Origin of the sequence: Ochrobactrum teleogrylli (assembly GCF_037482325.1) — a bacterium.
Taxonomy (GTDB): Bacteria; Pseudomonadota; Alphaproteobacteria; order Rhizobiales; family Rhizobiaceae; genus Brucella; species Brucella teleogrylli.
On sequence record NZ_JBBHKQ010000001.1, the window covers coordinates 2,523,032 to 2,984,404 of the forward strand.

Here is a 461,373-nt window from a genome sequence, read left to right on the forward strand (position 1 = left end):
GTTTGAACCAGCCGAGACCGTCTTCGGTGGTGGTCTTCGGCTTGTATTCGCAGCCGATCCAGCCCTTGTAGCCAGCCGCCTTCAGCGCTTCGAAGACGTTCGGATAATGGATCTCGCCGGTGCCGGGCTCGTTGCGTCCCGGGTTGTCGGCAAGCTGCACATGCGCGATCAGCGGCTTGTAGCGCTCATAGGTGGCGACGAGTTCGCCGCGCGTGCGCTGCTGGTGATAAAGGTCGTACTGAATGAACAGGTTGTTGCTGCCTACCTCGTCGATGATCGAAACCGCCTGTTCCACAGTGTTCAGATAGAAACCGGGAATGTCGTAATGGTTGATCGGCTCGATCAGCAGGCGGATACCGTGCTTGCCCAGTTCCTTCGCGGCCAGCCGCAGATTGCCGACAAAGGTGGCCCGCAGCGCGTCTGGGTCGATGCCCTGCGGCGCGATCCCGGCAAGGCAGTTGACCTGCGAGCAGTTGAGCGTCGTGGCGTAATCGATGGCATCCGCCACGCCGCGACGGAACTCATCCACACGATCCGGCAGGACGGCGATACCGCGCTCGCCGCCTGCCCAGTTGCCGGCGGGCAGATTGTGCAGCACCTGCGCCAGATTATGACGGGTAAGCGCTGCTTTCAGCTCATGCCGGTTGAACTCGTAGGGGAACAGATATTCCACCCCGGTGAAACCCGCCTTGGCGGCCAGCGCAAAGCGATCCATGAACGGCACTTCGGTGAAAAGCATGGTGAGATTGGCTGCAAATCTTGGCATTTCCGCCTCCTCTGTTTTTCTACGCAATTGCGGAGAACCGCTTCACACTTCTCCAATTGCTCAAATGTTGTTCTTTTCCCTCATCCTGAGGAGCCTCCCGAGCTTGTCGAAGGGAGGCGTCTCGAAGGGCGAGGGAAAACGCACCGTGCCTGCCCTCACCCTTCGACCCTTCGACGGGCTCAGGATGATGCTTCGCTTCGCTCCGCACCTCAGGATGAGGAGTGAAGCCGGGGGAAAAATCGCGCCGCTAATCCAGCAATGCCGCAATCGCGGTCGGCGCATCCTCGCCGCGCTCGGCCAGGTCCTCGAACTCGACCACCTGATCGATGTCGGCGCCCATGGAAATATTGGTGACGCGTTCCAGAATGAATTCCATCACGACGGGCACCTGATGCTCCTGCATCAGCGCCTTGGCCTGCTCGAAACTTTCCGCAAACTGGTTAGGGCTGCGCACCCGGATCGCCTTGCAGCCGAGACCTTCGGCAACCGCCACATGATCGACGCCATAGCCCTTCTCCGCATCGCCGGACGCATTGATGTTGTCGAAGGCGAGGCTGACCTCGAAATCCATATTGAAGCCGCGCTGCGCCTGACGGATCAGGCCGAGATAGGAGTTGTTCACGACCACATGAATGTAAGGCAGTTTGTGCTGTGCGCCGACCGCCAGTTCCTCGATCATGAACTGGAAGTCATAGTCGCCCGACAGCGCCACGATAGGCCGGTCGGGATCGGCGGCACGGACGCCCAGAGCCGCAGGCAGGGTCCAGCCAAGCGGACCGGCCTGACCGCAATTGATCCAGTTGCGCGGGCGATAGACATGCAGGAACTGCGCGCCCGCGATCTGGCTGAGGCCGATAGTGGTCACATAGCAGGTGTCGCGACCGAAAGCCTTGTTCATCTCCTCATAGACACGCTGGGGTTTCAGCGGCGTCTGATCGAAATGGGTCTTGCGCAGCATGGTGCGCTTGCGGCCCTCGCATTCCTTCGCCCAGCCGGACCAGTCGCGCAACTTGCCTGCCGCCTTCCATTCGGTCGCAACGTCGAGCAACTGCTTCAGCGCCTTGCCCGCATCGGACACGATGCCGAAATCTGGTGCAAAGACGCGCCCGATCTGCGTCGGTTCGATATCGACATGGATGAAGGTGCGATCCTTCTTATAGGTATCGACATTGCCGGTGTGACGGTTGGCCCATCGATTGCCGATGCCGATGACCGCATCGGAGGCCAGCAGATTGGCATTGCCGTAGCGATGCGAGGTCTGGAGGCCGCACATGCCCGCCATCAGACGGTGATCGTCCGGGATGACGCCCCAGCCCATCAGGGTCGGGATGACCGGAATGCCGGTGATCTCGGCGAATTCGACCAGCAAATCCGACGCATCGGCATTGATGATGCCGCCGCCAGCAACGATCAGCGGGCGTTCCGCCGCGTTCAGCATGGCAATCGCCTTTTCGGCCTGCGCCCGCGTGGCGGCTGGCTTATAGGCCTCCATCGGCTGATAGGTGTCGATGTCGAACTCGATTTCCGCAAGCTGGACATCGACCGGCAGATCGATCAGCACCGGACCGGGACGGCCCGACCGCATGACATGGAACGCCTTTTGAAACACAAAAGGCACCAGTGCGGGCTCCATGACCGTGACCGCCCATTTGGTAACGGGGGCCGCGATTTTAGCGATATCGACTGCCTGGAAGTCCTCCTTGTCGAGCCGGGCGCGGGGGGCTTGCCCTGTGACGCAGAGGATCGGAATGGAATCGGCGGAAGCGGAATAAAGGCCAGTGATCATATCCGTGCCCGCCGGGCCGGAGGTGCCGATGCACAGGCCGATATTGCCATGCTTTGCCCGCGTATAGCCTTCGGCCATATGCGAAGCGCCCTCGACGTGACGCGCCAGGATATGGCGGATCGAACCGCGCGCCTTCATGGCCGAATAAAACGGGTTGATGGCTGCACCCGGCACGCCGAAAGCGCAATTAATCCCTTCCCTCTCCAGCACAAGCACGGCTGCATCGACTGCACGCATTCTGGCCATGGCCAATCCTCCTATGGAATTATTCTCCATTTACAAATCCTATTTTCAAAAAATGGAAATGCATACCATTATATGGAAATAAAGATTTTCAACGGAATGGAGATAATCGGCGGCCCTTTTCGCGGGTGCAGCGATAGGATAGTGAATGATCACAGCAGAATCGGAGGCGGGCAGATGGAACAGGCCAAGGCAAAGCGGGGCCGCAAGGCGGCGGATAATGCAGCGCCCTCGTCCGTGCAGGTTCTGGACCGCAGCCTGAAACTTCTGGCGCTGATCGCCGAGAATGATGGCTCAACCCTGACCGATCTCGCCGATGCGAGCGGCATGGCACCTTCCACCGTGCACCGGCTGTTATCCTCGCTTGCCAATCACGGCATGGTTTCGCACGATCTGGAAAGCGGCGACTGGACCATCGGTGTCAAGGCGTTTGAAATCGGCAATGCCTTTCGCCGCTTCCGCAAGCTGGGCACGCTGGCGCGCCCCTATCTGAAGCAACTCATGGAGACGAGCGGCGAGACCGCGAATATCGGCGTCGAGGACGACGGCGATGTGGTGTTCATCTCGCAGATTGAAAGCCATGCGCCGATGCGCGCCTTCTTTCGTCCCGGACGGCGCGGACCGATCCACGCATCGGGCATCGGCAAAGCAATTCTGTCGACCTGGTCGGATGGCGAAATCGCCCGCGCGCTTTCAGGAAAAGCGCTGGAGCACTTCACCCAGCGCACGCTCGACAACCTGCCCGCGCTTTTGAAAGACATTCAGGCGACACGCATGCGCGGCTGGTCCATCGATGACGAGGAACACACGCTCGGCATGTGCTGCATCGCCGCCCCGATTTTCAACGAATATGGCGAGGGCATTGCTGGCATTTCCGTTTCCGGCCCCGCGGTGCGCCTGCCAAAGAAGAAGCTCGAAGAGCTGGGGCCGCTCATCCGCGCGACCGCCGATCAGCTGACCCGCGCCATTGGCGGCAAGCGACCGGAAGAGCTCTGAACACGATTATTTTGGGCTGAACTCTATGTTGCCACGCTGCTCTTTTCCCTCATCCTGAGGAGCTTTCCTGAGCTTGTCGAAGGAAAGCGTCTCGAAGGGCTGAGGGAAAACGAACCAGCGCCTGCCCTCGTCCTTCGAGGCTTCGCTTCGCTCCGCACCTCAGGATGAGGGGGAAGCGAAGCGACGGATTAGGCGAAAATCGTCAGGCTACATCTGTACTTTACAGTTCCGTCTTGAGCGGCCTCCCCGCCACATAGGTCTCGACAATGGCGCGGTCGTCGCCGACCGTTTGCAGCAGGAACAGCTCCTGTTCCAGCGTTGCGCCTGCCGCCATGCGCAGACGCATCGGCGATGTGGCGGCTGAATCAAGCACCACGATATCGGCTTCGGTGCCTTCCTCCAGCGTGCCGATCTTGTCTTCCATCGACAGCGCCCGAGCATTGCCAAGCGTCATCATGTAGAAGGACTGGAACGGGTTCAGGCGCTGTTCGCGCAGCTGCAAGATCTTGTAGCCCTCGTCCATGGTGCGCAGCATGGAAAAACTGGTGCCGCCGCCGACATCGGTTGCCACAGCCATGCGCACGCCCGACGCCTTCAGGCGATCACGGTCGAACAGGCCGGAACCGAGGAACAGGTTCGAGGTCGGGCAGAACACCGCCACCGAGCCGGTTTCCGCCATCACGCGCACTTCGCGATCTTCCAGATGGATGGAGTGGCCGAGCAGCGTCTTATTGCCCAGCAGGCCATAATGCTCGTAAATGCCGAGATAGTCCGGCGCATCCGGGTAAAGCGACTTGGTGAATTCGATCTCGTCGTGGTTTTCCGACAAATGCGTCTGGATGAAGCACTCGGGATGTTCACGGGCCAACACCTGACTGGCTTCGAGCTGTTCCGGCGTCGAGGTAATGGCGAAGCGTGGCGTGATCACATAGTCGAGCCGGTCCTTGCCGTGCCAGCGCGCAATCAGCGCCTTGCTGTCGTCGTAACCGGATTGGGCGGTGTCGCGCAAAGCGGGCGGCGCGTTGCGGTCCATCATCACCTTGCCACCCAGCATACGCATATTGCGATGCTGCGAAGCACGAAAATAGGCGTCGACGCTTTGCGGATGCACCGAGCAATAAGCGACAGCCGTGGTGGTGCCATGGCGGATTAGCTCGTCCAGAAAACGCTCGGCGATGAATTCCGCGTGCTGCTCATCGGCGAATTTTTGTTCGGCCACGAATGTATAGGTGTTGAGCCATTCCAGGAGATTGGCGGCATAGGACGCGACCACCTGGGTCTGCGGATAATGGATATGCGTATCGATGAAGCCCGGCAGGATCAGATGCGGACGATGATCGGCCAACTTCACATCGCTGCCCGCTTCCGCGCTAACTTGCGCATACTCCCCAAGGCGCACAATGCGTCCGTCTTCGACCAAAATGGCACCATCTTCGATATAGCGATAGGAAGCGCTGTCATCGAGACTTTGCGGCTCATCGCGAAAGGTCAGAACGCGGCCACGGATGAGAAGTCTGGTCATTGTTACTTTGCTCCAGCAGTAGCGGATTCATACCAGGAGGCGAGAAGCTGGCGCTCCTGATCGGTCACTCCGGTCACATTGGCGGGCGGCATGGCATGGGAGCGACCGGCCTGCAAATAGATTTCACGCGCATGGGCGGCGATTTCCCGATCCGTTTCAAGCGTCACGCCCTTCGGCGGCGTGATCATGCCTTCCCAACCCGGCTCCGCCGCATGGCACATGGCGCAGCGTCCCAAAACGGTATCCCGCACTTTGCCAAAGTGCGGGTCCGAGATGAAAGTTTGCTGTAAAGCGGAAACCTTCTGTTCTTCCGGCTGGCCGGTCAGAATCTTCGGTGCGGTGGAAAGCCACATGATGACGATGAACAGGATGACCGTCACCAGCCAGGTCCATGTCGGCTTGCCCTTGCGGGCATGCTGGGTGTTGAACCAATGGCGGATCGTAACACCCATCAGGAACACCAGCGAGGCGATGATCCAGTTATACTGCGTGCCGAAAGCCAGCGGATTGTGGTTCGACAGCATCAGGAACAGCACCGGCAGCGTCAGATAATTGTTATGCGTCGAGCGCTGCTTGGCGATCTTGCCGTATTTCGGATCGGGCTTGCGACCGGCGATGAGATCGGCCACCACGATTTTCTGGTTCGGGATGATGATCATGAACACGTTGGCCGACATGATCGTCGCCGTGAAAGCGCCCAGATGCAGGAAGGCCGCGCGGCTGGTGAACAGATGCGTATAGCCCCAGGCCACGAACACGAGCACCGCATAGAGCATGACCATCAAAAGCGTGTCGCTCTTGCCCAGCATCAGCTTGCAGATGGTGTTATAGGCGACCCAGCCAAAGGCCAGCGAGGCGATGGAAATCGCGATGGCAACCGGAACTGACACATCGAGCACATTCGGATCGATCAGGTAAAGATCGGCGCCCGTGTAATAGACAATGCAGAGCAGCGTGAAGCCCGACAGCCAGGTGGCGTAGGATTCCCATTTGAACCAGGTCAGGTGTTCCGGCATTTCGGCAGGCGCAACCAGATATTTCTGGATGTGATAGAAACCACCGCCATGGACCTGCCATTCCTCGCCATGCGCACCAACCGGCAAGCCGGGACGCTGGCGCAGACCGAGATCAAGCGCGATGAAGTAGAAAGACGAGCCGATCCACGCAATCGCGGTAATGACATGCAGCCACCGCGCTGCGAAGCCCAGCCAGTCCCAGGCTACGGCAAAATCATACATCAGGCACTCCCATTGTTCGCCCCATTGTTCGTTATCTCATTATGTGCCAAAGCTTTGCGTCCGAGGGAACGTCACAACACGACCATCACTTTCAAAAAAAACTAGACAATCGTGGAGGGGACGCATGTCTTATCTTGATAATCTGCGCGTTTTCGTGCGCGTTGTCGAATTGGGAAATCTTTCTGCCGCCGGGCGCGACCAGCGCGCCTCTCCGGCGGTTGCGAGTAATCGAATCAAGGAGTTGGAGAAGCATCTTGGCGTCCGGCTCTTCAACCGTACCACGCGCAAGCTGACGCCGACCGAGCATGGCCGCATATTCTATGACGGCGCTTTGAAAATCCTCGAAGCGGTCGATGAGGCGGAAGCAGCCGTCGCGGAACTTGCGAAAAATCCCAAGGGATCGATTCGCATCACCGCGCCTTTGGGGCTTGGCCGCAGGCTCATCGCGTCGGGCATTCCGGAGTTTCACGACAAATATCCAGATATCGAAGTGCGCCTGCGACTATCTGACCACGAGATCGACATTATGAGCGAAAGCGTGGATGTCGCCTTCAAACTCGGTGTTCTGGAAAACTCCAACTTGCGCATGCGCGGCATCCTGAATTGTGAGCGCGTGATCTGCGCCGCCCCGCAATATCTTGAAAAACATGGGATTCCGCAATCACCGGAAGAGCTGCTGGGCGACACGCATGACTGTTTGCTGCTGCGTTTTCCGGGGTCGAAGGAATATTACTGGTCGCTGCAAACATCGGAAGGTCTTCGCAAATTCGAAGTCACCGGACCTTATGATTCCGATGATGGCGACGTATTGACGCAATGGGCGCTGGGCGGGCGCGGCATCATCAACAAGCCGCTGTTCGAGGTGAAGGAATATCTCCGCGACGGACGGCTGGTGCCGCTCCTCGAAAGCACGCCGCCAGCACCGATCCAGCTTGCGGCGATCTATCCGCACAAGCGTTTTCAGGACCCGAAGGTGCGTCTGATCATCGATTTCATGACGGAGCGCTGCCAGCGGCTGATACGGGAAGCGCTGGCTTAGGCAGATTGCACTGCATACTAGCTGTAATGGAAAACAGATTTCCGAAGACACCCGAAAAGGAGAAGCTGGACGTATATTTAACAAGGATATTCGTTATGAGAAAATCAAAGAACTTTATTAACGCCGACGATCAAAGCCTTGTCCCCAGCTGGGGGCCATATATTACCTCCAAATTTAAAAGCGATAGCGCTGAATTATATTACATTGAACAAGGCGTACCACGGGATGGGCTTGCAAATGGCATTGAGTGGTCAGGCTGTGATTTTCATTTCAACGAGCCAAACGGCTACGTCGGCATTCGCCGTGGCATTGGCAATAGTAATATCTGTTTATTTTGGAACGCGGATGACCCGTCGATCAGCGGTGCGGGCAACCCAGTTCTTCTGGACTATGTAGCACCAACATCCAGCGTTATTTATTCTCAAGGTAATCCCAAAGAACTACGCGTGGAAAACCAGTTCATCAGCCCGATGCCATGGAACGTTGATACTTGGTACGCAACTGTCATTCGACGTTGGAAGAGGCCGAATAGGACTGATAATTTTATGGGATACTTCATGTATGACTACTCTTCCGGGATTTGGACAGAATATATGGTAGCAAACCTTGGACTACTCTCTTATTCTCTCGAGGGCGATAGTATCACCGGATACCTACAGCGTTTTGGTGGATCTGCGTTAGGCTATAGCGGCATTTATGGTCAGCATTTCAAAATGCAATCTGGGGGAGTGTGGGAAAAGCCCTTATATTATACGGCATCTGGCGGCGAACCTTACAGCTCATGGACTGCAGAACTCGCTCAAAACGTCAACATCAAACTTACAGCAGGCGGCAATTTTGGAAACAACACTGGTGAAATAAAACTAACGCCAAACCAATTTGATGCCAAACCGAAACCTGCAGGTCCCAGCGAGATACTAGATTTTAGTGCATCCTACGACAACGATAAGCGATATATAACATTTAACTGGAATTTAAACAACAAAAAGCCACCTCAGTTAAACTTTACTATAACTGTATATGAGAACTTCGCTTTAGACGGCTACAACATTCTATCGTTTAGTGACGCCATCCCAAGCAAAAGACAATGGGGGTATGAACTTGATCCCCTCAATATTTCTGATAAATACATCGCAAAAATCGATATTGTAAGTATATTTGACGAGAAATCTAGTTCTTTTGCCGAGTTTAATATTAATTAACGGAACATTGCTTTAAATTGGCGCACAAAACGGCGTTCAGCACTTCGGCCGCCGCAAGGGCTGCAATGACTTCCGGCCGTTTGTCCTTCAAGACCGCACCGCCGACCGGAGGAGCTGCTCCATACTATCAGGGGCCGCGCCCGTTCAAAATCTCCTGTTCTGGATGATGAACCATAAATCCCGTGATAGTAACGGCCATCAAAGCGGCAATACTATCTAATCCACGCAACAATAAGCGACCAAACTATTCGAATTGACAATTAATATGATAAAGTTTTCAAATATATTAGAAATATAAATTCAAAATAATACATTTTACACAATACTCATTTTAAAAATTCCATGAGTATCAACCCGTAAATCCAACGGTTCAGAGAAAATGTGAATAAATTTCAAGGAATTATTTTTTTGAGAGAAAATATTTCACCTGATGCTTCAAATCGCGACCCGATAATTGAAGACATCCAGAAGCGCACCTTCCAATGGTTCTGGGAGAGCGGGCAAAATAGTCCCCACGGCCTTATCCCCGATCGCAATTCGGAAGGGCATCTCGATCAGGATTTCACAAGCATCGCAGCCACGGGTTTTGCCCTTACAGCCTACGCTGTCGGTGTCGAGCGCGGATATATTGCTCGTCATGAGGCCGCAGAACGAACGTATAATACCCTTCATTTTTTTGCCACCGCACCTCAGGGCGACGGGACGAGCGGCTTCACGGGTTACAATGGATTTTTCTACCATTTCCTGCACAAGGACAGCGGCACCCGTTATAACACCTGCGAATTATCATCCATTGATACCGCTTTGCTGCTTGCAGGGGCGCTGTTTGCTCAAGCCTACTATTCCAACCCTTCTGACCCGCTAGAGAAAGCTATTCGCAACCTCTCCGGTCAGATCTATTCAAAAGTAAACTGGAGCTGGATGCGGGGTGGAGCCGACAAAAAGACAATTGCCATGGGCTGGCTGCCGGAATCGGGGGGCTCTTTTGTGTCAGCCCCGTGGCTCGGCTATAATGAAGCAATGATATTATATATCCTTGCACTGGGCGCGCCTACATTTTCGCTTCCACCGTCTGCATGGAAAGAGGGATGGACCAGTAATTATTACCGGCAAATATGCTCTTATCAGGACAAAACCCTGCTTCGTTTCGCGCCCATGTTTGGCCACCAATACAGCCATATCTGGCTTGATTTTAAAGGCATCCAGGACGACTGGAACAAAGAAAACGGGCTGGACTATTTCGAGAACAGCTGCCGTGCGACCTATCATCAGCAAGCCTATGCGGTCGCCAATCCACTGGGTTTCAAGGGATATGGCGAAAATGTGTGGGGGCTTACAGCATGCGATGGCCCTGCCAATGATTCTGGTGGCGAACCTTACTGGGACGCACAGGGAAAGCGCTATTTCGGCTATACTGCCCGTGGCGCCGGGCGTCTGGGCGTTATCAATCCTGCGGATGCTTATACAGATGCCGGCGGCACCATCGTTTCTGACGATGGTACGATTGCGCCTACGGCAGCAGGTGGCTCCATCGCATTTGCACCAGATATTGTCATTCCCACATTAAAACATATGAAGAATATAAACGTTGGAAACAGGCCTGTTTATGGTAAATATGGCTTCTTCGACGCTTTCAACCTCACCGTAAACAAGTCTCCATATGTAAATGGATGGGTGGGTTATCAATATATTGGTATTGATCAGGGACCGATTGTGCTCATGATTGAAAATTATTACAGCCGCCTGATATGGGACACGATGAAAAAGAGCAGTTATATTCGCGACGGATTGAAGCGAGCCGGCTTTACGGGTGGCTGGCTCAACGATAACGGATATGATGGCTTGGTTGAGCCCGCGCGGTAGATGCAAATGTTGGAATCAGATCACTAGGCGTAATGCGTCAGCATCTCAGCGCCTTGGAATAATTGACACACAAAACGGCGGTCAGCACTTCGGCCGCCGCAAGGGCTGCAATGACTTCGGGCCGTTTGTCCTTCACGACCGCACCGCCGACCGGGCAGATGAGCTCTTCAAACAACTCGTCGCTGCCGAATTCGCGGTTCAACCAATTTTTGAAAGTCGCCTTCTTCGTCTTCGAGCCGATCATGCCGACATAGATCGCATCGCGGCGTTGCAGCGCCTCGGCGGCGATCAGAAAATCAAGCGCGTGATCATGCGTCAGTATGATGAACGCACTGCCCGGCGGTGCGGAACGCACCACCTGTTCCGGCATGGCCGCAAGGCAGGTTTCGACGCCCGGCGCGTCGACAGCCATCAGTTCTGCCTCACGCGTATCCACCAGCACCACCCGCACCGGCGTCAGCGACAGCGCATAGGCCAGCGCATCGCCGACATGGCCTGCGCCGAAAACATAGACATGCGGACGGGTAGCAATTTCCGCATCGACCTTGCTGACCAGTTCATCCGCAAGGCCGCGATTGACGCGCCTGAAATTCAGGGCCACGCGCCCGCCGCAGCATTGGCCGATCTCCGGCCCCAAAGGCACATCCATCGGAGAATCGCGACCGCCAGCGAGTATTTTCCGGGCGTGGTCGATGGCCATATATTCGAGCTGTCCACCGCCGATGGTGCGGAAGATCATATCGCGGGCGACGAGCATCCATGCCCCGGCATCGCGGGGCGCAGAGCCCTTCACGTCCGCCACCTCCACCAGCACGCTGTCGTGGCGACGGTTCAGGAATGCCCTTATATCGTCCCGCCTGCCCAGCGTGCCGCGACTCATAGTGTTACCCCTTTTGCGCGCGCAGCCGCTCAATGGCCATCAACACACGCTCAGGCGTGGCTGGCGCATCGAGACGCGGGCTGATCTTGTGGTCGGCAACGCTCGCCACCGCATCCGACAGCGCATAAAGCACCGACATGCCGTGCGGCAGCGGCGGCTCGCCCACCGCTTTCGAGCGATGGATGGTCGGCTCATAGGCTTCCGACCAGTCGGTCAGCGCGACATTGAAAATCTTGGGCCGGTCGGATGCGAGCGGGATCTTGTAGGTGGACGGCGCATGGGTGCGCAGCCGCCCCTTATCGTCCCAGACTAGTTCCTCTGTGGTGAGCCAGCCCATGCCCTGCACAAAGCCGCCTTCGATCTGGCCGATGTCGATGACACGGTTGAGCGAGCGTCCGGTATCGTGAAGAATATCGGTGCGTTCCACCACATATTCGCCGGTCAGCGTATCGATAGAGACTTCCGAACAGGCCGCGCCATAGGCGTAATAATAGAAGGCATGGCCTTTGCCCTTCGCCCGGTCCCAGTGGATTTTCGGCGTCTTGTAGTGCCCGGCGGCGGAAAGCTGCACGCGCCCGATATAGGCCTGCTTCACTAGATCGTTGAAGCTGATCTCCTGATTGCCGACGCGAATGCGGTTGGGCAGGAATACAACCTGATCTTCCGGCACCCGATATTGCTCGGCAGCAAAACGGATCAGCCGCTTCTTGATCTGGCGCGCGGCATCCTGCGCGGCCATGCCGTTGAGATCGGCACCCGACGATGCCGCCGTCGGCGCAGTGTTCGGCACCTTGGCGGTGGTGGTCGCGGTGATCTTCACCCGGTCGATGTCGATCTGGAATTCTTCCGCCACGACCTGCGCCACCTTCATATGGAGGCCCTGCCCCATTTCCGTGCCGCCATGGTTCATATGCACCGAGCCGTCATTATAGACATGCACCAGCGCACCGGCCTGATTGGACTCGGTCTTGGTGAAGGAAATGCCGAATTTCACCGGCGTCAGCGCCATGCCGCGCTTCACGGTGCGGCTCTTGGCGTTGAATTCACGGATAGCCTCACGGCGCGCAGCGTAATCGGCGCTCTCTTCCAGTTCCGCAACAATGCGCTGGATGATGCAGTCTTCCACCTTCTGGTGATAGGGTGTGACGTTACGAGCGCCACCCTCGGTACCCATCGCGTCGTAGAAATTGAGCTTGCGGATATCGAGCGGGTCCTTGCCAACCGCAAAGGCCACTTCCTCGATGACACGTTCGGCACCGACCATGCCCTGCGGGCCGCCAAAACCGCGAAACGCCGTGTTGGACACGGTATTGGTATAAAGCGGCGCGGATTGCGCATGCACTGCCGGAAAGAAATAGGCATTGTCGCAATGAAACAGCGCCCGGTCGCCGACCGGTCCCGAAAGGTCGGCGGAAAAACCGGCATTGAGCGCGAACATATAATCGACGCCCAGAATATTGCCTTCGTCGTCGAAACCGACCTCGTAATCGATCATGAAATCATGACGCTTGCCCGTGGCGGTCATGTCCTCATCGCGGTCGAGACGGATTTTCACCGCGCGCTTGTGCTTCTTGGCGGCGATAGCGGCAATAGCGGCCCATTGATTGGCCTGCGTTTCCTTGCCGCCGAAGCCGCCGCCCATGCGGCGCACTTCAACCGTGACCGAATGGCTCGGCACACCCAGCGCATGGGCGACCAGATGCTGCGTTTCGCTCGGCCCCTGCGTGGAGCAATAGATGGTGACGTCTTCATCTTCACCGGGAACGGCCAGAGAAGCTTGTCCCTCGAGATAGAAATGGTCCTGACCGCCGACCATCATGCGGCTCTTGACCTTGCGCGGGGCCTCGTCGATGGCCTTGCGGGCATCGCCGCGATTAAGCGTCAGCGGCGTGAAGACCAGACGGTCTTTTGCGCCGTCGAGACCGGCAATGGAAAACAGGCCGGGCATTTCCTCATATTCGACCTTGGCCAGACGCGCGGCGCGGCGGGCCTGATCGCGGGTGCGACCAATCACGGCAAAGATCGGCTGGCCGTGAAACTGCACCTTATCGACTGCGAAGATTGGATCGTCATGCATGCCCGATGGCGAAACGTCGTTTTCGCCGGGAATGTCGCGATAAGTCAGCACATCGACCACACCGGGTGCAGCGCGCACAGCGGCAAGGTCGATAGACTTGATATTGGCATGGGCCACCGTCGCAAGGCCGACGCCGACATGCAGCGTGCCTTCGGGTTCGGGAATATCGTCGATATAGACCGCCTCGCCCGTCACATGCTTATGCGCGGAATCATGCTTCTGGTCGGTGGCGACACCACCTTTTATAGCTGCGGCTTTGATCGTGCTTGCAGGATGTTTGTTCATGCCTGCCTCCTTCAGACCGCTTCTTCGATATGCTGAGCGCGCAAGGGTTCGGCTTGCCCTTGCGTTTCGGCATAGAAGCGGCGCAACAAATTCTTCGAGACCATCAGGCGATAATCCGCTGTGGCGCGCATATCGCTCAAGGGCTGGTAATCCTGCTCATAGGCACCGATTGCGGCCTCCACTGTATCTTCGCTCCATGGCTGACCCAGAAGTGCGGCTTCCACGGCAAAGGCGCGTTTTGGTGTCGCCGCCATGCCGCCATAGGCGATGCGAATGGAAGCGACCTTGCCTGCCGCATCGAGCGCCATGTGGAATGCGCCGAGCGCTGCGGTGATGTCTTCCTCGAAACGCTTGGAAACCTTGTAGATCGCAAAGTGGTTGTCTTCCGCCGGGATCGGCACATGTACCGCCTCTACGAATTCGCCGGGTTGACGATCCTGCTTGCCATAGGCGATGAAGAAATCTTCCAGCGGAATGGTGCGGCGGCTATCGCCCTTGCGCAGCGTCAGCCTTGCGTTGAGCGCGATCAGCGGCGGTGGGGTGTCGCCGATGGGCGAACCATTGGCGATATTACCGCCGATCGTGCCCATATTACGCACTTGCTCGCCACCGATGCGGTTGATGAGTTGCCCAAGCTGCGGAATGCACTTGGCAAGGAAAGCGAAGGCCTCCGTATAGGTCACGCCCGCGCCAATGGTGACGACATTGTTGTCCTCGGTGATCGCCCGCAATTCGGTCAGATGGCCGATGAAGACGACCGGCGAAATATCGCGCATCATCTTCGTGACCCAGAGGCCCACATCGGTGGAACCGGCCACCACGGTCGCCTTCGGCTCATTGGCCAGCACAGTGGCAAAATCGTCGAGATCGGCAGGCACGACCAGACGGTCCTTGCCCTCGCCTACTTCGACCCGCGAACCGTCGCGCATGGAATTCAACTGTTCCAGCACATGGGCGCGTTCTGCCGCCAGCGGGTCTTCCGTCGTATTGCCGTAATCGGAAATGGCACGGGCGGCGCGAATGATCGCCTCATAGCCGGTGCAGCGGCAGAGATTGCCTTGCAGCGCCTTTTCAATGGCAGGGTCGGCGGGCTTCGGATTGCGCATCCACAGCCCGTAAAGCGACATGACAAAACCCGGTGTGCAGAAGCCGCATTGCGAGCCGTGGAAGTCGATCATCGCCTTTTGCACCGGATGCAGACCGCCATCGGCACCGCGCAGATGCTCGACCGTCACCACATGGCAGCCATCCAGTGAACCGACGAAACGGATGCAGGCATTGACGCTTTCATAGACGAGTTCGCTGCCCGCGATCTTGCCGACCAGCACCGTGCAGGCGCCGCAATCGCCTTCGGCGCAGCCTTCCTTTGTGCCGCGCAGCTTGCAGGCCAGACGCAGATAATCGAGCAGCGTTTCCGTTGGCGAAACCCGGTCGAGTTCAACCCGCTCGCCATTGAGAAGAAAACATATTCTGTTTCTCACAGACTGAACCATCCTGCTCAGCTCCCGCGATAGGTCGAATAGGAAAAAGGCGAAACCAGAAGCGGCACATGATAATGCGCCTTTTCATCGGAAACACCAAAGCGCAACGGCACCACGTCAAGGAACGGCACGCCGTCTTCGTCCTTGCCAAAATATTCGCCGACATGAAACAGGAGCTCATAGGAGCCGCGTTGCAGGTCGCCATTGGCCAGCAGCGGCTCACCGCTGCGCCCGTCCTGATTGGTGCGGATTTCCTTGACGCTGTGCGGCGTGTGATTCTCGATCCGGCGCAATTCGATACGCAATCCCGCAGCAGGCTTGCCGCTGACCGTATCGAGAACATGTGTCGTCAACCGACCTGTTCTGCCCTCATCGCCGTGATGTCCCTGACCCATTTGCACTCCTGACCGCATGCGTGATTCTCCGGCCATTAACAGCCGAACCGCCGCAAGTTGCTGATTTTACTCGGTTTGCCAGTGCTGTTTTTGCAATGAAAGCACATTTTTATGGCAGACCGGCGGCGTTCCCGCTTTTGTTCCCATCGTGAAGTATTCCGCCTTATGCGGCATTAAGAAAGAGCTTTCTCATTGGATGTCTTTCAAAATTTTGAAGGGGAATTCGGTGCGCAAATCTTTATTATCATGGACCAAATAACAGAACCCAAAGGGATGTTTGGAAGGGGATGTATGGCATGAGCTATCCACGTAATCTGATCGGCTATGGCCGCAACACGCCAGATCCGCGCTGGCCCGGCGGGGCCAATATAGCCGTCCAATTCGTGGTCAATTATGAAGAGGGTGCGGAAAACTGCATTCTCGACGGCGATGCATCCTCGGAATGCCTGCTGTCGGAAATCGTCGGTGCACAGGCCTGGAACGGCCAGCGCAACCTGAACATGGAATCCATCTACGAATACGGTGCGCGTTCCGGTTTCTGGCGTCTGTGGCGCGCCTTCACGCGGCGCAACATGCCCGTCACTGTCTATGGCGTAACGCTGGCCATGGCGCGCAATCCCGAGGCCGTCGCAGCGATGAAGGAGGCCGATTGGGAAATCGCCAGCCACGGTCTGCGCTGGTGGGAATATAAGGACGTGCCGGAAGAAGTGGAGCGCAAGCATATTCGCGAAGCCGTGCGCCTGCACACGGAAGTGACTGGCTCGCGTCCGCTCGGCATTTATCAGGGCAAGCCGTCCGACAACACGCTGAAATTGGTGATGGAAGAAGGCGGCTTCGTCTATTCAGCCGATTCCTATGCGGACGAGCTGCCCTATTGGGTCAAGGGCCCGAAAGGCCCGCATCTGATTGTGCCCTATACGCTCGATGCCAACGACATGCGTTTTGCAACGCCGCAAGGCTTCAATTCCGGCGATCAGTTCTACACCTATCTGAAGGACGCCTTCGACGTGCTCTACCGCGAAGGCGCAGAAGGCGCGCCCAAGATGCTCTCCATCGGCCTGCATTGCCGTCTGGTCGGACGTCCGGGTCGGGCAGCCGCCCTTGAACGTTTCCTCGATTATGTCCAGAGCCACGACAAGGTCTGGGTTGCCAAGCGCATCGACATTGCCAATCACTGGCACGAACACCATAAGCCAAAAGTGGCCGATGTAGTGCCATCCCAAGCCAGCAAAGCCGATTTCGTGGCCCGTTTCGGCAGCATTTTCGAGCATTCGCCGTGGATCGCCGAACGCGCCTATGATGCCGGCTTCGGTGCCGCTGAGGACACGGCCTCCGGTCTTGCCGCTGCGATGACGAGAATCTTCCGCGCCGCCTCGCCCGAGGAGCGGCTTGGCGTTTTGAATGCCCACCCGGATCTCGCCGGCAAGCTGGCGCAGGCCAAACGCCTGACGGCGGAATCCACCGCCGAACAGGCCGGTGCCGGTCTCGATGCACTGACCGATGCGGAAAAGCAGACTTTCACCGAACTGAACGACGCCTATACGCAGAAATTCGGCTTTCCCTTCATCATTGCCGTGAAGGGGCGCAACAAACAGGAAATCCTCGGCACGTTCCAGCGCCGCGTCGCCAATGACCGCGATACGGAATTCGCCACCGCTTGCGCGCAAGTCGAGCGTATCGCCCTTCTCCGGCTGAAAGATATTCTGCCAGAAACGCTTTATTGATCAGGAACAGACAATGACCCGCACTTATTTCGCACCGACCGGTGGGTTGCCACCGCAGACGCAGCTTCTGACCGACCGCGCCATGTTCACGGAAGCCTATGCGGTTATTCCGAAAGGCACGTTCAGCGATATCGTGACGAGCTTCCTGCCTTTCTGGGAAAAGACGCGCCTGTGGGTGATCGCCCGCCCGATGTCCGGTTTTGCCGAAACCTTCTCGCAATATATCATGGAAGTGCAGCCCGGCGGCGGCAGCGACCGCGCCGAGCTTGATGACACGGCGCAAGGCGTGTTGTTCGTGGTCGAAGGCGAAGTCACCGTCACCGTCGCGGGCAAGACCCACACGCTGACCGAAGGCGGCTATGCCTATCTGCCGCCGAAAAGCGGCTGGAGCCTGCGCAACACGGCCAGCGCGACCGCGCGTTTCCACTGGGTCCGCAAGGCCTATGACTATGTGGACGGGCTTGATGTGCCGGAGCCGCTCTTCCTCAACGAAAACGACATCGCCCCCTCGCCCATGCCCGACACCAATGGCGTTTGGGCAACGACGCGCTTTGTCGATCCGAACGATCTGCGCCACGACATGCATGTCACCATCGTGACGCTAGAACCGGGCGGCGTGATCCCCTTTGCCGAAACCCATGTCATGGAGCACGGCCTCTATGTGCTGGAAGGCAAGGCGGTCTACCGGCTCAATCAGGACTGGGTGGAAGTGGAAGCCGGTGATTTCATGTGGCTGCGCGCTTTCTGCCCGCAGGCCTGCTATGCAGGCGGTCCGGGCAAGTTCCGCTATCTGCTTTACAAGGATGTGAACCGTCATATGAAACTGTCGCGATAAGCGTAAACCGCAACAGATATCCGGCCAAAGCTGGCTGGATACCTGCTCACTGCAACGCCCAACCCGCTATTTTCAAGCAAACGTTGCAGTGAAGACTATATTAGACTTCGATAACCTTTTAAGATTATTCGAGCAAACAAGATATTTTGATGGGATTGCAGTTGAACGCCCTCCTGATTTATGCTCAATAAATCTCCAAAGCCGCCTCTTTTGAGCAGCAGGCTTCGGATGATTGTTTTTTAGAGAGAAATATATTTATGAAAAACCATCGCGCGCTCGGCCTTGCTTGCACGCTGTCAGCACTTCTCGCAGCCCCTGCCTTTGCAGCCCCCCTTCCGGGCGGTGCAAACAGCTTGCAGGAAACCTATCAGGACTGGACCGTCTCCTGCCAGACGCAGAAGGACGCGTCCACCTGTGCTATCCGCCAGGAGCAGAACAGCTCTCAGACCGGCCAGCGCGTCTTGACCGTCGAGCTGCGCAATGTGGCGGGCGGAAAGGTCGACGGCGTCATCCTGATGCCGTTCGGCCTTGATATCGGCAAAGGCGCAACCATCAAGGTTGATGATGCGGCTGGTCCGAATCTGGCATTCTCCACCTGCCTTCCCCAGGGTTGCCTTGCGCCGGTCAGCTTCGACGCCAAACAGGTCGCGGCCATCAAGGCGGGTGCCAATATCAACGTGACCGCGACGGCGCTCAGCCCAAGCCAGCCGGTTGCCTTCAAGATTTCCCTGAAGGGTTTCGGCAGCGCGCTTGATCGCATTATTGCTCTGACGAAATAATCGCAAAAGCGAGAACGCGGATACGGTATGATATCCGCAGCATGCAACTATGCCGCACGACCTTCAGGCCGTGCGGCATTTTTGTTTTACGCCAGTGTTCTGGAAATATGGGCCAGATGCCTGCGCCAGCGCAGGGTCATCATCACCGCAACGATGCCAAGCCCGGCGGCAAGGCCGAGCCAAATGCCCTGACCGCCCATGCCGACCTTGAAGGCGAGCAGCGCGCCAAGCGGCAGGCCGACGCCCCAATAGCCAAGCAGCGCCAGAAACATCGGAACGCGCGTGTCGCGCATGCCGCGCAACATGCCCGCCGCGACCGCTTGCGCGCCATCGACCGTCTGAAACAGGGCGGCCAGCGCAAGAAAGCTGACGGCCAGTTCCATCACGGGCAGATTTTCCGGATCGTGCAGATCGAGAAACACGCCGATGAACAGACGCGGGATCAGGATCATCAGAAGGCCCATGATCATCATGAAGCCGACGCCCAGCGCATAGGCGCTCCAGCCTGCATAGGCGACGGCTTTAGGATTGCCCGCGCCATAAGCGCGCCCCACCCGCACGGTCGCCACCTGCCCGAAACCGAGCGGCACCATGAAACTCAGCGATGCGATCTGGATCGCCACCGCATGCGCCGCCATGGCGGTCGGGCTGATCCGGCCCATCATGACCACCGCCGCATAGAAGATCGAGGTTTCAAACACGAAGGTCAGCGCCATCGGAAAGCCAATGCGCCACAGCTCGCGCAGACGCGGCCAGTCAGGACGCCAGAAGCGACCGAACAGGTGATAGCGCCGGAAGCGGCGATGACGCAGCGCGATCACCGCCATGCCGAGAAACATCATCAGGCTGGAAAGCGTCGTCGCGATACCTGCGCCATGCAGTTCCATGCGCGGAAAGCCGAAATGACCGAAGATCAGCGTCCATCCGGCAAGCGCGTTGAAGCCGATCGCAGCACCTGCAATCAGCAGCGTCCACATCGGCTTTTCCATCGCCGCGAAGAACGAGCGCAGCACGATGTAGAACAGATAGGGCAACAGCGCCCATTGCAGCGTGTGCATGAAATCGGTCGAGCGTGCGGCAATATCCGGCTGCTGGCCGAGGAACAGGAATATCTCCTCGCAATGCCACAGCACGACCCAGATCGGGATCGAGATGATGATCGCCGTCCAGAAGCCCTGACGGACCGTGCGGCGCACATCGCGCACCGAATGGCGGTTCTTGCCAAGCGCGATGGCGATCATCGGCATGACCGCCGAAACCAGCCCCATCGAGAAGATGACCAGCGTGTGGTAGAAGCTCGTGGCGAGCAGCGCCGAGGCGAGCGTATCCTTGCCGAGACGCCCGATGAAGATCACGTCGGTTGCCGTCAATGCGGCTTGCGAAACATTGGTCAGGATCAGCGGCCAGCCGAGCTTCAGCGCCGCCGAAAGTTCCCTGCCCCAGCGTTGAACGCTGTTCTGATTGGGCTCATGAAAGCCCGCATTGGTTGTACTGCTCACATTCCACTCCCCTGAATCATCCGGGGAGCCGTCACTCCGCCGGACAATTCAAAACCTGAAAACCACGCGCCGAGACATCAAAGACTCAGAGACCGGGTCAATCTGAGGAGAGAGTGGCGTCGCGATACGATCATCGACCGTCCCATGCCGGCTAAGAGCCGCGCGTTGCTTTTCAAAACAACGGTGCCCCAGCTTTTCGGGTTGTTCAATTTCAATGGGGAACGTTTTGCATGTTCCTGAAACTGATCCGGAGCCAAGCGGGTTGCGCATCGATCTGCACAAAATCAGTGCAATCAATATCAAAACTGCACGGATAAGCAACACATCATGAAACGAAATACTTTGCCCCTGCCAATGTCAGAAATCCTTTTCTCTTTCCGTCGCGAATGAGCCATCCATCGTCCGATAAATGATTGACCCGGCACAGCGTCTGGATAGGAATATACGTGTTGTATTTTGCGAGGTTCCCATGCGCAGCACCAAGGTCATCCATATCGTCGGCTGTCATGCGGAGGGCGAAGTCGGCGACGTCATCGTCGGTGGTGTCGCGCCGCCTCCGGGTGAAACAGTGTGGGCACAGTCGCGCTTCATCGCCAGCGATGAGACCTTGCGCAATTTCGTGCTGAACGAACCGCGCGGTGGGGTGTTTCGTCATGTCAATCTGCTGGTGCCGCCGAAAGATCCGCGCGCGCAGATGGGCTTCATCATCATGGAGCCTGCCGATACGCCGCCCATGTCGGGTTCGAACTCGATCTGCGTTTCAACAGTGCTGCTTGATAGCGGCATCATCCCGATGCAGGAACCGGTAACGCGCATGGTTCTGGAAGCGCCGGGCGGGCTTATCGAGGTGGAAGCGGAGTGTCGCAACGGCAAGGCCGAGCGTATCAGCGTGCGCAACGTGCCGTCTTTCGCGGACCGGCTGGATGCTGCGCTTGAAGTCGAAGGACTGGGCACCCTCACCGTCGATACGGCCTATGGTGGCGACAGCTTTGTCATTATCGATGCGGCTGAGATCGGCATGAAGATCGAACCGGGTCAGGCGCGGGAACTGGCAGAGATCGGCGTGAGGATCACCAAGGCCGCCAATGAGCAGCTCGGCTTTCGTCACCCGGAAAAGGACTGGAACCACATTTCATTTTGCCAGATCACCGAGCCGGTCACGCGCGACGGCGATGTGCTGACCGGCGTGAACACGGTAGCGATCCGTCCGGCCAAGCTGGACCGCTCGCCGACCGGGACGGGATGTTCGGCGCGAATGGCTGTGCTGCACGCCAAGGGCCAGATGAAAGTGGGCGAGCGCTTCATCGGCAAATCCGTACTGGGTACGGAATTTCATTGCCGGTTGGACAAAGCGCTGGAACTCGGCGGCAAGCCCGCCATCAGCCCGATCATTTCCGGTCGCGCATGGGTGACCGGCACCGCGCAGCTGATGCTCGATCCTAGCGATCCGTTTCCCGGGGGGTATCGGTTGTCGGATACCTGGCCCCGGGGCGAATGATATTCAGGCGCTGACGGCCTGCAAATGGCGCTTCTCTTCGCTTCCGGTGCTCATGTTCCCTAAAGTACACTCCGCTCCGGTTCTCGAGAAACACCATTTTCGTCTCGTCATCACCAGAATCTCAATCACCCCGCGCGCCTTTTTTATCGCCGCTCTTCTGACCTCTTTATCAAGCGCCACACCCCTCACCCTGAGGTGCGGAGCGAAGCGCAGCCTCGAAGGGCGATCCTTCGAGACGGCCCTACGGGCCTCCTCAGGATGAGGGCGTGGTGGAAGGCAAAGCACAGCATGAAGCACGCAATAAAAAACCCCGCCGAAGCGGGGTTTTTCATTGCGTAAAGCTATAACCTCACGCGAAGTCCAGCGCGCGGTCGCCATTCTCATCCTTGATACGGGATGGCAGGCCGATATGGTTCAGGATGTTGAGGAAAGGCTTCGGGTTCAGCTCTTCCACATTGACCATTTTCTTCACATCCCATTCGCCGGAAGCGATCAGGATTGCGGCAGCCACAGGGGGAACGCCAGCCGTGTAGGAAATGCCCTGCGAACCCACTTCGTTGTAAGCGTCCTTATGATCGGCAACGTTGTAGATGAAGACTTCCTTTTCCTTGCCGTCCTTGGTGCCCTTGACGAAATCGCCAATGCAGGTCTTGCCGGTATAATCCGGCGCCAGCGACGACGGATCGGGCAGCACAGCCTTGACCACCTTGAGCGGCACGACTTCCAGACCTTCAGCAGTCTTGACCGGCTGTTCGGACAAGAGACCAAGATTGTTCAGCACAGTGAAGACGTTGATGTAGTGATCGCCAAAGCCCATCCAGAAGCGGACATCCGCATTCGGGTAGTTCTTGGACAGCGAATGCACTTCGTCATGGCCGGTCATGTAAGCCTTGCTCGGGCCGACGACAGGCAGGTCGAACGTGTGGCCAACTTCGAACATCTTGTTCGACTGCCATGCGCCCTTCTGCCAGGAATAGACCGTGCCGGTGAATTCGCGGAAATTGATTTCCGGGTCGAAATTGGTCGAGAACCAGCGGCCATGCGAACCGGCATTGATGTCGACGATATCGATCGACTTCACATCATCCAGATAATCGTCAGCGGCCAGACGCGCATAGGCATTGACCACGCCCGGATCAAAGCCGATGCCGAGAATGGCTGTGATGCCCTTCTCTTCGCATTCCTTGAGGTGCTTCCATTCGTAATTGCCATACCATGGCGGCGTCTCGCAGATCTTCTTCGGATCTTCGTGAATGGCCGTGTCCATATAGGCAACGCCCGTATCGATACAGGCGCGAAGAACCGACATATTGAGGAAGGCCGAGCCGACATTGATGACGATCTGAACACCCGTCTTCTGGATCAAAGCCTTGGTGGCTTCAACATCCAGAGCATCCAGCGCATGCGCTTCCAGCTTCACCTCGGTCTTGAGGCTCTTCTTTTCATGCACGCTATCGATAATCTTGCGGCATTTCTCAACCGTGCGGGACGCAATATGGATATCGCCCAATATGTCAGAGTTTTGCGCACATTTATGTGCAACAACCTGTGCCACGCCCCCGGCGCCGATAATGAGAACGTTCTTCTTCATTTTCTGTCGATGCTTCCTCTTCCAGCGGTTTCCCGCCATCTATTGACCGTCCCGATTGCCTTCTCATTCGGAACACATGAGTTCGTTGCAGCCTGAAGCCGCAACCGGATCTTTACGAAAGCGACCCTTCAAAATCCGCGAAGGTGAATTCGCGGACAACATTGACCGTGCCGTCCAATTCGCGCACGGCAATCGCAGGCATTTTCACGCCATTGAACCAGTTTTTCTTGACCATCGTATAACCGGCGGCATCCGCAAAAGAGAGACGGTCGCCAACTTTCAGTTCATGGCCGAAATTGAACTCGCCGAAAACATCGCCCGCCAGGCACGACTTGCCGCAGACCATGTAACGGTGGTTGCCCTCATTCGGCTCCATCTTCGCGGTTTCGCGATAGATCAAAAGATCGAGCATATGGGCTTCGATGGAGCTATCCACGATGGCGAGGTTCTTGCCGTTGAACAGCGTGTCGAGAACCGTCACTTCCAGCGTCGTGGTCTTGGTGATCGAGGCTTCGCCCGGTTCCAGATAGACCTGCACGCCAAACTTTTCCGAAAACGCCTTCAGGCGCGTGCAGAATTCATCGACGGGATAATTCTCGCCGGTGAAATGAATGCCGCCGCCAAGGCTGACCCATTCAACCCGGCGCAGAAGCGAGCCGAACTTGTCTTCGATCTCCGTCAGCATCTTGTCGAACAGACCGAAATCGGAATTTTCGCAATTGTTGTGAATCATGAAGCCAGTCACGCGGTCCATGACCTTCTCGACCTTCGCCACATCCCACTCGCCAAGACGGCTGAACGGACGCGCCGGATCGGCAAGATCGAAGCTCGATGACGACACGCCCGGATTGAGACGCAGGCCGCGCTTGATATGCGCCGCCTTATCGGCAAAGCGATCCAACTGGCCGATGGAATTGAAGATGATCTTGTCGGCATTGGCGATGACTTCATCGATCTCGTGATCGGCATAGGCAACGCTATAGGCGTGGGTTTCGCCGCCGAATTTCTCGTGGCCAAGACGCACTTCGTTGAGCGAGGACGAGGTGGTGCCGTCCATATACTGGCTCATGAAATCAAACACAGACCATGTCGCGAAGCATTTCAGCGCCAGCAAAGCCTTCGCGCCGGACTTCTCGCGCACATAGGCGATCTTTTCCATGTTGCGCTTCAGCTTGGTCTTGTCGATCAGGTAATAAGGCGTCTGGATCATGGCTCTTCGTCTTCGGGTCGTCCAATGGGGAAATCTGGCCTGTCCAGCAAGGCTGGTCGCCACGTTGGGAAGAAGCGTCAGACGCTTCTTCTGGAATTATTCAAAGGCTTATAGGAAGCTTGTGACAGAAACACAAATCCGCCACAGCACCACGGGGGAAAAATTTCCCCACAAGCTGTCGCGGATCGCTTCCATCTTGGCTATCAGCCTTCAACGGTTGGCCCTGATATAGAGCTTTTCGCCAGAATTTGAACCCCTTACACGCTTCTCCCTTGTTTTGATTGAAAGTCTTTGTGCGCAACACCGGCTTTCTGTGCAGGAGTGACCGCTCTATCATCGCCCGAAGTATCTCCCTGATAATTAAACAAGCATTTGCTTGACAAATTAAAGGGGCGGGCGTAGCGATTGGCATGCAGTTCGGACGGATAGGCATTTTGGGGCCTCCATGTCCGGTTATTCAGTTGTGTAAGGAAAAAATCATGCAGGACCAAACATCCGCTAGCGGCCAGACCGCCGGTTGGGGAGACCTGTTTGCCGGTAAGAACGCCATCCGGTCGCTCACGCTTGTCGGCGGTGTCGCATTGCACGCCATCAACGTGTTCATCGCCACCACCATCCTGCCCACGGTCGTCGCCGATATTGGCGGCATGGATTATTATGCCTGGAACACGGCGCTGTTCGTGACGGCCTCCATTCTCGGCTCTGCGCTCGTTCCGCGCCTGCTCTCGCAGGCAGGTCCGCGCAGCGCCTATCTGTTGGCGGCAATAATTTTCGCCGCCGGGACGCTCGCCTGCGGTCTCGCGCCATCCATGCCGGTCATGCTGGCCGGGCGTTCGGTGCAGGGCCTTGGCGGCGGCATGATGCTGGCGCTTTCCTATGCGATGATCCGCATCGTTTTCCCTGAAAACCTCTGGCCCCGCGCCATCGGTCTCGTCTCCGGCATGTGGGGCGTTGCAACCCTCGTTGGTCCGGCCATCGGCGGCATATTCGCCGAGCTTGGCATCTGGCGCGCTGCCTTCTGGTCGCTGGCACCGGTGATCGGCATTTTTGCCATCATGGCCATGGTCGTGCTGCCGCGCGCCTCCGGCGATGCAGGCAGCCGCGCACCACTGGCCTGGCCACAGCTCATTTTGCTGACGGCGGCTGTCCTTGCCGTCTCCGCCGCCAGCATTTCGGTCAATGCCGTCATGAATGCGGCAGGCGTCGCGCTGGCTGTCGTGCTGTTGGTCCTGCTCTTCGTGATCGAACGCAATTCGTCACGGCGCATTCTGCCCAAGGGGTCTTTCAGTCTCCGCCGGCTCGGCGCGCTTTATCTGACGCTCGCCTTCCTCAGCGCCTCGGTCACCAGCGCCGAAGTGTTCGTGCCACTGTTCTTTCAGGTGCTGCATAACCAGTCGCCTCTGGTCGCCGGTTATCTGGCCGCCATCATGGGCGGAAGCTGGACGCTCGGTTCCATCGGATCTTCGGGCGTCTCGTCAGGCCGGGTTGACCGGGTGATCATCGCCGCGCCGCTGATGGGCATAGCGGGCATGGTCACGCTCGCCACGCTGGTTCCCGTCGGCAGCGACGGTCAATGGGCAAGCCTGTTGCCAATCTGTCTGGCGCTGGCGGTCATCGGCTTTGGCGTGGGCATGACTTGGCCGCATCTTCTGACGCGCATTTTCAAGCGCGCCGATGCGGATGACCAGAATCTAGCGTCGGCATCCGTCACGACTGTCCAGCTTTTCACCACGGCGCTCGGCGCCGCGCTGGCGGGCATGGTCGCCAATATGGGTGGCCTCAGCAATCCCGGCGGCTTTGCAGGCACCGCCAATGCCGCCATGTGGCTGTTTTCCGGCTTTGCCATCATGTCGGCGCTGGCATTCCTGTCCGCGCTGGCTTTGGTGCGCAGCGCAAGACAGCCGCAAGTGGCATCGTGCTGATCAGGAAAGACTGGCCGGGGTAAAAACATAGGCGCAGCGCCGCGCCCCGGCGAGAATATGCTCGGTACGGGCAACCGAAACATCGGGACCCAGAACCGCTTCAAACACCTGAAGCTCGGCCCGGCAAAAGCCCTGACAGGCATCGGCGGCGGCACAGATCGGACAATGGTTCTCGACAAAAAGCCAAGAACCATCCGCCCGCCGCTCGGCATCGGCCATATAGCCCTCGGTCGAGCGAATATCTGCAAGCGCCTTGACGCGCTCGTCGAAAGCCATGTCCTTGAGGCGCGAGTGATATTGGCGGCGGGTTTCGGTTTCGCGGTGCGCAACCAGCGTTTCCAGCGCGTCTTCACCAAGGATGGTGCGCACGGAATGCAGAAGCTGCACGGTCAGATCGGCATGGGTATCGGGAAAGCGCTTATTGCCGGTTTCCGTCAGATCCCAGAACTGCGACGGGCGGCCAACGCCCTGCGAAACGGAATGCGGCGCGACGAGACCTTCCTCGGCCAGCCGCACCAGCTGCTGGCGCACCGCCTCGCCGGTGGTGCCGAGATGTTCGCCGATTGCGGCAGCCGTCTGCGCACCGCGCATTTTCAGCGCCAGCATCACGCGCTCTGCGGGTGAACGTACTCCCGAAACGTCCGTATTTAGAAAGTCATTCCTTGACATATTGCCTGTTTTCGATTTAAAGAAGCATTATCTTGTTAAATTAAGCGAACCGCCCGGAATTATCAAGATCGTTCTGAATGAAGGAGTCCAAAATGAGCTTTACCCTGCCTCCGCTTCCCTATGCGACCAACGCTCTTGAAGGCGTCGGCATGGGCACCGAAACGCTTGAGCTTCACCATGGCAAACACCATCAGGCTTATGTAACGGCGCTCAATGGCTTCGTTGAAAAGAACGATGCGCTCAAGGGCAAGTCGCTTGAGGAAATCGTGCTGTTTGCGAAAGACAAGCCCGATCTCGCTCCGGTCTTCAACAATGCCGGCCAGCATTGGAACCATGATCTGTTCTGGCAGAACCTGTCGGCAAATGGCGGACGCCTTCCCGGCGCACTGGAAAAGAAGATCGTTGAAGACTTTGGCGGCGTCGACCAGTTCAAGGAAGCCTTCAAGACGGCGGCTGTCGGCCAGTTCGGCTCGGGCTGGGCATGGCTGGTTCTGGCCAATGACGGCAAGCTGAAGGTCACCAAGACGCCAAATGGCTCCAATCCGCTGGCAACCGGCGAAGGCAAGGCACTATTAGGGCTTGATGTCTGGGAGCATAGCTATTATCTCGATTTCCGTAATCGTCGGCCTGACTATGTGACAAACTTCCTCGACAAGCTGGCCAACTACGAATTCGCGGAAGCCACCCTGAAGGCAGCCTGACGCGTCCTTGCATTGCGTAATCATGACGGCCTGCCCGCAAAAGCGCTCCATGAGCGGCATTGCACGGGTGGGCCGCTGTAATACAGTTTCGACCAAACCGACCCAATCCTGAAGGCGCCGTCCTCCCAAGCGTGGTGCCGGAGAACAACAGAGACAGTTCCGAAGATGAGCAGCAACTTTAATCAGGAAACCGTCACCGATATCCATCACTGGACCGACACGCTGTTTTCCTTCCGTACGACGCGTGATCCGGGCTTCCGCTTCCAGAGCGGCCAGTTCATCATGATGGGCCTCGAAGTGAACGGCAAGCCGCTCACCCGCGCCTATTCCATTGCCTCGAGCCTCTATGAAGACGGGCTGGAATTCTTCTCGATCAAGGTGCCGAACGGTCCATTGACCTCCAAGCTCCAGCATCTGAAAGTTGGCGACCAGATCATCCTGTCCAAGAAGCCGGTCGGCACGCTGCTCTATGACAATCTGAAGCCCGGCAAGAATCTGTGGCTGCTCTCGACCGGCACCGGCCTTGCGCCATTCCTGTCGATCATCCGCGATCTGGAAGCCTATGAGCGCTATGAGAAGATCATTCTCGTTCATGGCGTGCGTCAGGTGGCGGAACTGGCCTATACGGATTTCATTTCCAACGAATTGCCGCAGGACGAATTCCTCGGCGAGATGGCGGCAAAGCAGCTCATCTATTACCCGACCGTCACCCGCGAGCCTTACAAGAACCGCGGACGCCTCACCGACCTCATTCGCTCGGGCCAGATTTTCACCGATATCGACATGCCGGAACTCAATCTGGAAGACGATCGCGTGATGCTGTGCGGCAGCCCGGAAATGCTGGCTGAAACCAAGCAGCTTCTGGAAGAGCGCGGTTTCAAGGAAGGCAGCCAGAGCGAAGCCGGTCATTTCGTGATCGAAAAGGCGTTTGTCGAAAAATAAGTTTCGCAGCCATACAGACGAAAAAAGGGAGGCGATTGCCTCCCATTTTCATTTCAGCTCTTCGAAATCGAGCCCGATATCGAGGTTCGGCGCGCTGTGCGTGGTCCAGCCGACCGAAATCAGCTCAACGCCGCTGGCAGCCACCGCCGCCACCGTTTCCGGCGTGATCCCGCCCGACGCTTCCGAAATCGCGCGCCCGTCGATCACCGACACCGCCTCACGCAATTGCGCAGGCGACATATTGTCGAGCAGCACCGCATCCACGCCAACAGCCATCGCCTCGTCGAGCTGTTGCAGCGTATCGACCTCGACTTCGATCTTGACCATGTGACCGGCCCCGGCCTTGGCGCGTTCGATGGCCTCACGCACACCGCCAGCAACTGCGATGTGATTGTCCTTGATCAGCACCGCATCATAAAGCGCGAAACGGTGGTTCATGCCGCCGCCTGCCCTCACTGCATATTTCTGCAAGGCGCGCAGCCCCGGTGTTGTCTTGCGCGTGCAGACGATGGAGGCCCTGGTGCCTTGGACCGCCTGCACCAAGCCGGCGGTGGCTGTGGCGATACCGGAGAGGTGACCGAGGAAATTCAGCGCCGTGCGCTCCCCCGCCAGAATGGAACGGGACGAGCCGGAAACGCGGGCAACATCCGCCCCCTTCTCAAGAGACTGACCGTCCCGCGCCAAACGTTCGAATTTGACATCCGGATCGACCAGACGAAACGCCATTTCGGCCACATCCAGCCCGGCAATGACGCCCGGCTGGCGCAGGCTGAAAAGCATGGCCGAACGGTGATCCTCCGGCACCACCGCATTGCTGGTGATGTCGCCAGCGAGCCCCAGATCTTCCAGAAGTGCGGCGCGCACCAGCGGTTCGACGACAAGCGGAGACAAGCGCGGCAAGTTCATCATGCAGTCCTTGTAACAGGGTGAGGCGCGGCGATTTCACAAGCCAGTGCGAAAGCTGCCGAAAAGGTGAAAAAGCTGCGGGCTGAATCCGTGCTTTTGGTGGGATAGTCGGTGCGGGCATGGCTGCCGCGCGACTCGCACCGGTCAAATGCCGCAACCGCAGCGACCAGCGCCACGGCTGCGGCATCGTCGGTCTCCGCGAGGGGGAGAAGGGTGGTGATTGCAGAGCGCAAACCTTCTTCATCACGCAGCAGGCCAAGATGGCGGGAAACAATGTGCCGCACGGGTTCAGCGTCCGCGCTCTGCGGCAGGCTGACAGGCACGGGATGCCGCACGGCGACCGCCTCTGCACAGCCAATCGCGCGGGCGGCGCGCAGTCCCATGGCGGCGGCTTCAAGCAGTGAATTGCTGGCAAGCCGGTTGGCGCCATGCAGGCCGGTACAGGCAGCCTCGCCCACAGCCCAGAGACCGGGCAAGCTGGTGCGACCGTCAGCGTCGGTCTTGACGCCGCCCATGTGATAATGCGTGGCGGGTCTGACCGGGATCATATCGCGGGACGGATCGACGCCATGTTGTTTGCAAAGCGCATCGATACCGGGAAACCGGGTGGCAAAACGCGCGCCCAGAGCCGTACGCGCATCGAGATAGACCTTGCGCCCTTGCGCGATCTCGCTGCCGATGGCGCGCGCCACTACATCGCGGGGCGCAAGCTCGCGGCCCGGAATATCCGCCATGAAGTGCTCGCCGCGATCATTGACGAGGATGGCGCCCTCCCCGCGCACCGCCTCGCTGATCAGCGGCAGACGCGGCGCAGAAACCGCAAGCGCGGTTGGGTGGAATTGCACAAATTCCATATCGGCCAGCACAGCGCCTGCACGGCCTGCCAGAGCGGCCCCTTGGCCGAGATTGCCGAGCGGCGTGGTCGTTGCGTTATAAAGTCCGCCGATCCCGCCCGTCGCCAGCACCACGGCGCGCGCTGCAACCGGACCGACATTTTCAAGACAAGCGCCGGTGACACGGCCATCCTGCCGGATGAGCCGCAGGGCGCGGGTGTTTTCCATGACGGTGATCGAAGGCGTCGCCAGAACCTTGGCGGTCAAGGCGCGCATGATGCCCGCCCCGGTCGCATCGCCATCCACATGCACGATGCGATGGCGGCTATGGGCGGCTTCCAGCCCGAGCGAAAATGAACCGCCCGCCTTGCGGTCGAAGCGCACGCCATGCGCTTCCAGCGCGGCAACCACATCCGCGCCTGCGGCGATAATTTCTGCCGCCACGCCCCGGTCACACAGGCCGTCGCCAGCCGCAATCGTATCGGACAGATGCAGGGCCGCGCTATCATCCGCGCCAACACTTGCAGCAATGCCGCCTTGCGCCAGCGTGCTGGAACCGGACAGGCCGACGGTTCCCGCCGTCACCAGCAGCACCGGCTGCGGAGACAGGGTCAGCGCCGTCATCAGACCGGCAAGGCCGCTGCCAATGACGAGGACCGGGGCCGTATTCATACCGCCAGCATCCGCTCGACGGCACGCCGGGCAGGCTCCATCAATGCTGCATCGACGGTCACTTCATGACGGTTGTTTTCCAGCGCGTCGCGAATATTGGCGAGCGTGATCCGCTTCATATGCGGGCAGAGATTGCACGGGCGGATGAACTCCACATCCGGGTGATCGACGGCGACATTGTCGCTCATCGAGCATTCGGTCAAAAGCACGACACGCTGCGGCTTCTTCTCGCCGACATAGTCCGACATGACCGCTGTGGAACCGGCGAAATCGGCGACCGCCACCACTTCCGGCGGGCATTCGGGATGGGCCAGAACCACCACGCCGGGATGGCTTTCACGCAATTCACGGATATCGTCGGGCGTGAACCGCTCATGTACCTCGCAATGGCCATGCCAGGCGAGAATTTCGACATTGGTTTCGCGCGCCACATTCTGCGCCAGAAACTCGTCGGGGATCATCAGCACACGCGGCACGCCAAGCGACTCCACCACTTTCTTGGCATTCCCGGAAGTGCAGCAAATGTCGGATGCCGCCTTCACGGCAGCAGATGTATTGACATAGGTGATGATCGGCACGCCGGGATGCGCCTCGCGCAACAACGCCACATCTTCCGGCGTGATGCTGTCGGCCAGTGAACAGCCCGCGCCCATATCGGGGATCAGCACCGTCTTGCCGGGATTGAGCAGCTTCGCCGTCTCGGCCATGAAATGCACACCCGCCAGCACGATTACATCGGCATCGACCTCCGCAGCCTTGCGGGCCAGCGCCAGACTGTCGCCGACAATATCAGCCACGCAATGGAAGATTTCAGGCGTCTGGTAATTATGCGCAAGGATGACCGCATTGCGCTTTTTCTTCAATTCGAGAATGGCTGCGACATCGTCTTCGAAGCCCAGCCACTCCGCCTTGGGTAGCACCTTGGCCACGCGGTCATAGAGTTGCGAAACGGAAACATGATCGTTCATGGTTGGGCCTCCCGAGCCTACCCATTATACTCAATCTGAGCATTTCATGTTTATGAACTTATACTCGATTCGAGTATATTGTCAATCGCGGGAGATTGGCAGCTTGGCTCCGGCCAGATGGCGCTCGGAAAGGGCGCGTTCCTCGACAATCGAGTAGCGGAAACGGAAGAGTTTTGCCGGGCGACCGCCGGTTTCGCTGTCGCTTTCGCCGGTTTCCTCGACCAGATCCTGCTGCTCGATCAGGCGGCGGAAATTCTGCTTGTGCAGGCGCAGGCCGGCCAGCGCTTCGACGGTGCGCTGCAATTGCAGAAGCGTAAAACTGTCCGGCATCAATTCGAACACCACCGGGCGATATTTGATCTTGGCGCGCAGTCGCGCAATGGCCGTGGCAAGGATGCGGCGATGATCGGCAAACATGGAGCGACCGTTCTCGTCTTCCTTCATCCCAGCTTCCGCCACCAGACCGGCTTCGAACAGCAGTTCATAGCGTTGCAGCACGAGGTCTTCGTTCCAGCGCCCGCCCCACTCGCCATTTTCAAAGCCGAAGGTGAAGGCGATACGCCGCATGCGCTGCGCGGTCAGTTCCGGCGTTTCGGCCCGATAGGCCCAGACAAGGAGCGCATTGTTGAGATGCTCCATGATGGCCGGTTCGCCCTGACGGTGATCTTCCCACGGCAGATAATCATACCAGCCGCGCCAGCCGGCCTGCCCTGCCGCCGCATCGCTCTCACGCACAAGGCCGAGATAGCTGATCGAGATGATGCGTTCGCCCTGTGCGTGACGGTCACGGTCGGCAAAAGTGTAGAGCTGCTCCAGATAACCGACCGGATGTGCGGTTTCCGACTGCACCCAGGCGCGCAGACCGGATTGCAACGAACGATGCTCGCTTTCGAACGGACCGGAGGGAAGAGCCTGCCCCTGCCGCACGGTCATGACGCGCGGCTGTTCGCTGGTCACAGCGGCCAGCACGGCAATCAGTTCGGTATGGGCAATATCGTCGGTCACGGCAACTCCGGAAAACAGTTCCGACATTGAACGCGATTGACCAACGAATACAAGGCGCTGTGCGTTACCGGCCACAGCTTTCAGCGCTTACGCCTTATTCTTGGCCCCGAAAACATGCTCCGGCCCCGGAAATGTGCGCGCGCGCACCTCCTCGGCATAGGCTTTCGCCGCATCGGACACCTGCGGCGCCAGTTGCGCAAAGCGCTTCACGAAGCGCGGCGTGAAATCCTGGAACAGCCCCAGCATATCGTCCGAGACCAGTATCTGCCCGTCGCAGGCAGCCGACGCGCCGATGCCCACCGTCGGGACGGAGAGTGATGCAGTGATCTCGCGCGCCAGCGGCTCGACCGTGCCTTCGATGACCAGCGCAAAAGCACCGGCATCGGCTATGGCCTGCGCGTCACGGCGGATGCGGTCGGCTTCCTCGTCGCCGCGTCCGAGCGAGCGAAAACCGCCGACCGTGTTGACCTGTTGCGGCATCAAACCGACATGGCCGAAGACCGGAATGCCGCGCCGCACCAGAAAATCGACCGTTTCGGCCATTTCTTCGCCGCCTTCGAGCTTGACGCCATCACAGCCAGTTTCCTGCATCACGCGAACGGCGTTGCGAAACGCCTGTTCCTTCGATTCCTGATAGGAACCGAACGGCATATCGACGATGACGCAGGCCGTCTCGGCTCCGCGCATCACCGCCTGCCCATGGGCGACCATCATGTCGAGCGTCACGGCAAGGGTGGACTCCATGCCGTAGAGCACCATGCCGAGCGAATCCCCCACCAGCAGCAGGTCGCAATGCGGATCGAGCAGACGCGCAATCGGTGTCGTATAAGCGGTGAGGCTGACAATCGGGCGCTCGCCCTTCAGGGCTGAAATGGCCTTGGGCGTCAGTCGCTTCTGTTTGACGGGTGCGCTCATGTCAGGCCGCCTGTTCCTGCGCGACATGCGCAATGACACGATTATCGAGGAGCCGCGTCGTGCCAAGCCGCACGAACAGCGCAAGCAGCACCGGACGCCCCTGCACCACCGTCAGGCGCTCCAGCGTTTCGGGGTCACGCAGCGCCACTACTTCCGGCGTCGCCAGCGGTTCCGTGGCGATATAGGCGCGAATTGCCGCTTCCAGCGCATCGGGATCGTCCACACCGGAGCGATAAAGCCGCTCAGCCTCATCAAGCGCCTTCGGCACGATGATGGCGGCAGCACGCTCAGCGGGCGTCAGATAGACATTGCGCGACGAACAGGCGAGCCCGTCATCCTCCCGCACCGTCTCCACGCCGACGACGCGCACCGGAATGTCCATATCCTCCACCATGCGGCGGATGATGACGAGTTGCTGAAAATCCTTTTCGCCGAAATAGGCGGCATCGGGACCGACGATATTGAAGAGCTTGCTGACCACCGTTGCGACACCGGCGAAGTGGCCGGGACGCGCCTCCCCTTCCATCTGATTGCCGAGCGTCGGCACATCCACCACCGTCTGCATCGGGCGCGGATACATGTCGCTGACGGCTGGTGCGAAGAGGTAATCGACCTCTGCCCCCCGCAACAGAGCCGCATCGCGCTCCAGATCGCGCGGATATTTGTCGAGATCTTCATTCGCGCCAAATTGCAGCGGATTGACGAAGATCGACACGACGGTCACGTCATTGTCGGCACGCGACCGGTGAACAAGTTCCAGATGGCCTTTGTGAAGATAGCCCATGGTCGGCACGAAGCCGATGCACTTGCCCGCACGACGCGCAGGTGCCAGGACCTGCCGCAATTCCTCGATGGTGCGGATAATCTGCATACGCGTTCCTCCTCGCGGGCCGATCTTCTGATGGCCGCGAGTCCTACAGCGTCAGCTCAAATATGACAACAGCGAAGGCAAGGCGCACCAAGCCGCTTATTGCGTCGGGGTCGCCACCGCTCCCACCGTATTGCCGACAGCGCGACCAAAACGGTCGATCTGCTCGTCATAGGTCTTGCGGGTTTTCGGATCGAACACGGCAATCGGCGCTGTGACCACGAGAGAGGCCGCCGTACCGACGCCTTGCGCCGTGCCGATGGCCACGGCGCCCAGACGATCACCGAGACCGATCTGCGAATCCGTGATGGTCTGGCCTGCAACGAGGCGCTGGCCGATCAGCTGCACGACCTCGGGGCTTGAGGCAAACTTGCCGTGATTGAGGCGGTCACCCGATTTGAGCTTGGTAAGATCGATGACGGTAATGCCCGCCTTTTCAAGCCCCGAACGATAAGGCTCTATGGACGGGTCGATCTGGCCGAGGCGGTCGATATTACCCGAAATGCGCCGCGACAATGCAAGCGCGCGGTCGTCACGCGAGGTGAACAGCGTGAAGCGTGGATGGTCCTTGCCCATCGCCAGAAACTGCTTGGCAAACACATCGACGTCCAGATCGGGCGAAGCCAGAATGACATCGGTGATCTTGGCATTCACGCGCCCGTCGCGGATCGCCATCTGGCGCAGCGCTTCAACCGTCAGCCAGCTGCCCATCGAATGGGCCATCACCGTAATGTCCTTCACCTCCGGCTCACGGGCGATGGCGCGCAGAATCTGCTCCAGCGCGTCGCGGGAATAGTTGGTGCTTTCCTTGTCGTAATTATAGTCGAACACGCTGGCGCGCGACGGCCAGGTGAAGATCACCGGCGCAACATCGGCCCCGGAATCATGCACGATCTGGGCAAAGCGGTAGACGGAATCTTCAAACGTGTTGTTGAAGCCGTGCACGAACACCATCACGCGGCGGCTCTTGGTGAGGTGCGGGCGAACCCAACCTGCCTTCTCAACATCGGTCTTGAGCGGTGTTACGCTGACGGTGGCAAAATCGGTCTGCGGATTGGGCGGCAGCTTCTTTGGCCACTGCACTTCGCCCGCCTTGCGGTTCTTTTCCGGCGGGATGGACACGACGATATCATTGATCGAGACCAGCTTATCGCGTTCGCCGGAAAACAGAATGCCGGGGTTGTCGGATGGGCGGCGGGTGGTTGCGACGAGCAGATCAACCTTGGTCGTTCCGGGCGATGTAACCTCGCCGACCGGCACAAGCACGCCTTCAGGACGACTGGCGCAACCTGCGAGCAGCGTCACCAAAACAAGCAATGCAGGCACAGCCCGACGAAACATGCTCTGCAAAACCAAGCTCCCTTTACGCCACCGCTTCGCACCGAAATCAGACCTGATTTCTGAAAGGCCAGACACGCCACGTCAATGAATTCGCGTTTCTTTTACACTGCGAATTTTGCAGGTTAATATATTCTTGACGGGCCAAGCTCTGCCAAGCCCCTTTTATCCACCACCGAACGATCAGGCCACGGCTGCGGCTTATCGGTTACACACTGTTCAGCAACCAGCACTTTTCCGGAACGTCCCAACGGACGATATAGGGACCAACAGCAAACGCAACTCCCTGAACAAAGGAGGCAATTATGGCTTTGGAACTTACCGGACTGCACCACCTGACGGCCATCACCGCCAATGCACCGGCCAACCGGCGCTTCTACACCGATACGCTCGGGCTGCGGCTCGTCAAGAAGACCGTCAATCAGGACGACACCAGCGCCTACCATCTGTTCTATGCCGATGGTCTGGCATCGCCGGGCACCGACATCACCTTCTTCGACTGGCCGGTCGAGCGCGAACGCCGCGGCACCAACAGCGTGGCCCGCACGGGCCTGCGCGTGAATGGCGTCGAAAGCCTCGACTGGTGGCGCAAGCGCCTGAACGAACAGGGCATCGAAGCCGGCGATATTTTTGAAGTGGCCGGTCGCGCCGTACTCGATTTCGAAGACCCGGAAGGCCAGCGTCTGCGGCTGACCGACGATGGCGGCGCGGGCGACGCCCATAGCTGGGACAGAAGCCCCGTACCCGCCGAGAGGCAGATTCGCGGCCTCGGCCCGATAACGTTGAGCGTCCCCGACCTCGCGCCGACCAGGATCGTGCTCGAAAAGCTGATGAACATGAGCGAGACCGGCGACTATGCCTCGCCCGATGGCGAAGGCCATGTGCATGTCTTCTCGATGGGACCGGGCGGCGCGGCTGCCGAACTTCATGTCGCCGTGCAGCCCAACCTGCCGACAGCATGGCAGGGTGCGGGAGCGGTGCACCATGTCGCCTTCCGCACGCCGGATCAGGAAAGCATGCAGGAATGGGTCGAACGCCTGCGGTCGCTCAGGGTGCCGTCCAGCGGTGAAGTCGAGCGTTACTATTTCCGTTCGCTCTATTTCCGCGAACCGAACGGTATCCTGTTCGAAATCGCAACCGACGGTCCGGGCTTTGCCGTCGATGAACCGCTGGAGAGCCTCGGCGAAAGCCTGTCGCTGCCGCCTTTCCTCGAAAGCAAGCGCGCAGCCATCGAAAAAGGCCTCAAGCCGCTGGACTAAGCAAATAAAAAGGGCCGCCGGAGAAATCCGGCGGCCCTTTTTTCGTTTGATCGACGAGGCATTCAGAGTTTCTGCTTCAGCCAATCGCCTGTGAGGCGAATATCGTCGTCGGTCAGGCCATGCCAGCCCTCGATGGCGTGAACATCGATATCGGCACCATCATCCCGCAGCGCCTTTGCCAATGCGCCCGAAGCATCGCCAAACGGATCGGCTGCGCCGTTCAATTGAAGAACGGCAGCGTCGGAGAGATCGGCGTCCGGCTGTTCCTCCAGAACTTCCGAAGGGCGCAGCAGAACCGCCTTGCGCACGATATGCGGATGAAGCCGCATGAAGGCCGCAAGCAGGTTTGCCCCGTTGGAATTGCCGATAAAGGCCAGTCGGTCCGGGTCGATGTCATAGGCCGCAATCGCGCCATCAACGAAAGCCTCAAAGGCTTCTGCTTCGAACCGGATGTCCTTCTGATCGAACCGCTTCTGATCGAAACGGCGGAACCAGCGCTGAATGCCCTCCTCCGTGCTGCGACCGCGAACACCGATCAGCGTGGCGCGCGGCGCGGCCAGCCGGGCGAGCGGCATGAGATCATTCTCATTGCCGCCCGAACCGTGCAGCAGGATCAGCGTGCTGCCATCCGGATCTTCCGGCAGGTGAACACGATGGACGAAGGGCAGATCGCGATAGATCACCCGCTCCTCACCCGGCAGGCCGAATTGCGGCATGCGGGCGCGGATCGCCTGGGCCTGCTTCTCATTGCCCGGCGGCACGAACAGAAGCTGCCCCAATGTTTCCACCGGCTCATCCACGGTAAAACCAGGGGCGTCGGTGGCAAATTCGAACAGGGTTCCGCCCGGCTCACGAACATAGAGCGAGGTGAAATACTTGCGGTCATGCACATTGACCTCGCTGGAATTGAGCTTGGACAGCTCCTTTTCCAGCGTCGTCACATCGTCGGTCGTGCGGGCGCGAAACGCCACATGATCGGCAATGCCGGTCCCCGGAATGCCGGGCCAGAAGCCGCTCGCATCGCGCACATCGATGGCGTCACCGGAATCGGAGACCAGCCGGTCGATGGTTTCTTCCTTCCCCTGATGGCGAAAGCCGAAATATCGCTCGATGAATGCGGCGGTCTGTTCGGGCTGTTCCGACAGGATGGTGGCGGAGCGTATCCGGCGAATGGCGAATTCAGCCGGAATGCCCTCACCGGACCACGGGTCATTGGCCGCAAGATCGCTGCCGACCAGCTTGACGATCACGCCATCGGGATCGCGCAGCCGCAAAACCGGCTCGCCAAATTCCTGCACCGGACCCTCGGACGATACGTGATAACGCAACGCGCGCTCCAGCCAGAAGCCGATGGCCGTGCGGTCGATGGAAAGCGCAATTTCGCTGACCTGCCCGTGACCGACCCGGCCCTTGGAGCCGTCTTCCCAGACCAGAAAGGTGATCAGCGAACCGGGCGTGCCGGAGCGGTCGCCATAGAACAGATGCAGCTGCTCGGCATCCTCGAAGCCGCCCGTCCGCTTGACGATACGCAGACCCAGAAAGCCCGCATAGAAATCGACATTCGCCTGCACCTTGCGCGTGATCAGCGTAAGATGATGGATGCCACTGGTCATGATTGCGATCTCCCGTCCTAATAAAGCTGCACGAGAGATAGTACAGCCAGTGCGGATTGCCCATGGGGCTATACGGTGACGGATTGTCAACGGATGGAGCGTTTGGCTTGTGCAGATTTTGGGGAGGCTCACAAAAAGAAAAAGGCCGCGCGGGAGGAGGATGCGCGGCCTGATCTTCGAATACGGCTGGGAGGAGGAGTGCCGTATTCCGGTATCGAGTTCTGGGAGGAGGAGTGAACTCGATGACCAAGTTCTAACCCGCTGTACTTTATACAACAACGGCCAATAATGCATGTCAGTTATGCAAATTCCGCACTGCTCAAGAAAAAGGCATCTGCGGAAAATGCAAAAGCGCCCGCAAAAACGGGCGCTTCTGAAGGAAGATTTATATTTATAATCAGCGATTTAGAGGAAATGTGCAATCATCGGCGCAGCCAGCACATTCACCAGTCCAACCAGCACCATGACGAGACCGGCGATGGAACCTTCCTCGCTGCCGATCTGGTGGGCCTTTGCCACACCGGCGCCATGCGCGCCCATGCCGAACAGTGCGCCGCGCGCCAGTGCGGAGCGCAGCGGCAGCCAGTTGAGCATCACTTCGCCAAGCGCCGCGCCGAAAACACCGGTCAGCACCACGAAGATGGCAGTCAGGTCCGGCGTGCCGCCAATGTCGCCCGAAACCGTCATGGCGAACGGCGTGCTCATCGAACGCGGCATCAGGCTGAGGCTGATCGCCTCGTTCAAGCCCAGCAGATGCGCCAGCCCCCAGGCCGAAGCCATGGCCGATGAACTGCCGACCAGCACACCAGCCAGCAAAACCGGCCAGTACCGGCGGATGGTCGCGCGCTGCTGATAGATGGGAATCGCGAAGGCAACCGTTGCAGGGCCGAGCAGCGCCACCAGCCAGTGGGTGGCGCCGAAATAGCCGCGATAGTTTTCATCAAGCGCGACAACCAGCCCCATCAGCAGAAGCGGCGTGACGGCCAAAGGCGTCAGCCACCATAGGGGAAAGCGGCGATAAACGCGCTTGGCCGCGAGATAAAGCAGGATCGTGGCCGCCGACCAGAACAGCGTTGCCACGAAGGGGTTACTTGGCAGCATAACGGAGGCTCCAGCGATAGCAGAGGTCTACCGTCAATGCGGTGACGCTCATCACCGTCAGCGTGCCGAGCAGGATGACGGCCATGATCTTGAGGCCAAGCACACCGATCAGTTCGCGGTGCTCAAGGATCGCCAGAACGGCGGGCACGAAGAACAGCAGCATTTCCGCCAGAAACCATTCCGCGCCGCGCTTCATGCTGAACAGGCTGACGCGCCCGCTCAACAAAAGCGCCAACACCAGCGCCATGCCGATGATGCCACCCGGCAGGGGCAGGCCAACCACGCGGACGAAAGCTTCACCCGCCAGCCAGAAGCCGACCAGCGTCGCAATCTGCATCATGCGGCTGTGGTGCAGCGCATAGCGGAAGCGGACGGCGAGAGTACGGGCATTTTTGGAGGCGTTCATTGGCTTCTTCCCGGGCGTTGACCCGTTTGAATTCGGTCTCTTGTGAACAACAATATAGGCCGTCATGGCTTATTCTAGAAATGAATTGATTTCATTGCAGCTATTCCGATATGGAATAGCTCATGAACTTGAGGAGCTTTCAGGCATTTGTGGAGGTGGTGCGGCAGGGCGGGTTTTCCGCCGCGGCCAGAGCCATTCACGCGACCCAGTCCACCGTCAGCAAGGCAGTGAAGCAGCTGGAGGAAGAGCTGGGCCTTGCCCTTCTCGACCGCGACGCTTCCCCGCCCCGCCTGACGGCTGCGGGCGAAATCGTCTATCGCCGATCTATCGCCATGCTGGCCGAGAAAGACGATATGCTGGCGGAACTGGGCGAATTGCGCGGCCTGAAACGCGGTCTGCTGCGCCTCGGTCTGCCGCCTATCGGCTCCAGCGTGCTGTTTGCGCCGGTTTTCGCCGCCTATACCAAGCTTCACCCGGATATCGACATTCAACTGGTCGAGCATGGCAGCCGCCGTCTGGAAGAGCTGTTGCTGGCGGGTGATGTCGAGCTTGCCGCCTCGCTTCTGCCCGTCGAGGACAGTTTCGAGTGGCAGGATGTGCGCTGCGAGCCGGTCGTCGCCCTGCTGCCCGCGACCCATGAGGCCGCCAAAGGCGACGGCGTGACGCTGGACCAGATCGCAGGCTTGCCTTTCATTCTTTTTGAAAGCGGCTTTGCACTCAATCATATCATCCTCGATGCCTGCCAGCAGCATGGCTTTGCCCCCAATGTCGCGGTGCGTTCCAGTCAGATCGATTTCATCGTCGAGTTGGTGGCAGCGGGCATGGGCGTCGGCTTCCTGCCCCTGATGATCGCCGAGCAACGCCATCATTCCGGCGTCCGCATTCAGAAAATCACCGATGCGGACATGAACTGGAACATGGCCCTGATCTGGCGCAAAGGCGCGTTTCTGTCCCATGCCGCGCGGGCCTGGCTGACACTTGCAAGCGGTGAAACGTCAAAAACCCCTTGAAGCGCGCGGGTCATCGCCTATCTCAAATAGACACACCGACTTTACGCGCCATCCGGCGGCGTTCCGTCTTGATGCTTATCAGCTGAGAAGGAGGCTATGATGGAAGGTCAGGTTATATTCTACAAAGGCGACAGGATCCTCTACCGGCACCATATCGAAGTGCAGGACGACGATTATTCCAAGGGCGTCAACGACGCCTTGATCGCCTTCCAGCGCAACTATGCCGGTTTCGATCTTGCGGGCGACGATATTCACGTCCGATTCAAGAAGCCTGGAGATGTTTAACGGCTAACATTCCACCGCGACTGGAGCCCGCGTCCGGTTTCATGCCGAACGCGATGGGCTCCTTTTGCCCGCATTGTCAGGCTGCGGCGTAAGCGGCTTCGCGCGCCACGCGGCGGATGTCGTTGCGGCTGAGGCCGAGATCGCTCAGTTCGCGATCGCTGCAGCTTTCAAGCTCGCGCAGGTTTTCGCAATACTGCATCCAGCGATTGAATTGGGTACGAAGATTGATTGGAAGGCTCATGGCGGTATCCCCTTGTTTTTATCTTCCTCCCAAAAATGAGCTTCCGCCTTTCAAACGCTTTTGAGAAGTGCAGATACTGCATGGCTGCATTGTGATTGGGGAAATCCTGCAAATCAGCCAACATTCTTTTTATCTAAATTAGCTAATGCTTTTAAAATATAAAAATTCCGGTTAGACGGGAAGCAGAACGTCTTTCAAGTCGATTCCCGCCGGTAAAAATGAAGAAAACTCTCATTATAGTCGGTAATGCCCCTTTACCCCGCGACCTGTCGCGCGAGGTTGATGCTGCAGATTTCGTGGTGCGTTTCAACGAGCCCAAGCAATCGATCGGCATGAGCGGCACGCGGACCGACCTCCTGATACTGGCCACCTCCAGCAAGCCGATGCAGCGCCGCCTGCGCGATCCGGGCTTCGTGCAAACCCCGACCTTCCGGGCCGCGAAGGAAGTCATGCTCGCCTATCACCCGAGCATCATGCGTCTTTATCACCCCAAGCCGAATATCCTGTCGCGTCTCAAGGGGCGTCGTTCCGACTGGACCGCCGAAACCATCGAAGTCGTGGGCGCTGCGGGCAAGGAAATCCGCATCATGCCGCCGCAGTTCTATATGGCTGGCTGCAAAGAACTGGGCGTCAGCGAGGAGCAGCTGAGCAAGGTTTTTCCCAGCACCGGCTTTTTCGGCATCTGGCACATGCTGGGCAAATGCCCCGCCGAAAGCTGGGACGTGAAGCTGTGCGGTTTCACCTGGGAAGGCTGGAAACGCCACGCATGGGGCGACGAGCGCAGCTGGGTCGAAAGACAAGTGGCTTCCGGGCGCATCAGCATCATCGAATAGCCCGACCTGCTCGGGCCTTCGCCACAAATCTCGTTAAAAGGAGTATTTGAATGACTGAACCGTTACGCATTTTTATTGGCTGGGACTCCCGCGAACCGATCGCCTATGAAGTCGCCAGGGCCTCGGCGCTGAAACATTCTTCCATTCCGCTGGAGATCCTACCGATCAAGTTGCAGGATCTGGTCGATCAGGGCGTCTATACGCGTGACATCGACCCGCTGGCCTCCACGGAATTCACCTATTCGCGGTTCTTCACGCCCTGGCTTGCCGGCTACAAGGGCTGGGCGCTGTTTTGCGATTGCGACTTCCTGTTTCTCGGCGATATTGCCGGGCTGCAGGCCTATAACGACCCGTCGAAGGCGGTTTACTGCGTGCAGCACGACTATCAGCCGAAAGACAGCGTCAAGATGGATGGCAAGGTGCAGACCACCTATCCGCGCAAGAACTGGTCGTCCTGCATGTTGTTCAATTGCGCGCATCCTTCGACGCAGCAGCTGACGCCGGAACTGGTCAACCGCGAAACAGGCGCTTTTCTGCATCGCATGCAATGGGCTGCCGATGATGAAATCGGCGCCTTGCCGACCGAGTATAACTGGCTTGAAGGCTGGAACGAAAAGCCCGAACACGGCCTGCCGAAAGTCGTGCATTACACCAGCGGCGGTCCCTGGTTCAAAGACTGGCAGAATGTCGATTATGCCGATCTCTGGCGCGCCGAAGCCGACCTTGTGGAACCGGGCTGGAAGCCGGTCTGATCGCCGCTCCTTTCCGGCAAAAATCCTGAAGCTTTTTCATCGGCTCCACGCTACATAGAGACCATGAACGAAACGCGTCATGACTCTCCAGCGCAAAGCGGATCGCAAAAGCCCGCCACGCAACAAAAACCAGACGGCCCGAAAAGGGCCGTGAAGGCCTTCATCATCCATCTGAAGCGGGCGAGCGATCGCCAGCCGCAGGTGGCGCAGCTCATCGACAGCCTGCCCATACGGGCCGAGGTGATCGACGCCATTGACGGGCGTGTGCTCGATGGAGAAACAATCCAGCGCGTTTATCGCCGCTCGGTGCACAAGCCCCACTACCCCTTCCCCCTCAGCACCAACGAGATTGCCTGCTTTCTGTCGCATCGCAAGGCATGGCAGGCCATCGTCGATCAGAAGATCGACGCCGGTTTTGTGCTGGAAGATGACGTGGAGCTGACGCCGGAATTTGCCGCCGCTTTTCAGGCCGCGTTGCAGCTTGTCGACCATGACAGCTTCATCCGCTTTCCTTTCCGCGAGCGGGAAACAGGCCGCGAAGTGCTGAATATCGATGGCGTGCGCGTGATCCTGCCCGTACCGGTCGGCCTCGGCATGGTCGCCCAGCTTGTCGGGCGCGACGCGGCGAGACGGCTGCTGGCCGCGACCGAAACTTTCGACCGGCCGGTCGACACCACGGCGCAGATGAACTGGGTGACGGGACTGAAACCGCTTTCCGTCCTGCCCGGCGGCGTGCGCGAGGTGTCGGTGCGTCTGGGCGGCAGCACCATCCAGAAATCCCGATCCCTGCCCGATAAGCTGAAGCGGGAAATCCTGCGACCGCTTTATCGCTGGAAGATCAAAAATCGTTCTCGCAAGAGTTAGCAATTCCATTCAGGAAAAAACTGATTTAATTATTTATTTTTAAAGATTTAGCGACAAAACAATATTTCGCGCGACCGACTGAACATACAAGATCGAGGATTATCGTGTCCGTCCCAATTCTTCTTTATCACCAGATCGATGTTCCGCCCCGGCACAAGGCGCCTTTTCGCAGCATGACCGTGCATCCCGACCGTTTTGGCAACCAGATGGCCTGGCTCAAGCGCCTCGGCTATCAGGGATTGTCACTGAAGGATGCGCTGCCCTATATCTATGGTGGCAAAGAGGGGAAAGTCGCGGTCATCACCTTCGATGATGGGTTTGACAATGTCTTCCGCAATGCTCTTCCTATCTTGCAGGAACATGGCTTTACCGCCACGAATTATTTCGTCGCGAACCAGATCGGCGGCTTCAATCTCTGGGATCAGAAAATCGGCGTGGCGCGGGCCGATTGCATGGGCGTCGCCGAAATGCGGGAATGGGCGGCCCTCGGTCACGAAGTCGGGTCGCATACGCTCGATCACATCAATCTGAGCACCGCAAACGATACGGATGCTGAAGTGCAGATCCGGCAGTCTCGCGAAAAGATCGAGGACTTGCTTGGTCAGGAAGTCATCTCATTCGCCTATCCCTATGGCGGCGAGACTGCGAGAACACGCGAGATCGTCGCGCAGGCCGGGTATAAATACGCCACCACCACGGAAAAGCGCCGCGCAAAAGCCACCGACGACCCGTTCGGCATTCCGCGCCTGACGATCCGGCGTAACGATATATGGCTGCAATTCCTGCGGAAGATCGCCCTGTCCTGAGCCGAAACATAACCGGTTTCAGCTTGCCTTGGCCCGCTCCATGCGGGGCGGCTTCGTCAGGTTTTGCAAATCCACCATGAAGCCGCGTTCGACCAGACATTCCGGTCCCGTATAGTGAACCGAGCCCGAATAGACCAGCGACAGGTCGTCGGAAAACCGCTCGTTGCCGACGATGGCCTTGTAGTGTTCCGAGCCGCCTGCATGGCCGCCCTCTTTCGCGATCCGTTGAAACTCCTCGACCGAGCGCGACGAAAAACGATAGTGCAAAAGCGCCCCGGTGACCGGCAGATAATTGCGGAAGCAAGGGCCCGGCCCGTGAATGCTGCCGCGGCGATAATCGGTTTTGCGGTCCACCCAGATCAGCGGAAACTTGGACAGGCGCATGCTGCGCCCGAACAGGCGCTGCCGCGGCCCACCGCGCACGGCAACGCCGAAACGCTCCTGCTTGACCGTATAGCCGTCGCCGTCGAAATGCGACGACACTTCGAAAGGATATTTCGTTCCGTCATCGACAAAAACGCCATCGCGCAAAAGACCGGCTGGATACATGTCGATCATCGGCGCGAGGCAACGCCGGATACCATGTGCTTCCAGTTCCCCGATGAAATCGCGCAAGCTGCGCTGTTCCATACGCGGGAAGACGAAGAACTCGTCGGCATCCACCGAGAGATACCAGCGGCGGCGACCGTAAATATTGAACAGCGCATCGCGCCAGGCGCGCCCGCGATCCGCCTCAGCATAGCGCACGTCGGAAACGAACAGATCGACATCGGCGGCATTGGCGAGAATTTCGGCCGTGCCGTCATCCGACTTGTCGTCCACGACGATGAAACGCGTGACGCCCAGCGCACGATAATAGCGCAGGAACGAATTCAGATAGGCGCCAGCATTGCGCACCACGCAAATCAGCGGCAGATCATTCGGCAGCAGGGCCGCGAAACTTCCAGCCGAGGCGATCAGATTGGCCTTGCCGCGCTTTTTGGGCACCGACAGCCGCGCATGGCGCCAGCGCAGCTTGAACCGCTGGGCCGACGAGGCGCGCCAATAGGCAGCCCAATCCGTTTCTTTTAACGCTGGATAGTGCATTGGCGGCAAAACCGACTTCATATGGGGGATGTCTTTCAGGAAGCGCTAATAAACACTATATCGCTATTCATTCCAGGCAATTCCATGTCAGCAAGAATCACGCTGTGTGATACGACGATACGAATGCGTGAATGAACGTTTCAGCCATTTTGCCCTTCTGGCTGCATTTGCTTGATCCTGATCAATGCTGCTTCAATAAAACGTGGCAAATTGCCCGCGACCGCGCCATGGACCTTAACGGCCAAAAGCGCTAGTTAAGGCAAAGACAAGCGCATCGGCCTAAAAATCGGGAGCGATTTTTCGGAAACACGGTGCGTCGAATCAATTAGTTAGAGCGAGTTTTGTGCGCCCTGAAGGACGCGCTGCCCTCTAAGGAGCGCATGATGGATTATCGCCGGTTTTTCGAAGACGCGATTGATCAGTTGCACGCAGAGAAGCGTTACCGCGTTTTCGCCGACCTTGAACGCATCGTCGGGCGTTTCCCCCGCGCGATCTGGCGGAACAATGGCACGGCCCGTGAAATCACCGTTTGGTGTTCCAATGATTATCTCGGCATGGGACATCATCCCGATGTGATCAAGGCCATGTGCGACACCGCAAGCAATGCCGGTTCCGGCGCTGGCGGCACGCGCAACATTTCCGGCAACAACCATCCGTTGGTCGAGCTGGAAGCCGAACTGGCCGATCTGCATGGCAAGGAAGCCGGTCTCGTCTTCACCTCCGGCTTCATTTCCAACGAAGCCTCGATTTCGACCATTGCGCGCCTGCTGCCGAACTGCCTGATCCTGTCCGACGAGCTGAACCATGCCTCGATGATCGAAGGCGTGCGCCGCTCGGGTGCGGAGAAGAAGATTTTTCGCCACAATGACGTCGAGCATCTGGAACAGCTTTTGAAGGCCGCCGATCCGGCACGCGCCAAGCTGATCGTGTTTGAATCCGTCTATTCGATGGATGGCGATATTGCACCGATCGAAGAGATCGCCGACCTCGCCGACAAGTATAATGCCATGACCTATATCGATGAAGTTCATGCCGTTGGCATGTACGGCCAGCGCGGCGGCGGTATCACCGACCGCGATGGTCTGGCGGACCGCATCGACATCATCGAAGGCACGCTCGCCAAGGCTTTCGGCGCGCTGGGCGGCTATATCACCGGCTCACGCGCCATTATCGATGCCGTGCGCTCCTATGCGCCGGGCTTCATCTTCACGACCGCGCTTCCGCCATCGGTGGCAGCTGCCGCGACGGCTTCGATCCGCCATCTCAAAACCTCGCAGATCGAACGCGACGGCCAGCAGCGTCAAGCGCAGCAGGCCAAGGATGTGCTGTCGGCGGCGGGCCTGCCGGTCATGCCTTCGGACACGCATATCGTGCCCGTGCTGGTCGGCGATCCGGAACTTTGCAAGAAGGCCAGCGACCGGCTGCTCGATGTCCACGGCATCTATATCCAGCCGATCAACTATCCGACTGTGCCGCGCGGCACCGAACGCCTGCGCATCACGCCGTCGCCGCTGCATGACGATGCGCTGATCGACGGGCTGAAGGACGCGCTGCTGGAAGTCTGGAACACGCTTGGCATTCCCTTTGCCGAAACCGATGCCCCGCAGACGGCCAGTTCCGACCGCGTCGTGCCGCTGATGGTGTCCAAGGCGGGCGGATAAGATTCTCGTATACAGCTGAATGAAGAAGGCCGGTTTTCACCGGCCTTTGTTTTAGATTAAAGTCGCTCAATCCATTTCACGAGCCGGGCTGCGGCCTCATCAATCTGATGCGGGGCGCGACCGAAACATAGCCGGAAGAATGCCTCGCCGCCTTGCCCAAAGGCGCTGCCCGGTGCAAGGCCCACATTGGCCCGGTCGATAATATCGATGGCCGCCTTGACCGAATCCGTCACGCCTTCAACGCCGAAGAACAGATAGAACGCGCCTTCCGGTGGGGCCAGGCGTACCTTGCCGGTTGCCTGCAAGGTCGAGCAAAGCCTGTCGCGGGTGGCGCGGGCACGCTCCACCTGCATGGCGATAAAGGGTTCGCCCTGATCGAGCGCGGCCACCGCGCCACGCTGCATGAATGGCGCCACGCCGGAGTTCGAATACTGGATCATGTTTTCGATCACCGGACCGACGGAAGGATGCACCGTCATCCAGCCCACGCGCCAGCCGGTCATCGCCCAGTTCTTGGAGAAGGAATTGACGAAGATGATGCGGTCGTCGGGCTCCATGATTTCCATAAAAGACGGGGCGTGACCGCCGCCATAATAGAAATGCGTATAGATCTCGTCGGCGATGATCCAGAGCCCGTGCTTGCGCGCCAGATCAAGGATGTAACGCAGCGTCTCACGGTCGGCGGTCCATCCGGTCGGGTTGGACGGCGTGTTGATGAACAGCGCGCGGGTGCGGGGCGTGATGGCGGCGGCGACCTTCTCCGGGTCGAGCACCCAGCCATTCGCGCCGAATTCCAGTTCCACCGCGACGGGCACCGCACCTGCAAGACCAGCCGCGCCGACGAAATTCGGCCAGGCCGGCGACAGATAGATCGCTTCCTCGCCCGCACCGACCGTCGCCGTCAGCGCCATTTCGATGGCGTGCATGCCCGAGCCGGTGACGTAGAAATTCTCAGGCTTCAAGGCCAGCGGGAAATGACGCGCATGGTAACGGGCCAGCGCCTCGCGCAGTTCGGGAATACCGGCCTGCCATGTATAGAAGGTCTCGCCGTCGGTAATGCTTTTCTGCGCCGCATCGCGGATGAAATCCGGCGTCGGCAGATCGCCTTCGCCCACCCATAACGGAATGAGCCCTTCGCGGCCCCTGCCATGATTGGCAACGGCGACAATGCCGCTTTCTGGCGCTTGCGCTGCTTCACGGCGGAGACTGGCTAAAAGTGTCATGATGATCCTGCGCTACTTGCTCTATGTCTATCGGCCTTACCAAGACGCGAGCACAAAATCACTCGGCATTTTGTGATGATCCGATCATCGGTATTGATGAATGCCAAAACAAAAACGGAGCCTTTGCAGGCTCCGTCTTGGATCGCAAAGAAAAAATCCCGATCACGCCTTCTTGGCAAGAAGATCGCGGATTTCGGTCAGCAGCACTTCCTCGCGCGGAGCTTCCGGCTCAGGCTTTGCTTCTTCCTTCTTCTTCATACGGTTCATGCCCTTGACGACAAGGAACAGCACCCAGGCGATAATCAGGAAATTGATCAGCAGGGTCACGAAGTTACCGTAAGCAACGGTTGCACCGGCTTCACGGGCGGCGGCAAGCGTGGACTTCGGCTCGCCGGCAAGCTGGATGAACATGTTCGAGAAATCGATACCGCCGGTGATCAGACCGATGATCGGCATGATGATATCGTTGACGATGGAATTGACGAGGCCACCGAAGGCGCCGCCGATAATCACACCGATGGCCAGATCGACCATATTGCCCTTGAGAGCGAATTCCCTGAATTCTTTCAACATTCGTCAGTCTCCCTCACGATTGCATTCCACATAACCGGGCCGTCGTTGCTGCGGTGCGTTCGTCAATTAACATGGCGTCAGATCGCTCCGACGGTGAACGATAGGACCGCTCCTGACAGGGGGAGGCTCGAAGAACGGTTCTATCAAACTGTATTTCGCTTAGTTTGTATTCGAAAAACTTCAAAGAAAAGATAAACGCGGATATCGACGGGTAAAACATCCGCTTTTTCATCAATATTCTTGCACGCAGGACATGAAAGTGCTTGCGTCAGACAGACTTGGATAAACTGAAGAGGAATAAAGCCGCCTATGCAAGGCTGGGGAATCATCGGCGCTGCCTTCCTGTACCTGCTGCTGCTTTTTGCTGTTGCCAGTATCGGCGACCGCAGAGCCTCACGCTGGAACAGTGCGCCGCGTCCCTATGTCTATGCGCTGAGCCTTGCGGTCTATTGCACGTCCTGGACCTTCTTCGGCTCTGTCGGCCTGTCCGCACAGCGCGGGCTGGAATTTCTCGGCATCTATATCGGGCCGATCCTGGTGTTCACGCTCGGCAACCGGCTGCTGCGCCATATCGTGCGGCTGGCCAAGGCGGAGCGCATCACCTCCATCGCCGATTTTCTGGCGGCGCGGTATGGCAAAAGTTTTGGCGTGGCGTCTCTCGCCACCTGTATCGCCGCCGTAGGGTCGATCCCCTATATCGCCTTGCAGCTGAAAGCAGTTGCGGGCAGCGTCGGGCTGGTGATGGACCATTATGGCCGCGCCGTCGCACCGCCGGCCTTTATCTTCGGCGATATTTCGCTGGCGGTTGCCGCCGTGCTCGCCGTCTTCGCGATCCTGTTCGGCACGCGCCACACCGATGCGACCGAACACCAGAACGGGCTGATCCTCGCCATTGCGGTGGAATCCGTCATCAAACTTTGTGCATTTCTCACCGTTGGGCTCGCCTGCACGTTCTTCCTGTTCGGCTCGCCCTCGCAGCTCATCGACCAGATTTCCCAGTCCACCGATGCGCTGAAAGCCTTCCACTACCAGACCTCCATCGGCACCTGGATCATACAAACCGCCTTGAGTGCTGCGGCCATCATCATGCTGCCGCGCCAGTTCCACGTTACGGTCGTCGAAAGCCGCAGCGAAAAGGAATTGCGCACCGCATCCTGGCTGTTCCCGGTCTATCTGGTGCTGATCAATATCTTCGTGTTTCCGATTGCCCTGATCGGCGTGATGACGCTTGGCACCACGGTCAGTGGCGATCTTTACGTGCTGGCGCTGCCGCTTGCCGCCGAAGCGCACTGGATGGCGCTCATCGCCTTCCTCGGTGGATTGTCCGCTGCAACGGCGATGGTGATCGTCGCCTGCGTGGCGCTGTCGATCATGATTTCCAACCATCTCGTGCTGCCGCTTTTCATCCGCAGCATGGCCAAGCGTCACCCGGCTGAACAGCCCGACCTGACAAAGGTCATTCTCAATACAAGACGTGTGACGATCATCGCCATTCTGGCGCTCGCCTTCGCCTATTATCGCTTCACGTCCAACAATATTCACCTTGCCTCTATCGGCTTCGTATCGTTTGCGGCGATTGCGCAATTCGTTCCGGCCTTTATCGGCGGTTTGTTCTGGCGCAATGCCAATGGGCGCGGCGCAATGATGGGGCTGTCGGCGGGCTTTCTCGTATGGGCCTATACGCTGTTGCTGCCCACCATGGCGCCGGAAGATGCCGCCATTTTGCGCGACGGCTTTCTGGGTTTCACGGCACTGCGCCCGGAAGCCCTGTTCGGCACCGATGCGCTGCCGCTGACCAATGGCGTGATCTGGAGCCTCACAGCCAATACGCTGTTCTATATTCTGGGTTCGCTCTCGCGCGCCTCGACGCCGCTGGAGCGCATTCAGGCCAGCATCTTCTTGCCGCGCTATTTCATCGCGACGCCGACGCTCCGACGGTTCCGCACCACCGTCACCGTGGCGGAACTGAAAGCCACCATGGCGCGCTATCTCGGCTCCGAACGTGTCGAGCGCGCCTTCCTGCGGTTCGAAGGGCATGAACAGCGCAGGCTCGATCCGGGCATGACCGTTGACACGCCCCTGATCCGCCATGCCGAACAATTGCTTGGCACGGCGGTCGGCACCGCTTCGGCACGGCTCGTTCTGTCGCTGCTTCTGCAACGCAACGATGCTTCAGGGCGTGATGCGCGCCAGCTTCTCGATGACGCTTCCGCCGCCCTGCAACAAAATCGCGACCTGTTGCAGATCGCGCTCGACCAGATGGAACAGGGCATTACGGTTTTCGACAAGGATTTTCGGCTGGCCTTCTGGAACCGCCAGTTCCGCACCCTGCTCAACCTGCCTGACGAGGTGATGCAGGTCGGTATTCCGGTTTCGGAAATCGTCGAGCATCTGATCCGCCGCGAAGACATCGCCTTCAATGCGCGCAACAGCATCATCCATTCGCTGACGGCCAGCCGCAAGCCCGCGCGCCTGAAGATGAAATCGACGGCCAAGACACTGGAAATCCAGTCCAATCCGATGCCGGATGGCGGTATCGTCGCGACCTATACCGACATCACCGCCGCCGTCGAAGCCGATCTGATGCGCCAGAAGGCCGCCGAAATGCTGGAACAGCGCGTGGCCGACCGCACGGCGGAACTGACCCATGTGAACAAGGAACTGGCGCGGGCGCAGGCCGCTGCCGAAGAGGCCAATCTCGGCAAGACGCGCTTTCTCGCCGCCGCGGGCCACGACATTCTGCAACCGCTCAACGCCGCGCGCCTCTATTCCACCGCGCTGTCGGAGAAACTTGGGCGTTCGGAAACCAGCGAATTTGCCCGCAACATCGATTCCTCGCTGGAGGCGGTGGAAGCCATTCTGGGCATGGTGCTGGATATTTCGCGCCTCGACACAGGCGCGCTGAAACCGGAAGTCTCGGTGTTCCGGCTGGACAGGTTGCTGAGCCAGATCGCCACGGATTTCACGCCGCTGGCGCGCAAGAAGGCGCTGAAACTGCGCGTGGTGCCGTCGAGCATCGTGGTGAAAACCGACCGCAACATGCTGCGCCGCCTGATCCAGAATCTCGTTTCCAATTCGATCAAATATAGCCGCAGCGGCGGCATGCTGCTTGGCGTCCGGCGGCGGGGCGCTTTTGTCGAATTGCAGGTGCTGGACACCGGCATCGGCATTGCGCAGCACAAGCTGAAGCTCGTCTTCCGCGAATTCACCCGCCTTGATGAAGGTATGCGCGAGGCGGAAGGGCTGGGACTCGGCCTGTCCATCGTCGACCGCATCGCCCGGCTGCTGGAATTTCCGCTGTCGGTGCGCTCGGTTCAGGGCAAGGGCACAACATTCACCCTGCGCATTCCGGTTTCAAACGAGCCAGTGCCGGTAGAGGAAACCAGAAGCCGTCGTGGCCATGCGCGCGCGCTGGAACTGACAGGCCTCGATGTGCTGTGCATCGACAATGATGCCGACATTCTGTCCGGCATGGAAACGCTTCTTTCGGGCTGGGGCTGCAACGTGACCACGCTGCGCAACGGCGCGGCGCTGAAAGCGTTTTGCGCCAATCGCAGCACCGCGCCGGATGTCATCGTCGCCGATTATCATCTGATCCATGAAAACGGCATCGACATGATCGGCTTCACGCGGGAGCATTTCGAGACGGAAATACCCGCCATCTTGCTGACCGCCGACCGTTCCAAGGAAGTGCGCCAGCGCGCCGAGGATGAAAACATCACCTTGCTGAACAAGCCGCTTCGCCCGGCGGCGTTGCGCTCATTGCTGTCGCATTTTTATCATGCGCGACAGGACGGCAGCTCGTCACAGACGGCTGCGCAATAATCATATCATGTGCTGATAACGTCACTGCCGATGCGCGACAGCAAGATGACAGCCTGAGTGCGGCTATCGACGCCAAGCTTCTGCAACACGGCCGAGACATGCGCCTTGACGGTTGCTTCCGACACGCTCAGCTCATACGCGATCTGCTTGTTGAGAAGACCCTCAGCGAGCATGGTCAGCACGCGGGTCTGCTGCGGTGTGAGCGTGCGCAGGCGCGCAATCAGCCCCTCGATTTCCGGATCCTTCGGGTGATCGAGATCGATGCCTTCCGGCGTCCAGATGTCGCCTGCAAGCACGGCGCGAACCGCCTCGCCGATGGTTTCCATGCTGGCAGATTTGGAGATGAAGCCCGATGCGCCAAGTTCCACCGCATGATGGATGGTGGCGGCGTCATCCGTGGCCGATACGATCACCACCGGCAAAGCCGGTTGGAGCGCCTTCAGCGCAACCAGTCCTGACAGACCTGCACCGCCGGGCATGGTCAGATCGAGCAGCAGAAGGTCGATATCGTCGCGTTCGGCAACCAGTTTCCTGACGGCATCGAAATCGCCAACTTCGACAATCTCGACGTTTTCGGATTGTCCCGACAGAACCTGTCTCAATGCGCCGCGAAAAAGCGGGTGATCGTCAGCGATGATAAAGTGCATGTGCCTCGCGCGCCAATTTCAAGTGGTTCCTCCCCGTGCGGTGCATCGAATGCTACCAAACAAGTTTTTATGCCTATTTTTATGCGGAGCAACCAAAAATCACGTTGCTAACGTGTTTTCGCATTTCTCATTGCCGCCATGTTGCCCCATTGTGTGGTAGGGTTGCGCCGGAAATTGAAACACAGGCCCCGCCAGACACGTGAAGCAGAGGGTGGGAACCAGAAGGCCTTTCATGACGCGCAATATGCTTTATCCCGAGATTGAACCCTTCAAGGAAGAGATGCTGCAGGTGTCCCCGCTGCATCGCATCCATGTCGAGCAGTGCGGCAACCCGGACGGCAAGCCGGTGATCATGATTCATGGCGGCCCCGGCGGCGGCATCACGCCAGCCATGCGTCGCCTGCACGATCCGGAGCGTTATCGCATCATCCTGTTCGACCAGCGCGGTTGCGGTCGTTCCACGCCGCACGCCGAATTGCGTGAAAACACCACCTGGGATCTCGTTGCCGATATGGAGCATATCCGCGCCCATCTCGGCATCGACAAATGGCAGATTTTCGGTGGCTCCTGGGGTTCGACGCTCGGCCTCGCTTATGCCGAAACGCACCCGGAACGCGTGTCGGAAATGGTGCTGCGTGGCATCTTCATGCTGCGCCGGTTCGAAATCGACTGGACATATACCAACGGTGCGAGCATCATTTTTCCAGATCACTTCGAAGCCTTTCAGGAGCATATTCCCGAAGCCGAGCGCGGCGATATGATTGCCGCCTATTACAAGCGCCTGACGGACCGCGATCCGAAAGTTCAGCTGGAAGCCGCCCGTCGCTGGGCGCGCTGGGAAGGCTCAATCATTTCGCTTCTGCCGGACCCATCGCGCGTTGATGCCTTCGGCGCGGATGAATATGCAATCGCCTTTGCGCGCATCGAGTGCCACTATTTCCAGAATCGCGGCTTCCTCGATTCCGACGACCAGCTTTTGCGCAATCTCGAACGCATCCGGCATATTCCGGGCGTCATCGTGCATGGCCGCTACGACATCTGCACGCCCTTCATCAATGCATGGCAGCTGAAGAAACTGTGGCCGGAAGCCGACCTCAAGATCGTCGAGGATAGCGGCCACGCCGTGACCGAGCCGGGCATCGTGCATGAACTGATCGAAGCGACAAAACGCTACGCGGCGTAACGACAGAAACAGAAAAGGCGCCATTTGGCGCCTTTTTTATTATCCACGAGCGATCACGTCCGACCGCCGGGCGGTGTTGGTGTCGTCTCGGCGGGCTTTTCCGGCTCGCTGTCGAAGCTCTTGGCAATGTCCATGAAGCGGCGCATGAAGCGTTCCATATAGCTCATGGATTGTTCGAACTCCTGTTCGCTCGGCAGGCCTGAAGCGGTATTGCCGCCGCCCTTCTGATCGATGGCCGCCAGCCGATCTTCCAGCACCTTCACGCGGTCCTGCAAATCCGCCAGATCGTTTTCGTAAGCCTCGCGGTCTTCCGTGGCCATCTTGCAGATCATCTGGCCCTGCGACTGTTCGGTGCAAACCGAAATCGCGCCGGTCTTGCTATCAAGGCGCACATAGCCGGTTTCGGTCTGTTCCAGACGATAGCGGCCATTTTCCTGCGCCACCGCCCCGGATGCAGCCAGAACCGGCGCGACCAGAGCCACCGCCGCCAGACCGCGCACGACGGGACGTGCGGCGAAAAAGGTGTTTTTGTTCGACATAATCCGATCTCCCTTTGGCTTCCTGTCATCATATGGGAGCTTTGCGACGAAAATCGAACATCACGGTCTTTGATTTTCTGACAATTTCGGTCTAGAGGACAGCCATGACCAAGATCATCTACAAGATCGCCCCGCGCGAACTCTGGGCGCAAGCGGAAAAGGCGGGAAGCTTTTCGGGCGCACCGGTTGATATTGCCGATGGCTATATCCATTTCTCTACTGCAACACAGGTGCGCGAAACCGCTGCGAAGCATTTCGCGAACCAGAACAACTTGGTTCTTGTGAGCGTGGACGCGACCCGTCTTGGTGAAGACCTTAAATATGAGGCCTCGCGCGGTGGTGCGCTTTTCCCTCATCTCTATGCGGACCTGCCGCTTGATGCAGTCGTGGCTGTCGAGCCCTTGCTGCTCGACGACAACGGACTTCACATTTTCCCGGAGCTGAAAGACGAATGAGCGGACTTTTTGAAACTCTCGGCCGACGCGCCCTCTTCTCTTTCGACGCAGAACAGGCGCATGGCCTGTCCATTGCCGGGCTGAAAACCGGCCTCGTAAGCTGCAGCGCACCGAGCGACCCCGCTTTGTCGGTCAAGGTTGCGGGATTGCAGTTTCCCAATCCGCTCGGCATGGCCGCTGGCTATGACAAGAATGCCGAAGTGCCGGATGCGCTTTTGAAGCTCGGCTTCGGCTTCACCGAAATCGGCACCATCACGCCGCGCTCGCAAAGCGGCAATCCGCGTCCGCGCATTTTCCGTCTTGTGGATGACAGGGCCGTCATCAATCGCCTTGGCTTCAATAATGAAGGCCACGAGGCGGCTTTCAAGCGCCTGTCGCAGCGCGCAGGCAAGAGCGGCATTGTCGGCGTCAATATCGGTGCCAACAAGGATGCGGAAGATCGCATCGCCGATTACGTGGCGGGCATTCGCCGCTTCTACCAGCTGGCGCGCTATTTCACCGTCAATATTTCCTCGCCCAACACGCCGGGCCTGCGCAATCTCCAGGCGCGCGACAGTCTGCGCGAGCTTTTGAGCCGTGTGCTGGAAGCGCGCAACGAGGAAGGCAGCATGTGCACGCTGAAGCGTCCGGTGTTCCTCAAGATCGCGCCTGATCTGGCCGATGAGGAACTGGACGACATTGCCGCCGAGGCCACCGAGCAGAAACTGGACGGCATCATCGTTTCCAACACCACCCTGTCGCGTACCGGGCTGAAAAGTGCTGAAAACCGCGACGAAACCGGCGGGCTTTCCGGCGCACCGCTGTTCGAACGGTCCACCGTGGTTCTTGCCCGCATGCGCGAGCGTGTGGGGCCTGACATGCCGCTGATCGGCGTTGGCGGTATCGATAGCGCCGAAACCGCCCTGACCAAGATCAAGGCTGGGGCTGATCTGGTACAGCTTTATACGGGCCTCATCTATCGCGGCCCCGGCCTGCCAAGCGACATTCTGCGCGGGCTTTCGGCAGCGGTTAAACGCGAAGGCGTCGCCAATATTGCCGAACTGCGCGACCGCGACACAAAAGACTGGGCAGCGCGCCCTTTGCCTGCGTGATTATTTCGTGAATTCCAGCCGATAGCGGCGTGGCAGCATCGCCAGAAGCGTGATGCCACGTATCGACAGAAACAGATTAAGCGCCAGCCAAAGCCCGTGATTGCCCATCGCGGGCTTTGCCGCATAAAGCACGGCCATAAAGAAGGCCAGCGACAGGAACATCATGTTGCGCATGTCGCGCGACCATGTAGCCCCGATATAGACACCGTCCATATGAAAGGCGAGCAGCCCGGTGATACCGGTGAGTGCCGCCCAGGGCAGATATTTGAGCGCCTCGGCATGGACATCCTCGGCCTTGGACAGAAGGCTGATGATTGGATCTCCGAAAACCAAAAGCGCGAAGGCGATGATGCTGGCCATCACCAGACCCCACACAAAGGTGAGCTTGGTGCCGCGCACAAAGGCCGGGCTGTAGCGCGCACCGATCGACCGCCCGACGATCTGTTCAGCGGCGGCGGCCATGCCGTCGAGGAAAAAGCCTGCCACGAGGAAGAAATTCATCAGCACGGCATTGGCCGCAAGCGTCACCGGCCCGAGATCGGAACCCGCACGTGTGAAGAAGGCGAAAGCGGTCAGAAGCAGGAAGGAGCGGATCATGATATCGCGATTGACCGCGAACATGCGCAGAATGCCTTCCTTCTGGAAAATGCGCTGGCGGCTCGGGCGCTTGGTCGCGTCCTTGCGGAAATGCCGGACCACCAGAAAGAGGCCGACAATCGCCGCGACGGTTTCGCCGGTGACCGTGGCCCATGCCACGCCTGTCACGCCCCAGCCGAGTTCGAGGCCGAGAATGATGCAGAGCACGATATTGATGCCGTTGAGCAGAACCTGAAGGCCGAGGCCAAGCAGGCCCTGTCCGCGTCCGAGAACCAGCCCCAGCACCGAATAATTGATGAGCGCCACCGGCGCGGCCAGCATGCGGATCGACACATAGGTCGCCATGGCCTCCTGCGTCGCGCTTGTCGGATGCATGAAGCTGGAGGCCGCGGCCAGAATGAGCGGCAGGCAGAGGATCATCAAACCGCCCGCGATCACCGCGATAATGATGGCGCGCCAGAAGATTGCCTGTTCTTCGATGGCGTCTTCAGCACCCATGGCCTGCGCCACCAGACCGGTTGTGCCGGAGCGCAGGAAATTGAACATGGACAGCAGGAAATCGAACACCAGCGCGCCGATGGCCAGCCCGCCGATCAGTTCGGCCTTGCCCATCTGCCCGACCACGCCCATATCGACGAGCCCCAGCAGCGGCGTCGTGATGGCGGCAAGCGTCATGGGAATGGCGATCAGCATGACCATGCGATGCGTCACATCGAACGGCCTCGTAACGCTTCCAACGCGCTGCGACTGATCCATAACCACTATCCCCGAATTCGCACCTGTAATTCGAGAACGTCTACTCTGGAATCGCTCGAAACTACAGAGAATTCGGCCCATAGATTGTCGCAGCCCCTGACAGCTTTATGTCAGGAGTTATAGAGATCAGAGGCCCAGCATCATTGCCCAATAGATGCGATTGGGTTTGTTTTCCGGCGTGGCCCAGGCCAGGCCATAATGGCTGAAGGTGGGATCGAGCATGTTCTTGCGATGGCCGGGCGACTTCATCCAGGCGTCGAACACGGCTTCGGTATTGGGCTGGCCGGAGGCGACATTTTCAGCCGCAGGACCGCGAATGCCCGCCTGACGCAACCGCGCGACAAAACCATTGCCCCAGCCGACACTGTGGCCGATCTTGCCATAGCTTGCCATGCGCTTCGCCTGAAAAAGCGCGGCCTGTTCCAGCTTGGAATCGGTCGCCATGAGCGAGAGGCCGTTTGCCTTGCGGATGGTGTTGAACAGCGCGGTGGGATCGCCCGCGCTCACCACATTCGTCGCTGCATCCGCTGCGCCGAACGGCAAGACGGAGAGCGAAACCGCGCCCCCGGCGAGAACCAGAAAGCCGCGCCGGGAAAGCATAAATCCTTGTTTTTGCTGCATCGTCCGAATATATAACCCTGCTTCCAATATCTGCTATTTGCGATAGCTGAGGATACGGAGCAAAATAAAGGCAGGGATGACAACGGCTGCGCCCAAAATGAGATAATCCGCGAAACGGGCGACGGCGGAGAAGCCCATATTCCACAGGCGCAGGAAGAAATCGCGAATGCCCCAGAGAATATCGTAGGGCGTCCAGTGGAACGCGCTCATGACCACGCCAACCACCAGCGAAATCAGCACCAGCTTGACGATGATGCGTGCAGGCGTATCGCCAAGAAAACGGTTTACACCATCAGACATGCAACTCTCCTGCGTCTCAATTTTCCGCCATGCTGACAGATTCATCGCGCAAGACATAGGCGGAGATGATGACATCCGCAAGTTTTGAGCGTCTGCATCTATCTTTGCTTACGATAATCGCGTGGAGCCTTCTGCTTCTGGCGCGAGAAGGACCGGTTCATGCTGCGCGTATCGGTAAAGCCACTCGCGACGGCCACTTCCAGAAGCGATAATCCGGTCTCGGCCAGCAGTTCCTTTGCCTTCTTGACGCGCAGCTCCTCGCGCACTTCGAAAGCGGTGCGTTCCAGCGCCAGCCGAAAACCGCGCTCCATCTGCCGCACCGAAATGCCGAGCCTGCGCGCCACATCGATCATGGGCACCGGGTCTTCCAGCGTTTCCTCGAAAATGCGGATGGCCTTGCGGATCATCGGCGAGCGCACGCCGTTAAAGCTGAGTGCTGGCTGTTCGGAGCGTACCAGCTCGTAAGGGATCATGAGGATCGATGCGCTTTTACGCGCCAATTCCTCGGAAATCTCGTTCTGGATGATGGAAAGCGCCAGCGACGCTGCACCCAATCCACCCGCGCAGGTATAGTGCCGCCCGCTGCGGTGAAACAGGCTGGTGGTATCGGCGGTATAGCCGTCGAACAGATCGAGAAAATCGTCGCGGTGGAACCAGTTCACACAGCAATTGCGGTCTTCGAGCAAGCTGCCCTCGGCAAGCAGGAAAGCGGCGGTGCAAAGCCCCACCACGGTCTTGCCGCGTTTGTCGGCGCGCTTGATGAGATCGATCAATGCCTGCTGGCGCGGACGATACTGGGCAAGCACCCCCCCAACGACCGCCACATAATCACATTCGTCGAGTTCGCCGATGGGAGCTGTCGGCTCGATCACCATGCCGGAACTGGACGCAACCGGATCGCCCGACAGCGTGCAGATTTTCCAGGCGCAGCGGATCTGGCGGCTCTTGTCGCGATCATCGGCAGCGAGGCGGAAGGGATCGAGAAACAGGCTGAGCGCCGTCAGCGTAAAACCCGGCAGCGCGACAATGCCAACCGACAGCCTGCGCGGCGACGCATCCGCCGGGGCATCCTGTTTTCGGCTTGTTTCCGGTCCTGTTCCGTTGGCCACGTTCGTCGCTTTCCTCCGCACTTCATCTATCTGCGCGGAGCAGGCTCATACAGTCAACGAAAATGCTTGGAAAGCTTCAACTGCTGCGCCTGATAATTGGAGCCGAGATCAGTGCCGTAAAGCGCCTTCGGACGGTGCAGCATATGCTCATAGACAAGGCGTCCGACGATCTGGCCATGTTCCAGAATGAAGGGCACTTCATGGCTGCGCACTTCGAGAACCGCGCGGCTGCCCGTGCCGCCAGCCGCACTGTGACCAAAGCCCGGATCGAAGAAGCCCGCATAGTGAACGCGGAACTCACCGACCAGCGGATCGAACGGCGTCATCTCTGCGGCGTAGAGCGGCGGCACATGCACGGCTTCTCGCGAAACGAGGATATAGAATTCATCCGGGTCAAGCACGAGTTCGCGTGCGCCGCGATCATAGATCGGCTCCCAGAAATCGAGCACATCATTGGCGGCGCGCTTGTCCACATCGACAACGCCCGTGTGATGCTTGCCGCGATAGCCGATCAACTTGTCCGGGCCGCCGGAAAGATCGACGGAAAGCGCGATGCCGCCGCCTGAGATGTTCGGCATTTCAGCGGCCACCAGCGTCTCGGAATTATGCAGCGCGGCGAGTTCCGCCTCATCGAGCTGGGCGCGGCCCTTGCGGAAACGTATCTGCGACAGGCGCGAGCCGGTGCGCGCAACAATGGGGAATGTGCGCGGGCTGACTTCCAGATAAAGCGGGCCGTTGTAACCGGCAGGCACCTTGTCGAATTCCTGCGCGCCATCGGCAATCACGCGGGTGAAGATGTCGAGACGGCCAGTCGAGCTTTTCGGATTGGCGGATGCCGACAGTTCGGGCGACAGAGCAAGGCTTTCCAAGAGCGGCACGATATAGACGCAGCCGGTTTCGAGAACCGCGCCTGCGGTCAGGTCGATCTCGTGCAGCTTGAGCCGTTCGAGCTTATCTATAACCGGTGTGCCGGGACCCGGCATGAAGGAGGCGCGAACGCGATAGGCCTTTGCGCCAAGGCGGAGATCGAGGCTCGCAGGCTGAATCTGGTCGGTATCCAGCGGGCGCGGCGAAGCCAGCAAACCGCTTTCGAACAGCGCAGCGATATCCGCATCCGCCAGAATTCCCGCATCTCTTAGCGCCATCGACCTCGTACTCCATAGTCTGAGCAATTCTTCAAAAGACCTTTGACCACTCGAAGGCCCAATGCCAACCCTTCACGCCCGGAGAAACGGGGTTTTCCGCAGGAATCGAACCCAATCGTGAGCCAACGCGGCAGGCTTTTCCTCAAAACTCGCTATCGTGGCATTGACGACCTTGCGCAACAGGCATATGGAAAATGTGTTCCGTGGTGATTTGGCCGGCCGGCTTGCAGCCACGTTAAAGAATTCGCTAAAAAGGGCCGCGGTTCGTTACCGGCCTTTTGGGCCGGTTTTTTATTGGCCGCCGAGATGCCACTAAACGCTTTTGGGCGTCCCGGCCGACCAGCTTTTGACAGGTTGGAAAAATGACGACTGAGACTACCCGCAAGTTCCGCCCCGCAACGCAGCTCGTGCACGCCGGTTCGCTCCGCTCCGGTTTCGCCGAAATGTCGGAAGCGATGTTCCTCACGCAGGGTTTCCTTTATCCCGATGCCGAAGCCGCCGAAGCGCGTTTCAAGGGCGAAAATCCGGGTTTCATCTATTCGCGTTACGCCAACCCCACCACGGACATGTTCGAAAAGCGCATGTGCGCGCTGGAAGGCGCCGAGGAAGGCCGTGCCACGGCTTCCGGCATGGCTGCCGTCGCCGCTGCCATTCTGTGTCAGGTCAAGGCGGGTGATCATGTGATTTCCGCGCGCGCCGTGTTCGGCTCGTGTCGCTATATCGTCGAGACCCTGCTGCCGCGCTATGGTGTGGAAATCTCGATCATCGACGGCTCGGACATCGCCAACTGGAAAGCCGCTGTTCGTCCGAACACCAAGGTGATGTTCCTCGAAAGCCCGTCGAACCCGACGCTCGAAATCATCGATATCGCCGCCGTGGCCGAAGTGGCCAATGAAGCAGGCGCGAAGCTGATCGTGGACAATGTCTTTGCGACCCCGCTTTACCAGAAGCCGCTGGAGCTTGGCGCGCATATCGTCGTCTATTCGACCACCAAGCATATTGACGGCCAGGGCCGCTGCCTTGGCGGCATCGTGCTGTCCGACCGCGAATGGGTCGAAACCGAGCTTCAGGACTATTATCGCCATACCGGCCCCGGCATGAGCCCGTTCAATGCCTGGATTATGCTGAAGGGTCTGGAAACGCTGTCCGTGCGCGTGCGCCAGATGACGCAGTCGGCGGCTGCCGTTGCCGATGTTCTCGCAGGCAAGCCGGGCGTCAAGCGCGTCCTTTATCCGGGCCGCGCCGACCATCCGCAGGCAGATGTGATCGCCAAGCAGATGACTGGCGGTTCGACCCTGATCGCGCTCGAACTGGAAGGCGGCAAGGAAGCCGCGTTCAAATTCGAAAATGCGTTGCAGGTGTTCAGCATCTCCAACAATCTGGGCGACGCCAAGAGCCTGATCACCCATCCGGCCACCACGACGCACAAGAACCTGAGCGATGAGGCCAAGGCCGAGCTTGGCATTTCCGATGGCGTGCTGCGCATTTCGGTTGGCCTTGAAGATACCGACGATCTTCTGGAAGACGTCGAAGAGGCGCTGAAGGCAGCCGTTCGCTAAATAAAGAAAAGGATGATCCGGCCTGATTCCGTCAGGCCGGGTCATCCGTTTATTTTCTGCATTTTCTTGTGCCGAAGCATCTCCGGATCATGCAAAAGACGGTGTTTCGTCTTAAAAAATGTGACCTTTTCGCTGCAATCCACCACAAGAACGATCCGATTGCAGAAAACCGCCCGCTTTGGCCCTGTCGAGATTGCCGCGCCACGTTGACCTCCAACGCAACTTTGGCGATAGGTGGGCAACAGGCACATGACAAAGGCGGATGCGATGTACAGGGCGGTGACGCAGGGGATCGAAATAACGGTTGAGCCGTTTTATCTGGAAGACGAGTCGGCTCCCGAAGACAACCGCTATGTCTGGGGCTACCGCATCACCATTGCCAATAATTCCTCCGACACGGTGCAACTGCGCTCGCGCTACTGGCAGATTACCGATGCCAATGGCCGCGTCGAGGAAGTGCGCGGGGCCGGTGTCGTCGGCGAACAGCCGGTGCTCGATCCGGGCGACTCGTTCCAATATTCATCCGGCTGTCCGCTGACCACATCATCCGGCGTCATGGTCGGGCGCTATCAGATGCAGAACCCGACGGGCAATACATTCGAAGTGGATATTCCGGCTTTCTCGCTGGATGTGCCGGAACAGCGCCGCACGCTGAATTAGAGCAGGAAACAAAAAAGGCGGTTCTTCTGAACCGCCTTTTTTGATTACTTGGCGAACTGCGCCGGATCGAATTCGTAATGCGTCGAACAGAATTCGCAGGACACCGAAATCTTGCCGTTTTCGATGCTGTCCTGAATTTCCTCTGCCGAGAAGCCTGACAGGACGCCCTGGATTTTCTCCCGCGAGCAGGAGCATATATCCGCCACCTTGATGGCGTTGAAGACGCGCACGCCGCGCTCGTGGAACAGGCGATACAGCAGGCGTTCCGAACCGACCTGCGGATCGGTCAGTTCCGAGCTTTCGATGGTGCCGAGCAGTGACCGCGCCTCATCCCAGGCATCATCCACCGGATGAAACACGGCTTCTTCCTCGTCACCGTCGCCGCCCGGCAGATCGGGAACACGCGCGCGCAATTCCGATTCCGGCAGGAACTGGATGATCAGACCGCCCGCGCGCCATTGCTCGACCGGCTTGCCATCGGCACCCCGTTCGACCAGCTTGGCGACGCTCAGCTTCAGATCGGTCGGGATCTGTTCAGACTGACGGAAGTAGGTCGTGGCAATTTCTTCCAGCGTCGAGCCGTCCAGCGCCACAATACCCTGATAGCGCTGCATATAGGCGCCCTGATCCACCGTGAAGGCCAATGTGCCGCGACCGAGCAGCTCTTCAGGCTGCGTCTTGCCTGTGGCGATGGCGTCCTTCAGGCGATCCTCATCGAAACGCGCATAGCCGCGCACCGCATTGGGTGTGCTGAAATCCACCACCAGCATGTCCACCGGACCGTCGGACTGGGTCTGGAAGATGAACTTGCCTTCGAATTTGAGCGAAGTGCCGAGCAGAACGGTCAGAACCGTCGCCTCCGCCAGCAGGCGGGCCACTTCTTCCGGATATTCGTGGCGTTTCAGGATGGCGTCGATGCTCGTGCCAAGCTGAACCGCGCGACCGCGCACATCGAGCCCTTCCACCTGGAAAGGCACGACGGCGTCGTCGCCTGCAAAGCCGAAATCACCCAGATCGAGCTTGGGACCCGAATGGCCGTTTTCGGCTTCGATATAATCGTTGCTGGTATTCTCAGCCACAGAAAACTCCAATCACGCGCCTTGCAGGCACCAGGCCAGAATGGCCTTCTGGGCGTGGAGCCTGTTTTCGGCTTCGTCGAACACGACCGATTGCGGCCCGTCGATCACTTCGTTGGTCACTTCCTCCCCGCGATGTGCGGGCAGGCAATGCATGAAGAGCGCCTTCGGGTCGGCTTTCGCCATCAGCCGCGCATTGACCTGATAGGGCATGAACACATTATGTCCACGGGCACGGTCCTCCTGTCCCATCGAAACCCAGGTGTCGGTCACGATGCAATCCGCACCGCTTGCCGCTTTTTCCGGGTCTGTCGTGGACATGATGTCCGCACCGTTTGCCCTGGCCCAGTCAATGAAGTGCTGGTTTGGCTCGCTGCCTTCCGGCGTCGCGATATTGACGTTGAAGTCAAACCGCGCCGCGGCTTCCACAAGCGAATGCAGGACGTTGTTGCCGTCCCCCATCCAGGCAAAGGTCTTGCCTTTGATAGAGCCGCGATGTTCCTCATATGTAAGTACGTCGGCCATGATCTGACAAGGGTGGGTGTCGTCGGTCAAAGCGTTGATGACGGGAACGGTGGCATATTCGGCCAATTCCAGCATACGGTCATGCGATGTGGTGCGGATCATGATCGCATCCACATAGCGCGACAGGACCTTTGCCGTATCGGCGATAGTCTCGCTGCGACCGAGCTGCATTTCCGAGCCGGTGAGCATCAGCGTTTCGCCGCCGAGCTGGCGCATGCCGACATCGAACGACACGCGCGTGCGGGTCGATGGCTTTTCGAAAATCATCGCCAGCACCTTACCGGCATAGGGCTTTTCAATCTCGCCCGCCTTCAGCCGCGCCTTGCGCGCCTTGGCGTCTTCGAGGATGGAACGCAATTCGCTTCCTGAAACAGAAGACAGGTCGAGAAAGTGCTTGATACCGTTATCCTGAGCCATGATTACGCCGTCTTGCTGATCGGATTTACGACAGAAAGCCGTTCCACGGCTGTTTCGATGCGGTTCAGCGCTTCACGGGCTTCTTCCGGCGTCGTGACCAATGGCGGCAGCAGACGCACGACATTGTCGCCAGCGCCGACGCTGAGTAAATGCTCGTCGCGCAGCGCCTGAATGAGCGTGGTGTTCGGCACAACGCATTTGATGCCCATCAAAAGGCCGCGACCGCGCACCTCAGACACCACATTCGGGAACCGGTCGATGATCGACGCAAGGCCCTGCTTCATGACAAGCGCGGTGGCCTGAACATTTTCCAGAAAGCCCTCTTCCAGAATAACGTCCAGCACGGCATTGCCGACAGCCATGGCCAGCGGATTGCCGCCATAGGTGGTGCCATGCACACCGGCAACCATGCCCTTGGCGGCTTCAGCCGTTGCAAGGCAGGCGCCAACCGGGAAACCACCGCCGATGCCCTTCGCCACAGCCATGATGTCCGGCGTGATGCCCGACCACTCATGGGCGAAAAGCTTGCCGGTACGACCAACGCCGGTCTGCACTTCATCGAGGATCAGGAGCAGGCCCTTTTCGTCGCAGATCTGACGGATAAGGCGCATGAATTCTTCCGGGAAGCCACGCAGACCACCCTCGCCCTGAATGGGCTCAAGCAGGACAGCGGCGGTTTCATAGGTGATGGCGGCGCGAAGGGCCACCTCGTCGCCGAACGGCACCTGATCGAAGCCTTCGACCTTCGGGCCGAAACCTTCGAGATACTTGGCCTGGCCACCGGCAGCGATGGTCGCAAGCGTGCGGCCATGGAACGCGCCTTCAAAGGTGACAATCCGGAAACGCTCCGGATGACCGTTGGCGAAATGATAGCGACGGGCGGTCTTGATCGCGCATTCCAGCGCTTCAGCACCGGAATTAGTGAAGAAGACCTTGTCGGCGAATGTGTTGTCGACCAGACGCTGGCCTAGCTTTTCCTGTCCGGGAACTTCATAAAGATTGGACAGGTGCCACAGCTTGTCTGCCTGATTTTTCAGGGCTTCGACCAGATGCGGATGGGAATGGCCAAGGGAGTTCACCGCAATGCCGGCCGCAAAATCGAGATAGCGTTCGCCGGTTTCGGTGATCAGCCAGATGCCCTCACCTCGCTCGAAGCGCAGAGCCGCACGATTATAGGTGTCGTAAAGCGGTTGCACGGTCGTAGCGTCGGTCATTGCAATCAGGCCTCCATAAGCCTTTCTAATGCTGCACATCCGCAGAAAACGGACTGTCAGCCTTGCCATTTTGAGCGATATTCCGGCCCTCTCTCCGGCCAGCTATCACAGGATTTTGGCACGTCGATCATGCGCCCTTCGCATGACGAACCTGCCGAAATAAAAAGCCGCCCACCGGGCGGCATAATTATTCTGGGTGTATATTGGCGCTCGCGAAAAAAATGTCAATCAAACTAAGGCTCGATTATCGCGCTTCTTTACGCATGAGTTGATGCATTTTTTGCCCGTTGGCCGGGCTTTGCCCGCGTTTTTTCAGCGCGCATGCCGGACTTGTCGCCAACATTTCCGGAAGCGGGCTAGCGCTACCGACATCCCGCCTATATATAGAGCCCAGTTTCCACGGCGCGGCGCGTGCAGCGGCTTCTCTCTCACAGGTGTTCAAAAATGCACCACGGGACCAAAGAAAAACCGTCTTTGCCACCCAAGTTGGGGAAAACCTTAAAAATGGAATCTGCCTGACAGGGCTATCCCTTGTCATGGAGTCATCCGGTATTGTAGTTTCTCTTTAAAGAAAAAAGCTACATTTCGTGCGGCGGACCTAGTCACCCGGATAGATATGGTGTTTGCGCCTGGAGCAATCCGGGAACACTGGTGGATTCCGGATAACGAAAATGATTGGAGCCCAGGGCGATGAACTGGACAGACGAACGCGTTGAACTACTGAAGAAACTGTGGAGCGAAGGCTTGAGCGCAAGCCAGATCGCAGCACAGCTTGGCGGTGTGAGCCGCAATGCAGTGATCGGCAAAGTGCACCGTCTGAAGCTTTCGGGTCGCGGTAAGACGACGACCGCTGCTCCGCGCAGCAAGAAAGTCAATACGGTTGCAGCAGCGCCGCGTCCTGTAACGCAGCATGCGGGCGGCAGCACGCATACGGCCCATACGACGACGATGCGCACGGCAACGGTCACCAAGACGGTAGGCGCAACGGCACTGCAGATGGAATATGCAGCCGAAGTGGTGACGGAAACCGTCGTCAAGCCGGCTTCGAATGTGGTGGTGCCGATTTCGCGACGCCTCACTTTGTTGCAGCTCTCCGAGCGTACCTGCAAGTGGCCGATCGGCGACCCGCTGAACGAAGATTTCCACTTCTGCGGCAGTGAATCGGGTGAATCCAGCCCTTATTGCAGCTACCACTCCCGCCTGGCTTTCCAGCCGACGGCAGAACGACGCCGGGCACGCTGATCTAAGGGAATAGGTGAGTAAGGGAATAAGGGAGTATGCTTGACGATATCGTCGGCAGCTCCCTTTTTCTTTGCCTGCCGCCCTATTCCTTCACATACTGCCCTTCTGCCTTATTCCCGTACTCACCTACTCACCTACTCACTTACTCCCCTATTCCCCTCCTCATAGACCCTCAGCGTGCGATCCGCGATGCCGTCCCAGCTGTAATCGCGGGCGATCCAGTCGATGAGTTGCTGCGACTGTTCTGCCGTCAGCGGGTTGTCGCTCTTGCGGCGTAGCGCGGTTTTCAACGCATCGATATCGCCGAGCGGGAAATAGTCGTCGTCTGGCAGTCCGACTTCCAGATTGGCCGTGATGTCGCTGGCCAGCACATTGAGCCCGTAGCCCATCGCCTCCAGAAGCGCGATAGGCATACCTTCATGGCTCGACGGCAGCACGAATAGCCCAGCCTGACTGAAAAGCGCGGAGAGTTCCTCCCCCTGCAATGCCCCGGTCAGGACGACGCCCGGCACGGCCTCGGCACGGGTGCGCACCTCTCCCGCATAGGCGGCCGTATATTCCGCCGAGCCGATCAAGGCGAGTTTCAGCGATGGATCGGAGAGCTTGGCGAATGCCTCGATCAGATCGAGCTGGCGCTTTTCCGGTACGATGCGCGCGACCAGCGCAATATAGCGGCTCGGAACTAGCCCATGCTTTTCCAGCCAGCTTGGATCGCGGCTCGGCTCGCGCAGGGTCACGCCATTCGGGATGAAGGTGACGGGAACGTTATAGCGTTGCCCGACCGTTTTCGCGATATCGTTGGAGACGGCGATGCGGGCGTTTGCAAAGCGCATTCCCCATTTTTCGCCAAGCTTCAATGTCGTGCGCGCCAGGCGGCCCCATTTTTGACGGTTATAATCGAAGCCGTGATGGGTCACGACCGTCCGCAAACCGAGCAGACGCGCAAGCGGCGTCACGAGTGCCGGGCCGATAGCGTGAATGTGCAAAATGTCGGGCCGTGTGAAACCCGCGCGCAGCACGCCCAGAAGGGTATGCACGATGGCTTCGAACTTCATCGACGTCGGCGCCCAGATCGGCGTGACTTTCACGCCTTCCCAGACATAGGGCTGTTTGTTGGGGAGATAGGGGCTGCGGCCCACCACTTCGACATCCCAACCCTTAGCGATGTAAAGACGGGCCAGTTCTTCGACATGTCGCTCCACGCCGCCCTGCACATTGGGTACGCCGCGCAGGCCGAGCATCATAACACGTCGCTTTTTAGCCCTTTGTTCCATCAAAGCGCTCCCAGTTCCCCGTAAAGTTCCAGTGTCCGGTTCCGATAAGCCTCCGGCGAGAACTCCCGACCAGCCCAGGTGCGGCCAAGACGGCCCATCCTGCGCCGGGCCTGCGGGGGCAGACTGGCGGCTTCGCTCATGACGCGGGCAAGGTCTTCAGCATCGCCGGTTCTGGCCACCATGCCGGTCTCGCCCGGCACGATCATTTCGGGAATACCGCCAATGTCGGCGCCAATCACCGGCACGCCAAGCGCATAGGCCTCCAGAATACTGATCGGCGCATTTTCATACCATTCCGACGGCAGGATCAGCGCCTTGGCCTCGCCAATGAGCCGGTGCAGCCGCTCGCCCGAGACATAACCCGCAAACGTAATATCGCCGCCGGTTTCAGCCGCCAGCGCCCGCAAACTTTGCTCTTCCGGGCCGGTGCCTGCAATCACCAGTTTCTGGCCGGCAATTGCGGCTGCGCGGATCAGCGTGCCAATGCCCTTTTCCGGGGCCAGACGGCCCACATAGGCGAAATAGTCGCCTTCATGCTCGAAGGGTTCGAGATTATCTGTCTGTGCGAAATTCGGGATATAGACCAGCTTTTCCTCCGGCCAGCCCCATTCGATCAGCTTCGAAATATAGAACCGGCTCGGCACCACGATGCGATCGAGCGTGTTGCGATAAAGGCCGAGCGTGCGATGGATCGCCGTTTCGACCAGAACCAACCCGCTCAACGCCGTCGAATCCTTGATGCATTTATGGACTGCGACATTGTAGATACGCCCGCCCTTGCAGCGCTCGCAAATCTGGTTATGCGACAGCATCTTATAGGCCGGACAAGCAAGCTTCAGATCATGCGCGGTCATGACGGTGGGAATACCCGCCGCTTTCAGCACCGGAAAGATCGACGGCGACAGGTGATGATAAACATTATGCGCATGCGCGACGTTCGGGCGAAAGCGCTCGATCAGCGCCTTGATGCGGTCGCGCGCTTCCCATGAATAGATGATCTTGCCTGCCTGCGCGACTTTGGTGAGAAGGCCACTCTCGCGCCAATATTCGATTTCCGACACGAAATAGGACGACCAGTCGGAGGCGAAATTGTCCGGATGCTGCATGGCAAAGGGAGCCGTCTCCCATCCAATCTCGGAAAAGAGCTTGATATGGTCGAGAAAAACCGCTTCGGCCCCGCCGCGACGGTAAAAATAATTATTGATTGCCAGCAGGCGGTGATCCGGATCGGCAGCTTTCATCAGGGAGCACCTTCCTCTGCTCCGATATGAGCCAGCGCATCGCGTATCGACAAAACTTCCGCGCCGCTTTGTGCCGCATGGGAAACCAGCTTTTCGAAGGTTTCCGGCGTGCAACCGAAAGGCGTCGGCCTGTCGCTGATATCATGCGTATAGAAGATCAGCCAGCCGGGATTTGCGACGAGATCGTCGATCCAGCGGGTCAATTGCTCCGCATGCTGCTCCGGCTGCCTTATCTCGACGGCTTCCAGAAAGGCGAGATCAACCGCATCACGATTGATGCGCTCGCCGCCACTGCGGCAGGTGGCGAAGCGGTCGGCAAACAGGCCGCGCGAGCGCATCGACGAGGCGCAATAGGGATAGGCGAAATTGCGCCGCCCGACCCGGTTCGGTTCGAACCCGTGCAGATAAGCGTGGTTGCGGTCAAGATCGGCCGCCAGGTCGCGCGCGCCGACCGAAGGCACATTCCAATGTGCGTATGTATGGCAGCCAATGTCGTGCCCGGCCTCGGCCAGCCTGCGGAGCCCGTCTTCGGTGATCAGCCGCCGGTGGGTTTCGACGGAGCCGACCAGACCACCGGCAATATAAAACGTGCCATGAAAGCCGTAGCGTTCCAGTATCTTCGCCCCTGCGCTTTCAGCACTGTCGGGAACATCGTCGAATGTGAAACTGATGATCCGCCGGTCCTTCGGCAGTGGAAAGGGCCGCAACGGAAAACTGCGGCTCAGCGCGTCATGCAGGCGGTTGTTCAGCCGGTCCAGACGTGCCCGCGCCCAGCCCAATCTGTCCTGCTCCCCCAATTTTTCCTGTCCCATTGTCTTTACCAAGCCTTTGCCCCAAAAAGCTTAACTTACAAGTCGCGCCTTCGCCTGAAGGCGCATGCCGAAAACGGCAATCATCAAACAAAACCAGACGGCGCTGCCATTCTGGAAAAACGTGCTTTCCATGCAGGATGCATAGAGGCCGTACAACCACAAACGGCTGAAAAGAAGCGTCAATGCCGGATCGTTCCCCGTCGCTTCGGCTGCTTTGATATAACGTAGCGGCAGGATCATCAGCCAGATCAGCATCAGGATCAGGCCGAAAACGCCCGCATTGATCATCATATCCAGATAGGCATTATGCGCGTTGAAGGCTGCGACTGCCCATGTCGCCCCGCCTCCCCCGGCATAGACCATTTCCGGGGTTTTCCAGAAAGAGTCCAGCCCGTAACCGAATATCGGCTTTTTAGCGACTGCCGAAAAGGCTATGCGCCAAATATCGGCGCGGTTGGTAAATGTCGCGTCAATGCCGATGCTGGTGATCAGCTGGCGGATGGGGTCGGAAACCGCAGCTCCAATGGCGACGAAATTGAACGCCGCCACCCCGCCGATCGAGATCGGAATGCGTGTCCAGCGCCAATGCGTGAAGATCAGCGATATGATGGCAATGAAGGGCAGCATGGCCGTCGATGTCTTGCCGCCCGTGTGCAGCAGGAAGAAGACACAGAGCGCCACGACCAGCCCGCCTGCCTTACGATACCCCATTTGCCAGCCATAAAGGCCGAAGAAGCTGAGCAGCACCAATGCAGCAGCAGCAGCGTTCTTGTGCGGAAAATGTCCGCGCCATGCGCCCGCCAGCATCGGCTCGATGACATTTGTTGCCTGATGGATGGCCCGGCTCGGCATGAAGATAACGCCGAAATAGGCAAAGCCGAGCGTGATGAACGACCCGATCAGCAGGAGCCGCGCCATCTGGGTGGCGGAGCGCGGCAAAAGCAGGAATATGCTGGCATTGAGCGCCATCAATACCGACAGCACCACCTTGCGGCTTGCGATCGAAGGATGCGCCGAGACAAGGGCCGTCACGAACATCCAGATGAACAGCATTACCAGAAGCGTTCGCGGCTGGAGAATGGTCTGGCGCAAGGGGCTGCTCAGGCCGCAAGCGATGAAGCCTGCGGTCAGTCCCAGCGTCAGCAGCTGGTTCAGCAGGTTCGATTGCCCTGCCGAGGCAGCAGTGCCCAGTTCAGCACTGGAAGTCGGATAGGGGCTGATCCCCACCCACATGAACAGAAACATGATCAGAAACAGGGCAACGCCCAGCGATGACGATACCGTCGTCAGGTCGCGGGGCGATGCTTTGACTGGGACAGGGGCCGTCACACGCCGATGGGAAGCGAGGTCAGACACGGCTCTCCCGATTTCTCCGCCAGGCGCCAAGATAACCCAGCGCCAGCGCCAGCGCCACGCCGAGACCGAGCCCCACGAAACCACCGGCTGCACCGAGCAACACGGTGCGCGGCGGCCAGCTGCGGCTGACGGGCGGGATCGCCGTCGAGATCACGCGGATATTGGTGGCGTCGAGTTGCTGGCGCTGATGCGTTTCCGTCGAGCGCGTCAGGAACGTGTTGTAGATGGACACTTTGGCGGTCATGTCGCGTTCGAGATCGGACAGCTGCACCTGCGCATCATTGTCCAGCGCTACCGCAGAGCGCGCCGTCGCGGCCTGCGCATTGAGCGCATTGACAACCGCATTGGCCTGATCGAGATCGACCTTTGCCGATTGCAGGATGCGCGAGCGTTCATTGGCGATCTGCTGTTCCAGCCCGTCGAGCTGGCGCTGCGTGTTGATAAGCTCGGGATAGCGCGGGCCATAGGTCATGGTCAGCGCATCGTAACGCTGCTTCAGCGTCGCATACTGGCTGCGCAGATTGGTCATGGTCGGCGATTGCAGCGTGCTTGCCGGGCCAACCGGGCTGCCCGTATCACGGGTCAGCTCGTTATAGCGGGTGCTGGCGTCGGTCTGGCGCGCCTTGGCATCGACCAGCTTCGTGTTGATCTGCGCCATGGACTGCGCGCTGACCAGTTCGCCGCCGGTGGTTTGAAGACCATGCGCGCGGCGGAAAGCGGCGACTTTCTCTTCCGCATCGGTGGCGGCTTTCTGCAAGGAGGTCAGGCGTTCCGACAAGGCCGCAGCAGCGCGACCTGCGCCATCGGCATCCGCCTCTGCCACTTCTTCCTGAAACGACTGCGCCAGAGTATCGGCAACCTTGACCGATTTTTCGGGATTATCAGTCCAGACACCGATGGTCACGAGATAGGACCGCTCTGGACGGCTCACGACAATGCGTTGTGACAAGGCGCGCACCGCCGTCAGCGTGTCGTCGGATGCACCCTTCGGTTTGCCAAGTCCAACCAGCGCGCGCAGATCGAAACCGGCAGGCGGCGGTACGAATTCCGGATCGCTTTGCAGGTTGAGATCCTGCACGACACGACGCAGCACATTGCCCGACACCAGCATTTTCATCTTGCTTTCGATGTCGAGAATCTGGCTGTCAGCCTGAAGGCTCTGAGCATAGATATCGTTGGGCAAAAGCTGCAAGCCGGATGGCGGCACCAGCATATCCGTATAGGCCGTATAGCGCGGCTTGGCCGTCATGCCATAGGCAAGGCCCGCCAGTGCACCGGCAAGCGCGAGAATGACGATCCATATCCAGCGGGCGCGCACCCATTCGAGTGCCGCCCAGAGATCGATTTCCGGCAGCATGAGCCCGCCGCCGTAAGACCCCGTCTCCTGCTTCACTGGACGGGATGCAGGCGGCGGATCGAAAGCAGGTGTATCGGAAACGGAGGCTGGCCTTGGATATGACGGCGCATGGTTCTGCGCCAAAGCCTGGTTCCATTGCTCGAGCGTCTCTGCACCGCGCTTTTGAGCAACCGGTTGCTGAGCCTTCGAAGCAAGGTCACGCAAGGTGTACATTGATCGATCCTATGGTTGGGCCTTTGATCGCCCTCGTGTTGCCCCGTCGCGCAAAAAGCGCCTTTGCCTTGTTTATATGAGAAGATTAAAAAAATTGGTTAATCACAACTATCGGGCAGCAATACGCGATAAAACTGGAAAATACATGACCTGTTCAGTTAGGGTTCATATTTCAACGCTACATGTGCAATAAGCAGAATAACCGCAGATCAAGACAATATTGAGTAAGTCGGGAGAGGGAAACAACCTTTCCGCAAAAGCCATGCCGGGCTGGACCGAGGCGCAAAGCCGACATCGGCAGACAATGCCCGACACAGATTACCCCCTAAATCCGCAGTAAGAAATGTTGAAACGCTACTGGCCCACCTTGTTGTCCTATGCCGCATCGAGTGGCAGTCTGTTTGCAGCCAATGTGGCGCAGCTGCTGACTTTTGCCATTCTGGCACGGTATCTCGGATCACACGAGTTCGGGCTTTTCGTGACCGTCATGGCGATCACGGCCATAGCGAATTACATTTGCGGACTTGGCGGAGCCGAATGCCTCGTGCGGCGCGTGGCGCAAAACCGGGCCATCTACCCCGCCATGCTCGGGCACAATATCATCCTGATCGTCACAAGCGGCGTCGTGCTGGTAGTGATCGGCATGATCCTGCTGCCGTTCTGGCTTGAATCCGTCCCGGAATTCGCCAGCAATTATCTCGGCATGTTTTTCCTGCTCGTCACCAATATCGTGCTTGTCCGCGCCATTCTTCTCGTCGAACAGATCTATATCGCCCATACCGACTTCGTATCGGCCAACCTGTCGGTGGTCGGTTTTGCGGTGGCGCGCACGCTGGCCGCAGTCATTGCCTGCCTCGTCTTCGATATTTCAACCGTGGTGCAGTGGGCCTACTGGCAGTTCGGCTGCCATGTGCTGGTGCTGGCGATCTATGTGTGGTTTTTGCGCCGGCTCGGCGCGCCGCAATATCGAATCGTGCGCGAGGAAATCCGGCTCGGCATCATGTTCGCCTCGCAGTTCATTTTTCGCGCTATTCGCCAAAATGCCGACCTTCTCATCCTCGGCGCGCTTGTCGCACCCAGCATCGTCGGCAGCTATGGCGTAACCCGCCGTATCGTGGACAGCAGTATGCTGACCATCGAGGCTATGAACCGTCTCGTCTATCCGCGCCTGTCGCAAGCCAGCGCCAACGGCATTCACCACGCATTGCCGATCACGCTGCGTCTGCTCGGTGCTTCGCTTCTGATCGGAACGCTGACCTCGCTGGTCATCTTCATCGCCGCGCCCTATCTCCCTCTTCTGTTCGGCCAGGAATATACGACGCTGATCGCCTTCTGCCGCACACTGTGCTGGATCACGATCTTCGTCGCTCTGTGGTCGATTGCAGTGGATTTGCTCGGTGCTGCCAGCCAGCACGCCTATCGCACGGCGGTGCTGAATGTCGGTAATATTTTGGGTGCGCCGCTTCTGGCGGCAGCCACCTGGTACGCCCCGATCACCGGCACGTTCACCGCCATTTACTTTATTGAAATATGTATCGTGTTGGCTTCGTGGTGCTGCGTCTTCTATCTCGTCAAAAGAAGCCGCGAGGCTGCTGCAAGGAAAGAGGTTCAAGTTTAAGCCCGGTCCGCCCGGGCAGAGGGGCAGGGTATAGTGGGGTTCACATCTGTCGCGGATACAAGGACACACCGGGTCCGGTCCATGCGTGTCGACGACATACCAGCGGTGCGCGACCTGTTCAGACAGGTCTTCCGACCCGAAGCCACCTCGAACGACGAGAGTTTCGACCGCTATTTCCAGCAAGTTTTCTTCGAAAACCCCTATTACGATGCCGATCTGTGCAGCATCGTGCATGAGGACAGCAAGGGCGAGATCGACAGTACGCTTTGCGTGTTGCCCATCCCCTATCATGTCGACGGCAAGATCGTCATGGGAAGGCTGCTCTGCGCCTATATGATGCGCCCCGGCAGCTCACCACGCGGCGCGGCGGAACTGACGCTGACCTTGCGCTCCCGGCGCAATGATTTCTCCTTCAGCGACAGTGCAGCACCCGTCAGCACCCGCCATTTCAGCGCAGTCGGCGGCATCACGCTCGATACCCATGGCCTTGCCTGGACCCGGATTTTCCGCGCTGCCAGTTATGTGGCCCAGTTCGTCGCCGAACGCCGCGCCGCCTTGCGCGGCTGGCCTGCGACAAAGGTCGGCCAGCTTCTGGACCCTCTCGTTCCGCTGCCCAAATTGCGCACTTTCACCAATGGCAAGCTGACGGTGCAGGACATTGAGCAAAGCGACGCCATCGGCCTGATCCGTCACTTCCTGCCGACCTATGACGCCTATCCGGCATGGACGGAACAGGACCTGCACTGGGTCTTGAACCTTGCCCGCGACAACCGCGCCGCCGGTGCGCTCCGTTCCTGCTCGGTTTCCGGCACGAGCGGCGAGCCGGTGGGTTTCTTCTGCTATTATGCCCGGCCAAACGGGATTGCCGAAGTGCTCAGCATTCTGGCGCCGAAAAACCGCGAGCAAGCCGTGGTCGAAGTCATGCTGTCCCACTTGCAGGAGGCCGGGCATATCGCGGCGCAAGGCCGTGCAGACCCGCACTTTCTCGGCGCGCTGTCGCAGCAATCGGTGATGTTCTTCCGCCTGAAAGCCAATGTCTGTGTGGTGACCGCCAATCCAGATGTGCTGAACGCCCTCGACCACAACGATATCTTTGTCGGCGGACTCGCGGGAGAAAGCTGGAGCAGGCTTGTAACCGATTTCCAGTGAGGTTCTAGCTAGAGCAGTTCCAGCAAAAGTGCGAAGCGGTTTTGCGCAGGATAATGCGTAAAAACAAATAGATAGATCGGCTCCACGATTCCGTTTTAACCGGAAATGCTTAGTGGCTGAACCGGCGTTCGAGCAGGAAGAACGTCGTCGGCCCATTGGCGCTGGCGCCGTTATCGAGACGAAACTCCACTGTGCCCTCGCCGGTCGCAACGGGCGCATGAAGCTTGCCGTCGAGGCCGATGGCGGACAGTTTCCAGACCGATGCGGCGCCTGCAAGCCGGATAACGACGCGGTTGCGCAGCAGTGTAACGGGCAGACGCCCCCAATCCTCGATCACCTTTTGCGCGCTGTCGCGAAAACGCATATCCGTGTTGCGCGCATCGGTGGCAAAAATCACCAGCATCTTTTCGCTGGTCGCGAGGGGTTGTTCATCGAGCGCCGACACGGAAACGAGGCCGCGCTCTTCGGCATTGCCAAGTGTCACAACCCCGAGCGTCAGACTGTCCTTCAGATCGGCAAAGGCCAGAGCTTCGGTGCGGGGTGTCACCACCCGCATGCGGCTGCGGTCCCGTTCCAGCAAGAGTTCCCCGGTCGCGCTGGCGAAGATGCCACGATAGGGATCGGTCGGATTGTCCTGCGAAAGCAAGCCTGCCTGTTTCAAACGCCCCAGAACATTATCCAGCGCGACACTGCGATAATTGATCTCGATGCCGCGTGTCACGGTTTCCGGCCATTGCAGACCGGAGGCGAAAAGCCCGATACCGCCGATCAGCGCCAGCGGTTTCAGCCTTTCCGGCTCGCGCGCCTCAAGCGAATCTCCCAAGCTGGCTTCGCCCTGCATCATGAAGGGAACGGTAAAAGTTGCCGTTTTGACATCGCGGCGCCGGAACAACAGCGAGGCCAGCGTTTCGCCCGCCCGCGCCACCGGATCGACCGCAAATGTATAGGGAACAATGCGCTGGCGAAGCGGCTCCGCCTCGTCGAAACCGAGCGTGACCGGCCCCTGCCCGTGGCGGCAAATACCGTCCCAGCCCTGCAAGGCGGCATAGGCCGGAAACACCAGCCCGGCTTCGTAGCGATAGCGGTTCCAGAACAGATGTTCATATTCGGTAACAAAGAACGGACGCCCGATCCAGCGCCCCGCCGCAAGCTCGCTTACATAGAAAGCGGCCTCAGCGATGGAGCTGTTCTGCTTCATCGTCGTTCCCGGTTCCATTGAGCCGGTCCAGTCGTGATAGGTATTGGCGCTGACCACTTGTTGCGGCATGCGCGACAGCGCGGTCTGGACCGTGAACCAGTTATTATAGGGTGCGATCAGCCCCTTATAACCCAGCGCCCGATAGGCAGCCTCGAAGCGCGCGGCCAGCGCCTGTTCCCGCTCGACGGCGAAAGCCTGAAAATCGTGCAGCCGCCGACCGCCGCCGGAGCGGCTTTGTGGCAGTTGCACCGTTCCCGCTTCAAGGCTTTCGCCAGCGGCAAGCCCGCCCCAGGCGCGCGACAATGCAGCCGTGCCGGTATAACGTTTTTTCAAAAACGCATTGAAAGCCGGGGCAAATCCCGGCCAGAACGGCCCGCTCGCTGGCCTGCCATGCACGAAACTCGTGAATTCAATGCCATTCTCATTGAAGGGAACAATCAGCGCCAGCGCCGGGTCGTGCAGCGGGGCCAGCCCCGTATAGGGATTGACCGTCGCATAGACTTCCTTTTGAAACCGCAACCAGTGGTCGAACGCGGTGTCGTCCACATAGATGCGGCGTTTCAGATTGCCTTCCGGCCCCCAGCGGTTGATATCCTTGCCGCCGAGCGCGCCGCTTTCCGCCGTCAGCCCGTCGATGGTCCAGTAGATGCCCTCGCGTTTCAACGCCGCCATCAGATAGCGAATGCGGTCCAGCGCCTGTGGGTCGAAGTTGAAGTCGCCATCCCGACCCAGCATCAGGTCGGTGTCGATGAAATGCAGCCGCGCAATATTGTAGCCATGGAGACGCAGCTGCCGCACATAACGGTCGATGAAGGCGTGGTCGATTTTCCCGGCTGACGGCAATCGCCAGGAGAGCGACGCGCAAAACAGGCGCTGAGGCTCATCCGGCTTTGCAACCCGGACCAGACGCCCGGCGGCATTGGCGACGATGCGACCTTGCTCATTGATCGCAGGGTTGGGCAGAAAGGACGAGAAGTCCAGAGGGCTGCCCGGGGCCATTTCCAGCCGGGTTTCGGTGACCGGCATCCACTCTTCCGCGCCAGCCGTTACCGGCCAGCACGCCAAAGCGCCGAGACCGGCAAGGCAGGTTAGGAAAGCGGCGCGCGGCTTTCTCATGTCGTCTCTTTGAGAGGCTCTTTCGATATTTCTTTCACAACCCGGCTTTCGATCCAGTCCCGCGGCTTTCGGCGCGACTGGAAGAAGCCGAGCGGCATGGCGGCTGCGTGGAAAATCCACGCAACAACCGCGTAGACGCCAAGCGAAACGCTGCGCTCGCGGATCGACATCAGCACGAAAGGCAACAGCGCGAAAACGAGGGCTGCGACAGGCCCCCAGGGCGTGACGAAACCCAGCAAAAGTGCGGCGAGCACCACCAGCCACCAGACATAGACCGCGCCCCAGAGCCGCAATTCCGGCAGTTCCTTTATAACGTTCTTCCAGTGCGGCTGCCCGACTGCCGCGCGCAGCACCTCGCCCGTGCCGCGCAGATATTTGCTTTTCCAGCGGCGTGTCAGAAGCTTGTAGGCATTCATCGAATAGCCGAAATGCTGCACGAATGGCCGGTCGAGACGGTGCAATTTCCAGCCATGGGTACGCAGCCGCACGCCCGCGTCAAACTCCTCATGGCCATGCAGGTTGCGGTCGGAGAAATAGCCTGCCTGTTCGATTGCGGCACGACGGTAGAGCCCGCCGCCATTCATCCGGTCGATGTTACCAGCCTGCTTTTCGGGCGTATGCCTGCGGGCGCGCCGCTGAAATTCAAGGCTTTCCAGAATCTGGTCCACCACATGGCCGGTGACGCCACCGGCTTCGGGGTGGTCGGCCATATATTGCAGGGCTGCCGGAAAAAAATCCGGTTCGATGATCATGTCCCCGTCAATCAGGCCGACGAAAGGTTGCGTGGAATATTGAAAGCCCAGTTGCGGCCCCAGACCGCAGCTCGCCCGCGCAGGCGCTTCGATCTGCACCACACGCACCGGATAGGCGCTGGCAATCTCCACCGTGCGATCTGTCGAACCGCTATCGGAGACGATGACTTCGACCTGTTCGTCCGGCAAGGCTGCAAGCGCGCTTTCAATCGCGGCGGCGATGCGCTGTTCTTCATTCAAAGTCTTGATGATGATCGAAACTGACATTACCCCGCCTTGCCCGCTACCGGTTGGTTATCGACAGTCATCGCTTGAAGCACATACACTTCTTGGATGTTTTCCAGAGTTTCATAGTTCCGTTTAGTTTCAAATAAACTAAACACCGCTATGCCAATATCGAATCGGCAATGCATATTGGCGGATAAGCTTATCAACCGGCAAAACAAACAGATATTTCAAGGCTACTGATGTCGAATGCCAATTTTCAAATAGAAGTACACAGTCGCGTTGATGATATATCCGAAGACTGGCCCGACGCAAATGACAGCAGCGGCAGCGCATTGTTCGTCTTTCAGTCGAAAACGTTTTTGCGCGCCTGGGAAGCGAGTTATGGCCAAGCCCGCAAGGCCCAGCTTTGTCTGGTCGAGGTGCGCGACCAGGAACGGCGCCCGGTCCTTTTTGTCCCCCTTTACATCCAGCAGCAACATGGCGCGCGCGTCCTCGCTTTCACCGATGACGGTGTGGCCGATTACAATGCGCCGATCCTTTCCGACCATGGGCAGACATGGGATGCCGCAAGTGCGGAGGCGCTGCTGCAATCCATTATCGCCGCTCTGCCGCCCTTCGACATAGCGGCTTTCGACAAGATGCCGGAAACCATCGAGGGCCGCCCCAATCCGTTCTGGTATATTTCCAACCGCGATTGCGATGAGGCAACGCAATGGATCACGCTCGACCGGGCACAGCCCGATATCGAAGCATCGATCCGCGGCCTGCGCACCTTAAAAAAGCGCGCCAAGGCGCTGCGTCAGGCAGGCCGCTATCGCTTTCTCGTCACGCGCACGCCGGAAGAACGCGCCACCATTCTCGACGCCATGCTGCGGCAGAAGCAGCGGCGCTTCGTGGAAACCCGCGTGCCGGGCTTCGACGCTCATCCCGAAAAGCGCCAGTTCTTCGAGCTGGTGACGGAACCGCTCGCCGCCCACAACGCCCTGCATTTCTCCGCCCTGACCATGGACGACGAGGTGGTCGCCACCATGTGGAGCGTCACGCGCAACGGGCATTATTGTGCGATGATCACCACTTTCGAAGATGGTGTCTGGAACAAATATTCGCCCGGCAAGGTGCTGATCCTGCGCCTGATCGAAGCGCTGAAAACCGACAATTACGCCTGTTTCGATCTCGGCTTCGGCAATGAGCCGTGGAAGCAGGATTTCGCAGACCGCACGATCCCCTTGCGTGATTATGTTGCCGCCCGGACAACGCGCGGGAAACTGTCTCTGGCAAGCCAGCAACTGTTACGATCGCTGCGCTCCACCCGACTTTATCAGCGGCTTCGCCCGCTCAAATGGGAATTGCTGCGCCGGTTCTCGCGCTGAACGCTCAGCCCTCGCGCTTCGGCAGGCGCACCATGAAGGTGGAGCCTTCGCCAAGCTGCGAGCGGACGACGAGGCGTCCGCGATGGCGGGCCAGAATATGCTTGACGATGGCAAGCCCCAACCCGGTGCCCTTCTGCGCCCGGCTGGTTTCCACATCGATGCGGTAAAACCGCTCGGTCAGACGCGGCAGATGTTCGGCAGAGATGCCCGGCCCGAAATCCTGCACCGAAGCCACGACTTCCGGCGCGCTGCCGGTCTCGTCCTGCTCCAGCGTGACGATGACTTTCTTGCCGCCCTGCCCATATTTGCAGGCATTTTCGACAAGGTTCTGGAACACCTGTATCAACTCGTCGCGGGCACCCGTGACCAGCACCGGACGATCCGGCAGATTGCGTTCGATGACCACATCCAGATTGGCGGCAAGCGGGGTCAGCGTGTCGGTGACATGGTTGATAACAGCCGTCAGGTCGACGCTTTCATTGACCGCCAGATGCGCGCGCATTTCCAGCCGGGACAGAGACAGGAGATCGTCAATCAGACGCGACATGCGCTCGGCCTGCTTCTGCATGATATCGAGAAAGCGGTCGCGGGCGGCAACGTCATTGCGCGCCGGACCCTGCAAGGTTTCGATGAAACCGCGCAAGGAGGCGAGCGGCGTGCGCAATTCATGGCTGGCATTGGCGATAAAATCGGACCGCATGCGGTCGATGCGGCGCGTCTCGCTCTGATCGCGGAAGATGAGCACGAAGAGTTCCGGCCGCCCGTCCATATCCGGCAGCGCCTTGACCATGGCCTTGTACCAGCGGTCGATTGGCACACGCTCGAAATATTCAATGCTGCGGGGCTCGCCATCGGCAATAACGCCCTGAATGAGCGCATGCATTTCAGGGGCGCGGAAGCGCAGATAGAGCGCCGTTCCGCTTTCCAGCGATTGAAAGGCTTCAAGCGCCGCCGCATTGGCGAACAGCACCGTGCCGCCATGGTCGAAAACGATCATCGGATCAGTAAGCAGATCGGCCAGCCGCTCGCCGGAAACACCGGCCATCTCGCTGTGGTCTTCGTCCTTGACCGGCGCCGCTTCGGGTTCACCACTACCGACTTCATTCGCGACCCACACCGCCCCCAGCACCACCAGAGCCAGAAGCGCAGCCCGGAACCAGAATGGCAGTTCCAGAGCCATGACGCAGACCGCCAGAACCATGCTGACGATGAGAACGCCTTTTACCCTGCCTAGCGGCGCAAAAATCGACGATTCCTGAACCTGCGCCGTCTGGGCGGTCTTGGCATCCTCGGTATGGCGGTTGTCTTCACTCATTTTTGTCCCTCAGGCGTGCCGAAGATCTGCCCCAAAATCCACAGCGACGTCTTTACGCACCTTCTTATCTGCCCATATCATGGATTGATATAAACGAAAGGGAATTGCCGTGGGTGACAGTTCGAAGACAGCTAACAAAAAGAACGACAAGAAAAGCGATATCCCAGCCATTGATAAGCCGCTGAAGCTGAAAATCGGCGGCGAAACCCGCAAGTTCGATATCAACGATCCCAAGCTTCCCAACTGGATTGACGATCAGGCGCTGCAGTCCGGTGGCTATCCCTATTCATCCCGCATGAAGAGCGATGAATATGAGGCGACGCTCGAACGCCTGCAGATCGAGCTGGTCAAACTGCAATACTGGCTGCAATCGACCGGCGGACGCGTCATCAGCGTCTTTGAAGGGCGCGATGCGGCTGGCAAGGGTGGTACCATCTTCACCATCCGCGAATTCATGAACCCGCGTACCGCGCGCAACGTCGCCCTGCCAAAACCCACCCCCACCGAAAGCGGGCAATGGTATTTCCAGCGCTATGTAGCGCATTTTCCCACGGCGGGCGAATTCGTCACCTTCGACCGCTCCTGGTATAACCGGGCTGGCGTTGAAGCGGTGATGGGCTTCTGCACTCCTGCGCAGCTTGAAATCTTCCTCACCGAAACGCCCGATTTCGAACGGATGATCGTGACGGACGGCATTCACCTGTTCAAGTTCTGGCTCGATATCGGGCAGGAAATGCAGCTGAAACGCTTTCACGAGCGCCGCCACAGCCCGCTCAAGAGCTGGAAATTCTCGCCGATGGATGTGGCCGGTATTTCGCGCTGGGATGATTATTCCGCAGCACTCCACACCATGCTGGAACGCACCGACAGCGGCTATGCGCCATGGACCATCGTGCGCTCCAACGACAAGCGGCGCGCACGACTGGCCGCCATCCGGCGTATCCTTTTGACCCTCCCCTATGACGGACGAGACCTCGACGCCATCGGCCCGGAAGATCAGTCCATTATCGGGCGCGGTTCGGCATTCATCACGCAGTCGACGGCATCCAAGTAAAAAATACTCGGCCTGTGCGGCGTTTTCTCCCAAAGATGTGGTTTGCGCACCAGCTGCCACAGCGCCCGCCAGGCCGAGAGCGAAATCAGCACCCAATAAATCGGTATTCCCGGCAGATAGGCATAACCGCCGCGTTCTGTCGGCTCCATGGTTTTTGCGCCGAGCAGATAGAAGCTGAGATAGGCCAGCAGAATATTCACCACATCCAGTACCAGCAGCCAGAGACTGGCGGGCGTCAGCGGCTGCGCGAGCAGCTTTACGACCAGGACGATCAGCGTCACCAGCATGAACGGATGCAGCAGCGCCGAAGCAATAATGCCAAGCGTATAAATCTGGTTGATCGCAAAGCGCCAGCCGCCAAGCTGGTGCAAGGCCGTGTAAGGGTCGCGGGCATGCACCAGCCATGTCTGTATCCAGCCCTTGATCCAGCGCGTGCGCTGCTTGCGCCAGACAGCGTAATCCTCAGGCGCATCCTCGATGGTGCCTCGACTGATTATGCCGATACTGTAGCCATAGCGCGCCAGACGAATGCCCAGATCGGCATCTTCGGTTACGTTGAAAGCATCCCAGCCGCCGACCTCTTCGAGACACGACCGGCGGAAATGATTGGACGTGCCGCCAAGCGGAATGACCAACCCCCGGCTGGCCAGCCATGGCAGAAGCCCGCGAAACAGTGCCGCATATTCAAAGGCGAACATGCGCGTCAAAAGATTATGCCGGAAATTGCCGATGATCAGCGGCGCCTGCACGCAGGCAAGCTGTCCGCCGCCGCGCCGGAAAGCCTGCCATGCCTCGCGTAACTGGTCGGGATGCGGGCGGTCCTCGGCGTCGAACACCGCAACTATCTCGCCGCGCGCAAATTGCAATGCATAGTTCAGCGCATTCGGCTTGGTGCGCGGCCCACCCGGCGGCACGGTAATGACCTCGAAATTCGCAGGCAGAGGATGACGCTCGATCGCGAAGCGGGTTTCGACATCGTCTTCCTCGCAGACGAGCTTGATTTCCAGCTTGCTGCGTGGCCAGTGGATCCCGTTGAGCGCGGCAATCAGCTGGCCGATTACCTCTTTTTCCCGATAAAGCGGCACGAGCACGGAATAGACCGGCAACTCACTTTTCTTCAGCGGGAAGAGTTCCACAAAGCACAGACGCCCGCCGCTCGTCACCGCGAACAGCCGGATCAGCACGCAGCCGAAGAAGAACAGCGTCATCAGGACATGGATGGCAAGAAAAGTCTGGAGCGGCCAGTTGATGAGGGCGGCGATCAGCAGATAAAGCGCCATCGCAATGACGAAGGCTTGCCAACTATGCAAGACGCGGGCTGCCGAAAGGGTTTGCGGCGTCATCTGCCGCGCCCGGTCAATCAGCCGCGCGCGGTATCGCCGTCGCAAGATCTGCCTGAGAAGTGTAGGCGTGCAGATGCGGATACGCCTGCGCAGCGACGGATTTGCACGCACATGCTCAAGCAGGCTCCTGATCCGATGCTCCGCCGGCGCAATATAAAGATATGTCGTGCCATCAGGCCCGATGGTCGTGACCTGCGCGACATCGGTGAGCCGCAGCAAGCCCTCTTCATCCGACATGAATACGCGAGACGGCAGTATTTCCTGCGTGAACTCCAGCCCCAACAAGTCTGCAATCGCTTCGAAAACCGCAATTTCCGTCATGCCGGGCTGCTGAACAAGTTCGGCGCAGAATGTGGTCCCGTTGCGCACGGCTTCGCCATAAGCCCTGATAAGCAAACATCGTGCAACTCCGCGCCGCTGCAATCTGGCAGATATGGCGCCGCATATCTCCAGATCGAAGCCAATCGATCCGTTATTCATAACGCCCCCCGACGTTCGCCAAATATAAATCAGATATATTTATTTTATTGATTTATAATAGTAGAATATAATTATGAGCTACTACCTTTCTCCTCGCTTTTTATTGAAAAATGAAAGTAAAAAAATATTATAAAAATGCAACCATTATTTTAAGCCCCAGTCACCATGCAACTCTTGCAAGTTGCGCGTTAACGCGAAATTATGCCGAAGCTGATAGGAAGCCTGCCCATGAAACGGTGTCTTTCAAGCTTGATGATTTTAGCTGGCGCGATGGCGGCGAGCCCGACCGCGTTTGCGCAGACGGCACCGGCTGCTCCGGATTTCCTCAACCAGAGGGAACGCCTGCCCCTGCCTTCGCTGCAAAGGCTGACGCGGCTGCGTTTCATTACCACAGTGGATTTTCCGCCGTTCAACACGCTCAACAATCAGGGGCAGCTCTCTGGCTATAATGTCGATCTGGCCAAGGCGCTCTGCCGCCAGCTCGGCATCGAGGATATCTGCCAGATCGAAGCAGTACCCTGGAACGAGCTGGAAGACCGTGTCCTGAAAGGTGATGCGGAGGCGATTATCGGCGGCTGGCAACCCACCGAAGCGCGGCGGAAGGATTTCGTGTTTTCGCGCAGCTATATGCGCCTGCCCGCCCGCTTCGCGACGCAAAAGAGCAAGAGTTTTAACCAGCCCGCTTCGCTCGCAACACGCGGCAAATCGGTTGGCCTTGTTGCGGGTACCGCGCATGAGCAATTGCTCAAGAGCTATTTCCCACAGGCGCTGGTAAAACCCTATCCGGATCGCGCAGCCATGCTGGCCGACCTGAAAGGCGGCAAGCTCGATAGCGTGTTCGACGACGGCATGGCGCTGTCCTTCTGGCTCAATGATGCCGAAAGCGGCAATTGCTGCGCCCTGACCGATGGCCCCTATCTCGCGCCGCAGTATCTGGGAACCGGCCTCAGCATCGCCGTGACTGGCGAGAACGCCGCCATCGCCAGCGCCATCAACAATGCGCTGCAAGCCTTGCAGCAAAAGGGCGTCCTGACCGAATTGTACCTGCGTTATTTCCCGACAAGCTTTTACTGAGCCCGGGTTGAATCAGCCGGATAACACTTTTCGGCCACCCCACGCCCAAATGCGCATTTCAAATGACGGCATTTGCTGCACACGCTCCCCACAGGGGGCCAAACATGCGTGCCATTTTGACGCAGAGCATAGACTCAACGATTTCGGATTTCACAAATTTTTGAAACTTCCGACATAACAATACTTACAGTAATAAAGTAAAAATGTTTACTATCAAGCACTTTTGGGAAATTTCAGCCGCTAAAAGGTTGACAAAGCGACCGATATCAAGCAGTTACGCGCCGCTTTTACCACAAACATAAGTTTAAATACATCGATTTATTTTGACTTGAAGAAACAATCGCCTGATCCCTAATCTGTCATGGGGAGAAGGAGGATTTATACGATGTTTGATGGCGTTCCTGCACAATGGCACAAAACTCCGGAACAAACCAAACGCTCGCCGAATGAAGCGGCGTATGTCTTTCTGGGGATCATGCTGGCAGCATTGACCGTACCGGCGGCGTTTCTCGGCTGGGCACTGTTCCAGAGCATCGGCTCGCTGCTGCACTGAGCGGTTTTCGGGTCAGAACGCAATTCACCCGGCTTGAGGAGACCGGGGCTGCTGTGGCGTGATCTGTAAACCATTGGGGACATCCCGGTGAGGATGTTCGTGAAACAAGATTTTGAGCAAATGAAAAGCCCCGCCGGATAGCGGGGCTTTTGCTTTTTTTGTTTCAGGGCTGGCGGTCAGAGACCGCCGGCCGAGCCATTCGGCGCATCATGGGATCGCGTCTGCTCGATTGCATCATCCTCGTCCTCCGGCTTCTTCGGCGGCTTGCGCGCGATGATGCTGTAGAACATCGGAATGAAGAGCGTCGCAACGAAGGTTGCAACCAGCATACCGCCGATAACGCCCGTACCGATGGAGTGACGGCTGGCCGAGCCTGCGCCCGAGCTGATTGCCAGCGGCACCACGCCGAGAATGAAGGCCAGCGAGGTCATCACGATCGGGCGGAAACGCAGGCGTGCCGCAGACAATGCCGCATCGAAGGCGGATTTGCCCGTCTCGCGTTCCAGCACTGCAAATTCCACGATCAGGATCGCATTCTTTGCCGCAAGACCGATGAGTGTCACCAGACCGATCTGGAAATATACGTCATTGGTCAGTCCGCGCAGATGGGTGGCCAAAAGCGCGCCGAAGATTGCGAAAGGCACCGCCGTGATAACGGCAAGCGGCAGGCTCCAGCGCTCATACTGGGCAGCCAGGATGAGGAACACCATCAACAGACCGAAAATCATGGCCTGCGTGCCGGTGCCGCTGGTCGTGACTTCCTGATAGGCGGAACCCGTCCACGCGATCTGGAAGCCCTGCGGCAACACTTCCGCCGCCACTTCCTGCATCGCCTTGATGGCGTCGCCCGAGGTGTAGCCCGGCGCCGGGTTGCCGGTGACCTTTGCAGCGTTGAACGCGTTGAAACGTTCGAGCTGGTCGGGACCGACGATGCGTTTGACGGTCACAAGAGCGCTCAGCGGAATCATGCTGCCGGAGTCGGCGCGCACGAACACGTGTTTCAGATCGCTCGGATCGCGGCGGAACTCTGCCTCGGATTGCAGGTTGACCTGATAGTTACGACCAAACAGCGTGAAATCGTTGACATAGACACTGCCGAAGGTCGCCTGCATGGCGGTGAACACCGAGTTGATCGGCACGCCCATCGCCTTGGCCTTTTCGCGGTCAAGCTGGATGTCGTATTGCGGAACATTCGGATCGAATGTCGTGCGTACACCTGCAAGCTCGGGCCGCTTGGCGGCTGCATCAGTGAGCAGCTTCGTGGCATTGGTCAGCGATTCCACACCACCGCCGGTACGGTCCTGAACATAAAGTTCGAAACCGCCGGTCGTGCTGAGGCCGAGGATCGGCGGCGGGTTGAAGGCCAGCACAAGGCCGTCCTTGATCCCCGCATTCATGCCCATGATGGCGCCCGGCAGGTTGCGCGCGTCGAGATCCGGCGTCGTGCGTTCCTTCCAGTCCTTAAGCATGATGAACATGGTGCCCGCACTGGTCTTCAGACCGCCCGACAAGAGGTCGAAACCCGAAACGGCAAACACGTTTTCCACGGCTGGATGCTTGCGGATATTTTCGCTCGCCTGATTGAGAACCGCCGTCGTGCGTTCCAGCGAGGCGGCCGGAGGCAGGATGGCGACACTGAACAGGAAGCCCTGATCTTCATCCGGCAGAAGCGAACTTGGAACCTTCTGGAACAGGAAATACGTGCTGCCCAGAAGACCTGCAAAGATCAAAAGGCCGATGGCAACGCGCTTGAGGAAGAAGCGAACGCCCGCCGTATAACCTTCCGTAACCCGGTCGAAGAATCGGTTGAAGATGCGGAACGGCAGGATCGGCTCATGATGTCCCGGCTTCAGGATCAGCGCGCAGAGCGCCGGTGTCAGGGTCAGCGCCACAGTACCGGACAGCACTACCGAGATCGCGATGGTGACGGCGAACTGCTTGTACATTTCACCGACGAGACCGCCCATGAAGGCAACCGGAATGAACACCGCGCAAAGCACGAGAACAATCGCGATAACCGGCCCCGTCACTTCGCCCATGGCCTTGATGGCGGCCTTGCGCGGCGAGAGCTTCTCGGTCGTCATGATACGTTCGACGTTTTCAAGCACCACGATGGCGTCGTCCACGACGATACCGATGGCAAGAACCAGACCGAACAGGGTCAGAAGGTTGATCGAGAAGCCCAGCACATACATGCCCGCAAATGTACCGATGATCGAGATCGGCACCGCGATAACGGGAATAAGCGTTGCGCGCCAGTTTTGCAAGAAGATGAACACCACGAGGACAACGAGGATAATAGCCTCGATGAAGGTGTGGATGACTTCCTCGACCGAAACCTTAATGAACTTGGTCGTGTCGAACGGGATGGAATAATTGATGCCCGCCGGGAAGCTGGCCTTCAGCTCATCCATACGGTTCTGGATGAGTTCCATCGTGTTGAGCGCGTTTGCGCCCGGCTGCAGATAGATCGCAATCGGAACGGCGGGCGTTCCATTAAGATTACTATCGACGAGATAGCTTTCGGTGCCAAGTTCCACGCGCGCCACGTCTTTCAGACGCAACGTCGCCGCATTGGGGCTGGACCGCAGAATGATGTTTTCGAAGGCCTTTGTATCCGGCAGACGGCCCTGCGTCGTCGCCGTATAGGTGAACGGACCGGCCTGCGGATCAGGCTGATCGCCGAAGCGACCTGCAGCAAACTGCGCGTTCTGTTCCTGAATGGCGGTCTGAACGTCGGATGGCGTCAGATTATACTGCGCGAGCTTGTCCGGGCGCAGCCAGATACGCATCGAATAATCGATATTGCCGAGCAGCTGCACATCGCCCACGCCCGACAGACGCTTCAGATCGTCGATGACGTTCAAAAGCGCATAGTTACCGACATAGGTACGGTCATAGCGTCCCTCTTCCGCGAACATGGCGACCATGCCCAGAATGGTGGTGGAACGCTTGTCCACTGTCACGCCGAGACGCTGCACTTCCTGCGGAAGCGAAGAGGTCGCGCGCTGAACGCGGTTGTTGACATTGATCGTGGCCTGATCCGGGTCGGTGCCCAGCGCAAAGGTCACAGTCAGCTGCATGGTGCCGCTGCCAAGGCTCGATGACTGCATGTAAAGCATGTTCTCGACGCCGTTGATCTGCTGCTCCAGCGGCGCGGCGACGGTTTGCGTCACCGTTTCCGCGCTTGCACCCGGATAGGTCGCGGTGACCACCACCTGCGGCGGCGTCAGCTCCGGATATTGGGCGATCGGCAGGATGCGGATGCAGATAAGCCCCGCAAGCACAAGCACAATGGATATGACCGCCGCGAAAACGGGGCGGTCTACGAAAAACTTATTCATTTGTTGCCTGCCGCCTGTTCCTTGCCAGCTTCAGCCGACGATGCTTCCTTGTTGCCAGCAGCCGCCGCCTCCACAGGCTGCACCTTGGCGCCCGGATGCGCCTTGATGACGCCTTCGGTCACAATGCGGTCGCCTTCCTTGAGGCCATCGGAAATCAGCCATTCGTCGGCGAGTTCACGCGCGACCGTGACCGGGCGCACTTCCACGACATCATCCTTGTTCACGACATAGACGAATTGCAGCTGCGGGCCCTGCATCAGGGCAGCCTTCGGGATCGTCACGGCGTCTTTCACCTGAATGCCGAGAATGACGGCGCGCACGAACTGACCGGGGATCAGGCGGCGATCCGGGTTCTGGACCACGGCGCGGGCGCCGAGCGTTCCGGTTTCCGTATCGAGCGACGACGAGGTGAAGTCGATCGTGCCTTCATGGTCATAGGCCTGTCCGTCACCGAACAGGATCTTGATCTTGAGACGGTCGGCGTCCTCGCCCGTCGCGCCGCGTTCGGCGCGCAGCCGCTGGATTTCAGCGGCTTCCGTGTCGGTGAACGAGAAATTCACATAGACCGGATCAAGCTGCGTGATCGAGGTCAAAAGGCTCGATGTCGCGTCGGTGCCGATAAGGCTGCCCTCGGACACCTGTTCCTGGCTGGTAATGCCGCTGATCGGCGCGGTCACCTTGGTATAGCTCAGATTGAGTTCGGCAGTGCGCAACTGCGCCTGCGCGGCGGCGACAGCGGCCTTGTTCAGATCGCGGGTCGCGAAGGCCGTATCGCGGACTGCCGTGCTCTGCACCTTCTGCTGGACCAGTTGTTCGGCGCGCTCGGCATCGCGGATGGACTGCTGATACTGCGCCTGCGCCTGCGCAACCTGAGCCTGCGCTTTTTCAAGCTCGGCCTGATAGGGCGCTGGATCGATTTCGAACAGCACTTCGCCGGCCTTCACCTCGGTGCCTTCGACGAAGTTGCGATGCAGGAGAATGCCGCCGACGCGGGCGCGAACCTGCACGTTACGATAGGCGCTGATGCGCGCTGCATATTCATAGGTAACGGGCACGTCGTGCGGTCTGATCGTCACGACAGAAACCTGCGCAGGCGGTGCGCCTGCGGGTGCCTGTGCAAAAACAGGCTGCCCTGCAAAAACAAGAAAAGCGGCTCCCGCCGCAAAAAGCCGGATAGAACGATGGATGGTCATGATGGGTGTTGCCCTTGCTGTCGCCCCGGTGGTGCCCATGAGGTGCGGCCAATTAAACATACATATCTGTTTGTAAACACGATTTGCGATGCTATAGTCAATAAGCTCAAAGGTAGATCACGAATGATTTATCCACGGTACAGCCGAAAAAGCAAGGAAATCCAGTCTTTTCCGGCAGATTGAGACAAATATGCGCCGAACCAAAGCCGAAGCCGCCGAAACGCGGGAAGCCATACTGATCGCTGCCGAGCAGATGTTTCTGGAACGCGGAGTTAATCAGTCATCGCTGATGGAAATCGCGTCCCATGCAGGCGTGACCCGTGGCGCGATCTATTTCCACTTTCACGACAAGCTGGACATATTTCAGGCCATCATCGGACAGGCGCGCTTTCCACAAGAAGAGATCATGCTGCAGGCGGCGAGCGTCAATCATCCGAACCCGCTCAATGTGCTCGAACAATCCATTGTTTCGGCGCTGGAACTGTTCGTGACGAATGAGCGCCAGCAGGTCATTTTCACCATCATCAACCAGCGCTGCGAATATGTGGGCGAAATGGCCCCGGTGGTGGAGCGCATCAAGGAAGCCCGCGACAATGTGCTGTCGCTTTTCACCGGACTTCTGGACGTTGCGGAACGGCGCGGCGAGCTGTCGCCGGAATGGACAGCCAGCACCGCGGCTCCGATCCTGCTCGCCATTGTCAGCGGACTGCTGAACGAATGGCTGCGCAGCGAAAAGAATTTCGATCTGGTGGCGGGCGGCAGCAGGGCTGTGAGGACACATATCCAGTCGCTTCGCCGGAACGACTGAGATCGGTCAAACGCGGTAAAGCTACGCTCCGGTTCTCAAAATTTGCATTTCCGCCAGCGCGGCCCGTGTCCCTGACGCCGACATCCGGCCATTATCCAGCGTTTGCTAAAGTTTTTCAGGAAGACTCGACAGCTTATTATTTTACGTTTACGTCAATGTAAGCCTTGCGAAGAAGTGGAAACTCGACCACATTATTCTGGAGGGAGCTGACCGGGAGGACGGGCCAGCTTGGGAGATGGGCGGATGACGTTCCGCTGGAAGACATTCCGAAAACTGTGAAATGGCTTTCGGATGCGATGTGCACGAACAAACGATCAGAGCGCCGGTCCGGTGATGGGATCGCAGGCGCTCCAGCTGCAACGGACGGAGCGATCCGGGGAGAAAAAATGGCGAAAAAAGCGACAGGGCAAAGTGCATCTGCAACCGAAACCGTCATGGCGCAGCAGGCCAAGCCTGCACCCGGACAGTTGAACCGCTACTGGCTGCAATCCTATCCGGCTGGCGTTCCCCATGAGTTCGAGCTGAACCGCGCCATGTCCATTGGTGACATGATCGCCACCGCCTGCCGCCAGTTTCCCGACAATCCTGCCTTCACCTGCATGGGCAAGGACCTGACCTTTAAAGAGCTCGACGAGAATGCGCGGGCGCTCGCCGCATTCCTGCAATCGCGCGGTCTGGTCAAGGGCGATCGTGTCGCCATCATGATGCCGAATGTGCTGCAATATCCCATCGCGATCGCCGCCGTCCTGCGCGCGGGCTTCGTCGTGGTGAATGTCAATCCGCTCTATACGCCGCGCGAATTGGAACACCAGCTCAATGATTCCGGCGCCAAGGCGCTGATCGTGCTGGAGAATTTCGCTGCGACCGTTGAAAAGACCCTGCCCGCCGTCAAGCTGTCGACCATCATCGTGGCCTCCATGGGCGATATGCTGGGGCTCAAGGGCCACATCGTCAATCTGGTGGTGCGCAAGGTTAAGAAGATGGTTCCGGCCTGGAACCTTCCCGGCCATGTCAGCTTCAAGGATGCTCTGGCGCAAGGCAGGTCGAAGTCGTTCAATCCGGTTCCCGTCGAAGGTTCGGACCTCGCCTTTCTGCAATATACCGGCGGCACGACCGGCATTTCCAAGGGGGCGATGCTCACCCACAGCAATATTCTCGCCAATGTCGAGCAGATGGAACTGTGGAATGAGGTGGCCTTCCGCATCAAGGGCAGGCCGAAAGCGCTGAACTTTGTCTGCGCGCTGCCGCTCTATCACATCTTCGCGCTGACCGTGAATGCGATTTACGGCATGAAACTTGGCGCGCGCAACATCCTGATCCCCAATCCGCGTGACATTCCGGGCTTCGTTAAGGAACTGAAGAAATATCCGTTCCATATCTTCCCCGGCCTCAACACGCTGTTCAACGGGCTGATGAACAATCCCGATTTCCAGACGCTGGATTTCAAGCCGATGATCCTGACGCTTGGCGGCGGCATGGCCGTGCAGCGCCCGGTGGCCGAACGCTGGCATGACATGACCGGTTGCCTGATCACCGAAGGCTATGGTCTGTCGGAAACCTCGCCGGTCGCCAGCGCCAACGCGCTGGACGCGACCGAATTCAGCGGCACCATCGGCCTGCCGATGCCTTCGACCGAAATTGCGATCCGCGACGATGACGGCAATGATCTTCCGCTCGGCGAAGTCGGCGAAATCTGCGTGCGCGGCCCGCAGGTCATGAAAGGCTACTGGAACCGTCCTGACGAAACCGCCCGCGCCATCATGCCGGACGGATTTTTCCGCACCGGCGACATGGGCTTCATGGACGAGCGCGGCTATACGAAGATTGTCGACCGCAAGAAGGACATGATCCTCGTCTCCGGCTTCAACGTCTATCCGAACGAGATCGAGGAAGTCGCAGCAGGCCATCCGGGCATTGTGGAATCAGCCGCCATCGGCGTTCCCAACGAGCATTCCGGCGAAGTGGTGAAGCTTTATGTGGTGCGCCGCGATCCGAACCTGACGGCGGACGAGGTCAAGGCCTTCTGCGCCGAACGACTGACCAATTACAAGCGCCCGCGCGAAATCGAGTTCCGCGAAAGCCTGCCGAAGAGCAATGTGGGTAAAATCCTGCGCCGCGAATTGCGCGACTGATCGCAAAAATCAACAGCCGGGGTTTTCTCCCCGGCTTTTCTCTTTAGAGAGGTCCCGGGTAAAATGGAATCGGGCAACCGCTATCTATTTGTTTTTACGCATTATCCCACGCTAAAGCGCTACGCACTTTTGCTGGAAATGCTCTAGATCAGGCCGATGGCGGGGCAAGCGGCTGCACGATTTCCTGAAAAGGTGCGAGCGCCTCGCAGCGCCCGGCGAGTGTCGCCAGCGCCGGATATTTCTCGACGTCGACGAGATGCCCATGGGCCTCGCCAACAAACCGCAGCGCACAGGCAACCGCGATATCCGCGTGCCCGATATCGTTACCGAACCAGAACGGCGAACCGCGCGCGGAAAAGTCCTGCTCCAGAACGTCGAGCACACGCCCGATCTGTGTTTCGCACCGCTCCACCCAGACTGGTGACTGTTCCTTGCGCAAAAGCCCCTCATAGAGAAGGCTCACCGCCTTGTCGGCAAGCCCCGTGGCCAGCGCGCAAATCTTTAACGCCTGACGCCGTTCAATGCCGTGACCAGCGATCAGCGGTTTTCCCGCCTCGGCAATCTCATCGAGATAATCGAGGATCGCCGCACTTTCGATCAGCACATCGCCATCGTCGAGCAACAAGGTCGGCACACGGCTGAGCGGATTATAATCCGCCAGTCGGTCACGGTCGCCAAATGTAGACCACGGCCAATGCTCGAATGGCAGGCCATACAGGCGCATGGCGATTGCAACACGTCGGACGAAGGGTGAATCATATTGGCCGATAAGGATCATGGACTTAAGCTCGGATGAGGTTGTAATCCGGCCATGCTACCGCAGGACCCCGCTTCCGCAAGGGTCACTGCGATGAATTCTTCTGAACGAAAGATCAGAAAACGGAAAGCTTTACGGTATGGCTTTCAGCAGTTGCGGCAGACCGGCAATGGACTGAAGCACCACATCGGCATGCGGTTCCAGCGCCTCACGCGGGCTGTTGCCCGACAGGACGCCGATGGCCAGTCCCGCATCCGCCGCATGCGCTGTTTCGAGATCGTGCAGATTATCGCCCACCATGGCGATTTCACGCGGCTGAAGCCCCAGCTTCTCTGCGAAATGCAGCAATGGATCGGGAAAGGGTTTTGGGCGCGCTGCCGTGTCATAACCGATGATCACGTCAAAGAAGCCCTCAATGCCGAGCGCCCTGGCCGTCGCATGGGCGCCCGCCTCGGAATCATTCGTCGCAATGCCAAGCCGATAGCCCATGGCGCGCAGCGCTTCCAGCGTTTCGCGCAGGCCTTCGATGGCGACCGCCGAACGCGCGCCCTCCGCCACCGCATAGCGGTCATATTCGCCGATCAGGCTGCGCCGGTCAGCGTCGTCCAGTTCCGGATGCCAGAGCGAGACGATGTCCTCCACCGTTCCCGCCGCAATCACCGAATTGGCGCGAAAACGCTTTGCCGTCCAGTCATAGCCACCGGCATCGAGCAGGGAGCGCGCATGCGGCTCGTCGCCCTTTCCCAAACGCTGGGCAGAACGCTGCGCCAGTGTCCACGAAACCGAAAACCATGTGCGGTCGAAATCGATCAGTGTGCCGTCCTTATCGAAAAGAACGGCACGGATGTTTTTCAGGCGGTCGGCAAAGGGCGTCGCACTCATGCTTCGAGTGCGCCCGCACGCTTCTTGACGGAAGACGGCTTGGCACCGAGCAGTTTCAGGAGATCGTCGCCACGGCGCACATAACGCAGCGAGCGGCGCGTCAGGATGCGACCGGCCTGCGGCGCGGTCATGACGATGTCGTGTTCCGGTTCGCCCGGCACGGTGACAATCGTGACGAGCTTCGCGCCTGCTTCCACCTGATCGCCCGGCTCGACATGGAAGAACACCATGCCGCCTTGCGGTGCGCGGACCATTTCGACGTTCGAAAGCGGCGATATGAGGCCCTTATAGTCGAGGTCGAGCTTGACGCTCTCGTCGCGGATGACGCCGCGATGCACGAGAAACTTATAAAGACCTTCCGCATCGCCCTTGCCCATATCGGCGTAAACATCGGTCAGGCCGCGGAATTCCACCGTGGTCACGGCGCGGCGCTTCATATCGCGCTTGTCTTTCGGCAGTTGCAGAACGGGATGCGCGCAGGCTTCCTCAAAAGCAGCGTCAGCTGTGGTGTCCCATGCAAGGATCGCTGTGGAATTGAGCGCGACCGCCAGATCCTTCATGTCCTCCACGAATTCCTCCGCGATATAGACATAATTTTCGCTCTCGTCGTCGCAATGCAGGTCAAGCACGATATCGTTCGGCAATGCGAGCTTGAGAAGCGTCGCCTTGAGCCGCTTGGCCAAAGCTTCCGGCGCATCGGGACCGGGCAGTTCCGAGGTATCGAAATCCGGCAGCAGCGGGAATGCGCGATTGAAGTTCACCGCCGAGAACATCTCGAAACGGCCCTGATGCTGATAGGCCAGCCACTGGTTGGAACCCACCGGATTGGCCTGTGGCACCACGGTGATGTTGCCCAGAATGCGGCCTTCGTCGCCAGCCTTTTTCAGCATCGGGATGAGAAAATGAAGTGCGGCCTGTCCCGGCAGCTCCGAACCATGCAGCGAGGATTGCAGATAGGCTGTCGGCGCATCGCCACCCTTGCCTGCAAAGCGCAGCACACGCAGTTCGATGGCATTGCCCGGTACGTCGCCCGCAAATTCGATGATCTCAGTCTTCATTTCACATCCCATTTCATTTTCATACGAATGAAGCCGGGTCTGGTACAACAAACCCGGCTCCACATTATTTCTATTACGCAGGATTATGCCGTCAAGCTTTGCGTCGTGCGTGCAGATGCGCGACAAGACCTTGCGTGGAGGCGTCGCGGGTGCCTGCCGTCTCCTTGCCGGAAACCACCGGCAGCAATTCGGTGGCCAGTTCCTTGCCCAGTTCCACGCCCCACTGATCGAAGGCATTGATGCCGAAAATCTGCGCTTCCACGAACACACGGTGTTCATAAAGCGCGACGAGGCGACCCAGCGCATAAGGATCGAGCTTGTCGTGCACCAGCGTCAGCGACGGGCGGTTACCGGAGAAAACACGGTGCGGCGCGATCCGCTCGACTTCGCTTTCCGGCAGCTTCTTCGCCTGCAACTGGGCGCGGGCTTCGTCCAGCGTGCGACCCTTCATCAGTGCTTCCGACTGCGCAAGGCAGTTGGCCAAAAGCATTTCATGCTGATGATCGAGTTCCGGTTCGTGCCCTTTGGCGGCCACGATGAATTCCAGCGGGATCGTATCGGTGCCCTGATGCAGAAGCTGGAAGAAAGCGTGCTGGCCGTTGGTGCCGGGCTCGCCCCAGACAACCGGACCGGTCGGGCCGGAAACCGGCTTGCCGTCCACAGTCACACTCTTGCCGTTCGATTCCATGTCGAGCTGCTGGAAATAGGCCGCAAGGCGCGAAAGGCGCTGATCGTAGGGGATGATCGCGCGGCTGCCATAGCCGCAAATCGCCCGGTGCCAGTAGCCGATCAGGCCGAGCCACAGGGGCAGGTTCTTGTCCATCGGCGCATCGCGGAAATGCACATCCATGGCATGGGCACCGGCGAGGAACTTGCGGAAATTTTCGGGACCGACAGCGATCATCACCGGCAGACCAATCGCCGACCATACCGAATAGCGACCGCCGACCCAGTCCCAGAAACCGAAGACGCGCTCTTCGGCAATGCCGAAGGCCGCAACCTTGTCGAGCGCCGTCGACACGGCAGCGAAATGCGCGCCGACCGCCGCCTCGCCCAGCGCATCGGCTATCCATTTGCGCGCCGTCTGCGCATTGGTCATGGTTTCGATGGTGGTGAAGGTCTTCGAGGCGATGATGATCAGCGTCGTCGCCGGATCGAGCGGAGCCAGCGTGTCGGCAATATGTGCGCCATCGATGTTGGACACGAAATGAGCGCGCGGACCATCGTGATAAGGCGCCAGCGCCAGCGTCGCCATGACCGGGCCGAGATCGGAACCGCCAATGCCGATATTGACGATATCGGTGATCTTCTTGCCCGTCGAACCCTTTAGCGCGCCGGAACGGATGCCGTCAGCAAAGGCCGCCATGCGATCCAGAACCTGCTTCACATCCGGCAGCACATTGTGGCCGTCAACGAGCACTTCCTTCGACGATGTGTCGCGCAAGGCCACATGCAGCACGGCGCGGTCTTCGGTATTGTTGATGTGTTCGCCTGCGAACATGGCGGCGCGGCGGCCTTCCACGTCTGCGGCCAGCGCCAGTTCTTTCAGAAGCCCAATGGTCTCGTCATTGACCCGACATTTCGACCAGTCGAACAAGAGATCGTCCAGCGACAGCGAATAACGCTCGAACCGGCCCGGATCGGATTGAAATGCCGCGCGCATGTCGTGCGGGGCGTTCTCCGTCCAGTGCTTTTTCAGCTTAGCGACCGTTGCTTCAAGCTTCGTCGCGTCTCTTGCCATGATGCTACTCCCGAATCAAATCGATTTAATTCCGCATATTAGGGCAGTTTAAGAAAGTTTGTGGCAATTAAATCACCGAAACTTCCTATTTGGATAGATTGCCATATACATCTTATCAATCAAATTACATTGATAGCAGCACGCGTCTGGAGCAAAGCATGGACCTGACAGGTGAAGAACGCATAGCAGCGCCAAGACAGGCGGTTTGGGATGCGCTGAACGACATCGAGACGCTGAAAGACTGCATTCCCGGCTGCGAGGATATCGAGCGTCTGTCGCCAACCGAAATCCGCGCTGCGTTGAAAGTCAATCTCGGCATTGTCAAAGTCCGGTTCCACGGCATGCTGGAATTGTCCAACATGAACCCGCCCGCCTCCTATACGATTTCCGGCCATGGCGAGGGTTCTATTGCCGGTTTTGCGCATGGCGTGACCGACGTGATGCTGACCGAAGATGGCGACGAAACAATCCTGTCTTATACCATACGCGGCGATGCGGGCGGCAAGATTGCCCAGCTCGGCACCAAGCTGCTCGGTTCTGTCGCGCGCAAAGTGGCCGACCGCTTCTTCGCCAATATTGCCGAAGCTGCATCCGAAGCCTCTGCGAGAACAGCATAATTTCAAACCATCTATCTGCCTTGAAAAGCGGTGCCGCGCATCGCCTATTTCTTGACAGTTTTTGAGCGCCGCATTTCCGAACACAAAACCGTTTCACACTTTTGCTGGCAATGCTCGGGAATCATAAATTGACCAGATGATAAAAAATTTGACCTTCCGAAAAAATCTGTCATCCTAACCATAACCGGAGCAAGCAACAGCAAGATTGCAGCCTGGACATGAGCGGCATTGCGCAAAGGGAACCCGCATGTCGCATGGAGCACCAAGGCGTCCGCAAGGGCGCACAAAGGTCGCTCCGAAGCATTTCTACGCATCGTGATTTCCAAAGGTCGATCCGGACTTTTGGGCCAATACTGTAGATAAAAATGGGAGATGCGATCCATGAATCCTTCCACGAGGGGATCCGCAGGCAGTTCATCCATTGATGCAGAAACGGGCCACACGCCTGACATTCACGGCGCGCGCCTTGCCGCCGGTGAATATGCGCATGTGTTCGACGATCTGCATCCGCCGCTGACGCGGCACGAAGCCATTGTCGAATCCGACCGCTGCTATTTCTGCTATGACGCGCCCTGCATGAAGGCCTGCCCGACGGGCATCGACATTCCGCTGTTCATCCGGCAGATCAATGCGGGCAATCCGGTCGGTGCGGCCAAGACAATCCTGAGCGAAAACATTCTGGGCGGCATGTGCGCCCGCGTCTGCCCGACGGAGACGCTCTGCGAAGAAGTCTGCGTGCGCGAAACGGCAGAGGGCAAGCCGGTCAAGATCGGCAATCTGCAACGCTATGCCACCGATGTTCTGATGGCCGAAGGCAAGCAGCCCTTCAAGCGTGGAGCGGAAACCGGCAAGCATATTGCCGTGGTGGGCGCTGGTCCCGCCGGTCTTTCGGCAGCGCATCGTCTGGCCATGAAGGGCCATCAGGTCACCGTGTTCGAGGCGCGGCCGAAGGGCGGCGGTCTCAACGAATATGGTATTGCGGCCTATAAGACCGTCAATAATTTCGCCCAGCGCGAACTGGAATTCGTGCTGGAAATCGGCGGCATCACGATCGAATACAACCAGACGCTCGGTCAGGACATCACCATCGAAGCGCTGAAAGCGGGCCATGATGCGGTGTTCCTCGGCATGGGGCTGCCGGGCGTGAACGATCTTGGCCTTGCCGGCGAAGATGCGCCCAATGTGCTCGACGCGGTCGATTACATCGCCAATCTGCGTCAGGCCAAGGACCTCTCCGCCCTCCCCGTCGGGCGCAATGTGGTCGTCATCGGCGGCGGCATGACGGCCATCGACGTCGCCATCCAGACCAGGAAGCTCGGCGCGGAAAATGTTACCGTCGTCTATCGGCGCGGTCAGGAAAGCATGAATGCCAGCGCCTACGAGCAGGAACTGGCGCAGATCCATGGCGTCGTGCTCCGGCACTGGCTGCGACCCCATGCGCTGGAACGCAGCGGCGACGGCACCGTCCATGCCGTGACCTTTGAATATACCGGCAATCAGGACGGCAAGCTGGTCGGCATGGGCGAATATTTGACGCTGGAAGCTGATCAGGTATTCAAGGCCATCGGCCAGACATTCGATCCAGAACCGCTGCGCGGCTCCGGTATCGGCATGGCCAAGGGCCGGATCAGCGCAGATGCGGAAGGCCGAACCACGGTTGAAGGCATATGGGCGGGGGGCGACTGCGTTGCAGGCGGCAAGGACCTGACGGTCGCATCGGTAGAGGCGGGCAAGATTGCCGCTGAATCGATCCATGCCACGCTGACGCGGCGTCCGCAGGCCGTGGAAGGCTTTGCGGAAGCCGTGCTTTCCGGCGGCGCGCACCACACGGCTGCTCCCTCGCGGGACCGCAACGTCCCGTCCGATCAATGGGCAACGACCCAGCTTGGCAACGAGCAAGGCTGAGGAGGTTCAAGACATGGCTGATCTTTCAACGAATTTTCTCGGCATCAAATCACCCAATCCTTTCTGGCTGGCTTCGGCCCCGCCGACCGACAAGGCCTATAATGTCGAGCGCGCCTTCAAGGCGGGCTGGGGCGGCGTCGTGTGGAAGACGCTGGGTGCCGAAGGCCCACCGGTGGTAAACGTCAACGGCCCGCGCTATGGCGCGATCCATGGCGCAGACCGGCGGCTGCTCGGCCTCAACAATATCGAGCTGATCACCGACCGTCCGCTGGAGGTCAATCTGCGCGAGATGAAAGAGGTCAAGATGCGCTGGCCGGACCGCGCGCTGATCGCCTCGATCATGGTGCCTTGCGAGGAGGAAGCCTGGAAGGCGATCCTGCCTCTGGTCGAGGAAACCGGCGCGGATGGCATCGAGCTGAACTTCGGCTGCCCGCATGGCATGAGCGAACGCGGCATGGGTGCCGCCGTCGGTCAGGTGCCGGAATATGTCGCCATGGTCGTCAAATGGTGCAAGCAATATAGCCGCATGCCGGTGATCACCAAGCTGACGCCCAATATCACCGATATTCGAAAGCCCGCGCGCGGCGCGCATGCGGCGGGTACGGATGCCGTGTCGCTGATCAACACGATCAACTCCATCGTCTCGGTCGATCTCGACCGCATGTCGCCGGTGCCCTCCATTGACGGTCGCGGCAGCCATGGCGGCTATTGCGGCCCGGCGGTAAAGCCCATTGCGCTCAACATGGTGGCGGAAATCGCCCGCGATCCCGAAACCCACGGCCTGCCGATTTCAGGCATTGGCGGCATCACGACATGGCGCGACGCAGCCGAGTTTATAGCGCTCGGCTGCGGCACGGTGCAGGTCTGCACGGCGGCCATGACCTACGGCTTCAAGGTCGTGCAGGAAATGATCGACGGCCTGTCGGACTGGATGGATTCGAAAGGCTATGAAACGCTCGACGATTTCCGCGGCATGGCCGTACCGCAGGTTACCGACTGGCAGTATCTGAACCTGAACTATGTCACCAAGGCGCGCATCGATCAGGATCTCTGCATCAAATGTGGTCGCTGTCACATCGCCTGCGAGGACACCTCGCATCAGGCGATCACCAATCTCGTCAATGGCGCGCGCCATTTCGAGGTGATCGACGAGGAATGCGTCGGCTGCAATCTCTGCGTCAATGTCTGCCCGGTCGAGAACTGCATCACCATGGAGCAGATCGGCGGCGTCGATCCACGCACCAAGGCGCCGATCATGCCTGATTACGCCAACTGGACCACCCATCCAAACAATCCGATGGCGGTCAAGGAAGCGGCTGAATAAACGCTATCCAGCAAAGACAAAGCGCCGGGCGAAACCCGGCGCTTTGCAAGCTAGAGCATTTCCAGCAAAAGTGCGTAGCGGTTTTGCGTAGGATAATGCGTAAAAACAAATAGATAGAGCAGTTCCACGATTCCGTTTTAACAGGAACCGCTCGCGTCACGAATCCTTGAAACGCGCCTGAATGCTCTGTGACAGCAGTGCCACCGGGCGGGTCTGATCGCCGGGCGGGTTCCACAGCAGTTCCTCAATCTCGCTGGAAGCGACCGGCACCTGACCGTCCTTCAGCGTGAGATGGAAAAGCTCTGCTTCCACGGTGGCGTCCACCTCATTGGCGGCTGCGGCCGACATCGTCGCCGCATAGCGCAATTGGCTGGCGTCGATGCGAATGCCAAGTTCTTCCTCGATCTCGCGAATAAGCGCGATTTCCGGCTGTTCGTCCGCATCGATCTTGCCGCCGGGCTGGAAGAATATCGCGCTGCCGCGCTTGCGCACGAGCAGGAACCGGCCTGCCTCGTCGCGGATGATGGCTGCTGAAATGCGAATCGTTTTCATGATGCGGCAACTTCTTCCCGTGGGCGGATTCCGTCAAGGATGATGGCGCTGACAGCAGCTGCCGTTTCGTCGTAAAAGCCGGGCTTCTGGGTCCGGTCACCGAGAATGGCGGAAACCTGCACCGAGAAATCGGAATAATGCTGCGTCACCGCCCATATCGTGAAAATCAGATGATAAGGATCAACCGGCGCGATGCGCTTTTCGGCGATCCACCGATGAATGACGGCTGCCTTTTCATCGACAAGCTGCTTCAGATGCCCTTTCAGAAAATCGGAAATGGCGGGAGCACCGTGCAGGATTTCATTGGCGAACAGGCGCGAGGCTTCTGGCTTTTTGGCCGATATTTCCAGCTTCACCGCAATATAGCGGCGCAATTCATCCAACGGGTCGCCCTCCGGGTCGATATTCTCGAAAGGCTCCAGCCATGTGGCCAGCGTATCTTCCAGCACGGTGACATAGATGTTCTGCTTGCGCGGAAAATAATAGAGCAGGTTCGGCTTCGACATGCCCGCCTTCTCGGCGATCTGGTCGATGGTCGAGCCGCGAAATCCATAGTTTGAAAACACTTCCAGCGCCGCGTCGAGAATGAGCCGGCGATTGATGCCCTGAATACGCGTCGCACCTTCCGTCTTTTCAGACGCGGTTGGGTCCGCAGATGGGGGCGCTGAAGGGGCTGTGGCCATTTGACACCTTTCGGCAGTGTAGAATTTTTCAAAAGCGCTTGACCGTCTTCGAACGCTCTTCTAGCCTGCATTTTGACCAACTAGTCAAGTTTTTGCAATTCAGGCAAGAATATTGTGGCCAAAGAGCCAGGTCGCGGGAACTTATAAGCGAGTGGATACGAGCCTTAGGCAGATTTGGCGCGGCGTCCAACGCATCCATACAATGAGGAGGTCGAGCGCATGGTGCTCACCAGCAATCTCAGAGTCAATGGCGACCGCCTGTGGGACAGCCTGATGGACATGGCCAGGATTGGCCCTGGTCTGCGCGGCGGCAATAACCGTCAGACGCTGACCGATGAAGACGGCGAAGGCCGCAAGCTTTTCCAGTCCTGGTGCGAAAAGGCTGGACTGTCGATGACCGTCGACACGATGGGCAACATGTTTTTCCTGCGCCCCGGCGAAGACGCCGATGCCGACCCCGTCTATATGGGCAGCCATCTCGACACGCAGCCGACCGGCGGCAAATATGACGGCGTTCTGGGTGTGTTGGGCGGCCTCGAAGTCATGCGCACACTGAACGACATGAACATCCGCACCAAGCGCCCCATCGTGGTCACCAACTGGACCAATGAGGAAGGCACCCGCTTCGCGCCTGCCATGCTGGCTTCGGGCGTGTTCGCAGGCGTGCTGGATCAGGACTGGGCCTATCAGCGCACTGACGCCAAGGGCAAAAAATTCGGCGATGAGCTGGAGCGCATCGGCTGGAAAGGCGACGAGCCGGTCGGCAAACGGAAAATTCACGCCATGTTCGAACTGCATATCGAACAGGGGCCGATCCTTGAGGCTGAAAACAAGGATATCGGCGTTGTGAGCCATGGTCAGGGCCTGTGGTGGCTGCAAGTGACGCTGACGGGCAAGGAAGCGCATACCGGTTCCACGCCGATGAAGATGCGCAAGAATGCCAGCCTCGGCCTTGGCAAGATGCTGCAACTCGTCAACGAAATCGCCATGGCGCATCAGCCGGATGCGGTTGGTGGCGTCGGTCATATCGATGTTTCGCCGAATTCGCGCAATGTCCTGCCGGGCACGGTCGTGTTCACGGTGGATTTCCGCTCGCCCAATCAGGATGTGCTGGACGGCATGAAGGCGCGTTTCGAAAAGGAAGCGCCGAAGATTGCCGAGGAACTGGGCATCGGCATCGAAATCGAAGTGGCTGGCCATTTTGATCCCGTCACCTTCGACAAGGGCTGTGTGGAAGCCATCCGCAATGCCGCCGAACGGCTTGGCTACAGCCATCGCGATCTTGTTTCCGGCGCTGGCCACGACGCCTGCTGGGTCAATCGCGTTGCACCGACGGCAATGGTCATGTGCCCCTGCGTCGACGGGTTGAGCCACAATGAGGATGAGGAAATTTCGAAGGAATGGGCGTCGGCGGGAACCGACGTGCTTCTGCATGCCGTATTGGAGACTGCTGAAATTGTAAGCTGATTTCACTGCCATCCAATACAGCACCTGTGTTCATACAAAACCAAAAAGGGGAACGAACAGTGGCTAAGACTGGAGCATCCAAGGTCATCAAAGGCGGCACCGTCATTACCGCCGACCGCACCTTTAAAGCCGACGTTCTCATCGAAGGCGAGAAGATTGCTGCCGTTGGCGACAATCTGACCGGCGATGAAATTATCGACGCGACCGGCTGTTATATCATGCCCGGCGGCATCGATCCGCATACCCATCTGCAAATGCCCTTCATGGGCACCTATTCGTCCGACGATTTCGACACCGGCACGGCGGCGGCCCTTGCGGGCGGCACGACCATGGTGGTCGATTTCGTGCTGCCGGATTCCGAAGGCAACCTCCTCGACGCGCTTCAGGAATGGTTCCAGAAGGCGGGCAAGGCGCGCACCGATTATTCGTTCCACATGGCGATTACCGGTTGGAACGAGCGCACCTTCAACGAGATGGCCGAAGTGGTGAAGCGCGGCATCAACACCTTCAAGCATTTCATGGCCTATAAGGGCGCGCTGATGGTGAATGACGACGAGATGTTCGCCTCGTTCCAGCGCTGCGCGGAATTGGGCGCCATGCCGCTCGTTCATGCCGAGAACGGCGATGTTGTCGCCCATTTGCAGGCCAAGCTGATGGCCGAAGGCAATAACGGGCCGGAAGCCCATGCCTATTCCCGCCCGCCGGAAGTGGAAGGCGAAGCCACCAACCGCGCCATCATGATCGCCGATCAGGCAGGCGTACCGCTTTATGTCGTGCATGTTTCCTGCGAGCAGAGCCACGAAGCAATCCGCCGCGCCCGACAGAAGGGTATGCGCGTGTTTGGCGAACCGCTGATCCAGCATCTGACGCTGGATGAAAGCGAATATCATAACAAGGACTGGGATTATGCGGCGCGCCGCGTGATGTCGCCGCCGTTCCGTGACAAGGTCAATCAGGATAGCCTGTGGGCGGGTCTTGCTGCGGGCAGCCTCCAATGCGTGGCGACCGACCATTGCGCCTTCACCACCGAGCAGAAGCGCTATGGCATCGGCAATTTCACCAAAATTCCGAACGGCACCGGCGGTCTGGAAGAGCGCCTTCCGGTTTTGTGGACGCGTGGTGTTCGTACCGGTCGTCTGACGCCGAACGAATTCGTGGCGGTGACTTCGACCAATATTGCGAAGATCCTCAACATCTACCCGCAAAAGGGTGCTGTCCTGCCGGGGGCCGATGCCGATCTGGTCATCTGGGACCCGGAAGCCACCAAAAAGGTTTCGGCCAAGACACAGCACTCCTCCATCGACTACAATGTGTTCGAAGGTTTTGAGCTGAAGGGCCTGCCGGTCGTGACGCTCTCTCGCGGTCGCGTTGCCTATAACAAGGGCAAGGTTACCGCCGAGCCGGGCGACGGTCGCTTCATCGAACGCGAGCCGAACGGCGCGGTGAACAAGGCGCTGTCGCAGTGGAAGGAAATCGTCGCTCCGCGTAAGGTGGAACGCAGCGCAGAACATATGCCGATAGGGGTCTGACACATGGCTCTAGCTCAGCTTCGGGAACCGCGCATGAATGTGAATGACAGCATGGCCCCGGAGAGGGGCTTGGAGAATGCGCAGACGGTAATCGACATCAAGGATCTGTCTTTGGTTTTCGAGACCAATGACGGGCCGGTCCATGCGCTGTCCAATATCAACCTCGCGATCCAGCGCGGCGAGTTCGTTTCCTTTATCGGTCCTTCGGGTTGCGGCAAGACCACGCTGATGCGTGTGGTCGCCGATCTCGAACAGCCGACCTCCGGTTCGGTGAGCGTCAACGGCATGACGCCCGCCAATGCCCGTCTCGACCGCTCCTACGGCTATGTGTTTCAGGCGGCAGCCCTGTTTCCATGGCGCACGATCGAGGACAATATCAGCCTGCCGCTGGAAATCATGGGCTATTCCAGGGCGGAGCGTCAGGCGCGGATCGAGAAGAACCTCGCGCTCGTCAATCTGACCGGCTTTGGCAAGAAGTTTCCATGGCAGCTTTCCGGCGGCATGCAGCAGCGCGCTTCCATCGCGCGCGCCCTGTCGTTTGACCCCGACATGCTTTTGATGGACGAACCCTTTGGCGCGCTCGATGAAATCGTGCGCGACCACCTCAACGAACAGCTTCTGAAACTCTGGGCCGCGACGCGCAAAACCGTCATCTTCGTGACCCATTCGATCCCGGAAGCCGTGTTTCTTTCCACCAAGATCGTGGTGATGAGCCCGCGTCCGGGCCGCATTCATGAAATCATCGACTGCGACCTCGGACCGGATCGGACGCTGGATATTCGTGAATCGGAGGCTTTCCTGAAAATCGCCCATCGCGTGCGCGAAGGCCTGCGGCTGGGGCATATTCATGAGTAGAGCTTTCGGCCTATATGCAGGAGGCCGCAAATGAAAGCCTTCCTGCACGACAAATTCATTCCCGTGACGACGGTTCTCGCCGTGTTCGTCGCGCTCTGGTATGGGCTGGCCGTTTTTCTCAATGCGCCATTCGAGCGCGATCAGGCAGAGCGCGCCGGGACCGAGGTTTCGTTTTCCACGCTCGTCGCCAATACGATGAACCAGGAGCGCCCGGTTCTGCCAGCACCGCATCAGGTGGCGCAGGAAATCTGGAAGACCGTTTTCGACGTCAAGCCCACGTCCAAGCGCAGCCTCGTCTATCATGGATGGGTCACGCTGTCCTCCACGCTGCTGGGCTTCGCGCTGGGTTCGCTTCTTGGCATCGCGCTTGCGGTCGGCATCGTCCATTCGCGCACGCTCGACAAGAGCCTGATGCCGTGGATCATCACCTCGCAGACGATCCCGATCCTCGCCATTGCGCCAATGATTATCGTTGTTCTGAATGCCATCGGCATATCGGGCCTGCTGCCGAAAGCCTTCATTTCGACCTATCTTTCCTTCTTCCCCGTTGCCGTTGGTATGGTGAAGGGGCTGCGGTCGCCGGATGTCATGCATCTCGACCTCATGCGAACCTATAATGCGTCCCGCGCACAGGTGTTCTGGAAGCTGCGCTGGCCTGCGGCCATGCCGTTCCTGTTCACATCGATGCAAATTGCCGTTGCCATCAGCCTTGTTGGCGCAATCGTCGGCGAATTGCCGACCGGCGCCGTGGCCGGACTTGGCGCGCGCTTGCTCGCCGGTTCATATTACGGGCAGACGGTGCAGATATGGGCGGCGCTCATCGCCGCCGCATTGATGGCGGGTGTGCTGGTCGCACTGGTCGGGCTGGTAGCGCGCATCGTCAATAGCCGCATGGGCGCGAAACCGGAAAGGGCTGCTGCATGATGACCGGCATTCTCTCCGTTATCGCCATCATTGTGGTGTCGTGGGTGATTGTGGGTTGGGTTTCCAGCCTCAAGGCCCGCACCCCGCAGGGCCAGAAACTTCTCGACATCGCGGTCCCTGCCCTGTTCGGCATCGCCATGCTGGTGCTGTGGGAAGCAGCCGTCCGGCTGTTCGCCATACCGCAAGTGCTGCTGCCTGCACCTTCCGCCATCTGGGCGCGGATTGTCGATTCCGTGCCGATCCTCTGGGCGGATTTCCGCCAGACCTTCATGAAGGCGGTCATCATCGGTTATGTCGCCGGTTGCGGGCTGGGCTTCATCACGGCCATCATCGCAGACCGCATCCCTTTCCTGCGCAAGGGCCTGTTGCCGCTCGGCAATCTGGCGGCGGCGCTGCCCATCGTTGGCGTCGCGCCAATCATGGTGATGTGGTTCGGTTTCGACTGGGAGTCGAAGGCTGCCGTCGTCATCATCATGACCTTCTTCCCCATGCTGGTGAATACGGTTGCAGGCCTTGCCAGCACCGGATCGATGGAGCGCGACCTGATGGAGACCTATGGCTCCAATTACTGGCAGACGCTGGTGAAGCTGCGCCTGCCCGCCGCCATGCCCTTCATCTTCAACGCGCTGAAGATCAACTCAACGCTTGCGCTGATTGGCGCTATCGTGGCCGAATTCTTCGGCACGCCGATTGTCGGCATGGGCTTCCGCATTTCGGCTGAGATCGGCCGCATGAATGTGGACATGGTCTGGGCCGAAATTTTCGTCGCCGCCCTGGCGGGATCGCTCTCTTACGGGCTGATCGCGCTGATCGAGCGCAAAGTGACATTCTGGCACCCTTCTTACAGGCGGGGGTGAAGCCTTTCCGGCGAAAGCGCGAAGTGCTTTCGCCGGAAAGACGCAGATGTAAGCAGATCCGGTATCCGCCACCATAAGGCGGGACCGTCAACCAGAGGAGAACCAAGCATGAAGAAGGCACTATCCATAGGCCTTGCAACAGCCGGACTTGCATTGGCACTCATGAGCACGACCGCCATGGCCGCCGACAAGCTGACCTTGCAGCTCAAATGGGTTACGCAGGGCCAGTTCGCAGGCTATTACGTGGCCAAGGACAAGGGTTTCTACGAGGAAGAAAAGCTTGACGTCGAGATCAAGCCGGGCGGTCCGGACGTGGCCCCGCCACAGGTGATCGCCGGTGGCGGTGCGGATGTGGTGGTGGACTGGATGCCGTCGGCGCTCGCCACCCGCGAAAAGGGCGTGCCGCTGGTCAACATCGCGCAGCCTTTCAAGAAGTCGGGCATGATGCTGACCTGCCGCAAGGAAACGGGCATCACCAAGCCGGAAGATTTCAAGGGCCGCACACTGGGCGTCTGGTTCGGCGGTAATGAATATCCGTTCCTGTCCTGGATGAACCATCTGAAAATCCCGACCACGGGCGGCAAGGATGGGGTCACTGTTCTCAAGCAGGGCTTCAATGTCGATCCGCTGATCCAGAAGCAGGCCGACTGCATTTCCACTATGACCTATAATGAATATTGGCAGGTTATTGATGCCGGTATTCCTGCCGACCAGCTCGTCGTCTTCCCCTATGAAGAACAGGGCGTCGCGACGCTGGAAGACGGGCTCTATGTGCTTGAAAAGAGCCTTGATGACCCGGCCATGGTCGACAAGCTGGCACGCTTTGTCCGCGCTTCGATGAAGGGCTGGCAATATGCGTCCGAACACCCGGATGAAGCCGCCGAAATCATTCTCGACAATGATTCTTCCGGCGCGCAGAAGCAGGAAGTTCAGGAGCGCATGGTCAAGGAAATCGGCAAGCTGATCGACGGCTCGGACGGCACGCTCGATGTTGCCGCTGCCGACCGCACGGTCGAAACGCTGCTTGGTGGCGGCTCCGATCCGGTCATCACCAAGAAGCCGGAAGGCGCCTGGACCACAAAGGTCACTGATGCGATGAAGAAATAATCATTGCCATCTCACAATGAAAAAACCCGGAAGCGTGCTTCCGGGTTTTTGTTTGCGTAGCCAGTATTTTTACTTCAGCTTCTCTTCCAGAGCCACGGCCCGAACAAGCTCGCGTTGCAGACGCGCTTCTTCCTCGACCTTCGGCTTGGTGAAGCGTCCGAGCAGCAGATAGGCCACCGGCGTCACATAAAGCGTCGCAATGGTTGCAAGGCCAAGACCCCCGACGATCACCCAGCCGAGCGCCACGCGGGCTTCCGCGCCCGCTCCGCTTGCCAGCACCAGCGGCACGCCACCCAACACGGCGCAAATCATGGTCATGCAGACCGGACGCAGGCGGATATTGGATGCTTCCTCGACCGCCTCGCGTACGCTCAGCCCCTTGTCGCGCAGCTGATCGGCGAATTCGACGATCAGAATGCCGTTCTTGGCCATGATGCCGACCAGCAGCACAAGGCCGATTTGGCTATAGACATTCAGGCTGGTGCCGGTCAGCATCATCGCGACAACCGCACAGCCCAGACCGAGCGGCACCGTCGCCATGACGATCAGCGCGCTGACGAAGCTTTCGAACTGCGCGGCCAGCACCAGCAGAATGATGATGATGGCAAAGCCGAACACCATGGCAAGGCCGGTGGAGGTTTCGCTGAGCGTCGAGGCTTCGGCCAGCGGAATGATATGGCTGCCCGGCGGCAGCAGCGGTGCGGCGATTTCCTGCGCTGCCGTGAAGGCATTGCCGAGCGCGAAATCCGCACGCAGGCCTGTGGTGATGGCCACCGAACGCTGGCGCGTTTCACGGTCGAGCTGCGGCGGCACCGCCTTTTCAACGACGGTTGCGATGGACGACATCGGCACATAGCGACCGTCCGCCGCTTTCATGAAGATGTTTTCCAAATCCGTCGGATCGTTGATCGGATTGGTTGTCGCGACAAACTTCACGTCGAAGCTGCGGTCTCCGACATAGACAGAGCCGATCTTGCGCCCGTCCAGCACCGACTGCACGGCATTGGCAAGGCCGGTAATGTCGATGCCAAGATCGGAGGCGCGCTCACGGTTGATCTCGACGGAAAGCTGCGGCTGCGTCGGCTCCACCGACAGGCGCGGCTGCACGAAGCGCGGATCTTTTTCCAGCGCCGCAACCACGGCCTGCGCGGCGGGCTGAAGCTTGGCGTAGTCGCTGCCGACAATGGCGAATTGCAGTCCGTTACCCGCGCCGCGAATGCCAAGACTGTTCGGCTGCGTCGAAAAAATGCGCACGGCGGTGATGTTCTGCACCCGCTTGGTGATATCCGCCATGATCTCCTGCTGGCTGCGGTGACGCTCCTTCCATGGCGCGAGCGTCAGCACCATGAAACCATTGTTGGAGGAGCCGCCGGAACCGGCAATGGCATAGGTGGTGACAATCTCGCCATCGTCGCGCAGTGGCTGGATGGCTTCCTCGATCTTGTTGAGCTGCGATTGCAGGAAATCAACACTGATGCCTTGCGGGCCATTGATGCGCAGCAGCGCCACCGCGCGGTCTTCCGACGGCGTCAGTTCCTGACGGATCGTGCCAAAGACCACGACCGACGCGCCACCGAAAAGCAGCGCCACCAGCACGACCACCCATGGCGCGGCCAGACAGGCATGGAGCGTCTTGCGATAGAAACCGGCGAGCGCGCCGCCAATCCGGCGCAGGAACAGCGGTCCATGCGCGCCTTCAGTCTCGCCGCTTCCCTCTTTCAGAAAGCGCGAGGCCAGCATCGGACACAGCGTCAGCGCGACGACAGACGACAGCAAAACAGCGATGGCCAGCACGAAGCCGAACTCACGAAACAGGCCGCCCGCCTGCCCCGGCAAAAACGAAATCGGCACAAACACGGCGGCAAGTGTCAGGGTGGTCGCGATGACGGCAAAGAACACTTCCTGCGTGCCCAACACGGCAGCAGCACGCGGCCCCATGCCCTGATTGCGTCGACGCACGACATTTTCCAGCACCACGATGGCGTCATCGACCACAAGGCCGGTGGCAAGCACCAGCGCCAGCAATGTCAGGATGTTGATGGAAAAGCCCGCAAGATAAATCGCTGCGACGGTGCCGATCAGCGCCACCGGCATGGAGAGCGCCGGAATGAGCGTGGCGCGAATATCCCACAAAAACATGAAGATGATCGCCACCACGATGATCACCGAAGCAATCAGCGCAATCTCGACTTCGTGGATGGCACCATTGATGAAGCTTGCATCATCGCTGGTGACGGCGATGTTCACGCCCGGCGGCAATGTCGTTTGAAGATTGGCAACGGCGGCGCGCACGCCCTGCGAAATATCGAGCGTGTTGGACTGCGCCTGACGCACGATACCAAGGCCGATTGCCATTTTGCCGTTGGAACGCACGGCAGAACTTTCCACATCGGGGCCGAGCGTGACAGTGGCGATATCACGGACCTGCGTACGGCCCTTGATATAGACATTCTCGAAATCTTCGGGCTTTTCCAGATTGGCCGTCGCGCGCACCACGATGGCCTGATCGGAGCTGCGCAGCGATCCGGCTGGCGCGTCCAGCCCCATGGAATTGAGCGCGGTCGCGACATCGGCCAGCGTCAGCCCGTAGCTTGCAAGGCGCGCCTGATTGATATCGATGCGAAAAATCTTGGCGCGGTCGCCATTGATCTGCACATCGGCCACGCCCGGCACTGCCGACAGCACATCCTGAATCTGGTCTTCGATCAGCACGGTCATGTCATCGACCGACATGGTGTCGGACGTCACGGCCAGTCGCATCACGGGATCGGCGTTCGAATCCGCCTTGATGATGCGGGATGGATCGGCCTCTTCCGGCACCGTGTTGGCGACGCGTGAAATCGCATCGCGCATATCGGCGGCGGCAACGTTGAGATCGACACCGTCATTGAACTCAACCGTCACGCGGCTGCGCTCGAAGGACGAGGTGGATGAAATCGACTTGACGCCGGAAACACGCGCAACGGCGTTTTCCAGCACCTGCGTCAGCTGGCGGTCGATGGTTTCGGCGGACGCGCCGCTGAAATCCGTGCTGATCGTAACCACCGGACGATCCACATCGGGCAATTCACGAATATCGACGCCGGTGAAAGCGGCAAGGCCCGCAACAACGATCAGAACATTGACGACAAAGGCGAAGACCGGACGACGAATGAAAAGCGCCGTCGAACCGCCCCGCTCGGCGGATGATGATTTATGGTTGCTCACCGGCGCGCCCTCAACCGGCAACGCGCTTTATGGGCGCAGGCTCGGCGCGGGCGGTGCCCTGCTCGTCCATCACGCGCACGGGCGCTTCATCGCGCACGGTCTGCACCCCTTGCGTGACGATCATGTCGCCCTGCTTGACCGGACCGTCCAGAAGAATGCTCGTCGCATTGCGCTGCACGACACGCACGGCGACCTTTTTTGCCAAACCCTGCTCGATGCGCCAGATATAAGAGCCGTCCGCGCCCCACTGGATCGCCAGCGGATCGACAGACGGAAACCGGCTGCCGGGGAAAAGCACGGTGACGTAGAACGACATGCCGGCGCGCAGGCGATCTTCGGAATTATCGACCTCGGCCCGTACATGCATCGTGCGGCTCGCCTCATCGATCATATTGTCCACGGCGTTGATTTCGCCCTTGTGGGTTTCCCCCGGAAAGGCCGTCGTTTCCGCTGTCAGCGGCTGGCCAACCTTGATCTGCGGCGCAAAACGCTCGGGCACCCAGATATCGACCAGCATCTTCGAGCGGTCGTCAATGCGCGCAATGGAGGTCTGCGCGGTGACATAGTTGCCAGCATTGACGGGCAGAATGCCGACCACGCCGGAAATCGGCGAGCGCACCGTGCGGCGGCTCAAGGCAAGCTGCGCGTCCTTCAGTGCAAGCTGCGCATTGGCGACGGCCAGTTCGGCTTCGACCGCCTGAACACCGGTTGCGGTGTTGGTGGCGCGCAGCCGCTCAATACGCTGCCGGGTCGTCTCGGCATCTTTCAGGGCCGTTTCAGCCTTGGCGACGGCAATTGTCTCGGTATCCGAATCGAGTTCTGCAATCGGGTCGCCAACCTTGACGCGGTCGCCCGCCTTGACGAAAAGCTTGTTCATATAACCGCTGGAATAAGGCGTGATCGAAACCGTGCTGAGCGCACGTGCAGAACCAATGGCGGTCAGGCGATTGTTGATCGTTTCCTCGCTGGCCGGTTCGACGACGACCAGCGGCGCCCTCGCGCCGGATCGGGCAGCGGATTGCTGAGTGCGGGGCGTGTCAGTGCCTGCGGCGGCGTTTTCCGGCGCAGCGTTCTTCGGTTTATAGGCGTACCAGCCGCCCGCAGCGGCCAGAACAATAAGCAGGCAGAGTGCAATCTGCTTCCACGATTTCATTCAGCTCTCCGGCAGGCCCCGTCCCGTCGCTGCCCGACAGGCCTGTCTTTTCAAAAATATACTTTTTTGCACGACACGTCGAATGCCCGACCATTCGCGACAACCTATCGGCAAGATGGTTACCGCCTGCCCATGACAGGGATTCGATGGAGAAATAGCTAACACATCCCCATATTGCTTTTTTGCATCGCCTCCCAAGAAGGTCGAATTAAATTTCGGTAATCCTTGCACCCAACAAGTGACGACCACATTTAAATCGATACAATAAAGCCTGTTGGAAATCTCCCCCGCCACCATATATAGGAAGCTATATTTATTGCAGTATCGAGACTCATAGACATATCGGACGCGCTGCACCGGCCAACAGCCCCAGTCGCCGTCTATTTGGAATCAGGTTATGGCGGTTGTTGAAAAGACCATAGTTCCGGGCGTTGCTCCGATAGAGACCGCTGCGCCGGACGGAAGCGCCGAGGATCGCACCTCGCCGGCGCAATTTACGCGGCTGCGCTGGCAGAACCGCCTTTCCAGCAAATTACTTCTGCTTATCGTTCTCGCCGTTCTGGTAGCGGAAGTTCTGATTTTCGTGCCGTCCATCGCCAATATGCGCCTGCGCTGGCTGACATCGCGCCTCGATACGGTGGGCGCAGTCAGCGAAGTGCTGGCGGCAAGCGCCAATATGGACGTGCCGCGCGCCATTCAGGACAAGGTGCTGCTCGTTACCGGCACCAAGGCGATTGCGCTGCGCGAAGCTGGCGCGTCACGCCTTCTCGCCATGTCGGAAGTGCCTGGCAAGATCGATCAGGTCATCGACCTCGACAATGTCAGCGAAGCGGCGTCCATCTGGGACGCCTTCAGCACGCTTTTTCACGGTGGCGACCGGACATTGCGCATCTACGGTTCCGTTTCGCCCACCACGTCGCCGGGGCGCGTGATTGAAATCGTCACCTCCGATGCGCCCATGCGCCGCGCCATGTTGCTCTATGCCCGTAACGTGGCCGTCATTTCGCTGATTATTTCGGTGATCGCCGCCAGCCTGATCTATCTCATCATCCATGAAATGCTGCTGCGCCCGGTGCGCATCATGCATCGCAACATGATCGATTTCGCAACGACACCCGACAATCCAGCGCTCATTCTCGTGCCGGAAAACCGCAAGGACGAGTTCGGCATTGCCCAACGACAGATTGCCCACATCCAGAGCGACCTGCAACGCACGCTGAAGGAACAGAAGCATCTGGCCGATCTCGGGCTTGCCGTATCGAAGATCAATCACGACATGCGCAATATCCTGGCTTCGGCGCAATTGATGTCGGACCATCTGTCTGACGCCAAGGACCCGATGGTGAAGCGCTTCGCGCCGAAGCTGATCCGCACACTCAGCCGCGCCATCAGCTATTCGGAAAGCGTCATCGCCTATGGGCGCTCGCAGGAAGCGCCGCCAACGCCGCGCCGTGTCAACCTGCACGCCATCGTCACGGATGTGCAGGAGAGCCTCAATCTGGAAAGCGAAAGCGGCATCGAGTTCGACAATCGCATTCCTGACGACTTCGAACTGAATGTCGATTCGGAACAGCTGTTCCGCGTGCTGAGCAATCTTTGCCGCAATTCCGTGCAGGCCATGGAGCGCGACGCTACCGGCGGTGCCGCCGCAGTGAAGCGCCTGACGCTCTCATCTGGACGAATCGGCACCACGGCGATCATCGGCGTTGAGGATACGGGGCCGGGCCTGCCGCAAAAGGCGCGCGACAATCTCTTCACAGCGTTCAAGGGCTCAACACGCAGCGATGGCACCGGACTGGGCCTTGCCATCGCGCAGGAGCTTATTCGCGCCCATGGCGGCAGTATCGAGCTTCGCGAAGACCGCCCGATCGGCGCGCATTTCGAGATTCGTCTGCCTGATTTGCCTGCACAGCGCGAAAGAGAACAAGCGCGGCGCGAAGAAACCGTGTGACTGGGGAAAAACCCCAGGGAAAACAACGGTGAAAAAGCCCGGAAATCCGGGCTTTGACAAGAAATCTTCACAGAACGGCATTTTTTTCTCACAAGACGCTTGCATTTAGCAATGGGTCCGATTATCAACCGCCCATCGCCGCAGCGAGCGGCACCAAGGCAAGCACCCGTAGCTCAGCTGGATAGAGCACCAGACTACGAATCTGGGGGTCAGAGGTTCGAATCCTTTCGGGTGCGCCATTTCTTTTCAATAACTTGTCTGGATAGCGGCTCTGTACGGCTTTACGATAGATGTCCGCTAAGTACAGAAATCAGGTTTACCTCTGGCGCAACATAGATCGACCCGGCTATCTCCGTTCATTCGTAGAGTTTGACCATGATTGAATTCGGTCTGCCGCAACAAAAGAGGTTGGTCCAAATCGACATCTGACACAGAAAGAAAATGCGTCAGATCCATTCACTCCTGCACAAAGCATTCTTTCAAGCTGACTGATCTGACCACAATACGCTTTTTCAAAGCGACGAAGATGGACTACAGAACATTCTAGAATCGTTGGAGTTGGGCATTACCATCCCGCCTATATTTGACTGGAATGTTCAGTGTGATATCACCAAACAATGCCCTCTATAATCTCAGCCCTTTTCACGATTTGTCTTATATTTGTGCGAGCACCGGATATTTACCCGTCTCGCTTTTGGGCAGAAGACTTAAATGTATTCCTGTTGCAAGCCCAGAATGAAGGCCTCTATAGCTTTGCTCAGACATACGCAGGATATCTGCATACGGTCCCCAGATTAGCAGGTTTCGTTGCCGTCTGTTTGCCAATAGAATATGCGCCGTCTGTATTCCTCGTGTTCGTTTTGTTCTTTTCCGCCTGGGCATCGACTATAATTTCGAGGACTATCGGGGGATGTGTCGGCGTGATCGCTGGCTCAGCACTCGTGTTGGCGAACGGTTGGGACGAACCGATTGGTAGTGTGACAAATCTCCAGTGGCTTCTCGCACCCACGCTCCTGATATTGGTCATCAAGCCCGGGTGTATACCCAAACTGGAAGGAGCATTATTCGCTCTGCTCGCTGGCTTGTCAGGACCATTCGTTATCGCATTCGGACCCGTCTATCTCCTGTCTCTTTATTGGCACTATGTCCAAGACAAGAAACTCAACGTTCCCGCATGCATTTCCGTGGCGTGCGGGGCGATGCAGTTTGCATTGGTTCTGACACATCCAGACAACTCTTATGATAGCGGAAGTCACGGAGTTGCGACGCTCTTCTGGACGATAGTTAATCTGTCAGCAGGGCGAAAAATCGCCACCTATATCGTGCTCCCGTTGGTGATAGTGCCGCTACTGATTGGGAAGCGCAAACGTGAACGCATTCTCTTACTTACAGCAATATTACTTCTAACCCTTACAGTGGTCGCAAAGTTTCGAAATGCTACTGACATTTTGTCGTCAGGCTTAGTTGGCATGCGATATTGGTACGTGCAGGGCGTGATTTGGCTATTAATCGCAGCCTCCGCTATGCGTGAGCGTGCTCGATCGCTTCAGCTCGCCGGTTTTTTGATGGCCGTTGTTCTCGTTGTAGCAAGTATCAACCGGACCGGTATTTCGCGCGATTGGGTCAACGTTGGTGCTGATTGGGCGCAAACTGTGAAGAAATCGTTCAGCGCGCCTATTGAGTTTCAGTACGCGCCAGATTGGAAGGTTCGAATTGAAAACGGCATCATCACCGCCGAATAATAAACAGCATCTTTTGTAATAGTAATTAAAGACTTTGATTCATCACAGCGCCTCAACGATTCCGAGCCGGACCCCGGTCCGTTTATCGCGAGCATCTCAGCCACTCCTTTATAGAAGCCTATCCTGCCCTGCTTAAAATGCAGCATTCTTTCTTGGAGAAGAAGTGGTGCCCGGAGGCGGATTCGAACCACCGACACGCGGATTTTCAATCCGCTGCTCTACCAACTGAGCTATCCGGGCATCCTGTAGCAAGCCTTGGTCTTGGCTTGTGGCGGTGTTGGTGTCCGCCGGAAGTGGGTGGGTTATAGCATTAAATTTCGCGCTGTCCAGCACCGTATCGCATTTTTTATGCGCTTTTCTCACAGTTTCTCTAATGTTTTGATTTCACATCAGAAAAAGCGCCAAAAACCCTAATTCTCGCCCTCATCCTCGTCGCCCAGAGGCTTGCCGGGGATGACATAGCTTCCTGAAAGCCAACGATTGAGATCGATGCTTTTGCAGCGCGGCGAACAGAACGGATAGCTGTCACGCGCCGAAGGCTTGCCGCATTCCGGGCAAGGTCGTGTCGGGCGCAGCGGCGTCACGCGGGCGCCTGCTGCTGCGGATATGTCCTTCTTGCCGTTCATGGCTGAACCTTAAACTTTTCCGGTGCTCCAGTTGGCATAGACCGGATAATCACCGTCAGCCAGCAGGCTTACGGTTTCCTGAAGCGGCAGGCCGACCACATTGCTGTAGGAGCCGACCAGCTTGACGACAAAACTGCCTGCAAGGCCCTGTATGGCGTAGCCGCCAGCCTTGCCGCGCCATTCCCCGGAAGAGAGATAGGCGTCGATCTGCTGGCGCGACAGGCGCTCAAAGCGCAGGCGTGTTTCCACCAGGGTCTGGCGCAGATTGCCGTTCGGCAAAAAGAGGCAGACGCCCGTAAAGACCTTATGGGTACGGCCCGACAGAAGACGCAGACATTCACGCGCCTCATCGGCGGTTTCCGCCTTGGGCAGAATACGCCGCCCGACCGCGACGACCGTATCGGCCGCGAGCAGGAAGGGCTTGACGAAATTGGCGTCGCTTTTCAGTTGCGCCAACGCCGCTTCAGCCTTTTCACGCGACAGACGACGCGCCAGCGAGCGGGGATGCTCGCCACGCTGCGGCGTCTCGTCTATGTCCGCAGGCTGGATATGATCCGGCTCGATACCGGCCTGCCCAAGCAGTTCGATCCTGCGAGGAGACCCGGAAGCCAGAACCAGCTTATGTTGCGCAACTGTCGTCAAGAACACCCCCGAAACGGCTGCCCGTGCGTGATAAGCTTACTTGAAGCGGTAGGTGATGCGACCCTTGGTCAGATCGTAAGGGGTCATTTCGACCAGAACCTTGTCACCAGCCAGAACGCGGATACGGTTCTTACGCATACGGCCAGCCGTATGAGCGATGATTTCATGTTCGTTTTCGAGCTTCACGCGGAACATTGCATTCGGCAGCAGTTCCGTAACAACACCCGGAAATTCGAGGACTTCTTCTTTCGCCATGCGATACCTGTTTCTTTCTTCGATAAAAGCGTCCGAAAATGGACTCTGATCCTAAATTTGGCCGGAACCTATATGATTAGGCGGCATTTGTGAACAACGGAATTCCGTGAACTTATTTCGGGCTGAAACGCTGCAAAATCTGCGTCTTCAACCGATCCCGCACATCGCGATAAGCATTCATGATCTGCTCGCGGCTGCCGGTGACCAGCGTGGGGTCTGGTGTCGGCCAATATTCCACATCCACGGAGAAGCCACGCATGCGTTCCAGCACCGTATGGTGGGCAAGCGGTGTTAGCGTTACGATGAGATCGAAATAGCCGTCGGCCAGTTCTTCAATGCCCCGCGGCTGGCGGTCGTCGAGCGAAAGCCCCTCTTCCGAAAGCACCGCATCCACGAATGGATCGCGTTCGCCCCGTTTCACACCTGCGGAAGCCACATATATATTGGGCGGCAGCAGCTTTCTTGCAAGAAGTTCGGCTATCGGCGAGCGGATCGCGTTCTTGCCGCAGACGAAAAGCAGGGATGACGGCAGTTTCTGTTTCGGGCCCACATCGCCCTCTCCATCATCCTGCGCGCTTTCGACATTAACGGCGACCATGCAGGCTCAACCTCGCCAATGCAGCACGCAGACAAGCGTGAACAGCCGCCGCGCCGTGTCAAAATCGACTTCGATCTTGCCCTTCAGCCGCGCCTGCAAGGTTTGCGACCCTTCATTATGCAGTCCGCGCCTGCCCATATCGATGGCTTCGATCTTGCTTGGTGTGGCCGAGCGGATCGCCTGATAATAGCTTTCGCAAATCATGAAATAATCGCGCACCACACGGCGCAGCGGGGTCAGCGACAATATATGCGTCGCCACATCGTCCCCGCTTTCGCGGCTGATGGCAAAGATCAGCCGCGTTTCCATCAGCGACAGCTTCAGCCTGTAGGGACCGCCGGTCTCGTCGCCAATCGGGTGAAAGGAATTCTCCTCGATCAGATCGAAAATCGCGACCGCGCGTTCATGCTCGACGTCAGGCGTCGACCGCCCGATGGATTCATCGAGCTCGACATCAACAAGACGGGCATTGGGAACGCCAGCGGTCATGATGCCTCATAGATTGAGCCGGATGGCGACTGACTTGGCGTGCGCGTCAAGACCTTCGGCGCGCGCGATTTCGATGGCAGCAGGGCCGAGAACCCGCAACTGGTCCGGGCCAAGCTTCAAAAGCGAGGTGCGCTTCATATAATCAAGCACATTCAGGCCCGACGAGAAGCGGGCCGAGCGCGCCGTCGGCAGCACGTGATTGCAGCCGCCCACATAATCGCCGATCACTTCCGGCGTGTGCGCGCCGATAAAAATGGAACCGGCATTGCGGATTTTCGGCAGCAGCGCTTCCGGGTCGGCGACGGCGATTTCCAGATGTTCGGCAGCGATACGGTTGGCGAGCGGAATTGCCGCCTCGAAATCCTCCACGAGAATGACCGCGCCGAAATCGCGCCAGCTTGCCGTGGCAGTTTCAGCACGCGGTAGCGTCAACAACTGACGCTCAACCGCCGCTTCCACATCCTTGGCCAGCGCTTCGTCATTGGTCACGAGGATGGATTGTGCGGCAGTGTCATGCTCTGCCTGCGCAAGCAGATCGGCAGCGATCCAGTCCGGATTGTTGTCCTTGTCGGCAATCACCAGAACTTCCGACGGACCAGCGATCATGTCGATGCCGACCGTACCGAAAACAATACGCTTGGCAGCCGCGACATAGGCATTACCGGGGCCGACGATCTTGGCAACCGGCTTGATGGTTTCCGTGCCATAGGCAAGCGCGGCAACGGCCTGTGCCCCGCCGACGCGGTAGATTTCCGAGACGCCTGCGAGACGCGCTGCAACCAGCACCAGCGGATTGAGAATACCGTCGGGTGCTGGAACAACCATGACGATGCGCTCGACGCCCGCCACCTTGGCGGGCACGGCATTCATCAGAACCGAGCTTGGATAACTGGCCGTGCCGCCTGGCACATAGAGGCCAACCGCCTCGATTGCCGTCCAGCGCGAACCAAGCTCAACGCCGAGCGCATCCGTGTAACGGTCATCCTTGGGCAGTTGCCGCGCATGGTGGCTTTCAATGCGCTCATGCGCCAGTTTCAGCGCTTCGACGGTGGATGCCGGCGCAACTTCAAAAGCCGCGTCGATTTCAGCTTCCGTGATCGCAATGCCGGTCTTTTCCAGATCGATACGGTCGAAGCGGCGCGAATAGTCGATCAGCGCCGCATCACCTTCGCGTCGCACGCGCTCGACGATTTCGCGGGCTGCGCGGTCCACGTCTTCCGAAACTTCGCGCTTGCCGGACAGAAAGGCTGCGAATTGCTGTTCGAAGTTCGGATCGGTTTGTCTGAGCGTCGTGACCACGCTTTTATTCCTTTAAATAGTCCAGATAAGAGCAACCGCCCGCATGGCAGCAGACGCGATGCATCGAAGTTACATTGTCATACGCCGTGACGCGGGAGCGATTCCGTTTCCCAGGCCGCGCCCAGATCCGTCAGCTGCGCTTCGATGCATTCCACCGAAAGACGGATAGCGGCATTTGCCGAGAATGTCAGTTCTATTGTGCCCGCAGGCGCTTCGCCGGGGGCAAAACCGATCGTCAGCAGCGACAGGACATCATCCTGCTTCTGGCGGTCGATGCCAGTGGCCTTGGCGGCAGTGACGCGGTTGAAATGCAAAGCGGCGCGGCGGCGTTGATATTGCGGCTTGCGCAGGAATTTCGGCCGCGCCTCTTCCCAGACGAAACGGTTCGCCGTCAGAACGAAGCGTTGTTCCTTGGCAACATATTGGAGGTCGGAAACTTTGAGAACCGCGTCCTGAAGATGGGCGGACAGGACCTGTAAATCCTCTTCATCCAACGCCACAAGCTTCAACATATCCATGGTCCGCACCGATTTCCTGTCATGTTCAAAACAACCGCCCAACATCGCATATAATAGGCGACATGGATGGTTTACGAAGTAACCTTGCCAAATAACTTTGCATGTCGGCAGAAAAAAATCGACAGGCTTTTCAAGCCTGTGATCAATCAGCGTGCCAGAATGAAAAAGCCGGAGCTTGATTTAAGCTCCGGCCACTTGCCGATTATCCGCTGATGCGTTCGACATTCGCGCCGCAACGCGAAAGCTTTTCTTCCAAACGCTCGAACCCGCGATCCAGATGATAGACGCGGTTGACGACGGTTTCGCCTTCGGCGGCAAGGCCCGCAATAACCAGCGATACCGATGCGCGCAGATCGGTCGCCATGACCTGAGCGCCCTTGAGGCGTTCCACGCCTTCAACGGTCGCGGTCTGGCCGGACAGCGAAATCTTCGCGCCGAGACGCGCCAGTTCCTGCACATGCATGAAGCGGTTTTCAAAGATCGTTTCGGTGATGTGCGACGTGCCCTTGGCCTTGGTCATCAGGCCCATGAACTGTGCCTGAAGGTCGGTCGGAAAGCCCGGGAACGGATCGGTCGTGACATCGACCGGATGGATGCCATGGCCATTGCGCACCACGCGCAGACCGCTATTGGTCTCGGTGATTTCCGCACCGGCCTGACGCAGCGTATCGAGCGCCGATGAAAGCAGGCTTTCCTGTGCGCCTTCGAGCAGCACGTCACCGCCGGTCATGGCGACAGCCATGGCGTAGGTGCCGGTTTCGATACGGTCGGGAATGACGCGCACACGCGCGCCGGAAAGGCTGGTGACGCCCTGCACGTGGATCGTGCCGGTGCCTGCACCCGTGATCTTCGCGCCCATTGCATTGAGGCAGTCGGCAAGATTGACGACTTCCGGCTCACGTGCCGGGTTTTCGATGATCGTTTCGCCCTTGGCGAGAACAGCGGCCATCAGCATGACATGCGTTGCGCCGACCGAAACTTTCGGGAAGCGATAGCGCCCACCGACAAGACCGCCCTTCGGCGCACGCGCCTTGGCATAGCCGTTTTCGATGTCGATTTCGGCACCCAGCGCCTGCAGGCAATCGAGCAGCAGATCGACGGGACGCGTACCAATAGCGCAACCGCCCGGCAGGGACACGGTTGCTTCGCCCATACGCGCCAGAAGCGGGCCTATGACCCAGAAGCTTGCACGCATTTTCGAGACCAGCTCATAAGGCGCGGTGGTATCGACGATGTTGCGGGCTGTGAAATGGATGGTGCGGGAATAAGCGCCGTTCTGGTGTTCGCGGCGGCCATTGACCGAATAATCAACGCCATGATTGCTCAGAATGCGGATCAGCTGCTCGACATCGGCCAGATGCGGCACGTTTTCGAGCGTCAGCGTATCGTCGGTCAGGAGCGAAGCGATCATCAGGGGCAAAGCGGCATTTTTTGCGCCCGAGATCGGAATGATTCCATTCAGCTTATTACCGCCGACGATTTTGATGCGATCCATGCTGTTTCCCCTTCTGGGCCGGGGCTTCTCCCCCGGTAATCGATTTGAAGCCGTTGGAACGCGTTTCGATCGGGATAATCGGATCGACACTCCAACTGTTTGTTTTCAAGCACATCTTGTCCGAAAACCGGTTCACCCTTTTCGGGATGTGCTGTTGCTGCTACCTGAACGGCGCGACGGCGATACATGACAAATGACGAGTCTTGCGGCGGAATTACGTTCGAACGCGAATCGCTTTCGAACGACAATGGCAACCGAGAACAGAAAAGCGCTTTTACCTTAGCCGACGTTTCTCTTCAAGAAAGGCTTTCCAAGCTAAAGCGAACTCTTATTTGGTCGGATGATGCCCTATTCCTTTTCTTGCCCCGCTTCTTTGCCGGCGCTGGCAATGCCGTCGGTGCGCTCATCCGCTTCGCCGGAGCGTCGCGAGCGTGACTGTTCCTTGCGGCGCATCAGATTCGCGCGCAGCTGATCGGCCAGCCGCTTTTTTTGGCGGTCCAGCTGGTTTTGTCGTTCCTGATTGATCGGTTTTTCGCTCATGAGCCGTGTTTACTACGAGAAAAAGCGCCGGAAAAGCGGCTTGAAGCGCAGCTATACGCAGATTTCCACATTATGTGAAAAGAAATGCATTTGGTCGCTTGCGATTTGCGCAATGATGTGTCAGAAGTCCGCCGCACTCAAGAGAATGCTGCGGTAGCTCAGTGGTAGAGCACTCCATTGGTAATGGAGAGGTCGAGAGTTCAATCCTCTCTCGCAGCACCATTCATCTCTTTGATTTGGCAAATTTTCCCTGAAAATTGATCACGAATGTCACGGCTTTATGCGATAGCATTTTAGCGCATTCTTACCCGTTGTTTTTTCATCGGATGGTCGGAGATCGCCGGTGAAACATTCGCGTCCAGTCTTTGAAGAAATGGGAAACTCAGGAGAGGATATTTTATGCTGTGGACCTTGTTCGGCATTCTTTCGGGTGCCTGCATCGCCATTCAGGCGCCGATCAATGCAGCTCTTGCGCGCGGACTTGGCTCCCCACCGACTGCCGCTGCGATTTCATTTCTGGCAGGTGCAGTCATTCTCGCCATCGTCTCGACCATAACCGCAAAGGCGACCGGCAACCTCCCCACATTCAATGTACCCGCAGGCTGGCTGTTCGTCGCGGGCGGCGCGCTGGGCTGTATCTATGTCACCGCATCGATCCTGCTGACACCGCGCATCGGCGCAGCAGCCGTGATGGGCCTTGCCGTGGCCGGGCAGTTGATGGCCGGTCTACTTGCTGACCGCATCGGCTTCATGGGCGTCGCCGTGCGAGAGATCACCGCCGGACGTGTCGCAGGCGCCGTGCTCCTGCTTACCGGCGCCCTGATGATCCGCTTTCTGTAAAAGAAACGCCGCGCTTCAAAGCGCGGCGTTTTCGTGTTTGATACAGTGCTAAAACCGGCTCAACCCTTGAAAGTATATTCCGCAATCGACTGCGGCTTCATCTCGATGGAGAAGCCCGGCAGCGACGGCGGCATATAGGCCGCGTTCTTGATCACGCACGGGTCGATGAAATGCTCGTGCAGATGATCGACATATTCGATCACACGGCCTTCCTTGGTGCCCGAAACGGCCACATAGTCGATCATCGACAGATGCTGCACATATTCGCACAGGCCAACGCCGCCCGCATGCGGCCAGACCGGCTTGCCGAACTTAGCGGCCATCAGCAGCACGGCCAGAACTTCGTTCAGACCTCCCATGCGGCACGAATCGATCTGCACGATGTCGATGGCGCCTTCCGCGATGAACTGCTTGAACATGATGCGGTTCTGGCACATTTCACCGGTCGCGACTTTCACGTCGCCAATGGCTTCACGAATCTTGCGATGGCCTGCCACATCGTCGGGGCTGGTCGGTTCTTCAATGAAGAACGGCTTCGAGAAGGCCAGCTTGTTGACCCATTCGATGGCCTGATCGACTTCCCAGACCTGATTGGCGTCGATCATCAGATAGCGGTCCGGACCGATCACTTCGCGCGCAATGGTCAAGCGACGGATATCGTCTTCGAGATCACGGCCGACCTTCATCTTGACGTGGTGGAAACCCTCGTCGATGGCTTCCTGGCAAAGACGGCGCAGCTTGTCGTCGTCATAGCCGAGCCAGCCGGCAGAGGTCGTGTAGCAGGCATAGCCTTCGGCCTCGAGCGTGGCGATACGCTCGGCCTTGCCGGCTTCCGCCTTGCGCAGGATCGCGACGGCTTCGTCACGCGTCAGCGCATCGGTGAGATAGCGATAATCGACGATGTCAGCGATTTCTTCCGGTGACATGTCGGCGACCAGCCGCCATACCGGCTTGCCTGCCTGCTTTGCAGCCAGGTCCCAGAAGGCGTTGACGACAGCGCCGGTGGCAAGATGCATCGCGCCCTTGTCCGGGCCGATCCAGCGCAGCTGGCTGTCGCCGGTCAGGTAACGCCAGAACTTGCCGGGGGCTGCGAGGAAATCATCCATCGAAGCACCCACGACCAGATGACGCATGGCGAGAATCGCCTGACAGCAAATGTCGTTGCCGCGTCCAATGGTGAAGGTAAGGCCGTGGCCCTTCAGCGAGGCATCATCCGTATCGAGGATGACATAGGCCGCCGAATAATCCGGGTCCGGGTTCATGGCATCCGAGCCGTCCAGACTTTGCGAAGTCGGGAAACGCAGATCGAAGACGCGCAGGTCAGTGATTTTCGTCATGATATATCCGTGATCAGGGCATGATCCCAAAACATGGGAACGGTTTCGGGACCATGCGTAAACAAAGCCTAGATGTCAGCGCGCACGTTCTGCTTCTGCGTGCCGAGGCCTTCGATGCCGAGTTCGACAACATCGCCAGCCTTGAGGTAACGCGGCGGCTTCATGCCCATGCCGACGCCGGGAGGCGTACCGGTGGAGATGATGTCGCCCGGCTGCAGGGACATGAACTGCGAGAGATAGGAAACGAGGTAGCGAACGCCGTAAACCATGGTCTTGGTCGAGCCGTCCTGCATGGTTTCACCGTTGAGGGTGAGCCACATTTTCAGGTTCTGCGGGTCAGCGACTTCGTCCTTCGTCACCAGCCACGGGCCGGTCGGGCCGAATGTGTCGCAGGACTTGCCCTTGGTCCACTGACCAGCGCGTTCGATCTGGAAAGCGCGTTCGGAAACGTCATGCAGCGTGCAGTAGCCAGCGACATAATCCAGCGCATCGTCTTCCGAAACGTATTTCGCGGTCTTGCCGATGACGATGCCGAGCTCGACTTCCCAATCGGTCTTTTCCGAGCCGCGCGGGATGAGAACGTCATCATTCGGGCCGACGATGGCCGAGGTGGCCTTCATGAAGATGACCGGCTCAGGCGGCACAGCCATGCCGGATTCGGCTGCGTGGTCGGCATAGTTGAGGCCGATGCAGATGAACTTGCCGGTGCCTGCAACACAGGGGCCGAGGCGCGGATTGCCTTCAACCTTCGGCAGCGAATTGACGTCGACCGCGCCAAGCTTGGCCAGCGCTTCGGGGGCAAGAGCCGCACCGGAAAGGTCGCTTACATGGGCGGAAAGATCGCGGATCGCACCATCGGCATCGAGAATGCCGGGCTTTTCCTGACCGGCTTCACCGTAACGAAGAAATTTCATGAGTTTACTCCTTTGGGGGTAGCTGGGGCGAACTTAGATAGTCCAGCCGCCATCAATGTTATAAGCTTGTCCGGTCGTGTAGGTCGCACCAGCGAGATAAACGGCGAGATCAGCGATTTCTTCCGGCTGGCCGATGCGGCCAATCGGCTGGCGGGCGATGAACGCCGCGCGCTGCTCTTCGTAATCGCCCTGCGAACGCAGACGGTCCTGCAAGGACGGGCTTTCGACCGTGCCGGGGCAGATCGCGTTGCAGCGGATGCCCTTGGCAACATAATCGGCAGCGACGGCCTTGGTGAGACCGATAACGGCGGCCTTGGTGACGCCATAGGCGAAACGGTTCGGCACGCCCTTCACGCTCGATGCGACGGAAGCCATGTTGACGATGGCGCCGTCCTTGCGCTCCAGCATGCCCGGCAGCACGGCGCGGATGGTGCGGATCATTGCCTTGACGTTGAGATTGACGGCGAAGTCGAGGTCTTCGTCCTTCATTTCGAGGATGGAGCCGCCGTGAACGACGCCTGCGCAGTTGAACAAAATGTCCACCTGACCGATTTCGGCTACAAGTGCGTTCACTTCCGCCTCGTCAAGCACATTGAGCTTGCGGGTGATGATACCGTTGACGCCTTCGATTTCCTTGAGGGCATCGGTGTTGATGTCGGTCGCATAGACCTTGGCACCCGCTTCCGCGAAGGCCAGCGCGCTGGCGCGGCCAATGCCTTGTGCTGCGGCTGTCACCAGCGCGGTTTTTCCATCAAAGCGTATCGTCATTTTCAAGCCTTCCGTTCGACAAGCAGGATGTGGTCACAAGCGAGCACCACTTCGTCCCGCTGATTAAGCACTTCGCAACGTTCCGTCACGCGTCCCATAGTGGCGCGTTTTGGATCGTCTTCCTTCGCACTGATCGTAACCCGCGTGCGGATCGTATCTCCGATATGCACCGGACGAATAAACCGCAAGCGATCATAACCATAGGAAAAAGCAACCGGGTTGATCAACGTCGCCGTGAGGCCGACGCCAATGGCAAAAATCATGGTGCCATGCGCGATGCGCTGGCCGCCCGGCAAGGTCTTGGCGAATTCCGCATCCATGTGATGCGGGAAGAAATCGCCGGTATGCCCGGCATGGACCACGAAATCCGTCTCTGTAATCGTGCGGCCCGTGGTGAGGCGCACATGGTTCATTTCATAATCTTCGTAATATATTTTCTGCTCGGCCATGGTCAGACCTCCGGTTTTGCAGCAAGCGGCGTGGCAGGTGCCGCGCTCGACTGATAGGCGGCCTCGACAAGCGCCATGGTGTGCCAGGCATCTTCGACCGAGCCGAGGAGTTCGGCATCTTCGCCGCACGCGAAACGCTGCAACTGCGCCATGCGGTTCAAGAATGCGTCGGGGAACCACGCGCCTTCCAGCGGTACGGAAACCCAGTCATCACCGCCCTTGGGCTTGATCCAGAGTTCGTCCGGCTCGCCGCGCGGATAGTCGAGATTGACGCCCAGTTTCACATAGGCCGCGCCCTCGGTCCCGCAGATACGGAACTCGCAGGCCTGAAACTTGCGCCCGAAATCATGATCGTGGTTGACCGACAGCGCGCAGCGAACGCGGTCGCCATAATCCAGAATTGCAGCCGTGCGCGTCTGGGCTACGTCGTGGTTTGGATGGCCGATGGTCTTGGCATGAACGCCAAGAGGATTACCGAGCAGACCGCGGATAAAATCCAGATAATGGATCGAGTGCATGGCGATTTCGATGCGTGGCAGACCTTTCAGGAAAGGCCACAGACCCCATGGCGTGGCAAGCGCCAGCCAGGCGTCAAAATCCACCACTTCGCCCAGCAAGCCCTTATCGACGGCGTCATAAAGCGCGAGCATCATCGGCGCGAAACGCAGCTGAAAATTCACCGCCGCTTTCAGATTGCGCGCGCGGCAGACTTTGAGAATTTCCGTCGCGGCGGCGAGGTCGCTGCCCATCGGCTTCTGGATTAGAACAGCGGCACCTTCCGGCAATTGCGACAGGATTTTCGCATGGGCTGATGGCGGCGTCGCCAGATCGAAGATCGCGCCTTCGACGGCAATCGCTTCCTCGGCGCTGACAAAAGCCTTGACGCCCCACTGGTCGGCAAGCTCCCGCGCCTTGTCCAGATTGGGATCGAAAATACCGGCAACCGGAAAGCCGCCCTTCTTATAGGCGGGCAGGTGCGCGTCGCCGACAATGCTGCCCGCGCCAAAGATCACGATGGGTTTTGGCTTGGTGGGCTTTGCCCACCACTGGCGCAGGGTCGTCGGAGCAAAAGCCTCACTCATGATGGAACACCTCTTCCATCATTGCCCACCACTCGCCCTCTTTGCGGGTTTCGAACGGCTTCTGGCACGGCATGCAGACGGACCACCACTCCTGGTTCTTCGGATTGTCGGCCATCTTCTTCATGTCGGCCTCAAAGTCGGTGCCGACATATTCCCATGTGCCGAACAGGAGATTTTCCGGTTCTTTCAGAAAGATCGTATAATTGGTGATGTTGCATTCGGAAATCAGCGCCAGAATTTCCGGCCACACGGCGGCGTGCAGCTTCTTGTATTCGGCGACCTTTTCCGCATTGAGCCCGATCACCATGCCCATTCTTTGTGCCATTACGACCTCACGATCTCGCGGGTAAACTCGGAAATCGAACGGCTACGCACTGCATCCCAATCCCATTCGATGCCGATACCCGGCTCGGACGGGGCAATGGCGCGACCGTCGCGAATTTCCATGCCCTTGGTGGTGAGGTCGTCGAGCTGCGGAATATATTCGACATAGCGACCGTTCTGCACCGCGCAAACGAGGCTGACATGCAGTTCCATCAGGAAGTGCGGACAGACTGGAATGTCGAATGTTTCCGCCGCATGGGCGACTTTCAGCCAGGGCGTGATGCCGCCAATGCGCGCCACATCCACCTGCACGATGGAGCAAGCACCCTTCTGCATATATTCGCGGAAATGGCGGATCGAATAGATGGACTCGCCCACCGCAATCGGCGTCGGGGTGGAGCGCGTCAGGCGGATATGACCGTCGAGATCGTCCGCCGGAAGCGGTTCTTCGATCCATGCCAGATCAAGCTCCTTCAGGCGCTCGGCACGACGAATGGCTTCGTCCACGGTAAAGCCCTGATTGCAATCGGTCATGATTTCGAAGCCGTCGCCCAGCGCCGCACGCACAGCGGACAGGCGCGCATAATCTTCAGAACCGTGCGGCTTGCCGATCTTGACCTTGCAGCCGGTGAAGCCCTTGGCCTTGGCCTGCAACGCGTCCTCGACCAGCGCTTCCTTCTCGATATGCAGCCAGCCGCCTTCGGTCGTGTAGAGCGGGCAGCTTTCCTTGGCGCCGCCCGCAAGCTTCCACAGCGGCAGACCCTGCTTCTTGGCGCGCAGATCCCAGAGTGCGGTATCGACCGCAGCCAGCGCCAGCGCGGTGATCGCGCCGATGGTCGTGGCATGGGTTGCGAATTCCAGCTTGCGCCAGATGGCTTCGATGCAATCAGCATCCTCGCCGATGATGAGCGGCACGAGATGGTCGCTCAACAGGCGCATGACCGACGAACCGCCGGTGCCGATCGTATAGCTGTAGCCGGTGCCGACCGCGCCGTCGCTGTCGGTGATGGTGACAATCGGCGTTTCCTGGCTGACGAAGCTCTGGATCGCGTCGGTGCGCTTGACCTTCGGCGGAAGGTCAACCATGCGCAGTTCAACTTTTTCAATACGTGCCATGGTCAGATAGCCAAAGTCTTGCCGCTTACGGCATCGAAAAGATGCGCCTGCGACAGATCGAGTTGCATGGTAATGGTTTCGCCCGGTTGCAGGTGACGCGGGTTCAGCATGCGCGCCACCCACTCCTTGCCCGCGAATTCCACGAAGACAAGCGTTTCGTTGCCGAGCGGCTCGGTGATCGAAACGCGCATGTCCTTTTCAAACACGGCGTCACTGGTGGAAATGCCATGACCTTTCGGGAAGACATCATCCGGGCGCAGACCGAACGTCACCTTGGAACCATCTTTGGCCTTGCCCTGGAACTGTGCAGGCAGCGGCAGGCGGTCGCCATTGGCGAAGACCAGATCGCCGCCCGTCACCGTCGCCTCGCCCATATTCATCGGCGGGGAGCCGATGAAACCGGCGACGAACTGCGTGGCCGGGCGCTTGAAGACTTCATCCGGGGTTCCGGCCTGTTCAATATGACCATCGCGCATGATGACGATGCGGTCGGCCAGCGTCATGGCTTCGACCTGATCATGCGTCACGTAAACGACCGTGGACTGCACCTTGGCGTGCAGCTTCTTGATTTCGGTGCGCATCTGGGTGCGCAGCTTGGCGTCAAGGTTAGACAATGGTTCGTCGAACAGGAACACTTCCGGATTACGCACGATGGCGCGGCCCATGGCGACGCGCTGGCGCTGGCCGCCCGAAAGCTGCGCCGGGCGACGCTCCATCAGTGCTTCGAGGCCGAGAATGGCCGAGGCTTCATTGACGCGACGGTCGATTTCCGCCTGCGGCTGCTTGGCGATCTTCAGCGAGAAGCCCATGTTCTCGCGCACCGACATATGCGGATAAAGCGCGTAGGACTGGAACACCATCGAGATGTTGCGGTCACGCGGCGGCAGATCGTTGACTTGCCTGCCGCCGATTTCCAGTGTGCCGTCGGAAATGGATTCCAGACCCGCGATCATGCGCAGCGTCGTGGACTTGCCGCAGCCGGACGGACCGACAAGTGCAACAAATTCCTTGTCCGCGATTTCGAGATTGATGCCATGCACCACGCCGACATTGCCGTAACGCTTGACGAGATTTTTGATGGAAAGCTGAGCCATTGTTCTATCAACCTTTAACCGCGCCGAACGTCAGACCAGCAACAAGGTGCTTCTGAACGATGAATGTGAGGGTCAGCGCCGGAATAATCATCACGACCGCCAGCGCGCACATGCCGCGCCAGTCGATGGTGAATTCAGCGGTGTAATCGAGAAGACCGACAGGAAGGGTCTTGGAATTGACGGAACGGGTGAGCTGGGAAGCCAGCGCATATTCGTTCCACGAGGTGAGGAAGGCAAAAATGCCTGCCGTCGCGATGCCGGGACCGGCCAGCGGAAACTCCACCTGCCAGAAGGCCTGCCAGCGCGTGCAGCCGTCGATCTGGGCCGCCTCGGCGAGGTCCTTCGGCACCTGACGGAAGAAGCCGTCGATCAGCCAGATCGTGAATGGCACATTCAGCGCCACATAGGTCAGGATGAGGCCGAAATGGGTGTCGATGATGCCGACGCGGGAAAACACCATGAAGAGCGGTAGCGAGAGCGCAATGCCCGGCACCGAGCGCGTCAGCATGAAGCCGAGGAAGGTTGCCGACTTGCCCCAGAAGCGGAAGCGGGCAAAGGCATAGCCGCCAGATACGCCGATGATCAGCGCAATCACGGTCGAGGTGATCGAGATGATGAGCGAATTGCGGAAATAATCCCAGACCGGAATGCCGCCCGCACCTGCGCCCGAGAACATGGCGCGATAGGCTTCCAGCGTGATTTCCTGCGGAATCCAGACCGGCGGCTTTGCCATGATCTCGACCGGCGGGCGCAGCGACGAAAGCACGATCCACAGGCCGGGCAGGCAAATGACGGTCATCGCCAGAAACAGACCGACCAGATAAGCGATTTTCTTGAAACGGCGCAGCAGACGATGCTGGCTGTTGCTGAGTGTTGTTGTAGCCATGATTACCACTCCGCTCCAATCTGCGTGCGTGCGGACGCAAGTTTGCGGAAGAACAGGACGGTGAAGAGGATGGAGAGCAGGATTGCGACATAGGCCATGGCATTGGCCATGCCCATCTGCGCATCCGCATAGGCCGTGCGGCCCACCAGCGTCCAGATCAGTTCGGTGCGGCGCGCCGGGCCGCCATCGGTCATGATCTTCACAATGTCATAGGCGCGGGCCACATCCAGCGAACGGATGGTCATCGCGATATAGGCGAAAGGCATCAGATAAGGCCAGATGACATAGCGGAAGGTCTGCCACGGTGTGCAGCCATCGACACGTGCAGCTTCCACAGGGTCCTGGGGCATGGACAGAAGACCGCCCAGAATGAGGATCGCGAAGACCGAGGTGGACATCCACACTTCCGCCAGCAGGATGGCGATCAGCGCCAGATTGCCGTCGATGAGCCATGGAATGGCGGTATTGGTCAGGCCCAGCGACTGCAGCGCATTGTTGACCAGACCGATATTGTCATTGAACATGAACTTGAACTGGAAGCCGACAAGCACCGGCGAGAACATCATCGGGAACATCATCAGCGTGCGCAACACGCGCTGGCCGTGCGTCGCCTTGTTGACGAGCATGGCAAGGCCGAGGCCGAGCAGCATTTCCAGATTGAGCGCAATGGTGAGGAAGACCACCGTGCGAATGAAGGCCGCCCAGAACACCCAGTCGGTCAGGATGCGCTGATAGTTGCGGAAACCGATGAAGTTGAACAGGCTCTCGGGGCGCGTCAGCCGGAACGGCGTGAAGCTCGAATAAAGCGACAGCGCGAGAGGAAACAGAACCACCGCTGCGAGAATGATGAAGGCCGGAAGCAGAAGCAGGACCGGCGGGGAAAGTCTCTTGAACATTGCGCTTCCAAATAGTGGACTGGCAAACAGTGGAACGGGCGAACAGCGGAACTGCCTCAGCGCCGCCACTGGCAAAAAAGGCCCGCCCCAAAAAGGCTTCAGGGCGGGCCCATGATTTTATTCAGGCAGGATCAGAGCTCGCCTGCATCCTCAAGAATCTGCGTTGCCTTCTTGGCAGCGTCATCGAGGGCCTGCTGGGAGGTCTTGTCGCCAAGGATCGCTGCCTGAAGCTCAGGATAGACCGCGTTGGAGATTTCGATCCAGGATGGGGTCTGCGGAACCGGGAAAGCGGTCTTTGCCGTTTCCTGGAACACCGACAGCACTTCCTTCTTGTACGGGTTGGAAGCGGCCTGCTCGATCACGTAATCCCAGACAGCGGTGCGGGTCGGCAGGGTCCCTGCAGCCGATTCCTGCTTCTGCGAATCTTCGTTGGTCAGGAACCAGACGAGCGAGGCGGCGGCTTCCTTGGTTTCGCAAGCTTCCGTTACCGAGAAGCCGTGATGACCCGACCAGCCGGTGCGCTTGCCGGAAGAACCGGTTGGCGCCGGAGCGATGCCGACATTGCCAGCGACCTTCGACGACTTCGGATCGTTGAAATAGGTCGCCCAGCCCGGCCAATCCAGGTTGACCGCGATGGTGCCGGAAGCAAAACCAGCGCCCAGCTCATCCCACAGATAGTTGGTGGTGCCAGCCGGAACAGCCTTGGCCTTGTAGAGATTGACGAACCAGTCGAGGGCGCGAACACCGGCTTCCGAATTGAAAGCGGGCTTGCCGTCCTTGAGATATTCGCCGCCTTCGGCGACCAGCATTTCATAGAAGCGGCCATTGATGGCTTCTTCCTTGCCCGCAAACTGCGTGCCGTAGAAATTCGGCGGATCGGCGAAGAATACTGCCTGATCCGACACTTCCTTCCAGGTTTTGGCCGGTGCGAGGTCGTAGCCGTATTTCTCCTTGAACGCCTTCTTCTTGGCTTCGTCGTTGAAGAGGCTCTTCTGATAATAGAGTGCCGAAACGTCGAACTGCGCACGCGGCAGCATGATCAGCTTGCCGTCAAGCGTGGACGCCTTGATGACCGATGGCACGAAACCGTCGATTTCTTCCTTCGGAAGCAGCGAGTTCAGATCGACATAGAGGCTGGTATATTGCGGCGCGAAAGACGAGTGGTTGGAACCGACGCACCAGTTGATCGAACCCGAAGCGATGTCGGACTTGATTTCCTTGTCCAGCTCGAAATGGTTCTTCTTGGACAGGATGTTGACCTTGGCGCCAGTCGCCTTTTCCCATTCGCCGATACGCGAATAGAGCGCCTCATATTGCTGACCGCCGATCAGCTTAGCGTTGATCGTCACGCCGTCGAACTTGCCGGGCAGATCGGCTGCAACTGCCGGGGCCATCCCCACGGCGAGCCACGCCACACCTGCCAAAATGTGCGTCTTGAAACTTTGCATCACTTCTCCTCCTAAAACGGGCACTCCCTGCCCGCACCCCCGGTTGTGAAGGTTGTATTTATATGCAAACATAGTATTCAAGAACGGTCAAGGCGTTTTATCGCCGATATACGACTTTCGCAGCCGGAAATGTTTGTATATGAATGACGAAATTCACGAAGAGCCACCTTGGGGGAACGCATTTGGAAACCGATGACCGCTACCGCGCGCCCGCGCTCGACAAGGGCCTTGATATCCTCGAATTGCTGGCAGGCGTGGACGGCGGACTGACGCAGGCCGAGATCGCCAAGCATCTGGATCGCAGCCCGAACGAATTCTACCGCATGCTCGACCGGCTGGTGAAACGCGGCTATGTCACCAAGCTAGAGGGTGACCGTTATTCGCTGACGCTGAAACTGTTCGGCCTTGCCCAGTTGCACGCGCCGGTGCGCCGCCTCGCCTCGTTCGCAACGCCCTTCATGCGTGAGCTTGCCGACCGTTCCAAGCAGGCAAACCAGCTTGCCGTGTTCGACCGCGGTTCCGTGGTGGTGATTGCCCAGCAGGAAGCGCCGGACTATTGGGGCATTTCGATCCGCGTCGGCTCGCATATCAGCCTGTTCGACACCGGCTCGGGCCATGTGCTGCTTGCCTTCCGTTCGCCGGAAGAGCGCAAGATGATGATCGCTGAATATGGCAAGGATGGCGAGACCGTCGATCTCGATCCAAGCTTCTATGAGCGGCTCGACCAGATCCGCGAGCGCGGCTATGAAATGATGCCAAGCGCGCAGGTTGCAGGCGTTTATAACCTCTCCGCGCCCATTCTCGGACCAGACGGCACCTGCATCGCGGCGCTGACCTGCCCCTATGTCACGCTGGTCAATTCCGGCGCCTCGCCCGACATTACCCAGACCATCACGCTGCTGCAAAAGACGGTGCAGGAATTGTCCAAGCTGGTGGGCGCAGATCTTTCCACACTCGATTAGGGCTGGTTCCGTCCGGGTCGGACCACGCCCTAAATTCTTATTTGAAAACTATCTTCTTTTTTGAAAATATCGGGATAGGAGGAATCTCTATGCTGATTGATACCCATCTGCACCTGATCGACAAAAGCGCGCTCACCTATCCATGGCTAGGCGACGTGCCAGCGCTTGATCGGGATTTTCTGTTCGACACCTACCGGCAGCAGGCGGAACGCTGCGGCATCGCCGCCGCCCTGCATATGGAAGTGGATGTCGCGCCCGAAGCGATTCAGGCCGAAACGGACCATATTCGGGCGCTTTCCATCGCAAATGGCGGCTTCATCAAAGGCGCGATTGCATCCTGCCGCCCCGAAGAAGACGGCTTTGCCGCCTATCTTGAGCGCCAGCTTGCCGACCCTTTTGTCAAAGGCTTTCGCCGCGTTCTGCATGTCGTGCCGGACGAGCTTTCCGAAGGCGCGCTTTTCCGCGAAAACCTCAAGCGCATGGAAAACACGCGCCTGACTTTCGATCTCTGCACCCTGCCGCACCAGATCGACAAGGTTACCGCGCTCGCCGATCTGGCGCCGGGCCTGCAATTCGTGCTCGACCATTGCGGCGTGCCGGACATCAAGTCGGGCGCACTGGAAAGCTGGCAGAAAGGCATCACCGAGATTGCCCGCAGGCCGAATGTGGTGGCGAAGATTTCCGGTGTGGTAGCCTATGCCGATGCTGAAAGCTGGACTGCCGAAACCATCCGCCCCTATGTCGAACATGTCATCGAGGCGTTCAGCTGGGACCGAGTGGTATGGGGCAGCGACTGGCCAGTCTGCACGCTTGCGAGCTCTATCGATGCCGGACTTTCCACATGGGTGGCGACGACCCACACCCTGCTTGAAGGCTGCGGCAAGGACGAAAAAGCGCGCCTTCTGTCTGAGAACGCGCGCCGTATCTGGAACCTTTAAGTAGACGAGAATAGCTTTCTCCTCGACCCTCATCCTGAGGAGGCTCCCTGAGCGAAGCTCGGGGAGACGTCTCGAAGGGTGAGGAGGCAGGCACCGCATTTCCCCTTTGGATCCCTCGATCCTTCGAGACGCCTCCTTCGCAAGATCAGGAGTCTCCTCAGGCTGAGGGGATGGAGAGGTCGATCAATACCAGCCGTCAGAAGCTTTCGCGGAACAGCCGGTTCAGATCGGCGATCACCTGTTCTGCCGGTTCGTTGCCCTGAAGCCCCTTGTTGATGCGCTCTGACGCTGCTTCCTGAAACGGCATATAGCCGTCATGGCGTGGGCGCACCCATGCCCCTTCCAGCGTTGCGCGGGTGTCGCGATAGAAGTCCGACGTGGCCGCATTCACGCTGTCGTCTTCCCATGCTTCCGCATGGCCGGGCTGGCCGTTGGAAGCAGCATAAAGCCCCTTCTGCACTGCGCCGCTCGCTATCCAATAGGCGAAGTCGATGGCCGCTTGCGGGTGCTTCGTAAAGGCCGAAACGGCGATGCCGGTGCCACCCAGCGCCGAACCCGCAACACCTTTCACGCCTGCCGGAATATCGGCAAAACGGATCAGACGGTCGCGGAAACCCGGCATGGCATAGTTCACATATCCATAGATCAGGGGCACGCAGGCAATGCCGGAATCGGGCTTTGCCATTTCTTCGAACACCGCAATCGGGTCCATGCTGAAACATTCCGGCTTCACCAGCGCAGCAATTTCCCGAAGCTGTTCAAAAGCCGTCACGCCGTCTTCAAGGCGGATCAACGCGCCCTCGGTGGCACAAGGCGAACCGTTATTGGCAGCGAATGTATAGAAGCACATCAGCGAATGCGGCGAGCGCAATGGCAAAAGCACCTTGCCCGTGCGCGCCAGTTCCAGCACTTCGGCCCAACTTGTGGCGGGCTTTTTGATCAGGTCCGGACGCCATGCCTGAACCTGCGTGGCCGCATCGAGCGGAAACGCCCATTGATGGCCCTGCCAGTTATAGCTTGGGAAGGACTGCCCGACCGAACCGTCGGCCAGCGCCTCCAGCTCGGCTTCGCGGCCCGGCACATCGAGCGGCAGTAGGCAGCCTTCCTTGGTGATCTGGCCGACATGGGGATGATCGATCACGATCATATCGAAATTGCGCGCCAATTCCTCGACCGGAAAGGTCTCGAAATCCTGCAAGGAACGCTTTTCCCATTCGATCTCGACGCCCTTGTCGCTCAGCCATTGCGTGGCGCCGGCAACCATCGGATCGTAACCGCGCGGGTGGCTCCAGGTCATGCCTTTCAGCTTGATCGCACTCATAGACCAAACTCCTCACGAATTGCCTTGCTGTTTTCACCGACGCGCGGCGCTGCCCGTTCCACCTTGTGGCGCTGCCCGTTGATGCGCAGCGGCGAGCGAGTGGTGGTGATGGACACGTCATCCTCACGCGTGACGGTCTGCAGCATGTCGAGAACCGAAAAGCCGTCGCTGGCCAAGAGCTCTTCCCAGTTGAGAACGCGGGCGCACCAGATATCCGCCGGTTCCAGAATGGCCAGCCATTCATCCACCGTCTTCTGGGCGATGCGGTCGGCGATCAGGCGCTTGATTTCATCGCGCTTGGTAAACCAGCTCGACGGATCGTCGGCATAGGGCGCCAGCGTGTCGGCCTCCAGCAGCGCCGCCAGTTTCGGGATCGGCGTCATGGCAATGGCGAGATAGGCATCCGCCGCCTGATAGACCCCGTAAGGTGCGGAGAGATAAGCATGCGCGCTGCGGAAATCGGAACGTTTTGGCAAACGGCGTCCGTCATTGAGATGGGTGGTCAGCACTTCGAACTGGAAATCGACCAGCGCTTCCAAAAGGCTGGTTTCCACATGCGCGCCCTTGCCGGAAATGCCGCGCCGCACCAGTGCAGCGAGAATGCCCTGCGCCACCGCAGCGCCTGCCAGCATGTCGGCGACAGCCAGACCAAACGGCACCGGTCCCTGCCCTTCATCACCATTGAGCCACATCAGGCCTGAACGCGCCTGCGCCAGCAGATCCTGCCCGGGACGCTTGACCCAAGGACCTTCCTCGCCATAGCCGCTGATGGAGGCATAGACGAGGCGCGGATTGATCGCCTTGGCGGATTCATAATCAAGTCCGAGGCGTTCGATGACGCCGGGACGGAAATTCTGGATCAGAACATCGGCCTTGGTGATGAGCTTCTTCAGCGCTTCCACATCATCCGGATTTTTCAGGTCCAGCGCCAGACTGTCCTTGCCGCGATTGATGGCGTGGAAAATCGTTGAATCGCCACCGATCTCCGTATCGCTCAGATAAAGCCTGCGCGACAGGTCGCCGCCGTCCGGGCGCTCGATCTTGATGACACGGGCACCCAGATCCATGAGCCGCAGCGAGCAATAAGGCCCCGACAGAAACTGGCTCATATCCACAACAACGAGCCCGCTGAGCGGCAGTTCGTTTTCCGGCATTGGGGAAATTCCCTCCTCATGAATTTCTTATGTGAATATAGTCTTCACATATGGATTTATAGAAGGCAAGACCGAAATTGACGCAAAAACAAAAACGCCGCCCGAAACGGACGGCGTTTTTGAGAATTGAAAGTGAAGGCCTAAGCCGAATGATCAGACTTCGAGTTCGACTTCGCGGCTTGCGGTTTCGAGCAGCGTCCAGACGTGATCGGCGAGCGAGTTCCACACTTCGACCCGGTAGTGATCCGCATCCCATTTCATGAGGATGATTTGCACGCGGTCGAAGATGGTGCGGGCAGCACCGGGTGCCGCCATCGAAGCCAGATCGAGCGGCGAAGCGGCATTGAGCAGCCACTCGGCCTGCGGCCCGGTGATGTCGATGCCGGTCTCGCGATGGCTTACCTCGACCAGCGCATGCGGTTCTGTCTCGTAAAGGCTCGCGAAGGCCGCGACGATCTCCGCGGCCTTGCCGTCATCAGCCCAGATATACCATTCATCCGGTCCGATGCAGGCGACGGCGATCTCGCCGGTTTTTACAAGCCCGCCGATCTTTGCCGGGATTTTTGCGCCGAGCGCCTTTTCCGCCAGCGCCAGTTTTTCCGGCTTGAAGCGCAGGACAAAGCGCGCACCATCAGCAGCCGGACGGATATCGAGCTTGCCCGGAATAGCAACCGCGCGGCTCGCAAAAGGGTTGGTCTGTTGCAGCATGATGCGATCCTTATCCGTTCAGCTTTTTGCCTTCTGGGTCATAAAAGACGAGCCCAGTGATTTCCGCCTCATGCACACTGCCATCCGGCATCGGCATATAGATGGTTTCGCCCGTCCGGTCCTTGCCGCCGGCGACCAGCGCCATGGCGAAGGAACGGCCCAGCGTCTCGCTCCAATAGGACGAAGTGACATGGCCCAGCATGGTCATCGGCACGGCCTGTTTCGGATCGGCGACGATCTGCGCGCCTTCCTCCAGCACCAGCTTAGGGTCCTTCGGCAGCAGGCCGACCAGATGCTTGCGATCCTTCTTCAGCATGTCCGGGCGCGCCAGCGAACGCTTGCCGACGAAGTCCGGCTTCTGCTTGCCGATGGCCCAGCCGAGCGCGGCATCGTCCGGCGTCACCGTGCCGTCCGTATCCTGACCGACGATGATATAGCCCTTTTCGGCGCGCAGCACATGCATGGTTTCGGTGCCATAGGGCGTGATGTCGTATTTCTGGCCCGCTTCATAAAGCGCCTTCCACAAAGCCAGGCCGTAACGCGACGGGACATTGATTTCGAAGCCGAGTTCGCCGGTAAAGCTCATACGGAATAGACGCGCCGGTACGCCAAGGAACTTGCATTCCGCCACCGACATATGCGGGAAGGCTTCGTCGGAAAGATCCAGCCCCTCGACCATCGGCTCGATGAGCTTGCGCGCATTGGGGCCGTTCAGCGCCACCACGGCCCATTGTTCGGTCGTGGAGGTCAGCGAAACCTTGAGGTCCGGCCATTCCGTCTGGAGATAGTCCTCCATCATGTTCAGCACACGCGGCGCACCGCCAGTGGTGGTGGTGACATGGAACCGGTCCTGCGACAGCCTGCCGACGACACCGTCATCGCGGATGAAGCCGTCTTCACCGAGCAGCAGACCGTAACGGCAGCGCCCGACACCGAGCTTCGTCCATGGATTGGTGTACATGCGGTTCATGAATTCGGCTGCATCCGGGCCGACCACTTCGATCTTGCCGAGCGTCGATGCATCGAACATACCAAGGCTGGTGCGCACGGCCTTGCATTCGCGCGCGACGGCCTTGTGCATGTCTTCGCCCGCCTTGGGGAAATACCAGGCGCGACGCCACAGCGAGACCGGCTCGAAAGCAGCGCCCTGTTCTTCCGCCCATGAATCGATCGGCGTCTTGCGCGTCACGTCGAACAGCTTGCCCCGATTGTAGCCGCAGAAAGCGCCAAAGGTCGTCGGCGTATAGGGCGGACGGAAGGTCGTCAGGCCGACCTGCGGTGCGGGACGGCTGAGCGCATCGGACGCAACGGCGAGACCGTTGATGTTCGAGGTCTTGCCCTGATCGGTCGCCATGCCGTTGGTGGTGTAGCGCTTGATATGCTCGATGGAGCGGAAACCCTCACGCACGGCCAGACGAATATCCTTGGCGGTCACGTCGTTCTGGAAATCGATGAAGGCCTTTGCCTTGCCGGGATCGCGATCTGTCGGCAGCTCACGGCAATTGACGCCCGCGCAGACGAAATCGCCCGCCACCGCATATTCGGCGGGTTTCGCCTTGTGTCCGGCATCGCTTGCCGCAGCCGCACCGCTGACGGCACCCTCGCGCAGCGCAGCCTGAAGATCGAAATTGCCGTTACCGGCACCGGCGCAGCGGCTTTCTTCCGTGCGTTCGCCCGGCAGATAGATCTGGCGTTCCTCATCCCAGATAAGCGAGCCCTTGGTGTGCGAGAACAGATGCACGCTCGGATTCCAGCCGCCAGACATCAGCACGACATCGCAGGCAATGGTGCGCGCCGCGCCGACCGAACCGTTTTTGACCGGATTGACACGAACGGAGGAAACACGATGACGACCCGCCGTATCGCTGACGGTCCAGCCGGTCAGCGTTTCAATGCCGAGCATTTTTGCGCGGTTCACCAGACTGTCGGCGACCTGATCGCGCACATCGATAATGGCCGGTACCTTGACGCCCGCAACCGCGAGATCGAAGGCCGCAAGCCAGGCGGAATCATGCGAGGTAACAACGACAGCCTTTTCGCCGACCTTGACGCCGTAGCGATTAAGATAGGTGCGTGCGGCACCGGCCAGCATCACGCCCGGACGGTCATTGCCCGCAAAAACCAGCGGTTTTTCGATTGAACCCTGCGCAAGCACAACCTGCTTGGCGCGCACGCGCCACATGCGCTCACGCGGGGCATTGGCGGCGGGCTTTGCCTGATGGTCGGTCAGGCGCTGGCAAAGGCCGACCATGTTCTGATGATAATAGCCAATCGCCGTGGTGCGCGGCAAAAGCGTGACATTCGCCATCGCGCCCAGTGCTGCCAGCGTCTGGTTCAGCCAGTCCCAGCTGGTGCGGCCATTGATGACCGGCTCCGGCTCGGACAGGAGCGAGCCCCCCATTTCCGCCTGCTCGTCGCAGAGGAAAACTTTCGCGCCGCTCTTGGCGGCTTCAAGGGCTGCGGCAAGACCGGCAGGCCCGGCGCCCACCACCAGCACGTCGCAATAGGCATAACGGCTGGCATAGCTGTCGGGATCGGCTTCGGACGGCGATTTGCCGAGACCGGCAGCACCCCGGATGAAAGGCTCATAGACCTTGTTCCAAAAGCTCTTCGGCCACATGAAGGTCTTGTAGTAGAAGCCTGCCGAGAAGAACATGTAGAAGGCGTCGTTGACCGCGCCGACATCGTGCTTCAGCGACGGCCAGTGGTTCTGGCTTTCCGCCTTCAGCCCGTCATAAAGCTCCAGCACCGTGGCGCGGGTGTTCGGCTCGTAACGGCCCTCTCCACGCGAAACGCCCATCAGTGCATTCGGTTCTTCGGATCCGGCAGAAAGAATGCCGCGCGGACGGTGATATTTGAACGAACGGCCCGCCAGATGCTCGCCATTGGCCAGAAGCGCGGATGCAAGCGTATCGCCCTCAAAGCCGCTATAAGTCTTGCCGTTGAAGGAAAAGCGCACGGGCTTCGCCTTGTTGATGCGGCCTTTATTATTCAAACGCATGTCGGTCATTATTTTGTCTCCGCAGCGGGAGTTTCTGCCAATACAGGGCGCGGCTCACCGGCCTTATAGGTCATGACGAATTTGTCGCTCACCGTGTCGCGCACCGCATTGAAGAAGCGGCCGCAACCGTTGATGTGCCGCCAGCGTTCAAAATGCGTCCCGCGCGGGTTGGAGCGGATGAACAGGAAATCGCGCCATTCATCGTCGGAATAGGTCGAAGGATCGGCAGGACGCGCAATATGAGCTTCGCCCGCATAGGCGAATTCGAGTTCCGGACGTTCCATGTCGCAGTAAGGGCAACGGATCAAAAGCATGTCGATATTTCCTCAGTGCGCAACTGCGGCAGCCGCCGCTTCGTCGATCAGGCGACCCGTCTTGAAACGGTCGAGCGTGAACGGCGCGTTGATCCAGTGCGGCTCGTCGCGAGCGATGGTGTGGGCAAAGACATGCGCCGAACCCGGCGTTGCCTTAAAGCCGCCCGTGCCCCAGCCGCAATTGACATAGAGACCCGGAACCGGCGTCTTGCCGATGATCGGCGAGCGATCCGGGGTGACGTCGACGATGCCGCCCCATTTGCGCAACATACGCATGCGGGTGAAGATCGGGAAGATTTCGCAGATCGCCGCCAGCGTATGCTCGATCAGCGGCAGGCCGCCGCGCTGGCTGTAGGAAGTGTACTGATCCGTACCCGAACCGATCACCAGCTCGCCCTTGTCGGACTGGCTGATATAGGCATGGACGGTGTTGGACATGACCACGCAGGGGAAGATCGGCTTGACCGGCTCGGACACCAGCGCCTGCAGCGGGAAGCTTTCAAGCGGCATGCGCACACCAGCCGTATCCATGACGACCGAGGTGTTGCCTGCGGTCGAAACGGCGACCTTCTTGGCCTTGATGAAGCCGCGCGCGGTTTCAACGCCGGTCACACGGCCAGAAGCATCACGACGGATCGATAGAACCGGGCAATTCTGGATGATATCCACGCCGCGTTGGGTCGCGCCGCGCGCATAGCCCCAGGCCACCGCATCATGACGGGCCACGCCGCCGCGACGCTGCAAGGTTGCGCCAACCACCGGATAGCGGGCATTGGGCGAAATATCGAGTGGCGGGCAATATTCTTTGGCTTCTTCTTTCGACAGCCATTCATTGTCGATGCCATTGAGGCGGTTGGCATGGATATGGCGCTTGAAGCTCTGCACATCATGCACCGTATGCGCCAGCATCATGACGCCGCGCTGTGAGAACATAACGTTGTAGTTGAGGTCCTGACTGAGCCCCTCCCACAGCTTCACCGCATGTTCGTAGAGATGCGCGCTCTCGTCATAGAGATAGTTGGAGCGAATGATGGTGGTGTTGCGCCCCGTATTGCCACCGCCGAGCCAGCCCTTTTCGATCACGGCGACATTGGTGATGCCGTGTTCCTTGGCCAGATAATAGGCGGCACCCAGACCATGACCGCCCGCGCCGACGATGATCACATCATACTCGGCCTTGGGTTCGGCATTGGGCCATTGCGGGTCCCAGTTCTTGTTACCGGAAAGCGCGTTTTTGATAATAGAAGCTGCAGAAAAGCGGGACATGAACAACCACCAGTTTCGCGGCTGCAAGCACCCTGACGGCACATGCGAAGCCTTTGATGATATTTCTATTGTGTCCTGTGAAAACCCGACAGCAGGCTTGCGTCAAAAGACGCCATAAATACGACATGCGCACCATTTCGCGACATGACGCCCCGCGCAATAACGATGGCTTTTTGCCTGCCCGCCAGTCCTCCTGACAGACAGCTGTCAGGAGCCGGTTCCACCCAAGGTTTCCTTTTTGCGGTCGCGCTATAGTTTATCATGAACACAATTCAGCAATATGGGACGAGGAAAATGTCATACCGAGGTCTTCTGAAGGGCGCAGCCATCGCAGTCACCCTGATTGCGGGCGCGACGGGACTTTCAAATCCAGCACAATCACAGGTTGTCGTTTCATCCAAGATCGATACGGAAGGCGGCGTGCTGGGCAACATCATTCTCGCCATGCTCAACGCCAACGGCATTCAGACGACCGACCGTATTCAGCTCGGCGCGACGCCGGTGGTGCGCAAGGCAATCGTGGCCGGTGAGATCGATATTTACCCCGAATATACCGGCAATGCGGCCTTCTTCTTCAACAAGGCAGATGATCCGCTCTGGAAAGACCCGGCCAAGGCGTTTGAGACGGCAAAGAAGCTCGATTACGACGCCAACAAGATTGTCTGGCTGTCGCCTTCGCCCGCCAACAACACCTGGGGCATCGCGCTGCGCAAGGATGTGGCGGACGAAAACAAGCTCACGAGCCTCAGCGATTTCGGCAAATATGCGTCCGGTGGCGGCAAGGTCATTCTGGCCGCCTCGTCGGAATTCGTGAATTCGGCTGCCGCCCTGCCCGCTTTCCAGACTGCCTATGGCTTCGCGCTGAAGCAGGATCAGCTGATCACTTTGTCCGGTGGCGATACGGCTGCGACCATTGCCGCCGCCGCCAACCAGACCAATGGCGCGAATGCGGCCATGGTCTACGGCACCGATGGCGGCATCGCGCCGTCCGGGCTGGTGGTGCTGGAAGATGACAAGCATGTGCAGCCCGTGTATCAGCCCGCACCCATCATCCGCGAGGACGTGCTGAAAAAGAACCCGAAGATCGAAGAACTGCTGAAGCCGGTTTTCGCAAAGCTCGACCTGACCACGCTGCAGGAACTGAACGGTCGCGTGCAGTTGGGCGGCGAACCGGCCAAGGCGGTCGCCGAAGACTTCCTGAAGAAGAACGGCTTTTTGAAATAGGCGGATAAAGGCGACCCGTTGCCGGATAGAATCGCAGTCCCTCATTCCAATTCGGCGAATGCTGAAAAGGCCTCGCATGGCCTGTTCGGCCATGTTGACAAGCTTGGCTTCGTCATCGCGGTTTCGTCCATTGCCGGGCTGCTGCTGCCCTTTGCCAATTTCCGCGCCAACCGCATCGTGCAGGGCGAGCCGCGCTTTGTGCTCGACGCCTTGCCCATGGCCGAAGCCTTGTCTTTGCTTGGCATAATGGCAGCGGTCCTGCTTTTTGGCCTCTGCTCGGCCAAAGCCATGCTGCGGCTTGGCGCAAGCCTCGTCGGCCTTGCTGCCATCCTGATCGCGATCGGGCTTGCGGCAACACATCTTTCACCCGACGGCAATAATTATGCCCGCGTTTCACCTGCATCGGGCTTCTGGCTGCTGCTGTTTGCCAGCGGCATTTCGGTTGCCGACGCTCTGGTGCGCTTGCAAGTGCGACCGCTCATGCGTGTGGGCTTGCTGATACTCGCGGCCCTTCTTCTTTATGCGCTGCTCGCCTCGGGATTTTGGGACAATCTGTCCTTCATGAAGGAATATCTCAGCCGCGCCGACAGTTTCTGGAACGAAGCCCGCCGTCATGTGGAACTGGCGCTCGGCTCGCTTGTCGCAGCGACGATCATCGGCATTCCGCTTGGCCTCGTCTGCCACCGTGTGCCACGGCTGCGCGGACTGGTGCTGAACAGCCTCAACATCGTGCAGACCATTCCCTCCATGGCGCTCTTCGGCATTCTGATCGCACCGCTCGGCTGGCTTGCAGCCAACGCGCCATGGGCGGCAAGCCTCGGCATTCGCGGCATTGGGGCCGCTCCCGCTTTCGTGGCGCTGTTTCTCTATTCGCTGCTGCCCATCGTCGCCAATACGGTGGCCGGGCTCGCGCAGGTGCCAGCACCGGTCAGCGATGCCGCGCGCGGCATGGGCATGACGCGGCTGCAACGGCTGTTCAAAACCGAATTTCCGCTAGCCTTTCCGGTGATCCTCACCGGCATCCGCATCGTGATGGTGCAGAATATCGGCATGACCACCATTGCCGCCCTGATCGGCGGTGGCGGTTTTGGCACCTTCGTCTTTCAGGGCATCGGACAGACGGCCATGGACCTCGTGCTGCTCGGCGCGCTGCCAACGGTTCTGCTGGCCTTTGGTGCTGCCGTTCTGCTCGACGCCGCCATTGAAATCGCCGGGAAAGGAACCGCGCCATGATCGAGTTCGACCGGATCACCAAGCGCTATAATGGCCGGGCTGCCGTGGATGCGGTCAGCTTTTCCGTTGAGCCGCACAGTATCGCGGCCATTGTCGGCACATCAGGTTCAGGCAAGACGACCCTGCTGCGCATGGTCAACCGTCTCGTCGAGCCGACCGAAGGCGAAATTCGCATCGACGGGCACAGCAATATGGACGAGCCGGGGCACGCCTTGCGGCGGCGGATCGGTTACGTGATCCAGCAGCACGGGCTTTTCCCGCATCGCACGGTCGCGGAAAATATCGCCACCGTGCCGGTTCTGCTCGGCTGGACGAAACAGCGTATCGATGCCCGCGTCGATGAACTGCTCGATTTGTTTCAGCTTGAACCGGCGGATTATCGCGACCGCTATCCGCAGGAACTGTCCGGCGGGCAACAGCAGCGCGTCGGCGTCGCCCGGGCGCTGGCGGCGGAACCGAACATATTGCTGATGGATGAACCTTTCGGCGCGCTCGACCCGGTCATCCGTGCCAAGGCGCAGGAAGACCTGAAGGCGATCCAGCGCCGTTTCGGCACCACGATCCTGCTGGTCACGCATGATATGGAGGAAGCCATTTCGCTTGGTGACCATATTGCGGTGATGGATGACGGCAAGCTTTTGCAATATGGCCCGCCTGCGGAAATTCTGGCGCGACCCGCGACGGAATTCGTCGAAAGGCTGATCGGCACCGGCGAGCGCCCGTTCCGCCTGCTCTCGCTCACCGATCTCAAGACGGTCCTGCAACCGGGTGATGCCAGCGGCGACGCCATGCCGGTTTCCGCCTCGCAACGCGATGCGCTGGCCGAGCTTTTATGGTCGGGTCGCAATGCTCTGCCGGTTCTGGACGCAGACGGCAGACCGCTTGGCCGCGTCACACTGGAAAAGCTGTTGCGAAAAGCGGAACGCCCGGCATGAGGCTGTTCATTTCCATCATTCCACGGCTGGCGCTTCTGGCGATGCTGCTGCTTTTTCTGATGCAGCCGCATCTGTTCGAGCCCGTCTTCCGCCCATTGGTCAGCGATGGCGCGCCCGTCATCTATGACCGCGCCAATCTGATGACGCTGACCTTGCAGCATTTGGGGCTGGTGGCATTGGCGACCCTGATATCGACGCTGGTGGCGGTCGCCATGGCGATCTTCGTGACCAGACGGCAGGGCGCGGAGTTTCTGCCGCTTTCGCGCAGTCTGGTGAATATCGGCCAGACCTTTCCGCCCGTTGCGGTGCTGGCGCTCGCCGTGCCGATCTTCGGTTTCGGCGACAAGCCGACGCTGATCGCGCTGTTTCTCTATGGGCTGCTGCCGATCTTTGAAAACACGCTGACCGGCCTCACCACCCTGCCTGCGCCTGTCGTGGAAGCGGCGCGCGGCATGGGCATGACGGGAATGCAGCGTCTGGTCAAAGTGGAAATGCCGCTTGCCATGCCGGTCATTCTTGCCGGAATAAGGCTATCGGCGGTGATCGGCCTTGCCACCGCCACCATCGGCTCGACAGTGGCCGCCCGGACGCTTGGCGAAGTCATCATCGCCGGTCTCATCTCCAACAACCTTGCTTTCGTGCTGCAAGGCGGCCTTGTCGTCGCGGCGCTGGCCATTTTGATCTTCGACGGATTTCAGGCCCTTGAACATTATCTCATGAAACAGGCCGGAACCGACGCCTGAACCGCACCAGCCCCCTTTGAATAGCCGCATTGCATTCCTATATCGTCGTAAATGACCATTGGATGAGGAACGGAATGAATATCGGGCAGGCAGCCACAGCATCGGGCATATCGGCGAAGATGATCCGCCATTATGAAACCATCGGGCTTATCGAGGCTGCCGAACGCACAGGTTCCGGCTATCGCGTCTACACGCAAAAAGATGTCGAGACGCTGCGCTTCATCCGTCGCAGCCGCGATCTCGGTTTTCAGGTCGAGCAGATCAAGGAACTTCTGGCGCTCTGGCGTGATCGCAACCGCGCTTCTTCCGATGTGAAGAAAGTTGCGCTCGTTCATGTCGAGGAACTGGAAGCCAAGATGCTCCAACTGCAGGAAATGGCCGACACGCTGCGCCATCTGGCGCAAAACTGCCATGGCGATAACCGTCCCGACTGCCCGATCATCCACCAGCTCGCGGCAAACGTCGCCGAGCCGCGCAAACGCCCTGCCGCGCGCAAGGGCGAATTGCTGCACAGTAAGGTCTGACCAACCCACATATTCAGAAGAAAACGCCGGGATTTCTCCCGGCGTTTTTGTTGCAACTTCCGTTGGGAGTTAGCTCTTCGGCAGCGTATAGGCGATAACGTAATCGCCCGGCTTGGTGCCGATCGAGCCATGACCACCGGCCACCATCAGCACGAATTGCTGATCGCCGACCGTGTAGGACATTGGTGTCGCCTGTCCGCCTGCGGGCAGACGTGCTTCCCACAGAACCTTGCCATTGGTCAGGTCATAGGCGCGCAGATAGTTGTCCACGGCGGCACCGAGGAAGGCAACGCCGCCTGCCGTGATCATCGGTCCGCCTATGCCCGGTACGCCGACTTTCAGCGGCAGCGGAACCGGCGCCATATCGCGGATGGTGCCGTTGCGATGCTTGTAGACGGTCTTGCCGGTGCGCAGATCGACGCCCGTGACATAGCCCCATGGCGGGGTCTGGCACGGAATGCCGAGCGGGCCGAGGAACGGTCCCATGAAGACGCCATAAGGCGCGCCGTCATTGCGGTTCAAGCCCTGTTCGCTGCCCTTCTCATCCTGTCCCTTCGGTGGAATTTCCGAACGCGGGACAAGGCGCGAGGTGAAGGCCAGATAGGTCGGCATGCCGAACATGACCTGACGCACCGGATCGACCGCCACACTGCCCCAGTTGAAGACGCCGAAATTGCCCGGATAGACAATGGTGCCCTTCAGCGAAGGTGGCGTGTAGCGGCCTTCATAGGCAAGCTGGTGGAACTTGATGCGGCAGGCCAGTTGATCGAACATCGTCACACCCCACATGTCGCTTTCACGCAATGCAGGCGGGCTGAAAGTCAGATCGGAGATCGGCTGCGTCGGCGACGAATGATCTTCCGGGATAGTGCCGGTCGGAGCCGGGATTTCCTTGACCGGAATGATCGGCTCGCCGGTGCGGCGGTCGAGCACATAGAGGTCGCCCTGCTTGGTCGGGCCGACCAGCGCAGGCGTGCCATTGATATCGAGCAGCACCGGCTGCGCCGGAACGTCCATGTCCCACAGATCATGGTGGACCGTCTGGCGCACCCACTTCACCTGACCCGTATTCACATCGAGCGCGACGATGGAGGAGGAATATTTCTCCACATTTTCGCTGCGTCCCATACCGAGCTGGTCGGGCACCTGATTGCCGAGCGGGATGAAGATCAGGCCAAGCTTTTCGTCCACGCTGGACACCGACCAGCTATTGGGCGAATTCGTGGTGTAGAACTGGCCTTCCGGCAGCGGTGTCGTGACGTCCGGATTACCCGAATCCCAGTTCCAGATAAGCTGGCCCGTGCGGATATCGAAGGCGCGGATGACGCCCGACTGCTCTTCCGTCGAATAGTTGTCGTTGACGGCGCCGCCGACAATGATCTTGTCGCCAACAACAGCCGGAGGCGAGGTCGAGTAATAATAACCGGCCGGATTATATTTCATGCCATGGCCGAGATCGAGCGTACCGCCATTGGCGAAATCGGTGCAGATTTCACCGGTCGCCGTGTCGAGCGCGATCAGACGCGCATCCGAGGTCGGCAGATAAACGCGTTCTGCACATTTCGCGCCAGCCGTTGCATTGGTGTCCTTCCAGTAGCTCACGCCACGGCAAGTCTGGTGCTGGCGGTCGGTGTTGAAGCCGACCTTCGGGTCGAACTTCCACTTTTCCTTGCCGGTCGCGGCGTCGAGCGCAATCGCCCAGTTATGCGGCGTGCAGAGATAAAGCGAATCGCCGATCTTCAGCGGCGTCACCTGATAGGTGGTTTCGCCGACATCCTGCGGCTGCTTCACGTCGCCGGTCTGGTACTGCCAGGCCACCTGCAATTTGGAGACATTGTCAGGCGTGATCTGCGCCAGCGGCGAATAACGCTGGCCGTAAGGCGTGCGGCCATATTGGTGCCATTCGCCTTCCGGCACATTGCCGCCGAGGTCCGGCGTCGCCGCAACCTTCTCTGTCGGCAGGTCGCCGGAAATATTGTACGGGTCCTGCGTCATGGAATAGCCAGCAATGGCAAGCGCGATGACGCTCGCGACCGTCAGCGGCAGCCCGCCGCCGCCCTTGCCACTATTGAGCGGCTTTCTGATCCAAGGGGTCAAAAGCCACAGGCCGAGCAGCACGATGATGCCGCCACGCGCGCCAAGCTGCCACCAGTCAAAACCGACTTCATAGACGGCCCAACCGAGCGACCCGAGCACGATCAGCGCATAGAGCCACAGGGCCGAAGCGCTTCTTTTGAAGAGAAGAGCGCCTGTCAGCAAAAAGCCGACAGCCGCAACGATATAGTACCAGCTGCCCCCCAGGGTGATCAGCTCGATACCGCCCCAGCCGAGCGCAAGCCCGACCAGCAGAAGGACGATGGAGGTCAAGGAAATCAGCAAAATATTACCCCTTCAAGTGTGACTGCAGACCCGCCGTGTCTGAACAGAAATGCACGGAACACATCGAATGCGAGAAGTCCTGATGGGTGGGAGCGCCGCTGCGTTTCTGACGCCGCGACACTCTCTGCCTTCAAATAAAATTAGGCAGAAATCTAAAAAGACCAGAGGAAACGAAAAAAGGCAGCTCATGAGAGCCGCCTTTGCTCGGGAGTTAGTTTCTATCGCTGATTTAATCAGCCGAGGGGACTCTTGAACCGCCGCAACCGCAACGCATTGCTGAGCACGAAAATGCTCGACAGCGCCATGGCGCCCGCTGCCAGAACCGGCGACAGCAAAGTGCCGGTGAAGGGGTAGAGAACACCGGCGGCGACCGGAATGAGCGCCACATTATAGGCGAACGCCCAGAAGAGGTTCTCGCTGATATTGCGGATCGTCGCCTTGGATATGGCGATGGCATTGGCGACACCGCGCAGGTCGCCCGACATCAGCACCACATCCGCACTTTCAATCGCAATATCCGTTCCGGTTCCGATGGCGATGCCAACATCTGCCGCGGCCAGTGCCGGAGCGTCGTTGATGCCATCGCCAACGAAAGCGATCCGCTTGCCGCCAGCCGAAAGCCGCTTCAGCGCTTCGACCTTGCCGTCCGGCAGTACTTCCGCCACCACTTCATCAATGCCGAGCCGCTTGGCGATGGCCTGCGCGGTGCGGCGATTGTCGCCGGTAATCATCGCCACGGTGAGCCCCTGTTCGTGTAGAGCGGCGATGGCGGCAGGCGTGGTCTCCTTCATCGGGTCTGCGACCGTCAGGATAGCCGCAAGCTTGTCGTCAACGGCGGCATAAAGCGGCGACTGCCCTTCATCGCCAAAGCGCTTCGCATCCTCGGCAAACACCGCCACATCATGGCCGAGCTTCGCCATATAGCGATCAGCGCCGATAGCGATTTCATGCCCCGAGACGGTCGCCTTGAGGCCGAAACCCGGCACTGCTTCGAAAGCCGAGACATCGGCAAGCTTCAGGCCCTTTTCCTTGGCTGCCGTCACAATGGCGTCGGCAATCGGATGTTCCGAGCGAGCTTCGACAGCTGCCACCAGCGCCAGAAGTTCGTGCCTGTCGAAACCGTCTACCGTTGCAAAATGCGCCAGTGCAGGCTTGCCCTGGGTCAGCGTGCCGGTCTTGTCGACGGCGATGATCGATGCATCGCGCAAGGTTTGCAGTGCATCGCCCCGGCGAAACAGAACGCCGAACTCGGCGGCGCGACCGGTGCCAACCATGATGGAGGTCGGCGTGGCAAGGCCCATGGCGCAAGGGCACGCGATGATGAGCACCGCAATGGCATTGACCAGCGCGTAGCCAAGCATGGCCGTCCCTCCGATGGCGAGCCAGAGCACGAAGGTCAACGCGGCGGCGGCCATGACGGCGGGCACGAACCAGCCCGTCACCTTGTCGACCTTGGCCTGAATGGGCAGCTTGTCGGCTTGCGCATCCTCGACCATGCGGATGATCTGCGAGATCACCATATCACGGCCCACCTTGGTGGCGCGGAAGGTGAAAGCGCCGGTTTTATTGATGGTGCCGCCGACCACTTCCGCGCCCTCGTCCTTGGCGACAGGGACGGGCTCGCCGGTGATCATCGATTCATCGACATAGGACGAGCCTTCGACCACCTCGCCATCGACCGGCACTTTCTCGCCGGGCCGCACCTGCACGATATCGCCTGCGCGCACGTCTTCCAGCGGCACATCGATCGTCTCGCCATTGCGCACCACGCGGGCCGACTTGGCCTGCAAGCCGACCAGACGGCTGATGGCCGCACTGGTGCGCCCCTTGGCGCGCGCTTCAAGATAGCGCCCGATCAGAATCAGCGTGACGATAACCGCCGCCGCCTCGAAATAGACATTGACGGTGCCCGCTGGCAAAACGCCCGGCAGGAAGGTTGCGACAAGCGAGAAGCCCCAGGCCGCAAGCGTGCCGACGACCACCAACGAGTTCATATCCGGTGTGGCGCGCAGCAGCGCCGGAATGCCCTTCTTGAAGAAGCGCAGACCGGGGCCGAACAGGACGAGCGTGGTCAGCACGAATTGCAGATACCAGCTGTTCTGCATGCCGATCCGGTCCATCACGAACATATGGACAGCGGGAATGAGATGCGATCCCATTTCCAGCACGAAGACCGGAAGCGTCAGGACGGCGGCCAGCAGAACGCTCTTCTTCAGTTCCGCAGCTTCGGCATCGCGCTTTTCGCTTTGGGTTTCGGCTGGCGCTTCATCTTTTCTATCGTTCAGCGACCGCGCTTCGTAACCAGCTTTCTCGACGGCCTTGACGAGTTCGGATGTCTCGACCCCACCCGCCAGTTCCACATGCGCGCGTTCGGTCGCCAGATTGACGCTGGCCCGCGTCACGCCCGGCACCGCATTCAACGCCTTTTCGACCTTGCTGACGCAGGAAGCGCAGCTCATGCCCTCAATGGCAAGATCGACGCTGCCGGAAGGAACCTCATAGCCCGCCTTGCGAATGGCATCGATAACGGCAGGCAGATCCGGCGCGCCTTTGAAGGTTACGTCGGCGCGCTCGGTGGCCAGATTGACGGAAACCTTGTCGACGCCCGCAACCTTCGACACGGCCTTTTCGACGGAGGAAACACAGGATGCGCAGCTCATGCCTTCCACGGGAACGGGAAAGCTGATGGTTTCGTGATCGACGGGCTTGTTCATGGCAATCCTCTTCGAGACCTTTAGCGGTCCCTTTTCACGCCTTCGGGCGCGCATCTTGTCCGAAAACCGTTTCACACTTTTCGGGATGCGCTCAGAGGCTAGATTTCTGAATTGCCATATAAGTAGTCCTTCCCACCGTTGGAAGGTCAAGCGCTTTTTTGAAAGCGGAAATGCGGCAGCGTTTTTCCGGAGTTTCCGGGTCAGACCGGCAGGCGGTTATGGGCTGCGGGCATGGCAAGACCAGTGCCGTTATTGCTCTGGATGAAGGCATGCACATCGCTGGCTGGCATCGGGCGTCCGGTCAGATAGCCCTGCACTTCGCCGAAACGTTCGGTTCTCAGGCGTTCCAGCTGCTGCGCTGTTTCCACGCCCTCGGCGGTGGTGACGATATTGAAGCCTGCACCCAGCGTCGCCACCGCCTGGATGATGGCGAGATCGCGCGTATCCGCTTCGATGCCGGACACAAAGCTGCGGTCGATCTTGATCTTGTCGAACGGAAAGGAGCGCAGATAGCTGAGCGAGGAATAGCCGGTGCCGAAATCGTCCATAGCAATGCGGGCGCCCAGACGGCGCAACTCGAACAGCAATTCGATATTGTGCTTGCTGTTGGAGAGAAACACCGATTCCGTGATTTCCAGTTCCAGCCGGTTCGGCGACAGGCGGGCTGCATCCAGCGCATCGGTGACAGAGCGCAGAAGCGAGGTCTGGCTGAACTGGACCGGCGACAGATTGACCGAGACCTTGATATCTTCCGGCCAGGAAACCGCCTCGCGGCAGGCAGCCAACAGCACCCAATCGCCAATCGGGCCGATCAATCCGGTTTCCTCGGCAAGCGGAATGAATTCTGCAGGCGATACCATGCCGCGCTCGGGATGACGCCAGCGGATCAGCGCTTCGAAGCCGGAAATCAGTCCGCTATCCAGATTGAAGATCGGCTGGTAATGCAGTTCGAACTGTTCGGACAGCAAGGCCTGACGCAGCTCGCTCGTCATGATGTGGCGTTTTTCGGCGGCCAGACGCAGCGAATGCTGGTAGAAATGGAATGTGCGCCTGCCGCCTGATTTCGACGCATTGAGCGCCAGATCGGCATTGCGCATCAGCACGTCGGAATTGTCGCCATGCAGCGGCGCCTGCGCGATGCCCATGCTGCAGGTGACGAATTCTGAATTGTCACCCAGCCGGAACGGTTCCTGAAAGGCCGAAAGCACCCGGTCTGCAAACATGGCGATCTGGCCGACGGTGCCGCTGCGATAGATGACGGCGAATTCGTCGCCACCAAGCCGCGCGATGAACTGGTCGGACGTGGTAATCTGGCGCAAACGCTCGGCAACCTGTTGCAAAAGCTGGTCGCCCGCCTGATGGCCGATATTGTCGTTGATGCTCTTGAAGTGATCGATATCGATACAAAACAGTGCAAAAGGCTCCGCATCGCCCCGCTTTTTTAGCAATTCCTCCACATGATGGGAGAAAGCGGCGCGGTTGGGCAGGCGCGTCAGACTGTCATGCATGGCGATATGGGCCATGCGTTCCTCGATTTCGCGCCGTTCGGTGACATCTTCGATCAGGCCGATCAGATAACGCGGCGTGCCGCCCTCAACCGGCGGAATGGAACTCTTGATGACACGCAGAATGCGCTGCGTTCCGTCGTCATGTTGGGACTTATACTCGACGCTGAGCGCCTCGCCCTTGCTCATCACCTGACGATCCTGCTGCGCATATTGGCGGCGTTCAAGATCCGACATCAGCTGCGCATCGGTGAAGCCGACAACCGCATCGACCGACTTGCCGCTCGCCCGCGACGCCGCCTGATTATAGAGGACATAGCGGCCATCATCCTGCATGTCCTTGATGAACACGCCGAGCGGCAGATTGCTGACGAGGCTGTCGAGCAGCGACTGGGCATGGATCGCCTGCCGGTTGGCCTTGGCCAGTTCGGTCCGGTCCTGCACGATGGCGAGGATCGCTTCCCTGCCATCGAACTGCACCTCACGTCCATAGGTCAGTACTTCGATGATTTCGCCATCGGCGCGCCGGTGCTGCCAGCGCTCCGGGCGCTCCAGATCGCTGCGATCCCGGACAGCGCTCAGCATGCGCTCGCGCTCGGTATGCGGACGAATATCGAGGACAGTCATGCCGGGCAGTTCATCGGGCGTGTAGCCGTAAAGCGCATAGGCGGCATCATTCATGATGATGAAGCCCAATGTTTGCGGATCATAGACCCACATCGGCGTTGGATGGGTGGTAAACAGAATACGGAAATCCTGCTGGGGCGTGCTCGCCATGGAGCTTCCCGCCTGTACCGGACCGGCTTTCCGCTTCGCCATTATAAATCCCTTGCCCCAAGCCGACACATGCCGTCGTTCTAATTAGCCAACAAAACCTCTCACTGGAACATCATATTCCGCATGTGTTCATGAGACAGGCTCACAAACAGACAAGCGGGGACCGCCACCCAGACACACTTCCCCGCAAATAGATTACGACCAATGGTTTTAACAAACCATATATGAAAAACAGGCTCATATAAGTTTTTTCTGATGATGGCGTTTTCATCGCGCCCAATCACAGTGCAAGACACGGGACAACACTGTTTCCCGACCAGCGAAGACATTGCTTGACCACTCAAAACTTCCGGCCTATGCCTATGGACGCAAAATTCGTTGGGGTGCCTTGCAAGAGGCTGAGAGGCGCGTTCTCGCGTTAACCCATTGAACCTGATCCGGGTAATACCTGCGTAGGGAACGGAGTTTGACGCGTCGCGGACGGGGTTCATTCCCCACAGGAGCTTACGCTCCATAAAGGTTCATGGCGTCTCATCTTTCCGTTCGGAATGAGAGACGACACGATGAACCAGAAACATAGTTTCTCCCGAACCAAAACCAACAATGGCCAGATGCGGTCTGTGCCCATCTGTGTAACCATTGCCGGTTCCGACAGCGGTGGCGGCGCTGGCATTCAGGCCGACCTCAAGACATTTTCCGCACTTGGCGTTTATGGCGCAAGCGTCATTGCCGCTGTGACCGTGCAGAACACCTGCACGGTAAGCGCGGTGCACGATATCCCGCCCGCTATCGTCGCAGGGCAGATCGACGCCGTTTTCAGCGATCTCGATGTTGCGGCAGTGAAGATCGGCATGGTTTCCGTGCCTGAAACCATCGACGCCATCGCGCGCGGCCTTGCGCATTTTTCCGGTCCCGTCGTTGTTGATCCGGTGATGGTGGCAAAGTCGGGCGACCGGCTTTTGAGCGAAAACGCCACAGCGCTTCTGCGCCAGAAACTGGTGCCGCTGGCCACGCTTTTGACGCCCAACCGGCCAGAAGCGGCCTGCCTGCTTGGTTGCGGCCTGGCGCTTGATGATGAAGACGCCGAACAACAGGGCCGCGCATTGCTCGAACTCGGCGCGAAAGCCGTTCTGATGAAGGGCGGCCACGCGGAAGGCGAAACATGCGTCGATCTGCTGGTGCGCCCCGATCAGCCGACGCTGCGGGTTGAAGCACCGCGTATCTTGACCGGTAACACCCATGGCACAGGCTGCACGCTCTCCTCGGCCATAGCCGCAGAGCTTGCCAAAAACCTGCCGCTGGAGAAAGCCGTTCTGAACGCGCATACCTATCTGCAAGGGGCAATCCGCGCCGCCGACACATTGAAGATCGGACACGGCCACGGGCCAGTGCATCATTTCCATGACCTCTGGACAATCCGGGCGGAGGAGATTGCGTGATGCGCGTCACCATCATCGGAGCGGGTGTCGCCGGTCTTGCCACCGCCGCCGAGTTCACCGATCAGGGCCATGCCGTCACGGTGATGGCCCGCAGCCCGCAGATCGGTTCCGATTGCTGTTCGTGGTTGGCAGGCGGCATGCTGGCGCCATGGTGCGAGGGCGAAAGCGCCGAAGAGCCTGTGGTGCGGCTCGGGCAGGAATCCATCGGCTGGTGGGAAAAACACGTTTCCGGCGTCAAGCGCGAAGGCACACTGGTTCTGTCGCACAATCGCGACGCCAGCGAGTTGCGCCGTTTCGCCCGCCGGACGGAAGCCTTCGACACAATCGATCATGAACGCATCAATGCACTGGAACCTGATCTGGCCGGGCGTTTCCGGCAGGGCCTGTTCTTCGCGCGCGAAGGGCATCTCGATCCGCGCAAGACACTCGTTGAGCTGGCCGGAAACCTGCAACGAAAGGGTGTCGTCTTTCACCTCAATACGGACGCAGATGAAGCGAAGATCGACGCGGATATCGTGGTGGATGCACGCGGTCTTAGCGCCCGCGATGTGCTGCCGGATCTGCGCGGCGTCAAGGGTGAGATGCTGGTCGTCCGCTCGCGTGACATCAACCTTTCGCGGCCCGTGCGCCTGCTGCATCCGCGCATTCCGCTCTACATCGTGCCGCGCGGCGACGGTGTGCACATGATCGGCGCGACGATGATCGAAAGCGATCAGCGCAGTGGCATCAGCGTGCGCTCGACATTGGAGCTTTTGAGCGCGGCTTACGCCCTCCATCCGGCCTTCGGCGAAGCGGAGATTCTCGAAACCGGCGTCGATGCGCGCCCCGCCTTTCCCGACAATCTGCCCCGCGTAAGGCGACGCGGCAAAACCATCTATGTCAACGGGCTTTATCGCCACGGCTTCCTGCTCTCGCCGGCGATAGCGCGGATGGCGGTTGCGAGCGCGACCACGCCCGAAACCAAGCCCGAATTTGTGGAGGACTATGCATGACGATCGTGCTGAACGGTGAAGTCATCACCACGGCAGCAGCCAATCTGGCGGCGCTGCTCGCCGAAATCGAACTGGACGAAGCGGTGGTCGCAACCGCGCTGAATGGTGAATTCGTGGCCAGCGATGAGCGCGCAACCGCGATCTTGTCGCCTGGCGACCGCATCGAAGTTCTGGCCCCGATGCAGGGAGGCTGAGATGCTCGAATTCTACGGAAAAACGTTTGAAAGCCACCTGCTGCTCGGCACGGCGCAATATCCATCGCCCGCTGTTCTTGCAGATGCGGTGCGCGCCTCGCGGGCCGGAATCGTCACCGTGTCGCTGCGCCGTGAAAGCGGCGATGCGCGCGCCGGACAGGACTTCTGGGCGCTGATCCGCGAACTGGGCGTGGCCGTTCTGCCCAATACGGCAGGCTGCCACACGCCGCGTGAAGCGGTGACCACGGCCAAGATGGCGCGCGAAATCTTCGGCACCAACTGGATCAAGCTGGAGGTGATCGGCGACCACGACACATTGCAGCCCGACCCGTTCGGCTTGGTGGAAGCCGCGCGCATTCTCTGCGACGATGGCTTTGAGGTCTTTCCCTATATGAATGACGATCTCGTCGTCGCGGAAAAGCTGATCGAGGCTGGCTGCAAGGTGCTGATGCCCTGGGGCGCGCCCATCGGCTCGGGCCGTGGCCTCAACAACCCCTATGCGCTGAAGACCATGCGGGCGCATTTCCCCGATATTCCGCTGGTGGTCGATGCTGGCATCGGCGTGCCGTCCCACGCGGCGGCGGCGATGGAGCTGGGCTATGACGCCGTGCTCATCAACACCGCTGTAGCCAAGGCTGGCGATCCCGTCGCCATGGCGCGCAGTTTCGCGCTTGCGGTTGAAGCCGGGCGGCTCGCTTTCGAGGCAGACGCCATCGAAGCGCGAGACATGGCCGCGCCATCCACCCCTCTTCTCGGAAAGGCATTTTTGTAATGGCCCTCGATCCGTTCTATCCGATCTTCGACAGCGCCAAATGGCTTGAGCGCATGGTGCCGCTCGGCGTCAAGCTGGTGCAACTGCGCGTCAAGGACAAGACCGAGGCGGAGCTGCGCAGTGAAATCCGCGCCGCACGAGAAATCTGCCTTGCCCATGACTGTCAGCTGATCGTCAACGACTACTGGAAGCTGGCGCTGGAGGAAGGCTGCGACTTCATCCATCTCGGACAGGAAGATCTTGATGATGCCGATCTCGACGCCATTCGCGCCGGTGGTTTGAAACTGGGTGTTTCGAGCCATGATGAGGCCGAACTCGACCGCGCTTTGTCGGTAAAGCCTGACTATATCGCGCTTGGCCCCATCTACCCGACCATTTTGAAAAAGATGAAATGGCACGAACAGGGCCTGCCCCGTCTTGGCCAATGGAAGGCGCGCATTGGCGACATTCCGCTGGTGGGCATCGGCGGCATGAGCGTCGAACGCGCACCGGGCGTGTTCGATGCGGGAGCCGATATCGTGTCCGTCGTCACCGACATCACCCTTAATGCCGACCCCGAAAGCCGCCTGCGCCAGTGGATCGAAACCACGCGCGCTTATGCTGACCATGCTCTGGAGCAGACATTATGAAAAAGACCGTCTTCGCCGCCCTGTTCGGCCTCGCCCTCACGGCTGCCACTTCGGCTCACGCTGACGACAAGCTGAAGCTCATTCTCGACTGGTATGTGAACCCCGATCACGGCCCGATCATCGTTGCCGACAAGCTCGGTTATTTCAAGGATGCCGGGCTGGACGTGGAAATCGTCGCGCCTGCCGACGCGTCGACGCCCACCAAAATGGTGGCGGCAGGACAGGCCGATCTTGCCATTTCCTATCAGCAGCAGGTGCATCTTCAGGTGCATGAAGGTCTTCCGCTCATCCGCGTCGGGACACTGATCGACTCGCCGCTCAACTGCCTGATGACCCGCGATGACGGATCGGTGAATGCCATTGCCGATCTCAAGGGCAAGAAGATCGGTTATTCGGTCGCCGGAACCGAGGAAACCTTGCTTGGCACCATTCTCGGCCAGCATGGCGTCAAACTGTCCGACGTTGAACTCATCAATGTGAATTTCTCGCTGGCGCCATCGCTTATGTCGAAGCAGGTCGATGCGGTGATGGGGGCCTATCGCAATGTCGAGCTGAACCAGATGGCTGTCGAAGGCGTGCCCGGCAAATGCTTTTTCGTCGAGGAAGAAGGCGTGCCGGTTTATGACGAGCTGGTCTATGTCGCCGCTTCCGACAAACTGGATGCAGCGGAAAAGGACAAGATTTCGCGCTTCCTCGCAGCCACCGAAAAGGCAGCGCAATATATCGTCAATCACCCGGAAAAGGGCTTTGAGCTGTTTTCATCCTATAGCACCGAACTCAACGACGAGCTGAACCAGCGCGCCTGGAAAGACACCGTCGCGCGCTTTTCCCGCGCGCCTGCAAGCCTCGATTATGGTCGCTGGCAGCGTTACGAGGCCTATCTCAAGGAGAACAATCTGATTCCTTCCATCCTGCCGGTCGAGAAATTCGCCATCGACGTCAACGCCGAAGGGAGCAAGTCATGAGCCAGCCACAGCCGCATTATTCATCCGAACTGTTCACGCGGCTTCGCGCCGCGACCCTTGCCGACTGGAAGCCCTATATCGAGCATGACTTCGTGCGGGGATTGGGCGACGGCACGCTGCCGAAAGCCGCCTTCCTGCATTATCTGCGTCAGGATTATGTCTATCTGCACCACTATGCCCGCGCTTTTGCGCTCGGCGTGGTCAAGGCCAACACATTGCAGGAAACCCGGCTCTGCGCCGATATCATGCACGGCCTTGCCCATATGGAACTGCCGCTGCATGTCAGCATCTGCGCCCGCGAGGGGATCAGCGAAGACGAGCTTTACGCGACCGAGGAAGAGCCGGAAAACCTCGCTTATACGCGCTATGTGCTCGACTGCGGGCAGGCCGGCGACTTCCTCGATCTTCTCACCGCGCTTATGCCCTGCGCGCATGGCTATGGTGAAATCGGCCTCAACCTCGCCGTGACCGCCCTGCCCGGCACACCCTATCAGGAGTGGATCGACACCTATGCGGGGCCTGAATATCAGGACATGTGCCACACGGTCGGCAAGCTGTTCGATCAGGCCGCCAAAGACCGCATCGGCGACGACTTCGAGAAAAGCCCGCGTTGGGCAAGACTCTGCCAGATTTTTGCAACCGCAAGCAGGCTCGAAGCCGATTTCTGGTCGATGGGGTTGAAAGCGGTTTCAGGAAAAGTGGCTTAGTTGGACACTACGATTCCAAATCGTTCCCGCACAAGGCGCATCGCCGACGGCTTGCTGTCGGCGGCGGTGGCGCTGGCAATCTGGCAGGCGGTGGTGAGCATCGGCCAGATGCCGCGCTTCATCCTGCCCGGCCCGCTCGATGTGGTGCAGGCGCTGATCGGCAATGCCGGGCTGATTGCTGAGAACGCCGCCGCCACCATCGGCGAAGTGCTGGGCGGCCTAGTCCTCGGCAGTGCGGTCGGCATTGCCACCGCCATCTGCCTGATGATGTCGCCGCTGGCGCAGCGGCTTGTCATGCCCGCCATGGTGTTCAGTCAGGCGATCCCGATCTTCGCACTCGCCCCCATTTTGACCTTGTGGCTCGGCTATGGTCCCGCATCGAAGATAGCGGTCACCGTGCTGATGATTTTCTTCCCCATCGTTTCGACCTTCTTCGACGGCATGCGGCGCACCGAAACGAGCCTGATCGACGCAGCGGAAATTCTGGGGGCCGGACGCATGGCGATCCTGTTTCGCATCCGCATCCCGTCCGCCTTTCCATCGCTGGCGTCGGGCCTCAGTCTTGCCGCCGTCTATGCGCCCATCGGCGCGGTGGTGGGCGAATGGGTCGGCGCATCGAAAGGTCTCGGCTATCTGATGCTGCTCGCCAATGGTCGCGCCAAGGTGGATCTGATGTTCGCCTGCTTGTTCGTGCTGGCGGCTTTCACCATGCTGCTGCATGGCACGGTATCGCATTTCGCCCGCAAGCTCGCCGCATGGCCTAAAAAAGCCGCATAAAAAAACCGGCGGGGGAACCGCCGGTTTTCGCATTCTCTCAGACCGCTAAAGCTTTTGTTTTTACGCATGTCTTTATCCCGAAACCGGTTCCCACTTTCGGGAGACATGCTTTATCAGGCCAGCGTATAGGCCGTCTTGACCGTCGTGTAGAACTCGGCGGCATAGCGGCCCTGCTCCCGCGGACCGTAGCTCGAACCCTTGCGCCCGCCGAATGGCACGTGGAAATCGACGCCGGCGGTGGGCAGATTGACCATCACCATGCCCGCTTCCGAATTGCGCTTGAAATGGGTCGCATATTTCAGACTCGTCGTGCAGATGCCCGACGACAGACCGAAGTTCGTATCGTTGGCGGTGGCAAGCGCTTCTTCATAATCCTTGACGCGGATGACCGAAGCGACCGGGCCAAAGATTTCCTCGCGGCTGATGCGCATCTGGTTGGTGGCCTCGGTGAAGAGCGCTGGCTGGAGATAGAAGCCCGGCGTTTCGCGGTTGAGGCGTTCGCCGCCAAAGGCAAGCTTCGCGCCTTCCTTGCGGCCGATCTCGATATAATCCATGTCCTGCTGAAGCTGGCTTTCATCCACGACCGGGCCGATATGCGTGCCCTGCTTCAGGGCATTATCGACCACGACGCCCTTCAGCCTTTCGATGGCGGCGGCGACGAACTTGTCGTGGATGCCTTCCGTCACGATGATGCGCGAGGATGCCGTGCAGCGCTGGCCGGTCGAGAAGAAGGCTGAATTGACGACGGATTCGACGGCGACATTGAGATCGGCATCATCCAGAACAACGACCGGGTTCTTGCCGCCCATTTCCAGCTGGAAACGGCGGTTATGCTCGATGGAGGCGGCAGCAACGCGCTTGCCCGTGCCGGTCGAGCCGGTGAATGTCACGGCCTGAACATCGGCGCTGTCCAGAATGGTCTGACCGACAACCGAGCCCTTGCCCATGACGAGGTTGAGAACGCCCTTCGGCAGTCCGGCGCGGTGCAGGATATCGACAATCGCCCAAGAGCAGCCCGGCACGAGGTCGGCTGGCTTGAAAACAATGGTGTTGCCATAGCAGAGCGCGGGCGCAATCTTCCAGGTCGGAATGGCGATCGGAAAATTCCACGGCGTGATGATGCCGACGACGCCGACCGGTTCACGGGTGACTTCAACGCCGATGCCCGGACGCGCCGAAGGCAGCGTTTCACCGGCAAGGCGCAAGGCTTCGCCTGCGAAGAAATCGAAGATCTGGCTGGCGCGGATGGTCTCACCAATGCCTTCGGCCAGCGTCTTACCCTCTTCGCGCGACAGGAGACGGCCAAGCTCGTCCTTGCGCGCCAGAATTTCGTCGGCAGCCTTACGCAAAATTGCGTGGCGCTCCAGAATGCCGGAACGCGACCAGGCCGGGAAAGCGGCCTTTGCAGCGGCAATCGCAGCTTTGGTGTCGTCGGCGGTGGCGCGGGCATAGGTGCCCACCACATCGTTGGTGTCAGACGGATTGATATTGGCAATGCCGTCGCCGCCAACCCACTCGCCAGCGATCAGATTTTGATGAATTGTCATGTAACTCTCCCGTGAATTCCCGATATCGGCCGTGCGGCACTGATATATCTGACCTTCATTCGCGCAGCGAACAGGCGAATGCAAGGGCGCAAGCGCTTGTAACAGAAAAAGTGAAAAGTATTACTTTTAAAATTCAGAAATTCGAAAACTTGCAAAATTGCCACACCCCGCCCCTTGCAGACCAGAAATTGCATTTTGGGCCTTGGCAAATGGGTTTGCTCATTTATTGTGCAACCATCTGAAACACTGGCAGGAGGTATGAGATGCGTGTCCATTACCCGTTCCCAATGGTGCCCAGTGTTTTCGCGGGCGCTTCTAACCGCTAGGTCCGCGGCCCGCCCGGCAGGCTGACCTGTCCGCTCCTTCGGAGCATCTTTCCAAACCATCGCTGTTCGCGGCTCCTCCGGGTGCCGATCGCTTTGTTTTTCTCAATCAAGGGCCAGTTTCTGCGCGCGAGCACAGGCTGGTAATATGGATATGACTCGGTTTCGTCTCGATTTCCGGGGGCCTGCGTTCCGCAATGTCCTCGGCTACACTTTCAGCCATTGGCGAAGTCAGCCCTTGCGGCTGGCGCTGATGATAATCGGCATGCTGCTTGCAACAGCCGCAGATGTCTTGACCCCGCTCTATTCCGGACGGCTGGTGGATGCGCTTTCGCTAAGCGGCGACAGCGCCTGGAACAGTGCAATCGAAGCACTGGTGATCTTGCTTGCACTCGGCGCGCTGGCGCTGATCACCCGCCAGCTGACCTTCTATGTCATCACCGACTTTACCTTGAAGATCATGAGCGACATGGCGGCAAGTTCGTTCCACAAGTTGCAGCGGTTTTCGACCGACTGGCACGCCAATGCCTTTGCCGGATCGACGGTGCGCAAGGTTTCGCGTGCCATGTGGGCGCTCGATCTGCTCAATGACACGCTGATCATCGCCCTGCTGCCATCCTTGCTGATGCTGCTTGGCTCGGTTGCGTTGCTGTCTTGGTATTGGCCGTTGATGGGCTTGCTGGTTGCAATCGGCTCTGTGCTATTCATCGTCTGCACGATTGTGATTTCGCTCGGCTTCGTTGCGCCTGCCGCAACATTGGCCAATAGCTGGGACACGCGCATGGGTGGCTCGCTGGCCGATGCCATCTCCTGCAACGCTGTCGTGAAGGCATTCGGCGCGGAAAGCCGCGAAGATGTTCGTCTTTCGAAGGTCGTTACCAAGTGGCGCAGTCGCACGCGCCGCACGTGGCTGATCGGCACGCTGAATGGCTTCATTCAGGGCGCGAACCTTCTGGTTATGCGCGGCGTTGTTATTGCCTTTGCGCTCTATCTGTGGAGCCAGGGCAAGGCCACTGCAGGCGATATCACCTTCGTTCTGACGGCATTCTTCATGCTACAGGGCTATCTGCGCGATGTCGGCATGCATATCCGCAATCTGCAACGGTCGGTCAACGACATGGAGGAACTGGTCGAGATCGAAGCACAGCCCTATGGCATTGCCGACAGGTCTGGCGCGCCCGCCATCAGGATCGGCGCGGGCGAGATCACCTTCGATCACGTCACCTTCCATTATGGCAACCATGAAGCCGCGCTTTACCGCGACTTCTCGGTCAAGATCGATGCGGGCGAGCGGGTTGGCCTTGTCGGCCATTCCGGCTCCGGCAAGACCACTTTCGTGAAGCTCATCCAGCGGCTTTACGACGTTAATGACGGCGCCATCCGCATTGACGGGCAGAACATTGCCGACGTGACGCAGGCGTCGCTGCGCTCGCAGATCGCCATCGTGCAGCAGGAGCCGATCCTGTTTCACCGCACGCTGGCCGAGAACATCGCCTATGCCCGCCCCGGCGCAACACAAGCCGAGATCGAGGAAGCGGCACGCCTTGCCAGCGCGCATGACTTCATCATGCGGCTGCCGAAGGGCTATGCGACACTGGTGGGTGAGCGCGGCGTGAAATTATCGGGCGGCGAACGCCAGCGCGTGGCCATCGCCCGGGCGTTTCTCGCCAATGCGCCGGTTCTGATCCTCGACGAGGCAACGTCCAGCCTCGATTCGGAATCGGAAGTGCTGATCCAGCAGGCGATGGAACGCCTGATGGTCGGGCGCACCACGCTCGTCATCGCGCACCGACTTTCGACGGTGCGTGCACTCGACAGGCTGCTGGTCTTCGACAAGGGTCGCATCATCGAGGAAGGCGACCACGACGCGCTGATCCGCAAGCCGGGCGGCATCTACCGCCGTCTGTTCGAACGGCAGGCGCTGGAACTGACCAAGGGGCTTGAGGACGTCATTTAAACGACGATTATCGTCAGCACTTGAAGAATAGGGCCGGAAGCAATTCCGGCCCTATTTTTATTGGGCTTTTTCCATTCATTGTGCGTTCAGATCACGTCCGGTATCACCCGCCGCTCAACCGTGGCTTGACATTTCCATGACAGAAATGTGACACGAATTTTCTCACAGGAAGAAATGGTAGCGAGTAAGGCATGTCTGGAGTAGTGGAAAACGCGGGCGAACGTCGCTGGAGCGATGCTGCCATTTTCGGCGCTTCGCATGTTTCCTGGCCTGTGCGTGTTGCCTGGGTTGCTCTTGCTTCCATTGTTCTGTCCGTTCTTCTGGTTTTCTCCGTTGAATGGATTTTTCGCGGTTCCTTTGCCGAAACGATTGCGTTTTTCCGCACGCCGCACAAGCCTGCATGGACGACGGTTGCCTTCTTCGTTGTGGTGCTGACCGCCAGCGACGCGATTTTCGGGCGCATCCATTACGGGCTTTTCGTGGTGGGGCCGCTGGCGCTGATCGCCGCCGCCACTGCGCGGGAGAAAAGCCTTTATCTCGGCGACCCGCTTTATCCGAGCGATTTTCTCTATGCCCGCCAGATCGTCGATCTGCTGCCGCTTCTGGTGCGTGAACGCCCGTGGAGCGCTGTCGGCATCGCCCTTCTCCTGCTTGCCAGCGCAGCACTTTTGATTGCCGCGAGCCTTTTCTGGTGGCGTCGTTTCGACCGCATTCCGTGGAAAGGCCGCGTGCTTCGTCTGGCCTTCGCGCTGCCGCTGCTGGCGTGGTTCGCCTTCATTTCCGATTATTCCAGCTTTTCGCTGGCGCGTGACCGCCTGCGCGTTCTGCCCATCATGTGGGATCAGAAGGAAAATTACGCGCATAATGGTTTCACCATGGCCTTCATCCTGAATGTGCCGATGGCAACCGTGTTTGCGCCGGAAGGCTATTCGCCAGAAGCAATTGCCTCGATCGAGCCGCCCGCGCAGCTCATTCCCGCAGCACTTGAAACCGGCAAACCCGACGTCATCATGATCATGAGCGAGTCCTTCTGGGACCCGACCCGCCTGCCGGGCGTGGCGTTCAGTGCTGATCCGATCCCGACCGTGCGCGCTGAACAATCCGGCCATGTGTTCTCGCCGGAATTTGGCGGCATGACCGCCAATGTCGAGTTCGAAGCGCTGACCGGTTTTTCCAAGGCATTCCTGCCTTCCGGCAGCATTCCCTATCAGCAATATGTCCGGCGTCCGCTGCCTTCGCTCGCGAGCTTCTTCAAGGAACAGGGCTATGCAACCCGGGCGATCCACCCCTATCGCCAGTGGTTCTGGAACCGCGGTCCCGTCTATGAAAATATGGGCTTTGACAAGTTCATGTCCGAAGAAAACATGCCACCGCTGGAAAAGCGCGGCATGCTCGCCTCGGACGACGCGCTGACCAGCGAGATCATTCGCGAGGCGGATGCGCAGGAAGACCCGTTCTTCTTCTTTGCTGTTTCGCTGCAAGGCCACGGTCCCTATGAGGCCAACCGCTATCCGGATTCGAAGCTCGACGTGCAGGCCGACGCCAGCGACGCTGTGCGCCAGTCGATCCGCACCTATTCACAAGGCGCGATGGATGCCGACGCCAGCCTCGCACGTCTGATGGACTGGGCGTCAAAGCGCGAACGCGAGACCATTCTGGTATTCTTCGGCGATCACCTGCCGCCACTCGGCCCCGTCTATACGGAAACCGGCTTCATGCAGGAACGTGTTGCAAGCCGCATCGCGCCTGCTCGCGACATGCTTCTCCAGCATGAAACGCCGCTGGTGCTGTGGTCGAACAAGCGCGGCGCGGAACGCGGTACGGGCACGATCAGCCCGGCATTCCTGCCAATGCAGATACTCGAAATGGCCGGGATGCAGCATCCCTATTACACCGGTTTCCTGCGCCAGCTGCATGACCAGTATCGCGTCGTCGATGCGCATGCCGTGTTCGATAGCGATGAAAATGCCGATGAAGGCTGGCAACAGCGCCCGCCTTTTGCGCCCCTGCTGCGCGATTACCAGATGCTGCAATATGACATGATCTTCGGCAGTAGTTACGCGCGAGACCGGTTTTTCCCCGTGCCATCCCAAAGCTGAAAGCTATACAGGGGCCTTGCCGGCTGACTGACGAATGATCAGCTTGTAATCGATCTTCCGGGCAGGCGAAATCTGGCCATTTTCGATATGGTTCAACAGCATATCCGCCGCCCCGCGCGCCATTTCGAAAATCGGCTGGCGCACGGTGGTGATCTGCGGCGATACCATGCTGGCAATCGAACTGTCGTCGAAACCGACCACGGTAATATCGCCCGGAACAGACAGTTTGTGGTCATGCGCCATCTGCACCACGGCTGCCGCCATATCATCATTGGATGCGAAGATCGCCGTTGGACGATTTTCGAGTGACAGAAGCTTCTTTCCGGCGACCAAACCGCTGGCGAAGCTGAACCCGCCCTGCGCCTCATAATCCGGATTGCGCTCGATCCCCGCCGCGTCCAGCGCCTTCCGGTATCCGGCAAGCCGCAATTCGGCGGAGCGGTGGGTCGGGTCGCCGATGATGATGGCGATCTTCCGATGACCGAGTTTCAGAAGATAGTTCACCAAATCGACGGCTGCGGCCTCGTCATCAATTGAAATACTGTCGGTTGGATGCACGTTGACATCGCCCGCCACGCGCGCAAAGGGCATGGCCGAAGCGGAAAGTTCCTGCAAAATTTCCGGATCGTCCGACATGGGCGGCGTCACGATGATGCCGTCGAGGCCCGATGCATGGGCGGTTTCGATCAGTGCACCGCGAATATCGGCGCGGTTCTCGACCGGAAAAATCAGCAGGCGATAGCGCGTGCCGCGCAGGCGTTCCAGCGCGCCCATCTGCAATTCGGCGACATAGCTGGAACTGGGATTTTCGAAGAAAAGGCCGATCAGATGCGAGCGGCGCTCCACCAGATTGCGTGCCGCCGCATTGGGCCGATAGCGCAGCTCCTGCCCCACTTCGCGCACCTTTTCGCGGATCGCCTCGCGCACATTCGGTTCGTCGTTATAAACGCGTGAAACGGTCTTGATCGACACGCCCGCCAGACGCGCCACATCGTGTATCGTCGCTCTCTTACCCGTTGCGGCCATGTAGAATCGACTTCCTCCCCGAAGAGCCTGCTTTTATTTTACGCACATCTTGCCCGAAAACCGCTTCACACTTTTCGGGATGTGCACATTTTTACTGCGCACATCTGATCCGAAAACCGTTTCACACTTTTCGGGATGTGCTTTGGATATCTTGTTCGCCGGATAACGAAAAGGCCAAAGCTTTCAGGGAACGGAACATATGCGGGATCGCGTCAGAAAACGCACCTCCCGCCCATTATCGAGCGAGAACATGCCCCCGCGCCCCGGAACAACATCGATGATGAGTTCGGTGTGCTTCCAAACTTCATATTGCGGGCCGCTGATATAGACCGGCGCGCCGCCAATCTCGCCCAGCTTCACATCCGTATCGCCAATGACGAATTCGCCCTGCGGATAGCACATTGGCGAAGAACCATCGCAGCAGCCGCCCGACTGATGGAACATGATCGGCCCATATTCAGCCTGCAATTCACGAATAAGCTTGAGAGCGTCGGGGGTGGCGCTGACTTGCCCCTTGCCGTTGTCCTGCTCGCCCCTTTGCGGGTTTTCTTGCAACATTTTCTCCTCCCTCGCATGCAAGCGGGCGAAACAGGTCCGCCCGCTCGGAACTTACAGAGTCTATCCTGCACGCTTTATTGCGTCAGATCCATCACGACACGGCCTTCGATGTTGCCCTTGCGCATATCGTCGAAGATGGAGTTGATATCTTCCAGTTTCTCGGTGCGGATGGTTGCCTTGACCTTGCCGTCGGCGGCGAAGTCGAGCGATTCCTGAAGATCAAGGCGAGTGCCGACGATGGACCCGCGCACGGTGACGCCGTTCAGCACCATGTTGAAAATCGACAGCGGAAAATCGCCCGGCGGCAGGCCGTTCAGCGATACCGTGCCGCCGCGCGCCACCATGCCGAGCGCCTGTTCAAAGGCGATCGGCGAAACTGCCGTCACCAGTACGCCTTGCGCGCCGCCATCGGTTTCCTTCTTGATATAAGCTGCCGGGTCCTTGTTCGTCTTGGCATTGACCGTCACCGTCGCACCAAGCTTGCGGGCAAGGTCGAGTTTCTTGTCGTCGATATCGACGGCCGCAACATTCATCCCCATGGCCTTGGCATATTGCACCGCCATATGGCCAAGACCGCCGACACCGGAAATCACCACCCAGTCGCCCGGTTTGGTGTCGGTCACCTTGAGGCCCTTATAGACCGTGACACCAGCACAAAGCACCGGGGCGATCTCGTTGAAATCGATATTTTTTGGCAAATGGCCGACGAAATTCGGATCGGCCACCACATATTGCCCAAAGCCGCCATTGACCGAATAGCCGGTATTGAGCTGTTCCTCGCAGAGTGTTTCCCAGCCGCCGAGACAGTGGCGGCAATGACCGCAGGCCGTGTAAAGCCATGGAACGCCAACGCGGTCGCCTTCCTTCACGTGCTTGACGCCAGCCCCCACGCCCGACACAAAACCCACACCTTCATGACCCGGGATAAATGGTGGATTGGGCTTCACCGGCCAGTCGCCTTCGGCGGCATGAAGATCGGTATGGCAGACGCCGGAAGCCTGAATGGCAACCTGAATCTGCCCCGGTCCCGGCTCAGGTATCGGCACTTCGTCGATTGTCAACGGCTTGCCAAATTCTCGTACCACTGCCGCTTTCATTGTCTTGGCCATAAAGTCTCTCCTTCGTTATCGAATTGAGTTTCTTTCAAGCTGTTCCCCGAGACGGGACGGAAGAAATGTAGTCGGAAATATGGTGCACCCTGTTGCCGCGTCCAGCCAGCCGCGTGACACTTATGGGCCGAAAGGGTCGCCCGGGCATTTTCGCCCAGGCCCCTTCGACAGTCCCCTTGGGAGGGTGAACTGATACCGTTCTTCCAACGCAATACTGACATGGAAGACGGGAATGCTCTTTGATTAGACGCAATGCGGAGACATCTTCTCCGCATTGCAACGCGCGATATTCAGACCTCAGAAAAAACCAAGCTTTTTCGGGCTGTAGCTGACGAGCATGTTCTTGGTGTTCTGATAATGCTCCAGCATCTTCAGGTGGTTTTCGCGACCGATGCCCGACTGCTTGTAGCCGCCAAAGGCCGCATGGGCCGGATAGGCGTGGTAGCAGTTGGTCCACACGCGGCCCGCCTGAATGGCGCGACCGAAGCGATAGGCGCGTGTACCGTCACGGGTCCAGATACCGGCACCCAGACCATAGAGCGTGTCATTGGCAATCGAGAGCGCTTCCGCATCGTCCTTGAAGGTTGCAACAGACACGACCGGTCCAAAAATTTCTTCCTGGAAGATGCGCATCTTGTTGTTGCCCTTGAACACGGTCGGCTTGACGTAATAGCCGCCCGCCAGATCGCCCGGCAGGACATTGCGCTCACCGCCGGTCAGCACTTCGGCGCCTTCCTGACGACCGATGTCGAGATAGCTTAGAATTTTCTCAAGCTGCTCGCTCGATGCCTGCGCGCCGATCATCGTTGCCGGGTCGAGCGGATCGCCCTGCACGATGGCTTCCACACGCTTTAACGCCTTTTCCATGAACTTGTCGTAGATCGATTCATGAACCAGCGCACGGCTCGGACAGGTGCAGACTTCACCCTGATTGAGCGCGAACATGACAAAACCTTCGATGGCCTTGTCGAGGAAGTCGTCATCTTCGGCTGCGACGTCCTTGAAGAAGATGTTGGGCGACTTGCCACCAAGTTCCAGCGTGACCGGGATGAGGTTCTGGCTGGCATATTGCATGATGAGGCGGCCAGTCGTGGTTTCGCCAGTGAAAGCGATCTTGGCGATGCGCGGGCTGGATGCCAGCGGCTTGCCTGCTTCGAGACCGAAACCATTGACCACATTGACCACGCCTGCTGGCAGCAGATCGCCGATCAGTTCCATCAGGACGAGGATAGAGGCCGGGGTCTGTTCTGCGGGCTTAAGCACCACGCAATTGCCAGCGGCCAGCGCCGGGGCCAGTTTCCACACCGCCATCAGGATCGGGAAGTTCCACGGAATGATCTGGCCGACAACGCCCAGCGGTTCATGGAAGTGGTAGGCGACCGTGTCGTGGTCGATTTCCGAAATGCCGCCTTCCTGCGCGCGAATGACACCGGCGAAATAGCGGAAGTGATCGACGGCCAGCGGAAGATCGGCAGCGGTGGTTTCGCGGATCGGCTTGCCGTTGTCCCATGTTTCGGCGGCAGCGAGCGCAGGCAGGTTTTCCTCGATGCGATCAGCAATGCGGTTGAGGATCAGCGCGCGTTCGGCAACGCTTGTGCGACCCCATGCTTCCTTGGCGGCATGAGCGGCATCGAGCGCGGCTTCAACATCCGCCGCGTCGGAACGCGCGACTTCGCACAGAACCTGGCCATTGACCGGTGAGGTATTTTCGAAATAGCGACCCGACTTGGGTTCGACCCATTTGCCGCCGATGAAATTGCCATAACGTTTGGCAAAAGCCGGCTTCACCGTCCGGCTGAATTCAACCTTATTCATGACTTCCTCCCGAGTTAACGCCGCTCCTACAGCGCTTCAACAGGGAGGATCGCGCGATAGCGGGGAAGAGTCATCCCGCCATTCCATGCTCGCAAGATCATGTGTCGCAATATTGAGACAGTTGCGTCAGATGATTTTGCCAGCAGTTCAATGAGGGCGAATGATCTTGAGACGGTTCAGCTTGCGATGCAGCGTCGCCCGGCTGATGCCCAGAAGCCCTGCGGCGGCGGAAATATTCCCTTCCGCGCGGGCCAGCGCCCGCAGGATGACGCCGCGTTCCGACTCCGCCATATCCTCGCGCGGATCGGCATTCCAGCCGAGAATATCGGCAGCAGGCAGCGGGCCCGCCAGCGCCGCATCGTCAAGGCCGAGCGCCAGACGCGCAGCTCGTGTCGCGCCGATTACCAGATCGTCCTTGTCGACCGCGATCAAGGCGCCGCCGCTGCGGTCCACGCTGGGCGCAAGCATGATGCGCGCCTTTGGAAAAGCCTGCCGGAAATTTTCCGCCTCTATCCGGCGCGCCGCGTCGATCACCGCCAGCGAAATGAGCTGCGCAAAGGCTTCCGTCAGATCGGAACGGCAGGATGAAACATCGAGCGCGGCCATGAGGCGACCCTGATGATCGTGGATCGGGGCCACCGTGCAGGACAGTCCGACATTGCGCGAATGAAAGTGCTGGTCGCGGTGAATGGTCAGCGCGCGCTGTTCGACAATACAGGTGCCGATGCCGTTTGTGCCTTCGCTTTCCTCGCTCCACACCGCGCCCGTCCAGAGGCCCCAGCGATAGAAGGTGTCGTCGTCGCTGGCCGCCCCGCGCCGCTCGACCGGCACGCCTTCGCTATCGGCCAGAAGCACGCAGCAGCCGACACCACCGACCGCCAGGTAAAGGCGATCCATGCTGGCCTGCGCCACGCTGACCAGCCGCTCCACCCGCTCATGCGCGGTGCGGAATTCGCCTTCTGAAAGTGTGCGCACCGCACCGGAGGCGGCAGGATCGAGCTTGTGCAGTTCGGCAGAACGCTGCCACGACGCCACCAGCGCCGAGCGGGCCGACCCGCCGGTGTGGATTGCGGACAGAATACGGTCCGCATGAACCCTTTCTTGCGGTGCACCCATCTTTCTCCTCCCAGGAAGGCTGGAACCGCTGAATTCGTCTTGAACATGCCCGAATGCAGCACCGCTGCGCAGTCTTGCCGGAATGCTCGTCAATGAATAATGGCTTTTTCCCCCACAACTGGCAAGCGCATCATCGAAACGACGAAAAAACGGCCCGGCGGAGATAGCCGCCGGGCCGCAAGGTCAACTGATGGGAGGTCTGTATTGTCAGGGGTATGCGCCTCGTGAGAGACGATTGCATGAACGGTGCGGAACCAATCTAAGTGATGACACCCGGACAAAAATACACCAGTCCGAGTGGTATCGGGAGGAAACGATCAGCATCCGCACCGCATTCATAAAGTACTGTTTTAAAATTTTCAAGTATAAAAAGTCTTTAAGTACATTAGTAAACTATCACGTCAAAGAATAATTGAAAATTACAAACATTTGATTGCGATTAAGCACCAGCAACAAATCGGGATTGCATTTTTTCTTCGTCTTGCAGGTAATTATTCAGTCCCTCTACTTCTGCCGAATTCAGACGAAGGCCGAGTTTTGTGCGCCGCCAAAGGATATCCTCTGCCGTGCAAGCCCATTCATTTTCAATGAGATAGGTGACTTCCGCCTCATAGAGATCGGCGCCGAAATGGCGACCAAGATCGGCAAGTGATGCGGCCTTGCCAAGCAGGTGATGGACGCGCGTTCCGTAGAGCCGGAACAGGCGACGCGCATGGTCTGGCGACAGAAATGGATAAGCCGACTGTATTTTCCGCAACTCGCTTTCGAAAGCAACTTCCTGAAAATCCCCGCCCGGCAGCGCTACCCCATGGGTCCACGGCGCGCCCTTTTTGCCCAGATGATGTTCGATTTTTTCCATCATGTGCTCGGCAAGTTTGCGCGCAGTCGTCAGCTTGCCGCCAAAGACATTGATCAGCGGCGCAAGACCGGCTGGCGCATCATCCTTCAGAACATAGTCGCGCGTTGCTTCCTGCGCCTTGCTGGCGCCATCATCATAGAGCGGGCGCACGCCGGAATAGGTCCAGACCACATCTTCGCGCCGCACCGGCTCCGCGAAATATTCGCTTGCCGCCGCGCAGAGATAATCGGTTTCAGCCTCGGTGATCGCCACCTTGGCGGGGTCACCCTTGTAATCCTGATCGGTGGTGCCAATCAGGGTAAAATCATCTTCATACGGGATTGCAAAGATGATGCGCCCATCATTGTTCTGGAAAAAATAGGAGCGTGGATCGGCAAATTTCTTGCGCACCACGATGTGGCTGCCCTGCACCAGCCGGACATTATGCAACTGGCGGTCGCCTTCGACACCCTGCAAAACCTTGTCGGCCCAAGGACCGGCGGCATTGACCAGCAGGCGGGCGCGAATTTCTTCGCGACGTCCAGTCTCCGTGTCTTCGACCGTCACTGTCCAGCCCTGGCTGTCGCGGCGCGCCGCCACAACTCTGGTCCGCGTACGGATCGACGCGCCACGGTCGGAAGCATCGCGCGCAGTCAGTGCCACGAAACGGGCATCATCGACCCAGCAGTCGGAATATTCAAATGCCTTGGTGAAAAGCGGCTTCAGCGGTTTGGCGGCGGCGTCGGTGCGCATATTCAATGTGCGTGTCGCCGGAAGTTTCTTGCGCCCGCCCAGATGATCGTAGAGGAACAGGCCCAGCCGCAACAGCCACGCGGGCCGCACGCCGCCCTTGTGATAGGGCAGCACAAAGCGCATCGGATGGATGATATGCGGCGCATTCGCCCACAGCACCTCGCGTTCCATCAGCGCCTCGCGCACCAGACGAAACTCGTAATGCTCCAGATAACGCAGGCCGCCATGGATCAACTTGGTGGCACGGGATGAGGTGCCGCTCGCCAGATCGTTCATTTCCGCCAGGAAGACGGAAAAGCCGCGCCCGACCGCATCACGCGCAATGCCGCATCCATTGATGCCGCCACCAATAACGAAAATGTCGAATATGTCTTCCTGCGCCATGGCAAACCTTAAAAGCGGTTTCAGAGCGCTTGCAGCAGACAGACGCTCGAACATTCATTTTAGGGCGCGTGACAGCACGCGCCTCAGAAACACCAAAGCGAATATAAAACTATTTAATATGAAAGCAAAGCGAAAATAAACGAAACCGCCGTGCTTTGACTTCTCTCGCTGACTGTCTGAATCAAAAAACGGCAGGCCGTGGCGAAAATGGTGATTTCGAGAACCGGAGCGCAGCGTACTTTTTTGTACGTGAGCACCGGAAGCGCAGAAATTGCCATTTGCAGCCCGGCATGGCGGCTTTTGGATCAGACAGGGAGGGTTTCGATCAGCTCCACCTCATGCTCCGCGCAGAGATCGCGCAGTTGCTGCGAGGTGCAACGGTCGGTGATGAAGGTATTGATCTGCGAAATATGGCCGATGCGCACCGGTGCGGTGCGTTCCAGCTTGGTGGAATCGGACACCAGAATGACGTGGCGCGCATTGGCGATAATCGCTTGTGCGACTTTCACTTCGCGGAAATCGAAGTCGAGCAGCGCGCCGTCCTCGTCCATCGCCGACGCACCGATGATGGCGTAATCGACCTTGAACTGGCGGATGAAATCGACCGCCGCCTCGCCCACAATACCGCCGTCAGACGAGCGGACCACGCCGCCGGCGATGACCACTTCGATAGAGGTGTGCACGCGCAGCGTGTTGGCCACGTTGATATTGTTGGTGATGACCATCAGCTCGCTGTGATCGATCAGGGCATGGCTGACCGCTTCGGTCGTAGTGCCGATATTGATGAACAGCGATGCACCATCCGGAATGATATCGGCTGCGGCCTTGCCGATCGATTCCTTCTCGCGGGCGGCGATCCGGCGGCGCGCCTCATATTCCATATTTTCCACGCCGGACGGATAGAGCGCGCCGCCATGGATGCGGCGCAGCAGCCGTGCGCGACACAGATCGTTGAGATCCTTGCGCACGGTCTGCGGCGTCACGTCAAAAGCCGCGGCCAGATCGTCCACCAGAACCTGCCCCTGTCGGCGGGCGAGTTCCAGAATTGCATTGTGACGAGGGGTAAGCTGCATTTTTTGCCCGCGCTGAGTTTGTTAGAATTGCGAGCCTGTAATGTCTCTGTTTTCGAAGAGAAAGCAACCGCCTTGCACATATGCCGGACGTCTGAAACCGCTCAATCGTCTCCCAGGCCGTTATTGTACATATTGTGCAGCTTGCAGGCCACTTCGGTCCGGTTGGCGGCGCCGATCTTGCGCATGATGTTATGAACATGCGCTTTCACGGTGCCTTCGCTCATGCCGAGTTCGAAAGCGATCACCTTGTTGGAGCGACCGATACGAATCGCATGAACCACCTCGATTTCGCGCGCCGTCAGCAATTCGCCCAGCGCATCCTCGTCAATATCGGGCGGCGGCGCTTTGACAGCCATGGAGGCTGGAATATACATGCCGCCCGCGCTCGCCAGATGGATCGCCTCGACGCAGACCCTGACATCGACGGAGGTTGGAATATACCCCCTCGCGCCAATTTCCATGGCCCGCACGACCTGCGCCCATTCCTCCCGCTCGGCGAGAAGCACAATCGGCGATGGCGCCCACATCTCCACGAGAGATCGGATTTCTTCGGAAAAGAACGGATCGGCAAGCCGCTTGGCCCCGATATGCAGCAGAATGACGGCGCTTCCGCTGAAAAGCTTTGCCTGCTCGATTGCTCCATAGCACGTCACCGGCATTTTCAGCCCATTCATCAGGAGCCCGTTGAAAAGGCACTCCCGCTCCAGATTGCTCTTGCACACAAGCAGCAGATGGCGATCACTGTTCGGCAGAACGCCGACACCGACCGCTCCATTATCTCTATCTTCCGGTACAGCCCACAGGCTGGCACCCCTTGCATCCAACATCGGCGCGTCTCCCCGGCACGAAGGTTACTTACTCCTACACAGTGATCCGCCGTTCCCGCCGTCACAGGTTCGGTATTTAAATTATGCTTATGACTTATATTAACGAAATTCCCCCATCCAATGGCCCAATATTGCTACCTCGCAGCAATCGTGTCATTAATTTATGTTAGCAAGTACGAAAATTTATCTTGTCCGTAAGAGCGACTTAAACAATAGGAAGATATAAAACTATATCTTTCGTTTAGTGCGGAAGTGTTATGCATAGTGGTAGAGGCATCGCGGCACCTTCCGTGGGGGCGCTGATCGACTTGTTGGAATCTTCGCCGATTCTGGCGGACCTCGACGCACATGCCATTGGTGCTTTGGCTTCGCTTGTCGTCACCGAGAACAGTTTTACCACCGATACCATCATCATCGAACAGGGCGAGCGCGTCAGAAACGTGCATATGGTCGTGTCCGGCTGGGGCTGTGTCTATCGCGACCTGTCCGGCGGGCAAAGGCAGATCATCGACTTTCCGATGCGGTGCGATTTCATCGGCCTTCGCACCGCCGACGGCTATAGCTACAATACGATATCGGCCATTACGCCGATGAAAGTCATTGAAATTCCAGTGGCTTCGCTTGAAAGCGCCATCCGGCGCGTGCCGCGTCTGGCGATGATCTTCATTGAGCTTTTGTCACGACAGCGCGCCATGCTGATCGAGCATCTCACCAATGTCGGACGCCGCAGCGCCTATGTCCGCACCGCGCATCTGCTCCTGGAACTGTCTGACCGGGTCAAGGCCAGCTGCGTCGATGATCCCGATTCCTATTATTGTCCGCTGACGCAATATCAGCTGGCCGACGCGCTGGGCCTGACGCCGATTCATCTCAATCGCATGTTGCGGGATCTGCGCGAGGAAGGGCTTGTCCTGTTCCGTTCCAACCGGGTCGAGATTCTCGATCGCGCGCGTCTGGTGGCGCTTGCCGAATATGACGGCGAATTCATGCGCATGTCGGTTTTCGGTCGACAGCAATAGAAAAATATGTGCGAAGGGAAGAGTTTCTGGAAAAATCGGGAACAGCTTCCAGCATCTGAATGGTCGGAGTGAGAGGATTCGAACCTCCGACCCCCTCGTCCCGAACGAGGTGCGCTACCAGGCTGCGCTACACTCCGAACCAGTCGGTCGCAGCCAGTGGCGCAACCGTTGAGGCGGCTTATAACGCTGCATTTTTGATGCCGCAAGTGCATGACGCAGTTTTTTTGCCGCCACACTCAAACCTGCTCATAAATGTCACAGGATCAGAGCACTTCCGCCGGAAAGACGGGCGTAAAGCCCGCGCCATAGGCGACGAAATGCGGGTTGGCGAAGCCCTTCACGCCCCGTCCGGCACGCTGGCCATAGACGAACGGCTTGCCGTCAAGGGTGGCGGTCATGCCGCCTGCGGCACGCAGCACAGCGTCGCCAGCCGCCGTGTCCCATTCCATGGTCGGGGCAAAGCGCGGATAGATATCCGCCTCACCGCGCGCGATCAGACAGAACTTCAACGACGAACCGACCGAAACATGGCCGGAAATCTGATTTGCCTGCAAAAAGCGCTGGGTTTCGGGCGTGTTGTGCGAACGGCTGCACACGGCAATGCGTTCCGCGGCACCTTCCCGCGCTCGGATTGCACGCCGGCGGGCAATCTTGTGATCCGCAGTGGTTTCCGCTTCCTCGGCGCGGTTGCCCGTGCCGGTAAAAAGCAGATTGCGCGCCGGGGCATAGACGATGCCCGTGACCGGCACGCCATCTTCGATCAGGCCGATATTGACTGTGAAATCGCCGTTGCGCAGCAGAAACTCCCGCGTGCCATCCAGAGGATCGACCAGCAGAAAGCGCCGTCCGATATGGGCTGGAAGGCGGCCCGCGGAAACCTCCTCCTCGGCCACGACCGGAATATCGGGCGCGACCGACGAAAGTGCGGCAAGGATGATCGCCTCGGCGGCGCGGTCTGCTTCCGTGACGGGCGATTCATCCTTTTTATGTTCGACGGCGCAGCCATCGACATAATGCTTCATGATGACCCGGCCAGCCTCAAGCGCTGCTTGTTCAAAAACGGCGAGCAAGGCTGCGCCATTCGGGTCTGCTTTGGGAGAGGCTGGAATGTTCATCGCTCAGATCGACCAGGAATCGCTACCATAACTGCCGATGATACCACGCTCGGCCAGATACTTTTCTACTTCCGCGACCAGTTCGTCAACATTGCGCCCCGTCGTATCGAGGCGCAGTTCCGGCGAGGCTGGCGCTTCATAAGGCGAATCGATGCCCGTGAAGGACTTGATTTCGCCACGCAGCGCCTGCGCATAAAGACCCTTTGGGTCACGCGCAATGCATTCCTCAATCGGCGTATCGACGAAGATTTCAATGAACTCCCCTTCCGGCAGCCGCGCGCGAACCGTGTCGCGCTCCGAGCGGAACGGGGAAATGAACGAAACCAGCGTGATCAAACCGGCATCGGCCATCAGCCGCGCCACTTCGCCGACGCGACGGATGTTTTCCGCCCGGTCCGCATCGGAGAAACCAAGATCGCTGTTGAGGCCATGGCGGACATTGTCGCCATCGAGCAGATAAGTATGCTTGCCCAGCGCATGCAGGCGCTGTTCCAGCCGGTTGGCGATGGTGGACTTGCCCGACCCCGAAAGGCCGGTGAACCACAGCACCGCTGGCTTCTGGAATTTCTGCGCGGCCCGTGTCTTTCCGTCGAGGTCGAGAGCCTGCAAGTGCACATTGGTCGCCTGACGCAACGCACTGTCGATCATTCCGGCACCAACGGTCGCGTTGGACACCCGGTCGATCAGCACGAAAGCGCCGGTGACGCGGTTCTCGGCGTAAGCGTCGAACACAATCGGGTCGGCCGTCTGGAGGTGGCACAAGCCAATCTCGTTGAGGTCCAGATGGGCCGCATCCTCACGGGCGAATGTGTTCACATCGGTCCGATATTTGATCTCGCTGACCGTCACCGGCGTCTGGTCGGTTTCGGTGCGCAGGAGATAGGACCGTCCGGGCTGCAAGGCGTCCTCGCCGAACCAGACGATATTGGCTGCGAAACGATCCGCCACTTCCGGCCGTGCTTCCGCGCCGACCAGCATATTGCCGCGTGAAACTTCGATCTCGTCTTCCAGCACCAGTGTGACGGCCTGTCCTTCCGAGGCGCGGGGCAGATCGCCATCATAGGTCGCGATGCGCTTTACCCGCGACTGCTTGCCGGATTTAGCCACGACAACCGTATCGCCTGCCGCAATCGAGCCGGAAGCCACTGTCCCGGAAAAGCCGCGAAAATCGAGATTGGGCCGGTTCACATATTGCACCGGAAAGCGGAATGGCCTGGCCGCCGCTTCCGTATCGATGCGCACGGTCTCCAGATGTTCGAGCAGATGCGGGCCATCATACCAGTCGATACGCGGCGACAGGCTGGTGACATTGTCGCCATAGCGGGCCGAAAGCGGCATCGGCTGGATACTGGCAAAACCGAGATCTTTGGCGAAGCTCATATAATCGGCAACGATGCGGTCGAAGGCCTCTTGCGAGAAATCGACAAGGTCGATCTTGTTGACCGCAAGCACGATATTGCGAATGCCGAGCGCCGAGGCAATGAAGGAATGGCGGCGCGTTTGCGTCAGAACGCCCTGCCGGGCATCGATCAGCACCACTGCCAGATCGGCGGTCGAAGCCCCCGTCGCCATATTGCGCGTATATTGCGCATGGCCCGGCGTATCGGCGACGATGAACTTGCGGCGCGGCGTGGAAAAGAACCGATAGGCGACATCGATGGTGATGCCCTGTTCGCGCTCGGCCTCCAGACCGTCAACCAGAAGCGCGAAGTCGAAATCGTCATCTGTCGTGCCGAATTTGCGGCTGTCATTCTTAAGCGCTGCAAGCTGGTCTTCGAAGATCAGCTTGGTGTCATAGAGCAGACGCCCGATCAGCGTGGATTTGCCATCATCGACGGAGCCGCAGGTGAGAAACCGCAGCAGCGTCTTGCGCTCCTGATCGGCCAGAAACTCGGTCACCGCTGCGCTGGTTACGGAAGGCTTCAACACGGCATTCATCAGAAATAGCCCTCGCGCTTCTTCTTTTCCATGGAACCGGCTTCATCGCGGTCGATGGCACGGCCCTGACGTTCCGACGTGCGGGCGATCAGCATTTCCTCGACAATATCCGAAAGGCTGGAGGCGCTGGATTCAATCGCCCCGGTCAGGGGATAGCAGCCAAGCGTGCGGAAACGCACCAGCCGCTCTTCCACCTTTTCACCATCGCGCAGCTTCATGCGGTCGTCATCGACCATGATCAGCATGCCGTCGCGCTCCACCACCGGACGGCGGGCGGCGAAATAGAGCGGCACGATGGGGATGTTTTCCTGCAGGATATATTGCCAGATATCGAGCTCGGTCCAGTTAGAGAGCGGGAAGACGCGGATCGACTCACCAGCCGCGACACGCGTATTGTAAATCTTCCACATTTCAGGCCGCTGGTTCTTCGGGTCCCAGCCATGCTGCGCATTGCGGAATGAGAAAATGCGCTCCTTGGCGCGGGATTTTTCCTCATCGCGACGCGCGCCGCCAAAAGCCGCATCGAACTTGTACTTGTCGAGCGCCTGCCGGAGACCGACCGTTTTCATCACATGGGTATGGACATTCGAACCATGGGTGAATGGGCCGACGCCCTCGCGCACGCCATCCTCATTGATATGTACCAGCAGCTCGAAACCCTTTTCGCGCGCCTGTGCGTCGCGGAATTCGATCATCTCGCGGAATTTCCAGGTCGTATCGACATGGAGAAAGGGAAAGGGCGGTGGTGCGGGATAAAACGCCTTCATCGCCAGATGCATCATGACCGAAGAATCCTTGCCCACCGAATAGAGCATCACCGGATTGGAGAAGGTTGCTGCGACTTCGCGAAAGATATGGATCGCTTCTGCTTCGAGACGTTGCAGATGCGTCAAATTCTTGGTCAGGGATGCATGATGCACGACATTAACTCCCGGAAACCGGATAGAGACGAGAAAGCAGGATTACGGTTCTGACGGAGCGAAATCGGCACCCTGGCTAAGTTGCGCGCATTGTCGTGAAAAGAAGCCGAAAAGTGAAAGAATGCTTTCGCGTATTCGCGATTGCCTGCGCCAAAAACTTGCAGTCTTTCGCACAAGGCCGGAACAAACTTGCGCCGCCGGCAAAAAGTGAAATTTGGCGTAAATGTCGGAAAATCCTACTAAAATTGTGATATTTAGCAGTTTTGGAGCGTTCACGCCGGGCAAATTCTTGCTCAAAAGAGCGGCCACCGCCGGGCATCTTCTGCCGCGCGCGATAAGGATGGAACGGTTTTTGGAGGGAGATTTTTGAAAGCACCCAACGGGCCAAACCGCCGTGGGGCTTAGAGTGGATCAGAGCAGGCCGAAGGTACGCGCCTTGGCGACTGCCTGAACCTTGTTCACTGCAACAAGCTTCGTCAGTACATTGCTGATATGAAAATTGACGGTACGGGTCGAAATATTGAGGATCGCCCCGATAATTTCAGCGGTTTTTCCTTCACTTGTCCAACGCAGGATTTCACGCTCCCGTGCCGTCAGACAGACTTCACTGGCGCAATTCAGCCGCGGCACATTGACCAGTTCGAACATCGACAGATGCAGGAGATTGGTCACCATCTGCAATTGACGCCGCAGGGCTGTGACTTCGGCTGCGGTCAGCGGCTGGCCGCTGCGCAGGAATGTCAACATTCCAAACACGCCCTGTGCCGCCCAGCATGGTTGTGAAATACCGACCTTCAGGCCAAACGCTTGCAGATCGGCCCATAATTGCGGCGTTTCGGCAAAAAGCTTCGGCGACCAGACCAGCGGGTCGATGCTGTGCAGGCCGAGCCGGACAAGCGGATAGATCTCCACATATTTTTTGCTGGCGTAGAGTGCAGTCCAGCCTTTCGGCATATCTTCGTAACGCACCCATTTGACCGCCCCATTCAAGGACGGAACCGACATGACATAAGAAACATGGTCAAAGCCGATTTCGCGGGCATATTTTTTTACATATTCAAACAATTTGTCCGCATTACCGGCGGACTGCATGGCATCGCATAACAATTCCCATTTCATTGCTGCCGTCCTAATATTTTGTTTTCAATAACTTACGCACAATACAACTTTAACGCTCACAAAATTTCGAACGCACAGCCTTAAATAGCATTTTCCTGTAACTCTCTCCAGAAGGATTGCTTCCAAAAAGCAGCGTGAATTTCGCAAAACCTCTGTTTTTAAACAGTTATGCCATCGTGGGATAAGAAATATTGCAAACAAAAAAGCCTCGCAACGTGCGAGGCCCTTCTTCTTGAGGTTGTGACAGCTGCGTCGGCTATGCCGCTTCGTCCGTAACATTGCCGGGGGTGTAATTGAGAATCGGCGCGAGCCAGCGCTCCACCTCCCCGACGCTCATACCCTTGCGGCTTGCATAATCCTCGACCTGATCGCGCTCCACCTTGGCGACACCGAAATAATAGCTTTCCGGGTGGCCGATATAGAGGCCCGAAACCGACGAGCCCGGCCACATGGCATAGCTTTCGGTCAGTTCCACACCCGTCTCCGCCGTTGCATCAAGCAGACGGAACAGGGTGGTCTTTTCGGTGTGGTCGGGTTGTGACGGGTAACCCGGAGCCGGGCGGATGCCCTTGTAAGGTTCGCCGATCAGTTCTTCCGGCGTATAGGTTTCTTCGGTCGCATAGGCCCAGAATTCCTTGCGCACGCGCTCATGCATCAGTTCCGCGAAGGCTTCGGCAAAACGGTCGGCCAGCGCCTTCACAAGAATAGCGGAATAGTCGTCATTGGCCCGCTCGAAACGCTCGGCAATCGCCACCTCGCCGATGCCCGCCGTGACGACGAAGCCGCCGACATAATCCTGCTTTCCGCTCTCGACGGGCGCCACGAAGTCGGACATGGCGACATTCGGGCGGCCATCGCGCTTACCAAGCTGCTGACGCAGCGTGAAGAAGGTGGCCAGCTCCTCTTTCCGGCTCTCGTCGGTGAACAGCCGGATATCGTCGCCGACCGCATTGGCGGGCCAGAAACCAACCACGGCTTTCGGCGTGAACCATTTTTCGTCGATGATCTTCGTCAGCATAGCCTGCGCATCAGACCAGAGCTGGCGCGCGGCCCCGCCCTGCTTTTCGTCCTCAAGGATTGCCGGATAGCGCCCTTTCAGCTCCCAGGTCTGGAAGAATGGCGTCCAGTCGATATAGCGCGCAATTTCGGCCAGATCGTAATCGTCGAATGTCTTCGTGCCGGTAAAGCTTGGCTTCACCGGTGCAAATGCGTCCCAGTCGAGCTTGTGCGCATTGGCGCGGGCGCGGGCAAGCGGCAGGCGCTGCTTTTCCGCTTCGCTACGCGCATGGGCGGCTGCAACCTTGGCATATTCCTCGCGGATGCCATCGACATAATTGCCCTTGGCTTCCGGCGACAGCAGGCTGGACACGACACCCACCGCGCGGCTGGCATCGATCACATAGACCGTCTGGCCGCGCTCGTAACGCGGATGAATTTTCACCGCCGTATGGACGCGACTCGTGGTCGCCCCGCCGATCAAAAGCGGAATGTCGAATCCTTCGCGTTCCATTTCCGCGGCCACATGTGCCATTTCATCGAGCGATGGCGTGATGAGGCCGGAAAGGCCGATGACATCGACCTTCTCTTCACGCGCCACCTGCAAAATCTTCTGCGAAGGCACCATGACGCCGAGATCGATAATCTCGTAATTGTTGCAGGCCAGCACGACGCCGACGATATTCTTCCCGATATCGTGCACGTCGCCCTTCACGGTCGCCATCAGCACCTTGCCGGCGCTCTGACGCTCGCCGCCCTCAATGCCATTTTCGGCATTGCGGCGCTTTTCCTCTTCCATGTAAGGCAGGAGGACGGCCACAGCCTGTTTCATTACGCGGGCGGATTTCACCACCTGTGGCAGAAACATCTTACCCGCGCCGAACAGGTCGCCAACCACATTCATGCCGGCCATCAGCGGACCTTCGATGACGTGCAGCGGCCGTTCGGCAGCCTTGCGCGCTTCTTCCGTGTCGGCTTCGATATATTCGGTAATGCCGTTGACCAGCGCATGTTCGAGACGCTTTGCCACCGGCCATTCGCGCCAGGCCAGATCTTGCGCCTTGGCTTCCTTCGAGCCTGAATCGCGGAAACGTTCGGCAATCTCCAGCAGGCGTTCAGTCGCGTCGGAACGGCGGTTCAGCACCACGTCTTCGCAGGCCTCGCGCAGTTCCGGATCAATGGCATCGTAGACCGCCAGCTGACCCGCATTGACGATGCCCATATCCATGCCCGCCTGAATGGCGTGATAGAGGAACACGGCATGCATCGCCTCGCGCACCGGCTCATTGCCGCGGAACGAAAAGGACAGGTTCGACACGCCGCCCGACACATGGACGTGCGGCAGGGTCGCCATGATTTTCCGGGTCGCTTCGATGAAATCGACGCCGTAATTATTGTGCTCGTCGATGCCGGTCGCTACCGCGAAGATGTTCGGATCGAAGATGATGTCTTCCGGCGGAAAACCAACCTGCTCGGTCAGAATCTTGTAGGCCCGACTACAGATTTCGATCTTGCGCGCTTCGGTATCGGCCTGTCCGGTTTCGTCGAACGCCATGACCACGACCGCCGCACCATAAGCACGGACGAGCTTTGCGTGATGAATGAAGGCTTCCTCACCTTCCTTCATCGAGATGGAGTTGACCACCGGCTTGCCCTGAACGCATTTCAGGCCAGCCTCAATGACTTCCCATTTGGAGCTGTCGATCATGATCGGCACGCGGGCGATGTCCGGCTCGGCGGCGATCAGATTGAGAAATTCGACCATCGCCTTTTCGGAATCGATCAGGCCCTCATCCATATTGATGTCGATGATCTGGGCGCCATTGGCCACCTGATCGCGCGCCACGTCAAGGGCGGCGGCGAAGTCACCAGCCTTGATCAGCTTACGGAAGCGAGCAGAGCCGGTCACGTTGGTGCGTTCCCCGACATTGACGAAGGGAATGTCCTCGGTCAGCGTGAAAGGCTCGAGGCCCGAAAGGCGCATCAGTGGCGCAACCTTGGCAGGTTTGCGCGGCGGGTGCTTTGCAACAGCCTCGGCAATAGCGCGGATATGATCCGGCGTGGAGCCGCAGCAACCGCCAACCACATTGACCATGCCGTCGCGGGCAAAGCCCTCGATCTGGGCAGCCATCGCCTCCGGCGTTTCGTCATACTGGCCAAACTCGTTCGGCAGACCGGCATTCGGATAGGCGCAGATGAACGTATCGGCGATGGTCGACAATTCGTCCAGATGCGCGCGCATGGCATTGGCGCCGAGTGCGCAGTTTAGACCGATGGTGAACGGCTTGGCGTGACGCAGCGAGTGCCAAAACGCCGTTGGTGTCTGGCCCGACAGGGTGCGACCGGAAAGATCGGTGATCGTGCCGGAAATCATCACCGGCAGGAAAATGCCCTTCTCTTCGAACACTTGCTCCGAAGCGAAGACGGCGGCCTTCGCATTCAGCGTGTCGAAGATGGTTTCAATCAGGATGATGTCGGAACCGCCGTCGATCAGCCCCCGGATCTGCTCGGCATAGGCAATACGCAGATCGTCGAAGGTGACGGCGCGGAAGCCTGGATTATTGACATCCGGCGACAGCGAAGCGGTGCGGTTTGTCGGTCCAAGAGCGCCTGCGACGAAACGGCGGCGACCGTCCTTCTGCTCGGCGCGCAGGGCAGCGCGACGCGCAAGGCGCGCACCGTCGCGGTTCAGCTCATAGACCTGCTCTTCCATGCCGTAATCGGCCTGGGCAATCGTCGTGGAGGAGAATGTATTGGTTTCGAGAATATCCGCGCCCGCAATGGCGTAGGCGTAGTGGATTTCCTCAATGGCCTTTGGCTGCGTCAGCGTCAGAAGGTCATTATTGCCCTGAAGCTGACAATCACAGGCGCCGAAACGCTCACCGCGGAAATGCTCTTCATGGAAGCCAAGCCCTTGAATCTGCGTTCCCATCGCCCCGTCGAGGATCAGAATACGCTCGCGCGCCGCTTTGGTCAGCGCGGCCAGCACCTCCGAACCATCCGGCTGAGCCGCCGTTGCACCGAAAAGATCGTCGAGGGAAGACGCCATAAGAGTACCGCCTGTATTCTGATATGCACAATCGCAGGAGGTCGCTTAATGACATAAACATATCTTTATGTCAATTATTGTTCAGCTCTCGAAGCATTATATGTACCCGCTATAAACTGCTCGCTTTGGGCTGCAGGCAGCTCTGTGTTCCCTCCCTGGTCTGTTGCAGCACAGAAGAAATCGTGACTGGTGAAAGCCACCGCTCCGCCACAATGGGCGAGCAAAAATACGCACATAAACGATTGCTTTGATTAGGAGAGACCTATGAAAAGGTTTGGTTATTCCGTTTTTGCCGCGTGTCTGTCGCTGGGCATCGGCCTGTCCGCCGCTGCCGGGACAGCCAATGCGGCGCAGCCCTCGCTGATGGCGGCCCCTACCACGGCACCGGCTCAGGCATCGGCACCTACTGCGCAAACGGTGCAATATTACGATTATCGCGACGACCGGCGCTATTGGCGCTACGACCGTCCGCATTACCGGCCCTATTACAGACATGACCGGCGTTACTGGGGTCCGGGTCCTGCCTACCGTCCGGCACCGACTTACCGCAGCCGCAACCCGCATACCCGCTGGTGCTACAGCCGCTATCGGTCATACCGCGCCTATGACAATACGTTCCAACCCAATTACGGTCCGCGCCGCCAGTGCTATTCGCCTTATCTATAAGGCCGCGACCAACGAAAAAGCCCCGCATTGCGGGGCTTTTCTCTCAATTGCTTCGAAATATTGATGGCTCTCAGGTGACGTAGGCACCGATAGAAGCCGCGACAAGGCCGATTGCAGCGGCAATCATCACGCCATAAACGCGCGGCTTGTCGAAAAGAACGGCGAAAGCTGAAAACCAGCCGACGACGGCTGCACCAAGCGCGAAGAGAAAACCCGGCTTGTCGCCATGATAAAGGTTTGCCGCCATCAGCCCGCCGATGATCAGCGCGCCGAAAACGATCATTAACCCCGTGGCATAACGCTCATAATCGTCCATTTAAATTCCTCGGTTCCGATCTCGCGAAAACTGCGACGGAAACTTATATCGACCCGTTTGGCCATTTAAGGGCATGGAATCTCTCATGCCACGATCCTGACCTTCCCGCTCACACAATCATTATTCGGAACGTTCTTCAACCATTTCGCAGCGCCATACGCTGCAAATGTTGCAACTTATCGTTTCCAGTCGCCGTTCGTCGCGAAATCCGTGCTATATTGATACGTATGGAACCGTCCGGAATCACCATCTTTGAGACGCCGATTGGCCCGTGCGGCATTGCCTGGCGCGGTGCAAAAGTCATCGGTGTCGAAATCGGCGATACGGACGAGAAAGAAACCCGTTACCGCCTTGGTGAGCGGGTGGGCGAACAGTTTTCCAATGCTCAGGCCGATGTGCCAGCCTTTGTAACGCAAGCCATCGAAAAAGTGCGCGCGCTTCTCGACGGCGGATCGCCGGATTTCTCGCAATCGCCGCTAGCGTTCGAATCGCTTCCCGACCTCAACCGGCAGGTTTACGAGATTATTCTCGAACTGAAGGCGGGCGAAACCACCACCTATGGCGCGATTGCCAGACGACTTGGTGACGTGAGCCTGTCGCAAGCGGTCGGTTATGCACTTGGCAAAAACCCGTTTCCGATCATCGTGCCCTGTCACCGGGTGCTCGGTTCCAACGGCAAGGTCGGCGGGTTTTCAGCGGCGGGCGGTACGGCGACGAAACTGAAGCTTCTGAATATCGAGCGCGCCAAAATCTCCAGCGAGCCAGATCTATTCGGCGGCCTGCCACTTCAGGAACGACCACAGGCGGAGTGGTAACTACTCTTTATCAGTGACAACATCAGCGGAAAAACGCAATTCGCGCATCGGGCGCACGAGTTGCGTCGTGGCGTCATAGGTCGGATGTTTCTTGAAAGCGAAAAGCGCTTCTTCATCCTTGAACTCGGCATAGACGACGAGATCGATGCGGTCGCACATCGGATCGACCCTAGAATTCGGCAGAACTTCGAAGACTTCGGAATGCGGGATGGTGGCAAGCTGCTCCAGCCCTTTTCTGACTGTCTCGATATCCTGACCTTGCTTGACGCTGAAGAAAACAATGTGCCGGATCACGCATCGACTCCCTGTAAATGACAAGGCGTATCTAGTGCATCAAGACAGCCAAAAAAATGGCAAGTTTGAGCGATGTGTCTAACTAGCCTTTACCCGCCGCCAGGCGAACCCACCTTCCGCCGGAGTGGAACCGCGCCCCGGCTGATAGTAACCGGGTGTATCGACCAGACGGTTTTCGCCAAGACGGCTCTGGGCGACCTTGTTGGTCACCTGAAGACTGTCGAAGCCGGTGCGCAGCATCAGCGCCGCCTGATCGATCAGCACATCGCCGACGGCGCGCAACTCACCCGCAAAACCTTCGCGGCGCAGAATCTCGGCCTTGGAATAGGAGCGACCATCGTTGAAAGCCGGGAACTGCAAGGCGATCAGCGGCAGGCTGCCCAGATCATTCAACAGCGGTTCAATCGCTTCGCCCGGCGCAACCGAAACGCCGATGCGGCGGTTGGAGGCGCGGCGGCGCTCTTCATCTAGGCCGAGCCAGACGGCGAGCGGAATGATGATCGCCGGGGCATCGCCCGCAGCTTCAAGATCGTCGGCAAAGACATAATCGTCTTCGCGAAAGCCATCGGAGGACCAGAGTTTGGTTTCGTTGATATCGCTCATTTCCGCTCGGTGGCTCCCAATGTTTTAAGGCTGTCGGCAAGGCCAGTCAGATGGATGCCGCATTCTGTCTTTTCTGATCCCGCCCAGCGTCCGGCACGCTGGTCTTCGCCGTCGTTCACGGGCCGCGTGCAAGGCATGCAGCCGATGGAACGATAGCCCTGCGCAGTCAGAGGATGCGGCGGCAGATCGTGCTTTTCAGCGTAGGCCTTGAGGTCTGCTGCCTGCAAACGCGCTAGCGGATTGATACGAATGCGCGGGCCGACCGATTCAAACACCGGCAAGCTTTCGCGTGTCGATGCCTGAAACTGCTTGCGGCCCGTCATCCAGGCGCGATAAGGCGCGACGGCGCGCGCCATCGGCTCAACTTTGCGGATGAAGCAGCAGCGGTCCTTATCGGTCATCGACAGCGCGCCGAACGGATCATCGCTTTTAAGACTGTCCTCAAGCGGCAGGATATCCTGCACATCGGTCAGCCCCAGCCGATCCACCAGATCGTGACGATAATCGAGCGTGGCCCGGAAATGCTTGCCCGTATCGAGAAATAGTACCGGTATCGCCGGATCGATTTCCGAGATCATATGCAAAAGCACAGCCGATTCCGCCCCGAAGGAAGACACAACCGCGATCTGCCCGTCATAGAGTTCGCGCGTGACGAGCGCGATCACTTCCTGCGGGGTAGACGCGCCGTGGCTTGCCTCCAGAAGGCGGGCTTCGGCGGCAGCACTTTCTTCAGCATCAAGCTGCACGGCTTATTTCTCCATAAAGCGCGCGTTTGAACGGTTCCATGCCAACGCGGCGATAGGCGGCCAGAAAGTTTTCCTCCGGGCTTTCACGCAAGGCGAGATAGGTATCGACCACCGTTTCGATGGCATCCACCACTTCTTCCGACGAAAAGCCGCGACCGGTGATTTCTCCTATGGTCGAATGCTCGTCCGCCGAACCGCCAAGCGTGATCTGATAGAGTTCCTCACCCTTTTTCTCTACGCCCAGAATGCCGATATGACCGACATGGTGATGGCCGCAGGCATTGATGCAGCCGGAAATCTTGATCTTGAGATCACCAATTTCGAGCTGACGCTGCTGGTCGCCGAAGCGCTCCGAAATGCGCTGCGCCACCGGAATGGAGCGCGCATTGGCAAGGGCGCAATAGTCGAGACCGGGGCAGGCGATGATATCGGTGATGAGACCGGCATTTGGCGTCACCAGCCCATCCGATTGCAGCAGATCATAGACGGCTGCAAGATCGGCCTTAGCCACATGCGGCAGGACCAGATTCTGCTCGTGGCTGACGCGGATTTCATCGAACGAATAGGTTTCGGCAATATCCGCCACCAGTTCCATCTGCTCGGCGCTCGCATCGCCGGGAATACCGCCGATGGGCTTCAGCGAAATAGTGACGACCGCATAATCCGGGTTCTTGTGCGGCGTGACATTGCGCGCCACCCAGCTTGCAAATTCCGCATCGGCCTTCTGGGTAACAGCCAGCACTTCCCAGCCTTCCGGCCGTTGCGGCAGCTTCGGCATGCGGAAATAGCTTTCAATCGCGTCGATATCGCGCTGCGGCAGCTTCAGCTCGCCGTTGCGGATTTCTTCCCATTCAGCATCGATCTCGCGGGTCAGTTCTTCAACGCCCGTTTCATGGACGAGGATCTTGATGCGCGCCTTATATTTGTTGTCGCGACGGCCATGCAGATTATAGACGCGCACGATGGCCGTCACATAGGTCAGCATGTCCTCGATGGGCAGGAAATCACGAATCTTCTTCGCCACCATCGGCGTGCGGCCCTGACCGCCGCCGATATAGACGGCAAGGCCCAGATCGCCCGCCTCGTTCTTCTTCAGCTGCAAGCCGATGTCATGCACCTGAATGGCGGCGCGGTCATGGTCCGAGCCGACAATGGCGATCTTGAACTTGCGCGGCAGATAGGAAAATTCTGGATGCAGCGACGACCACTGGCGCAGGATTTCGGCGAAGGGGCGCGGATCGGCCACTTCGTCGGCGGCAGCGCCTGCGAAGTGATCGGCAGTCACGTTGCGAATGCAATTGCCGGAGGTCTGGATGGCGTGCATCTCGACTTCCGCCAGCTCTTCCAGAATGCGCGGCACGTCCTTCAGCGCAGGCCAGTTATACTGGATATTCTGGCGCGTGGTGAAATGGCCAAAGCCGCGATCATAGACGCGCGCAATGTGACCAAGCTTTCGCAACTGGCGGCTCGACAGCGTGCCATAGGGAACGGCCACGCGCAGCATATAGGCGTGCAATTGCAGGTAAAGGCCATTCATCAGGCGCAGCGGACGGAACTGTTCTTCCGTCAGCTCTCCGGTCAGGCGGCGCTCGACCTGATCCTTGAACTGGGCAACGCGGGCCGCAACGAAATCGCGGTCGAATTCATCATAACGATACATAGTCTAAATCCAGATCAGAGCATTTCCAGCAAAAGTAGGAACCGGTTTTGCGTCCGGAAATGCGTCAACAGATATTACGAGGCGCGCTTCAAAGCAGGCTTGTCGAGGGGCAGATCACCAAAGGTCACGATGGTCGGGCCGGAAAGGCGGATGCGCTCGCGCAGGCGGATCGGGTAAAGCCCCTCCTCGCGCTCCTCGACATCGATCACATTCACATCGACAACCAGATTGGCTTTCGCTGCAACCTTGCCCGCGTCTTCCAGCGCCGTCACGGCTTCGGCGTGGCGTGCAACCAGCGCGCCGTCGATGGTCTCCTGCCACGAACCGTCGGCACCGAGCCACACAGCCTGCCCGTCGATCAGCCGGTTTGCAGTGAGAACTTTTACGACCATTTCCAAACTCCAAACTTTTGTTGACCGCGCATCCTGCGGGTTTAGGCTGCGACGGAAACCGGCTTGAGGGCCAGCGCTTCGGCTTTGTCGATTGCGGCACCGGCGACGGCATCGCCAATGATCACCATGACCGGGCCGGAAAGCTCCTTGCGGCTTTCCAGATCCGGTAAATCCTTCAGCGTGCCATGGAACAGGCGCTTGTCCTGCCGGCTCGCATTTTCCACCACCGCCACGGCGGTATCTTCATGCAGGCCCGCACCAATCAGGCGCGCAGCAACCGATGCCGCGACCGTGGAGCCCATATAGACGGCAATGGTTGCGCCGGAGACGGCAAGCTTCGCCCAGCCCGGCAGCACATCGCCGGTCATGTCATGGCCAGTGGTGAACACCAGCGACGAGGCGACACCGCGCAGCGTCAGCGGCAATTCCATATCGGCAGCGGCGGCAAAGGCCGAGGTGATGCCGGGCACGATTTCGAACCCGATCCCGGCGGCACGCAGCGCCGCCATTTCCTCGCCTGCGCGTCCGAACACCAGCGGATCGCCGGATTTCAGCCGCACAACGCGCTTGCCTTCCCGCCCCAGCGAAACCAGCAGGCGATTGATCTCTTCCTGGCTTTTGGAATGGCAGCCCTTGCGCTTGCCGACGGCAAGGCGCTCGGCGTCACGACGCCCCATGCCAATCACGCCTTCCGGCACCAGCGCATCATGCACGATGACATCGGCTTCCATCAAAGCGCGGTGGGCGCGCAAGGTCAGCAGGTCTTCAGCACCCGGACCGGCACCGACCAGCCAGACATAACCGGCGGCATTGTCGCGCTGCTCGATCAGGTCGCTCGCAGCCTTATAGGCTTCCGCGCGATCACCATTTTCGATGGCGCTGGCAACACGGCCCGAAAAGAAACCGCGCCAGAAACTGCGGCGGGCCAGCCCCTTGGGCAATGCGCGCTCGACCAGCGGACGCCAGCTTTCGGCGAAATGCGCAAGCTCGCCAAGGCGCGGCGAAAAGGCGGCATCGATACGCGCACGAACCATCTGCGCCAGAACCGGAGCGCTTCCTTCCGAGCCGATGGCAATCGTCAGCGGCGCGCGGTTGACGATGGCAGGCGTCAGGAAATCGCAAAGGGCAGGACGATCCACGACATTGACCGGAACCTTCTCGGCCTTGACCACAGCGGCAATAGCGCGATCCTGCGCTTCATCGCCGGTCGCCACGAAAACAAGCTTTGCGCCCGCGACATGTTCCGGCGCAAAAGGTGCCGCCACATGCTCCGCACCATGGCTTGCGATGAACTCGGCCAGATGATGTCCCGTTTCCTCGGCAACGATGCGAAGCCGTGCGGATGTCTGCGCCACGAGGCGCGCCTTGTTCAAAGCTTCCTCGCCGCCGCCAACGACGACAACCACCTCTTCCGACACCCGGAAGAAGGCAGGAAAATCAGCCAGTAAACGCTTTTGCGGTAGAGACACGATGCCATCCTTGAGAGCATTTCCGGCGAAAGTGGATACCGGTTTCGCGTGCGGAAATGCGTCTTGTGAAAGTTGGCGCCATTATCCATGGAGAGCGGGAGATTTATAAGAAACGGGCTTGCGCGCGAAAATGATGGCGAGCATCACTTTTTCTCAAAACAGCCGATTGCGGGATTTTAATTTCCCATAAGGCCGGAAATATATCCCACAATTTTTATAGGATTTACATAGGCTTATCGATAAGCGCCGCTCGTGAAGAAGGCCGGAACGTGTTTAGGCCAGCGGCGCGGCAGCACGGCAATCAGGTCGAAACGCAAAGACAGACGGTTATGGTCGGGCTGGCGTTGCAGCCAGAGATCGGCTGCCGCTTCGATACGGCGCATCGCCTGCGGCGTGACGGCCAATTGCGCTGCTTCGAGACTGCTGCGCGCCTTGACCTCGACGATCAGCACCAGATTGCCCCGTCGGGCGATCAGATCAATTTCGCCGAGCCGTGTCCGATAGCGCCGCGCGACAATGCGAAAACCTTTCAAAAGAAGCACCATCGCCGCAAAGCGTTCGGCGCTATGTCCGCGAAAGAAAGCAACGCGCTTTTTCTCGCGGAGGTCTGTCATCGCTGATCCGATTTCAGTTGCATAAGACGCTGATAGAGAACCGATTTCTGCCCGCCTGTCATGCGCGCCGCCTCGCCTGCAGCCTTGGATGGCGGCAGTTCGGCGGCAAGCGACAGAAGCAGCTTGTCGATGTCTTCCTCGCTTTGCGGAATTGTGTTGCCTGTCGGCGGGCCGACGAGCAGAACCACTTCGCCGCGAATGCGATCCTCACCGTCGAATTCCTTCGCCAGTTCGCCCAACGGAGCAGTGCGAATGGTCTCATAGGCCTTGGTCAGTTCGCGGCAGAGCGCGCCCAGACGATCCGGCCCGAACACTTCAGCCATTTCGGCCAGCGTCGCCGCTGTCCGGTTTGGCGACTCATAGAAGACCAGCGTTGCGTCGATGCCCTTGAGGCTTTCCAGCTTCGTCTGCTTTTGCCCATGCTTGGATGGCAGGAAGCCGCAGAACATGAAGGCGTCGGTCGGCAGGCCCGAAGCGGCGAGTGCGGCCAGAACGGCGGAAGCACCCGGAATGGGAACGACACGAATACCCGCCTCGCGTGCTTCGCCGACCAGACGAAAGCCCGGATCGGAAACGAGCGGCGTGCCCGCATCGGACACCAGCGCAACGCTTTTGCCCGCTGACAGCGCGGCAATCAGCTTTTCTCCGGCTTCGGCGGCATTGTGCTCGTGATAGCTGATCGGGCGGCGGGAAATGCCGTAGCGGTCGAGGAGAACGCGGGTCACACGCGTATCCTCGCAGGCCAAAACATCGGCTGCGGCGAGCGTTTCGATGCCGCGCAGCGTCATATCGCCAAGATTGCCGATCGGCGTCGAGACGATATAAAGCGCGGGTTCCAGCGGACGGGCGCGCATGGCTGTGCCGCCCACCATATAATCGCGCCGTGCGTCGCCCATATCCTCAGTCATTGCTTACCCCTCATGCGGCCAGATCGGCCACCAGCGCATCCAGCACCAGCGCACCGTCCGGCGTTGCGCGAATGATGCTGCCGCCCATCGGCTCGATCATGCCCTCGGCAATCAGTTTCGCCAGACGCTTCTGGTCAACGCTCTGGCCCGACAACCGCTTGTATCGATCGAGATCGATGCCTTCGCGCAGACGAAGCCCCATCATCAGGAACTCGTCGCCCTCCTGCCCGCCATCGAGATATTCTTCCTCGACAATGCCATGACCGCGCCGTTCGACATGATCGAGCCAGGTTTCCGGGTGCTTTTCGGTCATGGTGACGGTGCGAACATCATTTTCCACGAAACGCCCATGCGCGCCGGGGCCGATGCCGACATATTGGCCATAGCGCCAATAGACCAGATTGTGCTGCGACTCGCGCCCCGGCACTGCGTGATTGGAAATTTCATAGGCCGGGAGACCATGCTCTGCCGTCACCCGCTGCGTTTCTTCATAGAGCGCTGCGGCGTGGTCCGGCTCCGGCGTGGTCAGCTTCCCAGCCTTCCAGAGATTATAGAACTGCGTGCCTTCCTCAATGGTCAGCTGATAGAGCGAGAGGTGATCGGCAGCCAGTCCGATGGCCTCCTTCAGCTCTTCGCGCCATGCCTCGATGCTCTGGTTCGGACGCGCATAGATCAGATCGAAGGACAGGCGCGGGAAAATCTCACGCGCTAAGCGAATGGCCGCCTTTGCCTCATCGACCGAATGCATACGCCCCAGACGGCGCAGATCGGGATCGTTTAGCGCCTGAATGCCGAGCGACACGCGATTGACGCCTGCGGCGCGATAGCCGCGAAAACGGTCGGCTTCCACACTGGTCGGATTGGCTTCCAGCGTCACTTCGATGTCGGGTGCGACAGACCAATGCGACGCAATATTATCGAGAAGCGCACCCACTGTTTCGGGCTGCATCAGCGAGGGCGTGCCGCCGCCCAGAAAAATGCTGGTGACCGTGCGTGGGCCGGTGCGCTCGCGCAGCGTTTCCATCTCGCGGCGAAACGCTTCAGAAAACCGCGCCTGATCCACCGGCTTATGACGGACATGGCTGTTGAAGTCACAATACGGGCATTTGGCCAGACAGAACGGCCAGTGCACATAAACGCCGAACGCGGTTTCCCCATTCGCACGCGCGATGGGGATCGCGCTGGCAGCATTTTTCGCCTGCAAAGGGGGAAAGAGCCTGTTCATTTCGCGGAAGCCTGTTCCACATTGAGCGCCTTTTCGGCAAAAAGCTTGAAGGCGCGGGCGCGGTGCGACAGGGCCTCGGCGTCGCCGGGCTTCCAGCCGTGCTTCTCGTCGGCGGACATTTCACCAAAGGTTTTCTCATGGCCATCCGGCAAGAACACCGGGTCATAGCCGAAGCCGGTCGTGCCGCGTGGCGGCCAGATCAGCACCCCTTCCACTTCGCCACGGAAATATTCCGCTTCGCCATCCGGCCATGCAAGGCAGATGACGGAGACGAAACGTGCGCCGCGCTTGTCCGGGCTCGTCGCACCCTTTTCCTGCAAAAGATCTTCGACCTTGCGCATCGCCATGTTGAAATCACGCGTGCCGTCTTCGGTCTCGGCCCAGTTGGCGGTATAGACGCCCGGCTCGCCATCCAGCGCATCGACCATCAGGCCGGAATCGTCGGACAATGCGGGCAAGCCGGTGGCTTCAGCCGCTGCAAGCGCCTTGATATAGGCGTTTTCCTCAAACGTGGTGCCGGTCTCGTCCGGCTCCGGCAGGCCAAGTGCCGCGACCGAGCTGACATCGAAGCCGAACGGGCCGATCAGCCCGTCGAATTCCTTCAGCTTGCCCGCATTGTGCGAGGCGACAATCAGCTTGCCCTTTTCCAGCGTTCTCATTTTCAGTTCCATAGTTTGGGTTCGGCGATCTCCAGCGAATTGCCGGATGGATCGCGGAAGTAAATCGAATGTGCGCCATTGGGCCAATCGAAACCGGCCTCAATGGCGACGCCATGTTGTTGCAGATGTTCCCGCCAGTCGTCGATCTCGGCACGACTTGCGGCAAAACATACATGACCCGGCCCCGTCGTGCCATGTGGTGGCACAGGCAGATGGCCGGGCAAAGGCGGCTTCAAGGTTTCTTCCGCCTTGAAAAGCAGCAAAATGCCCTCGCCGCAGCGGAAGAAAGCGTTGCGCTCGCTAAGCTGGCCCACCGGCTCCAGCCCCATTGTGTCGCGATAGAATTCTACCGCCTCGGCGACGTCGCGAACATAGAGAGCCGTTTCAAGAATACGTGCAGCGCGCATGGATCAGGTCTCCTTATTCAGATGGAGCAGACACTGTCCTATCAGAGCCTGTTCCAAAAGTCGTCTTGTGCGGCTGCAAATACGCTTTTTTGAGTGAGGCTCTTAAGCGACCGCCATTTTCTGCAACGACACAAGACGATCCACACCGCTGCGCGCCAGCTTCATCAGGTTCAGGAACTCTTCTTCCGAGAAAGGCGCGCCCTCGGCGGTGCCCTGAATTTCAACAATGCCGCCTGCGCCGGTCATGACGAAATTGCTGTCGGTCTGGGCGACGGAATCTTCCGCATAATCGAGATCGAGAACAGGAGCGCCTTCATAGATGCCGCAGGAAATAGCCGCAACGTGGTCCTTCAGCACCTTCTCGACCCGCACCATCTGGCGCGCTTCCATCCAGCGCAGGCATTCATGCAGGGCCACCCAGCCGCCGGTAATGGCTGCCGTGCGCGTGCCGCCATCGGCCTGAATGACATCGCAGTCCACCGTGATCTGCACTTCGCCCAGCGCTTGCATATCGACAACAGCGCGCAAGGAGCGTCCGATCAGACGCTGGATTTCCTGGGTACGTCCGCCCTGCTTACCGGTGGCTGCTTCACGGCGCATGCGGTCGCCGGTCGAACGCGGCAGCATGCCGTATTCCGCCGTAACCCAGCCCTTGCCGGTATTGCGCATCCAGCCCGGCACCTTTTCCTCAAGGCTTGCCGTGCACAGAACATGGGTGTCGCCGAATTTGACCAGGCAGGAGCCTTCCGCATGTTTGGAGATGCCGCGCTCGAAAGAGACGGCGCGCATTTCGTCGGCAGCACGCTTGGATGGACGCATATAGTAAATTCCTTGATCGAGTTTTTTGGGATTCAAAGTTTTCCGTGCGGCTTTTTAGGCCCCCCGGGCACAAATAGAAAGGCATTTCACATCGTTCCGGAGCCAAAGATATGTTGAGAGGATTGCCAGTGTGAGGCTAAAGCCTTTGACGCTTGGCGCAGCAACCTTATATTCAAGGCAAGCAATCAACAGGTTCGCCGCTTTATCATGATGAAATCGCCTGAACATCAGCTTTTGAATTCGCTCGACCAGCGGTCGCGCGAAATTTTCCGGCTGGTCGTCGAGAGCTATCTCAACGACGGCGACCCGGTCGGTTCGCGCAATCTGTCCCGTCTTCTGCCACATTCGCTCTCGCCCGCCACCATTCGCAATGTGATGAGCGATCTGGAGCATCTGGGCCTGATCTATGCGCCGCATGTGTCGGCGGGCCGTCTGCCGACGCAGATCGGCCTGCGCTTTTTCGTCGATGCCTTTATGGAAGTCGGCGATCTGGCGCCCGGCGAGCGCTCGTCCATCGAGGCGCAGGTGCGCGCCGCCGGAAACAGCAATTCGGTTGAAAACGTGCTGACCGAGGCAAGTCAGGTCCTGTCGGGCCTGTCGCGGGGGGCTGGTCTCGTGCTCGCCACCAAGACCGAAGGCGCGCTGAAACATATCGAGTTTGTGCGGCTTGAGCCGACCCGCGCGCTGGCCGTGCTGGTGATGCAGAATGGCGATGTGGAAAACCGCGTCATCAATCTGCCGGTCGGCATCAGCGCTTCGCAGCTGGTCGAAGCGTCCAATTTCCTCAACGCGCATATTCACGGCCATACGCTTTCCGAAGCCAAGGCCGAGTTGAAAGTGCTGATGGAGGAAACCCGTCAGGAACTCGACCAGCTTTCGCAGGAACTTGTCGAACAGGGCCTCGCCGTCTGGGGTGGCACCGGCTCCGACCAGCCGTCGCGGCTGATCGTGCGGGGGCGCGCCAATCTTCTCGAAAATATTCACGCGCAGGAAGATATCGAGCGCCTGCGCCATCTCTTCGACGATCTGGAAACCAAGGACGGCATGGTCCAGCTTCTCGATCTGGCCGAAACCGGTTCGGGCGTGCGCATTTTCATCGGCTCGGAAAACAAGCTGTTTTCACTGTCCGGCTCGTCGCTGGTGGTTGCGCCCTATCGCGACAGCGAACAGCGCGTGGTCGGGGCTCTTGGCGTCATCGGCCCGACCCGCCTCAATTATGCGCGTATCGTGCCGATGGTGGACTATACGGCACAGATCGTGTCGCGGCTGTTGCGGTGAGGTGTCAATCTTACCGGGTCAGCAGAAATTAAGCCTTGATTTTAATGGCCTGAAACTCGATATCCGCCCCAGAAGATATTCAAGACGGAAGAAGCATTATGTCTGACGAAAAGAACAAAACCGAGAACCCCGATCTTGAGCAGCGCGACATCAACAATCCACGGGATCGTGAGGCGCTGAACCGGGCTGCCGCCGATTTCCTGAAAGCGCGCAAGGCGGAAGCCAGCGCCGAAGTTGCGGAAGACGAAGCGGACAATGCGGTCGATGAAACCGCAAACCGTATTCTCGCGCTCGAAGCCGATAATAAGGAACTCAAGGACCAGGTTCTGCGCGTTGCTGCCGAAATGGAAAATCTGCGCAAGCGCACCCAGCGCGACGTGCAGGATGCCCGCACCTATGCGGTGACCAATTTCGCCCGCGACATGCTGTCGGTTTCCGACAATCTGCGCCGCGCCATCGACACCATTCCAGCCGAAATGCTGGAAGCCGATGCCAGCCTGAAGTCGCTGGCCGAAGGCGTGGAAATGACCGAACGCGCCATGCTGCAGGCGCTGGAACGCCACGGCGTCACCAAGCTTGAGCCGGAAGGCCAGAAATTCGACCCGAATTTCCACCAGGCCATGTTCGAGGTACCGAACCCGGATCTGCCGAACAATACCGTCGTGCAGGTTGTGCAGGCTGGTTACGCCATTGGCGACCGCGTGCTGCGCCCGGCCATGGTCGGCGTATCCAAGGGTGGCCCCAAGGCTGCTGCCGAAAATGGCGGCGCGGAAGCCAACAGCTGATAAAGCCTATCTACTGAGATAGACGATCAGAGCGGCGGTTTATCCGCCGCTTTTTTGTATCTGCTGACCTGCGCTCATACACACATATTGCCAAGGCGCGCAGAGCAATAGAAAATCGCATCATATATCTTGCTGGGGGGAGCCCGCGTGACCGTCGTGCAGTTTCTGAACTTTGCGGGTGTTTTCGTCTTCGCAGCCACCGGCGCGCTTGCCGCCTCGCGGCGGCAGCTCGATATTGTGGGCTTCATCTTTCTTGCCAATATCACCGGCATCGGCGGCGGAACGCTGCGCGATCTGATGCTGAGCACGCCGGTTTTCTGGGTTCAGGAACCGATCTATCTGCTGGCGGGCACACTGGCCGCCTTCGCGGTCTATTTCACCGCTCATAGGGTGGAATCACGCTATCGCGTGCTGCTCTGGCTCGATGCCATCGGCATGTCGGCCTACACGGTGATGGGCGCGGCCAAGGGGCTTGCGCTTGGCGTCAGCGCGCCGGTTGCCATCGTCACGGGCATTTTCACCGCCACGCTGGGCGGTATCCTGCGCGATATGGTGGCCGGAGAGCCATCGGTGATCATGCGGCGGGAAATCTATATCACGGCGGCACTGGCTGGCGCCTGCCTCTATGTCGGGCTGGCGCGCCTTGGTGTCGATCCGTTCTTCTCGGCGGTGGTCGCAGCGCTCACCAGTTTTACCGTGCGCGGCGGGGCGCTTTATTTCGGCTGGAACCTGCCGGTTTATAAAAGCCGTCCCGGCCGCACCGAAGAAGAACTCCAGCGCGACCGGATCATTCGGTCCGAATAGAGACCAGCACGACAGTTGCAAATTCGTCAGGCCGTGGCGAAACGAGTGATTTTCGAGCACCGGAGCGGAGCGTACTTTTGGGTACGTGAGCACCGGCGCGCAGGAAATTGCTCGTTGCAGCCCGGCATGGCGAAGAATGCAACTGTAGTGCTAGATCAGGCCAGCCTGACTTGCAGCAGCCTCAAGGCTGAGCAGCGGACGCGGGCCCATCTGCTGGATGATGAGACCGGCGGCAAGCGAGCCAAGCCGTGCGCAATCTTCCAGCGAGCGGTCCTTGGTATAGCCATAGAGGAAACCCGCCGCATAAAGATCGCCCGCACCGGTCGTATCGACCAGTTCGTCGATCTCGATGGCTGGAACTTCGAGCGTCTGATCAGGCGTCACAATGACGGCGCCCTTTTCCGAGCGCGTGATGATCGACAGCTTGCAATCCATCCGCATCGAGGCAATCGCCGTTTCGAGCGACTTGGTCTGATAGAGCGATTTGGCTTCGTCTTCATTGGCGAAAACGATATCGACCGTGCGCTGGCGCATCAGGTCGAGAAACTCTTCGCGATAGCGGTCCACGCAGAACGGATCGGAGAGCGTCATGGCCATTTCATGGCCCGCCTCATGCGCGATCTTCGACGCCATCACGATGGCTTCCTTGGCGCGCGGCGGGTCCCACAAATAGCCTTCAAAATAGGTGACTTTGGCATCGGCGACCTTGGAGGTTTCGACGTCTTCCGGTCCAAGCTCGACGCAAGCGCCGAGAAACGTGTTCATCGAGCGTTCGCCATCCGGCGTCACGAAAATCATCGAGCGGGCGGTCGGCGACCCCTTTTCCAGCGGACGCGTATCGAAGGCCACGCCCTGCGCGCGGATATCATGCGCGAAGACACGTCCGAGATGGTCAGTCGCTACCTTGCCGAAATAGGCGGAGCGTCCGCCCAGGCTGGCGACGCCTGCCGCCGTGTTGCCCGCGCTGCCGCCCGACATTTCAGTCGCCGGACCTGCAATGCGGCTATAGAGCAATTCTGCACGATCGGCATCGATCAGGTTCATTGCGCCTTTGACGATACCGTTGGTTTCGAGAAATGAGTCGTCCGTACGCGACAGAATATCGACAATGGCATTGCCGATGCAAAGAACGTCGAATGTGGCCATGAGCGCGAGAAGCTCCCCTTTTTTCAGTTCTCCAGCCCGCCCTCGATATGGCAGGAGGAGGCTTTGGCGCCAGCTGCGTATCGTGGAATTGATACGCTTATGCAAATATGCGCGTGCGGGTTTAGCCTTTTGCCGCCCCTTTGGCTACCCCGCGCCAATCCCGGGATGTGGGTAGTCCGGCTTGCACAGCCCACGGCTCGTTCCTATTTTCAGTTCGTCCACAGCCAAAACAGGCGCAAAACGGAAGAAGAATGATCATAGACGCTGCCTTGAAAGCCCTCTCCCGCCTGCTGACGCCGGAGTTTCGTTCGGTTTTCTGGAAAACGCTGGGTCTGACGCTTTTGCTGCTGGCCGGTCTCTGGGTCAGCATTCGTCAAATCTTTTTTACCTATGCCTGGCCGTGGATGGAGCAATTGCTGCCGGGCATGCCCGCATGGGCAGGCTGGCTCGGAATCGTCGCCGCTGTCGCGGCGGGACTGGGGCTTGCGCTTGTGCTGGCGCTGATGATCGCGCCGGTGACCGCTCTTGTGGCCGGTCTGTTCCTCGACGATGTGGCGGAAGTGGTCGAGCGCACGGATTATCCGAACGATCCTGCGGGCGACGCCCTGCCGCTGGGACGCTCCATCGTGACGTCGCTGAAATTCCTCGGCGTGGTGATCCTTGGCAACTTGCTGGCGCTAGCCCTGCTTTTCGTACCGGGGATCAACCTGATCGCCTTCTTCGTCGTCAACGCCTATCTGCTCGGACGCGAATTTTTCGAATTCGCCGCCATACGCCATCGCACCGAAGCGGAAGCCAGGGCGCTACGCTCGCATTATGGCGTGACGGTCTTTCTGGCAGGCTTGCTGATCGCCGGTTTCATGGCCATTCCGCTGGTCAATCTTCTGACCCCGCTTTTTGCGGCAACCATGATGGTGCATCTGCACAAAGCCATATCGCAGCGCGAGGCCGCAAAGCCTGCCAGAACTTAAGCCTGAGGCGGCAGCGGAACCAGCGCGGCGGGCACATCGCAGGTCTTTTCCGGCGACTTGCAGATATCGGCGATGACGCAGTGTTCGCATTCGGGCCTGCGCGCCTTGCAGGTATAGCGCCCGTGCAGGATCAGCCAGTGATGGGCGTGCAACATATATTCCGCCGGTATCACCCGCACCAATATCGCCTCGACCGCTTCCGGCGTCTTGCCGGGCGCCAGACCGATCCGGTTGCCGATACGCAATATATGCGTGTCCACCGCCATGGTCGGCTGGCCGAACGACATGTTGAGCACAACATTGGCGGTCTTGCGCCCGACGCCCGGCAGTTTGACCAGCTCGTCACGGTCGCCTGGCACCTCGCCGCCATAGTCGCGGATCAGGGCTTCCGAAAGCAGGATGACATTCTTCGCCTTGTTGCGCCAAAGGCCGATGGTGCGAATGTGACTGCCGACCTTTTCCTCGCCCAGCGCCAGCATTTTCTGCGGCGTATCGGCAACCGCAAACAGGCCGCGCGTCGCCTTGTTGACGCCCGCATCCGTCGCCTGCGCCGACAGCACCACCGCGACCAGCAGTGTGAAGGCGTTCACATGCTCCAGTTCGCCCTTGGGTTCCGGGCGCTGCACCGAGAAGCGGCGAAAGATTTCGTGAATCTCATCAGCCGTATAGAGCGTACCAGCCACGCGGCGCGGACGCCGTGCTGGCGGGGCGGCGGAAACAGTCACGGGCGATTTGATTTTGGCCTTTTGCATTCTGTCTCTATACTGAGGTCTGTTCCTGGAAGACAACCCGCAGCTTGACGCAGGCGGCGTTCAAAGGCTCAGACACCCATGCACCACCCAGACGGCGCGGAACCGGACAGGTTCGAGACCCCTATTTTTGAAGCCTTGCTGAGACCCTATCGCTCGCTGGGGCGCACGGGCTTTACCGTTCTGATGGCAGCCCTCATCGCCTGCTGGATTTCTGTCGGCATTCTGTTCTGGTCCATCGGCGCTTGGCCGATCTTCGGCTTTTTCGGCCTCGACGTGCTGTTGATCTATCTGGCATTTCGCTGGAATTATCGCGCGGCGCAGGCCCGCGAAGAGATTTCCGTTTCGCGTGCAGCCCTGCACATCCGCCAATACGCACCATCCGGCAAACTGACCGCACATCAGTTCAATCCGTTCTGGACACGCTTTCGCGTGGCGCGAAAGCCGGACATCGGCATCACGGATATGAGCGTTGAAAGCCGCGACAAGCATGTCGCCATCGGCAGCTTTCTGAACCCCGACGACCGTGAGGATTTCGCCACCGCTTTTCGCGCAGCGCTTGCCGAAGCAAGACGGTAGAACACATTTCTCGATATGCTAAGTTTGACACTGCCCGCCCCGCAACAGTGGCGGGTATCGCCCTCCCCATCGTCGTTTTACGATAGAACGAAGGGGGATTCCGGCATTGGCCCTTGAAGTCGGGCTTTTCACAAGCCATATCAGTTAGCGAAGAGATACGCCGAACGGGTTCTCTTCATAACGGTCGCTTCTCATCAAGGACTGATGCAATGACAAGAATGACTCCGTTTTCGAGCCCTCTCTTGCTCGGATTCGACACGATGGAAAAGACACTCGAACGGATTGCAAAATCCGGCGATGGCTACCCACCCTATAATATCGAACGCCTGCGCGGCGAAACAGGCTCTGAGCGCCTGCGCATCACGCTTGCCGTGGCAGGTTTTGCCAGCGACGATCTCGACGTCATGACGGAAGACAACCAGCTTGTCATCCGCGGTCGACAGACCGACGACACCGAACGCGAATATCTGCACCGCGGCATCGCGGCGCGTCAGTTTCAGCGTGTGTTCGTGTTGGCCGATGGTATGCGGGTGCTGGGTTGCGAGTTGAAAAACGGTCTTCTCGCTGTCGATCTCGACCGACCGGAACCGGAACGGCTGATCAAGAAAATCAACATAGCTGTGAAAGACTGAAAAACGTTCAGGTTTCGTTCAGTCATTAAGGCTATGATAACTATCGTGAAGCTCTGGTGCGGCATAGCCGTGAATGGTGTGCCGCTCAAATGGAGGCTAAGACCATGAACAGACAACAGGTTCTCACCGAAAATGAATTCGCTCATCTGGGCGAAGGTGAAATTGCCTACGTGCGCAAGATTCGCTCCGACGACCTTGCTCGCAGCTTCCCTGCCCTCCCACCAATCGAGCCGGGCCTTGAGCTCTGGGCCCTCTTTGGCGCAAGCGGTGAGCCTATCGTGCTCTCCGATGTCCGCGCCACCGCGCTGCAAGGCGCCCATGAACACGAATTACGCACGGTGCTGCTTAACTAAAATGGCAGCCCTGTCGAATATGTGGCGATAGCGGCCCGCCTTGTAAGGAAGCCGCTATCGTCCTCATTGCGCCATTGCCGGCATCAGCCGGGCGCGACTTCTCAATCTACTGACACTTGAGCTGCTCTTGCTTGAAGCAGTCATGATACTGCTTCGAGAAATTGAGACTGCTTACCGTGTTGAGCTTCGATAAGCGCTTGCTTACAAGTCGCCTGGGCATTCTTGAAGCAAGCCTCCCTCGCATTAGCCAGCGCGGAACCGGAAGGCCTTCACTTTGATGTGCCCAATTGTATTGCCTCAACCGAGCACAGAGTGCCGATATGTTTGACACAGTCACGATGTTCCTGCGAAAACTGATCCGAATGTCTTTTATTGCACATTTCAACCGCTTTATTGATGCACGCCATCCTGTCCACAGCCAAAGCAGCATTTGAAATAGATAGCAACGAAATCAATGCAAAAATTACTTTTCTCAATTTATTCTTCCTTAGTATAATTAATCTAAATTACTTTCCAAATCCGGGACAGAGAGGCAGATTTTCCATTAGACAATTATGATAATTAGGATTGAATTCTAGTAAATCGCTCCCGTGCTTCGCGGTACATTCTTTGACGACACGCTCTACGCACTCCGCCTTAGTTTCTTCAGCTAGGGCGGAACCGGAAAACACAATCGTAACAATAAATATTGAAATAGATTTCTTCATGTAATTTGTCCTGGTTATGAAATTTACACGTTCCGTTTACACGAATGTCATCAATTGCATAATCCATATATTATATTAGCCTAATAATACTAGCGATGACGCCGAAATACAAAAGCCGCCACTCTGTCCGAGTGACGGCGTTACCAAAATGATTTACCGGAATGCTTCTGTTTTGACGAAATCGTCAGAACCGCTCCGTATATTTGCTTTCTGGCATTTCTGAACGCAAAACCGTTACACACTTCCTTTTGAAAAGCGCCGGTACGAACAAATCCGGCGCTCCAGTTCTTGTATTTGAAGCACAATCTGTCGAGCCGCGTTCACGCCGGTCGGATTATGCTTAGTGGCTCAGGCGGCGTTGGACGCCGGCTGGGCTGTCAAAAATGAATAGAGCGCCTGTGCATCATGGGTGCCTCGCAGCTTGGCGACCATATCCGGGTCGCGGAGCATACGCGCAATGCGCGACAAGGCTTTCAGATGATCGGCCCCGGCATTTTCCGGAGCCAACAGCAGGAAAACGAGATCGACAGGCTGATCGTCCAGCGCCTCGAAATCAACCGGCGTTTCAAGGCGCGCGAAGATGCCGGCAATCTTGCCGATATTCGCCAGCTTGCCGTGTGGAATGGCCACACCGCTGCCCACCCCGGTTGAACCGAGGCGTTCACGCTGGAGAATTGTTTCGAAAACTTCACGCTCAGGGAGACCGGTCAGTTCCGCAGCCTTTTCAGACAAAATCTGCAAAAGCTGCTTTTTGGAGCTGGCTTTCAGCGCGGGGATAATCGCCCCCGGCTGAATCAGATCACTAAGATCCATTCTCTCCGTTCCTTCTTCAATCAGACCGTTTGCGGCCCGGTTTTGGGAAGCGCACGCAACCACCCATAAATGGGCTCGCCCTTCACTGGCGATAACGCGTAACGTGCGCTTCGGGTTTGCCGTCAGACGCGAGGCGCGGCCTGGCGGGTAACCGTCGATGGGTCAACCCAGCCGATATTGCCGTCCGCTCGACGGTAGACGATGTTTACTTCATCATTGCCCGCGTTCCGGAAAACCAGAACGGGATTTTCAATCAGATCAAGCTCGACCACCGCCGAAGCCACCGACATGGTGCGCAGGGCGACGGACGTTTCCGCCACAATGGTTGGCGCATAATCGGCCGGAAGCTCCTCCTCTTCCTCCGGCAGCGGTGCCATAACACGATATGCCACGTCGTCATAGATCGCATTTGGCTGGGTAGCCGTACGCGACTTCAGACGGCGCTTGTAGCGCCTAAGGCGGGTTTCGATCTTGTCCGCTGCCGCATCAAAAGCCAGCTGCGGATCCTGCGCATCGCCAGTGCTTTGTAGCGTCGCACCACTGTCGAGGTGCAATGTACAATCCGCACTGAATCGTGAACCGGACTTCGTGACCGTTACCTGCCCGGAAAAGCCATGATCGAAATATTTGCCGACCGTTTCATTCACCCGATCCACGATCCGGGTTGTGAAAGCTTCACCGACGTCCATATGCTTTCCAGATACACGCAGAGTCATTGGCACACCTCATTTGCGTTACACCACAGGGCTTAGTCTAATCACAAGGCAAGCGAAGCGCAAAGCGAACCGTCATCAAAGATGGCTTTCATCCTACGGGTTTTTCAGCCTTGATCCAGATCGCCGGTCAGAGCCTTGAAACACCTTCGAAATCCACGCTTTTCCGGTTTAAAACCGGTCAAACGGCACCCCGAACATCCCTTGTCTTATGCAACGCCCCAAACGCGTGATCGTTGCCCTTTCTGCTAAACTGCCTTTCCTTTAAGCAATCGGACATCCACATTCTCTTTCAGAAAAAGCCGATGCATATTTCGTGCCACATACGCATAAGGCCGCAAAACCGAAGAATTCCGGCTTTTTCGGGCCAGCGTCGCAGCGCGAGCGGGGCTTCTATTGATTGAAACGGCGCTTGTCAATTGGTCCTCCTGCCAGTAGGCCAACTCGAAGCGCTGCCGGTTCTCACGATCATCATCGATTTTTTCTGATCGTGCGGTGCTTCAAGTTCAAAATTTCAGAGCATTCTCCTGGGGCTTGAACTGGTCGAAAACGCTCTGGAGGTACAATCGTCTATTCCAGGCCACCGGGGAACCGGTGGTTTAAACAGTTGTTTTGACACACATCTTTTCCGAAAACTGCTTCGCGTTCCGGGATGCGTTCTAAGAAACAGAAAGCTTGGCTTTCTTTTCACGCCTGCGCTGAACCGATGAAGCAATATTCATCGATTCCCGATATTTTGCGACCGTTCTGCGCGCAATATCCACACCGTCCTTCTTCAACGCATCAACAATTGCATCGTCAGACAGCACATCATCGGGCTTTTCGGCGTCGATCATCTGGCGAATACGATGCCGCACGCTTTCAGAAGAATGGGCGTCACCGCCCTCCGAAGAGGCGATGGAAGCCGTGAAAAAATAGCGCAATTCGAACACGCCGCGCGGGGTTTCCATGAACTTGTTGGCGGTCACGCGGCTGATGGTGGATTCATGCATGCCCACCGCATCGGCGACCATGCGCAGGTTCAAGGGCTTCAGGTGGGTCACGCCGTGGCGCAGAAACCCGTCCTGCTGGCGCACAATTTCCTGCGTCACCTTCAATATGGTTCGCGCGCGCTGATCAAGGCTGCGCACCAGCCAGCTTGCCGTCTGCATACAGTCGGCCAGAAACGTCTTTTCCTCAGCCTTCACGGAAGCGCTCACTTCCCCATAATATTCGTTGTTGACGATGAGCCTCGGCATGGCCGCCGGATTGAGTTCAATCGCCCAGCCGCCGTCACGCGAAGGCGTCACCACCGCATCCGGCACGATGGCGTCGGCCACCGCGACCTCGAACAAAGCGCCGGGCTTCGGGTCCAGCGTGCGGATTTCAGACAGCATGTCGAGAATGTCAGCCTGATCAACCCCACAGAGCTTTTTCAGCGTCGCAAAATCCCGTCGCGCCAAAAGGTCGAGATTGTCCACCAGCGCTGCCATGGCTGGATCGAAACGGTCTTTCAGGCGCAGCTGAATCGCAAGGCACTCGCGCAGATCGCGTGCAAAAATTCCAGGCGGATCAAAGCTTTGCAGGATCGCCAGCACCCGTTCGACCTCCGAGGTCTCGACGCCGAGATTTTGCGCCAGACCGATAATATCGCCCCGCAGATAGCCGCTTTCGTCCAGCGCATCGGCAAGAGCCATCGCGATGAAACGGTCGGAGGTTTTCGGAAAGGTCAGGGCAATCTGCTCGCCCACAAAGTCAGCCAGCGAGACCCGGCTCGCCGTCACCTGATCGAGATCATATCCGCCACCGCTGCCGCCACTATAGGCGTCGAGGGTCGACGATTTCCACTGGGCGGCAAGGTCTGGATTGATCTCGTCATAGCGCCCCGGATCATCGGGAAAGATATTCTCCAGCGAGCTGTCGAAGGTGGTGGAGAGATTTTCAGCTGCGTCCGGCGCGTCGGTCTTGAACCAATCCGCCTGCGCTTCGTCGAAGGCCCCATCATCCGTTCCATCATCACTTGCGGCAGAACGGTCATCATCCCGCGCCGCGTCAGCGCCGGAAAAATCATCATTCGCTGCCTCTATTCTGTCCAGCAGCGGATTTTTTTCGATTTCCAGATCGAGAAAATGTTCAAGCTCAAGATGCGTCATCTGCAGCAGTTTGATCGACTGCATCAGCTGAGGCGTCATCACCAGCGATTGTGACTGACGAAAATCGAGCTTAGGCGACAGAGCCATACGATGCGTTAATTCCCCCTGCGAACGACTGGTCGACCGAACCCTGAGCCGCTATTTTCAGCCGATCTTTCTGACCGGCGCTTCTTCCCGATCAAAACTGGTATGAACCTTGCTTGTCAATTCAGAATGTGCAGTTTTGGGACAAATGAGGAAAATAGTCGCAATATTGACGGTTTTTTTAGAGCGGCTGTAACGGAGCCAGCTTTAAAAGACCCGAAAGCCGAAGCTTTCGGGCCAGATTATTGTGTCGTCATGGAAAACTTAGAGCGTGAACTGATCGCCAAGATAGAGACGACGGACGTCAGGATTGGCGACGATCTCGGCCGGGCGGCCATGAGTCAGCACCTGACCGGCATGGATGATGTAGGCGCGATCGATCAGACCGAGCGTTTCACGCACATTGTGGTCGGTGATGAGAACACCGATGCCGCGACTGGTCAGATGGCGCACCAGCTGCTGAATATCCGAAACCGCGATGGGATCGACGCCCGCGAAAGGCTCATCGAGCAGCATGAAATTCGGGCGCGAGGCAAGCGCGCGCGCAATTTCCAGACGGCGGCGCTCGCCGCCCGACAGCGAGATGGCGGGCGCCTTGCGCAGATGCGCGATATGGAACTCTTCCAGCAGCGCGTCGAGTTCGGAAGCGCGCTTCTTGCGGTCCTTTTCGACCACTTCAAGCACGGCCTTGATATTGTTCTCGACCGAAAGGCCACGGAAAATCGAGGCTTCCTGCGGCAGATAGCCGATACCAAGACGCGAACGGCGATACATCGGCATGGATGTCACGTCGAAACCGTCGATTTCGATAGAACCGGCATCGGCTGGAACCAGACCCGTCACCATATAGAAACAGGTGGTCTTGCCCGCACCGTTGGGGCCGAGGATGCCAACCGCCTCGCCAGCGCGCACGCCAAACGACACGCCATTGACGACCTGACGGCCACGATAGCTCTTGCAGAGGCCGCGCGCGACCAGCGTGCCTTTCAGGCGCGCCGTCTTGCCCGGCTGTGCTGGCATGGCGCCATGAGGTTCACCCGAAGAGCCGACACTCTCGGCAACCGCTTGCGGCTCGCCGTCTTTCTTGTTCCAGAACAATCCCACACGTGCTCCGGTCAGTTCTGCTTGGGCGCGGCACCGCCCTGCTGTTGATCCTTCGGCGCCATGATGATCGACACGCGGCCCTTGCTGTTCGCGCCGCTCTTGCAGCTTTCGACATTGGCGCGGCCCGTATCGAGATGCGCCGTCAGCTTGCAACCGGTGACGACATTGTCACCATCCGTCAGAACGACCTTCGAGCCTTCGAGAATCATGATCTGGTTTTTTGCGTCGTAACGACCGGTATCGCCGGTCGCGACCTGCGTGCCCGACTTCAGGTAAACCTTGCCGGATATATCGATGTGATCGATGCTCGACGAATCAAGGCCACCGACACCGGCGCTTGCCGGTTCCTTCGGGGCTTCGCCGTCCTTGGCCGCCTTGTTGTAATAGACAGTCATCAGACCTGCCTTCAACAGCGCGTCGCCCTGCGCCACAGAAACATTGCCGGTGAAAACCGCAACGCCTTCCTTGTCGCGCATTTCCAGCTTGTCGGCATCGATCTTGACCGGTGCCTTGCTGTTGGAAAGCTTGAGGCCGTTCACTGCGCCGCCTGCGGCTTCCTGTGCGGAAGCGGCAAAAGGAGCGGCAACGATGCCAAGCGCCAGAACTGCGAATCCTGCCCGCATCGTGCGAGCCATAGTGCCCTTGATCATCTTGCCCGTCTCACGTTCCATAAATTCAGTCCCCGAATGCAGGCGTCATGATGTAAACAACCTGCCTCCAGATGCAACATTAAGCACTTTGACGCCAAATGGGAACATAAGGCTTTGCAAAATGCGTATAAAAAACAAATCCGCGCCAGGCCCGAAAATGGGGCTGAACGCCGGATATGCCGTTCTTTTGCACCCGGTCAGGGCGCCTTGTTTCCCGAAACCACGCTGCCGTCAACGGTCATCTGAACGCGGTTCTCAAAAATCAGAACCTTGCCGTTGTCCTTGACCTGCATGGTATCGGCCAGAATATGCGTATTTCCGCTGCGAATATCGACCGGCTTGTCGGTTGTGATCTGCCCGCTCTTCAGATTGACATCTGCCGAACGCATCACCGCACGCAAACCTTCATTCGTGGTTACGACAAAGTCCTTATCAAGTTGCAAACGACCATTGGCATTATCGTAAATGCCGGAGGCCGCCTCGACCTTTGCCGTGCCTCTTTCACCGACCGGCAGTTCCGCCTGAATGCCTTCCAGGGTGATGACGCCGCTATTTTTGGCATCCTGCGTCGCCTTGGAGGCGGTCATCGAATAGGGCTTGTTGTCCTTGGTGTAACCGTTGAGATGCGGGCTGGCCATGACGAGCTTGCCGTTCTCGCCGCCCGTATTCATCTCGACCTTGATCGGGGTCGCTGGCGTTGCCAGAAATGTGTACCAGGAAAACACCGCCGCAAGCGCGACGGCCGCGACCGGCAGGGCGGTTTTCAACACCCGCACCCGGATCGAATGGCGCTGCGCGGCATGAAAAAGCGACTCGGCCTTCTGGGACGCACCAAAACGCACGCCGCCCTTGCCGCGCCCGGAAGGGGCTGCGGTCTGCGCAACGGGGCTGTTTGTGGTGTCGGTTGTCATGACGTCCTTCAGATAATCCACGGCACTCAATTCAAGAAACTTCCGGTCAATAAACTTACGGTCGAGAAACACCCACCCAGAAGACAGGCGCACGCCCGATGTAAGGTCCATTCCCTGCAATCAATAGGCGCTTTTTCATTTTAATATGGTTTATTTGGGATAATTTGATCGGATGCTCAATAGCAAGAAGGCGACACAAAATATCGCACCTGCCTCATAATGAAAGACAAGCACGTCTATCCCATTGATATTTCATCACAATCAGCACCTACCTTAATTAGGTAGAATGCTAATCAACTCTTTGATACCACAAATTGCTCTTGAATTACAGCGCGTCGCAGGGCCGCTAAACTTGCAAATGAGCCCGGTTTTTTGACCAAAGACAGAATCTTTCGTCCCCATGTCATGACAATGCAGTTGTGCAGCACTATCTCTTTGAAATCTGTAGCAAGATCGAAGCTCTTGCCGCCCGACTGAATTGGGGGCACAAAGATCGCCAGAGTTTTCAGGATCGCCCCTCGGGGCCGGTCATATTGATAAAGACGATTGGATGGACAAAAATGGCCCAGGACGCCGAGGCACTGATCGAAAGACGAAAGCTGCGCCGCAAGCTGACCGTCTGGCGCGTGGCTTTTCTGCTTCTGCTCGCCGTTCTGATCGCCGGTTTCGCCTCATGGTCGATGCGCGGCGCCAATCTCACCCAGCCGCATATCGCCAAGGTGCGCATCGAAGGCACCATTTTCGAGAATGAGGAGCTTCTGAAGCGTCTCGACCGGATCGCCAAGAACGATGCGGTGAAGGGCGTGATTCTGGTTCTCGATTCGCCCGGCGGCACAACGGTGGGCGGCGAAGCGATTTTTGAAGCCGTGCGCAAGATCGCCGAGAAAAAGCCGGTCGTCACGCAGGTCGGCACGCTGGCGGCGTCTGCCGGTTATATGATCGCCAGCGCTTCGGACCATATCGTGGCGCGGCAGACCTCCATCGTCGGCTCCATCGGCGTGCTGTTCCAGTATCCCGACCTTTCCAAGCTTCTCGACACAATCGGCGTCAAAGTCGAAACCATCAAATCCGCGCCGCTGAAAGCGGAACCCAATTATTTCAGCCCGGCCAGCGACGAAGCCAAGGGCATGATCCGCAACATGATCATGGATTCCTATGCCTGGTTCGTGGACATTGTGGAAAAGCGCCGCTCGTTTACGCATGAACAGGCGCTGGCGCTCGCCAATGGCGCGGTTTTCACAGGCCGTCAGGCGCTGGAGAAAAAACTTATCGATGGGCTTGGCGGTGAGGACGAAGCCGTGGCCTGGCTTGGCACCAAGGGCGTTTCCACCACCTTGCCACGCCTTGAATGGAAGCCGGTCAACTCCGAAACGGGTTTTTCGCTGCGCGATCTCATCATCCATGCCGGTGCGCGGCTGATCGGTCTACCGCAGGAAGCCGATAGTATGCTCAAGGGGATAGCAAAGGATCGCATCTTTCTTGACGGACTTCTCTCGGTTTGGCACGTTGACGGAACGCCAGATGCAAATTCAGCAAACTAACAATGTCCGGCGTCAAGGCCTGACAGCACATAACAGGAAACAGGGGTAAAGCCGTGATCAAATCGGAACTCGTTCAGATTATCGCCAGCCGCAATCCGCATCTCTTTCAGCGCGATGTCGAAAACATCGTCGGCGCGGTTTTCGACGAGATCACCAATGCACTCGCGGACGGTAACCGCGTCGAGCTGCGTGGCTTCGGCGCTTTCTCGGTCAAGAACCGCCCCGCCCGCAGTGGTCGCAACCCGCGCACCGGTGAAACGGTGGATGTGGAAGAAAAGTGGGTTCCCTTCTTCAAGACCGGCAAGGAGCTGCGCGACCGTCTCAACGGCGCCGTCTGATAGAAGATCATGCTGGCAAAACGTATTGTCGCAATCGTCATTCTGGTCCCGCTCGCGGTCATTCTGATCGCGCTGTCGGTTGCCAATCGTGCGTCCACGATCCTGACGGTTGATCCGTTCAATCCGGGCAATCCGGCCTTGTCCTACAGCGCGCCGCTGTTCGTCTGGCTGTTTGGCGCGCTGCTCGTCGGCGTGGTGATCGGCTCTGCGGTGACCTGGTTGACGCAGGGCAAGCACCGTCGCCGCGTTCGTGACAGCAAGCAGGAAGCAGCCCGTCTGCTGGAACGTGCAGAAGCCGCCGAGAGGCGCAACACATCGGTCGCGAACACCTGAAACGCCCCTTCTTCGCAAGCCCGGAAGCGAAACTTCCGGGTTTTCCGGTCCTGAAAAGGCCTGCGCACGGGAAAGAACGTCGTTTTCCCCTTCCACACCGGCCTTGTTTATCCTACCTAGACCGCAATCACTGTGATTGGAGTTTCGGGTGAAAGCGCCAAAGGGAAAAGGCAAAAAGCCGTCGGGTGGCAAACAGGATCGCGGTTTTGAACGCGCGAAGCATGATGCGCCGCGTCATGAAAACAAGTTTGAATCCGCCAATCCGGGTAAAGGCCAGGCGTTCAAAAAGCCGCGCCCGCAATTTGCCAAGGCAGCGCCAAAGCCGGTAGCCGCCGAAGAACGCGAACGTCCCGCCGCCCCGCAGCGCGAAATCAAGCCCTATACCGGCCCTCGCCCGGGCGAGAAACTCCCGGTCATCCTCGAAACAGAACCGTCCGCCGATTATGCGCTGCTCGACAGCGGCAACGGGCTGAAGCTTGAGCAATACGGTCCCTACCGCATCGTTCGCCCGGAAGGTCAGGCGATCTGGCTGCCCAGCCTGCCGCAAAAGGAATGGGATCAGGCCGATGCGGTCTTCACCGGCAATACGGACGAGGAAGGCATCGGACGCTGGGCGTTCCCGAAAGTGCCGCTCGGCGAAACATGGCCGATGCAGCATGACGGCATTTCCTTCCACGGTCGCTTCACCTCTTTCCGCCATGTCGGCGTATTTCCCGAACAGGCCGCGCACTGGTCTTTCATGGATGGCCTTATCCGCGATGGCGTGAAATCCGGACGCAACGTGAAGGTGCTGAACCTGTTCGGCTATACGGGCGTTGCCTCGCTGGTTGCAGCCCGCGCCGGTGCGGAAGTCACTCATGTGGACGCGTCGAAAAAAGCCATCATCTGGGCGCGCGAAAATCAGGAAATGGCGGGCCTGTCGGACAAGCCGATCCGCTGGATTTGCGAAGACGCGATGAAATTTGTGGCGCGCGAAGAACGCCGTGGCAGTTTCTACGACATTATCCTGCTTGACCCGCCCGCCTACGGGCGCGGACCGAGCGGCGAAGTCTGGCAGTTGTTCGAGCATCTGCCCGCCATGGTCGATACGTGCCGTTCGATCCTGACGCCGAAGCCGCTCGCCGTGATCCTGACCGCCTATTCGATCCGCGCATCGTTTTTCGCGATTCATGAGCTGATGCGCGACCGCTTCACCGGCCTTGGCGGCACAGTCGAATCGGGCGAACTTATTCTGCGTGAGCGTTCTGCTGGGCGCGCGCTTTCAACATCCATGTTCAGCCGCTGGGTAGCCAAATGAGCCGTAACGACGATTTTTCCAGAAACAGCGGTTCGCGCGGTGATCATTCAGGTGGGCATTCGAAAGTCGGTCAGGTGAAGGAAGTCACCAGCCTGACCAACCCGATCGTCAAGGATTTGCGCTCGCTGGCGCTGAAGAAATTCCGCGATCAGCAGGGCGTGTTCCTCGCCGAAGGGCTGAAGCTCGTCATCGACGCGCTGGAGCAGGACTGGCGCATCAAGACGCTGGTTTTCGCCAAATCCGGCAAGGGCAACAAAATGGTCGAGCAGGTCGCCGCCCGCACCTTCGCCAAGGGCGGACTGGTGCTGGAAGTGACCGAAAAGGTGATTGCCGCGATCACCCGCCGCGACAATCCCCAGGTGGTGGTTGGCGTTTTCGAACAGCAATACCAGCCTTTGGCAAGCCTCAGGCCCAAGCACAATGATGTTTATATCGCGCTCGACCGCGTGCGCGATCCGGGCAATCTCGGCACGGTCATCCGCACCGCCGACGCAGTCGGGGCAAAAGGCGTCATCCTGATCGGTGACACCACCGATCCCTATTCGCTCGAAACCGTGCGCGCCACCATGGGGTCGGTCTTTTCCGTACCGCTCTACAAGACGACGGAAAATGACTTCCTCAACTGGCGCAAGGGTTTCTCCGGTCTGATCGTCGGCACGCATCTGAAGGGCGCTGTCGATTACCGCACCATTCCCTATGCCAACAAGCCCGTCGTGCTGATGATGGGCAATGAGCAGCAGGGCCTGCCGGACAATCTCGCCAATGCATGCGACAAGCTTGCGCGTATTCCGCAGGCAGGCCGCGCCGATTCGCTCAATCTCGCCATCGCCACCGGCGTCATGCTCTATGAAATCCGCCGTGAGGCGCTTACCCTCGGCGAAAGAGGTTAGTCATGAAGCGCCACGCGGTTCTGTCCTCGCTTTTCGTCGTCATTCTCACGGTTCTGATTGATCAGGGCGTCAAGCATCTGGTCGAAACCCGCATGGACTACGCCCAGCAGATCGACCTGCTGCCGTTTCTGGCGCTGTTTCGCACGCATAATGAAGGCATCGCCTTCTCCATGCTCGCCGGGCTGCACGATTGGGGTTTGGTGGCGTTGACAGCTGCGGTCATCGTCTTCGTGCTTTATCTCTGGTGGACCAATGCGCATGACCGCGTCTTTGCGCGCTATGGTTTTGCACTGGTGATCGGCGGCGCCATCGGCAATCTGATCGACCGCGTGATGCATGGCTATGTGGTGGATTATATCCTGTTCCACCTGCCGACATGGTCGTTTGCTGTCTTCAATCTTGCCGACACCTTTATCACCATCGGCGCGGCGCTGATCATTCTGGAAGAATTCCTCGGCTGGCGGCGCGAACGCGCTGCCCGATAAGCCACTCATATGCCCCTCAATATATTGCGGGCACCCGGGTAACTTGATCGTTATTGGGCTTTCGCATAACGTGAAGGCTGTAATTTTAAAGACTTTTGAAGGGGATAAGCGGCGCCCAGCCGAAATGACACATTGGTGACACGCTTCTGTCATCCTCACGTAGCACTCGCTCTCTAGTACGTCGGCCAGATGCAGTTCAGGCTGCGCCGCCGACCTATAAATGAGAAGGCCAATTCCACTGCCTAATCGGTGGGAAAAGGTTCAGGAATACGTGAATAGACAAATCAGGAGCGAATCATCATGACAGTACTGCTTGGAATGGGCCAGCAAATCATTGATGATACGGTCATGTCAGGCTTAGAAGCACAACAGGCGCTATTCGCAACCGGTGAAGACCCGATCGTTCTCGGACGTATCGGCTCGCTGGAAGTGCGACTTGCAAACTCCCGTGAGGCCATCGAGGCCGCGCAGGAACTTCGGTTCCGCGTGTTCTTCGAGGAAATGGGTGCGCGCAAGGAATCCATCGAGGCCGTGGAGCTTCGCGATGCCGACCGTTTCGACACGATCTGCGATCACCTTCTCGTCTATGACACGGCCCTGCCAGTCCCCGAGCACCAGCAGATCGTCGGCACTTACCGGCTGATGCGCAGCGATCAGGCCGACAAGGCGCTCGGTTTCTATTCGGCGGATGAATATGACGTGCAGCGCTTGGCGCTGTCCCGCCCCAATCTCAAGCTGCTTGAGCTTGGCCGCTCCTGCGTGAAGGCGGAATATCGTTCAAAGCGCACCGTCGAGCTGCTGTGGCAGGGCGCATGGGCCTATTGCCGCCGCCATTCGATTGACGTCATGTTCGGCTGCGCTTCGTTTCATGGCGCGGTTCCTGCCGCCCACGCGCTCGGCCTGTCGTTCCTGCACCAGAATTGCCGCGCCACGCCCGACTGGGATGTGCGCGCACTGCCGCATCGCTATCAGGCCATGGACCTGATGCCGAAGGAAGCGATCAACAACAAGGTTGCGCTGTTCTCCATGCCGCCACTGGTCAAGGGATATCTGCGCCTCGGCGCGATGATCGGCGACGGCGCGGTGATCGATGAGGCCTTCGGCACAACCGATGTGTTCATCATCCTGCCGATCGAGCGCATCTCCAGCCGCTACATTACTTACTATGGCGCAGAAGCCAATCGGTTTGTCTAAACTGGATCTTTCCCCTCGCCCTTCGAGACGGCCCTTCGGGCCTCCTCAGGATGAGGGAAACCATCCAGAACCGGTCACGCTTTTCCGGCCAGTTCCTTCAGCTTGTAGATCAGGTCGAGCGCTTCACGGGGCGTCAGCTCGTCGGGACTAATCTCGGCCACCGCTTTTGCCAGTTCGCTGTCCTTTGCTAAAGCCTGCGGCTTCGGCTTTTCCTGTTGCAGCACAACGGAGAAGAGCGGCAGATCGTCGATCAGTTTGTCGGCTTTGCCGGATGTTTCGCCAGCTTCCAACTGGTGCAGCACATCACGCGCGCGGTTGACGACTGCTTCCGGCAGACCGGCCAGCCGTGCCACCTGCACACCGTAAGAGCGGTCGGCAGCACCCTTGGCCACTTCATGCAGGAAGACGACATCATTGTCCCATTCCTTGACCCGCATCGTGACATTGGAAAGCCGCTCCAGCTTTTCCGAAAGTGCGGTCATCTCGTGGAAGTGAGTCGCGAACAAAGCCCGGCAGCGGTTCTTCTCATGCAGATATTCCACCGCTGCCCAGGCGATGGAAAGCCCGTCGAAGGTGGCAGTGCCACGACCGATCTCATCGAGGATGACCAGCGAACGTTCGCCCGCCTGATTGAGGATTGCCGCCGTTTCCACCATTTCGACCATGAAGGTCGAGCGTCCGCGCGCCAGATCGTCGGAAGCGCCGACGCGGCTGAACAGCCGGTCCACCACACCAATCTGCGCGGCGCCCGCAGGCACGAAGGAACCCATCTGGGCGAGGATCGCGATCAGCGCATTCTGGCGCAGGAAGGTCGATTTACCGCCCATATTCGGCCCGGTCAGCAACCAGATCGCGCCATTGCCAGCGTCGCTTTGCGGCGAGAGATCGCAATCATTGGCAACAAATGGATTGGCCGCCTGACGGCGCAGCGCCTGTTCCACCACCGGATGGCGACCGGCCACGATGTTAAACGACAGGCTGTCATCGACCATCGGGCGGCAATAGCCCTGTTCCTCGGCCAGCACGGCAAGCGCTGCCGAAACGTCGAAGACCGAAAGAGCGGCAGCGGCAGCGCGAATCGCATCGGCATGAGAGACGGCTTCCGCCGTCAGTTCTTCAAAGATGGCGAGCTCGATAGAAAGCGCGCGGTCGGCGGCATTGGCGATCTTGCTTTCAAGCGCGGCCAGTTCCGTCGTCGTGAAACGCATGGCATTGGCCATGGTCTGACGATGGATGAAGCGCCCCTTGGCGGCATCCGTATCGGTCATCGCGCCGGAATTATTCGCCGTCACTTCGATGAAATAGCCAAGCACATTGTTGTGCTTGATCTTCAGCGACTTGATGCCGGTTTCCTCGATATAGTCAGCCTGCAAACCGGCGATCACCCGGCGGGACTGGTCGCGCAAGGCGCGCATTTCATCAAGTTCGGTGTTGTAGCCCTCGCGCACAAAACCGCCGTCACGCTTCAACAGCGGCAGCTCGTCGGCCAGCGCCCGGTCGATATGCACGGCGAAAGCCGCAGGCATGGCGTCGAGCGCATCCCGCGCCGCAGCCAGCTCTTCCGGCAAAAGCGCGCCTTCCAACAGCGAGACCAGCGTGCCCGCTGCCTCAAAACCGCGCTGCAACGCGCCCAGATCACGTGGACCACCGCGCCCCACTGCCAGACGCGACAGCGCGCGCGGCATGTCGGGCACGCCTTTCAGCTCTGCCCGCATTCCGTTGCAAAGCGTCTGCTCGCTGAGAAAGGACGACACGGAATCAAGCCGCAATGCGATTGCCTTGGGATCGGTCAGCGGCGCGGTGAGCCGCTCCGCCAGAAGCCGCGCCCCGCCGCCAGTGACCGTGCGGTCGATGGATTTGAGCAGGCTGCCATCGCGATTGCCCGACATGGTGCGCACCAGTTCCAGACTGGCGCGCGTGGCGGGGTCGATGAAGATCGTGCCGCCTTCATGCTCGCGCTCCGGCCGCATCAGCGGCGGGCGTTCAGCAATCTGCGTCTTTTCGATATAGGCGATGGCGCCGGAAATGGCCGATAGTTCCGAGCGGCTGAACTGGCCGAAACCGTCCAGCGTCGCCACATCGTAATAGCGCTGGATGCGCGCCTGCGCAGCCGCACTGTCGAACAGGGTTGCCGGCTGCGGTGACACCGCCTTGCCGACCAGATCGAAGGCCGGGCGCAATTCGGGATCGTGAAACGCCGTATCGGCCACCACCAGCTCGCGCGGATCGACGCGCATGATATCGGCAAAAAGCCGCTCTTCCGTCGTTTCCGCCACGCGGAATGTGCCCGTGGAAATGTCGATCCAGGCAAGCGCCAGCGCGCCGTCTCCCTTGGTGCGGCCAAGCGCCATCAGGAAATTCGCCTCAGACGGGTCGAGCAGCTTTTCCTCGGTCAGCGTGCCGGGCGTCACCAGACGGATCACATCGCGGCGCACCACGGATTTAGAGCCGCGCTTTTTGGCTTCCGCCGGGTCTTCCACCTGTTCACAGACGGCGACGCGATAGCCCTTGGCAATGAGCTTTTGCAGATAATCGTCGGCGGCATGGACGGGCACACCGCACATGGGAATGTCTTCGCCCAGATGCTTGCCGCGCTTGGTCAGCGTGATGCCAAGTGCGCCCGACGCTTCCACCGCATCGTCGAAGAACAGCTCGTAAAAATCACCCATGCGATAGAACAGGAGCGAATCAACATTCGCCGCCTTGATCTCGATATACTGCTCCATCATGGGCGTGAGGCGAACAACCGTCTCCTGTGCGGCATTTTCTTCCGCTTCCGGCTTGTCGTTTTCGCCCCGCACGTCCATGCTATAAAACCTTATTTTGTTGCGTGTTTTGCACGACCAGCGTTATTAAATTACGCATTCGTTCGTTTTTGAATGAATAACTATTCCCAAAAGCGCTGTTTACACATTTCCAGACTGGCGCTATCGAATGCGACCGCACAAGATTCCGGAGGGAACATGCCAGTCTCGACGCCGAAGGGCAACACGCCAGAACGCACACCCACAGCCAGTGAGAAAGAAGCGCTCGACTTTCACGCGCAGGGCCGCCCCGGCAAGCTGGAAATCAACCCTACAAAACCGATGACCACCCAGCGCGACCTGTCGCTGGCCTATTCGCCGGGCGTGGCCGTGCCGGTCAAGGCCATCGCGGAAGACGCCGCGCGCGCCTATGACTATACGGCCAAGGGCAATCTCGTCGCCGTCATTTCCAACGGCACCGCGATTCTCGGCCTCGGCAATCTCGGCGCACTGGCGTCGAAGCCGGTCATGGAAGGCAAGGCCGTTCTGTTCAAGCGCTTTGCCGATGTCGATTCCATCGATCTTGAAATCGATACGACCGATATCGACGCCTTCATCAACGCCGTGCGCTATCTTGGACCGTCGTTTGGCGGCATCAATCTGGAAGATATCAAGGCGCCAGACTGCTTCATCATCGAGCAGCGCCTGCGCGAGCTGATGGACATTCCGGTTTTCCACGACGACCAGCATGGCACCGCGATCATCGCTGCCGCCGGTCTGATCAATTCGCTGCATCTGACCGGACGCGACATGAAGACGACCAAGCTCGTCTGCAATGGCGCAGGTTCCGCGGGCATCGCCTGTATCGAGCTGATCAAGGCCATGGGCTTTGCGCCGGAAAACATCATCCTGTGCGACACCAAGGGCGTCGTCTATCAGGGCCGTGAAGAAGGCATGAACCAGTGGAAATCAGCGCATGCGGTCAAGACCGACCGCCGTTCGCTGACTGATGCGCTGAAAGATGCGGATGTGTTCTTCGGCCTCTCGGCCAAGGGTGCCCTGACCGAAGAGATGGTGCGCGCCATGGCGCCCAATCCGATCATCTTCGCGATGGCCAATCCCGATCCGGAAATCACCCCGGAAGAAGTCGCCCGCATTCGCGATGACGCCATCGTCGCCACCGGTCGTTCGGACTATCCGAACCAGGTCAACAATGTGCTTGGCTTCCCTTACATCTTCCGCGGTGCGCTCGACGTGCGCGCCACGACGATCAACGACGCGATGAAGATCGCCGCCGTCAATGCGCTGGCGGAGCTTGCCCGCGAAGACGTGCCGGACGACGTGGTCGCCGCCTATCAGGGCAGCCGCCCGCGCTTCGGCCCGAGCTATATCATTCCGGTGCCGTTCGATCCGCGTCTGCTCGCTTCCGTTTCGGCAGCCGTCGCCAAGGCCGCGATTGAAACCGGCGTAGCCGGTCACATCATCACCGACCTTGAAGGCTACAAGAGCGAATTGTCGGCGCGACGCGACCCGATCGCCTCGACGCTGCGCGGGATTTACGAGCGTGTGCGTCGCCAGCCAAAGCGCATCGTCTTTGCCGAAGGTGAAGAAGAGCAGGTCATGCGCGCCGCCGTTTCCTATGTGAATCAGGGGCTAGGCACGGCCATTCTCGTCGGTCGCGACGAGCGCATCAAGGACACTGCCAAAGCCGCAGGCATGGACCTCGACCGCCCCGGCATCGAGATCATCAATGCGCGCCTTTCCAGCCGCAATTCGGCCTATGCCGACTATCTCTATGAGAAATTGCAGCGCAAGGGCTATCTGGCGCGCGATTGCCACCGCCTCATCAACAATGACCGCAATCATTTTGCGGCTTGCATGGTGGCGCTGGGCGATGCCGATGGCATGGTGACGGGCGTGACCCGCAACTATGCAGTCGGTCTGGAAGATGTGCGCCGCGTGGTCGATTCCAAGCCGGGCCATCGTGTGGTTGGTGTTTCCATCGCGCTCTGCCGTGGTCGCACCGTGTTCATCGCGGATACCGCCGTGCATGAAAAGCCGACTGCCGACGAGCTTGCCGATATTGCGGTGGAAGCCGCAGGCATGGCGCGTCGCATGGGCTATGTGCCGCGCGTTGCGCTCACCGCCTTCTCGACCTTCGGTCATATGGGCGGCGAAAGCTCGGCCCGCATTCAGGAAGCGGTGCGCATTCTCCACACGCGCCATGTCGATTTCGAATTCGACGGCGAAATGAGCGCCGATGTGGCGCTGAACCCCAAGCTGATGGAACAATATCCGTTCATCCGCCTGTCGGGTCCCGCCAATGTCATCGTAACGCCAGACAATCATTCGGCGTCGATTGCCGCCAATATGTTGCAGGAACTGGGCGGCGCGACCATTATTGGCCCGCTTTTGGTCGGTCTCGACAAGCCGGCGCAGATCGTCAGCATCGGCGCGAAGGATTCCGATATCGTCAATATGGCGGCTATCGCCGCCTATAATGCGACGAACTGAAATATTAGCGAATAATAACAAACAAGGCCGGGGAAACCCGGCCTTTCCTTTTGCATATTCATCCATTGTAAAAGCCGCTATAGGATAGTCTTGTCACAGCAATTCCTTTCCCGAAAAGCCGGACCTGCAAGCCGCATGAGCGCACACGACCTGAAGCTGGAAGAGATCGTCAATCCCGAAACGCTCCGTCGCAAGCTCAATGAGCTGGCGGATTCGACGGACGAAAGCTATACGAGCCTTCCGGTGCGAAAGGTGGTTCTGCACGCGCTGAAAGATGCGCTGGTGCGCGGTCGCGCCAATGCGGAAGGGCTGCTAATGAAGGATGGCGGCGGCACGCTGTGCGCCCGACGCCTCTCCTATCTCATGGACACGCTGATTGAGGCGCTGTTCGAATTTGCGACCACCAAGGTCTATCCGATGGTCAATCCGTCCAAGGCGGAAAATATGGCCATCGTCGCGGTCGGCGGCTATGGGCGCAACGGACTGGCACCGGGTTCCGACATCGACCTTCTGTTCCTGCTGCCCTACAAGCAGACGCCGTGGGGCGAGCAGGTCGTCGAATATATGCTTTACATGCTCTGGGACATGGGGCTGAAAGTCGGCAACTCGACACGCAATATCGATGAGTGCATCCGGCTGTCGCGCGAAGACATGACGATCCGCACCGCCATTCTCGACGCGCGTTTTCTCACCGGCAACAAGGATCTGTTCACCGCGCTCGTCTCCCGCTTCGATGAGGAAATCGTCAAGGATACCGGGCCCGAATTCATCCAGGCCAAGCTTGCCGAACGCGACGAACGCCACCGCAAGGCAGGCGAAACGCGCTATCTGGTGGAGCCCAATGTCAAGGAAGGCAAAGGCGGCCAGCGCGATCTGCATACGCTGTTCTGGATCGCCAAATATTTCTATCGCGTCAAAACCAAGGAAGAGCTGGTCAAGCTCGGCGTGCTGTCACGTGCCGAATTGCGCATTTTCAACAAGGCGGAAGATTTTCTCTGGGCTGTGCGCTGCCACATGCATTTCGCCACGCTGAAAGCGGAAGAGCGCCTTTCCTTCGACATTCAGCCGGAAATCGCCCAGCGCCTTGGCTATACCGCGCATCCCGGACAGAACCATGTCGAGCGCTTCATGAAGCATTATTTCCTCGTGGCCAAGGATGTCGGCGACCTGACCCGCATCATCTGCGCCGCGCTGGAAGAGGAACAGGCCAAGCATGTGCCGGGCTTCAACCGCATTTTCCTCACCTTTTCGCGCCGCAAGCGCAAGCTTTCGACCGATGGCTATTTCGTTTCCGAAAACCATCGCATCAACACCGCGCGCCCCGACGTGTTTTCGGAAGATCCGGTCAATATCATCCGCATCTTCCAGCTGGCCGACAAGCATGGGCTGGAGTTTCACCCGGAAGCGATGCAGCAGCTGACCCGCTCGCTGAAGCTTATCAATGCCGATCTGCGCGAGAACCCCGAAGCCAACAAGCTGTTCCTCGACGTTCTGACATCGCCGCGCAATCCCGAACTGATCCTGCGCCGCATGAACGAATCCGGCGTGCTGGGCAAGTTCATCCCGGATTTCGGCAAGATCGTCGCCATGATGCAGTTCAACATGTATCACCACTATACGGTGGACGAACATCTCTTACGCTGCATTGCCGTGCTGTCGGAAATCGAGCATGGCGAACTGGAAAACGAGCATCCGCTTTCCAACCATCTGATCACCACGATCAAGCGCGACCGCAATCTGCTCTATGTGGCACTTCTCCTGCACGATATCGCCAAGGGTCGCCCGGAAGATCATTCGATTGCCGGTGCCCGCATTGCCCGCAAGCTTTGCCCGCGCTTCGGCCTCTCCCCTTCCGAGACGGAGACGGTGGAATGGCTGGTGCGCGAACATCTGACCATGAGCATGGTGGCCCAGTCGCGCGATCTCAACGACCGCAAGACCATCATCGACTTTGGCGACACGGTGCAGACCATGGAACGGCTGAAGCTGCTCCTGATCCTGACCGTCTGCGATATCAAGGCCGTCGGCCCCGGTGTCTGGAACGGCTGGAAGGGCCAGCTTCTGCGCACGCTTTTCTATGAAACCGAACTGGTGCTGACCGGCGGTTTCTCCGAGCTTTCACGCGCCGACCGCGACCGGCAGGCCCGTGAAGCGCTGGCCGAAAAGCTTTCCGACTGGCCAACGCCTGAGCGCGACGCCTATCTTGGCCTGCATTACATCAATTATTTCCTGACCGTCAGCCTAGACGATCAGGTGCGCCACGCCCATTTCATCCGCGAAGCCGACCGGGCGGGCCGCGCCCTTGCCACCATGGCCAAGCCACAGAGCTTCGAAGCCGTGACGGAAATCACCGTTCTTGCGCCCGACCATCCGCGCCTCTTGTCGATCATCACCGGCGCCTGCGCTGCCGCAGGCGGCAATATTGTCGATGCGCAGATTTTCACCACCGGCGACGGACGCGCGCTCGATACGATCCTGATCAGCCGCGAATTCGATCTGGATGAGGATGAACGCCGCCGCGCCGAGCGCGTGGGCAAGGTGATCGAAGACGTGCTTTCCGGAAAGGCGCATCTGCCCGACGTGCTGGCCAAGCGCACCAAGCCGAAGAAGAACGCCAAGGCCTTCACCGTGGAACCGCGTGTTGAGATCAACAACACGCTGTCGAACAAGTTCACCGTCATCGAAGTGGAAGGTCTGGACCGTCCCGGCCTTTTGTCGGAACTGACTGGCCTTATTTCCGACCTTTCGCTGGATATTGCTTCGGCGCATATCACGACCTTCGGCGAAAAGGTCATCGACAGTTTTTATGTAACGGACCTCGTGGGTCACAAGATTTCAAACGCCACCCGCCAGGGCAATATCCGGCGCAAGGTTCTTGCGTTGCTCAGCGGTGAAAACGGCAGCAAGGCCAATGGCCGCTCGTCGCAGGCAGCATAAGTTAGGTTTCTCAAAAGCATGAGTCTGGTCAAAAAGTTCGCCACGGTGGCATCCGGCACGCTGATGAGCCGCATATTCGGCTTCACCCGCGAGATGTTCATGGCGGCAGCGCTCGGCACCGGCCCGGTGGCCGATGCTTTCAACGCAGCATTCCGCTTTCCGAACACGTTCCGCAGGCTTTTCGCCGAAGGCGCATTCAACTCGGCCTTCGTGCCGCTTTTCGCCAAGGAAATCGAAAACAACGGCATGGACGGCGCCCGCCGCTTCTCCGAAGAAGTGTTCGGCGTGTTGTTCACGGTGTTGCTGTTCATCACCATCGTGATGGAAGTTTCGATGCCCTTCATCGTGCGCACCGTTATTGCGCCGGGCTTCATGGACGATCCGGTGAAGTTCGACAACACGGTGCGGCTCGCCACCATCATGTTCCCCTATCTCGCCTGCATGTCGCTGGCGGCGATGATGGGCGGCATGCTCAACTCGCTGCACCGCTATTTCGCGGCAGCGATAGCGCCTGTCTTCCTCAACATCATCCTGATCGGCGTTCTGGCCTTTGCCTGGTGGCGCGGTCATGATCCATTGACTGTCGGCTACGGCCTGTCCTGGGGCGTCATGGCGGCAGGTCTGGTGCAGCTCGCCATCGTCTGGCTCGCGGTGCGCAATGCGGGCATCAAGATCGGCTTTCGCCGTCCGCGCCTGACTGCAAACGTCAAGCGGCTGCTGGTGCTGGCGCTGCCCGCCGCAATCACCGGGGGCATCACGCAGATCAACCTGCTCATCAACACCAACATCGCTTCCGGCATGGAAGGCGCGGTGTCCTCACTGGTCTATGCCGACCGCATCTATCAATTGCCGCTGGGCGTCGTGGGCATTGCGGTTGCCACCGTGCTGTTGCCGGAACTGTCGCGCGCCTTGCGCGGCGGCCACATGAAGGAAGCCTCGAACCTGCAAAACCGCTCGGTCGAGTTCACGCTGTTCCTCACGCTACCAGCCGCCGCCGCACTGCTCGTCATGTCGGAGCCCATCGTGCGGCTCTTGTTTGAGCGCGGCAAATTCAGCCCGGATTCCACAATCGTCGTCTCCAACATTCTGGCGATCTACGGTCTCGGTCTGCCCGCTTTCGTGCTGATCAAGGCGTTTATTCCGGGCTTCTTCGCCCGCGAGGATACGCGTACGCCGATGATCTTCGCGGCCATTTCCGTTGCGGTGAATGTTTCGCTTGCCATCACGCTGTTCCCGCGTCTCGGCCCGACCGGCATCGCCACAGCAGAAATCGTGGCTGGCTGGGTCAATGCCGTTCTGCTGTTTGCAACGCTCGTGAAACGCGGCCATTGGGGACAGGATATTCCGCTTCTCACCCGCATTCCGCGCCTGTTGATCGCGGCGGGGGTCATGGCGTTTGGCATTCATTATGCCATCGGCCATTTCGCCTATGAGCTTTCTTCCGCTGCGCCCTTTGTCGTTCGAGCCGGAACAGTCTGCGCCATGGTGATTGCCGCGATGACTGTCTATTTCGGCCTTGCCTTCGGTCTCGGCGGTGCAAATACCGGCATGATCCGCCGCAATGTCAAACGCGGCGCGGTCAAGAAAGAGCCCGAGAGTGACGCATAATTGTCCTTGAAACGCCTCTGCGTCTCTGCGAAAACACGCCACATCATCAAAGCCCCCTGCTCTCCACCGGCAGGGGTTCATTTTTAGGATAGAACCATGAGCACGTTCAAACCGCTTGTCTTCTCCGGCGTCCAACCGACCGGAAATCTCCACCTCGGCAATTATCTGGGGGCGATCAAGCGGTGGGTCGAGGTCCAGAAGACCCAAGAATGCATTTATTGCGTCGTGGACATGCACGCGCTGACCGTGTCGCCCGACCCGGCTGAACTGCTGCAATCCACCCGCGAAGTGACGGCGGCGTTTCTGGCTTCCGGCATTGATCCGCAGAAGAGCATCGTCTTTAACCAGAGCCGTGTCATGCAGCATGCGGAACTGGCCTGGGTGTTCAACTGCATTGCGCGCATCGGCTGGATGAGCCGCATGACCCAGTTCAAGGACAAGGCTGGCAAGGACCGCGAAAATGCTTCGCTCGGCCTCTTTGCCTATCCGAGCCTGATGGCTGCCGACATTCTGCTCTATCGCGCCACCGCCGTGCCCGTTGGCGAAGACCAGAAGCAGCATCTGGAACTGACCCGCGACATCGCCCAGAAGTTCAACAATGACTATTCCGACCGCATTGCCTCGCTTGGCATCGGCGTGGATATGCAGGTGGGCGACGAGAAGGTTTCGGGCTTCTTCCCGCTGACCGAACCGATGATTTCGGGTCCGGCTATGCGCATCATGTCGCTGCGCGACGGCACCAAGAAAATGTCGAAATCCGATCCGTCGGACCTGTCACGCATCAATCTGATCGACGACGAAGAAACGATCACCAAGAAGATCCGCAAGGCCAAGACCGATTCCGATGGCCTACCATCGGAACTGGATGGTCTGTCCGGTCGTCCGGAAGCGGACAATCTGGTCGGAATCTATGCGGCTCTCGCCTCACAGTCGAAGGAAGATATCCTTGGGGAATTTGGCGGACGCCAGTTCTCGGAATTCAAGGCGGCACTGGCCGAACTGGCCGTGACGAAGCTTTCGCCGATCACCCATGAAATGCGCCGTCTGGTGGCCGATCCGGCCCATATCGACAGCGTTTTGCGGGATGGCGGCGAGCGCGCAGGTGTGATCGCCGAGAAGACCATGCGCGATGTGCGCGACATTATCGGCTGGTTGCAGAACTGATTTTCAGCATGACTAACAAGGGCGACTGTTTTTTAGCGGTCGCCCTTGTTTTTGTGAAATTGCCTGCTGTTCAGGGCCATAGCAAACAATGCTGGCTTGCGGGCGGCCAATCCTGATGGCAAATTGCGGCCATGGTATCCAAACGACTAAGCCGGGAATCCGGTCACCGACGCAAATTTCTCGCCGTCATTGATGAAACGCCCGAATGCGGGCGCGCTGTCGCCTATGCCGCACGCCGTGCCAAAAACACGAACGGCTCGCTCATTCTGCTTTTCGTTATTGATGACTCCGATTTCCAGCAAATTTTGGGCGTCGGCGAAATCATGCGTGCCGAAGCGCAGGATCGAGCTCGATCCGCCCTGGAAAAATTCGCAGCCGTGGTGCGCGAAGATCAGGGTATCGAACCTGAACTCAGCATCCGTGAAGGCCAGACAGCGGAAGAGTTGCTCAGCCTGATCGAGGAAGACCAGGACATTGCCATTCTGGTTCTCGCCGCCGGTTCCGGCAAGGAAGGCCCCGGCCCTCTCGTGCAATCGCTGGCTGGCCGCGCCCAGTTTCCCATCCCCGTCACCGTTGTTCCCGCAGGGTTGACCGATGACGACATTGATGCGGTGACCTGACGCAACAGTTGCATTCTTCGTGATGCCGGGCTGCAAAGAGCAATTTTGAGTTTTGCGTTCGCATAATCTGATCCGAAAAGTCTGCAACTTTTCGGGATTATGCGAGGCTTCCGGTGCTCACGTACCTTTAAATACGTTCCGCTCCGGTACTCGAAAATCACTCTTTTCGCCACGGCCTGACGAATTTGCAACTGTTGTGCAATCACCCTATATTGATAGCAACTGAAACGCGCCTGAGAGCGACAGCCCTTGTTTCTGCGCGGTTTCGCTATTATTAGAACAGTTCCAAAATTGAAAGCGGAGAACTGGCATGTTCATCCAGACTGAAACCACGCCCAATCCGGCGACCCTGAAGTTTCTGCCCGGGAAGGTGGTCATGCCGGAAGGCACCGCCGATTTCCGCGATGCTTCATCCGCCGGCAACACGTCGCCGCTGGCAGCCAAGCTGTTCGCCGTTCCGGGCGTTACCGGCGTTTTCTTCGGCTATGACTTCATTACCGTCACCAAGGACGATGGCGAATGGCAGCACCTGAAGCCTGCAATCCTCGGCACGATCATGGAGCATTTCATGTCGGGCGCCTCGGCCATGGCTGACAACTCCAATGCAGACGCCGCAGCCGCTCATGGAGATGAAGAATTCTTCGATGAGGCCGATACCGAAATCGTCGAAACCATCAAGGAACTGATCGAAACCCGCGTTCGCCCTGCCGTTGCGCAGGATGGCGGCGACATCACTTTCCGTGGCTTCGAAAACGGCACCGTGTTTCTCAACATGAAGGGCGCCTGCTCGGGCTGCCCGTCGTCGACCGCGACGCTGAAGCACGGTATCCAGAACCTGCTTCGTCACTTCGTGCCGGAAGTGCAGCAGGTCGAACAGATCTGATCGGTCTCACAAACTGAAATCTGAAAAACGCCGGGTCGCCAGACCGGCGTTTTTTTATGAAAGCGCCGCGCTCAACGCCGTCCTGGCGCATATCGTATATTAAGTATAAGCGATATCATCGTACTTATCGTGTACCAAACTATGGCGATTGCAGCGCCCCGTAAAAAGTATAGATTCACTCATGTTTCAAGAAAGAGGACATGATGTTTCATATACCGATCGGCAGTTCAGACTTGGAAGAACTAAAGGAGGCGTATGGATACTTTATGCACTCCGTTTCAGATGTCATTCTGCAATATGCAGATATATTTCCCGCACTGCTCTGAAAACAGACTTTAAACTATTTGAAAATAAGTTCGGCGATACACGATCACCACTTTAATGTCGTGTATCGCCGATATAGCATTATTTACTGCTTCACGATAACCTTTGCGCCCTGTTCGGCACGATCATAGAGATCGATGATATCCTGATTCATCAGACGGATGCAGCCCGACGACATGGCTTTGCCGATGGTCCACCATTCCGGCGTCCCGTGCAGGCGATAGCCGGTATCACCACCCTTGTTGAACAGATAGAGCGCACGCGCGCCGAGCGGATTTTTGAGGCCCGGGTCCATGCCATTGCGGAACTTCGCCAGTTCCGGCTGACGCTTGATCATTGCCGATGGCGGCGTCCAGGTCGGCCATTCGCGCTTCATGGCAACGCGGGCTGTGCCCGACCAGCCAAAGCCTTCACGCCCGACGCCGATGCCATAGCGCATCGCCTTGCCATCCGGCATGATGTAATAGAGGAACTTCGCTTGCGTATCGACGATGATGGTGCCGGGGGCTTCATCGGTCTGATACTTCACGATCTGGCGACGATATTGCGCCGGTATCTTTTCGCTCGGAATGGCGGGAAGCACATAGCCAGCATCGGTGACCGACGAGTAAGAGGCTGTGTAGAACGTTCCGCCGACAGTTGAGCAGCCAGCAAGTCCGCCTGCAAGAAAAAGTGCCGTCGTCAGTTTAAGGACGCGAGAATTCATGCATTCCCCCAAGATAGAATCAATGTGCCGTCAAAAGGAGCGAATCGCCCATTCATGCTTGAAGATGCGGCAGTATTGTTAACTGTACGTTAACCGTAAATTGAAAAATTCTTTATTAGGCCATTTTTCTGCCTTTTTTCGCCTTGTTTGACGGACCAATACTCAAAAATCGCCACAAAGAATCGCGCGTTTTCGGTTGTTTCGCTTTGAAACCGCACGCAAAATGCCGCCATGCCCATCGTGATTCCCAACCAGACCCATCCGCTGTCCGACGGACGGCAATCAGACAACGCCATGCTTGTGCGCCGTGGTGTGCAGCGCCTGTTTCTGGATATGGGGCTTGCGACCTTGCCGGAGCTGCCGCTTGCATCCGGCCGCCGCGCCGATCTGATTGCGGTCAGCCGCAAGGGCGAAATCTGGATTGTCGAGATTAAGTCGTCGATTGAGGATTGGAAGGCGGATCGCAAATGGCCGGACTATCGCGCCTATTGCGACCGGCTGTTTTTCGCCACCCATCCGGCGGTGCCGCGTGAGATATTCCCGGAGGAATGCGGCTTCATTCTCTCTGACGGTTATGGCGCGGAAATCCTGCGCGATGCGCCTGAACACAAGCTGGCAGGTGCTACCCGCAAGGCGCTGATGCTGCGCTTTGCCCGGGCGGGCGCGGCGCGCCTCACCTATGCCGAGCTTTCCGGACTGGAAATGCCGGGCGGCGATTTTTAAACAAAAAGCGAGGAAACCGATGTGGTTTCCCCGCTTTTCAATGCTTTAGCAGAGGCGCTTACTGGCGAGAACGGCTGCGGCTGATCGCGATGATGGCGACCAGAGAAATCAGCACCGTCACCAGCAGATAGACCGCGACCGCATGCCAGCTGCCTTCATATTTGGCGAGCAGCCAGGTGGCGATCAGCGGCGCAGTACCGCCAGCCAGCGCAGCACCCAGCTGGTAGCCGAGCGTGATGCCGGTATAGCGCACCTTGGTCGCAAAGATTTCCGACGACAGTGTGCCCAGAACAGCGGTGATCGGCGACCAGAGAACGCCGAAGCTGATAACCGTTGCCAGCGTCAGGCCCCAGACGGTCTTGGTGTCGAGCAGCATGAAGTAGGGAACGATGAACAGGCCGAGCAGGATGCAGCCGACGACATAGACCGTCTTGCGGCCAACATAATCGGACACGAGACCCATGGTCGGGATCAGGATCGAAGCGACCAGCGCGCCGATCATCACGGCGTTCAGCGCCGCGCTCTTTTCGAAGCCGAGTGTGCTCACCGCATAGCTCACCACGAAGGTGGAGAAGATGTAGAACGGTGCTGTTTCCACGACCTTCAGGCCAGCGGCGATCAGCACTTCGCGCCAATGGTTCTGAAGGGTTTCAACGAGCGGCATCTTGGCGACATTGCCGCTTTCCTTCGCCTGCTTGAATTCCGGCGTCTCGTCGAGACCGTTACGGATCCAAAGGCCGAGGAAAACCAGACCCGCGCTCAGCACGAAGGGAACGCGCCAGCCCCAGGCCATGAAGGATTCATCCGGCAGGGTGACCATCAGGCTGACCGAAAGCGTCGCCAGCAACATGCCGATGGTTACGCCGACCTGCGGAACGCTACCGAAGAAGCCCTTGCGATTGGCAGGTGCATATTCATAGGCCAGCAGCAGAGCACCGCCCCATTCGCCGCCAATGCCGAGCCCCTGCACCATGCGCAGCAGGATCAGCAAAATGGGTGCCCAGACGCCAATATGATCATAGGTCGGCAGCAGACCGATGAGAACGGTTGCACCGCCCATCAGCGACAGCGTGATGACCAGCGTCTTCTTGCGGCCGATACGGTCGCCGATATGCGCGAAAATCACGCCGCCCAGCGGACGGATGAAGAAGGTCAGCGAAAACGACAGATAAGACAGCATCAACCCGACGACAGGGTCGAAGTTGGGGAAGAACAGCTTGTTGAAAACAAGCGCGGCGGCTGTGCCGTAGAGAAAGTAGTCGAACCATTCGATGGAGCTGCCAGTCAAGCTGGCGATAAGCGCTCGCCGGCGGGCGGTCGCGCTCGAAGGTGCATCAGTATGAGCAGTCATGTGTTGCCTTGAATGTTAGATAGCGCATTCGAGCACAAGAGAACCGGGCTGCGATGGAACAAGGCGCAGCATTCTCCTCCGAATGGCCCTAGAGCGGCGCATGACCGCTCTAACTATTTGTTTTTGGAGCACATCTTATCCGAAAACCGTTTCACACTTTTCGGGATGTGCCTTAATTGCCTTATTATTATAGATTTTTATATTCAACTTTAGAACAATCCACTAGGAATGATGCACAATATAGGTAAATTACCTTTGAAATCCCCTCTAATAAAAAAATCCAGCAAAACACGGAGGTTTTACTGGATTTTTCACTGAATTAAGAAATTACTAATTTTCGGCGGGTGAACGCCAAAATGCAGAATCAAGGCCTCAGCGCGGCGCACGCTTGGCGAGAATGCGCTGCAAGGTACGGCGATGCATGTTGAGACGGCGCGCGGTTTCCGAAACATTGCGCTCGCACATCTCGTAAACGCGCTGGATATGCTCCCAGCGGACGCGATCGGCAGACATGGGGTTTTCCGGCGGAGCGACTTTTTCGCCCGGACGCCGGGTCAGGGCTGCGAAGACTTCATCCGCATCGGCAGGCTTCGACAGATAGTCGATGGCTCCGAGCTTCACCGCATTCACGGCGGTGGCGATATTGCCATAACCGGTGAGGACGATGGCACGCGTATCGGAACGACGCAGGCGAATGGCCTCGATGACGTCGAGACCGTTGCCGTCTCCCAGCCGCATATCGACCACGGCATAGGCGGGCGCTGCGGCCTTGGCGGCGGCGATGCCTTCTTCAACCGATTCCGCTGTGGTCACCTGAAAGCCCCTGCTTTCCATGGCGCGGGCCAGGCGTTGCAAGAAAGGTTTGTCGTCATCAACCAGAAGGAGGGTGGGGTCGTTGCCTATGGCTTCGCTGTCTTCCTGCTTCAAGTCGTCCATCGGGTGCTTCCTGCCTGTATTTTTGATCCCTTATTGATACCCCTGCGTCAAAAAGTCAAATAGCCATTGAATCGTTGAAGCAATTTCTACGGCCCTGAATTTTACGCCAGACTATAAATCATTGTATTTGATTAATAATTCTAAAAGACAACACAAGAAGTTGAGCAAAAACAATTTTGCGAGGCGGTTTTGCGTCAGACGTGGGTGAAGGTTGAACGCGGCCAAACCACTTTGACTTCTGCCCCCTGCCCCGGATTGCTTCGATTACGAAACGCAATCTGTGCGCCGGAACGCTCCAGCAAGGTTTTTGCGATGAACAGGCCAAGGCCAAGCCCGCCGCCATTGCGGGTGCTGTCGCGGCTGGTCATATAGGGCTCACCGATGCGGTCGAGGATTTCCGGCTTGAAGCCTTCGCCATCATCCTGAATGGTCACACTGACCTGATTGTCAGTCCAGCCCCAGGAGACACTGACATTGCCGCGCGCGAAATCGACAGCGTTTTCCACCAGATTGCCGAGGCCATAAAGCAGGCCGGGATTGCGCCGCGTGACCGGCTCGGGCTTCGGCCCTTCCACCTTCTCCACGTCGATGGTGACACCGAAATTGCGATGCGGTGCAATCACTTCCTCGATCAGCGAGGACAATGGCAGGCGCGACATATGCTCCTCGTTTTCCGAGGACAAGCTGGTCAGCCGTTGCAGAATTTCACGGCAGCGCTGCGTCTGCGAATGCAAAAGCGCAATGTCTTCGCCAAGCCCCGTATCGACCGGATTTTTGGCATAGGAACGCTGCATTTCCTTCACCACCAGCGCGATGGTGGCGAGCGGCGTTCCCAGCTCGTGAGCGGCAGCAGCGGCGAGACCATCCAGAGCGGTGAGGTGATGTTCGCGCTGGAGAATGAGTTCCGCAGCGCTCAAAGCATCGCCCAGCTGGCGCGCTTCTTCCGCGATGCGATAGGCATAGACACCGGTAAAGCCCAGTGCCGAGGTGATCGCGCACCAGATGCCGATCACGAACAGGAAGGGCAGGTTCAGTTCCTGCCCCGGATACCAGGGCAGCGGCTCGTGCCGCACCGAAAGCACCGATGTGCAGGCCACGACCAGTAAAGCCAGCGCGAGCGTGTGCCGGGCTGAAAGCGAGGTGGCCGAAATGATGACCGGCACGATCATCAGGATGACGAAGGGATTTTGCAGCCCGCCGGTGAGATAAAGCAGGCCCGCCAGTTGCAGAATATCGAAGGCCAGCACAAGGCTCGCCGCTTCCGGGTTCAGCCGGTGATTGGTCGGAAAACGAAAGGCCAGATAGAGATTGAGCCAGGCCGAGCAGGCAATCAGCGCAAAACAGATACCGACCGCAAAGGGGAATTGCAGGTAAAGCGCCACCAGCATGACGGCTGCCGTCTGTCCGGCGATGGCCAGCCAGCGCACGCGAACCAGCGTGGTCAAACGCGGGCGGCGCGAAAGATTGGAAGCGCGGTTCTCGAACTCTGCGTGCATTTTCTGCTGTCCCTCTATCCCGCCCCTTATGGGGCAAGCGAAGACAGGAATGCAAGCGGAACTGCGTTATCCGGTCGCAGGCGGTTAATGCTTCGTGTTAGGTTCCGCGCGGCTTTGCCCGGCGGGTTGCTTCCGCATTGGCCGGGTCTTCCGGCCAGACATGTTTTGGATAGCGCCCACGCATGTCGGACCGGACATCGGCCCATGATCCTTTCCAGAATCCCGGCAAATCGCGGGTGATCTGGATCGGGCGATGGGCGGGCGACAGAAGTTCCAGCAGCAAAGGCACCTTGCCATTGGCGATAGATGGATGCACACCAAGTCCGAACAGTTCCTGCACGCGGACGGCCAGCACCGGCTCTTCGGCATCGTAGCGGATTGGAATATGCGAGCCGGTAGGCACGGTGAAATGCGTTGGCGCGAATTGATCCACGCTGCGCTGAAGATCAAAGGGCACAAGGCTCATCAGGCCGTTTTTCAGCACGTGACCCGGAATGCGGTCGAGTTGCGCTTCGCCGGTCAGGAAGGGCAGCAGCCAGTCTTCCAGCGTTTCCAGCAGATGCTCGTCGTCCATGGATGGCCATGGATCGCCCAGCCCACGATAAAGCCAGCCAAGACGGCGACGCAGAATTTCGGCTTCCTTGCCCCAGGGCAGAATGCCAAGCCCATGTTCGCGCAGGGCGGCGATCACGCCCTCATCGGCAGCGCCGCCCGATGGCGCGGCCAGCGGCTTTTCCGAAAGGGCGATGGCGCCGATGCGCACGGCTTCACGCGCCCTGAGCGCGTTCTTTTCGGGGTCATAGACGACCTGTCGCCCGCTCTCGATCCGCTCGCCGAGAGCTGACCGGATTTCCGCTTCCGACACTTCGGCAGCCGAAAGAACACGCGCACGGCCCGCCTTGCCGGACATATCCGCCACGACCAGCCAGGAGGCACGACTGAGGCTGATCGCGCTATCCACCTCGCCGCCGCGACCGTTGGCCAACAGGAATTGCCCGGTCTGGCCGCGCGCTCTGGCAATCCGGTCGGGATAGGCGTCTATCAGCATGCGCCCGATGCCTGATCCAGCGGGCGCGCCCTGATTGGGCACATTCGCGGCAAGGCGCTTTGCCAGACCCTTGGCCCTTTGAGCACGGTCCGAACGATCATTGCGAAAGCGCGAAAAGCGCGTATCGAGATCGGTTTCGTTACCGCCAAGACCACGCTCGGTTAAGAGGACCGCTAGTTCGGCAGCCTTTAAAACTTCGCCGCGCTTGCCCGCCTCGGCCACCATATGGGCAAGACGCGCAGGCAGAGCGAGCTGACGCATCGCTTCTCCGTCGGGGGTCAGACGCCCGGCCTCGTCCAGCGCGCCAAGCCTGCGCAACAGAGCACGGGCTTCGTTCAGCGCCGGTTTCGGCGGCGCATCGAGAAAGGCAAGCGTTGCCGGATCGGTCACGCCCCAAGCGGCGCTGTCGAGCACCAGGCCGGATAGATCGGCCTCCAGAATTTCGGGCGGAGAAAAGGCGGGCAACGATGCCGTCTGCCCCTGATGCCAGAGGCGAATGGCCATGCCCGGCTCCGTTCGCCCGGCGCGGCCCGCCCGCTGATCGGCGCTTGCGCGCGAGGTCCGCACCGTTTCCAGCCGTGTCAGGCCGGTGGCTGGTTCATATTTCGGCAGGCGGGCAAGCCCGCTGTCGATCACCACGCGCACGCCGTCGATCGTGATGGAGGTTTCAGCAATCGAGGTCGCCAGAACCACCTTGCGCCTGCCTTCCGGTGCCGGCTTGATTGCCGCGTCCTGATCGCGGCCTTCCATCGCGCCATAAAGCGGCGCGAGTATCACATGGGCCGGCACGCGATCTTCCAGAAGGCGCACCGTGCGCTCGATTTCGCCCTGCCCCGGCAGGAAAGCCAGAATGCTACCGGTCTCATCGACCAGCGCGTCGCGAATGCTCCGCGCCATCGCGTCTTCCACCCGCTCGTCGGCTTTTCGTTCGCGATAACGAATATCGACAGGGAAGGCCCGGCCCTCGCTTTCAATCACTGGCGCATCGCCGAGGAGTGCGGCCACACGCGCACCGTCGAGCGTTGCCGACATGACCAGAATTTTCAGATCGTCGCGCAAGGCCGCCTGCACATCGAGCGCCAGCGCCAGCCCGAAATCCGCATCGAGGCTGCGCTCGTGAAACTCGTCGAACAGCACTGCCGCCACACCCTTGAGGTCCGGATCATCAAGGATCATCCGCGCAAAGACGCCCTCAGTGACGACAAGGATTTTCGTCCTGCCCGAGACCTTGCTCTCCAGACGCATCCGGTAGCCGACCGTTTCGCCCGGCTCCTCGCCCAAAAGCTCGGCCATGCGACGGGCAGCCGCGCGGGCAGCAAGTCGCCTCGGCTCCAGAAGCACGATCATGCCATCGCCGCGCCACTGCGCATCCAGCATATGGATCGGCACCAGCGTCGTCTTGCCCGCACCCGGCGGCGCGACCAGAACCGCGCTTGCATGGGTGTCCATGGCCGTATCCAGTTGCGGCAGAATGCGGATAACGGGAAGATCAGGCAGGCGCGTCAAAAGAATATCCGTCGATCAGGGGGCAGCAGCACGTGTGCTTATCACACAAGTGCTGGCCATTATCCATATTCGAAACCCGACCGAACAGGCCTCCGCGCCCTACAGGACTTCACAAAAGTATTTCTTTATATTTTATTCGTATAATTATGCATAGTATTTATAAAATTAAGAAACTGGGGAATTAATCGGGATGAATATTAGCAAAAGAGAATTTTTAAAAGGACTTATTCTTTCCAGTCTCGCAGGCGGTCTGGCGACATCGGGTTTTCCCGGCCTCTTCGATGCAGCTGCGAAGGACACCGATGCGGCCATTCCTCTCATCCCGACCCCGCACAGGATCAGCAATTTGGATGGAAAATGCCGCATCGAGAGCGGCGCGAGGATCACCTTTGACGATCCCGCCATTGAAAACAGTATTCGCGTTTTCAAAGAAGCAATACGCCCCTTCTCGGAAATGAAACTCGAAAACGCACCGCGTTCCGGCGCGAATTCACCGAAGGGCGCCATTCATCTGGAAATCGGTCCGACACCGGAAATCAAAGAGGCTCCCCGGTCGACGGGCCTCTCGCCCGCCGAGCAGGACGATCTGGACGAGCGCTATTTTCTGCACGCAGACGAAACCGGGGTGGTCATCAGGGCGAACAGTTCGCAAGGGCTAGCCATGGGCCTGACCACGCTGTTGCAGCTTTTCGCCACCGCGCCGCAACAGGATGCCAGCGGCATCGAAATTCCTGCTGTCCGCATCGTGGACGGTCCGCATTACAAATGGCGCAGTTTCCATCTCGATGTTGCCCGGCATTATTTCACCACGGACGAGATCAAGACTGTCATCGATCTGATTGCGTTCTACAAGTTCAACGCGCTCGATCTTCATCTCACCGATGACGAAGCATGGCGCATTGAAGCCGCTAGACCGGATGGCAAACAGCCGGATGACGAGCCCATTTATAGCCGCGCCGATCTCAACGAAATCGTCGCCTATGCGCAGGCACGTCACATCACCGTCATCCCATCTTCGGACGCGCCCGGCCATGCCGCGGCACTGATCAGGCTGCACCCGGAACTGGCGATGGGCAGCAACGTACAGCGTTTCGAACTGACACCGGGCGTGGTGCAGCATCGCGCCTGGCTCAACCCCGATCTGCCCGATAGCTTCAAAGTCTATGACGAGATCATAGCCTATCTGTCGGATGTGTTCCCCGGACGTTGGCTCGATATCGGCGGCGATGAAGCCTTCGGGATGCCGGAACAGCTTTATACGAAATTCGTCCGGCATCAGCATAAGGTGGCGGTGCTGGCCGGGAAAAAGCCGATCGCCTGTCAGGAAACCATGCGTGCCGGACTTGACCGCGATATCGTCGTTCAGCACTGGATTTCCACCGACCCCAAATATGCCAATATGGAACTCGGCGCGCAGATGGGATCGCAACAGGCACTCCAGTTGCAGAAAATGGTCGTCAAGAATGTCCAGAACAGTTTGAACGACCTCAACCGCGCGATGGAGCGCGAGCTTCCGATCCTGCTCACGCCTTTTGCCCATAGCTATCTCGACGTGCCCTATAAGGAAGCGTCCATTCTACCCGAGCAGAATGCGCTCAAGGCACGTCTTGGATTGCGCACCTATCGGCCCCAGACCGTCGAGGAATATTATAACTGGAATCCGGGCAAATCCCTGCCCGGCTGGGGCAAGAACGCGCATATTGCGGGCGTGGGTGCCGCAATCTGGTGCGAAACGATCAAGAGTTTCGATGATTTGAGTTTTCTGATCCTGCCGCGCCTACCCGGCATGGCGCAAAAGGGATGGAGCACCGTTTCCAACAGTCCATGGCAGAGGCACAGCGCGGCTCTTCCGGCCCACGGAACGGTCTGGGAGAAAAGCAAAATCGGCTTCTTCAAGTCCGAACTGATAAGGTGGTAGAAGAGCGTGCTTTCACACCTATTCTGTCAGGAACACACATGCCCCATATCCGCCTATCGAGCGCGACCGACGCGCCTGCTCTCACCGAAATCTGGCGGGCCAGCGTGCGCGCCACGCATGACTTTCTTAGCCCCGAGGATTTCCGGGAAATCGAAACCCTCGTGTCCGAGCACTATCTGCCCAATGCTGAAGTCTGGGTCATCGAAGACGACGGAAAGCCTGTCGGCTTCATGGGGCTGACCGACAACCAGATCGACAGTCTGTTCATCGCGGCAGACCAGCGCGGCAAGGGCATTGGCAAGCGGCTCATCGCCCACGCGCAATCCCTCAATGGCGGCACGCTGACCGTCGATGTGAACGAGCAGAACGTTCAGGCCGTCGGCTTCTACCGGCATATGGGCTTCATCGAAACCGGACGTTCCGAAACCGACGATCAGGGACGCCCCTACCCGCTGATCCATATGCGCCAGCAAAAACCTGCCTGATACCGGCCTGAAAGGTTTGCGCGTAGCTGGCCGCACACGAAAATCCTTTCCTGAAAAAGACGTTTCAGGAGCAATTGACATACTCCCCCATAGTATATAGATTTTCGCAAAATCGAGAGGATTCATGCCGCATTCACCGGACGATAAAAAGCGTGCGCTAACCCGCCTTCGCCGCATTCGCGGACAGGCGGAAGCGTTGGAACGCGCCGTGGAAGCGGGCACGGAATGCGCGGCGCTGTTGCAACAGATCGCAGCCTTGCGCGGCGCGGCCAACGGGCTGATGGCGGAAGTTCTGGAAAGTCACTTCCGCGAGACATTCGGGCAAGCGCGTGAGACCATTGTGCGGGATGTCGCGACAGACCCGGACGCCGAGATCGATCAAATCATGCAGATTTTGCGCACCTATCTGAAATAGGGCGCCAAACCGGACTAACTATTTGTTTTTGAGCCCATCCTGTCGGAAGATAGTTTCAAAATTCTCGGGATGCGCTCCAGATCCAGAAGGAACATCGTCATGAAATCACGTGCAGCCGTTGCCTGGGAGGCAAAAAAGCCGCTCACCATCGAAACCGTCGAAATCGGCGGGCCGCGGGCCGGTGAAGTGCTGGTCGAAATCATGGCGACCGGCGTGTGCCACACCGACGCCTATACGCTGTCGGGCCTCGATTCCGAAGGCAAGTTCCCGGCCATTCTCGGCCATGAGGGCGCGGGCATCGTGCGCGAAGTTGGCGCAGGCGTAACCTCCGTCAAGCCGGGCGACCATGTCATCCCGCTTTACACGCCGGAATGCCGCCAGTGCAAAACCTGCCTGTCGCAGCGCTCCAACCTCTGCACCTCGATCCGCGCCACGCAAGGTCAGGGCCTGATGCCGGACAAGACCACGCGCTTTTCCTGCGATGGCGGCGAAGTGTTCCATTATATGGGCTGCTCGACTTTCTCGAACTTCACCGTTCTGCCGGAAATCGCCGTCGCCAAGGTGCGTGAAGACGCGCCCTTCGACAAGATTTGCTATATCGGCTGCGGCGTCACCACCGGCATCGGCGCGGTGATCTATACGGCAAAGGTTCGTCCGGGTTCGAATGTGGTGGTATTTGGCCTCGGCGGCATCGGCCTCAATGTCATTCAGGGCGCGCGCATGGTCGGCGCGGACAAGATCATCGGCGTTGATATCAACCCGGCCAAGGTCGAAATGGCGAAGAAGTTCGGCATGACCGACTTCATCAACCCGCGTGAAATCGGCAATGACAAGGTGGTTCAGGCGATTCAAGACCTGACCGATGGCGGCGCGGACTATTCCTTCGACGCCACCGGCAACACCGATGTCATGCGTCAGGCGCTGGAATGCTGCCATCGCGGCTGGGGTGAATCCATCATTATCGGCGTTGCGGAAGCTGGCAAGGAAATCGCCACGCGTCCATTCCAGCTGGTCACGGGCCGCGTCTGGAAAGGCACCGCCTTCGGCGGCGCGCGGGGCCGCACCGACGTGCCGAAGATCGTCGACTGGTACATGGACGGCAAGATCAACATCGACGATCTGATCACCCACACCATGCCGCTCGATGAAATCAACACGGCCTTCGACCTGATGCATGAAGGCAAGTCGATCCGTTCGGTGATTGTCTACTGATGAGCGATAAAACGCTGATATCCCGCTGGGACGAGCTGGACGATTTTACGCCGCGCGCGCTTTATGCGCTGCTGAAATTGCGCGTGGATATTTTCGTGGTGGAGCAGAAATGCCCCTATCCCGAAATCGATGGCAAGGACATTGGCGCGTTCCACCTGCGCATTCTTGACGGCGAAGAACTCGCCGCCGCCTTGCGGGTTCTGCCGCCGGAAAGCGAAGGCAAACCCGCCAAGATCGGGCGTGTGGTCGTGGCCCCGGATTACCGGGGCTACCAACTTGGCCGAAGGCTGATGCAGGAAGCGATTGCCTTCACGCAACAGCATTTTCCCGGCATCGCCATTGAGCTCGGTGGCCAGAGCCATTTGCAGAAATTCTATGGCTCGTTCGGTTTTGAAGTCATTTCGGATGAATATCTGGAAGACGGCATCCCGCATGTGGACATGCGGCTGGAACGCCGGGAAAAGAGCAACTGATGTTTCTGCTGCGCCGCCATATGTCCTTCTATCTTGCGGCCATCGGCGGCGCAGCGGCCTTTATCATCGCCTGGCTATTCGGCAGTCCGCTGGCGCCGGTGATCGGGGCGGACACGTTCTTCGTGCTTTATCTGGTGCTGGCGCTTGCAGCCATCCCAAAGCTCACCGCCGCTTTTCTCAAAAAGCACGCCGCCGCCGCCGATGAACCGGCCTGGATCATCTTTCTGGTGACTTTCGCAACCGTTATCGTCGCAGTGGCCTCGCTGTTCATCCTGCTCAACCGGCAGCCGAAGGCGGATGCATTGGCGCTGGTGACCACGCTTGCATCGGTGCCGCTCGGCTGGGCGACCATCCACATGATGACGGCCATTCACTACGCCCATGCCTTCTGGCAACCGCAGGAACCAGCCGGTGACGACAACGGCCACGCCAGCCGCCATCGCGGCGGGTTCGACTTTCCCGGCACGCAGGAACCATCGGGCTGGGATTTCGCCTATTTCGCCTATGTCATCGGCATGACCGCGCAGACTTCCGATACGGGCGTCACCACCACCGCCATGCGGCGGCTGACACTGATGCACAGCGTGGTATCCTATTTCTTCAACACCATTCTCGTCGCGGCAGCGGTCAATGCCGCCGTCGCGCTCGGCAGCTGAATAGCCCGGCCCGCGCGCAAAATCAGGAACTGGAATTCACATGACAACGACCCTCGAAACAATTTCGACAGCCAAGTGCTTTGGCGGGACGCAAGGCGTCTACCGGCACAAAAGCGCGACCTGCCAGTGCGATATGACCTTTGCCGTCTTCCTGCCGCCGCAGGCCAAGGATGGTCCGGTCCCGGTGCTCTGGTATCTATCCGGCCTCACCTGTACGCATCAAAACGTGATGGACAAGGGCGAATATCGACAATTGGCCGCAGAACTTGGAATTGCCGTTATTTGCCCGGATACGAGCCCGCGCGGTGATGACGTTCCGGACGAACCGGAGAACTGGCAGTTCGGCAAGGGCGCAGGCTTTTATGTCGATGCGACGCAGGCGCCTTTCGCCCGGAACTACCAGATGTACAGCTATATCACGCAGGAACTGACCGATCTGGTTGCGGCTGAGTTTCCGCTGGATATGGCGCGGCAAGCCATCACCGGCCATTCCATGGGCGGTCATGGCGCGCTGACGATTGCGCTGAAAAACCCGGACCGCTTCAAGTCGGCCTCGGCTTTCGCGCCGATCGTGCAGCCATCGACCGCCGGATGGTCGAAACCGGCGCTGGAAAAATATCTCGGACCGGAAGAACGTGCATGGCGTCCCTATGATGCGTCGTTGCTGATCGAGGATGGCTACAAATTCCCGGCATTTCTGGTCGATCAGGGCACCGCAGACGGTTTCCTGAACGACGGCTTGCGTCCGTGGCTGCTGGAAGAAGCCTGCAAGAAAGCTGGCATTCCGCTCACGCTCAACATGCGCGAGGGCTATGATCATTCCTATTTCTTCATTTCGACATTCATGGATGACCATCTGCGCTGGCATGCAGAACGGCTGTAAGACACAGAAAAGCCCGGCTTGGCCGGGCTTTTTGCTATCGCCTCACCACCTTCATGGGCAGACCGCCCTGCGGCTGCGTGGTGAGCTTTTGCACCGGCCACGGTCTGGTGGTTTCCAGCACGTCGAAGCGGTGACCGTCGAGCAAAGTCGCCAGCGCAATCACCGCTTCCTGCAAGGCAAAGCTCGCCCCGATGCAGACGCGCGGTCCCGCGCCGAAAGGCAGATACTGGAAACGGTCGAGCCGGTCGCGGTTTTCCGGCCAGAAGCGCTGCGGCATGAAAGCATCCGGCTGATCCCAGTAGAGGCGGTGACGGTGGATCACCCACGGCATGACCAGCACCGTTGCGCCTCTCGGTATTGCCAGATCGCCATAGCGATCATTCTCCGCCGCCTCGCGATTGATCGATGGCGCAGGCGGGTAAAGACGCATCGCTTCCTCGAAAGCCGCGCGCGTGAAAGGCAGGCTGGCCAGCCATTCATGCGGTGGCAGATCGCGTCCACCCTTTGCGAAGAAAGTGTCGATTTCCGCCTCGACACGCGCGCGCTCTTCGGGGGCCTTGGCCAGCAGATAGAGCGTCCAGCCAAGCGCCCGGGCCGTGGTTTCGTGACCGGCGCCAATGAAGGTGATGATGTTGTCTTCGATCTCGGAACGGCTCAGGCCTTCCGGACCTTCGGCGCGCAGAAGCAGCGTCAGGAAATCGCTCGGCACCGCCTCGCCCTTGTCCATGCGCGCCTTGCGCATGGCGATCGTTTCGGAGACGAGCGCGCGGAAGAAGCCCAGCGACTGCTGGCCACGCAAACGCGTAAACCGCGGTAGCCAGTCGGGCAGGCCCAGCAAATCGAACGGATCGACCCGCCCCATGGTTTCAAACAGCTTGTCGATCTGGCGCGCGAAATCATTGGCATCGCCTGCGATCTCGCCGGAAAACAGCGTTTCGGCCAGAATATCATAGGTCAAAAGCGTCATGTCATGGGCAACATCGGTGACGGTGCCGTTGGTCCTGTAGCGCTCGACGAACAGGCGTGAACGGTCGCGCATGGTTTGCGCAAAGCCCGCAATATGGCGCGGCGTGAAGACAGGCGCCATGGCCTTGCGCGAACGCTTCCACACCTGCCCCTCAGCCGTCAGAAGGCCATCGCGCAGCAGCGGGCGCAGCACGCGCTGCCGAATGGCGGACATGGGATAATTGGCGGCATTGTCCACCAGCACGTGGCGGATCAGCCCCGGATCGTTGGCGATGATGGTTTTGATGCCGAGCCAGCTGACCTCGACCCAGCGCTCATTGTAGGAAGGCTCACCCCACAATTCGAGCGGGTTCTTGTAAACCACGCGCATCATCTCGAAACGGCCGACCGGCTTTTCGCGCGGACGCGGCGCGGGCGGCACGAAGGGTTCTAGCACTTCCGGCATAGTCATCGCAGTTTCATCCAAGCGTTCCAGATACAGTTGTTTTATGACATATAAGGGGTAATTGTGGCGCTTCCAGAAGCCCAATCGAGGCTGCATCTGCCATATGGGGTCGATATCCGCCCAAACTACCGGAATCCCCGGCAAATTTGCGCGTGAAATTTGGAAAATAAGCCGTTAGCGCCTATATTAAAGCCATGTTTGTCGTGTGATTCGACACGTTCTTTAAGGCTGCATTTGCAGCAGGCTATCAGGCTGCATTCGCAGCACGTTTTCGAAAGATTTTCATGAGCGATACGCCCGAGATGAATTCCGAAGCCTCCGCCGAATATGGCGCGGATTCCATTCGTGTTCTGAAAGGTCTGGATGCCGTTCGCAAGCGTCCGGGCATGTATATCGGTGACACGGATGACGGCTCCGGCCTGCATCACATGGTTTATGAAGTCGTGGACAACGCCATCGACGAAGCGCTGGCGGGCCATGCCACACTCGTCACCGTGACGCTCAACGCCGATGGCTCTTGCACTGTGACCGATAACGGTCGCGGCATCCCGACCGACATCCATAAGGAAGAAGGCGTTTCGGCTGCTGAAGTCATCATGACCCAGCTCCATGCGGGCGGCAAGTTCGACCAGAATTCCTACAAGGTTTCCGGCGGTCTGCACGGCGTGGGCGTTTCGGTCGTCAACGCGCTTTCGGTCTGGCTGAAGCTGAAGATCCGCCGCTATGGCAAGGTTCACGAAATGAGCTTTACCCACGGCGTCGCCGATGCGCCGCTGGTGGTGACGGGCGATGTGGCCGACGGCGAAACCGGCACTTCCGTGACCTTTCTGCCCTCGACGGAAACCTTCAGCATGGTCGAATTCGACTATGACACGCTGGAGCGCCGCCTGCGCGAGCTTGCCTTCCTCAATTCCGGTGTGCGCATCAAGCTGACGGACAACCGTCATGCGGACGCCAAGGAACACGAACTGCATTACGACGGCGGTTTGATCGAATTCGTGAAATATATCGATCAGAACAAGAAGCCGCTGATCGACGAGCCGGTCTATATCCGCAGCGAAAAGGACGGCATGACGGTTGAAGTCGCTATGTGGTGGAACGATTCCTACCACGAAAAGGTGCTGTGCTTCACCAACAACATCCCGCAGCGCGATGGCGGCACCCATCTGGCCGGTTTCCGTGGCGCGTTGACCCGTCAGGTCACGGGCTATGCGGATGCTTCCGGCATGACCAAGAAGGAAAAGGTGCAGCTCACCGGCGACGATTGCCGCGAAGGTCTGACAGCCGTGCTTTCCGTCAAGGTGCCGGACCCGAAATTCTCGTCGCAGACCAAGGACAAGCTGGTTTCGTCGGAAGTGCGCCCGGTGGTCGAAAGCCTCGTCAACGAAGCGCTGTCGATCTGGCTGGAAGAGCATCCGGCGCAAGGCAAAGCCGTGGTCGAGAAGGTCATTCAGGCCGCCGCCGCCCGTGAAGCGGCGCGCAAGGCCCGCGACATCACCCGCAAGAGCACGCTCAGCGTCACCTCGCTGCCGGGCAAGCTCGCCGATTGTCAGGAACGCGACCCGGCCAAGTCGGAACTCTTCATCGTCGAAGGTGACTCGGCAGGTGGTTCCGCGAAGAGCGGGCGTTCACGCCAGAACCAGGCGATCCTGCCGCTGCGCGGCAAGATCCTGAATGTGGAACGCGTCCGCTTCGACCGCATGCTGTCCTCCGATCAGGTCGGCACGCTGATCACGGCGCTCGGCACCTCGATCGGCAAGGATGAGACGCACGGCTTCAACGCCGACAAATTGCGTTATCACAAGATCATCATCATGACCGATGCTGACGTCGACGGTGCGCATATTCGCACGCTGTTGCTCACCTTCTTCTTCCGTCAGATGCCGGAGCTGATCGAGCGCGGCCATATCTATATTGCGCAGCCGCCGCTCTATAAGGTGTCGCGCGGCAAGTCCTCGCAATATATCAAGAACGAGGCCGCCTTCGAGGACTTCCTCATCGAGACCGGCCTTGAAGAAGCAGCCCTTGAAATGGCAAGCGGCGAAGTGCGCGCCGGGCCAGATCTGCGCGCCGTCGTGGACGATGCCCGCACGCTCCGCCAGCTTCTGCAAGGCCTGCACACCCGCTATGACCGCCGCGTTGTCGAACAGGCGGCGATTGCTGGCCTGCTCAACCCCGACGCTTCGAAGGACAATGCCACGGCGCAACGCTCTGCCGATACGGTTGCGACGCGCCTCGACATGATTTCGGAAGAAACCGAGCGCGGCTGGACCGGCCATGTCATGGACGATGGTGGCTATCGCTTCGAGCGCATGGTGCGCGGCGTCAAGGATGTCGCCATTCTCGACATGGCGCTGCTCGGCTCTGCCGATGCCCGCCAGATCGACCGTGTGGCAGGCCGCATGAGCGAAACCTTCGCCGAGCCGCCCATGCTGCGCCGCAAGGACAGGTCGGACGTGTTGTCCGGCCCGATGGCGCTGCTGGATGCGGTTTTCGCGACGGGTCGCAAGGGCCTCACCCTACAGCGTTACAAAGGCTTGGGCGAAATGAACGCCGAACAGCTGTGGGAAACCACGCTTGACCCGAATGTGCGCTCGCTTCTGCAGGTCAAGGTGACCGATGCGACCGATGCGGATTCGCTCTTCTCGCGCCTGATGGGCGACGAAGTGGAACCACGCCGCGAGTTCATTCAGGAAAACGCGCTGAGCGTCGCCAATCTGGACGTCTGATCCAGCTCGGTCCCTGACAACAATAAAGGCCTCTGCTCGCAGAGGCCTTTTGTTTATCTGGCGGTATCACAACCGCAAAAAGAAAGGCCCCGCAATGCGGGGCCTTTCTCTTGCAATCCTTTAACGAAGGATCAGAACTTGTAGGCAACGCCCAGACGAACTTCGTTGGTCTTGAAGTCGTTGTTGACGCTCAGTCCACCGAAATCGAGGTCCTTATCGCCGTAATCGGTGTAGCGATATTCAAGACGCAGGATCAGGTTGTCGGTTGCGGCATAGTCCACACCGCCGCCAATGGTCCAGCCGGTAAGCGTCTTGCTTTCGGAGAAGCCGATACCGTCGATGTCGCCGCTGTTCTTGATATTGCCGAATGCAACACCGCCAGCGATGTAAGGCAGGAAGCGGTCAAAGGCGTAACCAGCACGGGCACGAACGGCACCCGACCAGCGCAGCTTGTTTTCAAACGAACCGACTGCGAGATCGCCATCGTAAATGTCGATGCCCTTCGAGACGTCATTATAGGTGATGTCGCCATCGATACCGAGAACAACATTGTTGCCCAGATCGAAGTTGTAACCGGCATAGAGACCGCCGAGGAAGCCATCAGGCTTCACATTGCCATAGGTGAAAAGGTCACCGCTGAAGTCGGACTTACCCCAGCCATAGCCAACCTGACCACCGATGTAAGCACCGTTCCAGGTAAAGGTCGGAGCGACGACAACCGGTGCTGGTTCCTGTTCGATAACCGCGTCAGCAGCCTTTGCGCCGGTGGCAGCAACGAGGGCGACGGTGGATGCGAGAAGAAGCGTCTTGAGCTTCATGATGAACCTCCAAAGGAAATTTTCTGAACCAAGCTTGCCCCTAATATAAGCGACTGCTCAGAAAAGTCTGTAGCAAGGAAGCCACAGCAAGCGAAATGTGCAAAAACCCGTACACGAAGCCGTGAAACCGCCTTCTCTAGTTAAAATTCGGTTAAAAACCACCGAAAGAGCCGCTCTGTGCAGGCCTATATTAATCTAGATCCAATCGGGTTATAGAAAACCGGGCTTAAAAGGTGGGAGACCGATATGCAGATAGCGGGCGGCAGCGAACGGATCGACTGGGTCGATATTGCCAAGGGCATCTGCATTATCTTCGTCGTTATGATGCATTCCACGCTGGGCGTCGAAAAGGCGGCGGGTGCCGAAGGCTGGATGCATTATGTGGTTGCCTTCGCCAAACCATTCCGCATGCCGGATTTCTTCATGATCTCCGGGCTGTTTCTCAGCCTCGTCATCGACCGGCCCTGGCGGCGCTATCTCGATCGCAAGGTTGTGCACTTCCTGTATTTCTACATTCTGTGGCTCACGATCCAGTTTGCGTTCAAGGCGCCGGGCATTGCCAGCGAAGCCGGTATTTCAGGCGTTGTGCAGGCCTATCTCATGGCTTTCGTCGAGCCGTTTGGAACGCTGTGGTTCATTTATATCCTGCCAATCTTCTTTATCGCGACACGGCTTTTGAAGCGTTTGCCGGTGGGCGTGACCTTTACGGTGCTGGCTGTGCTGGAAATCCTGCCCGTGCATACGGGCTGGGTGATGATTGACGAATTCTGCTCGCGTTTCGTCTACTTCTTCGCGGGCTATGCCTTCGCACCGGCCATCTTCAAGGTTGCGGACTGGCTGCGCCAGCGTCCTCTTGTCGGCGTTGCCGGGCTACTCGTCTGGGGTCTTGTCGAATATAAGCTCGTCTTCATGCCGGTGCCGGAAAGCCTCGCATCGCTGATCGCGCCGGCAAGCGATCTTCTGAACGGGCGTGGCGCTATCAGCGATCTGCCCGTTATCTCGCTGCTGCTGGGACTGGTCGGCGCGCTGGCGATTATCTCGATTTCGTCGCTGTTAAGCCTGCTGTCCGCGCGCAACTGGCTGCATCGGGCCTTAAGCTGGCTCGGCGCACATTCGATTGTGATCTATCTGGCCTTCTTCCTACCAATGGCCATTGCGCGCACGGTGCTGCTGAAACTCGGCTTCATCGATATCGGCACAGTATCGCTGCTGACCACCGCAAGCGGCGTGATCGGGCCGGTCATTCTTTACGGGCTTATCCAATGGACCGGCTATGGCCAGTTTCTGTTCCGCCGCCCGGCATGGGCCTATATTGATCAGGCCCCGCAAAAGAAAACGGCGGCCACAGCCGCCGTTTGATGGTTTCGGATTTTTCGCCCAGTATCAGCTATGCGCGAAGATATCGTCTTCCGGCCAGCCCATCAGATCGAGCTCCGAACGGGTCGGCAGGAATTTGAAGCAGGCTTCGGCCTGTTTCACGCGGCCATCGCGCTCAAGGCGCTGTTCCAGAACGGCCTTCAGGCGATGCAGATAGAGCACGTCGGAAGCAGCATATTCGAGCTGCGCCTGCGAGAGAATTTCCGCAGCCCAGTCGGATGACTGTTGCTGCTTGGAGATAGAAACGTCCAGCAGCTCGTTACACAGTTCCTTGAGACCATGGCGGTCCGTATAGGTGCGGGTGAGCTTCGATGCGATCTTGGTGCAAAAGACGGGCTGCGGCATGGTGCCGAACGCCTGCGCCAGCACCGCCAGATCGAATCGGCCGAAATGGAAGATTTTCGTGATCGAGCGGTCTTTCAAAAGCTTGACCAGATTGGGCGCCTTTTTCTGACCGGCTTCGATCTGGATTACGTCTGCCGTGCCGTCACCGGGCGAAATCTGCACCACGCAAAGCCGGTCACGATGCGGGTTCAGCCCCAGCGTCTCGGTATCGATGGCGACCGCATCGACCTGATAGTGATCGAGGTTCGGCAGATCGTTTTTATGAAAACGGATGGTCATTCTCTATTATCCTTATTTGGCGGCGATAGCCGCCATGATGCGAGCCCTACTTGGCGGCGATAGCCGCCATAATACGCGCCCATGAGCGCTGGCCTTTGTGGAAGGAGTTCAGCTCGTATTTTTCGTTGGGCGAATGGATCCGGTCGTCTTCGAGGCCGAAGCCGACGAGCAGCGATTCCATGCCGAGGAACGTGTCGAAGTCGCCGACAATCGGGATCGAGCCGCCCATGGCGATCAGCACCGCTGGCTTCGGCCATTCGTCGGACAGTGCGTCCTTGGCCTTGGAAACCAGCGGTGAATCATAAGGCAGCTGGATTGCGGGCGAGCCGCCATGCGGGTGGAACTCCACCGAACAATCGGCTGGCAGACGCTCTTGCACAAAGGCGCGGAAGGCTTCGCGGATCTTCACCGGGTCCTGTTTGTGGACCAGACGGATCGAGACCTTGGCCGAAGCCTGCGCCGCGATAACCGTCTTGAAGCCTTCGCCGGTATAACCGCCGGTGATGCCGTTTACTTCCGCAGTCGGGCGCGCCCAGGTGAGTTCCAGAACGCTGCGGCCCTTTTCGCCGGATGGGACCGACAGGCCGATAGGACCGAGAAAATTTTCCGCCGTGCGACCGAGGCTTTCCCAGGATTGCAGGATTTGCGACGGGGTTTCTTCCACGCCTTCATAGAAGCCCGGAACGGTGACGCGTCCGGTTTCGTCATGCAGGTCGGCCAGAATCTTGCTCAGAATATGGATGGGATTGGCGGCAGCACCACCGAAGAAGCCCGAATGCAGATCACGGTCGGCAGCCTTGATGACGATTTCCTCGCCGACGAGACCGCGCAAGCCCACACTGATGGCAGGGGTTTCCGCGTCCCACATGGCGGTGTCGCAGACCAGCGCCACGTCGGCCTTCAGCTCCGCCTTGTTGGCATCAAGGAATGGCTTCAGCGACGGCGAACCGGATTCTTCCTCGCCTTCGAACAACAGCGTCACCTTGACTGGCAGATTGCCATGGATCGCCTTATAGGCGCGGCAGGCTTCCACGAAGGTCATCAGCTGGCCCTTGTCGTCGGACGTGCCGCGACCGGTCAGGATCTTGCGACCGTTACCGACATCCTTGATCGCCGGATCGAACGGGTCGTTTTCCCACAGGTTCAGAGGATCGACCGGCTGCACATCATAGTGACCATAGAACAGCACATGCGGCGCATCGGGCGTGGCGCCATCGTGATGTGCAACCACCATCGGGTGGCCCGGCGTGTCGCGCACGCTGGCGTCGAAGCCGATCGTCTTCAGATCCTCGACCAGCCATTCCGCAGCTTTGCGGCAGTCGGCCTTATAGGCCGGGTCGGTCGAAATCGACTTGATCCGCAGCAGTTCGAACAGGCGTTCGAGGCTTTTATCGAGATTGGCGTCGAGGTGGCTGAGAACTTTGTCGAGCGATTGCTGAGACGTTTCCGTGGACATGAAAATTTCCTGACGAGTCTTAAACTGGCGGCACACTACAACCAGCATCGTCAGGAGGAAACCCGGTTTGAGAGCGGGCGCCCGAAAATGATTTGGCCGCTGCGGTGAGGGGATACCACAGCGGCCATATCACTACACTCAAAGCGGCAGCCCGGAGAGGGGAATGAGGCTGCCGCAACATCCGGTATCCAACGGGGGACGGGTCAGAAAACCGGCGACCGACGAACTGTCGATGACTGAAATTTGGTTTTCAATCGTGGCTATTCAAGGGCACGGAAGATTACAAATCTGTAACAAACTTGTTATCGATCCGTGACGAGGTTCTTTCGCGTGGATCATGGTTTCTCCTGACATTGAGCCAGTTCCCTTTAGGGCTGCTTTGATCTACTTCTAAGCCATGAAAAAAGGCGATCATCTCTTTCTCGTTGACGGCTCGGGTTATATTTTCCGCGCCTATCACGCCCTTCCCCCACTGACCCGCAAGTCCGATGGTTTGCCGGTGGGCGCCGTATCGGGCTTCTGCAACATGCTGTGGAAGCTGCTGAAAGATGCGCGCAACACCGATGTCGGCGTGGTGCCGACCCATTTCGCGGTGATTTTCGACTATTCGTCGAAGACGTTCCGCAACGCGCTTTATCCTGAATACAAAGCCAATCGCACCGCACCGCCGGAAGACCTCGTTCCGCAATTCGGCCTGATCCGTCAGGCAACCCGCGCTTTCAACCTGCCCTGCATCGAAAAGGAAGGGTTTGAGGCCGACGACCTGATCGCGACCTATGCGCGCCTTGCCGAACAGGCGGGCGGCGATGTCACCATCGTCTCTTCCGACAAGGACCTCATGCAGCTCGTGACGCCGGGCGTGTCGATGTATGACAGCATGAAGGATAAGCAGATTTCGATCCCGGAAGTGATCGAAAAATGGGGCGTGCCGCCGGAAAAGATGATCGACCTGCAATCGCTGACCGGCGACAGCACGGATAATGTGCCCGGCATTCCGGGCATTGGCCCAAAGACGGCAGCGCAATTGCTGGAAGAATTCGGCGATCTCGACACGCTTCTCGCCCGCGCCTCGGAAATCAAGCAGAACAAGCGCCGCGAAAACATTCTGGCCTTTGCAGATCAGACCAAGATTTCGCGCGAGTTGGTGACGCTCAAGACCGATGTGCCGCTGGATGTCGATCTCGACGGTCTGGTTCTGGAACCGCAAGATGGCCCGAAGCTGATCGGCTTCCTCAAGGCCATGGAGTTTACCTCGCTGACCCGCCGCGTGGCCGAAGCGACCGATACGGATGCTTCCGCCGTGGAGCCGTGCCATGTCGAGACGCAATGGGGCGCGGATGCGCATGGCCCCGATGTCGATGTCGTCGTGACGAGTGTTGCGGACGTCACGGTCGTCGCTGTGGCGACGGGCGAGCCTGCCGCTGCGACAGGCTACACCCCGCAGGCGCTGGCCGACAAGCGCGCCGCGAATGCCACTGCGCAGAAGATCGACACCAGCGCTTACACTTGCATTCGCGATATTGCCACGCTCAGGCTCTGGCTGGCCGAAGCAGTCGAAACCGGCGTGATGGCTTTCGATACGGAAACCAATTCGCTTGATCCGATGCAGGCGGAACTCGTTGGCTTCTCGCTGGCTCTCCCCGGCCAGAATGGCACGACCAGGGCGGCTTATATCCCGCTACAGCACAAATCCGGTCAGGGTGATCTGCTCGGCGGCGGCATGGTCGAGGGACAGATACCGGTCGGCGAAGCGCTGGCCGCTCTGAAAAGCGTGCTTGAGAATGCCTCTGTTCTCAAGATTGCGCAGAACATGAAATATGACTGGCTGGTGATGCGCCGTCACGGGATCAACACCGTATCCTTCGACGATACGATGCTGATTTCCTATGTGCTCGACGCCGGAACGGGCAGCCATGGCATGGACCCGCTTTCGGAGCGCTGGCTCGGCCATACGCCAATTGCCTATAAGGATGTTGCAGGCAGCGGCAAAAGCGCCGTGACCTTCGACATGGTCGATATCGACCGCGCGACAGCCTATGCGGCTGAAGATGCCGATGTGACGCTGCGCCTGTGGCAAGTCCTCAAACCACGCCTCGCTGCTGAGGGCCTCATGTCGGTCTATGAACGGCTGGAGCGTCCATTGGTCGATGTGCTGGCGCGCATGGAAGAACGCGGCATTTCCGTGGATCGTCAGGTGCTGTCGCGCCTGTCAGGCGATCTGGCACAGGCTGCCGCCGCTTACGAAGATGAAATCTACGAACTGGCCGGTGAGAAATTCACCATCGGCTCGCCGAAGCAACTCGGCGATATTCTGTTCGGCAAGATGGGCCTGCCCGGCGCCTCCAAAACCAAGACCGGCCAATGGTCCACCTCTGCTCAGGTGCTTGAAGATCTGGCCGCCGAGGGCCATCCGCTGCCGCGCAAAATCGTTGACTGGCGCCAGCTGACCAAGCTGAAATCCACCTATACGGATGCGCTGCCCGGCTTTATCCATCCGCAGACCAAACGCGTCCACACATCTTACGCAATGGCGTCCACCTCGACGGGCCGCCTCTCCTCTTCCGAACCGAATTTGCAGAACATTCCGGTGCGTACCGCCGAAGGCCGCAAGATCAGGACGGCCTTCATCGCGGAACCGGGCAACAAGCTGATCTCCGCCGATTACAGCCAGATCGAGCTGCGCGTGCTGGCCCATGTGGCCGACATTGCGCAATTGAAACAGGCTTTTGCCGATGGCGTCGATATTCACGCCATGACCGCATCGGAAATGTTCGGCGTGCCGGTGGAAGGCATGCCGTCGGAGGTTCGCCGCCGCGCCAAGGCGATCAATTTCGGCATCATCTACGGCATTTCGGCTTTCGGTCTCGCCAACCAGCTTTCCATCCCGCGTGAGGAAGCCGGGCAATATATCCGCACCTATTTCGAGCGCTTCCCCGGCATCAAGGATTATATGGAAGCGACCAAGGCTTTTGCGCGTGAAAATGGCTATGTCGAAACCATATTCGGACGCCGTGCCCATTATCCGGATATCCGCGCTTCCAACCCGCAAATCCGCGCTTTCAACGAGCGCGCGGCCATCAACGCGCCCATTCAGGGTTCGGCTGCCGACATTATCCGCCGCGCCATGATTCGCATGGAAGATGCGCTTGAAAAAGAAAAGCTCGCCGCCCGCATGTTATTGCAGGTGCACGACGAACTGATCTTCGAAGTACCCGAAAATGAAGTGGAAAAAACCATTCCGCTGGTGCGTCATATCATGGAGAATGCGGCCCTTCCGGCGGTATCTCTGACGGTTCCGCTGCATGTCGATGCGCGCGCAGCGCATAACTGGGACGAGGCCCACTAACACTCTTTACCGAGCCGTCACTGCCAGACGGTTGCGGCTCGGCCTTGCTTTAAACCAGCATTTTAACGGATCATACAGAACGATCTGTAGTGATTATCCGTATAATAATAGGTGCGATTTGCACTCCCATCATAACCGATAATGGCCCGGTGCCGTCCACGGCGACCGTATCGATCCTTGCCGAGATCGAACTCAAAATAGGTCATACGAGGCACATTCGGGAGAATTCCCTCGTTATTGTTGAAGACCGTGGGCCTCTGCCCCTTCCCCTTCAAATATTGGTCGAGCTGGAATTTTGCATTTCTGAAATCATCATATTCATTGGGGTTACTCTTGGGAGGAATTCCAGATGCACAGTACGAAATCGGCCTTGCGACACTGTAATTGACAGAAAACATCAATCCAGCGATTAAAAAAGCTGAAACAGCCAATAATTTTCTCATTTTTATCTCGCAATTACTTTGATTAATTCGAATTGATAGTCAATCATTATTGAGAATGACGCTTATATATTAAATGAAAACTGAGCCCCGGTAAGTCGGTCAATTGGCATACGCCGGGCGCAGGGCTGCCATGTCGCCAGCCATGGTTGACCTCGCGACCTGAACCCTATAGGGAAGCGGCAATTCTGTTGCTTCGGTGGTCGCCAGGGGAGCCGTGAACGTTAGGTTTACGGCCAATGGGTTTGCGACTTGTGAAGCTTTTGTGAAAGTTGTCCATGTCTCTGCCCGAAACCATCGCTCCGGCCTTGTCCGGAGCTCTTGCCGCTCGCGGTTATAACACCCTCACCGCCGTTCAGAACGCCGTGCTGGCACCTGAAACGCTCGATTCCGACCTTCTCGTGTCCGCCCAGACCGGTTCCGGCAAGACGGTTGCTTTTGGTCTCTCCATGGCCAACACCATTCTGGAAGACGAGCTTCGCTTCGGCGAAGCGGGTGCGCCGCTTGCCATGATCATCGCGCCGACGCGCGAACTGGCGCTTCAGGTGCGACGCGAGCTGGAATGGCTTTATGCCGATACCGGCGCGCGCATTGCATCCTGCGTTGGCGGCATGGATATACGCACCGAGCGCCGTGCGCTGGAGCGTGGCAGCCATATCGTCGTTGGTACGCCGGGCCGCCTGCGCGACCATATCACCCGCTCCGCGCTGGACATGTCTGCGCTGCGCGTCGTCGTGCTCGACGAAGCCGACGAAATGCTCGACATGGGTTTTCGCGAAGACCTCGAATTCATCCTTGGTGAAGCGCCGGAAGACCGCCGCACGCTGATGTTCTCGGCAACCGTGCCGAAGCCCATCGCGCAGCTCGCCAAGCGTTTCCAGAACAATGCGCTGCGCCTCACCGTGCAGAGCGAAACCAGCCAGCACGCCGATATCGATTATGTCGCCATGCCGGTTCCGCCGCATGAGCGCGACCACGCGATCATCAACACGCTGCTTTATTACGATTCACAGAACTCGATCATCTTCTGCTCAACCCGTGAAGCGGTAAAGCACATGGCAAGCCGCCTTTCCAATCGCGGCTTTGCAGTGGTGGCGCTTTCGGGCGAACTGAGCCAGGCCGAGCGCAACAATGCGCTGCAGGCCATGCGCGATGGTCGCGCCCGCGTTTGCGTGGCGACCGACGTTGCCGCACGCGGTATCGATCTGCCGAATCTCGATCTGGTTATCCATGCCGATCTGCCGAACAATCCTGAAACCATGCTGCACCGTTCAGGCCGCACCGGTCGCGCCGGTCGCAAGGGCACCTGCGTGCTGGTCGTGCCGTTCTCGCGCCGTCGTTCCGCCGAGCGCCTTCTGCATATGGCGAAGCTCGACGCGCAGACCATCCCTGCGCCGGGCATTGCCGCCGTTCAGGCCAAAAACAACGAACGCATTCTCAATGCCGAGGCATTTGGCCAGCCGGTCGAGGAAGAACATCAGGACGTGCTGAAAGCGCTTCTGGAGCGTTACACGCCGGAACAGCTGGCAGCCGCCTATCTCAATCGCGAATTGTCGCTGGCGCCTGCACCGGAAGAAGTGTCGGACGCGCCGGTTCATCCGGTTGGCGGCAAGAAACCGCGCGAACGTTCTGACCGCGGCGATCGTTTCGAGCGTAACGACCGTTTTGATCGTGGAGAACGCGGCGAACCGGGCGAACGCTTCGACCGCAATGCGCATTTCGATGGCGTCTGGTTCTCGGTTTCGGCTGGTCGAAAGCACCGCGCCGATCCGAAGTGGCTGCTGCCGCTGATCTGCAAGGCCGGCGACGTGTCGAAGCGCGATGTCGGCTCGATCAAGATCCTCGACGGCGAAACCCGCTTTGAAATCGCCGCATCGAAGGCCGATGAATTCCGTCAGTCGGTTGCCGAGCGCGGCACGGGCGAAAAGGGTCTGGTGATCCGTCCTGCGGTTGCTGGCGCCGGTGAAGATGCCGGACGCCGCGAAAGCAAGAGCTTCAAGCCGCGTGGTGAAAAGTCTTATGGCGAGAAATCCTGGGGCGACAAGCCGCGCGGAGACAAGCCTTGGGGCGACAAGCCACGTGGGGAAAAGTCATGGGGCGACAAGCCGCGTGGCGAAAAATCCTGGGGTGACAAGCCGCGTGGTGACGGCTTCAAAAAGGGCCCGAAGAAGTCCGAAGGCGGCTATAGCAAAAAGCCTCGCAGCGAGTAAGCTGTTCGTAAAACTGGAAAAGCCCGCCGCATGGCGGGCTTTTTATTAACCGGCGATTTACGTCCCTTTAAACCGCCGCATTTACCCTGCACCGGGTAGACCCTTCTTCGCATTGGCTGAATAACATGACGGCAATGCAGATTAATTTTGGAAAATGATCGGTTCGCACGCATAACGGACCGGCGCGCAGGTGGGTAACTTAGGCAGACTATGGCATCGCGAGACGACAGGAACGGACGCATCGACCCCTCTTTCGGCAAAGAAGAGAAGAGGACTGACGAGGACGATTTCCGTGTCGATGAGGAGGAGCGTATGGCGCGCTCGCAGCAACGCAAACGGGCCCCGTCCCGGGATCGCGAACCGCGTGCAGCACGCCGCGGCAAGGCGAAGCCGCGCGGCTTCTTCGGCTTTCTGCGCCGCGCGATCTACTGGTGCTTCGTGCTCGGCCTGTGGGGCGGCATCGGCCTTGCCGGTGTGCTCGTCTATTTTGCAGCCAAGATGCCGCCGACGACGGATTGGGAAATTCCCGACCGTCCACCCAATGTGCGCATTGTCGATGTTAGCGGAAAGCTGATTGCCAATCGCGGCACCACAGGTGGCGAGGCTGTGGGTCTGCATGAAATGTCGGCCTTCATTCCAAAGGCGGTTGTCGCCATTGAAGACCGGCGTTTCTTTTCGCATTTCGGCATCGACCCGATCGGCCTTGCCCGCGCAATTGTGACCAATGTTGTTTCAGGCCGCGCCGTGCAGGGCGGTTCCACTTTGACACAGCAGCTGGCCAAAAACCTGTTCCTGTCACCTGACCGCACGCTGGAACGCAAGGTACAGGAAGTGATGCTCGCCGTATGGCTCGAGCATAAATACACCAAGGAACAGATTCTGGAGATGTATCTGAACCGGGTCTATCTCGGTTCGGGCGCCTATGGCGTCGACGCGGCTTCGCGGCGCTATTTCAACAAGTCGGCCAAGGATGTGAACCTGATGGAAGCCGCCACGCTGGCTGGCCTTCTCAAAGCCCCGTCCCGCCTGTCGCCCGCCCGCGATCCGGAAGCCGCCGCCGCCCGCGCCAAGCTGGTGCTGAGTGCCATGCGCGAAGAAGGCATGATCGACGACAGGCAACTGGCGATCGCCGAAAGCGAACCGCCGACCCGTGCGCCATCCTTCTGGCAGGGTTCGGAAAACTATGTCGCCGACAAGGTCGTGTCGGCATTGCCAGCCCTGATCGGCGAGGCGAAGACCGATATCACGGTGGAAACGACCATCGATCTCGGCCTGCAATCGGCAGGCGAAGAGGCGATCAAGGACCAGATTTCCCAAAGCGGCAAGAAAATGAATGTGAGCCAGGGTGCTCTCGTTTCCATCGACGGCACTGGCGCGGTGCGCGCCATGGTCGGTGGCGTCGATTATGCCGCCAGCCAGTTTGACCGCGTGACCGATGCGCGCCGTCAGCCTGCATCCTCCTTCAAGCCGTTCGTCTATCTTTCGGCGTTGGAACAGGGCCGCACACCGGATTCGGTGCGCAACGATGCGCCGGTGCGCATCGGCAAGTGGACTCCCAGCAACGACAACGGCAAATATATGGGCGAAGTGACGCTGGCGACCGCGCTGTCGCACTCGCTCAACTCGGTTTCCGCCCAGCTTGTGATGGAAGTCGGCCCGCAGACCGTGGTGGATACAGCGCACCGTCTTGGCGTGCAGTCGAAGCTTGAGCCCAACGCCTCGCTGGCGCTTGGCACCTCGGAAGTGACCCTTCTCGAACTGGCCGATGCCTTTGTGCCTTTTGCCAATGGCGGCTATCGCGCGCCGGTCTATTTCATCACCAAGGTGACGGATGCCGATGGCAAGGTGCTTTACCAGAAAGATGACGCCATTGGCCCGCGTGTCATCGACGAGCGCAATGTCGGGATGATGAATGCCATGTTGCGGCGAACCGTCGAGGACGGCACGGCGCGCAAGGCGGCCTTTGGCGGCTGGCCCGCAGCGGGGAAAACCGGCACCAGCCAGAATTTCCGCGACGCATGGTTCGTCGGCTACACATCCAATCTCACCACTGGCGTCTGGTTCGGCAATGACGATGGCAAGGGCATGAAGCGCGTCTTCGGCTCGACCTTGCCCGTTGCCGCCTGGAAAAGCTTTATGCAGGAAGCGCACAAGGGCGTGCCCATCTCCGAACTGCCCGGCCATTACGACATCCAGAATGTCGTACCCGGCGGCAGCGACGGCATGGACCCGAATGCGCCTTACGATCCCAACATGATGCCACAGGGCGGCTATGGCGATCAGCCGATGGCTGGAAATGGCGACGATGGTTACTGGCCGCCAGCGCCGGAAACCACCACGCGCAACGACATCCAGCAGGCTGCACCGGAAGGCGCTTATCCTGTGAATGCGCCGGGCCTGCAGGGCAGCGCATCCGGCGGGTATGACGATACCTACCGCCCGATGCCACCCGGCGAGGTCGGTGGCCAGCCGGTGCAGCAGCCGCAGCGACGGCAGGGTGGCTCCACCACGTTGCTTGACATCATCATGGGCAATTCGCAGTAGAGATTTGCAAGAAATGCGGGAGTGGATGACAGTCCGCTCCCGCAGTCGCGATCAAGTGAAGCACCTTCTGCACGCAATTGCTAATTCCCCTCGAAATCTTGAGCGGCATGGTCTATTCAAGATTTGAGAGCGAGGTTTTCCATGACCCAAATGACCAAAACAGACGCGTCCCCATCTGAAACCCCGAAGGTTGACGAAGAGCGCAAGACACTGGTTCTGACCGGCGCCAGCCGCGGTATCGGCCATGCGACCGTCAAGCGTTTTTCGCGTGCAGGCTGGCGCGTGATTACCTGCTCGCGGCAGGATTTTTCCGATAATTGCCCATGGCCCGCCGGACCGGAAGACCATATCAAGGTCGATCTGGCCGATCAGGAAGACGTCGGCAAGGCGATTGCCGAAATCCGCCGTCGCCTTGAAGCCAATGGCAGCAAGCTGCATGCGCTCGTCAACAATGCAGGCATTTCGCCGAAAGCACAGGGCGGACGCCGCCTGAATTCGATTGAAACGCCGATGGCCGTGTGGCGCGACGTGTTTCAGGTCAATTTCATGGCCCCGATCATGCTGGCGCGTGGCCTGTTCAAGGAACTGGAAGCCGCACAGGGTTCGGTCGTCAATGTGACCTCCATTGCAGGCAGCCGTGTTCACCCCTTTGCAGGCACCGCTTATGCCACGTCGAAAGCAGCGCTTTCCTCGCTGACGCGCGAAATGGCCTCGGATTTCGGCCCCTATGGCATCCGCGTCAACGCTATTGCGCCGGGCGAAATCGACACGGCGATCCTGTCGCCGGGCACAGAAAAGCTGGTGGAACAATTGCCCATGCGCCGCCTTGGCAAAACCTCGGAAGTCGCGGAAACCATCTACTTCCTGTGCACTGAAGCTTCATCCTATGTCACGGGATCGGAAATCCATATCAATGGCGGCCAGCACGTCTAACAAATGCAAAGCGCGGCTGTTGAAAAACACCGCGCTTTTTGTTTAGCTGCCTTCAATCGATTTAAAACCCAATTCAACAGAAACCGAGCCATGATCCTTTGTTGCGGTGAAGCCTTGATCGACATGCTGCCACGCGAAGCCGCGACCGGCGAAACGGCCTTCGTGCCTTTTGCGGGCGGTTCGGTTTTCAACTCGGCCATAGCGCTTGGGCGACTTGGCGTGCCGACCGGTTTCTTCTCCGGCATTTCCTCGGATTTCTTCGGCGAAGTGCTGCGTGACACGCTGGCGCGCTCCAATGTCGATTATTCCTTTGCCGCCATTTCGGATCGCCCGACGACGCTTGCCTTCGTCCGCCTCGTGGACGGTCAGGCGCGCTATGCTTTCTACGACGAGAATACGGCTGGCCGCATGCTTTCCGAAAGCGACATGCCTTTCGTGGATGAAAGCATCGACGCCATGCTGTTTGGCTGCATCAGCCTGATTTCCGAGCCATGCGGCAGCGTCTATGAAGCGCTGATGACCCGTGAATCTAAAAAGCGGGTCATGTTCCTCGATCCCAATATCCGCGCCGGTTTCATCACCGACCGCGAGAAGCATTTGGCGCGCATGAAGCGCATGATCGCGCTGGCCGATATCGTGAAACTGTCCGACGAAGACCTGAATTGGTTCGGCGAACATGGCAGCCATGACGAAATCGCCGCCGAATGGCGGAAGCTCGGTCCAAAGCTGATCGTCATTACCAAGGGCGCCCATGGGGCCGATGCCTATACGGCCCATGCAACGGTGCGTGTGCCGGGCGTCAAAGTTGATGTCGTGGACACGGTTGGCGCGGGCGATACGGTCAATGCGGGCATTCTGGTCAGCCTGCACAATCAGGGCTTGCTCAACAAGGCGGCAATCGCAAATCTGAACGAAGACCAGATTCATTCTGCTATTGCGCTTGGCGTCCGGGCTGCTGCCGTCACCGTTTCCCGCGCGGGCGCAAACCCGCCATGGGCCGCAGAAATGCGCGATTGATTCCGTCATCTACAGATAAGACAGCGCCTTCTAACCTACGCCATTGACCCGACTCAATTCCCGCCTTCTATAGGGAGTGGGTGGGAGAGAATCGAATATGGCGAAGGACAATTCAGTGGACGTCTTGCGCATCGCAGCCTTCTCACAAGGCAATCAGGGCGGCAACCCAGCAGGTGTGCTGATTGCGGACCGCCTCCCCTCTCCAGAGGAAATGCAGAAAATCGCCAAGGAGGTGGGTTTTTCTGAAACGGCTTTCGCCGCGCCGGACGGCGAAAGCTGGCGCGTGCGTTATTTCGCGCCTGAAATGGAAGTGCCGTTCTGCGGCCATGCCACCATTGCGCTCGGTGCAGCGCTGGCCATGCGCATGGGCGACGGACATTTCAACCTGAAGCTCAATAACAGCACCATCAGCGTGGACGGTCGCAAGGAAGGCGAGTTGTTCGCCGCCAGCCTGCAATCGCCGCCGACGCGCAACCGTGCCGCCGCAGAGGTTGAGGTGGAGCAGGCACTCTCGCTGTTCAGCTACGACAAGGACGATCTCGCGCCCGGCATTCCGCCGGCGCTGATCCATGCGGGCGCGGACCATATCCTGTTGCCGCTGCGCTCACGCGAGAAGCTTGCTTCGATGCATTACGATCTGGCGCGTGGCCGCGTAATGATGAAGCGGCAGGGCTGGACGACCATCCTGCTGATCCATTCGGAAACGCCGCAACGCTTCCATAGCCGCAACCCGTTTGCTGCTGGTGGCGTCTATGAAGACCCGGCGACGGGCGCTTCCACGGCGGCCTTTGCCGCCTATCTGCGCGATATCGGCTGGCCGCATGGCGGCGAGATCGAAGTGTTTCAGGGCGAGGACATGGGAAGCCCATCGCATCTTCGCGCCCAGATCGGCACGGAACGCGGCGGATCAATCCGCCTTTCCGGCACAGCACGGCTGATGGAATAGAACCGCAGCTCGTAACGTCAAGAAGCGGCTCGTTAAACTCTAACGAGCTGCTCCACTCTCTCTTCATTGCCGAAGAATTTGAGATAACGCGCCACTTCCTTCGGGTCGCCCGTCGCTTTCTGCGGATTGTCGGAAAGCTTGACCGCCGGATGACCATTGGCATCCGTGACCTTACAGACCAGCGAAATGGCATTCAGCCCTTCGATGCTCTTGGGCGCGCAACCCATGAAATCATTGGTGAGGTTTGTGCCCCAGCCGAAGCTCATGCGCACACGGCCTTCGAAATGGCGATAGGTGTCTTCGATCGTATCGACATCCAGCGCATCGGAGAAAATGAGCAGCTTTTCACGCGGGTCTTTTCCGCGTGATTTCCACCATTCGATGATGCGTTCGCCGCCTTCGACGGGCGGGGCGCTGTCGGGACGAAAACCCGTCCAGTCGGCAACCCAGTCCGGCGCATTGCGCAGGAAGGCCGCGGTGCCGAAAGCGTCCGGCAGAACAATCAGCAGATTGCCGCCATAATAACGGTTCCAGTCCTGCAACACGCGATAGGGCGCGCTGCGCAGTTCCTCGTCGGTCTTGGCGAGTGCGGCCAGCACCATCGGCAATTCATGCGCGTTGGTGCCGAGCGCTTCAAGGTCGGTATCCATCGCCAGAAGCACGTTGCTGGTGCCGGTAAAGGAATCGCCGATGCCCTCCTTCAGCGCCTCCACGCACCAGCGCTGCCACAGGAAGGAATGGCGACGGCGGGTGCCGAAGTCGGAAATCTTCAGATCCGGCAGCAGGCGCAGCCGTTCCACCTTGCTCCACATCTTGGCCTTGGCGCGGGCATAGAGCACATCGAGCGAAAACGGCCCGAGGTTCTTCATCGCCGCGCGCGAACGCAGTTCGTTGATGATGGCAAGCGCCGGAATTTCCCACATCGATGTGTGAGACCACGGCCCGTGGAAATGCAGCTCGTACTGCCCGTCCTTGCGACGAAGCTCATATTCCGGCAGCTGGAAATCATGCAGCCATGCCAGGAATTCCGGCTGGAAAATCTGCTTGCGGCCATAGAAGGTGTTACCCGCCAGCCAGATCATTTCCTTTTTGGAGAAGCGCAGCGTGCGCGCATGATCAAGCTGTGCGCGCAGCTCGCCTTCTTCGATCTCGTCGGCGAGGCGCACAGAGGTCGTGCGATTGATGAGCGAGAAGGTCGCGTCCACCTTGGGGTAGAGGCCCCAGATCATCTGGAGCATCAGAAGCTTGTAGAAATCCGTATCCAGCAGGCTGCGGATAATAGGATCGAGCTTCCAGGCATGGTTATAGACGCGGCGCGCGATATCAGTTCTGGCCATCACGGCCTCCAGCAAACAACAAGTATCCGATGGCACAAGGGCTAATTTTACTTAGCCTGAGTCGTGCAAAAGGCGGGTTTTCACCCGCCTTTTTAATCGGTTCACTTCTGTTTGGGAAGCTCTACCACAATTTCATGTTCGCCATCCGGCTTGATCGGCACGCCTTCGTCCGGTTTGCCGACCTTGCGGCCGTTGAGCTTGATCGCCTTATCCTTCGCGCCAGCGACAACCTTGACCCGGTAGAGCGCCTCGCCGAAGCGAAGCTCGGCTTCATAGCCGTCCCATTCCGGCGGCAATGCCGGATCAAGATGCAGCCTGTCTCCACGCTTTGTCACACCGAGGATGCCCTCGGTTGCCACGCGGTAGAACCAGCCTGCCGAACCCGTATACCAGGTCCAGCCGCCCTGCCCGCGACGCGGCTCGACGGAATAGATGTCGGCTGCGATCACATAAGGTTCAACACGGTAGGTGTCCGGGTTGCGGCCATGATTGACCGGGCTGATCAGCGAGAACAGACGCCAGGCTTCCGCTGTCTTGCCCATGCGGGCCAGCGCCAGAATGGCCCAGGTTGCGCCATGGGTGTACTGACCGCCGTTCTCGCGAACGCCGGGCGGATAGCCCTTGATGTAACCCGGCTCCTGCACGGTCTTGTCGAAAGGCGGCGTGAAGAGGCGAAGCAGTTCGCCCTCCTCATCCAGCAGACGTTTTTGGAGCGAAGCCATCGCCTGTTCGGCGCGCTTTGGATCTGCCACACCGGACAACACGCTCCAGGATTGCGCGATGGCGTCGATCTGGCATTCGTCGCTGTCTTTCGAACCAAGCGGCGCGCCATTGTCGTAGAAGCCACGACGATACCATTCGCCATCCCAGCCGTCGCGGTCGAGCGCCGCCGTCAGGCTGTCCAGATGCGCTTTCCAGATATCAACGCGGACATTGTCCTTGCGCGCTTCGGCAATCGGGATGAACTGGCGCAGCGTATAGGCCAGGAACCAGCCGAGCCACACGCTTTCGCCTTCGCCCTTCACACCGACAAGGTTCATGCCGTCGTTCCAGTCGCCGCCGAGGATCAGCGGCAGACCATGCTTGCCGGTGCGGTCGACCGCAAGGTCGAGCGCCAGCGCGCAATGCTCGTAAAGGCTTGCCGTGTCCTTGGAGATTTCCGGCTCATAGAAGGCATCATGTTCGCCTTCTTCCAGCTTGCGTCCGACGAGGAATGGCAGCTTTTCATCGAGGATCGAGCGGTCGCCCGTGGTCTCGACATAAAGCGAGGTGCCATAGCCGAGCCAGACCACATCGTCCGAAATCAGCGTGCGCACACCGGCACCCGTGGCGGGCAGCCACCAATGCTGGACATCGCCCTCAGGGAACTGGCGCGATGCGGCATTGAGGATCTGCGCGCGGGCGAGCGTCGGATCGACGAGCAGCAGCGACAGCGTGTCCTGCAACTGGTCGCGGAAGCCGAAGGCGCCGCTGGCCTGATAGAAAGCGGCACGCGCCCAGATACGGCAGGCAATCGCCTGATAAGGCAACCAGCCATTGACCAGAAGATCGAAGGCCGGATCAGGCGTCTTCACCTGCACGCGATTGAAGAGCGTTTCCCACTGGTTCTTCGCCGCCTGCAGCTTGTCCTCGAAAGACGCGGTGCGGGTATCGGAAATCAGCTTTTTCGCCTGCACCTGATCGGCGGCATTGCCGAGCAGGAACACCAATTCGCGGCTTTCGCCAGGACCGACGTCGATGTCGAGCGCAAGCGCCGCGCACGGATCACGTCCGGCTTCCACCGTGTTGGAGAGCGCCTTGCCCGCGAGCACCACTTCCGGCCTGTCCACCGAACCTGTGGTGCCAATGAACTCGCTGCGATCAGCCGTCACCGATTGCGGCTTTTCAGTCGCTGCAAAAAAGGCGATCTGGCCCGATTTGTCGGGATGATACGGGTTGCCCGCAAAGAGCGCACCCAGTTCATCATCATGCGACGGCACGATGAACGGCACGTTCTTGGCGCGGGCATTGCCCAGCACCCATTCGACGTAACCATAGGCGCGCAGCTTGCGCTTGGAGCGGCCCTTGTTGGTCACTGTCAGGCGCGACAGGCGCACCGGCTTGTCGGCATCGACAATATGGGTCAGTTCCAGCGCCAGTTCGCCATGCTGTGCGGCGAAAGTGCTGTAGCCATGGCTGTGGCGGGCTTCGTAAGTCACCGCCTCGTCGCGCAGCACATTCGACGTTGGCGCGAAGGTGCGGCCCGTTTCGCGGTCGAGGATATAGATTGCCTCGCCGGGTCGGTTGGTGACCGGATCGTTGGCCCATGGGGTCAACTGATAGTCGCGGCTGTTGCCAGCCCAGGTGAAGGCTGAACCTTCCGCCGAGACATGGAAACCGAAGGACGGATTGGCGATGACATTGATCCACGGATGGGGCGTGTTGGTGAGGCCATTGACCCGAACCACATAGCTGCCATCCTCCGCAAAACCGCCATAACCGTTCCAGAACTGGAGATCGTCGCCCGACGGAGCCGGACGATTGTTGACCTTCGGCTTGACGACCGGACGGCGTTCTTCCGCACCGCCGACGCCACGTTCGATGGCGACAGGCGCAAGTCCGGCAGCACCGAGACCCTGTGCCGCCGCCTGACCATTGGTCGCCGACTTGGCATCGCGGGCGGCGAGATCGACGGTGATTTCCTCACTGCGGCGCAACTGTTCGGCCAGCGAGCCGTTCTGCGCGTGCATGACGATACGGGCCGAAGCCAGGAGCGTGTTGTAGCTTTCGTCGCTCATCTGGTCGCGGCGCACCGCGAAGATATGCGGCTGGCCGCCACCACGGGCGCGGAAACCTTCCACGATCCAGTCGATGGCGCGCTGCGTATCCTGCGCATAGGAGAAGGCGCGTTCGTTGACCGCCACCACATCGACGGTGAGGCCCTTCGAGCGCCAATATTCCTGCGCGCGCAACACGCCGCGCAGCACTTCGAGATCGGCTTCGTTGTCGATCCGCAATGCGAAGATCGGATAATCGCCGGAAATCGACATCGGCCACAGATCGGACTGTTTGCCGAGACCGCTGGCGATGGTTTCCGGCGGCTGGCGCAAGGTCCGCTCGGGATAGAGCAGATAGGCCGCGACCTTCTGGTAATCGGCAGCTTCCGCCGGCTTGATACCAATATGGTAGAGCTGCACCTGCGAGCTGGTCCAGGACAGCGAATATTCGCGGGCAAAGCTTTCCGGATGGCGATGCATCGCCACGGCATGTTCCACCGCATCGCGGCTGCCACCGGCGAAGGTCCAGAAAACGAGGCTCACCTTCTTGTGTGCCGGTACGCGGACACGGGTGCGCACCGATGCAATCGGATCGAGCACGCAGCCCTGGCTGCCGCTAAATTTCGCACCCGGCTCGAAGGCAATCGCATCACGCAGGCTGCGGCCACGACCGATGAAGGCGCGGCGGTCGGTTTCGACCTCGGTTTCACGCACAGCGCCAGTCAGATCGGTGACGAAATGCGCAACATGGATATCCGGGTCGGACGGCGCGCGCTTGCGGCGCTTGGCATAGATGGTCGAACCGTTATCGGCGATTTCGGTTTCGACGAACATCTTGGCAAAGGCCGGATGGGCGGCATCGCTGTCCTTGTCGGTCAGCACCAGTTCCTCATAGGACGTGACTTCGATGATGCGGTCACGCGCCGAGGTGTTGATGATGTCGAGCCTGCGGCCCTCACCGTCATATTCCGACGAGACGATCACTTCCATGACCGTCTTGATATCGCCGGCGGTCTTGTAGAATTCCGCCTTGTCTTCGGTGAAGACGGTCTTGGTTTCTTCTTCCGGGTTGCGCACCGGCTCGCCGGTCGCCGACCACCAATAGCCGCTTTCCATGTCCCGCAGGAACAGGAAGGAACCCTGAAGGTCTTCCGACGCATCGGCGTGGAAACGGGTGATATCCCAATTGTGCCAGCGGCTGTAGCCGGAACCATTGGCCGTGACCATCAGCGCATATTGGCCGTTCGACATCATATGCGTGGTGCGCGGCGCCTTGAACGGCTTGTCGATGATGCGCATCGGTGCATCGTCGAAACCGCCCGAATCCACGCGCATCGGATTTTCTGTCTTGGCGTAAATCATCGGGATTTCGCGCGGCGCCTTTTCCTGCAACAGGAGTTCGGCGGCTTCGATCACCGGATCGGAGTGGAAACGCTCGCGCATGCGGCCTTCGAAGATCACATTGTTGACCGCGATGATCGCCATACCATGATGGTGGGCATAATAGTTCTTTACGACCGCGCAGGTTTCGCCTTCGCGAACACGCGACGGGGTGAAGTCCACGGAATCGTGGAAGCCATAGCGGCCCAGCGCGCCAAGCTTGGCCAGACGCTTGAGGTTGGCGACGGCAGCCGCTGGCTGATATTGCGACGCAAGCAGGCTCGCATAAGGCGCGATGACCGCATTGCGCGACAGGCCGCGCTGCAAGCCCAGATTAGGCACGCCGAAGTTGGAATACTGGTAGTTCATATGCGCATCGCGCGCGTTGAACGCCGCTTCGGAAATACCCCATGGCAGACCGCGCGAGGTCGCATAGTCGATCTGACGTTGCACCACGAGTTTGTTGGTCTGGTCGAGCAACGAACCGAGCGGCTCGGACATGACCAGCGGCGGCATCAGATATTCGAACATCGAGCCGGACCAGGAGAGCAGAGCGCCCTTCCAGCCCACCGGCACCAGTAGACGGCCCAGCTTGAACCAATGCTCGACCGGCACGTCGCCCTTGGCGATGGCGAAGAGGCTCGCCAGACGGGCTTCGGAAGCCAGAAGATCGTAGCAGCTTTCGTCCAGTTCGTTTTCCTGCACGCGGAAACCGATCGACAGAAGGCGACGTTCCTTCCGCTCAAGGAAGCCGAACTGCATATCGAAGGCCAGCTGACGCGAACGGGTTGCGAGATCGCGCAGGCGCTCGCGCAGCGCGTCGGTGTCGCGTTCGCCCATGGCGTCATCGGTGTGCGCCTGGCAGGTATCGACCAGAATACGCGCCCATTCCTTGGCCTCGGCGCTGGCGGGCGTCTCGATCTCGCTGTCGAGTTCTTCCATCAGACGCACGATATCATTGGCGAAAAGCGACAGGTTGATCGTGCGGAAGGATGCCGTTTCCGGCTCTTCCTTGATGGTGCGCACGGCGCGGCGGAAATTGGCGATACGCTCTTCCAGACGGCGGCGCAGCGGACGCAGGATGCGGCGGTCGTCCGGGATATTCGCGATGGTTTCCTCAAGGATGTCGTTGACATCGAGGATACCGTCGAGGTCGCCCTGCACATAGACGGATGGCGCTTCGGCCCATTCTTCGAGCGCCGAAGACAATGTCACCAGATGGCCGGCGAGATTGCCGCTATCCACCGCCGAAACATAAAGCGGGCGCATCGGCGTCAGCGTGTTGGTCTCATACCAGTTGTAGAGATGGCCCTGATACTTCTCCATCTTCTCCAGCGTATTGACGGTCGCCTCGACACGCTCCACCGTTTCGTCGAAGCCAATCCAGCCGAAATCGCGGGCTGCGACAATCGACAGAAGATAGACGCCGATATTGGTCGGAGAGGTGCGCTGCGCCAGCACCGGCAGCGGGTCTTCCTGGAAGTTATCCGGCGGCAGATGATGGTTTTCATCATTCGCGAATTCGGCGAAATAACGCCAAGTCCGGCGCGCATAACGGCGCAGATCAGACTTGTCGGATGACAGAACTTCGAGCGTGTCCTGCGGCTTGGCCGAACGGCTGACCAGCCATGCGATCAGCGGCGAGACGAACCAGATCACCGCAAAGGGAGCGGCGATAAGCGCGGCGTGGCTTTCGGCTGCGAGAGGCACGAACATCGCCAGACCAGCAATGGCCATGGCTGGCCACATGAGCTGGAAATAGAACAGCAGCGTGTCCGGTGAGGTCTTGGCCTGCGCCGCTGTGCGCCATTCCAGAAGGTTGCGGCGCGAAACGAACAGACGATAGACCGTGCGCGCAATGGCATCGGCCATCAGGAAGGCCGAATGCGCGATGAAGGTGGTGCGCAGCGCCACATCCGCTGTGCCCAGTGCAATATCGGTCAGCACCGATTGCGCATGTCCCTTCAGCGAATAATCCATATTCACCGGGATCAGATTGGTGACGATGCCGAAAGTCGGCGCGACGAACATGCTGACGATCAGGAAGCCCTGCCAGACGGCAGCAACGCCAAGCGGCAGCACGCTCCAGCCGATTACGGCGGCAAGCAACCACAGGATCGGGTTCAGCGAACGGCGCAGATTGTCCACCATCTTCCAACGCGTCGTGGCGCTGACGCCGCGATTGGTGGAAAACAGCCATGGCAGAAGCTGCCAGTCGCCACGCGCCCAGCGATGGTGGCGCGACACATCGACATTATAGCCGGTCGGATAATCTTCCACGACTTCAACATCGCTGACGAGTGCAGCGCGGGCATAGCCGCCTTCGAGAAGGTCGTGGCTGAGAAGCGTGTTTTCCGGCACGCGATCCTTCAGCGCCGCCTCAAAGGCGTCGATGTCGTAAAGACCCTTACCGGTAAACGTGCCCTCGCCGAGCAGATCCTGATAGGTGTCGGAAACCGCGAAGACATAAGGGTCTATGCCACGATTGACCGAGAAGACGCGTTGCAGGAACGATGCCTCGTCGCCCGTCGTCAGCGACGGCGTCACGCGCGGCTGCAAAATGCCATAACCGCGAACAACCTTGCCGGTCTTTTCATCGATGACCGGACGGTTCAGCGGATGGCTGAGCTTGCCAGCGAGATTGGTGACGGATTCCGGCGTCAGACGCGTATCGGCGTCCAGCGTCATCACATATTTGATTTCCTTCGGCAGACGCTCATCCGGCGGGAAGAAGCTCGTATCCTGATCGCCGCGCAGAAGCAGGTTCAGCTCGTGCAGCTTGCCGCGCTTGCGCTCCCAACCCATCCAGCAATTCTGCTTGTCGTTGAACAGGCGACGGCGATGCATGAGGAAGAAGCGCGGCTGGTCGCCGCCCGTATAATGCTCGTTGAGCTTGGCGATTTCCTCACGCGCATAGTCATAGATTTCCATGTCCGCAGGCTTGATTTCCTGCTTCGCATCCACCCAGTCGCTGACCAGCGCGAAATAGATCTCGCCGCGCGGATTGGTGAGATAATGGACTTCCAGATTGCGGATCTGCTCGTCGATGGAATCACGCGAGGTGATGAAGGTCGGCACCGCGACAAGCGTGCGCGCTTCTTCAGGCAAGCCTTCCTTATATTCGAAACCGATCAGGCGCGTCGGCTGTACGAACCACGGCACCAGCGCATTGAACAGCGAATAGGAGGCATCCATCGCCGGGAAGATCGCCAGAAGCGTGAACAGTGTGCGCAGATCAGCCGAAAGCCCGGCGCGGCTCATGCAGTAATTGACGAGCGCCAAAATGAGGATCGTGAAGATCGCCGTCGGAATGAATAGTCCCAGAAGTCCAAGCCCGCGATAAAAGCGCAGCGCCTTGACGCCGAACGGCGCCTTGTAGCCACAGACTTTCTCAAGAGCGCTGCGACCGTCGCCCGACAGATAATAGGCGATGGAGCCCTTGCCTTCGGCTTCCGGATGACCGGCCTGCTCGGCACGCTGGCCTTCCTCGGCAAGCTTGAGCGCTGCCCAGGTGATATCGATTTCGCTCATATCCGAATAGCGGGCGAGCTTTTCAATCGTCACGCGATAGGCATTGCGCGAGCGGAAATCCAAGAGTTCGAAATCGCTGTGGTCGCGCAGGATCGCATCGACCTCGTTGACCGTTTCGAACCAGGTTTCCCAATCCACGTCGTCGATGGATTTCAGGCTGCGAATGACGTTGCCCATCGTCACGCCGCCAGTGGACTGGCGTGCATGTTCCTCGACGATGGCGTCTTCCGGGTTGCTGCCTTCCTGTTCCAGAATCCGTTCGAGCCAGCTTGCGGCAGCCGTCGTGTCGGTGGAGGCGGAACGCAGACGATAGAGAAGATGCGTGGCGAAAGTGCTGTCGCGGGCGGCCTGCGCATATTGCGCCAGAACCGCATCGAGTTCCGCGCCGTCGGCAGCGACCACGATGCGGTCGGCCGCCGTATTGGCGAGATTGCGCATCAGGCGCGCACGATCGACACGCAGAGCCAGACGGCGCGCATTTTCGATCAGGAAATAGCGCACGGCAGAGGGCAGCGCCCACAATTCACCGATCTTCAGCGGCTCGACTTCCTGAAAGCCCTTTACGATGGCCGTCAGGGTTTTGAGCGAGAAATTGCTGTCCGTATGGGCGACATAAAGCCAGGCCAGCGCGAAAATGCGCGGCATGCCTTCGACAGCCTTGTAAGGCGGCAACTGGCGAATGAATCGGCGCGGCAGATCGCGGCGTGCCTGCTGGACATTCTTGTCGATCTGATAATGGTTATCGAGCAACCATTGCGCGGCAGGCGTAATCGTCTCACCGGCACGCGACGCGGCGTCGGACGCGCGATAGGCATGCAGGATCAGCTTGCCGTTTTCGGACAGGCGCTGATCGAACGGAAACGCCAGATAGCCCGGCAGCGGAATGTCTTCCCCGCGGGCAACGGTGCTCGCCAGAACGCGCAGCTCATCTTCCGTCTTGTAAAGCGCGCGGATCGGCGATGGCTGTTCCGGCGGAATCTGATCAGAACCGCCCTGCCCAGTGGATTTCGGCTCCATCGGACTATTCGTTTTGGGCGGCTTTGACGATTTATTCTCGGTTGAGGTTGAATGGGAGTGCGACGAAGACGATTCCGGCATCTGCCTTAACAGCCTTTCCGAAGGGATGAGTTATCTGCGGCGGTGGATACTAAATTCATTTCAATTCAATGTAGGGAAACGACAGTATCCGTAATCGGTTCCCTGCATGTCGCCCGCATTTGGCCAAAATGCGACGGCGGATTGTGCTGATATTCAAACCGTTTAAATCGCAACGCACAATTCTTTCCCGGTAGTAATGTTGCGTTATGGATCAACTCGTTGAATACAACCCTAACATATTGAATTTATAAAAAATACCACCCTGGGTACGGTCGCAGCCATTTTAACGCGCGCCGCCATTCTCGTCCAGAACGGCAAAAAAAGCGGCCTCCGCGCGAGAATCATCGTGCGGAGGCCGCTTTTAGTCTGCTTAGCCAGTCAAAAACCGCGATTCAGGCACCAATCTTCGCCGAAGTTTCACTCGAAGCCTTTTCCGGTCCGCCTGCCGGAAACAGCTTCCAGTAGCGCGGACGAAACGCGATGCGGCTTTTCTCCGCAGCCGGGTGTTCGGCAGGAATTTCGATTTCGATGCGCTCACGCGCGCCGCCCACTTCAAGCTCCACACGCCGCTTACCGCCAGAGCGGCGGCTTGCCACCACCGTGCCTGCGATACAGCCACCGCAACCGTCGAGCAGTTCCACATCATGCGGGCGGAAATAGAGCTGCGCCTCGCCCTCTGCCGCGCCCTCGGCGGTGAGGCCGATATTGCGATCCGTCAGCCAGACTTCGCCATTCTCGACCCGGACTGGAAGCGTGCTGGACTCGCCGATAAATCCATAGACGAAAGGCGAGTTCGGATTGTCATAGATTTCATCGGGCGTGCCGAGTTGTTCGATCCGTCCCTGGCTCATGACCACCACGCGGTCGGCCAGTTCGAGCGCTTCATCCTGATCATGCGTGACGAAAACGGTCGTATGGCCGGTCTTGTCGTGAATTTCACGCAGCCAGCGGCGCAATTCCTTGCGCACAAGCGCATCGAGCGCGCCAAAAGGCTCATCGAGCAGCAGAACCTTCGGCTCGATGGCCATGGCGCGGGCAAGCGCGACGCGCTGGCGCTGACCACCGGAAAGCTGGGCGGGATAACGCTTTTCCAGCCCCTGCAACTGCACCAGATCGAGCAATTCCAGCGCACGGCGACGGATTTCGCTGGTGGCAGGACGGGTCGAACCGGGGCGCACTTTCAGGCCAAAACCGATATTGTCCGCGACCGTCATATGCCGGAACAGTGCATAATGCTGAAACACAAAACCAACATTGCGCTCCTGCACGCTCTTCTGCGAGGCGTCTTCCTCACCGAAGAAAATCGTGCCTTCCGTCGGTGTTTCCAGCCCGGCGATCAGACGCAGCAGCGTCGTCTTGCCCGAACCGGACGGGCCGAGCAGCGCGATCAGTTCGCCAGACCGGATATCCAGCGACACATTATGCAAAGCCGGAAAACGGGCAAACTCCTTACGCACGTCGGCAACACGAACTTCCATTCCCTATCCTTCCCCTGCCGCTTCGCGGCCATTTATCCTTGAAGCCGAGCCCGGTTTCAACCACCCGGATCAGCTTTCCAAATTGCCTTCAGTGCCCGTTGCTGCCCGCCAGCTCATCGCTATAGCGCAGCTCCAGGATTGTCTTGATCGCCAGCGTCAGAAGCGCAAGCAGAGCCAGAAGCGAGGCCACCGCAAATGCTGCAACGAAGTTATACTCGTTATAGAGGATTTCCACGTGCAAAGGCATCGTATTGGTGAGACCGCGAATGCGGCCCGATACCACGGATACTGCCCCGAACTCGCCCATGGCGCGGGCATTACAGAGCAGAACACCATAGAGAAGGCCCCATTTGATATTCGGCAAGGTGACATAGCGAAATGTCTGCCAGCCATTAGCGCCAAGTGAAATCGCCGCCTCTTCGTCCCCGGTTCCCTGCTCCTGCATCAGCGGGATCAGCTCGCGCGCCACGAAGGGAAAAGTGACGAAGACCGTCGCCAGAACAATCCCGGGCACCGCGAAGAGTATCTGGATCCCATGCTGCTCCAGCCACGGCCCGAGCAGGCTGTGACTGGAAAACAGCAGCACGAAGACCAGACCGGAAATGACCGGCGACACCGAAAACGGCAAGTCGATCAGCGTGGTCAACAGTGCCTTGCCCTTGAACTCGAACTTGGCGATAGCCCATGCGGCGGCCACGCCGAAAACCAGATTGAGCGGCACGGCGATGGCCGCAATCGTCAAGGTGAGCTTGATCGCCGACCAGGCGTCCGGCTCCAGCAAGGCTTCGAGATATTCGGTCGGGCCTTTGCGGAAGGCTTCCACAAAAACCGCAATCACCGGCAGGATCAGAAAGAGCGCCAGAAACGCTAGCGCCAGCGCAATCAGGATGATGCGCGTGGTCCGGCTTTCCGTCACGGCGCTACGGCTGGCGCGGCCAGTGCGGCTGGCGCGGCCAGTGCCTGTTGTTTCATTCGCCATAGCCGTATTTCTTTCTTGACCGCGCCTGAATGAGATTGATGAATAAGAGCATCGCGAAGGAAAGCACCAGCATGATGGTGGCGAGCGCCGTCGCACCGGCGTAATCATATTCCTCCAGCTTGACGACGATCAGCAGTGGCGCGATTTCCGACACATAGGGCGTGTTGCCCGCAATAAAGATGACCGAGCCATATTCACCCACGCCGCGTGCGAAGGCGAGCGCAAAGCCCGTCAGGATCGCAGGCTGAAGGCTGGGCAGAAGCACCCGCCAGATGGTCTGGAAACGCGTGGCACCGAGAGTCGCCGCAGCCTCTTCGACCTCACGGCTGATTTCTTCCATGATCGGCTGCACCGTGCGCACCACGAAAGGAAGGCCGATGAAGATCAGCGCGACCACGATACCGATGCGCGTAAAGGCGATGCGGATGCCGAAGGGCGCAAACAGGCTGCCGATCCAGCCATTCGGTGCATAGATGGCGGCCAGCGCAATACCGGCAACCGCTGTCGGCAGCGCAAAGGGAATATCGACAATGGCATCGATGAAACGGCGGCCCGGAAAGCGATAGCGGGTCAGAACCCAGGCCAGAATAACGCCGAACACGACATTGACCAGCGCGGCGATGAATGCCGTTCCAAAGCTTGTTTCCAGCGATTTCAACGTGCGTTGATCGGTGATCAGCCGCCAGAAGCCCGAGAAACCGATCTCGCTGGAGCGCAGCACCAGGGCCGCCAGCGGAATGAGAATGAGAAGGGTCAGATAGGCAACACTGAAACCGAACGTCAGTCCGAAACCTGGAATGACGCTCGGCTTGCGAAAGTGCGACCCTGCTCTGGCCCGTGCAGGGAGCGAAGACATGCTGTTGTTTTGTTCCCTTTTTCAGTGGCTGCAAATATCAGCTTCGGCTCTGACCGGCTGACTGTGCTTTTGTCTGCGCCTTATTTGCCCGGCTTGTAGATCTGGTCGAACGTACCGCCGTCACCGAAATGGTAAGGCTGCGCCTTGGCCCAACCGCCGAAAATCGGATCGTCGATGGTTACCAGCGTCAGGTCTGGAAGCTTGCGCTGCTGGTCAGCCGGGATGAGGTCCGGCTTCGACGGACGGTAGAAATGCTTGGCTGCGATAGCCTGACCTTCCGGCGAATAGAGATATTCGAGATAGGCCTGCGCCAGCTTGGTGGTGCCGTTCTCCTCGGCGTTCTTGTCAACGACCGCGACCGGGGGTTCAGCCAGGATCGACTGCGGCGGCACGACGATGTCGAACGCATCTTCGCCGAATTCGGCCACGGAAAGATAGGCTTCGTTTTCCCAGGCCAGCAGCACATCGCCGAGCTGACGCTGCACGAAGCTGGTCGTCGCGCCGCGTGCGCCAGTATCAAGCACCGGCACGTGACGGAACAGGTCAGCGATGTAATCCTTGATCTTCTGTTCGTCGCCGCCATACTGCTTGTAGGCCCAGGCCCAGGCGGCAAGATAGTTCCAGCGCGCGCCGCCGGATGTCTTCGGGTTCGGCGTGATGACTTCCACACCATCCTTCACCAGATCACCCCAGTCCTTGATGGCCTTGGGGTTGCCCTTGCGCACCAGAAAAACGATCGTGGATGTATAAGGCGACGAATTGTTCGGAAGGCGCTTGCGCCATTCCTTGTCGATCTTGCCGGTGCGCGACGCTATCGCGTCGATATCGCTTTCGAGCGCCAGCGTGACCACATCAGCCTTGACGCCGTCGATCACCGAACGGGCCTGCGCGCCCGAACCGCCATGCGATGCGCGGATGGTGACGGTTTCGCCGGTTTCCTTCTTCCAATGCGCCGCAAAGGCCGCATTGTAATCCTTGTAGAGTTCACGCGTCGGATCATAGGACACGTTCAGAAGCGTCTGATCCGCGTGGCTCGCCTGAACGGTTCCGGCCAGCGAGGCCGCTGCCACCAATGCCGCCAAAGTGAGCGAAAGTCTCGATAATTTCACGACCGCCTCCATTGTTTCCTTTGGGCCCCCCACGGGTATCCCTCGTAGCCATTGGTCAGGACAGTATCAGAGGTCTTTGACGACAGGATGCCACAACCTCACCGAAATTTAAAACCGCTTCGAAAAATCTGCTCACTTTTGGGGTTATTTCGGGGATATTTTTTCCAGCGCCCTATCAAAACGCGTCGGGCGGTAGCATCATAAACTCAATGGGCAGGCGCGAGAACTGCCGAAGGCGCAGCGCTGCCCAACGCAAGCGGTGGCTGTTTCGGCTCATTCCATCCCATGTAGTTATAGAACTCATAGCGCCAGACGCCTATCGCTTCATGCAGGGCCAAATCGGTCACCAGAAAAGAAAGTCCCGCCGAAGACATATTGGTATGCGCCGCCGTCAAAAAACCGGCTGCGACCGGCTCGGGCTTCACGCCGAAATGCGCCAGATAGAGCAAGTCACGCTTGATGATCGGCGCTGCTTGCAGCAGCACGATCTTCGCGGGCTTGATCGCACGCAGGATTGCTACGGTGTTTTTGGCGTTCTGCCAAGTATTCCGGCTCTTTTCGTCCAACAGGATGGAAGCGGGATCAATACCGGCCTTCACCAATTGCCCGGCGATCGATGCCGCCTCGGTCAAACCGGTCCCGGCCACATCTGCGCCGCTGACGATGAAGGTGCACTTCAGGGCGCTCTCGATACAGTGATGGTTCATGCCCACGGCAGCAAGGATCGGCCCATAGGAAAAGGCGAGCGGTTCGACCACTTTTTCACCGCGTTCCATGACGGTCTGCGTGCCCATGCCGAAGACGATAAAGGCGGTGTTGTCTTCAAGCGAGGATTGCAGCGTCGATGAATAGGACGACTGCAGGCGGTTCATCAGATAATCGGGCAGGATGGCCGACGCGATTGCGCCATACAGAACGATGCCAACGGCAATCGAAACAAAGCCAAGCTTGCGGCATTTGAAATACCAAAGCAGCAACCCGACAACAATAAATGCAATGGTCAGATTAAGTGTCATATCCGGAAAACCGATTATTATTATAAGTTTAGCAATAATTGATGTATTGAGAGACCACACATCGCCCCCAGCTGGCAATCCCAATTATTTCGGAATATTGAACGAGCGCAATGAAAGAATGCCGCGCGCTGTAATCTTTGACGCAAAGATTATCAGTTATTTATAAATACAGCGATTTTATTGAATCACGGCACCAGATAGTGCTTGTCCCACTGGTCGGCGGGGACTTCGTCGCCAATATCATATTGAAAAGACGTTATATTGATGTGTTCATCATCCGTCTTGCAGGTAAAGGCGAGCTTGTACCAGTGCTCGCGGCTGCGGAAGGCAGCACCGTCTGCCGCAATGGAATTCTTCTTCGTCACCGGATCGGAAAAAGCATAGGCCAGCACCTTATCGACCGAAAATTTATTCTGTTCGCGGGTAATCCGCTCCATGGCCTCGACATCGCAGCGCTGTTCCAGACGGGTTACCGGATCGAGCTTTTCGAGCTGCGCTTTCTCGGACGCATTCATCGCGGAAGCAGGCAATGCCATCGAAACCAGGGAAACAAGGCAAGCGAGGGCAAAGGCCGGGGACAAAACAGACATAAACTTCATGAGACTTTCGGATACTCCTCGAAATGCATCGATATATGTCGAAAATTGTTCCCGATGCGAAGCGCGGGACTATAACAGCGATTTGGGACGCAAAGCCGATCATCACCTGAAATTGATATATTACCAGAGCAATTATGACCCAATGCTCTTTTTGACCACAGCTTTTGGCCGGGCCGTCAGTCGGGTTTCGAACAGGATTTGCAGCGATTGATAAGCCCTCATTCCGCAATGGCTCTTGATTTCGCCAGCCCGACCGTGTTTGAAACCTCGAACGCCGCCATCGATGCGAAAGGTAGAGACATGAAGCCCGTATTCCTGCAACTGCAGTGCGCTCCCGGCAAAACCTATGAGGTTGCCGACACTCTCTTTCAGCGCGAGATTGTGTCCGAGCTTTATTCGACCAGCGGTGAATTCGACCTGCTGGCGAAAATCTATATCGCCGAGGGCGACGATATCGGCAAGTTCATCAACGACAATGTGCTCAATATCCCGCATATCGTGCGGTCCCTGACAACGCTGACTTTCACGGCATTCTGATTATCGGCTAATTACCTTCTGGAGCACCCTTCCGGCGGTAAAGATTTGATTCACCATAAGTGAATTATCATGCGGCGAAGGGAACTACCTTCTGTGTTCGCGCATTTTCTGTATGGAAGCGCGGGCCTCGCTCAGTGGGCTCCCGCAGAGGTGAAAGACAGTGATGAACGATCTTGAACAGCGACGCATACTGGTTGTGGAGGACGAAATTTTCGTCGCTCTCGACGTTGCCGCGACTGTGGAAGACGCGAACGGAACGGTTGTCGGTCCGGTCGGCACTGTCCGGCAGGCCATGGATCTCATCAATCGTAATGAAGTCGATGCCGCCATCCTCGATGTCAATCTGATTGACGGCAATGTGGAACCTATCCTGGACCGGCTGAAAAGCCGCAACACATTCGTCGTCATCCATACCGGCGGCGGGCTGCCTGCCGAGCTTGCGGCGCGCTATCCTGAAGTGCCGGTCTTTCAGAAGCCGATCCCGCCCACCATACTGACCCGCACGCTGGCAACCGCCCTTTCAGCCGGCGCGGTGCGCTGAGACCGATGCGGCGGGCGTTCCCGGATTTTGCGACTGTCCTGAAAGAAACCGAGGCGAATTCCGGTCAGGAAGAGGCCGGTCGCCGGTCGCAGATCAATCTTGCATCGGCGTTCTTTTCGGCAGGGTTGGGCGATAGTGCCGCACCCTCACGCCCGGAAATCGATCTTGCGCCGCTTTTCTATGTTGAGGAAAAGTCGGCCGAGAGCGACCAGCGAGAGACTGAACGGCAAGCAATCGCTGAGCGCATGCAAAACCAGTCGCCCGACGCGATACGGCAAGAGTTGAACCTTCGCCCCGGTCTGACGCGCGCTGAGCTTCAACGCCTGCGTCGCTCCTTTGCCGCGAGCAATCATCCAGACCGCCTGCCACAAGAGTTTCGCGCCGATGCGGAACAGCGTATGAAGATGGCAAATGCCCTCCTCGACACAGCCATGGCGACAGCAGCAAATTGAGTTCAAGCAATTTCGTTACGTTTTGAGCTCAAATTCTTTTGCATTATAACAAGAACCTGCTAGATTGGGGTCAATTGCGCCTGCGAAAGCTGGCGCACGAGAGAACCCCTTTCGTTGTCCGTAAACCGGCAAATGGTCCCGCTTCTGGCAATATGGGGCAATTTGCGCTTTGCCTGCTGTGGGTGGTTCTGTCATACCGCATTATAAAGTTAGAATAATTCCTAAAAGGTCAGAAAATGCCTCCTTATCGTTCGCGAACAACCACCCACGGCCGCAATATGGCGGGTGCGCGCGGCCTATGGCGCGCCACCGGCATGAAGGATGAGGATTTCGGCAAGCCGATTATTGCTGTGGTGAACTCGTTCACACAGTTTGTGCCGGGCCACGTTCACCTCAAGGATCTCGGCCAGCTCGTCGCGCGCGAAATCGAAAGTGCTGGCGGCGTGGCCAAGGAATTCAACACCATCGCGGTCGATGACGGTATCGCCATGGGCCATGACGGCATGCTCTATTCGCTGCCATCGCGCGAACTCATCGCCGACTCGGTCGAATATATGGTCAATGCCCATTGCGCCGATGCGATGGTCTGCATTTCCAATTGCGACAAGATCACCCCCGGCATGCTGATGGCCGCGCTGCGCCTCAATATTCCGGTCGTGTTCGTTTCGGGCGGACCGATGGAAGCGGGCAAGGTCGTCTGGGACGACCAGATCAAGAAGCTCGACCTGGTTGACGCCATGGTCGCCGCTGCCGACGATCACTATACCGACGAGCAGGTCAAGACGATTGAACGCTCCGCCTGCCCGACTTGCGGTTCGTGCTCGGGCATGTTCACCGCAAACTCGATGAACTGCCTCACCGAAGCGCTTGGCCTGTCACTGCCGGGCAACGGCTCGACGCTCGCAACCCATGCCGACCGCAAGCGCCTCTTCGTAGAAGCCGGCCATCTAGTCGTCGATCTCGCCCGCCGTTATTACGAGCAGGACGACGAAAGCGTGCTGCCGCGCTCGATTGCAAGCTTCCCGGCGTTTGAAAACGCCATGACGCTCGACATCGCCATGGGCGGTTCGACCAATACGGTCCTGCATCTTCTCGCCGCCGCGCAGGAAGCCGAAATCGATTTCACCATGGCCGATATCGACCGCCTGTCGCGCCGCGTGCCGGTGCTTTGCAAGGTCGCCCCTGCCAACAATACGGTTCACATGGAAGATGTGCACCGTGCGGGCGGCATCATGGGCATTCTCGGCCAGCTCGACAAAGCGGGCCTGATCAATACCGATCTGCCGACCGTGCACAGCCAGACGGTTGCCAAGGCGCTGGATCATTGGGACGTGACCCGTACCAACAGCGAAATGGTGCACAAGTTCTATTCGGCGGCACCGGGAGGCGTGCCGACGCAGGTGGCATTCAGCCAGGAGCGCCGCTTTGATAGCGTCGATACCGACCGCGAAAAGGGTGTTATCCGCTCCAAGGAACACGCGTTTAGTCAGGATGGCGGTCTGGCCGTGCTTTACGGCAATCTGGCGGAAGACGGCTGCATCGTGAAAACGGCAGGCGTGGATGACTCCATCCTTAAGTTCTCCGGCCCGGCGCGTATTTTCGAAAGCCAGGATACAGCTGTACTCGGCATTTTGAACGGCAAGATCAAGGCTGGCGATATCGTGCTGATCCGCTATGAAGGCCCGCGCGGCGGCCCCGGCATGCAGGAAATGCTCTACCCGACCAGCTATCTGAAGTCGAAGGGTCTGGGCAAGGCCTGCGCGCTGATCACCGACGGTCGTTTCTCGGGCGGCTCGTCGGGCCTCTCCATCGGCCATGTTTCGCCGGAAGCAGCCGAAGGCGGCACGATCGGTCTGGTGCGCGAAGGCGATATCATCGATATCGACATTCCGAACCGCAAGATCCACCTCGCCGTGGACGATGCGACGCTGGCCGAACGCCGCGCAGAGCAGGAAGCAACAGGCTGGAAGCCAGCCGAAGAGCGCAAGCGTAAGATTTCCACCGCGCTGAAGGCCTATGCTTCCATGGCAACCAGCGCCGCTAAGGGCGCGGTGCGGAAATTGCCGGATTGATTATCAAAAGAAAAGCAAAAGCCCCGCAAATGCGGGGCTTTTTCATAATCTGCTCGTTGTAAACCTGTTGCTTCGCCCCCTTCATCCTGAGGAGGGGCCCTGAGCTTGCGAAGGGAACCGTCTCGAAGGGCTGAGGGAAAAGAGCAGCGCAGCAACGTCCATAAACCACGACGTTGTAAGGTCGATGATTATTGAAAAGCCTTTTCCACCGCAGGCATCAGATCATCCCGCACCGACTCCGGCGTAAACGGGCCGACATGCTTGTAAATGATCTTGCCATCGGGGCCGACGAGGAAGGTTTCCGGCACGCCGTAGACGCCCCATTCAATGGCTGAGCGACCCACGCGGTCGGCGCCGACAGCGGCAAAGGGATTGCCGAGATCGCCCAGAAAGCGGCGGGCGTTTTCGGGCTGGTCCTTGTAGTTAAGGCCCACCAGACGGATGCGGCTGTCCCTGGCGATTTCCATCAGGAGCGGATGCTCCTGACGGCAGGGAACGCACCACGATCCCCAGACGTTCACCAATGTCAGCTTGCCCCCCGGACCCGTTTTGAAATCTTCGCTGTTGAGGCCCGGCACCGGAACGCCATCGCGCATCAGGCCTTCGACCGCCGGGAGATTGGTTTGCGGCGCTTGCTTGCCGATCAAAGCAGATGGAATAGCGGAACTGTCCTTGCCGGACAAAAGCTGCACGGCAAAGACGGCTGCAAGCCCCACAAACACCAGCAGCGGTAGCAGTGCTACCCATGTGGCACGCTTTTTCGGCGCGGCAGTCTTTTGCGTCGTTTCGCTCATTGAACCGGCGCCTTTGACGAGCGGCGGCGCACGCCCTGCGCTTCAAGCCGCTTCAGCTCATTCTTCTGAATGCGCTGATCGATATATATCCAGCCGACAGTCAGGATAAGCGCCACAATGGTGATGCCATAAGCGGCCATCACGAAGCCGAGATGATTGCTCATACCGCGCCCTCCTCCTGCATTTGTTTGCCGCGTTTGCGATCAGCGTTGCGGGCGGCCAGTTTCTTCATCGAAGCCACGCGGCGACGCCATATTTCGTTGCGCATCGCCATCATATGCAGCGCGAGGAACAGCAGCGTGAAGCCAATCGCCATCACGAATAACGGGCGCAACATGGAGCCATCGATGGTCGGCCCGCCCATGCGGAAAACGGAAGCTGGCTGATGCAGCGTGTTCCACCAATCGACCGAGAATTTGATGATCGGGATGTTGATGAAGCCCACCAGCGTCAGCACCGCCACTGGCTTGGCGCTCTTGGCCGGATCGGCGAAAGCGCGCGATAGCGCGACGATGCCGAGATACATCAGGAAGAGCACGAAAACCGAGGTCAGGCGTGCATCCCACACCCACCACGTGCCCCACATGGGCTTACCCCAGAGCGAACCCGTGGCAAGCGCCAAAGCCGTGAACACCGCGCCAAGTGGCGCTGCGGCCCGGATCGAGACATCAGCCAGCGGATGCCGCCAGACCAGTGTGCCGAGAGCCGACACTGCCATGATCGAGTAACACATCATGGAAAGCCATGCGAAAGGCACATGGATATACATGATGCGGACTGTGAGGCCCTGCTGGTAATCGTCCGGCGACAGGAAAACCATACCGAGACCGGCGGCAAGAAACAGGACGGCAAGCCCTGACAGCCACGGCAAAACCTTGCCCGCAAAAGCGAGGAAGCGTGTGGGATTGGCCATATCGAGCCAGCTTGCGGTTTTCACGGCGTCTTTCGTCATGACCTATACTTAACCTCCCCCCTTATGCCGTTCAATTGACCGCGCTCAACTGCGTCAATCGGTCGAGCATGATCCGATTCTGATCGTAGCGGGATCAGAAAACAGTCCAGTGGACTGTTTTCCCCGCGAAGGCGGTTCCCACTTTTCGGGATCATGTTCAATCCGCCGAATTTTTCAGCGCTGCGCTCGCGGCCAGCGGTCCCAGCACAGCGAAAAACAGCGTCAGTGCAGCAAGCACCAGAAATGGAGCCAGAAAGGGCGCGTTGTCTACCGTCGCTCCGTAAGAAGCAGATACACCAAAAATGAGAACTGGGATGGTGAGCGGCAGCACGATCACGGAAACCAGCAGCCCGCCCCGCGGCAGGGCCACCGCCAGCGCTGCACCCACCGCACCGACAAAGGCGATGGCGGGTGTGCCGACCAGAAGCGTGAGGGTGGTCGCGCCGATTGCCCCTGCATCCATATTCATGAACAGGCCGAGCATGGGCGAGGCGATTACCAGCGGCAAGACACTCGCCGTCCAATGGGCGACGCATTTGACCAGAACCGTGAGCGCCAGCATGTGACGGTCGGAGCCGATCAGCAGCAGATCGAGCGAGCCATCGTCACGGTCGGCCTGAAAGAGCCGGTCGAGGCCGAGCAGCGTCGCCAGCAAGGCGCCAATCCACAACATGGCCGGACCGATCCGCGCCAGCAGATTGAGGTCCGGGCCGACGCCGAATGGCATCACCGAAATAACAGCGAGAAAGAACAATATGCCGACCAGCGCACCGCCGCCCGCGCGAAAGCTGAGGCGCATGTCGCGAAGGAACAGCGCCAGCATCAAAACGCCTCATGCGAGAATCTGGCCATATCGAGCGTGTTCGCACCTTCCAGCCCCAGCGGAATATGCGTGGCGGCAATGATCATGCCGCCCTGTTGCAGATGGTCGCGCATCAGCACGGCAAAACGGGTTTCCGACGCCTTGTCGAGACCGGCGGTCGGCTCATCGACAATCCATAGCGGGCGATGGCTGACCAGAAGCTTGGCAATGGAGACGCGGCGCTTTTGCCCGGTGGAGAGATAGCCGAAAGGCAGATGTTCGACGCCGGGCAGGTTGACAGCTTCCAGCGCGTCATCAATGTCGAGCGCTCCCGCGCCGTTAAAACGCTGCCAGAACAAAAGATTTTCGCGCACGCTCAAGGCCGGTTTCATCGCATTTTGATGGCCGAGATAATGACAGGCCGCCTGCACGGGCAGCGATGCGCCGTCCTCGATCAGTGCGATGCGGCCTTCTTCCGGCGCGAGCAGACCGCAGATGATTCGCAGCAAGGTGGATTTGCCGGACCCGTTCGGGCCGGTGACCACCAGCGCCTCCCCGCCATCGAGCGTGAAAGAAAGGTTGGAGAAGATCGTCTCGCCACCCCGTTCGCCACCCAGATTTTCGGCCTCAAGCCGCATTTTCTCTCCTCAAAAACCAACCGTCTCCAAGAGTTTCGGGAACAAACGGAAGGATCGCAACATTTCGCCGCAAGGCAGCGAATTCACGAAATTCAGTCTGGAATCGTTTTAGAAAACTCTCTATATGAGGGCTACCACGCCAGCGGTCGGCGTGGAAACCATTTTTGGCCGATCTCAAACACCTGGCGCCCGTGAGGACCCAGGCTTCGGGACGGACAGCGGAAATGACTGCACCCGCACCTTGGCGCGTCCTTGAAACGCTAGCCTAGGCGTTCGTCCTGGTTTTCCGGCCAGTAGCATAAGGACGAACGCAGTGTCACACATTGACAGCTTCAAATGTCGCAAAACCCTCACCGTCGGCGGTAAAGACTATGTCTATTACAGCCTGACCGAAGCCGAAAAGAACGGCCTCGAAGGCGTTTCCAAGCTTCCTTTCTCCATGAAGGTTCTTCTTGAGAACCTGCTTCGCTTCGAGGACGACCGCTCCGTCAAGAAGTCGGATATTGAAGCTGTCGCCAAGTGGCTGGCCGACCGCGGCAAAGCCGGTGCAGAAATCGCCTACCGCCCCGCCCGCGTTCTCATGCAGGATTTCACCGGCGTTCCAGCTGTTGTCGACCTTGCAGCCATGCGCGACGGCCTCAAGGCGCTCGGCGGCGACCCTGAAAAGATCAACCCGCTCGTGCCCGTCGATCTGGTCATCGATCACTCGGTCATCGTTGACGAATTCGGCAATCCAAGCGCATTCAAGGCCAATGTGGACCTCGAATATCAGCGCAACGGCGAACGCTACCGCTTCCTGAAGTGGGGTCAGCAGGCGTTCCAGAACTTCCGCGTTGTTCCTCCAGGCACCGGCATCTGCCATCAGGTGAACCTCGAATATCTGGCCCAGGCAGTCTGGACCAAGGAAGAAGACGGCGAAACCGTCGCTTATCCCGACACCTGCGTCGGCACCGACAGCCACACCACCATGGTCAACGGCCTTGGCGTTCTGGGCTGGGGCGTGGGCGGCATCGAAGCTGAAGCTGCCATGCTCGGCCAGCCGGTTTCCATGCTTCTGCCGGAAGTCGTCGGCTTCCGCCTGACCGGCAAGGTCAAGGAAGGCGTCACCGCGACCGACCTCGTGCTCACCGTCACGCAGATGCTGCGCAAGAAGGGCGTTGTCGGCAAGTTCGTCGAGTTCTTCGGCGAAGGCCTCGAAAACATGACACTGGCCGACCGTGCGACCATCGCAAATATGGGTCCGGAATATGGCGCAACCTGCGGCTTCTTCCCGGTTGACAGCGAAACGCTGAACTACATGAACACCACCGGTCGCGACGAACATCGCATCGAGCTGGTTGAAGCATACTGCCGTGCGCAGGGCATGTGGCGCGACAAGGGCGCAGCCGATCCGGTCTTCACCGACGTTCTCGAACTTGACATGGGCGACGTTGTTCCCTCGATGGCCGGTCCGAAGCGTCCTGAAGGCCGCATTCCGCTGGAAAACATCGGGTCCGGTTTCGCGACCTCGCTCGAAAACGAATACAAGAAGACCACCGGCCAGACCACGCGCTATGCCGTCGAAGGCGAAGATTTCGACCTCGGCCATGGCGATGTGGTGATTGCCGCTATCACGTCCTGCACCAACACCTCGAACCCGAGCGTGTTGATCGCTGCCGGTCTTCTGGCCCGCAACGCCGTCGCCAAGGGCCTCAAGACCAAGCCTTGGGTCAAGACCTCGCTCGCGCCCGGCTCTCAGGTCGTTGCCGCCTATCTCGAATCCGCCGGTCTCCAGAAGGATCTCGATGCGCTCGGCTTCAACCTCGTCGGCTTCGGCTGCACGACCTGCATCGGCAATTCCGGTCCGCTGCCGGCACCGATCTCCAAGACCATCAACGAAAAGGGCCTGATCGCGGCTGCCGTTCTGTCCGGCAACCGTAACTTCGAAGGCCGCGTTTCGCCGGATGTACAGGCAAACTACCTTGCTTCGCCACCGCTTGTCGTCGCTCATGCTCTTGCCGGTACGGTCACCAAGGACCTGACCAAGGAGCCGCTTGGCGAAGACCAGAACGGCAACCCGGTATACCTCCGCGACATCTGGCCTTCCTCTCAGGAAATCCAGGACTTCATCGCCAAGAACGTCACCCGCAAAATCTTCTCGGAGAAATATGCGGACGTGTTCAAGGGCGACGAAAACTGGCAGGCCGTTCAGGTTCCTGCGGGCCAGACCTATGCATGGGACGACAACTCGACCTATGTGCAGAACCCGCCTTACTTCGTCGGCATGGGCAAGTCGGCTGGCACGATCGGCGACGTGAAGGGCGCTCGTATCCTCGGACTCTTCGGCGACAAGATCACGACCGACCACATTTCGCCTGCCGGTTCGATCAAGGCGCAGTCGCCTGCCGGTAAGTACCTCATCGACCATGGCGTTGGCGTTGCCGACTTCAACCAGTACGGCACGCGTCGCGGCAACCATGAAGTGATGATGCGCGGCACCTTCGCCAACATCCGTATCCGCAACCACATGCTGGGCGAAAACGGACGTGAAGGCGGCTACACCATCCACTACCCGTCGAAGGAAGAAACCTCGATCTATGATGCTGCCATGCAGTACAAGGCCGAGGGCGTGCCGCTCGTCGTCTTCGCAGGCGTCGAATATGGCAATGGTTCTTCGCGTGACTGGGCTGCCAAGGGCACCAACCTGCTTGGCGTGAAGGCCGTGATTGCGCAGTCTTTCGAGCGTATCCACCGTTCCAACCTCGTCGGCATGGGCATTGTGCCTTTCGTCTTCGAGGAAGGCACGAGCTGGCAGACGCTGGGCCTGAAGGGTGACGAAATCGTCACCATCGAAGGTCTGGCCGATGTGCGTCCGCGTCAGAAGGTCGAAGCTTCCATCACCTATGCCGACGGCTCGGTGAAGAAGGTTCCGCTCATCTGCCGCATCGATACGCTGGACGAGCTCGACTACATGAAGAACGGCGGCATTCTGCAGACCGTTCTGCGTGATCTCGCTGCTTAATCAGCGCCCGACTGAAACAAAAAGGCCGCCGGAGCAATCCGGCGGCCTTTTCGTTTCTGACGCAAATAGAGCACACTCGCCGCTGAATCTCACCGCAACGTGAATTCCCATTGATCGGCGTAATTCCTACATAATAGATGTCATCGTCAATTAATGCAGGATCATACAAAGTGACCGTTCAGCCCTCATTCTATGGAACAGCCACATGGCTGACCGGCGATTCCCTGCCGGGCTGGCGCAATGTCTGCGCCGTTCTGGGGCTGGCTTTCACCGGTTGCGTTTCCATGCAGGGTTCTGCATCGGCTGAAGCAGCGCCCAAGAAAACCGCGGTGGTAGAGCTTTTCACCAGTCAGGGCTGCAAGTCCTGCCCGAAGGCGGACGATAATTTTGCCAAGTTCGCCGATGACCCCAGCGTGCTGGCGCTGTCGTTCCACGTCAATTACTGGGATTATATGGGGTGGCGCGACACGCTTGCCACTCAGGATAATACCGACCGCCAGAATGCTTACCGTAACTCCTTCAACGCGCGCATGATCTATACGCCGCAGGCCATCATCAATGGTCAGGCGGAGGTCAATGGGCGCGATGCGGGCGCGATCGAGGCACAGGTCGCCGCCGACAAGCTGACAGTGCCGGTTGCGATCAACCGGCTCGACGATGGTCGTCTGTCCATCGAGATCGGGGCTGGCGAAAAGCCAAAGTCGCCGGTGCATGTCGTTCTGTTCTATTTCCGCGATGCGGTCACCATCCCAATCACTGAAGGCGAGAATGCCGGTCAGGATATCACCTACCGAAACACGGTGAGTGAGATCAACACGATCGGCATGTGGGATGGCAAGCCGCTGAAAATCGAGCTCCCTGCTTCCGAATTGAAGCGTAAGGATGTTTCCGGTTGCGCGGTCATTCTTCAGGAAACCCGGGACGACAACTCGCTCGGGCGCATTCATGGCGCAGCCATGTTCAAGCAGAAAGCGCCGGTCGGGTTCTGATCGCAGGCATTCGGCCGCAAGCCATTATCTATTCGGCATCGGGCCGGATGGGGTGAAGTTAGCTGTCATATTGCGGGAATATCTGGTGTTGCGGCTCGGTCGGACGAAAAAGTTGGTTCGGCTCGGGCAGTCCTTTGGGCGGGGGGCTTGGGGTCGGACATACCCGAACCGAACCGTCTCAGGCAACACGTAGATGCTGAAGCCATAATCAGGCTGGAATGCGAAGCTGACAAGGCGAAAATGTGTTCAACGATCACCATTGCCGACAGACTTTCGTTTTTCGTGAACAGCTAATGCACAGCGGCCCGCGTGCAAAATCCAGCGTTTTATGAGGGAAATCCCGGTCATTTGAACGGTGCCGCGCCTTCCCGCACTTGAATTTGTTTCACAAAAGCATCACCCTCCTGTCATGCGTTTCGTTTCAAGCGCACCTGCCGCTTCGCCACCTACAGGGCTGAAAGGAAGGACATGGATATTTCAAGCGCAGAGGATTCATCATCCTCGTCCAACGCGTCCGCGTCGCCAAAGGTCGTCTCTCTCGACCGCGCAAGGCCGGTTCCCACCGCCATCAGTTTTGACCGGCATGAACTTGGCAAGATTCTCAACATCTATGGCCGCATGGTCGCCGCCGGTGCCTGGCGCGACTACGCTATCGACCATCTGAGCGACCGGGCGGTCTTTTCCATCTTCCGACGCGCCAGCGAGGTTCCGCTGTTCCGGATCGAGAAAAATCCCAAGCTCGCGCAAAAGCAAGGCGCTTACGCGGTCATCGCTGCAAGCGGACTGATCATGAAGCGCGGCCATGAACTGGACCGCGTGCTGCGCGTTTTCGACAAGAGCCTGAAACTCGTCGAGGCCTGATTAGCCTTCGGTTCCTTGATCCTTCGATCCTTCGAGACGCCGTTTTCAACGGCTCCTCAGGATGAGGGGAGCGTAGTCTGCAACGCCCTCCCCTGAGCTTGTCGAAGGGTGAGCTTGTCGAAGGGTGAGCCTGTCGAAGGTGCACTGACTCGCCATTTGATTTATGAAAGCGGCGGTGCTCCCGGCTCCAGCGTGCGCCCGCCATTGAGCGGCAGCTGCATCAGCACCGTATCCAGCCAGCGCCCATGCTTGAAGCCGGAACCCTCAATCCGCCCGCAATGCACGAAACCCATGCTTTCATGCAGCCGCACCGAGCCGATATTGTTCTCGCCATCACCGATGACAGCCAAAAGCTGCCGGAAGCCGAGCTGGGTGGCCCGTTCGATCAGTTCGCGCAGGAGAAGCTTGCCCACGCCCTTCTTCTTGGCCTCGGGCGCGATATAGATCGAATCCTCTGCAAGCCAGCGATAGGCCGGTCTGGTGCGGAAATAGCTGGCATAGGCATACCCCAGAACCACACCATCCTCTTCCGCGATCAGAATAGGGAAACCCTGCGCGACGAAGCCCTCAAAGCGCTGGCGCAGGTCTTCGCGCGACGGCGGCTCGACCTCGTAGGAACCGGAGCCGTTCAACACGGCTTCGGTATAGATTGCAGTGATGGCATCGATGTCGGTGGGGTGGAAATCGCGGACGATGGGCATGAGGCAGAACCGGAGAAATGATTTTACACATTTCCAGAATGCATCAGGAAGCGACCGGACAAAAGCAAAAAGGGCAGCGTTTCCGCTGCCCTTTTCATTCAGAACCTGATCCAGCGACTATTCACGGTTGCCCATGAACTGCAGCAGGAAGGTGAACATATTGATGAAGTCGAGATAGAGACGCAGCGCGCCCATAACGATCTTGCGGCCCTGCGTATCCGATGCATCGCCTTCGTAATACATTTCCTTGATCGACTGGGTGTCGTAGGCGGTGAGGCCTGCGAAGATCAGAACGCCGATCACCGAGATTGCGAATTGCAGCGCGGTGGAGCCAAGGAAGATGTTGACGACCGAAGCCAGGATCAGGCCGAACAGGCCCATGATCAGGAACGAGCCCATAGCGGACAGGTCACGCTTGGTCGTGTAACCGTAGAGCGACAGCGCACCAAAGGACGCAGCCGTCACGAAGAAGGTGCGAACGACGCTCTGGCCGGTGAAGACCAGGAAGATCGACGACAGCGACAGGCCGACGAGAGCTGCATAGCCCCAGAAGACGGCGTTAGCGGTCGAGACCGAAAGACGTTCGATGCGGAAGCTCAGGAAGAACACTGCCGCCAGCGGCGCAAGCATCACCACCCAGCGCAGCGGCGAAGTGTAGAGCGCAACGCCAAGGCCCGTGAGCATCTTGCCATTGGCAAGCTGCGCGACGGCTGCGGACGGGTCCGTCGTCGTTGCGAGTGCCGCAACGGCGAATGCGGCAAGGCCGGTAACGGCCAGGCCGATAGCCATCATGTTGTAGACGCCCAGCATATAGCTGCGCAAACCCTGATCGATGCCTGCATCGGCGCGAGCGCCGCCTACCGGCCTCTGCTGCGCCTGAATATTGCGAAAGTCAGCCATGACTTAAATCCTCTTGCCATGTCCCGTCCGGTGTCGGGGCGCTCATTCCGGCGAGCCGCCGCCAGGCGCCGCTGGCGGGACCCCAGCATGCCTGCCTGACATTATGGGGATTATGGCCCTCACGTACAAGTACCGCCTGTAAAAAAACGCGAGGGCCGGTTTGAAAAATCGGGCTGCATTCTCCATAGGTTCCAATAGCTTACGCTTTGCGCCCTCGCCGCATTACAAATAACTCATATTGTTCTGAGAACCTGCGCAGGCTTCTGTCCCAGCACACGCCATGTCCCGGCCAGCCCGAAACCGACGGTCAGCACCAGCGCAACCACCACGGTCTTTAGCGCCACATCGGGCAGGAATTGCGCTTTAAGCTTCATGATCTCCACCACCACATACCAGCCCGCCGCACTGCCAGCGGCAAGTGCGAAAAGCGCTGTTGCAAGGCCGAGCAGCATATATTCCACGATATAGGCTGCAATCAGCGTGCCGCGTGTGGCCCCTAGTGTCTTCAAGACGACAGCGTCATGCACCCGGGCGCGATTGCCCGCAGCCAGCGCACCGCCCAGCACCAGAACCGATGCGGCAAGCGCAATGGAAGCCGCCGCGCGAATGGCTGTCGCCAGCTGACCGATCAGATCATTGGCGACGTTAAGCGCGTCCGTCACGCTGACCGTCGTGACGGCGGGCCAGGTTTTGGTGACCTGCCGCAGTACATCGGGCGCGAGGTTTTTCTTGCCGTCCGGAATGGTCAGCGTCGCAAGCCATGTCGCCGGCGCACCGGCGAAGGTGTTGGGCGAGAACACCATGACGAAATTCATCGCCAGTGTTTCCCATTGCACCTGCCGGAAACTCGCGATCTTTGCGGTGATGTTGCGGCCCAGCACATTGACCGTCACCGTGTCGCCAAGCTTCAGGCCCAGTTCCTTGCCTTCCCGTTCAGCGAAGGAGACAAGTGGCTCGCCGCTATAATCGGCAGGCCACCATTCGCCCTCACTCAGCGTCGAATTCTCCGGCACGTTGTCGGCAAAGGTTATGCCGCGATCGCCACGCAGCACCCAGGCGGCTTCCGGCGGGATGGTCATATCGCGCACATTGGTGCCATTGAAAGCCACAATACGCCCGCGCAGCATCGGACCAGAGGTGAGCTTGCCGTCCGGCACGATGCCGCTCACCAGCTTGGTGAAATCGCCAATGTCCCGGTTCTGGATATCGACGAAAAAGAAATCCGGCGCTTGTGCCGGGATATTCTCAGTCACCTGACGGCGCAGATTGCCGTCTATCAGCGCAATCGCCACCATCAGCGTGAGGCCGAGGCCGAGCGAAAGCACCACCGAAGGGGTAAGCGCGCCGGGGCGGTGAATATTGCCGACCGCAAGTCGAAGTGCGGTCGAGCGCACACGCGGCGCACGGCGGGCAAGCCAGCGTATGCCATCGGCCACAAGCCGCAACACCCCGAAAGCGGCAATGGCCGAGACGATGAAGATCGCCGCGATCCGCCGATCATAGGCGACATAGAGCGCCAATCCGGCCAGAGCCGCAATCAGCAGAACCGCAAGACCGAGATATAGCAGGGGCGGCAGGCCGCGCTGCTCAAAGCCCTGCTCGCGGAACAGCGCAGTCGCGGGAATATTGCGAGCGCGCCCAAGCGGAATGATCGCAAAGGCAAGCGTGGTGATGAGGCCGAAGACTGCCGCAAGCGCCAGCGCGCCGGGGAAGAAGCCGCCGCCACCGGCGACCGGCAGATAATTGGCGAGCGCCAGTGCGGCGGCAAAAGGGATGATTGCCGCCAGAATGAGCCCAAGCACGATGCCGATCAGGCCGATCACCATGATCTGCACTAGATAGACCAGAACCGCAAAGCGCGCAGGCGCGCCGAGTGATTTGAAAGTCGCGATCACACCGCGCTTGCCGTCGAGATAGGCGCGCACGGCATTGGCGACACCAACGCCACCGACGATCAGCGCCGTCAGCCCCACCAGTGTGAGGAATTGCGAAAAGCGTTCTATATTGGCGCTCAGCGCCGGTGCGGCATTGGTGCGGGAGCGGATATTCCACCCCGCATCCGGGAAATCGGCGGCGGCCTGCCGCCGCACCTCGGCAATTGCCGCATCTGGCGCGCCATTGGGAAGTGCGACCTTGTAGATATGATCGACAAGGCTGCCGGGTTGAATCAGACCAGACGCGCGCAGACCATCGAGCGAAACGAGAAAACGCGGTGCAAAATTGAAGCCGGACGACAAGAGGTCCGGTTCGCTTTCGATCACAGCGCGCAGTTCAAAGGTTTGCGCGCCGAGCAGTACCTTTGCGCCGAGCGTCAGCCCCATGCGGTTGAGAAAATCCTGACTGACGGCAGCACCGTAAACATCGCCTTTGATGGCCGTCATATCGGCCAGCGACTGCGCCGGTGCGGCCTTCAGCGTGCCATAAAGCGGATAGGCGGCATCGACCGCCTTCACCTCGACCAGCGACTGGTCGGAACCATCCGGCATACGGGCCATGGAGCGCATTGTCGCGCTTTCGGCCATTCTGCCCTGTTTTTCGATGAAGGCGCGTTCTTCCGCTGTTGCTTCGCGCTGATTGAGTGCAAAGCTGACATCGCCGCCCAAAATGCTCTGGCCTTCCGATGCAATGCCGGTGCTGACCGACCGCGCTACCGAATTGACGCCGCCGATGGCCGCCACACCGAGCGCGATACAGGCCAGAAAAATATAGAAACCGGCAAGCCCGCCGCGCATTTCGCGCAGCGCAAAACGGAGAGCGAGAGAAAAAGATTTCATTCGGCTCATGCGCCTGCCACCAGTTTCTCAAGCACCGCACCGGCCTTTTCAGCGGTGTCTTCGATGCGACCGGACCGGACGGGAATTTCGCGGTCGCAGCGCGCCGCCAGCGACGGATCATGCGTGACCAGCACCATGGTCAGCCCGTTTTCGCGTTGCTTGGCGAAGAGAAGATCGGCGATCTGGCGACCCGTTGTGGTGTCGAGATTGCCGGTCGGTTCATCGGCAATCAGAATTTTCGGCGATGGCGCAAGGGCGCGGGCAATCGCCACGCGCTGCTGCTCGCCGCCGGACAGTTCGGACGGATAATGCGTCAGACGTTCGCCAAGCCCAACCGCTTTCAACTCCCGCTCCGCGACTTCGAATGCATCGCGGCGGCCAGCCAGTTCCAGCGGCACCGCCACATTCTCCAGCGCAGTCATATTGGGGATCAGGTGAAACGACTGGAAGACGATGCCGATATTGGCCCCGCGAAAAGCGGCTGCCTGATCCTCGCTCATCTGGCTGATCGTCTCGCCCGCGATCTTCACAGTTCCGTTATCAACATGCTCCAGCCCAGCCAGAACCATGAGAAGTGTGGATTTGCCCGAGCCGGATGGACCGACGATACCAACCGACTGGCCTTGCGCAATATGGAGAGAGACACCCTTCAGCACATGCACCGATGAGGCGGCATGGCCAAGTGTCAGATGAACGTTCTCAAGTTCGATAATCGGGCCAACAGCCTGTTCCGTCACGCGGTTTTCTTCCTATATGTATGTGTAGAACCGAAAAGCGCGCCACAAATTTGAACCTATGTTGCGCCAAGATTTGATTTAATCCCGTGAGCTGTCGCTCATCCCTTTACCGAATATGGGTTGCCAACGATGCGTTTCAAACTCTCAATTCCGGCATGGCTCTCGATTTTTGCGATCCTCGGATCGGTTTTTGCGGGCAGCGTCTATGCCCAGCAGGAGCCGACGCAGGAAGACCCGACCGGCCTTGAAGACGCCTTGCCGACCGAGCAGCTTTCGCAGGTCAAGGTTGTGGGCTTCGGCGACAGCCTGATGGCCGGTTATCTCCTGCCCGCCAATGCCGCCTTTCCGCAGCAGCTTGAAAAAGCGCTCAACGACAAGGGCGTCGAGGTTTCAATCGAAAATGCAGGCGTGTCGGGTGACACGACTACCGGGGGCCTGTCGCGCATCGACTGGTCTATCCCCGATGGAACCGATCTCGTCATTCTTGAACTCGGCGCTAACGATGCGCTGCGCGGCATCCAGCCCGACATCACGGAAAAGAATCTCGACGACATGCTGGCGCGTCTCAAGGAGCGCGGCATTGCCGTCATTCTGGCAGGCATGATGGCCCCGCCCAATATGGGCAAGGACTATGCCGCCAAGTTCAACCCCATCTATCCGAAGCTGGCGCAGAAATATGGCGTGCCGCTCTACCCGTTTTTCCTCGACGGCGTAGCAACCAAGAAGGAGCTTTTGCTCGAAGATGGCATGCACCCCAATGAAAAGGGTGTTGAAGCCATGGTGGCAAACTTTATGCCGACAATCGAAAAAAGCCTGTCCGATGTGCAAAACAAGGGGACATCAGGAGGCTGAAACCCGTTAGGGGCATAAACAGCTTGCCCCGGGGACCAAACGATGATTCGCTACGAATGCATCGACTTAGCCGAATCGATTTTCTGACAGGTACGATGCTTTGACTCTCTAGGTTAGAGTGTCCTTTATGCGTCCACGACGCATAGCGCTCTGACACAGAACGCTTCGAGGAGGATGCCTTATGCCGCGTCTTTTCACTGCCCTCGAAATCCCGCGCGATGCTGCGCTCTCGCTGTCATTATTGCGAGGCGGTCTCCCCGGCGCACGCTGGATTGATGTCGAAAACTACCACATAACGCTGCGTTTTATCGGAGATGTGGAAGGCCATGTGGCCGACGAGATCGCCAATGCGCTCGACCGCGTACGGCGACCCGAATTCATGCTCAACCTGTCAGGCGTCAATGCTTTCGGCTCCAAAAAGCCGCACAGCATTTATGCGGGTGTATCCCCCTCGCCTGAACTCAACGCATTGCAGGCGGAAATCGAACGCATCTGCCAGAGACTGCACATTCCCGCCGATCCGCGCAAATTCACTCCCCATGTGACCCTGGCGCGTCTTCGGAATGCCCGCATCGATGATGTGGTGCATTACCTCTCCTCGCGCGGCAATTTCGCGACCCTACCCTTCAAGGTGGGGCGTTTCGTGCTGATGTCGTCGCGCGATTCCGTGGGCGGCGGACCTTACATCGTCGAGGAAGCGTGGCCTTTGGTGGCCCGTTCCAGCCAGAACTGGTCGGCCAATGCTTTCGAGGAAGCCAGAACCATCCGGTAAACCAGCTCGAAATCCCCGATGCCACCATAATAGGGATCGGGGATTTCGACCGGCTTTCCCTCTGCAATCTCGGTGAACAATCCGATGCGGGCTGCAACATTGCCGGGCTTGCGCTCGGCGATCATCCGCATGTTGTAACGGTCCATGCCGAGGATGAGATCAAAGCGGCTGAAATCTCCCGCAGTCAGCTGACGGCAACGCTGCGCGGAAATATCAAGCCCGTGCCCGGCTGCCACGCGCACCGAACGCTCATCTGGCGCTTCGCCGGTGTGATAACCGTTGGTGCCCGCCGAATCGATCAGCACATCGCGAATGCCGCGTGCTTCAAGCACCTGCCCCATCACGCCTTCGGCGAGCGGCGAACGGCAGATATTGCCCGCGCAGATGAAAAGAATGCTGGTCGGTTTCTCTATGGTCACGGAACCCTCGCGCTCATGATAAGTTAGTTCGAGAACCGCAACATAGGCGAAAGATGATGGCACGCAACCGGTTGACCGAAGACGAACTGAAACAGGCGCTGGCCGAACTGGATGGCTGGCAGAAGTTGGAGGATCGCGAGGCGATCACCAAGAGCTTCAAGTTCAAGGATTTCAGCGCTGCCTTCGGCTTCATGACACGGGCGGCACTTTATGCCGAAAAACTCGACCATCATCCAGAATGGTTCAACGTTTATAATCGCGTTGATGTCACGCTTGCGACCCATAGCGAAAATGGCGTTACCGAGCTGGACATCAAGATGGCGCGCAAGATGAACGCGATAGCTGTGCCTTAGAGCCTGAATCAAAACGCGGCATGTGTGTGCGAAAATGGTGATTTTCGAGTACCGGAGCGGAGCGTACTCAAGGTACGTGAGCACCGGAATGTAGAAAATTGCCATTTGCAGCCACACAGGGCGACTTTTGGAACAGGCTCTTAAACCTTTGAAATATAAACCATAATATTCTTCTTCTGATAAGTGAAGCTGCCGTCGCGGTTTCGGCACGAATAGGGCAGCGCTTTGGTCAGATCGACGCGATCGCCCCAGTTCTGGCCGAGCGCGCCGCCATTGATGCTGCGGATAAAGACATCGCCGACTGCAATGGCCGAATGGAAAATATGCCCGGCTCTGACGTCGTAGAAACCGATGGCGCGGCCATAGGTGATGGCGGAATAGCCGTTCCATTGCTCTCCGGCACGGAAATTCAGCAGCGGAATCCAGTTTTGCCCGGAGGTTCCGCGCAAGGTATGCTCGGAAATGCCTGCCCCCAGAAGAAAGCGCATATAGGCCGTCGCGTCGTAGCAAACATTGTCTTTCACATCGACATTGATGTGGTCGCTCAAATCCTGCGCCGATGCGAGCTGGTTTCCGCGATAGAACTGACTTGTCCGGTCAGCACGGACAAAGTTCTCTCCATAGCCGGTAAGATGCATGAACAGTCTCCATTCAATCAGATCAAGAAGCTGACCCAGCCCAAAACTGACCTTGGGCTGGCCGGACCTATATTCCTTTGATTTGGCATGGCCGTTGTAGCTGATGGTTCTTGCAGGATGCTTCCTGCCTTGAACGAGCAAAAACTTGAAAACCGGGTCGATTGCCCCCATTTTCGGTCGTGTCATTTTCGGCTCTGTTCACGCCGACATCTGACTGACAGGAGTTTGCACGACGATGGATAGCGTCAAAATTGGTGAAATCCTTGAACCCGGCAGCGAAAGCGATTTCAAGAAACGCAGCGAACGGGTGAAGCAAGGTTTCTGGAAGGCCGCGCGCCGCGCTGGGCGCATGGTGCCCTTCATGGATGAAGTGGTGGCCGCCTATTATTGCGCGCTCGACCAGAACACGCCGACACGCGTGCGCATGACCCTGATGGCGGCGCTCGCCTATTTCGTGCTGCCCTTCGACATTATCCCCGACATGCTGGTCGGCATCGGCTTTACCGACGACGTCGCCGTGCTGATGGCGGCTCTTACCGCCGTGCGCACGCATATCACGCCCGCGCACCGGCTGGCAGCGCGTCAGGCGTTGGAAGAAGGTAAGGGAGTAAGGGAGTAAGGGAGTAAGGGAGTAAGGGAGTAAGGATGCTCGCTTAATTGTGAAGTTAAACAATTCCCTATTCCCTTATTCCCCTACTGCCCTACTCCCCTCCTGTCATATTCCAGCCGCTTTCTTTGCATTGAAGTTGAGCACAGGATGGCCACCAGCCCTTGCTCGTTCAAGTTTTCTTTCAAAACTTCACCGTTTGGTAACCCAGATTAAGGCACTTTAATCGGCAACTGAGCGGGGCGGCGTGTTGAACGGCGGCATCCCGATATTCGAGTTTGAAGCAAACGAAAGAGAACCGGTAAAAGACCATGCTTGGAAAATCGATCGTCGCGGCTTCGGTGTTTACGATTGCAATGGCGGGCTCGGCCCTCGCCCAGACACCGACCCAGATTAAACAGTTCGACGCCTGGGGCGCCTATAGCTACAAGGCGGGCAACGGCAAGGTTTGCTATGTCCTCTCCGTTCCGACTGTGAAGGCCCCGGCCTCGGTCGATCACGGTGACAATTTCTTCCTGATCAGCCAGAAGCCGGGCCAGAACATCTCGTTCGAGCCGCAGTTCATGGCCGGTTACGATCTGAACCCCAATGCCAAAGTTACCGTCAGCGTCGGCAGCAACCGCTTCACCATGTTCGTGAACGGCAAGTCGGGCTGGATGGAAAACGCCGCCGAAGAGCCGAAGCTCATCGCAGCCATGAAGTCCGGTCAGGATCTCAAGGTCGAAGCGCAGTCGAAGCGCGGCACCAAGACCAATTACACCTATTCGCTGAAGGGTGTTTCGGCAGCGCTTGCCGCGATCCAGAACTGCAAGTAAGCGACATTTCGTCGGATACGGACTGCTTTTTCAAAGCCGGAGCCTGTGCTTCGGCTTTTTCTTTGTGCCTGTTCCGGCAATTCTGCATAACTGCCGGGATGATCGAACGGGATGACGGACGCCTTAATCTATGCTAAGAGCGCGCGAAACAAGGCTCGCATATGCAGATGACAGAGCCCATATATCCTCGCAATAAGGGCAATCGGGCCCAAATTGATCGGCGCGCGTCATCGCGGTCGCCCTTTAACAGTTGAAAACAGATGTCTATTTCGTTCGATCTTACCATTGATGATACGCGCGACCAGCTTGCCCGCCATGTGCGCGCCAATCTGGACGCAAAGCCGTCGCTCATCGGCATGTCGCGCGAGGAAATGGCCGAAGCGCTCGTCAAGGCTGGCGTGCCGGAACGTCAGGTGAAGATGCGCATCAGCCAGCTCTGGCACTGGCTCTATGTGCGCGGCGTTTCCGATTTCGCCGATATGCGAAATATTTCCAAGGATTTGCGCGCCATTCTGGCGCAGCATTTCACCATTGCGCGCCCGGAAGTGGTCGAAGAGCAGATTTCGCAGGACGGCACCCGCAAGTGGCTGTTCCGATTTCCGCCGCGGGGTGCTGGTCGTCCGGTCGAGATCGAAAGCGTCTATATTCCCGAAGAAGGTCGCGGTACGCTGTGCGTTTCCAGCCAGGTCGGCTGCACGCTGACCTGCTCGTTTTGCCATACCGGCACGCAGAAGCTGGTGCGCAATCTGACTTCGGAAGAAATTCTGGCACAGCTTCTGACCGCCCGCGACCGGCTCGGCGATTTTCCGGACAAGGACACGCCCGACGGTGCCATGGTGCCCGCCGAAGGCCGCAAGATCACCAATATCGTGATGATGGGCATGGGCGAGCCGCTCTATAATTTCGAGGAAGTGAAGAAGGCTCTGATCATCGCCTCCGATGGTGATGGCCTGTCGCTTTCCAAGCGTCGCATCACGCTTTCGACCTCCGGCGTGGTGCCTGAAATCTACCGCACCGGCGATGAAATCGGCGTGATGCTCGCCATTTCTCTGCATGCCGTGCGCGACGAGTTGCGCGACATTCTGGTGCCGATCAACAAGAAATATCCGCTGGAGCAGCTCATCAAGGCTTGCCGCGAATATCCCGGCCTGTCGAATGCCAAGCGCATCACATTCGAATATGTGATGCTGAAGGACATCAACGACAGCCTGGAAGACGCCAAGCTTCTGGTGAAGCTGTTGCAGGGCATTCCGGCCAAGATCAATCTCATTCCGTTCAATCCATGGCCCGGCACCAACTACCAGTGCTCGGACTGGGAGCAGATCGAACGTTTTGCCGATTACGTCAATGCAGCCGGTTATGCCTCGCCGATCCGCACGCCGCGTGGTCGCGACATTCTCGCCGCCTGCGGTCAGCTGAAGTCGGAATCCGAGCGTATGCGCAAGAGCGAACGCCTTGCGCTGGAAGCCATGATGATCGCCGGACACGGCGAATAAACAGGGCGAATAACCCGATAAAGCGAGCGCGCATGAACGATACATTCGACTACATAATGCGCTTCGTCGTTATTCTTTTTGGCTATTGCTGCGGCTTGCTGGCAACCGGTTGGTTTCTGGCGGCAATCCTGTTTCGCAGCATCGGCGTTGATGCGCTGATGGACGATTTCGCGATGATGGCCGGGGCAGGCAATACGGAAGCCGCCAGCCTTTGGGCCACAACCAGCTTCTGGAGCAGCGTTTTCGTCGGCGGTTTCATCGTGGCCATGCTGGCAGGCGGCATCAGCTTCCTGCCAGCGGCCATCGTCATTCTGCTTGCCGAAGCACGCGGTTATCGCTCGTCGGTGTTTTATTGCGTTGTGGGTGCCATCATCGGTCTTGGAACCGCGGGAACCGCTATTCCGTTTCGCGGATCAGACGACTGGCCGGAAATGCCGCTCTGGATCGCAGCCTTCGTCGGTGCGGGCATTGTCGGCGGCTTCATCTACTGGCTGATTGCAGGCCGCAATGCCGGACGGCTTTCCGACCGCCCGGCTGGGTAGACATCAGGTTATTTCGCCTGCGCGGTGATGATTTTCAGGGCGAAAGCCGAAAACACGCCCGCAAACAACCAATCCACAATGCGCGTGGCCGTCGGGTTCTTCTTCAGGAGGCCCGCAAACCGGTCGGCTGCGACCACCATCGGAATGGTGAAGGGCAGCGCCAGCGGGATGAAGGACAGGCCGAGAAAGAACAATTTGCCCATTGCATGCGGGTCCGTTACGGAAACGAACTGCGGCAGGAAGGTCATGTTGAACAGAATGATCTTCGGGTTGAGCAGATTGATGCCAAGCCCGGTTGCCCAGTTCTGAACCAGCGTATGCTTCTTACCGCCGTTCTTTTCCGGCGAAAACGCCGAACCCTTGCGGATTGCCTGTACGGCGAGCCAGACGAGATAGCCCGCACCCACAACCTTCAGCACGGTGAAGGCAGCCGGAGAAGCGATAATCAGCGCCGAAAGACCCAGCGCCACCATGGTGGTGTGGATGACGATGCCGGTGCTTGCGCCAGCCATGCAGGCGAAACCGGCTGCCTTGCCTTCAGACAAGGCCCGTCCGACGAACAGCGTCATATCCGGGCCGGGTGTGATGGAAAGAATGGCGGTTGCAATCGCGAACTGGACGAAAATGGTCCATTCGGGAATGAAGGTCAGGTTTGTCAGGAACGACATGCGAAAAGCTCCGAAAATTCGCGGCAAGATAGAGCGGTTCCTGTTTTGACCGAATCGTCGGAACCGCTCTATCCCGTTTGTTTTGAGCATTATCCGACGCAAAACCGCTTCGCACTTTTGCTGGAAATGCTCTAACGCGAATCAAATCTCGCCGCTACTGGATTCTCGGGTCTTTTCGATAAGTCGCAGCCATCCGGCTTGCACGTCGCCTAGCAACTGATAAAAGGACAGCAACATCCAATTCCCAAGCCCTGCGGATGCTCTCCCCGAGCGGACAATGGGTCATCCATCGTATCGGAAGTTGACTATGAGCAAGTGGAAAGACGTTAAGAAAGTCGTGCTCGCCTATTCGGGCGGTCTCGACACCTCGATCATCCTGAAATGGCTTCAGACGGAACTCGGCGCGGAAGTCGTGACTTTCACCGCTGATCTGGGTCAGGGCGAAGAACTTGAACCGGCACGCAAGAAAGCGGAAATGCTGGGCATCAAGGAAATCTTCATTGAGGACGTGCGCGAAGAATTCGTGCGCGATTTCGTTTTCCCGATGTTCCGCGCCAATGCCGTCTATGAAGGCGTTTATCTGCTCGGCACCTCGATTGCCCGTCCTCTGATCTCCAAGCATCTCATCGAGATTGCCAAAAAGACCGGCGCCGACGCCATTGCGCATGGCGCAACCGGTAAGGGCAACGATCAGGTTCGTTTCGAGCTTTCGGCCTATGCGCTGAACCCGGACATCAAGATCATCGCGCCGTGGCGCGACTGGTCGTTCAAGAGCCGCACGCATCTGCTCGAATTCGCCGAACAGCATCAGATTCCGGTTGCCAAGGACAAGAAGGGCGAAGCGCCGTTCTCCGTGGACGCCAACCTGCTGCACTCCTCGTCCGAGGGCAAGGTTCTGGAAGATCCGGCTGTCGAGGCGCCGGAATATGTGCATATGCGCACCATTTCGCCGGAAACAGCTCCCGACAAGGCAACGATCATCAAGATCGGCTTTGAAAAGGGCGATGCCGTTTCGATCAATGGCCAGCGTCTTTCGCCTGCAACGCTTCTTGCCAAGCTTAACGAATATGGCCGCGACAACGGCATCGGTCGTCTCGACCTCGTGGAAAACCGCTTCGTCGGCATGAAATCGCGCGGCGTCTACGAAACGCCCGGCGGCACGATCCTGCTGGCGGCCCACCGCGCCATCGAATCGATCACGCTCGACCGTGGCGCTGCTCACCTCAAGGACGAACTGATGCCGCGCTATGCGGAGCTGATCTATTACGGCTTCTGGTTCTCGCCGGAGCGCGAAATGCTGCAGGCCGCAATCGATCTCAGCCAGAAGAACGTCGAAGGCGAAGTCACCCTCAAGCTCTACAAGGGCAATGTGATGGTGATCGGTCGCGAGTCGGACAAGTCGCTTTATTCCGACAAGCTCGTGACCTTCGAAGACGATCAGGGCGCTTACGACCAGAAAGACGCAGCAGGCTTCATCAAGCTCAACGCGCTGCGGTTGCGTACGCTGGCTGCCCGCGACCGCCGTTAGGCATTGATCTTCAGGCTCTGCTGGCCTGCAAATGGCAGTTTTCTGCGCTTCCGGTGCTCCCGTACCTTTAAGTACGCTGCGCGCCGGTTCTCGAGGCCCACCATTTTCGGCTCACCGCGCCAGAATCTCAACGGCCTAAGGTCTACCGTTTTGGAAACGCCCTTCTCATCGGAGGGCGTTTTTCTTTGTCCTGAATTTTCTTGTTCCTTGAAGAATCCGACGCGCCCACAGGGATCGAACGTTTCCCTGCTTGACTCTTTTCAGAGTCGATTCAATACTAGAACAAATAGAGAACAATGACGGTTCCTGTCTCCGGAACCGCGCCAACAAACACAGACAGATTACAGGATTTTTGACGTGAGCGGCATCGACATCGCGACGTTGCGGCGCATGGTTACCGCCATTGAAGGCAACGATCCGCAAGGAAATTTTGCTGGCGATACAGCTGCCGGTTTCGGACGCGAAAACAGTTTCGCGCTTGGCCACGCGGCAGCGGACGCAGCCTTTCCGCATGGGCTTGCTGGTGATGCCTTGCATGAGGTTTTCGCGGAAAATCCCGGTGCGCATATGGCGGCGACCGGCTTTGCGCTCGCCATGGCATTGCGCGCCACACAAAAGCAGCGACCGATCATCTGGATCGAGGAGGAAACGGCGACAAGCGAATATGGCGGGCTTTACCCGCCGGGGCTGCATGCTTTCGGCATCGCCCCGCACCGGTTGCTGATCGTGCGCTGTCCGAATGCGCAGGATGTCCTGAAGGCGGCCAATGATGTGCTGGAAGCAGGAACCGGCGGCAAGGCTTCGCATCTCGTCTCCGGCATCGTTGCCTCGATAACCGGCCAGCCGAAATGCCTCGACCTGACAGCCTCACGTCGCCTGCTGCTGGCAGCGGAGACAGCGCAACTGCCGGTCATCCTGCTTCGAAGTCATCGCACCGGCGTGCAAAGCGCTGCCGTCAGCCGATGGCGTGTCGCGCCTGCGCCTTCGCGCTCCAGCGGGGCCAATGCGCCCGGAAAACCGGCCTTCCTGGCCGTTCTGGAGCGCAACCGTCATGGCACATGCGGCCAGTGGATCATGGAATGGAACAATGAAACCCTTGAATTCGGCATCAGAGAACGGGAAGGAAGCGGCAGCGTCGGCATCTATGGCGTTCATGGCGCTGTGGTTTCCGTTCCTGCCGACGGACAGGCTGCACCGCGCCGGGCGATCTGATGCATCCTCCGGGCAAGCGTCCGACGCACTGCCGCTTGTCATTACCGAGCGCACCGCCAATGCGCTTCGGTTGACGGCCATCGACGTCAAGGCCGCCAAGCTCGGGCTTTATCCCGGCATGGCGCTGACCGATGCGCGGGCGCGTGTGGAAAGGCTTGATGTGGTCAATGCCGCGCCGGAGCGCGATGCCGCCCTGCTCAACAAAATGGCCCATTGGTGCGAACGCTATACGCCACTTGTCGCCTTCGATCCGCCGCACGGGCTGATGCTGGACATTACCGGCTGCGCGCATCTGTTCGGCGGACTGGCCGCCATGCATGCCGATGTGATCCAGCGCATCGAGCGCGCCGGTCTGCACGTTCGGGCAGCTATTGCCGATAACAGTTTTGCGGCGCGGCTTCTCGCCCGTGGCACCAGAGGCGGCGTATTCGACAAGGCGCAGGCCGATGCCGTGTTGCCGCGCCTGCCGCTTTCCGCGCTTGAACTGGCCGATGCCGCTGAAACCGGCCTCAAGCGCGCGGGCCTGAAACGCATCGGCGATGTGATGGCGCTGCCGCGTGCAGCACTCACCGCGCGCTTTGGTCCCGATCTCGCCACCCGTCTCGGTCGCCTGACACGGCAGGAGCGCGCGCCCATCTCGCCGCTACGCATGGTGCCGCTCGCAACGGCAGAGCGCCGCCAGTCCGAGCCTCTGACCGCCATGGAACTGGTGGAGCGCATCTTGCAGGAATTGGCGCAGGAGCTGTTCGCCCGGCTTGAGACGGAAGGCAAAGGCGCGCTTTTGATCGAAGCATCCTTCTTCCGGGTCGATGGCGAGATACGCCATATCCGCATTGAAACCGGCCAGCCTCTGCGCGATGACAGGGTTTTTCTGCGTCTTGCGCGTGAAAGGCTTAATGCCCTCACCGATCCGCTGGATGCCGGTTTCGGTTTTGACATGATCAGGCTTGCCGCCTTGCGCAGTGCTGCGGTCACACAACGCCAGACCGGGCTGGACCAGCATGAGGAAGATGATGCCGGCTTCAGCCAGCTGATCGACCGTCTCTCGGCGCGTCTGGGGCCGGACCGCGTGCTGGTGCCTTTCGCACGCGATACGCATATGCCGGAGCGCGCTTTTGGCCTGCGCCCTGCCCTGCATGGCAGCCACGCAAACCAGACCGGTTATGAAAGCAGCCCAACGCTGGCTGGTGACCCGCCAGCGCGCCCCATAAAACTGTTTCGCCCGCCGCAGCTGATCGAAAGCGTGGCGGAAGTGCCGGACAGTCCGCCCTCATTCTTCCTGTGGCGACGGGTCCGCCATCATATTCGCCTTGCCGAAGGACCAGAGCGGATCGAACCGGAATGGTGGCTTACCATCGGTCACGACGTACCGGAACTGCGCGATTATTACCGGGTGGAAGATGTGAACGGCCAGCGTTTCTGGATTTTCCGCGAAGGTCTTTATGACGGCGCCAATCATCCGCGCTGGTTCCTGCATGGGTTGTTTGCCTGATGCCCCACATCGAGAAAAAACCCGCTTATTATGAAATGGCTGTCGCCAGCAATTTTTCGTTCCTGTGCGGTGCGTCGCACCCGCAGGAACTGGTGCTGCAAGCTCGCGATCTTGGCCTTTCCGGCATCGGCATTGCCGACCGCAACACGCTGGCCGGTGTGGTGCGGGCACATGCCGCCTGGAAGGATTTTCGCGACAAAAGCAATTTCCGGCTGTTCATCGGCTGCCGCTTGTCCTTCATCGACGGCACGCCGGATATGGTCGTCTATCCGCGTGACCGACCTGCCTATGGGCAATTATGCCGCCTTCTGACCGAAGGCAAAAGGCGCGCCGCCATCAAGGGTGAATGCCATCTGCTCTGGGCCGATCTGCTGTTTCGCGCCCGGCAGTTTCAGATCGCCGTCATGCCCCCGGAAGAGGATGACCCTGCCTTTCCGGCGCGTCTGTCGGAAATCGCCACGGCGGCACAAGGCTGCATCTGGCTGGCGCTTGCCATGCCACATCAGGGGCATGATGGACGCCGGGCCGAACGCATCGCCCGCTTTGCAGCCGATGCCGGTGTGCCGCTTCTCGCCACCAATGACGTACTCTATCACCACCCCAACCGCCGCGCGCTTCAGGATGTGCTGACGGCAACCCGCCATCACAGCACGGTTTTTGCCGCCGGGCGGCTGCTGGAGAAAAACGCCGAGCGCCATCTGAAACCAGCGCAGGAAATGGTGCGGCTGTTCCGCCAATATCCGCAGGCGATTGCCGCGACCGCCGATTTCATCGCGCCCATCACCTTCCAGCTCGACGAGCTGAGATATGATTATCCCGACGAGCCCGTGCCGCCGGGAAAGACACCGCAACAGCATCTGCACGACCTTACCTGGGAGGGCGCTGCCAAGTTCTACGGAGTGGGTAGCATACCGGAAAAGGTGCAGGCGCTGATCCACAAGGAACTGGCGCTGATCGAAAAGCTGCAATATGCGGCCTATTTCCTGACCGTCCATGACATTGTGCTCTTTGCCAAGTCACAAAAGATTTTGTGTCAGGGGCGCGGTTCGGCGGCAAATTCCGTCGTCTGCTTCTGCCTTGGCATAACCGGTGTGGACCCAACCGAAGTGGACCTGCTGTTCGAGCGTTTCATCTCCGCCGAGCGCCAGGAACCGCCGGATATCGACGTCGATTTCGAGCATGAGCGGCGCGAGGAGGTGATGCAATATGTGTATGAACGCTACACCACCGACCGTGCGGCGATTGTCGCGACCGTCATCAGCTATCGATCCCGCAGCGCGATCCGCGATGTGGGCAAGGCGCTGGGCCTGACGGAAGATGTGACGGCAGCCCTTGCCAATACGGTCTGGGGCATATCCGGCGGCGGCATCGACAAGGAGCATATTCGTCAGGCAGGCCTCGACCCGGAAAATCCGGTCATCCGGCGCGCTGTGGAACTCGCTATAGAGCTGATCGGCTTTCCCCGTCATCTGTCGCAGCATGTGGGGGGCTTTGTGCTCACACGCGACCGTCTGGACGAGACCGTGCCCATCGGCCCGGCGGCCATGGAAGACCGCTATTTCATCGAATGGGACAAGGATGACATTGATGAAGTGGGGCTGATGAAAGTGGATGTGCTGTCACTCGGCATGCTCACCTGCATTCGCAAGGCTTTCGACCTCATTCACCAGCACAAGCCGCAGCTTTATGGCGGTCAAAAGCAGACCCTCGCGACCCTGCCGCGCGAAGACAGGGCCGTCTATGACATGCTTTGCAAGGGAGATTCGCTCGGCGTGTTTCAGGTGGAAAGCCGCGCCCAGATGAACATGCTGCCGCGTCTGAAACCGCAGGAGTTTTACGATCTGGTCATTCAGGTCGCCATTGTGCGCCCCGGCCCGATTCAAGGCGATATGGTGCATCCTTATCTGAGACGAAGAAGCGGACAGGAGCCCAACCTCTTGCCGTCGCCAGCCCCCGAACACGGCCCACCGGACGAGTTGCAACAGATATTGGACAAGACCAAAGGCGTCCCGCTGTTTCAGGAACAGGCGATGCGCATTGCCATCGAAGCGGCGAAATTCACGCCCGACGAAGCCAACCAGTTGCGCCGCGCCATGGCGACTTTCCGCAAGATGGGCACCATCCACACCATGGAGAAAAAGATGATCGACGGCATGGTCAATCGCGGCTACGACCGGACCTTTGCCGAGAATTGTTTCAACCAGATCAAAGGCTTCGGTGAATATGGCTTCCCCGAAAGCCATGCGGCCAGCTTTGCGCATCTGGTCTATATTTCCGCGTGGATCAAGCATCATCACCCGGAAGTCTTTGCCGCCGCCCTGCTCAATTCGCAGCCGATGGGGTTTTATGCGCCAGCGCAGATCGTGCGTGACGCGCGCGAACATGACGTGACGGTCCTGCCCGTCGATGTGAATTTCAGTGCATGGGATAATCTTCTGGAAGACACTCCCGGTCCGCGCCCTGCTGTGCGGCTCGGCTTTCGCCAGATCGACGGTTTTTCAAAACGTGACACCGAACTACTGCTTGCCGACCGGCATGAGCCTTATCGCACCATCGAGGACATGCATCGCCGTCTGCGCCTCGACCGGCGCGCCTTCACCGCGCTGGCCGATGCCGATGCTTTCGGCTCGCTCGATATCGACCGCCGCGCAGCACTTTGGGCCGTGCGCCGCCTGCCCAATGACGAAACCCTGCCGCTGTTCCGGGCCGCCGCCACCAGCGAACTGGCGGAAGAGCCGCGCACGAAGCTGCCCGAAATGGCGGCATCCGAACATGTCATTGCCGATTACGAGACGACCCGGCTTTCGCTGAAAGGGCATCCGCTGCAATATTTGCGCGAAGGGCTGGCGGCAGAAGGTGTCTCCACCTGTCGCGCCGTGCAGGAGGGTGCCGATGGTCGCCGGATGAAAGTGGCGGGCGTCGTGACTGTGCGCCAGCGCCCCGGCAGCGCGAAGGGTGTTGTGTTTCTCACCATCGAGGATGAGACCGGCATTGCCAATATCGTTGTCTGGCCGAAAATCATGAAAGCGTTTCGCCGTGAGGTGATGGGCGCGCGCCTGATCCGCATCGAAGGCCGCATCCAGCGCAGCCCGGAAGGCGTGGTGCATCTGGTGGCGGCCAGGATCGAAGACCGCTCCAGCGCTCTGATGGATCTGAGCGGGCGCGAGGCGCAACGCCTCGTCGCACCGTCACAAATGGCGCATCACCCGAGAAATGTGCGGATTATGCCGAAGTCGCGAGACTTCCATTGAGAATTTCAGTTCCAGGCACCGACAAAAAACACCGCACAATAATGCAGCATCGCCCCAACCACGACAAAGCCATGCCAGATGGCGTTCTGGAAACGCAACCGCTGCCAGACGTGAAAGATCACGCCCAGCGAATAGACAATGCCGCCCGCCGCGATCAGCCAGAACACGGTCGTCGGCAGCGATTGAGTAATCGTGTCGTAGACCATGATGCCACTCCATCCGAGCGCCAGATAAAGCAGGATCGACAGCCGGTCGAAACGACCGGGCAGAAAAAGCTTCAGCATGATGCCGACGAAAGCCACGCCCCATACGAAGAGCAAAAGCGGCACGGCGCGATCCCCCATATGTATCGCGAAGGGCGTGTAGGTTCCGGCAATCAGCAGATAAATGGCCGAATGATCGAACCGGCGCAGGAACCATTTGGTCGGCGAGACCGGCCAGATATTATAGACCGCCGAAATGCCCAGCGCGCCCAGAAGGCTTGCCAGATAGACACTGGACGAAATCGAGGTCGTTGCGGAACTGTTCGGCAGAAAATAGATCAGCATGGCAACCGCACCGGCGAAAGCCAGCGCCACGCCAAGCACATGGATAACACCATCCGCCCAGAGTTCGGCCTTGTCGTAATGCCATTTGATGGTTTGTGGCAGCTTCATAATCTTCGCCCTGTCCGGTCTTCGGACAGGGAACTACCTTCGCTTTGCAGCGTCAAGATGACAGTTAAACGCATTGTGCTTTCCAAAAATCGATTCCGATTTTTGGGCCGATGCGCCAGTCGATATGGGGAATTAAACCGGCGACCAAGCGCCGCCGGGAGAAGCTTATTGTGCTGGCGTGTAGGACGCCTGGATCGGTGCAACACCCGGCAGCGGCGCCGAAGAACCGCTTGGCAGGGACACCGGTTCGATGGCAGCCGCGGCATCGCGGGTCGGACCGTTGCGGAAACCGCCATCCATGCCGGTTTCTTCCAGCATGCCCTTGCGCTTGGCATCGTAATAATAGCCGCGTGCATAGAAACGCACGGCCTGGCTTTCATTGCCACCCGCAACCTTATATGCGCCCGACAGATAGCGAACGGCATATTTCAGGTTGGTTTCGGCATCGAGCAAGCCCTTCGGCGCACCCGTATAGCCCATGCCGCGTGCGGTCGGATGACTGATCTGCATCAGACCCCAATAGGGACCGTTGCGCGCACCGGGATTGAAGCGGCTTTCGCGATGCACGACGCGGCGCACCAGACGCTCAGGCACATCATAAGCGACGGAATATTTGGCAATCAGCGCATCGAGATTTTTCGGCGCGCTCTCCGGCGTTTCAAACGCCATATTGGCGGCAACCGAGGCAGGCGAAGCGGCGGCACGTGCCCCTGCATAGGCCATCATCGGCTGCGAAACGCCGCGTTCGCCCGGAATAGGAACGGCGGCAGGCAGAACCGGTTCGGCAGAAGCAACAGCCTCGACACCAGGAGCCGGTACGCCAGGAACAGCAGCGCCGTCCGTCGTAGTGGCAGCGGCAATCGCGGCAGCACCGCCCGTTGCAGCCGGACCAGCGGCCATGGCCGTTGCGGTCGTGCCGACAGCGGCATTAGCGACTGGTGCAGGGGAAGCCGCAGCGCCGGGAACGGCAGTGCCAGCGGCGGCCACGGCAACAGTCTTCGCATCCGTCGCCTGTGCGGCGCCCGGTGCAGGGGTCTGCGTTGCAGCATCCGTTGGGGAAATCAGCGCCGTTTTCACGGGCTTGCCGTCATTGGTGGTGTTGCAGGCGCTCAGCGCCACGGCGCAGCCCAAAAACAGGACACCCTTGCCGAGAAGGGAAGCGGATGCAGAAGAAAAAAGCGCGAAACGCATGGCTGGACCCGTTCTCAGGAATCGAAATCTTTTTCGATGCGTTTTTCAAGCTCGACCAGATCGTCGGGCAGCGGCAAACCGTTCGCACGGAGCGCATTCAGCTTTTCGCGAACCGTTTCGCGGATTTCATGGGCGTCCTGCGGCTGATTCACCATTTGCTCAAACAGCAGCGCAATTTCCGCCTTGATGTCCTCGAATGCCATCCAGATCCTCTTGGCTTAACGGCCTCCAGGAAGCCCGTTGCAGTCAATATTCTTTCGGTCGATGACAGTTCTGTACCATGCAAAAGACGAAAAACGGAAGCGCTAAACGTCTGGGTCGCGCCAAAATGAATATTTCAAATGGTAACAAAAGGATTAACGCGCTCAGAGAATGCGCGGCAGCATCGTATCTATCACATTGAAATCCAATGCAAATATTCCAAGATCGTCGAAGCCCAGTCCACCATTCGGATCGAACAGATAAATGCTCATCCAGACGAGCGCGATGACCAGCAAAATTGCCAGAATCGTGAGAATCAAAAGGCGTTTGCCGAGCGTCGCCTTGCGACCCGCCCCCTGTTTTGAATGCTTGGCCATCGTCACTTGTCGCCCAGGCTTTGCTGCTTCGGCGTGGTATCGGACGCGCTAATCATCATTGGTCGCGTTCAGTTCTTCCGGCGGTGTGCCGTGTTCCGGCGCCGCGGGCAGATAGCCTTCATGGACCAGCCATTTGCGCAAAATCAGCGTTATGGCTTCTGTCAGGTTCAGACCCGGATGCTTTTCAGCGATGACGCGCTCCAAAGCATCATGCACGTCATCGGGAAGATAGGTGCTCATTCTGTCTCCTCCGCTTAGAGCGCCTTTCGATCTGATTGAATCAGATCGGCGCTCTGGTCCTTTGCTTTAACGCGCATCTTGTCCGAAAACCGGTTCCCACTTTTCGGGATGCGCTTTATAGAAAATCAGGCAACCGTGACCGACAAGCTGCCGACACCATCCACCTTGCCCACAAGGTGGTCGCCGCGCTGCACGGGACCGACGCCTGCGGGGGTGCCTGTAAATATAAGATCGCCCGGTTGCAGCTCAAAGAGCGACGAAAGATAGGAGATCGTTTCCGCCACTTTCCAGATCATCTGGTTGAGGTCGCCAGACTGGCGCGTCTCGCCATTGATGGACAGCGAAATCGATGCGGACTGCGGATGGCCGACATCCGATACCGGCGCGATGGCAGAGCATGGCGCGGAATGCTCGAATGCCTTGGCGACTTCCCACGGGCGACCGGCCTTCTTGGCGACCGCTTGCAAGTCGCGCCGCGTCATGTCGATGCCCACCGCATAGCCATAAACGTGATCCAGCGCCTGTTCGACCGGAATATCGATGCCGCCAGTCTTCAATGCGACCACAAGCTCGATCTCGTGATGCACATCCTCGGTCTTGGGCGGATAGGGAAAATCGCCGCCATTGATCACCAGACTGTCGGGATTTTTCTGGAAGAAGAACGGCGGATTGCGGGTCGGATCGCCGCCCATTTCAATGGCGTGATCGGCATAATTCTGACCGACGCAATAGATGCGATGCACGGGAAAAGCTGCGTCCGTGCCCTTCACGGGCAGAATAGGCTGCGGGCGCGGCGCGAAAACATAATCGGTCATTGGGGATTATTCCGATCGGAAATTGCAGAATGCTACGAATTGGTCCCATCATGCAGGCGCAAGCGCATCCTCGCAAGCCTTGAAAACAGCAATTCCCCGTTATCGCCCATCCGTCGCGACGACAAATTCCGCTTGGCGCGATTGGCTCACGACAAGCTTAGCGTTCGGAATATCGTTGGACAATGCGCGGCTGCGCGCCGTCTCCTCGTCGAAACCAAAAGAGAGCCAGCGGTCGATCAACCGCCGCTCCAGCACCGGAAAAGGCACATCGAGACGGATTGTCATGTCGAAAAACGGCGCAAGTCCCGACCATGGTTCCTGATCGAGCAGCAGGTAATTGCCCTCAACCAGAAGCACGCGATGCTCGGGCCCGACCACTGAGGCCGCCGCGCGGGAAAGCTCCAGCGAACGGTCGAACACAGGAATGAACACTTCGTCGCGTGCATGTTTCAGCCGTTCCAACAGGGCGGCAAAACCGGCGCAATCGAAGGTCGGCGGCGACCCCTTGCGACTGCGCAACCCGCGCTGATCGAGAATCACGTCATCAAGGTGAAACCCGTCCATCGGCACGACGATGGATGGGCCATCAGCGCCCTTGTTGAGCGCCATGCACAGTTCCTCCGCGAGGGTGGATTTGCCCGCGCCCGGAGGACCCGCAATGGCGACAATCAGCCGGCTATCCACCTTCGAAAGCCGCGCAAGAATTTCTGAAGGCAAGGCTTCGCGGTCGATAGGCGTCATGTCCGGTTTCCGTTTCGTGGTCGTGCGGACAGATGTCCCGATTCGTGCAGCCCGCTCAAGGGAGTTAGGCAGCTTCGGCCTTCGGTCGCATTGCACCCGTCATCAGAGCCACAGCGTCCGACATGGAATATTCCTTCGGGTCAATCACCGTCAGGCGACGTCCGAGCCGGTGAATATGAATCCGATCGGCTACTTCGAACACATGCGGCATGTTGTGCGAAATGAGTACGATGGGCATGCCCCGTGCCTTCACGTCGAGGATCAGTTCCAGCACGCGGCGCGATTCCTTGACGCCAAGCGCTGCCGTCGGCTCATCCATAATCACGACCTTGGACCCGAAAGCGGCAGCGCGCGCCACGGCAACGCCCTGACGCTGGCCGCCGGACAGTGTTTCCACCGCCTGACCGATATTCTGGATGGTCATCAGGCCCAGCTCCGTCAGCTTGTCGCGGGCGATCTTTTCCATCGCGCTGCGATCCAGCATGCGAAACAGCGAACCGAGCGGACCCTTGCGGCGGATCTCCCGCCCGAGAAACAGATTGTCAGCGATGGAAAGCGCAGGCGACAAAGCGAGGTTCTGATAAACCGTCTCTATGCCCGCATGGCGTGCTTCCATCGGCGAATGGAAGCTGACCGGTTTGCCGTCGAGCTTGATCTCGCCTTCGTCGGGCTTGATCGCGCCAGACAGCGCCTTGATCAGCGAGGATTTACCGGCGCCATTGTCGCCGATAACCGCGAGGATTTCGCCCGGATAGAGATCGAAATCGGCATGGTCGAGCGCGGTAACGCGCCCGTAACGCTTGACCAGACCCTTTGCCGAGAGAACAGGTGTAGCCGAGGTTTTCATGCGGCAGCCTTTCTGATCCATTGGTCGATAGCGACGGCGGCGATGATGAGAACGCCGATCAGGAGATAGGTCCATTGCGGATCGGTGCCCCACAGGCGCAAGCCAAGCGAAAATACGCCGACGATCAGCGCGCCGAACATGGTGCCGAGGATCGAGCCGCGCCCGCCGAAGAGCGAAATGCCGCCGATCACCACAGCCGTGATGGATTCGATATTGGCGAACTGGCCTGCAGTCGGCGACACGGAGCCAAGGCGGCCAATCATCGCCCAACCGGCCAGAGCGCAGATGATACCGGCCAGAACATAGACGGACATCAGGATCGGTTTGACCGAAACGCCCGACAGCTTTGCCGCCTCCGGATCGTCGCCAATGGCATAGACATGGCGGCCCCAGGCGGTGTGGTTCAGCACATACCAGAGCAGCAGCACCAGAAGCACCATGGCGATGACGCCATAGGTGAAGACAGCGCCACCGACACGAATGCTCTCGCCGAAGAATTGCAGGATTGGCGCTTGCGCCGTGATTTCCTGCGCGCGGATGGTTTCATTGGCCGAATAGAGGAAATTTGTGGCCAGAATCACCTGCCACATTCCGAGCGTGACGATGAAGGGCGGCAGGCGGACATAGGCCACCAGAAAGCCGTTGATAAAGCCGCACAACGCGCCGGTGGCAAAGCCAAGCACGATGGAAAGCTCGGCTGGCAGGCCATAGCGGAATGTGAACTGGCCCATCACCACCGATGACAGCACCATGATCGCGCCGACCGAAAGATCGATACCGGCGGTGAGGATAACCAGCGTTTGCGCTGCGGCCACGATGCCGGTGATGGCGACCTGCTGGAGAATGAGCGTGAGCGCGAAGGCGGAGAAGAATTTGCCGCCCAATGTGACGCCGAACACCACCAGCGACAGAACCAGCACGATCAGCGGCACGGCTGCCGGATTGTGATGCAGGAAATTCCGCATCCGATAAAGCACCGACTGGTCACCCGCATCAAAGGAGGCAACGTCGGATGCGCTTTGCGACAAGGTCGTTTCAAACGCCTGCATCGACGGTTTTTGTGCAGCGGAAGCCGCCTCTGGCTCACTCATGATTATCTCCTGCTTTCAGCTGCAGAACGGTCCGGCAAATCTGACGATCCGCCGGACCGATATTTCAAAAGATCAGCCCCAGCACTTGTCGAGCGCAGTCTTGGTATCGATGGACGGAACGCCATCGACAGGCTTGTCCGTCACCAGCGTCACGCCCGTATCGACGAAGGTTTTGCCTTCCGTCGGCTTTGGCTTTTCGCCGGTATCGGCAAATTTCTTGATCGCTTCGATGCCGAGCGACGCCATCTGCAACGGATATTGCTGCGAGGTTGCGCCGATCACGCCAGCCGCAACGTTTTTCACGCCGGGGCAGCCGCCATCGATGGAAACGATCAGCACATCCTTTTCACGGCCCACAGCCTTCAGCGCTTCATAGGCACCGGCGGCAGCAGGTTCGTTGATCGTGTGTACAACATTGATGTTCGGGTCCTTCTGGAGAAGGTTTTCCATGGCGCGGCGACCGCCTTCTTCGTTGCCGTCGGTCAGGTCGCGACCGGCGATGCGCGGATCGTCCTCGTCGCCAAGCTTGTTCTTGTCTTTCGGGTCGATGCCGAAGCCGACATCAAAACCCTGATCGCGCAGAACATCCACGCTTGGCTGTGATGCGGTCAGGTTGAGGAAAGCGACGCGCGCATCCTTGGCTTTGTCGCCAAGCGCTGCTGCGGCCCATTTTCCGACCAGTTCACCGGCCAGGAAATTATCCGTCGCAAAAGTCGCGTCTGCCGCATCCGCCGGTTCCAGCGGCGTGTCGAGCGCGATGATCAGAAGACCCGCGTCACGCGCCTTTTGCAGCGTCGGCACGATGCCCTTGGTGTCGGAAGCGGTGATGAGAATGCCCTTGGCGCCGTCGGCGATGCAGGTTTCGATGGCCGCGACCTGACTTTCGGAATCGCCGTCGATCTTGCCCGCATAGGTTTTGAGATTGACGCCCAACTCCTTGGCCTTGGCGACAGCGCCTTCCTTCATCTTGACGAAAAAGGGATTGGTGTCGGTCTTGGTGATGAGGCACGCGCCGACATCGGCAGCATGCGCTGGAAGTGCGGCAACACCAAGCGTGAAGGCAGCAAAGGCCGCCGACAGAACTGTCTTCTTCATGAACTCCTCCCAGAGTGAAACCGGTCCTTCTTCCCCCGGCATGGTTGAAGCAAAACACGGCTTCGAAACAGAGTCAATTAATAAATCCACTTGATTTATTAATGTACTATGTCACTCTCGCCCCGGAGGAGAGAGCCGAGGGAGACACGACGCCACGTTGAAAAAGCGCGCATCTCGCTGCTTAAGCTTTTGTTTTTATTTCATATCCCACAGAATGAGGCTTTTTCTCCTGCGATGAATGGGTTAGGAACCTCGCCGTGCCCTAACACTACAGTTGCAAATTCGTCAGGCCGTGGCGAAACGAGTGATTTTCGAGCACCGGAGCGGAGCGTACTTAAAAGTACGTGAGCACCGAAGCACAGGAAATTGCTCGATGCAGACCGGCATCACGAAGAATGCAACTGGGTGTTAAGCGTGGGATCTGGGAGAGAAAATGGTCAGGCATCATCCGGAACAGGACGTTTCCGAGCCAAGGGGCGGCACGGCAGGCTCGCCCGGCCCTGCAATGCAGAAATTTGCCGAACCGGGCGCGAGTATCAATCGCGGTTCCAACCAGATCGGTGTCCGCGCTTATAATGAGCGGCTGGTTCTGGCGCTTGTGCGCAGGCATGGCGCGCTGGCCCGAGCCGATATTGCACGCCTGACCGGACTTTCGGCGCAAACTGTTTCCGTCATCATCCGCGCGCTGGAAAAAGACGGGCTGATTACGCAAGGCGAGCGCGTGCGTGGGCGCGTCGGCCAGCCCTCCATGCCGATGCGGCTTGCAGCAGACGGCGTTTTTTCCTTCGGCCTCAAGATCGGGCGGCGCAGCGCGGAAATCATCCTGATGGATTTTCTGGGCGCGATCCGCGAACGCAGGCATATCACCTATCGCTGGCCGGTGCCCAACGAAATCCGCCGTTTCGCCTTTGACAGCATTACCGCCTTCACCGCCGCACTTGATCCGGACAAGCGCGATCGCATTGCGGGCCTCGGCATCGCGCTGCCGTTTGAACTCTGGAACTGGGTGGAGGAAGTGGGCGCGCCCGCCGCCGACATGAATGCGTGGCTCGATGCCGATCTCGTCAACGATTTCGGCGCGGTCTTTCCGTTCCCCGTGTTTCTTCAGAATGACGGCACGGCGGCCTGTGGCGCGGAACTCACCTTCGGGCGCGGGCCGGAATTCACCGATTTCGTCTATTTCTTCATCGGCTCGTTCATTGGCGGCGGCGTGGTGCTGAACAACACGCTTTATCCGGGACGCACAGGCAATGCCGGTGCGCTCGGTTCCATGCCAATGCGCATGCGCAGCGCCGAAGATGGACGCGCGACATTGCAGCTGATCGATACCGCCTCGCTTTTCGTGCTGGAGCGGCTGTTGCAGGAGAGAAATATTTCGTCCGACGATCTCTGGCTGTCGCCCGAAAGCTGGCACAATTTCGGCGAACCGCTCGATGCCTGGATCGCACTTGCCGCGCGGGGGCTTGCCCATGCGGCGGTGGCGGCTGCGTCGATCATCGATTTTCCTGCGGCCATCATCGATGGATGGTTGCCGGAAGGCGTTCGCCATCGCATTGTCGAAGCGACGCGGGCCGAACTTTCCCGCCTCGACCTGCAAGGCCTCAGCGCCCCGGAGATCATCGAGGGCAAGGTGGGCGTCCACGCCAAGGCCATGGGCGCCGCAAGTCTGCCGCTCTCCAACCGCTATCTGTTCGACCAGAGCGTGCTGTTCAAGGATGCAGGTTAATCTCCAGAATTTGTAAAACACGCACACGGTTTGTTATTTACCAATGACAAGTTTGATCTATTTTGTCTTGCAATGACCGCAAATGCCGACAAGTTAACCGCTTGAAACCATTGAATCGAACGGGAAAGATATGACCGTCAAGACGATTGCGACCACGCCTTTTCAGGACCAGCAGCCGGGCACATCAGGCCTGCGCAAGAAGGTTCCTGTATTCCAGCAGCCCAATTATGCCGAAAACTTCATTCAGTCGGTTTTCGATGTGCTGGAGGGTTTTGAAGGCAAGACGCTGGTGGTCGGCGGCGATGGACGCTTCTATAATCGCGAAGTGATCCAGAAGCTCATCAAGATCGCGGTAGCCAACGGCTTCGGCCGCATCATGGTCGGTCAGGGCGGCATACTTTCCACGCCAGCCGCGTCCAACATGATCCGCAAATACAAGGCATTTGGCGGCTTGGTGCTTTCGGCCAGCCATAATCCCGGCGGACCCCAGGAAGATTTCGGCATCAAGTACAATATCGGCAATGGCGGCCCGGCACCGGAAAAGATCACCGATGCGATCTTCGCTCGCTCCAAGGTGATAGACCAGTACAAAATCGCCGATGTGGCCGATATCGATATCGACAAGCTCGGCATCACCAAGCTGGGTGACACCGAGATCGTCATTTTCGATCCGGTGGCCGATTATGCCGAGCTGATGGAAAGCCTGTTCGATTTCGACGCCATCCGCGCCATGATCAAGGGCGGCTTTGGGCTCAAATTCGATGCGATGCATGCCGTGACCGGTCCTTACGCCAAGGAAATATTCGAGCGCCGTCTGGGTGCGCCGGACGGCAGCGTCGTCAATTTCGTGCCGCTGCCGGATTTCGGTGGGCATCACCCCGATCCGAATCTCGTCTACGCAAAAGATCTCTATGATCTGCTGATGTCGGACAATGCACCGGATTTCGGCGCAGCCTCCGATGGAGACGGCGACCGCAACCTGATTATCGGACGCGGTATTTTCGTCACCCCGTCCGATTCGCTCGCCATGCTTGCCGCCAATGCGCATCTGGCACCCGGATATAAGGGCGGCATCAAGGGCATCGCACGTTCCATGCCAACTAGTGCTGCCGCCGACCGTGTGGCGGAAAAGCTCGGCATCGGCATCTATGAAACGCCGACCGGCTGGAAATTCTTCGGCAATCTGCTGGACAACGGCAAGGTCACGATCTGCGGCGAGGAAAGCTCCGGCACCGGCTCCGACCATGTGCGCGAGAAGGACGGTCTCTGGGCGGTGCTGCTCTGGCTCAATATTCTGGCCGTGCGCAAGGAAAGCGTGAAGGCCATTGTCGAGGAACATTGGGCGCGCTTCGGGCGCAATTATTACACCCGCCACGACTATGAGGCGGTCGATTCGGATATCGCAAAAAAGCTGGTGGCTGACCTGCGCGCCAAGCTTTCGAGCCTGCCGGGCACCACGGTCAACGGTCTGAAGATCGAGAAAGCCGACGATTTCGCCTACCATGACCCGGTCGACCATTCGGTCAGCGAGCATCAGGGCATCCGCATCTATTTCCCCCATGGCGGGCGCGTCGTGCTTCGCCTCTCGGGCACCGGCACTTCAGGCGCCACCATCCGCATCTATATCGAGCGCTACGAAGCGGACACCGCCAAGCACAATCTCGATACGCAGGAAACGCTTGCCGCGCTGATCGACGCTGCCGAGCAGATCGCCGAAGTGAAGAAGCGCAGCGGACGCGATGCGCCGACGGTGGTCACGTAATAGGGGAATAGGGGAATAGGGGAATAGGGGAATAGGGGAATAGGGGAATAGGGGAATAGGGGAATAGGGGAATAGGGGAATAGGGGAATAGGCTAGTAAGGCCGAAACTTTATTCAAGCGCCCTTTTCACTTATTCCCCTACTGCCTTACTCCCCTACTCCCTTAATCGAAAACAATCGCCGGTGCTGGTCGGCCAGCACCATTGCCGCCCTTCATGTTTTCCCAGACCTTGGACGCGATATCGCGGTAGATTTTCGCGTGTTCGCTATCCGGCTCGACCACCGTGACCGGTGTGCCATTATCCGAATGGGCGCGGATATCCATATGCAGTGGCACTTCGCCGAGGAACGGCACATTGAGGCGTTCGGCCTCCTTGCGCGCGCCGCCGTGACCGAAAATGTCGTAGCGCTTGCCCGTATCAGGCGCGATGAAGTAGCTCATATTCTCGACAATGCCGAGCAACGGCACATCCACCTTGCGGAACATGGACAAGCCTTTGCGCGCGTCGATCAGCGCCAGATCCTGCGGTGTCGACACGACAACCGCGCCAGCCAGCGGCACCTGCTGCGCCATGGTCAGCTGCGCGTCGCCGGTGCCCGGAGGCATATCGACGACCAGAACATCAAGCTCGCCCCAGGCCACTTCGCGCAGCATCTGCGTCAGCGCCGACATGACCATCGGACCCCGCCAGATCATCGGCGTTTCCTCATCGACCATAAAGCCCATCGACATGACCTTGAGGCCATAATTTTCCATCGGCTTCAGGATGCGACCTTCGATGGTTTCCGGGCGACCTGAAAGGCCCAGAAGGCGCGGCATGGAGGGGCCGTAAATATCGGCATCGAGAATGCCGACCTTCAGGCCATTGGCCTGCAAGCCGAGCGCCAGATTGACCGCCGTGGTGGATTTGCCAACGCCACCCTTGCCAGATGCGACGGCGATGATCGCGCCGACGCCCGGAATGCCGGGCTTGGCTGCTGCACGTTGTGGCTGCGGCGGATGGCGATGCTGTGCGGGTGCGGCAGCGGCAGGGCGCGGTTGCGGCTTGGGCGGCGGCGGAGCGTCGTCGCTGGTGCGGCCGCCTCTCTTTTCCGCCGTCAGCGTGACCAGCGCGCCGGAAACACCGGAGATTTCCTTCACGGCCTTTTCCGCTGCAAGCCGCATGGGCTCCAGCGCATCCGCGCGCTGCGCGGGAACCGTGATGGAGAAGAAGACCTTGCCGTCGGCAATAAAAATATCCGATACCAGTCCGAGCGACACAACATCGCTTTCGAAGTCCGGTCCCGTCACGGTCTTCAGCCGTTCCAGAACCTGTTCGCGCGTTACGCTTGCCATTTCGATTCCTTTAGTGAAGGCAGTAAGGCAATAGGTGAGTAAGTGAGTATGTATAGAACATATTGTCCTACTGCCCTATTCCCTTATTCCCCTACTCCCCTAATCCCTTTTCACCAAGAGGCCAATGCTCATTCTGGGCCTCATTCGGCGCACCTTTCAGGCCGCTTCCTCGCAGACGGCGGCTTCCGGGCGGTGCCCCATGAGATAAAGCGCGCAGGTGGTGCGCAGCATGGAGGCGAAATTCGGGATCGCGCCATTGGCTTCCAGCGCTTCATCATAGAGCGTCGAGATGAAGCGCGGCGTGGTCAGATTCTGGCTGGCTGCGATCTCATCCAGCAGTCGCCAGAAGGTGGCCTCCAGCTGAATACTGGTGGAATGCCCGCCAATGCGCACAGAGCGATTGATCTGCCGGTAGCCTTCCGGGTCCTGCTCGGCGAAAACCTTGCACATGGGTTCCTCCATTACAGAGCACATCCCGAAAAGTGTGAAACGGTTTTCGGAAAAGATGTGCGCAAAAATAAACTTCAGAGCGCCGATCTGTTTCCAGATTGAATAGCGCTCCCTTTAGAGCACGAACTGCGCTGTGGTAGCCGATTGCCACCACGCCGTCGTTTTTTCTTTCATAATCGACAACCAGTGAGACAATCGCAAGCCGCTTTTGCTGAAGCGCTGCCAAAAATGACATGCAAGAAATAGGAGTCACTTGTGGCTAAAGCCATTCATTCGATGATCCGTGTTCTCGATGAGGAAAAATCCGTTTCCTTCTACCACCAAGCTTTCAAGCTGGACATTGCAGAACGCATTGATTTCGAAACCTTCACGCTGATTTATCTGCGCAATGCAGAAGCCGACTTCGAAGTCGAGCTGACCGTTAACAAGGGTCGCACCGAACCCTACAATCTGGGCGACGGCTACGGTCATCTTGCTGTGGTCGTGGACGATGTCGACGCCGAACATGCGCGCTTCACTGCGCTTGGCTTCAAGGTCGGCAAGCTTGTCGATTTCAAGAACGACGGTGTGCAGCTTGCCCGCTTCTTCTTTGCCGAAGATCCGGATGGCTACAAGATCGAAGTTCTGCAGCGCGGCGGCCGTTACCAGTAAGCCGCCCGGCACCATATCGCCTGTCATGGCCGAGAGGAGCGGCCACGACAGACGCCAGCGTTCCCGGTGACGAAAATGCGCCGGGTACGCGCAGCCAGTCCATTCATTCCGGATGGGCAAGCAAAGGAGGAGAACCGAATGACAACCGTTTTCGACGGTCTTTCCACCCACGAAAAGAAGAAGCTCTCCCGCCGCGACCTCTTGAAGCGCGGTGCGGGCCTGAGCCTTGGGGCCATGCTGGTCATCAGCGGCAATGCCGTTATCTGCCCGCAATTTGCATGGGCGCTTGAAACGACAACGCTCAAGCCCGAAACCATGGCGACGCTGATCCAGCTCGCACGCGATATTTATCCGCATGACAAGCTTCCCGACCGGTTCTACGCCATTGCCGTCAAACCCTACGACGCGGATTCCGCCAAGGATGAAACGCTGAAAAAGCTGATTGAGGACGGTGTTGCCGATCTGGACAAACGGGCCGGAGCCGGAGGCTATCTGGGTCTCGGTTGGGAGGAAGAGCGCGTGGCGATCCTGCGCGATATTGAACAAAGCCCCTTCTTCCAGAAGGTGCGCAGCGGACTTGTGACCGGCCTTTATAACCAGAAGGATATCTGGCCGCTCTTCGGCTACGAAGGCGAAGCCTATTCCAAAGGCGGTTACATCCAGCGCGGCTTCGACGATATCGAGTGGCTTTAAAGAGCCGGATCAAGCTCAACCGAACCAAATTCAAAGCGGCATTACCGTTCGGCAAGCGCCAAGCGCTTTGCGGAAACGGCGAAGCATTGGGAGGAAACCATGGCTGCTCCATATGATCTCAAGGACGACAAGGTCGTCGTCATCATCGGTTCAGGTGCTGGCGGCGGCACGCTCGGCAACGAACTGGCGCAGAAAGGCATCGACGTCGTTATTCTGGAAGCCGGAAAGCGCCACGAATTCGAAGACTTCATCAATGACGAATGGGACAGCTTTGCGCAGCTCGCCTGGCTGGACAAGCGCACCACATCCGGCGACTGGCGGGTCGCGAAGGATTTCCCAAATCTGCCCGCATGGATCGTCAAGGCGGTCGGCGGCACCACCACGCACTGGGCTGGCGCATCGTTGCGCTTCCAGGAACACGAATTCCACACGCTGACGAATTACGGCAAGCTGGAAGGCGCGAATCTCCTCGACTGGCCGATTACCCTTGCCGATCTGGAGCCTTATTACACCAAGGCCGAGGACAAAATGGGGGTGACGCGCACCAACGGCATTGAAGGCCTGCCCGGCAACAATAATTTCAAGGTGATGAAAGCCGGTGCCGACAAGCTCGGCTACAAGGAATGCCATACCGGCCGCATGGCGATCAATTCCGCGCCGCGCGATGACCGCATGGGCTGCCAGCAAACCGGCTTCTGTTTCCAGGGCTGCAAATGGGGCGCGAAATGGTCGACGCTCTATACCGAAATTCCCAAGGGCGAAGAGACCGGCAAGCTGGAAGTTCGTCCCGAATGCACAGCGCTCAAGATCGAACACAATGCGGCTGGCAAGGTGACGGGCGTTCTCTATGCCGACAAGGACGGCAAGCAGCATCTGCAAAAAGCGCGTGTGGTCTGTGTGGCAGGCAATTCGATCGAAAGCCCGCGCCTGCTGCTCAACTCGGCCTCGTCGAAATTTCCCGACGGGCTCGCCAATTCATCGGGACAGGTCGGACGCAATTATATGCGGCACACGACGGGATCGGTTTACGCTTCGTTCGAAAAGCCGGTTCACATGTATCGCGGCACGACCATGGCAGGCATCATCCGCGACGAAGCGATCCACGATCCGAAGCGCGGCTTTGTCGGCGGTTATGAAATGGAGACCATTTCACTTGGCCTGCCCTTCATGGCGGCGTTCCTTAATCCGGGCGGCTGGGGTCGAAGCTTTACTTCGGCGCTGGATGATTATGTCAACATGGCGGGCCTCTGGATCGTTGGCGAGGACATGCCGCAGGAGAACAACCGCATCACATTGAGCAAGGACGTGAAGGATGAGCATGGCCTGCCGGTGCCGGATGTTCATTATAGCGACCACGCGAATGACGTCGCCATGCGCACTCATGCCTATGCGCAGGGCAAGGCGCTCTATGAAGCGGTCGGTGCGGTTCGCACCTTCCCGACACCGCCCTACCCTTCCACCCATAATCTCGGCACCAATCGCATGAGCGAAAAGCCGCAGGACGGCGTGGTCAACAAGCACGGGCAGACGCATGACATCAAGAACCTGTTCGTTTCCGATGGCAGCCAGTTCACGACGGGCGGCGCGGAAAATCCGACCCTGACCATTGTGGCGCTCGCCATCCGTCAGGCGGATTACATCGCCGAGCAGATGAAAAAGCGGACGATCTGAGCCGCGGCCTGACCCACAGCGCTGAGCTTCTGGAAAGGCAGCAGACTTTTTTGCTATTCACAAGGCGGAGCGATTTCGCTCCGCCCCATGATTGATATTCACTACAGAGAATTACAGAAGACGGAGTGGCTGCCAATCAAGTAAGAAGGTCCCCACGGCTTACGAAACATGTAAAAATTCGATTTAATACTAATAATTATATTAATAAATATTCTTTCAAGTATAATATATGGACTTCCTAACATAATTTGCTGAATCAACGCTAATTCCAAATTCCTTATGTATCGCGTAATCGCTCTTATTTAGAGCAACCATTCCATGAACTACATTTACTCTATCTAAATTTCTCATTGGAGAATAGTTTCCAAAAGAAACATATCTAAATATTCTCTCATAATTTACATTTCTGTACTGATATAAATTCAATAATTTCTCCATTTCATGTAATGATTCCAATTTATTATTTGATATCGCCATGTCTCTAATTTTTTGGCTTGCCCTCACTGGCTCCCAGTTTGGTCTTCTTTGCCTAGCAATTCGGATGGGGCCACAGCTCAAACCACCTTGCCCTGCTCTATTCGGACTGGGATATTCCATCAAATCTATAGAACTCCGTTGACGGAACGCTGTAGAAATTACAGCGTCGCCATGTTTCCCGCGTCTCATTCCATCTGAGGGCTCACCCAACCATTTCACAAACAGATCGAAATGGGTGTCCGCATTCTTCTCGCTCGCGTCTAGTTGCATCCCCGCTCGAACGTGCGCTTCAATAGTCGCTTTCGCCTTACTAACCACAATGCTTTGACCACCTCGCCCCAAAACACCGCCGGATTGTTCGGTCAAACCATGCCCGATATTCGATACGCTGTCGGCTATAATGCTATCGTAGAAACTCTCTGTTCTCATATTGAATGGTCTTTCTGAAGCAAAATTTCGAAGAGACTAGCCTAATAGCTTTTCGGTGGCGTCTGGCAGCGATCACAGGCTGATCGGAAAAGGAAAGACCGGGCAAGTTCGAAACTACATCGCCCGGATGTTATCGCCGAAAGCCGGTATGTTCTGGGGAAGTCCGACTGCCCGCGATGATGAAACCGGCGCGACCAATTCGCGCCGGTTTCGTTTGATGCTTGGCAAAGATGCATGGCTTCGACTAGATAGGCTCCGCGACACAGGGAGATGCCGTAGGTTGAAGTTCAGCGCACACCAGTTTCGGAGCAATCTCGCCATACGCCTCCTGAGCGTATTGGCTTTGATGCTCGTGGCCTTCGCGCACAAGCCCATCGATCTGAATGCTCCCGACAGCTATCAGCTCGCGCAGTATCAACTGCCGGATGGCACCTATCCCGTTCTTTGCATCGGTGATCAGGGTGAGAAACAGAATCATCAGGGGCATGACAAGCATGTAAGCAGCGAAAGCTGCGAGGCCTGCCGTATTGCCTCCGGCTTCCTTTGTCCGACACCGGAAAGCTCGACCGCTCCCTCGCCGCATGTCGCGATCACCCATTGCTTTGCACCGCTACAGCTTGCGTTATTCCGCAGTGTCTACCCGCCTTCGGCGCCGCCGCAGGCTCCGCCTATTGTTTGATTAAAGCCATTTTAGCCGTGCGCCTTTTCTCAAAAGGTTGCGCCTTCCTTTTTTTAAACTTCAGGTTTATCAGAATGAAAAATCATCGTCTTTTCGCGTCCGCATTTTCGCTGGCAGCCCTTTGCCTTTCCGCAGGCCTGGCCAATGCCCATTCGTCGCTCGACCAGAGCGAAGCCAAGGCTGGCAGCTTCTACAAGGCCACTTTCCGCATTCCGCACGGCTGCGACGGCAAGGCCACGACCGAAGTAAAAGTGGAGCTTCCCGAAGGTTTTGTGTCGGCGCAGCCGCAGGTCAAGGCTGGCTGGACAATCGAAACCACCAAGGGCGATTATGCCAAGAGCTACAAAGTGCATGGCAAGGATGTCACCTCCGGTATCAAGGAAGTGCGCTTCACCGAGGGCAACCTGCCGGGCGAGTTCTATGACGAGTTCACCGTCGTCGGCCAGTTGGCCAAGTTCGACAAGGACACCACGCTTTCCTTCCCCGTGACGCAGATCTGCGGCAGCGACGCTTCCGTCGCATGGACGGAAATTGCAAAAGACGGACAGAACCCGCACGAGCTTGAACATCCAGCCCCGCAGCTTCTCGTATTGGCGGCGACCGGCGCTGACGAGCATGCAGGCCACGGTGGTCATGGTGACCACGGCGACGCGCACGGCACCCATTCAGCCGAGCCGGTGAAACTTGGCGATCTCACCATCACATCGCCTTCGGTTCGCGCCATGGTGCCCGGCGCCAAGGTGGCGGGCGGCTTTCTGACAATCGAAAATGGCGGCAAGGATGCCGACAAGCTCATCTCCGTCAGCACAACGGGCGTAAAGCGCGTGGAAGTCCACGAAATGAGCATGGAAAACAATGTGATGAAGATGCGCAAGCTCGATGGCGGTCTCGACCTGCCTGCGGGCGAAACCGTCGAGCTGAAGTCCGGCGGTTATCACCTCATGTTCATCCAGCCGGAGAAGCCCTACAAGGAAGGCGAAACCGTGCCGGTTACGCTCGAATTCGAAAGGGCTGGTAAGGTTGAGATCAACTTCCCCGTCACGGCCCAGAATGGCCAGACGAGCGAACATTCATCCGATCATTCCGGCCACTGATTCCCGGAGCATGGGGCGCGGTGTCGTTCTCTCCCTCCTCCACCGGCATTGCGCCCGTTTGCCGCAACCGCTGTCTCCCCGCAGCGGTTGCGTTATCATTCGAATACTATAAACATGACTATGACAGTCTAGAATAATTCTACACTCTTGAAATCTCTCGGCTTTTTAAAAGTTGACCAATTGACTCCAGATCAATTTGCCGCTTTTATATAGCTCCGCGCAATCCTGCGCACCTTTGATGTCTGGGCCTTGAACCCTTTCGATTGGAGGACCCAATGGTTGGTCTCGGTGAATGCCGGTCCGCAAATATCGACGGCCTGCCCTGGCAGCTCAGTCTCTTGCCGACCGGATACTGCACTATACGCGGCGCGACGGAACGTCCCGCACAGCGCAAACAGGGCAAGTCTACTGTCTCGCATGCCTCTGCCGATGTTGCATCGTGGAGGCGCTCATGAATATGCGTATATCGCAGCTGAACGGCGCCAATAGTGCAGGCTATTTCGACCGCCTGCCGGAAAAGCTGGTGCTGGAAGGTTATCGCCGCTGGACTGCGGGTTTCGAGACTGGCTCGATCATCCCGTGGGAAATGACCTGGGGTCTCTATTCGGAAGTGCTCGGACCATCGGAAGCAAAGCGCGCTGTCGGCGAGCTTTCGTATTTCATCCGTGTGCTGCGTCATTGTGCAAGCTGCCAGTTGCGCGCTTTCCCGTTCGACTCGCATCATGTCTGCCGCGAGGAATGCCTGACGCTGGGGCTGATTTCCGGATTGCACAATCAGGATGCGCTGCTGCTCGACACGTGTCTGGAAGCCATTGCCTGCAAACGGCGCTGCGACGATGTGGCAGCTGCCGCCAGCAATTTTGCCGAAGCTTTGGCCGATTTCGGCCAGACTTTGCTGCCAATACCGATTCACGCCATCGACACCGCTTTGAACATTACGCATCGCGCGACTTTTCACTGATCTGAAAATCCCAGCGTTTTGCGAACAAAGACGATTCTAAGTTTTAAGCCGCTGCGACGCAGCGCAAGGAGATCAAAATGCAGGCCAGAACCGAACGACGCCTCGGCATTGCCGCTGCCCTCGTACTGACCGTAGCAGCATTTGTCATGCCGGGCGTATCCACTCAGATCGCGCAAAACGACGTTGCGCCAGAAAAGCAGGTTCACATGGCTTCCGCCGAAAGCCTGCGCGCCGAGTTCCGTCATTTCGTCAGGCTTGGCGAAGCGATGCCGAAATCGGTTCGCTACGAATAGAATGCAAAAAAAGGCCGTCTCTGACGGCCTTTTGTTTAAGCATTCATGTCTTCGGCGCAGTTAGCTGACAACAATCGGCGCCTGCCCCTGTACGCGATTATACAGGTCGATAATGTCCTGATTCATCAGGCGGATACAGCCCGACGACATGGACTGCCCGATGGACCACCATTCTGGCGAGCCGTGGATGCGATAGCCGGTGTCGCGGCCATTCTGGAAAATGTAAAGCGCGCGCGCGCCGAGCGGGTTCTGCGGACCCGGCTCCTGACCATTGCGGTATTTTTCGAGTTCCGGCTTGCGCTGGATCATTTCCGGCGGCGGCGTCCAGCGCGGCCACTGCTTCTTGTACTGCACATTGGCGCGGCCCTGCCATTCAAAGCCCGCCTTGCCGATGCCGACGCCATAGCGCAGCGCTTCGCCGCCCGGCAGCACATAATAGAGGTAATGATCTTTCAGGCTGACGACGATAGTGCCCGGCGCCTGACCGGTCGGGTCTGGCACAATCTGGCGGCGGAACTGCTTCGGCACCTTGTCATAAGGAATGGCAGGCAACGCGTAAGGCCCCTCCTGCACCGATGCATACATGACATCCGGCGTCGTGATGGCGCGATCAACACTGATCTGCGGACGCATCGGCGAGATGCCGCCTGTCGACATCGTATCTACCTGAAAGGCAGACATGTCCATCGTCTGCGAGCAGCCTGCGGCGCCACTCAGAACGACGGCCCCGGTGCCAAGCAGAAAGCGGCGGCGGCTCAGAACATCACTCAACTTCGACATGCAAATCGCCCAAAACACAGGTGACAGGGAGCAGGCATCATGCCGCTCGGTATTAACCGTAATTTGCAGTCTTATGGTTGAGGAACCGTTAAACCAGGCATTTCTATACTCATAAAAGATTAGCGCAGGCGTAAAAACTCAACCGAGGGATGCAGCGTTTGAAAAGAAAAAGCCGGACGAACCGCCCGGCTTATTCAAGCAAATCGAGGAACGATCAGTAGTCTTTTTCGTAGAAAATACCGCCGCTGGAATCACCCTCTGCGCCGAGCGACCCCTTCGCCTTGAGGTTTCGCGTGATATCGAGATTGACGGTTCCCTTGGTCGAGCCGCCGGACCCCGCTTCCACACCCAGATAGATATTGTCGCGGATGTAGCGTCCGGCGCGAACGGCTGTCTGCCCCTTGCTGTCGGTCACGACATCAAGATCGTCGAGGCCGGTACCGGCGCGAAGCTTGTTCATGAGCGAATTGTTGGAGCCGCCCGCAAGTTCCGCTGCCGCAGCAGCAAGCTGTGCAATCTGGAAGGCCGACAATTCACCGATGGAGCGCTTGAAGATCAACTGCGCCAGCACTTCATCCTGCGGCAGTTCCGGGGACGAGGAGAAGACGATATTGAGATTATCGACCGTGCCTGTGACCGTGACGATGGCGGTGATTTCATTGCCTTCCGAACGGGCCACGAAATTGAGCTGCGGATTGAGGTCGCCAACCAGCGTGACATGCCCCTCATCAAAGGTGATGCGCTGGCCGAGAATGCCGATGCGACCGCGAATCATGTCGAAGGAACCAACCGGCTTGATATCGCTGACCGGCCCGGTGAGGCGCACGCGCCCGCCAAGTTCCGTATCGAGACCGCGACCGCGCACGAAAATCTGGTTTGGCGCATTGACGACGACATCGAGACGCGGCCCGGCTGAATTGGCCCGCGCCACCGACTTGGCCTTGCCCTTGCGGGTTTCGACCTTGGCGCGCTCCAGCGTCTTCGCAACATTTTTCGGCGTGTTCTTGTGCTCGACCGGCACATAGGTTGCGCCACCACCGAGATTTTCCGGTACCGAGATTTCCGCACGTTCCACGTCGATCCGACCACCAATCAGCATGTCGCCTGCCAGCGGTCCGGTGATCGAGATGCCGCCATTGACCGTTGCGACGACAAGCTTGCCATCGGCATAACGGGCGCGGTCCAGCTTGATATCGATATTGGCCGGGAAATTCGCCGCTGCATTCGTGGAGATCGTGCCGCTTGCGGAAACGGAGCCGCCGCTACCGAACGCAGCATTGACCTGCCGCAGCGTGATGGTTTCACCATCCATGCTGCCCATGATATTGATATTGTTCACACGGACATTGGTTTCGGGATCGATGAAGGTTGCACCGCTGGTGGAGAACATGCCGCGCAATTGCGGGCGGTCGAAGCCGCCGGAAACGCTTGCGGTCAGCGTCAGTGTGCCATTGGCCTGCGCGCCGCGATCCGCCAGAAAGCGATTGGCGAGCGCCAGCGGGACGTTGCCGTTGACATTGACGCCAAGGCCCTGACCGGAGAACGGCACCTTGCCGCTCGCCGTGACATTCAGGCCCTGCGGGCCATCCACCGTCAGCGAGGAAATATCGACCGCCTTGGCGGCATAGCTGCCTGCTGCCTGAAGGCTGAGCGGCGCAAGGCCGTTTTCGCGCAGCGGCTTGGCAGCAAGGCCGGCCCCCTTGAGATTGAAGGTCGCGGCGGGATTGGTCAGCGGGCCCGTCACGCGCGCCGTGCCGGTGACATTGCCCGCGAGGTCCTGCCCTTTCACAGCGCCGTTCAGTATGCCGAGCGGCAGATTGGCCAGCGTCACATCGACGCCAAGATCGCCCTTGCCAAGCGGCACGCCGCCCTTCGCCGTGACGTCGATACCATTGCCGCTTGCAGCGCCACCGGTTACCCGGGCGTCGATGTTGAGCCGGTCATTGGCCGACGTGCCCTTGGCATCGGCATTCAGCGCAGCGATGCCCTGTTTCTTCAGTTCAGCAGCCGTCACGCCCCGTGCCGCCATATCGAAGGCGATATTGGGCGCATCGCGCGTACCGGTCACGCGGGCGGTCCCGTTGACAGTACCGCCGAGGCCGAGGTCCGGCTTGAAGGTGTTGGCAAGCGCCAGCGGCAGATCGGCAAGCGCCACCGACAGATCAAGGCGGTCATCGACCGAGCCGTTGATCTTGACCTGCCCCGCGCCCGCATTGGCACCGGTATTGATGATGATATCGCCAAAGGAAATCGCGCTGCCCTTCATGGCAATCGTCACCGGCTCGGCGAGATTGGCGCGAAGCGCACCCTGCTTCACATCTGCCGAGGCAAGGCCGAGTTCAAAGCCGCCATCCTTCGGCTCCAGCGAGCCGGCGGCATTGGCCACCGTGCCGATCTTGAGCTTCGTATTGGCGCTGAAATCGGTCTTGGCTCCGGTGGCGTTTGCCTTGGCGTCGAAGGTGTCGATACCGAATGTGCCGACCATGATATCGCGCGCGGCAGCATTGCCGTCCACAACGGGCACGCCGAACAGATCCTGTGCGGTCAGCGCGATATTGGCGGACGCAATATGATTGCCGTTGACCTTCACGCCCTTGGCGTCAGCTGAAACGGTCGCATTCTGCCGGTCGCCATCAGCTTGGAGCGCGATATCGGCGTTGGCCGCCCCGGTTGCCTCGGCAAGAAACAGTGCGGCGGCAGTGGAGATATCCGGCGCGTCGAGCTTCAGCGCGCCATTGAGCAAACCCTTGGCCGTCTGCGTGACATTGCCGGAAAGATGCGCCCCGCCCGCATTGAACAGAAGATTGGTCAGGCGCTTCTCGTCATTGACGATGTCGATCAGTGAACCCAGTTCAATGCGCTCTCCATTAAGGAAGGCATTGCCTGACAGCTTGCCGGACAGAGCCGCGCCGGTGCTCGCATTGCCATCGAGCATGGCGTTGAAATCAAGACCGGCATTGGTAAGCTTGCGGCCCGCAAGCGTGCCCTGTGGCGCGTCGGCCCGCAGCGCCAGCGCGATCAGCTTGTCGTCACCGCGCGCACTGCCCTTGACCGTCATACGGCCCGATGCCTGCGGTGAAAGCAGCTTCATATCGGACAGCATCACGCCGAAATCGAAATTCGCCTTGTCCGATGCGAAGGAGCCATTGGCGGTGATTTCGCTCAACGCATTGCCGATGCGGAAATCGCGGGCGGAAAAACCTTCGGCGCTGCGACCGACAGCACCGGCCAGCCGCGCTTCGCCATCCAGAATATTGTCGACCGCCTCGGTGCCGGTGCGCATGTTTTGCGCTGTACCGTCGAGATCGAGATAGAATGCGCCGCTGATCGGGCGAACCGTGCCCTTGGCCTTGACGTCGATACTGCCCGCCAGTTCCTTGTCCGCCAAAGCGCCGAAGGGCGCAAGGCTTGCGACCTTGGCGGCGATATCGCCATTGAAGACGAAGTCGTCAATATTGCCCTTGAGATCAAGGCTGAGACCGTTGCCCTCGATATTCGCCTGTGCAAGTTCCACCGGAGAACCGGCGCGCCAGCCGCCATCAATGAGAAGCGCGATCTTGCTGCCCAGTGCCTGCGCCAGTTCTGCGCGTGGCGATGAAATGCCGTCCATGCCGCCCGTCACCTTGAAAGTGATGTGGCGGTTTGCGGCATCGTTGAGGTTTTCTGCAACGCCGCCCATGTCCAGCGCCACGCTGGAGGCGGCAATGGTCGCATTCTTCAAGCCGTTGACGGAAAGCTGGCCCGTCCAGTCATTCGTCGGACGGTCGCCATAGGAAACCTGGAACCGCGCATTGTCGATATAGGTTTCGGCGCCCTTGACCGGCAGCAGCACACGGCCCTTGCTTTCATCGGCAATCGACGCGTCGATGCTGAGCTTGTTCAAAAAGTGATCATTGCCGGATTCGGCAGCAGCCTTCAGCTTCAGCGCGGCGCTTGTCAGCGCCAGATCATCGAGACGGAACCCGCCCGCATCTTTCAGGAAGCCATCGGCAGAAAGCACGGTTTCGGAACCGAAGAAGTCACGGAACACCGGCGGCACGAGAACAGCAATCGGCCCATTGAAGCGCGCTGCGAAAACGCGACCGCCATTGGGCGCTTCGCCCTGACGGTTCAGCGTGAATGCACCGGTCAGCGTGCGGCTGCCATTGGTGTCGAGCGCCAAATCCACTTTCAGATCATCAAGCGGGCCAGCGCCTGTCAAGGTGAGATCGACTGGCGGGCGACCGTCAATATTGAGCAAGTTGGCCACGATGCCATTGGCGGGTTCTGCAACTCTCAGATCAAGATCGACCTTTTGGTCAGCATTGGCATAGGCGGCGCGCAGGGTGAAACTGCCGCCGGGACCGTCAAGGCGCTTGATATCGAAGGACGAGTTCAGTGAACCATCGGCGAGCGAAAGGCTGCCGGTTGCGGAGACTTCCGATTCGAGGCCGAAAATCTCGGGGCCAAAACGCAGCCGCGCCACATCAAGCTGATCCAAACTGATGGAGATCGGCAGTTCCGGCAGGCTGAAGCTCGACGATTCCGGCGATGGCAGGCTGTTGTCCGGCAGCGGCTTGCGGGCAATATCGATGCGCTCCGCGCTCAGCGACTGGATGCTGAGCCGACCGAGCAGCAAAGCGGTGCGGCTCCAGTTCAGCTTGGCATTTTCGATCCGCAGCCAGACGCCTTCACGGTCGGCAATGGTGATCGAGCCGATGGAGGCTTCCGACGACAGGACGCCGCTGATGCCCGAAAGCGAGATACGGCGGTTCGGCGCGGAAAGCTGGCTTTCCACGAAAGACAGGAAATAGGATTTTTGCTCTTCGTTGCTTTCCGATGCTTCGGCCTGCTGTTCGCTCTGGCCCTGCGTTTGCGCATTTGCCGGGGCGACAATCGACGCCGTGGTCTGTGTATCCACGCCGATAAGCGTGACCCATGCGCCCGGAATGGCCAGCACGGCGGCCACAGCGGCGAGAATCAGGAAGAGGAAAACGGTGATAAATCTGGTCAAAACGCCTGTCCTATGCCCACATAGAATGCATAGCTCGGATCACCCGAGCGGCGGTTAAGCGGTATGGCGACGTCGAGGCGAATCGGCCCGAGGCCGGTCAGGTAGCGCAGACCACCACCGGCGCCGACGCGCATTTGTTCCGAGAAATCCGGAAACGATTTTTCGCCGACATAGCCCGCATCGACAAAGGCGACCGCGCCGATGGAATCGGTGATGCGGGTGCGCACCTCGCCCGAAGCTTCCAGCAGCGACCGTCCGCCGACGATGTTGCCGTTTCCGGCATCGACGCCGATATTGCGATAGGCATAGCCGCGCACTGAGCCGCCGCCGCCCGCAAGGAAGGACAGGCTCGGCGGCAAATCTTCAATCGAAGCGCCGACAATCGATCCCACTTTCACGCGCCCGGCCAGAATCACGCGATCCGTTGCACCAAGGCCGTAATAGGTGCGGCCCTCGGCGGTGAAGCGGGTGGCAAAATTGCCATAATGGAATTCGTAGAAGGGCTGGATATTGCCTTCCAGATAAAAGCCCGAACTTGGGTCCGGCTTGTTGTTGCGGCTGTCGTAAAGCACGCTGCCTTCCAGACCGGCTGTCGTGAAGTCACGGGGACCGAAAGGATAGTCCGTGTAGCGTCCCTGGCTCGCCTTGGCATAGATCGCGCCTGACAGTTCGTCGCTGAAAATCTGCGTGAAACCGGTCTTGGCGTTGATCGAGGTCTCGGTATAGGCGTCGAGCACTTCGCGCTTGGCGTCGAGCGACAGAACGAAATCCGTATCAGGCGTATAGACGCCGGGCTTCTTGAACGTGCCGCCGAGCAGATAGGTATAGTTCTGCGGATTAAACGAATTATCCTGCGAACCGCCAATGCCACTGACCTTGGCGTCGAAACGCAGGTTTTCACCCTTGCCGAACAGGTTGCGATGCATCCAGTAGCCGGTCACGCCGAAGCCGTCGATGGTCGAATATTCCGCACCGAAGCCGAACCGGCGGGGTTTGCGCTCCTGCACGTTGAGCGTCATCGGCAGGCTGCCATCTGGCTCGATGGTTTCGGCTTCCTCGAAACTCATCGCACGAAACACTTCCATGCGGCCAAGACGCTTCTTGGCTTTTTCGATATCGTCGGGGTCGTATTCCTTATCGGGAGTCAGTCCGGTCATCCAGGCGACGAATTGCGGGTCCATGCGCGCCGTGCCAACCACGCTGACCGGCCCATAATGCGCCTTGCGGCCCGGATCGAGCGCGACATCGGCGGCAACCGTGTTGCCATCATGGTCGGCGACAACCTCTTCGCCTGTCACCTGCGCCTTCGGATAGCCCTGCTGACGCCAAGCCTCGACGGCAAGACGCTCGGCCTTGATGATCGTTCCAGAGCGCGCTACCTGACCGGGCGCGAAACCCGCATCTTCGGGCGATTGCACGACATCGCGCTTGTCGGTGGCGGGCGGCGCTATATTGGAAATGGCCGTGCGCGAAAACAGGAACTGCGGTCCCGGATCGACGGAAATCGCCACTTTCGCATTGTTTGGAATATCAGCGTCCGGCGGAATGTCGTTCGCCTCGCGGCCATCGACGAGAATCGAGATCGTGCCGCCATAGCGGCCTTCACCGTAAAGGGCGGCCAGAATACGCCGATAATCGCCGCGCGCCTTGGCCAGCAGACCGGCGGAACCCGAGGCGGGCTTGTCCGCGTCGGTCACCAGACCGGATGCACCTTCAACGACGGATTTCAGATCGGCTTCGGTGCCATCCGCATTCTTGCGATCACCGGTGGTAGTGACCTCGACCTCATAGGTCTTCGGATCGATGATATCGGGATCGGTTTTCTTGTCTTCGCCCCAAAGACGGACGCCAAAAAGCTCAAACGCCAAAGCAGGCGACACGGTAAACGAGGAAAAATGCGCCGCCAGCAAAAGCATGGCAATGCCTTTTCCCTGTATCGTCCTGTTACTCCGAGTCATACGCGTTACTGTCCGGTTCCTGTCTATGCGGTCGCCTGGCAGCGTCCCGTTTCCATTTCCCACCCAGGACGTTTCAGGGATTACCATAGGGAGGTCGGGGCGCCAAGCAACAACCTAAAGCTTAAGCTCTAGATATGAACGGATTCAGTCAAGGGAGTGTTAACGTTACCACAGCTTTACGCAACGCCCGGTCGCAGACGCGAAGACTTCGCGCTGAAAATGCAAAATATGAAGCGCACAAAAAAGGGAGGCGCTCCGGAGGGAACCGGAGCGCCACGCGGCTTTGGGGGGAGAGAGGGAGGATAAAGCCGCGATTCAAACCGTGTGCGGATCATGGTCCGGCGCGCGGGAGAAACGGTAGCTCAGCGGGGCATGTCAAAGACCAACCCCGCCGGGCGCGGTCCGATTAAGGCAGGTTACGCACGTCGTCAGGCGTCATGTACATCGGCATCATATTGGTATCGAGGTGATGCATGACCCAGATGGAGCCGGCAAGCACGATAGCCAGAATGATGACCGTGAAGATGAGCGCCAGAATGTTCCAGCCGCCTTCCGACTTCGGATCGAGGTGCAGGAAGTAAACCAGATGCACCAGGATCTGAACGACGGCGATGCCGAGAACAACGGCTGCGGTCGTGGCAGGCGTGAAATAGCCGTTCATCGCCAGAAGAAATGGAACGACGGTGAGAATAACCGCCAGCACGAAGCCGATCAAATACGACTTCAGGCTGCCATGCGCGGCATGATCGTGTGTTTCGTGTGCAGAACTCATCACAGTACACCCAGCAGATAGACAAGGGTAAAGACGCCAATCCAGATGATGTCCAGGAAGTGCCAGAAGAGGCTGAGGCACATCACGCGCGTCTGGTTCTTTTCCGTCAGACCGTCACGCAGAAGCTGGGCGGAAAGCACCAGAATCCAGATCAGGCCGGACGTGATGTGAAGACCGTGGGTTCCGACCAGCGCGAAGAAAGCCGAAAGGAACGCGCTGCGGCTCGGGCCGGCGTCTTCGAGAATCAGGTGATGGAATTCATAGACTTCCATCACGAGGAAGGCTGCACCCAGCAGGAACGTGACGCCCAGCCAGAACAGCACGCCTGCACGGTTCTTCTTGTACATGGACAGCGTCGCCAGACCATAGGTCAGCGACGAGACCAGCAGCAGCATGGTTTCGGTCAACACAAACTGCAGGTCGAAGAGTTCACGGCCGGTCGGACCGCCCGCAAACTGGTGCGCCAGAACGGCATAGGTTGCAAACAGGCCCGAGAACAGGACGCAATCGCTCATCAGGTAGATCCAGAAGCCGACCAGCGTGGTCGACCCTGCATCCTGATGGTCTTCGTGAGCAGGATGCTCGTTGCCGCCCGTGAATGGACCGGCCGTTGAAATGCTAGCGCTCATGGATCAAGCCTCCTGAGCCATCAGTTGCCGGGTGCGAAGGTCTTCGACGCTCTGCACTTCTTCGGCCGAGACGTAGAAGTCTCTGTCATTGTTGAACGAGTGGAAGATCGCAACGGCGAGTACACCCACGGCAGAGGCAATGGCCAGCCACCAGATATGCCACACCAGCGCAAAGCCGAGCGGAATGTTCATGATGCCGATGATGAAACCCGTACCGGTGTTCTTCGGCATGTGGATGCGTGCGAACTTTTCCGTGCGGCGCACATAACCGTTCTGCTTCATGTCCCACCAGCTGTCGTGGTCGCGGACATGCGGCACTTCAGCGAAGTTGTAGAATGCAGGCGGCGAAGCCAGCGACCATTCCAGCGTACGGCCCGTACCCCAGCTGTCGCCGTTGTTGTCACGCAGCTTTTCGCGGTCGCGGATCGAAACCATGATCTGCAGAACCTGGAACACGATACCGCACAGGATGATCGCAACGCCGACGGCGGCGATGATCAGATAGATGTGCCATGCCGGGTTTTCGGTGTGGTTCAGACGACGGGTCATGCCCATCAGGCCGAGCACATAGAGCGGCATGAACGCCATGATGAAGCCGACCAGCCAGCACCAGAACGCGTTGCGGCCCAGACGTTCGTTCAGCTTGAAGCCGAAAGCCTTCGGCCACCAGTAGACGAGACCGGCAAAGCAGCCGAACAGCACGCCCGAGATGATCACATTGTGGAAGTGGGCGATCAGGAACACCGAGTTATGCAGCACGAAATCCGCAGGCGGAACAGCAAGCAGAACGCCCGTCATACCGCCAACCACGAAGGTACACATGAAGCCGATCGTCCACAGAACCGGCGTTTCCATGCGGACGCGGCCCTTATACATCGTGAACAGCCAGTTGAAGACCTTAGCCCCCGTCGGGATCGAGATGATCATCGTCGCAACACCGAAGAAGGCGTTGACATTGGCGCCGCCACCCATGGTGAAGAAGTGGTGCACCCAGACGAGGAACGACAGGACCGTAATGGCAACGGTTGCGTAGACCATCGACTTGTAGCCGAACAGACGCTTGCCGGAGAAGGTCGCGATGATTTCGGAGAAGACACCGAAAGCCGGCAGGATGAGGATATAGACTTCCGGGTGACCCCAGATCCAGATCAGGTTCACATACATCATCGGATTGCCACCAGCATCATTGGTGAAGAAGTGGAAATCCAGATAGCGGTCCAGCGAAAGCAGGGCCAGCGTGACAGTGAGGATCGGGAAGGCTGCGACGATCAGCACGTTCGAGCAGAGCGCGGTCCAGGTGAAGACCGGAACCTGCATCATGCCCATACCGGGCGCACGCATCTTGATGATGGTGGTGATCAGGTTGACGCCTGAAAGCAGCGTACCCATACCGGAAATCTGCAAGGCCCAGATATAGTAATCCACGCCGACATCCGGGCTGAATTCCTTGCCGGACAGCGGCGGATAAGCAAGCCAGCCGGTCTTGGCGAATTCGCCGATGCCGAGCGACAGGTTGATCAGAACCGCACCGGCGACCGTGAGCCAGAAGCTCAGCGAGTTGAGGTAGGGGAAAGCAACGTCGCGCGCACCGATCTGGAGCGGAACCGCAAAGTTCATCAGACCGACGACGAATGGCATCGCCACGAAGAAGATCATGATCACGCCGTGGGCGGTGAAGATCTGGTCGTAGTGATGGGGGGGCAAAAAGCCTTCATTCGCGCCCGAGGCAAGAGCCTGCTGCGCGCGCATCATCACGGCGTCCGAGAAGCCGCGGAACAGCATCACGAAAGCCAGAATGATATACATGATGCCGATACGCTTGTGATCGACCGTCGTGAGCCAGTCTTTCCAGAGCGGGGCCCATTTGCCGTAATAAGTGATGGCTGCCAGAATAGCGAGCGCACCACCAGCCACCGCGGTCAATGTGACCATGATGATCGGCTCGTGATACGGGATCGCTTCGAGCGTAAGTTTTCCGAACATTTTTATCACGCTTCGATTGGAGCAATTCCGGGAAAGCCTCTGACGGCTTTCAGTCCGGAACCGCGTGAAACAAAAGATTGAATGCCGATAGCCGCGATCTCGCAGGAGATCACGGCGCAAGGGCAAATCAGTTTGCGAGCTGCGACAGGCGCTGCGGCGCCACTGCACAGATCATGTCGCTCGCCCACTGGCTGAAATCGACAGGCGAAGACTTGCGCAGGTTTGCGCGCGCTTCACGGATCATCTGCTGACGGTGCATTTCATCGTCCATGCAGACGGACTTGCCGTCCCAGCAGCGGTTCACGATATCGTGGAACAGCGTCTTGTCATTGTAGTTGAAGAACTGCACCGCATGCTTTTCGCTCGGCTGAACCAGCGATGCATAGCGATCACGGCCCAGTTCTTCGCCCTTGGCCTTCACGTCGGCAACCCACTTGTCGAAGTCGGCCTGATTATAGGCATGCGCCTTGAAGCGCATCTGGGCAAAGCCCTGACCGCTATAATTGGCGGAAATGCCGTCGAACTCACCTTCATGATTGGCGATGAGATGCAGCTTCGTCTGCATGCTCGGCATGGTGTAGACCATGCTGCCCAGCGCCGGAATGAAGAAGGAGTTCATGATGTTGCTGGAGGTCAGCTTGAAGTTGACCGGAACATCAACAGGCATGGCCATTTCATTGACGGTGGCAATGCCCTGATCAGGATAGATGAAAAGCCATTTCCAGTCGAGCGCAACCACTTCGACATTGATCGGCTTCACGCTGGATTCCAGCGGGCGGTACGGATCGAGCTTATGCGTGCTGATCCAGGTGACCGTGCCGAGAACCACGATGATCGCCAGAGGAATGAGCCAGACGCCCAGTTCGATCTTGGTCGAGTGGTGCCAGTCGGGCTGATAATCCGCCTTTTCATTCGTGGCGCGGTATTTCCAGGCGAAGTACAGCGTCATGAAGATGACAGGCAGCACGACGAGCAACATAAGGCCGGTCGCAAAAAGGATAAGATCGCGTTCCGCCACGCCGACCTCTCCCTTGGGAGAGAGAAGAACCTGGTTCTCGCAGCCGGCAAGAAACGCAGTCAGGGCCAGTACGGCGAACGAAACGATCGTCCGAGGGATGCCGAGTTTCATTTGTCTTTCCATCCTGCACCGATGCGATCTGAAAATCTGAAACCCGCTGCCGGGACTATTCCCGGTCAGACGCTTCAGTTCTTCAGATCGCACCAGAGCGATTTCGTCTCAGTGTGGCTTTGAACTTGAAATCACTTTCAAGCTGCCCGTTAACGTGAACCGCAGGGGTTCGTCATGTCGCGAGCGTCAAATCCGGCACGTATGTCGTTTTTCAGTTTTCGGTAAATTCTGAAAATTCCAAACGTACCGTTATAACGAATAGTTCCGTTTGTCACCTGTCTGGAGAAATTTGTGCTGGATCGTAATGTCGCGGTCAAAAACGCCGCAAACCAGACTCCAATTGGCGGAAATGGCATCTCCGCCAGCGCCTGAACGCGGGGAATTAGAGCCCCTATTGCGCTGACGCGGCGGTGACTTACCCCCTTGTCCCCGGTCATGCAAGTACAACCAACGGATAAATGCTGCGATAGCCGCGCGATCTGGAACCGATAAACCACATTGTGAAGTCGCCGGGCCGCGACTAAGACAATCTAAAAACACACAACCTAAAACCCGCAACGTTTTGGGGCTGGCCGACTGAAGTCTGGAAAGGGCACCATGATTTTCGCCGACTTACCGCTCGATGAATCAGAAGGCGCGGTACTGGCCTATGCGGTAACGGCGGGTGCGTTCACGCTGCGCAAGGGGACCGTGCTCTCCCGCGAACATTGCGCGGCCCTGCAGCAGGCTGGCCTCACAAGCGTTCTGGCGGCTCGGTTCGAGCCCGGCGATATTGGCGAAGACGAAGCGGCGCAGTCGATCGGGGCCGCCCTCACCTCGCAGACGATCCATACCGGCACGGCGACGACCGGACGCATCAATCTTTTTGCCAGCTTCGATGGCGTTTTCTGCGTGAATGCTTCAACAATCGATGCGGTCAACGTCTATGACGCGCGCATTTCTCTGGCGACAATACGCAATCATATGCGCGTGGAAGCAGGCCAGATGGTCGCGACGGTCAAGATCATTCCCTTTGCCGTACCAAAAAATATTGTCGATGCCATCTGCCCCCTCCTCCACGGACAACAGGCGATGGACGTCAAGGCGTTTCGCCCGCTGCGCATCGGCCTGATCCAGTCGCGACTTCCCTCGATCCGCGAGACGGTGCTCAACAAGACGCGCGAGCTGATGGTAAAGCGCGTTGCGCGCAATGGCGGCACGCTAATCGCGGAAAAGCGTGTCGCCCATGATACGGAGGCGCTGGCCAGCGCGATTTCGGGCATAAGCATTGGCTGCGACATTATCGTGGTTTTCAGTGCATCGGCGGTTGCCGACGCCACCGACATCGTGCCGCGTTCGATCCTCCAGAGTGGCGGAGAAATTCTGCGCATCGGCATGCCGGTCGATCCCGGCAATCTGCTGGTGCTTGGAAAGCGCGACGGCAAATATATCATCGCGGCACCGGGTTCGGCCCGCAGCATGCGAGAAAACAGTCTCGACTGGGTGCTGGACCGCCTGATGGCAGGCATCGACCTCAATTCGGCCGACTTGTCCCGCATGGGCGTGGGCGGGCTTCTGTTATAGGTAATGCTCAGATATCGAAATCGAACACGAGAATGCCGTCGACACCGCCTTCCGCAGCTTCGACGAGACCCTTACCAACCTTGACGTGTTCGGGATGCGGCAGATAGGCGTCACGCGCCGCAGCATCGGAAAAATCCACCACAAAACCGTGGCGAAAGCCTTTTTCCAACCCTTCGGGGCTGTTGTTGGCCCCGGTCGTGACAGAAACTATGCCGTCGATCTTGCCTTTGAGAGCAACAACCGAAGCAAGTGCCCGCTCGATGGCCGCGCCATCAAGTTCCCGCTTGAATTTGATCAGAACGATGTGGCGTATCATGGAGCCTATCCGTTTCCAGAAACAGTGTTCCCCCTGCCCCTGCCCGAACAGCGGGAAGCCAGACTTAAGGAAACCAAAACGAAAAAGGCCGGGATGGACCCGACCTTCCGCTTTCACCTGAGTTGACGCCGGTTCATCCGCGGTCGTCGTCCCAGGTGAATTCCCGATACGGAGGCAGATATAAACCTTCTCCGTTTCAAGATTGTGACATCCCCGAAATTTCTGCCAAAGAGCAGAAATCGCCCGCCGAAAATGAGCCACCCGATATCAGGCAGCCATCGCCGTTTCGGCAAATTCGGGATGGTTATAGTTCCAGACCTCGACCAGACACTGATGCATCAAATCAAGATCGACCGGACCAATCCGGCTCAAGACCAGATCAAGATCATCGCGCTCAACACCACGGTTAAGAAGCTCGACAATCGCTTCCGTGAGAATCATTTTATCGTCAAATCTGTAGCGCTGCATAAACCTGCTCCGCTAACTGCCCCAGCTTTTCATGGATTCAGACTAGACACTTATAGTTAACCGAAGCTTAAGCCACGGAAAACCAACGCAACTTTGACTGACGCCACGCAACTGACGCGAATGCTTGCCCCTGACGGCTTATGGCCGTCGCCCGATATAAAATATGTAACCAAAGCTATCCAAAAAACGGCCAGAATATCGCCAGGCCGAACAAGAATAAGTCTCATTCTTACTCCATGCTCCGCCAAAGCCAAGCAAAAACTGGCGCTAGAATTTATTTCATAAAACTCTTTTAAAGCGTTCCCATGAGCTTTTTCAAAATATACGCCCAATGGTCCATCAACCGCGTCAGAATTGGCGCTCTTGCTGCTTTGACGGGAGCAAGTATGTTGGGCGGCTATCTCTATACGATCCAGTATAACGGCAATGTCCATGAAATTGTGCCCGGAGAGGCCTATCGTTCGAACCAGCCTGATCCGGCGCGGATCGCAAAACTGCAAAAGGCCTACGGTATCAAGACCATCATCAATCTGCGCGGTCCGGAACCGGGCGCGGATTGGTATGACGACGAAATCAACGCTTCACAAGCGCTTGGCATCCAGCATGTTGATTTTGAAATGTCGTCCAGCAAGCGGCTGTCGCCCCAGCGCGCGCAGGAGCTGATCACGCTGATGCAGAATGCCGAAAAACCGATCCTCATTCATTGCAAGGCTGGTGCGGATCGCACGGGTCTTGCCGCGGCGCTTTATGTGGCGGCTATCTCCAAGGGCGGCGAGCGCAAGGCCGAGGGGCAGATGTCCATTGCCTATGGGCATTTCGGTTTTCCGGGCAGTCCAACTCATGCGATGGATGACACCTTCGAGGAGCTTGAACCGACGTTCAACTTTTCCGGGTCCTGAACCGCCTTCTAATATCTCTCTGAACGCGAAAACGCCGGGACAAGCCCGGCGTTTCTGATTGTCTGTCGAGGGCGTCTTATTCGAGGCCGACGATCTTGCCGTCATCCCACTTGAAGATGTCGAAGCTCGGCGAGCTGAGGTCACCATTTTCGCCATAGGTCAGCGTGCCGATTGCGGTTTCGATCGGCTTGCCGTCGTGCAGAGCCTTGGCAACAGCAGCCGAATCTTCGGCAGAACCAGCGCTTTCGATGCCAGCCTTGATGACTTCAACTGCGGCATAGGCGTTCATGGTGAAGGCTTCAGCCGGGATACCCTTGGCCTTCAGCGCTTCGATGGCGTCCTTGGATGCGGGGTTCTTCGTGGCGTCCTTGGCATTGGTGAACAGCGTGCCCTGGGCGTTGGTGCCGCCGATTGCCCAATATTCGGTGTTGGACAGGCCTTCGCCACCGAGAACCAGCGCCTGCATGCCAGCGTCATGCAGCTGACGCGACAAGAGACCGCCTTCGGCATGGTAGCCGCCGAAATAGACGACATCAGCGCCTGCCGACTTCAGCTTGGTGACCAGTGCGCTGAAATCCTTGTCGCCCGGCGTGACGGAATCGTAATGCACTTCCGTAACACCGCCCTTATTGATCGCAGCCTTGAAAGCGTCGGCCAAGCCCTTGCCATAGGCGCCCTTGTCGTGGATCACAGCGACCTTCTTGTCCTTGAAGTTCTTCAGGACATAATCGGCCATGACTTCGGCCTGCTGGTCGTCGCGGCCGCAGGTGCGGAACACGTTTTCCAGCTTGCGTGCGGTCAGATCCGGGCCAGTTGCGGTCGGGGTGACCATCAGCACGCCGTTTTCAGAGAAAACGTCGGATACCGGAATGGCAACGCCGGTCGTGACCGGGCCAACGACGAACTTGATGCCATCGCCGACGATCTGGTTGGCAGCAGAGACGCCCTGCTTCGGTTCACCGGCGTCGTCGGCAAACTTCAGAACGATCTTCTCGCCCTTGATGCCGCCAGCCTTGTTGATGACTTCGGCAGCGGTTTCTGCGCCCTTCTTCACCTGATCGCCGAAAGCGGCAACCGGACCCGTCAGCGGTGCAACCACGCCGATGGTGATGTCGGCATAAGCAGCGCTGGCAAAACCGAGTGTAGCAGCGAAAGCTACGCTGGACAGAAGTTTCAGGTTCATTCTTTTTCTCCTTTGGTGGGGCGCCGTCCTGAGACGCGCCCTCATCTAACCCATGATGGCAACCCATCCGGTCAATTGTCAGCGCTTACGTGCTGCCGAATTGCCGGGCCCTCCCTTTTGTTTCATCTTACGATCTCAAAGGGTCGATCCAAAAGCGCGCCGCACCGCACCCAAAAAGGGACTGGAGCCATAATATTATCCAAAACAGCCTCGGCGGTTTCGGAAAACTGCTCCAAAACGGGAGCCGCTTTCGTGATGTGCTAAGAATGCATTTCCGGCTTTCGATTGCAAGGGGCCAAGTGCCCACAGTGACAGCGAAAATCGGCCTCCTCCCAAAGTCTAACTCCCTCCCTTCCATGATGCTGATTGCTTCGCAAAAAAGGCCGCGATCCCTTCCGCGGCCTCCGGTGTTTCCCATGTGTCGGCAAGACGGGTGAGCGTCATGTCGATGACGGCTTCGTCAATCGGCGCGACCAGCGCGTGGACGAGCCGTTTCGACGCCGCAACCGCCGCCGGTGCGGTGGAAAAATACGGTTTGATCTCCGCCTCGACCGCCACATCCAGCTGCTCAGCCTCGACCACCTCATGAAGGAGGCCGATACGCATTGCCTCCTGCGCGTCGAACAGTCGGGCAGAGGTAAATGTGCGCAGTGCATGGGCCTGACCAATGCGCGCCACGACATAGGGGCTGATGGTGGCAGGTATCAGACCAAGCTTCGTCTCCGTCAGGCCGAAGCGCGCGCCGGACACGCCGATGGCTGCATCACAGACACTAATGAGGCCGATACCACCGCCATAGGCTTGTCCATTGACGCGCGCGATCAGCGGTTTTGGCAGATCTCGAAGCGCCTTCAGCATCAACGCGAGCTTGCGCGCTTCCTCGATCCGCTGCGCACGGCTGGCATTCACCTGCGCCTGCATCCAGCCAAGATCGCCGCCCGCGCAAAAGCTCGCGCCCGCGCCGGTCAGAACCACAATCCTCACCTTCGGATTATCCGCCAGATGCAGCGCCGCAGTGGTCAGTTCATCGATCATCAGGCCGGACAGCACATTGTGCTGCTCGGGCCGGTTCAGCGTCAACGTTGCGACGCCGCGCGTGTCAATGGCAAGCTGAATGGTCTCGAAAGGGTTCATGCGGCTCTATCCTGACGCAGCGCCTGCGCGAACAATGCCGCCGACCGCAGCTTGTCCAGATCAAGGCCGGTTTCAAAACCCAAACCGTGCAAAAGTTCGGCCACTGCCACCGTATCGACATTGCCCTTGGCGCCCGGCGCAAAAGGACAACCGCCCAGACCGCCGACCGATGCATCGAACACCCGCAAGCCCTTTTCCAGACTGACGCGAATATTGTCGAGCGCACGTCCGCCCGTGTCGTGATAATGGCCCGCAAGGCTGTGCGCAGGGGCGATGGCAAGCACCGCATCCAGCATGGCCGCGACCTTGTCGGGCGTGCCGCGCCCAATCGTGTCGCCAAGGCTCACCTCATGGCAGCCGAGCGAGAAAAGCTGCTCAGTCACATCGGCAACGGCCTGTGGCGCGGTCGGCCCGTCATAGGGACATTCGATGGCGCAACTGACATAGCCGCGCACCGCAAGCCCGTCATTGATCGCAGCGCCAATTACCGGCGACAGGCGTTCGATGCTCTCGGCAATCGTGCAGTTGATGTTGGCTTTGGAAAAACCCTCCGAGGCGGAAATGAAAACCGCGACCTCGTCGACATTGGCCGCAGCCGCCGCCTCATAGCCCTTCATGTTCGGCACGAGCACAGAATAGCGCACGCTGTCGGCGCGACGAATGCCCGCCATCACGTCTGCTGCATCGGCCAGTTGCGGCACCCATTTCGGGCTCACGAAACTTGTCGCCTCGATGCGGGCATAACCGCAGCCGGACAGGCGGTCGATCAGGGCGATCTTGTCCGCCGTCGGCACAAAACGTTTCTCGTTTTGCAGGCCGTCACGTGCTGCCATTTCAACGATTTCGACGTGTTCAGCCATGTTCTTCCTCCAATTCGACAAGCAGCGCGCCTTCACTGACCTGATCGCCAGCCACAACAGTAATGGATGTGATCTTGCCGTCGCGTGGCGCGGTCAGCGAAAGCTCCATCTTCATCGCCTCCATCGTCACCAGCGGATCGCCCTTCGCGACGCTGGCGCCTTCCACGGCGGATACGAGCCGTACAAGTCCTGGCATCGGAGCCAGAATGCGGCTTTCCGTGGACGCATCATCTTCCGCTCCGGCAGACAGCACATGATGAAATATGGTGTCGCGCCCGTCGAACTGCACCGTCACATCATGCCCGATGCGGACGACAGACGCTTCCGACACACGGCCATCGACGGAGAACCGAACCAGCCCGTTTGCGTGACTGAGGATTTCGACCGCGCCGAAATCGAAGCCGAAACGCCGTTGATCATTGATCGCGAAGCTGATCGTCCGGCGTTCGCCCTGATGGTCGAGCAGCACCGAGCGCGATGCTTCGTCCCACAGACGAAATCCGCGCAGGCTCGACCATGGATCGTCGCTCAACGGCGCATCCAGCAGATCGAGCGCCGCCAATGCCGCCAGTGCAAAGGCGATTTCCGATGGCGGCTCGTCAGCAAATAATTGGCCCCCCTCGCGGGCAATCAGCCCGGTATCGACATCGCCGGTGCGAAAAGCATTCAGCTTGCAGAGCGCCGACAGGAACTGGCGATTGGTGACGAGTCCGGCAATGCGGGTTTTGCCCAATGCCGTGTCGAGTCGGTTCATCGCCTCGTCGCGATCCCGGCCATGGACGATGATCTTGGCGATCATAGGATCGTAGAACGGCGTGATGGTATCGCCTGTCCGCACACCGGAATCGACACGCGCCTGCTCCGGCGGAGCGAACAGCGCAAGCTTGCCCGTTGCGGGGAGAAAGTCGCGGGCCGGGTCCTCGGCGTAAAGCCGCGCCTCAAAAGCCCAGCCATGGATTGCAATTTCATCCTGCCGCTTCGGCAAGGCTTCGCCGGACGCAACGCGCAACTGCCATTCGACCAGATCGAGACCGGTGATCGCTTCCGTCACCGGATGCTCCACCTGCAAGCGCGTGTTCATTTCCATGAAGAAGAACCGGTCAGGCCGCAGCCCTTCCGACACATCGGCGATGAACTCCACCGTGCCCGCGCCGGAATAGCCGATGGCCAAAGCGGCCTTCACCGCCGCCTCGCCCATCGCCGCGCGCATATCCGGCGTCATGCCGGGTGCAGGCGCTTCCTCGATCACCTTCTGGTGGCGGCGTTGCAGCGAGCAATCGCGCTCGAAAAGATGCACCGCATTGCCGTGATTATCGCCGAAGACCTGCACCTCAATATGGCGCGGCTTGGTCATATATTTTTCCACCAGTACAGCGCTGTCGCCAAACGACGCTTCGGCCTCGCGGCGCGCACTGTCCAGCGCTGCTGCAAAATCCGCCGCCTGATCGACGCGCCGCATACCTTTGCCGCCGCCACCCGCCCGGGCCTTGATCAGCACCGGATAGCCGATGCGATCCGCCTCGCTTTTGAGGAAAGCGCCGTCCTGATTGTCGCCGTGATAGCCCGGCACGACGGGAACACCGGCTTTTTCCATCAGCGCCTTGGCGGCATCCTTCAACCCCATGGCGCGGATGGCTTTTGCCGAGGGACCGATAAAGACCAGCCCTGCTGCCTCGACGGCATCCACAAAACCGGCGTTCTCCGAGAGAAAGCCATAGCCCGGATGGATTGCCTCCGCGCCGGTTTCAAGTGCAGCTTTGATAATCGCCTCGACATTGAGATAGCTCTGCGCCGAAAGCGCTGGACCGACGCGCACCGCCTCATCGGCCATTTCGACATGCAGCGCCCGCGCGTCCGCATCGGAATAGATCGCGACGGTGGCAATACCGAATTGACGCGCCGTGCGGATGACCCGACAGGCAATTTCCCCGCGATTGGCAATCAGTATCTTTTTGAACATCTGATCGCCCCCTTCACATTCTGAACAGGCCAAAACGCGTCGGCTCGACTGGCGCATTCAGCGTTGCGGAAAGCGAAAGGCCCAGCACTTCGCGGCTCTTGCGCGGATCGACGATGCCGTCATCCCAAAGCCGCGCCGAGGCATAAAGCGGATGGCTCTGGCGCTCGAACATTTCAAGCGTCGGACGCTTGAACTCCGCTTCCTCTTCCGCCGACCATGTTCCACCGGTGCGTTCGATCCCGTCGCGCTTGACGGTCGCCAGCACGCCCGCCGCCTGCTCGCCACCCATCACGGCGATGCGGCTGTTCGGCCAGGTCCACAGAAAGCGTGGGGAATAGGCCCGTCCCGCCATACCGTAATTGCCCGCGCCATAGGATGCACCGATCAGCATGGTGATTTTCGGCACATTGGCCGTCGCCACCGCCGTCACCAGCTTGGCGCCGTGCTTGGCGATGCCTTCCGCCTCATATTTGCGCCCGACCATGAAGCCGGTGATGTTCTGCAAAAACACCAGCGGAATATTGCGCTGGCAGCAAAGCTCGATGAAATGCGCGCCCTTGGTGGCCGCTTCGGAAAACAGCACGCCATTATTGGCGATGATGCCCACCGGCATGCCGTAAATGCTGGCAAAGCCGCAAACCAGCGTGGCGCCGTAGCGCGCCTTGAACTCATCGAAATCCGAGCCGTCCACCAGCCGCGCAATCACATCGCGCACATCATAGGGAATGCGCGTATCGGCAGAGACCACACCGAGCAGTTCTTCCGGATCGTAAAGCGGAGCCGCACCGTCGCGCTTCGCAATGAAGGAGCGTTTCTCACTGTTGAGATTGGCCGCGATGGCGCGCGCGATCTGGAGAGCATGGGCATCGTCATTGGCCAGATGATCGGCCACGCCTGAAAGCCGCGTGTGCACGTCGCCACCGCCGAGGTCTTCCGCCGTCACCACTTCGCCGGTCGCGGCCTTCACCAGCGGCGGGCCAGCCAGAAAGATCGTACCCTGATTGCGCACGATCACCGTCTCGTCGCTCATGGCGGGCACATAGGCACCGCCCGCCGTGCATGACCCCATGACCACGGCGACCTGCGGAATGCCCGCTGCCGACATCTGCGCCTGATTATAGAAAATGCGTCCGAAATGGTCGCGATCCGGGAACACCTCGTCCTGATTGGGCAGGTTGGCCCCGCCTGAATCGACCAGATAGATGCAGGGCAGACGATTCTCGCCCGCGATCTCCTGCGCGCGCAGATGCTTTTTCACCGTCACCGGATAATAGGTGCCACCCTTCACCGTTGCATCGTTGCAGACGATCATACATTCGCGGCCCGATACGCGCCCAATGCCGGTGATGATGCCGCCGGAAGGAGCTGCACCGCCATACATGCCGTGACCCGCCGTCAGACCGACTTCCAGAAAGGGCGAACCCGGATCAAGCAATTGCGCAACGCGGTCACGGGGAAGCAGCTTGCCGCGTGCGACATGACGTTCGCGCGCTTTCTCGCCGCCGCCATCGATGGCAAGGCGGGACGCCTCGGCCACGATATCGATGGCCTCAAGCATGGCCTTGCGGTTAGCCTGATAGCTAGTGCTTCGCGTCGATATCTCGGATTTCAGAACCGGCATCAACGGGTCTCCTGAAACAATTCCCGCCCGATCAGCATACGCCGGATTTCCGACGTACCCGCACCGATTTCGTAAAGCTTGGCATCGCGCAGCAGACGCCCGGTCGGATAGTCGTTGATATAGCCATTGCCGCCCAGCGACTGGATTGCCTGCAAGGCCATCTGGGTCGCATTTTCTGCCGTGTAGAGAATGCAGCCCGCCGCATCCTTGCGCGTCGTCTCGCCCCGGTCGCAGGCTGCCGCCACGGCATAGGTATAAGCACGCGAGGCGTTGAAAATCACATACATGTCGGCAAGCTTGCCCTGCATCAGCTGGAACTCGCCAATCGGCTGATCGAACTGCTTGCGCTCATGCACATAAGGCACCACGACATCGAGACAGGCCGCCATGATGCCAAGCGGGCCGCCCGCCAGCACCACGCGCTCATAGTCGAGGCCGGACATCAGCACGTTGACGCCCTTGCCGACCTCGCCCAGCACATTCTCGTCAGGCACTTCGCAATTTTCGAACACCAGCTCGCAGGTGTTGGAGCCGCGCATGCCAAGCTTGTCGAGCTTTTGCGCCGTCGAAAAACCCTTGAAACTTTTCTCGACGATAAAGGCGCTCATCCCGCGCGAGCCAGCCGCCGGGTCGGTCTTGGCGTAGACCACCAGCACATCGGCATCCGGGCCGTTGGTGATCCACATCTTGTTGCCGTTCAGCACATAGGCGTCGCCGCGCTTTTCGGCGCGAAGCTTCATCGAAACCACGTCCGATCCGGCTCCCGGCTCGGACATGGCCAGCGCGCCGACATGTTCACCGGAAATGAGCTTTGGCAGATATTTGGCGCGCTGCTCGCTTGAGCCGTTGCGCTTGATCTGGTTGACGCAGAGATTGGAATGCGCGCCATAGCTGAGGCCAATCGAGGCCGAGGCGCGGCTGATCTCTTCCATGGCCACGCAATGGGCGAGATAGCCGAGACCCGCGCCGCCATACTCTTCCGGCGCCGTGATGCCCAGCACACCCAGCTCACCCAGTTCACGCCACAGATGCATGGGAAATGCGTTATTGCGGTCGGTTTCGGCGGCAAGCGGCGCAATGCGGCTTTCCGCGAAACGGCGCACGGTCTCACGAAGGGCTTCGATCTCCTCGCCAAGACCGAAATTCATGCCCGAAGCAAACATACTCGTCCTCCACAAGTTCTGCCCGGTATCCATCTTTTTCAAGACGGCTATGTCTGGTCAGAGTGTCCCGTGGCGGTCAAATAGGCAATGGCTTTGCGCGGCGTTCTGTGGCTATTTATTACCGGATAAAGAAATTTTGTTGCGCGAAAACCGGCGACCTTCGTCGCCGGTTCAGCTTTTGTTTGCGCATCATCCCGCGCATCGGAGCAGGAATAGAAATCAGTCTTCCTGCAGGGAAGGAACGTCCCGATAAAGCTCAAGCGCTTCCGGATTGGCCAGCGCCTCGCGGTTCTTCACCTCGCGCCCATGCACGATGTCGCGCACGGCCAGTTCGACGATCTTGCCGGACTTGGTGCGCGGAATATCGCTGACGGCGACGATCTTCGCCGGAACATGGCGCGGCGTAGCGCCGGTGCGGATCTTGCTCTTGATGCGCGCCTTCAGATCGTCATCCAGCGTCACGCCTTCAGCAAGCCGCACGAACAGCACGACCCGCACATCCTTATCCCAATCCTGACCGATGCAGAGCGCCTCGGCGATCTCCGGCATCTGCTCGACCTGATTGTAGATTTCCGCCGTACCGATACGCACGCCGCCGGGGTTCAACGTCGCGTCCGAACGTCCATGAATGACGATGCCGTCATGTTCGGTCCATTCGGCAAAATCACCATGGCACCAGATATTGTCGAAGCGCTCGAAATAGGCGGCCTGATATTTCGCCCCATCCGGGTCGTTCCAGAACTGCAGCGGCATGCATGGAAACGCCTTCGTGCAGACCAGTTCGCCTTTCTGCATGCGCACCGGCTGGCCGTCATCGTTCCAGACATCGACAGCCATGCCGAGGCCAGCGCCCTGAATTTCGCCCAGCCAGACGGGTTCCGTCGGCACGCCCAGCACAAAGCAGGACACGATATCCGTTCCGCCGGAAATGGACGCAAGATGCACATCCGGCTTGATGGCGTCATAGACGAAGGCAAAGCCTTCCGGCGACAACGGCGAGCCGGTGGACGAAACAGTGCGCAGCGCCGAGAGGTCGTGCGTTTCGCCCGGCTTCAGCCCGGCTTTCAGCACGGCGTCGATAAACTTTGCCGATGTGCCGAAATAGGTCATGCCTTCGGTGGCGGCATAATCGAACAGCACATTGCCATCGGGATAAAATGGTGAGCCGTCATAGAGCAGCAAGGTGGCCCCGGAACCGATGCCCGACGCCAGCCAATTCCACATCATCCAGCCGCAAGTGGTGAAATAGAAGAACTTGTCGCCTTCGCGGATATCTGCATGGAGGCGCTGCTCTTTCAGATGCTGCAACAGCACCCCACCGGCGCGATGGACGATGCATTTTGGAATGCCGGTCGTGCCGGAAGAAAACAGAATATAGACCGGATGATCGAAAGGCAGGCGCGTGAATTCGACAGGCTTTGCGGCAAAGGCGCTCAGCGCTTCATCAAGCGCAACGCCCTTCTCGGCTTTCTGCGCGACGGCTTCCGCTTCGCCCAGATAGGACACGATCACCGACCGACGCAATCCCGGCAGCTGTGCCGTGACCTGCGCCACCTTGTCGGCCACCTCGATGCGCTTGCCATTGTACCAATAGCCATCGCAGGCAAAGAACAGCTTCGGTTCGATCTGGCCGAAGCGGTCGAGCACACCCTGCACGCCGAAATCCGGCGAGCAGGAAGACCAGACCGCACCGATGGAGCTTGCCGCCAGCATCAGGGCCACCGCTTCCGGCATATTGGGCATCATGCCTGCAATACGGTCGCCCGGCTCGACGCCTTCGGCCAGCATGAATTGCTGGAGCTTGGAGACCAGCGCATGAAGATCATGCCAGCTCAGGCGACGTTCGACCTTGTCCTCGCCACGGAAGACGATGGCGTCGTCATGGCCCTGCTGGCGCAGGAGATTTTCCGCGAAATTAAGCCGCGCTTCGGGAAAGAATTTCGCCTCGCGCATGTGTCCCTTGTCGACAAGGGCGGTTGCACCGCGCTCGCCAATGACCTCGCAGAAATCCCATATGAGCGTCCAGAAGCCCGCGCGATCTTCCACCGACCAGCGATGCAGCGCCGCATAATCCGACAGGCTGAGGCCGGTGCGCTGCTCGGCGCGAATGCGGAATTGTTCCAGCGTGCTGGCTGCGATGCGTTGCGCATCGGGCTGCCACAGCGGATGGTCGTGCGAAAACTGCGTGGAAACGGGCTCGGTGCTCATCATTCCTCCATGACACGGGCGCAGCAGACACCAGTTACGGGCTGCGCCGCCAGAGGTTTCTAAAAGAGACTTTCCGGTACGTCCATGCTTTTCCGGGTCATGCGTCGCGTCGGCGCATCATCGGTGCGCTTTCACCCAGTCTGTCCATCCACAAGTCGATGCGGCGCACCGCCCAGCGGTGGATCGGATTTTCAAACAGATGCCATGCAGCAATGGCGACAAGCACACTGATCAACGTGCAGCCGGAAATCAGCAGAAGCGCGCTGAAGCCACTCTGCGCGGCTTCTGCCGGAAGTATCGCGAAGGCGATCTTGAAGAAAAACTGGCCGACCAGAGGGTGAAGAATGAAAATTCCGAAACTGTAACGCGACAATTTCACGAAGCCGTTCCATCGCAACGGCGTGTAGATGTTCTGCATGCTCGCGGCATAGAGAATATAGGTGCAAAAATAGAGGAAGACGAGCCGCCAGGGCCCTTCCAATGTTTGAACGCCATCCATCGCGCTTTGTGGATGATAAAACAGAAACACCACCAAACAGCCGGCGAGAGCGAACATAATCAGCGGTTTCGGCAGATCGGTATGCTTTCGCCGCGCCAGCCACATGCCGAACAGAAACGACGGCAGCGCGCGAAACACGCCGATATCGGCAAATTGTATCCGCGTCAGCGATGGTGTGCCGACCGAGCGCGCCAGATATTCCCCGCCCAGCAAGGCAATGGCGACCACAACCAGCACACCGCTGCCCAGCCGTTTGCACAGCATATCGAAGAGCGGGAAACACAGATACATCAGGAACAGCGCGCTGAGCGACCAGCTGACGTAATTATAGGACAGGCTTTCGCCGAATCCCCAGCTTTGCACGAGGAACAATTGGGCCACACCGTCCCACACATTCATGTTCGGCAGCACAGCGGGGTGTAAAAACCCCTTGGCCGTCAGCACCGATATGAGCGCGAAACACAAAAAGGTCACCAGATGCAGCGGATAGATTCGCGCAAGGCGCTTGCCCATGAAAGCAGCGTAGTGGCGCGGGTCCCAGATATAGTTTGCGCGCCGCGCCAGAAAGAGACCGGAGACTATAAAAAAGACATCGGTAAAATAAGCAAATGTTGATATAAGATCAGACAGTGCATCGTTCTTCACGGAAACCCGAAAAGAATAATGGAAGAATGCGATCCCGAGACACAATACAAACCGGAGACCGTCGAAGTCAGGAAGCCGTTTCATTACAAGACATCTTAAACAATATGCACAGGGATGTCAGTATATGCTTCCGCGATAAAGTCGAGTGTGAAATGATCTTGCGGACAAGAAATTCGACAAAAATCGAACGTCGGGCCCTCAGAGCCTGAATCAAAAAGCGGCATGTGTGCGAGAATGGTGATTCTCGAATACCAGAGCGAAGCGTATTCATGGCACGTGAGCACCGGAAGCCTCGCATAATCCCAAAAAGCTGCAGACTTTTCGGTTCAGATTATGCGAAAGCAAATCTCAAATTGCCATTTTCGCATATATACGACGTTTTTTGGAACAGGCTCTCAGCAATCACCGTCTTCTGGCTTCCGCGATGAGCCTTGAAATTAAACAGGATGAATCATCCGAGCAGTTAACGATTATTCGAGAAGAAGCATCGATAGCACAGAAGTTGAGATGTCATGTGGCACAATACGGGATAAACACTTAGTTGAACTATCCGTGACAATCGGATTCTGTATCTGGTCTTCCACTAAAGAAGCACTCCTCTTCTGTCGTGTGTGTCTCCTGATCCGATAAAGTCTCCCTCCTAAAACGCCAACTCTCTCCCACTGATCAGGATCTAAAGGTGTTATGCGATAATTTGTACTGCTTTCTCTGTAAAGATGCGTAAGATCAGCAGATATTTGTCGAAGCAGACCTTCATTTCCTGATGGATCTTGAATATAATTATACATATTGCGATTAAGTCGACTGAGATACTGAAATCTATCACGTCCTACAATGTATTCTGCATAAATTTCAAATCCTTCATTCTCGTTTTGATATCGAGGATCATTTCGCGGCGCGTGCGCGGGATCATCCACTCTATTCATGCCTGATGGCCCCTCAAACAAGTTTCCCGGAGCCCACAAAAAATAGTCACTGAACGCATCTAAGCCCTCTGGCTCAATCGTTCCTCCAGGCACCACTCGACCACTCGCAAAGCCATCCGCAAGATCCATAGCCTGTGCAACTTCAGCATACGTTATTGCAGGACAAGTAGCCGTTCGCCTGCGATCAAGAGAATCCGCAGCCATCCGACCAAACGTACTCCGCGCCATAGTCCTGAAATTAACCCAGGCTGTATGCAACCTCCGTAAATGGCCTGGGTGCGCCACTACGGTTGCAAAAAAAGCTCGAAGACGTTCTTGAGGAATAATATGGTGGCGACTTGCCTCAATGGGAAACTCTTGCGGAGAGCCTTGACGAGTCGCTGTATTCCTCGTCAGATCAAGCGTGTATCGGGACAACGAAAGAAAGGGGGCGACCGCCCTTAATTGACGCGCTAATGAAAATGCACCTTTGAGAGGAGGATCAACTGCATTGGCCCTCATCGGAAAAGTAACGAGAACGACTATAAGAGAACCAAGGATAGCCTTCTTTATATACATATGATTACTCAATAAATTATATAAATATAAAATAATATCAGAAATTATTTCCAATATATTTAACAAATAATAAAAACATATTACTTTGGATCCATATCGATTTTCGTTACATCACCAGTACTATTATCGCAAAATAAATTTACAGGATAATAACCAGATTTAGCTGCAAGCAAAAGAGCATAAATAGCGCGACCATATTCTGTGTTCAATCCAGATTTTTTCGACAAAGTTAGCCACGTATTTCTATTATCCTCTTCTATCGAAAATGTTGGGTAATAATTAGGTGCTTCATAGGAAATCGCCTTAATATGCACCTTGGTTGTATTGTCCGGACATTTTTTGTAATCATTAGCGTAAGCATTCTCATGCATAGCGATAAATGAAAATACGATAGAAGCGACAGTAAATAATTTAGAGGGAATTTTCATAAACTATCCTTTTTAATTATAATAATATAGTATGTTTCAAAATTAATAACATGAAGATATTTCAAGCGATTATCAGCCGTACTTAGAGGGTTCTATTCAAGATATTTTAATAAAAAAAGAATTATACAAAACTGTTTCCAACAAAATATTCTTTGTATATTCTAAAGCAGCTGCGGTTGAAACGGAATCGTGGGACCGCTCTATCCATTTGTTTATACGCATCGAAGCGGGATCAGAAATCAGTCCAGTCGACTGATTTCCCTGCGTAGACGCTACGCACTTTTGCTGGAAATGCTCTAATTGCAATAATTAGCAGAAGCTTACGCAACAATATACAGCAGTATATTGCTACATATTCGTCTTTCGCAGATTTTGCGCTTAGAGCCTGAATCAAAATGAATGGAGCGAATCAGACAGATGCAGGGATGAACTTGGTCAGTACCGTGGCACGCGAGCGAATGTGACGGCATGCCAAGACATCGAAAATCAAAGGGAAATTCAATTCACAAAGTAAATGGTGGAGCCAAGCGGGATCGAACCGCTGACCTCCTGCATGCCATGCAGGCGCTCTCCCAGCTGAGCTATGGCCCCATCAGACCTCTTTCGAGGTGGGCCAGACAGAACTTGCTGTCCGGTGTGGCGGCTTATTAAATGGCGTTTGCGAGAAGATCAAGAGCTAAATCGCAACTCTTTTCACATCTGCGAAAATAATTTGCCGATTGTCCGCTTCTGCCGCCGGAGGCTGTGGAAAGCGGCCTCTGCGCAGGCCGAAAAAGAAAGGGCAGCCCGTGGGCTGCCCTGTCGTAAACACTGGGAAATCAAGCTGATTCTGCGGGATCAGCCTTCTTCGTCGTCGCCACCGACGCCACCACCGAGGATGCCCGACATATCGTCGTCCTCGTCTTCTTCCTCTTCGAGGAAGGTGTCGTCATCGTCGTCGCCCAGATCGACATCGTCGTCGTCCAGATCCGGCAGATCGTCGCCGCCACCCTTCGCTTCATCGTCGGCATCTTCAAGAGAAACGAAATCCGGCTTTTCCAGTGCCGTATCCAGTTCTTCCTCTTCGGCTTCTTCTTCAACGACGCGGGCTTCTGCATTCGCGTCGAAATAAGACCGCGGATAGGAGATGCCGGTGTAAGGCGAAACGATCGGATCGCGATTCAGATCGTAAAACTTCTTGCCCGTTTCCGGGTCGATGCGCTTGGTACCAAGTTCAGCTTTTGCCACGTTGAGCCTCGTGAGTTTTATTCCCGTTACGCCTGTGGCGGGGGCCACTTTTCATCCGGGGGCATAAATTCATTTCAAAAACGCGCCGGCTGATCCTGTCAGACCACCCATATGCCCGCAATATACCGAAAGACCGGTCCACAGCAGGAACAGCGGAGGGTGCCGCGTCTTTGCCTTTGTTGTTCGGTGCATAAACGCAATTTAGCGGGTTTGTCAAAGCGAAAGACGCCGAATAGCCAAGACTCTTTATTATAGGCGCGTCCGGCAGACCATCGATGGCGTATTCGCGGATGACCGCATGGTATTACTATGCTAGTGAAGCCCCGCTTATCTCTCAATCCCGGCGCGCGATCGCGCCAAAAATGCGACAGTGAAAAATCCATGTCCCATTCCGCTTCCCCGAAACCTGCAGTCGCCCGCCGCTCGGAGGCACTGGCCGGCGAAATTCGCATTCCGGGCGACAAGTCCATTTCTCACCGTTCCTTCATGTTCGGCGGCCTGGCATCGGGCGAGACCCGTATTACCGGCCTGCTTGAAGGTGAAGACGTCATCAATACCGGTCGCGCCATGCAGGCCATGGGCGCCAAGATCGAAAAGGATGGCGATACCTGGATCATCCATGGCGTCGGCAATGGTTGCCTTCTTGAACCGGAAGCACCGCTCGATTTCGGCAATGCCGGAACGGGTGCGCGCCTGACAATGGGCCTCGTCGGCACCTATGACATGACCACCGCCTTTATCGGTGATGCGTCCCTTTCGCGCCGGCCGATGGGCCGCGTGCTTGACCCGCTGCGCCAGATGGGCGTGCAGGTGAAGTCGACCGATGGCGACCGCATGCCGCTGACCCTCGTTGGACCGAGCGTCGCCAATCCGATCACCTATCGCGTGCCGATGGCTTCCGCGCAGGTGAAGTCGGCAGTGCTGCTGGCCGGTCTCAACACGCCGGGCGTCACGACCGTCATCGAGCCGGTCATGACCCGCGACCATACCGAAAAGATGCTGCAGGGCTTTGGCGCTGATCTCACCGTCGAGACCGACAAGGATGGCGTGCGCCATATCCGCATCACCGGACAGGGCAAGCTGATCGGCCAGACCATCGATGTTCCGGGCGATCCATCCTCAACGGCGTTCCCGCTGGTTGCAGCGTTGCTGGTCGAAGGTTCGGATATCACCATCCGCAATGTTTTGATGAATCCGACCCGCACGGGCCTGATCCTCACCTTGCAGGAAATGGGCGCTGATATTGAAGTCTTTAATGAACGTCTCGCTGGCGGTGAAGATGTTGCCGATCTGCGCGTGAAATCGTCGAAGCTCAAGGGCGTCACCGTTCCGCCGGAGCGTGCGCCTTCGATGATCGACGAATATCCGGTGCTGGCCATCGCTGCGACTTTCGCGGAAGGCGAAACGATCATGGACGGGCTTGATGAGCTGCGCGTCAAGGAATCGGATCGTCTGGCAGCGGTTGCCCGCGGCCTCGAAGTCAACGGCGTCGATTGCACGGAAGGCGAGATGTCGCTCACCGTTCGCGGTCGTCCCGACGGCAAGGGCATCGGCGGCGGTGTCGTCGCCACCCATCTCGATCACCGTATCGCGATGAGCTTCCTCGTCATGGGCCTTGCTTCCGAAAAGCCTGTGACCGTTGACGACAGCACGATGATTGCAACCTCCTTCCCGGAATTCATGGACCTCATGACCGGAATGGGCGCGAAGATCGAGCCGAGCGAAGCCGAATGAAGCCATTCATCGTCGCCATCGATGGACCGGCAGCCTCGGGCAAGGGAACCCTTGCCCGGCGCATCGCCACGCATTACGGCATACCGCATCTCGACACCGGCCTGACCTATCGCGCAGTCGCCAAGGCGCTCATCGAAAAGAACCTGCCGCTGGATGACGAACTGCTCGCCGCCGATGCGGCACGGCATCTCGACTTACGCGAAATGGACAAGACCGTGCTCTCCGCCCATGATATCGGCGAGGCCGCATCCAAGGTTGCGGTCATGCCAGCCGTACGGCGTGCGCTTGTCGAAGCCCAGCGCCATTTTGCGGCGGCCCTTCCGGCCAGCGTCCTCGATGGTCGCGATATCGGCACCGTGGTCTGCCCCAAGGCGGAGATAAAGCTGTTCGTCACCGCTTCGCCGGAAGTACGCGCCGAGCGGCGTTACGACGAGATCGTTTCAAAGGGTGGCGCTGCCGACCTTGGCGAAATTCTCGCCGATCTGAAGAAGCGTGACGAGCGCGACACCAACCGCACCGATTCTCCTTTGCGCCCTGCCGAAGACGCGCACTTGCTTGATACGAGCGAAATGAGTATAGAAGCGGCATTTCTGGCGGCGAAAAACCTCATCGATGAGGCTCTCGCGCGTCATAAGGCATAACGGACCAGAATTTTAAGGCTCTTTGGCCTGAATTTGCCCCGGAAATGCTGGAAAAATGCCCGGTCGGCCCTATATAGGCTGCTCGAATAACAAATAGTCTGACTTCGCGTTCCACGCGCCGGTTGTCTGCAAAGACGGAGCCGAGGTCGGACAGTGTACAACACGAACCCCCGGCGCCGCATCCGATGAATTTTCCGGATGCATCAGGAGTATATATGTCTCAATCCAACCCCTCCCGCGCAGATTTCGAGTCCCTGCTGGCAGAATCCTTCGCGCAAAACGATCTTGCTGAAGGCTATGTCGTCAAGGGCCGCATCGTCGCCATCGAAAAGGACATGGCGATCATCGACGCCGGTCTGAAGGTCGAAGGCCGCGTACCGCTGAAGGAATTCGGCGCAAAGGGCAAAGACGGCACGCTGAAGCCGGGCGATGAAGTTGAAGTTTACGTCGAGCGTATCGAAAACGCTCTCGGCGAAGCTGTTCTCTCGCGCGAAAAAGCACGTCGTGAAGAAAGCTGGGTCAAGCTCGAGCAGAAGTTCGCCAATGGCGAGCGCGTCGACGGCGTGATCTTCAATCAGGTCAAGGGTGGTTTCACCGTCGACCTCGACGGCGCTGTTGCCTTCCTGCCGCGTTCGCAGGTCGACATCCGTCCGATCCGCGACGTCACCCCGCTCATGCACGTCCCGCAGCCGTTCGAAATCCTCAAGATGGACAAGCGTCGCGGCAACATCGTTGTCTCGCGTCGTACCGTTCTTGAAGAGAGCCGTGCGGAACAGCGTTCGGAAATCGTCCAGAACCTTGAAGAAGGTCAGGTCGTTGAAGGCGTCGTCAAGAACATCACCGATTACGGTGCGTTCGTTGACCTCGGCGGCATCGACGGTCTCCTGCACGTCACCGACATGGCATGGCGCCGCGTCAACCATCCGTCGGAAATCCTCACCATCGGCCAGACGGTCAAGGTGCAGATCATCCGCATCAACCAGGAAACCCATCGTATCTCGCTCGGCATGAAGCAGCTCGAGAGCGATCCTTGGGATGGTATCGGCGCGAAGTACCCGATCGGCAAAAAGATCACCGGCACCGTCACGAACATCACCGACTACGGTGCATTCGTGGAAATCGAGCCGGGCATCGAGGGCCTGATCCACGTTTCCGAAATGTCGTGGACCAAGAAGAATGTCCATCCGGGCAAGATTCTCTCCACCACCCAGGAAGTCGAAGTCGTTGTGCTCGAAGTTGATCCGGTCAAGCGCCGCATCTCTCTCGGCCTCAAGCAGACCCTCGACAATCCGTGGACGACGTTCGCTCAGAAGTACCCGACCGGCACCGTTGTTGAAGGCGAAGTCAAGAACAAGACCGAATTCGGCCTGTTCATTGGTCTCGACGGCGACGTTGACGGCATGGTTCACCTCTCCGATCTCGACTGGAACCGTCCAGGCGAACAGGTTATCGAAGAGTACAACAAGGGCGAAGTGGTCAAGGCTGTCGTTCTCGACGTCGACATCGACAAGGAACGCATCTCGCTCGGCATCAAGCAGCTTTCCGGCGACAAGGTCGGTGAAGCAGCAGCTTCGGGCGAACTGCGCAAGAACGCCGTTGTAACCTGCGAAGTGACCGCTGTTACCGATGGTGGCCTCGAAGTTCGTCTGGTCGATCACGACCTCGACAGCTTCATCCGCCGTTCGGATCTTTCGCGTGATCGCGAAGAACAGCGCCCCGAACGCTTCACGGTCGGTCAGAAGGTTGACGCGCGCGTCATCGCTTTCGACAAGAAGACCCGCAAGCTGCAGGTCTCGATCAAGGCGCTCGAAATCGCTGAAGAAAAGGAAGCTGTCGCTCAGTACGGTTCGACCGACTCCGGCGCTTCGCTCGGCGACATCCTCGGTGCCGCTCTGAAGAAGCAGGAAAAGAACTAATCTTTTCCTTCTTCTTGTAAACACGGAAAAGCCCGCTTTATAGCGGGCTTTTTCTTTTGGTTTTTCAAAATAATACGCAATTGTTGTATTTTAATTAGTTCTAAAATTAATTTGACTCCTCTCTATATTCGTTTTATTTGCGGATGTTACTTACATTTGCTTTGTTATATTTAGGAGAAATATATTGGGTGCAAGATTTTCCATGATCGCGTCTGGCATTTTGGCTCTGATGGCCACGAATGCCTATGCCGCAGACGCCATTGTTCCCGAGGCACCTGTTGCACCAGCAGTCCCGATTGCCACTCCCTTCAACTGGGGCGGCGCTTATATCGGCGGACAGGTCGGCTACGGATGGGCAAATACCAAATACACGGTCGGACCGTCCTATAACTCCAAAGGAAAACTGGATGGTTTCCTCGGCGGTATTTATGCCGGGTATAATATTGATACCGGGACAAATGTTATCTTGGGCGTTGATGGCGATTTCACTGGCACAGCGGTTGGCAAGACCGAATCTGTCGGAGATCTCGCATCAGGAAAAACGCAATTGCGTTGGTCTGGGGCAGCCCGCGCGCGCGTGGGTTACGCCGTTGACCGTTTCCTGCCTTATATCGCTGGCGGCGTGGCGTTCGGCAATATCGAAGACAAGCTGCATGTTCTAGGCGAGAAGCTTTTGTCGGAATCGAAAACACAGGCCGGCTGGACCATCGGAGGCGGTATTGATTACGCTGTGACCGACAATATCGTCACCCGCGTTGAATATCGTTACACCGATTTCAACAAGCACAACTTCAATTTTGATAATACCAGCGTTGGTGGCAGTGGCAAGCTGTCGACAAACGAAGTTCGTCTCGGCGTCGCTTATAAGTTCTGATTGAACATTTGTCCTGAGATCAGGAAACAGCCCTGTCCTCGCATCGAGGCGGGGCTGCTTCCGTCACACGACACCGAGCATATGAATCAGCCCCAGACTGATGATACCGAGCGCCAGCAGCGAGAGAACCGCCGTCAGCGTTACCCGCCCGCCAGCCTGTGCGACCGAGCGCACATCGACACCAAGACCAAGCGCCGCCATTGAAATGATGGTCAGGAGCGTCGAGGCATATTGAATACCCGGAAGAAGCGCTTCCGGAATGAGATGCAGCGAGTGCAGCGCCATCATTCCAAGAAAGCCAATGATGAACCACGGCACCAGTTGGAAAAAGCCCGGCTTTGCATCCGCGTTTTTATTACCGGCAAGAACCGCCAGCGCCAGAATGACCGGACCGAGCATCAGCACGCGCACCAGCTTCACCAGCGTGCCCAACTGCACACTGATGGCGGCGACCGGAGCTGTCGCAGCCAGCACCTGCGGCACAGCATAGACCGTCAGCCCCGCCAGCACGCCATATTGCGTGTGCGACAGGCCGAGAAGCGGCACCAGCAATGGCAGGCACAGCACGACAACCACGCCGAGGATCGCCGTAAAAGCGATGGAGGCGGCAACATCTTCGCTTTCGGCCCCGATGACCGGAGCCGTTGCCGCTATGGCCGAGTTACCGCAAATCGAGTTGCCGCAAGCCACCAGCACCGCCATGCGATGCGGCAGCTTGAGCAGCCGCCCGATACCGTAGCTCAATCCAATCGCCAGAAGGACCACGCAGGCGATGCCGAGAATAAGGCCCGAACCTGCCGCGATCACTGCGCTGACACTGATCGAAGCGCCGAGAAGCACCACGGCGATTTCCAGAATCATCTTTGCCGAGAAGCTGATGCCCTTGCTGAACTGTTTGCCCGGACGCAGGAAAGTCCGCACCGCCGTGCCAAGCAGAATGGCAATCACCAGCGCTTCCAGCCATGCTCTGCCCGCATAATGCACTTCGATCTTCTCGAGACCTATCGCCATCGCGGCGACACCGACGCTGAGCGCAAGTCCGGGCAGAATGTTCTGGATTTTTGAGTATGTCATTATCGGCATTTCATATCGAATGAGAATTTCTTTCCGATCTGATGCCTTATTTCCCCTGTTCAATCCATTTCATTATATGGCATATTTCGTTCGATACAATCGAACGAATAATGCTATGACCCTGGAACAACTGCGTATTTTCATTGAAGTGGCGGAACGGGAACATCTGACCCGCGCCTCCGAGGCTCTACATCTGACGCCCTCGGCCGTCAGCTCGGCAATCCGCACCCTCGAAGAGCGCTATGGTGCGACATTATTCAACCGCATCGGACGTCGTATCGAACTGACCGGAGACGGACGGCTGTTTCTGGATGAAGCGCGTGCAACGCTGGCGCGCGCACGTTCTGCGGAACGTATGCTGTCTGAATTCGGTGGCGGCAAGCGTGGCATTCTCTCCATCCATGCCAGTCAGACCATCGCAAGCTATTGGTTGCCGCCCTTTCTGGCACAGTTTCACAGCGCCTTTCCGCTTGTCGAGGTGCGGCTGACGGTGGGAAATACGGAAAGCGTGACTGCGGCAACGCAGGAAGGCGCAGCCGATATCGGCCTCGTGGAAGGCTCCGTGCAGGCGCTAGCGCTTTCCATAAGCAAGGTGGCGACGGATCAGCTTATTCTGGTCACGCGCCCTGACCACGCATGGAGTGGAGCGGGACGCCTCTCGTGGGACCGGCTGTTTGAAGGAAAATGGATATTGCGCGAACAGGGATCAGGCACGCGCAGTGTTTTCGAAGATGCCATGCGCGCTAACGGTTATAACCCCGCACGGTTGAATGTGGCGCTGGAACTGCCCTCCAACGAGGCCATTTGTTCAGCCGTGCGCTCCGGCGATTACGTCACCGCCATATCGGAACTGGTCGCTGCCCCGCATCTTGCCGCAGGAACTCTCGTCAAAGCAGACTTCATTCTGCCGCAACGCCAGTTTCTCATGCTATTGCACAATGACCGCTATAGAACAAAAGCGCTGCAGGCCTTTGCAGATGGGCTTCTTGCCGATACCAATCAGCGGATCTGACGCAGCAGTTCAGGCTGCGGAAAACAAGTCGAAGCCAAGCCGTTCTTTGCCTGCCACATGCCGATGGACCGGCGCGTCTTGAAGCCCGGCAGCCCGTCCGGCTTGCCGACATCATAGCCCTGCGCCTGAAAGCGCTTCTGCATGGCGCCGATATCCGAGCGATACATCGTGCCGACATTGCCCCATGACTGCTGGAAATCGCCTGCGCCGTAAGCAATGCGGTCTCCGACATGGCCGATGAAGAGCGCATAGAGATCGCTCATATTATAATCCTTGAGCACGTAGAAATTCGGGCTTACGATGAAGGCCGGGCCAAAACGACCGGCGGGCATGAGCAGAAAACCTTCGCCCTTCATTTCGCTGGCTGGAAAAGCCTTGCCATTGACGCGAGTGATGCCAAGCCTGGCCCACTCGGCAATCGGCTTGCCCTGATCCGGGCCTTCCAGCGAGCAGGACATGCTCTGCGGGACATTGACCTCGAAACCCCAGTCACGCCCCTTCTGCCAGCCATGCAGCTTCAGATAATTGGCGATGGAAGCCAGCGTATCCGGCACAGAATTCCAGATGTCGCGCTTGCCATCGCCGTCGAAATCGACCGCGTGCTTGAGATAGGAGGTTGGCATGAATTGCGGCTGGCCAAGCGCGCCCGCCCATGAGCTTTTCATGGCGTTTTCGTCGATATAGCCTTTCGAGGCGATTTCGAGCGCGGCAATCAGCTCCTTGCGGAACATGTCCTTGCGCGTTGCCATAAAGGCCTTGGTGCCCAGCACATCAAACACATTATAGGGAATCTTGACTGTGCCGAAACCAGATTCGCGGCCCCAGATCGCGAGGACAATCGGGCCCGGAACGCCGTATTTCTGCTCGATGCGTTTTAGAAGGCTCGAATATTGGCTGTAACGCGCCTGACCGCCACTGGTAACGGTGCTCATGGTCTTCGCATTGAAATACTTGCCCGGCGCGCCGAACTCGGCCTGTTTCTGTTCTTTCGGCGTCGACGGCTTTTCCCCGGGGATGACCAGATCCGGCAATTTCCAATTGATGGCCACACCGGCAAAGGCCTGATCGAAGGTAGCGCGCGAAACACCCGCCGCCTTGGCCTCAGGCCAGAGATCTTGCTCGATCCAGTTGCGATACTGGCTTTCGACCTGCGCCTTGGAGGGCGCTGCGACGGCAGGAGAAACAGCAAGAATGACGACAAGCCCCAGAGCAGTTTTCAAAGCATGCTTCCAACGGTTTGCTGCCATCATGTTTCTCCTGAATAACTAAAGGGTGGTTCTCGCTCGCAAGGCGGCAGCCAGCGTGCCCTCATCCAGATAATCGAGTTCGCCGCCCACCGGGACGCCATGAGCGAGCCGTGTGACGCGAACCTCGAAATTCGCCAATTGGTCAGTAATGTAATGCGCGGTGGTCTGGCCTTCGACAGTCGCATTGACTGCGAGAATCACTTCTTTGATTTCGCCGGTCGCGACACGTTCCACCAGCCCCTTGATATTGAGGTCGTCAGGACCGATGCCGTCGAGCGGCGACAGACGACCGCCCAGGACATGATAACGGACATTCATCGTGCCCGCCCGTTCCAGCGCCCAAAGATCGGACACGTCTTCCACCACGATCAGCGTGGTGGGGTCGCGGCGCTCGTCCGTGCAGATGGTGCAGGGATCGGACGTGTCGACATTGCCGCAGCACGAACAAATGCGCACCTTTTCGGCAGCTTCCTGCATGGCGCCGCCCAGCGGCACCAGAAGCGCTTCCTTCTTCTTGATGAGATGCAGCGCCGCACGGCGCGCCGAACGCGGCCCCAGACCCGGTACACGGGCCAGAAGCTGGATCAGTCGTTCGATTTCGGGACCGGCGATTCGTTTGGACATTTTTTGTAAGGGAGTAAGGGAATAGGGGAATAAGTGAGTAGGGGACGAGAATGAGGGATATGCGACATGGCGGCAACCAGCCGGCCAAACATACTCCCCTATTCCCTTATTCCCTACTCCCTTAAAACGGCAGCTTGAAACCCGGAGGAATCGGAAGACCCGCCGTCAGCGACTGCGTCTTTTCGGCCATCACGGCTTCAAGCTTTGCCTTGGCATCGTTGTGGGCCGCGATGATCAGGTCTTCGAGGATTTCGACCTCGTCTTCCTTGGCCAGCGACGGATCGATCTTCAGCGCCGACAAGGTGCCCTTGCCGGACAGGGTGATCGTCACCAGACCGCCACCGGAAGAGGCCGTGGCTTCCAGATTGGCGATTTCGTCCTGCATGGCCTTCATCTTGGCCTGCAATTCCTTCGCCTGCTTCATCATGCCCATCATGTCACGCATGGGTTTACTCCATAGTCTTCAATAATTCAGTCGTCTTCAGACGGCACACCGGGCACTTCCGAAACGGCGTCGAGGTCAATGTCCTCGTCATCGTTCTGTTCCGCCACGGCAATGCGCACGTCGGTGATTTTCGCGCCCGGAAAGGCCGCGAGAATGGCTGCCACATCCGGATCGGCGCGGGCATCGGTGACAAGATTGTCGCGACGCTCCGTTTCCGCTTCGGCAACCGTCTGGCTCGCGACATCACGCGCCACCGTCACCACCCAGCGAATGCCGGTCCAGTTCAAAAGATGCTGCGCGATCTCGCTCGGCAGCGATTTCGGCGCATCGTCGGTCAGGCCGATTTCAAGTCGTCCCGGCGCGATGGAGGCCAGACGCACGCAGTTCTTGACCAGAATCTTGAACTGCATGTTGCGATGCTTGTCGGCCATCGCAACAATGTCGTTCAGGCTGTTGACCGGCACGGAAGGCTGCGCTGCACTCTCGGCGACCGGCTGCGGAGCAGGCGGCTGAACCGGTTGTGGAGCCGTTTCCACGATACGCATGGCCGTGGCCGGACCGCCCGAGGCGGATGCCATCGAGGCCGAACCGACGGCATCGGCCGCGAAACGTGCTTCCGGCGCGCCGTTGCCATTGGAGCGAGGATTGCCCGGAGGCTGCGGACGCGGAGCAGAAACAGAACCGTTTTCAAGGCCGCGCAAGGCTTCGTCCAGCGTCGGCAGATCGGCAGCATGGGCCAGACGGATCAGCAACATTTCGGCAGCCTGCACCGGCCTTGTCGCCGTATCCACTTCCGCAATGCCCTTGAGTAGCATCTGCCAGGTGCGCGACAGCACGCGCACGGACAGCTTTTGCGCAAAATCGCGACCGCGCACGCGTTCATCTTCCGACAGCGACACATCTTCCGCCACATCGGGCGTGAAGCGCAGTCGTGTTACCAGATGATTGAAATCGGCCAGATCAGTTAGCACCACCGAGGGATCGGCACCCACATCATATTGGGCGCGAAACTCGGTGAGAGCGCCAGCCACATCGCCACGCATCAGCATCTCGAACAGGTCGATGATGCGGGCGCGGTCGGCAAGCCCCAGCATGGAACGCACGGCTTCCGCACTGACCTGACCGGCACCATGCGCAATGGCCTGATCGAAGATCGACAGCGAATCGCGGGCGGAACCTTCTCCAGCTCGCGCAATCATGGCGAGCGACGCATCATCGACTTCGATCTGCTCGGCCTCCGCAATGCGGCGCAAATGCTGCGCCAGCGTGCCCGATTCGATGCGGCGCAGGTCGAAGCGCTGGCAGCGCGACAGAACCGTGATCGGCACCTTGCGGATTTCGGTGGTGGCGAAGATGAATTTCACATGCGGCGGCGGCTCTTCCAGCGTCTTCAACAGACCATTGAAGGCCTGATTAGAGAGCATGTGCACTTCGTCGATGATATAGACTTTGTAGCGCGCTGAAACCGGGCGATAGCGCACCTGCTCGATGATCTCGCGAATATCGTCAATGCCGGTATGCGAGGCAGCGTCCATCTCGATCACATCGACATGGCGGCCTTCCATGATTGCCTGACAATGCTCGCCGGGCACGGAAAGGTCGATGGTCGGCTGATCGACAGTATCGGTCTTGTAATTGAGCGCCCGCGCCAGAATGCGCGCCGTCGTCGTTTTGCCAACGCCGCGAACGCCGGTCAGCATCCAGGCCTGCGCGATGCGACCGGTCTCGAACGCATTTTTGAGCGTGCGCACCATCGGCTCCTGGCCGACGAGATCGTTGAAATTCTGCGGACGGTATTTGCGGGCGAGAACGCGATAGGCCCCATCGGCAGCTATGCCAGCGGATTTCGTATCCATGGCGACCCTTCCGTTCTTCCTGTTACGCTTTTTTCTCGACCGACAGTTTGGACCGGACGTATGAGCAAGGTCAACAACGGACACTGCTCATCAACAGCCGCCAGATAGCCAAGAAAAGTGGCGAATGAGAAAAAGGTGGGAGGCTGGCACGGCGACCCGTGCCTGGCTCGTTAGGGCTGCTTCCTTCCGGACCTGACCCGGTTGGCGAGTGGCTCGTCCACCACCAACCTCCCACGCTGCATATCGTCAATCGCAGCGCAAAAAGCAAGCGCAGAACGAAAAAAACTGATAGGAAACAGCTTATGACACAGTTCGAACTCGATAAACGGCTTGATGCCGACACTTTTTCCGTCGCCGTGCTCGGCCTTTGCGAGTTGCGACTGATGAATGACCGCCGCTGGCCGTGGCTTATCCTCGTGCCGCGCAGGGCCGATCTTTCAGAAATTCACGATCTGACGCCGCTCGACCAGACGATTCTTACCTTCGAGGCCGGATTGGTAGCGCAGGCGCTGAAAACCGTGACCGAGTGCCAGAAGATCAACACCGGAGCCCTCGGCAATATCGTGCGCCAGCTTCATCTGCATGTGATTGCCCGCAACGAGGGCGATGCGGGATGGCCCGGCCCCGTCTGGGGTCATGGCACACGTGAAACCTATGACGAAAAAGACGCCCGCAAGCTAATCGCCGACATTCGCGCGGCGCTGTAATTCTCCCAACAACAGCAATTCGAGAGCATCATGGCTTTCCGCCTCTACGATCTGCCGGAAATAGAACCGAGCCGTTTTGTCGGCTTTGGTGGCAACCGCATCGACCGCCAGTCCGAAAAACGTCAGGACGATTCGGCCTTCACCGCGCTGGAACTGCCGGAAACGCGCGTCATGCTTTTGGGCGGCAACAAGCTTCTGCTCGATTACACCGATGAAAAGACGCCGCGCGCGCTCTTCCGCTTCAGCGAAGCGAGGGACTTTGCACCCGATCTGCACGAGCCGGTGTTTCTGGGGTTGCAGGATGGCACTCCGCTCGTCGCCCTGATGGCCCCCATCGATCCCGAGGCGCTGGAAGTACCGTTTCGGGCGCAGGACTATCGCAGCATCTATATGGAAGGGCTGGTTTCAGCCGATCTGCTGGGCGCGCTGGCGCAAGCAGCGGCACTAACTGCCTGGCACAACAATCACCGTTTCTGCGGGCGTTGTGGCACAAAGACCGAAATGCGCGCCGGTGGTGCCAAGCGTCAATGTCCAAATTGCAGCGCCGAGCATTTCCCGCGCACCGATCCGGTGGCGATCATGCTGCCGGTGCGCGGTGACAAATGCATTCTCGCGCGCAGCCCGCATTTTGCTGCCGGTTCCTATTCCTGCCTTGCTGGTTTCATCGAACATGGCGAGACGATTGAAGCAGCGGTTCGTCGTGAAAGCCTTGAGGAAATGGGGCTCGCCATTGGTCGCGTCGGATATCACGCCAGCCAGCCCTGGCCGTTTCCCTATTCGCTGATGATCGGCTGCCATGCCGAAGTGCTGTCGGACGACTTCACTATCGACCGCTCGGAACTGGAAGACGGTCGCTGGTTCGGCAAGGATGAAGTCCGCACCATGCTGGCGGGCACCCATGAAAATGGGCTGCGAGTGCCACCATCCGGCGCCATCGCAACCCATCTGATCAAGGCATGGGCGGAAAACTGATTCTGCCCGATATTTTCGTGAATTATTCCGCGGCGAGCAGCTGCGTGCCGCGAATGTCGCTGCCCCGATAGACGCCGAGAATACGTACTTCCTTGGAGAAGAATTCGAGTTCCTCCAAAGCGAGCTGTACATTGCGGTCTTCCGGGTGGCCCTCAATATCGGCATAGAACTGCGTGGCAATGAAACGCCCGCCGATCTGATAGCTTTCGAGCTTGGTCATGTTGACGCCGTTGGTGGCAAAGCCGCCCATCGCCTTGTAAAGCGCTGCCGGAACGTTGCGCACGCGAAAAACAAACGTCGTCATGATGCGTTCGCCGCTTTCCGGGCGTGGTGCCCATTGCTTTTCCTTGGAAAGAACCACGAAGCGGGTCACATTGTCTTCCGCGTCCTCGACATTTTCTTCCAGAATATCGAGGCCGTAGAGATCGGCGGCCAGACGCGGCGCGAGCGCTGCCATCGAACGGTCCTGCATGTCGGCGACGAGACGGGCAGCGCCCGCCGTATCACCCGCGATGACCGGCTTCCAGCCGTTCTGGCGGATGACCTTGCGGCACTGGCCGAGCGCGTGAATATGGCTGTGAACCGTCTTGATTTCCTCGCGCTTGACGCCCGGAAGCACCATCAGCTGAAAATGGATCGGCAGGAAATATTCACCCACAATGTGCATGTCGGCCAGCGGCAGCAGATAATGAATATCCGCAACGCGACCAGCCAGCGTATTCTCGATCGGGATCATCGCCAGATCGGCAGCGCCGGTCTCGACCGCGTTGAAAGCGTCTTCAAAAGTCGGACACGGCAAAGGCTCCATACCGGGAAACATGTTGCGCGACGCCGTATCGGAATTGGCACCCGCTTCACCCTGAAAAGAAATCCGGTTGGTTTTCATCGTCGTCGTACTTTCTCAAACGCCCCTCACTCGCGGGGCTTTCCTGGTTGTTGACCTTGTCAAAGACCCTTTGCGACAAGAAGTCGGGCGCGGTCAAGGTCGGCTGGCGTATCGACGCCCAGCGGCACCGTTTTCACCACTTCGACATCGATGCGCATGCTGGCTTCTAAAGCGCGCAATTGCTCAAGCTTTTCGCGCTTTTCCAGCGGCGACGGCCCGAGTTTCACGAATTTCTCCAGCGCCGAACGGCGATAGGCATAAAGGCCGATATGATGATAGAGCGGGCCTTCGCCATAAGGTGCGGTGGCGCGGGTGAAATAGAGCGCGCGCAGACGCGAACTGCCCGCCAGCGGCGAGCCGACGATCTTCACCACGCTCGGATTGGTCTTTTCCGATTCTTCCTCAATCTCGACGCCAAGCGTCGCAATATCTGCCGGGCCGTCTTCGAGCGGCAGCAGAGCGCGGCGGATTATGTCGGGATCTATGGTCGGCAAATCACCCTGCACATTGACCACGGCATCGAACTCGCCAGCCGGATCGAGCTTCAAAAGCGCTTCATAGATGCGGTCCGAACCCGATTCGTGATCGGTGCGGGTCATGACGGCTTCGTGGCCATGCGCAGTGACGGCGGCAAAAATTTCCTCGCTATCGGTCGCAACGACGGCGCGCCCAAGCTTGGCGGCGGCGGCTCTGTCGGCCACATGCACGATCATCGGCTTCCCGCAAATATCGGCCAGCGGCTTGTTCGGCAGGCGCGTGGCGGCCAGTCTTGCCGGAATAAGAGTGAGGGTCTTTAAGGTCTGAAGCATGGTCGCCTCTTGTTGTCTCGTCGGATCGTGGCCGTCTTTCGAGGAGTTTTATCCGCACTGTAAATGCTGCAAAAGTGTCAAAAAGTCACGGGTCTGGTTACCCTTATAGGTGTTGCATCGCCCTGGTAAAAGACCTAGTTTCCGCCCGATGCCGCGGAGAGAATTGCAGCCTCATATGAGGTGCGCATGTCGGCTGAGGAGAGCGTTCTCGGGGAGAGCGTTTTGGTAGAGGGAGCGCTGACCGGCGATGAATTCAACCCGGACTAACAAGTTTATCATGGCTTTTCTGGCAACGGTTTTCGTTGTCATGACGACGGGCATCCTGTCCGATGCGCTGTTTCACTCGCCTGCACCGGAAAAGCCCGGCTTTGCAATCGAGGCAGCGGAAGCTGCGACCGGTGAAGGGGGAGCTGCACCGGCCAAGGAAGAAGTTTCCATCGCAACATTGCTGCAATCCGCCGATCCGGCGCGCGGCGAAGCAGTCTTCAAGCGCTGTGCTGCCTGCCACACCGGCGAAAAGGGCGGCGCAAACAAGGTCGGCCCGCATCTGTGGGATGTCGTGAACCGTCCGGCGGCTTCCGTTGAAGGTTTTGGCTATTCGTCCGCCATGAAGGAATTCGGCGCAGGCGGCAACAAGTGGGACTTCGAGCATCTCAACAAGTTCCTGACGTCGCCAAAAGGCTTCATCAAGGGCACGGCCATGGGCTTTGCGGGTGACAAGAAGGACAACGAGCGCGCCGATCTGATCGCCTATCTACGCACACTGTCCGACAACCCGGCTCCGCTTCCAGCCGCTGACGCCGCACCGGCAGGCGGCGATGCCAAGCCTGCGGATGCAGCGCCTGCACCGGAAGGCGAAAAGCCAGCCGCACCGGCGAACTAATAGCGCAAGAATGATCGAAAAGCCCGGTTTCAACCGGGCTTTTTCATTTGGACGATGAAATTTATTGTCCCGGTGCCTTTCTTCCTCCGCAAAAACCCATAAGACTCATACAGATGATCCGAAGCAGAAACGGAGAGACTGGATGAAAGCGTTTTGGGCGGGTGCATTTGCGGTTGCCATGCTTGCAAGCACAATGTCTTCAAGCCATGCGAGCGACGTGGAACCCCAATGGCGCAGTTCTTCCAGCCTGCTCGGCGAGCCCAAATATGCGGCCGATTTCAAGCATTACGACTACGTAAACCCGCAAGCGCCGAAGGGCGGCACGCTCAATCAGGTGGCCGTCGGCACATTCGACAGTCTCAACCCGTTCGTCGTGCAGGGCGTCGCCGCAGCGGGCCTGTCAGACTTCGGCGGCGGCATGCTCTACGATACGCTGATGACAGATTCGCTCGATCAGGGATCGACACAATATCCGCTGATCGCCGAAGCGCTTCAGTACCCGGATGATTATTCCTGGGTGAAGTTCAAGCTCAACCCGAACGCCAAATGGCATGACGGCCAGCCGATCACCGTGGAAGACGTGATCTGGTCCTTCAATGTGCTGAAAAAACAGTCGCCACTTTACAACAAATATTATGGCGACGTGGAAAGCGCGGAAAAGACCGGCGACCACGAGGTGAGGTTCAACTTCAGCCAAAAGGGCAATCGCGAACTGCCGCAAATCATGGGCCAGCTCGCAGTGCTGCCGCAGCATTGGTGGGAGGGTAAGGACGCGCAGGGCAAACAGCGCGACATCAGCCGCCCGACGCTGGAAATTCCGCTGGGTTCCTCTGCCTATAAGATCGACCGCGTTGCGCCGGGACGATCCATCACCTGGGCGCGCGTCGATGATTACTGGGGCAAAGACCTGGCCGTGAATGTCGGTCGCAACAATTTCGACCGCGTCGTCTACGAGTATTACTTCAACGAAGATGCAACCTGGGAAGCCTTCAAGAAGGGCGGCCAGTATGATTATCGTAACGAAAACCGCGCCCAGCGCTGGGCGGAACAGTATAATTTTCCGGCAGTCGAGCGCGGTGACGTCGTCAAGAAGTCCTTCCCGTATAATGCCGTCGGCCGCATGCAGGGCTATTTCCTGAATACGCGGCGCGACAAGTTCAAGGACCCGAAAGTTCGTCAAGCGCTGACCTATGCTTTCGACTTCGAATCCATGAACCGCATGCTGTTTTTCAATCAGTATAACCGCATCAACAGCTATTTCGCTGGCAATGAATTGCAGCTGAGCGGCCCGCCGACCCCGGCGGAGCAGGCCATTCTCGAAACGGTCAAGGATGCGCTCCCCGCAGATGCGCTGAGCAAGGAATTCAAGCTGCCTGTTTACGACACGCCGCAGGCCACCCGCGATAATCTGCGAACGGCTCTGAAGCTGTTTGCGGAAGCGGGTTGGAAATTGCAGGGCAACAAGCTGGTCGATGCGAATGGCAATCCGTTCACCATCGAATTTCTCGGCAAGGATCCGACCGACGAGCGCATCTACAATCCGTTTGCGGCGAGCCTGCGCAAGATCGGGATCAATGCCACGGTGCGTATCGTCGATACCGCCCAATATCAGGCGCGGGTCAATGATTTCGACTATGATATCATCACCTCGGTCATCGCGCAGACCGCCTCGCCCGGCAATGAGCAGCGCGACATGTGGGGCTCGAAGGCCGCAGATTTCAAAGGCAGCCGCAACTATGCCGGTATCAAAAACCCGGCCATCGACACGCTGATCGACCGCGTGATCTATGCCAAGGATCGCGAGGAACTGGTGGCCGCAAGCCATGCGCTCGACCGGGCGCTGCTGTGGAATTATTACGTGATCCCACAATGGTATTCCGACCACATCAATGTGGCCTATTGGAACAAGTTCGGCATGCCTGAAAAGCAGCCGGATTATCTGGGCATCGATCCATTCTCATGGTGGGTCGACCCCGCGAAGGAAGCCAAACTGAAGACCGGCAGCGAATAGGGACAAGCGGAGAATGACGATGCTTCGCATGAACCGCCGCCATTTTCTGGGTGTTTCGGGCAGCGCCGCAATCGCGGCCTGCCTGCCGGGTCAGGCTGTCAATGCCAACGCCTTTGCGGAGGTGCCGACCGGCAAGTCCCTGCATGGCCTGTCCGCGTTTGGCGAGCTGAAATATGGCAGCGATTTCACCCATTTCGATTACACCAGTCCAGACGCGCCGAAAGGCGGCACGTTCAGGTTTGCGCCAGCAAGCTGGACCTGGAACCAGAACACGCAGACCTTCAACACGCTCAGCACCTTTACCTTCAAGGGTGATGCGCCGCCGCGCATGGAGCTGACCTATGACAGCCTAATGGTCCCGGCGCTCGATGAACCGGATTCCGTCTACGGACTTCTCGCTGAAAGCGTCACGCTGTCGAAAGATCGTCGGGCCTGCACCTTCAAGCTGCGCAAGGAAGCGCGGTTCCATGACGGATCACCGATCACGGCGAAAGACGTGCTGTTCACCTATACGGTGCTGAAGGAAAAGGGCCACCCGCTCATACGTCAGTCGCTCGCCGGGATGGAAAAGGTGGAACTGACGGGCAAGAACGATATTCGCATGCGTTTTGCGGCGGATCGCGGCCCCAACGCCATCCTTGACACCGTGGTGCTGCCGATCCTGTCGGAGAACTGGTTCAAGGATCGCGATTTCGAAGCGACCACGATGGAACCAGTGCTCGGTTCGGGCGCTTACAAAGTGGGGAATTTCACCGCCGGTCAATTCATTGAATATGATCGTGTCGAAGACTACTGGGCCAAGGATTTGCCAGTGCGGCGCGGTTCCAGCCATTTCGACCGCATCCACATCGAGTTCTTCCGCGACCGGCAGCCGGAATTCGAAGCCTTCAAGAAAGGCGATATCGATTTCCGCTCGGAAAGCGTGTCCAAGAACTGGGCGACGGGCTATGACTTCCCGGCCATTCAGCAGAAAAAGGTTATCAAGCGCACTTTCCCGAAGGAAAAGAACCCGCTGATGCAGGCCTGGGCGCTGAACCAGCGTCGCGAGCGTTTCCGCGACCCGCGCGTTCGGGAGGCAATCAGCCTCTGTTTTGATTTCGAGTGGACCAACAAAAACCTCTTCTTCGACACCTATGAGCGCTCGCAATCGAGTTTCAACGGGTCGGATTTTCAGGCTAAGGGCCTCCCCACCCCGGATGAGTTGAAAGTGCTGGAACGCTATCGCGGCAAGCTTCCCGATGCCGTGTTCGGCGAGGCCGTCACCCTGCCGGTTTCGGATGGAACGGGGCGCGACCGCACGCAATTCGGCAAAGCCGTCAAACTGATGGAAGAAGCCGGTTTCGAGCGGCGCAACGGGCAGTTCCACGACAAGGACGGCGCGAAATTCGCGCTGGAAATTCTCAGCGATTCGGAAGCCTTCACGCGCGTCTACAATCCGTTCATCCAGAAACTGCGGGCCATCGGTATCGATGCCAATTTGCGGCTGGTGGATGCCAGCCAATATCAGGCACGGATGCAGGATTTCCAGTTCGACATGGTGGGCATTGCAATGCTGTTTGGCGCGACGCCGACGTCAGAATCGCTTTCCAGCATGTTTGGTTCGCAAGCGGCCAGGACGCCCGGAAGCTATAATCTGCCCGGCACTGCCGACCCGGTGATCGACGCCCTGATCGACGATGCCGGAAAGGTTACGACCCGCGACGATCTTGTCGCGACCATCAGAGTGCTGGATCGGTACTTGCGTATCCGGCGCGACTGGATTCCAAATTGGACAACAGCGAATCATCTCGTCGCCTATTGGGACCGGTTCGGTTTCAAGGAACCGAAGCCCGATTACGGCTTTCCGGTCGAGACGTTGTGGTGGATTGAAGAAGAAAAGGCAAAAGTTGTTGGTAAGCCATAAGAGAAACACGGATCTAACGCGAGAGCCAAGCTAATGGGCGCCTACATCCTCCGCCGCTTGATCTTAATGATCCCGACCATCTTCGGCATCATGGCTATTTCCTTCGCCGTTGTTCAGTTCGCTCCCGGCGGTCCGGTCGAGCGCGTGATCGCGCAGCTTTCCGGTCAGGGCGGCGATGCACTGGATCGCCTTTCCGGTGGTGGCAGCGATTTTGGCCAGAGCGCAGTCGATAGCGGCTCGGTCAACTCTAAATATCGCGGCGCACAGGGGCTCGACCCCCAATTCATTGCCGATCTTGAAAAGCAGTTTGGCTTCGACAAGCCGCCGCTGGAGCGTTTCGGCCAGATGCTATGGAATTATCTGCGTTTTGATTTTGGGCGCAGCTATTTCCGCGACATCAGCGTCATCGATCTGATCAAGGAAAAGATGCCGGTTTCAATCTCGCTCGGCCTGTGGCTGACGTTTCTGTCCTACATGATCTCGATCCCGCTTGGCATTCGCAAGGCAATCAAGGAAGGCACGCGCTTCGATACATGGACCAGCGCGGTCATCATTGTCGGTTACGCCATTCCAAGCTTCCTGTTCGCCATCCTGCTGATCGTGCTGTTTGCGGGCGGTTCCTTCTTCGACTGGTTCCCGCTGCGCGGTCTCACTTCGCCCGACTTCGCGCAAATGTCGTTCTGGGGCAAGATCGGCGACTATCTCTGGCACATGGTTCTGCCGGTCACCGCGCTGGTGCTTTCGGCCTTCGCCACCACAACACTTCTGACGAAAAACTCGTTTCTCGAGGAAATCCGCAAGCAATATGTGACGACGGCGCGCGCCAAGGGCCTCACCGAAAATCAGGTGCTTTATCGCCATGTCTTCCGCAACGCCATGCTGATCGTCATTGCCGGTTTTCCGGGCGCTTTCATCTCGGCTTTCTTCACCGGCTCGCTTTTGATTGAAACCATCTTCTCGCTCGACGGTCTTGGCCTGCTCGGCTACCAGTCGGTCATCAACCGTGATTATCCGGTTGTATTCGCCAATCTCTTCATCTTCTCGCTGATCGGTCTGCTCGTCGGGCTTCTGTCCGATCTGACCTATACGTGGATCGATCCGCGTATCGATTTCGACCGGAGGGACGTGTGATGACGGATGCCGCCCTCACCCCCACCGTCAAGCCCGTAAAGCGTCCATGGCTGTCGCCGCTGAACCGTCGTCGCTGGCAGAATTTCAAGGCCAACAAGCGCGGTTACTGGTCGCTGTGGGTTTTCCTGTTCCTGCTCATTGCCGCCCTTTGCTCGGAATTCATCGCCAATGATCGCCCCATTCTCGTTTCCTACAAGGGCGAGTTGCTGGCGCCGGTCTTTGTCGATTATCCGGAAGAGAAATTCGGCGGCTTCTATGCGGTGACCGACTATCGCGATCCGGTGATCCAGGAAGAAATCGCCAATAATGGCTGGGCGATCTGGCCGCCCATTCGCTATTCCTACAACACCGTGAATAATGAAATCCCGGAAGCCGCGCCGTCCAAGCCCTTCTGGCTCTATTCAGCCGAGGAGCGCTGCCAGCGCTATCCGCAAGGTGTGAGCGATCCCAATTGCCGTTTCGGTAATTTCAACCTGCTTGGCACCGACGATCAGGCGCGAGACGTCTTTGCGCGCGCGCTTTATGGCTTCCGCATTTCGGTGCTGTTCGGCCTGATCCTCACTTTCTTCTCGGCCATCATCGGCGTGACTGCCGGCGCGGTTCAGGGCTATTTCGGCGGCTGGGTCGATCTGATCTTCCAGCGCATCATCGAAATCTGGTCGTCAATCCCAGTGCTTTATCTGTTGCTGATCATAGCGGCAATCCTGCCGCCGGGCTTCTGGGTGCTGCTCGGCATCATGCTTCTCTTCTCATGGGTGGCATTCGTCGGCGTCGTGCGCGCTGAATTCCTGCGCGCCCGCAACTTCGAATATGTGAATGCAGCACGCGCGCTTGGCGTGAAGAACGGCACCATCATGTGGCGGCATCTTCTGCCCAATGCCATGGTGGCGACGCTGACCTTCCTGCCCTTCATCCTCAACGGCTCGATCACCACGCTGACCTCGCTCGACTTCCTCGGCTTCGGCCTGCCGCCCGGCTCCGCCTCGCTCGGCGAACTTCTGGCGCAGGGCAAGAATAATCTTCAGGCGCCTTGGCTCGGCATTACCGGCTTCGTGGTCATCTCAGTCATGCTGTCGCTGCTGATCTTCATCGGCGAGGCGACACGCGACGCATTCGATCCGCGAAAGGCATTTCAATGAGTGGGCCAATGAGCGGATCGATGAACAAAACCCTGCTGTCCGTCCGCGACTTGTCGGTGGCGTTTCGTCAGAACGGCGAAGAGCGCATTTCGGTCGACCGCGTGTCCTTCGACATTGCCGAAGGCGAAACTGTGGCACTGGTCGGCGAATCCGGCTCGGGCAAGTCTGTATCCGCTTTGTCGGTGCTGAAACTTCTGCCCTATCCGGCGGCCAGCCACCCTTCCGGTGAAATCCTTTTCAACGGCAAGGACCTGATGCAAGCCTCCGAGCCGGAATTGCGGCGCGTACGCGGCAACGACATTGCCATGATCTTTCAGGAGCCGATGACCTCGCTCAACCCGCTGCACAGCGTCGAGCGGCAGGTCGGCGAAATCCTGCGTGTGCATCAGGGCATGGGCGACGCCCAGGCACGGGCCCGCACGCTGGAGCTTTTGAACGAAGTGGGTATTCGCGAGCCGGAGAAGCGCCTGTCGGCCTTCCCGCATCAGCTTTCTGGCGGACAACGCCAGCGCGTGATGATCGCCATGGCGCTGGCCAACAAGCCGAAACTGCTGATTGCCGATGAACCCACCACCGCGCTGGACGTGACCGTTCAAGCGCAGATTTTGAAGCTGCTGGCCGAGCTCAAGGCCGCGCAGGGCATGTCGATGCTGTTCATCACCCACGATCTCGGCATCGTGCGCAAGATCGCCGACAAGGTCTGCGTGATGAGCAAAGGCAAGATCGTCGAGGCTGGACCGACAACGGAAATTTTCGACAATCCGCAGCATCCCTATACAAAACATCTGCTTGCCGCCGAACCGAAGGGCGAGCCGCCCGCTGCCGATCCGGCAGCGAAAACGGTGATGGAAGGCAAGGATATCCGTGTCTGGTTCCCGATCAAAAAGGGGTTCATGCGCAAGACCGTCGACCATGTGAAGGCGGTGGACGGTATCGATGTCAAACTGCGCGCCGGTCAGACACTCGGTGTCGTCGGCGAATCGGGCTCTGGCAAGACGACGCTCGGCCTTGCCCTTTCGCGCATGATTTCATCCAAGGGCGATATCCACTTTGAAGGGCGCGATATCGCGAAATTCAGCTTCAAGGACATGCGTCCGCTGCGTCGTGAAATGCAGATCGTGTTTCAGGACCCGTTCGGCTCGCTCTCCCCGCGCATGACCATTGCGGACATCATCGCCGAAGGTCTGCTGGTGCATGAGCCGAAACTCTCGGCAGACGACCGCGATGCGCGTGTCGTCTCGGCACTTCAGGAAGTGAACCTCGATCCCGAAACCCGCTTCCGCTATCCGCATGAATTTTCCGGCGGCCAGCGCCAGCGCATCGCCATTGCGCGCGCCATGGTGCTGAACCCGCGGTTCGTGATGCTGGATGAGCCGACCTCGGCGCTCGACATGAGCGTGCAGGCGCAAGTGGTCGATCTTTTGCGTGGATTGCAGAAGAAGCATGATCTCGCCTATCTTTTCATTAGCCACGATCTCAAAGTGGTGCGGGCACTGGCCAATGATGTGCTGGTGATGCGCAACGGCAAGGCGGTTGAGTATGGTACGGCGAAGGATGTCTTCGCCAATCCAAAGACCGACTATACCAAGGCGTTGATGGCGGCAGCCTTCCATATGGAGGCGCTCTAGTGGAGTGAATTTGACATTTGGACACCGCCCGACCGATACGCAGGTTCAAATGTCAAATTCAAAACTCCACTAGATACAGAATTGATAAGTGGTCCTTTGATTCCGACATTTGCTCGGAGCTAAAGGCAATTGAAGGCAAATGTCGGAATCGGACCACTTGGGGAGGAGTGAGGCAATGACCACGAACAACGACAAAGGCAATATTCTTCTGGCGATCACCGATTGGGATCCGGAAATCTGGCTGAAGACATTCAAGGACAATGCGCCGGATCGCCCCGTGGTGACCGAGCGCGCCGAGACCGATCCTTCCGTCAAATACGCGCTCGTATGGAAGCAGAAGCCCGGCTCGCTCGCCAATCTGCCCAATCTGAAAGTCATCTTCTCGCTTGGCGCTGGCGTGGACCATGTGTTCCGCGATGACCGCATTCCCGATGTGCCGCTGGTGCGCATCATCTCCGACGATCTGACCATGCGCATGACCGAATATGTGGTCTGGCAGGTGCTGGATCATCACCGTCTGGGCTCGCGCTATCGCAAGCAGCAGCAGAACCATGTCTGGCACGAAGATCGCCGCCAGCCTGCCGCGCATGAGGTGACGGTTGGCATTATGGGGCTTGGCGTGCTGGGTCGCGATGCGGCTGAAAAGCTGACCGCGCTCGGTTTCAACGTGACCGGATGGAGCCGCCGCCCTCAGGAAATCAAGGGCGTCAAAACCTATCACGGTCGCGACGGCTTTGGCGCTTTCCTCAAGACCGCCGATATTTTCGTCTGCTTGCTGCCGCTGACGCCGGACACCAAGGGCATCCTGTCCATGTCGATGTTCGCGCAGTTGAAAAGCGACGGACCGTTCGGCGCGCCGGTATTGATCAATGCCGGACGCGGCGGCTTGCAGAACGAGGCTGATATTCTGGCCGCGCTGGACCGTGGGCTGCTTTCGGCAGCAACGCTCGATGTGTTCAATCAGGAACCGCTGCCGGCCACCAGCGCGCTCTGGGATCATCCGCGCGTGACGATCACCCCGCACGCCGCCGCAAGCTCGTCAGCGACCGCGCTGGTGCCGCAGATCATCCGGCAGATCGAAGCCTTTGAGCGCAATGGCACGCTGGAGCATATCGTCGACCGCAACACGCAGTATTGATGTTGATATTCGGCTTGATCGGCAGCTACCGGCTGCCGGTCATCTCACCGCCTATCCCTGCACGATTTCCTTGCGCATGGTGATGGAGGTCGTGCGCGTATAGCCGGGATGCGCCGTTTCCGCGATCTTGCAATAACCGAGCTTTTCAAACACTGCCCGGTTGCGCATCAGTTCGATACGCACCTGCAATTCAATCGCCGGCTTGCCCGTCGCGATAGTTTCGGCCTCCACACAATGCATAAGGGCGCGCGCGATCCCTTGCCCCTCGTAAGCAGGCGCAACGGCCAGCTTGCCGAGATAAAAGCTGTCGCTTCCTTCTTTGATGAAAACGCAGCCTACCAGTTCGTCGCCGATCAGGGCGACAAAGCCGATTTCATCGCTGGCCTTTTGTTTCAGTCCTTCCGCGGTCAGAAGATGCGCGGACGACGGCGGATCGATCACGCCGTCCATATAGGCAAAGCTGTCGCGGATGAGTTTCAGAAGCTCGTCCCAGCGGGCGAAATCCTGAGTGATGGGTACGATACGGGGCGTGGTCATTTGGGCGTGCGCGCCTTGTATCGAATGGTCTCGAAGCGGACATTCAGCGCATTATAGAGCAACAGGCGACCGACCAGCGGCTCGCCGATGCCAGTGACGAGCTTGATGACCTCCATCGCTTGCAAGCTGCCGATCACGCCCGGCAACACGCCCAGCACGCCCGCTTCCGCGCAGGTTGGGACGGTTCCCGGCGGCGGTGCTTCCGGGAAGAGATCACGATAGGAGGGATGTGGCACGCCATCTGGCCCCGTCAGATAGGGCATCAGGACCGTCACGGTGCCATCGAAACGGCCCATCGCGCCTGTCACCAGCGGGCGCCCGACCTTGGCTGCCGTATCCGCCAGCACATAGCGTGTCGTGAAATTATCGGAACCGTCGACGATCACATCGTAAGCGGCAATGAGCGCTTCGGCATTGTCCGCACTGAGACGCAGGGCGTGGCCTTCGACCGCCACATGCGGATTGATGCGCGTAATGGCGCTTCGCGCGCTCTCGACCTTTTGCTGCCCGACGCTTTCCGTGTCGTGGATGACCTGACGCTGCAGGTTGGACAGCGAAACCGTGTCGTCATCGACGATGCCAAGCGTTCCTATGCCCGCTGCCGCCAGATATTGCAGCACGGGCGCGCCGAGACCGCCAGCGCCGACGACCAGCACGCGGGCCGCCTTCAGCTTCTGCTGGCCGGGACCGCCGACTTCCGGCAGCACGATATGGCGCGCATAGCGTTCAAGCTCTTCGGACGAAAATGGTCTGGATGGTGCATTCATGATGGTCACAACATAAGCCGCCGCGACGATGCTGTCAGCGGATATTTTAGCTCTTGGTGAGGACGCCGCCTGCGACACTGAAAAACTGTGCATCGCCGCCAAGCGTATCGAACAGCGCCCTGTCGGTTCCGGTCATGAAGGCCTGTCCGCCGAGATCATCGAGAATGCCGAACAAGGCGGCACGACGACCTGAATCGAGATGCGCGGCGATTTCGTCCAGAAGGAGAATCGGGGCCATGCCGGATAATTCGCCGGTCAGGCGCGCATGGGCGAGGATAAGACCGATCAGCAATGCCTTCTGCTCCCCGGTCGAACAAAGGGCGGCAGGCATCGCCTTCGGCCGATGCTGCACGATGAGGTCGGTGCGGTGCGGCCCGTCCAGCGTGCGGCCAGCCGCTCGATCCCGGCTGCGCCCGTCACGCAAGTTGCGGCGGAAATCCTCTTCCAGATCGAGCGCCGCCTCAACGCCGATCCGCTGTTCCAGCGAACCTTCCAGAAAGCAATCCGCCTTCGGGAAAGGACCTTCTGCCGGCAACCGTTCGATCATGGCTGCAATCAGCCGCATGGCTTCCGCCCGCGCTGCGGCAATGGCGGTGCCAAGCTCCGCCATCTGACTTTCAATGGCGTCGAGCCACCGGTCGTCATTATTGCCTTCGTTCAAAAGCCGGTTACGGCTGCGCATGGCCTTCTCATAATCGAGCACACGCTTGCCGTGCGCGGTATCGATGGCGAGCACCATGCGGTCGAGAAAACGCCGCCGGTCTGACGCGCCCCCGGTAAAAAGCCCGTCCATGGAAGGAACTACCCAAAGAATGCGGGCATAATCGAGCAGCTCGTCGCCAGAGGCCGCAACGCCGTTGATGCGAACCTTGCGCCCCCCTTCTCCGCCGGCTGCGGTTCCGGTGCCGATTTCTGCTTCGCCGTAAATCATACAGTCGAGCGTCGCATGGATGGCAAAGCCATCATGCGCGACCGTTCGCGCCACATCGTCATAGGAGGCCCGGCGAAGGCCGCGCCCCGGCGACAGAAAGGAAAGTGCTTCGATGAGATTGGTCTTGCCGGAACCGTTCTCGCCCGTCAGCACCACATGGCCGGGACCAAGCGGCAGCGAGAGTTCCGCATAATTGCGGAAATCAGTCAATTTAAGCCGCCGGACCGAAACCCGGTCAGGGCGGCTCGTTATATCGTCTTTTATATCCACAATTGGGTTCTTTAAGAGACCTCTTCCAGCGAGATGCCGTGGCTGTCGAGATTTTGGTTATGGTGAGCCGAAAATGGCGGGATTTGAGAACCGGAGCGGAGTGTACTTCACCGCATAATCCCGAAAAGTTGCTGACTTGTCGGGATTATGCGTCGAAAAATGCCACGTGAGCACCGGAAGCGAAAAATCACGCCATTTGCAGGCCGCCAGAGCCTGAAGATCGATAGCTCTTAGACGCGCATCGGCATCAGGACATACAGCACATCTTCGTCGCCGGTGTCGCGCACCAGTGTAGGCGAACCGGCATCAGCCAGCATGAAGACAGCATCCGAGCCGGAAAGCTGGCTGGTGATGTCCAGCAGATATTTGGAGTTGAAGCCGATATCCAGTGGATCGGAATCATAATCCGCTGCCAGCTCATCCGTAGCGCTGCCCGAATCGGGATTATTGACCGTCAGCGTCAACTGGCCATCGGCGATGGAAAGCTTGACCGCACGGCCACGCTCGCTCGAAATGGTCGAAACGCGGTCCACCGAAGCGGCGAATTCCTGGCGTCCGATGGTGAGCTTCTTGTCATTGCCGGAAGGAATGACGCGCTGGTAATCCGGGAAGGTGCCGTCGATGAGCTTGGAAGTAAGCACCACCGAGCCGACCGTGAAGCGGATCTTGGCATCCGACAGTTCCACTGTCGCCACCACATCCGGAGCGTCAACCAGCTTTTGCAGTTCGGCAACCGTCTTGCGCGGGATGATAATGCCCGGCATGCCTTCCGTGCCCGATGGCGCTTCCAGTTCGGCGCGGGCCAAACGGTGACCGTCGGTCGCCACGGCGCGCAGCTTCAGAGCGCCGTCGCTTTCAATGGCATGGAAGTAGATGCCGTTCAGATAATAGCGGGTTTCTTCCGTCGAGATCGCAAACTGGGTGCGGTCGATAAGGCGCTTCAGCGCCTGCGCTTCGATGCGGAAGGAATGGGTGAAAGACCCGGCTGTCAGTTCCGGGAAGTCCGACTGCGGCAGACACTGGAGACGGAAGGACGATTTGCCGGAAATGACCGACATCGAACCGCCATCCGGATTGGTCGACAGCATGACTTCCGCGCCATCGGGAAGCTTGCGCACAATGTCATAGAGAAGGTGTGCCGGAACGGTCGTCGCACCCGCCTGCTCGACCATGGCGGCGGTTGCTTCATTCACTTCGAGGTCGAGATCGGTCGCCTTGAGGGCGAGGCTTGCGCCTTCGGCCTGCAAAAGCACGTTCGACAGAATCGGAATCGTGTTGCGACGCTCCACGACGCGGTGGACGTGGTTGAGAGATTTGAGAAGGTTCGATCGCTCTAGGGTAACACGCATGTTCAAACGCACTCGCTCGCTGGGACCAGGGCGCTTGCATCTGACGGGCAGCGGCCCTCGTCGGTACGGCGCCAGAGGCGCCAGAAAGGTCCGTTAAAGTGGCAGATTTTTAAGGAGAAAAGCAAGCCCGCGCCGTGCCGTAATGCGACAGGGCCCGGGCTTTTTGTTGATAACCGCCTTTGATAGCGGGGAAGCTGGTTTTATCAGGCAGCCTGATCGTTGATGAGGCGCTTCAGAAGCTCCAGTTCCTGTGCCAGCTTGGTGTCGGCACCCACCAGATCTTCGATCTTGCGCACAGCGTGCAGCACGGTGGTGTGATCGCGTCCGCCAAAGCGGCGGCCAATTTCAGGCAGCGAGCGCGGCGTCATCATCTTGGCGAGATACATCGCCACCTGACGCGGCTTCACGATGGTGCGGGTACGACGATTCGAGAGCAGATCCTGCTTCGAAACATTGTAATGGCGCGCCACGATGCGCTGGATCTCCTCGATGCGGATGCGCTTCGGTTCACCTGCGCGGGTCAAATGACCCAGCAGCTCATCCACGCGGTCGATTGACAGATTCGGCTCGAAAGACTGGCGGAACAGAAGCTGGTTGAAAGCACCTTCCAGCTCGCGACCCGATCCGGTGACGGTGCGGGCAACATGCGAGAGAATCTCGTCGCCAATGTTGAGGCTCGGATCTTCGACCTGTGCCGTGTTCAGACGACGGCGCAGCATTTCAACGCGCATGTCGTAATCCGGTGCGGCCACTTCAAGCGCGACGCCGCCCTGCAGACGCGAACGGACGCGAACGTCGAGCGATTCCAGTTCCGACGGTGCACGATCAGCGGCAACCACGACCTGCTTGGCGCTGTCGAGCAGCGTGTTCAGGAGATGGCAGAACTCGTGCTGAATGGACTTGCCCTGCAGGAACTGCATGTCGTCGATGACCAGAAGGTCGATGTCGCGCAGCTGCTCCTTGAAGGAAAGCGCATTGTTGTCACGGATCGCGGTCGCAAAGCGCCACATGAAATATTCAGCTGTCAGATAAACGACGCGGGCCTTTTCCTGACGCTGCAACGCTGCCGCTGCAATGGCCTGGAGAAGATGCGTCTTGCCGAGACCGACCGAGGCATGGATGAAAAGCGGGTTGAAGCGCACGGCGCTGGAACCGGCTTCCGCAATGGTGCGGGCGGCAGCAAGCGCCACGCGATTCGATGCGCCATCGACGAAGCTGTCGAAGGTGTAGCGCGGATCAAGCGGCGAACCGAGAATCGAGCCCGAAGCGGCAGCCGATTCTGCGACCACGGCGGAGCCGCGCTTGTCGCCGATATGCTGACCGGCAAAGGACTGGCCGACCGGGAACATCATCTTTTCGCGCGGCGCCACGACCGGCTTGGTTTCAGCCGATTCTGCCGTTTCTGCGGGAGCGGCGCTGCGAACCACACGGTTCATGCCGCGCACCACGACTTCGACCTTCAGGATCTGCGCGTTTTCTTCCTGCCAGAGTTCGGTCAGGAGTTCGGAATAATGATTGTTGATCCAGGAGCGCAGAAAAGCGGTCGGAACCGACAGACGCACAATGCTCTTGGAAATATCGTCAAGTTTCAACCGGCCAAACCAGCTCGAATAGATTTCGCTGCCCACGCGGGCTTTCAGCTTTGCCGTCAGGCGCTCGAAAGCCTCTTCGCTAACCGCAGCGTCCACGTTCGTCAGGCTCTTGTCATTGCCGGTAGCAGAAGATCCATGGATACGGTTCGCATGTGCATCATCACCCATCGTTGCCGTCGCCTTGCCGCTCGTCATTGCCATCGCTCGCCTGCCTTCACATTCGTACGCGCCATTTTCCGGCGCTTGTCATTTTTTCCAGCTCGTCGTTCCGGATCTGTCGTCCTTCAACGTCGGCGGTACTCATTCATACACTCAGGCCCGCAAACATCCGGGCCAAACACAAACTCAATCGAACCCAACAGGTCCCAAACCGAAATACTCCTTTCCGGTTACCCGCGCACGACTCATACAACTGTTCACCGAAGGCTGATTGCCCGGAACCCCTTCCACGACAACCACTCAATTGCCCGCCATCTGTCCAAAACGACTTTCCGGTTAATGGCCAGTTAATGGCCCGGTCATTGAATGATAAGCAATCGCCTGAAAGAAAGAGGACCTTGGAGACCAGAAAATAGCGCCCGCGGATTGAACATCCACGCTGACATTCGACAGCAATAAGCGCTAACTCCGGGCCGGTGGCCCACCCCTCTTGATGAGCTGACTTTAGCGAAGGGCCGGCGCAAAGAGCAAGCCTGAGATTGCCAGTTTTTTTTCATAAAACCCCTTGCATAGGGCAGTGCGACAGACAGGGAATCGGACGCCAGCGAATTAACGCCTTTGGATTCAAGGCATTTTCCACATGGTCAAATTAGATGGTCCTGATCTGTTCCGCCTGAAAAATAAATTTTAAAATTTTGCTTGACTCAAACGGCCTTCCGAGTCCGGTCAGACCCCTGTGGATAACTCCGTCGAAATCTACGCAAATGATTGAAATTACAATTGAAAATTACCCAATCATTGCTTTTGGAAACCCCGGAAACCGGCCTCTTCACATTGAAAAATCTGCGAAAAAATTGCGACCTCTCGTTGCGCAGTCTTCCGTCAGAAACCCGGAAAAAAGAAAACCCGGCTAACAATGAGCCGGGTTTCAAAATTTACATATAAAAATAGGCAGCAATTAGGCGTTGAGTGCCTTCACGCGCTTGGCAAGACGAGACACCTTGCGAGCAGCAGTGTTCTTATGCACGACGCCCTTGGAGGCTGCGCGCATCAGTTCAGGCTCAGCAGCCTTGAATGCGACTTCCGCAGCCTGCTTGTCGCCGCTCAGAAGAGCGTCTTCCAGCTTGCGGATGAAAGTGCGAACGCGCGAGCGGCGCGACTTGTTGATTTCGGTGCGGGCAGCGATCTTGCGCACTGCCTTCTTGGCCGAAGGAGTATTGGCCATAAATGCCTCTCTTTTTCTGTCAGCTAGCCAGGGGCTTAAACCGCCGGGCACAAAACCTCTAGGGCAGCCGAAATCCCTAGAAATCCCGGGAAGGCCGCCGATCCGTGGGCGGGCTTATAGATCAGCTTTGCCCTCACGTCAACGAGGATTCTGCCTCAACCGCCAATCAAAAAGCCGGATTTGCGCCTGCGCGCGGGCTTTTCGGCCCTTACAAGGGGCCATCATACCACATCGGGCAACGGTAATAGCTGCCCGATGTGCTGTCGGTCTTATCGATTCTTGAAGCTTGGCGTGCGCTTGTCGATGAAAGCAGCCATACCTTCTTTCTGATCTTCGGTCGCAAAAAGCGAATGGAACAGGCGGCGCTCATAGCGCAGTCCTTCGTTCAAGGTCATTTCGTAGCTGCGATTGACGGCTTCCTTGGCCATCAGCACGGACGGACGCGAGAACGAGGCGATGCGCTCGGCTGCCTTCAGCGCTTCTTCCAGCAAGACTTCCGGCTCGACGACCCGCGAAACGAGACCCGAACGCTCGGCTTCCGCTGCATCCATCATGCGGCCCGTCAGGCACATATCCATGGCCTTGGACTTGCCGACAAAACGGGTCAGGCGCTGCGAGCCGCCCATGCCAGGAATTACGCCCAGCGTAATTTCCGGCTGGCCGAACTTGGCATTGCTGCCCGCGATGATGAAGTCGCACATCATGGCCAGCTCGCACCCGCCACCCAGCGCATAGCCGGAAACGGCGGCGATGATCGGCTTGCGCACGCGGTCCACCTTCTGCCAGTCGGCGAACATATCCTGCAAATAGGCATCGACGAAATCGATCGACTGCATTTCCTTGATGTCGGCGCCAGCCGCGAAGGCTTTTTCGGAACCGGTCAATACCACGGCGCCAATCTTGTCATCGGCGTCGAAAGCCGAGATCGCATCCGTCAGATCATCGAGCACCCCACGATTAAGCGCATTGAGCGCTTGCGGGCGATTGAGGCGGATAAGCCCGACATTGCCGCGCGTCTCGACGATGATCGTTTCATAAGCCATGGAATTCTGCTCCTCCTTCATCAGGCATCGCCATCCGGTTCAGGCCCCTATAAGGCCGATACCATGACAGCTTCAATTTCCGGGCGGCAAGGTGAACCGGCCATCCCCGTTTGGCAAGGTCTTATGTCTGGCAGGAGGCACAGAAAAAAGTCGAACGTCCCGCCTGAACCGCACGCTCGACCACGCCATTGCAGGCGGGATTGCGACACGGCTCCCCTTCCCGCCCATAGACCGAGAAGGAATGCTGGAAATAGCCGAGCGCGCCATCGGCCTGAATATAATCCTTCAGACTCGATCCGCCCGCAGCAATCGCCTCCGCAATCACTGTGCGGATATCGCTCGCCAGACGCTCCATAAGTGCTGCATCGTCCGCCACGGCCCCGGCTGCCCGCATGGGCGACAGGCCGGAACGCCACAGCGCCTCGCAGACATAGATATTGCCGAGACCGGCGATCAGCCGCTGATCGAGCAGCGCTGCCTTGAGCGGCGTGCGCCGTCCCTGGAACAACTCCGCCAGTACCGCCCCCGACAGAAGATTGCCGGTCGGTTCGATCCCGAGGCCGCTCAGAAACGGATGCGTATCGAGTGCGCCTTTTTCCGCAAACAGCATGAAGCCGAAACGGCGCGGATCATTATAGATGATGCGCGCGCCCGAACCGCCCGGCCGCAGCAGGTGAAACACCACATGGTCATGGGCGCTGTTCTTCGAACGCTCATGATGGAAGGCGCCGGGCGTATCGGCATCGTCGTCGGCCTCGATGCGAAACGAGCCGGACATGCCAAGATGGCTGATAACGGACAGGCCGTCATCAAGGTGAAGCGTGAGATATTTCGCACGGCGACCGAGCGCCTCGATACGATGGCCGGTCAGGCGTTCGACAAAATGCTCCGGGAAAGGAAAGCGGAGATCGGGTCTGTTCTGATCGACACGTTCGATGATTGCTCCTTCCATGAAGGGTTGCAAGCCGCGGCGAACGGTTTCTACCTCTGGCAATTCTGGCATGAAAACAAATCCTGAAGGGGGCGGTTTGGCCTTTCCTTCTATATGTTGGGTTTTGTCCGCATTGCCAAGCACTACAGTTGCATTCTTCGTGATGCCGGTCTGCAACGAGCAATTTCCTGCGCTCCGGTGCTCACGTACGTTGAAGTACGCTCCGCTCCGGTGCTCGAAAATCACTCGTTTCGCCGCGGGCTGACGAATTTGCAACTGTAGTGCAATGGGCAGAGCCAAGAGACGGGTTCAGCAACCGCTGCAGGGAATGGTGTTGGTATAACGCGGCGCGAGGTAATAGGTCTCGCTCATCGGTATGCTGGTCGATATCCAGGAATTCAGCGGCTTGTAGTCCAGTTCGACATCGACCTTGATGAAATAGGCATCGCTTGCGACCAGCGCCTCGGGAAGATCGGTCTTGCTGCCAGCCAGCGCCGCGAAATTTGCGACATTGGCGCGCGACCAGTCAACAGTCACGGAATAGGTGCTGGACGACTGCGCCTTGGTGACCTTGATGGCTGTCACCCTGATCTTCGGGCTTGTCCGGCGATAGGGCAAAAGCGACGTGCTGCCGATGGCGAACATATCGTCGATATCCGTGGCTTTGACGGATATCTGGCGCGTGACCAGATCGGCAAGGCTACTCGCGGACCGCGACACCTTCTTGTTGACGTCGAGACCATCGGCCAAATCGGTGGAGCCCAGATAAATCAGGAGCAGAACCGGGATGATCAGCGCGAATTCAACCGCGCCGACCGCGCGCTTGTCGCGGAAAAATCTCTTCAACAACCGGGATAATGCTGTTCGCATGGCGATATAGGTCCAGTCCGGGCCACAACCCGATATTCGTCGTCAGTTTGGAAACGGCTCGTTTTGCCATGTCAGCGTGGAGAATAACGGCATAGTGCCGCTCTCAGCATCGGCGCTATCGGTCATGTAGAGAATGTTGGTCAGAACCGGCCAGCGATAAAGCACATTGAGCTGGTTGATGGTCGAGGTGCCGTTGGTGCCGGTGATGCCGGTGCGCGACAGATAACCTTTGTCCGTCAGAATCTCGCGGGTCGGGACCGAGGCAAAGCCGGAATATGTTCCGAGATTGAATGACAACCCCTCGCAACCGGTTTTCACCATGAACTGGATCTGATCGCAAAGCATGGTCTGGATTCTGGTCTGCGTGAGATCGCTTCCCCGGACCTGCCCGGTCTGGATCTGGCGCGCCACGTTCTGCGTGGCGTTCCATAACACCTGTCGGGCGGTGAAATTCATGCCTGTTTCAATGATCGAAAAGACGATGAGGAGAAACGGGATGATCAGGAGCGTGAATTCAATAGCCGTGACGCCGTCTCGCGCCCGACCGAACAGCCGCAACTGACGGACGGCGGCCTGCAACCGCAGCCGTCCTTCTCCGCGCCTTTGACGGAAATCCATGAATGCCATGCCCCACCCAAACCCGCCGGTTCAAACCATGGCGCATGATTACATCAGGACAACCTGAAAGAGTATTAACGGCGCAGGCGGGATTTTAGAGAGGGGTGTTATTTATCGTCGCCGGTCTTGGTGGACGCCTTTTCGCAATAGGGTGTGCAGGACAGCGTCTGCACCTCTGCCTGGCGATAAACGCGCATGGTGCCGCGCGCATTGCTGGAAACGACGAGTTCCCGGTCGATGATCGGCTCGCCGTTCTTATCCATGACAACGATATTGGTAACGCCAAAATCCTTGCCGGTCAGCACGATGGTCTGGGCATCCTGCACCACTGCATCCGCAATGGCGGGATTGCCGATCACTACCGTGTCGGCGGGTCGGGCCAGACGAAGGATGCGCGCCTGACTGGTTTCCAGCTTTATATATTCTTCCGCCTGCGCAGCCTGAAGCCCTGCTGAAACCAGCATCATTGCGGCCAAGGCAGATGCCTTCCGCAACTTTTCCGAAGAGAAAAACCGACGCGCCACTCTACGACCCCCGTAATATGCCTAGCAAATAATGAAGAGGATTGGTGAAGGAAGCATTAAGCCGTCCGCCACGCCCGCCTAGTGGTCTGATTCCAACATTTGCCTCCCTCGGTTCACGCGCTGAGCAAATGTTGGAATCAAAAAGACCACTAGCAACTATATGTATCTAGTGGATTTTTCGAATTTGACGTTCGAAACAGCGTATGTGTCAGCCGGGATTCAAACGTCAAATTCAATCCACTAGCATGCGAGAGCGGCGAGCCAATCGACAGGAAACGCTTCATTAACCCTGATTGTTAAGGGCCCTACAATGCGTGTCGATTATCTTTCCGCCATCCGAACAGAGCGACGGCCATGATGGGGCAGCCGTCTTCGGAGAGTTGAAGGAGCGTGCAATGCCGACATTGATGACACGTTTTTTGAAAAACCGGGCCGGTTCCACAGCGATTGAATATGCGCTGATCGGCACGCTGGTTTCGATTGCGATCGTCAGCGGCGTGGCGCTCATGGCCGGCAGCGTCGGCGAAAAATTCGACAGCGCTGCCACGAGCTTTCAGAACGCGACCAACGGCCAATAACACTTATTGAATGGATCGGGGGATTCGATGGTCATAGCGGCGCTGATGACGGCAATATTCGTGGCGGCGATGGTCACGGCCATGGTCACCGATCTTCTGTCGATGACCATTCGCAACCGGGTTTCGATTGGGCTCGCCGCCGGTTTCATCATCCTTGCACCGTTTTCCGGTCTTGCCCTTGCCGATTACGGCTGGCATCTGCTGGCAGGCGGGCTGATGCTTTGCATCACTTTCCTGCTCTTCTGCCTGCGCACCATGGGCGGCGGCGACGCAAAAATGATTGCAGCAACCACATTGTGGTTCGGCTTCAATCCGGGTCTGGTGGATTATGTCATCAAGTTTTCGCTGATTGGCGGCGCCCTGACGCTTCTCATCATTCTTTACCGCCTGATGCCGCGCCCGGCGCATGCGGATCGCTATGCCTTTTTGGAACGGCTGTCGCACAAGGATGTCGGGATTCCCTACGGTATTGCGCTGGGTGCTGCCGGTTTGTGGAGCTTCCCGCTCTCACCCGTTGGCCAGACCATGCAGTCGATTTTGTTCGCTCCCGCGTAACGGCCAGCACGAAATTGCCCTGCGGAACTTATATTTCTTAATACGAATAAGATTATATTAACCATAATTACACGATTGCCAGTGCAATTTTGGAACACGTCGTTCGGACGTGGGGACTTGCACGGGGCGCATCATGAAATCAGCTCGTCTGCTCATTCTTGGGGTAGCCGTCATCGCTGCTGGCGGTGCGGGCTATATCGCCATGAATCTGGCGGCACCGCCGCCAGCGCCGGTCGTGGTTGCGTCCGAAACCCCACAGATCCAGCTGGAAGAAGTGCTGGTCGCCACGGAAAACCTCGGTGTCGGTGCTGAACTGACCTCGCAAATGCGCTGGCAGTCCTGGCCTGCGGAAGCAATATCCGACGGCTATATCACCCGGTCCAGCGAACCAGACGCGATCAATCAGCTCAATGGCGCAACCGTCAGGCTGCAACTTTTCCCCGGCGAACCCATTCGCAAGGTGAAGCTGATCGGCCCCGGACAGAGCTTCCTCTCATCGATCCTGCCGCCCGGCATGCGCGCGGTTGCGACCCAGATCAATGCCGAAAGCTCGGCGGGCGGTTTCATCCTGCCCAATGATTTTGTCGATGTCATCATGACCCGTCGCAAGCCGGACAATGCAACCAGCACCTCCATCGCGCCTTTCACGACCGAAACCGTGCTGCAAAATGTGCGTATCCTCGCCATTGACCAGACCATTCAGGAAGACGAACAGGGCCGCAAGGTCATGGTCGGCCAGACCGCGACACTGGAACTGACGCCCGATCAGGCGGAAATCATCACCGTCGCCCAGCAGATGGCCGACCGGTTGACCCTGTCCCTTCGCTCCATGCACGATGCGGAAGACAAGGACATCAAGCAGGCCGACTATCTGGTTTCCTCGCCGACGCGCAGCGGAACCGTCAAGGTCATCAAGTCCGGCAGCATTACAGAAGTAGGACCGCGCTCATGAAACAGGGAAAACGCGTGCGCCCGTATTTTGCCAAATCCGCCCTCATTGCCGCAAGCCTGGCACTTTGCGCCCAGCCTTTCTTCGAAGCGCCTGCGATGGCGGCGGGCGGCGTCGTCAAGGTCGGCGCACAGGGCCGCGCCCAGCGCATCGCGCTTGGTCTCAACAAATCGCTTGTGCTGGACCTGCCGCAGGACGCCTATGACGTTCTCGTCTCCAATCCATCCATCGCGGATGCGGTCACGCGCACATCGCGCCGCATCTATCTGTTCGGCAAGCAGGTCGGGCAGACGAATATCTTTGTCTTCGGCCCGAATGGCGAACAGATCGCCTCCATCGATGTTGAAATCGAGCGCGATGTCAGCAGCCTTTCGACGCAATTGAAACGTCTCCTCCCAGGTTCCGATATCCGGGTTGAACTGATCAACGACAACGTCGTTTTGACCGGCACGGTTCAGACGCCGCAGGATTCGGCACAGGCCGCAAAGCTTGCAAGCCTTTTCGTGACCGGCGGTGAGGCCACGACCGGCCAGTTTACGACGACCGCATCGGCTCCGACCGATGGCGGTGGGGTGGCGATCAACAATCCTGATCGGCAGCGCCGCAGCAGCACGGTCGTCAATATGCTCACCATCGTTGGGGAAGATCAGGTCACGCTGAAGGTGACGGTGGCCGAAGTCAGCCGCACCGTCATGAAGCAACTCGGCGTCAATATGACGGGCAGCGGAACCAGCAACGGCATTTCCTATGCGGGCATTTCGGAAAGCATCGCTGGCGCGATCGGCAATAATCTTTCCGATACCGGCTTTGGTCTCGCGACCAGCAATTTCTCGGCCTATCTGCGCGCGATGGAAACGGCTGGCGTCATGAAGACGCTCGCCGAACCGACACTCACCGCCATTTCCGGCGAAAAGGCCGCATTCAATGTCGGCGGCGAATATAATGTCATCAACAGCGTCACCTATGACGATGATGGCAAGCGCACCAACCAGCTGGCCAAGATCGAATATGGCATCGGGCTGGAATTCATGCCGGTGGTGCTGGGACCGGGGCGGATAAGCCTCAAGATCAGAACTTCGGTGTCGGAACCGACCACCGAAGGCTCCGGTACGACCAACAAAGCCGAGGGCGTGGGCGCGAGCCTGCTCTCGCTGCGCAAGCGCGTGGCGGACACCACGGTGGAATTGCCATCCGGGGGCTCGATGATGATCGGCGGCCTTATCCGCGACGAAGTGCGCCAGTCGGTTTCCGGCTTTCCGGGTCTTACCAAGATTCCCGTCCTCGGCGCGCTGTTCCGCAGCAAGGACTTCATCCGCAACGAATCCGAACTGGTCGTCATTGTGACGCCTTATCTCGCTCGCCCGGTGGCGCGGCAGCAGCTTGCGCGCCCCGACGACAATCTTAATCCGGCCAGCGATGGCGCCGGTTACATTCTCGGCAAGGTCAACCGCGTTTACGGGACGATGGAGACCAAGCTGCCGCCCGGCCGTTACAACGGCGTTGTCGGGTATATCTACAAATGAGCGGGGAAACGGGAATGACAATCCGGGGCAAAAAGGTTTCCATCAAGTCGGCGATGCTGGTTCTGTCGGTCGCGCTTCTGGCCGGTTGCGCCAACCGACAGCACGTGACCGTCGGCGCATTGCCTGACGATTACCGCACCAATCATCCCATCACGATTGCCGAGCGCGAACAGGTGACCGACATTCCGGTCGGCAGCGCCGATAGCCGGCTTAACACCATGCAGCGCGGCATCGTTCAGAAGGTCGTCGCCAACTATCGCTATAACGGATCGGGCATGGTCTATGTGCTGGTTCCAGCTGGTGCAGCCAATCAGGCTGCCGCCTATCGCCTGAGCACCGAAATCTCCGCAGCGCTGCGCAAGGGTGGCATCAAGCAGACCAATATCGCCATTGAAAACTATCCCGTTCCATCACCGGATGCCGCAGCGCCGATCCGCATCAGCTATTATGCGATGACGGCTGGCACGACGCCTTGCGGTCGCTGGCCGGACGATATTGCGACCACGCCGGAAAACAAGCATTACGCCAATTTCGGCTGCTCGATGCAGAACAATCTCGCAGCTCAAGTCGCCAATCCAGCCGATCTTCTGGGGCCGCGCGCTTCCTCTCCAATCGATTCCGACCGCACGACGGAACGCCTCAATGGCGATCAGGGCTACACGAAAATGTCGACTGCGCAGACGGATAATTGGCAAGAACCCCGCAGCGAACAGGCAAATTACTAAGAGGGCGAACCATGACAAATATCGCCTTCGAACCGGACAATGGCAGCGAAATTGCCGAACAGCGCGCGCCGATCATGCTGGAAAATGTGCGGCCGATTCCGCGCATTTCCATCCAGGCCTTTTGTGAAAACGAAAGCGTCGCTATTCCCATCGAACGTGCCGGCAACGACCGGCGCATGGCCAAGACGCATCTCAAAGTCTCCGGCGGCGGCATAGAAGCGGCCATCGAGTTCTACCAGACAGCCTCAACGCCCAATCTGATCATTGTCGAATCGTCATCGGAGCCGAGTGTTCTGCTCGATGAACTCCAGCGCCTGTCGGAAGTCTGCGATCCCGGTTCCAAGGTGCTCGTCATCGGTCATTCCAACGAAGTCTGGCTCTATCGCGAATTGCTGCGCCGCGGCGTATCGGAATATATCGTAGCGCCCGTTTCGCTGGCCGATGTTCTGGCCATCGTCTCGTCGATCTTTCTCGATCCGGGTGCCGAACCGCTTGGACGTTCCATCGCGGTTATCGGCGCGAAGGGCGGTGTCGGCGCATCGACCATCGCGCATAATGTCGCCTGGTCGATCTCGAACCTGTTCCGGCACGACGTGGTTCTGGCCGATATGGACCTGCCCTTCGGCACGGCCAATATCAATTTCGATCAAGACCCGACGCTCGGTATCGCCGATGCCGTGTTTTCGCCTGAACGGGTGGACGAGGTCTATCTCGACCGCCTTCTGGTGCAATATGGCGAACATCTCTCGATTCTCGCCGCCCCTTCCAGTCTGGAGCGCACCTTCGATTTTCAGGAAGATGCCTTTTCCGAAATAATCGATGTCGCCCAGCGCACCTCGCCGCTGGTGGTTCTCGATCTGGCGCATGGCTGGAACGGCTGGACCCGCACCACATTGATGCGGGCCGATGAAGTGGTGATCGTCGCAGCACCCGATCTCGCCAATCTGCGCAATACGAAGAACCTGCTCGACACGCTGGCGCAATTGCGCCCGAACGATCTGAAGCCGCATCTGGTGCTCAATCAGGTGGGTGTGCCGAAACGTCCCGAAATTGCACTGTCGGACTTTTCCGAACCGCTCGGCATCGACCCGATTGCTGCCATCGAATTCGAACCGCAGCTTTTCGGCAATGCCGCCAATACCGGGCGCATGATCGCGGAAACCAGCCCCGACAGCCCGGTTTCTGCAACCATCACGCATTTAGCGCACGTGCTGACGGGACGGGCGGATGTCCAGCCGCGCAAGAAGAATGGCATCTCCGGTCTTTTGGGCAAATTTGCACGCAAGACGAAGTAACGGCGGAAAATCATGTTCGGCAAAAGAGGCAACGATTCAGGAAGCAAACAGGATGGCAGCATTGCAAAAGCAATCGCGCCTCAGCCTGTGCAGCGCACGGAGCCTGTTCAGCCGTCCCGCATGCAGGCCGCTGTTCCCACCACGCCTGCCAGACCTGCCCCGCCCACCAGCAGCGGGCGCGAGAAGACCGAAGGCTATTACGACACCAAAGCGCAGGTCTTTTCCGCGCTGATCGACACGATTGATCTGTCGCAGCTTTCGCGCATGGCGCCCGATACGGCGCGCGAGGAAATCCGCGATATCGTCAATGATATCATCGCCATCAAGAATTTCGTGATGTCGATTGCCGAGCAGGAAGAACTGCTCGACGACATATGCAACGATGTTCTGGGCTACGGTCCGCTGGAGCCTTTGCTCGCCCGCGACGACATTGCCGATATCATGGTCAATGGTTCGCGCCACACCTATATCGAAGTCGATGGCAGGGTGCAGGAAACGGGTATCCGGTTTCGCGACAACCAGCAGCTTCTCAATATCTGCCAGCGCATCGTCAGCCAGGTCGGCAGGCGCGTCGATGAATCAAGCCCGATCTGCGATGCACGCCTGCCGGACGGGTCGCGCGTCAATGTCATCGCGTCCCCCCTGTCGCTCGACGGCCCGGCGCTCACCATCCGCAAATTCCGCAAGGACAAGCTGACGCTCGACCAGTTGGTGCGTTTCGGCGCGATTTCCAGCGCCGGTGCGGAACTGTTGCAGATCATCAGCCGCGTGCGCTGCAATGTCATCATTTCCGGCGGCACGGGTTCGGGCAAGACCACGCTTTTGAACTGCCTGACCCGCTATATCGATACGCATGAGCGCATCATCACTTGCGAAGATTCCGCCGAACTGCAATTGCAGCAGCCCCATGTCGTGCGCCTTGAAACCCGCCCGCCCAATCTGGAAGGCGAAGGCGAAGTGACCATGCGCGATCTGGTCAAAAACTGCCTGCGTATGCGCCCGGAGCGAATCATCGTCGGCGAAGTGCGCGGACCGGAAGTCTTCGATCTGCTGCAAGCCATGAATACCGGCCATGACGGCTCGATGGGCACCATCCACTCCAACAGCCCGCGCGAATGTCTCAGCCGTATGGAAGCCATGATCGCCATGGGCGGCTATGTGCTGCCGCAGAAGACCGTGCGCGAAATTCTGGTCAACTCCATCGATATCATCATTCAGGCGGCGCGCCTGCGGGACGGTTCGCGTCGCATTACCCATGTGACAGAAGTTGTCGGGCTGGAAGGCGACGTTATCATCACCCAGGATCTGATGCTTTACGACATCAAGGGCGAGGACGCATCCGGGCGTATTCTCGGCACGCACAGTTCGACCGGCATTGGTCGTCCGGCCTTCTGGGAACGCGCGCGCTATTACAACGAAGATAGCCGCCTTGCCACTGTTCTCGACAGTATGGAGACGGTTGACTGATGACCGCCTCCCCCGTCAGCATTCTGATCTTCATTGTTCTGGCGGTGGTCGCCTGTGCTGCGCTCGCCTATGTGCTGTTCTATGACAGGCTGGCCAGCAAGGACCCCGCCTCGCGGCGGCTGGAAACCGTGCGCAACTATGCCGAACGCAGTGTCACCCGCAGCGAACGGGACAAAAACACCGATATCCAGAAACGCCGCAAACTGTTGCAGGACAATATCAAGGATCTCGAAGCGCGGCAGAAGCAGCGCGAGAAGAATCAGAAATACCCGCCGCTGCGCATTATGCTGACGCAAGCGGGGCTGAGCGTCACGCTGCGCCAGTTCTATATCTATTCCGGCGTCACGGCCTTCACCGGCCTCCTGATCGGCTTTATTTTCGGCCTGCCGCTTCTGCTTCTTCCCGGCATTGCCATCGCCTGCTTTTTCGGGCTGCCACGCTGGTTTGTGCTGCAAAAACGCAAGCGTCGGCTGAAGAAGTTTCTGGAAGAATTTCCAAACGCGCTCGACGTCATTGTCCGCGCGACAAGGGCGGGCCTGCCCCTCAACGATGGTTTGCGCCTGATCGCCAGCGAGGCGCTGGAGCCGGTCAAAGGCGAATTCAAGAAAGTCGTTGAAGCCCAGCAGATGGGTCTGTCGATCCCCGAAGCTGTTGGCAAGATGCCCGACAGCATGCCCTGCCCCGAAACCAACTTCTTCGCCATCGTGATCCAGATTCAGTCTCAGGCGGGCGGCAATCTTTCCGAAGCGCTGAACAATCTGTCCAAGGTGCTGCGTGATCGCAAGAAGATGAAAGCCAAGGTCGATGCGCTTTCGATGGAAGCAAAGGCATCAGCCGCCATCATCGGCGCGCTGCCCTTTATCGTCATGGTGCTGGTCTATCTGACCAGTCCGCAATATATGACGCTGCTTTTCACGTCATCAACCGGCCATATGCTGTTAGGCATTGCCGCCGTGCTGATGGCGACCGGCATCTTCATCATGAAGAACATGATCAATTTCGATATGTGAGGCGCAGACCATGTTTTCTCTCCTCATCGAAAAACTAAGCGACCCGCAATTTCTGATCGCCATGCTGATCACGGTTGCGGTTTTCGCCGCCATCGTCACTGTTGTCATGCCGGTCCTCAGCACCAGTGTTTTGAAATCACGCATGAAATCGGTCGCCACCGAGCGCGAGGCCATCCGCTCGCGCGAACGCGCGCGGCTAGCAACGGAAAACGACCGGCGCAACAGCCTGCGTCACCAACAGAAGCAGGGCATTCGCGACTTCGTCGAAAGGCTCGATCTGAAAAAGGCGCTGGCCGACGAAAAGACGATTGCAGCACTCAGAACCGCCGGTTTTCGCGGGCAAAACCCGCTCAACATCTTCCTGTTTCTGCGCTTCGTGCTGCCTTTCGGCGCGATGACGCTGGCAGCCTTTTACGTCTTCGTGCTTGGCAATCTGCCGGAGCACTCATTCTTCGTCCGGATTTTCGTCTGTATTCTGGCCGGTTATGCCGGGTTCTATGCGCCGAACCTCTATGTTTCCAACAAGGCGGCCAAGCGCAAGCAGTCGATCCGCCGGGCCTGGCCGGATGCGCTCGACCTGATGCTGATCTGCGTCGAATCGGGCATGTCGGTTGAAGCAGCCTTTCGCAAGGTGGCCGACGAAATCGGCATACAATCGGTGGAACTGGCGGAAGAACTGATGCTCACCAATGCCGAGCTGTCATTCCTGCCCGAGCGCCGTCAGGCCTATGATAATCTCGCCAGCCGTACCGGCGTCGATCAGGTGAAATCGGTTTCGCAGGCGCTTATTCAGGCAGAGCGTTACGGTACGCCGGTGTCGCAGGCGCTCAGAACGCTTTCTCAGGAAAGCCGCGATCTGCGCATGCTGGAAGCGGAAAAGAAAGCGGCAGCCCTGCCGCCGAAACTGACCGTGCCGATGATCGTGTTCTTCCTGCCGGTGCTGTTCATCGTCATTCTTGGCCCGGCCTTCATCCAGATCGCCGCGCAGGGCGGACTGTTCGGTCCGCGCTGATGCATCGCCGGATGTAAGAACGTCAGCCCTTCGGCTTGTCCTTGAGCATGTTCCAGGAGTTCTGCTGCGCCAGCATGGAACGCAGATAATCCGTGTTGGCCTTGGCCTGTTGCGGCGAAAGCTCCTGCGCGGCAATGGTTTCCGCTTCCTGAAAACGCCCCTGCAATCCGACTGAAAGCGCCAGATTCTGACGCACGCGGCTATCCGCGCCAGGCAGAACAGACGCCTGCCGGAAATAGTTTTCTGCCGCCTTGGAATCACCGGCGAGAAGATAGGACATGCCCATATTGGAGAGTACCGACGGTTCGTTCGGCTTGATCTGTAGCGCCTTCTGATACATGGCGCGGGCCTGATCCCGATTGCCCATCTGGTCGAGAATGGCACCTTCGGCGGAGACGAGTTTCCAGTCGGGATAGGCCGGGTTCTGCGCACGGCGGATGGCATCAAGTGCGGTGTCGAACTGACCCGCACCGGCCAGCGCCTTGCCATAGGCGGCGAGGACCTGCTGATCCTTCGGATAGGTGATGACCAGCGCGCGCATGACGGCCAGAGCCTGATCGTTGCGTCCAAGCCGGATCAGCACGCCTGCATAATTGAGCGCTGTGCCACGGTCCTTGGGGTTGCGCTCATATTGCGCGCCAAGACGGCCCGCCATCGCGGCAAGCTGTGCGTCGTTCATGTGATCGAAAGTGGCTGCGGTTTCGACGCGTCGCACCGATCCTGTCGTAGTGCGGTCCACCGTGTTGCAGCCGGTGAGGACAAGCGCTGAAAGGATAGAAGCCACGCCAAGGCGGAAACCAGCGCCGCCCATTACACCGATGTTGAGCATCCCGCCTCCAATATCGACCGGCGCTACGCCCCGGTCCATCAAGCCCGATTTCCGTTCATCAATAATCTGTTAACCCTAATGATTGGTTAACAAGTCCTGCATGCACCTGTTTTCAAACGAGGCGAAGCACTCTATCTGTTTTCAAAACTGCCTTGATCGGAAAGAGTGCCATGTCTGTCGAACTCATTGCCCAAAAGTCGGAACAAAGCCGTCCAATCTGGTTTACGAAAAAGGGGCAACTGGAAGAAAACACGCTTCCTGCCCCGGTGATCGCTTGGGCGAAAGCCCATGATTTCGACGGAGAGGCGGGCAAGGTTCTGGTTCTGCCGGGACCGGACGGCGCGATCTCCGGCGCGCTGTTCGGCATTGGCGACGGTGCCAAAGGTGGTCAGTCGCAACTGCTTGCAGGCAAACTCGCACGCAGCCTGCCGGAAGGTGACTGGCATTTCGAAAATGCTGGCGACGAGGCCGGGCTGGCGGCGCTCGCCTTCCTGATGGGCGGCTATCATTTCTCGCGCTACCGCAAGGCAAATGGCAAGACAATCCGTCTTGCTCTGCCAAGCGGTGTTGATGAAGCCGAGACGAAGCGCATCGCCGCAGCGGTTACACTCACGCGTGATCTCATCAACACGCCGACCAACGACATGGGACCGGACGCGCTGGAAAAAGCCGCACGCGAACTGGCCAGCGAACATGGCGCGAAGGTGAGCGTCACGGAAGGCGATGCTCTTCTGGAACAGAATTTCCCGATGATCCATGCGGTCGGACGCGCAGGCGCGATTGCGCCACGTCTGATCGACATCACATGGGGCAAGGAAAGCGATCCGAAGGTCACGCTGGTCGGCAAGGGCGTCTGCTTCGATACGGGCGGTCTCGATATCAAGCCCGCAAGCGGCATGTTGCTCATGAAAAAGGATATGGGCGGCGCTGCCAATGTGCTCGGCCTTGCCGCCATCGTCATGGGCGCAAAACTGGCCGTGCGGTTGCGCGTACTAATCCCGGCGGTCGAGAATTCAATTGCCGGAAATGCGTTCCGTCCGGGCGATGTTCTGCAAAGCCGCAAGGGACTGACCGTCGAAATAGGCAATACGGATGCGGAAGGCAGGCTGGTGCTGGCGGATGCTCTGGCGCTGGCCGACGAGGAAGAACCGGAATTGCTGATCGATATGGCGACCCTGACCGGTGCAGCGCGTGTGGCGCTCGGTCCTGACCTGCCACCGTTCTTCACCCATGACAATGCGCTGGCGGAAGCCATTGCCGCCAAGGCCGAGGAAACCGCCGATCCGCTGTGGCGCATGCCGCTCTGGCAGCCCTATGCGCAAAAACTGTCGTCACGCATTGCCGATATCAATAATGTCACGACTGACGGTTTTGCCGGATCGGTGACGGCAGCCTTGTTCCTCAGCCGCTTTGTCGAAAAAGCAAAGGCGCATGCGCATTTCGATATTTTCGGCTGGGTGCCGGGGGAAAAACCCGCCTCACCGGTCGGCGGTGAAGCGCAGGCGATCCGTGCGCTCTATCTGCTGCTCAAGGAACGCTACGCTTGATGTTTATCAATCGAAGGCTTCACCGGGATAAACACCCCATAGCTCCGACTGCTTGATCCAGCCGCGCACGCCGCTGACATCCATGCGACACCATTGACCGGTGCACTGGCGCACGGTGCCGACAACACCCGGTTCGATATCGGCAGCGACTGCTGCCGTATCATTGGCATCGCGGCGCATGGTGATCATCTTGCCCTGGTCGTTCTTCAGCCAGGGCGCGGTGATCGCTGTGCGCTTGCCGGACAGGAGCGACTGGTAGACCCAGCCTTCTGTGCCGTCGGCATCGCGGATACGCCGCCAGTTGTCATATTCCTGAATGATCTCGACCGGCAGCCCGGCCTTCATGAACAGCCACGATACCGGATAGTCGCGCCCCGGCCCGATGCGCAGGTTGACGCGCGCCGGTTTGAGGCTGACGAAGCGCGGCACAGGCAGTCCGCTTGCGCCCGTGGCGGTGCCAGTTGCTTCCGTTTCGGCTGCATGCGCGCTGATCGGCGCTGCCGCGAACAGCAGCCCCAGACACGCCGCAAAGGCCATGAAAAAGCGCTTTACCGAGATGCTCTGAGCCAAAAACCTTTGGGGAAGTACTCTATTCACTGCGCCTCTCGCCGTCCTGTTCTTTACTCAAGACGGTCATGCCTTCAGCGGAAGCGTAAAACGGCGGGGGCTGTCCGGCATCGCGACCGTCTTGTTTATCGGTCCTGTTTTTCTTTGTCTTTGCCCCGCCGCCTTGATAGAGATGAGCAGCCGAAGCAATATCCCATATTGCACCTTCTTGGTTAAGGAGGTCTCAACATGAAGCTTCAGCACAGAAGTTCGCCCGGAAGCGGGCTTAGAAAACGGGGTGGAGATGTCGAACAAAAAGAAGCCGCTGGTCGTTCTTACGAGAAAACTGCCGGACCCGGTGGAAACCCGAATGCGGGAATTGTTCGATGCACGTCTCAATATAGACGACCACCGTATGACCCAGCCGGAAATCATCGCCGCGCTGAAAGAGGCCGATGTTCTCGTGCCCTGCATCACCGATGTGATCGACGCCGCCGCCATTGAACAGGCGGGACCCAATCTCAAGCTGATCGCCAATTTCGGCAATGGCGTCGATAATATCGACGTAGCCGCCGCTGCAAAGCGCGGCATTACCGTAACCAACACGCCGAATGTGCTCACCGAAGATACCGCCGACATGACACTGGCGCTGCTTCTGTCGGCCCCGCGCCGCCTTGTGGAAGGCGCGAATGTGCTGAACGAGCGCGATGGCAAATGGCCAGGCTGGTCGCCGACATGGATGCTCGGACGCCGCATCTGGGGCAAGCGCCTCGGCATTGTCGGCATGGGCCGTATCGGCACCGCCGTGGCGCGCCGCGCCAAGGCTTTCGGCCTGTCGATCCATTATCACAATCGCAAGCGCGTCAGCCCGCAGGTCGAGGAAGAGCTGGAAGCGACCTATTGGGACAGCCTCGACCAGATGCTGGCCCGCATGGACATTATCTCGGTCAATTGCCCTTCGACGCCGGCCACATTTCATCTGCTCTCGGCCCGTCGCATCGCGCTGATGCAGCCGACGGCCTATCTGGTCAACACGGCGCGGGGCCAGATCATCGATGAAAACGCCTTGATCGATCTGATCGAGCAAGGCCGCATCGCCGGTGCCGGGCTGGACGTGTTCGAGAACGAACCTGCGGTCAATCCGCGCCTGCTGGCGCTTGCCGAAAAGGGCAAGGTCGTGCTGCTGCCACATATGGGTTCAGCCACGATTGAAGGCCGCATCGATATGGGTGACAAGGTCATCATCAATATCAAGGCCTTCGTCGACGGACATCGGACGCCGGATCGGGTTCTTCCAAACCGGGTTTAAGTTCGGCTGTTCGTTTTTCCATCAATGAATTTCAGAACCGTGTGGGCGTAAAGCCGGGGATTTTCCACCGGCACGCCGTGGCCTGAATCGGGCAGGATAATCAGTTCTGCACCGGGAATCTGGCTGGCGATGAATTCCGTATGTTCACGCGTGACGGCTGTATCGTGATCGCCGATCACGATGGCGGTGCGCACCTTTATCTGTGATAGGTCTTCATCGGTATAGTTCGGTTCATTCGCCCAGAGCGCATGAATTTCCTTGTCGATGCTTTCGTAGTGGCGAAGTTCAGGGATGGGCCGTCCCTCAGCTATCGCTTCGATATAGCCGGTATTGCCCTCAGGTGAGACATTGGCAGCCTGCGCGAACAGGCTGTTCAGGCGCTCAGGGTAACGCATGGCGATATCGAGCCCGATAATGCCGCCATCGCTCCAGCCCACCAGATCGACCTTGTCGATATGCAGAAAGTCCATGAGCGCCACATAATCGTCAGCCATCAGGCCATAAGTGAGCGGTTCAGTCGTGCGGGTGGAACGCCCCTGCCCGCGACTGTCGGCGACGATCACCGTATGATGACGCGCCAATATCGGCAGTTGCGCATCCCAGACATGCTGGTCGGACAGACCGCCCGGTATCAGCAGGATCGGCGGTCCCTTACCGACGATCCGGTAATACATTTCGATACCGTTGACTTCGGCAAAGGCGGCTGGCGAAGCGGGAATGGTCACGCGCGCTATCCTTTCGGATGAAACCGCTGAAGGGATGAGGACAGCAAGACCAAGCGCCATGGCGACAAAGCCTGCACCTTGAAACATCCTGTTTCCCGTCATCGGCCCGACCTTTCATGGACCTGTTTAAAGCAGTCGCTGCGCAATCAGGGTCTGCGGATCAGCGTCGGCAGATCATAGAGATAAGCGATGCGCTTGATTGCATCCTGCAACGGTTCCAGCGTCACGGTCATGGTGTGACCGCTGGCATGGATCAGCATGTCGGGCGCAGCGCAGATCGCGACATGCCCCTTCCAGAAAACAAGATCGCCACGCTGGAGATTGGAATAATCCGCATTCGGCTCCACCACCGTGCCCAGCGTATTTTGCTGCATGTCGGAATCGCGCAGAACCTTGCGGCCCGCGACCCACATGGCAAGCTGGACCAGACCGGAACAATCAATGCCGAAGCCGGACGTGCCGCCCCAAAGATAGGGCGTATGCAACAGCGTTTCCGCCACGGCCACATAGTCGGCAACGTGTTCGCCGATTGGCGCCAGATGGCTTGCAATCATCGCCTCGCCGCTTTCCAGCACGGCATAAGGAGTGCCGCGCGTTTCGGCAGCGCCGACGATCCGCACGCGTGAACCAAGCGACAGCGCCTGCGTGTGCGGAAAACGCAAATCGGAGCCGGGATAGATAAAAGTTCGCGGCACGATGACCATATGGGTGGCTTCGCCCTGCGGTTTTTCGATGAACGACGCCGAGACATAACCCGTATAACCGTCACGCTCGGCCTGCACCCAGCACCAGCCGTCCATTTCCTCGAAAACGCGCACCGTGTCGCCAAAAATGATCTGGGTCTGGGGTCCGCTGTCCGGGCGCGGCTGCGACCGGAGGTCAACCACCGGCGCGGTCACCTGCATTTCGGTTCCGGCTATAAAGCGGGTCGCCTGCACCCGGTCGTTCAATCGCTCATCGGCGAGATCGGCGCGATAGGCATTGAGGCGGCGGTCGAGCGTGGTCACATCGGAACTCATGGGCAGACACTCATAAAGGTAACTCTCTGGCTTTGGCGATCACCAGATCGCCCAGTCGTTCAACATAAAGCGCACCGGCGACAGTTCTCTTAACTAGCACATTTCGCCGGTCTTTTTCATCACGATGACGGGATAGAAGGTCGAGCGTACCCATCGTGTCGAGCGCGCGCGTGACCACCGGCTTGGTGACATCCAGTTTTGCCGCAAGCCCCCGCACCGTATGCGGCGGCGGCTCCAGATAGATTGTCAGAAGAATAGCGGTCTGCCGCGTCGTGAGATCTGGCATCTCGTCACGTATCTGCCCAAGCGACAGGGTCTTCAGCAATGTCAGTGCCTGTATCGGCTTCATCTCAACCGGCATCCGCTATCCTCTACACCAAGGATTGTTTCGGAACCGTTTTATTCAACCCGCTTTCGCTGTTTCTGGCAAGAACTTTATGGCAGCTAACAAAAAAGCGGCCGAAGCCGCTTATCAGTAATCCGTCAGGATCGAACTGTCACTGCGTCTTGCGACGGAGGCGAACGATAATGTCCACATTGACGATTTCCATGCCTTCCGGTGCGTCGGGCATATTGGCAACTGTCGGCTGGCCGCGTTCGCCATGCGGAATATCGAACACGACATTTTCCCCTTCGAGGAAGAAGTGCTGATGGTCCGAAATATTCGTGTCGAAATAAGTCTTGGAGCCTTCCACCGCGATGATGCGGAGCATTCCGGCTTCCGTGAACTGGTGCAATGTGTTGTAAACGGTAGCGAGAGACACCGGCACATCCGCCATGACCGCCTGTTCGTGGAGGTCTTCAGCGGACAGGTGGCGATCACCTTGCGAAAAAATCAGACTGGCAAGCGCAACGCGCTGGCGCGTCGGACGCAGGCCGCAATCGCGGAGCCGTTCTTCCATAGAGACCGTCGAGTGGGTATGTGTAGACTGCATATTCACCGCTGGTTCCGTTACAAGCTTGTAGCAAATTCGTCAAAGATTGAACGGGCTGTTGCCCATTGCATACTGACATTGATATATGCCGTTGCGAAATAAGTATCAATAGGCTTGGAGTTTGCCCGTTTTTTCGGGAAAATCCATTGCATATTTTTATGGTCGCTAAGGTTTTGTACGGGAACCAGTCTGTGATAGGGGTGTTCCGACTTGACGACCAGAAAGAGATAGAGCGGTTTGGGCGTTTGCGCTAAAACCGTTCCGAATGACAACCGGGCCGGATTGCCGGCCGATAGCGAATAAACCTCAAGGGAGGCGAAATGGCAGAACAGAAATCAAGCTACGGGTATGAAGAACTCCTCAGCTGCGGGCGCGGCGAGATGTTCGGCCCCGGCAATGCCCAGCTTCCCCTGCCGCCAATGCTGATGGTGCACCGCATCACCGATATTTCCGAAACCGGTGGAGAGTTCGGCAAGGGCTATATCCGCGCCGAATACGACGTGCGCCCTGACGACTGGTATTTTCCATGCCATTTCCAGGGCAACCCGATCATGCCGGGCTGCCTCGGCCTTGACGGCATGTGGCAGCTGACCGGCTTCTTCCTTGGCTGGCTCGGCGAACCGGGCCGCGGCATGGCGCTTTCGACCGGCGAAGTGAAATTCAAGGGCATGGTGCGCCCGCACACCAAGCTTCTCGAATATGGCATCGACTTCAAGCGCGTCATGCGCGGACGTCTTGTGCTCGGCACCGCCGATGGCTGGCTGAAAGCCGATGGCGAAACCATCTACAAGGCCACCGATCTGCGCGTCGGCCTTTCAAAGGAAGGCGACGGACAATAATCGTCTGAACCAACCATTATTCACGGGCGCGACGGCAAAAACGAACAGTTTTTATGCGGTCGCGCTCAAAACATGCGAAGATCGCACCTATGTAACGGCGACGAGGCAGTCTTGACCCAAGCGACTGCCGCTCGACGAGCAAAGGTGTAAAGGAGAACGCGATGCGGCGTGTGGTCGTAACGGGTATGGGGATCGTATCCTCGATTGGCAACAACACCGAAGAGGTGACGGCCTCGCTGCGCGAAGCCAAATCCGGCATCTCGCGTGCGGAAGAATATGCCGAACTGGGTTTCCGCTGCCAGGTGCATGGCGCACCGAAGATCGATGTCGAATCCCTCGTGGACCGTCGCGCCATGCGCTTCCACGGTCGCGGCACCGCCTGGAATCACATCGCCATGGATCAGGCGATTGCCGATGCGGGTCTTTCCGAAGACGAAGTCTCCAACGACCGCACCGGCATCATCATGGGTTCGGGCGGTCCTTCCACCCGCACCATCGTTGATTCCGCCGACATCACCCGTGAAAAGGGGCCGAAGCGCGTCGGTCCGTTCGCCGTGCCGAAGGCCATGAGCTCGACGGCGTCCGCGACGCTGGCGACCTTCTTCAAGATCAAGGGCATCAACTATTCGATCTCTTCGGCCTGCGCGACATCCAACCATTGCATCGGCAATGCGTTCGAGATGATCCAGTATGGCAAGCAGGACCGCATGTTTGCGGGCGGCTGCGAAGATCTCGACTGGACGCTTTCGGTGCTATTCGACGCCATGGGCGCGATGGCGACCAAGTATAACGACACGCCTGCCACCGCATCACGCGCTTATGACAAGAACCGTGACGGCTTTGTGATTGCAGGCGGCGCTGGCGTTCTGGTGCTGGAAGATCTCGAAACCGCGCTCGCACGCGGCGCGAAGATCTATGGCGAAATCGTCGGCTATGGCGCAACCTCCGACGGCTACGACATGGTCGCTCCGTCCGGTGAAGGCGCGATCCGCTGCATGAAGATGGCGCTTTCGACCGTCAAGACCAAGATCGACTACATCAACCCGCACGCAACCTCGACGCCAGCTGGCGATGCGCCGGAAATCGACGCCATCCGTCAGGTGTTCGGCTCGGGCGACGCCTGCCCGCCGATTGCCGCGACCAAGTCGCTGACCGGCCATTCGCTGGGCGCAACGGGCGTGCAGGAAGCGATCTATTCGCTTTTGATGATGCAGAATAATTTCATTTGCGAAAGCGCGCATATCGAAGAATTGGACCCTGCCTTCGCGGACATGCCTATCGTCCGCAAGCGCATCGATAATGCTCAGCTCAATACCGTGCTCTCCAACTCCTTCGGGTTTGGCGGCACCAATGCGACGCTGGTTTTCCAGCGCTACCAGAGCTGAGGGAGAGGGGAATATGGAAGGTTTGATGCAAGGAAAACGCGGCCTCATCATGGGGGTCGCGAATAATCATTCTCTGGCATGGGGCATCTCGAAGCAACTGGCCGCACAGGGCGCGGAACTCGCTTTCACCTATCAGGGCGATGCGCTGGGCAAGCGCGTGAAGCCGCTGGCCGAACAGGTCGGCTCGGACCTCGTCCTGCCCTGCGATGTCGAAGACATTTCTACGGTCGATGCGGTTTTTGCCGAAATCGAGAAGAAGTGGGGCAAGCTCGATTTCATCGTTCACGCCATCGGTTTTTCCGACAAGACCGAACTGAAGGGCCGTTACGCAGACGTCACCACGCGCGATAATTTCAGCCGGACCATGGTGATTTCCGCCTACTCCTTCACGGAAATGGCGCAGCGCGCTGAAAGGCTGATGAAGGACGGCGGTTCGATCCTGACGCTGACCTATGGCGGCTCGACCCGCACGATCCCGAACTACAACGTTATGGGCGTTGCCAAGGCGGCGCTTGAAGCCATGGTTCGCTATCTGGCTGCCGATTACGGCCCGCAGGGCATCCGCGTCAACGCCATTTCGGCTGGCCCGGTGCGCACGCTGGCTGGCGCAGGCATCGGCGATGCCCGCGCGATCTTCAGCTATCAGCGCCGCAATTCGCCGCTGCGCCGCACGGTCGACATCGACGATGTCGGCAAATCGGCTGTCTATCTCCTGTCCGATCTGTCGAGCGGCGTGACCGGCGAAATCCATTATGTGGATTCCGGCTACAACATCGTTTCGATGCCGACGCTGGAAGAGTTGAAAAGCTCTGACGCCGAACGCGGCGAATAAGTATTCCGGAAACAAAAAAGCCGCCCTTCGGAGCGGCTTTTTTGTTTCACTTCTTCGCATCGAAGATTTTGAAACCGTCTGCTTCTTCCAGTGTCGTCACCGACTTGAACAGGCCCTTGAGGGTCACCTCATAAGGCAGCTGCCGGTTGGCGACCATCAGCAGGCGACCGCCCGGCTTCAGCCGCGACGCTGCAGCCGAGATAAAGCTCTGGCCAAGCGAAACATCCGTCACGCGCCCTTCGTGGAAGGGCGGGTTCATGATGACGGTATCGTAGATGCCGGTCACCTTCTCGCTGGTAATATCGAACCAGTTGAAGGAAATCGGCACCGAAGCGCCCAGGCGCTCCAGATTGCCGCGTGCGGCCTCCAGCGCCTCATAATCCGCCTCGAACAGATCGATGGACTTGATGCGGTCGGCATATTTCAAGCTCTGCGCTGCGAGATAACCCCAGCCCGCGCCAAAATCCGCTACATTGCCGAACACGATCTTTTCCATATGCGGGGCCAACAGCGCCGAGCCCTTGTCGATGGCGCCATGCGAAAACATGCCCGGTTCGGTGCGGAACACATCATCAATTGCGCTTTCCAGCGGGCGCAGCGCCGCGATGAAGTCGTCGTCCAGATCGGCGGGACGCTGCAGCCAGAAGGCCACCGCGTGGTTCTTTGACATCCGGTCGCTGATTTCGGCGATATTGCCCACCCATTTGCGGAAACTATCGACGCCAAGCTTCTTGTCCCCGCAAACGACGATCCACCCGCCCGGCTGAACACGCGCCAAAAGCTCGGAGAACCACGCCTCGTTGCGTCCACGGTGTTTTCCGAGCAGGAGCAGCCCGCCGTTAAAACGGCTCTCTATGGCCAATCTCGGCTCTGCGCGAAAGCCTTCCTTGCCCAGCGCCAGAAAATCGGGGCGCCATGGTTGCAGGCAAGTCAGGATCTGCTTCCATTCAGGATCGAGAAGCCGGTCGGCGAAAAGGCCGCATGCGAGAAAGGATTGCCCATCTTCGGGCGTATCGAGAATGCCCTGCTCGAAGGGAAGGAAGAGTGTTTTCTGTGCCGGTGTCATCATGATCGTTCTTTAACCCGCAAGATCGCATCCGAAAAGTCCGCACGACCCCTATGATTCCCGTGAAACAACAAAAAAGCGCGCCCGAGGGCGCGCTTTCCGATTTCATAAGCGATGCAGGGCTTATTCAGCGTCTGCCTCTGCCTTCTTTTCAGCAACGACTTCCTTGCCGGTTTCCTGATCGACGACCTTCATCGACAGGCGAACCTTGCCGCGTTCGTCGAAGCCCATGAGCTTGACCCAGACCTTCTGGCCTTCCTTGACCACATCGGTGGTCTTGGCAACGCGGTCGGCAGCCAGCTGCGAGATGTGAACCAGACCGTCACGCGGGCCGAAGAAGTTCACGAAAGCGCCGAAGTCGGCGGTCTTGACGACCGTGCCTTCGTAGATTTCGCCGACTTCCGGCTCAGCAACAATCGAGTGAATCCACTTCTTGGCGGCTTCGATTTCCTTGCCGTTCGACGAAGCGATCTTCACCGTGCCGTCGTCTTCGATGTTGATCTTGGCGCCGGTCTTTTCCACGATTTCGCGGATGACCTTGCCGCCCGAACCGATAACATCACGGATCTTGTCGGTCGGGATGTTCATCACTTCGATGCGCGGAGCGAATTCGCCGAGTTCTTCACGCGACGTGGACAGAGCCTTGCTCATTTCGCCGAGAATATGAATGCGACCACCCTTGGCCTGCTCCAGAGCGACCTTCATGATCTCTTCGGTGATACCGTCGATCTTGATGTCCATCTGAAGTGCGGTGATGCCGTTTTCAGTACCGGCAACCTTGAAGTCCATGTCGCCGAGGTGATCTTCATCGCCGAGAATATCGGAAAGAACAGCATAACGCTCGCCTTCCTTGATCAGGCCCATGGCGATACCGGCAACCGGACGTGCAAGCGGAACGCCGGCGTCCATCAGAGCGAGCGAGGTGCCGCAAACGGTCGCCATCGAGGAAGAACCGTTGGATTCGGTAATCTCGGAAACCGAACGGATCGTGTAAGGGAACTGTTCGGCAGCTGGCAGCATCGGGTGGATAGCGCGCCATGCGAGCTTGCCATGACCAACTTCACGACGGCCCGGCGAACCCATACGGCCGGTTTCACCAACCGAATATGGCGGGAAGTTGTAGTGCAGCATGAAGGATTCTTTGTACGTACCGGTCAGAGAATCGATCATCTGTTCGTCTTCGCCGGTACCGAGGGTGGCAACAACGATCGCCTGCGTTTCGCCGCGGGTGAACAGCGCCGAGCCGTGGGTGCGTGGCAGAAGGCCAACTTCCGAAACGATTGCACGAACGGTCTTCAGGTCGCGGCCATCGATACGGTTGCCCGTGTCGAGAATGTTCCAGCGAACGATCTTCGCCTGCAGGTGCTTGAAGACAGTCGCAAAGCTTTCAGCCGAGAATTCCGGTTCTTCAACGCCCTCAGGGAAGAAGTGAGCCTTCGCCTTGGCCTTTGCAGCGTCAACAGCAACGTAACGAGCCTGCTTTTCGGTGATCTTGTAAGCGTCGCGCAGGTCGTTCTCCACAACGGCCAGCATCTTGGCTTCGAGGTCCGACAGGTCTTCCGGCTGGAAGTCGCGCGGTTCCTTGGCAGCAACTTCAGCAAGCTTGATGATCGCGTCGATCACCGGCTGGAAGCTCTTCTGGCCGAAAACGACGGCGCCGAGCATGACTTCTTCGGAAAGTTCCTGCGCTTCCGATTCAACCATCAGCACGGCATCAGCCGTACCGGCAACAACCAGATCGAGCTTCGATTCCGGCATTTCGTCGATATTCGGGTTCAGAACATATTCGCCGTTGATGTAACCAACGCGCGCACCACCGATCGGGCCCATGAAAGGAACGCCGGAAAGGGTCAGTGCTGCGGAAGCTGCAACCATCGACAGGACGTCGGGGTTGTTTTCGAGATCGTGCTGAACAACGGTCAGAACAACCTGCGTGTCGTTCTTGTAGCCATCGACGAAGAGCGGACGGATCGGACGGTCGATCAGGCGCGAAACGAGGGTTTCGTTTTCGCTCGGACGACCTTCACGCTTGAAGAAACCGCCCGGGATCTTGCCAGCAGCATAGGTCTTTTCCTGATAATTGACCGTCAGCGGGAAGAAATCCTGACCAGGCTTCGGTTCCTTGGCAGAAACGACAGTCGCCAGAACGACGGTTTCGCCATAGGTTGCGAGAACTGCACCGTCAGCCTGACGCGCGATCTTGCCGGTTTCGAGCGTGAGCGGACGACCGCCCCATTCGATTTCCACTTTGTGGGTATTGAACATATCTTGTCCTCATAGGGAGACGCCGCGCCAGGCGCTAAGGCATTTCCGTGGTTGGCGGACGGGCCACGGGCAAGACAACGGGGAGCTCGGAGGAGAGCGAACTACCTGCAATCCTGCCCCATGACGGGTCCAAGTCATGAGCCTTTTCGGCTCTCGGGCAACCCGATCCGGCCTTGTTTCGTCCGGGGCGGGAAATAAGGGCATATGCCCTATTCTCTGTTACTCCGCATTACCCTACGCAAACCGCTTCGCGCTCTTGTTGGGAATGCTTTAAAAATCAAACGGGCGACGTTCATCACGTCGCCCGATTTACCGTTAACGGCGCAGGCCGAGACGGCTGATCAGCGCCTGGTAGCGCGCTGCGTCCACGCCCTTGACATAGTCAAGAAGACGGCGGCGCTGCGAAACCAGCTTCAGAAGGCCGCGACGCGAATGATTGTCATTCTTGTGGCCCTTGAAGTGTTCGGTGAGGTTGGCGATACGCTCGGAAAGAACGGCAACCTGTACTTCAGGAGAACCGGTGTCGCCTTCCTTGGTGGCGTATTCCTTGATAAGTGCTTGCTTGCGCTCAGCAGTAATCGACATCGTAAACCCTTTCTTGATGAGAGGAAAAACAGACGCCCAGGCCGGGATGTCGTCCAGCGCGGGCCAACTTACACGATCTGATCTGCATTTCTGCGGGATCGCTGTTGGGGCATATAGTGCAAAAACGGCAAGAATACCAGCATCAAATACGCCCCGGCAGTTGCGAGGACTTTTTAGGTAGCAGTGAAAACTCGCTTCGGCTTGAACTGACCATGCTCGATATAGCCGATGGCGAGCAGTTTTCCGCGTGCCGTGACGCAAGCTTCGTCCGCTTCCAGCGGGGCGTCGCGACCACGCAGGATAACTGGATTGCCGAGGCGAACGCGCTGCGCCTGATCGTCGGTCAGCGGCACCTGCGGCAGACAATCGAGCGCAGCGCCCGTATCGATCACCAGAGCATCGAGGCCCGAAAAATCGCGGCGCGGCGCGGGTTCGAGCACATTGCCATCCTCGTCTTTCGGCGGCAGCGGCGGCCAGACGGCTTCCAGTTCCGAGAGCGTGACAAAGTCTTCTTCCGTGAACGGGGCGACTTCGATGCGGCGCAGTTCGGAAATATGACCAAAGCAGCCAAGATCGCGGCCCATATCGCGCGCCAGCGAACGCACATAGGTGCCCTTGGAGCACTCGACCTCGAACGAGGTGCGGTTGTCGTTATGGAATTCGACGATCTCCAGACGGTCGATCTCGACTTCGCGTGCCGGAATCTCCACCGTTTCGCCTTCACGGGCCAGATCATAGGCGCGTTCACCGTCGATCTTGATGGCGGAGAACTGTGGCGGGATCTGCGAAATGAGGCCGGTATAGTTCGGCAGCAGGGCCTCAACTTCTTCACGCGACGGACGCTTGTCGGAGGTCTTGGTCGGCTGACCTTCAAGGTCGTCGGTCGAGCGTTCCTCGCCCCAGGTCACCGTGAAACGATAGACCTTGGTTCCGTCCATGACATAAGGCACGGTCTTGGTGGCTTCGCCTAGAGCAATCGGCAGCATGCCGGATGCGAGCGGGTCGAGTGTGCCGGCATGACCAGCCTTCTCGGCGTTGAACAGCCACTTGATCTTCGAGACCGCTTCGGTCGATCCCATACCTTTCGGCTTGTCGAAAATAACCCAACCGGAAACCGGACGGCCTTTTTTCTTACCCCGTCTTGCCATGCTTTATTTGTCTCCATTGCGGGAGGTTTCATCCTCGCCAGCGTCTTCATCGTTATGCGCAAGATCGCGCGCCACTTCCGGCGAACGCAGAAGTGCGTCGATCTTCGAAAAATTGTCGAAACTCGTGTCGGAGCGAAAGCGGAACTCCGGCATGTATTTCATCTGGCCAAGGACTGGCGCCATGCGTCCGCGAATGAATTTCGCGTTGGCGGCCAAGGCCTTGACGATAGACTGCGGGTCAACATTGCCAAGCGGCATGATGAAACAGGTGGCGATCTTCAGGTCGGGCGACATGCGCACTTCCGAAACGGAAATGACGGTGCGCTCGATCAGATCGTCACGGATTTCATTGCGCTGGAGCAATTGCGCCAATGCATGACGCACCTGTTCGCCAACGCGAAGCTGGCGCTGCGAAAGACCGCCTGAGCCTTTTGGGTCCGGGGAACGTGCCATAGCTAAATCCTCGATGAACAGCCATCGACCGACGTTCAGCCCCTCAGGCAGTCCGACGACACGGCTTGAAAATTATGGGCGTAACTTACCACAATTCAGATGGGAGTCAGACCCTCGGAACCGGGCATTAGAGCGCGTTTCGATCTGAATGAATCAGATCGGCGCTCAATGCTTTTCTATTTCAAGCATAATCTTACCGATCCTCGTTTCACTCCGGTCTGATTATGCTCTAAAAAGCCGGACCGCCCCTGTCGGACGGTCCGGCCAAAGCTATTAGAGCGTGCGCGTAATGTGCTCGACGCGGAACGCTTCGATCGTGTCGCCTGCGCGAATGTCGTCGTAGTTTTCGAACGCCATACCGCATTCCTGGCCCATCGGCACTTCCGACACTTCGTCCTTGAAGCGCTTGAGCGTCTTGAGCTTGCCTTCGTGGATAACCACGTTGTCACGGATGAGGCGGACGCCTGCACCACGTTCGACCTTACCGTCAACGACACGGCAACCAGCAACCTTGCCGACCTTGGTGATGTTGAAGACTTCAAGAATCTCAGCATTACCAATGAAGGTTTCACGGCGTTCTGGCGACAGAAGACCCGACATTGCTGCTTTAACATCTTCGATCAGATCGTAGATGATGTTGTAGTAGCGAATTTCGATGCCCTGCTGTTCGGCAGCGTCACGTGCCTGCTTGTTGGCGCGGACGTTGAAGCCGATGATCGCGGCATTGGAGGCTTCGGCCAGCGACACGTCGCTTTCCGTGATACCACCGGCGCCCGAATGCACGATGCGTGCACGCACTTCGTCGGTGCCGAGCTTGTCGAGAGCCGTCATGATGGCTTCGACCGAACCCTGCACGTCACCCTTGATGACGAGCGGGAATTCCTTCAGGCCATTGACCTGCAGCTGGCTCATCATCTGCTCGAGCGAACCGCGCGCGCCGGACTGGCGGGCAACGGCCTTGTCACGGGCCAGACGCTGACGATATTCGGCGATTTCACGCGCCTTGGCTTCATTGGCAACCACGGCAAAGCGGTCGCCCGCCTGCGGCGTGCCCTGAAGGCCCAGAACTTCAACCGGCATAGCAGGACCGGCTTCCTTCACATGCTCGCCATGGTCATTGACCAGTGCGCGCACGCGGCCCCATTCGCTACCGGCGACGAGAATGTCACCGGGATGCAGCGTACCAGTCTGAACCAGAACGGTTGCAACCGAACCACGGCCACGATCAAGCTGGGCTTCGATGACGACGCCTTCAGCCGTACGCTTCGGGTCTGCCTTGAGATCAAGGATTTCAGCCTGCAACAGAACTGCTTCCAGCAGCTTGTCGAGGTTGATCTTGTTCTTGGCCGACACTTCGACGTCGAGAACTTCACCGCCCATCGATTCCACGAAGACATCGTGCTGCAACAGGGCAGTACGAACCTTCTGCGGATCGGCAGTTGGCTTGTCGATCTTGTTGATCGCCACGATGATCGGAACACCAGCCGCCTTGGCATGGTTGATCGATTCAATCGTCTGCGGCATCACGCTGTCGTCAGCAGCCACCACGAGGATGGCAATGTCGGTCGCCTGCGCACCACGGGCACGCATTGCGGTAAAGGCAGCGTGGCCCGGCGTATCGATGAAGGTGATCTTCTGGCCGTTCTGTTCGACCTGATAAGCACCGATATGCTGTGTGATACCACCGGCTTCACCCGACACCACATTGGCGTGACGGATTGCATCGAGCAGCGAGGTCTTGCCGTGATCGACGTGGCCCATGATGGTCACGACCGGAGGACGGGAAACCAGCGCAGCCTCGTTGTCGGCAACACCGAAGATGCCTTCTTCAACGTCCGATTCCGCAACGCGCTTGACGGTGTGGCCGAATTCTTCAGCAATGAGCTGCGCCATATCGGCATCGATCACATCGCCCGGCTTCATCATCTGGCCCTGCTTCATCAGGTACTTGATGATGTCGACCGAACGCTCGGTCATACGCTGTGCGAGTTCCTGAAGCGTAATGGTTTCAGGCACAGTCACTTCGCGAGAGATTTTCTCGCGCGTTTCCTGCATCTGCGAACGCTTGAACTTTTCCTGACGGCGACGCATGGCCGACAACGAACGCGAACGGCCTTCGTCTTCCAGATTGCTGGAGATCGTCAGCTTGCCGCGACGGCGATCGTCTTCCGTCTTGACCACCTTCGGCGCGCGCACTTCCGGCTTGGCCGCGGTGCCACGACGGGCTGCCATCGGGCTTCCGCCACGACGATCATCGTCATCGCCAGACTGGCCCGGCCTGCGAAGCTGGCTCTGCGGCAGCGGCTTGCCCGGTCCCGGAGCGGTTTCTGCAAGCGACGGAGCCGGACGCGGTGCACCCGACTGCGGACGATTGCCCTGCTGCGGACGGCCAGCGTGCTGCGGGCGGTTGCCCTGCGGTGCGCCACGCGAATCGTCGCGACGCTCGGTGCGCTGTTCGCCCCGTGCTTCCGGCTGCGGAACGCGCTTGGCAGCTTCTTCTTCTGCCTTGCGGCGTGCTTCGGCCTCAGCCTTGAGGCGGGCTTCTTCCTCGGCCTGACGGCGTGCGGATTCTTCACGTTCCTTGGCGCGGCGCGCATCTTCTTCGGCGCGGCGCTTGGCTTCTTCAACGGCGCGGGCGCGTTCTTCGACTTCACGCACCTGCGCTTCTTCAAGCGCACGGCGGCGTGCATCCATTTCGGAGCGCGACAGCGTGTTCAGCACCATGCCGGAGCGATCGGCAGGGCGCGGGCGCGGTGCCTGCTGATTGGGGCGCTGCTGCACCGGGCGCTGCTGTTGCTGTGCGACATGCGGCTTTGCAACCGGGGCCGCAGCAGCGGGTGCTGCCGGTGCCTTCGGCTGAGCCACGGGCGCGGCAGGGGCTGCTGCAGGCTTGGGAGCCGCTGCTTCCACTTCCGGCTTGTCGTCTGGCCGTGAGAACTTGCGCTTCTTGGTTTCAACGACGACAGCCTTGGTGCGGCCGTGGCTGAAATTCTGGCGCACGGTGCTCTGCTCGACGCCTGGCCGCTTCATGGTCAGGGTCTTCTTGGGGGTGACGCCCAGCGTCTTGTCGTCGTTTGTGTTATCGCTCATTACGTTCCGTTTCCTTCGCGGCTCCGGCCGCTCTACTCGAGCATTATCCAACGCGACCTGGTCGGGTTGGATAATGCTCCAGTCATCCACTTCTACGCCCAATCCGGTGTGAGACCTGCCAGCCTCCGGGATTACGCTCTAATTCGAATTCGTTGCGCTTTCACCGCGATAGCGATGCAGCAATTGCGCCCGCTGAACGAACCCGACAGCCGCCTTTCCTTCAAGCACGGCTGCATGTATCACATTTCCGCCCCCAAATGCCAAATCCATTTCTTCTCCCGTAAAAAGGGTGAAGGCCGGGATATCGGGGCCATCCAGATGCACCACGGCGCGCCTTGCCTGATCAAGCTTGCGCACGCCATCGGCTGCGGCTTCCTTGGTATGCAGCACCATGGCCGCCGCGCCCGTGCGGATCGCCTGATCCACCTTGGTCGAGCCGGTTACCACGGCGCCTGCCTTGCGCGCCAAAGCCAGACTGCCGAGAGCGGATTTCGTCAGCAGCTGGTCGACCAGCGCGCCAAGATCGTCCTGCGGCTTCACGCCTTCCTTCAGCGCCCGCGCAAAAAGCTTGCGCTTGATCGCTTCATCCACCAGACGGCGCTCGGCTTTGACCCAGCACCCCCTGCCTGGCAGGTTTCTTTTCAAGTCCGGCACGACGGAACCGTCTGGCCCTGCCACAAAGCGGATCATGTCATCGGCAGAACCGCTTTCGCGCGTGACGATACAGGTTCTGTCATTCATATCCTGCTCCACGCAAACTCCCGCTCTGCCATATACGGACTTGTACTCAACTTCAAAACTGGCAACGCTTCCGCCGTTATGTTCTCAAATCGGGCGGTTTGGAACCTCCCCGACATATCAAACGCAACGCGTGGCGCTGTACCAGAGCCGGGGCTTCGCCACAACCCGAAACGTGGTCCAAGGCCCACTGAAACCCGATCCGACTGACCGAATTCGGCAGATGAGACCCGTTTCCCCATCTCCGGACACAAAACCGCTGCGCACTTTTGCTGGAGATGCTTGAAGCCGCACAGCTTACGCCTGAATTGCTTCAGACGTAAGAACCCATGCGGCTCCAGAACTTTCAGCGCTTCTTACGAAGCAGCTTCTTCTTCACCGGCTTCAGCCTCGACTTCCGCTTCGGCTTCTTCCTGAGCGGCTGCTGCCAGCTCTTCTTCCGTGATCCAGCCAGCCTTGAGGCGGGCAGTCAGGATCATCTGTTCGGCATCGACGCGCGAAACATCGAAGGACGAGAGAATGCCGCTATGAGCGACAGTGTCGCCATCCTTGCGCTCACGCCAGCCGACGAGATCGTCAACAGCGTAACCTGCAAAGTCTTCAATCGACTTCACACCGTCTTCACCGACAGCAACCAGCATGGCGGTGGTGAGGTTCGGCAGTTCACGCAGTTCGTCTTCGACGCCGAGTTCCTTGCGGCGCGCATCCAGTTCACCTTCGAGGCGATCCAGATATTCACGGGCACGCTGCTGGATTTCAGAAGCGGTATCGTCATCGAAACCGTCGATGGATGCGATTTCGCCCGGCTCGACATAAGCCAGTTCTTCAATCGAGGCGAAGCCTTCGGAAGCCAGAACCTGACCGACCATTTCGTCAACGTCGAGGGCTTCCATGAACAGGTTCGAACGCTCGGTGAATTCCTTCTGACGACGTTCGGACTCTTCGTCCTCCGTCAGAATGTCGATGTCCCAACCGGTGAGCTGCGATGCGAGGCGGACATTCTGGCCGCGACGACCGATCGCAAGTGATAGTTGGTCATTCGGGACGACAACTTCAATACGTTCCGCATCTTCGTCGAGAACAACCTTGGCAACTTCAGCGGGCTGAAGCGCGTTGACGATGAAGGAAGCCGCATCCGGCGACCACGGAATGATGTCGATCTTTTCGCCCTGCAGTTCAGCCACAACCGCCTGAACACGCGAACCACGCATACCAACGCAGGCACCGACCGGATCGATGGACGCATCGCGCGAAACCACGGCGATCTTGGCGCGCGAACCCGGATCACGGGCGACCGACTTGATCTCGATGATGCCGTCATAGATTTCCGGAACTTCCATGGTGAAGAGCTTCGCCATGAATTGCGGATGGGTGCGCGACAGGAAAATCTGCGGGCCGCGCTGTTCGCGACGCACGTCGTAAACATAAGCGCGGATACGGTCACCATAACGGAAGGCTTCACGCGGGATCAGTTCGTCACGGCGCACGATGGCTTCGCCACGGCCCAGATCGACAATCACATTGCCATATTCGACGCGCTTCACAGTGCCGTTGACGATTTCGCCCACGCGGTCTTTGTATTCGTCATACTGGCGGTCACGCTCGGCTTCGCGCACTTTCTGCACGATGACCTGCTTGGCGGACTGGGCAGCAATGCGGCCGAAATCCATCGGCGGCAGCTGGTCAGCGATGAAGTCGCCGATCTGCGCATCCGGGTTGCGGTCGCGTGCGGTGAACAGCGAAATCTGCGTGGCGTAGTCTTCGACATTCTCGACCACTTCGAGCAGACGCTGAAGCTTGATCTCGCCCGACTTCGCATTGATGTCGGCGCGGATGTTGCTTTCCTGACCGTAACGCGAACGCGCTGCCTTCTGGATCGCATCGGCCATGGCCGCAAGAACGATCTCGCGGTCAATCGACTTCTCGCGTGCGACCGCATCGGCGATCTGCAGAAGCTCCAGCCTGTTAGCACTGACTGCCATAGGTCTCTCCTTGGTGTCGCACCCGGCTTCTCCTTGCGCCGAATGCCTGAAACTTTTTTCGTCGGCTTATTTCTTGTCAGCCGTATCTTCTGTCGCCGCTTCTTCCGGCGCATCGCCCAGATCGTCTCCGGGGATGCGGCCTTCACGAAGGGCCTTGTCCTTGCGCAGCGCATCGCGGATCAGATCGTCGGTGAGGACCAGACGCGCATCCGAAATCACATCGAAGGGAATGCGCACGACCGGTTCGTTGCCGTAAGACACCTGATCGCTTTCGATCACCACCGTCTCGGCATCGCCCAGCACGATACGACCGCGGAATTTCTTGCGGCCTTCATGTACGATGGAGGTTTCCACCTTCGCGATATGGCCAGCCCAGTCGGCGAAATCCGACTTGCGCACCAGCGGACGATCGATGCCCGGCGACGAGATTTCCAAATGATATTTGCCGCTGATCGGATCTTCGACGTCGAGCACCGGCGCGACGGTACGGCTGACCAGCTCGCAATCGTCCACGGTCATCGTGCCATCGGGACGCTCGGCCATGATCTGCAAGGTCTGGCCGTTGAGACCGGAAAGACGTACGCGCACCAGACGAAAGCCGAGCGTATTGAGCACTGGCTCAATAATGCCCGCCACTTTCGCGTCGATGCCCGTTTCGCGAATGATGCGTTCACCCGTATCCACCGCCGGCGTCTCTGCTTCGTTTGCCTGAACCTGTTCCGTCAACTCTGAACCTCTCGAAGGGGTCGAAAAACCTCTGTTTCCTGGCTCTAAGTAACAAAAAAGAGCGGGACCGGACGGACCCACTCTTGTTCGTTCGACCAAGAATTTGAGAGTTATATACCAGCGGAAGCGGATTTTTTCAAGTCCCGCTTCTGTCTAGAGCATTTTCCAGCAAAAGTGCGCAGCGGTTTTGCGTAGGATAATGCGTAAAAACAGATAGATAGAGCGGTTCCACGATACCGTTATGATCGGAACCGCTCTAGAATTTCAACGTCGGATAAGTGTCAGGTAGGCAGCCTTGCGGCCCTCGCGGAAGGCCTTCGCTTCATAACGCGTTCCGGGCCACCCTTCATAGGCGTCGTTCCAGTCCGCCGGACCTTCCGCTTGCCAGTCAAAAGCATCGTGACGGCGGCAATGTTGCAGCGTCCAGTTCACATAATGCTCGATATCCGACGCGAAGCGGAATTTTGCGCCGGGTTTCAAAATGCGGGCAAAACGATCCAGATTGGCGTCGCTGACAAAACGGCGCTTCCAGTGGCGGCGCTTGTGCCAGGGGTCGGGATAGAACAGGTCGATACCGGTCAGAGATGCATCCGGCAGCCAGTCGAGAACCGCCGTCGCGTCCTCATCGTAAAGCCGCATATTGGGGCGCGGCTCCTGATCGAGCGCCGCCAGCATCTTGGCCATGCCGTTGACGAAAGGCTCGACGCCGATGAAGCCTGTCTGCGGATAGCGGCCCGTTTCATGATGAAGATGTTCGCCGCCGCCAAAGCCGATTTCCATGCGCACCGCGTCAACCGCGACGGGGAACAACGCGCGCAGATCCTGCGGCGCAGGCTTGGCAAGGTCGAGCTTCAGCTCGGGCAGAAGGTCCTCGAACAGGTTCCGCTGATGGCTGCGCAGCGGCTTGCCGTGACGACGGCCAAAAAAGTTTCCGGCACCGCGCAGAGGATGGGTTTCTTCGGTCATGTTTTATCCGTCAGAATAAGCGAAGAGCGCGGTCAATGACCGCGCTCTTTGATATTTGCAAGACACATAACGCCAAGCGGCCTGTGATGCAACTTTTGGAACAGGCTTTAAGCGACAGACGCTTTGAGTGCCTTGGTGAGGTCGGTCTTCTCCCAGGAGAAGGAACCGTCACGGCCCGGCTTGCGGCCAAAATGACCGTAAGACGAAGTCTTGGCATAGATCGGCTTGTTGAGGTCGAGATGCTTGCGGATGCCGGTCGGCGACAGGTCCATCACTTCACGCAGCGCTTCTTCAACAGCGGATTCCGCAACCTTGCCGGTGCCGTGCAGATCGACATAGACCGAAAGCGGCTGCGCAACGCCGATGGCGTAGGCAAGCTGGATCGTGCAGCGGTCGGCAAGATTTGCCGCCACGACATTCTTGGCCAGATAACGCGCTGCATAGGCAGCCGAGCGGTCAACCTTGGTGGTGTCCTTGCCGGAGAATGCGCCGCCGCCATGCGGAGCCGCACCACCGTAAGTGTCGACGATGATCTTGCGGCCCGTCAGGCCTGCGTCACCGTCCGGGCCGCCAATGACGAATTTGCCGGTCGGGTTGATGTACCAGTTGCAGGTGGCTGCAATCGGCAGCTCGCCCAGCGCGTCGCGGATATAGGGCTCGACAACCGAACGAACCTTCTTCGAATCCCAGCTGGCATCCAGATGCTGCGTCGAGAGCACAATCTGCGTAACTTCCGCAGCCTTGCCGTTTTCGTAACGCACCGTGACCTGGCTCTTGGCGTCCGGGCCAAGCTTGCCCGCATCGCCTTCGCCCTTATGGCGGGCTTCGGACAGCTTTTCGAGAATCTTGTGCGAATAATAGATCGGCGCTGGCATCAGATCCGGGGTTTCGCGGCAAGCATAGCCGAACATGATACCCTGATCGCCCGCACCTTCTTCGCCCTGACGGTCGGCGGCATTATCGACGCCCTGCGCGATGTCGGCAGACTGCGGGTGCAGAAGCACGTCGATCTTGACCGTCTTCCAGTGGAAGCCGTCCTGCTCGTAACCGATTTCGCGGATCGCCTTACGGGCTGCCGAACGGAAGCGGGCAGGATTGATCAGCGGATGGCCAGCGGCGTCCCTGGCGATCGAGCCGTCCTTATTCTTCTTCAGGAAAGTCTCCGGCACGCGCACTTCACCGGCAATCACCACGCGGTTGGTGGTGGCAAGCGTTTCGCAGGCGACGCGGACAGACCACGGATCCACGCCGGTGCGGCGCGCTTCCTTGTAGACCATGTCGACGATTTCATCGGAGATACGATCGCAAACCTTGTCCGGGTGTCCTTCAGACACAGATTCGCTGGTGAAGAGATAAGAACTGCGCGACACGGGTAACCCCTCTTGAAAATCCAACGGAGGACATCTCCGCCTAGGAAACACAGTAGCGCCCGGAACTTTCCGGGCGCGTCAAAGTGTTAGCGAAGTTGGGATCGAACCGTCAATGCATTTTCGTATTGCGACAGGGCGCGGTTGGAAAAATTCATTTCCCAAGGTCGAAAAGCCACCGTCAAAAGGGGAAAAGGCGCATGAATCGCCAGAAAACAGGCGTAAAGGGGAGTGACTTACTCGGCGTCTGCTGCCAGCGACTTCACCAGATCGATGATTTTCCGGCGAACTTTCGGATCTGAAATTTTCGTGAACGCCCGTGTGAGCTGGACGCCTTCGTTCGAATTCAGGAAATCGACCACATAGGTCGCTTCGTTATCTTCCGCAAAGCCTTCCTGGCCGACGGGGTTTGATCCCGGTGCGTCTTCGAAGAAAAAGGAAACCGGTACATTGAGAATGGCTGAGATCGCCTGCAGGCGGCTGGCACCGACGCGATTGGTGCCCTTCTCGTATTTTTGAATCTGCTGAAACGTGATGCCCAGATTTTCGCCAAGCTTTTCCTGACTGAGGCCTAGCATGTTGCGGCGGAGACGAATGCGGCTGCCGACGTGTACGTCGATTGGGTTGGGCTTCTTTTTATTCTCAATCATACAGCTGTCACTCCTCGCGGCTGCGAGCTTTCATTCATGTACTGTTCATCTGAACAGGGATAACATCACGTTGTGGGAGGTAGTCTGACGCGTTTCGCACGACTTCGCACGTGGGAACCGTCACCGCGCCGGTATAACATCTTAACAAAATTGCCGTGTCAATGAAAACGCCTGCGGAATGACACCCTGAAAGCGACGTTGACAAAGAGTAAGGTTAACAGGATCGATATCGTCTGTTTCGATCCCGGCGCTGTGCTCCAAAATGGTGCACGAACTGACGGTAGGGAAGCATCTACAACGCCGACAGCGTCCAGCGCGAGACCTTCAGTGATTCGACCGTAGGAATCCGTTACCGCCGAAAGCCCGTTATTGGCCGCACGCACGAGCGGCAGGCCTTGCTCCACGGCGCGAACCTGCGCCTGCCGGAAGTGCTGATAAGGCCCCGGCGTGTTGCCATACCAGCCATCATTCGTGACGTTGACGATTGCTTTGGGCGCGCTTGTTTCCGGCCCCGAAACGCCCAGCTCATCCGGGAAAATCGCCTCGTAGCAGATAAGCGGCAGGAGCGTCTGGCCCGGCCTCACATTCAGGAGACGCCGTGAGGAACCGGCGGTAAAGCCGCCCGGCATTTTCACCACTTCCTGAAGTCCAAGCCCCCGCAGAAGGCTTTCCAACGGCAGATATTCGCCGAATGGAACAAGATGCACCTTGTCGGTAGCGTCGGTGATCTCGCCCCGGTCGTTGATCGAATATATGGAATTGTAATAGCGCGGCTCGCCATTGCCTGCGGCCCGCTCTTCGCGCACGGCGCCGGTCAACAGCACCTGACCGTCCTGCAATGTATTGCCGATCTGGGCCAGCGCTTCCGGTGTCGACGTCAGAATATAGGGCACTGCCGTTTCAGGCCATATGACGACATCGGGGCGCAGCTTGCCATCAGCGGGCGGCTCGGCCGTCAGCGCAATCAGCTTGTCGAAGATCGAGCGGCGCGCGGCATTGTCCCATTTCATGGTCTGCGGAATGGAGGGCTGCACGATGCGGATATTGATGTTGCCCTTTTCGTCGCCCACGGCTGGCGCGCGCGAAAGTGTCCATGCGCCAAAGCCGACATGGGTTGCAGCAAGAAGAATGGCGAGGGCGATACCGCTTTTTGCAAGCCGTCCGCCGATCAGCAATGCGGGCGATGCGAAGATGAACACGGCAAGCGCGCTCATGCCCACAAGGCCGACCACCGCGACCGACTGCATCAGCAGCGGCACCGGCATGGCCGCATAGCCGATAGCGTTCCACGGGAAGCCGGTCAGCAGGAAGGTGCGCAACCATTCTGCAAGCGCAAAGCCGAAGGCAAGCGCAAAAATCCTTCCAAGCCCGTCAGACCAGAAAATGCGCGCAACCATGGTCGCAAAGGCATAGAAAATCGCCAGAAAGGCGGGCAGGCCCAGCACTGCCAGCGGCAGGGCCCAGGCAAACTCGTCTGCATCGACCAGAAGAGCCGTCCCGATCCACCAGAGGCCCGAGACGAAATAGCCGAAGCCGAACCACCACCCGACCATTGCCGCGGGCAGAATACGCCGGATCGGGCCAGCATCGGCGCGCGCCAAAGCGCCGTCGATCAGCCAGACGAGGATCGGAAAGGAAATGAAACCGGCGATGAAGAGATCAAAAGGCGGCTGGGTCAGTGTCGCGAAGGCGCCACTCAAAAAAGCGGCCAGCGCACGACGCCAGCCGCTTGAAAGAATGATCCTGCCCGCAAGCCGTTCGATCATCAGGCCTCTTTGAAGGTTTCAGTGTCTTCGGCGGTAGCCGGAGACTGCTCTTCAGGCTTGGTGGTAACAACGGCACGCTGTTGCCTGCGGCGGTCAGCGGCGGAAAGCGGCACGATGCGCACCTTCTTCACGCGGCGCGGATCAACCTCCAGCACGTGGAATTCATAGCCGGGCACGGCCTGCACCACTTCACCGCGAACCGGAATCCGGCCCAATACGGAGAAGATCAGGCCGCCAACCGTATCGACATCCTCGCCATGTTCGCCCACCGCGAAAGACGGGCCGATCTTTGCCGCGAATTCGTCCAGATCGGCGCGCGCATCGACGACGAACACGCCATCGGCTTCCTCGGCGATCATGATTTCTTCGTCGTCATGCTCGTCTTCAATATCGCCGACAACCATTTCGACAATATCTTCCAGCGAGACGAGACCATCGGTGCCGCCATATTCGTCGATGACCAGCGCCATCTGGATATGGGTTGCCTGCATGCGGGCCATCAGGCCGCTCGCCATCATCGATGGCGGCACGAACAGCACCTTGCGCATGAGGTTGAGCTCGCCGATCGTCTTGGTGAGATCAATGCGGCTCATATCGAATTTCGGCGGCGTCGCCGCAGCAGGCGTCTTGGCCGTCGTGCGGCGGCGCGTTTTCTGGCGCGCCTGACGCGTGATGAAATTCAAAACGTCGCGGATATGGATCATGCCGCGCGGATCATCCAGCGTTTCGGCATAGACCGGCATACGGGAATGGCCGGATTCCTCGAAGAGTTCCAGCACTTCCCAAAGCGGCGTGGAAATTTCCACGGCCTCGACATCCGCGCGCGGAATCATCACGTCTTCGACGCGGATTTCACGCAGGCGCAGGATATTGTGCAGCATCGCCTTTTCTTCGGGCGAGAAGGCGGAATCCTGTTCGCTTGCCGTGCTGGACAAGGCGTCGGCCAGATCTTCACGCAAGGAAGATTGCTGCCGCGAGCGGATGAAAGGGAAAATATTCGACAGAAGGGAACGCTTTTCGACCGCTACCGGTCGCTGCGTACTTTGCCCTTCGGCGTCTTGGGTCTCGCTGCGATTCTCGCCCGCGGACGGAGGTTGTGAGGTTTGATCAGCCATGGTCAATCGTTGTTAATGGTCTCTTGGGATACAGCATAAGGGTCCGGGATGGCAATAGCATGAAGAATCTCGACCTCGCGGCGTTCCATTTCCTCTGCTTCCTCGTCGGTTTCATGATCATAGCCCAACAGATGCAGGAAGCCATGCACGACAAGGTGTGAGAGGTGATGGTCAAGAGGCTTGCCTTCTTCAACCGCTTCACGCTCCACGGTTTCGCGGGCGATGACAATGTCGCCCAGCATTGGTCCCGGTTGGTTCCCGGCCTTGACCGGAAACGCGGGAAACGACAACACATTGGTAGGCTTGTCCTTGCCGCGCCATTCGGCGTTCAGCTCCTGAATGGACGCATCGTCGGTAAAGACGATGCTCAATTCGCTGTCGGCATCCTTGAGGCCCAGATTGGCCCATGCCGCCTCGACAGACTTTCTGACAAGTCCTTCGAGTGTTGTTTCATCCGGCCAGTTGCCAGCTTCAATGGTGATATCGATATGGATCGCGTTGTCTGACACGTTCTGCGGCGGCTTCCCGGACAGCAAGCCGCTTCGTCCTTTCAGTTGTTCGAAAGCCGTCTGCCCCAAAAAGGCAGACAGCATTTTTTAGATCGTAGTTCTAACGACCGATTACAAGTCCTCTTATTCCGGACGGACCGGCTGCTGGACATGCGTTTTCGCATCGCGGTCATAGGCGTTGACGATTGCCGCCACCAGCGGATGACGCACCACGTCTTTTTGGGTGAACCGCACCTTGATGACGCTTTCCACATCGTCCAGCACGCGAAGCGCTTCGACAAGCCCGGATTTCTGACCGGGTGGAAGATCGATCTGGCTCGGATCGCCCGTCACGATCATCCGCGATCCTTCACCAAGACGCGTCAGGAACATTTTCATCTGCATGGATGTCGTGTTCTGCGCCTCATCGAGGATCACCGCCGAATGGGCCAGCGTGCGCCCGCGCATAAAGGCCAGCGGCGCGATTTCGATGACGCCTGCCGTGATGGCCCGCTCGACCTTTTCGGCGGGCATCATGTCGTAAAGCGCGTCATAGAGCGGACGCAGATAGGGATCGACCTTTTCCTTCATGTCACCCGGCAGAAAGCCCAGGCGTTCACCCGCTTCAACAGCCGGGCGGGACAGGATGATCCGCTCCACCAGACCACGTTCCAAAAGCATGGCTGCATGGGCGACGGCCAGATAGGTCTTGCCTGTACCGGCAGGACCGACACCGAACACCAGTTCGGAACGGTCGAGCGCCCGCATATAGGCGTCCTGCGTCGGGGTGCGCGCAAAAATCGTCTTCTTGCGCGTGGAAATCTGGGCAGCAGACAGCTTGCCCTTGTTTTCCATCGTCGGCAGATCCAGCTGATCATCGGCGGCAATGGCCATGCGCAAGGCGCCATCGACATCCGATGCCGTCAGTTCATGACCTTTCTGCACGGTTTCATAAAGATGATCGAGCGTGCGGCGCGCCTGTTCGGTCGCGGTCGGTTCGCCCCGGATCGAGAGCTGGTTGCCCTTGGAGCGAACATCGACACCGAGCTTTTGCTCGATCCGTGCCAGATTTTCGTCGAACTGACCGTAAAGCGCACTGGCCAGGCGGTTGCTCTCGAAAGTGAGCACAATATGGGCCATATCCGAGGCCCCGGTAGTCGGGCTTTTTTGCGTTAGAGTGGTTGGCTTGGCAGGTCTCAGCTTTTCCGTGGCGCTCAACCGTATCTCCTCAAGAGTTCACGCATTGCAATCACAGTTCCGACGGGATCATCGGCCCGACAGGATTATCGGCACGAGACTCAAGCGCCGAACCATCTGCCTGAACGGTATCATGCCTTCACGCCAGTTTTTGCGCAATAAGGCTATTGGTCCCAGTGGAGGTGATTTTCACATGAATAATGTCGCCGACCTGATCATTGTTGTCATCGATGATCACCGGAAGGAGCCAGGGCGAGCGTCCCACCATCTGCCCCGCCTGACGGCCGGGCTTTTCTAAAAGCACGTCCATCTCGCGACCGATCATGGATTCCTGAAACGCATATTGCTGTTCCGACAGCAAAGCCTGCAGGCGCTGAAGCCGCTCGTCTTTCACCGCTTCGTCCACATGACCGGACAGATCCGCGCCGGGCGTGCCGGGACGTGGCGAATATTTGAAGGAATAGGCCTGCGCGTAATTCACATCGCGCACCAGCTGCATCGTATCTTCGAAATCCTGATCGGTCTCGCCGGGGAAGCCGACAATGAAATCGCCCGACAGCGCCATATCCGGACGCACGTCACGGATGCGCTCGATCAGGCGTCGATATTCGTCCGCCTTGTGGCGGCGGTTCATCGCCTTGAGAATACGGTCCGAGCCGGACTGCACCGGCAGATGTAGATAAGGCATTAGCTGGCGCAGGTCGCGATGCGCGGCGATCAGGCTGTCATCCATATCGCGCGGATGGCTGGTCGTATAACGCAGGCGCGCAACACCCGGAATACGCGCGAGGCGGAACAATAATTCGCCCAGCCCCCATTCGCGGCCATCGTCGCCCTCGCCATGCCAGGCATTGACGTTCTGGCCGAGCAGGGTCAGTTCCCGCACACCGCCATCGGCAAGGCGTTCCGCTTCGGCCACGATCTGTTTGACGCTGCGCGACACTTCCGAACCGCGCGTGTAGGGCACCACGCAGAAGGTGCAGAACTTGTCGCAGCCTTCCTGCACCGTCAGAAAAGCAGAAACGCCGCGCTTGCGGGTTTCCTCGCGCTTCGGCGACGGCAGATGTTCAAACTTGTCTTCAAGCGCATATTCGGTCTCGACGACCTTTTCGCCGCCGCGAACGCGCGCCAGCGCATTGGGCAGGCGATGATAGGTCTGCGGTCCGATCACCAGATCGACATTCGGCGCTCGGCGCAGAATTTCCTGTCCTTCGGCCTGTGCCACGCAGCCAGCAACACCGATGGTCAGTTCCTTGCCATTGGCTTGCCGCGCGTCCTTCATCTTGCGCAGGCGTCCCAGCGCGGAATAGAGCTTTTCCGAGGCCTTTTCGCGGATATGGCAGGTGTTCAGCAGCACCAGATCGGCATCGTCCGGCGTATCGGTCGCGACATAGCCTTCCGCTGCAAGGCTGTCGGCCATGCGCTGGCTGTCATAGACATTCATCTGGCAGCCATAGGTTTTGACAAAAACCTTGCGCGTATTCGAACGCGTATCGGCGTGGTCTGCCGCTGGCACAATATCGGTGATGTTTTCGCTCATGCGGGGCTATCTACAGCTTTTGTCGCCGCTTTGGAAGGTGACAAACTGATCGGCTTTTTCACTATCGCATTTTCGAACGCAAAACCGCTTCGCACTTTTGCTGAAAATGCTGGTTACTCTTCCGAAATCTCACGGCCCAGAAGTGCGCTTTGCAAAAGTGTGCGCACCCGGCTTTCCATGGTGCGGGCCAGCATCTTGCGGTCTGTGGCTGCCGTGACAACCATCGGCTCGCCGAAGCGGATTTCAACATCGATGGCGCCTTCGCGCAGGATACCTTTCAGATGCGGCATCAACTCGACATCGCCCGGCCAGGATGCAATCGGGCGAAAATAGCGCCCCATGGCCATGCCATGCACGCCGGTATAGGCGATGGCGACCGGCTGCACGAGCACTTCCGGCACACCGGCTTCCCTGATCGCCGCATGGGCTGCACCGAAAAGTGCCGTCTTGAACGGCAAGACGCGATTGCCATCGGAGGTCGTGCCTTCGGGAAACAGCACCATGGCATCTCCCTCGCTCATCCGCGTGGCGATTTCAGAGGTTTGTTCGCCAGTCTTGCCGCGCCGCTCGCGCTCGACAAAAACGGTCCGCTGCAAAACAGCGAACATGCCGAAAATCGGCCAGTTGCGCACTTCGGACTTGGCGATGAACGACACCTGTCCGACCGAGGACAGGACAACAATGTCGCTCCAGGACGTATGATTGGCGACCAGCAACAACGGGCGACCGCGATGCATTTCGCCGACGGTGCGCACCCGAAAGCCGAACAACCGCGCAATCACGCGGTGGAAAAAATTGGGCAGGCTGCGTTTCCAGCCATTCCTGAGTTTCAGAAACACATATTGAACCGGGATCAGCGACAGGCTCAGCATGACCATGGCGGCGAGAACGAGAAAGACCCGGATCGCGCCGATCATTGCGGTCTCTTCAGATCGCGGCGCAGAACGAGCGCTGCCGAGCGCCCATTGGCGGTTTCGTAATAGGCCGGGCGATCACCGACCTTCTGAAACCCGAGACGCCGGTAAAGCGCCTGCGCCGCGACATTGGCTTCATCGACTTCGAGAAACAGCGTTTCCGCCCGTTCCTGATAGAGATAGCGCAACACCGCATCCATCAGCGCGCGACCGACACCCTGCCGTTGCACATCGCGAGAAACCGCGATGGTGAGAATTTCCGCCTCTCCGGCAACCAGCCGCGCCAGAACGAAACCGCAGGCGTCATTGGGCTTGCCTTCCGCACGGGCGACAAAGCCGAAAACCGTATCCTGCGCGATCAGCGAGCGAAAATCATCCGAGCTCCAGCCATGGTGAAACGCGACGGCATGAATGCGCTGGATCACATGGCTGTCCTGCGCGCTGAGCGCTTCCACCGAAACCTGTCGGCGACCGAAGCGACCGAATGGCAAGCCCATCATCGCCTATTCTCCGGCCTGCCTGCGCGGCAATGCAAACCCGACCTGCGGCTTGGCATCAGGCCCGCGCATATAAAGCGGCTTCGGCGCATCACCGGGCGCGCGCGCGGCTGCCAGGCGGGCGAAAGTGGCGATATTGGCGGTCGGTTCGACAGGACCAAGCGCAAACTTGTCGCCCAAGGCCTCGTTGATCGACTTTGCTGCCGATCCGGCCAGCACGGTATCGAGGGGCGCATTGCCAGCAAAAGCTTCCGCTTCCTCCCGCGACAGGACCGATGGCTTGGACAGGGCAGCACCATTGGCATCGAATGTCTGCGCGTAAATCTCGCCGCGATGCGCGTCGAGCAGGACGGCTACCGGCTTGCCCGGCATGTGTGTAATTGTCTCATCCGCCAGCGCCTCGAAGGCGGTGACGCCAATCGCCGGGGACCCGAGCGCCAGTGCAAAGCCTCGCGCCGCCGAAACACCGATGCGCACGCCCGTGAAAGAACCGGGGCCGATATTCACCGCCACGCGATCAATATCCTTAATCGCCACGCCTGCCTCGACCAGCGCGCGCCCGACATAATCCATCAGCACTTCGGCGTGCCCCTTGCCGATATTCTCGCTGATCTGAGCAAGAACGACATCGCGGCCAGCGTCATAGACGGCGGCGGCGCAATAGGAAGCGGCGGTATCGAGGGCGAGTATCTTCATGCACTTCCGGGTAAATGAGAATTGGCCCCGCGACAAGTCTAACCGTGCCGAAGCCGACACCAATTCATCGCCAAAGAGCAGCGGTTCTTATCATTTTCATCTTTTTCTGCGGAACAAAATCGGCTGACAGGCGTTTTTTCGTCGGGTGCGGGATGATTCCGTTTGCGCCTCTTTTCGACCGCCCCGACGCTGGCGATTCTCCCAATAGCTGCGAGCCAGCCAATCGCTCGCGCCTGATTGTGCAAAGGATATGAGGATAAAATGTCCAATAAGTCGACGCATGCAACCCGCAACGATCTTCCTTCCAACACCAAGACGTCCATGGTCGCGCTTCTGAACGAAAATCTGGCTGCGACCATCGATCTTGCACTGATCACCAAGCAGGCGCATTGGAACCTCAAGGGACCGCAATTTATTGCAGTGCACGAGATGCTCGACGGTTTCCGCACCGAACTTGACGATCACGTCGACACCATTGCCGAACGGGCGGTGCAGCTTGGCGGAACGGCCTATGGCACATCGCAGATTGTGGTGAAGGAAACGAAACTGAAGCCCTATCCGACCGATATTTATGCGGTTCACGATCATCTGGGCGCGCTGATCGAGCGTTATGGCGATGTCGCCAATCTTCTGCGCAAATCGATCAAGGATTCAGACGAGGCGGGCGACGACAACACGGCGGATATTTTTACCGCCGCTTCGCGCTCGCTGGACAAGGCGCTGTGGTTCCTCGAAGCCCATGTGCAGGAAAAGAATTGAGGCTTCAGCTCATCGCAATCATGAAGAAGGCCGGGAAATTTCCCGGCCTTTTCAGTTCGGTATGTTGAATTTTCAGCTGACCCATTCGCCGCGACGCATCACCGGCTCGCGGCTACCATCGGCCTTGATGCCATCAACGTCGATTTCACCGGAACCGATCATCCAGTCAATGTGGATGAGGCTGGAATTGCCGCCCTGCGCCTTGATCTGTTCCGGCGTCAGCTTGGCGCCGTCGATGAAGCACTTGGAATAGCACTGGCCGAGCGCGATATGGCTCGCAGCATTTTCGTCGAACAGCGTGTTGTAGAACAAGAGACCGCTTTGCGAGATCGGCGACGAATGCGGCACCAGCGCCACTTCGCCGAGCCTGCGCGCGCCTTCGTCCGTGTCGAGTACCTTCGACAGCACTTCCTCACCACGGCTCGCCTTGGCTTCGACAATCCGGCCCGCTTCGAAACGCACGGCGATATTCTCGATCAGTGTGCCCTGATGCGAAAGCGGCTTGGTGCTGGCGACATAACCATCGACGCGCAAGGCGTGCGGTGTGGTGAAAACCTCTTCCGTTGGAATATTCGGATTGCAGGTAATGCCGTTTTTCGCCGTTGATGCGCCGCCGTGCCACTCGTGGCCGTCGGCAAGCCCGACCGTCAGGTCCGTGCCCGGGCCCTTGAAGTTCAGAGCGCTATAAGCCTTGCCGTTCAGGAAACGGGTGCGGGTGCGAAGCGCTGCATTATGCGCGGCCCATGCGCCGATCGGATCTTCGACATCCACGCGTGAAGCGGCAAAAATGGCTTCGGCCAGCTTGCGGGTCGCAACCTCTTCCGGCTCATTCGGGAACATCAGCTTCGCCCATGCCACATTTGGATAGGAAACGATGTTCCAGTTGATATCGAAGCCCGCGATCTTTTCCAGCGCAGGCTGATAGGCCTTAGAATTTGCGCGATTGGCACGCGAAACCTTGGCGGCGTCCTGGCTGGACAGGAGCATCGGGTTGTCGGCAGCAATCGCAAGACGCGCCGCACCTTCCGAATAGGCCTTGGCCATACCCTGATAGAGCCAGTCCGCGGCGCGGTCGAAGCTTGCATCGGGCGCGTTTTCATAGCGGGCCAGCGCAATCTGATCATCGGCGAAGAACGGCGTCACCAGACCTGCGCCAGCCTTATAGGCGTGTTTGGCAATCAGCCGCACCAGCGGCAGGGCGACAACCGGCGCCGTGATGATCAGATCCTGTCCCTCGCGCAATTGCAGGCCGACGCGCACGGCGACTTCCGCCAGACGTTCGAGCTTTACCGGATCGATGACAGGATTTTGCATATCGTGAGCCATGAGCTGCGGGACCTCTTTTGATGCGAAGACGCGTCCCTTTAAAAAAAGAGCGCGGTTTGGAATCAGTTCTATACTCTCGTTATCAGTTTACCAAACGGCATAATTTCACCACTCTTTTTCATGCACCTGCGCTATTATTGAAGCAGCGGGCAGTTACACAGGACGAATGACGATGAACCGGAAACTACTTGTTTTGTTGGGGCTCGCAGGCCTGCTGGCTGGTTGTGTCACCATGACACCGGAAGAGCGCCGCGCCGCCGACGAACAGACATGTCTCGGCTATGGCTTCAAGCCACGGACCGACGCATTTGCCAACTGTCTGCAGCGGCTCGATCTCGACCGCCGGGCGGATCGCCGCGCCTGGGAAAACCGCGTCGATTTCTACGATCAGCCCATCATGCTCTATCAGCCGATCTATCGTCCGGTCGTGGTTCGTCCCCGCTAATAGCGATGGAATGCAGAACTCAAATAAAAAATGCGGGCCAATCGGAAAGATTAGCCCGCACCAAATCTGTTCAACTCAACTTATAGAGGCGTTTCCGGACGGTCCTGCGACAGAAGCAATGCGCCGATTGCATCGACCTGCTTCTGGTCTGCCGCCGCATAGCCAAGCGATTGCGGCTGGCTTGCCGGTGCCGACGTATCGAATTGCGGCTGATAGGACGCGACCTGCTGAATTTGCGGCTGCGCCGTCGCTACATCGTTGTTATGCGCAAGGCGATTGCCCCGCGCCTGCGGTCCAAGGCCGCTGCCACGCACAGAGGTTTCCATCTTGGACGCATCCGCCAGCGCGACCTGTACGGTTGGCGCTGCTGCCGGAACCGGTCCCGCCTGCGGCAAGGTCACGTCATAGGACGGGTCTTGCGGCAGCGACGGCGATTGCGGCGAATAGGCGAGCGCGAGGTTATATGGTTCCTGCGGCACCGGATTCTGCAACGAACCGTCGCGATTGCGTTTTTCGTAGAAGGAATTACCGCCGGCAACCAGCACATAGTGCATGTTGTTGTAGGGGAACTTCAGGCCTGCCGTATGGAAGAACATGGCGTTCTTCAGCTTCGGATGGCGCTGGCCTTTCAGCACGGCGTCGGCTGCGGCCTGAACATCGGGCAGCTTGCTGGATTCCATCTTGCGGGTGAGAACGCCGGGCGCGAACTGGTTCTTCTGGCCGACGACGCCGCAAATCGTATCGGGATAACGGCCCGATGCGAGGCGGTTCATCACAACCGTGCCGACAGCCATCAGACCATCGGAACTGGAGCGGTTCGATTCGAAGAACATGGCGCGCTCGAGGCACTCCTTGTCCCTTGCCGTATAGGTATAGGTCTTGACACCGTTGACCGACTTGACGTGACTTACGGCCGCCGTCTTCTCGGTCTTGGCTGTGGTGCCGGTCGTCGTGCAGCCCGTCACTACGAAGGGCGCTACGAGCAGTCCTGCCAATACAGGCAGCTTCCAATTACCAGCGCGCGTCAACGGCTCAGTCTCATATTCAGGACCCTTAACTGAAGCAGTCGATCCGAAGGCCAAAAATGACCAATACGGGTCTAGCTGCGGTGCAAGTCAAAGCAGGCTAAGATCAAAAATCAAACAACCTGCCATCGCTCGTCTTCTTCAAGGTTTTGGAATTTTTAGGCCAAAAAAAGGCAATGGGTCAAATTCCGAAATTGCTGAAACCATCGAAATGGTCGCAAATGAAACCCGAATCACGAGCGCAATTGTCCACACAAACCATTCAAAACTATTAATATTTTCTTAATGAACCTGCGGAAAAGAGATAAACCTTTGATTTGATGGAAATGATATTTCCTCAATACAGGTCACAACCCTGCCTTAATTCGCAACTGCTGTAAAATTTTGATATATCTTGCTTCATCAGGTTGGGAAAATCTGCGGCGTAACTGTTTTAGCAAGTCCTGCGCCGGTTCCTTCAACTTTGATACAAGAAGCGTAACATTCCGTGAGATTAGCGATTTACAGCCGTTTCAGCGTCTCCCGGACCGAATCGGCTGGCAAGGATAACAGGCCGCAAGAGCGCTTCAGAAAGTGATCGAGCCCGCCTTTCGATGAGGAAAGACGGGCTCGAAAAGAAGTTTTTTATCGACGCACGATCAGCCGAAAGAATATCCCGCGCCGCGTACCGTGCGGATCGGATCGAGCGCACGACCCAAGTTGATGGCCTTGCGCAAGCGTCCGACATGGACATCCACGGTGCGATCATCGACATAGATATCCGGTCCCCAGACACCGTCGAGAAGCTGACTGCGCGAGAAAACGCGGCCCGGCGACATCATGAAATATTCGAGCAAACGGAACTCCGTCGGTCCAAGACGGACTTCCTTTTCCTTGCGGTAAACGCGGTGCTGCTGACGGTCGAGCACCAGATCGCCTACTTTCAGAACATGCGACAGCAGGCTTGGATTGGCACGGCGCAGCATCGCCTTGACGCGGGCCAGGAGTTCCGGTGTCGAGAAGGGCTTCACGACATAGTCGTCGGCCCCGACGCTTAAACCCCGAACGCGTTCGCTTTCCTCGCCGCGCGCGGTCAGCATGATGACCGGCAGGCGTTCCGTCTCCGGCCATTGGCGCAGACGGCGGCACAGTTCGATGCCCGATACGCCGGGAAGCATCCAATCGAGGATGAGGAGATCAGGGACGTTCTCGCGCAGCGCGATTTCGGCCTCGTCGCCGCGCAGCATCGTGTCCACCTGATAGCCTTCGGCCTCAAGATTGTAGCGCAGCAGAACGCTCAGCGCTTCTTCGTCTTCCACCACAGCGATTTTGGGTACCTGTGACATCCATTATTCCCTATCTTAAACCGGCGAGCGGAAGATACACGTCCCCCCATCGACCGCGTGCCGCCGCGCTATTCACACATTCTCCACCGCATTTGGGAGCAATCCGGCAATCTGCCCTGATCGCTTCAAATGCAGCGCTTACTCAGGGCTTGCGTGCCTCATCCACGACGATGCCGTGGCTCAGGTCTTCCTTCGGTCGTTCGGCAGGCATCTGCAGGCCGGTCACGATGTAATAAACGGTTTCCGCGATGTTGGTCGCATGGTCGCCGATGCGCTCGATATTCTTGGCGCAGAACAGAAGATGCGTACAGGCGGAAATATTGCGCGGATCTTCCATCATATAGGTGAGCAGCTCGCGGAACAGCGAGGTGTACATGGCGTCGATCTCGTCGTCGCGATCACGCACGACATTGATCTGCTGCACCGAGCGCGACGAATAGGCGTCGAGCACGTCTTTCAGCTGGGTCAGCGCCAGTTCGGCGAGCGTTTCCAGACCGCGATAGAGCTTGACCGGCTGGCGGGATTCCGAAACGGCGGCAACGCGCTTGGCAATGTTCTTGCCCAGATCGCCAACGCGCTCCAGATCGGCGGAAATGCGGATCGAACCGATGATTTCGCGCAGGTCCACCGCCATCGGCTGGCGCTTGGCGATGATCATCACGGCCTTGTCGTCGATTTCGCGCTCGCTGGCATCCAGGATCAGGTCGTCGGAAATGACGCGCTGCGCAAGGGCGTTGTCGGCATTGACGATCGCTGCGACCGACTGTTCGACCATACGTTCCGCATGTCCGCCCATTTCGGCGATCTTGTGGGTGAGAAACTTCAGTTCCTCATCGTAGGAACGAACGGTATGCTGAGACGGCATGGTAGACCTCGTAATATAAATTGCGGGGAAGCCGCACTTCTGTTTGTTCTGACGCAATCCGCGCGCAAGGGTTGCTTTCCCCTGCCCCCGGTTTGTTAGCCGAAGCGTCCGGTGATGTAATCCTGCGTGCGCTTTTCCGTCGGCGCAGTGAACATCGTTTCCGTGTCGCCCACTTCGACCAGATTGCCGAGATGGAACATGGCGGTGCGCTGCGAAACGCGGGCCGCCTGCTGCATTGAGTGCGTAACGATGACGATGGTGTAGTTCTGGCGCAGTTCGTCGATCAGCTCTTCCACCTTGGCGGTGGCAATCGGATCAAGCGCCGAGCAGGGTTCGTCCATCAGGATGACTTCCGGGCTAACCGCGATCGCACGTGCAATGCACAGGCGCTGCTGCTGGCCGCCGGAAAGGCCCGTGCCCGCATCGTGCAGGCGATCCTTCACTTCCTCGAACAGACTGGCCTTCTGCAGGCTGGTCACGACGATTTCCTCCAGATCGGCCTTCGTGCGGGCCAGACCGTGAATGCGCGGGCCGTAGGCGACGTTCTCGTAGATCGACTTCGGGAACGGGTTCGGCTTCTGGAACACCATGCCGACACGGGCGCGCAGTTCCACCACGTCGATCTTCGGATCGTAGATATCCTCATTGTCGAGCGTGATCTTGCCAGCGATGCGGCAACCTTCAATCGTGTCGTTCATGCGGTTGAGCGAACGAAGGAAGGTGGACTTGCCGCAGCCGGAAGGACCGATCAGCGCCGTCACCATCTTTTCCGGAACATCCAGATTGACGTCGAAAAGGGCCTGCTTCTCACCATAGAATACGCAAACCTTGTCGCCGCGCATCTTTACGGAACTGGCGTTGGCGTTCATCTTTTCTCCTACGGCTTTCTCGAGAGTTCGTTCAGTCATCAAATTCATAGCTTCGACTCCCGTTTACCAGCGGCGCTCGAACCGGCGGCGCAGAATGATTGCTGCAATGTTCATCACGGCCAGGAACAGAAGCAAGACGATGATAGCGCCGGACGTGCGTTCCACAAAGGCGCGTTCTGCTTCATTGGCCCACATATAGATCTGGACAGGCAAGGCGGTCGCCGGGTCCATCGGCGTGGACGGAACATCCGCCACGAAAGCCACCATGCCGATCAGCAGAAGCGGCGCGGTTTCGCCCAGCGCATGGGCAAGCCCGATGATCGTGCCCGTCAGAATGCCGGGTGCGGCAAGCGGCAGCACGTGATGAAACACCATCTGCGTCTTGGACGCGCCGAGACCGAGCGCTGCTGCGCGGATCGACGGCGGCACGGCGCGCAGGGCGGCACGCGTTGCGATAATGATCGTCGGCAGCGTCATCAGCGTCAGCACCAGACCGCCGACCAGCGAGGCTGAGCGCGGCAGGTTGAAGAAGTTGACGAAGACCGCAAGCCCCAGCAGACCGAACACGATAGACGGTACAGCTGCGAGGTTGTTAATGTTCACCTCGATCATATCCGTCCAGCGGTTCTTCTTGGCGAACTCTTCCAGATAGATCGAAGCGGCGACTCCGATAGGCAGAGCCAGACCCAGCACGATCAGCATCATATAGAGCGAACCGACCAGCGCCACGCCGAGCCCCGACGTTTCCGGGCGGCTCGATGCGCCATAGGTGAAGAGGCCGGTGTTGAATGCCTCCTTCATGACGCCTTCTTCCGAAAGCGTCTTCATCCAGCCGACCTGACGGTCCGATACCTTGCGGCTCGTTTCAGGGACGGTCAGATCGATCTGCCCCTTGAAGGCGGAATCGATATCCGCACCGGCCAGAACCGGAACAGTTTGTGTCGTGCCGATGATGGCCGGATTGTCCATCACCATCTGGCGCAGCTGAACGCGCACGCCGTCGGAATAGAAGCGGCCAAGATCGCGCATGGCCGGGCGGTCGGTGGTTGCGACGCCGAGCTTTTCAGCCAGCGCATTGCGCACCAGAAGCGGATAGTTCGCGGCGATCAGCACGTTCGGATCGGTCGCCCGCTTGTTGCCCGGATCGATCACCTGCGCGTCGATCTGGACCGGAAGGTAGAGCGTCGTCTGCCAGAAGGCGGTGTAGCCCTTGGAGAAAACCGAGAACAGCAGCGCGCAGAGGAAGAACACGCCAATGGCGATTGCTGCGATGCCATAGAGGCGGAAGCGGCGTTCGGCAGCGTAGCGGCGTTTCAGTCCGATATCGCGGCGGGCGGGCTGTGCAGTCGCCGTACCGCTTGCGTTGAAGGTCGTATCGGTCATTATTCGTACTGCTCCCGGTACTTGCGCACGATATGCAGCGCAAAGATGTTCATGATCAGCGTCAGGACGAAAAGCGTGATGCCAAGTGCAAAGGCAACCAGCGTCTGCGGCGAGTTGAACTCAAGGTCGCCGGTCAGCTGATTGACGATTTTCACCGTGATGGTGGTCATCGCGTCGAATGGGTTGATGTTGATACGCGCCGCAACGCCTGCCGCCAGAACCACGATCATGGTTTCACCGATGGCGCGTGAAGCGGTCATCAAAAGTGCGCCGACGATGCCCGGGAGTGCCGCAGGCAGGACAACGCGCTTGACAGTTTCGGAGCGGGTGGCGCCAAGACCGAGCGAGCCGTCGCGCAGCGTGCGCGGCACGGCGGTGATGATGTCGTCGGAAAGCGACGACACGAAAGGAATAAGCATCACACCCATGACGAGACCGGCGGTCAAAACGCTCTGCGCCATGATGAAGCCCTGACCGCCCGCAATCGCGGCGGAAAGATCACGCAGGAACGGGCCGACCGTCACAAGGGCGAAGAAGCCGTAGACGATACTGGGAATACCGGCGAGCAGTTCAAGCACCGGCTTGACCACCGTGCGCACGCGCGGCGAGGCATATTCGGCCATGTAGATGGCGGCGAACAGACCGACCGGAACCGCGAACAGCATAGCGACCAGCGCGATATAGAGCGTACCGGCCAGAAGCGGGATCAGGCCGAACTGGCCCGTCTCACCGCCGGAACCGGCAGCAGCAAAGCGGGGATCCCAGACCGTGCCGAAGAAGAAATTCCACGGCGAAACCGACTGAAAGAAGCTGATCGTCTGAAACAGCATCGAGCAGATGATGCCGACAGTGGTCAGAATGGCGATGCCCGACGCCGCGATCAGCCCCCACAGCACGATGCGCTCGACATTGTTGCGGGCGCGCATGCGGCGGTTGATCGTGGAAAGACCGAAAATCAGACCGGCAACCGCAATGACCAGCGCCACGGCAGCGCCGATCGTGTGCGTGAGGTCCGTCGCCTTCTTCAGATAGAGGGCGATGGGCACCATATAGTCCTGACCCTCGGTTGCGAGAGCCACGCCCTTGTTGCCGAGAACCGAGCGCGCATCCTGATAGTTGGTCGGGAAGCTTTCCAGCTCAGCCGGTGTCAGGCGCTCAAGCCCGTTGGCGAGGCCGCGCACCATACCGAGCTGAAGGCTGCGATTGGTGTAAGAACCCTCCTCGACGGCATCGGGTAGTCGTGCGGTGGCGCTGTGATCGAGATAGACGGACGATCCGACAGCCCAGACGGCAAGAAACAGCACTGCAGGCAATGCAGAAACGAGGAAAACCCACCAGCCATGATAATGCGGGCGGGAATGCATTTTCTCGGCCGTCGATCCTTGCCCTGAACCTTGGGGCGCGACAGGCTGCGCTTTGTCCAGTGCAACGGCGCGCTGACGGCCAATAAAGAAGCCGACCAACCCGATTGCAATGACGCTGACGAGAACCAGAAAGAAGGACATTCAATTTCCCCGGTTGCCCTGAAAAATGCGAAACGACATAGACGTGTCCCCAATGACCAGACTGTCAGTTCCGCGCGATTGCGCCTCTCATATTAGAATGGCGCGAAAGGAGAAGAACGCGGGGAGGTTTCATCCCCGCGTTCCACAGTTTTAGACTTACTTTGCAGCCAGCGTCTTGCCTTCGGTGAAGGCGGCGCGCTGTGCTTCGCGTTCTGCATCCGGAGCCGGAACCAGACCATATTCAGCGAGCGGGCCGTCAGGACCGATCATCTGGTCGTTCAGGAAGAAATCGACATATTCCTTGAGGCCCGGCACGACGCCGAGGTGAGCCTTCTTCACGTAGAAGAACAGCGGACGCGAAACCGGATATTCACCCGAGGCGACGGTGGCAGCCGATGGCGTGATATCGTTGACGGTCGCAACCTTCAGCTTGTCGGCATTGTTTTCGAAGAAGTAGAGGCCGAAAACGCCAACGCCGGTTTTGTTGGAGTCGATGCGCGCCAGCGTTTCAGCATAGTCGCCGTCGATGTCGACAGCCTTACCGTCCTTACGCACTGCGATACAGGCCGAAGCGGCAGCCTTGTCGTCGAGACCGGTCTTCTTGATTTCGTCCAGAGCGCCGGAGTGCTTGCAGCCGTCGGCCAGAACCTTTTCTTCGAAAACTTCACGGGTGCCGTGCTTTTCGCCCGGGATATAGGCAGCAATGTCCCAATCCGGCAGGTTCGGGTTAACCTGGTTCCACTTGGTGTTTGGATTGTCGACCAGCTTGCCATCGACAACAACCTTGGCGGCCAGAGCCTTGTAGACGTCTTCCGGCTTCAGCTTCCAATCCGGACCCTTGGCGTCGGTTGCGAAGACGATGCCGTCATAACCGAAGCGCACTTCCTGAACGTCCTTGACGCCAGCGTCAACGCACGACTTCAGTTCCGAATCCTTCATGGCGCGCGATGCATTGGCGATGTCGATGGTGTTTTCACCGACGCCCTTGCAGAATTCCTTGATGCCGGCGCCCGAACCGCCCGATTCAACAACCGGCGTCTTGAAGTTCGGATAGGTTTCGCCGAAGGTTTCAGCGACGATCTTTGCATAAGGCAGCACGGTGGAGGAACCGGCAACCTGAATCTGATCGCGCGCCTGGGCAGCGGAAACCGACAGAACGGCGGCAATGGCCAGCGCCGCGGTCGAGGAAATCATCTTGTTCATGAGCAGCAGCTCCTGTTGTAAAAAGCCTATGACGATTAGCGTCAGTAGCCGTCTACGCGCTCTATATTACATTCATATGACAGTAATGTTACAGGTTTGTAGCAATCCACCCTCCACCAATTGTGTGGGACTTTGGATGCAATGGAAGAGCTGCTGGAACTGTTATGGGAATCAAAGCCGTAAGCTTGGCAAACGGGCTCCCGTGGCTTCGATGCCCGCCACATCGGCATTGGCAAAGGCAAAGCGCAGAAAAGCTTCCTGCCCATCACCGAAGAAGACACCCGGCAATGTGACAATGCCGAGCGACTTCGCAAGGCGCTCTGCAACCGTCACCGATGATAGGCCCTCGAAAGGGTGCCGCACGAAGGCGAAATAGGCGCCCACCGCTTCCACACGCCAGCCATCGACCGCCGCCATGACGGAGCGAAGTGCTGCAGCCCGGCGCGCGATTTCCTTGCGGTTCTCGTTGCGCCAGGCTTCCAGCGGCGCAAGCGCACGGGCAACAGCCACCTGCGGGGCGCGTGTGGCGCAGATTTGCAGATTGTCCATCACCTTGACGATATTGGACACCATATCGGCACCCGCAACAATCGCCCCCAGACGATGTCCCGGAATGCAGAAGGATTTCGAGAAGCTGTAGAGCTGGATCAGATGCGACGGCCAGTCAGCCTCGCCGAATAACTCGTGCGGCGCCTCACCGGCAGTCGGCAGAAAATCGCGATAGGTTTCATCGAGGATCAGCCACGTGCCGTTGGCGCGGCAAAGCGCATAGATCTGGCCGAGCAGTTCCGGCGGGTAGACCGCGCCGGTCGGGTTGTTCGGGGAAACAAGCGTCAGCGCCCTCACACCGGGATGCAGCGCCGCCCGCACATCCTCAACCGTTGGCACAAAGCCATTTTCAGCACGGCAGGGAAAGGAAGCCGGCTTGATGCCAAGCATTTCCAGTGACGAACGGTGGTTGAAATAGAACGGGTCGGTCGTCAGCACCGTATCGCCGCTGCCAGCCACGCACATGATGGCCGCGATGAAAGCCTGATTGCAGCCGGATGTGACATGCACATTGCGCGCTTCAATCGAAGCGCCATAAAGCGAGCCGACATGTCCGGCATACGCCTGACGCAGCCCAGCCTCGCCTTCAATCGGCCCGTAGCCTGCGCAGGCGAGCGAACCCGCCGCCTCGCCCAGAAAGCGCAGCATGTCGGGATGCGGCGGATAGCCCGGAACCGCCTGCGAAAGATCGATCAGCGGGCCGTGGCTGCCGTCATAATCCCGCGCCCAGGCCTGCACAGCCGGAATGGGCGGCGCGGAGAGTTGATCGATCAGCGGATTGACGGCAGGCAAATTCATCAGTGGCTCCCATAACGATGACGCCACTCTTATCGCGAAGGGATGAGGGTTTAAAGCGGTTACTCGCTGGGCCGAGAAAGCACATAGGCGGCAGAGCCCAGCATGAAGATGGTCACCGCAATCGCCAGCAGCGGACCCGGACGGGCGCCCCACCAGAAAAAACCGTAGCCGACAAGCATGCCCAGGCAGGCATAGAACTTTGCCTTTGGTGGTATCGCGCCACGGTCACGCCACTTGACGATCAGCGGGCCAAAACGGGGGTCGGCAAGAAGCCGTGCTTCAAGTTTGGGCGAAGACCGCGCAAAGAACCAGGCCGCCAGAATGATGAAGATGGTCGTCGGCATGACCGGCAAGACGGCGCCGATGATGCCAAGCGCAAGCATGACAAAGCCCAGTACGAGATAGAGCGCCCGCTTGCCAGCGGATATCGCCGGAACGGAGGCATTCTTGTTCGTGTCGGGATGATCGTCCTGCATGTTTTCCGTTGGAATCGCACCTGTTCGCCACAGGCTTATAGCAGGATTTCTTCCATAAATTGCACTGGCTGCACGGTCAAAGAAACGTCATAAGCGCCGTTTTCCGGCCTGTGGATAAGAAAAAACCGACCTGTAAAAATTGCCACACACACGGCCAAATTGCATTTTTGCCCGGAAAACGCCGCATTTCGACAACTTTTAGAAGAGGCTTTAAAACTTGCGTTACAAATAAAAATTGTAGGGTCAGGCGACAGCCGCAGAACGGCTAAAAGCAGTTTTTCTTGGATTCCACCGCATAAAACAAGGCCACACGAAGCGACGCGTCAGATTCCTAACGAATCGTAAACGCTTTTACAGCAACAGAACCGAATCCTTCAAAATATTCCTCAGTTATGTTTCGAAATATAAGTAAACAACGCATAGTATAGGATGATATTCCGCTGCGGATATAGATTCAATTATCGCATAATGTTCTCATTCGAACCACGTCATCGCCACATTTAGATTCCACTTCGCTCAGGTCTTTCTCAGCAAAACTGTCAAAGCGCCCCGTTAACAACTAGTGGAACTGGTATGAACTTCAAGACCCGTATGGCTATGCTCGGCTTTGCAGCAACCAGCCTTCTCGCTGTCAGCGCAATCGAAGCCTCGGCACAGCAATGCGGCGGTGCCTCCTGGTACGCCCTGACCTCCCGCACGGCTTCGGGTGAACGTATGAACCCAGCCGGATTGACCGCAGCGCACCGCTCCCTGCCGCTTGGCAGCAAGGTCAAAGTTACCAATCAGAGAAATGGCAAGTCGCTCGTCGTGCGCATCAACGACCGCGGCCCGTTCATCAAGGGACGCGTGCTGGATCTCTCCAAGGGTGCTGCAAGCCGTCTCGGCTTCATCGGCGCCGGACATACCAAGGTCTGCTTCACGCCGATGTGATCCGGCGTAAAGCAATGATCAGATTTTAGAGCGCATCTCGAAAAGCGGGAGCCGGTTTTCGGAAAAGATGCGCGTAAAAACGAAGAATTAGAGCAGTACCAGCCTGGGCTGGGCAGGTACTGCTTTCAACTCTTCCGGGATACGCTGTTTGCGATCCAGCCGATCGATGAACCAGCGGGTCAGATTGATCCAGACGTCGTCTTTTTCCGCCGCATCCTCGATGCCGTGTTCGAGATTGGGATTGTCGTTGACTTCGATCACCACGACACCGTCATCCGTCTCCTTCAGATCGACACCGTATAATCCATCGCCAATACACCGCGCAGCGCGCAGGCCGGTTTCCAGAACCGCTTTGGGCGCATCCGCCAGCGTATAGGTGCGAAAGCCGCCCTCAAGCGGTTTGCCGCCCGTATCGTGCTTGACGATCTGCCAGTGGTTTTTCGCCATCATATACTGACAGATGAAGAGCGGCTTGCCGTCGAGGACGCCCACACGCCAGTCGAACCGGGTCGGCATATATTTCTGCGCCAGCAGAAGATCGCTGTCCTGAAGCCACAGCATCGCCAGCGCCTTCAGCTCCGCAATATCCTTCACCTTCTTCACCCCGCGCGAGAAGGACGAATCCGGTATCTTGATCACCAGCGGAAAGCCCAGAATATCGGCTGCCCGCTCCAGATCCTCCTCGCCCGCAATCATCACGGTCTGCGGCACGGCCACATCATTGGCCTGCATCAGTTCGTGCAGATAAACCTTGTTGGTGCAGCGGATCATCGAAATCGGATCGTCGATGACCGGCATGTTTTCCTGCTGCGCCCGTCGCGCAAAGCGATAGGTATGGTTGGAAATCGACGTGGTTTCGCGGATGAACAACGCGTCGTAATTGGCAAGTCGCGACAGGTCCTTCCTGCCGATGGGGTCCACTTCAACGCCGAGGCGCGCTGCGATCTTCGCCCAGTGCTTCAGTGACGCCATGGATGAAGGCGGCATCGCCTCTTTCGGATCGCAAAGCGTGGCGACCGTATAACGGGCCGGAACCTTTGGCTTGGCCGCCCGCCATTCGCGCTGCGTGTAGCGGTCGAGCGCATCCTCGAAACGCTCCTTTTGATGTTTTGAGAATTTCGCAATATTGGCAAAGCCGATTTTCTGGATACGCGCCCACTCGCCGGGCTTGACCGTTACTTCCAGCGACGGCGCACGGAACCAGTCGAACAATAGCCTGCCGAAACGCTCGAATTCCGGGTTCTCGGCCAGCCCGAAATGGACGTGGATGGTTTCTGGCGCTTTTTCGGGATGCTTGCCCAACGCCTTGTTGAGCATGTCTTCCAGCTCGGGAATGGCATTCTCATAGAGCCGCCGTTCGGACAGATCAATCATCGTCTCGACGGACGGAATGATCCGGTGACCGCGCGCCTCCGCCAGAAGCGAGGCATAATAGCCGCGGCTTTGATAGGTATAGCTCCGCGACAGGTTGATAATGCGCGGGCGCTGCTGGCCGTTGAACAGGGCCGGATGCGCGAGATAATCGCGATTGGTCATGACCTTGTGCGGTGTCGCGCCATTGTCGATATCCGAGAGGCGCCCAACGAGAATGACGCAGATCGTCATCAGTCTGTCCCTTTTTCGAGAATCACCGCTGCTCTCAGCCCATCGCTGCCGAAGCGGGCGATGCGGTCGAAGATGTGGAAGGGAACCGGCACATTGGCCGCATCGGCGATGCTTTCGCCCTGTTTCTCTTCCACCCACGGATCATGAATAAAAATGTGACGGCCATCTTCGCCATGGACGAGCACCCAATGCGGCACCTTGTTGCCGAACATGAGATAGCCGCTGATCAGAACGATCACCGACGCGCCCCGCCGCAGCGCCGTGATGATGTCGAACAAAGTGAAACCGCGATATTCCACCGGAATGCCATAGGCTTCCGTGCGCTGGCGGAAATCGGTCTGTGCAAGCCGCATCACCCGGCGCTTCTTTTCCGAACGCACCGATTGCAGAAACAGCATATCCTCAATGGAGACGATGATGGATGCCTTCAATCCATGCTCGTGCCCGGCGACGGCAAGGCCGAAAGGTTCGCAGCCGCCCGGCCCGGACATCATGTAGATCGTGGTTGCATCGCGCCACAGGCGGATTTCCAGCACCGGATCGAGCGCGGTTCCGGGCTTGTACCGGGCAAGCGCCATCATCAGGCAGGCCGCACCACAGGTGAAATCGGTCGTCTGCCGGTAATAGGCAAATGGTGTTGCCAGAGGCACGCCGCCGCGCACCGTCTTTTCGAAACGCAAGGCGTTGGAATGGTCGGCATAATAATCGAGATAGCGCCCAATCGGGCGATAGCCGTGGCGCTTGTAAAGAGCGATCGCCCGCGCATTGTCCTCGCGCACTTCAAGCCGTAGCAGCGGACGGTCATGCTCAAAGGCCGCCGTCTCTGCCGCCTGGAGCAAAAGCGCGCCGATCCCCTTGGCGCCTGCATCCGGATCAACGGCAATCGAATAGAGCCGCGCCAGTGCCGTACCGTGCCGGAAAAGGATCATCGCATAGCCGATGATCTGGCCGTCAGCTTCCGCAATGATGGTTTCCGCAGTGGGGCGCGCGATCAGGGCGCGAAAGGAGCGTCGGGAAATGCGGTCTGTTTCGAAACAGCGCTCTTCGATGCGCAATAACGCATCGATGTCGTCTGCCGTGGCCTTGCGCGTGGTTGCGCTTGTCA

At 58.5% G+C, this 461,373-nt stretch carries 403 protein-coding genes, 5 tRNA genes, 1 other RNA gene, 1 pseudogene and 2 riboswitches (2 of these 412 only partly in view); of the genes and pseudogenes, 165 read left to right on the top strand and 245 right to left on the bottom strand.

Translation table 11 applies throughout. The features are described from left to right. Both hyi and gcl read right to left on the bottom strand, forming a co-directional pair. A protein-coding gene (gene hyi / locus WIX40_RS11900) for a hydroxypyruvate isomerase (protein ID WP_339439971.1) crosses the window boundary here: on the bottom strand, positions 1-766 show its 5' portion. Its footprint begins 29 nt before the window's first position; the window shows 766 of its 795 coding nt (coding positions 1-766); it begins with the start codon at positions 764-766; its stop codon lies beyond the left edge, outside the window. Between the two features lie 247 nt (positions 767-1,013). Next, on the bottom strand, positions 1,014-2,798 hold the full coding sequence (gene gcl / locus WIX40_RS11905) for a glyoxylate carboligase (protein WP_339439972.1): 1,785 nt from the start codon (positions 2,796-2,798) through the stop codon (positions 1,014-1,016). Between the two features lie 174 nt (positions 2,799-2,972). Here gcl and WIX40_RS11910 point away from each other — a divergent pair, with 174 nt between their 5' ends. Beyond that, positions 2,973-3,791 (top strand): IclR family transcriptional regulator, encoded by an 819-nt coding sequence (locus WIX40_RS11910; RefSeq protein WP_339439973.1) that lies wholly within the window; start codon positions 2,973-2,975, stop codon positions 3,789-3,791. Between the two features lie 220 nt (positions 3,792-4,011). On the opposite strand, the gene guaD is transcribed toward WIX40_RS11910, so the two are convergent. Next, on the bottom strand, positions 4,012-5,313 hold the full coding sequence (gene guaD / locus WIX40_RS11915; RefSeq protein ID WP_339439974.1) for a guanine deaminase: 1,302 nt from the start codon (positions 5,311-5,313) through the stop codon (positions 4,012-4,014). Between the two features lie 2 nt (positions 5,314-5,315). Then, positions 5,316-6,551, bottom strand: a complete 1,236-nt coding sequence (locus WIX40_RS11920; protein WP_339439975.1) for a urate hydroxylase PuuD — start codon at positions 6,549-6,551, stop codon at positions 5,316-5,318. Between the two features lie 124 nt (positions 6,552-6,675). Here WIX40_RS11920 and WIX40_RS11925 point away from each other — a divergent pair, with 124 nt between their 5' ends. Next, positions 6,676-7,590, top strand: coding sequence for a LysR family transcriptional regulator (locus WIX40_RS11925; protein ID WP_121537288.1), 915 nt, complete (start codon positions 6,676-6,678; stop codon positions 7,588-7,590). 95 nt (positions 7,591-7,685) lie between these two features. After that, a complete protein-coding gene (locus WIX40_RS11930; protein ID WP_339439977.1) occupies positions 7,686-8,792 on the top strand; it encodes a DUF3472 domain-containing protein in 1,107 nt (368 codons plus the stop codon). On the opposite strand, the pseudogene WIX40_RS11935 reads toward WIX40_RS11930, so the two are convergent. Next, positions 8,785-8,901 (bottom strand): annotated as a pseudogene (locus WIX40_RS11935) (xanthine dehydrogenase accessory protein XdhC); the annotation flags it as partial. The gene WIX40_RS11930 and the pseudogene WIX40_RS11935 overlap by 8 nt on opposite strands. 272 nt (positions 8,902-9,173) lie before the next feature. On the opposite strand from WIX40_RS11935, the gene WIX40_RS11940 reads away from it, so the two are divergent. Beyond that, a complete protein-coding gene (locus tag WIX40_RS11940) occupies positions 9,174-10,655 on the top strand; it encodes a glucoamylase family protein (protein WP_140025376.1) in 1,482 nt (493 codons plus the stop codon). A gap of 37 nt (positions 10,656-10,692) precedes the next feature. Here WIX40_RS11940 and xdhC read toward each other — a convergent pair whose 3' ends face one another. From xdhC to uraH, 4 genes are read right to left on the bottom strand one after another with little or no spacing between them, the layout of a single operon-like run. Continuing rightward, positions 10,693-11,535: a xanthine dehydrogenase accessory protein XdhC gene (gene xdhC / locus WIX40_RS11945; protein WP_339439978.1), complete on the bottom strand. Its 843-nt coding sequence runs from the start codon at positions 11,533-11,535 to the stop codon at positions 10,693-10,695. A 4-nt stretch (positions 11,536-11,539) separates the two neighbouring features. Beyond that, on the bottom strand, positions 11,540-13,897 hold the full coding sequence (xdhB, locus tag WIX40_RS11950) for a xanthine dehydrogenase molybdopterin binding subunit (protein WP_339439979.1): 2,358 nt from the start codon (positions 13,895-13,897) through the stop codon (positions 11,540-11,542). Between the two features lie 11 nt (positions 13,898-13,908). Next, the gene (gene xdhA, locus WIX40_RS11955; RefSeq protein ID WP_339439981.1) at positions 13,909-15,390 is read right to left on the bottom strand and encodes a xanthine dehydrogenase small subunit; all 1,482 of its coding nucleotides are present in this window, start codon (positions 15,388-15,390) and stop codon (positions 13,909-13,911) included. A 5-nt stretch (positions 15,391-15,395) separates the two neighbouring features. Then, positions 15,396-15,773 (bottom strand): hydroxyisourate hydrolase, encoded by a 378-nt coding sequence (gene uraH / locus WIX40_RS11960; protein WP_121537280.1) that lies wholly within the window; start codon positions 15,771-15,773, stop codon positions 15,396-15,398. A gap of 296 nt (positions 15,774-16,069) precedes the next feature. Between uraH and puuE the strand changes: the two genes are divergently transcribed. The 3 genes from puuE to WIX40_RS11975 all read left to right on the top strand — a co-directional run bounded on the left by puuE (position 16,070) and on the right by WIX40_RS11975 (position 19,111). Next, positions 16,070-17,497, top strand: coding sequence for an allantoinase PuuE (gene puuE / locus WIX40_RS11965; protein ID WP_339439982.1), 1,428 nt, complete (start codon positions 16,070-16,072; stop codon positions 17,495-17,497). A gap of 13 nt (positions 17,498-17,510) precedes the next feature. Beyond that, complete coding sequence (locus tag WIX40_RS11970) at positions 17,511-18,332, top strand: bifunctional allantoicase/(S)-ureidoglycine aminohydrolase (protein ID WP_140025371.1); 822 nt, start codon at positions 17,511-17,513, stop codon at positions 18,330-18,332. A 257-nt stretch (positions 18,333-18,589) separates the two neighbouring features. Continuing rightward, the gene (locus WIX40_RS11975) at positions 18,590-19,111 is read left to right on the top strand and encodes an invasion associated locus B family protein (protein ID WP_339439983.1); all 522 of its coding nucleotides are present in this window, start codon (positions 18,590-18,592) and stop codon (positions 19,109-19,111) included. Between the two features lie 86 nt (positions 19,112-19,197). Here WIX40_RS11975 and WIX40_RS11980 read toward each other — a convergent pair whose 3' ends face one another. Further along, a complete protein-coding gene (locus tag WIX40_RS11980; protein ID WP_109368381.1) occupies positions 19,198-20,610 on the bottom strand; it encodes an MATE family efflux transporter in 1,413 nt (470 codons plus the stop codon). Between the two features lie 469 nt (positions 20,611-21,079). On the opposite strand from WIX40_RS11980, the gene WIX40_RS11985 reads away from it, so the two are divergent. Further along, a complete protein-coding gene (locus WIX40_RS11985) occupies positions 21,080-22,108 on the top strand; it encodes a trans-3-hydroxy-L-proline dehydratase (protein WP_339439984.1) in 1,029 nt (342 codons plus the stop codon). A 349-nt stretch (positions 22,109-22,457) separates the two neighbouring features. On the opposite strand, the gene WIX40_RS11990 is transcribed toward WIX40_RS11985, so the two are convergent. Beyond that, the gene (locus tag WIX40_RS11990; RefSeq protein ID WP_109368379.1) at positions 22,458-23,699 is read right to left on the bottom strand and encodes a saccharopine dehydrogenase family protein; all 1,242 of its coding nucleotides are present in this window, start codon (positions 23,697-23,699) and stop codon (positions 22,458-22,460) included. A 112-nt stretch (positions 23,700-23,811) separates the two neighbouring features. Continuing rightward, positions 23,812-24,909 carry a carboxynorspermidine decarboxylase gene (gene nspC, locus WIX40_RS11995; protein WP_121537270.1) on the bottom strand — a complete coding sequence of 366 codons (1,098 nt, stop codon included), beginning with the start codon at positions 24,907-24,909 and terminating at the stop codon, positions 23,812-23,814. Positions 24,910-25,388: 479 nt separating this feature from the next. Between nspC and WIX40_RS12000 the strand changes: the two genes are divergently transcribed. After that, positions 25,389-26,831 (top strand): MFS transporter, encoded by a 1,443-nt coding sequence (locus WIX40_RS12000; protein ID WP_339439985.1) that lies wholly within the window; start codon positions 25,389-25,391, stop codon positions 26,829-26,831. On the opposite strand, the gene WIX40_RS12005 is transcribed toward WIX40_RS12000, so the two are convergent. Further along, positions 26,832-27,437, bottom strand: a complete 606-nt coding sequence (locus WIX40_RS12005) for a helix-turn-helix transcriptional regulator (RefSeq protein WP_339439986.1) — start codon at positions 27,435-27,437, stop codon at positions 26,832-26,834. 155 nt (positions 27,438-27,592) lie between these two features. Here WIX40_RS12005 and WIX40_RS12010 point away from each other — a divergent pair, with 155 nt between their 5' ends. Continuing rightward, on the top strand, positions 27,593-28,201 hold the full coding sequence (locus WIX40_RS12010) for a superoxide dismutase (protein WP_140024369.1): 609 nt from the start codon (positions 27,593-27,595) through the stop codon (positions 28,199-28,201). Between the two features lie 165 nt (positions 28,202-28,366). Then, complete coding sequence (locus tag WIX40_RS12015) at positions 28,367-29,143, top strand: ferredoxin--NADP reductase (protein ID WP_078337945.1); 777 nt, start codon at positions 28,367-28,369, stop codon at positions 29,141-29,143. A gap of 48 nt (positions 29,144-29,191) precedes the next feature. On the opposite strand, the gene nadC is transcribed toward WIX40_RS12015, so the two are convergent. The 7 genes from nadC to WIX40_RS12050 form a co-directional block, all read right to left on the bottom strand. Then, positions 29,192-30,049: a carboxylating nicotinate-nucleotide diphosphorylase gene (nadC, locus tag WIX40_RS12020; RefSeq protein WP_109370169.1), complete on the bottom strand. Its 858-nt coding sequence runs from the start codon at positions 30,047-30,049 to the stop codon at positions 29,192-29,194. After that, a complete protein-coding gene (locus WIX40_RS12025; protein WP_339439988.1) occupies positions 30,049-31,554 on the bottom strand; it encodes an L-aspartate oxidase in 1,506 nt (501 codons plus the stop codon). The genes nadC and WIX40_RS12025 overlap by 1 nt, the downstream gene beginning before the upstream one ends. Then, positions 31,551-32,522: a quinolinate synthase NadA gene (nadA, locus tag WIX40_RS12030; RefSeq protein ID WP_339439989.1), complete on the bottom strand. Its 972-nt coding sequence runs from the start codon at positions 32,520-32,522 to the stop codon at positions 31,551-31,553. Before nadA ends, WIX40_RS12025 begins: the two co-directional genes overlap by 4 nt. An 81-nt stretch (positions 32,523-32,603) precedes the next feature. Beyond that, positions 32,604-33,554, bottom strand: a complete 951-nt coding sequence (locus tag WIX40_RS12035) for an NUDIX hydrolase (protein ID WP_109370168.1) — start codon at positions 33,552-33,554, stop codon at positions 32,604-32,606. Between the two features lie 60 nt (positions 33,555-33,614). After that, positions 33,615-34,442 (bottom strand): 3-methyl-2-oxobutanoate hydroxymethyltransferase, encoded by an 828-nt coding sequence (panB, locus tag WIX40_RS12040; RefSeq protein WP_339439990.1) that lies wholly within the window; start codon positions 34,440-34,442, stop codon positions 33,615-33,617. A 1-nt stretch (position 34,443) separates the two neighbouring features. After that, positions 34,444-35,313, bottom strand: a complete 870-nt coding sequence (gene panC / locus WIX40_RS12045; protein WP_339439991.1) for a pantoate--beta-alanine ligase — start codon at positions 35,311-35,313, stop codon at positions 34,444-34,446. A 96-nt stretch (positions 35,314-35,409) separates the two neighbouring features. Beyond that, the gene (locus WIX40_RS12050) at positions 35,410-36,651 is read right to left on the bottom strand and encodes an alpha/beta hydrolase (protein ID WP_109368370.1); all 1,242 of its coding nucleotides are present in this window, start codon (positions 36,649-36,651) and stop codon (positions 35,410-35,412) included. Between the two features lie 302 nt (positions 36,652-36,953). Between WIX40_RS12050 and WIX40_RS12055 the strand changes: the two genes are divergently transcribed. Then, positions 36,954-37,907 carry a ring-cleaving dioxygenase gene (locus WIX40_RS12055; protein WP_109368369.1) on the top strand — a complete coding sequence of 318 codons (954 nt, stop codon included), beginning with the start codon at positions 36,954-36,956 and terminating at the stop codon, positions 37,905-37,907. Between the two features lie 62 nt (positions 37,908-37,969). Here the strand turns inward: WIX40_RS12055 and WIX40_RS12060 are convergent, their stop codons facing one another. The 3 genes from WIX40_RS12060 to WIX40_RS12070 form a co-directional block, all read right to left on the bottom strand. Next, positions 37,970-39,520 carry a VOC family protein gene (locus tag WIX40_RS12060; RefSeq protein WP_339439992.1) on the bottom strand — a complete coding sequence of 517 codons (1,551 nt, stop codon included), beginning with the start codon at positions 39,518-39,520 and terminating at the stop codon, positions 37,970-37,972. A gap of 405 nt (positions 39,521-39,925) precedes the next feature. Next, positions 39,926-40,621, bottom strand: coding sequence for an LrgB family protein (locus tag WIX40_RS12065; protein ID WP_109368367.1), 696 nt, complete (start codon positions 40,619-40,621; stop codon positions 39,926-39,928). Beyond that, positions 40,608-41,027, bottom strand: coding sequence for a CidA/LrgA family protein (locus WIX40_RS12070; protein ID WP_109368366.1), 420 nt, complete (start codon positions 41,025-41,027; stop codon positions 40,608-40,610). The genes WIX40_RS12065 and WIX40_RS12070 overlap by 14 nt, the downstream gene beginning before the upstream one ends. A gap of 122 nt (positions 41,028-41,149) precedes the next feature. Between WIX40_RS12070 and WIX40_RS12075 the strand changes: the two genes are divergently transcribed. Together WIX40_RS12075 and WIX40_RS12080 are read left to right on the top strand one after the other, a co-directional pair. Further along, on the top strand, positions 41,150-42,037 hold the full coding sequence (locus tag WIX40_RS12075; protein WP_339439993.1) for a LysR family transcriptional regulator: 888 nt from the start codon (positions 41,150-41,152) through the stop codon (positions 42,035-42,037). Between the two features lie 99 nt (positions 42,038-42,136). Next, the gene (locus WIX40_RS12080) at positions 42,137-42,322 is read left to right on the top strand and encodes a hypothetical protein (RefSeq protein WP_109370167.1); all 186 of its coding nucleotides are present in this window, start codon (positions 42,137-42,139) and stop codon (positions 42,320-42,322) included. Positions 42,323-42,398: 76 nt separating this feature from the next. Here WIX40_RS12080 and WIX40_RS12085 read toward each other — a convergent pair whose 3' ends face one another. Continuing rightward, positions 42,399-42,563, bottom strand: a complete 165-nt coding sequence (locus WIX40_RS12085; RefSeq protein WP_210261360.1) for a DUF1127 domain-containing protein — start codon at positions 42,561-42,563, stop codon at positions 42,399-42,401. Between the two features lie 218 nt (positions 42,564-42,781). Between WIX40_RS12085 and WIX40_RS12090 the strand changes: the two genes are divergently transcribed. From WIX40_RS12090 to WIX40_RS12105, 4 genes are all read left to right on the top strand, one after another. Then, positions 42,782-43,396, top strand: coding sequence for a glycosyltransferase family 29 protein (locus tag WIX40_RS12090; RefSeq protein ID WP_109368364.1), 615 nt, complete (start codon positions 42,782-42,784; stop codon positions 43,394-43,396). A gap of 50 nt (positions 43,397-43,446) precedes the next feature. Next, positions 43,447-44,148, top strand: coding sequence for a glycosyltransferase (locus WIX40_RS12095; protein ID WP_339439994.1), 702 nt, complete (start codon positions 43,447-43,449; stop codon positions 44,146-44,148). Between the two features lie 63 nt (positions 44,149-44,211). Next, positions 44,212-45,012 carry a glycosyltransferase family 25 protein gene (locus tag WIX40_RS12100; RefSeq protein ID WP_339439995.1) on the top strand — a complete coding sequence of 267 codons (801 nt, stop codon included), beginning with the start codon at positions 44,212-44,214 and terminating at the stop codon, positions 45,010-45,012. Between the two features lie 104 nt (positions 45,013-45,116). Beyond that, positions 45,117-45,818: a polysaccharide deacetylase family protein gene (locus tag WIX40_RS12105; RefSeq protein ID WP_109368361.1), complete on the top strand. Its 702-nt coding sequence runs from the start codon at positions 45,117-45,119 to the stop codon at positions 45,816-45,818. Positions 45,819-45,836: 18 nt separating this feature from the next. Here WIX40_RS12105 and WIX40_RS12110 read toward each other — a convergent pair whose 3' ends face one another. After that, positions 45,837-46,925 carry a glycosyltransferase family 2 protein gene (locus tag WIX40_RS12110; RefSeq protein WP_339439996.1) on the bottom strand — a complete coding sequence of 363 codons (1,089 nt, stop codon included), beginning with the start codon at positions 46,923-46,925 and terminating at the stop codon, positions 45,837-45,839. 362 nt (positions 46,926-47,287) lie between these two features. Here WIX40_RS12110 and hemA point away from each other — a divergent pair, with 362 nt between their 5' ends. Then, complete coding sequence (gene hemA, locus WIX40_RS12115) at positions 47,288-48,565, top strand: 5-aminolevulinate synthase (protein ID WP_339441017.1); 1,278 nt, start codon at positions 47,288-47,290, stop codon at positions 48,563-48,565. A gap of 56 nt (positions 48,566-48,621) precedes the next feature. On the opposite strand, the gene WIX40_RS12120 is transcribed toward hemA, so the two are convergent. Together WIX40_RS12120 and mscL are read right to left on the bottom strand one after the other, a co-directional pair. Further along, on the bottom strand, positions 48,622-49,788 hold the full coding sequence (locus WIX40_RS12120; protein WP_121537254.1) for a pyridoxal phosphate-dependent aminotransferase: 1,167 nt from the start codon (positions 49,786-49,788) through the stop codon (positions 48,622-48,624). Positions 49,789-49,950: 162 nt separating this feature from the next. Continuing rightward, positions 49,951-50,361 carry a large conductance mechanosensitive channel protein MscL gene (gene mscL / locus WIX40_RS12125; RefSeq protein WP_109368357.1) on the bottom strand — a complete coding sequence of 137 codons (411 nt, stop codon included), beginning with the start codon at positions 50,359-50,361 and terminating at the stop codon, positions 49,951-49,953. Positions 50,362-50,670: 309 nt separating this feature from the next. On the opposite strand from mscL, the gene WIX40_RS12130 reads away from it, so the two are divergent. After that, positions 50,671-54,186: a hybrid sensor histidine kinase/response regulator gene (locus tag WIX40_RS12130; RefSeq protein WP_109368356.1), complete on the top strand. Its 3,516-nt coding sequence runs from the start codon at positions 50,671-50,673 to the stop codon at positions 54,184-54,186. A 5-nt stretch (positions 54,187-54,191) separates the two neighbouring features. Here WIX40_RS12130 and WIX40_RS12135 read toward each other — a convergent pair whose 3' ends face one another. Next, complete coding sequence (locus tag WIX40_RS12135) at positions 54,192-54,833, bottom strand: response regulator transcription factor (protein ID WP_109368355.1); 642 nt, start codon at positions 54,831-54,833, stop codon at positions 54,192-54,194. A gap of 232 nt (positions 54,834-55,065) precedes the next feature. Here WIX40_RS12135 and pip point away from each other — a divergent pair, with 232 nt between their 5' ends. Then, positions 55,066-56,016 (top strand): prolyl aminopeptidase, encoded by a 951-nt coding sequence (gene pip, locus WIX40_RS12140; RefSeq protein ID WP_339439998.1) that lies wholly within the window; start codon positions 55,066-55,068, stop codon positions 56,014-56,016. A gap of 53 nt (positions 56,017-56,069) precedes the next feature. Here pip and WIX40_RS12145 read toward each other — a convergent pair whose 3' ends face one another. Beyond that, positions 56,070-56,555, bottom strand: a complete 486-nt coding sequence (locus tag WIX40_RS12145; RefSeq protein ID WP_339439999.1) for a hypothetical protein — start codon at positions 56,553-56,555, stop codon at positions 56,070-56,072. Positions 56,556-56,659: 104 nt separating this feature from the next. Here WIX40_RS12145 and WIX40_RS12150 point away from each other — a divergent pair, with 104 nt between their 5' ends. Together WIX40_RS12150 and WIX40_RS12155 are read left to right on the top strand one after the other, a co-directional pair. Continuing rightward, positions 56,660-57,010 carry a DUF952 domain-containing protein gene (locus WIX40_RS12150; RefSeq protein WP_109368352.1) on the top strand — a complete coding sequence of 117 codons (351 nt, stop codon included), beginning with the start codon at positions 56,660-56,662 and terminating at the stop codon, positions 57,008-57,010. After that, positions 57,007-58,101, top strand: coding sequence for a quinone-dependent dihydroorotate dehydrogenase (locus WIX40_RS12155; protein ID WP_339440000.1), 1,095 nt, complete (start codon positions 57,007-57,009; stop codon positions 58,099-58,101). The genes WIX40_RS12150 and WIX40_RS12155 overlap by 4 nt, the downstream gene beginning before the upstream one ends. Here WIX40_RS12155 and WIX40_RS12160 read toward each other — a convergent pair whose 3' ends face one another. From WIX40_RS12160 to WIX40_RS12180, 5 genes are all read right to left on the bottom strand, one after another. Continuing rightward, positions 58,102-59,454: an MATE family efflux transporter gene (locus WIX40_RS12160; protein ID WP_109368350.1), complete on the bottom strand. Its 1,353-nt coding sequence runs from the start codon at positions 59,452-59,454 to the stop codon at positions 58,102-58,104. Between the two features lie 126 nt (positions 59,455-59,580). Then, the gene (locus WIX40_RS12165; RefSeq protein WP_109368349.1) at positions 59,581-60,075 is read right to left on the bottom strand and encodes a CAP domain-containing protein; all 495 of its coding nucleotides are present in this window, start codon (positions 60,073-60,075) and stop codon (positions 59,581-59,583) included. 33 nt (positions 60,076-60,108) lie between these two features. Further along, positions 60,109-60,375, bottom strand: coding sequence for a DUF6460 domain-containing protein (locus WIX40_RS12170; RefSeq protein ID WP_078338112.1), 267 nt, complete (start codon positions 60,373-60,375; stop codon positions 60,109-60,111). A gap of 98 nt (positions 60,376-60,473) precedes the next feature. Next, positions 60,474-61,484, bottom strand: coding sequence for a GlxA family transcriptional regulator (locus WIX40_RS12175; protein ID WP_109368348.1), 1,011 nt, complete (start codon positions 61,482-61,484; stop codon positions 60,474-60,476). Positions 61,485-61,537: 53 nt separating this feature from the next. Then, a complete protein-coding gene (locus WIX40_RS12180; RefSeq protein ID WP_121537244.1) occupies positions 61,538-62,629 on the bottom strand; it encodes a 2'-deoxycytidine 5'-triphosphate deaminase in 1,092 nt (363 codons plus the stop codon). A gap of 193 nt (positions 62,630-62,822) precedes the next feature. Then, positions 62,823-62,902, top strand: a riboswitch (SAM riboswitch). 89 nt (positions 62,903-62,991) lie between these two features. On the opposite strand from WIX40_RS12180, the gene WIX40_RS12185 reads away from it, so the two are divergent. Both WIX40_RS12185 and apaG read left to right on the top strand, forming a co-directional pair. Next, a complete protein-coding gene (locus WIX40_RS12185; RefSeq protein ID WP_109368346.1) occupies positions 62,992-64,188 on the top strand; it encodes an O-succinylhomoserine sulfhydrylase in 1,197 nt (398 codons plus the stop codon). 267 nt (positions 64,189-64,455) lie between these two features. Beyond that, positions 64,456-64,848: a Co2+/Mg2+ efflux facilitator ApaG/CorD gene (apaG, locus tag WIX40_RS12190; protein WP_109370166.1), complete on the top strand. Its 393-nt coding sequence runs from the start codon at positions 64,456-64,458 to the stop codon at positions 64,846-64,848. A 44-nt stretch (positions 64,849-64,892) separates the two neighbouring features. Here the strand turns inward: apaG and WIX40_RS12195 are convergent, their stop codons facing one another. Genes WIX40_RS12195 through WIX40_RS12205 form a run of 3 tightly spaced genes read right to left on the bottom strand, consistent with a single transcriptional unit; the run spans position 64,893 to position 68,080 of the window. Continuing rightward, entirely contained in the window at positions 64,893-65,927 is a 1,035-nt protein-coding gene (locus WIX40_RS12195) for an Hsp33 family molecular chaperone (RefSeq protein WP_109370165.1), read from the bottom strand. A 12-nt stretch (positions 65,928-65,939) separates the two neighbouring features. Next, on the bottom strand, positions 65,940-66,866 hold the full coding sequence (argF, locus tag WIX40_RS12200) for an ornithine carbamoyltransferase (RefSeq protein WP_109368345.1): 927 nt from the start codon (positions 66,864-66,866) through the stop codon (positions 65,940-65,942). A 2-nt stretch (positions 66,867-66,868) separates the two neighbouring features. Beyond that, positions 66,869-68,080, bottom strand: a complete 1,212-nt coding sequence (locus WIX40_RS12205; RefSeq protein ID WP_339440002.1) for an aspartate aminotransferase family protein — start codon at positions 68,078-68,080, stop codon at positions 66,869-66,871. A 690-nt stretch (positions 68,081-68,770) separates the two neighbouring features. Here WIX40_RS12205 and WIX40_RS12210 point away from each other — a divergent pair. Continuing rightward, positions 68,771-69,322 carry a GcrA family cell cycle regulator gene (locus WIX40_RS12210; RefSeq protein WP_109368343.1) on the top strand — a complete coding sequence of 184 codons (552 nt, stop codon included), beginning with the start codon at positions 68,771-68,773 and terminating at the stop codon, positions 69,320-69,322. 134 nt (positions 69,323-69,456) lie between these two features. Here WIX40_RS12210 and WIX40_RS12215 read toward each other — a convergent pair whose 3' ends face one another. Genes WIX40_RS12215 through WIX40_RS12235 form a run of 5 tightly spaced genes read right to left on the bottom strand, consistent with a single transcriptional unit; the run spans position 69,457 to position 75,575 of the window. Next, complete coding sequence (locus WIX40_RS12215) at positions 69,457-70,596, bottom strand: glycosyltransferase family 4 protein (RefSeq protein ID WP_121537238.1); 1,140 nt, start codon at positions 70,594-70,596, stop codon at positions 69,457-69,459. Next, positions 70,596-71,837: a glycosyltransferase family 4 protein gene (locus WIX40_RS12220; RefSeq protein WP_339440003.1), complete on the bottom strand. Its 1,242-nt coding sequence runs from the start codon at positions 71,835-71,837 to the stop codon at positions 70,596-70,598. Before WIX40_RS12220 ends, WIX40_RS12215 begins: the two co-directional genes overlap by 1 nt. Continuing rightward, the gene (locus WIX40_RS12225; RefSeq protein ID WP_171316691.1) at positions 71,837-72,649 is read right to left on the bottom strand and encodes a polysaccharide deacetylase family protein; all 813 of its coding nucleotides are present in this window, start codon (positions 72,647-72,649) and stop codon (positions 71,837-71,839) included. The genes WIX40_RS12220 and WIX40_RS12225 overlap by 1 nt, the downstream gene beginning before the upstream one ends. A gap of 30 nt (positions 72,650-72,679) precedes the next feature. Next, positions 72,680-74,005, bottom strand: a complete 1,326-nt coding sequence (locus tag WIX40_RS12230; RefSeq protein WP_339440004.1) for an O-antigen ligase family protein — start codon at positions 74,003-74,005, stop codon at positions 72,680-72,682. Next, complete coding sequence (locus WIX40_RS12235; protein ID WP_339440005.1) at positions 73,998-75,575, bottom strand: GumC family protein; 1,578 nt, start codon at positions 75,573-75,575, stop codon at positions 73,998-74,000. Before WIX40_RS12235 ends, WIX40_RS12230 begins: the two co-directional genes overlap by 8 nt. Positions 75,576-75,918: 343 nt before the next feature. Between WIX40_RS12235 and WIX40_RS12240 the strand changes: the two genes are divergently transcribed. Continuing rightward, complete coding sequence (locus WIX40_RS12240) at positions 75,919-77,193, top strand: lipopolysaccharide biosynthesis protein (protein WP_180917925.1); 1,275 nt, start codon at positions 75,919-75,921, stop codon at positions 77,191-77,193. Positions 77,194-77,274: 81 nt separating this feature from the next. Continuing rightward, positions 77,275-78,342, top strand: coding sequence for a hypothetical protein (locus WIX40_RS12245; protein ID WP_339440006.1), 1,068 nt, complete (start codon positions 77,275-77,277; stop codon positions 78,340-78,342). A gap of 109 nt (positions 78,343-78,451) precedes the next feature. Here WIX40_RS12245 and WIX40_RS12250 read toward each other — a convergent pair whose 3' ends face one another. Together WIX40_RS12250 and WIX40_RS12255 are read right to left on the bottom strand one after the other, a co-directional pair. After that, a complete protein-coding gene (locus WIX40_RS12250; protein ID WP_339440007.1) occupies positions 78,452-80,656 on the bottom strand; it encodes a glycoside hydrolase in 2,205 nt (734 codons plus the stop codon). Further along, positions 80,653-81,675, bottom strand: coding sequence for a glycosyltransferase family 2 protein (locus tag WIX40_RS12255; protein WP_171316699.1), 1,023 nt, complete (start codon positions 81,673-81,675; stop codon positions 80,653-80,655). Before WIX40_RS12255 ends, WIX40_RS12250 begins: the two co-directional genes overlap by 4 nt. A gap of 200 nt (positions 81,676-81,875) precedes the next feature. Between WIX40_RS12255 and WIX40_RS12260 the strand changes: the two genes are divergently transcribed. Beyond that, positions 81,876-83,006 (top strand): GNAT family N-acetyltransferase, encoded by a 1,131-nt coding sequence (locus WIX40_RS12260; protein ID WP_339440008.1) that lies wholly within the window; start codon positions 81,876-81,878, stop codon positions 83,004-83,006. A gap of 4 nt (positions 83,007-83,010) precedes the next feature. Here the strand turns inward: WIX40_RS12260 and WIX40_RS12265 are convergent, their stop codons facing one another. Next, the gene (locus WIX40_RS12265; RefSeq protein ID WP_339440009.1) at positions 83,011-84,321 is read right to left on the bottom strand and encodes an ATP-binding protein; all 1,311 of its coding nucleotides are present in this window, start codon (positions 84,319-84,321) and stop codon (positions 83,011-83,013) included. Positions 84,322-84,430: 109 nt separating this feature from the next. On the opposite strand from WIX40_RS12265, the gene ppk2 reads away from it, so the two are divergent. Further along, positions 84,431-85,375 (top strand): polyphosphate kinase 2, encoded by a 945-nt coding sequence (ppk2, locus tag WIX40_RS12270; RefSeq protein ID WP_109368334.1) that lies wholly within the window; start codon positions 84,431-84,433, stop codon positions 85,373-85,375. On the opposite strand, the gene WIX40_RS12275 is transcribed toward ppk2, so the two are convergent. After that, positions 85,318-87,198: a glycosyltransferase gene (locus tag WIX40_RS12275; protein WP_339440011.1), complete on the bottom strand. Its 1,881-nt coding sequence runs from the start codon at positions 87,196-87,198 to the stop codon at positions 85,318-85,320. The two genes, ppk2 and WIX40_RS12275, sit on opposite strands and share 58 nt — an antisense overlap. 228 nt (positions 87,199-87,426) lie before the next feature. Between WIX40_RS12275 and WIX40_RS12280 the strand changes: the two genes are divergently transcribed. Next, positions 87,427-88,272, top strand: a complete 846-nt coding sequence (locus WIX40_RS12280; RefSeq protein WP_371834130.1) for a transporter substrate-binding domain-containing protein — start codon at positions 87,427-87,429, stop codon at positions 88,270-88,272. A 385-nt stretch (positions 88,273-88,657) separates the two neighbouring features. After that, positions 88,658-88,825, top strand: coding sequence for a hypothetical protein (locus WIX40_RS12285; protein ID WP_167836049.1), 168 nt, complete (start codon positions 88,658-88,660; stop codon positions 88,823-88,825). A 176-nt stretch (positions 88,826-89,001) separates the two neighbouring features. Here WIX40_RS12285 and WIX40_RS12290 read toward each other — a convergent pair whose 3' ends face one another. Beyond that, entirely contained in the window at positions 89,002-92,169 is a 3,168-nt protein-coding gene (locus WIX40_RS12290; protein WP_339440012.1) for an efflux RND transporter permease subunit, read from the bottom strand. Continuing rightward, positions 92,166-93,362, bottom strand: coding sequence for an efflux RND transporter periplasmic adaptor subunit (locus tag WIX40_RS12295; protein ID WP_171316709.1), 1,197 nt, complete (start codon positions 93,360-93,362; stop codon positions 92,166-92,168). Before WIX40_RS12295 ends, WIX40_RS12290 begins: the two co-directional genes overlap by 4 nt. 190 nt (positions 93,363-93,552) lie before the next feature. Between WIX40_RS12295 and WIX40_RS12300 the strand changes: the two genes are divergently transcribed. Both WIX40_RS12300 and WIX40_RS12305 read left to right on the top strand, forming a co-directional pair. Next, positions 93,553-94,170, top strand: coding sequence for a TetR family transcriptional regulator (locus WIX40_RS12300; RefSeq protein WP_109368329.1), 618 nt, complete (start codon positions 93,553-93,555; stop codon positions 94,168-94,170). Between the two features lie 386 nt (positions 94,171-94,556). Then, positions 94,557-96,302 (top strand): long-chain fatty acid--CoA ligase, encoded by a 1,746-nt coding sequence (locus WIX40_RS12305; protein ID WP_339440013.1) that lies wholly within the window; start codon positions 94,557-94,559, stop codon positions 96,300-96,302. 148 nt (positions 96,303-96,450) lie between these two features. Here the strand turns inward: WIX40_RS12305 and WIX40_RS12310 are convergent, their stop codons facing one another. The 4 genes from WIX40_RS12310 to pgi all read right to left on the bottom strand — a co-directional run bounded on the left by WIX40_RS12310 (position 96,451) and on the right by pgi (position 100,740). After that, the gene (locus tag WIX40_RS12310) at positions 96,451-97,080 is read right to left on the bottom strand and encodes a glutathione S-transferase family protein (RefSeq protein ID WP_109368327.1); all 630 of its coding nucleotides are present in this window, start codon (positions 97,078-97,080) and stop codon (positions 96,451-96,453) included. Positions 97,081-97,191: 111 nt separating this feature from the next. Next, entirely contained in the window at positions 97,192-97,941 is a 750-nt protein-coding gene (locus WIX40_RS12315; RefSeq protein ID WP_339440014.1) for an HAD family hydrolase, read from the bottom strand. Next, positions 97,938-98,999 carry a succinylglutamate desuccinylase/aspartoacylase family protein gene (locus tag WIX40_RS12320; RefSeq protein WP_171316717.1) on the bottom strand — a complete coding sequence of 354 codons (1,062 nt, stop codon included), beginning with the start codon at positions 98,997-98,999 and terminating at the stop codon, positions 97,938-97,940. The genes WIX40_RS12315 and WIX40_RS12320 overlap by 4 nt, the downstream gene beginning before the upstream one ends. Positions 99,000-99,090: 91 nt before the next feature. Beyond that, entirely contained in the window at positions 99,091-100,740 is a 1,650-nt protein-coding gene (gene pgi, locus WIX40_RS12325) for a glucose-6-phosphate isomerase (protein WP_339440015.1), read from the bottom strand. Positions 100,741-100,898: 158 nt separating this feature from the next. On the opposite strand from pgi, the gene WIX40_RS12330 reads away from it, so the two are divergent. From WIX40_RS12330 to preA, 3 genes are all read left to right on the top strand, one after another. Then, positions 100,899-101,357: an SRPBCC family protein gene (locus WIX40_RS12330; RefSeq protein ID WP_109368324.1), complete on the top strand. Its 459-nt coding sequence runs from the start codon at positions 100,899-100,901 to the stop codon at positions 101,355-101,357. A 381-nt stretch (positions 101,358-101,738) separates the two neighbouring features. Then, positions 101,739-103,262 (top strand): NAD(P)-dependent oxidoreductase, encoded by a 1,524-nt coding sequence (locus WIX40_RS12335; protein WP_371834131.1) that lies wholly within the window; start codon positions 101,739-101,741, stop codon positions 103,260-103,262. A 13-nt stretch (positions 103,263-103,275) separates the two neighbouring features. Continuing rightward, entirely contained in the window at positions 103,276-104,586 is a 1,311-nt protein-coding gene (preA, locus tag WIX40_RS12340; protein WP_109368322.1) for an NAD-dependent dihydropyrimidine dehydrogenase subunit PreA, read from the top strand. Between the two features lie 156 nt (positions 104,587-104,742). On the opposite strand, the gene WIX40_RS12345 is transcribed toward preA, so the two are convergent. After that, positions 104,743-105,138, bottom strand: coding sequence for an NUDIX hydrolase (locus WIX40_RS12345; RefSeq protein ID WP_339440017.1), 396 nt, complete (start codon positions 105,136-105,138; stop codon positions 104,743-104,745). After that, entirely contained in the window at positions 105,135-105,821 is a 687-nt protein-coding gene (locus tag WIX40_RS12350; protein ID WP_339440019.1) for a TetR family transcriptional regulator C-terminal domain-containing protein, read from the bottom strand. Before WIX40_RS12350 ends, WIX40_RS12345 begins: the two co-directional genes overlap by 4 nt. 219 nt (positions 105,822-106,040) lie before the next feature. Between WIX40_RS12350 and WIX40_RS12355 the strand changes: the two genes are divergently transcribed. From WIX40_RS12355 to WIX40_RS12380, 6 genes are all read left to right on the top strand, one after another. Then, positions 106,041-107,288, top strand: a complete 1,248-nt coding sequence (locus WIX40_RS12355; protein WP_121537222.1) for a Zn-dependent hydrolase — start codon at positions 106,041-106,043, stop codon at positions 107,286-107,288. 59 nt (positions 107,289-107,347) lie between these two features. Beyond that, positions 107,348-108,817: a dihydropyrimidinase gene (hydA, locus tag WIX40_RS12360; protein ID WP_109368318.1), complete on the top strand. Its 1,470-nt coding sequence runs from the start codon at positions 107,348-107,350 to the stop codon at positions 108,815-108,817. A gap of 3 nt (positions 108,818-108,820) precedes the next feature. After that, a complete protein-coding gene (locus WIX40_RS12365; protein WP_371830896.1) occupies positions 108,821-109,672 on the top strand; it encodes an ABC transporter ATP-binding protein in 852 nt (283 codons plus the stop codon). Between the two features lie 30 nt (positions 109,673-109,702). Then, on the top strand, positions 109,703-110,596 hold the full coding sequence (locus WIX40_RS12370; RefSeq protein ID WP_121537216.1) for an ABC transporter permease: 894 nt from the start codon (positions 109,703-109,705) through the stop codon (positions 110,594-110,596). After that, entirely contained in the window at positions 110,593-111,453 is an 861-nt protein-coding gene (locus WIX40_RS12375; protein ID WP_109368315.1) for an ABC transporter permease, read from the top strand. The genes WIX40_RS12370 and WIX40_RS12375 overlap by 4 nt, the downstream gene beginning before the upstream one ends. 108 nt (positions 111,454-111,561) lie before the next feature. Beyond that, entirely contained in the window at positions 111,562-112,560 is a 999-nt protein-coding gene (locus WIX40_RS12380; RefSeq protein ID WP_109368314.1) for an ABC transporter substrate-binding protein, read from the top strand. A gap of 69 nt (positions 112,561-112,629) precedes the next feature. On the opposite strand, the gene WIX40_RS12385 is transcribed toward WIX40_RS12380, so the two are convergent. Together WIX40_RS12385 and WIX40_RS12390 are read right to left on the bottom strand one after the other, a co-directional pair. Beyond that, complete coding sequence (locus WIX40_RS12385; protein WP_339440020.1) at positions 112,630-115,767, bottom strand: efflux RND transporter permease subunit; 3,138 nt, start codon at positions 115,765-115,767, stop codon at positions 112,630-112,632. Positions 115,768-115,777: 10 nt separating this feature from the next. Next, complete coding sequence (locus WIX40_RS12390) at positions 115,778-116,920, bottom strand: efflux RND transporter periplasmic adaptor subunit (protein WP_339440021.1); 1,143 nt, start codon at positions 116,918-116,920, stop codon at positions 115,778-115,780. 397 nt (positions 116,921-117,317) lie between these two features. On the opposite strand from WIX40_RS12390, the gene WIX40_RS12395 reads away from it, so the two are divergent. From WIX40_RS12395 to WIX40_RS12405, 3 genes are all read left to right on the top strand, one after another. Then, on the top strand, positions 117,318-118,871 hold the full coding sequence (locus WIX40_RS12395; protein ID WP_109368312.1) for a sensor histidine kinase: 1,554 nt from the start codon (positions 117,318-117,320) through the stop codon (positions 118,869-118,871). 162 nt (positions 118,872-119,033) lie between these two features. Next, positions 119,034-119,110: transfer RNA gene (locus tag WIX40_RS12400), tRNA-Arg, on the top strand. 681 nt (positions 119,111-119,791) lie between these two features. Next, positions 119,792-120,613: a hypothetical protein gene (locus WIX40_RS12405; RefSeq protein WP_339440022.1), complete on the top strand. Its 822-nt coding sequence runs from the start codon at positions 119,792-119,794 to the stop codon at positions 120,611-120,613. A 164-nt stretch (positions 120,614-120,777) separates the two neighbouring features. Here WIX40_RS12405 and WIX40_RS12410 read toward each other — a convergent pair. The 8 genes from WIX40_RS12410 to WIX40_RS12445 form a co-directional block, all read right to left on the bottom strand. Continuing rightward, positions 120,778-120,853: transfer RNA gene (locus WIX40_RS12410), tRNA-Phe, on the bottom strand. Positions 120,854-121,023: 170 nt separating this feature from the next. After that, on the bottom strand, positions 121,024-121,239 hold the full coding sequence (gene yacG / locus WIX40_RS12415) for a DNA gyrase inhibitor YacG (RefSeq protein ID WP_109368259.1): 216 nt from the start codon (positions 121,237-121,239) through the stop codon (positions 121,024-121,026). Positions 121,240-121,248: 9 nt separating this feature from the next. After that, on the bottom strand, positions 121,249-121,881 hold the full coding sequence (locus WIX40_RS12420) for a Maf-like protein (RefSeq protein WP_109370155.1): 633 nt from the start codon (positions 121,879-121,881) through the stop codon (positions 121,249-121,251). A 36-nt stretch (positions 121,882-121,917) separates the two neighbouring features. Next, complete coding sequence (gene infA, locus WIX40_RS12425; RefSeq protein WP_002965531.1) at positions 121,918-122,136, bottom strand: translation initiation factor IF-1; 219 nt, start codon at positions 122,134-122,136, stop codon at positions 121,918-121,920. Between the two features lie 112 nt (positions 122,137-122,248). Next, on the bottom strand, positions 122,249-122,734 hold the full coding sequence (locus WIX40_RS12430; protein ID WP_235891965.1) for an arsenate-mycothiol transferase ArsC: 486 nt from the start codon (positions 122,732-122,734) through the stop codon (positions 122,249-122,251). A 6-nt stretch (positions 122,735-122,740) separates the two neighbouring features. Next, positions 122,741-123,223 (bottom strand): UPF0262 family protein, encoded by a 483-nt coding sequence (locus WIX40_RS12435; protein ID WP_109368258.1) that lies wholly within the window; start codon positions 123,221-123,223, stop codon positions 122,741-122,743. Positions 123,224-123,229: 6 nt separating this feature from the next. Further along, positions 123,230-124,522 carry a histidinol dehydrogenase gene (hisD, locus tag WIX40_RS12440; protein ID WP_140024408.1) on the bottom strand — a complete coding sequence of 431 codons (1,293 nt, stop codon included), beginning with the start codon at positions 124,520-124,522 and terminating at the stop codon, positions 123,230-123,232. A 77-nt stretch (positions 124,523-124,599) separates the two neighbouring features. Beyond that, positions 124,600-125,040, bottom strand: coding sequence for a DUF2948 family protein (locus tag WIX40_RS12445; RefSeq protein ID WP_339440023.1), 441 nt, complete (start codon positions 125,038-125,040; stop codon positions 124,600-124,602). A 66-nt stretch (positions 125,041-125,106) separates the two neighbouring features. On the opposite strand from WIX40_RS12445, the gene WIX40_RS12450 reads away from it, so the two are divergent. Next, a complete protein-coding gene (locus WIX40_RS12450; RefSeq protein ID WP_339440024.1) occupies positions 125,107-125,253 on the top strand; it encodes a hypothetical protein in 147 nt (48 codons plus the stop codon). Here WIX40_RS12450 and murA read toward each other — a convergent pair. Next, the gene (gene murA, locus WIX40_RS12455; RefSeq protein ID WP_078337866.1) at positions 125,243-126,535 is read right to left on the bottom strand and encodes a UDP-N-acetylglucosamine 1-carboxyvinyltransferase; all 1,293 of its coding nucleotides are present in this window, start codon (positions 126,533-126,535) and stop codon (positions 125,243-125,245) included. The genes WIX40_RS12450 and murA overlap by 11 nt on opposite strands. 348 nt (positions 126,536-126,883) lie before the next feature. Next, positions 126,884-127,075: a hypothetical protein gene (locus WIX40_RS12460; protein WP_109368253.1), complete on the bottom strand. Its 192-nt coding sequence runs from the start codon at positions 127,073-127,075 to the stop codon at positions 126,884-126,886. A gap of 147 nt (positions 127,076-127,222) precedes the next feature. Between WIX40_RS12460 and WIX40_RS12465 the strand changes: the two genes are divergently transcribed. Then, positions 127,223-127,297: transfer RNA gene (locus tag WIX40_RS12465), tRNA-Thr, on the top strand. 177 nt (positions 127,298-127,474) lie between these two features. Further along, positions 127,475-127,915: a DMT family transporter gene (locus tag WIX40_RS12470; RefSeq protein ID WP_109368252.1), complete on the top strand. Its 441-nt coding sequence runs from the start codon at positions 127,475-127,477 to the stop codon at positions 127,913-127,915. A 59-nt stretch (positions 127,916-127,974) separates the two neighbouring features. Here WIX40_RS12470 and WIX40_RS12475 read toward each other — a convergent pair whose 3' ends face one another. The 11 genes from WIX40_RS12475 to WIX40_RS12525 form a co-directional block, all read right to left on the bottom strand. Beyond that, positions 127,975-129,252: an L-fuconate dehydratase gene (locus WIX40_RS12475; protein ID WP_339440025.1), complete on the bottom strand. Its 1,278-nt coding sequence runs from the start codon at positions 129,250-129,252 to the stop codon at positions 127,975-127,977. A 68-nt stretch (positions 129,253-129,320) separates the two neighbouring features. After that, the gene (locus WIX40_RS12480; protein ID WP_339440026.1) at positions 129,321-130,166 is read right to left on the bottom strand and encodes a fumarylacetoacetate hydrolase family protein; all 846 of its coding nucleotides are present in this window, start codon (positions 130,164-130,166) and stop codon (positions 129,321-129,323) included. 33 nt (positions 130,167-130,199) lie between these two features. Next, positions 130,200-130,934 carry an SDR family oxidoreductase gene (locus WIX40_RS12485; RefSeq protein ID WP_121537202.1) on the bottom strand — a complete coding sequence of 245 codons (735 nt, stop codon included), beginning with the start codon at positions 130,932-130,934 and terminating at the stop codon, positions 130,200-130,202. 2 nt (positions 130,935-130,936) lie between these two features. Further along, positions 130,937-131,383: a MaoC/PaaZ C-terminal domain-containing protein gene (locus WIX40_RS12490; protein WP_078337859.1), complete on the bottom strand. Its 447-nt coding sequence runs from the start codon at positions 131,381-131,383 to the stop codon at positions 130,937-130,939. Positions 131,384-131,385: 2 nt separating this feature from the next. After that, positions 131,386-132,465, bottom strand: coding sequence for a Gfo/Idh/MocA family protein (locus WIX40_RS12495; RefSeq protein WP_339440027.1), 1,080 nt, complete (start codon positions 132,463-132,465; stop codon positions 131,386-131,388). Beyond that, entirely contained in the window at positions 132,458-132,790 is a 333-nt protein-coding gene (locus WIX40_RS12500) for an L-rhamnose mutarotase (protein WP_339440028.1), read from the bottom strand. Before WIX40_RS12500 ends, WIX40_RS12495 begins: the two co-directional genes overlap by 8 nt. After that, positions 132,790-133,905 carry a mandelate racemase/muconate lactonizing enzyme family protein gene (locus WIX40_RS12505; protein ID WP_339440029.1) on the bottom strand — a complete coding sequence of 372 codons (1,116 nt, stop codon included), beginning with the start codon at positions 133,903-133,905 and terminating at the stop codon, positions 132,790-132,792. The genes WIX40_RS12500 and WIX40_RS12505 overlap by 1 nt, the downstream gene beginning before the upstream one ends. A 2-nt stretch (positions 133,906-133,907) precedes the next feature. Further along, positions 133,908-134,999 (bottom strand): ABC transporter ATP-binding protein, encoded by a 1,092-nt coding sequence (locus tag WIX40_RS12510; RefSeq protein ID WP_171316743.1) that lies wholly within the window; start codon positions 134,997-134,999, stop codon positions 133,908-133,910. A gap of 7 nt (positions 135,000-135,006) precedes the next feature. Next, positions 135,007-135,885, bottom strand: coding sequence for a carbohydrate ABC transporter permease (locus WIX40_RS12515; RefSeq protein ID WP_109368244.1), 879 nt, complete (start codon positions 135,883-135,885; stop codon positions 135,007-135,009). Between the two features lie 2 nt (positions 135,886-135,887). Then, positions 135,888-136,781 carry a carbohydrate ABC transporter permease gene (locus WIX40_RS12520; RefSeq protein WP_109368243.1) on the bottom strand — a complete coding sequence of 298 codons (894 nt, stop codon included), beginning with the start codon at positions 136,779-136,781 and terminating at the stop codon, positions 135,888-135,890. A 131-nt stretch (positions 136,782-136,912) separates the two neighbouring features. Then, positions 136,913-138,229: an ABC transporter substrate-binding protein gene (locus WIX40_RS12525; protein WP_339440030.1), complete on the bottom strand. Its 1,317-nt coding sequence runs from the start codon at positions 138,227-138,229 to the stop codon at positions 136,913-136,915. Between the two features lie 143 nt (positions 138,230-138,372). Between WIX40_RS12525 and WIX40_RS12530 the strand changes: the two genes are divergently transcribed. Together WIX40_RS12530 and WIX40_RS12535 are read left to right on the top strand one after the other, a co-directional pair. After that, positions 138,373-139,191, top strand: coding sequence for an IclR family transcriptional regulator (locus WIX40_RS12530; RefSeq protein ID WP_171316747.1), 819 nt, complete (start codon positions 138,373-138,375; stop codon positions 139,189-139,191). A gap of 89 nt (positions 139,192-139,280) precedes the next feature. Then, positions 139,281-140,129, top strand: a complete 849-nt coding sequence (locus WIX40_RS12535) for an amidohydrolase family protein (RefSeq protein ID WP_339440031.1) — start codon at positions 139,281-139,283, stop codon at positions 140,127-140,129. 196 nt (positions 140,130-140,325) lie between these two features. Here WIX40_RS12535 and WIX40_RS12540 read toward each other — a convergent pair whose 3' ends face one another. From WIX40_RS12540 to WIX40_RS12565, 6 genes are all read right to left on the bottom strand, one after another. Next, positions 140,326-141,450, bottom strand: a complete 1,125-nt coding sequence (locus WIX40_RS12540) for an ABC transporter substrate-binding protein (RefSeq protein ID WP_339440032.1) — start codon at positions 141,448-141,450, stop codon at positions 140,326-140,328. Beyond that, a complete protein-coding gene (locus WIX40_RS12545) occupies positions 141,447-142,604 on the bottom strand; it encodes a CaiB/BaiF CoA transferase family protein (RefSeq protein ID WP_171316754.1) in 1,158 nt (385 codons plus the stop codon). The genes WIX40_RS12540 and WIX40_RS12545 overlap by 4 nt, the downstream gene beginning before the upstream one ends. 153 nt (positions 142,605-142,757) lie before the next feature. After that, positions 142,758-143,312 carry a sarcosine oxidase subunit gamma gene (locus WIX40_RS12550; RefSeq protein WP_339440033.1) on the bottom strand — a complete coding sequence of 185 codons (555 nt, stop codon included), beginning with the start codon at positions 143,310-143,312 and terminating at the stop codon, positions 142,758-142,760. 10 nt (positions 143,313-143,322) lie between these two features. Then, positions 143,323-146,322 (bottom strand): sarcosine oxidase subunit alpha, encoded by a 3,000-nt coding sequence (locus WIX40_RS12555; RefSeq protein ID WP_339440034.1) that lies wholly within the window; start codon positions 146,320-146,322, stop codon positions 143,323-143,325. Continuing rightward, positions 146,322-146,627 carry a sarcosine oxidase subunit delta gene (locus tag WIX40_RS12560; RefSeq protein ID WP_109368236.1) on the bottom strand — a complete coding sequence of 102 codons (306 nt, stop codon included), beginning with the start codon at positions 146,625-146,627 and terminating at the stop codon, positions 146,322-146,324. The genes WIX40_RS12555 and WIX40_RS12560 overlap by 1 nt, the downstream gene beginning before the upstream one ends. A gap of 12 nt (positions 146,628-146,639) precedes the next feature. Further along, positions 146,640-147,893: a sarcosine oxidase subunit beta family protein gene (locus WIX40_RS12565; RefSeq protein ID WP_109368235.1), complete on the bottom strand. Its 1,254-nt coding sequence runs from the start codon at positions 147,891-147,893 to the stop codon at positions 146,640-146,642. A gap of 294 nt (positions 147,894-148,187) precedes the next feature. On the opposite strand from WIX40_RS12565, the gene osmF reads away from it, so the two are divergent. The 5 genes from osmF (at position 148,188) to cueR (ending at position 152,552) form a co-directional block, all read left to right on the top strand. Further along, complete coding sequence (gene osmF / locus WIX40_RS12570; RefSeq protein WP_339440035.1) at positions 148,188-149,117, top strand: glycine betaine ABC transporter substrate-binding protein OsmF; 930 nt, start codon at positions 148,188-148,190, stop codon at positions 149,115-149,117. 30 nt (positions 149,118-149,147) lie between these two features. After that, positions 149,148-150,350 carry an ABC transporter permease gene (locus tag WIX40_RS12575; protein WP_339441021.1) on the top strand — a complete coding sequence of 401 codons (1,203 nt, stop codon included), beginning with the start codon at positions 149,148-149,150 and terminating at the stop codon, positions 150,348-150,350. Next, positions 150,347-151,285: an ABC transporter ATP-binding protein gene (locus tag WIX40_RS12580; protein ID WP_339440036.1), complete on the top strand. Its 939-nt coding sequence runs from the start codon at positions 150,347-150,349 to the stop codon at positions 151,283-151,285. Before WIX40_RS12575 ends, WIX40_RS12580 begins: the two co-directional genes overlap by 4 nt. Further along, the gene (locus tag WIX40_RS12585; protein WP_140024423.1) at positions 151,282-152,028 is read left to right on the top strand and encodes an ABC transporter permease; all 747 of its coding nucleotides are present in this window, start codon (positions 151,282-151,284) and stop codon (positions 152,026-152,028) included. The genes WIX40_RS12580 and WIX40_RS12585 overlap by 4 nt, the downstream gene beginning before the upstream one ends. Positions 152,029-152,102: 74 nt before the next feature. Next, on the top strand, positions 152,103-152,552 hold the full coding sequence (gene cueR / locus WIX40_RS12590) for a Cu(I)-responsive transcriptional regulator (RefSeq protein ID WP_109368231.1): 450 nt from the start codon (positions 152,103-152,105) through the stop codon (positions 152,550-152,552). Between the two features lie 69 nt (positions 152,553-152,621). Here the strand turns inward: cueR and WIX40_RS12595 are convergent, their stop codons facing one another. The 3 genes from WIX40_RS12595 to WIX40_RS12605 all read right to left on the bottom strand — a co-directional run bounded on the left by WIX40_RS12595 (position 152,622) and on the right by WIX40_RS12605 (position 159,969). Beyond that, positions 152,622-154,931, bottom strand: coding sequence for a glucose/quinate/shikimate family membrane-bound PQQ-dependent dehydrogenase (locus WIX40_RS12595; RefSeq protein ID WP_339440037.1), 2,310 nt, complete (start codon positions 154,929-154,931; stop codon positions 152,622-152,624). 233 nt (positions 154,932-155,164) lie between these two features. Further along, positions 155,165-157,645 (bottom strand): heavy metal translocating P-type ATPase, encoded by a 2,481-nt coding sequence (locus WIX40_RS12600; protein ID WP_339440038.1) that lies wholly within the window; start codon positions 157,643-157,645, stop codon positions 155,165-155,167. Positions 157,646-157,845: 200 nt separating this feature from the next. Next, a complete protein-coding gene (locus WIX40_RS12605; RefSeq protein WP_339440039.1) occupies positions 157,846-159,969 on the bottom strand; it encodes a putative bifunctional diguanylate cyclase/phosphodiesterase in 2,124 nt (707 codons plus the stop codon). A gap of 327 nt (positions 159,970-160,296) precedes the next feature. Beyond that, positions 160,297-160,403: riboswitch (TPP riboswitch) on the top strand. An 87-nt stretch (positions 160,404-160,490) separates the two neighbouring features. Here WIX40_RS12605 and thiD point away from each other — a divergent pair. Genes thiD through WIX40_RS12645 form a run of 8 tightly spaced genes read left to right on the top strand, consistent with a single transcriptional unit; the run spans position 160,491 to position 166,402 of the window. Further along, entirely contained in the window at positions 160,491-161,366 is an 876-nt protein-coding gene (gene thiD, locus WIX40_RS12610; RefSeq protein WP_121537180.1) for a bifunctional hydroxymethylpyrimidine kinase/phosphomethylpyrimidine kinase, read from the top strand. Next, on the top strand, positions 161,366-162,358 hold the full coding sequence (thiO, locus tag WIX40_RS12615; protein WP_339440040.1) for a glycine oxidase ThiO: 993 nt from the start codon (positions 161,366-161,368) through the stop codon (positions 162,356-162,358). Before thiD ends, thiO begins: the two co-directional genes overlap by 1 nt. Next, a complete protein-coding gene (thiS, locus tag WIX40_RS12620) occupies positions 162,355-162,552 on the top strand; it encodes a sulfur carrier protein ThiS (protein ID WP_339440041.1) in 198 nt (65 codons plus the stop codon). Before thiO ends, thiS begins: the two co-directional genes overlap by 4 nt. Position 162,553: 1 nt before the next feature. Then, entirely contained in the window at positions 162,554-163,324 is a 771-nt protein-coding gene (locus WIX40_RS12625; protein ID WP_339440042.1) for a thiazole synthase, read from the top strand. Beyond that, positions 163,324-163,953, top strand: coding sequence for a thiamine phosphate synthase (locus WIX40_RS12630; RefSeq protein ID WP_339440043.1), 630 nt, complete (start codon positions 163,324-163,326; stop codon positions 163,951-163,953). Before WIX40_RS12625 ends, WIX40_RS12630 begins: the two co-directional genes overlap by 1 nt. Next, positions 163,950-164,918 carry an ABC transporter substrate-binding protein gene (locus tag WIX40_RS12635; RefSeq protein ID WP_339440044.1) on the top strand — a complete coding sequence of 323 codons (969 nt, stop codon included), beginning with the start codon at positions 163,950-163,952 and terminating at the stop codon, positions 164,916-164,918. Before WIX40_RS12630 ends, WIX40_RS12635 begins: the two co-directional genes overlap by 4 nt. Then, positions 164,915-165,625 (top strand): thiaminase II, encoded by a 711-nt coding sequence (gene tenA, locus WIX40_RS12640; protein WP_339440045.1) that lies wholly within the window; start codon positions 164,915-164,917, stop codon positions 165,623-165,625. Before WIX40_RS12635 ends, tenA begins: the two co-directional genes overlap by 4 nt. Then, positions 165,626-166,402 carry an ABC transporter permease gene (locus WIX40_RS12645; protein WP_339440046.1) on the top strand — a complete coding sequence of 259 codons (777 nt, stop codon included), beginning with the start codon at positions 165,626-165,628 and terminating at the stop codon, positions 166,400-166,402. It begins immediately after the preceding gene. Between the two features lie 113 nt (positions 166,403-166,515). Here WIX40_RS12645 and WIX40_RS12650 read toward each other — a convergent pair whose 3' ends face one another. Then, positions 166,516-167,949 (bottom strand): aldehyde dehydrogenase family protein, encoded by a 1,434-nt coding sequence (locus WIX40_RS12650; RefSeq protein ID WP_140024433.1) that lies wholly within the window; start codon positions 167,947-167,949, stop codon positions 166,516-166,518. A gap of 477 nt (positions 167,950-168,426) precedes the next feature. Here WIX40_RS12650 and WIX40_RS12655 point away from each other — a divergent pair, with 477 nt between their 5' ends. Both WIX40_RS12655 and WIX40_RS12660 read left to right on the top strand, forming a co-directional pair. After that, a complete protein-coding gene (locus WIX40_RS12655) occupies positions 168,427-170,229 on the top strand; it encodes an ABC transporter ATP-binding protein (RefSeq protein WP_339441022.1) in 1,803 nt (600 codons plus the stop codon). A gap of 191 nt (positions 170,230-170,420) precedes the next feature. Next, the gene (locus tag WIX40_RS12660; RefSeq protein WP_339440047.1) at positions 170,421-172,328 is read left to right on the top strand and encodes an LTA synthase family protein; all 1,908 of its coding nucleotides are present in this window, start codon (positions 170,421-170,423) and stop codon (positions 172,326-172,328) included. Positions 172,329-172,331: 3 nt separating this feature from the next. Here the strand turns inward: WIX40_RS12660 and WIX40_RS12665 are convergent, their stop codons facing one another. From WIX40_RS12665 to WIX40_RS12700, 8 genes are all read right to left on the bottom strand, one after another. After that, the gene (locus WIX40_RS12665) at positions 172,332-173,354 is read right to left on the bottom strand and encodes a LacI family DNA-binding transcriptional regulator (RefSeq protein WP_109368217.1); all 1,023 of its coding nucleotides are present in this window, start codon (positions 173,352-173,354) and stop codon (positions 172,332-172,334) included. 183 nt (positions 173,355-173,537) lie between these two features. Continuing rightward, on the bottom strand, positions 173,538-173,912 hold the full coding sequence (locus WIX40_RS12670) for a DUF779 domain-containing protein (RefSeq protein WP_109368216.1): 375 nt from the start codon (positions 173,910-173,912) through the stop codon (positions 173,538-173,540). Between the two features lie 74 nt (positions 173,913-173,986). Continuing rightward, on the bottom strand, positions 173,987-175,021 hold the full coding sequence (gene adhP, locus WIX40_RS12675) for an alcohol dehydrogenase AdhP (RefSeq protein ID WP_109368215.1): 1,035 nt from the start codon (positions 175,019-175,021) through the stop codon (positions 173,987-173,989). A 297-nt stretch (positions 175,022-175,318) separates the two neighbouring features. After that, a complete protein-coding gene (gene adh, locus WIX40_RS12680) occupies positions 175,319-176,836 on the bottom strand; it encodes an aldehyde dehydrogenase (protein WP_109368214.1) in 1,518 nt (505 codons plus the stop codon). A 147-nt stretch (positions 176,837-176,983) separates the two neighbouring features. Then, positions 176,984-177,952, bottom strand: coding sequence for a GAF domain-containing protein (locus WIX40_RS12685; RefSeq protein ID WP_339440048.1), 969 nt, complete (start codon positions 177,950-177,952; stop codon positions 176,984-176,986). 439 nt (positions 177,953-178,391) lie between these two features. Further along, positions 178,392-179,927 carry a glycerol-3-phosphate dehydrogenase gene (gene glpD, locus WIX40_RS12690; RefSeq protein ID WP_339441023.1) on the bottom strand — a complete coding sequence of 512 codons (1,536 nt, stop codon included), beginning with the start codon at positions 179,925-179,927 and terminating at the stop codon, positions 178,392-178,394. Positions 179,928-180,232: 305 nt separating this feature from the next. Then, positions 180,233-181,000 carry a DeoR/GlpR family DNA-binding transcription regulator gene (locus WIX40_RS12695; RefSeq protein WP_171316780.1) on the bottom strand — a complete coding sequence of 256 codons (768 nt, stop codon included), beginning with the start codon at positions 180,998-181,000 and terminating at the stop codon, positions 180,233-180,235. Between the two features lie 101 nt (positions 181,001-181,101). Continuing rightward, positions 181,102-181,827: a response regulator transcription factor gene (locus WIX40_RS12700; protein WP_140024438.1), complete on the bottom strand. Its 726-nt coding sequence runs from the start codon at positions 181,825-181,827 to the stop codon at positions 181,102-181,104. A gap of 257 nt (positions 181,828-182,084) precedes the next feature. Between WIX40_RS12700 and WIX40_RS12705 the strand changes: the two genes are divergently transcribed. Then, entirely contained in the window at positions 182,085-182,846 is a 762-nt protein-coding gene (locus WIX40_RS12705; protein WP_121537156.1) for a Crp/Fnr family transcriptional regulator, read from the top strand. Between the two features lie 60 nt (positions 182,847-182,906). Here WIX40_RS12705 and WIX40_RS12710 read toward each other — a convergent pair. From WIX40_RS12710 to metH, 6 genes are all read right to left on the bottom strand, one after another. Continuing rightward, positions 182,907-182,983, bottom strand: a tRNA-Pro gene (locus tag WIX40_RS12710). Positions 182,984-183,109: 126 nt separating this feature from the next. Then, positions 183,110-183,961, bottom strand: a complete 852-nt coding sequence (gene cysQ, locus WIX40_RS12715; protein ID WP_339440049.1) for a 3'(2'),5'-bisphosphate nucleotidase CysQ — start codon at positions 183,959-183,961, stop codon at positions 183,110-183,112. 3 nt (positions 183,962-183,964) lie between these two features. Beyond that, complete coding sequence (cysN, locus tag WIX40_RS12720) at positions 183,965-185,899, bottom strand: sulfate adenylyltransferase subunit CysN (protein WP_339440051.1); 1,935 nt, start codon at positions 185,897-185,899, stop codon at positions 183,965-183,967. Further along, positions 185,899-186,819 carry a sulfate adenylyltransferase subunit CysD gene (gene cysD, locus WIX40_RS12725; protein ID WP_109368207.1) on the bottom strand — a complete coding sequence of 307 codons (921 nt, stop codon included), beginning with the start codon at positions 186,817-186,819 and terminating at the stop codon, positions 185,899-185,901. The genes cysN and cysD overlap by 1 nt, the downstream gene beginning before the upstream one ends. Positions 186,820-187,230: 411 nt before the next feature. Continuing rightward, entirely contained in the window at positions 187,231-187,938 is a 708-nt protein-coding gene (locus tag WIX40_RS12730) for a LuxR family transcriptional regulator (protein ID WP_339440053.1), read from the bottom strand. Positions 187,939-188,194: 256 nt separating this feature from the next. Next, positions 188,195-191,983: a methionine synthase gene (gene metH / locus WIX40_RS12735; RefSeq protein WP_339440055.1), complete on the bottom strand. Its 3,789-nt coding sequence runs from the start codon at positions 191,981-191,983 to the stop codon at positions 188,195-188,197. A 264-nt stretch (positions 191,984-192,247) separates the two neighbouring features. Here metH and WIX40_RS12740 point away from each other — a divergent pair, with 264 nt between their 5' ends. Further along, positions 192,248-192,649, top strand: coding sequence for a BA14K family protein (locus WIX40_RS12740; RefSeq protein ID WP_339440057.1), 402 nt, complete (start codon positions 192,248-192,250; stop codon positions 192,647-192,649). Between the two features lie 70 nt (positions 192,650-192,719). Here WIX40_RS12740 and WIX40_RS12745 read toward each other — a convergent pair whose 3' ends face one another. Further along, positions 192,720-192,965, bottom strand: coding sequence for a hypothetical protein (locus WIX40_RS12745; RefSeq protein ID WP_339440059.1), 246 nt, complete (start codon positions 192,963-192,965; stop codon positions 192,720-192,722). Between the two features lie 227 nt (positions 192,966-193,192). Here WIX40_RS12745 and WIX40_RS12750 point away from each other — a divergent pair, with 227 nt between their 5' ends. After that, complete coding sequence (locus WIX40_RS12750; RefSeq protein ID WP_339440061.1) at positions 193,193-193,780, top strand: methylated-DNA--[protein]-cysteine S-methyltransferase; 588 nt, start codon at positions 193,193-193,195, stop codon at positions 193,778-193,780. Here WIX40_RS12750 and WIX40_RS12755 read toward each other — a convergent pair whose 3' ends face one another. The 12 genes from WIX40_RS12755 to rph form a co-directional block, all read right to left on the bottom strand. Further along, a complete protein-coding gene (locus tag WIX40_RS12755) occupies positions 193,781-194,074 on the bottom strand; it encodes a Dabb family protein (protein ID WP_109368204.1) in 294 nt (97 codons plus the stop codon). Positions 194,075-194,152: 78 nt separating this feature from the next. Next, entirely contained in the window at positions 194,153-194,677 is a 525-nt protein-coding gene (locus tag WIX40_RS12760; RefSeq protein WP_339440063.1) for a DUF934 domain-containing protein, read from the bottom strand. Beyond that, complete coding sequence (locus WIX40_RS12765) at positions 194,674-195,423, bottom strand: phosphoadenylyl-sulfate reductase (RefSeq protein ID WP_140024447.1); 750 nt, start codon at positions 195,421-195,423, stop codon at positions 194,674-194,676. The genes WIX40_RS12760 and WIX40_RS12765 overlap by 4 nt, the downstream gene beginning before the upstream one ends. Continuing rightward, the gene (locus WIX40_RS12770; RefSeq protein ID WP_140024448.1) at positions 195,413-197,083 is read right to left on the bottom strand and encodes a nitrite/sulfite reductase; all 1,671 of its coding nucleotides are present in this window, start codon (positions 197,081-197,083) and stop codon (positions 195,413-195,415) included. The genes WIX40_RS12765 and WIX40_RS12770 overlap by 11 nt, the downstream gene beginning before the upstream one ends. Before the next feature lie 74 nt (positions 197,084-197,157). Beyond that, positions 197,158-197,475 carry a DUF2849 domain-containing protein gene (locus tag WIX40_RS12775; RefSeq protein WP_109368200.1) on the bottom strand — a complete coding sequence of 106 codons (318 nt, stop codon included), beginning with the start codon at positions 197,473-197,475 and terminating at the stop codon, positions 197,158-197,160. 41 nt (positions 197,476-197,516) lie between these two features. Further along, positions 197,517-198,944, bottom strand: a complete 1,428-nt coding sequence (gene cysG / locus WIX40_RS12780) for a siroheme synthase CysG (RefSeq protein ID WP_171316799.1) — start codon at positions 198,942-198,944, stop codon at positions 197,517-197,519. Between the two features lie 233 nt (positions 198,945-199,177). Beyond that, positions 199,178-199,558 (bottom strand): YraN family protein, encoded by a 381-nt coding sequence (locus WIX40_RS12785; protein WP_171316801.1) that lies wholly within the window; start codon positions 199,556-199,558, stop codon positions 199,178-199,180. Further along, a complete protein-coding gene (rsmI, locus tag WIX40_RS12790; protein ID WP_339440066.1) occupies positions 199,555-200,466 on the bottom strand; it encodes a 16S rRNA (cytidine(1402)-2'-O)-methyltransferase in 912 nt (303 codons plus the stop codon). The genes WIX40_RS12785 and rsmI overlap by 4 nt, the downstream gene beginning before the upstream one ends. 10 nt (positions 200,467-200,476) lie before the next feature. Continuing rightward, on the bottom strand, positions 200,477-201,691 hold the full coding sequence (gene hemW, locus WIX40_RS12795) for a radical SAM family heme chaperone HemW (RefSeq protein WP_339440068.1): 1,215 nt from the start codon (positions 201,689-201,691) through the stop codon (positions 200,477-200,479). Continuing rightward, positions 201,688-202,350 carry an RdgB/HAM1 family non-canonical purine NTP pyrophosphatase gene (rdgB, locus tag WIX40_RS12800; protein WP_339440070.1) on the bottom strand — a complete coding sequence of 221 codons (663 nt, stop codon included), beginning with the start codon at positions 202,348-202,350 and terminating at the stop codon, positions 201,688-201,690. The genes hemW and rdgB overlap by 4 nt, the downstream gene beginning before the upstream one ends. Positions 202,351-202,352: 2 nt before the next feature. Beyond that, a complete protein-coding gene (locus WIX40_RS12805; protein WP_109368195.1) occupies positions 202,353-202,757 on the bottom strand; it encodes a VOC family protein in 405 nt (134 codons plus the stop codon). A gap of 102 nt (positions 202,758-202,859) precedes the next feature. After that, positions 202,860-203,576 (bottom strand): ribonuclease PH, encoded by a 717-nt coding sequence (rph, locus tag WIX40_RS12810; protein ID WP_078339626.1) that lies wholly within the window; start codon positions 203,574-203,576, stop codon positions 202,860-202,862. 207 nt (positions 203,577-203,783) lie between these two features. Here rph and hrcA point away from each other — a divergent pair, with 207 nt between their 5' ends. From hrcA to WIX40_RS12825, 3 genes are all read left to right on the top strand, one after another. Beyond that, a complete protein-coding gene (gene hrcA, locus WIX40_RS12815) occupies positions 203,784-204,854 on the top strand; it encodes a heat-inducible transcriptional repressor HrcA (RefSeq protein WP_109368194.1) in 1,071 nt (356 codons plus the stop codon). A gap of 98 nt (positions 204,855-204,952) precedes the next feature. After that, positions 204,953-205,639: a nucleotide exchange factor GrpE gene (grpE, locus tag WIX40_RS12820; RefSeq protein WP_109368193.1), complete on the top strand. Its 687-nt coding sequence runs from the start codon at positions 204,953-204,955 to the stop codon at positions 205,637-205,639. Positions 205,640-205,786: 147 nt separating this feature from the next. Then, positions 205,787-206,443 carry a trimeric intracellular cation channel family protein gene (locus tag WIX40_RS12825; RefSeq protein WP_109368192.1) on the top strand — a complete coding sequence of 219 codons (657 nt, stop codon included), beginning with the start codon at positions 205,787-205,789 and terminating at the stop codon, positions 206,441-206,443. A gap of 150 nt (positions 206,444-206,593) precedes the next feature. Here WIX40_RS12825 and WIX40_RS12830 read toward each other — a convergent pair whose 3' ends face one another. Then, positions 206,594-207,589: an adenosine kinase gene (locus WIX40_RS12830; RefSeq protein WP_109368191.1), complete on the bottom strand. Its 996-nt coding sequence runs from the start codon at positions 207,587-207,589 to the stop codon at positions 206,594-206,596. A gap of 251 nt (positions 207,590-207,840) precedes the next feature. Here WIX40_RS12830 and WIX40_RS12835 point away from each other — a divergent pair, with 251 nt between their 5' ends. Continuing rightward, complete coding sequence (locus tag WIX40_RS12835; protein ID WP_339440077.1) at positions 207,841-208,560, top strand: sulfate transporter family protein; 720 nt, start codon at positions 207,841-207,843, stop codon at positions 208,558-208,560. Here the strand turns inward: WIX40_RS12835 and nth are convergent. Beyond that, positions 208,557-209,312: an endonuclease III gene (nth, locus tag WIX40_RS12840; RefSeq protein WP_109368189.1), complete on the bottom strand. Its 756-nt coding sequence runs from the start codon at positions 209,310-209,312 to the stop codon at positions 208,557-208,559. The genes WIX40_RS12835 and nth overlap by 4 nt on opposite strands. Positions 209,313-209,390: 78 nt before the next feature. On the opposite strand from nth, the gene WIX40_RS12845 reads away from it, so the two are divergent. From WIX40_RS12845 to WIX40_RS12855, 3 genes are all read left to right on the top strand, one after another. Then, positions 209,391-209,888: a DUF2244 domain-containing protein gene (locus tag WIX40_RS12845; RefSeq protein ID WP_121537130.1), complete on the top strand. Its 498-nt coding sequence runs from the start codon at positions 209,391-209,393 to the stop codon at positions 209,886-209,888. 209 nt (positions 209,889-210,097) lie between these two features. Then, positions 210,098-210,520 carry an Hsp20 family protein gene (locus tag WIX40_RS12850; protein ID WP_109368187.1) on the top strand — a complete coding sequence of 141 codons (423 nt, stop codon included), beginning with the start codon at positions 210,098-210,100 and terminating at the stop codon, positions 210,518-210,520. 89 nt (positions 210,521-210,609) lie between these two features. Then, a complete protein-coding gene (locus WIX40_RS12855; protein ID WP_371830795.1) occupies positions 210,610-210,873 on the top strand; it encodes a BQ00720 family protein in 264 nt (87 codons plus the stop codon). Positions 210,874-211,928: 1,055 nt separating this feature from the next. On the opposite strand, the gene ptsN is transcribed toward WIX40_RS12855, so the two are convergent. The 6 genes from ptsN to lptC form a co-directional block, all read right to left on the bottom strand. Beyond that, positions 211,929-212,393, bottom strand: a complete 465-nt coding sequence (gene ptsN, locus WIX40_RS12860) for a PTS IIA-like nitrogen regulatory protein PtsN (protein ID WP_078339638.1) — start codon at positions 212,391-212,393, stop codon at positions 211,929-211,931. A gap of 122 nt (positions 212,394-212,515) precedes the next feature. Next, complete coding sequence (gene hpf / locus WIX40_RS12865) at positions 212,516-213,109, bottom strand: ribosome hibernation-promoting factor, HPF/YfiA family (protein WP_109368185.1); 594 nt, start codon at positions 213,107-213,109, stop codon at positions 212,516-212,518. 656 nt (positions 213,110-213,765) lie between these two features. Continuing rightward, positions 213,766-215,325: an RNA polymerase factor sigma-54 gene (gene rpoN / locus WIX40_RS12870; protein ID WP_339440082.1), complete on the bottom strand. Its 1,560-nt coding sequence runs from the start codon at positions 215,323-215,325 to the stop codon at positions 213,766-213,768. 261 nt (positions 215,326-215,586) lie between these two features. Further along, positions 215,587-216,426 (bottom strand): LPS export ABC transporter ATP-binding protein, encoded by an 840-nt coding sequence (gene lptB / locus WIX40_RS12875; RefSeq protein WP_109368183.1) that lies wholly within the window; start codon positions 216,424-216,426, stop codon positions 215,587-215,589. A gap of 11 nt (positions 216,427-216,437) precedes the next feature. Then, positions 216,438-217,097 carry an LptA/OstA family protein gene (locus tag WIX40_RS12880; protein WP_109368182.1) on the bottom strand — a complete coding sequence of 220 codons (660 nt, stop codon included), beginning with the start codon at positions 217,095-217,097 and terminating at the stop codon, positions 216,438-216,440. A 176-nt stretch (positions 217,098-217,273) separates the two neighbouring features. Next, positions 217,274-217,987 carry an LPS export ABC transporter periplasmic protein LptC gene (lptC, locus tag WIX40_RS12885; protein ID WP_109370146.1) on the bottom strand — a complete coding sequence of 238 codons (714 nt, stop codon included), beginning with the start codon at positions 217,985-217,987 and terminating at the stop codon, positions 217,274-217,276. A 560-nt stretch (positions 217,988-218,547) separates the two neighbouring features. Between lptC and sppA the strand changes: the two genes are divergently transcribed. From sppA to olsB, 7 genes are all read left to right on the top strand, one after another. Further along, positions 218,548-219,528 (top strand): signal peptide peptidase SppA, encoded by a 981-nt coding sequence (gene sppA, locus WIX40_RS12890; protein WP_339440083.1) that lies wholly within the window; start codon positions 218,548-218,550, stop codon positions 219,526-219,528. 53 nt (positions 219,529-219,581) lie between these two features. Further along, a complete protein-coding gene (locus WIX40_RS12895; protein WP_061344837.1) occupies positions 219,582-219,866 on the top strand; it encodes an integration host factor subunit beta in 285 nt (94 codons plus the stop codon). 9 nt (positions 219,867-219,875) lie between these two features. Next, a complete protein-coding gene (locus WIX40_RS12900; protein WP_121537120.1) occupies positions 219,876-220,199 on the top strand; it encodes a lipopolysaccharide assembly protein LapA domain-containing protein in 324 nt (107 codons plus the stop codon). A gap of 148 nt (positions 220,200-220,347) precedes the next feature. After that, positions 220,348-221,496 carry an RsmD family RNA methyltransferase gene (locus WIX40_RS12905; RefSeq protein WP_109368179.1) on the top strand — a complete coding sequence of 383 codons (1,149 nt, stop codon included), beginning with the start codon at positions 220,348-220,350 and terminating at the stop codon, positions 221,494-221,496. Beyond that, the gene (locus tag WIX40_RS12910) at positions 221,493-222,386 is read left to right on the top strand and encodes a TrmH family RNA methyltransferase (protein ID WP_339440089.1); all 894 of its coding nucleotides are present in this window, start codon (positions 221,493-221,495) and stop codon (positions 222,384-222,386) included. The genes WIX40_RS12905 and WIX40_RS12910 overlap by 4 nt, the downstream gene beginning before the upstream one ends. 2 nt (positions 222,387-222,388) lie before the next feature. Then, on the top strand, positions 222,389-222,871 hold the full coding sequence (gene lspA, locus WIX40_RS12915; RefSeq protein WP_109368177.1) for a signal peptidase II: 483 nt from the start codon (positions 222,389-222,391) through the stop codon (positions 222,869-222,871). Positions 222,872-223,171: 300 nt separating this feature from the next. After that, positions 223,172-224,065, top strand: a complete 894-nt coding sequence (olsB, locus tag WIX40_RS12920) for a l-ornithine N(alpha)-acyltransferase (protein WP_339440091.1) — start codon at positions 223,172-223,174, stop codon at positions 224,063-224,065. A gap of 74 nt (positions 224,066-224,139) precedes the next feature. Here olsB and mutS read toward each other — a convergent pair whose 3' ends face one another. Beyond that, positions 224,140-226,872, bottom strand: coding sequence for a DNA mismatch repair protein MutS (gene mutS / locus WIX40_RS12925; protein WP_339440092.1), 2,733 nt, complete (start codon positions 226,870-226,872; stop codon positions 224,140-224,142). Positions 226,873-227,028: 156 nt separating this feature from the next. On the opposite strand from mutS, the gene WIX40_RS12930 reads away from it, so the two are divergent. The 6 genes from WIX40_RS12930 to WIX40_RS12955 all read left to right on the top strand — a co-directional run bounded on the left by WIX40_RS12930 (position 227,029) and on the right by WIX40_RS12955 (position 236,535). Further along, positions 227,029-229,323 carry an NADP-dependent malic enzyme gene (locus WIX40_RS12930; RefSeq protein ID WP_109368175.1) on the top strand — a complete coding sequence of 765 codons (2,295 nt, stop codon included), beginning with the start codon at positions 227,029-227,031 and terminating at the stop codon, positions 229,321-229,323. A gap of 135 nt (positions 229,324-229,458) precedes the next feature. After that, positions 229,459-232,260 carry a [protein-PII] uridylyltransferase gene (locus WIX40_RS12935; RefSeq protein WP_109368174.1) on the top strand — a complete coding sequence of 934 codons (2,802 nt, stop codon included), beginning with the start codon at positions 229,459-229,461 and terminating at the stop codon, positions 232,258-232,260. An 18-nt stretch (positions 232,261-232,278) separates the two neighbouring features. Continuing rightward, entirely contained in the window at positions 232,279-233,868 is a 1,590-nt protein-coding gene (gene murJ / locus WIX40_RS12940; RefSeq protein WP_339440094.1) for a murein biosynthesis integral membrane protein MurJ, read from the top strand. A 96-nt stretch (positions 233,869-233,964) separates the two neighbouring features. After that, the gene (gene trpS, locus WIX40_RS12945; RefSeq protein ID WP_109368172.1) at positions 233,965-235,032 is read left to right on the top strand and encodes a tryptophan--tRNA ligase; all 1,068 of its coding nucleotides are present in this window, start codon (positions 233,965-233,967) and stop codon (positions 235,030-235,032) included. A 131-nt stretch (positions 235,033-235,163) separates the two neighbouring features. After that, positions 235,164-235,652, top strand: coding sequence for a universal stress protein (locus tag WIX40_RS12950; RefSeq protein ID WP_171316817.1), 489 nt, complete (start codon positions 235,164-235,166; stop codon positions 235,650-235,652). A gap of 310 nt (positions 235,653-235,962) precedes the next feature. After that, positions 235,963-236,535 (top strand): NifU family protein, encoded by a 573-nt coding sequence (locus WIX40_RS12955; protein WP_121537108.1) that lies wholly within the window; start codon positions 235,963-235,965, stop codon positions 236,533-236,535. Between the two features lie 409 nt (positions 236,536-236,944). Here the strand turns inward: WIX40_RS12955 and WIX40_RS12960 are convergent, their stop codons facing one another. After that, positions 236,945-237,565: a L,D-transpeptidase gene (locus WIX40_RS12960; protein WP_121537106.1), complete on the bottom strand. Its 621-nt coding sequence runs from the start codon at positions 237,563-237,565 to the stop codon at positions 236,945-236,947. A 231-nt stretch (positions 237,566-237,796) separates the two neighbouring features. Here WIX40_RS12960 and WIX40_RS12965 point away from each other — a divergent pair, with 231 nt between their 5' ends. Then, positions 237,797-238,288: an MmcB family DNA repair protein gene (locus WIX40_RS12965; RefSeq protein WP_109368168.1), complete on the top strand. Its 492-nt coding sequence runs from the start codon at positions 237,797-237,799 to the stop codon at positions 238,286-238,288. Positions 238,289-238,346: 58 nt separating this feature from the next. Here the strand turns inward: WIX40_RS12965 and WIX40_RS12970 are convergent, their stop codons facing one another. The 4 genes from WIX40_RS12970 to hrpB form a co-directional block, all read right to left on the bottom strand. After that, entirely contained in the window at positions 238,347-239,639 is a 1,293-nt protein-coding gene (locus tag WIX40_RS12970; protein ID WP_140024467.1) for an MFS transporter, read from the bottom strand. A gap of 372 nt (positions 239,640-240,011) precedes the next feature. Next, positions 240,012-240,575, bottom strand: a complete 564-nt coding sequence (gene regA, locus WIX40_RS12975) for a global response regulator transcription factor RegA (protein WP_078339656.1) — start codon at positions 240,573-240,575, stop codon at positions 240,012-240,014. 194 nt (positions 240,576-240,769) lie between these two features. Beyond that, positions 240,770-242,071 carry an ActS/PrrB/RegB family redox-sensitive histidine kinase gene (locus WIX40_RS12980; protein WP_339440100.1) on the bottom strand — a complete coding sequence of 434 codons (1,302 nt, stop codon included), beginning with the start codon at positions 242,069-242,071 and terminating at the stop codon, positions 240,770-240,772. A 97-nt stretch (positions 242,072-242,168) separates the two neighbouring features. After that, positions 242,169-244,625, bottom strand: coding sequence for an ATP-dependent helicase HrpB (hrpB, locus tag WIX40_RS12985; RefSeq protein ID WP_339440101.1), 2,457 nt, complete (start codon positions 244,623-244,625; stop codon positions 242,169-242,171). Positions 244,626-244,815: 190 nt separating this feature from the next. Here hrpB and WIX40_RS12990 point away from each other — a divergent pair, with 190 nt between their 5' ends. The 7 genes from WIX40_RS12990 to fghA all read left to right on the top strand — a co-directional run bounded on the left by WIX40_RS12990 (position 244,816) and on the right by fghA (position 250,667). Further along, on the top strand, positions 244,816-246,543 hold the full coding sequence (locus tag WIX40_RS12990; protein ID WP_339440102.1) for a family 20 glycosylhydrolase: 1,728 nt from the start codon (positions 244,816-244,818) through the stop codon (positions 246,541-246,543). 38 nt (positions 246,544-246,581) lie between these two features. Beyond that, the gene (locus tag WIX40_RS12995) at positions 246,582-247,028 is read left to right on the top strand and encodes an acetyltransferase (protein WP_339440104.1); all 447 of its coding nucleotides are present in this window, start codon (positions 246,582-246,584) and stop codon (positions 247,026-247,028) included. A 124-nt stretch (positions 247,029-247,152) separates the two neighbouring features. Further along, positions 247,153-247,443, top strand: coding sequence for a metal/formaldehyde-sensitive transcriptional repressor (locus WIX40_RS13000; RefSeq protein WP_109368162.1), 291 nt, complete (start codon positions 247,153-247,155; stop codon positions 247,441-247,443). A 99-nt stretch (positions 247,444-247,542) separates the two neighbouring features. After that, complete coding sequence (locus WIX40_RS13005; RefSeq protein ID WP_109368161.1) at positions 247,543-248,655, top strand: S-(hydroxymethyl)glutathione dehydrogenase/class III alcohol dehydrogenase; 1,113 nt, start codon at positions 247,543-247,545, stop codon at positions 248,653-248,655. Beyond that, complete coding sequence (locus tag WIX40_RS13010) at positions 248,655-249,128, top strand: GNAT family N-acetyltransferase (RefSeq protein ID WP_339440105.1); 474 nt, start codon at positions 248,655-248,657, stop codon at positions 249,126-249,128. Before WIX40_RS13005 ends, WIX40_RS13010 begins: the two co-directional genes overlap by 1 nt. Then, positions 249,128-249,784 carry a DUF1345 domain-containing protein gene (locus WIX40_RS13015; protein WP_339440106.1) on the top strand — a complete coding sequence of 219 codons (657 nt, stop codon included), beginning with the start codon at positions 249,128-249,130 and terminating at the stop codon, positions 249,782-249,784. Before WIX40_RS13010 ends, WIX40_RS13015 begins: the two co-directional genes overlap by 1 nt. Before the next feature lie 40 nt (positions 249,785-249,824). Beyond that, entirely contained in the window at positions 249,825-250,667 is an 843-nt protein-coding gene (fghA, locus tag WIX40_RS13020; protein WP_109368158.1) for an S-formylglutathione hydrolase, read from the top strand. A gap of 34 nt (positions 250,668-250,701) precedes the next feature. Here fghA and WIX40_RS13025 read toward each other — a convergent pair whose 3' ends face one another. After that, the gene (locus tag WIX40_RS13025; RefSeq protein WP_371834147.1) at positions 250,702-252,078 is read right to left on the bottom strand and encodes a cytochrome P450; all 1,377 of its coding nucleotides are present in this window, start codon (positions 252,076-252,078) and stop codon (positions 250,702-250,704) included. A gap of 284 nt (positions 252,079-252,362) precedes the next feature. Between WIX40_RS13025 and gyrB the strand changes: the two genes are divergently transcribed. Then, positions 252,363-254,807, top strand: a complete 2,445-nt coding sequence (gyrB, locus tag WIX40_RS13030) for a DNA topoisomerase (ATP-hydrolyzing) subunit B (RefSeq protein WP_339440110.1) — start codon at positions 252,363-252,365, stop codon at positions 254,805-254,807. A gap of 131 nt (positions 254,808-254,938) precedes the next feature. Here the strand turns inward: gyrB and WIX40_RS13035 are convergent, their stop codons facing one another. After that, the gene (locus WIX40_RS13035) at positions 254,939-255,625 is read right to left on the bottom strand and encodes an outer membrane protein (protein WP_140024472.1); all 687 of its coding nucleotides are present in this window, start codon (positions 255,623-255,625) and stop codon (positions 254,939-254,941) included. A gap of 246 nt (positions 255,626-255,871) precedes the next feature. Here WIX40_RS13035 and WIX40_RS13040 point away from each other — a divergent pair, with 246 nt between their 5' ends. Then, the gene (locus tag WIX40_RS13040; protein WP_339440113.1) at positions 255,872-256,984 is read left to right on the top strand and encodes an acyltransferase family protein; all 1,113 of its coding nucleotides are present in this window, start codon (positions 255,872-255,874) and stop codon (positions 256,982-256,984) included. Positions 256,985-257,008: 24 nt separating this feature from the next. Here WIX40_RS13040 and WIX40_RS13045 read toward each other — a convergent pair whose 3' ends face one another. Then, a complete protein-coding gene (locus WIX40_RS13045; protein ID WP_109368154.1) occupies positions 257,009-257,626 on the bottom strand; it encodes a ribonuclease D in 618 nt (205 codons plus the stop codon). Positions 257,627-257,672: 46 nt separating this feature from the next. Beyond that, complete coding sequence (locus tag WIX40_RS13050; protein ID WP_339440116.1) at positions 257,673-259,082, bottom strand: dipeptidase; 1,410 nt, start codon at positions 259,080-259,082, stop codon at positions 257,673-257,675. 397 nt (positions 259,083-259,479) lie between these two features. Here WIX40_RS13050 and polA point away from each other — a divergent pair, with 397 nt between their 5' ends. Continuing rightward, positions 259,480-262,428: a DNA polymerase I gene (gene polA, locus WIX40_RS13055; protein ID WP_339440118.1), complete on the top strand. Its 2,949-nt coding sequence runs from the start codon at positions 259,480-259,482 to the stop codon at positions 262,426-262,428. 62 nt (positions 262,429-262,490) lie between these two features. Here the strand turns inward: polA and WIX40_RS13060 are convergent, their stop codons facing one another. Continuing rightward, positions 262,491-262,871 (bottom strand): ribonuclease domain-containing protein, encoded by a 381-nt coding sequence (locus WIX40_RS13060; RefSeq protein WP_109368151.1) that lies wholly within the window; start codon positions 262,869-262,871, stop codon positions 262,491-262,493. 275 nt (positions 262,872-263,146) lie between these two features. On the opposite strand from WIX40_RS13060, the gene WIX40_RS13065 reads away from it, so the two are divergent. The 5 genes from WIX40_RS13065 to WIX40_RS13085 all read left to right on the top strand — a co-directional run bounded on the left by WIX40_RS13065 (position 263,147) and on the right by WIX40_RS13085 (position 270,518). Then, positions 263,147-265,078, top strand: coding sequence for a DEAD/DEAH box helicase (locus WIX40_RS13065; protein WP_121537076.1), 1,932 nt, complete (start codon positions 263,147-263,149; stop codon positions 265,076-265,078). 210 nt (positions 265,079-265,288) lie between these two features. Next, positions 265,289-267,622, top strand: coding sequence for a transglycosylase domain-containing protein (locus WIX40_RS13070; protein ID WP_339440121.1), 2,334 nt, complete (start codon positions 265,289-265,291; stop codon positions 267,620-267,622). A gap of 141 nt (positions 267,623-267,763) precedes the next feature. Further along, on the top strand, positions 267,764-268,555 hold the full coding sequence (locus tag WIX40_RS13075) for an SDR family NAD(P)-dependent oxidoreductase (RefSeq protein WP_109368148.1): 792 nt from the start codon (positions 267,764-267,766) through the stop codon (positions 268,553-268,555). A gap of 90 nt (positions 268,556-268,645) precedes the next feature. Then, positions 268,646-269,572 (top strand): carbohydrate kinase family protein, encoded by a 927-nt coding sequence (locus tag WIX40_RS13080; protein ID WP_339440124.1) that lies wholly within the window; start codon positions 268,646-268,648, stop codon positions 269,570-269,572. Between the two features lie 115 nt (positions 269,573-269,687). Further along, positions 269,688-270,518: a PhzF family protein gene (locus tag WIX40_RS13085; RefSeq protein ID WP_109370143.1), complete on the top strand. Its 831-nt coding sequence runs from the start codon at positions 269,688-269,690 to the stop codon at positions 270,516-270,518. Between the two features lie 32 nt (positions 270,519-270,550). On the opposite strand, the gene pncB is transcribed toward WIX40_RS13085, so the two are convergent. The 8 genes from pncB to WIX40_RS13125 all read right to left on the bottom strand — a co-directional run bounded on the left by pncB (position 270,551) and on the right by WIX40_RS13125 (position 286,657). Beyond that, positions 270,551-271,855, bottom strand: coding sequence for a nicotinate phosphoribosyltransferase (pncB, locus tag WIX40_RS13090; protein ID WP_121537068.1), 1,305 nt, complete (start codon positions 271,853-271,855; stop codon positions 270,551-270,553). 101 nt (positions 271,856-271,956) lie between these two features. Beyond that, complete coding sequence (locus WIX40_RS13095; protein WP_371834132.1) at positions 271,957-280,539, bottom strand: glycoside hydrolase family 94 protein; 8,583 nt, start codon at positions 280,537-280,539, stop codon at positions 271,957-271,959. 473 nt (positions 280,540-281,012) lie between these two features. Continuing rightward, a complete protein-coding gene (locus WIX40_RS13100; protein ID WP_171316850.1) occupies positions 281,013-282,098 on the bottom strand; it encodes a sulfate/molybdate ABC transporter ATP-binding protein in 1,086 nt (361 codons plus the stop codon). A gap of 88 nt (positions 282,099-282,186) precedes the next feature. Next, a complete protein-coding gene (gene cysW, locus WIX40_RS13105; protein ID WP_339440126.1) occupies positions 282,187-283,077 on the bottom strand; it encodes a sulfate ABC transporter permease subunit CysW in 891 nt (296 codons plus the stop codon). Then, the gene (gene cysT / locus WIX40_RS13110) at positions 283,067-283,933 is read right to left on the bottom strand and encodes a sulfate ABC transporter permease subunit CysT (protein WP_109368142.1); all 867 of its coding nucleotides are present in this window, start codon (positions 283,931-283,933) and stop codon (positions 283,067-283,069) included. The genes cysW and cysT overlap by 11 nt, the downstream gene beginning before the upstream one ends. An 80-nt stretch (positions 283,934-284,013) precedes the next feature. Continuing rightward, positions 284,014-285,042, bottom strand: coding sequence for a sulfate ABC transporter substrate-binding protein (locus tag WIX40_RS13115; protein ID WP_121537440.1), 1,029 nt, complete (start codon positions 285,040-285,042; stop codon positions 284,014-284,016). A gap of 206 nt (positions 285,043-285,248) precedes the next feature. Further along, the gene (locus WIX40_RS13120) at positions 285,249-286,058 is read right to left on the bottom strand and encodes a YdcF family protein (RefSeq protein WP_339440129.1); all 810 of its coding nucleotides are present in this window, start codon (positions 286,056-286,058) and stop codon (positions 285,249-285,251) included. A 185-nt stretch (positions 286,059-286,243) separates the two neighbouring features. Further along, on the bottom strand, positions 286,244-286,657 hold the full coding sequence (locus WIX40_RS13125) for a DUF930 domain-containing protein (protein ID WP_109368141.1): 414 nt from the start codon (positions 286,655-286,657) through the stop codon (positions 286,244-286,246). 300 nt (positions 286,658-286,957) lie between these two features. Between WIX40_RS13125 and WIX40_RS13130 the strand changes: the two genes are divergently transcribed. The 4 genes from WIX40_RS13130 (at position 286,958) to ilvD (ending at position 290,259) form a co-directional block, all read left to right on the top strand. Then, positions 286,958-287,194, top strand: a complete 237-nt coding sequence (locus tag WIX40_RS13130) for an Lrp/AsnC ligand binding domain-containing protein (RefSeq protein WP_109370141.1) — start codon at positions 286,958-286,960, stop codon at positions 287,192-287,194. 163 nt (positions 287,195-287,357) lie between these two features. Then, positions 287,358-287,735, top strand: a complete 378-nt coding sequence (locus WIX40_RS13135; protein WP_109368140.1) for a response regulator — start codon at positions 287,358-287,360, stop codon at positions 287,733-287,735. A gap of 5 nt (positions 287,736-287,740) precedes the next feature. Then, complete coding sequence (locus WIX40_RS13140; protein WP_339440130.1) at positions 287,741-288,187, top strand: hypothetical protein; 447 nt, start codon at positions 287,741-287,743, stop codon at positions 288,185-288,187. A 236-nt stretch (positions 288,188-288,423) separates the two neighbouring features. Then, complete coding sequence (gene ilvD / locus WIX40_RS13145) at positions 288,424-290,259, top strand: dihydroxy-acid dehydratase (protein ID WP_121537056.1); 1,836 nt, start codon at positions 288,424-288,426, stop codon at positions 290,257-290,259. Positions 290,260-290,447: 188 nt separating this feature from the next. Here the strand turns inward: ilvD and WIX40_RS13150 are convergent, their stop codons facing one another. The 5 genes from WIX40_RS13150 to ccmA form a co-directional block, all read right to left on the bottom strand. Beyond that, entirely contained in the window at positions 290,448-291,053 is a 606-nt protein-coding gene (locus WIX40_RS13150; protein WP_140024481.1) for a DsbE family thiol:disulfide interchange protein, read from the bottom strand. After that, positions 291,050-291,217, bottom strand: coding sequence for a heme exporter protein CcmD (gene ccmD, locus WIX40_RS13155; RefSeq protein ID WP_171316858.1), 168 nt, complete (start codon positions 291,215-291,217; stop codon positions 291,050-291,052). The genes WIX40_RS13150 and ccmD overlap by 4 nt, the downstream gene beginning before the upstream one ends. Beyond that, a complete protein-coding gene (locus WIX40_RS13160) occupies positions 291,214-292,005 on the bottom strand; it encodes a heme ABC transporter permease (protein ID WP_339440132.1) in 792 nt (263 codons plus the stop codon). Before WIX40_RS13160 ends, ccmD begins: the two co-directional genes overlap by 4 nt. A 157-nt stretch (positions 292,006-292,162) precedes the next feature. Next, a complete protein-coding gene (ccmB, locus tag WIX40_RS13165) occupies positions 292,163-292,828 on the bottom strand; it encodes a heme exporter protein CcmB (RefSeq protein WP_339440134.1) in 666 nt (221 codons plus the stop codon). Next, positions 292,828-293,445, bottom strand: coding sequence for a heme ABC exporter ATP-binding protein CcmA (ccmA, locus tag WIX40_RS13170; protein ID WP_121537046.1), 618 nt, complete (start codon positions 293,443-293,445; stop codon positions 292,828-292,830). Before ccmA ends, ccmB begins: the two co-directional genes overlap by 1 nt. Positions 293,446-293,758: 313 nt before the next feature. Between ccmA and acnA the strand changes: the two genes are divergently transcribed. The 3 genes from acnA (at position 293,759) to WIX40_RS13185 (ending at position 298,296) form a co-directional block, all read left to right on the top strand. Next, on the top strand, positions 293,759-296,446 hold the full coding sequence (acnA, locus tag WIX40_RS13175; protein WP_121537044.1) for an aconitate hydratase AcnA: 2,688 nt from the start codon (positions 293,759-293,761) through the stop codon (positions 296,444-296,446). Positions 296,447-296,700: 254 nt separating this feature from the next. Then, complete coding sequence (locus WIX40_RS13180) at positions 296,701-297,435, top strand: DUF1223 domain-containing protein (RefSeq protein WP_339441024.1); 735 nt, start codon at positions 296,701-296,703, stop codon at positions 297,433-297,435. A gap of 468 nt (positions 297,436-297,903) precedes the next feature. Continuing rightward, positions 297,904-298,296, top strand: a complete 393-nt coding sequence (locus WIX40_RS13185; protein WP_109368131.1) for a DUF2794 domain-containing protein — start codon at positions 297,904-297,906, stop codon at positions 298,294-298,296. Positions 298,297-298,457: 161 nt separating this feature from the next. Here the strand turns inward: WIX40_RS13185 and WIX40_RS13190 are convergent, their stop codons facing one another. The 4 genes from WIX40_RS13190 to WIX40_RS13205 all read right to left on the bottom strand — a co-directional run bounded on the left by WIX40_RS13190 (position 298,458) and on the right by WIX40_RS13205 (position 303,408). Then, positions 298,458-298,997, bottom strand: a complete 540-nt coding sequence (locus WIX40_RS13190) for a GNAT family N-acetyltransferase (RefSeq protein WP_339440136.1) — start codon at positions 298,995-298,997, stop codon at positions 298,458-298,460. A gap of 117 nt (positions 298,998-299,114) precedes the next feature. Beyond that, on the bottom strand, positions 299,115-299,897 hold the full coding sequence (locus WIX40_RS13195) for a Bax inhibitor-1/YccA family protein (protein WP_109368129.1): 783 nt from the start codon (positions 299,895-299,897) through the stop codon (positions 299,115-299,117). A 233-nt stretch (positions 299,898-300,130) separates the two neighbouring features. After that, positions 300,131-302,680, bottom strand: coding sequence for an ABC transporter permease (locus WIX40_RS13200; protein ID WP_339440137.1), 2,550 nt, complete (start codon positions 302,678-302,680; stop codon positions 300,131-300,133). Next, entirely contained in the window at positions 302,677-303,408 is a 732-nt protein-coding gene (locus WIX40_RS13205) for an ABC transporter ATP-binding protein (protein ID WP_339440138.1), read from the bottom strand. The genes WIX40_RS13200 and WIX40_RS13205 overlap by 4 nt, the downstream gene beginning before the upstream one ends. Positions 303,409-303,537: 129 nt before the next feature. Here WIX40_RS13205 and WIX40_RS13210 point away from each other — a divergent pair, with 129 nt between their 5' ends. After that, entirely contained in the window at positions 303,538-304,260 is a 723-nt protein-coding gene (locus tag WIX40_RS13210) for an arylesterase (protein WP_109368126.1), read from the top strand. Positions 304,261-304,441: 181 nt separating this feature from the next. Beyond that, on the top strand, positions 304,442-305,032 hold the full coding sequence (thpR, locus tag WIX40_RS13215) for an RNA 2',3'-cyclic phosphodiesterase (protein ID WP_109368125.1): 591 nt from the start codon (positions 304,442-304,444) through the stop codon (positions 305,030-305,032). Here thpR and WIX40_RS13220 read toward each other — a convergent pair. Further along, complete coding sequence (locus tag WIX40_RS13220; protein ID WP_339440140.1) at positions 304,942-305,451, bottom strand: low molecular weight protein-tyrosine-phosphatase; 510 nt, start codon at positions 305,449-305,451, stop codon at positions 304,942-304,944. The two genes, thpR and WIX40_RS13220, sit on opposite strands and share 91 nt — an antisense overlap. Positions 305,452-305,507: 56 nt before the next feature. Between WIX40_RS13220 and WIX40_RS13225 the strand changes: the two genes are divergently transcribed. Further along, positions 305,508-305,804: a 4a-hydroxytetrahydrobiopterin dehydratase gene (locus tag WIX40_RS13225; protein ID WP_109368123.1), complete on the top strand. Its 297-nt coding sequence runs from the start codon at positions 305,508-305,510 to the stop codon at positions 305,802-305,804. Positions 305,805-305,944: 140 nt separating this feature from the next. Here the strand turns inward: WIX40_RS13225 and WIX40_RS13230 are convergent, their stop codons facing one another. Continuing rightward, positions 305,945-306,628, bottom strand: a complete 684-nt coding sequence (locus tag WIX40_RS13230; protein ID WP_339440141.1) for a hypothetical protein — start codon at positions 306,626-306,628, stop codon at positions 305,945-305,947. 49 nt (positions 306,629-306,677) lie between these two features. On the opposite strand from WIX40_RS13230, the gene WIX40_RS13235 reads away from it, so the two are divergent. The 4 genes from WIX40_RS13235 to WIX40_RS13250 all read left to right on the top strand — a co-directional run bounded on the left by WIX40_RS13235 (position 306,678) and on the right by WIX40_RS13250 (position 309,902). After that, complete coding sequence (locus tag WIX40_RS13235) at positions 306,678-307,061, top strand: YkvA family protein (RefSeq protein WP_109368122.1); 384 nt, start codon at positions 306,678-306,680, stop codon at positions 307,059-307,061. 299 nt (positions 307,062-307,360) lie between these two features. Then, positions 307,361-307,864, top strand: coding sequence for an invasion associated locus B family protein (locus WIX40_RS13240; protein WP_113533733.1), 504 nt, complete (start codon positions 307,361-307,363; stop codon positions 307,862-307,864). A 260-nt stretch (positions 307,865-308,124) separates the two neighbouring features. Further along, on the top strand, positions 308,125-309,360 hold the full coding sequence (gene rlmN, locus WIX40_RS13245; RefSeq protein ID WP_339440143.1) for a dual-specificity RNA methyltransferase RlmN: 1,236 nt from the start codon (positions 308,125-308,127) through the stop codon (positions 309,358-309,360). A gap of 32 nt (positions 309,361-309,392) precedes the next feature. Continuing rightward, complete coding sequence (locus tag WIX40_RS13250; RefSeq protein WP_140024488.1) at positions 309,393-309,902, top strand: hypothetical protein; 510 nt, start codon at positions 309,393-309,395, stop codon at positions 309,900-309,902. Positions 309,903-309,910: 8 nt separating this feature from the next. On the opposite strand, the gene WIX40_RS13255 is transcribed toward WIX40_RS13250, so the two are convergent. Continuing rightward, a complete protein-coding gene (locus WIX40_RS13255; RefSeq protein WP_339440144.1) occupies positions 309,911-310,570 on the bottom strand; it encodes a LysE family translocator in 660 nt (219 codons plus the stop codon). Between the two features lie 307 nt (positions 310,571-310,877). Here WIX40_RS13255 and WIX40_RS13260 point away from each other — a divergent pair, with 307 nt between their 5' ends. The 4 genes from WIX40_RS13260 to WIX40_RS13275 all read left to right on the top strand — a co-directional run bounded on the left by WIX40_RS13260 (position 310,878) and on the right by WIX40_RS13275 (position 318,053). Then, positions 310,878-312,098 (top strand): argininosuccinate synthase, encoded by a 1,221-nt coding sequence (locus WIX40_RS13260; protein ID WP_339440146.1) that lies wholly within the window; start codon positions 310,878-310,880, stop codon positions 312,096-312,098. A gap of 357 nt (positions 312,099-312,455) precedes the next feature. Then, complete coding sequence (locus WIX40_RS13265; protein ID WP_339440148.1) at positions 312,456-313,310, top strand: ImuA family protein; 855 nt, start codon at positions 312,456-312,458, stop codon at positions 313,308-313,310. Between the two features lie 40 nt (positions 313,311-313,350). Beyond that, entirely contained in the window at positions 313,351-314,802 is a 1,452-nt protein-coding gene (locus WIX40_RS13270) for a Y-family DNA polymerase (RefSeq protein WP_339441026.1), read from the top strand. Further along, positions 314,802-318,053, top strand: a complete 3,252-nt coding sequence (locus tag WIX40_RS13275) for an error-prone DNA polymerase (protein WP_339440150.1) — start codon at positions 314,802-314,804, stop codon at positions 318,051-318,053. Before WIX40_RS13270 ends, WIX40_RS13275 begins: the two co-directional genes overlap by 1 nt. Before the next feature lie 5 nt (positions 318,054-318,058). Here the strand turns inward: WIX40_RS13275 and trhA are convergent, their stop codons facing one another. From trhA to WIX40_RS13325, 10 genes are all read right to left on the bottom strand, one after another. Continuing rightward, positions 318,059-318,709, bottom strand: coding sequence for a PAQR family membrane homeostasis protein TrhA (gene trhA / locus WIX40_RS13280; RefSeq protein WP_339440152.1), 651 nt, complete (start codon positions 318,707-318,709; stop codon positions 318,059-318,061). Positions 318,710-318,874: 165 nt separating this feature from the next. After that, positions 318,875-319,900 carry a transglycosylase SLT domain-containing protein gene (locus WIX40_RS13285; RefSeq protein WP_339440154.1) on the bottom strand — a complete coding sequence of 342 codons (1,026 nt, stop codon included), beginning with the start codon at positions 319,898-319,900 and terminating at the stop codon, positions 318,875-318,877. A gap of 14 nt (positions 319,901-319,914) precedes the next feature. Beyond that, positions 319,915-320,103: a hypothetical protein gene (locus tag WIX40_RS13290; protein WP_078339953.1), complete on the bottom strand. Its 189-nt coding sequence runs from the start codon at positions 320,101-320,103 to the stop codon at positions 319,915-319,917. Positions 320,104-320,265: 162 nt separating this feature from the next. Then, positions 320,266-320,478 (bottom strand): hypothetical protein, encoded by a 213-nt coding sequence (locus WIX40_RS13295; protein WP_339440156.1) that lies wholly within the window; start codon positions 320,476-320,478, stop codon positions 320,266-320,268. Positions 320,479-320,526: 48 nt separating this feature from the next. Continuing rightward, positions 320,527-320,718, bottom strand: coding sequence for a hypothetical protein (locus WIX40_RS13300; protein ID WP_140024494.1), 192 nt, complete (start codon positions 320,716-320,718; stop codon positions 320,527-320,529). Positions 320,719-320,843: 125 nt separating this feature from the next. Next, a complete protein-coding gene (locus tag WIX40_RS13305; RefSeq protein ID WP_109368113.1) occupies positions 320,844-321,533 on the bottom strand; it encodes a fumarylacetoacetate hydrolase family protein in 690 nt (229 codons plus the stop codon). Positions 321,534-321,632: 99 nt separating this feature from the next. Further along, a complete protein-coding gene (locus tag WIX40_RS13310; protein ID WP_339440158.1) occupies positions 321,633-322,274 on the bottom strand; it encodes a nucleoside/nucleotide kinase family protein in 642 nt (213 codons plus the stop codon). Between the two features lie 64 nt (positions 322,275-322,338). After that, a complete protein-coding gene (locus tag WIX40_RS13315; RefSeq protein ID WP_339440160.1) occupies positions 322,339-323,121 on the bottom strand; it encodes an ATP-binding cassette domain-containing protein in 783 nt (260 codons plus the stop codon). Continuing rightward, positions 323,118-324,212 (bottom strand): ABC transporter permease, encoded by a 1,095-nt coding sequence (locus tag WIX40_RS13320; protein WP_339440162.1) that lies wholly within the window; start codon positions 324,210-324,212, stop codon positions 323,118-323,120. Before WIX40_RS13320 ends, WIX40_RS13315 begins: the two co-directional genes overlap by 4 nt. A 72-nt stretch (positions 324,213-324,284) precedes the next feature. Beyond that, positions 324,285-325,307: a sugar ABC transporter substrate-binding protein gene (locus WIX40_RS13325; RefSeq protein WP_109368109.1), complete on the bottom strand. Its 1,023-nt coding sequence runs from the start codon at positions 325,305-325,307 to the stop codon at positions 324,285-324,287. A 433-nt stretch (positions 325,308-325,740) separates the two neighbouring features. Between WIX40_RS13325 and WIX40_RS13330 the strand changes: the two genes are divergently transcribed. After that, positions 325,741-327,033, top strand: a complete 1,293-nt coding sequence (locus WIX40_RS13330; RefSeq protein ID WP_371834133.1) for an ROK family transcriptional regulator — start codon at positions 325,741-325,743, stop codon at positions 327,031-327,033. A gap of 130 nt (positions 327,034-327,163) precedes the next feature. Further along, complete coding sequence (locus tag WIX40_RS13335; protein WP_339440164.1) at positions 327,164-328,795, top strand: alpha-D-glucose phosphate-specific phosphoglucomutase; 1,632 nt, start codon at positions 327,164-327,166, stop codon at positions 328,793-328,795. A gap of 162 nt (positions 328,796-328,957) precedes the next feature. On the opposite strand, the gene apbC is transcribed toward WIX40_RS13335, so the two are convergent. Together apbC and WIX40_RS13345 are read right to left on the bottom strand one after the other, a co-directional pair. After that, on the bottom strand, positions 328,958-330,130 hold the full coding sequence (gene apbC, locus WIX40_RS13340) for an iron-sulfur cluster carrier protein ApbC (RefSeq protein ID WP_339440165.1): 1,173 nt from the start codon (positions 330,128-330,130) through the stop codon (positions 328,958-328,960). A 156-nt stretch (positions 330,131-330,286) separates the two neighbouring features. Then, positions 330,287-330,580 (bottom strand): ribbon-helix-helix domain-containing protein, encoded by a 294-nt coding sequence (locus WIX40_RS13345; RefSeq protein ID WP_006471202.1) that lies wholly within the window; start codon positions 330,578-330,580, stop codon positions 330,287-330,289. 255 nt (positions 330,581-330,835) lie between these two features. Here WIX40_RS13345 and WIX40_RS13350 point away from each other — a divergent pair, with 255 nt between their 5' ends. From WIX40_RS13350 to WIX40_RS13360, 3 genes are all read left to right on the top strand, one after another. Then, on the top strand, positions 330,836-331,231 hold the full coding sequence (locus WIX40_RS13350) for a VOC family protein (RefSeq protein ID WP_171316889.1): 396 nt from the start codon (positions 330,836-330,838) through the stop codon (positions 331,229-331,231). A 138-nt stretch (positions 331,232-331,369) separates the two neighbouring features. Continuing rightward, on the top strand, positions 331,370-331,924 hold the full coding sequence (locus tag WIX40_RS13355; protein WP_140024505.1) for a gluconate 2-dehydrogenase subunit 3 family protein: 555 nt from the start codon (positions 331,370-331,372) through the stop codon (positions 331,922-331,924). A 99-nt stretch (positions 331,925-332,023) separates the two neighbouring features. Next, positions 332,024-333,595 (top strand): GMC family oxidoreductase, encoded by a 1,572-nt coding sequence (locus WIX40_RS13360; protein ID WP_109368102.1) that lies wholly within the window; start codon positions 332,024-332,026, stop codon positions 333,593-333,595. Between the two features lie 216 nt (positions 333,596-333,811). Here WIX40_RS13360 and WIX40_RS13365 read toward each other — a convergent pair whose 3' ends face one another. After that, complete coding sequence (locus WIX40_RS13365) at positions 333,812-334,195, bottom strand: hypothetical protein (RefSeq protein WP_339440185.1); 384 nt, start codon at positions 334,193-334,195, stop codon at positions 333,812-333,814. Positions 334,196-334,781: 586 nt separating this feature from the next. On the opposite strand from WIX40_RS13365, the gene WIX40_RS13370 reads away from it, so the two are divergent. The 4 genes from WIX40_RS13370 (at position 334,782) to WIX40_RS13385 (ending at position 337,528) form a co-directional block, all read left to right on the top strand. Continuing rightward, positions 334,782-335,180 carry a hypothetical protein gene (locus WIX40_RS13370; RefSeq protein ID WP_339440187.1) on the top strand — a complete coding sequence of 133 codons (399 nt, stop codon included), beginning with the start codon at positions 334,782-334,784 and terminating at the stop codon, positions 335,178-335,180. A gap of 74 nt (positions 335,181-335,254) precedes the next feature. After that, positions 335,255-336,274, top strand: a complete 1,020-nt coding sequence (locus WIX40_RS13375) for a DUF1775 domain-containing protein (RefSeq protein ID WP_339440189.1) — start codon at positions 335,255-335,257, stop codon at positions 336,272-336,274. 451 nt (positions 336,275-336,725) lie between these two features. Beyond that, entirely contained in the window at positions 336,726-337,235 is a 510-nt protein-coding gene (locus WIX40_RS13380) for a hypothetical protein (RefSeq protein ID WP_339440190.1), read from the top strand. A 77-nt stretch (positions 337,236-337,312) separates the two neighbouring features. Further along, positions 337,313-337,528, top strand: a complete 216-nt coding sequence (locus WIX40_RS13385) for a hypothetical protein (protein WP_109370136.1) — start codon at positions 337,313-337,315, stop codon at positions 337,526-337,528. Between the two features lie 60 nt (positions 337,529-337,588). On the opposite strand, the gene WIX40_RS13390 is transcribed toward WIX40_RS13385, so the two are convergent. The 7 genes from WIX40_RS13390 to cyoA form a co-directional block, all read right to left on the bottom strand. Beyond that, entirely contained in the window at positions 337,589-338,308 is a 720-nt protein-coding gene (locus tag WIX40_RS13390) for a L,D-transpeptidase (RefSeq protein WP_109368098.1), read from the bottom strand. Positions 338,309-338,522: 214 nt separating this feature from the next. Next, complete coding sequence (locus WIX40_RS13395; protein ID WP_371834148.1) at positions 338,523-343,208, bottom strand: translocation/assembly module TamB domain-containing protein; 4,686 nt, start codon at positions 343,206-343,208, stop codon at positions 338,523-338,525. Between the two features lie 89 nt (positions 343,209-343,297). Further along, the gene (locus WIX40_RS13400; RefSeq protein ID WP_442945166.1) at positions 343,298-345,259 is read right to left on the bottom strand and encodes an autotransporter assembly complex protein TamA; all 1,962 of its coding nucleotides are present in this window, start codon (positions 345,257-345,259) and stop codon (positions 343,298-343,300) included. 406 nt (positions 345,260-345,665) lie between these two features. Beyond that, positions 345,666-346,031: a cytochrome o ubiquinol oxidase subunit IV gene (gene cyoD / locus WIX40_RS13405; RefSeq protein WP_109368096.1), complete on the bottom strand. Its 366-nt coding sequence runs from the start codon at positions 346,029-346,031 to the stop codon at positions 345,666-345,668. Continuing rightward, positions 346,031-346,660 carry a cytochrome o ubiquinol oxidase subunit III gene (gene cyoC, locus WIX40_RS13410; RefSeq protein WP_109368095.1) on the bottom strand — a complete coding sequence of 210 codons (630 nt, stop codon included), beginning with the start codon at positions 346,658-346,660 and terminating at the stop codon, positions 346,031-346,033. Before cyoC ends, cyoD begins: the two co-directional genes overlap by 1 nt. Positions 346,661-346,663: 3 nt before the next feature. Then, positions 346,664-348,643: a cytochrome o ubiquinol oxidase subunit I gene (gene cyoB / locus WIX40_RS13415; RefSeq protein ID WP_109368094.1), complete on the bottom strand. Its 1,980-nt coding sequence runs from the start codon at positions 348,641-348,643 to the stop codon at positions 346,664-346,666. A gap of 127 nt (positions 348,644-348,770) precedes the next feature. Further along, on the bottom strand, positions 348,771-349,772 hold the full coding sequence (cyoA, locus tag WIX40_RS13420) for a ubiquinol oxidase subunit II (protein ID WP_339440193.1): 1,002 nt from the start codon (positions 349,770-349,772) through the stop codon (positions 348,771-348,773). A gap of 597 nt (positions 349,773-350,369) precedes the next feature. Between cyoA and WIX40_RS13425 the strand changes: the two genes are divergently transcribed. After that, positions 350,370-351,335, top strand: coding sequence for a molybdopterin-binding protein (locus WIX40_RS13425; protein WP_339440195.1), 966 nt, complete (start codon positions 350,370-350,372; stop codon positions 351,333-351,335). A gap of 7 nt (positions 351,336-351,342) precedes the next feature. Here WIX40_RS13425 and WIX40_RS13430 read toward each other — a convergent pair whose 3' ends face one another. Together WIX40_RS13430 and WIX40_RS13435 are read right to left on the bottom strand one after the other, a co-directional pair. Beyond that, on the bottom strand, positions 351,343-351,651 hold the full coding sequence (locus tag WIX40_RS13430) for a Dabb family protein (protein WP_339440197.1): 309 nt from the start codon (positions 351,649-351,651) through the stop codon (positions 351,343-351,345). A gap of 267 nt (positions 351,652-351,918) precedes the next feature. Next, positions 351,919-352,119: a hypothetical protein gene (locus tag WIX40_RS13435; protein WP_109368090.1), complete on the bottom strand. Its 201-nt coding sequence runs from the start codon at positions 352,117-352,119 to the stop codon at positions 351,919-351,921. A gap of 305 nt (positions 352,120-352,424) precedes the next feature. Between WIX40_RS13435 and WIX40_RS13440 the strand changes: the two genes are divergently transcribed. Next, positions 352,425-353,018, top strand: a complete 594-nt coding sequence (locus WIX40_RS13440; RefSeq protein WP_109368089.1) for a dual specificity protein phosphatase family protein — start codon at positions 352,425-352,427, stop codon at positions 353,016-353,018. A 76-nt stretch (positions 353,019-353,094) separates the two neighbouring features. Here the strand turns inward: WIX40_RS13440 and WIX40_RS13445 are convergent, their stop codons facing one another. The 12 genes from WIX40_RS13445 to WIX40_RS13500 all read right to left on the bottom strand — a co-directional run bounded on the left by WIX40_RS13445 (position 353,095) and on the right by WIX40_RS13500 (position 367,430). Next, complete coding sequence (locus WIX40_RS13445) at positions 353,095-354,201, bottom strand: branched-chain amino acid ABC transporter substrate-binding protein (protein ID WP_140024535.1); 1,107 nt, start codon at positions 354,199-354,201, stop codon at positions 353,095-353,097. Positions 354,202-354,540: 339 nt separating this feature from the next. Then, complete coding sequence (locus WIX40_RS13450) at positions 354,541-355,335, bottom strand: crotonase/enoyl-CoA hydratase family protein (protein WP_339440199.1); 795 nt, start codon at positions 355,333-355,335, stop codon at positions 354,541-354,543. Further along, positions 355,332-356,195, bottom strand: coding sequence for a hydroxymethylglutaryl-CoA lyase (locus WIX40_RS13455; RefSeq protein WP_109368086.1), 864 nt, complete (start codon positions 356,193-356,195; stop codon positions 355,332-355,334). The genes WIX40_RS13450 and WIX40_RS13455 overlap by 4 nt, the downstream gene beginning before the upstream one ends. Next, the gene (locus WIX40_RS13460; RefSeq protein ID WP_339440201.1) at positions 356,188-358,155 is read right to left on the bottom strand and encodes an acetyl/propionyl/methylcrotonyl-CoA carboxylase subunit alpha; all 1,968 of its coding nucleotides are present in this window, start codon (positions 358,153-358,155) and stop codon (positions 356,188-356,190) included. Before WIX40_RS13460 ends, WIX40_RS13455 begins: the two co-directional genes overlap by 8 nt. Positions 358,156-358,168: 13 nt before the next feature. Then, positions 358,169-359,776 (bottom strand): carboxyl transferase domain-containing protein, encoded by a 1,608-nt coding sequence (locus WIX40_RS13465; protein WP_339440202.1) that lies wholly within the window; start codon positions 359,774-359,776, stop codon positions 358,169-358,171. After that, positions 359,776-360,924, bottom strand: coding sequence for an isovaleryl-CoA dehydrogenase (locus WIX40_RS13470; RefSeq protein WP_371834149.1), 1,149 nt, complete (start codon positions 360,922-360,924; stop codon positions 359,776-359,778). Before WIX40_RS13470 ends, WIX40_RS13465 begins: the two co-directional genes overlap by 1 nt. Positions 360,925-361,158: 234 nt before the next feature. Then, positions 361,159-363,147, bottom strand: a complete 1,989-nt coding sequence (locus WIX40_RS13475; RefSeq protein WP_339441032.1) for an acetoacetate--CoA ligase — start codon at positions 363,145-363,147, stop codon at positions 361,159-361,161. A 97-nt stretch (positions 363,148-363,244) separates the two neighbouring features. Beyond that, positions 363,245-364,375: an acyltransferase family protein gene (locus tag WIX40_RS13480; protein WP_339440205.1), complete on the bottom strand. Its 1,131-nt coding sequence runs from the start codon at positions 364,373-364,375 to the stop codon at positions 363,245-363,247. A gap of 386 nt (positions 364,376-364,761) precedes the next feature. Next, positions 364,762-365,775 (bottom strand): hypothetical protein, encoded by a 1,014-nt coding sequence (locus WIX40_RS13485; protein ID WP_339440206.1) that lies wholly within the window; start codon positions 365,773-365,775, stop codon positions 364,762-364,764. A gap of 80 nt (positions 365,776-365,855) precedes the next feature. Further along, positions 365,856-366,203, bottom strand: a complete 348-nt coding sequence (locus tag WIX40_RS13490) for a hypothetical protein (protein ID WP_339440208.1) — start codon at positions 366,201-366,203, stop codon at positions 365,856-365,858. Between the two features lie 515 nt (positions 366,204-366,718). Further along, positions 366,719-366,794 (bottom strand) — tRNA-Ala (locus WIX40_RS13495). A gap of 246 nt (positions 366,795-367,040) precedes the next feature. Further along, on the bottom strand, positions 367,041-367,430 hold the full coding sequence (locus WIX40_RS13500; protein ID WP_109368079.1) for a TIGR02300 family protein: 390 nt from the start codon (positions 367,428-367,430) through the stop codon (positions 367,041-367,043). A 381-nt stretch (positions 367,431-367,811) separates the two neighbouring features. Between WIX40_RS13500 and aroA the strand changes: the two genes are divergently transcribed. The 4 genes from aroA to WIX40_RS13520 all read left to right on the top strand — a co-directional run bounded on the left by aroA (position 367,812) and on the right by WIX40_RS13520 (position 372,595). Then, the gene (gene aroA / locus WIX40_RS13505; protein WP_109368078.1) at positions 367,812-369,164 is read left to right on the top strand and encodes a 3-phosphoshikimate 1-carboxyvinyltransferase; all 1,353 of its coding nucleotides are present in this window, start codon (positions 367,812-367,814) and stop codon (positions 369,162-369,164) included. Further along, on the top strand, positions 369,161-369,805 hold the full coding sequence (gene cmk / locus WIX40_RS13510) for a (d)CMP kinase (RefSeq protein WP_339440209.1): 645 nt from the start codon (positions 369,161-369,163) through the stop codon (positions 369,803-369,805). Before aroA ends, cmk begins: the two co-directional genes overlap by 4 nt. 215 nt (positions 369,806-370,020) lie before the next feature. Further along, complete coding sequence (rpsA, locus tag WIX40_RS13515; protein WP_109368076.1) at positions 370,021-371,721, top strand: 30S ribosomal protein S1; 1,701 nt, start codon at positions 370,021-370,023, stop codon at positions 371,719-371,721. A 202-nt stretch (positions 371,722-371,923) separates the two neighbouring features. Then, a complete protein-coding gene (locus WIX40_RS13520) occupies positions 371,924-372,595 on the top strand; it encodes an outer membrane protein (RefSeq protein ID WP_140024563.1) in 672 nt (223 codons plus the stop codon). A gap of 63 nt (positions 372,596-372,658) precedes the next feature. On the opposite strand, the gene WIX40_RS13525 is transcribed toward WIX40_RS13520, so the two are convergent. After that, the gene (locus WIX40_RS13525; protein ID WP_339440210.1) at positions 372,659-373,678 is read right to left on the bottom strand and encodes a YeiH family protein; all 1,020 of its coding nucleotides are present in this window, start codon (positions 373,676-373,678) and stop codon (positions 372,659-372,661) included. Between the two features lie 106 nt (positions 373,679-373,784). Between WIX40_RS13525 and WIX40_RS13530 the strand changes: the two genes are divergently transcribed. Beyond that, the gene (locus WIX40_RS13530; protein WP_339440212.1) at positions 373,785-374,681 is read left to right on the top strand and encodes a LysR family transcriptional regulator; all 897 of its coding nucleotides are present in this window, start codon (positions 373,785-373,787) and stop codon (positions 374,679-374,681) included. Here WIX40_RS13530 and WIX40_RS13535 read toward each other — a convergent pair. The 5 genes from WIX40_RS13535 to ffs all read right to left on the bottom strand — a co-directional run bounded on the left by WIX40_RS13535 (position 374,669) and on the right by ffs (position 379,085). Beyond that, positions 374,669-375,928, bottom strand: coding sequence for a lytic murein transglycosylase (locus tag WIX40_RS13535; RefSeq protein WP_339441035.1), 1,260 nt, complete (start codon positions 375,926-375,928; stop codon positions 374,669-374,671). The two genes, WIX40_RS13530 and WIX40_RS13535, sit on opposite strands and share 13 nt — an antisense overlap. 18 nt (positions 375,929-375,946) lie before the next feature. Continuing rightward, entirely contained in the window at positions 375,947-376,552 is a 606-nt protein-coding gene (gene recR, locus WIX40_RS13540) for a recombination mediator RecR (protein WP_078337776.1), read from the bottom strand. A gap of 121 nt (positions 376,553-376,673) precedes the next feature. Then, positions 376,674-376,997, bottom strand: coding sequence for a YbaB/EbfC family nucleoid-associated protein (locus WIX40_RS13545; protein WP_078337775.1), 324 nt, complete (start codon positions 376,995-376,997; stop codon positions 376,674-376,676). A gap of 26 nt (positions 376,998-377,023) precedes the next feature. Continuing rightward, a complete protein-coding gene (locus tag WIX40_RS13550) occupies positions 377,024-378,853 on the bottom strand; it encodes a DNA polymerase III subunit gamma/tau (RefSeq protein WP_121537024.1) in 1,830 nt (609 codons plus the stop codon). Positions 378,854-378,988: 135 nt separating this feature from the next. Further along, positions 378,989-379,085: signal recognition particle sRNA small type (ffs, locus tag WIX40_RS13555), an RNA gene on the bottom strand. A 70-nt stretch (positions 379,086-379,155) separates the two neighbouring features. Between ffs and WIX40_RS13560 the strand changes: the two genes are divergently transcribed. Further along, positions 379,156-379,560 (top strand): HIT domain-containing protein, encoded by a 405-nt coding sequence (locus tag WIX40_RS13560; RefSeq protein WP_182519078.1) that lies wholly within the window; start codon positions 379,156-379,158, stop codon positions 379,558-379,560. A 30-nt stretch (positions 379,561-379,590) separates the two neighbouring features. Then, positions 379,591-380,532: an NAD(+) diphosphatase gene (nudC, locus tag WIX40_RS13565; protein WP_109368067.1), complete on the top strand. Its 942-nt coding sequence runs from the start codon at positions 379,591-379,593 to the stop codon at positions 380,530-380,532. 22 nt (positions 380,533-380,554) lie between these two features. Here nudC and WIX40_RS13570 read toward each other — a convergent pair whose 3' ends face one another. Both WIX40_RS13570 and WIX40_RS13575 read right to left on the bottom strand, forming a co-directional pair. Then, positions 380,555-381,418: a prephenate dehydratase gene (locus tag WIX40_RS13570; RefSeq protein WP_339440218.1), complete on the bottom strand. Its 864-nt coding sequence runs from the start codon at positions 381,416-381,418 to the stop codon at positions 380,555-380,557. 59 nt (positions 381,419-381,477) lie between these two features. After that, positions 381,478-382,227, bottom strand: coding sequence for a 3-deoxy-manno-octulosonate cytidylyltransferase (locus tag WIX40_RS13575; protein ID WP_140026099.1), 750 nt, complete (start codon positions 382,225-382,227; stop codon positions 381,478-381,480). Positions 382,228-382,474: 247 nt separating this feature from the next. Between WIX40_RS13575 and WIX40_RS13580 the strand changes: the two genes are divergently transcribed. The 7 genes from WIX40_RS13580 to WIX40_RS13610 all read left to right on the top strand — a co-directional run bounded on the left by WIX40_RS13580 (position 382,475) and on the right by WIX40_RS13610 (position 392,060). After that, positions 382,475-383,110, top strand: coding sequence for a c-type cytochrome (locus WIX40_RS13580; RefSeq protein ID WP_339440221.1), 636 nt, complete (start codon positions 382,475-382,477; stop codon positions 383,108-383,110). A 142-nt stretch (positions 383,111-383,252) separates the two neighbouring features. Then, a complete protein-coding gene (locus WIX40_RS13585) occupies positions 383,253-385,121 on the top strand; it encodes an extracellular solute-binding protein (protein WP_339440222.1) in 1,869 nt (622 codons plus the stop codon). Between the two features lie 13 nt (positions 385,122-385,134). Beyond that, a complete protein-coding gene (locus tag WIX40_RS13590; protein WP_339440224.1) occupies positions 385,135-387,024 on the top strand; it encodes an extracellular solute-binding protein in 1,890 nt (629 codons plus the stop codon). A gap of 33 nt (positions 387,025-387,057) precedes the next feature. After that, positions 387,058-388,155 (top strand): microcin C ABC transporter permease YejB, encoded by a 1,098-nt coding sequence (locus WIX40_RS13595; RefSeq protein WP_140026095.1) that lies wholly within the window; start codon positions 387,058-387,060, stop codon positions 388,153-388,155. After that, positions 388,155-389,294, top strand: coding sequence for an ABC transporter permease (locus tag WIX40_RS13600; RefSeq protein ID WP_140026094.1), 1,140 nt, complete (start codon positions 388,155-388,157; stop codon positions 389,292-389,294). The genes WIX40_RS13595 and WIX40_RS13600 overlap by 1 nt, the downstream gene beginning before the upstream one ends. Positions 389,295-389,314: 20 nt before the next feature. Next, on the top strand, positions 389,315-390,922 hold the full coding sequence (locus tag WIX40_RS13605) for an ABC transporter ATP-binding protein (protein ID WP_339440226.1): 1,608 nt from the start codon (positions 389,315-389,317) through the stop codon (positions 390,920-390,922). 175 nt (positions 390,923-391,097) lie between these two features. Then, on the top strand, positions 391,098-392,060 hold the full coding sequence (locus tag WIX40_RS13610; protein ID WP_140026092.1) for a 2-hydroxyacid dehydrogenase: 963 nt from the start codon (positions 391,098-391,100) through the stop codon (positions 392,058-392,060). 51 nt (positions 392,061-392,111) lie between these two features. On the opposite strand, the gene WIX40_RS13615 is transcribed toward WIX40_RS13610, so the two are convergent. The 11 genes from WIX40_RS13615 to WIX40_RS13665 form a co-directional block, all read right to left on the bottom strand. After that, positions 392,112-392,597 carry a GNAT family N-acetyltransferase gene (locus WIX40_RS13615; RefSeq protein WP_339440228.1) on the bottom strand — a complete coding sequence of 162 codons (486 nt, stop codon included), beginning with the start codon at positions 392,595-392,597 and terminating at the stop codon, positions 392,112-392,114. Further along, complete coding sequence (locus WIX40_RS13620; protein ID WP_339440230.1) at positions 392,594-393,364, bottom strand: molybdopterin-synthase adenylyltransferase MoeB; 771 nt, start codon at positions 393,362-393,364, stop codon at positions 392,594-392,596. The genes WIX40_RS13615 and WIX40_RS13620 overlap by 4 nt, the downstream gene beginning before the upstream one ends. Positions 393,365-393,410: 46 nt before the next feature. Next, the gene (gene recF / locus WIX40_RS13625) at positions 393,411-394,565 is read right to left on the bottom strand and encodes a DNA replication/repair protein RecF (RefSeq protein ID WP_339440231.1); all 1,155 of its coding nucleotides are present in this window, start codon (positions 394,563-394,565) and stop codon (positions 393,411-393,413) included. Positions 394,566-394,795: 230 nt separating this feature from the next. Then, entirely contained in the window at positions 394,796-395,914 is a 1,119-nt protein-coding gene (gene dnaN, locus WIX40_RS13630; protein ID WP_109368055.1) for a DNA polymerase III subunit beta, read from the bottom strand. Between the two features lie 203 nt (positions 395,915-396,117). Beyond that, the gene (gene dnaA / locus WIX40_RS13635) at positions 396,118-397,701 is read right to left on the bottom strand and encodes a chromosomal replication initiator protein DnaA (RefSeq protein WP_109368053.1); all 1,584 of its coding nucleotides are present in this window, start codon (positions 397,699-397,701) and stop codon (positions 396,118-396,120) included. Positions 397,702-398,623: 922 nt separating this feature from the next. Next, positions 398,624-398,890, bottom strand: a complete 267-nt coding sequence (rpsT, locus tag WIX40_RS13640; protein WP_078337759.1) for a 30S ribosomal protein S20 — start codon at positions 398,888-398,890, stop codon at positions 398,624-398,626. A gap of 269 nt (positions 398,891-399,159) precedes the next feature. After that, the gene (locus WIX40_RS13645) at positions 399,160-399,933 is read right to left on the bottom strand and encodes an enoyl-CoA hydratase (protein WP_339440233.1); all 774 of its coding nucleotides are present in this window, start codon (positions 399,931-399,933) and stop codon (positions 399,160-399,162) included. 121 nt (positions 399,934-400,054) lie between these two features. Then, positions 400,055-400,936 carry a bifunctional DNA-formamidopyrimidine glycosylase/DNA-(apurinic or apyrimidinic site) lyase gene (gene mutM / locus WIX40_RS13650; protein WP_339440234.1) on the bottom strand — a complete coding sequence of 294 codons (882 nt, stop codon included), beginning with the start codon at positions 400,934-400,936 and terminating at the stop codon, positions 400,055-400,057. A gap of 237 nt (positions 400,937-401,173) precedes the next feature. Further along, positions 401,174-401,713 carry a TadE/TadG family type IV pilus assembly protein gene (locus WIX40_RS13655; RefSeq protein WP_339440236.1) on the bottom strand — a complete coding sequence of 180 codons (540 nt, stop codon included), beginning with the start codon at positions 401,711-401,713 and terminating at the stop codon, positions 401,174-401,176. 63 nt (positions 401,714-401,776) lie between these two features. Continuing rightward, on the bottom strand, positions 401,777-402,352 hold the full coding sequence (locus WIX40_RS13660) for a TadE/TadG family type IV pilus assembly protein (protein ID WP_339440238.1): 576 nt from the start codon (positions 402,350-402,352) through the stop codon (positions 401,777-401,779). 107 nt (positions 402,353-402,459) lie between these two features. Then, a complete protein-coding gene (locus WIX40_RS13665) occupies positions 402,460-402,819 on the bottom strand; it encodes a pilus assembly protein N-terminal domain-containing protein (RefSeq protein ID WP_339441037.1) in 360 nt (119 codons plus the stop codon). 371 nt (positions 402,820-403,190) lie between these two features. On the opposite strand from WIX40_RS13665, the gene WIX40_RS13670 reads away from it, so the two are divergent. The 9 genes from WIX40_RS13670 (at position 403,191) to WIX40_RS13710 (ending at position 411,990) form a co-directional block, all read left to right on the top strand. Continuing rightward, positions 403,191-403,454, top strand: coding sequence for a Flp family type IVb pilin (locus WIX40_RS13670; protein ID WP_339440240.1), 264 nt, complete (start codon positions 403,191-403,193; stop codon positions 403,452-403,454). A 27-nt stretch (positions 403,455-403,481) separates the two neighbouring features. Beyond that, positions 403,482-404,009: an A24 family peptidase gene (locus tag WIX40_RS13675; protein WP_109370129.1), complete on the top strand. Its 528-nt coding sequence runs from the start codon at positions 403,482-403,484 to the stop codon at positions 404,007-404,009. Between the two features lie 133 nt (positions 404,010-404,142). Continuing rightward, positions 404,143-404,961, top strand: coding sequence for a Flp pilus assembly protein CpaB (gene cpaB / locus WIX40_RS13680; protein ID WP_109370128.1), 819 nt, complete (start codon positions 404,143-404,145; stop codon positions 404,959-404,961). Further along, positions 404,958-406,481 carry a type II and III secretion system protein family protein gene (locus WIX40_RS13685; protein ID WP_339440241.1) on the top strand — a complete coding sequence of 508 codons (1,524 nt, stop codon included), beginning with the start codon at positions 404,958-404,960 and terminating at the stop codon, positions 406,479-406,481. The genes cpaB and WIX40_RS13685 overlap by 4 nt, the downstream gene beginning before the upstream one ends. Before the next feature lie 14 nt (positions 406,482-406,495). Continuing rightward, a complete protein-coding gene (locus WIX40_RS13690; protein ID WP_339440242.1) occupies positions 406,496-407,206 on the top strand; it encodes a CpaD family pilus assembly protein in 711 nt (236 codons plus the stop codon). Positions 407,207-407,217: 11 nt separating this feature from the next. Beyond that, on the top strand, positions 407,218-408,501 hold the full coding sequence (locus WIX40_RS13695) for a CpaE/TadZ family protein (RefSeq protein WP_140024527.1): 1,284 nt from the start codon (positions 407,218-407,220) through the stop codon (positions 408,499-408,501). Positions 408,502-408,513: 12 nt separating this feature from the next. Then, positions 408,514-409,968: a TadA family conjugal transfer-associated ATPase gene (locus tag WIX40_RS13700; protein WP_109370124.1), complete on the top strand. Its 1,455-nt coding sequence runs from the start codon at positions 408,514-408,516 to the stop codon at positions 409,966-409,968. Next, on the top strand, positions 409,968-410,978 hold the full coding sequence (locus WIX40_RS13705; RefSeq protein ID WP_339440244.1) for a type II secretion system F family protein: 1,011 nt from the start codon (positions 409,968-409,970) through the stop codon (positions 410,976-410,978). Before WIX40_RS13700 ends, WIX40_RS13705 begins: the two co-directional genes overlap by 1 nt. Positions 410,979-410,988: 10 nt before the next feature. Further along, entirely contained in the window at positions 410,989-411,990 is a 1,002-nt protein-coding gene (locus tag WIX40_RS13710) for a type II secretion system F family protein (RefSeq protein WP_109370122.1), read from the top strand. Positions 411,991-412,012: 22 nt separating this feature from the next. Here the strand turns inward: WIX40_RS13710 and WIX40_RS13715 are convergent, their stop codons facing one another. Next, positions 412,013-412,819, bottom strand: coding sequence for a tetratricopeptide repeat protein (locus tag WIX40_RS13715; RefSeq protein WP_109370348.1), 807 nt, complete (start codon positions 412,817-412,819; stop codon positions 412,013-412,015). Between the two features lie 170 nt (positions 412,820-412,989). Here WIX40_RS13715 and WIX40_RS13720 point away from each other — a divergent pair, with 170 nt between their 5' ends. Continuing rightward, complete coding sequence (locus WIX40_RS13720; RefSeq protein ID WP_339440246.1) at positions 412,990-414,366, top strand: leucyl aminopeptidase family protein; 1,377 nt, start codon at positions 412,990-412,992, stop codon at positions 414,364-414,366. Between the two features lie 6 nt (positions 414,367-414,372). Here WIX40_RS13720 and WIX40_RS13725 read toward each other — a convergent pair whose 3' ends face one another. Then, the gene (locus WIX40_RS13725; protein ID WP_109370347.1) at positions 414,373-414,903 is read right to left on the bottom strand and encodes an SH3 domain-containing protein; all 531 of its coding nucleotides are present in this window, start codon (positions 414,901-414,903) and stop codon (positions 414,373-414,375) included. 96 nt (positions 414,904-414,999) lie between these two features. Further along, entirely contained in the window at positions 415,000-415,176 is a 177-nt protein-coding gene (locus tag WIX40_RS13730) for a hypothetical protein (protein ID WP_180917932.1), read from the bottom strand. 40 nt (positions 415,177-415,216) lie between these two features. On the opposite strand from WIX40_RS13730, the gene WIX40_RS13735 reads away from it, so the two are divergent. Then, entirely contained in the window at positions 415,217-416,221 is a 1,005-nt protein-coding gene (locus tag WIX40_RS13735) for a 2-hydroxyacid dehydrogenase (protein WP_109370120.1), read from the top strand. Here WIX40_RS13735 and WIX40_RS13740 read toward each other — a convergent pair. The 4 genes from WIX40_RS13740 to irrA all read right to left on the bottom strand — a co-directional run bounded on the left by WIX40_RS13740 (position 416,218) and on the right by irrA (position 418,900). Then, positions 416,218-417,048, bottom strand: coding sequence for an alpha/beta fold hydrolase (locus WIX40_RS13740; protein ID WP_235858893.1), 831 nt, complete (start codon positions 417,046-417,048; stop codon positions 416,218-416,220). The genes WIX40_RS13735 and WIX40_RS13740 overlap by 4 nt on opposite strands. 44 nt (positions 417,049-417,092) lie before the next feature. Next, the gene (locus WIX40_RS13745; RefSeq protein ID WP_339440250.1) at positions 417,093-417,965 is read right to left on the bottom strand and encodes a C40 family peptidase; all 873 of its coding nucleotides are present in this window, start codon (positions 417,963-417,965) and stop codon (positions 417,093-417,095) included. A 10-nt stretch (positions 417,966-417,975) separates the two neighbouring features. Beyond that, positions 417,976-418,326, bottom strand: coding sequence for a MarR family transcriptional regulator (locus WIX40_RS13750; RefSeq protein WP_109370117.1), 351 nt, complete (start codon positions 418,324-418,326; stop codon positions 417,976-417,978). Positions 418,327-418,462: 136 nt separating this feature from the next. Beyond that, positions 418,463-418,900: an iron response transcriptional regulator IrrA gene (gene irrA / locus WIX40_RS13755; RefSeq protein WP_109370116.1), complete on the bottom strand. Its 438-nt coding sequence runs from the start codon at positions 418,898-418,900 to the stop codon at positions 418,463-418,465. Between the two features lie 320 nt (positions 418,901-419,220). Here irrA and fabA point away from each other — a divergent pair, with 320 nt between their 5' ends. The 3 genes from fabA to fabI all read left to right on the top strand — a co-directional run bounded on the left by fabA (position 419,221) and on the right by fabI (position 421,956). Beyond that, positions 419,221-419,739 (top strand): 3-hydroxyacyl-[acyl-carrier-protein] dehydratase FabA, encoded by a 519-nt coding sequence (gene fabA, locus WIX40_RS13760; protein ID WP_121537008.1) that lies wholly within the window; start codon positions 419,221-419,223, stop codon positions 419,737-419,739. A 161-nt stretch (positions 419,740-419,900) separates the two neighbouring features. After that, positions 419,901-421,124, top strand: coding sequence for a beta-ketoacyl-ACP synthase I (gene fabB / locus WIX40_RS13765; RefSeq protein WP_109370114.1), 1,224 nt, complete (start codon positions 419,901-419,903; stop codon positions 421,122-421,124). A gap of 13 nt (positions 421,125-421,137) precedes the next feature. Further along, positions 421,138-421,956 (top strand): enoyl-ACP reductase FabI, encoded by an 819-nt coding sequence (gene fabI / locus WIX40_RS13770; RefSeq protein ID WP_109370113.1) that lies wholly within the window; start codon positions 421,138-421,140, stop codon positions 421,954-421,956. Between the two features lie 46 nt (positions 421,957-422,002). On the opposite strand, the gene WIX40_RS13775 is transcribed toward fabI, so the two are convergent. The 20 genes from WIX40_RS13775 to tsaB form a co-directional block, all read right to left on the bottom strand. Beyond that, complete coding sequence (locus WIX40_RS13775; protein ID WP_339440254.1) at positions 422,003-423,025, bottom strand: class I SAM-dependent methyltransferase; 1,023 nt, start codon at positions 423,023-423,025, stop codon at positions 422,003-422,005. Between the two features lie 120 nt (positions 423,026-423,145). Beyond that, positions 423,146-425,287, bottom strand: coding sequence for a polyribonucleotide nucleotidyltransferase (gene pnp / locus WIX40_RS13780; protein ID WP_109370111.1), 2,142 nt, complete (start codon positions 425,285-425,287; stop codon positions 423,146-423,148). A gap of 315 nt (positions 425,288-425,602) precedes the next feature. Further along, a complete protein-coding gene (gene rpsO, locus WIX40_RS13785; RefSeq protein ID WP_109370110.1) occupies positions 425,603-425,872 on the bottom strand; it encodes a 30S ribosomal protein S15 in 270 nt (89 codons plus the stop codon). Positions 425,873-426,045: 173 nt separating this feature from the next. Beyond that, entirely contained in the window at positions 426,046-427,020 is a 975-nt protein-coding gene (gene truB, locus WIX40_RS13790) for a tRNA pseudouridine(55) synthase TruB (protein ID WP_339440257.1), read from the bottom strand. 3 nt (positions 427,021-427,023) lie between these two features. Continuing rightward, positions 427,024-427,473 carry a 30S ribosome-binding factor RbfA gene (rbfA, locus tag WIX40_RS13795; RefSeq protein WP_109370108.1) on the bottom strand — a complete coding sequence of 150 codons (450 nt, stop codon included), beginning with the start codon at positions 427,471-427,473 and terminating at the stop codon, positions 427,024-427,026. Between the two features lie 273 nt (positions 427,474-427,746). Beyond that, positions 427,747-430,563 carry a translation initiation factor IF-2 gene (gene infB / locus WIX40_RS13800; RefSeq protein ID WP_339440258.1) on the bottom strand — a complete coding sequence of 939 codons (2,817 nt, stop codon included), beginning with the start codon at positions 430,561-430,563 and terminating at the stop codon, positions 427,747-427,749. A 138-nt stretch (positions 430,564-430,701) separates the two neighbouring features. Then, positions 430,702-431,304, bottom strand: a complete 603-nt coding sequence (locus WIX40_RS13805) for an RNA-binding protein (RefSeq protein ID WP_109370106.1) — start codon at positions 431,302-431,304, stop codon at positions 430,702-430,704. Between the two features lie 353 nt (positions 431,305-431,657). Continuing rightward, positions 431,658-433,283 carry a transcription termination factor NusA gene (nusA, locus tag WIX40_RS13810; protein ID WP_109370105.1) on the bottom strand — a complete coding sequence of 542 codons (1,626 nt, stop codon included), beginning with the start codon at positions 433,281-433,283 and terminating at the stop codon, positions 431,658-431,660. Positions 433,284-433,349: 66 nt separating this feature from the next. Then, positions 433,350-434,009, bottom strand: coding sequence for a ribosome maturation factor RimP (gene rimP, locus WIX40_RS13815; RefSeq protein WP_339440261.1), 660 nt, complete (start codon positions 434,007-434,009; stop codon positions 433,350-433,352). A gap of 264 nt (positions 434,010-434,273) precedes the next feature. After that, on the bottom strand, positions 434,274-434,975 hold the full coding sequence (gene trmB, locus WIX40_RS13820; RefSeq protein WP_339440262.1) for a tRNA (guanine(46)-N(7))-methyltransferase TrmB: 702 nt from the start codon (positions 434,973-434,975) through the stop codon (positions 434,274-434,276). A 107-nt stretch (positions 434,976-435,082) separates the two neighbouring features. Continuing rightward, positions 435,083-436,345, bottom strand: a complete 1,263-nt coding sequence (metK, locus tag WIX40_RS13825) for a methionine adenosyltransferase (protein WP_109370102.1) — start codon at positions 436,343-436,345, stop codon at positions 435,083-435,085. A gap of 233 nt (positions 436,346-436,578) precedes the next feature. Continuing rightward, on the bottom strand, positions 436,579-436,992 hold the full coding sequence (locus WIX40_RS13830) for a helix-turn-helix domain-containing protein (RefSeq protein WP_078337717.1): 414 nt from the start codon (positions 436,990-436,992) through the stop codon (positions 436,579-436,581). 158 nt (positions 436,993-437,150) lie between these two features. Further along, positions 437,151-438,758: an apolipoprotein N-acyltransferase gene (gene lnt / locus WIX40_RS13835; RefSeq protein WP_339440264.1), complete on the bottom strand. Its 1,608-nt coding sequence runs from the start codon at positions 438,756-438,758 to the stop codon at positions 437,151-437,153. Next, positions 438,758-439,873, bottom strand: a complete 1,116-nt coding sequence (locus WIX40_RS13840) for a hemolysin family protein (protein WP_109370100.1) — start codon at positions 439,871-439,873, stop codon at positions 438,758-438,760. The genes lnt and WIX40_RS13840 overlap by 1 nt, the downstream gene beginning before the upstream one ends. 2 nt (positions 439,874-439,875) lie before the next feature. Further along, positions 439,876-440,382, bottom strand: coding sequence for an rRNA maturation RNase YbeY (gene ybeY, locus WIX40_RS13845; protein ID WP_121537432.1), 507 nt, complete (start codon positions 440,380-440,382; stop codon positions 439,876-439,878). A 123-nt stretch (positions 440,383-440,505) separates the two neighbouring features. Further along, positions 440,506-441,579 carry a PhoH family protein gene (locus WIX40_RS13850; protein WP_339440266.1) on the bottom strand — a complete coding sequence of 358 codons (1,074 nt, stop codon included), beginning with the start codon at positions 441,577-441,579 and terminating at the stop codon, positions 440,506-440,508. 118 nt (positions 441,580-441,697) lie between these two features. Continuing rightward, a complete protein-coding gene (gene miaB / locus WIX40_RS13855; RefSeq protein ID WP_339440268.1) occupies positions 441,698-443,098 on the bottom strand; it encodes a tRNA (N6-isopentenyl adenosine(37)-C2)-methylthiotransferase MiaB in 1,401 nt (466 codons plus the stop codon). Between the two features lie 113 nt (positions 443,099-443,211). After that, positions 443,212-444,015, bottom strand: coding sequence for a lyso-ornithine lipid O-acyltransferase (gene olsA / locus WIX40_RS13860; protein WP_339440269.1), 804 nt, complete (start codon positions 444,013-444,015; stop codon positions 443,212-443,214). Beyond that, a complete protein-coding gene (gene rimI, locus WIX40_RS13865) occupies positions 444,012-444,512 on the bottom strand; it encodes a ribosomal protein S18-alanine N-acetyltransferase (RefSeq protein WP_109370096.1) in 501 nt (166 codons plus the stop codon). Before rimI ends, olsA begins: the two co-directional genes overlap by 4 nt. A gap of 3 nt (positions 444,513-444,515) precedes the next feature. Continuing rightward, positions 444,516-445,205 carry a tRNA (adenosine(37)-N6)-threonylcarbamoyltransferase complex dimerization subunit type 1 TsaB gene (gene tsaB / locus WIX40_RS13870; protein WP_339440270.1) on the bottom strand — a complete coding sequence of 230 codons (690 nt, stop codon included), beginning with the start codon at positions 445,203-445,205 and terminating at the stop codon, positions 444,516-444,518. A gap of 261 nt (positions 445,206-445,466) precedes the next feature. Here tsaB and dps point away from each other — a divergent pair, with 261 nt between their 5' ends. Next, positions 445,467-445,964 (top strand): DNA starvation/stationary phase protection protein Dps, encoded by a 498-nt coding sequence (dps, locus tag WIX40_RS13875; protein ID WP_339440271.1) that lies wholly within the window; start codon positions 445,467-445,469, stop codon positions 445,962-445,964. Positions 445,965-446,036: 72 nt separating this feature from the next. Here the strand turns inward: dps and WIX40_RS13880 are convergent, their stop codons facing one another. Beyond that, on the bottom strand, positions 446,037-447,290 hold the full coding sequence (locus WIX40_RS13880; protein ID WP_339440272.1) for an aminopeptidase: 1,254 nt from the start codon (positions 447,288-447,290) through the stop codon (positions 446,037-446,039). A 166-nt stretch (positions 447,291-447,456) separates the two neighbouring features. On the opposite strand from WIX40_RS13880, the gene WIX40_RS13885 reads away from it, so the two are divergent. Beyond that, positions 447,457-447,735 (top strand): hypothetical protein, encoded by a 279-nt coding sequence (locus tag WIX40_RS13885; protein WP_121536978.1) that lies wholly within the window; start codon positions 447,457-447,459, stop codon positions 447,733-447,735. 80 nt (positions 447,736-447,815) lie between these two features. On the opposite strand, the gene WIX40_RS13890 is transcribed toward WIX40_RS13885, so the two are convergent. From WIX40_RS13890 to WIX40_RS13930, 9 genes are all read right to left on the bottom strand, one after another. Continuing rightward, positions 447,816-448,763, bottom strand: coding sequence for a cell wall hydrolase (locus WIX40_RS13890; RefSeq protein WP_109370091.1), 948 nt, complete (start codon positions 448,761-448,763; stop codon positions 447,816-447,818). A gap of 635 nt (positions 448,764-449,398) precedes the next feature. Beyond that, a complete protein-coding gene (gene phoB, locus WIX40_RS13895; protein WP_078337701.1) occupies positions 449,399-450,085 on the bottom strand; it encodes a phosphate regulon transcriptional regulator PhoB in 687 nt (228 codons plus the stop codon). 142 nt (positions 450,086-450,227) lie between these two features. Further along, positions 450,228-450,950 (bottom strand): phosphate signaling complex protein PhoU, encoded by a 723-nt coding sequence (gene phoU / locus WIX40_RS13900; RefSeq protein ID WP_109370090.1) that lies wholly within the window; start codon positions 450,948-450,950, stop codon positions 450,228-450,230. Between the two features lie 95 nt (positions 450,951-451,045). After that, positions 451,046-451,867, bottom strand: a complete 822-nt coding sequence (pstB, locus tag WIX40_RS13905) for a phosphate ABC transporter ATP-binding protein PstB (RefSeq protein ID WP_121536974.1) — start codon at positions 451,865-451,867, stop codon at positions 451,046-451,048. 15 nt (positions 451,868-451,882) lie between these two features. Continuing rightward, the gene (gene pstA / locus WIX40_RS13910; protein WP_109370088.1) at positions 451,883-453,202 is read right to left on the bottom strand and encodes a phosphate ABC transporter permease PstA; all 1,320 of its coding nucleotides are present in this window, start codon (positions 453,200-453,202) and stop codon (positions 451,883-451,885) included. Further along, a complete protein-coding gene (gene pstC / locus WIX40_RS13915; RefSeq protein WP_339440275.1) occupies positions 453,202-454,707 on the bottom strand; it encodes a phosphate ABC transporter permease subunit PstC in 1,506 nt (501 codons plus the stop codon). The genes pstA and pstC overlap by 1 nt, the downstream gene beginning before the upstream one ends. 156 nt (positions 454,708-454,863) lie before the next feature. Further along, complete coding sequence (locus WIX40_RS13920; protein ID WP_109370086.1) at positions 454,864-455,910, bottom strand: PstS family phosphate ABC transporter substrate-binding protein; 1,047 nt, start codon at positions 455,908-455,910, stop codon at positions 454,864-454,866. Between the two features lie 171 nt (positions 455,911-456,081). Then, positions 456,082-457,251, bottom strand: a complete 1,170-nt coding sequence (locus WIX40_RS13925; protein WP_339441039.1) for an aminotransferase — start codon at positions 457,249-457,251, stop codon at positions 456,082-456,084. A gap of 65 nt (positions 457,252-457,316) precedes the next feature. Further along, entirely contained in the window at positions 457,317-457,733 is a 417-nt protein-coding gene (locus WIX40_RS13930; RefSeq protein WP_339440276.1) for a YbaN family protein, read from the bottom strand. A 573-nt stretch (positions 457,734-458,306) separates the two neighbouring features. Here WIX40_RS13930 and WIX40_RS13935 point away from each other — a divergent pair. After that, positions 458,307-458,663: a septal ring lytic transglycosylase RlpA family protein gene (locus tag WIX40_RS13935; protein ID WP_078337695.1), complete on the top strand. Its 357-nt coding sequence runs from the start codon at positions 458,307-458,309 to the stop codon at positions 458,661-458,663. Positions 458,664-458,750: 87 nt separating this feature from the next. Here WIX40_RS13935 and WIX40_RS13940 read toward each other — a convergent pair whose 3' ends face one another. Then, positions 458,751-460,268, bottom strand: a complete 1,518-nt coding sequence (locus WIX40_RS13940) for a RimK family ATP-grasp domain-containing protein (RefSeq protein ID WP_171316972.1) — start codon at positions 460,266-460,268, stop codon at positions 458,751-458,753. Beyond that, positions 460,268-461,373, bottom strand: the 3' portion of a protein-coding gene (locus WIX40_RS13945) for a peptidase C39 family protein (RefSeq protein ID WP_339440278.1). 1 nt of this gene lie beyond the right edge of the window; the window shows 1,106 of its 1,107 coding nt (coding positions 2-1,107); only part of the start codon is in view: it crosses the right edge, with 2 bases visible at positions 461,372-461,373; it ends in the stop codon at positions 460,268-460,270. The genes WIX40_RS13940 and WIX40_RS13945 overlap by 1 nt, the downstream gene beginning before the upstream one ends.

What these genes read in the sequence shown, in the direction of transcription:
- gcl (WP_339439972.1), bottom strand. Translation starts at nt 2,798, where the DNA reads ATGGCCAGAATGCGTGCAGTCGATGCAGCCGTGCTTGTGCTGGAGAGG.
- WIX40_RS11910 (WP_339439973.1), top strand. Translation starts at nt 2,973, where the DNA reads ATGGAACAGGCCAAGGCAAAGCGGGGCCGCAAGGCGGCGGATAATGCA.
- guaD (WP_339439974.1), bottom strand. Translation starts at nt 5,313, where the DNA reads ATGACCAGACTTCTCATCCGTGGCCGCGTTCTGACCTTTCGCGATGAG.
- WIX40_RS11920 (WP_339439975.1), bottom strand. Translation starts at nt 6,551, where the DNA reads ATGTATGATTTTGCCGTAGCCTGGGACTGGCTGGGCTTCGCAGCGCGG.
- WIX40_RS11925 (WP_121537288.1), top strand. Translation starts at nt 6,676, where the DNA reads ATGTCTTATCTTGATAATCTGCGCGTTTTCGTGCGCGTTGTCGAATTG.
- WIX40_RS11930 (WP_339439977.1), top strand. Translation starts at nt 7,686, where the DNA reads ATGAGAAAATCAAAGAACTTTATTAACGCCGACGATCAAAGCCTTGTC.
- xdhC (WP_339439978.1), bottom strand. Translation starts at nt 11,535, where the DNA reads ATGAGTCGCGGCACGCTGGGCAGGCGGGACGATATAAGGGCATTCCTG.
- xdhB (WP_339439979.1), bottom strand. Translation starts at nt 13,897, where the DNA reads ATGAACAAACATCCTGCAAGCACGATCAAAGCCGCAGCTATAAAAGGT.
- xdhA (WP_339439981.1), bottom strand. Translation starts at nt 15,390, where the DNA reads ATGGTTCAGTCTGTGAGAAACAGAATATGTTTTCTTCTCAATGGCGAG.
- uraH (WP_121537280.1), bottom strand. Translation starts at nt 15,773, where the DNA reads ATGGGTCAGGGACATCACGGCGATGAGGGCAGAACAGGTCGGTTGACG.
- puuE (WP_339439982.1), top strand. Translation starts at nt 16,070, where the DNA reads ATGAGCTATCCACGTAATCTGATCGGCTATGGCCGCAACACGCCAGAT.
- WIX40_RS11970 (WP_140025371.1), top strand. Translation starts at nt 17,511, where the DNA reads ATGACCCGCACTTATTTCGCACCGACCGGTGGGTTGCCACCGCAGACG.
- WIX40_RS11975 (WP_339439983.1), top strand. Translation starts at nt 18,590, where the DNA reads ATGAAAAACCATCGCGCGCTCGGCCTTGCTTGCACGCTGTCAGCACTT.
- WIX40_RS11985 (WP_339439984.1), top strand. Translation starts at nt 21,080, where the DNA reads ATGCGCAGCACCAAGGTCATCCATATCGTCGGCTGTCATGCGGAGGGC.
- WIX40_RS11990 (WP_109368379.1), bottom strand. Translation starts at nt 23,699, where the DNA reads ATGAAGAAGAACGTTCTCATTATCGGCGCCGGGGGCGTGGCACAGGTT.
- nspC (WP_121537270.1), bottom strand. Translation starts at nt 24,909, where the DNA reads ATGATCCAGACGCCTTATTACCTGATCGACAAGACCAAGCTGAAGCGC.
- WIX40_RS12000 (WP_339439985.1), top strand. Translation starts at nt 25,389, where the DNA reads ATGCAGGACCAAACATCCGCTAGCGGCCAGACCGCCGGTTGGGGAGAC.
- WIX40_RS12005 (WP_339439986.1), bottom strand. Translation starts at nt 27,437, where the DNA reads ATGCTGGCGCTGAAAATGCGCGGTGCGCAGACGGCTGCCGCAATCGGC.
- WIX40_RS12010 (WP_140024369.1), top strand. Translation starts at nt 27,593, where the DNA reads ATGAGCTTTACCCTGCCTCCGCTTCCCTATGCGACCAACGCTCTTGAA.
- WIX40_RS12015 (WP_078337945.1), top strand. Translation starts at nt 28,367, where the DNA reads ATGAGCAGCAACTTTAATCAGGAAACCGTCACCGATATCCATCACTGG.
- nadC (WP_109370169.1), bottom strand. Translation starts at nt 30,049, where the DNA reads ATGAACTTGCCGCGCTTGTCTCCGCTTGTCGTCGAACCGCTGGTGCGC.
- WIX40_RS12025 (WP_339439988.1), bottom strand. Translation starts at nt 31,554, where the DNA reads ATGAATACGGCCCCGGTCCTCGTCATTGGCAGCGGCCTTGCCGGTCTG.
- nadA (WP_339439989.1), bottom strand. Translation starts at nt 32,522, where the DNA reads ATGAACGATCATGTTTCCGTTTCGCAACTCTATGACCGCGTGGCCAAG.
- WIX40_RS12035 (WP_109370168.1), bottom strand. Translation starts at nt 33,554, where the DNA reads ATGTCGGAACTGTTTTCCGGAGTTGCCGTGACCGACGATATTGCCCAT.
- panB (WP_339439990.1), bottom strand. Translation starts at nt 34,442, where the DNA reads ATGAGCGCACCCGTCAAACAGAAGCGACTGACGCCCAAGGCCATTTCA.
- panC (WP_339439991.1), bottom strand. Translation starts at nt 35,313, where the DNA reads ATGCAGATTATCCGCACCATCGAGGAATTGCGGCAGGTCCTGGCACCT.
- WIX40_RS12050 (WP_109368370.1), bottom strand. Translation starts at nt 36,651, where the DNA reads ATGTTTCGTCGGGCTGTGCCTGCATTGCTTGTTTTGGTGACGCTGCTC.
- WIX40_RS12055 (WP_109368369.1), top strand. Translation starts at nt 36,954, where the DNA reads ATGGCTTTGGAACTTACCGGACTGCACCACCTGACGGCCATCACCGCC.
- WIX40_RS12060 (WP_339439992.1), bottom strand. Translation starts at nt 39,520, where the DNA reads ATGACCAGTGGCATCCATCATCTTACGCTGATCACGCGCAAGGTGCAG.
- WIX40_RS12065 (WP_109368367.1), bottom strand. Translation starts at nt 40,621, where the DNA reads ATGCTGCCAAGTAACCCCTTCGTGGCAACGCTGTTCTGGTCGGCGGCC.
- WIX40_RS12070 (WP_109368366.1), bottom strand. Translation starts at nt 41,027, where the DNA reads ATGAACGCCTCCAAAAATGCCCGTACTCTCGCCGTCCGCTTCCGCTAT.
- WIX40_RS12075 (WP_339439993.1), top strand. Translation starts at nt 41,150, where the DNA reads ATGAACTTGAGGAGCTTTCAGGCATTTGTGGAGGTGGTGCGGCAGGGC.
- WIX40_RS12080 (WP_109370167.1), top strand. Translation starts at nt 42,137, where the DNA reads ATGGAAGGTCAGGTTATATTCTACAAAGGCGACAGGATCCTCTACCGG.
- WIX40_RS12085 (WP_210261360.1), bottom strand. Translation starts at nt 42,563, where the DNA reads ATGAGCCTTCCAATCAATCTTCGTACCCAATTCAATCGCTGGATGCAG.
- WIX40_RS12090 (WP_109368364.1), top strand. Translation starts at nt 42,782, where the DNA reads ATGAAGAAAACTCTCATTATAGTCGGTAATGCCCCTTTACCCCGCGAC.
- WIX40_RS12095 (WP_339439994.1), top strand. Translation starts at nt 43,447, where the DNA reads ATGACTGAACCGTTACGCATTTTTATTGGCTGGGACTCCCGCGAACCG.
- WIX40_RS12100 (WP_339439995.1), top strand. Translation starts at nt 44,212, where the DNA reads ATGAACGAAACGCGTCATGACTCTCCAGCGCAAAGCGGATCGCAAAAG.
- WIX40_RS12110 (WP_339439996.1), bottom strand. Translation starts at nt 46,925, where the DNA reads ATGAAGTCGGTTTTGCCGCCAATGCACTATCCAGCGTTAAAAGAAACG.
- hemA (WP_339441017.1), top strand. Translation starts at nt 47,288, where the DNA reads ATGGATTATCGCCGGTTTTTCGAAGACGCGATTGATCAGTTGCACGCA.
- WIX40_RS12120 (WP_121537254.1), bottom strand. Translation starts at nt 49,788, where the DNA reads ATGACACTTTTAGCCAGTCTCCGCCGTGAAGCAGCGCAAGCGCCAGAA.
- mscL (WP_109368357.1), bottom strand. Translation starts at nt 50,361, where the DNA reads ATGTTGAAAGAATTCAGGGAATTCGCTCTCAAGGGCAATATGGTCGAT.
- WIX40_RS12130 (WP_109368356.1), top strand. Translation starts at nt 50,671, where the DNA reads ATGCAAGGCTGGGGAATCATCGGCGCTGCCTTCCTGTACCTGCTGCTG.
- WIX40_RS12135 (WP_109368355.1), bottom strand. Translation starts at nt 54,833, where the DNA reads ATGCACTTTATCATCGCTGACGATCACCCGCTTTTTCGCGGCGCATTG.
- pip (WP_339439998.1), top strand. Translation starts at nt 55,066, where the DNA reads ATGACGCGCAATATGCTTTATCCCGAGATTGAACCCTTCAAGGAAGAG.
- WIX40_RS12145 (WP_339439999.1), bottom strand. Translation starts at nt 56,555, where the DNA reads ATGTCGAACAAAAACACCTTTTTCGCCGCACGTCCCGTCGTGCGCGGT.
- WIX40_RS12150 (WP_109368352.1), top strand. Translation starts at nt 56,660, where the DNA reads ATGACCAAGATCATCTACAAGATCGCCCCGCGCGAACTCTGGGCGCAA.
- WIX40_RS12155 (WP_339440000.1), top strand. Translation starts at nt 57,007, where the DNA reads ATGAGCGGACTTTTTGAAACTCTCGGCCGACGCGCCCTCTTCTCTTTC.
- WIX40_RS12160 (WP_109368350.1), bottom strand. Translation starts at nt 59,454, where the DNA reads ATGGATCAGTCGCAGCGCGTTGGAAGCGTTACGAGGCCGTTCGATGTG.
- WIX40_RS12165 (WP_109368349.1), bottom strand. Translation starts at nt 60,075, where the DNA reads ATGCAGCAAAAACAAGGATTTATGCTTTCCCGGCGCGGCTTTCTGGTT.
- WIX40_RS12170 (WP_078338112.1), bottom strand. Translation starts at nt 60,375, where the DNA reads ATGTCTGATGGTGTAAACCGTTTTCTTGGCGATACGCCTGCACGCATC.
- WIX40_RS12180 (WP_121537244.1), bottom strand. Translation starts at nt 62,629, where the DNA reads ATGGCGCTAAGAGATGCGGGAATTCTGGCGGATGCGGATATCGCTGCG.
- WIX40_RS12185 (WP_109368346.1), top strand. Translation starts at nt 62,992, where the DNA reads ATGACGACTGAGACTACCCGCAAGTTCCGCCCCGCAACGCAGCTCGTG.
- apaG (WP_109370166.1), top strand. Translation starts at nt 64,456, where the DNA reads ATGTACAGGGCGGTGACGCAGGGGATCGAAATAACGGTTGAGCCGTTT.
- argF (WP_109368345.1), bottom strand. Translation starts at nt 66,866, where the DNA reads ATGGCTCAGGATAACGGTATCAAGCACTTTCTCGACCTGTCTTCTGTT.
- WIX40_RS12205 (WP_339440002.1), bottom strand. Translation starts at nt 68,080, where the DNA reads ATGACCGACGCTACGACCGTGCAACCGCTTTACGACACCTATAATCGT.
- WIX40_RS12210 (WP_109368343.1), top strand. Translation starts at nt 68,771, where the DNA reads ATGAACTGGACAGACGAACGCGTTGAACTACTGAAGAAACTGTGGAGC.
- WIX40_RS12215 (WP_121537238.1), bottom strand. Translation starts at nt 70,596, where the DNA reads ATGGAACAAAGGGCTAAAAAGCGACGTGTTATGATGCTCGGCCTGCGC.
- WIX40_RS12220 (WP_339440003.1), bottom strand. Translation starts at nt 71,837, where the DNA reads ATGAAAGCTGCCGATCCGGATCACCGCCTGCTGGCAATCAATAATTAT.
- WIX40_RS12225 (WP_171316691.1), bottom strand. Translation starts at nt 72,649, where the DNA reads ATGGGACAGGAAAAATTGGGGGAGCAGGACAGATTGGGCTGGGCGCGG.
- WIX40_RS12235 (WP_339440005.1), bottom strand. Translation starts at nt 75,575, where the DNA reads ATGTACACCTTGCGTGACCTTGCTTCGAAGGCTCAGCAACCGGTTGCT.
- WIX40_RS12240 (WP_180917925.1), top strand. Translation starts at nt 75,919, where the DNA reads ATGTTGAAACGCTACTGGCCCACCTTGTTGTCCTATGCCGCATCGAGT.
- WIX40_RS12245 (WP_339440006.1), top strand. Translation starts at nt 77,275, where the DNA reads ATGCGTGTCGACGACATACCAGCGGTGCGCGACCTGTTCAGACAGGTC.
- WIX40_RS12250 (WP_339440007.1), bottom strand. Translation starts at nt 80,656, where the DNA reads ATGAGAAAGCCGCGCGCCGCTTTCCTAACCTGCCTTGCCGGTCTCGGC.
- WIX40_RS12255 (WP_171316699.1), bottom strand. Translation starts at nt 81,675, where the DNA reads ATGTCAGTTTCGATCATCATCAAGACTTTGAATGAAGAACAGCGCATC.
- WIX40_RS12260 (WP_339440008.1), top strand. Translation starts at nt 81,876, where the DNA reads ATGTCGAATGCCAATTTTCAAATAGAAGTACACAGTCGCGTTGATGAT.
- WIX40_RS12265 (WP_339440009.1), bottom strand. Translation starts at nt 84,321, where the DNA reads ATGAGTGAAGACAACCGCCATACCGAGGATGCCAAGACCGCCCAGACG.
- WIX40_RS12275 (WP_339440011.1), bottom strand. Translation starts at nt 87,198, where the DNA reads ATGAATAACGGATCGATTGGCTTCGATCTGGAGATATGCGGCGCCATA.
- WIX40_RS12280 (WP_371834130.1), top strand. Translation starts at nt 87,427, where the DNA reads ATGAAACGGTGTCTTTCAAGCTTGATGATTTTAGCTGGCGCGATGGCG.
- WIX40_RS12285 (WP_167836049.1), top strand. Translation starts at nt 88,658, where the DNA reads ATGTTTGATGGCGTTCCTGCACAATGGCACAAAACTCCGGAACAAACC.
- WIX40_RS12290 (WP_339440012.1), bottom strand. Translation starts at nt 92,169, where the DNA reads ATGAATAAGTTTTTCGTAGACCGCCCCGTTTTCGCGGCGGTCATATCC.
- WIX40_RS12295 (WP_171316709.1), bottom strand. Translation starts at nt 93,362, where the DNA reads ATGACCATCCATCGTTCTATCCGGCTTTTTGCGGCGGGAGCCGCTTTT.
- WIX40_RS12300 (WP_109368329.1), top strand. Translation starts at nt 93,553, where the DNA reads ATGCGCCGAACCAAAGCCGAAGCCGCCGAAACGCGGGAAGCCATACTG.
- WIX40_RS12305 (WP_339440013.1), top strand. Translation starts at nt 94,557, where the DNA reads ATGGCGAAAAAAGCGACAGGGCAAAGTGCATCTGCAACCGAAACCGTC.
- WIX40_RS12310 (WP_109368327.1), bottom strand. Translation starts at nt 97,080, where the DNA reads ATGATCCTTATCGGCCAATATGATTCACCCTTCGTCCGACGTGTTGCA.
- WIX40_RS12315 (WP_339440014.1), bottom strand. Translation starts at nt 97,941, where the DNA reads ATGAGTGCGACGCCCTTTGCCGACCGCCTGAAAAACATCCGTGCCGTT.
- WIX40_RS12320 (WP_171316717.1), bottom strand. Translation starts at nt 98,999, where the DNA reads ATGAAGACTGAGATCATCGAATTTGCGGGCGACGTACCGGGCAATGCC.
- pgi (WP_339440015.1), bottom strand. Translation starts at nt 100,740, where the DNA reads ATGGCAAGAGACGCGACGAAGCTTGAAGCAACGGTCGCTAAGCTGAAA.
- WIX40_RS12330 (WP_109368324.1), top strand. Translation starts at nt 100,899, where the DNA reads ATGGACCTGACAGGTGAAGAACGCATAGCAGCGCCAAGACAGGCGGTT.
- WIX40_RS12335 (WP_371834131.1), top strand. Translation starts at nt 101,739, where the DNA reads ATGAATCCTTCCACGAGGGGATCCGCAGGCAGTTCATCCATTGATGCA.
- preA (WP_109368322.1), top strand. Translation starts at nt 103,276, where the DNA reads ATGGCTGATCTTTCAACGAATTTTCTCGGCATCAAATCACCCAATCCT.
- WIX40_RS12345 (WP_339440017.1), bottom strand. Translation starts at nt 105,138, where the DNA reads ATGAAAACGATTCGCATTTCAGCAGCCATCATCCGCGACGAGGCAGGC.
- WIX40_RS12350 (WP_339440019.1), bottom strand. Translation starts at nt 105,821, where the DNA reads ATGGCCACAGCCCCTTCAGCGCCCCCATCTGCGGACCCAACCGCGTCT.
- WIX40_RS12355 (WP_121537222.1), top strand. Translation starts at nt 106,041, where the DNA reads ATGGTGCTCACCAGCAATCTCAGAGTCAATGGCGACCGCCTGTGGGAC.
- WIX40_RS12365 (WP_371830896.1), top strand. Translation starts at nt 108,821, where the DNA reads ATGGCTCTAGCTCAGCTTCGGGAACCGCGCATGAATGTGAATGACAGC.
- WIX40_RS12370 (WP_121537216.1), top strand. Translation starts at nt 109,703, where the DNA reads ATGAAAGCCTTCCTGCACGACAAATTCATTCCCGTGACGACGGTTCTC.
- WIX40_RS12375 (WP_109368315.1), top strand. Translation starts at nt 110,593, where the DNA reads ATGATGACCGGCATTCTCTCCGTTATCGCCATCATTGTGGTGTCGTGG.
- WIX40_RS12380 (WP_109368314.1), top strand. Translation starts at nt 111,562, where the DNA reads ATGAAGAAGGCACTATCCATAGGCCTTGCAACAGCCGGACTTGCATTG.
- WIX40_RS12390 (WP_339440021.1), bottom strand. Translation starts at nt 116,920, where the DNA reads ATGAAATCGTGGAAGCAGATTGCACTCTGCCTGCTTATTGTTCTGGCC.
- WIX40_RS12395 (WP_109368312.1), top strand. Translation starts at nt 117,318, where the DNA reads ATGGCGGTTGTTGAAAAGACCATAGTTCCGGGCGTTGCTCCGATAGAG.
- yacG (WP_109368259.1), bottom strand. Translation starts at nt 121,239, where the DNA reads ATGAACGGCAAGAAGGACATATCCGCAGCAGCAGGCGCCCGCGTGACG.
- infA (WP_002965531.1), bottom strand. Translation starts at nt 122,136, where the DNA reads ATGGCGAAAGAAGAAGTCCTCGAATTTCCGGGTGTTGTTACGGAACTG.
- WIX40_RS12430 (WP_235891965.1), bottom strand. Translation starts at nt 122,734, where the DNA reads ATGGTCGCCGTTAATGTCGAAAGCGCGCAGGATGATGGAGAGGGCGAT.
- WIX40_RS12435 (WP_109368258.1), bottom strand. Translation starts at nt 123,223, where the DNA reads ATGACCGCTGGCGTTCCCAATGCCCGTCTTGTTGATGTCGAGCTCGAT.
- WIX40_RS12445 (WP_339440023.1), bottom strand. Translation starts at nt 125,040, where the DNA reads ATGGATATGTTGAAGCTTGTGGCGTTGGATGAAGAGGATTTACAGGTC.
- WIX40_RS12450 (WP_339440024.1), top strand. Translation starts at nt 125,107, where the DNA reads ATGGTTTACGAAGTAACCTTGCCAAATAACTTTGCATGTCGGCAGAAA.
- murA (WP_078337866.1), bottom strand. Translation starts at nt 126,535, where the DNA reads ATGGATCGCATCAAAATCGTCGGCGGTAATAAGCTGAATGGAATCATT.
- WIX40_RS12460 (WP_109368253.1), bottom strand. Translation starts at nt 127,075, where the DNA reads ATGAGCGAAAAACCGATCAATCAGGAACGACAAAACCAGCTGGACCGC.
- WIX40_RS12470 (WP_109368252.1), top strand. Translation starts at nt 127,475, where the DNA reads ATGCTGTGGACCTTGTTCGGCATTCTTTCGGGTGCCTGCATCGCCATT.
- WIX40_RS12475 (WP_339440025.1), bottom strand. Translation starts at nt 129,252, where the DNA reads ATGACGAAAATCACTGACCTGCGCGTCTTCGATCTGCGTTTCCCGACT.
- WIX40_RS12480 (WP_339440026.1), bottom strand. Translation starts at nt 130,166, where the DNA reads ATGAAATTTCTTCGTTACGGTGAAGCCGGTCAGGAAAAGCCCGGCATT.
- WIX40_RS12485 (WP_121537202.1), bottom strand. Translation starts at nt 130,934, where the DNA reads ATGACGATACGCTTTGATGGAAAAACCGCGCTGGTGACAGCCGCAGCA.
- WIX40_RS12490 (WP_078337859.1), bottom strand. Translation starts at nt 131,383, where the DNA reads ATGGCCGAGCAGAAAATATATTACGAAGATTATGAAATGAACCATGTG.
- WIX40_RS12495 (WP_339440027.1), bottom strand. Translation starts at nt 132,465, where the DNA reads ATGAGTGAGGCTTTTGCTCCGACGACCCTGCGCCAGTGGTGGGCAAAG.
- WIX40_RS12500 (WP_339440028.1), bottom strand. Translation starts at nt 132,790, where the DNA reads ATGGCACAAAGAATGGGCATGGTGATCGGGCTCAATGCGGAAAAGGTC.
- WIX40_RS12505 (WP_339440029.1), bottom strand. Translation starts at nt 133,905, where the DNA reads ATGGCACGTATTGAAAAAGTTGAACTGCGCATGGTTGACCTTCCGCCG.
- WIX40_RS12510 (WP_171316743.1), bottom strand. Translation starts at nt 134,999, where the DNA reads ATGGCTCAGCTTTCCATCAAAAATCTCGTCAAGCGTTACGGCAATGTC.
- WIX40_RS12515 (WP_109368244.1), bottom strand. Translation starts at nt 135,885, where the DNA reads ATGGCTACAACAACACTCAGCAACAGCCAGCATCGTCTGCTGCGCCGT.
- WIX40_RS12520 (WP_109368243.1), bottom strand. Translation starts at nt 136,781, where the DNA reads ATGTTCAAGAGACTTTCCCCGCCGGTCCTGCTTCTGCTTCCGGCCTTC.
- WIX40_RS12525 (WP_339440030.1), bottom strand. Translation starts at nt 138,229, where the DNA reads ATGCAAAGTTTCAAGACGCACATTTTGGCAGGTGTGGCGTGGCTCGCC.
- WIX40_RS12530 (WP_171316747.1), top strand. Translation starts at nt 138,373, where the DNA reads ATGACGAAATTCACGAAGAGCCACCTTGGGGGAACGCATTTGGAAACC.
- WIX40_RS12535 (WP_339440031.1), top strand. Translation starts at nt 139,281, where the DNA reads ATGCTGATTGATACCCATCTGCACCTGATCGACAAAAGCGCGCTCACC.
- WIX40_RS12540 (WP_339440032.1), bottom strand. Translation starts at nt 141,450, where the DNA reads ATGAGTGCGATCAAGCTGAAAGGCATGACCTGGAGCCACCCGCGCGGT.
- WIX40_RS12545 (WP_171316754.1), bottom strand. Translation starts at nt 142,604, where the DNA reads ATGCCGGAAAACGAACTGCCGCTCAGCGGGCTCGTTGTTGTGGATATG.
- WIX40_RS12550 (WP_339440033.1), bottom strand. Translation starts at nt 143,312, where the DNA reads ATGCTGCAACAGACCAACCCTTTTGCGAGCCGCGCGGTTGCTATTCCG.
- WIX40_RS12555 (WP_339440034.1), bottom strand. Translation starts at nt 146,322, where the DNA reads ATGACCGACATGCGTTTGAATAATAAAGGCCGCATCAACAAGGCGAAG.
- WIX40_RS12560 (WP_109368236.1), bottom strand. Translation starts at nt 146,627, where the DNA reads ATGCTTTTGATCCGTTGCCCTTACTGCGACATGGAACGTCCGGAACTC.
- WIX40_RS12565 (WP_109368235.1), bottom strand. Translation starts at nt 147,893, where the DNA reads ATGTCCCGCTTTTCTGCAGCTTCTATTATCAAAAACGCGCTTTCCGGT.
- osmF (WP_339440035.1), top strand. Translation starts at nt 148,188, where the DNA reads ATGTCATACCGAGGTCTTCTGAAGGGCGCAGCCATCGCAGTCACCCTG.
- WIX40_RS12580 (WP_339440036.1), top strand. Translation starts at nt 150,347, where the DNA reads ATGATCGAGTTCGACCGGATCACCAAGCGCTATAATGGCCGGGCTGCC.
- WIX40_RS12585 (WP_140024423.1), top strand. Translation starts at nt 151,282, where the DNA reads ATGAGGCTGTTCATTTCCATCATTCCACGGCTGGCGCTTCTGGCGATG.
- cueR (WP_109368231.1), top strand. Translation starts at nt 152,103, where the DNA reads ATGAATATCGGGCAGGCAGCCACAGCATCGGGCATATCGGCGAAGATG.
- WIX40_RS12600 (WP_339440038.1), bottom strand. Translation starts at nt 157,645, where the DNA reads ATGAACAAGCCCGTCGATCACGAAACCATCAGCTTTCCCGTTCCCGTG.
- WIX40_RS12605 (WP_339440039.1), bottom strand. Translation starts at nt 159,969, where the DNA reads ATGGCGAAGCGGAAAGCCGGTCCGGTACAGGCGGGAAGCTCCATGGCG.
- thiD (WP_121537180.1), top strand. Translation starts at nt 160,491, where the DNA reads ATGAACCAGAAACATAGTTTCTCCCGAACCAAAACCAACAATGGCCAG.
- thiO (WP_339440040.1), top strand. Translation starts at nt 161,366, where the DNA reads ATGCGCGTCACCATCATCGGAGCGGGTGTCGCCGGTCTTGCCACCGCC.
- thiS (WP_339440041.1), top strand. Translation starts at nt 162,355, where the DNA reads ATGACGATCGTGCTGAACGGTGAAGTCATCACCACGGCAGCAGCCAAT.
- WIX40_RS12625 (WP_339440042.1), top strand. Translation starts at nt 162,554, where the DNA reads ATGCTCGAATTCTACGGAAAAACGTTTGAAAGCCACCTGCTGCTCGGC.
- WIX40_RS12630 (WP_339440043.1), top strand. Translation starts at nt 163,324, where the DNA reads ATGGCCCTCGATCCGTTCTATCCGATCTTCGACAGCGCCAAATGGCTT.
- WIX40_RS12635 (WP_339440044.1), top strand. Translation starts at nt 163,950, where the DNA reads ATGAAAAAGACCGTCTTCGCCGCCCTGTTCGGCCTCGCCCTCACGGCT.
- tenA (WP_339440045.1), top strand. Translation starts at nt 164,915, where the DNA reads ATGAGCCAGCCACAGCCGCATTATTCATCCGAACTGTTCACGCGGCTT.
- WIX40_RS12650 (WP_140024433.1), bottom strand. Translation starts at nt 167,949, where the DNA reads ATGACAATTCATCAAAATCTGATCGCTGGCGAGTGGGTTGGCGGCGAC.
- WIX40_RS12655 (WP_339441022.1), top strand. Translation starts at nt 168,427, where the DNA reads ATGACTCGGTTTCGTCTCGATTTCCGGGGGCCTGCGTTCCGCAATGTC.
- WIX40_RS12660 (WP_339440047.1), top strand. Translation starts at nt 170,421, where the DNA reads ATGTCTGGAGTAGTGGAAAACGCGGGCGAACGTCGCTGGAGCGATGCT.
- WIX40_RS12665 (WP_109368217.1), bottom strand. Translation starts at nt 173,354, where the DNA reads ATGGCCGCAACGGGTAAGAGAGCGACGATACACGATGTGGCGCGTCTG.
- WIX40_RS12670 (WP_109368216.1), bottom strand. Translation starts at nt 173,912, where the DNA reads ATGTTGCAAGAAAACCCGCAAAGGGGCGAGCAGGACAACGGCAAGGGG.
- adhP (WP_109368215.1), bottom strand. Translation starts at nt 175,021, where the DNA reads ATGGCCAAGACAATGAAAGCGGCAGTGGTACGAGAATTTGGCAAGCCG.
- adh (WP_109368214.1), bottom strand. Translation starts at nt 176,836, where the DNA reads ATGAATAAGGTTGAATTCAGCCGGACGGTGAAGCCGGCTTTTGCCAAA.
- WIX40_RS12685 (WP_339440048.1), bottom strand. Translation starts at nt 177,952, where the DNA reads ATGGGTGCACCGCAAGAAAGGGTTCATGCGGACCGTATTCTGTCCGCA.
- glpD (WP_339441023.1), bottom strand. Translation starts at nt 179,927, where the DNA reads ATGGCGCAGGAAGACATATTCGACATTTTCGTTATTGGTGGCGGCATC.
- WIX40_RS12695 (WP_171316780.1), bottom strand. Translation starts at nt 181,000, where the DNA reads ATGCAGCTTACCCCTCGTCACAATGCAATTCTGGAACTCGCCCGCCGA.
- WIX40_RS12700 (WP_140024438.1), bottom strand. Translation starts at nt 181,827, where the DNA reads ATGTTGGATGCAAGGGGTGCCAGCCTGTGGGCTGTACCGGAAGATAGA.
- WIX40_RS12705 (WP_121537156.1), top strand. Translation starts at nt 182,085, where the DNA reads ATGCATAGTGGTAGAGGCATCGCGGCACCTTCCGTGGGGGCGCTGATC.
- cysQ (WP_339440049.1), bottom strand. Translation starts at nt 183,961, where the DNA reads ATGAACATTCCAGCCTCTCCCAAAGCAGACCCGAATGGCGCAGCCTTG.
- cysN (WP_339440051.1), bottom strand. Translation starts at nt 185,899, where the DNA reads ATGAATGCCGTGTTGAAGCCTTCCGTAACCAGCGCAGCGGTGACCGAG.
- WIX40_RS12730 (WP_339440053.1), bottom strand. Translation starts at nt 187,938, where the DNA reads ATGAAATGGGAATTGTTATGCGATGCCATGCAGTCCGCCGGTAATGCG.
- metH (WP_339440055.1), bottom strand. Translation starts at nt 191,983, where the DNA reads ATGGCGTCTTCCCTCGACGATCTTTTCGGTGCAACGGCGGCTCAGCCG.
- WIX40_RS12740 (WP_339440057.1), top strand. Translation starts at nt 192,248, where the DNA reads ATGAAAAGGTTTGGTTATTCCGTTTTTGCCGCGTGTCTGTCGCTGGGC.
- WIX40_RS12745 (WP_339440059.1), bottom strand. Translation starts at nt 192,965, where the DNA reads ATGGACGATTATGAGCGTTATGCCACGGGGTTAATGATCGTTTTCGGC.
- WIX40_RS12750 (WP_339440061.1), top strand. Translation starts at nt 193,193, where the DNA reads ATGGAACCGTCCGGAATCACCATCTTTGAGACGCCGATTGGCCCGTGC.
- WIX40_RS12760 (WP_339440063.1), bottom strand. Translation starts at nt 194,677, where the DNA reads ATGAGCGATATCAACGAAACCAAACTCTGGTCCTCCGATGGCTTTCGC.
- WIX40_RS12770 (WP_140024448.1), bottom strand. Translation starts at nt 197,083, where the DNA reads ATGTATCGTTATGATGAATTCGACCGCGATTTCGTTGCGGCCCGCGTT.
- WIX40_RS12775 (WP_109368200.1), bottom strand. Translation starts at nt 197,475, where the DNA reads ATGGTCGTAAAAGTTCTCACTGCAAACCGGCTGATCGACGGGCAGGCT.
- WIX40_RS12785 (WP_171316801.1), bottom strand. Translation starts at nt 199,558, where the DNA reads ATGACAGACCTCCGCGAGAAAAAGCGCGTTGCTTTCTTTCGCGGACAT.
- rsmI (WP_339440066.1), bottom strand. Translation starts at nt 200,466, where the DNA reads ATGACTGAGGATATGGGCGACGCACGGCGCGATTATATGGTGGGCGGC.
- hemW (WP_339440068.1), bottom strand. Translation starts at nt 201,691, where the DNA reads ATGAACAGGCTCTTTCCCCCTTTGCAGGCGAAAAATGCTGCCAGCGCG.
- rdgB (WP_339440070.1), bottom strand. Translation starts at nt 202,350, where the DNA reads ATGAGAACGCTGGAAAAGGGCAAGCTGATTGTCGCCTCGCACAATGCG.
- WIX40_RS12805 (WP_109368195.1), bottom strand. Translation starts at nt 202,757, where the DNA reads ATGCGCGCTGCACGTATTCTTGAAACGGCTCTCTATGTTCGCGACGTC.
- rph (WP_078339626.1), bottom strand. Translation starts at nt 203,576, where the DNA reads ATGCGTCCATCCAAGCGTGCTGCCGACGAAATGCGCGCCGTCTCTTTC.
- hrcA (WP_109368194.1), top strand. Translation starts at nt 203,784, where the DNA reads ATGATGAAATCGCCTGAACATCAGCTTTTGAATTCGCTCGACCAGCGG.
- grpE (WP_109368193.1), top strand. Translation starts at nt 204,953, where the DNA reads ATGTCTGACGAAAAGAACAAAACCGAGAACCCCGATCTTGAGCAGCGC.
- WIX40_RS12830 (WP_109368191.1), bottom strand. Translation starts at nt 207,589, where the DNA reads ATGGCCACATTCGACGTTCTTTGCATCGGCAATGCCATTGTCGATATT.
- WIX40_RS12835 (WP_339440077.1), top strand. Translation starts at nt 207,841, where the DNA reads ATGATCATAGACGCTGCCTTGAAAGCCCTCTCCCGCCTGCTGACGCCG.
- nth (WP_109368189.1), bottom strand. Translation starts at nt 209,312, where the DNA reads ATGCAAAAGGCCAAAATCAAATCGCCCGTGACTGTTTCCGCCGCCCCG.
- WIX40_RS12845 (WP_121537130.1), top strand. Translation starts at nt 209,391, where the DNA reads ATGCACCACCCAGACGGCGCGGAACCGGACAGGTTCGAGACCCCTATT.
- WIX40_RS12850 (WP_109368187.1), top strand. Translation starts at nt 210,098, where the DNA reads ATGACAAGAATGACTCCGTTTTCGAGCCCTCTCTTGCTCGGATTCGAC.
- WIX40_RS12855 (WP_371830795.1), top strand. Translation starts at nt 210,610, where the DNA reads ATGGAGGCTAAGACCATGAACAGACAACAGGTTCTCACCGAAAATGAA.
- ptsN (WP_078339638.1), bottom strand. Translation starts at nt 212,393, where the DNA reads ATGGATCTTAGTGATCTGATTCAGCCGGGGGCGATTATCCCCGCGCTG.
- hpf (WP_109368185.1), bottom strand. Translation starts at nt 213,109, where the DNA reads ATGACTCTGCGTGTATCTGGAAAGCATATGGACGTCGGTGAAGCTTTC.
- rpoN (WP_339440082.1), bottom strand. Translation starts at nt 215,325, where the DNA reads ATGGCTCTGTCGCCTAAGCTCGATTTTCGTCAGTCACAATCGCTGGTG.
- WIX40_RS12880 (WP_109368182.1), bottom strand. Translation starts at nt 217,097, where the DNA reads ATGGAACGTGAGACGGGCAAGATGATCAAGGGCACTATGGCTCGCACG.
- lptC (WP_109370146.1), bottom strand. Translation starts at nt 217,987, where the DNA reads ATGACAACCGACACCACAAACAGCCCCGTTGCGCAGACCGCAGCCCCT.
- sppA (WP_339440083.1), top strand. Translation starts at nt 218,548, where the DNA reads ATGGCCCAGGACGCCGAGGCACTGATCGAAAGACGAAAGCTGCGCCGC.
- WIX40_RS12900 (WP_121537120.1), top strand. Translation starts at nt 219,876, where the DNA reads ATGCTGGCAAAACGTATTGTCGCAATCGTCATTCTGGTCCCGCTCGCG.
- WIX40_RS12910 (WP_339440089.1), top strand. Translation starts at nt 221,493, where the DNA reads ATGAGCCGTAACGACGATTTTTCCAGAAACAGCGGTTCGCGCGGTGAT.
- lspA (WP_109368177.1), top strand. Translation starts at nt 222,389, where the DNA reads ATGAAGCGCCACGCGGTTCTGTCCTCGCTTTTCGTCGTCATTCTCACG.
- olsB (WP_339440091.1), top strand. Translation starts at nt 223,172, where the DNA reads ATGACAGTACTGCTTGGAATGGGCCAGCAAATCATTGATGATACGGTC.
- mutS (WP_339440092.1), bottom strand. Translation starts at nt 226,872, where the DNA reads ATGGACGTGCGGGGCGAAAACGACAAGCCGGAAGCGGAAGAAAATGCC.
- WIX40_RS12930 (WP_109368175.1), top strand. Translation starts at nt 227,029, where the DNA reads ATGCCAGTCTCGACGCCGAAGGGCAACACGCCAGAACGCACACCCACA.
- WIX40_RS12935 (WP_109368174.1), top strand. Translation starts at nt 229,459, where the DNA reads ATGAGCGCACACGACCTGAAGCTGGAAGAGATCGTCAATCCCGAAACG.
- murJ (WP_339440094.1), top strand. Translation starts at nt 232,279, where the DNA reads ATGAGTCTGGTCAAAAAGTTCGCCACGGTGGCATCCGGCACGCTGATG.
- trpS (WP_109368172.1), top strand. Translation starts at nt 233,965, where the DNA reads ATGAGCACGTTCAAACCGCTTGTCTTCTCCGGCGTCCAACCGACCGGA.
- WIX40_RS12950 (WP_171316817.1), top strand. Translation starts at nt 235,164, where the DNA reads ATGGTATCCAAACGACTAAGCCGGGAATCCGGTCACCGACGCAAATTT.
- WIX40_RS12955 (WP_121537108.1), top strand. Translation starts at nt 235,963, where the DNA reads ATGTTCATCCAGACTGAAACCACGCCCAATCCGGCGACCCTGAAGTTT.
- WIX40_RS12960 (WP_121537106.1), bottom strand. Translation starts at nt 237,565, where the DNA reads ATGAATTCTCGCGTCCTTAAACTGACGACGGCACTTTTTCTTGCAGGC.
- WIX40_RS12965 (WP_109368168.1), top strand. Translation starts at nt 237,797, where the DNA reads ATGCCCATCGTGATTCCCAACCAGACCCATCCGCTGTCCGACGGACGG.
- WIX40_RS12970 (WP_140024467.1), bottom strand. Translation starts at nt 239,639, where the DNA reads ATGACTGCTCATACTGATGCACCTTCGAGCGCGACCGCCCGCCGGCGA.
- regA (WP_078339656.1), bottom strand. Translation starts at nt 240,575, where the DNA reads ATGGACGACTTGAAGCAGGAAGACAGCGAAGCCATAGGCAACGACCCC.
- WIX40_RS12980 (WP_339440100.1), bottom strand. Translation starts at nt 242,071, where the DNA reads ATGCACGCAGAGTTCGAGAACCGCGCTTCCAATCTTTCGCGCCGCCCG.
- WIX40_RS12990 (WP_339440102.1), top strand. Translation starts at nt 244,816, where the DNA reads ATGAATATTAGCAAAAGAGAATTTTTAAAAGGACTTATTCTTTCCAGT.
- WIX40_RS12995 (WP_339440104.1), top strand. Translation starts at nt 246,582, where the DNA reads ATGCCCCATATCCGCCTATCGAGCGCGACCGACGCGCCTGCTCTCACC.
- WIX40_RS13000 (WP_109368162.1), top strand. Translation starts at nt 247,153, where the DNA reads ATGCCGCATTCACCGGACGATAAAAAGCGTGCGCTAACCCGCCTTCGC.
- WIX40_RS13005 (WP_109368161.1), top strand. Translation starts at nt 247,543, where the DNA reads ATGAAATCACGTGCAGCCGTTGCCTGGGAGGCAAAAAAGCCGCTCACC.
- WIX40_RS13010 (WP_339440105.1), top strand. Translation starts at nt 248,655, where the DNA reads ATGAGCGATAAAACGCTGATATCCCGCTGGGACGAGCTGGACGATTTT.
- WIX40_RS13015 (WP_339440106.1), top strand. Translation starts at nt 249,128, where the DNA reads ATGTTTCTGCTGCGCCGCCATATGTCCTTCTATCTTGCGGCCATCGGC.
- fghA (WP_109368158.1), top strand. Translation starts at nt 249,825, where the DNA reads ATGACAACGACCCTCGAAACAATTTCGACAGCCAAGTGCTTTGGCGGG.
- WIX40_RS13025 (WP_371834147.1), bottom strand. Translation starts at nt 252,078, where the DNA reads ATGCCGGAAGTGCTAGAACCCTTCGTGCCGCCCGCGCCGCGTCCGCGC.
- gyrB (WP_339440110.1), top strand. Translation starts at nt 252,363, where the DNA reads ATGAGCGATACGCCCGAGATGAATTCCGAAGCCTCCGCCGAATATGGC.
- WIX40_RS13035 (WP_140024472.1), bottom strand. Translation starts at nt 255,625, where the DNA reads ATGAAGCTCAAGACGCTTCTTCTCGCATCCACCGTCGCCCTCGTTGCT.
- WIX40_RS13040 (WP_339440113.1), top strand. Translation starts at nt 255,872, where the DNA reads ATGCAGATAGCGGGCGGCAGCGAACGGATCGACTGGGTCGATATTGCC.
- WIX40_RS13045 (WP_109368154.1), bottom strand. Translation starts at nt 257,626, where the DNA reads ATGACCATCCGTTTTCATAAAAACGATCTGCCGAACCTCGATCACTAT.
- WIX40_RS13050 (WP_339440116.1), bottom strand. Translation starts at nt 259,082, where the DNA reads ATGTCCACGGAAACGTCTCAGCAATCGCTCGACAAAGTTCTCAGCCAC.
- polA (WP_339440118.1), top strand. Translation starts at nt 259,480, where the DNA reads ATGAAAAAAGGCGATCATCTCTTTCTCGTTGACGGCTCGGGTTATATT.
- WIX40_RS13060 (WP_109368151.1), bottom strand. Translation starts at nt 262,871, where the DNA reads ATGAGAAAATTATTGGCTGTTTCAGCTTTTTTAATCGCTGGATTGATG.
- WIX40_RS13065 (WP_121537076.1), top strand. Translation starts at nt 263,147, where the DNA reads ATGTCTCTGCCCGAAACCATCGCTCCGGCCTTGTCCGGAGCTCTTGCC.
- WIX40_RS13070 (WP_339440121.1), top strand. Translation starts at nt 265,289, where the DNA reads ATGGCATCGCGAGACGACAGGAACGGACGCATCGACCCCTCTTTCGGC.
- WIX40_RS13075 (WP_109368148.1), top strand. Translation starts at nt 267,764, where the DNA reads ATGACCCAAATGACCAAAACAGACGCGTCCCCATCTGAAACCCCGAAG.
- WIX40_RS13080 (WP_339440124.1), top strand. Translation starts at nt 268,646, where the DNA reads ATGATCCTTTGTTGCGGTGAAGCCTTGATCGACATGCTGCCACGCGAA.
- pncB (WP_121537068.1), bottom strand. Translation starts at nt 271,855, where the DNA reads ATGGCCAGAACTGATATCGCGCGCCGCGTCTATAACCATGCCTGGAAG.
- WIX40_RS13095 (WP_371834132.1), bottom strand. Translation starts at nt 280,539, where the DNA reads ATGGAGCCGAAATCCACTGGGCAGGGCGGTTCTGATCAGATTCCGCCG.
- WIX40_RS13100 (WP_171316850.1), bottom strand. Translation starts at nt 282,098, where the DNA reads ATGGAAGTTCGTGTTGCCGACGTGCGTAAGGAGTTTGCCCGTTTTCCG.
- cysW (WP_339440126.1), bottom strand. Translation starts at nt 283,077, where the DNA reads ATGGCGAATGAAACAACAGGCACTGGCCGCGCCAGCCGCACTGGCCGC.
- cysT (WP_109368142.1), bottom strand. Translation starts at nt 283,933, where the DNA reads ATGTCTTCGCTCCCTGCACGGGCCAGAGCAGGGTCGCACTTTCGCAAG.
- WIX40_RS13120 (WP_339440129.1), bottom strand. Translation starts at nt 286,058, where the DNA reads ATGACACTTAATCTGACCATTGCATTTATTGTTGTCGGGTTGCTGCTT.
- WIX40_RS13125 (WP_109368141.1), bottom strand. Translation starts at nt 286,657, where the DNA reads ATGAAGTTTATGTCTGTTTTGTCCCCGGCCTTTGCCCTCGCTTGCCTT.
- WIX40_RS13130 (WP_109370141.1), top strand. Translation starts at nt 286,958, where the DNA reads ATGAAGCCCGTATTCCTGCAACTGCAGTGCGCTCCCGGCAAAACCTAT.
- WIX40_RS13135 (WP_109368140.1), top strand. Translation starts at nt 287,358, where the DNA reads ATGAACGATCTTGAACAGCGACGCATACTGGTTGTGGAGGACGAAATT.
- WIX40_RS13140 (WP_339440130.1), top strand. Translation starts at nt 287,741, where the DNA reads ATGCGGCGGGCGTTCCCGGATTTTGCGACTGTCCTGAAAGAAACCGAG.
- ilvD (WP_121537056.1), top strand. Translation starts at nt 288,424, where the DNA reads ATGCCTCCTTATCGTTCGCGAACAACCACCCACGGCCGCAATATGGCG.
- WIX40_RS13150 (WP_140024481.1), bottom strand. Translation starts at nt 291,053, where the DNA reads ATGAGCGAAACGACGCAAAAGACTGCCGCGCCGAAAAAGCGTGCCACA.
- ccmD (WP_171316858.1), bottom strand. Translation starts at nt 291,217, where the DNA reads ATGAGCAATCATCTCGGCTTCGTGATGGCCGCTTATGGCATCACCATT.
- WIX40_RS13160 (WP_339440132.1), bottom strand. Translation starts at nt 292,005, where the DNA reads ATGACGAAAGACGCCGTGAAAACCGCAAGCTGGCTCGATATGGCCAAT.
- ccmB (WP_339440134.1), bottom strand. Translation starts at nt 292,828, where the DNA reads ATGCTGGCGCTGTTCCTTCGCGACATGCGCCTCAGCTTTCGCGCGGGC.
- ccmA (WP_121537046.1), bottom strand. Translation starts at nt 293,445, where the DNA reads ATGCGGCTTGAGGCCGAAAATCTGGGTGGCGAACGGGGTGGCGAGACG.
- WIX40_RS13185 (WP_109368131.1), top strand. Translation starts at nt 297,904, where the DNA reads ATGGATATTTCAAGCGCAGAGGATTCATCATCCTCGTCCAACGCGTCC.
- WIX40_RS13190 (WP_339440136.1), bottom strand. Translation starts at nt 298,997, where the DNA reads ATGCCCATCGTCCGCGATTTCCACCCCACCGACATCGATGCCATCACT.
- WIX40_RS13195 (WP_109368129.1), bottom strand. Translation starts at nt 299,897, where the DNA reads ATGGCTGACTTTCGCAATATTCAGGCGCAGCAGAGGCCGGTAGGCGGC.
- WIX40_RS13200 (WP_339440137.1), bottom strand. Translation starts at nt 302,680, where the DNA reads ATGAGCCGAATGAAATCTTTTTCTCTCGCTCTCCGTTTTGCGCTGCGC.
- WIX40_RS13210 (WP_109368126.1), top strand. Translation starts at nt 303,538, where the DNA reads ATGCGTTTCAAACTCTCAATTCCGGCATGGCTCTCGATTTTTGCGATC.
- thpR (WP_109368125.1), top strand. Translation starts at nt 304,442, where the DNA reads ATGCCGCGTCTTTTCACTGCCCTCGAAATCCCGCGCGATGCTGCGCTC.
- WIX40_RS13225 (WP_109368123.1), top strand. Translation starts at nt 305,508, where the DNA reads ATGGCACGCAACCGGTTGACCGAAGACGAACTGAAACAGGCGCTGGCC.
- WIX40_RS13230 (WP_339440141.1), bottom strand. Translation starts at nt 306,628, where the DNA reads ATGACACGACCGAAAATGGGGGCAATCGACCCGGTTTTCAAGTTTTTG.
- WIX40_RS13235 (WP_109368122.1), top strand. Translation starts at nt 306,678, where the DNA reads ATGGATAGCGTCAAAATTGGTGAAATCCTTGAACCCGGCAGCGAAAGC.
- WIX40_RS13240 (WP_113533733.1), top strand. Translation starts at nt 307,361, where the DNA reads ATGCTTGGAAAATCGATCGTCGCGGCTTCGGTGTTTACGATTGCAATG.
- rlmN (WP_339440143.1), top strand. Translation starts at nt 308,125, where the DNA reads ATGTCTATTTCGTTCGATCTTACCATTGATGATACGCGCGACCAGCTT.
- WIX40_RS13250 (WP_140024488.1), top strand. Translation starts at nt 309,393, where the DNA reads ATGAACGATACATTCGACTACATAATGCGCTTCGTCGTTATTCTTTTT.
- WIX40_RS13255 (WP_339440144.1), bottom strand. Translation starts at nt 310,570, where the DNA reads ATGTCGTTCCTGACAAACCTGACCTTCATTCCCGAATGGACCATTTTC.
- WIX40_RS13260 (WP_339440146.1), top strand. Translation starts at nt 310,878, where the DNA reads ATGAGCAAGTGGAAAGACGTTAAGAAAGTCGTGCTCGCCTATTCGGGC.
- WIX40_RS13275 (WP_339440150.1), top strand. Translation starts at nt 314,802, where the DNA reads ATGCCCCACATCGAGAAAAAACCCGCTTATTATGAAATGGCTGTCGCC.
- trhA (WP_339440152.1), bottom strand. Translation starts at nt 318,709, where the DNA reads ATGAAGCTGCCACAAACCATCAAATGGCATTACGACAAGGCCGAACTC.
- WIX40_RS13285 (WP_339440154.1), bottom strand. Translation starts at nt 319,900, where the DNA reads ATGCGTTTCGCGCTTTTTTCTTCTGCATCCGCTTCCCTTCTCGGCAAG.
- WIX40_RS13290 (WP_078339953.1), bottom strand. Translation starts at nt 320,103, where the DNA reads ATGGCATTCGAGGACATCAAGGCGGAAATTGCGCTGCTGTTTGAGCAA.
- WIX40_RS13295 (WP_339440156.1), bottom strand. Translation starts at nt 320,478, where the DNA reads ATGGCCAAGCATTCAAAACAGGGGGCGGGTCGCAAGGCGACGCTCGGC.
- WIX40_RS13300 (WP_140024494.1), bottom strand. Translation starts at nt 320,718, where the DNA reads ATGAGCACCTATCTTCCCGATGACGTGCATGATGCTTTGGAGCGCGTC.
- WIX40_RS13305 (WP_109368113.1), bottom strand. Translation starts at nt 321,533, where the DNA reads ATGACCGATTATGTTTTCGCGCCGCGCCCGCAGCCTATTCTGCCCGTG.
- WIX40_RS13310 (WP_339440158.1), bottom strand. Translation starts at nt 322,274, where the DNA reads ATGACGCCTATCGACCGCGAAGCCTTGCCTTCAGAAATTCTTGCGCGG.
- WIX40_RS13315 (WP_339440160.1), bottom strand. Translation starts at nt 323,121, where the DNA reads ATGAAAACCTCGGCTACACCTGTTCTCTCGGCAAAGGGTCTGGTCAAG.
- WIX40_RS13320 (WP_339440162.1), bottom strand. Translation starts at nt 324,212, where the DNA reads ATGAGTGAGCCAGAGGCGGCTTCCGCTGCACAAAAACCGTCGATGCAG.
- WIX40_RS13325 (WP_109368109.1), bottom strand. Translation starts at nt 325,307, where the DNA reads ATGAAGAAGACAGTTCTGTCGGCGGCCTTTGCTGCCTTCACGCTTGGT.
- WIX40_RS13330 (WP_371834133.1), top strand. Translation starts at nt 325,741, where the DNA reads ATGGTCAGGCATCATCCGGAACAGGACGTTTCCGAGCCAAGGGGCGGC.
- WIX40_RS13335 (WP_339440164.1), top strand. Translation starts at nt 327,164, where the DNA reads ATGACCGTCAAGACGATTGCGACCACGCCTTTTCAGGACCAGCAGCCG.
- apbC (WP_339440165.1), bottom strand. Translation starts at nt 330,130, where the DNA reads ATGGCAAGCGTAACGCGCGAACAGGTTCTGGAACGGCTGAAGACCGTG.
- WIX40_RS13345 (WP_006471202.1), bottom strand. Translation starts at nt 330,580, where the DNA reads ATGTGCAAGGTTTTCGCCGAGCAGGACCCGGAAGGCTACCGGCAGATC.
- WIX40_RS13355 (WP_140024505.1), top strand. Translation starts at nt 331,370, where the DNA reads ATGACAACCGTTTTCGACGGTCTTTCCACCCACGAAAAGAAGAAGCTC.
- WIX40_RS13360 (WP_109368102.1), top strand. Translation starts at nt 332,024, where the DNA reads ATGGCTGCTCCATATGATCTCAAGGACGACAAGGTCGTCGTCATCATC.
- WIX40_RS13375 (WP_339440189.1), top strand. Translation starts at nt 335,255, where the DNA reads ATGAAAAATCATCGTCTTTTCGCGTCCGCATTTTCGCTGGCAGCCCTT.
- WIX40_RS13380 (WP_339440190.1), top strand. Translation starts at nt 336,726, where the DNA reads ATGAATATGCGTATATCGCAGCTGAACGGCGCCAATAGTGCAGGCTAT.
- WIX40_RS13385 (WP_109370136.1), top strand. Translation starts at nt 337,313, where the DNA reads ATGCAGGCCAGAACCGAACGACGCCTCGGCATTGCCGCTGCCCTCGTA.
- WIX40_RS13390 (WP_109368098.1), bottom strand. Translation starts at nt 338,308, where the DNA reads ATGTCGAAGTTGAGTGATGTTCTGAGCCGCCGCCGCTTTCTGCTTGGC.
- WIX40_RS13400 (WP_442945166.1), bottom strand. Translation starts at nt 345,259, where the DNA reads ATGACTCGGAGTAACAGGACGATACAGGGAAAAGGCATTGCCATGCTT.
- cyoD (WP_109368096.1), bottom strand. Translation starts at nt 346,031, where the DNA reads ATGAGTTCTGCACACGAAACACACGATCATGCCGCGCATGGCAGCCTG.
- cyoC (WP_109368095.1), bottom strand. Translation starts at nt 346,660, where the DNA reads ATGAGCGCTAGCATTTCAACGGCCGGTCCATTCACGGGCGGCAACGAG.
- cyoB (WP_109368094.1), bottom strand. Translation starts at nt 348,643, where the DNA reads ATGTTCGGAAAACTTACGCTCGAAGCGATCCCGTATCACGAGCCGATC.
- cyoA (WP_339440193.1), bottom strand. Translation starts at nt 349,772, where the DNA reads ATGAAACTCGGCATCCCTCGGACGATCGTTTCGTTCGCCGTACTGGCC.
- WIX40_RS13425 (WP_339440195.1), top strand. Translation starts at nt 350,370, where the DNA reads ATGATTTTCGCCGACTTACCGCTCGATGAATCAGAAGGCGCGGTACTG.
- WIX40_RS13430 (WP_339440197.1), bottom strand. Translation starts at nt 351,651, where the DNA reads ATGATACGCCACATCGTTCTGATCAAATTCAAGCGGGAACTTGATGGC.
- WIX40_RS13435 (WP_109368090.1), bottom strand. Translation starts at nt 352,119, where the DNA reads ATGCAGCGCTACAGATTTGACGATAAAATGATTCTCACGGAAGCGATT.
- WIX40_RS13440 (WP_109368089.1), top strand. Translation starts at nt 352,425, where the DNA reads ATGAGCTTTTTCAAAATATACGCCCAATGGTCCATCAACCGCGTCAGA.
- WIX40_RS13445 (WP_140024535.1), bottom strand. Translation starts at nt 354,201, where the DNA reads ATGAACCTGAAACTTCTGTCCAGCGTAGCTTTCGCTGCTACACTCGGT.
- WIX40_RS13450 (WP_339440199.1), bottom strand. Translation starts at nt 355,335, where the DNA reads ATGAACCCTTTCGAGACCATTCAGCTTGCCATTGACACGCGCGGCGTC.
- WIX40_RS13455 (WP_109368086.1), bottom strand. Translation starts at nt 356,195, where the DNA reads ATGGCTGAACACGTCGAAATCGTTGAAATGGCAGCACGTGACGGCCTG.
- WIX40_RS13460 (WP_339440201.1), bottom strand. Translation starts at nt 358,155, where the DNA reads ATGTTCAAAAAGATACTGATTGCCAATCGCGGGGAAATTGCCTGTCGG.
- WIX40_RS13465 (WP_339440202.1), bottom strand. Translation starts at nt 359,776, where the DNA reads ATGCCGGTTCTGAAATCCGAGATATCGACGCGAAGCACTAGCTATCAG.
- WIX40_RS13470 (WP_371834149.1), bottom strand. Translation starts at nt 360,924, where the DNA reads ATGAATTTCGGTCTTGGCGAGGAGATCGAAGCCCTTCGTGAGACCGTG.
- WIX40_RS13475 (WP_339441032.1), bottom strand. Translation starts at nt 363,147, where the DNA reads ATGAGCACCGAGCCCGTTTCCACGCAGTTTTCGCACGACCATCCGCTG.
- WIX40_RS13480 (WP_339440205.1), bottom strand. Translation starts at nt 364,375, where the DNA reads ATGAAACGGCTTCCTGACTTCGACGGTCTCCGGTTTGTATTGTGTCTC.
- WIX40_RS13485 (WP_339440206.1), bottom strand. Translation starts at nt 365,775, where the DNA reads ATGTATATAAAGAAGGCTATCCTTGGTTCTCTTATAGTCGTTCTCGTT.
- WIX40_RS13490 (WP_339440208.1), bottom strand. Translation starts at nt 366,203, where the DNA reads ATGAAAATTCCCTCTAAATTATTTACTGTCGCTTCTATCGTATTTTCA.
- aroA (WP_109368078.1), top strand. Translation starts at nt 367,812, where the DNA reads ATGTCCCATTCCGCTTCCCCGAAACCTGCAGTCGCCCGCCGCTCGGAG.
- cmk (WP_339440209.1), top strand. Translation starts at nt 369,161, where the DNA reads ATGAAGCCATTCATCGTCGCCATCGATGGACCGGCAGCCTCGGGCAAG.
- rpsA (WP_109368076.1), top strand. Translation starts at nt 370,021, where the DNA reads ATGTCTCAATCCAACCCCTCCCGCGCAGATTTCGAGTCCCTGCTGGCA.
- WIX40_RS13520 (WP_140024563.1), top strand. Translation starts at nt 371,924, where the DNA reads ATGATCGCGTCTGGCATTTTGGCTCTGATGGCCACGAATGCCTATGCC.
- WIX40_RS13525 (WP_339440210.1), bottom strand. Translation starts at nt 373,678, where the DNA reads ATGCCGATAATGACATACTCAAAAATCCAGAACATTCTGCCCGGACTT.
- WIX40_RS13530 (WP_339440212.1), top strand. Translation starts at nt 373,785, where the DNA reads ATGACCCTGGAACAACTGCGTATTTTCATTGAAGTGGCGGAACGGGAA.
- WIX40_RS13535 (WP_339441035.1), bottom strand. Translation starts at nt 375,928, where the DNA reads ATGGCAGCAAACCGTTGGAAGCATGCTTTGAAAACTGCTCTGGGGCTT.
- recR (WP_078337776.1), bottom strand. Translation starts at nt 376,552, where the DNA reads ATGTCCAAACGAATCGCCGGTCCCGAAATCGAACGACTGATCCAGCTT.
- WIX40_RS13545 (WP_078337775.1), bottom strand. Translation starts at nt 376,997, where the DNA reads ATGCGTGACATGATGGGCATGATGAAGCAGGCGAAGGAATTGCAGGCC.
- WIX40_RS13550 (WP_121537024.1), bottom strand. Translation starts at nt 378,853, where the DNA reads ATGGATACGAAATCCGCTGGCATAGCTGCCGATGGGGCCTATCGCGTT.
- WIX40_RS13560 (WP_182519078.1), top strand. Translation starts at nt 379,156, where the DNA reads ATGACACAGTTCGAACTCGATAAACGGCTTGATGCCGACACTTTTTCC.
- nudC (WP_109368067.1), top strand. Translation starts at nt 379,591, where the DNA reads ATGGCTTTCCGCCTCTACGATCTGCCGGAAATAGAACCGAGCCGTTTT.
- WIX40_RS13570 (WP_339440218.1), bottom strand. Translation starts at nt 381,418, where the DNA reads ATGAAAACCAACCGGATTTCTTTTCAGGGTGAAGCGGGTGCCAATTCC.
- WIX40_RS13575 (WP_140026099.1), bottom strand. Translation starts at nt 382,227, where the DNA reads ATGCTTCAGACCTTAAAGACCCTCACTCTTATTCCGGCAAGACTGGCC.
- WIX40_RS13580 (WP_339440221.1), top strand. Translation starts at nt 382,475, where the DNA reads ATGAATTCAACCCGGACTAACAAGTTTATCATGGCTTTTCTGGCAACG.
- WIX40_RS13585 (WP_339440222.1), top strand. Translation starts at nt 383,253, where the DNA reads ATGAAAGCGTTTTGGGCGGGTGCATTTGCGGTTGCCATGCTTGCAAGC.
- WIX40_RS13590 (WP_339440224.1), top strand. Translation starts at nt 385,135, where the DNA reads ATGACGATGCTTCGCATGAACCGCCGCCATTTTCTGGGTGTTTCGGGC.
- WIX40_RS13595 (WP_140026095.1), top strand. Translation starts at nt 387,058, where the DNA reads ATGGGCGCCTACATCCTCCGCCGCTTGATCTTAATGATCCCGACCATC.
- WIX40_RS13600 (WP_140026094.1), top strand. Translation starts at nt 388,155, where the DNA reads ATGACGGATGCCGCCCTCACCCCCACCGTCAAGCCCGTAAAGCGTCCA.
- WIX40_RS13605 (WP_339440226.1), top strand. Translation starts at nt 389,315, where the DNA reads ATGAACAAAACCCTGCTGTCCGTCCGCGACTTGTCGGTGGCGTTTCGT.
- WIX40_RS13610 (WP_140026092.1), top strand. Translation starts at nt 391,098, where the DNA reads ATGACCACGAACAACGACAAAGGCAATATTCTTCTGGCGATCACCGAT.
- WIX40_RS13615 (WP_339440228.1), bottom strand. Translation starts at nt 392,597, where the DNA reads ATGACCACGCCCCGTATCGTACCCATCACTCAGGATTTCGCCCGCTGG.
- WIX40_RS13620 (WP_339440230.1), bottom strand. Translation starts at nt 393,364, where the DNA reads ATGAATGCACCATCCAGACCATTTTCGTCCGAAGAGCTTGAACGCTAT.
- dnaN (WP_109368055.1), bottom strand. Translation starts at nt 395,914, where the DNA reads ATGCGTGTTACCCTAGAGCGATCGAACCTTCTCAAATCTCTCAACCAC.
- dnaA (WP_109368053.1), bottom strand. Translation starts at nt 397,701, where the DNA reads ATGACGAGCGGCAAGGCGACGGCAACGATGGGTGATGATGCACATGCG.
- rpsT (WP_078337759.1), bottom strand. Translation starts at nt 398,890, where the DNA reads ATGGCCAATACTCCTTCGGCCAAGAAGGCAGTGCGCAAGATCGCTGCC.
- WIX40_RS13645 (WP_339440233.1), bottom strand. Translation starts at nt 399,933, where the DNA reads ATGGCTTATGAAACGATCATCGTCGAGACGCGCGGCAATGTCGGGCTT.
- mutM (WP_339440234.1), bottom strand. Translation starts at nt 400,936, where the DNA reads ATGCCAGAATTGCCAGAGGTAGAAACCGTTCGCCGCGGCTTGCAACCC.
- WIX40_RS13660 (WP_339440238.1), bottom strand. Translation starts at nt 402,352, where the DNA reads ATGGATTTCCGTCAAAGGCGCGGAGAAGGACGGCTGCGGTTGCAGGCC.
- WIX40_RS13665 (WP_339441037.1), bottom strand. Translation starts at nt 402,819, where the DNA reads ATGATGCTGGTTTCAGCAGGGCTTCAGGCTGCGCAGGCGGAAGAATAT.
- WIX40_RS13675 (WP_109370129.1), top strand. Translation starts at nt 403,482, where the DNA reads ATGGTCATAGCGGCGCTGATGACGGCAATATTCGTGGCGGCGATGGTC.
- cpaB (WP_109370128.1), top strand. Translation starts at nt 404,143, where the DNA reads ATGAAATCAGCTCGTCTGCTCATTCTTGGGGTAGCCGTCATCGCTGCT.
- WIX40_RS13685 (WP_339440241.1), top strand. Translation starts at nt 404,958, where the DNA reads ATGAAACAGGGAAAACGCGTGCGCCCGTATTTTGCCAAATCCGCCCTC.
- WIX40_RS13690 (WP_339440242.1), top strand. Translation starts at nt 406,496, where the DNA reads ATGACAATCCGGGGCAAAAAGGTTTCCATCAAGTCGGCGATGCTGGTT.
- WIX40_RS13695 (WP_140024527.1), top strand. Translation starts at nt 407,218, where the DNA reads ATGACAAATATCGCCTTCGAACCGGACAATGGCAGCGAAATTGCCGAA.
- WIX40_RS13700 (WP_109370124.1), top strand. Translation starts at nt 408,514, where the DNA reads ATGTTCGGCAAAAGAGGCAACGATTCAGGAAGCAAACAGGATGGCAGC.
- WIX40_RS13705 (WP_339440244.1), top strand. Translation starts at nt 409,968, where the DNA reads ATGACCGCCTCCCCCGTCAGCATTCTGATCTTCATTGTTCTGGCGGTG.
- WIX40_RS13710 (WP_109370122.1), top strand. Translation starts at nt 410,989, where the DNA reads ATGTTTTCTCTCCTCATCGAAAAACTAAGCGACCCGCAATTTCTGATC.
- WIX40_RS13715 (WP_109370348.1), bottom strand. Translation starts at nt 412,819, where the DNA reads ATGCTCAACATCGGTGTAATGGGCGGCGCTGGTTTCCGCCTTGGCGTG.
- WIX40_RS13720 (WP_339440246.1), top strand. Translation starts at nt 412,990, where the DNA reads ATGTCTGTCGAACTCATTGCCCAAAAGTCGGAACAAAGCCGTCCAATC.
- WIX40_RS13725 (WP_109370347.1), bottom strand. Translation starts at nt 414,903, where the DNA reads ATGGCCTTTGCGGCGTGTCTGGGGCTGCTGTTCGCGGCAGCGCCGATC.
- WIX40_RS13735 (WP_109370120.1), top strand. Translation starts at nt 415,217, where the DNA reads ATGTCGAACAAAAAGAAGCCGCTGGTCGTTCTTACGAGAAAACTGCCG.
- WIX40_RS13740 (WP_235858893.1), bottom strand. Translation starts at nt 417,048, where the DNA reads ATGACGGGAAACAGGATGTTTCAAGGTGCAGGCTTTGTCGCCATGGCG.
- WIX40_RS13745 (WP_339440250.1), bottom strand. Translation starts at nt 417,965, where the DNA reads ATGAGTTCCGATGTGACCACGCTCGACCGCCGCCTCAATGCCTATCGC.
- WIX40_RS13750 (WP_109370117.1), bottom strand. Translation starts at nt 418,326, where the DNA reads ATGCCGGTTGAGATGAAGCCGATACAGGCACTGACATTGCTGAAGACC.
- irrA (WP_109370116.1), bottom strand. Translation starts at nt 418,900, where the DNA reads ATGCAGTCTACACATACCCACTCGACGGTCTCTATGGAAGAACGGCTC.
- fabA (WP_121537008.1), top strand. Translation starts at nt 419,221, where the DNA reads ATGGCAGAACAGAAATCAAGCTACGGGTATGAAGAACTCCTCAGCTGC.
- fabB (WP_109370114.1), top strand. Translation starts at nt 419,901, where the DNA reads ATGCGGCGTGTGGTCGTAACGGGTATGGGGATCGTATCCTCGATTGGC.
- fabI (WP_109370113.1), top strand. Translation starts at nt 421,138, where the DNA reads ATGGAAGGTTTGATGCAAGGAAAACGCGGCCTCATCATGGGGGTCGCG.
- WIX40_RS13775 (WP_339440254.1), bottom strand. Translation starts at nt 423,025, where the DNA reads ATGATGACACCGGCACAGAAAACACTCTTCCTTCCCTTCGAGCAGGGC.
- pnp (WP_109370111.1), bottom strand. Translation starts at nt 425,287, where the DNA reads ATGTTCAATACCCACAAAGTGGAAATCGAATGGGGCGGTCGTCCGCTC.
- rpsO (WP_109370110.1), bottom strand. Translation starts at nt 425,872, where the DNA reads ATGTCGATTACTGCTGAGCGCAAGCAAGCACTTATCAAGGAATACGCC.
- truB (WP_339440257.1), bottom strand. Translation starts at nt 427,020, where the DNA reads ATGGCAAGACGGGGTAAGAAAAAAGGCCGTCCGGTTTCCGGTTGGGTT.
- rbfA (WP_109370108.1), bottom strand. Translation starts at nt 427,473, where the DNA reads ATGGCACGTTCCCCGGACCCAAAAGGCTCAGGCGGTCTTTCGCAGCGC.
- infB (WP_339440258.1), bottom strand. Translation starts at nt 430,563, where the DNA reads ATGAGCGATAACACAAACGACGACAAGACGCTGGGCGTCACCCCCAAG.
- WIX40_RS13805 (WP_109370106.1), bottom strand. Translation starts at nt 431,304, where the DNA reads ATGAATGACAGAACCTGTATCGTCACGCGCGAAAGCGGTTCTGCCGAT.
- nusA (WP_109370105.1), bottom strand. Translation starts at nt 433,283, where the DNA reads ATGGCAGTCAGTGCTAACAGGCTGGAGCTTCTGCAGATCGCCGATGCG.
- trmB (WP_339440262.1), bottom strand. Translation starts at nt 434,975, where the DNA reads ATGACCGAAGAAACCCATCCTCTGCGCGGTGCCGGAAACTTTTTTGGC.
- WIX40_RS13830 (WP_078337717.1), bottom strand. Translation starts at nt 436,992, where the DNA reads ATGATTGAGAATAAAAAGAAGCCCAACCCAATCGACGTACACGTCGGC.
- lnt (WP_339440264.1), bottom strand. Translation starts at nt 438,758, where the DNA reads ATGATCGAACGGCTTGCGGGCAGGATCATTCTTTCAAGCGGCTGGCGT.
- WIX40_RS13840 (WP_109370100.1), bottom strand. Translation starts at nt 439,873, where the DNA reads ATGGCTGATCAAACCTCACAACCTCCGTCCGCGGGCGAGAATCGCAGC.
- miaB (WP_339440268.1), bottom strand. Translation starts at nt 443,098, where the DNA reads ATGAGCGAAAACATCACCGATATTGTGCCAGCGGCAGACCACGCCGAT.
- olsA (WP_339440269.1), bottom strand. Translation starts at nt 444,015, where the DNA reads ATGATCGGCGCGATCCGGGTCTTTCTCGTTCTCGCCGCCATGGTCATG.
- rimI (WP_109370096.1), bottom strand. Translation starts at nt 444,512, where the DNA reads ATGATGGGCTTGCCATTCGGTCGCTTCGGTCGCCGACAGGTTTCGGTG.
- tsaB (WP_339440270.1), bottom strand. Translation starts at nt 445,205, where the DNA reads ATGAAGATACTCGCCCTCGATACCGCCGCTTCCTATTGCGCCGCCGCC.
- dps (WP_339440271.1), top strand. Translation starts at nt 445,467, where the DNA reads ATGTCCAATAAGTCGACGCATGCAACCCGCAACGATCTTCCTTCCAAC.
- WIX40_RS13880 (WP_339440272.1), bottom strand. Translation starts at nt 447,290, where the DNA reads ATGGCTCACGATATGCAAAATCCTGTCATCGATCCGGTAAAGCTCGAA.
- WIX40_RS13885 (WP_121536978.1), top strand. Translation starts at nt 447,457, where the DNA reads ATGACGATGAACCGGAAACTACTTGTTTTGTTGGGGCTCGCAGGCCTG.
- phoB (WP_078337701.1), bottom strand. Translation starts at nt 450,085, where the DNA reads ATGTCACAGGTACCCAAAATCGCTGTGGTGGAAGACGAAGAAGCGCTG.
- phoU (WP_109370090.1), bottom strand. Translation starts at nt 450,950, where the DNA reads ATGCCGTCTCAGCATACCGTTCGTTCCTACGATGAGGAACTGAAGTTT.
- pstB (WP_121536974.1), bottom strand. Translation starts at nt 451,867, where the DNA reads ATGAATTTGATGACTGAACGAACTCTCGAGAAAGCCGTAGGAGAAAAG.
- pstA (WP_109370088.1), bottom strand. Translation starts at nt 453,202, where the DNA reads ATGACCGATACGACCTTCAACGCAAGCGGTACGGCGACTGCACAGCCC.
- pstC (WP_339440275.1), bottom strand. Translation starts at nt 454,707, where the DNA reads ATGTCCTTCTTTCTGGTTCTCGTCAGCGTCATTGCAATCGGGTTGGTC.
- WIX40_RS13920 (WP_109370086.1), bottom strand. Translation starts at nt 455,910, where the DNA reads ATGAACAAGATGATTTCCTCGACCGCGGCGCTGGCCATTGCCGCCGTT.
- WIX40_RS13930 (WP_339440276.1), bottom strand. Translation starts at nt 457,733, where the DNA reads ATGCAGGACGATCATCCCGACACGAACAAGAATGCCTCCGTTCCGGCG.
- WIX40_RS13935 (WP_078337695.1), top strand. Translation starts at nt 458,307, where the DNA reads ATGAACTTCAAGACCCGTATGGCTATGCTCGGCTTTGCAGCAACCAGC.
- WIX40_RS13940 (WP_171316972.1), bottom strand. Translation starts at nt 460,268, where the DNA reads ATGACGATCTGCGTCATTCTCGTTGGGCGCCTCTCGGATATCGACAAT.